This window comes from Pseudomonas chlororaphis subsp. chlororaphis (assembly GCF_003945765.1).
GTDB classification, from domain to species: domain Bacteria; phylum Pseudomonadota; class Gammaproteobacteria; order Pseudomonadales; family Pseudomonadaceae; genus Aquipseudomonas; species Aquipseudomonas chlororaphis.
On record NZ_CP027712.1, the window covers coordinates 3,233,587 to 3,694,959 of the forward strand.

The following is a 461,373-nucleotide window of genomic DNA, read 5'->3' on the forward strand; positions in this document are numbered from 1 at the left end:
CAGCCGGACAGGGCCAGCATCGCCAGCAGGGGAATCAGCCGGGTGATTCGACGGAACATTGCGCAGTCCTCAAAGGGCTCTGGGGTTAAAACCGCCGCGATGCAGCGAAAACTCTTCGGCGGCTGTAACATGAGACCCCGTTCGCCCGCGCCCATCCCCGATTCTCGGTAGGCGTTTGGCATCTGTTTCGATACAGAGTCGATACATTTACACGCGGCATTTTCAGGCCGCACCTTTACAGGTTCAGGAACCCGCAATGACCCAGAAGCAACGCTTGATCTATTCGATTGTGATTTCCCTGGTGGTACTGGGAATCATGCTTGGCCTTTCTTACCTGCAGAACGCTGGAATGATCACCGAGAAAATGTTCCAGTACATCGCCATTGGCGTGGCGGTGACCGTAGTCGTGATCAATGGCGTGATGCGGCGCAAGGTCAAGCCTTGAGAGACACCCCCAGGCGGCCTCAGTCGCGGCCGTCGAGTATGGCTTCAGCCTGTTGATGCAGGCTGAAGCTCTTGTCCGCATTGAGGGTGATCACGCCTTCGCTGCACAGCCGCTTCAACACCTCGCGCACGCTGAGGAACGACAGCGGGATATCCAGCTCCAGCAAATGACTGTGAATGCCTCGCACCCCCAGGGCGCGCTGGCTTTCGGCTGCCTGCAGCAAGGCATCGATGACTTTCAGGCGAATCAGGCTGGTGCGCAGGCCGAAGCTTTTGAGCAGGTGCCTGATGCGTTCGTTGCGGTTGCGCTCGGCTTGCTTGCCGAAGACACCGGCGCCGGCGTTCAGGGAGGACGCGGGTTGTGCGGTGTGGCCATCCGTTGGCAGTTGCGGGTCGTACATGCAAAAACTCCTTTTCAGAGCCTGATCAGGAAAATGACGGGTGCTCTCACATAACTAGACGAACGAGCCGCGCAAATCATGAGGAATCAGTTGTAGAAAATTTGTGAGGGCTTTGTCGTTGCCAGGTTGGCGGGCGATCGGCGCCTGGCGCGAGGGCGCTAAATTTTCCGTGGCGGTTTCGTCTGTAAGGGCAGGCGGGCTTTGGCTGATGCCGGTCACGCCGTCCTTTACCGGGCTGGAATCCGTATCCCCTGTGTGCTCATCGGCATGCCGCGCCAGCCTGGGTTGTGCATCTTCTTTCGATCAGGAGTCGGCGTGATTATTTCCAGCCAGTTGCCCAGGTTTTGCCTTGCGGGTTTGTTTCTCGGGATGAGCCTTGCGGCTCAGGGACGCGAGGTCCAGGGCGGCGAGGCAAGCGCCGATATTCGCCGCACCGGTTTTGGCGTCCCGCATATTCGCGCCGCCGACGAACGCGGGCTGGGTTACGGCATCGGCTATGCCTACGCCCAGGACAACCTGTGCCTATTGGCCAACGAAGTGCTGACGGTCAATGGCGAGCGTTCGAAGTATTTCGGCCCGCAGCAGCAGACCGTCGAGCAACGGGAAAACCTCACCAGCGACCTGTTCTTCAACTGGCTGAACACGCCCCAGGCGGTGTTCGGCTTCTGGCAGGCGCAGACGCCGCAGGTGCGGCAACTGATCGAAGGGTATGTCGCCGGCTATAACCGCTCCCTGGCCGAGCGCCGGGCCCAGGGCCTGCCCGAGCAGTGCCAGGGTGACTGGGTACGGCCGTTGACCGCCCTGGACCTGGTCAAGCTGACTCGCCGGCTGTTGGTGGAGGGCGGTGTCGGCCAGTTCGCCGAAGCCCTGGTGGGCGCGACCCCGCCATCCGTCACGGCGCAGCTGAAGCCATCGGCCCAGGCCTTCGCCCAGGCGGATGCCCGCGGCCAGCGGTTCGCCCTGGACCGTGGCAGCAACGCGGTGGCCGTGGGGCGCGAGCGCTCGTTCAATGGTCGCGGCATGTTGCTGGCCAACCCGCATTTTCCATGGGTCGGCGGCATGCGCTTCTATCAGATGCACCTGACCATTCCCGGCAAGCTGGACGTCATGGGGGCCGCCTTGCCCGGCCTGCCGATGATCAATATCGGTTTCAGCCAGCACCTGGCCTGGACCCACACGGTGGACACCTCCAAGCATTTCACCCTGTACCGCCTGCAACTGGACCCCAAGGACTCGACCCGCTACCTGCTCGACGGCAAGTCCCTGCCGCTGGAGAAACAAACGGTCAGCGTCAAGGTGCAGGGCGAGGACGGCCAGCTCACGACCGTCAGCCACAGTGTCTACAGCTCGCAATTCGGCCCGCTGGTGCAGTGGCCCGGCAAGCTGGACTGGGACAACCGTTTCGCCTACAGCCTGCGCGACGCCAACCTGGAAAACGACCGGGTGCTGCAACAGTGGTACGCGATGAACCAGGCCCGCAGCCTCAAGGAGTTGCAAGCTTCGGTGCATCGACTGCAGGGCATTCCCTGGGTCAATACCCTGGCCGTGGATGACCAGGGCCAGGCGCTGTACATGAATCAGTCGGTGGTGCCCAACGTCAGCATGGAAAAACTCGCCCACTGCAGCGACCCGCGGATCGGCACCCAGCTGATCATTCTCGACGGTTCCCGCGCGGCCTGTGCCTGGGACATCGACCCGGCGGCCGCGCAAAAGGGCATCTACCCGGCCAGCCAGCTGCCGCAACTGCTGCGCAGCGATTACGTACAGAACTCCAACGACTCGGCGTGGATGGTCAACCCGGCCGCGCCGCTGCAAGGCTTCTCGCCGCTGATCAGCCAGCAGGACCTGCCGCTGGGGCAGCGCGCGCGTTTTGCCCTGAATCGCCTGATCGGCACGGGCAAGGGTGAGCCGCTGAGCGCCGCCGACCTCAAGCACATGGTGATGGACGACCAGGTGTACCAGGCCGGGCAGGTGATGCCGGACCTGCTGCAGTTCTGTGCCGCCGACCTGGGCAGCGATGCCCAGACCCTGGCGCCGCTGTGCGCCAGCCTCAAGGCCTGGGACCGCAGCGCCAACCTGCAAAGCGGGGTGGGCTTGGTGCATTTTCGCAACGTCATGGAACAGCTGGAGGCGGTCGATAATCGCTGGCGCGTGGCCTTCGATGCCCGGGACCCGCAGCACACGCCGCGCGGCCTGGCGATCGACCGGCCGCCGGTGGCCAAGGCGCTGCGCGCGGCGATGCTGGCCTCGGTGCAACAGGTGGCCGAGTCGGGCCTGAAGGCCGACAGCCGTTGGGGCGATATCCAGGTGGTCAGCAGCGGCGGCCGGCAGACGCCGATTCATGGCGGCCCGGCCAGCCTGGGCGTGTACAACGCGATCCAGAGCGTCCCTGCGGCCGACGGCAAGCGGGAGGTGGTCAGCGGCACCAGTTACCTGCAAGTGGTGACCTTCGACGAGCAGGGGCCGAATGCCCAGGGCCTGCTGGCGTTTTCCCTGTCCAGCGACCCGGCGTCGCCGCACTCGCGGGATCAGACCGAGGCGTTCTCGAAGAAGCAGTGGAGTGTGTTGCCGTTCACCGAGCAGCAGATCCAGGCGGACCCGCAGTATCGGTTGCAGGTGATTCACGAAGTGGATGATCGGTTGCGCAAGGTCGCGACCCAGTAAGCGCGTTCAATCTGCCGTCAAGCGCAGGCCGCACCCGCGAGGGGAGCGGCCTTCAGCTTTTTGGCGCGGTGCCTGGCAGCGAATTGATGACCGGGTTGCCGTCCTGGTTGCGGGTCAGGTACACCGGCAATACCTTGGGCAGCGTGGTCACCAGGCTATTGACCGCGGTGACGTCGTAGATGCCGCCGACCCGAATGTTGCCCGTGGCGCTGTCGGCCAGCATCACCGGCTTGCTGAGGTAGCGGTTGATCAGCGGCAGGGCCTCGCCGAGCGCCAGGTTGTCCAGCACCAGCTTGCCCTGGCGCCAGGCCAGCGAGCTGTCGTTGGCAGCGGTCTGGCTGATCAGTGGCTGGTAATCGCCCTGGCGATAACGCGCCTGCATGCCCGGATCGAGAGGCACGCCAGCGTCGGGGTGGCTGTTGTCGCTGTTCACCAGCACCGAACCTTCGAGCAGGGTGACCCGCACCTGATCCTCGTACATCCAGACATTGAACTCGGTACCGGTGACCCGCACCTGGCCGCTGGCCGCCTTGACCACGAACGGATGGGCGCTGTTGTGGCTGACCTTGAAGAAGGCTTCGCCTTTTTTCAGGGTGACCCGGCGCTGGTCCTTGTAGTTGCTGTAGGTCAGCTCGGTGCCCAGGTTGAGTTCGACCTGGCTGCCGTCGGCCAGGGTCACCTGGCGCATGCTGCCGTCGGCCTGGAAATGTTCGTAGGAGGAGGGCAGCCAGCCCAGGCTCCAGCCGCTGTAGGCGGCCAGGGGCAAGGCCAGGGCGCTGATCGCCGCGGCCATGCCGTAGGCGCGCCAGGGTTTGCGCGGCGCCGGCAAGGGCAGGACGGTGGTGGCTTGAGGGCGAGGCAGATGGTCGGCGACTTCCCAGATTTCCTGCATCGCTTCGTATTCGAAGGCATGCAGCGGGTGGGCATCGCGCCATTGCTCGAAGGCCTGGCGTTCGGCGGCCGTACAGTCCGCGGCATGCAGACGCATGCACCACTGCGCGGCGGCATCGGTGATGGCGTCGTATTCGGCTTCTGTGAGGTGCTGTTCGCTCATTGGCTCTTCCTGGTTTCGCGCATTCTACCCTTCGCAGCCAGGCTTGGAGAACCGCCGTCATGGCTAATGCATATCAAAGTTGAGGTTATTTTTGGAGCAAAGCCTCTGAAACACAGGACTTCTGTCAGCAGTATCCACAGCTGGAGTGAAAAAATGATCAAAAACACCCTGGCCGCGGTCATCGCCACTGCCACCTTGCCGAGCTCCGGCGCGCCATCCTCGGCTGACGGCGTGTTGGTGGCGGCTCTGTCTCTTGCTGGCATCTCCGGTGCCAGGCCATGGCCGAGGTTGACAGGGCGCGCGCAAAGCGTTGTTTAATCGTCGGGCGCACTCACCTGGGTGCCTTCTCATGCGCTGTAGCCCATTCCAATAATTAATCCGGAGCTCCAGATGTCTGTATCGCCCCCGGCTGTTGAAACACCGCAGGAACACCTGTCGCTCGAGGCACTGGTGACGCTGCTGGAAACGATCTTCCTGCGCCATGGCACCAGCGCCGAAGTGGCGCGCAGCCTGGCGCACAACTGTGCCGCTGCCGAGCGCGACGGCGCCCACAGTCATGGCGTGTTCCGTATTCCCGGTTATGTCTCGACCCTTAACAGCGGCTGGGTCAACGGCAAGGCCGTGCCGGTGGTCGAAGACGTGGCCCCGGCCTTTGTCCGGGTCGATGCGTGTAACGGTTTCGCCCAACCGGCGCTGGCGGCGGCGCGGGCGTTGCTGGTGGAGAAAGCGCGCCACGCCGGGATCGCCATTCTGGCCATCCGCAATTCCCATCACTTCGCTGCGCTGTGGCCGGACGTCGAGCCGTTCGCCGAGGAAGGGCTGGTCGCCCTGAGCGTGGTCAACAGCATGACCTGCGTGGTGCCCCACGGCGCCGATCGGCCGTTGTTCGGCACCAACCCGATTGCCTTTGCCGCGCCCCAGGCCGGGGGCGACCCCATTGTCTTCGACCTGGCCACCAGCGCCATTGCCCATGGCGACGTGCAGATCGCCGCGCGCAAGGGCGAACGCCTGCCGCCAGGCATGGGCGTGGACGGCCTCGGCCAGCCCACCGACGATCCGAAAGCCATTCTCGAAGGCGGCGCGCTGCTGCCGTTCGGCGGGCACAAGGGTTCGGCGCTGTCGATGATGGTCGAGCTGCTGGCGGCGGCGCTGACCGGTGGCCATTTCTCGTTCGAGTTCGACTGGTCCAACCACCCGGGCGCGAAGACGCCCTGGACCGGCCAGTTGCTGATCGTCATCGATCCGAGCAAGGGCGCCGGGCAGAATTTCGCCGAGCGCAGCCAGGAGCTGATCCGCCAGATGCATGGCGTAGGGCTCAAGCGCCTGCCGGGGGATCGCCGGCATCGCCAGCGGGAAAAGTCCCTGCGCGAGGGGATTGCCCTGGACGCCGCGGAGCTCAAGCAATTGCGGGAGCTGGCGGGGCTTTAAAACGCGCTTTCAACACGCAAGGACCAGGCAAGCCTGGTCCTTTTTTTAGCGGTCGCCGGTGGCGCTGGTCGTTACAGAAAACCGGTTACGAACGACGCCCCAGCAACAGGCCCACCACCAGGCCGACGCCGGCGGAGATGGCCACGGTCTGCCACGGATGGCCACCGATGTATTGCTCGGTAGCGTCCACCACCGGCTTGCTGCGCTCACGCACGCTGGACACCGAGTCCAGTGCCTGCTTGAGTTTCAACCCGACCTGTTGGCGCAGGTTCTCGCCTTCCTCACCCACCAGCGATGCGCTGCTTTTCAGGAGCTTTTCCGATTCTTCGATCAACGCTTGAAGCTCGCTGAATTCCTGGTCCTTGATTTGTTCGTCAGCCGCTTGCGCAGCAGTTTTACGAGCCATTGAGTTACTCCTTGCGGGTCAGTGATGCGATGAACAATGGAGTTGCGGGGCCGGCGAAAAGTTGCAGATATTTTCTCCACCCGCTCCATGCCAGCGGGAAAACCCCAGCCGTCACAGTGTAAGATGTCGGCTATTTTACGCAGCAGGAAATTCCCATGAGCTTCAATCTGGCCAACAAGACTCTCGCCGAGCGTGCAGAGATCGAAGATGAAAAGTCCCGTCTGTTCGAGCTGTGGCAGAGCAACCTGGGCAAGGCCAAGGGCGAAGCCGCACGGTTGTTCGGCGAGCGCGGCAAGCGCAAGGGCAAATGGGCCGAATGGGTGCGTGCCGAGCTCGACGGCATGTCGCCGCCGGAATACGCCAACATGGTGCGCAGTGAAGTCAATCGCCTGATGGCGGCGAACAAGTAAGCTCGAAGCTGGCGACGATCGCCTCGCGCACTTTCAATACCACCGGATCGATCTGCGCGCTGGTGCGCCAGCCCAGCTCGATCGGGTAGCGCGGCAGGTCCAGCGGGCAGGGCAGCAGCGCCAGCCCGGTCAGTTCGGCGATGCTCCGCGCGGCGTGGGCCGGAATGGTCGCCACCGCCTGGCTGCCCTTGAGCAGATGGGGCAGCGCGGCGAAATGCGTGGTCGAGGCGCAGACCTGGCGACTCAGCCCCAGGGCCGCCAGGCCCTCGTCGGTAATCCCGATAAAGCCTTGCGACGACACCAGCACATGCTCGCGGGCGACGAACTCGTCGAGGTCGATGGCCTGCTGTCCCGGGCCCAGGCTCGCCGGGTCCGCCAGGCACAGATAACTGCCTTCCCCCAATACCTGACGGCTGAGCATGCGTTCGGCGAAACCGCCGGCGCTGATGGCCAGGTCGATGCTGCGCTGCAACAGCGCTTCGCCGACGATCTGGCTGTGGCTCTGGCGAAAGATCAGCCGCAGCTTCGGCGCCCGCCGGGCGACTTCCTCGATCAGGCGCCGACCGTAGGCAATCTCGAAATCGTCCGACAGCCCGATCGCCACCGAGCGGCCCTGATAGTGGCTGGCATGGGGATCGACCATGGCCAGGCTCTGCCGGCATTTGTTCAGGGCCTCGCTGACCACCGGCTTGAGCTGGTTGGCCCGCAGGGTCGGCGCCAGGCCGCGCCCGGTGCGCACGAACAACTGATCGCCGTACAGCTCGCGCAGGCGCCGCAGCGCCGCGCTCATGGCCGACTGGGTGACGCCCAGGCGCAAGGCGGCGCGGCTGGCGCTGGATTCGTCATGCAGGGCTTCGAAGGCCTTGAGCAGGTTGAGATCGACCTGGGCGATATTCATCTGGTTCATATCATTCAGTATCAGGAGGGGCTTTCTACATGATCGGCAAGGGCCGGACAATGGGCAACACTTCATCGCCACAGGAGTTTCCCCGATGTCCAAGTCCGTTGTCGCCGCGTTGCAGATCGGCTCCCTGCCAGGGGGCAAGGCCGATACCCTGGAGCAGATCCTGTCCTTTGAAGCCGCCATCATCGAGGCCGGCGCGCAGCTGGTGGTGATGCCCGAAGCCTTGCTCGGTGGATACCCCAAGGGCGAGGGCTTCGGCACCCAGCTCGGCTATCGCCTGCCGGAAGGCCGTGAGGCCTTTGCCCGTTATTTCGCCAATGCGGTCGATGTGCCGGGCGCGGAGACCGAGGCCCTGGCCGGCCTGGCGGCACGCACCGGGGCCAACCTGGTGCTGGGGGTGATCGAGCGCGCTGGCAGCACCCTGTATTGCACGGCGCTGTATTTCGATCCGCAGCACGGCCTGGTGGGCAAGCACCGCAAGCTGATGCCCACCGGCACCGAGCGGCTGATCTGGGGCAAGGGCGATGGTTCGACCCTGCCGGTATTCGACACCCAGGTCGGCCGGGTCGGCGCGGTGATCTGCTGGGAAAACATGATGCCGCTGCTGCGCACCGCGATGTACGCCAAGGGCGTGCAGGTCTGGTGTGCGCCGACCGTGGACGAGCGCGAGATGTGGCAGGTCAGCATGCGCCACATCGCCCATGAAGGCCGCTGCTTCGTGGTCAGCGCCTGCCAGGTGCAGGCGTCACCCCAGGCGCTGGGGCTGGAGATCGCCAACTGGCCGGCCGAACGCCCGCTGATTGCCGGCGGCAGCGTGATTGTCGGGCCCATGGGCGAGGTCCTGGCCGGGCCGCTGGTGGGACGCGCCGGCCTGCTGACGGCGCAGATCGATACTGACGAGCTGGTGCGGGCGCGCTACGACTACGATGTGGTCGGCCACTATGCCCGTCCGGATGTGTTCGAGCTGACGGTGGACGAGCGGGCCAAGGCCGGCGTGCGTTTCATCTGAGGCGACGCCACTCTTCGCGGGTGATTTCCCAGATATCACGGGGCAATCGCCCGCAGACGAAGTCGTCTTCGTCGCTGCGGATCAGGCGCATGCCGGCGCGTTCGGAAATCCGCCGCGAGGCCAGGTTTGGCGCGGCCTTGGGCACCCGCATGACCTCACGCCCCAGCACCTCGAACCAGTACTCGGTGACCGCCGCGCTGGCCTCGCTCATATAGCCCTGGCTTTGCCACGCCGGAGCCAGCCAGAAGCCGCGGTTGTTGTCGGCCTGGTTCATCAGGCTGACATTGCCGATCAATTGTTCCGGCGCGCTTTTCAGGCGGATCGACCAGTGCCATTCCTCGCCGCGCTCCATGGCCGGCAGCGCCAGGTCGCGCAGGTAACTCAGGGCACCATCGGCGGGATAGGGCCAGGGCACCCGCGCGTTGAGATATTGCACCACTTGCCAGTGCGCAAACTGCTGCTGAATGGCCTCGGCATCGGCCAGTTCCAACGGACGCAGGATCAGGCGTTCGGTGTACAGGGTGGGGGACAGCGCCATATGAAAACCTTTCTCCTTGCGGGCAATGAGTTCAGGGGTAATCCATCTGTTGTCTAGTCGAGCATCCAGCTACTGTCGCCTTCGGTCTTGACAGTGTTTGGCAAGGTTTTGATGTTTCTGCTTTGTCGGCAAAAGGCTAGGGACCGTTGGTCTTGGCCGTCATTTCCAGGTGCGCTGATGTGACAGATTCTCCTTCGAGCGCTTGTTGCGGTGGGGCCGCCGGACGTACGCGCAACAGGCGACAGGTCATCCACCAGCAAAGAGCAACGAAGAAGTTGTAAGGGAAGAACACCAACCAAAGAGGCATCAGCCACCATTTCTTGCCCTGCTTTTCCCCAGGCTCTCCCGTGCGCCAAGGCACATAGTGACGAAATGCCTGACGGGGGGGCAGGCAGATAGAGTTATGAGGCACATACCACCAGTGGGGTTCTTGAGGAACGGGCAGCTTATCCGGGCCATGGGCCATGAATTGACGGATGTACTCCCAGACTTGCGCAACGAAGATCGGTCGAGGGTCACTGGGTTCATTGCTGTCTATGCAGATGCTATAGGTGGGCGCCCAGGATTTGGCGATCTGCCTGGCTTGCGGGCTGTCTTGCAGGGTACCGAATGCATTCAGGATCAACGAAGTAGTGGTACTGAACGACCGGCCAGAAAACTCGGTCCGACCCGTTACGCCAGCCTTGACATCAGCCCAGTCACCGACAAGCAGGGTCTTGCCCTTGAGGTAGTAGATTTTCTGGGTGTGGCGATTGAAATAGAAGTTCGATTGACTCTTGATCAAGTGGATCCGGTAGAAAAGGAACAACGAAACGCCCAGGGGCAGGAGCAAGGGAATGAACAGAATCCAGGCTTCATCGGATGGCGTTTCCTTGATGACAGCACAGAACATCCATAACCACAGCAGCAGCGTGACGACTATCGTGGCGGAAAACAGCTTGGCCATGAACGCCGAGTCTGCGGGCATCGGATTGCGCAGGCACAACACGCTTTTTCCCATGGAGATGTATTGGTCGCCGATCGACGGTACAGCTTCTGCCTTGTCTTTTGGGGTCCAGGTCCAGCTGATGGTCATGTGTCTTTCCTTAGTCGATCAGTTCGAACCTTGCAGTCGCGACCGCGGTTTCATCCCAGCCTTGGTTAGGCTTGTAGCTGACTTCGAGAGATATTCGATCGCTATCTGCTGCGCCCATCCTTGTGTGGATCCGCCGTGTTTTTTCAGCGTCCGCCCAGCACCAGGCGTTCGCTGAGAAAGTCGACGAACACTCGCAGTTTCGGCAACAGATGTCGACTGCCGGGCCAGAGCACCGAGAACTTGCCGCTGTCGATCTGATAGTCGTCCAGCACCGACACCAGCGAGCCGTCGGCCAGGGCGTCACGCACCACGAAGTCCGGAACGAAGGCGATGCCCAGGCCCTGGGTGGCGGCGTGGATCAGCGATTCCAGGTTGTTGCTGGTCAGGGCGCTGCGCAGCAGCAGCGGTGGTGCGTCGGCGGGTAGGCGCAGTTTCCATTCCTGCAATTGCACAGTGCCGGGAAACTTGTAGCGCAGGCAGGCATGTCGCTCCAGATCAGGTGGGCACTGGGGCACACCATGGCGGGCGAAGTAGTGGGGGGCGCTGACCAGGACGAAACGGAACGGCCCCAGGGGGCGCGATTTGAGCTGGGAGTCCGCCAGCTCGCCGCTGCGGATCACCGCATCGACGCCTTCGGCGATCACGTCGATCAGCCGGTCGTTGAAGTCCAGGTCCAGTTCGATCTCCGGGTAGCGTTCGGCGAACTCCGGCAGGATCGGCAGCAGCATGCGATAGCCGATGGCGGGCAGGCTGACCCGCAGTTTGCCGCGGGGCTTGTCGCTGATACGCGCCAGCTCGGCTTCGGCGTCTTCCACCTCGCCGACGATGCGCTGGCAGCGCTCGAAGAACAGCGTGCCTTCGTCGGTCAGGCTGATGCGCCGGGTGCTGCGATTGAGCAGGCGCACGCCGAGCCGCTCTTCCAGGCGTGCCAGGCTTTTACCCACCGCCGAAGCGGAGATGCCCAGGCGCTCCGCCGCGCCGACAAAACTGCCGGCCTGCACCGTGCGCACAAAGGCCAGCATGCCACTGAGGTTGTCCATGGGGATCTCGATTAGAGCGTTAATGTCCGTAAAGAACGGACTTTAGCCCTGTTTGTGGGTGATTGCGGCGAATCTACCATTGATCGCACCCTAACGTTCCCCCTGAGGTGCCGATGAGTTCGCCAACCGATGTGCCTGCTGCCTTAAATCACACTGTCGCCGGCGGTTCTTCCTACGCCGTGCTGGCCGCGGTGTGCCTGGCGGCGCTGATCCTGCCGCTGACCTTCGTCGGCGTGGCCGTGGCGACCCCGGCCATCGGCCGCGAGCTGGGCGGCGGCCCCCTGGCCCTGAGCTGGATCACCAATGCCTTCATGCTGAGTTTCGGCAGCGCACTGATGGCCGCCGGCACCCTGGCCGACGAGTACGGACGCAAGCGCGTGTTCAGCCTCGGTGTCGGCCTGTTCGCCCTGACGTCGCTGGCCCTGGCCTTCGCGCCTTCGGTGCTCTGGCTCGACCTGTTGCGGGCGGTGCAGGGGTTGGCCGGTGCGGCGGCGCTGGCGGGCGGCTCGGCTGCTTTGGCCCAGACGTTCGAGGGCCCGGCGCGGACCCGTGCCTTCAGCCTGCTGGGCACCACCTTCGGCGTCGGCCTGGCATTCGGGCCGATCCTCGCCGGGGTGTTGATCGAAGCCTACGGCTGGCGTTCGATCTTTGTCTCCGGGACCTTGATTGGCGGTCTGTCGCTGCTGTTCGGCGTGCCGCGCATGCCTGAGTCCCGCGATCCGGACGCGGCGGGGGTCGACTGGCCCGGCACCTTGAGTTTCACCGCGGCACTGGTGGCGCTGACCTGGGGCATTTTGCAGGCGCCGCAAAGCGGCTGGGGCAGCCCGCTGGTCTGGGGTCTGCTGCTGGTGGCGCTGCTGGCGTTGCTGCTGTTTATCGTGGTGGAGCTGCGGGTCAAGCGGCCGATGCTCGACCTGTCGCTGTTTCGCTACCCGCGCTTTGTCGGCGTGCAGCTGCTGCCGATCGCCACCTGCTATTGCTTCGTGGTGTTGCTGATCCTGCTGCCGATCCGCTTTATCGGCGTGGAAGGCTACAGCGAGATCGATGCCGGACTGATGATGATCGCCCTGTCCGCGCCGATGGTGGTGGTGCCGTTGCTGGCCGCGTGGCTGACCCGTTGGTTCGGCGCCGGAACCCTGTCCAGCGTCGGCCTGGTGATTGCTGCGGGCGGACTCTATCTGCTCAGCCGGATCGCCCCGGGGCAGGCGCCGGCGGCCAATGTCTTGCCCATGCTGTTGATCGGCTTCGGTGCCGGTTTGCCCTGGGGCTTGATGGACGGGCTGTCGGTCAGTGTGGTGCCCAAGGAACGGGCGGGGATGGCCACCGGCATCTTCAGCACCACTCGGGTGGCGGGCGAGGGCATTGCCCTGGCCCTGGTGGTGGCCCTGCTGGCCGGCTTGCTGCAACTGTCCATGGCCGCGGCGCTGCCGGAACATCCGCAGCTGTCGCTGGCCGCGCAGCAACTGGCCAGCGGCAACCTGCAGGCCAGCGCGGCCTTGTTGCCCGAGCTGGGCCGGGAGCTGCTGCTCGGGCTCTATGCCAAGGCCTTCACTTGGCTGCTGTATGCGCTGATCGCCATCACCCTGGTCGCGGCGCTGGTGGTGCGGCTGATGCTGCATGAGCCGCGCCGGGCTTGAGAGCGTTCAACGAAACTCGAAGAACTCGTAGTGCAGGTTGCGCTCGGGAATCGCGTATTCGCGCATCAACGCCTTGACCCTTGCCAGCAAACCCTTGGGCCCGCAGAAACTGATCTGGATCTGTTGCGGATCGGTTTCGCTGGCCAGCCGTTGCAGGGTTTCGCCCAGGCGGTCGGCGCCGTCGGTGTGGCCGATGAAAGCCACCCCGCGCTGCTCGGCCAGGCCCTGCAAGGTTTCGAGGCTGGGGAAGGCCCGTGACGGGTTGCAGCAGTACACCAGGGTCGCCTGGTCGAAACGTCCGGCGGCGGCATCCTGCAGCCACGAGATAAAGGGTGAGATACCCACGCCACCGCCGATCCAGATCTCCCGGCCGGCATCGAGCCGGCGCTTGAAGCGGCCATAGGGCGCGTAGAGGTCGGCGAGCATGCCGACCTTGACCTGCTGGCGCAACTTCTGGGTGTAGTCGCCCAGGGCACGGATCACGAACTCGATGCGCCCGTCGCTGGCGTGAGCACTGGCGATGGTGAAGGGGTGCGGTTCGCGCAGGCCTTTTTCACGCATGGCGAGAAAGGCGAACTGCCCGGCCTTGAAGGCGAAACCGCGGTGCAGCGGGGTCAGCTCCAGGTGCAGGGAGTTTTTCTCCAGGGTCACGGCGCTGACCCTGTATTCGCCGGCCTTGGCCAGCAATGGATAGAGCAGCAGCTTGTACAGGGCGCCGAGCAGGCCCAGGCCGCAGAGCGCGGTGAGCCAGATACCCGAGGGGTTATCCAGGGCAATCGGCGACTTGAAGCTCAGCCAGTGCAGGATGACGATCGCGAACAGCGGCCCGGACAGCTTGTGCCACCAGCGCCACTGGCCGTAGGGAATGTTGCGGTTCAGCGCTAGCAGCACGATCAGGCCGAGGGCGACGTAGCTCAGTTGGCGCACCATGCGCGTCCAGTACTTGGACAGCTCGATGATCGGCACGCTTTGCCAGGTATCCAGGTTGGCCTTGAACACCAGGTGATAGCTGGCGAAAACCAGCGCCCAGATGCCCAGCCACTTGTGGGTTTCATAGACCCGGTCGAGGCCGCCGAACAGCCGCTCGACCCAGCGCCAGCGGCTGGCCAGCAGGCAGGACAGGGCCATGTAGGCCAGCGCCGTGGCGCCGAGGACCAGGCTCAGGGTGGCGGAGGTCAGCCAGGTATCGCTGGGGATTTCCAGCAGCACGGCGAGGGTGGTGATCAGCAGGACGCCGACCACCGAGTACCAGGTTTTCAAGGGGGACACCTCCAGAAAGATGGCGCCAGTGTCGGCGCATAGGATGGGTCGCGGGCTGTGTGGGGGGCAGGGCACAGCCGGGTGAGGGGGTATTTTACTGGCAGGGCGGCAGTCCTGAGCTGATCTGCATCAGCGCCTGCTCAGTGCGGGTGTGGCAAGGGGTTTTCCACCAGCCAGGCCTGGGCGAAATCCAGGTAGGCTCGGACGATGTTCGAGGGCGGGCGCTGGTTCGGATACAGCAGGTGCAGCTGTTGTTCCGGCATCGGCAGGTGCGGCAGCAGGGCTTGCAGGCGACCGTCGCGCACGGCTTCGGCGGCGAGAAAGGCCGGCAGCTCGGTGACCACCTTGGCGGTCAGCGCCAGTTGGCGCAGGTGCAGGTAATCGTTGGCGGCGAACAGCGGATCGGGGCTGTAGTACTGGTCGCCCAGCTGCCACTGTTCCCGGGCATCGGCCTGGCGCGACCAGACGGCACAGGGAAATCCGCGAAGGTCGGCGGGGGTTTGCGGGGTGCCGAGGCGCTCCAGCAGCAGCGGGCTGGCGACCAGCATATGCCGGTAACTGCCGAGCAGGCGCGCCGGGCGCTCCTCGTCGAACAACGGCCCGGCGCGCAAGGCGACGTCGACCCCATCCTGCGCCAGGTCGCTTTCCCGCTCGCTGGTATAGACCGCGACCTGGACCTCGGGATGGCGCCGCTGGAACTCGGCCAGCAGCTTCCACCAGCTCTCGAATGCCGCAGGCACCGACACACTCAGGCGGCCCTGCAAGTGCATTCGATCATTTCTGACAGCCTGTTCGCCCTCGGCCAGGGCTTCGATACCGCGACTGGCGTGTTCATAGAGCTGGCTGCCGGCGGCGGTCAGCCGGGTGCCGCGGGTGGAGCGTTCCAGCAGTTGCACGTTGAGGCTGCGTTCCAGTTCACGAATGCCCCGGCGGATGGTGGCCAGCGGTAGTTGCAGCAGGTTGGCGGCGGACGAAATGCTGCCGCATTGGACCACGCTGACAAACATCCTGGCGGCGTTGAGATCCATGAGCGCTCCCTGTCGAATGTAGTGGAAAGCCTATCAGCTGCGGCTCTGCCCGATCAAAAATGCGCGGTGCGCGGGCGATTTTCATCGACGGTTTTTTCTCCCGCGCGGGGACGGTGCGAGGGGCCGCGCCAGGGATGGCCACGACAACTGTGTTCTCGACGCGGCGGGATGCGTCTAGCAGCGGTAGCTTCGCGGCGGTGCGAGGCACGAAGTGCGAGTCTGAACATGCAAGCGTTGTTGAACGAGATCCTCGACGAGGTCCGTCCCTTGATTGGCCAGGGCAAAGTGGCCAGCTACATTCCGGCGCTGGCCGACGTGCCGGCCAACCAGCTGGGGATCGCCGTGTATGGCAACGATGGCCAGGTGTTCAGCGCCGGCGACGCCGATACGCCGTTCTCGGTGCAAAGCATTTCCAAGGTGTTCAGCCTGGTACAGGCCATCGGGCATTCCGGCGAGGCGATCTGGCAGCGCCTGGGGCATGAGCCTTCCGGGCAGCCTTTCAATTCCCTGGTGCAGCTGGAGTTCGAGCGTGGCCGTCCGCGCAACCCGTTCATCAACGCCGGGGCGCTGGTGATCTGCGATATCAACCAGTCGCGTTTCGCCGCGCCGGCGCTGTCCATGCGCGATTTTGTGCGGCGCCTGTCCGGCAACATGCAGGTGCTGGTGGACGGCCGCGTCGCCGATTCGGAGTACCAGCACCGCGCGCGCAATGCGGCGATGGCCTACCTGATGCAGTCCTTCGGCAACTTCCACAACGACGTCGAGGCGGTGCTGCGCAGCTACTTCAGCCACTGCGCGCTGCGCATGAGCTGCGTCGACCTGGCGCGGGCCTTCTGCTTCCTGGCCAACGATGGCTTCTGCAAGCACAGCGGCGAGCAGATCCTCACGGCGCGCCAGACCCAGCAGGTCAACTCGATCATGGCCACCAGCGGCCTGTACGACGAAGCCGGCAACTTCGCCTACCGCGTCGGCCTGCCGGGCAAGAGCGGCGTGGGCGGCGGCATCGTCGCGGTGGTGCCGGGGCAGTTCACGGTGTGCGTGTGGTCGCCGGAATTGAACGCGGCGGGCAATTCCCTGGTGGGCATGGCGGCGCTGGAGTTGCTGAGCCAGCGCATCGGCTGGTCGGTGTTCTAGCGGAGGGGAGTTGGCGACGGCTACGCCGCCGATCGCAGGCTGCGCCAGCGGCTACTGGGACGCGGTGTCTGTGTAGCCGCTGCCGAGCTTGCGAGGCTGCGATCGGTTTGGGCGGCATTCCGACACAGCAACCGCAAAGCCTGAGTCCGCGATTTGCCTGGATAAGCTATTTGCGAGTGCTGCGCGTGCGATTACCAGGTGAAATTGGCGGTCTTGGGCAGGCTCAGCTGGCCTTTGTCGACGAAACGCATCGTGCCGAACGGGCCGCCGGCGAGCTTGCCGCGCAGCACGTAGGGCAGGTCGTCGAGGCTTTGCGTCTGGCTCAGGCCCAGGGTCTGGCGCAGCACGGCGAAGGCCGAGACGCTGACCGGCACCACCAGCACCCCCTCGGAGAAACGCCCGATGCTGCCGCTCTGGTCGCTGACCCCGGAGGCCAGCGGCCGGCCGTTAACCTCCAGGTCCAGGGCCACGCCGTTGTAGTTGATCGCGGTTTCGTTGGGGTTTTGCAGGCGCAGCTTGACCGCGAAGCGCATTTCCAGGTCCTGGCTGGGCAGGGGTTCGATACCGACCACATTGATGTGCAACTGATCGCGCTGGGGAAACAGGGCGCAGGCGCTCAGGCTGAGCAACAGCAAGGAAAGGGTGAGGCCGAGGAATCTGCGCATCAGGGGTCGTCTCTGCGGGAAGGGAGGCACTGATGAATCTAGCGCGGCCAGGTCTGCACCACAAACCACGATGTCAAGAACGCCCGGTTTCTGTAGGAGCCAGGCTTGCCGGCGATTGGGCCGGCAGGGCTGGTAGTGAGCTTGAGGCCTGCCGTCTGGTGGTGTCGCCACCGACGCCATCGCGAGCAAGCTTCGCTCCTACAGATGCCAGTTTGGCGGTGCGGCTAATGACGCCATCGCGAGCAATCGAGCGTCGACCGGCCTCCTACAGATGCTCGGGGGTCAGGCGTTGGCCTTGGCGCTCACATCCGGGTCCTGCATGACTTTGAGGGTGGCCGCTTCCGGGTCGAACTCGTCTTCTTCCAGCTCGATGAATTCTTCCGGCAGGAAGATGTTCAGCAGGATCGCGCACATCGCGCCCACGGTGATCGGTGATTCGAAGATGTTGTGCAGCGCCTTGGGCAGTTCGCGCAGGACTTCCGGCACCGCCGCCACGCCCAGGCCCATGCCCAGGGAGATCGCCACGATCAGCACGTTGCGTCGATGCAGCCCGGCTTCGGCGAGGATCTTGATCCCGGCCACGGCCACGGTGCCGAACATGATCAGGGTCGCGCCGCCCAGCACCGGCTTGGGCATCAGTTGCAGCACCGCGCCGATCACGGGGAACAACCCGAGCAGCACCAGCAGGCCGGCGATGAAGTACGCCACGTAGCGGCTGGCCACGCCGGTCAGCTGAATCACCCCGTTGTTCTGGGCGAAGGTGACCATCGGCAGACTGTTGAACACCGCCGCCACCATCGAGTTGAAACCGTCGGCCAGCAGCCCGGACTTGATGCGCTTGATGTACAGCGGGCCCTTGACCGGCTGCTGGGAAATCATCGAGTTGGCGGTCAGGTCGCCGGCCGCTTCCAGGGGCGAGATCAGGAAGATCACCGCCAGCGGAATGAAGGCGATCAGGTCGAAGGAGAAACCGTACTTGAACGGCACCGGCACGCTGACCATCGGCACGTCCGGCATCGCCGCGATGTCGACCCGACCCAGCAGCCAGGCGACCACGAAGCCCAGGGTCAGGCCGATGACGATCGAGCCCAGGCGCAGCATCGGATGACTGAAGCGGTTGAGCACGACAATGGTCAGCAGCACCAGGGCGGCCAGGCCCAGGTTGCTGGCGGCGCCCAGGTCCGGCGCGCCGAAGCCGCCGGCCATGTCGGTGACCGCCACCTTGATCAGCGACAGGCCCATCAGGGTGATGATGGTGCCGGTCACCACCGGGGTGATCAGCTTGCGCAGCTTGCCGATGAACTGGCTGAGGAACATCTCGATAAAGGCCGCGCAGAAGCAGATGCCGAAGATGGTCGAGAGGATTTCCTCGTTGCTGCCACCACGGCCCTTGACCATCAGGCCGGCGCTGAGCAGCACGCTGATAAAGGAAAAGCTGGTGCCCTGCACGCACAGCAGTCCGGAGCCGATCGGCCCCAGGCGCCGGGCCTGGACGAAGGTACCCAGGCCCGAGACGAACAGCGCCATGCTGATCAGGTAGGGCGTTTCGTTCTGCAGGCCCAGCACGCCGCCGAAGATCAGGGTCGGGGAGATGATGCCGACAAAACTCGCCAGCACATGTTGCAGCGCGGCGAAGATCGCCGCGCTGAAATGCGGGCGGTCCTCCAGGCCATAGATCAGGTCGGACTTGTAGCGCGGCGTGGAGCGATCAGGTGCGGTCATGGGAAAAAGCCTGCCAATGACGTGTCGATAGGGCATGAAACACGTGGAGAAAAGGGGCGCGACGCGGGCTGTCGGAGGACGTAAGGCAAAATCTGCGGACCCGGTCAGAAAAATGGAGGCGCAGGATGCCAGAAAGGCGCCCGGGCCAGAAGGGCCAGCCTCACAATCACCCAGACACCGCCGGTTCCTGTAGCCGCAGCCTGCGGCAGCGGCTACGGGGTTTACTACTGACAGAACCTGACAGGGGGCTCTGCTAAGCTGCGCCGATCTTTCCCTGTCGAGCCTGATGCCGTGTCGCGTACCACGCGTTTGTTGACCCTGTTGCAAGTGCTGCGCGGCAAGCGCTGCCCGGTGACCGCCGCGGCGCTGGCGGCGGAGCTTGCGGTGTCCGAGCGCACCCTGTACCGCGACATCGCCGAGCTGACGGCCCTGGGCGCGCCGATCCATGGCGAGGCCGGGATCGGCTATGTGCTGCGCAGCGGTCTGTTCCTGCCGCCGCTGATGCTCAACGCCGACGAGACCGAAGCCATCGTCCTTGGCCTGCGGTATGTCGACCAGCGTGGCGACGAAGTCCTCGGCAAGGCCGCCGCCGATGCCCTGGCAAAGATCGCCGCGGTGCTGGCGCCGGCGGCCCAGGAAGCCTTGCACAACCCAACCGTGCTGCCCGGCCCGCCGGCGTATCGCTACCCGGAAAACGTGGTGCCGCTGAATGTGTTTCGCCAGGCGATCCGTGAGCAGGCCAAGCTGCACATCGATTACGCCGACGTGAACAAGACGCCGAGCCAGCGTCTGATCTGGCCGCTGGCCCTGGGCTTCATGAACGAGGCGCGGGTGATCGTCGCCTGGTGTGAGCTGCGCGACGATTTCCGTACCTTTCGCACCGACCGCATCGCCGCCGCGAGCGAGCAGGGCCAGCGTTATCCGGGACGGCGCAGCGACCTGTTGCGCACCTGGCGCCAGCGCATGCAACTGGACGATGCCGGGCGTTTCACTCCTGACAAGAGTTGACGCGACGGCGTTTTAGCATGGCTCCAGCAATGACAAACAAGGAGCCGTAGCACCATGTCCAGCACAGCCATTTCTCTCGCACCGGCCATCGCCGCCTACCTCGCGGCCACCAATGGTCGTGACAGCTCGGCCGTCGCCAGTTTCTTCGCCGAAGACGCCCAGGTGTTCGATGAGGGCCAGCACCAGGCCGGCACCCGGGCCATCGCCCAATGGATGGAAGACCGCGCCCGCCGTTACCAGCCCCGGCTCGAGGTGCTCAAGGTCCAGCAACGTACCGGCAAGGTGCTGGTGGATAACCTGATCTCCGGCAGCTTTCCCGGCAGCCCGCTGGAATTGCGCTACGTGTTCCGGCTGGACGAGCAGGGCAAGATCGCCCGGCTGGATATCTCGTTGTAGCCGTCGCGCCCGCGCTCGCTGTAGCCGCTGGCGAAGCCTGCCATCGGCAACGCAGTTGCCGCAAAACCTGGGCACGCGGTGTATCAGGTAGAACGCACAGCCCGGATTACGGCAACTGTGTTGCCGATCGCAGCCTCGCGCTGCTCGGCAGCGGCTACACCGGCAGCGCGTTCCCTGTAGCCGCAGCGGTTGCAAGATGAGGCATGGCATACTGCGGGCCCATTTGCGGATGCGTGGCCCCCATGCCTTTCGATTCCCCCCTCAGCGCCTATCAGTACGCCCTCCAGGAGCGCGGTTTCGTCGCCGACGAGGCCCAGGAGCGAGCGATGCTGGCCCTGCAGCAGTGCCATGTCGCGCTGCATGAAGGGCGACGCTCGATCACCGGGGTCTATCTGTGGGGCCCCGTGGGGCGGGGCAAGACCTGGCTGATGGACCAGTTCTATCAAAGCCTCGAGGTGCCGGCGCGGCGTCAGCACTTCCACCATTTCATGGGCTGGGTCCATCAGCGCTCGTTCCAGCTGACCGGCACCGCCGACCCGTTGCAGGCCCTGGCCCGCGAGCTGAGCGAAGAGGTGCGGGTGCTGTGTTTCGACGAGCTGTTCGTCAACGACATCGGCGACGCGATCATTCTCGGGCGCTTGTTCCAGGTGATGTTCGAGCAGGGCGTGGTGATGGTCTGCACCTCCAACCAGCCGCCGCAACAGCTGTATGCCGACGGCTTCAACCGCGAGCGTTTCCTGCCGGCGATCGCCGCGATCGAGGCGCATATGCAGGTGGTGGCGGTGGACGGCGCCCAGGACCATCGCCTGCACCCGGGGGCGGCCACCCAGCGTTATTGGCTGACCCCGGCCGGCCAACCGAGCGCCCTGGGCCCGGCGTTCGAACAACTGGCGGCGGGGCAGGCGGTGTCCAGCGCGGTATTGTCGGTGGGCTACCGCGAGGTCCGGGTGATCAAGGCCAGCGAGCGGGTGCTCTGGTGCCGTTTCGCCGACCTGTGCGAGCAACCGTTTGCCGCCATGGACTTCATGGTCCTGTGCGACCGCTTCAGCGCGATCCTGCTCAGCGAAGTGCCCGAGCTCAGCGCGCAACAGCGCCCGGGGCGGATTGCCCGGGGCACCGAGGATGGCGCCGAGCGAGTGGTGGCGGGCGATCGCGAGCTGCCGCAGCTGTCGGTGCACGATGACAGCGTGCGGCGTTTCATCGCCCTGGTGGACGAGTGTTATGACCGCAAGGTGCCGCTCTACCTCGAAGCGCGGGTGCCGATGGAGGCGTTGTACACCGAGGGCTACCTGGAGTTTCCATTCCGCCGTACCCTCAGTCGTCTGAAGGAGATGCAGCTGCAGCGTTTCGGCTGAGCACGCCTGATCATTACAAGGGAGACCTGACCATGAACCAGCCCCTGTCCCATCATCTGCTGACCATGGCTTACCAGAACGCCTGGGCCAATCATCGCCTGGGCAAGGCCTGGGAAATACTGGATCCGAGCGAGTTGGCGGCGCCGCGGGTGAGTTTCTTTCCCAGCCTGAAGGCCACCCTCAACCACATCCTTACCTGCGACTGGTTCTACGTCGACGCGCTGGAGCGAGAGCTGCGCGGCGAGGCACCACGGGCCGACTGCTATGTGTTTTTCGAGGTCGAGGAACCCTTCGACCAGGCCGCCGACCTGCGCCGCGAGCAGGTGCTGGTGGACCGCCGGTTGATCGCCTATTGCGAGCAGCAACGGGATGTGGACCTTGCGCGCATCGTCACCATCGCCCGGGAAAAGCCGCAGCGCGATACCCGGCTGCGCATGCTTTCGCATCTGTTCGAGCACCAGTTGCATCACCGTGGCCAGGTGCACGCCATGCTCAGCGGCACCCGGGTGGCGCCGCCGCAGCTGGACGAGTTTTTCTGCGCGGGCGAGGCGGCCCTGCGCGCCGAGGACTTTGCCGAGCTGGGTTGGAGCGAAGCGCAGATCTGGGGCGCGGAGGCGGTCGAGGAAAAAGGACGGTAGCGCTTGACGCGCTAGCCGCTCGTTTGGTCATGTGCCGATGTTTACAATCGCTCTCCCGGGGACCCGCCCGGATCAATAACTGTTGAGGACAGACATGGACGTTGCAGACGTATTGGTACTCCAGGCCAGCTACACCAACCCGGTACACGCCGAGGCGATCGCCCTGGTGCTCAACCACTATGCCCAGGACCCGATGGGCGGCGGCCAGCCGTTAGACGCCGATCTGTTGCGGCAATTGCCCGGCGAACTGGCCAAGCGCCCCCACGCGTTCAGCGTGCTGGCCTTTGTCGGTGGCGAACCGGCCGGCCTGGTGAATTGCTTCGAGGGCTTTTCCACCTTTGCCGGCCGACCGCTGGTCAATGTGCACGATGTGTCGGTGATCGATAAATTCCGCGGCCTGGGCCTGAGCCAGAAGATGCTGCACAAGGTCGAAGAGATCGCCCGCCAGCGCGGCTGCTGCAAGATCACCCTGGAAGTGCTGGAGGGCAACGCGGTGGCCCAGGCGTCCTACCGCAAGTTCGGCTTCGACGACGCCAGGCTCGACCCGAGCCATGGCCGGATGCTGTTCTGGAACAAAACCCTGTAAGCCCCTGGAGCCCGCCGGCCGATGAACTCATCTCCCCTGGATGCCCCCGTGACCCGCCGTGACAGTGCCTGGACGGTGTTCCTGGTGTTCTTGCGGCTGGGCCTGAGTTCCTTCGGCGGGCCGGTGGCGCACCTGGGGTATTTCCGCACCGAATTCGTCCAGCGCCGCGCCTGGCTGAGCGAGGCGGCCTATGCCGAGCTGATCGCCCTGTGCCAGTTCCTCCCGGGGCCGGCCAGCAGCCAGGTGGGCTTTGCCCTGGGCTGGTCGCGGGCGGGGCTGGCCGGCGCGCTGGGCGCCTGGCTGGGTTTCACCTTGCCTTCGGCGCTGATCCTGATTGCCCTGGCCATGGGCCTGGCGGGTAGCGGTACAGGGCTGCCCGGCGGGCTGGTGCATGGCCTGAAGATCGTCGCGGTGGCGGTGGTGGCCCAGGCCCTGTGGGGCATGGGCCGTGCTTTGTGCCGCGGGCCGCTGCGTATGCTGATCACGCTTGTCTCGGCGATCAGTGTGCTGCTCTGGCCGACCACCCTTGGCCAGGTCTGTGTGATGTTGCTGGCGGGGATGATCGGCGCGGGCCTGCTCCAGCCGACTATCGACAACCGCGAGGACGGGCTGGCGATCGCGGTCGGCAAGCGCACGGGCTACCTGGCCCTTGTGCTCTTTGCCCTGTTGCTGGCGGGCTTGCCGCTGCTGGCCGGGCTCTGGCCCAGCCTGTCGCTGCTGCTGGCCGACAGTTTTTATCGCGCCGGTGCCCTGGTGTTCGGCGGCGGCCATGTGGTGCTGCCGCTGTTGCAGAGCGAGGTGGTCGCACCGGGCCTGCTGAGCAACGATCTGTTTCTCGCCGGTTATGCCGCTGCCCAGGCGGTGCCAGGCCCCTTGTTCTCTTTTTCGGCTTTTCTCGGCGCCGCCATCGACGGCTGGCGCGGCGCGCTGGTGTGTCTGGCGATGATTTTCCTGCCGGCTATGCTGCTGATCGTCGGCGTCCTGCCGTTCTGGCAGAACCTGCGCCACCTGGGCCGGATCCAGGCCGCGCTGGCCGGCGTCAACGCGGCGGTGGTCGGCCTGCTGGCGGCGGCGCTGTACGACCCGCTGTGGACCAGCAGCATCCTCAAGCCGCTGGACCTGGGGTTGGCCCTGCTGGCCCTGGCCGCGCTGATGCGCTGGAAGCTGCCGCCCTGGCTGGTGGTGCTCGCCGGTGGCGCCGTCGGCCTGCTGCTGGAGGCCTGAGGCCAGCGTCGTCAGGTGCGCGGCGGGTGATTGAGCCGGGCAAACACCAGGCGGAACAGGGTGAAACTGCCCGGCACGCTGCTGACCTCGGTCCGGCCCTGATGCAGGTTCATGATCGAGCGCACGATCGCCAAGCCCAATCCCGTACCGCCTTCGGCACGCGAGCGGCTGCTGTCGACCCGGTAGAAACGCTCGAACAGGTGTTCCAGGTGCTGCTCCGGGATACCGGCGCCGGGGTTACCCACCGACAGCGACACGCTCGATTCATGTTCCTCCACCAGGATCGAAATACTCGACGCCCGGGGGCTGTGGCGGATGGCGTTGGACAGCAGGTTGGAGATCGCCCGCTGGATCATCAGGCGGTCGCCGTACACCAGGCCATCGCCGGACAGGCTGATGCCCAGGTGCTTTTCCTCGGCGCTCAGGGCGAACAGTTCCGTGACCCGCCGCGCTTCCTCGCCCAGGGATATTGCTTCGAACGCCACCTGGGAGGCCGGATGGCTGACCTGGGCGAGGAACAGCATGTCGCTGACGATCCGGGTCAGGCGCTCCAGCTCCTCGGTGCTCGACTCCAGTACCGCCTTGTACTCGTGGGGCGGGCGCTCCCGGGACAGGGTGACCTGGGCCTTGCCCATCAGGTTGGTGATGGGCGAGCGCAGCTCGTGGGCCAGGTCGTCGGAGAATTGCGAGAGCTGCTGCACGCCGCCGTCGAGCCGGTGCAGCATGAAATTGATGCTATGGGCCAGCTCGGCCAGCTCCCTTGGCAGGTTGTCCGGCGACAGGCGATGGGTCAGGTCCTGGGTGGTGACCTTGGCGGCCACCCGGCTGAACTGCTGCAACGGTGCCAGGCCGCGCTGCACCACCCACCAGGCGCCGATGCCGATCAGCATCAGCAGCAGGGGCAGGGCGATCACCGTGGAACGCAGGTAGGCACTGAGCAGTGCCTGGTCGTTGGCCCGGTCCAGGGACAGCACCACCCGCACCTGTTCGCCGTTGCGCAGGGTTATCAGGCTGGAGGCGCTGAGCAACCGGTTGCCGGTGCTGTCGAGCCAGTCGAGGAACGCCGGGCTTTCCGGCTGGGTCAGGGCTTCGGGCAGCGGGCCCAGGTTGCGGTTGCCGATGTTCAGCAGCGGTTCGGCCTGGGGATCGGCGGCGAAAATGCTCAGGTGCAGGTTGTCGTGGCCCATCACCAGATCCAGCAGCGAATGCGGGCGGGCGGCGATATCGCCGGTCTTCAGGTCGCTGGTCAGGGTGTGGCGGATCTGTTCGAGTTTGCTGTCCAGGCTTTCCCGCGCCAGGCTGCCCAGTTCGTGGCTGAGGGCCAGGTAGGCCAGGGTTGCGAGCAGCAGCACCAGGCCCGCACCCATCAGGCTGACGGTCAGGCCCAGGCGCATGGACAGGCTGCTGGCGGTGCGTTGCGCGGCTTTCATTGGCGCACTTCCAGGACATAACCGACGCCACGGATGGTGTGGATCAGCTTGATCTCGCTGGCATCGTCGATCTTCGCCCGCAGGCGGCTGATGGAGACCTCCACCACGTTGGTGTCGCAGTCGAAGTTCATGTCCCAGACCAGGGAGATGATCTGGGTGCGGGTCAGCACCTCGCCCGATTGGCGCATCAGCACCTGCAACAGGGTGAACTCCTTGGTGGTCAGGTCGATGCGCCGCGAGCCGCGATAGGCCCGGTGCCGGCGTGGATCGAGCTCCAGGTCGGCGACCCGCAGGGTGTCGGTCGCCGGCAGGTTCTCGCTGCGCCGCAGCAGGGTGCGCACCCGCGCCAGCAGCTCGGGAAACTCGAACGGCTTGACCAGGTAATCGTCGGCCCCCAGGTCCAGCCCCTTGACCTTGTCGGCCAGGCGCCCGCGCGCCGAGAGCATCATTACCCGGGCGTTGCTGTCCTTGCGCATGTCTTCCAGCACCTGCCAGCCGTCCTTTTCCGGCAGATTGACGTCCAGAATCACCAGTTCGTAGTTTTGCTGTTCGATCAGGTAAAGCCCGTCGACACCGGTGGCGGCGCGGTCGACTACATAACCGCTTTCGGTCAGGCCCTGATGCAGATAATCGGCAGTTTTACGCTCGTCTTCGACAACCAGAATGCGCATGGAAAAGTGACCTCTTGATCATTAATACGATTTCAATGGCGCTGGATATGAAGTTGTTGTTGGACCAGCCATAAAACCCGCTAAGTTGCTGCTGATAAATAGCCTCAGCCGTTTGGATCGGGGGAATGCTCAAGCCTGAAGTGGCTTTAGGGTCAAGATTTAAAGTGCTTGATATCAATGGCTTGTGCCTGTTTTCGACAGCCGGTAACTAACTGATCCAATAGCAAGTCAAGGGAGGTGATTCATCGTATGAGCGAAGTTTGCTCGCGATGATCGTTAACGCTACTGCGTATTGACTGGAGAAGCGCGGGGCTCTCAAGTTCATCGCGGGTAAGTCGGATCGCCGCCCGCTCGCTCCTACAAACTGATCATGTGTCATTTACTGTTTCAATATATGTCGAAGTTTGGCGGAAACTTATATTAATACAGCCGGCAGTGACGCTTGCTTAGATGGCGTAATTGTCATTTTGACGTCAGAAAGTTGATAGCCCCTGGTCATGTCGCTGATATCGACAGCGATAAAAAAGGCGCCCGTGAAAGGGCGCCGGAAGATCCTCTCTGCCAAAGGAGCATTATCGCCAGAGAGGAGTAGAGCTCGGGGCGTTTCAGGTGTCCGGTTGCGCGCTGGCGCGGGTCGGGTCCTCGGCGGGTGCCTGAGTTTTTTTCCCACTCTCGGAGGACGCCTGTTCGCTATCGGTGCGGGGTATCTGCTGGCTGATGGGGAAGTTGTCCCAGTAGTGCTTCATGCGTTCAGCGCCGCCTTCGGCGAACGCTGCACCCGAGCTGGCAATCATCAGACCGGCGAGCAGGAGTGTGGAGGCTTTCATGTGTGGTGTCCCATTAACAGTGATCGGAATTCCGTCGCGTCCCTGTAACGAAGCAGTAATAGAAGTATGGCCCGATCTTATTAACGGGGGGTTAACAGGGCGCTGAAGGCGGGATGACAATGCTGTCATCCCGGATGAGAGGCGCTGACGGCCCACTGATATGGGCCGTGTAGGAAGAAGGGCGGGTTAAAGCTTCCAGTCCAGGCTCAGGGTCATAGTGCGCGGTTCGCCCCAGTAGACGCCGTTATAGAAGCCGACCCGTTCGTAGTACTTTTTGTCGAACAGGTTGGTGACGTTGAGCGAGGCCGACAGGTGCGAGTCGAACTCGTAGCGCGACATCAGCCCGGCCACGCTGTAGGCCTGCTGATGGATGCGGGTGTTTTCGGTGACGATACGCCCATCGCCGTCGCGCCCCACCGGCCGCCGGCTGCTGCCGTAGATTTCGCTTTGCCAGTTCAGGCTGCCGCCGACGGTCAGCGCCCGCCACTGGCCCGGCAGGCGATAGGCCGTGGACAAGCGCAGCATGTTCATCGGCTCGCCGCCGTTGGCGCGCTGCTTTTCGCCGTCCAGGGCGTGGGTATAGGTGTAGCCGGCGGTGAGGTTCCAGCCCGCGAGGATTTCGCCCGAGACCTCGGCCTCGAACCCCCGCACCTTGCCGCCTTTGCCGCCCGACTTGTAGAACTCCTCGCCAGTGACCGGGTCCGGCGGCACCGAGCTGTCCAGTTCGGCGACGTTGTCCTGCTTGCTCCAGAACACCGCGGTGGCCAGGTTCAGGCGCTCCTCCAGCAGGCTGCCCTTGAGCCCCAGCTCGTAGTTGCTGCCGACTATCGGCTCGAGGTATTTGCGGCTGGCGTCGCGCTCGGTCTGGGGCTTGAAGATGTCGGTGTAGCTGACATACACCGTGTATTGCGGGGTGAGGTCGTACAGCAGGCCGGCGTAGGGGGTCCACATGTCGTTGTGCTGCTGGCGGGTGTCCTCGAGGCTGGTCAGCTGGTTGTTGGCATCGTAGCGGCGAGAACGACTGTGGGCGCTCCAGCTGCCGTAACGGCTGCCGAGCACCGCATGCAGGTCGTCGCCCAGGCTCAGGCGGGTGGCCAGGTAGCCGGCCTTTTGCCGGGTGCTGTCGCCGGAACCGGGCAGGTTGGTCACGGTGTCGGGAAACTTGGCGATACCGCCCATGTATTTCCAGTCGGCGATGCTGGCGTAGCCCGGTGGTGTCGGGCCGCCGACGGTGTAGGGTGACGACTCGCGGCGCTCGGCCTCGCCGTAGCCCAGCATCAGCTCATGCTCGCGGCCCAGCAGGCTGTAGGGACCGGCCAGGTTGAAGTCGTACACGCGCATTTTCTGCGTGCCGATCATATGGCTGGCCCAGGCGGTCATGCCCGAGCGGTCGGCTTGCGGGAAACCGGCGCCGCCGTAATAGACCTTGCCGTCGCTGTCGCTGTCGCGGTGGGTGTAGGCGGCTTTCAGGTGCCAGTCGTGGCCCAGGCGCTGGTCGAGGGTGGCGAAGGCGGTCTTGTCCTTGAGCGGCCAGGAGCTCCAGTGCGCCGCCATGTTGGTGGAGCGCGGCAGGTTGGCCTTGCCGCCCGCGGCGTTCCAGTAGGGCACGGTGCCCCAGGAGGTGCCCTGGACCTGCTTGTCCTGGTAGTCGTAGCCCACCGCCAGGGTGGTGCTGTCGCTCAGGTCGGCCTCGAGAATGCCGTAGCCGACTTCCCGCTGCAGCTGGTAGTGGTCGCGAAACGACTGGCTGTCGCGATAGGCCAGCACCGTGCGCCCGCGCAGGCGGCCGTCGAACCCCAGGGGGCCGCCGACATCGACGTAGCTGTAGTAGTTGTCATAGCTGCCGCCGCTGACGCCGGCCTTGGCCGCCCACTCGTAGGTCGGTCGCTTGCGCACCATGTTGACCGTGGCCGAAGGGTCGCCGGCGCCGGTGGTCAGGCCGGTGGCGCCGCGGACCACTTCGATGCGGTCGTAGATGATGGTGTCCGAATCGGACTTCATGCGGTTGAAGGTGTTGAGCATGCCATCGATCTGGAAGTTGTTGATGGAGTAGCCGCGGGAGGAATAGCTCACCCGGTCGGAGTCCAGGTGCTGGACCACCACCCCGGTGGTTTGCCCCAGCACCTCGGACAAGGTGTCGAGTTTGAAATCGTCCATCTGCTGGCGGGTCACCACCGACACCGATTGCGGGGTTTCCTTGATCGACAGGTTCAGACGCGTGGCGGTGTTCATGCTGCCGGTGGTATAGGACCCGGTATTTTCCGTGGTGGCGCCCAGGCCCTGGGCGGTGACGCTGGTGGCATCGAGCTCCAGGGTCCTGGCGCCGCGGTCGGGGTTCTGGGCGGGTTCGCTTTCGGCCAGCAGCTCGGGGCTCAGAACCGCGCCGCACAGGCCGAATGTCAAAGTCATGGAACGGGTGAATGGCGCGAGCATCGCTGCCGCCTCCTTGTCGTCGAGGGAAAAAATCCGTTTGCACTGAGACGAAAAGGCGGAAGGGTATTTAGGTCAAACGAGAATAATTATTATCTTCGAGATGTAAAAATGCCCCATAAAGGGGCATTGAGGGCCGGTATTACGGGGCTGCGTGAGCCCCATAGGAAACGGCTTATTTTTGCATCGCTTATTTCTGTACGACTTACTTCTGCACGACTTATTTCTGCACCACCGCGGCGGCAGGCGGGGCCTTGGGCTTCATCAGGCTGAAGTCGATCAGGGCTTTCTCGTTGCGTTCATAAGGGTTGCCGATCAGCAGCGGGCGCGGCTTGAAGCTGTCGCTGACCAGGCTCTTGCTGCGGTCCAGTTCGTCGGAACTCAGGCCGGCCATGTCGGCCCAGGTATGGATCAAGTGCGAGCTGCTGTAGGGGCGGCCGAGGTCGCCGGCGAAGTTCCAGTCATGGTTCTGCTTCCACTTCGGCGAGGCCCAGGCGATGAACGGAATGGTGTACATCGGCGCGGTCGGCTTGCCTTCGTTGCGGCCCAGGGTGTTGTGGCCGGCGGAGTCGAACACGTCTTCGCCGTGGTCCGACAGGTACAGCAGGAAGCCGTTGGGGTCGGTCTTGGCGTAGTCCTTGATCAGGCTCGAGACCACGAAGTCGTTGTACAGCACCGCGTTGTCGTAGCTGTTGTAGGTCGGCACCTGGTCGTCACGCACGCCGGCCGGCACGCCAGCGCGGTCGGTGAACTTGTCGTAGCTCGGCGGGTAGCGGTACTGGTAGCTCATGTGGGTGCCCAGCAGGTGGACCACGATGAACTTGCGCGGCGCGCCGTCGGCCAGGGCCTTGGAGAACGGCTCCAGCACGTCGCCGTCGTACTGGCGGGCGTTCTGGTTGCGGTTGTTGTTCAGGTAGACCTGCTCGTCCGCCTGCTCGGAGAAGGTGGTGAGCATGGTGTTGCGTTTGGTCATGGTCTGCTGGTTGGTGATCCAGTAGGTCTTGTAGCCGGCCTGCTTCATCACACTGACCAGAGACGGGGTCTTGAGGTACAGGTCCGGGTTTTCTTCGTCGGCGAAGGTCAGCACCTGCTGCAAGGCTTCGATGGTGTAGGGGCGCGGGGTGATGACGTTGTCGAAGATAGCCAGCTGGTCCTTGAGCTTGTCCAGCTCCGGCGTGGTCTGGCGCGGGTAGCCGTAGAGGCTCATGCGCTGGCGGTTGGTCGACTCGCCGATCACCAGGACCAGGGTCGAAGGCTGGTTGGCCATGCTGTCCTTGAGGTTGTGCAGCGGCGGGATCTTGCTCACGTTGTCGAGCATGCCCTGCATGTTTTCCAGCTGCTCGCGGTAGCGCCGGTAGGCCACCACCATCTGCCACGGCACCGCGGGCTCGATGCGCGTCTCGAATTTCTCCAGGCCGCCGGCGAAGCTGCCGGTGCGCGCGGTCTGCTTGATCAGCGGGTAGCCGATGACGGCGATCAGGATGGCCATGGCCGCCACCAGCGCGCGACCGCGCGGCAGGTAGACCGGGCGCAGGCGGGTCCAGAGGAAGAGGGCGAAGGCGGTATGGGCGAGGAACGCCAGCACCATCCACCAGGCGAAGTACTGGGTCAGGTACTCACCGGCTTCGGAGGGGTTCGACTCGAACATGATGAAGATGACGCTCTGGGAGAACTCCTGCTGGTAAATGAAGAAGTAACCCAGGCTGGCCATGGAACAGGCCCAGAGCACGATGCCGATGACGGCGGCCATCGCGCGGGTGCGGGCCGGGAACAGCAGCATCGGCGCCAGCCAGATCGCGCTCATGATGAAGGCCTGGCGGAAACCGGCGAACCCGGAGGTGTCGGTCAGCTGGATCAGTAACTGGGTGATGCCGGAGAAGTACCAGAAGAACAGGAAGAGCCAGCCCAGGCCCGCCCAGTCAAACCCTTTCGCGGATGTCTTATCGCGTTTAAACACTGCCATCGAGCGCTCCAGCTTCATTGAACATGACATTCGCCGGAAAGCTTCGACTACCTCGGCGAACGCGCGCCGCGCCCGTGGGGGCGGCAATATTGCGCCGGAGTATCCACAAGCAGGTGTGAAAACTTTGTGAGTTGGTACCTGCGTGTCAGATAATGCCGTCGCCAGGAGGCGGGTAGGGTAAAAAGCGACGGGCAAAAAGAAGCCGGCGATCCATCAAGGACTCAGCCGGCTTCATTAATAACCTGTTGCAAGGACCGGCCACGGCGGGCGGGTTCCTCGGATTCTCAGGCGTGTAGCTGGGTGACGGCAGCCACCTGACCCTGGTTCTGCAATGCCAGGCGCAGTTGCGCCAGCTCTTGCTTCAACTGGTCGCGCTCGTTCTTCAGTTCGCGCAACTCGTCACGACGGATAGTGACGTAGAGGGTTTGTGCTGGTCGTGCCGGTAGTACTGTGCCCATTGCTCACCTCGCAAATGGCGTGCATCAACTGTGGTCCGGCCGCTCGAATTCCGGGGCCTGAAACACTATCGGCGGCAATTTTGATTTCTTTTGCCGGCAAAGGGAACTTTTTTATTTTCAGCGGTCGTTGTGCCTTCGAAGCGATTCGCGTCGTTATCCACTCACTGCTTGGGAAACTTAGTCCAGCCGCTCTGGACTAACCCTCACTGGCCTCGTTGGGCTATAACCTTTTGACACAATTTAGTAGTAAGGAGCATCAGCACATGCAACTGGGGATTATCGGACTGGGCCGCATGGGCGGAAACATTGCGCGGCGCCTGATGCTCAATGGGCATGAAACCGTGGTCTATGACCGCAACAGCGCTTTTGTCAGCACCCTGAGTGGCGAAGGCGCCAAGGGCGTCGCCGACCTGCCGGCCCTGGTCGCCGGCCTGGAGAAGCCGCGCGCGGTCTGGGTCATGCTGCCGGCTGGCGCGCCTACCGAAGACACCATCGAGACCCTCAGCCAGTTGCTCGAACCGGGCGACGTGATCATCGATGGCGGCAACACCTACTATAAGGACGACATCCGTCGCGCCCAGGCGCTGGCGGAAAAAGGCCTGAACTACATCGACGTCGGCACCTCCGGCGGCGTCTGGGGCCTGGAGCGCGGCTACTGCATGATGATCGGCGGCGACGCCGAGGTCGTCCGCCGCCTGGACCCGCTGTTCGATGCGCTGGCACCGGGCATGGGTGACATCCCGCGGACCAAGGACCGGGTGGCCGAAGACGATCGCGCCGAGCGCGGTTACATCCACGCCGGCCCCGCCGGTGCCGGGCACTTCGTCAAGATGATCCACAACGGCATCGAGTACGGCATGATGCAGGCCTTCGCCGAAGGCTTCGACATCCTCAAGACCAAAGCCTCGCCAAGCCTGCCGCAAGACCAGCGCTTCGACCTCAACGTCGCTGATATCGCCGAAGTCTGGCGCCGTGGCAGCGTGGTCTCGTCCTGGTTGCTGGACCTGACCGCCGACGCCCTGGCCAGCGATCCGCAGCTCGACGGTTTCTCCGGCGAAGTGGCCGACAGCGGCGAAGGTCGCTGGACCATCGAAGCCGCCATCGAGCAGGCGGTGCCGGTTCCTGTGCTGTCCAGCTCGCTGTTCGCTCGTTTCCGCTCCCGCCAGCAGAGCACCTATGGCGACAAGATGCTGTCGGCCATGCGTTTCGGCTTCGGCGGCCACGTGGAGACTCCGAAAAAATGACCTCCTCGCGAAAGAAGTCCAAGGCTCAACCCGCTCCACCCACCACACTGTTTCTATTCGGCGCCCATGGCGACCTGGTCAAGCGCCTGCTGATGCCGGCGCTGTACAACCTCAACCGTGACGGCTTGCTGGATGAGGGGTTGAAGATTGTCGGCGTCGATCACAACGCGATCAGCGATGTGGATTTCGCCAAGAAGCTCGAGGACTTCATTCGCACCGAGGCTGCCGGCAAGGTCGGCAGCGGCGCGCAAGCGCTGGACCCGGCGCTCTGGGCCAAGCTGGCCAATGGCATCAGCTATGTCCAGGGCGACTTCCTGGACGACAGCACCTATGACGCGCTGGCGGCGAAAATCGCCGCCAGCGGCACCGGCAATGCGGTGTTCTACCTGGCCACCGCACCGCGCTTCTTCAGTGAAGTGGTGCAGCGCCTGGGTGCGTCGGGGTTGCTGGTCGAAGGGGACAACGCGTTTCGCCGGGTGGTGGTGGAGAAGCCGTTCGGCTCCGACCTGCACACCGCGCAAGCGCTGAACGAATGCCTGCTCAAGGTGATGAGCGAGAAGCAGATCTATCGGATCGACCATTACCTGGGCAAGGAGACGGTGCAGAACATTCTGGTCAGCCGTTTCTCCAACAGCCTGTTCGAGGCTTTCTGGAACAACCATTACATCGACCACGTGCAGATCACCGCGGCGGAAACCGTCGGGGTGGAAACCCGTGGCAGCTTTTACGAAAACACCGGCGCCCTGCGCGATATGGTGCCCAATCACCTGTTCCAGCTGCTGGCGATGGTCGCCATGGAACCGCCGGCGGCCTTCGGCGCCGACGCGGTGCGCGGCGAAAAGGCCAAGGTGGTGGGGGCGATTCGTCCCTGGAGCACCGAAGAGGCCCTGGCCAACTCGGTGCGTGGCCAGTACGTGGCGGGCAAGGCGGGCGACAAGCCGGTGGCCGGCTACCGCGAAGAGGCCAATGTGGCCCCGGACAGCAACACCGAAACCTACGTCGCCCTCAAGGTGATGATCGACAACTGGCGCTGGGTCGGCGTGCCGTTCTACCTGCGCACCGGCAAGCGCATGAGCGTGCGCGACACCGAGATCGCCATCTGCTTCAAGCCTGCGCCGTACGCGCAGTTCCGCGATACCGAGGTCGACCACTTGCAGCCGACCTACCTGCGCATCCAGATCCAGCCCAATGAAGGCATGTGGTTCGACCTGCTGGCGAAAAAGCCCGGGCCGACCCTGGAGATGGCCAATATCGAGCTGGGGTTCGCCTACAAGAACTTCTTCGAGATGCAGCCTTCCACCGGCTACGAGACGCTGATCTACGATTGCCTGACCGGCGACCAGACCCTGTTCCAGCGCGCCGACAACATCGAAAATGGCTGGCGCGCGGTGCAGCCGTTCCTCGATGCCTGGAAGGAAAAGGCCAAGGTGCATATCTACCGGGCCGGTGAAGACGGACCGGCGGCCGGCGACGAGTTGCTGACCCGCGACGGCCGTGAATGGCACAGCCTCGGATGAGGGGCGAGGGGCAGCATCCCATCCAGTTCCTGCTCAGCGACATGGACGGCACCTTGCTGCTGCCCGATCACAGCTTGAGCCAGCGCACTATCGCCGCGGTGCGCGCGCTGCGCGAAGCCGGGGTGTTCTTCAGCCTCGCCACCGGGCGGCCGCCGCGGGCCATGTTGCAGCAGATCGAGGCCCTGGGCGTCGACCTGCCGACCGCGGCGTTCAATGGCGGCACCCTCGTCAATCCCGATGGCAGTTTCCTGGTGCGCCACCATGTGCCGGTAGCGGTCGCCAACACTGTCCTGGCGCTGTTGTCGCCGCAGCCGGAAGTCGAAGTCTGGGTGTTCGCCGACGGTGAATGGCTGCTGCGCAATCCCCATGGGCCGATGGTGCCGCGCGAGCAGCATGGCCTGGGTTATCCGCCGGTGGTGGTGGAGAGCTTCGAGGACTACCTGCCGCGCATCGACAAGATAGTCGCCGCCAGTGCCGACACTGAACTGTTGGTGGCGCTGGAGGCGCGTTTGCTGGAGCAGGTCGGTGGGCAGGCGCAGGTCTCCCGTTCGCAGCCGGTGTACCTGGATGTGACGGCGCTGCAGGCCAACAAGGGGCAGGCGCTGATCACCCTGGCGGAGTTTCTCGGGGTGCCGCTTGCGCGCACCGCGGCGCTGGGCGATGGCGGCAACGACCCGGCGATGTTCCAGCAGGCCGGGTTGTCGATTGCCATGGGCCAGGCCGAAGCGGCGGTGAAACGCCAGGCCGACCTGGTGACGGGCAGCAATGTCGTGGATGGCGCCGCCGAGGCAATCGAACGATTCATCCTGCCGCGCTAATGCAAAACCTGTAGCCGCTGCCGCAGGCTCGGGCCGCGTTCGGACGATAAGGCCGAAGGCCTTCAGCGATCTGGAGACCGCCGCGACCCTGCGGGTCGATCGCAGCCTACGGCAGCGGCTACATCCTTACAGCCAGTAGCTCACCGCATACCAGCCCAGCACCCCCATCACCACGGTGTAGGGCAACGCCATCCACACCATGCGTCCATACGACAGGCGCACCAGCGGCGCGATCGCCGAGGTCAGCAGGAACAGGAACGCCGCCTGGCCGTTGGGCGTGGCCACGCTCGGCAGGTTGGTACCGGTGTTGATCGCCACCGCCAGGGTTTCGAAGTGTTCGCGGCTCATCAGTCCGGAAGCGAAGGCCTGTTTCACTTCGGTGATGTAGATGGTGGCGACGAACACGTTATCGCTGATGGCCGACAACAGCCCGTTGGCGATAAACAGCATGCCCGGCTGCTGGCTCGCCGGCAGCGCCAGCACCCACTGGATCAGCGGGGTGAACAGCTGCTGGTCGTGAATCACCGCCACCACCGCGAAAAACACCACCAGCAGGGCGGTGAACGGCATCGCATCCTTGAACGCACTGCCCAGGCGGTGCTCGTCGGTGATGCCGGTGAAGGCGGTAATCAGCACGATCACCATCAGGCCGATCAGGCCGACCTCGGCGATATGCAGGGCCAGCGCGGCAATCAGGATCAGCGCGGCCACGCCCTGTACCAGCAGCGCCGCGCGTTGCCGGTCGGTGCGTTCGGCGTTGTCTTCGGCGGCGTAGTTGGCCAGCACCGCGCGCACGTTGTCCGGCAGCAGGGTGCCGTAGCCGAACCAGCGCAGTTTCTCCAGCAGCACGCAGGTCACCAGCCCGGCCACCAGCACTGGCAGGGACACCGGGGCGACCTTGAGGAAGAAGTCGGCGAAGTGCCAACCCATTTCATGGCCGATCAGCAGGTTCTGCGGCTCGCCCACCAGGGTGCAGACGCCACCCAGGGCGGTGCCCACCGCGCCATGCATCAGCAGGCTGCGCAGGAAGGCGCGGAACTGTTCGAGGTCCTGGTGGTGCAGTTGCGGCAAGTGCTGGTCGTCGTTGAATTCGCTGTCCTGGCGCGGGTCGTTGCCGGACGCCACCCGGTGATACACCGAATAGAAGCCCACCGCGGCGCTGATGATCACCGCGGTCACCGTCAGGGCATCGAGAAACGCCGAGAGGAAGGCCGAGAGAAAGCAGAACAGCAGGCCCAGCAGCGCCTTGGAACGCACCCCCAGCAACAGCCGGGAGAACAGGAACAGCAGCAGCTCCTTCATGAAATAGATGCCGGCCACCATGAACATCAGCAGCAGGATTACCGGGAAGTTGTGCACCAGTTCGTCGTACAGCGCCTGGGGCGTGGTCATGCCCAGCGCCACGGCTTCCAGCACCAGCAGGCCGCCGGGCATCAACGGGTAGCACTTGAGGGCCATGGCCAGGGCGAAGATGAACTCGGCCACCAGCATCCAGCCGGCCGCCACCGGGCCGACCGTGAACAGCAGCAAGGGATTGAGCAGCAGGAAGGCGAGGATGCTGGCTTTGTACCAGCGCGGTGAATGGCCGAGAAAGTTGTGGGTGAAAGCCTGGGCCAGTGAACCGGACATTGGCTGCTCCTTGTATTGAAGAAGCGCGCAACTTGCCGCAAGCACCGGTGAAGATCAAGAAACTCTGAAATCTTTTGCCACAATCTTCGGCTAGGTCACGGTTTGCTTGTCGATGGTTACTGGCGCGGATGGCCTTCAGGTTCAGACCGGGCCTTGAGGCGAGAATGAGTGGCATCGACCGCCTGCATTCATCGAAGGGAATGCCGCGGAAACTAAAGAAACTTGTCGCGGGTGGACTAACGTCTGGCTCGAGATGAAATAAGAAGAGGAGGGAGTTTATAGTTGGTGAGCAGGTCAGCGGCTGAAAAAAACTGAAAGAGTTGAACTTTCAGATATGACTCGAAGAGTCGACATATATCAACTGCGACAAAATAACGCAGATCACCCGAAGGTGATCTGCGTCCGTGTTCTTACTCTGGCATGGCCCAGGATTGCAGTGTGTAACCTTCCTGGCTCAGTTCGGCGCGGGCCTGTTTCAGCAGGTCTTCCAGTTGCGCCGGGTCGGAGTAGGCGCTGCTTGGAATCTGTTTGCGGCCAATACGGGTATTGGTGCGGTCGATGACGGTCAGGCTCAGTTCGCCGTTACCGTCTTGTGGGGCCCAGGCGACGCATTGAAATGGCTGGAATGCGCGGTCGGCGATCAAAAGTGCTTCGTTGATACGGAGCGGGGCGTTCATGGGGTCTTCTCTCTATGTGCCCAATCAAATGATGTGCCGTCGGTTGGGCTTACCGTTCGGCTGGTTACTTGTACTGATGTCTCGAACCAGGGATCAGGTCACATAGAAAGACCAGAATTTACAACTTTTGTTCACACCCGCGATTCAGAGCCTTCTTTTGAAAGCTGAATGAAAGATTGGCGCAGGCAATTAAACCGGGCTTTTGGATCCATCTAAGGGTTAGTCCAAATGGTGATTGGTGCTATAAACAATCGATACAAGACAGCGTCAAGTAATTGCTAATGTTACAGCCAGGTTTGCCAAACTACTGTTTCTAATAACTTTTCCTCTTTTTGGCGCCAAGGAACAGTCATGCTTGAAGCGACCGCCTTACGCCGCCTTTTAGTGGTTGACCCGTGCGACGATTGCCATCGTCTGCTGCCTGGATTACGCACGGTGGGCTGGGATGTCGACAGTTGTGACCTGGAATCGGCCGTCGATCGCGGCTGTGACGTCGGCTTGCTGCGTTTGCAGGCTTTTCACCTGGAGCGACCGGAAGCGGTCAAGGACCTGATCAGCCGCAGCGGTACCGAGTGGATTGCGGTGCTCAGTCCGGACGTGCTGCGCCTGCAGAAGGTCGGCGATTTCGTTTGCGAGTGGTTTTTCGATTTCCACACCCTGCCGTTCGATGTCTCGCGGGTCCAGGTGACACTCGGACGGGCTTTCGGCATGGCCCGCCTGCGTGGCCAGGGGCATATTCATGTCGCTCAGCCCGAGCATGAGTTGCTGGGCGACAGCCGACCGATCCGCGACTTGCGCAAGCTCTTGAGCAAGCTGGCGCCCACCGAGTCGCCGGTACTGATTCGCGGCGAAAGCGGTACGGGCAAGGAGCTGGTGGCCAGGACCCTGCACCGCCAGTCGCAGCGCCACAGCAAACCCTTCGTGGCGATCAACTGCGGGGCGATCCCCGAGCACCTGATCCAGTCCGAACTGTTCGGCCATGAGAAGGGCGCGTTCACCGGCGCCCATCAACGCAAGGTCGGGCGTATCGAGGCGGCCCATGGCGGCACCCTGTTTCTCGACGAAATCGGCGACCTGCCGCTGGAACTGCAGGCCAATCTGTTGCGCTTTTTGCAGGAAAAACACATTGAACGCGTGGGCGGCAGCCAGCCGATCCCGGTGGATGTACGGGTGCTGGCGGCGACTCACGTCGACCTCGAGGCGGCGATCGACAAGGGGCGCTTTCGCGAAGACCTGTATTACCGCCTGAACGTGTTGCAGGTGGTCACCGTGCCATTGCGCGAACGGCATGGCGATATCGGCATGCTGGCCAGCCACTTTTCCCACTTCTATAGCCAGGAAACCGGGCGCCGGCCGCGCAGTTTCAGCGAAGACGCGCTGGTGGCCATGGGCAAGCACGACTGGCCGGGCAATGTCCGCGAGCTGGCCAACCGGGTGCGGCGCGGCCTGGTACTGGCCGAGGGCCGGCAGATCGAGGCCCGGGACCTGGGCCTGCTCAGTCCGCAGGCGAGCATCGCGCCCATGGGTACGCTGGAGGACTACAAGCATCGGGCCGAGCGCCAAGCCCTGTGCGATGTCTTGAGCCGGCACAGCAACAACCTGAGTGTCGCGGCCAGGGTGCTGGGCGTATCGCGCCCGACCTTCTACCGGTTGCTGCACAAGCATCAGATCCGCTAGGGCGGTGCGACGAAAAGGCCCGCGGCGAGGTGATCGCCGCGGGCCTTTTTTTGGTTGGCGTTTAGAAGTAGTAAGGGAATTTCAGGCTGAAGGTGAAGTCCGGCGCATCGTCGGTCAGGCCGATGGACAGGTTGGGCACTATGGTCAGGTTGTCGGTGGCCGCCACGGTCATGCCGACGTTGAAGTAGCCGGCGTTGGCATCGCTGGATACCACGGACTGCCAGTCGCCGCCATCTTCCTTGAGCTTGCTCTTGCGCTGGACCAGGTCCGAGAAGGAGAACGACATACTCATCTTCTCGTTCAGGGCGAAGGCGATGCCCATGCCGATCTGGAAGCTGTCGCCGAGCTTGACCTTGCCCGGAGTCTTCTGGTTAACCGTGGAGCTGATGTCGTCGAACGATTCTTCCAGGTTGTGGGTGTAGGAGAGGGTGCCGAAGAGCACCGCCGGGTCGAAGGTCTTGACCAGCGAGATGCCGGGGGTGATCGACCAGACGCCGTTACCGGTCGGCAGGTCATCCGGGACGAACAGGTTGGTGTTGTCCTGGACCTGGCGCAGCTTGATGCCGAACGGTTCTTCGCCGGTCGGTGCCTTGACGCGCAAGGTCAACACCGCGTCCGGGGTATTGACCGATTCGTCGAGGAATTTGTAGGCGATGCCGAAGTTCACGTCGCCGAGGGTCGGGTCCTTGGACACGGTCTTTTCGCTGGTGACGCCCGCCGCGCCGTTTTGCGCGCCGCCGGACTGGTAGGTCGATTCGCGGTAGACCACCGGCACGTTGACGTCGAACTGCCAACGGTTGTCCAGGTTGTAGCGGGCCGTGAGGTCGAGGGTCCAGTTGTCGGCCTTGATCCGGTCCAGGTTGATATTGCCGAGGAAGATCGAGTCCAGCGCCAGGAAGCCGTTGAGAATCAGCTGCCGGGTGTCATAACGGGAGTAGGTCAGGCCGGTCTCGACACTGAACTTGCCGCCGCCGAAGAAGCCGCTGGCTTCGTCGTACAGGTTGGACACACTCTGCGCCGGTTGCGAATCATCCTTGAGCGACTCCCCGTAGGAACTGCCGCCGGCCGGGGTCGGGCCTTGGCCCGTGGTCCCGGCCACCTGCTGGTTGCCACGCATGTCCGCTGGCGACTTGGCCAGGCGTTTCGGGGGTGGCGCCGCCGGTTGCTCCTCGACCTGGCGTACCCGTTGTTCCAATACCGCCAGTGCTTTCTGCTGCACTTCGTAACGTTGCTTAAGCTCCAGTAATTCTTGTTTCAGGGCCTCTACGTCGGCATCAGGCGCTGCCTGCAGCAGTGCCGTCGGGAGGAGCGTGCTCAGGCATACAACTGCGCGCAGCGAGACTGATCGATACATGAATAAGCCGTCCCTTTGAGCCTAATGATCGAGAATCAGCGTAGTTCAATATCCCAGGTTGCGAAGGCCCTTGAGCTGGGTCAGGTTGCAGTCCAAAGCGCCGGTACTCGCCCCGTTATTGTTGAGCACGACGTTCAGTTGGGTCAGGTTACTGACCAGGTTGCTGTCGCCCAGCAGGCGGGTGTTTTGCAGCAAGCCGCCCTGGGCCACTTGCTGCAGGGCTGAGCCCTGGTTGTTGCTGGCCTGGATGGCCATCTGGATGCCACCACCGGTGGCGGACACGGCCACGCTGCCCGCGGCATTGCTGCCGCTGATGGTTTGCCCGCTCATCAACAGCTGGCCCTGCGCCGGCACCAGCGCCGGGGCATGCCTGGCTTCCTTGACGTCGATGGAGACGTTGTTATAGGCGCTGTTGCCATCGCCCGCCGCGCGTACGCTCTGGGTCACCCCTTGGGTGGTGGCCAGGCCCGCGCCGCCGATCACGTTGCCCGAGCCCTGGGTCGGCGTCGAGCCGTTGCCGCTTTCGGTGATCGTGGAGACATAGAATTCTGGTTTGATCGTCGATTGCTGGATCTGCATGGTGGTCGTGGCGCCGATCAGATCGCCCGAGGCATTGCGCCAGGTGCTGCTCATGACAATGCCGAAGCTGATGATCCGCCCCGGCATGACATAGCGACCGCGGAGCTCGGAGAGTTCCTGGTCCTTGATTTCTATAGGCTTGAACCCTGCGTTGGCGTACGCAGGAAAACTTGTGACCAGGCAGGCAGCGGCCAGCCAGTAAGCGCTTTTCATCTGCTGCTCCCGGAGCATCCTGCCCCTTTATCCTTAGGGCGACCCTAGAAGAAGTCGCTCTGAATGAAACCGAATTCCATCAGTTCTGCGTCTTTGACCGGGTTGAAGGTATCCAGCTTGTTCTTGGCCGTCAGCGGGTTGGGCGGGTCGCGCAAGGCGTTGGCCTTGTCGTAGCCGGGGCCGACGATGGCGAAGACGATACCGTTCCAGCCTTTGACAAAGTCTTCGTGGGAGTAGCGTTTATGGCCGAGGACGGGGTCGCCGACATAGACCCAGTCTTTCTGCGCCCGCTGCATGACCACGAAGTGCTTGTAACCACGAATGTCCATCAGTACCACCACCGGAATGGAGACCGCCTGTAGCTTGTCGGGAGGTATCCGGTAGCCCCGGGCGCGCATGCCGATGCTTTCCAGGTAGCGCTTCATGTCCAGCATGGAGAAACCCTGGGTACGCACAAGGTCCTGGTCAGCGGTGGCCAGCATGCCTTTGATGACGTGCTCCTCATCGACGTCGAGCCAGTAGGCCTGGCGCAGCACCGTCGCCAGCGCGGCGGCGCCGCAACTGAAGTCGGTTTTCTGCTCGACCAGGTCGGCGAATTTGCGTTCCCGCACGCTCTGCACCTGCTTGTACACCAGGTTGCCGCCAGGCAACACGGCCACCGGCATCTGCGCGGCCTGAGCCAGGCCCGCCAGGCAAAGCAAAAGGGAGAAGGTTGCCATTCGCATGATCGCTACGCCTTGTGGGACTGTGGAAAAGCCCCGTTTCCGGGGCTTTCGTCACTCTCGTGATTACAGGCAGGCTCTGCAGCCGGCAGCGATGGACAGCGAGTTGCTTTGTTGGTTGCCGACCCCCGCCGAGACGTTGGCACCGCCGTTGCCGGAGAAGCCGTTCATCGAGCCAGACATCGACGCGTTGTTGATCACAGGGTTTTTCCAGCCGTCTTTGGTCAGCACTTGCTTGGTCCAGACGCCGGAAAGTTCGATCGTGCCTTGTTCCTTGAAGGTGAACTTCTGATTGCCATTATCGTGATCGCCACCGCCGCTACGATCGTCATAGTCATGACCGCCACCATGGTGATCGTCGTCGCCCTGGATCTTGCCGTAGCCGGTGCCTTTGTAGGTGCCCGAGGCATTGAAACTGCCGCTGAGGGTGTCTGTTTTGTAGGTACGCACACCCTTGTTGTCCACGTCCAGGCCAGTGGAGGTCTGGTCGGCCGAAGCTGACGCAGTCGCTACGCGTCCGCCGGATACGGCGATTGCCAGGTTGTTTTTCTGTTGGTTGAAGTCGCCGGCGGTGACGTTGATGCCGATATTGCCGGAGCCGCTGTTGCCTGCATTGTCGAGTGTTGCGCTGTTTTGCGTGGACCAGTTTTTCACCGTGTTGTTGGTGTTGGTCTGGGTCGCGCTGGAAGTGGCTACCGCGCTGCCGAAGATGAAGCTTTCATCGGCGGTGGCCAGGGCGACGGCGTTGTCTTGCTGGTTGCCGTCGCCGGCAGCCACGTTGGCGCCCATGTTGCCGTTGGAGTTGTTCATCGAGTCGCTGGCGTCGGCGTTGTTGTGGGTGCCACGGTTGCTGACGCTGTTGCCCGAGCTGAACTGCTCATCGGTTACGTTGGCCACGGCACCGGCGGTGAGTTGCAGCTTGGTGTTGAGGTCTTGGCCGCCGCCGCCGTGGCCGCCGTGGCCGCCATGACCTCCATGGCCGCCGTGGTGACCATTGTGACCGCCATGGCCACCGTGACCACCGTGGTTGTCGTCATTACCGCCTGCCTGTGCAGCGATCGCCATGACCGCGGCGAGGGCAAAAACCAGTGGCTTGAGAGCCATTGTAGGTTTCATGGTGTTTCTCCGTGCTTATTTAGTTGGTTAAGTGTTGGTACCTTCCAATCGCACTGCTGCGGGTCAGTCAGCGACCCGTATGCTCAGGGTGTTAGCCATTCGGTTCCCCACCCCGGCACTCTGGTTCACCTGAATCACTCCCCGGCTGCCGGTGAAGGCCTGGTCGCTGGTAACGACCTGGCGGCTGCCTTTGGAAGCGTCAGTTGCTCCCGAGCCTGGTAACAGCGCCACGTTCTGTTGGGACAGGACGCTGTCGTCGACGCTTTGCGGCTGAGCACTGATGCTCACCCGCATTGCGTTGACCATCTGGTTGTTGGCGCCGGCTCCCTGGTTCACGCCCAGGACCCCGTTGCCGTTGCTGAAAGCGTTGCCGCCGATGCTGCTGCTGGCGTCGATCGCGCTGCTGGCCGGTGTGTCGAGCTTCTGCCGGACCACAGTGGTGGCCTGGGCGTCGGTGCCGATGGCAATGGCGCGTGTGTTGGTCTGTTGCTGCTGGTCGCCGGCGGCCTGGTTGACGTTGAAGTTGCCGTTGTAGCGGGCGCCGGAGTTGTGAAGGGTGGCGGTGTCCACCGCCTGGATGCCTGGGTCGGCCATCACCGAAGCGCAGCCGAACAGGGCAAGCCATACGAGGGTACGAGTCATCTCATTGGCCTCCGGCCATTCTGCCCAAAGGAGCCAGGCCAGAATTCAGGGAGCGGTTGATGGTGCCGGAGATGGCGCCACCGCTGCCGCCGCCGTGGCCGGCGCTCATGCCGGCCATGCCGTTGGGGTTGGTGACGGTGTTCAGCCCCTGCAGGTTGACGCCGTTGGGCATGATGCTGCCGCTGATCGTGGAACCGCTGCTGACCCCGGCAAAATCGCCGTCGCTCAATTCGGTGTTGCTGGTCATCTGTTTGACCCGGGCCGATGGGTTGGCATTGACGGTGGTCGGGTAGGGGTCAGGATGCAGCGGAGGGCGGCCGACGGTATGAGGTTGCACGTCGCGGTCGAGAACGATCCTGCCGTCCCTGATGTCGCCGGCAGCCTGGACCGGGAGACTGAGCAGCGAGCCGATGGCACAGCCGATCAGCAGGAGGCGGGTCAGAGCTGAATTGAGATTCTCCACGGCAGCATTCCCTTCTTTTTCGCTGGCCCTAGTCAGCGTTGCGAGGGTAGAGAGCAGAAGCCGTGCCGCTTTTTGATTGTTTCAAAAATTCAACAGGTTACGAATAACCAGGTGTGTTGCCGGGGCAGGGGTGTTTCAACGATGAGACCCGTGTCGCCTTCGACAGCCCGGTATGGCCGTGGCGAGGCTCTGGATCGAGGGGCTCGCGGCGGGTTGTATCAGCGTTTTAACAGATGGCAGAAGGGCAATGAGAAGCCCTTTGATTTGGCCGTTCTGCGCAGCGGCGGGTGTTTCAGGGATGGACGTTTTTCTCGCCAGCAGAGGAGAAAAAAAGCGGACAGGAAAAGGATTCGGTTAACCCCGAAGTAAACGCTCGACCCGCTCGAATGCCCGTTGCCGACGGGCTTCCCAGTCGCCGCGAATCACTTCGAAGGGCTGCTGGTGTTGCACCAGCCAATCACCTGTGGCCTTGAAGAAGGCCAGGCGCTCGCTCAGTTCGGGTTGGCAGCGCTGGCCGTCGTTGCTCCAGCCGACATCTTCCGGCGAGAGCAGCAGGTGCAGATCGTAGCGGCGAGCCAGCAGCTCGGGCTCCAGCCAGGCCGGGCAGGCGCCGAACAGGGTCTGGCTCCAGAGCATATTGCTCAGCAGGTGAGTGTCGAGAATCAGCAGCGGCGGCTGTTGTGCCCGGGCCTGGTCCTCCCAGGCCAACTGGCCGCGGGCGATCTCCGGGATATCCGCCAGGCAGGTGTCGCGTCGCTGCTGCTCGATGAAATGGCGGACGTATTCGCCCACCTGGATGCCGCCGAAGCGCGCCTGCAAGTGGCCGCTGAGCCAGCTTTTGCCGCTGGACTCGGGGCCGGTCAACACCAGGACCTTCATGCCGGGCGCAACGCCGGGTCGGCCCGCCAGGCGCGCCAGCCCTGCACGGCCAGCAGGGTGAATAGCCCGTACAGGGCCGCCGTCAGGTACAGGTCCTTGTAGATGAACAGGCCGACAAAAATCACGTCGACGGCAATCCACAGCGGCCAGCATTGCACGCGCTTCTGCGCCATCCACCATTGCGCCACGAGGCTGAAGCCGGTCAGCGCGGCGTCCAGCCAGGGTTGCGCGGCATCGGTCCAATGGGCCATGGCGGCCCCCAGCAGCAGGCTGCCGATGGCCCCGAGGCTCAGGCCCAGCAGCATCGAGCGGGGCGCCAGCAGGCTGACCGGACGGCCCTGATGGCTGGCGCCACCGCGGGTCCACTGCCACCAGCCATAGAGTTGCAGGGCGGCGTAGACCACTTGCAGCAGCATGTCCGAATACAGTTTCACTTCGAAGAAGATCCAGCTGTACAGCAGCACCATGACCAGGCCGATCGGCCAGCACCAGGGGTTCTGTCTGACTGTCAGCCAGACGGCGATCACGCCGAGTGCGGCGGCGAACAGTTCAAGCCCGGACATGAAAACTACCTGGAAGCGGAGGAGGGTGCGGATTGTAACCAGAAGCGGCCTTGCATGTTAGTGAAGGCCGGCAACCGTGGCGGGGCAAACCCCGCCACGGACGACCTCAGACCCGGAACTGGCGCAACAGGCCGTTGAGCTGCTCGCTCAGTTCCTTGAGGTGCAGGCTGGCGGCACTGGACTGCTCGGCCGCCAGGGCGGTGCTGTGGGACAGGCCGGCGGCCTGGGTCACGTTCTGGTTGATGTCTTCGACCACATGGGCCTGTTGCAACGTGGCGCTGGCAATCGAGGCGTTCAGCCCGTTGAGGTTGCGCAGGGCCTGGCCGATGGCGTTCAGGCTTTCACCGGCCAGCCCGGCCTGCTCGATGGTCTGTTGCGAAGCCCGGCTGCTGTCGCCGATGACCTTCACCGCGGCTTCCGAGTGCCCTTGCAGGCGCTCGATCATCGACTGGATCTCGGCGGTGGACTTCTGCGTCCGCTGGGCCAGCAGGCGCACCTCATCGGCCACCACGGCGAACCCACGGCCCTGTTCGCCGGCGCGGGCGGCTTCGATCGCCGCGTTGAGCGCCAGCAGGTTGGTCTGCTCGGCGATCGAGTGGATCACCTCCAGCACGCTGCCGATCTGGGTGCTTTCCTGGGCCAGGGTGCGAATCACTTCCACGGCCTGGTCGATGGTGCCCGAGAGCCGATCGATCTGTTGCAGGCTGCCGTCGATATTGACCTGGCCCTGCTGGGCCTGGGCTTCGGCGTCGCGCATCTCGCTGGCGGCGTGTTCGGCGTTCTTCGCCACGTCCTGTACGCCGTAGGTCACTTCGTTGATGGCGGTGGCCACCAGCTCCATCTGCTGCGACTGCTGCTGGCTGCGTTCCTGGGCCTGGCTGGCATTGCTGCCCAGGTCGGTGGAGGACTGCGCCAGGGCTGCGGCCGACACCTGCAACTGGCTGACGACGAGACGCAGCTTGGCGGTGAAGCCGTTGAAGTGCCGGGCCAGTTCGGTGACTTCGTCCTGGCCGTGGGTGTCGAGGGTACGGGTCAGGTCGCTTTCGCCGCTGGCGATATTAGCCATGGCGTGCACGGTTTCCTGCAGCGGGCGGACGATGCTGCGGGCGATCAGCAACACCAGCAGGGCCATGAGCAGGGCAATGGCGATACCGACGACCGAGGCCTTCACCACCTGGCTGCGGAACTCGGCCTGCACGTCATCGATGTACACCCCCGAACCGATGATCCAGCCCCAGGGCTGGAACAGTTGGACATAGGAGGTCTTCTGCACCGGCTCGCTGGCGCCCGGTTTCGGCCAGCGATAGTTGACCATGCCGGCGCCCTTGGCCTTGGCGATGGCCACCATTTCGTTGAACACGGCAAAGCCGTCCGGGTCGCGAATGGCCGCGAGGTTCTGGCCGTCGAGCTTGGGGTTGGTCGGATGCATGACCATGACCGGGGTCAGGTCGTTGATCCAGAAGTAGTCGCTCTGGTCATAGCGCAGGTTGCGTATGGCGCTCAGCGCCTGCTTCTGCGCCGTCGCGCGATCGAGGCTGCCGGCGCTTTCCAGGCCCTGGAAATAGGCCAGCACACCGTTGGCGGTCTGCACCACATGCTGGGTTTTCTGCGCCTTGGCCTGGTACAGGTCGTCGTGGATCTGTTTGAGCATCAACATGCCCAGGGTCATCAGCATCAATACCGCGACAATCAGGATGAGCCACAGACGGCGGCTGATCGACATTCTGCGTAAGCTGTTCATGAATCTGTCACTCCCGATTGTTGTTCTTGTAATAGAAACACCCCGTACATCCGTCATGCGCTCCTTGCAGTCCGGTCCCGCTGATTCTCTCAACGCGACAGCGTTTATCGAGTATGTCTGCTAGGATTTCGGCCTCATTGCGAAAAACCTGAATCCGGCTGATTTTTCACGGAATTTTCAAGGGCGATGATGATCCTATTGCGGCTGCGAATCCGCGACGCACGCGTCAGTGAACATTGAAGAAAAATTAAAAAGGCATGCCACGGCATGACCTTCGGGGGATTGATGGAGCTTTGGACTGCCGCACAGGCATTGATTTTAGGGATTGTGGAAGGGCTGACGGAGTTTCTGCCCATCAGCAGCACGGGCCACCAGATTATCGTTGCCGACTTGCTCAACTTCGGTGGCGAGCGCGCCATGGCGTTCAACATCATCATTCAGCTGGGGGCCATTCTCGCGGTGGTCTGGGAGTTTCGCCGCAAGATCCTCGACGTGGTCACCGGCCTGCCGACCCAGCGCAACGCCCAGCGTTTCACTATCAACCTGCTGATCGCCTTCCTGCCCGCCGTGGTGCTGGGGGTGATTTTCGCCGACCTGATCCATGAATACCTGTTCAACCCGATCACCGTCGCCACGGCGCTGGTGGTGGGGGGCGTGGTCATGCTCTGGGCCGAACGCCGGCAGCATGAAATACATGCCAACACGGTGGACGAGATCAGCTGGAAAGATGCCTTGAAGGTCGGTTTCGCCCAGTGCCTGGCGATGATTCCAGGCACCTCGCGCTCGGGCTCCACCATCATCGGCGGCCTGTTGTTCGGCCTGTCGCGCAAGACCGCCACCGAGTTCTCGTTCTTCCTGGCGATGCCAACCATGGTCGGTGCCGCGGTCTACTCGGGCTACAAGTACCGCAATCTGTTCCAGCCGGACGACCTGCCGGTGTTCGCCATCGGCTTCATCACCTCGTTCATCTTCGCGATGATCGCGGTCAGGGGCCTGCTCAAGTTCATCGCCAACCACAGCTACGCGGCCTTTGCCTGGTACCGCATTGCCTTCGGCCTGGTGATCCTCGCCACCTGGCAGTTCGGCTGGGTCGACTGGACCGCGGTCCATTCCTGATGAACGCACGCAATCAGAACCGCCCCGGCGAAGTCGCCGGGGCTCGGATCCAGCAGCCAAGGCTCAAGGCGGTGATCTTCCTGCTGCTTTGCGCCTTACCGCTGTGCGGTTCGCTGCTGTTGGGCGTGAAGGGGATTTCCTGGGTACCGCTGGCGGCCTACGGCGCGGTCAGCGTGCTGACGTTCTTCCTCTATTGGAGCGACAAGCGCAAGGCCCGTAGCGACAGCTGGCGGACCCCGGAAAACGTCTTGCACGCCGTGGAGCTGGCCGGTGGCTGGCCAGGCGCCTTGCTGGCGCAACAGGCGTTTCGCCACAAGACCCGCAAGCTGTCCTATCAACTGGTGTTCTGGCTGATCGTGCTGCTGCACCAGGTGTTCTGGATCGACCGGCTGTTTCTCGAAGGCAGCCTGTTCTCGCTGTTCTAAAGCAACAGGCCTACCTGTACCCGCTTGGGCAGCTTGCTCACCACCAACTGGTGCGAACGCTGCAGCAAGTCCCGCAGTTCGCCGGTGCCCAGCGGGTAGGGTGTCTGCATGATGATCCAGTGCGCCCGGGCCAGGTACGGCGCCGGCCCGATGCCGGGACGGTCGACATGGCCGAGGAACAGCTCCTTGTCCACCTTGAACGCCAGTGACTCGCCCCGCAGGTTCTGCAGGGCGAACATCTTGTTGCCGGCCACGGAAAACACCCGCACGCCGCCCCATTTGTAGTCTTCGCGCGCGCCCGGCAAGTCCAGGCAAAATTGCGCCACATCCGCTTCTGTCATGGTTTTTCCTTTTGTCGCGCTGTCACAGTGTGCGGTCTCCGCAGCCTTTGAAGGCTTCGCTGACATGCTCGATCCAGGCCCTTACCGCTGGCAATACACCGCGCCGGTGAGGGTAGACCGCCTGCAGCCAACCGCCAGGCAGCGACCACTCGGGCAGCAGTTGCACCAGCTGCCCGGTCTGCAGTTCTTCTTCGCAATACATCATCGGCAGGATGGTACAGCCAAGGCCGGCGAGGGCGCAGGAGCGGCGCACCAGAAAATCGTCGATGCCCAGGCGCGCCTCCAGGACCAGGTCGCATTTCTCGCCCTGGGCGTCGAGCAGGCGCAAGTGCACCATGCGGTCGGCCTCCAGGGCTCCCAGCACCGGCACCTTGTGCAGGTCTTCGGGACTGTGGATCGGCCATTCCCGGGCGAACCCCGGGCTGGCGACCATCACGGTCTGCGCCTGGCGCAGGCGCCGGGTCACCAGCAAGGGGTCTTCGTCGCCATGCTCGCGAACCCGCAGCGCCACGTCGATGCCTTCGGCGACCACGTCGACCCGGCGGTTGAGCAGCTGCATGTCCAGCTGGACCTGGGGATATTGCTCGAGGAACGAGCTGATGACGGTCGGCAACATATGATGGGCCAGGCCCACCGGGCAGGACACCCGCAGGCGGCCGCGAGGTTCGCTGGACATGCTGGCCACGGCCTCGTCGGCCATTTCCGCTTCCAGCAGCATGGCCTGGCAGTGACGCAGATAACGTTCGCCGACCGCGGTCAGCTTCAATTGGCGGGTGGTGCGTTGCAGCAATCGGGTGTGCAGGCGTTCTTCCAGTTCGGCGATACGCCGCGACAAACGGGATTTGGGCACTCCCAGTACACGCCCGGCGGCGGCGAAACCACCGGCTTCCACCACCTTGGCAAAGTAATAAAGATCGTTGAGGTCTTGCATATCCTGACTCGACTGTCCTGCTGATGGGACAAACTATCGCATTTGTGCCGACTAATCAGCTATTGGTTTCACCTGTAGGATTGTCCTCAATTGATCGCCCGGTGGCGATCCTCACTTGGAGAATCCCAGATGAAACTGTTGCATATCGATTCGAGCATCCTTGGTGACAACTCGGCTTCCCGTCAGTTGAGCGAAAGCGTGGTCAAGGCCTGGAAAAACGCCGATGCCAGCGTTGAAGTGACCTACCGCGACCTGGCCGCCGATGCCATCAGCCATTTCAGCTCCGCCACGCTGGTGGCCGCCGGTACCCCGGCCGAAGTGCGCAACGCTGCCCAGCAGCACGAAGCCGAGCTGAGCGCTTCGACCCTCGCCGAATTCCAGGCCGCCGACGCTGTAGTGATCGCCGCGCCTATGTACAACTTCACCATCCCGACCCAACTCAAGGCCTGGATCGACCGCATCGCCGTCGCCGGCCAGACCTTCCGCTACACCGAAGCCGGCCCTGAAGGCCTGTGCGGTGGCAAGAAAGTCGTGGTGGTCTCCACTGCGGGCGGCCTGCACGCCGGCCAGGCCACTGGCGTGGCGCACGAGGATTACCTGAAAGTGCTGTTCGGCTTCCTCGGCATCACCGACATCGAATTCGTCCGCGCCCACGGCCTGGCTTATGGCGACGAAGTCCGCAACAAGGCCCTGAGCGACGCCCAGGCGCACATCAGCGAGCAACTTTTCGCTGCCGCGTAAGGCTTGTGTAAAAGTCGCTTACGCCCCAGGCAACGCCCTTTAAACTCTGTATTCTGATGCCCTCCAGGCAGCGGAATACGGAGTTTTTCGTGTTCGTGCTATTTGTTCTGGCTCGGGTTATGCAGTGGCTTGACCAGGCCCGACAGCTCCAGGCAACAGGCCAGCGAATTCCTGGCCAGTGAAGCAATGAACCGGCGTTTTCATCAGGTAGGGAAGGTGGTGCATCCATGATGCGTCTTTGGGCAATGTCACTGATCTGCCTGCTCGGCGGCCCGATTATCGTGCACGCCGCGCCCGCGCCCCATCCGCACTGGAGCGTGGGCTTCCACGAGATGAGTTTTCTCGACCCGCTGGACCAGCAGCCGATGCGCGCCATTGCCTTCTATCCCTCCACTGGCATCGAACACAGCAGCAAAGTCGAGGGTTATCAGATCGCAGCTTCCCGGGATTCGAAGGTCGCCATCGGCCGTTTTCCGCTGTTGATGCTGTCCCATGGCAATACCGGCACGCCGCTGGCCCTGCACGACCTGGCCACCTCGCTGGCGCGCAAGGGCTTCGTGGTGGTGGCGGTGATCCATCCGGGCGACAACTACAAGGATCACAGCCGGCTGGGCACCCTGAGCAATCTCTATGGCCGGCCGATCCAGATTTCCGAAGCCATCACCGCGACCCTGGCCGACCCGATGCTGTCGCCTTTCGTCAACGCCGGGCAGGTCGGGGTCATCGGTTACTCGGCCGGCGGCGAAACGGCGCTGATCCTGTCCGGAGCGACCCCCGACCTGGACCGCCTGCGCCGCTACTGCCAGGAGCGCCCCGACGATCACGATGCCTGCAATACCCAGGGCGAACTGATCGTCGATCGCGACGACCTGCAACCGGTCGCCGACCCGCGGGTCCATGCCTTGCTGCTGATGGCGCCGCTGAGCCTCAAGTTCGGGCGGCAGACCCTGTCCGGCGTGCATGTGCCGGTGCTGCTGTACAGCGGCGACGTCGACAAGCTGGTGGCTCTGGACAAGAATGCCGCGGCGTTGGCCCGCAAGCTGCCGGTCGCGCCGGACTTCAGGCTGTTGGCCGGGGCCGGGCACTTCGTGTTCATGGCGCCGTGCACCGAGGAGCAGTTGCTGAGCATGCCGGCCTTGTGCACCGACGCCGATGGCGTCGACCGCGAGGACATCCACCGCAATCTGATCGCCGAGGCCGGCCGCTTCTTTGCCCAGGCGCTGGGCAAGCCGAGCCGGGCCGGGATGCAGACCGCGGATCAGTGACTCAGGCGTCGGCCCGGCGCTTGAGCAGCAGGGTCAGGCCCAGGGCGCTGAGCGACAGCAGCGCCGCGCAGAAGAAAATCCACGAATACCCCAGGTTCAACGCCACCGCGCCCATCAAGGGCCCTGCAATCGCCAGCGCCAGGTCGAAAAACACCGCGTAGGCGCTCAGGCCGGCGCCGCGGCTGGTGCTGGGCACCTGCTTGATCGCTTCCACCCCCAGCGCCGGGTACACCAGCGACAGGCCGAAGCCGGCGAGCCCGGCGCCGATCATGGCGAACGCCGTCGATGGCGCCAGCCACAGCAGGATCAGGCCCAGGGTCTCGATGCTCATGCAGGCGATGGCCGCGCGATAACCGCCAAACCGGCTGATGCTGGAGATGAACAGCAGGCGCGAGAGGATGAAGCAGATGCCGAATACCGTCAGGCAATAGGCCGCGCCGGTCCAGCCGCGGCTGAGGTAGAACAGGGTAATAAAGGTGGTCAGGGTGCCGTAGCCGATGGACGCCAGGCTCAGGCCGGCGCCGTACGGCGCGATACGGCCGAACACCGCGCGAAACGACAGGCGCTCGCCGCGGATCACCGGCACCGATGGCTTGTTGCGGATCAGCAGCAGGGCCAGGGCCGCCAGCAGCGACAGGGCCAGCCCCAGGCTTTCGAAACCGTAGTCGGCGACCATCACCACCCCCAGCGGCGCGCCGATGGCAATCGCACCATAGGAGGCGATGCCGTTCCAGGAAATCGAGCGCGCGGTGTGCTCGGCGCCGACCTGGCCCATGCACCAGCTGATGGTGCCCACGCCGATCAGGCCCTGGGCCACCCCCAGCAGCAAACGTCCCAGCAACAGGACGCTCAGGCTGAGCAGCGGCAATGTTTGCAGGAGGCTGGACGCCAGGGTCAGCAGCCCGCTGAGGAAAATCCCCGCCAGGCCGTAGACGATCGCCCGTTTGGTGCCGATGTTGTCCGACAGGCGCCCGGCCATGGGCCGGCTGAGGAGGGTGGCCAGGTACTGCGAGCCGATAGTCAGCCCGGCCACCACCGCGCTGAAGCCCAGTTCGCCGTGGACGTAACCCGGCAGCACCGCGATCGGCAGGCCGATGCAGAGAAACGCGATAAAGGTATAGAAGACGATAGAGACGATCTGCAGGGTGATCGTCATGGAACTGGGCACGGGCTGTTGTTGCGCAGACATGAGGGCTCGTTCGCGGGCGGGCGGTTGGAGAACTGCATCATGGCGCGGGCCGGAAATAAAAGGAAGCAGGCTAACGATTTCTTTATGGCCGGCTATTTATAGGGGTTGGGAGGACGTTATCGCTGCGTCTGTAGGAGCGAGGCTTGCCCGCGATGCTTTTATAGCCGTACAAAAAAGCCCCGTCACCAGGACGGGGCTTGCAGACCGGCAACCAACTGGCGTTCCTTAGAACACCACGCCCTGGCTGCGCAGGTAGTCGTCGTAGGTGCCGCTGAAGTCGGTCACGCCGTTCGGGCTCAGCTCGATGATGCGAGTGGCCAGGGACGACACGAACTCACGGTCGTGGCTGACGAAGATCAGCGTGCCCGGGTAGTTTTCCAGGGCCAGGTTCAGCGCCTCGATGGATTCCATGTCCAGGTGGTTGGTCGGTTCGTCCATCACCAGTACGTTGGGCTTTTGCAGGATCAGCTTGCCGAACAGCATGCGACCTTGCTCACCACCGGATATGACCTTGACCGACTTGAGGATCTCGTCGTTGGAGAACAGCATGCGGCCCAGGGTGCCACGGATGATCTGCTCGCCCTGGGTCCACTGGCCCATCCAGTCGAACAGGCTGACGTCGTCTTCGAAGTCATGGGCGTGGTCCTGGGCGTAGTAGCCCAGCTCGGCGCTTTCGGTCCACTTCACCGAACCGGCGTCCGGGGTCAGCTCGCCCATCAGGGTGCGCAGCAGGGTGGTCTTGCCGATGCCGTTCGGGCCGATGATCGCCACGCGCTCGCCGGCTTCGACGGTGAAGCTGAAGTTCTTGAACAGGGTCTTGCCGTCGAAGCCCTTGGACATCTGCTCGATGGTCACGGCCTGGCGGTGCAGCTTCTTGGTCTGTTCGAAGCGGATGAACGGGCTGACGCGGCTCGATGGCTTGACCTCGGCCAGCTGGATCTTGTCGATCTGCTTGGCGCGGGAGGTGGCCTGCTTGGCTTTCGAGGCGTTGGCCGAGAAGCGGCTGACGAAGGTCTGCAGCTCGGCGATCTGGGCTTTCTTCTTGGCGTTGTCCGACAGCAGTTGCTCGCGGGACTGGGTCGCCGCGGTCATGTACTCGTCGTAGTTGCCCGGGAACAGGCGCAGCTCGCCGTAGTCCAGGTCGGCCATGTGGGTGCAGACGCTGTTGAGGAAGTGACGGTCGTGGGAAATGATGATCATGGTGCTGTTACGCGCCGTCAGAATTGTTTCCAGCCAGCGGATGGTGTTGATGTCCAGGTGGTTGGTCGGTTCGTCGAGCAGCAGCACTTCCGGATCGGAGAACAGCGCCTGGGCCAGCAAGACCCGCAGCTTCCAGCCCGGAGCCACTTCGGTCATCGGACCGAAATGCTGTTCCAGGGGAATGCCCAGGCCCAGCAGCAGTTCACCGGCGCGGGACTCGGCGGTGTAGCCGTCCATCTCGGCGAAGTCGGTTTCCAGCTCGGCCACGGCCATGCCGTCTTCTTCGCTCATTTCCGGCAGCGAGTAGATGCGATCGCGCTCGGCCTTGACCTTCCACAGCTCTTCGTGACCCATGATCACGGTGTCGATCACGGTGAATTCTTCGTAGGCGAACTGGTCCTGGCGCAGTTTACCCAGGCGAACGTTCGGCTCCAGCATGACCTGGCCGCCGGACGGCTCGAGGTCGCCACCGAGGATTTTCATGAAAGTCGACTTGCCGCAACCGTTGGCGCCGATCAGGCCATAGCGGTTGCCGCCGTTGAACTTGACCGAAACGTTCTCGAATAGCGGCTTGGCGCCGAACTGCATCGTGATGTTAGCTGTGGAGATCAATTACTTTACCTATCAAGGGGTTGCGAGCATCGTGTGGGCTCTTGGGCCATTCCCGGGGCATTCTGGAGCTTTTCCATTTCGCCAGGGTCGAGCCAGGGTCGAGCCAGCGAGCATAAGTAGACAGCAACATCTGGACGCTATGGCCAAGTTGCTGGGCAATAAAGGTGGGAGGTCATGTTGGAATTTGGCGCGCATTGTCGCATATGTGCGCCGGCAGTTGTATGACAGTGACCCACGGATTTTTCATCCAGGCCGGTAAGCGTCAGGCGTTGTAAAAATCGCCGCTGCGGATTTGTCCCGGGCAATGCGACTTAGGTCGTGGCATAGCGGACGGACACATTTTCACAAATCGGAGTTAACCTTTGGTTACAAACTGTGGCTAAAATGCCGACCAGTTGCCACATGCCATCATTGGCATGGGCTCAAGGACGTGCCTTCAGGACCTCTTATCGCTTTCGGACGCTGCATATGACCCCCGGCCCAGGTGGCCCACGTGGGGGCGCAGTATGTTCTCTTCTGACATGTGACGATTCCGTGAAACTCATCATTGCCGCTGTTTACGTTTTATCCATCGCGTATGTGCACCTGCGTGGTCGCGTGCGCCATAAACTGGGCCGCCAGCTGAGTGATCACTCGACCTTCCTGGCCCCGATCAACTGCTTCCTTTATCTGTTCTCGAAGATCCCCAACCGCCCGTACCTCGATCCGGCCGACTTTCCCGACCTGAGCCCGCTGCAGGCCCACTGGGAAGAAATCCGCGCCGAGGGCCAGAGCCTGCTCAGGGCCGGGGAGATCAAGCGTTCGGAGCAGTACAACGACGTCGGCTTCAACTCGTTCTTCAAGACCGGCTGGAAGCGCTTCTACCTCAAGTGGTACGGCGACAGCCATCCTTCGGCGATGAAGCTGTGCCCGCGGACCACCGAGCTGGTGCAAAGCATCGGCTCGATCAAGGCGGCGATGTTCGCCGAACTGCCGCCGGGCTCGAAGCTGGTACGCCATCGCGATCCTTATGCCGGCTCCTACCGTTACCACCTGGGCCTGGAAACGCCCAACAGCGCCGGTTGCTACATCAATGTCGACGGTGAGCACTATCACTGGCGCGACGGCGAAGCGGTGATGTTCGACGAGACCTACATCCACTACGCGGAAAACACCACCGAGCAGAACCGCATCATCCTGTTCTGTGACGTCGAGCGGCCGATGAAGTACCGCTGGGCCGCCGCCTTCAACCGCTGGTTCAGCCGCACCGTGATGGCCGCCGCCGGTTCGCCCAACGATGCCGGCGACCGCACCGGGGGCCTGAACCGCGCCTTCACCAAGCTGTACAAGATCCGCCTGCGCGGTAAAGAGCTGAAAAAGCGCAACCGCAAGCTTTATTACCTGGAAAAGTGGGCGATCTTCGCTGCACTGTTGCTGCTGTTCATCTTCATCTGATTCGCCCCTGATCGCAGGCCAGCCTCGCGCCTACGAGCCCGTCGCAGGAGCGAGGCTGGCCCGCGATCACGTCCTCAAGGTTTGTCCACTCCCAACTGCTGCCACATCTTCGCGGTGATCCGCTGCCGATGGGCGTAGCCGTGCCACGGATCCTCGGTCAAGGCCTCCAGGCGCTGACTCAGGTTCGCCACGTTCCACTGCTGGGCATGCCGGACATCGCCCAGTTCATCCCGCGCAATCGGCACCGAGACCGGCAGCCCGGGGCGGGCCCGTACCGAATAGGCGGCCACGGTGCTGGCGCCACGGGTATTGCGCAGGTAATCGACGAAGATTTTGCCGACCCGGTTTTTCGGGCCCATGGTCGCGGTGATGCGCTCCGGCAACTGCTGCGCCATGAATTGCGCGATGGCCTTGGCGAAACCCTTGACCGTATCCCAGTCGGCCTTGCGCGCCAGCGGCACGATCAGGTGCATGCCTTTGCCGCCGCTGGTTTTCAGGAAGACCTGCAAACCCAGTTCATCGAGCACCGAAAGGGTCAGCTGGGTGGCCTCCAGCATGCTTTTCCAGGGCAGCGCCGGGTCCGGGTCGAGGTCGAGCACGAACAGGTCCGGGGTTTCGATCTGGTCGTGGGTCGCGCCCCAGGTGTGCAACTCGATGGTGCCCATCTGCACCGCGCCGATCAGTGCCGCAGTGCTGTCGATTTCCATCAGGCGCGCGTGGCTGGGGTCCAGCGCCGGGTCGAGGTGGCGGATATGGGGGATGGCCAGGTGCTCGGCATGTTTCTGGAAAAACTGCTCGCCTTCCACCCCTTCGGGGGCCCGCAGCAACGACACCGGCCGGTCGCGCAGGTGCGGCAGGATCTGCTGGTCGATGCTGGCGTAGAACTGCGCCAGTTGCAGCTTGGTGGTCCCGGATTGCTGGTCGATGACCCGATCCGGGTGGGTGATCCTGACCCCGGCGACGCTGTGAGCGGTCGACTTATCCGAACGGGAGGCCGTGCCCCGGCTGCGCGTCTCGACGGCCTTGGAGGTCTGCGGCTGCTCGCGAACGATCTCCCTGGCCGGCTTATCGCTGCGCAGAGCGATGAACGCCGCCTGGCGCACCACCTGCTCGCGGGTCCACTCGGCGAATTCGACTTCGGCCACCAGCTGCGGCTCGACCCAGTGCACGCCGCGGGCCTGGGCCGCAGTCAGGGGTTTGGCCAGGGGCGATGAGTCCCGCTCAAGTTCCTGCATCCGCTCATGCAGCTGCTTCAAGGTCTGCTGGTCGAAACCGGTGCCGACCCGGCCGGCGTACACCAGCCCGCTAGTGTCGTTGACTCCCAGCAGCAGGGCGCCAAAGCCGCTGCGCGAACCTTGCGGGCGGGTATAGCCGACCACCACGAACTCCTGGCGCAGCCGGCATTTGAGCTTGATCCAGTCTGTGCTGCGGCGCGACACATAGGGGCTGCCGGCCCGCTTGCCGATCACCCCCTCCAGGGACAGGGCACAGGCGCTTTCGAGGATGTCGTGGTGCTGGGCGGCAAAGGCTTCGGAAAAACGCAGGACCTTGCTCGATTTGCGCCCGAGCGCCTGCTTGAGGGCCTGACGGCGTTCTTCCACCGGCGTTTCGCGCAAGTCCTCGCCCTGCAGAAAGGGTGCGTCGAACAGGTAATAGATGATGTCCACGCTGCGACCGATATCGAAGGCGTTCTGCAGCGCCTGGAAGTCCGGCAGGCCTTGGTCGTTGAGCACCACCATTTCGCCGTCCAGCCAGCTGTCCTTGAGCTTCAGGGCAGCCAGGGCCTTGGCTTGCTGGGGCAGGCGGCTAGTCCAGTCGTGACCGTTGCGGGTCAGCAGGTGTACCTCGTCGTTCTGGATGCGCGCCAGGATCCGGTAGCCGTCAAACTTGATCTCGTAGCGCCAGTCGCCGCCGGGCGCCTTGTCCACCAGGGTCGCCAGCTGCGGCGCCAGGCTTTGCGGCAGGACCACGGCTTTTTTCCCCGATGGTTTTTTCTCGGCTTTTTTTGCGGCCTGGGGTTTGGCGCTGGCAGCTTTGCGTTCGCCCACTGTGGCGCCACTGAGCACGCTCCTGGGCAGGGCCCGGACCACGTCGTACTCGTCGCTCGGTCGCGCCTGGGCATCCTGCTCCTTGATCAGCAGCCACTGTTCCTTGTCGCCGCTGCCGCGCATATGGGTGCGCACCAGGGCCCAGTCGCCGCCGAGCTTCTCACCGATCAGGGTGAACTTGAGCTTGCCCGCCCGATAGCTGGCGTCGGGGTCGTCATGGGGTTGCCAGACGCCATGGTCCCAGACGATCACATCACCGGCGCCGTATTGCCCGGCGGGGATGCTGCCCTCGAAATCGCCATAGCTCAGCGGGTGGTCCTCGACATGCACCGCCAGGCGTTTTTGTGTGGGGTCCAGGCTCGGGCCCTTGGGCACCGCCCAGCTTTTCAGGCTGCCGCCCAGTTCCAGGCGAAAGTCGTAATGCAGGTTGCGCGCATCGTGCTTCTGGATCACGAAACGCAGGGCCGAGGTGGACTTGACGGAGGCTTTGTCCGTCGCCGGCTCCGAGGTGATCGCGAAGTTGCGCTTGCGCTGGTATTCACTCAGGGATTTGGCCATGACCCACTACCTTGTATGGCGAGCCGGCGGTTCAGGCACGGGATCGCTTGGTGGCTTTCTTGGCTGCCGCGGGTTTGTCCGCGGCCTTGCCGGGCTTGTCCGGGCTGGCGGGCGCCTTGCTCCTGGACTTGGCGCCCAGGCTGCGCCTGAGCATCTCGGTCAGGTCGATGATGTCGGCGCTCTGGCGTTGCTCTTCGCCGGCGGCGCTTTCCACGTCCTCGATCTTGCCGGCCCGGGCCTTTTTCTCCACCAGGGCCATGATCTTGTCGGTGAAACTGTCGCGGTATTGTTCAGGCTGCCAGTCGGCGCTCATGTCCGCCACCAGGCGCCTGGCCATGTCCCGCTCGCCCTTGGTCAGGTCCGGCTTGGCCACCTCCGGTCCCAGGGCCAGTTCGTCGAGGCTGCGCACCTCGGCCGGCCAACGCAGCATTACCAGTACCAGCGCGGACTCCAGCGGCATCAGCGCCGCCAGATGCTGGCGGGTGTGCAGCACCACCAGGGCCAGGGCGACTTTCGAGGTGCTCTCCAGGGTTTCGCGCAGCAGCGCATAGACCTTGCCGCCACGCTTGTCGGGGGCCAGGAAGTAGGGGGTGTCGATGTTCTGCAGCGGGATCTGCTGGCTGTCGACGAAGGCGAAGATGTCGATGGTCTGGGTCGACAGCGGGTGGGCCGAGCGGATCTCGTCCTCGCTGAGTAGCACATAGCGGCCTTTTTCGTAGGCCACGCCTTTGACGATATGTTCCTTGCCGACTTCCTTGCCGGTGACCTTGTTGACCCGCTTGTAACCCACCGGGTCCATGCTGCGCTGGTCCAGCCAGTCGAAGTCCACGCCCTGGGAGGAGGTCGCCGAGACCAGCGCCACCGGAATGTGAACCAGACCGAAACTGATCGCGCCTTTCCAGATTGCCCGTGCCATGAGCCTGTCCCCGTATTGACTGTGGAATCACCATGCAGCGACTGGTTTTCAGGTGACCCGTGGCGCGGCGCGAAAGTTTCCCTGGGCTGCCGGCCTGCATGGGCAAGCCGATAACTCGTGTTACATGTCTGACGGATTATTTAATTAACAAGGCCGAACGCGCGACGTAGCCTGGACTCGAATGCGATAACTCGTCGCCATCCAAGAGGGTCGCCATGAATAACCTGCTTCGCGGCCTTGCCGTGTTCGCACTGATGAGCGGGGCCAGCACCGCAGCGTTCGCCGCGCCCCAGGCAGCGCATACGGGCAGCAGGCCAACGTCCGCCATGCTGCTGGCACAGAACCTGCCCGGCAGCAACAACAACCCCTACAACAGCCCGATTCGCCGGGCCAACCCCAACAGTATGCAGGGCACCCAGCCCAGCGCCCCGGCTGTCCGTGGGGTTAATCCGGTGCCGGTGCAACGCCCGCCGACCCTGGAGAACGGCGGCATCGGCAACGGCTACCCGCGCACCATCACCCAGCCAAGGATCATCGACCCGACACCCGTGACCCCACCGCGTAACCAGCAGCAGCGATAAACGCTGACCGCCCGAGGCCGATGCCGGCCCCGGGCGGAAACCTTTTTATCGACAGAAGGAATCGTGCATGTTGCGTAAAACCCTCTTGGCAACCGTCTGTGCCAGTCTTTTTCTGAGCAGTGCGCTACCGGTCACGGCCGCCCCCAGTCAACAGTTGCAGAGCGAGCAGGGCCCCCTCAGCGTGACCCCGCTGGTCGAAGGCCTGGACCACCCCTGGGCCCTGGCGTTCCTGCCGGACCGCCAAGGCATCCTGGTGACCGAGCGGCCGGGCAACCTGCGGCTGGTTGGCCCCGATGGCAAGCTCTCGGCACCCCTGGGCGGAGTGCCGCAGGTCTGGGCCAAGGGCCAGGGTGGCTTGCTGGATGTGGTGCTGTCGCCGGACTTCAAGCAGGACCGCCTGGTCTACCTGTCCTACGCCGAAGGTGGCGGCGAGGGCGGCACGGCGGGGACGGCGGTGGGGCGCGGGCGGCTGTCCGAGGACCTGAAGACGCTCAAGGACTTCCAGGTGATTTTCCGCCAGGCGCCCAAGCTCTCCACCGGCAACCATTTCGGTTCGCGCCTGGTGTTCGACCGCGACGGCTACCTGTTCATCACCCTGGGGGAAAACAACGAGCGCCCGACCGCCCAGGACCTGGACAAGTTGCAGGGCAAGATCGTGCGCCTGTACCCGGATGGCAGGATTCCGCAGGACAACCCCTTTGTCGGCCAGCCGGGCGTGCGCCCGGAGATCTGGTCCTACGGCCACCGCAACCCCCAGGGCGCGGCGCTCAACCCCTGGAGCGGTACCCTGTGGGATAACGAGCACGGGCCCAAGGGCGGCGACGAAATCAACCTGATCGAGCGTGGCAAGAACTACGGCTGGCCCCTGGCGACCCACGGCATCAACTATTCCGGTGCGCCGATTCCCGAAGCCCAGGGCAAGACTGCCCCAGGCACCGTGGGCCCGCGGCATGTCTGGGAGAAATCCCCCGGCATCAGCGGCATGGCCTTCTACGACGGCGACCGCTTCAAGGCCTGGCAACACAACCTGTTCATCGGCGCCCTGGCGTCCCAGGAACTGATCCGCCTGCAATTCGACGGCGACAAGGTAGGCCACGAGGAGCGCCTGCTGGGTGAACTCAAGGAGCGCATTCGCGACGTGCGCCAGGGGCCGGACGGTTATCTGTATGTGCTGACTGACGAGGACAAGGGCAGGCTGTACAAGGTCGGCTTGGAATAACCCGCGCCCTTCTTCTGTAGGAGCGAAGCTTGCTCGCGAAAAAATCTTCAACGATAACGCGTGTTGGCAGGATGAATCGCCGCTTCGTGGCTATCGCGAGCAAGCTTCGCTCCTACAGAGGCACTGCGGGCGGGTAGAGGATCACCGCCGCCTGCAGCTTGCCACTGCCGAAACGGCACATCTTGGCGAACTCGCCGTGGCTCACCGGCAGGTGCTGGCAATCCATCGGTTGGCGGTGCTGGCTGTGGTCGACATCGGGATCATGCAGGTAGACGAAGTCTTCGTCGCAGTCGGTGACCATCACCCAATGTGGGGCCTTGGAGCGGGTCAGGCGGTAGCTGCTGATCAGCACCAGGGGCTGGCCGCCGTCGGCCAGCAGCTTCGGCAGGTCCAGCGGGCCGCCCAGCACCTGCAAGACGTCGCCGCTATCCAGCTGGGCGCAGAACTCCTCATGCACCAGGCGCATGACGTCTTTTTTATGCTCGTCGCGCACCCCGCCGAGAAACAGCGGCCCCCGGGTATTGACCTGCAGCCTGACCCTGAAGCCCCGGCGCCACGCGGCCAGCGCAAGTCCCTGGGGACTGCAGCCGCCATGGCCGGAGGTCATGAACACGGTAGTCGCCTCGCGCCACAGCTGCAGTTCTTCTCGGCGCTCCAGGGCGCGTCCGGGTTGCAGCGCGGCCATGGCCATCAGCAGGCAGGCCGGGCCGCAAGTGAAGTCGGTGGTCTGCTGGTAATAGGGCACGCGGATGGTGCGGGTCTCGCGATGCTGCAGGATGCGCTTTTCCAGGCGCAGGGCATCGGCGTGGTCCTCGTAGTAGTCATGCAGCACGGCGAAGCGCCGGTAGCCGCTGCGTTCGTACAGGGCGATGGCCGTCGGGTTGTCGCTGCGCACCTCAAGCCGCAGGTAGGCGCAGTCATGCTCCCGTGCGCAGGCTTCGATCCGCTCCAGCAGGCGCTTGCCCAGGCCCGACCCGCGGGCCTCGACCGCGATGGCGATCGAGTACAGGCGGGCCAGGGAGGTCCCGCGATGGAACAGCACCAGGGCATAACCCAGTAGTTGTTGCGCCTGCTCGGCGACGATCAGGCACGCATGGGCGCGGCTGATCATCCACTGGAAGCTGCGCACCGTCAGGCGATCGGTGGTGAAACACTGCTGTTCCAGTCGCACTAAAGCAGGCAAGTCCTCAGGTGTGGCAATGCGAAAGACAAGATCCATATAACCGCCGTAAAAGTTGCGTAACGAAACGAGACTTTCGAAAAAGTTCGTGCTTAATAGAAAAGGTCTTGTTCTTAAGCGGATCAAACATTATGTCAGCGGTACAAGGTCATTGGCGTGGAGTATCCGAGCAAAGTCTGCCGGCGACAATAACTCCGGTTAATTATTTTTCAGCGATGAGTGAAACTTCCAGCCAGTTGCTGATTATTGTCGAGCGCAAGGAAGATTGGGCCTCCTACTTCCCCAGCGAAGACATCCTCAGCGCTCAGGAATACCTGGAACAGACCCGTGAAACCCAGCCCGGCAAGCGGGTCCAGGTGATCAACCTGTGCCGCAGCTACAAGTACCTGGGCCACGGTTACTACTGCTCGCTGCTGGCCGAGGCGCGGGGGCACAAGGTGATTCCCTCGGTGCGCACCATCAGCGAGCTGACCCGAAAATCGCTCTACGGCCTGGCCCTGGACGACCTGGATAAAACCCTGGAAAAGGCCCTGAGCAATCATCTTTACAGCGATACCGAAGGTTTTACCCTGACCCTGTACTTCGGCAAGACCCATATCGAACCGTTACAGGAGTTGGCACGCCAGTTATTCGAAGTCTTTCCTTGTCCAATATTGCTGGTGGACTTCAAACGAACTAACGGTTGGCATATCGAAGGCGTGAAGTCCGGCGCCTTACATAAGTTGCGCGAAGACCAGGAAGATCAATTCGCCCATTCCCTGGACGGTTTCAGTCGCAAGATCTGGCGCATGCCGCGCTCGAAAAGATTGGCCCGCTATGACCTGGCAATCCTCCATGACCCGCAGGAAGCCCTGCCGCCTTCCAACGCCCGGGCACTGGAGAATTTTGTCCGGGTCGGCAAGGGCCTGGGCATCGACGTCGAACTGATCGAGAAGAAGGATTACTCGCGTATCGCCGAGTACGACGCCTTGCTGATCCGCGAGACCACCAGCGTCGACAACCACACCTACCGCTTCGCCAAGAAGGCCGAAAGCGAGGGCCTGGTGGTGATGGACGACCCGGCCTCGATCCTGCGCTGCACCAACAAGGTCTACCTGACCGATCTGCTGAAAAGCCACCAGCTGGGCATGCCCGCCACCGAGATTCTCTACAAGGAACGACCGGAAGACTTCGAGCGGGTCGGCGAGCGTTTGGGTTTCCCCTTGGTGCTGAAGATTCCCGACGGTTGTTTCTCCCGCGGGGTGATCAAGGTCGAGAGCCAGCAGGCGCTGCTGCAGGCCACCGCCGAGCTGTTCGAGCATTCGGTGTTGCTGCTGGCCCAGGAGTTTTTCTACACCGAGTACGACTGGCGCATCGGCGTGCTCAACCGCAAGCCGATCTTCGCCTGCCAGTACTTCATGTCCAAGGGCCATTGGCAGATCTACAACCACAAGGCCAAGGGCCAGGACATCAACGGCGAATGCCGCACCCTGGCGGTCCACGAGGCGCCGCGGGCGGTGGTGGAACTGGCGGTGAAGACCGCTAACCTGATTGGCGACGGCCTGTACGGCGTCGACCTCAAGCAGTCCGGCGACAAGGTGGTGGTGATCGAAGTCAACGACAACCCCAACCTGGACGCCGGCATCGAAGATGCCTACCTGCGCGACGACCTGTATTCCCTGGTGCTCGAGGAGTTCGTCCGCCGCCTGGAACTCAAGCGCCGCGGGCAGGCCTGGTGAACGGCCGATGATCAAGAGCTACCAGTTGAGCCAGGGTCGCCTGCTATCGGTGGAGCGCCTGGATGCCGAAGTGATGCTGTTCAGCAACCCGGACCCCGCCGAGCGCGATCTGCTGCGCACCGGCTTCAAGCTCGACGAACACGCCCTGGCCTCGGCGCTGGACCCGGACGAGGTGTCGCGCATCGAGTTTCACCCGGACAACCTGTTCCTGATCTGGAAACGCCCGGAGAACTACTCCGGCGGCGGCAGCCTGTCGTTCGAGGTGTCGTCCTGCGGCCTGCTGTTTTCCCCGCAACGCCTGCTGGTGATCGCCCACGACGACAGCCAGCTCAGCGGCCTGGGCGCGCGGCAGGCCCTGAATAGCCCCCTGGATGTGCTGCTGGATATGCTGTCCACCAACATCCATCACTACCTGGGGCACCTCAAGGTGATCAAGATGGTCGCCCGCGAGTTGCAGCAGCAGTTCAACGACTCGATGGAAAACCGCCACCTGATCCAGATGTTCAACCTCAGCGAAAGCCTGATCTATTACATCAACGCTATTCACAGCAACGGCGCGGTGCTGACCCGGCTGCGCAACCACGCCGAGAAGGCGCACTTCAGCGCCGAGGCCGTCGGCCTGATCGACGACCTGATCATCGAGAACAACCAGTGCTACAAGCAGGCGGAGATCTATTCGACGGTGTTTTCCGGGCTGATCGACGCGCGCGGCAACCTGATGAACAACAACATGAACAGCCTGTTGCGCAAACTGACCCTGATCAACGTGGTGTTCCTGCCGCTGAACCTGATCGCCAGCATCGGCGGCATGTCCGAATTCAGCATGATGACCGCCGGTACCCCGTGGTGGATTGCCTACCCGCTGTTCCTCGTGGCGATGCTGCTGGGGGCAGGGGGGATGGTGCTCGGGCTCAGGCGCCTGGCCGGCGGCAATGGCAAGTGCGCCTGAGGTTTCAGGCCGGTTGCAGGGTCAGTACCTCAAAGCCGTCGCGGGTCACCGCCACCGTGTGTTCCCACTGCGCCGACAGGCCGTTGTCGCGGGTGACCACGGTCCAGCCGTCTTTCAGGTCGCGCACCCGGGCGCTGCCCTGGTTGATCATCGGCTCGATGGTGAACACCATGCCTTCGCGCAGCTCCAGGCCGGTGCCGGGGCGGCCGAAATGCAGGACCTGCGGCTCTTCGTGCATCTGCCGGCCGATGCCATGGCCGCAGTACTCGCGCACCACGCTGTAGCCCCGGGTTTCGGCGTGTTTCTGGATGGCATGGCCGATATCGCCCAGGCGCGCGCCGGGGCGGACCACCTTGATGCCTTCCCACATTGCCTCGAAGGTGGTGCTCACCAGGCGCTGGGCCTTGGGGCTGACATTGCCGATCAGGTACATCTTGCTGGAGTCGGCGATAAAGCCGTTCTTTTCCAGGGTAATGTCGATGTTGATGATGTCGCCGTCCTTGAGGATGGCCTTCTCATGGGGCATGCCATGGCACACCACCTCGTTGATCGAGGTGTTGATCGAGTAGGGGTAATTGTATTGGCCCTTGCTGGCCGGACGGGCGCCGAGGTCGTGGCGGATAAAGCGCTCCACGGCCGTGTCCAGTTCCATGGTTGAGAGGCCGGGCGCGACCAGGTCGTCGAGAAAGCTGAACACCGTCGCCAGCAGGCGCCCGGACTCACGCATCAGCGCCAGTTGTTGCGGGGTCTTGATCAGGGCCTGGGTCATGCGCTGCGCCCCCGGATCAGGTCGGTCTTGTTCAGCAGCAGTTTGTTGATCAGGTCGTTGTAGGCCAGGTGCGGATTGAGCTCGGCCAGCAGGCCGATCTTGATCCAGAACTCGGCCTGGGCGTTGATGGAGCGATCCATGGCGTCGCTGGCGACGCGGATCTGTTCATGCAGTTGATCTGAAATCTTGACGATGCCCACGGGGTTTCTGTCCTGGTAAATATACGAAGCATATACGTTTCGTATATTTTTAGGCAAATGGCAGATAGCTCGACCTGTCATTGACCATTGACGCACCAGCGACCCGCCGGTTAATTTCCTCGCCATGACTTTTTCCGCATTGCGTTCCCAGCCAAGCATTATTACCGCCATTCCTGATTGGCGGGTCTGACACTGCACCCAACCCGCCCTAGAGGCGGGTTTTTTCTTTCTGTCTCCGGGGCTTTCAACACAGCCAGGAGAGCCGTATGAACCATCCCGCCGAGCCCGACACGCAACTGGACCTGCTTGAGCACTACGTGAAGAAGATTCTCGCGGCGCCGGTCTACGACCTGGCGGTGCGCACGCCATTGCAGCCCGCTCCGGCCCTGTCGGCGGCGCTGGGCAACCAGGTGCTGCTCAAGCGCGAGGACCTGCAACCGACCTTTTCCTTCAAGATCCGCGGCGCCTACAACAAGCTGGTGCAACTCAGCGACGAGCAAAAGCGCCGTGGGGTAATCACCGCCTCCGCCGGCAATCACGCTCAGGGCGTGGCGCTGGCGGCGCGGGAGCTGGGGATCAAGGCGACCATCGTCATGCCTTCCACCACGCCGCAGCTGAAGGTGCAGGGCGTCAGCAGCCGCGGCGCCGAGGCGGTGCTGCAGGGCGAGAGTTTTCCCTTTGCCCTGGCCCATGCCCTGCAATTGGCCGAGGGCAGCGGCCAGACCTTCGTCTCGCCCTTCGACGACCCGGACGTGATCGCCGGGCAGGGCACGGTGGGCATGGAGATTTTGCGTCAGTACTCCGGGCGTCTGGACGCGATCTTCGTGCCGGTGGGCGGTGGCGGATTGATCGCCGGCATCGCGGCCTATGTGAAATACCTGCGGCCCGAGGTGCGCATCGTCGGCGTCGAGTCCGAGCACTCCAACTGTCTGCAGCAGGCGTTGCGGGCTGGGGAAAGGGTGGTGCTGCCTAGCGTCGGCACCTTCGCCGACGGCGTTGCCGTGGCGCAGGTCGGCGCCCATTGTTTCGAGTTGTGCCGAGCGCTGGTCGATGAGGTGATCACGGTCAGCAACGACGAGCTCTGCTGCGCGATGAAGGACATCTACGACGACACCCGTTCCATCACCGAGCCGTCGGGGGCGCTGGCGGTGGCCGGGATCAAGCAGTACGTGGCCCGCAGCGGCGTACAGGGCGAAACCCTGGTGGCCATCGATTCCGGGGCCAACATCAACTTCGATCGCCTGGGGCAGGTGGCCGAACGCGCGGCCTTGGGCGCGGTGGCGCTGGTATAAGAAGGGAGCAGGGCTCTGGAGCCGCTGGCGAAGCCTGCGCACGAGCACGAAGCACTCGCCAGCCGAACCACTGATGCACCGCCTTGCCTGGCCTGGCGGCTACTGCGTCGGAGTGCCGCGCAAACCGATCGCAGCCTGCGGCAGCGGCTCCATCACCTGCGATGTAACCGCTGCGCAGGTTATTCCGCGCGGGCCTTCTCGACCTTGTCCGCGGCGGACCACAGGCGGTAGCGCACTTCGACGTCCTTGGGGGCGTAGATCACGATTGGCAGCTTGCTGTTGTAGCGCAGCACGAAGCCTTCGCCGACCACCGGCACGAACGCCTGCTTGCTGGTGCCCTCGGGGCAGGCCATCAAGGTGCTCATCGGTCCGCTGACCTTGTCCAGGCGGTAGTAGGGGTAACCCCAGCCTTCCAGGTTCTTCTCTTCCAGGGTGCCACCCAGGCGCTGACGGTTGCAGTCGACGGTCAGGGTCTTGCCGGCCAGGACCTCGACCTTGAAGTCCTCTTCCTTGGCCTGCTTGGGCAGATGGATCACCTGACGCACAAAACCTTCTTCAGCCTTGGGGTAGGGCGCCACGTCTTCGAGTTTGGCCGCATGGCTCAGGGTGGAAATACCGCTCAACAGCACAGCGATGGCGGTGGAAACAGGAAAAAAGCGCATAAGGCCTCCTTGCAGGTTGATCGACGGCTCTCCCAATGGAGGGAGCCGTTTGCTTGAAACGCCGGGCAGTTTGACTGGGGAAGGTCCGGTCATGCAAACCGTGGCCATTTCGCTCCGGCAAATTGCCGGGTGACCAACGGCAAATCCGGCAATCTGCACGACGCGGTCCTCCGATGGTGCTTTACAACCCGATGATTTATCACGGCATGACAATGAGTACGAAGACGGCACGCTTAATGCTCCATTCACTATCAGCGAGAAGTCGGCCGCACCCGTTCGCAAGAGGTCAGGAGGTATTGGGGCATCACGTGAAAAAAGCCCACTACTCAGAGCAAAATAGAATTTAGTAGAAGCGCAAATACGGCCTAGTCTAGGAATTGGCTTTCTCTTCCAGGGAGGTTTAGTCACGCCATACGCCGTATTTCGGGGGTGGAATCCCGAGACGATATTCTTGCCATCATTGAATGGCCACTGCACCAACGGAGAGATCTGCCATGTTCTTATCTGCCTTGGAACTGCGCAATATCATTGAATGCAGCTTCCTGCCCAAACGCTGCGAGTGCACCCTGAGCCCCGACCTGCACATGACCGTGAAAGTCTATGGCGACCATGAAACCGACCGCGTGGACCTGGTGGTCACCGGTATCGATGCGGCGAGCCTCAACGGCTGCCGGGAAATCAACGATTTGATCGCCGAGTTGCGCTACGACCTGGCGAACCATCCGGGAAGCCAGCCCATCGCCCTCAAGTCCAGGGTTCATTGATCGGCGGCTTTGCCAATGCCTGTGTTGCTTGCCTGGCCTGGATAACCTCCGGGCCAGGCGCAACCTCGACCTTCACCGCTAACAGAACCCCTACCCGAATCTCGCGGGACCGCCTGCAATCGAGACAATCCTGCGCGTGACCGCGGTAGAGCAGGGCAGTCCTCAGTTCTGATAACTGCAAGCGTCCGACAGCTTGCGGTAACTGATGGCTTCCAGCTTGCCCGCCTTGTCGATAAAGGTCATGTCCGCGGTGACCACCTTGCACTCCGGCGTCGCGGGCTCGGTCATCGACACCACCTTGGCCACCTTCAGCGGCATGCCATAGTGATAAGGCACCGGCTGCACCTGGGCCGTGTCCGCCTGAGTCACACCCACGACCCCGACAAACGCCAGGGCCCCGACCAGCAAAATACGCATGTTCATGAGCGTTCTCCGATAAGCCCGACAAAACCGCATCGAGCGCGCCGCGGAGGGCGACAGGGGATTCTGCGCTGCGCGGTCACGTACAGTTTTGGGCGGCGGGATTAATCGGAGATTAAGTAAGGGGCTAATGGCTTTTGTGGGACGTGCTGCGGATAGCGGGTGGGCGAGAGAAGGGGGCAAATGGCATTGAACTGATTATGGAGTTCAGCTCCTGTTGCTTCGCGAGTTGCCACTTCGGGGGAACGAGCCACTAAAAACCCAGTTTTGGAGGAAAGAACGAGAGCGGAGGATGGGTTTTCTTCCATTCGGAAGAGAATTTTTCAGCCTCGGTAATTTGCAAGACCGTCATCCTTGACTCTATTTCAGGCAAAACCAAATCTACGAACTTCAATACTCCACCGCCGCCGTCCAGTTCTTTTAAAAGAGATATTAGAGCGTACCCCTTAACAATGTTTGCTTTAAAGCCTAAAGCGTCAGGTTCTACTGCTAAGAAATATCCATAAGCGTAGACACCACTTTCATAACCGGTTTCAGCTGCGCGCTCTAGCCAGTAACGAGCTTCAGCCAAATCATTTTTGGCTCTTAGTAGCCCAAAGTACTCCATCATTGCCTTAGGGCTACCGCCTTCGGCAGCTTGCTTTAATAAATTTTCGGTAGCTTGTGAGCGCGTCCAAGGAAAAACAAAAAAGCCTTTTCCTTCTTTATACCTATTGGCCAACAATCTTTGTGCAGGAGCATAACCAGTGGAAGCAGATTTTTTTAACCATTCCAGGTCTGCTTTTGTGCTGTACATGACAGCCATCGCTTCACCGTCACCATTTTGCACTAGTGGTTCAACGGTTTGCCAAAGCAGTTTTAGCCAATCCTCGGAAGTCCTGGTTCCGCTTGGACAGTTTTTCATTACACTGCACAAGTCAGACTGAGCGGTGGCCAGGCGGAACATTGCGTAGTAGTCTCCTTGCTCGGCAGAGGCTACATACCATTGATGTGCCTCCGTTGTAATGTATTGATTTTCCTTTCTTAACTCTTCCGCCAAATAATACTGAGATTCTCGATCACCTGCTTTTGCAGCGATTGTTAGTTCGGGTTTTGCGACTTTATATTGATTGTAGAGAATCCGCCCTCGATCTTTGGCGATCTGCTGCTCTGCAGATAATTGTGCATTAGCTTGAGTGATAAAAAGCACCAAAAAGAGACCGGCAATAATGGGGGGAACTCTCATGGTGCAATCAACGACTCAGCTTGAAAGGAAAAAAAGAAAGGGGTGGGTGTGATGCTTTCCAAACAGACGACATTTTCTCTGCTTCAACTATCTGAAGTGGTGTCATTTTCTCCTTTATTTTAGGAAGAACATATTCGGCATCATCTTTGGCGGTGCCACCACCATCAAGCTCAAGAAGTAGCGAAAGCAAAGCATAGGACTTCACCAGATCCACGGGAAAGCCATATTCCGGATATTTGCCTGAAAGGTAATACCCATAGCCAAATATACCCTCGGCATATCCTGTCTCCGCGGCCTTCTCGGTCCACTTTCTGAAACCTTCTAGATCTTTTCTATCATAGAGAACCGCTGCAAAGTGAGTCATGCCTCTGGGATATCCTCCCTCTGCAGAAGCTTTCATCCAACGCTCAACTTCATCTGCACGGCCGGAAGGAGACAGAAAAAATCCAGAGCCTTCTTTATAATCTGTAGCAAGTAAATATTGTGCTAACGGAAAATTATTCTCAGCTGATTTTTTGAGCCATGCCTTATCGCCGGAGAGTTCATACATCAAATACATCGACTCCCCATTTTTTTGTGATGCTCCCATGCTTGCTGTACTTTTAGCTAACTCCAACCATTCTTTTGGAGTTTTTTCTGATTTTGGACAATTGCTCATTGCCGTACAGAGATCGCTGTCAACCTGAGTTAGCCGGATCATTGCATAAACATTTCCTTGCCTTGCGGCGGCTTGGTAGGCTTGTTGAGCCTCTTCATCAATGTAGCGTTTGTTCTTTCTTATTGCCTCTCCCAAATAGTATTGAGCATCATCATCGCCACCTTCTGCTGCAATTCTTAAGTATGGAACTGCGGAGATTGCTTTGAATTGGTTGTAAAGTTCTATCCCTGTGTCTTTGGCTTTTTTTTTCTCTATGGGAATAGCTGCGTTAGCGCTGATGCATGCAGTTAGTAATAGAAAATAAATCCAGGCTTCGCCTATTTTTCGGATTTTCATCATGAGCCCTCTTTGGCGCCAATATACTTTACAGTAGTCATAGGTACATAAGCCCTATGGGATACGGTGACTTTGCAAGATCCGTTTAGGCGTGCGCCTAGCAATGATACGGCCTCTTTATAACGCTCGCGGGATAAATCTGTACTACGATCACTCATTCTAAGAACGGGGTCGGACATGAATGCATCTAATTTGTGACGGTTCTCACAGTATTTCTGCCCTATATCTTTGGGCGTTGTTCCAAATTTATTCATGCACCTGCAGGCATCTTCAAACTGTTTTTGAGCAAGTGCTATTTTTCCATTCTTTTTTGAGTTTTTTACTATCCAAGATAGAATCCGCTCAACGGCTTTTTGCTGAGTTGCATGGGATAGTTCCTTAGTATAGGTTCTTGTCTTTGTTGTGACATTTCCTGTGTCATCTGCTTCTGGTGTAACTATTGAGAACTTTTCCGGTTCAGAAGTTAACGTCATCAAAATCGGCCCCAATGCCGCGGGAGTGGCTTCAATAAACCATTTCTCGAGCTCTTCCTGATTCTGATATTCAATAATCGCATCAGCAATCGGCCCACCCTTACCACCACTGGTCATGGCATCGTAAAGGCTCAGGATGACCTCCAGTCCCATCATGTAAACCAGCGCCACATCCAAACCTGCGGCTCCCAGCACGTTGAGCATGGAGGCTTGTTCGGCGGCCTTGGGGTCTATCCAGGAGATTTGCGCGCCTTGTGTCTTGTAGAGTTCGCGGCGATAGAGGTTGACGATTTCGACCACTGCTTCGTAACCCACTTCGAGCTTGAAGGCGCCGCTCGCGCCCGGTCCCAGTACCACGGCAGCTTTCAGGTTGAGAATAAAGCGACCTTTATCCAGGGATATCTGGGCATCGCCTTTGAAGCCTACACCAGCGGCGACACCGACCGAGCCGTTCAATTTGGCCAGGGTCAGCCATTGGCTGGCAGCGGTAGCCTCCTTACTGCTGTTTATGCCAGTGGCAGGCGGCGTACGCAGTGCTGCCAAGGCCTTGGGTGGCGACCAGTTCAGGGCGCCAGTCAACTCGATAGCAGCCTGGACACCGGCGAACAGATTGAAGTTGGCCTTGGCGCCATTTTCAATCTGCACCTTGGCCTTGCGCCCGGTCAGCACCTGATCGGAAGTCTTGGTGTCTACGCTGGTGAGTGCCTCGGATTTGTACTGCAGGTCCGGGGTAGGGCTATTGTCGTTCTTGGCCGCTTTGTCGGCTTTGAGCTTTTCATGGTCTGCTCGCTCGGCCTTGGCTTCGGCGTCTTCACGCTGCACGGGCTTGATCGGGCTGAGGTTGGCGCCGTATTTGGCATTGCCGAATATCGGGTTCAACTCGATGCTACCGGCGAGCATCAGGGAGGCACCCGCGTAGCCCCAGGCTCTGGCTCCGAAGTGGAAAGAGAAACGACCAAAATTCATGCTCTGGGCTTGAGGGTTGCCAACGATGAAATATTCGACGGTGAGGTCCCGGGCTTTCTCCCGGGCCGGCATGTCGACCTTCATCAGTTCCACTTCCCCACGAGCCAGGTCATAGCTCAATGACACGCTGGCCGAGGCCTGAAATCCTTCGGCGGCACTGAAGGAGGGCCCTTCAAACTTCGTTTCACCATGCAGTTTTGCCTGTGGCGGGGTGAGGCAGCGGACAAATTGCGCCTGAGGGCTTTTATCGAACAACCTCGCCGAACCCCGCACACTCTTTTTGAATACCACCTGTTTCAGGTGTTCGCCCCAGCCTTTGCGAGCGCCGGCGTCTTCCAGCTGGGTGACCTTGTAGCCTTCCTTTGTCAGGTACTTGTAGAACGCCTCGATGTCGAACCAGCCATTGCTGTCGAACCAGTCTCCGGCCTGATCGTCGATCTTGTGCGCCCCTTGGGATTCGAGCCATTGCCCAAAGACCTTTTGGGCGCTGTCCTTGGCTGCGCCACCACTGCCATTTTTTGGCACACTGCTCAGGACTTTCTTGCCTGCCTTTTGCAGATCGTTCTTGATGATCTTCCCCATGCCATCCAGGTCCAGAAGGCTGAACCAGCTCAGCGGATTGCCCTTGGCATCGATTCTGCTGACTTCCCGAAGAGGAAAACCGGCCTTGACCAGGCGATCGACGGGTTGCGGTTGAAACTGCTCCGGTTCCCAGAGCAGGTGAAGACTAGGGGGCTTGGCCAGTTTTGCTTGAGCCTTTTTATGCAATCCCTCTTTTATGAGTTGCAAGCGATCCCATTCGGCCCGCTCTTTTTCCACCAGGCCGGCCGGTGCCTGAGCATTCTGGCCGGTCGCTTCGATCCAGCGGCGATACTTCTCACGCAGACGATCATTGACTTCCGATTGTTTTTTCTCCGTCTCCAGATACAACCGGAATTGCTGGATGCCAGTCGCCAACCCGTCGTCGATCAAGGCGAATTCCGGTAATGCGATACCGTACTCCGCGACCTTCATGATGGCGTCGGTGTATTCGTAGTAAGCGAACTTGCCGGCGTTTTCCTGTTTCCAGACGAAATAGGTATGCAGGTCCCCTTGGCCTTCGGCCACACAGCATTGCAGGGCTTCGCGTTTTTGCTTGTCTTCTGCCAGCAGTTTGGCGATTTCTTCCGGGGAGTATTCGGTGGCGGCCTTGCTATCGAACTTCTTGAACACAGCCTTGCGTTTTTCCAGGTAGTTCTGCACCCGTGCGCGGGCTTCGATAGCCTTTTCGGAAAACAGCGTACCGCTCTCGTAGGTGTATCCCTGCTCCTTGGCGATGGCGATGGCTTTATCCCTGAGCACACACCACTCTTTGCGCAGTGTGTAGAAGTTGTCGTACTCGGTTCTTATCTGGTTCCGAGCATTTTCATCGATCATGTATTGGTCGATACGGGATTTCTGGGTGTCGGCCTTGGGCGCTTCCGGTTCGGACTTTTCCCCGGCCTGGGCTTTCTCGCTTCTGGAGCGTAGGGCCATGGCAGGGTCCATGTCGATATTGGGTTCCTCCTTCTCGATTGCCTCCATGCGCTCACGCTCTGCATCCTCGAGAAAACCGCCCAGCTTTGGCTCGAGGAAGTAACTCAGCAGGCCACTTTCATCCAGCCCCTTGATTCGCTCCACATTCGATTTGCTCGGAGATATCTGCTTCTCCAGGGTGTACATGGCCTCCTTCATCGATGCGCTGGCACGTTCCGGCAGCAACCAGAATTGTTGTTCATCCGTCGCATAAATGGCATTGGCGTAGATTTTCGAACAGGGTGGCGCGTGTTTTACGAAATTCTCATCGCAGGTTTTTGAGAAGTCCTTCTCCGCACTGAGCTTGATGCAGGCGGAATCAGGCGCGGCCTTGGCCGGGGCAGGCTGAGCGGCGGAGGATGTTGTGGCGCTTGCGGTACTTTTGACTGGCGCGCCGGCGGCCGGTGCCTGGGCGCTCTTGGGAACGCTGAGGTTCCAGCCAGCCTTGATGTTGCCTGGGTTACTGATGAAAGGGTTGAGTTGTCGCAGTTGCGCAACAGTGGCGTTGTAGCGAGAGGCAATCTGGCTAAGGGTTTCGCCAGTTTTAACCAGGTGATTGGTGATTTCCATGGTGCTTCCGTTCTGTTGTTACGTCGGGTTCATCGAGGGACGACCAATGCCTATTGCATCAGCCGTTCGACCTTGATGAACGAGTCATCCTTGGATTGCAGAATTGCCATCGTCGTTGGCCGGGTTTTAAACAGTGGCCCATTGACCACCGGGGCCAGCTTGAGCAAATGCCGGCCTTCATAAATCTGGTGTTCCAGCAGCACGTCGAGGTTCTCGGTGATGTCTGGCAGGCGTTCATCCTCGGGTTCGCCGAAGGCGGCGTATTGCTCGTCGACCCAGTACACCCAGCCCAGGCGTGCCTGGACCCTGGCAGTGTCGGCGGGGAGGTTGAAGGCTGGTCCATCGGCGTTCCAGGGCTGCTGGGCGTCGGCGCTCCAGGCCAGCCAGTGGCCATTCTGTGGGCCGAAATTGCGCGGGGCAGGGCTGTAGACGTTCTGCCAGGGGCCGAACAGCTGATTCGCGGTGTCGCCGGCGGTATAGACCAGGGCGGCCCATAGGCTGGCCTTGTGATAGCTCAGCAGGCTCTGGCCGCCGGAGCCGTCATTGGCCTTCAGCAGCCAGCGGGCGTGAGCCAGGGCCTTGGCGGGATCCTCGGCGGTGAGGGCGATGCCGGCGCCGTTCTCTGCGCACAGGCGCGCGGCTTCGGCGGCCAGGCGACTGCCCCAGGGGGCGACCAGCCATAGTGGGCCTTCGCTGGCCAGCTCGGCCAAGTCGGTATTGCCGAACAGCGGCTGGGTGTTCATCGGCTCGCCGACGCGATACAGGATCGATATGGCCTCGGGCTGGCGGCCGCGATCGATGATGAAGTACAGGCTCTGGCTGGAGCCCTCGCGGGGCAGTTGCTCGAAGGCATAACGCGGTGCGGTCAGCAGGGCGTTCATGGCGTTTACATGCATGTGCAATCCTTACGGCTGCAGGCGCCGTTGCTCTGTTTTCCGCACAGCGGGGTGATGCCCGACTCGTTGAGGCGGCTGGGCAGCGGGACTTTGCCGGCCTTGTCGTTATCGGCGAGTTTCAAGGGGCCCGGCAACAGCGGCGCCGCTGGCGTACCCACGCCCGGCGCGCCGCCGGAGTTGATCTTCACGTCGGCCCCGCTGATGGTCACGCCACCAGCATCGAGCTTCACAAAGCTGCCCCCGGCCTTGGCGGTGAGTTCGGCGCCGGCTTCCAGAACCACGATGTTTCCGGTCTTGTAGTGGATTTCCTGGCCGGCTTCGACGAATTGCGCGGTGCCGATGTTGGCGTGCTGGGTGACGGCCACGGTGAGGTGGTCGTTGGCGCGGATTTCGCTTTTGCGGTCGAGGTGGGTGATGCGGTGCTCCTCGGCCTTGAGTTCGGTGAGGGTGTTGGCTTCGACCGTGTCGTGGCGTTGGTTGCCGACGCGGATCCGCTGGTCGTGCTCGACGTTTTCGTCCCAGTCGCGCTGGGCGTGCAGGTAGATCTGTTCGGCGCCTTTCTTGTCTTCGATGCGCAGTTCGTTGTAGCCCTTGCCGCCCGGCGAGCTGAGGGTCTTGAAGGTGCTGCGGGTCTTGTTCGCCGGCAGGTCGTAGGGGACCAGGTTTTCCTTGTGGTACAGGCAGCCGGTGACCAGGGGCTGGTCGGGGTCGCCTTCGAGGAAGGTCACCAGTACTTCCATGCCGATCCGCGGGATGGCGATGCCGCCGTAGGCCTTGCCGGCCCAGCCGCTGGCGACGCGGACCCAGCAGGAGGTGTTGTCGTCGGCCTGGCCGTCGCGGTCCCAGTGGAACTGCACCTTGATCCGGCCGTATTGGTCGCAATGGATTTCTTCGCCCTTGGGCCCGGTGACCACCGCGGTCTGGCTGCCCAGGGACTTGGGTTTCGGGTGTTCCAGCGGCGGGCGGTAGTGGGCGTCCCAGGGCGTGGCGAGGAAGCGGTTGCGGTAGCCCTGGTGGAAGTCGTCCTTGTTGCTGGTGACGTCGCTGGTGATGTTCTCGCCCAGCACTTGCGGCTGCTTGCCTTCGTGGATCACCTCCAGCAGCAGCCACAGGTCGTTCCATTCGCTGCGCGGGTGGGCGGCCAGAGTCAGGAAGTGGCCGCTGACCAGGCTCGGCTCGTCGCCTTTGCCTTCGGCCAGCCGGTAGTCGCTGCGATGGCGTTCCAGGGCGCGGGTCGCCAGTTGCTTGCCGCGGACCTGCTGGGTGAACAGGCCGGGGTAGTCGTAGTCTTCCAGGTCTGGCATGAATTCGGACTTGGCCGCGCCCTCGGGCAGCAGGCTCGGCTTCTCGAAGTCATAGTCGCGGCGGCTGACGCGGCTGGTGCGGGTTTCCAGGCGCAGGTTGAAGCGCTTGATCACCGGCTGTTCGGCGGCCATGCCCGAGTCCTGCTGGTAGTTCACCGCCGCCAGCTTGCGGAACACCGTCTGGTCGTCGCCGAACACCAGCTTGTGGCCGCTGGCGCTGTGCTGGAAGTGGAAGTGAATGCCTTCTTCTTCACACAAGCGCTGGATGAAGTGCAGGTCGGATTCGTCGTACTGGGTGCAGTAGACCCGCTCCGGGTAGGTGGCGCCGAGCTGGAAACTGTAGGCGTCGGCCAGGATGCCGCGGGCCTCGAGGACCTGGGCGATGATCTTCGGCACGCTGAGGTGCTGGTAGATCTTCTGGTTGAAGTTGTGGCGCAGGTAGTTGAGCTGTGGGGTCAGGCTGATGCTGTAGCGGGTCAGCTTGCGCCCGGAATCGCCCTGGGCGATGCGGTACACCAGGCCGTGGATCAGGCCTTTACCGGTCGCGCCAAAGGTCAGGCAGGCCGGCTTGTGCAGGAGTTCTTCGAGCTTGAGGTCGGGACGCGCGCTGACCAGTTCGATATCGAAGCAGAAGGGTTGATTGAGGGCTTCGCGGCCAACGAAACTGAGGACCTGAAGGTCGACCGAGGCGCCTTCGATCGTCAGGGAAATATGGGTAGCGTTAGCATCCAGCATGCCGTGAAATCCATCCATTGAATAAGCAGGGGGCGGATGGTGCAGGAATAAGCCGGTCGATTCAAGCCGAGGCGGCCGCGGCTTTCCGCCCGCCGGAACATTCAGAAATGTCCGCGATAACCATTACTTATGCCTGACAACCCATCCGGCTAACGCCCTACAGGCATCAGCGGAGTTGGCTGTAAGGGATACGCCGATGGTCGCTCAGGGATTCCCGTGGCGACGCGGGCCGGCGACGGGCCTTCGAGCAGCGAGTCAGCGCCGCAATTGCCGTCGGCCAGCTGGCCCGCAAGGGCGACACAGGCTGTCGCCGGGGGCAGGTCGTTGTCGCGTCAGGAACGCGGGGGCAACGGCGGCCGGTAGTAGCTCTGGAACCAATCGACAAAGCGCCCCAGGCCCTCGGCCAGGGGGACCTGCGGGCCGAAGCCGGTGACGTTCTCCAGGGCGCTGGCATCGGCGCAGGTGTTCAGCACGGTGCCGGGCTGCAACGGCAGGTACTCGACCTGTGCCTTGCGCCCGAGCAGTTGCTCCAGGGTGGCGACGTAGTCCTTGAGCTCCACCGAACGTTGCCCGCCGATATTGAACAGACGCCAGGGCGCCATGCTGGTGGCGGGGTCGGGGTGTTCGCGGTTCCACAAGGGGTTGCGCACCGGTGGCTTGCCCAGCAGGCGAACCAGGGATTCGACCAGGTCGTCGATATAGGTGAAGTCGCGCTGGTGCATACCGTAGTTGAACAGCTTCAGCGGACGGCCTTCGCAGATGGCCCGGGCGAACAGCACCGGCGACATGTCCGGGCGTCCCCAGGGGCCATATACGGTAAAGAAGCGCAGGCCGGTGGCCGGCATGTCGAACAGATGGCTGTAGCTATGGGCCATCAGCTCGTTGGCCCTTTTGCTCGCGGCGTACAGCGACAGCGGATGGTCCGCGGTGTCGCTGGCCTTGTGCGGCAGTTGATGGTTGGCGCCGTACACCGAACTGGACGACGCGTAAATCAGGTGTTCGGGCGGATAGCGCCGGCACATTTCCAGCAGGTTGAGAAAGCCGCCGAGGTTGTTGTCCAGGTAAGCCTTGGGGTTTTCCAGGGAATAACGTCCCCCGGCCTGGGCCGCCAGGTTGATCACCACCTGCGGGCGAACCTGGGCGAACAGCCGGTCGAGGGCTTCGGTATCGCCGAGGTCGAGGCGGTACAGCGGGAACTGTCCCACCTGCTGCTCCACCCAGCGCACCCGGTCGCGTTTGAGTTGCGGGTCGTAGTAGTCGTTGAAATTATCCAGCCCGGTGACCTGATGCCCATCCTTGAGCAAACGCAGTGCGGTATGGGCGCCGATGAAGCCGGCGGCCCCGGTGATCAGGATATTCATGCGCAGAGCGCCCCCGGTACGTGCCAGGGCAAGCCACTGCCCGGGGGACACAGGCGAGCGATGTCCCGCGCGATGGCGAGGGCGACTGCTTGTACCAGGCCGACATGGCCGGTACCAAAAACGCTGACATCCAAGGGAGGAACCTCATCCGTGATGGGTAATGCGTGAGTTTCATGGCTCACTTTTTAAAGAACTGAATAGGTGCAAGTCCTTTTCGCGTTCTTTTTTTGACACTACCACAGCGCGGAGACGGTTAATTGGCGTTTTGCCGTGTTATATAAATGACGAAGGCGTTTTGTATAACCCTATTTAAGAAATAATACCGTTTAAAATCAATTAGATAATATGAATGAAAGGCTCATGAAAGCCTTGGGGCAATTCCTGGGTAACAAACCCGGCAGAGCAAATTAATCCGACGAGCGGTAGATGTTTTAACGAAAAAAACGCCATTTTTATCCTGGCGCAGGCTTCCTTGGATCCAAAACCTCTCGAAGCGCCCAATGAATAGCGCCTTGGCCAAGAGCCTGGAGAAAGGCAAAGAGTGTTGGAAATGATCGCTTTATTCGAGGCGAGGGCAGCGCGTTGAAGGAGGGCGCTCAGGGCCAAAGGCTGTAGCAGCTTCAGACTAAAGTCGGGTGTAGCCCGTCAAAGCCATCTGCCATCATTTGCGATCAACATTGATTTGATCAATTCACCTGGCCAGAAACGATTCGCCAGATGGATTGCTATTGCCTTTCTTTCGTCCGCGTTACCGATGCACAGCTGGAGCCTTTCATGCCTTTCCCTTTGCTGCACTCATTCCGACCACTGCGTTATCCAACGGTGGGCCTCGGCGCCCTGTGCCTGTGCGCGGGTTTTACCGCCCAGGCCGAGGCCGCGGGTTTCTTCGAAGACAGCAGCGCCAAGCTCGAGTCGCGCACTATCTACTTCAACCGTGACTTCCGCGACGGCCATACCAGCAACGATCAGGGTGCCTCCAAGCGCGAAGAGTCGGCGCAAGGGTTCATTCTCAACCTGCAATCGGGCTACACCGAAGGCACCGTCGGCTTTGGTATCGACGCGCTGGGCATGCTCGGCTTCAAGCTCGATTCCAGCCCCGACCGCAGCAACAGCGGCCTGCTGCCGTCCAGCGGCCAGGACCCGCGGGGTTCCAAGGACCAATACGCCAAGCTCGGCCTGACCGCCAAGGTGCGCCTGTCGCAGAGTGTGCTCAAGTACGGCGCGCTGCTGCCGGACTTGCCGCTGCTCAAGTACAACGACGGGCGCCTGCTGCCGACTATGTTCAACGGCGCCATGCTCACCTCCAAAGAGATCAAGGACCTGACGTTCACGGCCGCGCGGCTGGACAAGTACACCGCCCGGGACTCCACGGACGCCCAGGACATCCGCGTGCACTGCAAGAACAAACGCTATGCCTGCAACGTTACCGCCGACCATTTCGACATGTACGGCATCGACTACAAGTTCAACGACCGCCTGACCGGCCAGTATCACTACGCGGAGCTGGAGGACATCTACCGCCAGCACTTCATCGGCCTGCTGGCCAACCAGCCGCTGGGCCAGGGCGTGCTCAAGGCTGACCTGCGCCTGCTCAAGAGCGCCGACAGCGGCGCTGAGCGCGCTGGCTCCATCGATAACCGCGCCTTGAGCAGCATGCTCGGCTACGCCATCGACGGCCATACCTTCAGCGCTGGCTGGCAGCGCATGAACGGCGACAACTCGATGCCATACCTCGATGGCAGCAACCCGTACCTGGTCAACTATGTGCAGGTCAACGACTTCGCCGCCGCCCAGGAGCGTTCCTGGCAGTTGCGCTACGACTATGACTTCAAGGCCATCGGCATCAACGGCCTGAGCTTCCTGACCCGCTATGTCAGCGGCGACCATATCAAGGTCCCGGGCAGCGACCAGGAAGGCCGCGAGTGGGAACGCGACAGCGAACTCAAGTACGTGGTGCAGAGCGGCACCTTCAAGGACGTCAGCCTGCGCTTGCGTAACGCCACCTACCGCAGCAACTACGAAAAATACGCGCGGGACGTGGACGAGACGCGGCTGATCGTCAGCTACAACTTCTCGATTCTCTGATGGCGCTGCCGGAAGCTGAATCCGCGATCTGTCTGGAGAAACGCATTGGCAGGCTTTGCGGCCGCTGCGCGCCCGATCGCAGGCTGCGCCAGCGGCTACAAGGTTTGCGGTGTCTGTGTAGCCGCTGCCGAGCTTGCGAGGCTGCGATCGGTTTGGGTGGCATTTCGACGTAGCGACCGCTAATTCTGAATCTGCGATCTGTCTGGATGAACGAATCGGTTGGTTTACGACTGCTTCGCAGCCGATCGCAGGCTGCGCCAGCGGCTACAGGGATCGTGGTGTCTGTGTAGCCGCTGCCGAGCCTGCGAGGCTGCGATCGACTACGCAGTAGTCGCGATCTGCACACGGCCACTTCAGATAGATCGCGTTGCTGGCTTTTGCGGCTGCCTTGCAGCCGGTCGCAGCCTCGCGGAGCTCGGCAGCGGCTACAGAGAATGCGGACGCGGGGAGACCCGTGTCAGGCGGTTACAGCCAGTGCCAGAAGCGGCTCCAGAAGCCGCGGTCCAGCTCTTCCCGGCAGCTGGCGTATTGCTGGCCGTACAGGCTGGAGCGGCTTTGCACTTTCATCGCCACGGTCTGCAGCCAGGGCTTGGCCGTATAGGTCTGCCGGCGGTAGCCACCCCAGCCTTCGTGATAGTTCAGGTACTGGCGGTAGGCATCCTGCTTGGTCACGCCGTTGACTCGTGTGGTCTGGTCCATGTACCAGCCGATAAAGTCGGTGGCGTCGGCGAAGTTGGTGCGGCTGGCCCAGTAGTTGTCGCCCTTGCGCTGGTAGTCGCCCCAGACTTCGTCCTTGGCCTGCGGGTAGCCGGCCGCCGTGCTCACCCGGCCCCAGGGAATCACCCACAGCAGGTATTTGCGTGGCGGCAAGGCGTCCTGCTTGAAGCTCGATTCCTGGTAGATGATCGACAGCGGCACCTGGATCGGCACCCCCCATTTCTCTTCGGTGGCCTTGGCGGCTTTGTACCAGTCGCTTTTCTCGCGAAAGATCTCGCAGATGTCGTTGGGGTTGGCCGGCGGCGAGGTCGCGCAACCGGTCAGGATGAGAGGGAAGACTACGGCGGCACAGGCAAAGCGGGTCAAAGGCAAGGCTCTATTCGGGTCGATGGGGGCGCCAATGTGATACGAATGCGGCGCCCCTGCGATCAGTTCAATTGGTGGCGATAGGGCAGGTCCGGTCCGGTCTTGCCACAGGTCAGCGCCGCGGCGCGGATGGCGAACCTGAGCATCTGGTCGATCTGGTCCCGGCTCAAGCCCGCCACACCCTCCAACGAATCCAGCTGCCGTTCGGTCAGCCAGGCAATCAAGGCGGCCTGGAAGGTGTCGCCGGCGCCCACGGTGTCGGCCATCTTAATCGGCATGGCCGGCGCCGACCAGCGGCCATGCACCCGGCTGAACACCGTCGCGCCCTCTGCGCCGCGGGTCAGGAACACCAGCTGGCAGTGATGCTGCAGCCAGCCTTCGATCACGTGCTGTGGGTCCTGGTCGGGGTAGAGCAGGTGCAAGTCTTCGTCGCTGACCTTGATCAGGTCGGCCAGCCGGACCAGGGTGTCGATGCGCTGGCGCCACAGCTGGATGTCCGGAGCCGGGTTGAGGCGCACGTTGGGGTCGAGGCTGATCAGGCGCTGGCCGCGCTCGCGACGCACCAGCGCCAGCAGGGTGTCGCCGATCGGCTGCACCACCAGGGAAAACGAACCGACGTGCAGGCCGCGCACCTGGCTGTCGAGCGGCGGCAGGTCACTGAGCTGCAACTGGCGGTCGGCGCAGCCTTCGCCACGGAAGCTGTATTGCGGCGAGCCGTTGGCGCCGACCGCGACCATCGCCAGGGTGGTCGGCGCCTCGACATGCAGCAGGTAGTCCTCGCCCACGCCTTCGTCGCGCAGCACCTGCAACAGGCGTCGGCCGAGGTAATCGGTGGAGAGCCCGGCGAACAGCGCCGCGTCCACGCCCAGGCGGCGCAGACCGACCGCGACATTGAAGGGTGAACCGCCGGCGATGGCCTGGAAGTTGACCCGCGATGCCCGACCGCTGGCATCGTTTTCGCTGAAAAAATCGAACAGTGCTTCACCACAGACCAGATACATAGTCATTCGCTCTTCAAAAGGGTTGTCACATGCTGTTGGTAACGTTCATAGGCCTGCTGATAGGCCGCGACATTGGCCGCTATCGGCCAGGTCTCGCTGCTTGCATCGAGCCTCACGCAGCGCTGGCACAATTGCGCCAGGCTCTGCGGCCGGTCGCTGCTGCGGGAATAGCACCAGGCCGCCTGGATCGCCGCGCCCAGGGCCGCCGCTTCGCTCTGCTCGGTGCAGACCACCGGGGTGTGCATGATATCGGCGACCATCTGCCGCCACAGCGGGCTTTTCGAACCACCGCCGATCAGGCGGATGCCCTGGCTTTGCAGGCCGTTGTGGCGCAGCAGGTCGAGGCCGTAGCGCAGGCCGAAGGTGGTGCCCTCGACCACCGCGCGGCACAGGTTGGCCCGGGTCAGGTTGTCGGCGGTCAGCCCCAGCAGGCTGCCGCTGGCATGGGGCAGGGCGGGGACCCGCTCGCCGTTGAGGAACGGCAGCATGCACACGCCCTCGGCACCGATCGGCGCCTGCGCCACCAGCTGGTTGAAGGCATCGATATCCAGCTCGAACAGTTCGCGCACCGCGCCGGTGGCATTGGTCAGGTTCATGGTGCAGATCAGCGGCAGCCAGCCGCCGCTGGAGGAACAGAAGGTCGCCACCGCGGCGTCTGCGCTGACCCGGGGTTGCTCGGCATAGGCGTACAGGGTGCCGGAGGAACCCAGGCTCATGGTGATCGCCCCGGGCTGGATATTGCCGGTGCCGATGGCCCCGAGCATGTTGTCGCCGCCACCGCTGGACACCAGCGCCCGCGGGTTGAGGCCCAGGTGCCGGGCGAGCTCCGGCAGCAGCGTGCCCACCGGCTGGTCGGCTTCGAGCAGTTCCGGCAAGGCGGCTTCCAGGCGGCCGTCGGGGTCGATGTGCCGGAGCAGTTCCAGGTCCCACTGGCGGCTGCGCACGTTGAAATAGCCGGTGCCCGAGGCATCGCCGTATTCGCTGCAGCAGCGGCCGGTCAGCCAGTAATTCAGGTAGTCGTGGGGCAGCAGCACATGGGCGATGCGCTGGAAAATCTGCGGATGCTGTTCCCGGGTCCACAGCAGTTTCGACACGGTGTAGCCGGGGGCAATCGCCACACCGAGGCGCTCCAGGGAGCCCTGTTCGCCGCTCAGGTAATCCAGCAGGCGCTGGTTCTGTGGGGTGGATTCGGTGTCGCACCAGAGCTTGGCCGGGCGCAGCACCTGGCCCTGCTGGTCGAGCAGGACCAGGCCGTGCTGCTGGCCGGAGACGCCGATGCCGAGGATGTCCAGGCCGCTGACCCCCGCCGCCAATAACGCACGGCGGGTGGCCAGGGTGAACGCCTCGCGCCATTGCTCGACGTCCTGTTCACGGCGGCCGTTGGCGCCGCTGATCAGGCTGTGGGGCGCCGCGCCCAGGCCCAGTACTTCACCGCTGGCGGCGTCGAGGACGATGGCCTTGGTGCCCTGGGTGCCGCAGTCGATGCCGAGGAAAAGCTGTTGCGTCGTCATGGATGAACCTGCACAAAATTAATCAAACCCACTGTAGCCGCTGCCGAGCCTGCGAGGCTGCGACCGGTTTGGGCGGCATTCCGACGTAGTAATCGCAAAACGTCAGTCCGCGATCTGCCTGGATCAACGCACCCGCGACAGGCAAGCATCAGCGGTCCCGGGCCAACACCCGCTCCAGGGTGAGGGTCACGCCGTTGTCGCGCAGGCTGCTGTAGCAGCGTTCGAAGGCTTCGACAAAGGCGGGCGAGTTGGGGATGGCGCTGCCGAAGATCTCCTCGACCGCCAGCAATCGCTGGCTGATCAGTGCGTCGTCCGCCACCAGCGCCTGGCAGAACGCGGCGCGCGGGTCGGGAATGCGGTAGGTGTCGCCGTTTTCGTCCACGCCCTTGAGGTACCGGGCCCAGGCGGCGACCACCAGGGCGGCGCGCTCGGTATCGCGGCCGTCGGCGATCAGGCGGTTGAGGGTCGGCACGCTGAACTTGGGCAGCTTCGACGAGCCGTCGGAGCAGACCCGCTCCAATTGGTCGGCAATCGCCCGGTTGGAGAAACGCGCCACCAGGGTGTCTTTGTAGGCACTCAGGTCGATGCCCGGCACCGGCGCCAGTTGCGGAGTCACGTCCAGGTCCATGTAGGCGCGCATGTACGTCACGAACAGCGGGTCGGCCATGGTCTCGTGGACAAAGCGATAACCCTTGAGGAACCCCAGGTAGGTCAGGGCCAGGTGGCTGCCATTGAGCAGCTTGATCTTCATCTCCTCATAGGGTGTGACGTCATCGGTGAATTGCACGCCGACCTTTTCCCAGGCCGGCCGGCCGCTGACGAACTTGTCTTCCAGCACCCATTGCGCAAAGGGCTCGCAGACCACCGGCCAGGCGTCGTCGATGCCGTGCTGGTCGTGCAGTTGCAGGCGGTGAGCGGTGCTGGTCATCGGCGTGATGCGGTCGACCATGGCATTGGGGAAGCTGACGTGGGTGGCGATCCAGTCGCGCAGGTCGGCGTCGCGCTGCCCGGCGAAGGCCAGCAGCGCCTTGCGGGTCACCGCGCCGTTGTGCGGCAGGTTATCGCAGGACATCAGGGTAAAGGCCGGGACCCCGGCCGCCCGGCGCTGGGCCAGGGCCGCGCAGAGAAAACCGAACACGGTCTGCGGCTGCTGCGGGTGGGCCAGGTCGTGCTGGATCTGCGGCAGGTGGGCCATGAACTCGCCGCTGCTGTCGTCGATGCAGTAGCCACCCTCGGTGATGGTCAGCGAGACGATGCGGATCTGCGGGTCGGCCAGTTTGTCGATCAGCGCCTGTGCGCCGTCTTCGGCCAGCAGCATCTCGCTAATGGCGCCGATCACCCGCACTTCGGCGGCATCGCTGTCGCCCAGCTCAAACAGGGTGAACAGGTAGTCCTGGCCGGCCAGGTCGTCGCGCGCGCGGCGGTCCTCGGCGCGCAGGCCGAGCCCGCAGATGCTCCAGTCCAGGCCTTCGCCGGTGTTCATCAGGGCATCGGTGTAATAGGCCTGGTGGGCCCGGTGGAAACCACCCACGCCGATATGCACCATGCCTTGCCGGGTCTCGGCCAGGTCGTAGGCGGGCAGGCGGACTTCAGGGGCCAGGTGGTGGAGGTTGTGTCGGTTCAGTTTCATCGTTCGGTTCTCGTTCAGGCAGCGGCGCGCAACGGCCTGGCCACGGCCATGCCGTCGGCATCGAAGAGGTGGCAGTGCTCGGCATCCAGGTTCAGGCTCAGCTGCTGGCCATAGGCGCTGGCCAGGTCGCCGCGGATGCGCATCGTCAGGGCTTCGCCGGAAGCGGTGACGACGTGGCAGAAGGTGTCGCTGCCCAGGCGTTCGCTGACGTCGGCGGTGACCTGCAGGGTGCAGTCGCCCGGCCGGGCCAGCTCCAGGTGCTCGGGACGAATGCCCAGGGTCACCGGGCTGCCGACGCTCAAGTGGGCGCCGCTCTGCGGCAGCTGGATGCGGGTGCCGGCCTCCAGCTGCACCTCGCAGCCCTGGCCATCGACCCGGCTCAGCCGGCCCTTGAGAAAGCCCATCTTCGGCGTGCCGAGGAAGCCGGCGACAAACAGGTTGGCCGGGCTGTGGTACAGCTCCAGCGGCGAACCCACCTGTTCCACGCGCCCGCCGTTGAGCACCACCACCTTGTCGGCCAGGGTCATGGCTTCGACCTGGTCGTGGGTCACGTAGATCATGGTCGCCTGCAGCTCTTTATGCAGGCGCGCCAGCTCCAGGCGCATCTGCACCCGCAGCGCCGCGTCGAGGTTGGACAGCGGCTCGTCGAACAGGAAGATCTTCGGGTTGCGCACGATGGCCCGGCCAATCGCTACGCGCTGGCGCTGGCCGCCGGACAGCTGCTTGGGCTTGCGCTCGAGCATCGGCCCCAGTTCGAGGATGCGCGCCGCTTCGTCGACCTTCTGTTGCACCTCGGCTTTCGGCACGCCGGCCAGGTCCAGGGCGAAGGACATGTTCTTGCGCACGCTCATGTGCGGGTACAGGGCGTAGGTCTGGAACACCATGGCCAGGTCGCGCTTGGCCGGGCTGACTTCGGTGATGTCGCGGCCATCGAGCTCGATGGTGCCGCCGCTGACTTCCTCCAGGCCGGCGATCAGCCGCAGCAGGGTGGACTTGCCGCAGCCCGAGGGGCCGACGAAGACCACGAATTCCTTGTCGCGCACCTCCAGGTCGATGCCCTTGATGATGGAAAAACCTTCGAAGCCTTTTTGCAGATTGTTGATTTTCAGGTTGGCCATGACGGGCCTCCATGTTTCTGAATGTCGATGTAGCCGCTGCCGCAGGCTGCGACAGGCACCGAAGGGGCCTCGGCGTCTGTGCGATCGCTGGCGAGCCTGCGGCTCGATCGCAGCCTTCGGCAGCGGCTACGGGGTTCGATGTTTATTTCACGGCGCCGAAGGACAGGCCGCGCACCAGTTGTTTCTGGCTGATCCAGCCGAAGATCAGGATCGGCGCGCAGGCCAGGGTCGAGACCGCCGAGAGCTTGGCCCAGAACAGCCCTTCGGGGCTGGAGTAGGAGGCGATCAGCGCGGTCAGCGGCGCGGCGTTGGACGAGGTCAGGTTCAACGACCAGAACGCCTCGTTCCAGCACAGGATCAGCGACAGCAGCACGGTGGAGGCCAGCCCGCCCTTGGCGATCGGCAGCAGCACCCGGAGCATTTCCTGGCCCAGGGTCGCGCCGTCCAGCCGCGCGGCCTCGAGGATGTCCCGGGGGATGTCCTTGAAGTAGGTGTAAATCATCCAGACCACGATCGGCAGGTTGATCAGGGTGTAGATCGCGATCAGCGCGATGCGCGTGTCCAGCAGGCCAAAGCTCTTGGCCAGCAGGTAGATCGGCATCAGCACGCCCACCGGCGGCAGCATCTTGGTCGACAGCATCCACAGCAGGGTGCGCTTGGTGTTGCGGGTTTCGTAGAAGGCCATGGAGTAGGCCGCCGGCACCGCGATCAGCAGGCACAGGGCGGTGGCGCTGAAGGAGATCACCACCGAGTTCCAGGCGAAGGCGAAGTAGTTGCTGCGCTCGTTGATGTGCAGGTAGTTCTCCAGCGTCGGCGTGAAGATGAACTGCGGCGGGGTGGCAAAGGCGTCGATTTCGCTCTTGAAGCTGGTCAGCAGCATCCAGAAGATCGGGAAGAAGATCAGGATCGCGATGGCCCAGGCCAGGGTGCCGAGCAGCAGGCTTTGCAGGCGGCGGGATTGTTGCAGGGTCATGGCGCGCACCTCAGGGCTTGTCAGTCAGGTTTTTGCCGAGCATCCGTACCAGGATGATCGCGGCGATATTGGCGATGACCACGGCGATCAGGCCGCCGGCCGAGGCCATGCCCACGTCGAACTGCACCAGCGCCTGGTTGTAGATCAGGTAGGCGAGGTTGGTCGAGGCGTAGCCCGGGCCACCGTTGGTGGTGGTGAAGATTTCGGCGAACACCGAGAGCAGGAAGATGGTCTCGATCATCACCACCACCGAGATCGGCCGCGCCAGGTGCGGCAGGGTCAGGTGCCAGAAGATCGCGATGGCCCCGGCGCCATCCAGGCGCGCGGCTTCCTTCTGTTCCTGGTCCAGCGACTGCATGGCGGTCATCAGGATCAGGATCGCGAACGGCAGCCACTGCCACGAGACAATGATGATGATCGACAGCAGCGGGTAGTGGGCCAGCCAGTCCACCGGCTGGGCGCCGAACAGCTTCCACACCGCGGCGAGAATCCCCGACACCGGGTGAAAGATCAGGTTCTTCCAGATCAGCGCGCCCACCGTGGGCATGATGAAGAACGGCGAGATCAGCAGCACCCGGACAATGCCGCGGCCGAGGAACTCGCTGGCTTCCAGCAGGGCGCTGATCAGCACCCCGAACACCACGCTGATCAGCAGCACGCTGCCGACCAGCAACAGGGTGTTGGCGGCCCCGGGCAGGAAGCCCGAGTCGGTGAGGAAGTAGCTGAAGTTCTCCAGGCCGACGAACTGGTTCTCGCCGGGGTACAGCAGGTTGTAGCGGATCAGCGAGAAGTACAGGGTCATGCCCAGGGGCACGATCATCCACAGCAGCAACAGCGCCACCGAGGGGCTGACCAGGAACCAGCCGGGGTTGAGCAGGCGGCGCTTGCGCGCGGCTTGGGGGATTTGCAGATGAGCGTTGGCAGTCGAGGTATTCATGGCGATCACAACCGTTCAGGTGTGTTTTCTGTGCAGGAGCGAGGCTTGCCTGCGACGAACGATGACGCGCTTATCGGACAGACCGCGGTGCGGCTATCGCGGGCAAGCCTCGCTCCTACAGAGGACGGGGATTACTTGGGGTAGCCGGCGCGTTTCATTTCACGTTCGGTGGTCTGCTGCGCGGCGGCCAGGGCCTGGTCGACCGTGGTCTGGCCGATCAGCGCGGCGGAGAACAATTTGCCGACCTGAGTGCCGATGGCCTGGAACTCGGGGATGGTCACCAGCTGGATACCGATGTAGGGCACCGGCTTGAGGGTCGGCCTGGTCGGGTCGGCGACTTTCAGCGACTCCAGGGTCACCCTGGCAAACGGCGCGGCCTGCATATAGGCCTCGCTGTAGGTGGAGGCGCGAGTGCCTGGCGGTACGTTGGCGATGCCGTCTTTCTCGGCGACCAGGGCCCCGTATTCCTTGGACGTGGCCCAGGTGGCGAAGGTCTGCGCGGCGTCCTTGGCCTTGGAACTGGTGGGGATCGCCAGCGCCCAGGAGTACATCCAGGCGCTGCCCTTGTCAGTCACCTGCTGCGGCGCGTAGGTAAAGCCGACGTGTTCGCTGACCTTGCTCTGCGACTTGTCGGTGACGAAGGAGCCGGCGACGCTGGCATCGACCCAGATCGCGCACTTGCCGCTGTTGAACAGCGCCAGGTTCTCGTTGAAACCGTTGCTGGAGGCGCCGGGCGGGCCGGCCTTTTTCATGGTGTCGACGTAGAAGGCCAGGGCGTTTTTCCATTCCGTCCCGTTGAACTCCGGCTGCCACTGCTCATTGAACCAGCGCGCGCCGAAACCGTTGGCCAGGGTGGTGATCAGGGCCATGTTTTCGCCCCAGCCGGCCTTGCCGCGCAGGCAGATGCCGTACTGTTCCTGCTCGGGTTTGTTGAGCTTGCCGGCGAACTCGCCGATCTGCTCCCAGGTCGGGTGTTCGGGCATGACCAGGCCGGCGTCCTTGAACAGGTCGGTGCGGTAGTAGGTCATCGAGCTTTCGGCGTAGAACGGCAGGGCGTACAGCGTGCCCTTGGCCGACAGGCCTTCGCGTACCGAGGGGAAGATGTCCTGCAGGTCATAGGCGGCGGGCAGGTCCTGCATCGGTTGCAGCCAGCCCTTGGCGCCCCAGAGTGCGGCTTCGTACATGCCGATGGTCAGCACGTCGAACTGCCCGCCCTGGGTGGCGATGTCGGTGGTCAGGCGCTGGCGCAACACGTTTTCTTCGAGCACCACCCAGTTCAGCTTGATGTCCGGATGCTCGCTCTCGAAGGCTTTCGAGAGTTTCTGCATGCGGATCATGTCGCTGTTGTTGACGGTGGCGATGGTCACGGTCTGGGCGCCGAGGCTGACGCCGCTGAGGGTCATGCAGGTGGTGACGAGCAGGGCTTTGATGCAGGGTTTCATCGTGCACTCCTCTTCCGGGCCCGGTGGGCGGCAGAAGGACGGTTATTGTTGTTGTGTCTTCCGGATGCTGGGAAGAATGTGGGCTGATTACAGCCCTCAACGACCGCGCCTGACAAATCATCCCTGACACTTGAATCGATACTTTTTTGCACTGCGATGAAATCCTCCGCCCGGCGCAAGCCGCCATGGGCCAAGGATTCGCCCGTTCGAGCCGGGTAAAGCAGGGGAGATTGCGTATTGGTTTTTTTACCGTGGCGGCCTGGACCGGAGAACGGCGAGAAGGTGCCGATGACAGCGGCGAAGCCCCGGTCGACCGGGGCTTCGCACTGAGGGGAGGGGTCAGAAGCTATAGGTGGCCGACATGATCGCCGCGCGCGCGTCGCCGTATTCGATGGCCGAGGAGCGTGTCGTCGAGCCGCTCTGCTGGCGTACCCGTTCCACGTAGTCCTTGTCGAACAGGTTGTTGACGTTCAACTGCAGGTCGAGGTTGTGGTTGACCTTGTAGCCGAGCATGGCGTTGTGCACCCAGTAGGCATCCAGCTTGGCGCGGGTGCTGGAGCTGACGTTGCGCTCGCTGACATAACGAGTGCCGTAACCCAGGGTCCAGCCGGCCGGTAGTTCATAGGTGGTCCACAGGTTGAGCGAGCGCGGCGGCGTGTTGCCCAGGGCCTGGCCCTTGCGCGCGATGCCCGAGGCGGTATTCGCCGCGTTGAGGATTTCGCTGTCGAGGAAGGTGTAGTTGGCGAACACATCCCACTGCTCGCTGACATGCCCGGTGACGCCGACTTCCACACCTTGCACCCGCTGCTTGCCGGCCAGTTGGGTCGAACCGTCGGCCATGGTTTCCCGGGCGTTGCTCTTCTCTACGCGAAACAGCGCGGCGTCCAGTTCCAGGCGCTTGTCCAGCAGCTCCCACTTGGTGCCCAGTTCCCAGGTTTCGTTCTTCTCCGGCGCCAGGTCCTGGTTGCCCTTGCTCAAGCCGCCGCCGGTGGAGGCCAGGTTCTCGGCGGAAGGGTTGAAGGAGTTGCCCCAGGCGGCATAGATGCGCCCGTTCTCGGTCGGCTTGAACACCAGCCCGGTGCGCGCGCTGGCCTTGTTCGTGTCCGAGGCCAGGCTGTCGCTCTTCACATGGCTGGCCGAGTATTTGTCGACATCGCCCTTGATCTTGTCGTAGCGCAGGCCGAGGTTGAGGTCCCAGCGCTCGCTCAGGGCGATGGTGTCGAACAGGTAGTACGCCTGGCCCTTGAGGGTGGTCTCGGTGTAGCCGCTGGTGGCCTTGTTGACCGGGCCGCTCCAGCGCCCGGGCGGGCTGCCCAGGGCGTAACCGTTGCGCGGATACAGGGCTGTGCTCAGGCCGTGGTTGTAGGTCTTCAGGTCGAGGGTTTCCCGGGACAGTTCCAGGCCCGCCACCAGGTCGTGGCGCATGCCGGCGAACTCGAAGTCGCCGATCAGGTTGGTCTGGTTGATCCACATCTCGGTGGTGGCGTCGCGTCCGTAGGCCTGGGGCCCGGCCGGGCGGTAGCGACCCGCCGGCACGCCGCTGGTGTTGACATGGGACGCCGAGACGATGGTGTCGCGCGCGGTGCGACTGTAGCGCGTGAGGTTCTGCAGGCGCAGGTGGTCGTTGAAGTCATGCTCGAAGTCGGCGGTGAAGGCGTTCTGTTCGATCTCTTCCTTGTCGAGGTTCTTCCAGCCGAAATAGGCATCGCGCTTGACCCCGGCCAGCTTCTTGCCGTCGAGCGCCGGCACGCCATAGTCCGGCAGGTTGTCGTCGCTCTGGTGGAAAGCGCTGAGGGTCAGCCGGGTGGCGTCGCTGAAGCCCAGGCGCAACGAGGGCGCGATGCCCCAGCGCTCGCGGTCGATTTTCTCGCGGCCGGGCACATCGTTCTGATGGCCCATCAGGTTGATCCGCACCGCGCTGTCCTGGCCGACACCTTCCAGCGGCTGGTTGCTGTCCAGCGTCAGGCGGTAGTAGTTGTCGCTGCCGAGGCTGCCGCCGAGGCGGGTGAAGGTCTGGTTCTTGGGCTGTTTGCTGACCACGTTGATGCTGCCGCCGGTGGTGCCGGCGCCGCCGAACACCGAGTTGGGGCCCTTGATGACCTCCACCTGCTCGACGTTGAAGGTGTCGGAACGGTTGGTCTGCGCGCTGTCGCGCAGGCCGTCGATCTGCATGTTGCTGTTGGCCGAGAAGCCGCGGATGTTGATGCTGTCCCCCGAGCCGCCACCGCCTTCGCCGGCATTGAAGGTGATGCCGGACACGTTCGACAGCACCTGGCGCAAGCTCAGCGCCTGTTGTTCCAGGATCAGCTTGGGTGGCACCACGGTGATGGTCTGCGGGGTGTCCAGCAGCGGCACCACGTACTTGGCGGAGGCCGAGCGTTCGGTGCGGGAACCGGGTTGCTCGGCCTCGACCTTGATGTTGTCCAGTTGCAGGGATTTCTGCCGTTCGCCGGCTTCGGCCGCGCCGGCGCAGGAGGCCAGGGCAAGGCCCAGGGTAGAGGCCAGGAGGCGATGTTGTGGCAAGGCAGATGGGGCTTTCGTTTGCATAAGAAACGCTCTCTTTTTTTGTGAGAGTGAATCCTATTTGAGAATTATTGCTAAGAGCGGCTGCGAGGGGGCTACTTGCGGCTATCCCGCGAAATTTAGGACGTTTCTCGGTGGAACCCAGTAAAAGTCACTACTGGGTATCGGACGTATGCTGCACTTTAGATAAAAGCGCTCTGGCTTTTTACCGGTCACTGCCTAAGATGACCGGCCATCTCTTTATGCAGGAAGCCGTTCAGCGCGATGTCGGAAAAAGACACCATCTCCATGCAACTGGTGCGCGAAGCGCTGCTGCAAAGCTGCGCCCCGGGTGCCGCCAGCGATGAAGTGCTGCTCAAGGCCGGTATCGACCCGGCCCAGCTGGACGTCAGCGCCGCCCGCGTGCCCGCGCTGGCCTATGCCCGGCTGTGGCGCCTGCTGGCCCGGCGCACGGACGACGAGTTCTTCGGCATGGACCCGCGCAAGCTCAAATCCGGCAGCCTGGCGTTTCTCTGTCGCACCGCCATGGCCCGGCAGAACCTGGCCGCAGGCCTGGAATCCGGGCTGGTGTTCCTGTCGCTGATGCTCGAACGGCTGCCGGCCCAATTGGTGCGCCAGCAGAGCCTGGCGGAGATCGTCCTGCTGGAGGATGAGCAGGCACCGCGCCGCGCCTTCACCTATTTCACCTACTGGATGATCGTCCACGGCGTGGCCTGCTGGCTGGCCGGGCGGCGCATCCCGATCCTGGCCATCGAGCTGCGCTGCCCGGAACCGGATTTCTGCGACGACTACCAGGTGATGTTCTCGCAGAACCTGCGCTTCGACCGGCCGCGCACGCGGATGATCATTGCCGCCGACTGCCTGGATCTGCCGATCAAGCGCAGTGACGAGGAGCTCAAGCGCTTCCTGGCCCAGGCGCCGGCCAACATCCTGGTCAAATACCGCGACCCAGAGAGCCTGGCCAGCCGCATCAAGCACGACCTGCGCCAGCTGCCCGCGGCCCAGTGGCCGGAAACCGAGAGCCTGGCCCACAGCCTGTGCATGTCGGCCTCGACCCTGCGCCGCCGCCTGGCGGAAGAAGGGCAGACCTACCAGGGCCTCAAGGACGGGGTGCGCAAGGAGCTGGCGATCGCCTGGCTGGCCGAGCCGCAGATCAGCTTCACGGAAATCGCCAGCCGCCTGGGCTTCGCCGACGCCAGCTCGTTCTACAAGGCCTTTCGCAAATGGTCCGGTTCCAACCCCGGGCACTATCGCAGCCTGATCCTCAACGACCCGACCTGAGCGCCTCCCTGCGGCCGCTGTCAGGCTGCGATCAACCGGAACGGTCGCAAAGGCGTGCAGCGCGGTGTCTCTGATGCACCGCGTCAAGGCTGATAGCGAGTCCTGCGGCCTCGATCGTAGCCTGCGGCAGCTGCTACGGGGAACCTGGGTAGCCGCTGCCGAGCAGCGCGAGGCTGCGATCGCAACGCAGTTGCCGCAAAACCTGAGCTTGCGGTGCGTCAGGCCGAACGCGCTACCCGGCTTGCGACCGCTGCGCAACCTCGCAGGCTCCGCAGCGGCCACGCCGGTTCCTGTAGCCGCTGCCGAGCAGCGCGAGGCTGCGATCGGCAACGCAGTTGCCGCAAAACCTGAGCTTGCGGTGCGTCAGGCAGAACGCGTCGCCCGGCTTGCGACCGCTGCGCGGTCGAACGCAGCCTCGCAGGCTCGGCAGCGGCTACAGGGGCTTGATCGCCATGGGGTTCTTGGCCAAACCAGTCACGCAACTTGAAAGCTTTGACCATTGTCCCGCCCGGGCCGTGGCGCCAGTATTTGCCCGATGTCTTTGTAGTTCCCATTGGTTCCCATCCTAATAAGAACAGCGAGGGATTCTGGCAATGCGCGATTACCTGTCTGCCACGGCACACTTCAATTATCAGCACACCGTCGACGCAGCCCTGCACGGCTCCTTGTCGGCCCTCAATGCCTGCGTCGAATGCTGTGACCGGCACGCCTTGCCGGGGCGCATCGCGCTGTTCTGGGAGGGCCGCGACGGCAGTAGCGCGACCTACACCTTCAGCGAGTTGCAGGACCAGGCCGCGCGTTTCGCTAACTTCCTGCTGGCCCAGGGCGTGGGCCAGGGCGACAAGGTCGCCGGCCTGCTGCCGCGCAACGTCGAACTGTTGATCGCGGTACTCGCCACCTGGCGCATCGGCGCGGTCTACCAGCCGCTGTTCACCGCCTTCGGCCCCAAGGCCATCGAACACCGCCTGGGCAGTTCCGGGGCCAAGGTGGTGGTGACCGACGCGGTCAACCGGCCAAAGCTCGCTGAAGTGGCGGACTGCCCGACCATCGTCACGGTCGCGGGCGCCAAGGGCCAGGGCATCGTCCGCGGCGACTTCAGTTTCTGGGCCGAGCTGGGCAATTACCCGGCGCAGTGCGAGCCCGTGCTGCTGACCGGCGAAGACCCGTTCCTGCTGATGTTCACCTCCGGCACCACCGGCCCGTCCAAAGCCCTGTACGTGCCGCTCAAGGCCATCGTCGCGTTCCAGAGCTACACCCGCGACGCCGTCGACCTGCGCCCCGAAGACGCGTTCTGGAACGTCGCCGACCCGGGCTGGGCCTATGGCATCTACTTCGGCGTCACCGGCCCGCTGGGCCTGGGCCACCCGATCACCTTCTACGATGGGCCCTTCACCCTGGAAAGCACTTGCCGGGTGATCAACAAATACGGGATCAGCAACCTCACCGGTTCACCAACCGCGTATCGCCTGCTGATCGCCGGCGGCGACGAGTTCGCCCGCTCGATCAAGGGCAAGCTGCGCATCGTCAGCAGCGCCGGCGAGCCGCTGAACCCGGAGGTGATCCGCTGGTTCGCCGACAACCTTGGCGTGGTGATCCACGACCATTACGGCCAGACCGAACTGGGCATGGTCCTGTGCAACCACCACGGCCTGGAGCACCCGGTGCATGTCGGCGCGGCCGGTTTCGCCTCGCCGGGCCACCGCATCGTGGTGCTCGACGAGCAGCATCAGGAACTCTCAGTCGGCCAGCCGGGGATCCTCGCCATCGACCGCAGCCAGTCGCCGATGTGCTGGTTCAACGGCTACCACGGCGTGGTGACCAAGGCCTTCGTCGGCAACTACTACCTCAGCGGCGACACCGTGGAGCTGAACCCGGACGGCAGCATCAGCTTCGTCGGGCGCAGCGACGACGTGATCACCACCTCCGGTTACCGGGTCGGCCCGTTCGACGTCGAGAGCGCGCTGATCGAGCACCCGGCGGTGGTCGAGGCGGCGGTGATCGGCAAGCCCGATCCGGAGCGCACCGAGCTGGTCAAGGCCTTCGTCGTGCTCAGCCCGCAGTACCGCGCCGCGCCGGAGCTGGCCGAAGAGCTGCGCCAGCATGTGCGCAAGCGCCTGGCCGCGCACTCGTACCCCCGTGAAATCGAATTTGTCAGCGAATTGCCGAAAACCCCAAGCGGCAAGTTGCAGCGCTTCATCCTGCGCAACCAGGAAATCGCCAAGGCTCAAGAGGCCGCGGCGCACAAGGCTTCGGCCTGAATTACCCAGGAACTCATGATGCACATCGAAAACAAGGTTTTTCTCGTCAGCGGCGGCGCTTCCGGTCTCGGTGCGGCCACCGCGCAGATGCTGGTCAAGGCCGGCGCCCAGGTGATGCTGGTGGATCTCAACGCCGAGGCCGTCGCGGCCCAGGCGCGCCAGCTCGGCTGCCAGAGCACGGTCGCCGATATCACTGACGAAGCGGCCGCCGAAGCGGCGGTGCAGGCCACGCTCAAGGCATTCGGCGGCTTGCACGGGCTGGTCAACTGCGCCGGCATCGTGCGCGGCGAGAAGATACTCGGCAAGCACGGTCCCCATGCCCTGGCCAGCTTCAGCCAGGTGATCAACGTCAACCTGATCGGCAGCTTCAACCTGATGCGCCTGGCCGCGGCGGCGATTGCCGAAGGCGAGCCGAACGCCGACGGCGAGCGCGGGGTGATCATCAACACCGCCTCGGCGGCGGCCTTCGACGGACAGATCGGCCAGGCCGCCTATGCCGCGTCCAAGGGCGCCATCGCCAGCCTGACCCTGCCGGCCGCCCGCGAACTGGCGCGCTTCGGCATCCGGGTGATGACCATCGCCCCGGGCATTTTCGAAACCCCGATGATGGCCGGCATGAGCGACGAAGTACGCGCTTCCCTGGCCGCCGGCGTGCCGTTCCCGCCACGCCTGGGCAAGCCGGACGAGTACGCCGCGCTGGTCGGGCATATCATTAGCAACAGCATGCTCAATGGCGAGGTGATCCGTCTCGACGGCGCCTTGCGCATGGCAGCCAAGTAAAGAGGATTGATCATGAACCAGGATCCGATCGTTATCGTCAGCGCCGTCCGCACCCCCATGGGCGGCTTCCAGGGCGAACTGAAAAGCCTGACCGCGCCGCAGCTCGGCGCCGCCGCCATCAAGGCCGCGGTGGAGCGCGCCGGGGTGGCTAGCGACAGTGTCGATGAAGTGCTGTTTGGCTGTGTGCTACCGGCCGGTCTCGGCCAGGCGCCGGCCCGTCAGGCGGCGCTGGGCGCCGGGCTGGACAAGGCCACACGCTGCACCACCCTGAACAAGATGTGCGGCTCCGGCATGGCCGCGACCATCGCCGCCCACGACATGCTGCTGGCCGGCAGCGCCGACGTAGTGATCGCCGGCGGCATGGAAAGCATGTCCAACGCGCCTTACCTGCTGGACCGTGCTCGCAGCGGCTACCGCATGGGCCACGGACGGGTGCTCGACCATATGTTCCTCGACGGCCTCGAAGACGCCTACGACAAGGGCCGCCTGATGGGCACCTTCGCCGAAGACTGCGCCCAGGATAACGGCTTCAGCCGCGAAGCCCAGGATGCCTTCGCCGTGGCCTCGCTGACCCGCGCCCAGCAGGCGATCAAGGACGGCAGCTTCAAGGCGGAAATCGTGCCGCTGCAGGTCACCGTCGGCAAGGAGCAGCAGACCATCAGTGACGACGAACAGCCGCCCAAGGCCAGGCTGGACAAGATCGCCACGCTGAAGCCGGCGTTCCGCGACGGCGGTACCGTTACCGCGGCCAACTCCAGCTCGATCTCCGACGGCGCCGCGGCCCTGGTGCTGATGCGCCGTTCCGAGGCCGAGCAACGGGGCCTCAAGCCGCTGGCGGTGATCCACGGTCATGCGGCGTTCGCCGACACCCCGGGGCTGTTCCCGGTGGCCCCGGTCGGGGCGATCAAGAAACTGATGAAGAAGACCGGCTGGTCGCTGGATCAGGTCGAGCTGTTCGAAATCAACGAAGCCTTTGCCGTGGTCAGCCTGGTCACCATGCAGAAGCTGGAAATCCCCCACGACAAGGTCAACGTCCACGGCGGCGCCTGTGCCCTGGGCCACCCGATCGGCGCGTCCGGCGCGCGAATCCTCGTGACCCTGCTCTCGGCCCTGCGCCAGCAAGGCCTGAAGCGCGGCGTCGCGGCCATCTGCATCGGCGGCGGCGAAGCCACGGCCATGGCCGTCGAATGCCTGTATTAAGGAATCACCATGCTGCCTAATGACGAACAACAGCAGATCAGCGACGCGGCCCGGCAGTTCGCCCAGGAACGCCTCAAACCGTTCGCCGCCGAATGGGACCGCGAGCATCGCTTCCCCCGCGAGGCCATCGTCGAGATGGCCGGGCTGGGCTTCTTCGGCATGCTGGTGCCGGAGCAGTGGGGCGGTTGCGACACCGGTTACCTGGCCTACGCCATGGCCCTGGAAGAGATCGCCGCCGGCGACGGCGCCTGCTCGACCATCATGAGCGTGCACAACTCGGTGGGGTGTGTGCCGATCCTCAAGTTCGGCAACGACGAGCAGAAGGAGCGTTTCCTCAAGCCCCTGGCCAGCGGCGCCATGCTCGGCGCATTCGCCCTGACCGAACCCCAGGCCGGCTCCGACGCCAGCAGCCTGAAAACCCGCGCGCGGCGGGAGGGCGAGCATTACGTGCTCAACGGTTGCAAGCAGTTCATTACCTCCGGGCAGAACGCCGGGGTGGTGATCGTGTTCGCGGTGACCGACCCGGCGGCCGGCAAGCGCGGCATCAGCGCCTTTATCGTGCCCACCGACTCGCCGGGCTACAGCGTCGCGCGGGTGGAAGACAAGCTCGGCCAGCACGCCTCCGACACCTGCCAGATTCTCTTCGAGGACGTGAAGGTGCCGCTGGCCAACCGCTTGGGCGAGGAGGGCGAGGGCTACAAGATCGCCCTGGCCAACCTCGAAGGCGGTCGCGTGGGCATCGCCTCGCAATCGGTGGGCATGGCCCGCGCGGCTTTCGAGGCCGCCCGTGACTACGCCCGCGAGCGGCAGAGCTTCGGCAAGCCGATCATCGAGCATCAGGCGGTGGCTTTCCGCCTGGCGGACATGGCCACCCAGATCGCCGTGGCGCGGCAGATGGTGCACTACGCCGCGGCCCTGCGCGACAGCGGCAAGCCGGCGCTGGTGGAGGCGTCGATGGCCAAGCTGTTCGCCTCGGAAATGGCCGAGAAGGTCTGTTCCGCCGCCTTGCAAACCCTGGGTGGCTATGGCTACTTGAACGACTTTCCGCTGGAGCGCATCTACCGCGACGTGCGGGTCTGCCAGATCTACGAAGGCACCAGCGACATTCAGCGCATGGTCATTTCGCGCAACCTCTGACTTTTAGCAGGAGCTGATCCATGAGTTACGAAACCATTCTGTTGGAGATCAAGGACCGCGTCGGCCTGATCACCCTCAACCGCCCGCAGGCGCTGAACGCCCTCAACGCGCAGATCGTCAGCGAGCTGAACCAGGCCCTGGACAGCCTGGAAGCCAATCCTCAGATCGGCTGCATCGTCCTCACCGGCTCGAAGAAGGCCTTCGCCGCCGGCGCCGACATCAAGGAAATGGCCGAGCTGACCTACCCGCAGATCTACATGGACGACCTGTTCAGCGACAGCGACCGGGTGGCCAACCGGCGCAAGCCGATCATCGCCGCGGTCAACGGTTTTGCCCTGGGTGGCGGCTGTGAACTGGCGTTGATGTGTGACTTTATCCTGGCCGGCGACAACGCCAAGTTCGGCCAGCCGGAAATCAACCTCGGCGTGCTGCCGGGCATGGGCGGCACCCAGCGCCTGACCCGCGCCGTGGGCAAGGCCAAGGCCATGGAAATGTGCCTGACCGGGCGTTTTATCGATGCGGTGGAAGCCGAGCGTTGCGGCATCGTCGCGCGCATCGTGCCGGCCGACGAGCTGTTGGACGAGGCGTTGAAAGTCGCGGCGCTGATCGCCGGCAAATCGGTGCCGGTGAGCATGATGATCAAGGAAAGCGTGAACCGCGCCTTCGAAGTCAGCCTCTCGGAAGGCGTGCGTTTCGAGCGCCGGGTATTCCACGCGGCCTTCGCCACCGAGGATCAGAAGGAGGGCATGGCGGCGTTCATCGCCAAGCGTGAGGCGCAGTTCAAGGACAAATAGTCCGGGCTGTTGCTCGTCATAAAAAAATCGCAGCCTTGGCTGCGATTTTTTTGTGTGGTGTTTGTACGGAAGCTATCGCGGGTAGCGCGTGTGCCTGTAGCCGCTGGCGCAGCCTGCGATCGACCGGTACGGTCGCAAGGTGGGCGACGCGGTTCAATGGATGGGCCGCGTCAGGGCTGACAGCGAGTCCTTCGGCCTCGATCGCAGGCTGCGCCAGCGGCTACATCTCGGCGTGCTCGCGATGCTTTTGCGGTCACAACAGATAGTGCTTCAACTCCCGAGCAATCAGCATGCGCTGGATCTCGCTGGAGCCTTCGTAGATCTGGGTGATCCGCGCGTCCCGGTAGTAGCGCTCCACCGGGTAGTCCTCGAGGTAGCCGTAGCCACCGTGAATCTGGATCGCCGAGGAGCAGACCTTCTCGGCCATTTCCGAGGCGAACAGCTTGGCCTGGGAGGCTTCCGACAGGCATGGCTGGCCGGCGCTGCGCAGGCGCGCGGCATGCAGGATCAGCAGGCGCGCCGCGTTGAGGCGGGTGTGCATGTCGGCCAGCAGGTTGGCGATGCTCTGGTGCTCGATGATCGGCTTGTCGAACTGCACCCGCTCGCGGGCGTAGGCCAGCGCCGCTTCGAACGCGGCACGGGCGATGCCCAGGGCCTGGGCGGCGATGCCGATGCGGCCGCCTTCGAGGTTGGACAAGGCGATGGCCAGGCCCTTGCCGCGTTCGCCCAGCAGGTTGGCCTCGGGGACGGTGCACTGGTTGAAGGTCACCGCGCAGGTGTCCGAGGCGCGGATGCCCATCTTGTGTTCGCTGCGGTCAACCACGAATCCCGGGGTGTCGGTGGGCACCAGGAACGCCGACAGGCCTTTCTTGCCCAGCTCCGGATCGGTCACCGCGAAGACGATGGCCAGCTTGGCGCGCCGGCCGTTGCTGACGAACTGCTTGGCGCCGTTGATCACCCACTGGCCGTCCTTGAGTTCGGCGCGGGTGCGCAGGTTGTGGGCTTCGGAGCCGGCCTGGGGTTCGGTCAGGCAGAAGCAGCCGATTGCCTGGCCGCTGGCCAGGGCCGCCAGCCAGGTCTGTTTCTGTTCCGCGCTGCCGTAGTTGAGGATCGGCCCGCAGCCCACTGAGTTGTGGATACTCATCAGTGCGCCGGTGGCGCCGTCGCCGGCGGAGATTTCTTCCACCGCCAGGGCGTAGGCCACGTAGTCGACGTAGGTGCCGCCCCATTCCTCGGGCACCACCATGCCCAGCAGCCCCAGTTCGCCCATCTTCGCCACCAGGGCGTCGTCGATCCAGCCGGCCTTTTCCCAGGCCTGGGCATGGGGGGCGATTTCACCGCGGGCGAAGTCCCGGGCCATGTCGCGGATCATCACCTGCTCTTCGCTCAATTCAATGTCGTGCATGGCTCAGCTCCGGCTCGGGTCGAAAGCGCTGAAGAAACTCGCCACATGCGCGGCGTCCAGCGCCCGCAGGGTCGGTGGGTTCCAGCGTGGGTTCTTGTCTTTGTCGATCAGCAGGGCGCGCACGCCCTCGATCAGGTCGCCGCGCTCGAACCATTGGCGGTCCAGGTGCAGCTCCAGGGCGAAACACTGTTCCAGGCTCAACTGGCGGCCGCGCCGGAGCATTTCCAGGGTCACGGCCATGGCCAGCGGCGAGCGGGTCGACAACAGGTCGGCAGTGTTGGTGGCCCATTCATGAGTATCGCCCAGGGTCACTTCGCGCAGTTGCTGCACGATGCTCGGTACATCGGCCTGGGCAAAGAAGTGGTCGATGGCCGGGCGCAGCGCCGCCAGTGGCGCGTCCGGCAGTTGCTGCACTCCGAGCCTGGCCAGCAGGCCCTGCAGGTCCTTGAGCGGGGTGTCGTGCCATTGCAGGCTGTCGAGGCGCTGGTCCAGCAGGCTCAGCTGGTCGCTCTCCAGGTACCAGTCCGCCAGCCCGCAGTACAGGGCGTCGGCGGCGCGGATCTGCACGCCGCTGACCCCCAGGTAGATGCCCAGCTCGCCGGGGATGCGCGACAGGAAATAACTGCCGCCGACATCCGGGAAGTAACCGATGGCCACTTCCGGCATCGCCAGGCGGCTGCGCTCGGTGACTAGCCGCAGGTCGGCGCCCTGGACCAGGCCCATGCCGCCGCCGAGGACAAAACCGTCCATCAGCGCCAGCACCGGCTTGCGGTAACGGTGGATCGCCAGGTCCAGCGCGTATTCCTCGACGAAGAATTCCTCGTGCAGGGTCTGGCCGTTCTGGTAGCTGTCGTACAGGGTGCGGATATCGCCACCGGCGCAGAAGGCCTTTTCGCCGGCGCCGCGCAGGACCACTGCGTGCACCTGCGGGTCCTGGGCCCAGGCATCGAGCTGGCGTTGCAGGGTGCGTACCATGCCGAGGGTGATGGCATTGAGACCGGCGGGGCGGTTGAGGGTCAGGTGACCGATGTGGTTGCGGACTTCGGCCAGCACGTCCTGTGGCGAGGCCTCGACCGACGTGGCGCCGGCGTCTCGCGTGGCCTGGGATGGAACCTGAGCAGTCATCACTAACTCCCTGCTTTTATTGTTCTTTATAGGTGTGTTCGCGCGCGAACGATGAGGGATCGTAACAGTGCAAATTTGCCATGTACAACCGGGATAACTGCAGGTTGGCTGTGCATTTTTGCATGGGGCGCAGCCGCCTTCGACGCTGTTTGTGGTGCAGCCGAAGCCAGCATGGCCGGCCCGTATTTATCCGCCGTCCAGGCGCACCGGACGACGAGCGCCGCTACAATGGCGCTCGACTTTCGTGACCCAGAGGCAACATGGACATCGACCTGGCCCGCACCTTTTTGCAAATCGTCCGCAGCGGCAGCCTGATCGCCGCGGCCGAACGCCTGCACCTGACCCAGACCGCGATCAGCGCCCGGGTGCAGAACCTCGAAAGCCAGCTCAACTGCAAGCTGTTCGTGCGCAACCGCGCCGGGGCCCGGCTGACGGCCGACGGCGAGGCGTTCATCGTCTACGCCAACCAGCTGGTGCAGACCTGGGAAGCCGCCCAGCGCGACCTGCCGCTGCTGGCCGGTTATCGCAACGTGCTGCACATAGGCGGTGAAGTCAGCCTGTGCAACCCGCTGATGCTCAACTGGGTAAGGCGCTTGCGCCAGGCGATTCCCAGCCACGCGGTGCGCAGCCAGATCGCCGAGGGCGCGAGCCTGCAACGCCAGCTGGAACTTGGCGTGCTGGACGCCGCGTTGGTGTTCCAGCCGGTGTACGGGCCGGGGTTGCAGGTCGAGCAGTTGCTGGAGGAAAAGCTGATCCTGGTGCGTCTGGCCGGCAAACCCGAGCCTTATGTGTACATCGACTGGGGCGAGGATTTCCGCCGCCAGCACGACGCGGCGCTGCCGGACCAGGCCAAGGCCGCGGTGGGTTTCAACCTCGGGCCGCTGGCCTTGCAGTTCATTCTCGAAGGCGGTGGCAGCGGCTACTTCCGCACCCGGGTGGTGCAAAGCTACCTGGACAGTGGCGTGCTGGAACGGGTGGAAAAGGCCCCGGAATTCAACTTTCCGACCTACCTGCTGTACGCCCGCGAACGGGATTCGGCGCAGCTGCAGCAGGCCTTCGAGGTGCTGCGCGAAGTCATCGCCAGCGACACCGACTGGTCGCAGCGTTGGGATCCGATGATCTGAGTCGTAAAACGCGGCGCCTGGATTTACGACCGCTTCGCGGTCGAGCGCAGCCTGCGGCAGCGGCTACAGGAATTGCGGAGCCCGTGTAGCCGCTGCCGAGCCCGCGAGGCTGCGATCGGCAACGCAGTTGCCGTAAAGCCTGACTCCGCGATCTGTCCGGATAGCCCGATCAAACCCGCGGCGCCAACACCTCGCCAATACTGCGCCGGCGCGCATGGGCCTCACTGGCGTGGATCAGTTGCTCCAGATCTTGCGGGGTGACGTCGAAGAATTCCTGCATTTCATCCAGCGCCAGCTTCAGGTCGGCGGCGGTGATAGCCTGGGTATCGCTCGGCGGATGGTCGGCGGGCAATTGGGTCGCGGGTTCGCTCTGGCCCTTGGGGTAACGGATGCGGGTCAGGTTGTTGTAGGCCAGGGCGCTGAGCAACAGGCACAGGGCCGCCAGCATCACCGGGCCCAGGGCCTGCCAGTCGAGGGCGATGGTGGCCGGGTCGGCCAGCACCATCGTCAGGGCCACCGCGCCGGCCGGCGGATGCAGGCAGCGCAGCCAGCACATCAGCACCAGGGACATGCCGGCGGCCAGGCAGGCGCTGCCCAGGGTGCGCCCGAGCACATGGGCCACCAGCAACGCCAGGACCGCGGCGCACAGGTAGCCGCCGAGGATCGACCAGGGTTGCGCCAGCGCCCCCGACGACACCGCGAACAGCAGCACCGCCGAAGCCCCCAGCGGCCCGATCAGGTGCAGCGCCACCTCCATGCCGAACACCCGGCCGCACAACCAGACACTGAACAGCGTGCCCAAGGCCATGCCGATCGCGGCGCGGCTCCATTCCGAGGGGCGGGTATTGATGGCGGCGGGTTTCCAGCGAGCGAGCATGACGAAGCGATCCAATTCCGGTTTTGCGGGCAAAAAGAAGGGCTTGTCTGGAGCACCAGAAAGCCCTGAAACGTTCCAACATTTGGGGGAGGAACCGGCACAGTGTGCCGATCAAACCAAGCGCCTACAAATTCATAATAATGCTGTTTAAGTGCATTATTTTTGTACTGTGGCGGCCTGGGCCACCCGCCGTCCGCTCATGAAACACAGCAGGCCGCCCAGGGCGGTCAAGGTGCTCAGGGCATAGAACATGGTCGGTGCCGGGGTATGCACCAGCAGGTAGCCGCAGATCACCGGGCTCAAGGCGCCGCCCAGGGCCGCGAGGTTCTGCGCGCCGTAATAGCTGCCGCGCAGGGCCTCGGGGGCCAGGGTGTCGATGAACAGGAACTCCGCCGGGTAGATGATCATCTCGCCAAGGGTGAAGACGAACATCGCCAGGCACCAGCCCAGCAGGCTGTCGGCCAGGCTGAAGCCGATCAGGCCGAGGATGAACAGGCTGGTGCCGACGGCGATCCAGTAACGCAGCTGTTCGCGCTTGAGGAAACGGCCGATCTGGTACTGCAACAGGATCACGCTGATGGCGTTGCAGGCCAGCAGGGCGGCCATGGTGTCGAGGGCGCTTTTCGAGTCTTCGGTGACCAGCAGGTACTGCGACAGGTACAGGGTGAAGCGCCCATGGACGATGGTGCTGAGCAGGCAGCCGCAGGTGAACATGATCAGCGTGCGGTCGTTTTTCAGGGTCACCAGGGTGTCGAGGAAACTCTGCGGCTTGCTCAGCGAGGGCAGGCCCGGCGTGGCTGGAATGCCGCGCATCAGCAGGGTGCTGAGAAAGGCGATGGCGCCGGCGATCAGGAACGGCGCCAGCGGCAGGTGCCCGGCGATCACCACGCCGAGCATGGGGCCGGTGGCGTAGCCGATATTGGTCAGGGTGTAGCGCAGGGAGAACACCCTGGCCCGCTGACTCACCGGAAGGTTTTCGCTGATGATCGCCTTGGAGCCGATCAGGAACAGCGCCGAGGCGGTTTCGGTGATCACCAGGATCGCGGTGGTCAGGTAGAGGTTGTGGGCGAAGGTCAGCAGTACAAAGCCGATGCCGCTGGAGAGCATGCTCAGGATCAGCAGCCGGCGCTTGTCCAGACGATCGAGGATGTAGCCGCCATACAGCGCGAGCAGCGTGGCGATGAACACCGCGACCCCCAGCAGCAGGCCGACGTCCTGCTGATCGAGGCCGAGTTTTTCGCTGAGGAACAGGGTGAGCAGGGGGCTGGTGATGGCGCGACTGACGACAATGGTCAGCGAGCAGATCATCAGGCGGCGGATAACCAGCGAGTAAGTGGCCACGGTGGTGCACGAGTCCTTGTTGTCTGAGTGGGCGACAATCCCTAGCGATCCTGGAGCCCCAGGCTTGCCATCCTCTGACAGTTGCGCGAGCACTTCAAGACAGGCCCGCACCCCATCTCAAATACCGCACCCATCTTCCGTAGGAGCGAAGCTTGCTCGCGATAAGGCCGGTACATGCACCATTGATTTTGCCTGGCAGGCCGTCATCGCGAGCAAGCTTCGCTCCTACAGTTGCATGGGGTGGGCAGGCAGTGTCAGGCGCATGGCGCAGCGCCGGGCCGCCGGCAGGCCATGGCGAGTTTCGTCGGCCAGCACCTGCCGCAGGCGCGGCCCCAATTGCTCGGCGTCCAGGGTGATGAAACCGCAGCGCTGGTAGAAGGGTTCATTCCATGGCAACTGTCGAAAGGTGCTCAGGGTCAGGGCGGTAAACCCCTGCTGGCGCGCCTGTTCGCCCACCGTCTGCAGCAGGCGGCGGCCGATGCCGCGCCCTTGGGCGGCGCTGGCGACCGAGATTTCCCAGATATGCAGCGCGTCAGCGCAGGCTTCGGCGTCGAGGAAGGCGCACACCTTTTGGTCGAGCACCGCCACCCACACCCGCTGCTGGCGGATATGCGCGCGGTGCTGCGCGGCGTCGGGCACCTCGGCATCGGCCAGCCAGGCCAGTTCGGGGTCGCGGCGAAACAGCGCGGCGGCGCTGCGTTCGATGGCGGGGAGCAGGGTGGCATCGGCCTCTGTGGCCAGGCGGATTTGCAGAGTCATGGGGCGCGAGTGTAAAGAGCCAGGGCGCGACCGATCAACCGTTCAGGGGGGGGTGGTGGCGGGCAGGTGCAGCATGACGTAGTCGTTCTTGTCGAAACGCCCGCCGAGCATCGGGGTCAGTCGCGCCAACGGCGTGGCCTTGAGCGTCGCTAGATCGCTTTGATCCATGATCACCCAAGCCGGGCCTGGTATGGCTGCAAGGGCTTCGGGGCGCTCGGTGAACAGCGGCTGCAGGTCCTGGTCGAGGTGGACCATGAACTTGATCGCCTTGGCGTCCTTGCCCATGGCGTGCAACACCAGCGGTGCCGGGTCGCTCTGGATCAACCGTTGCGCCGCGAGGCTGAAGTCGCGGGTGTCGTACAGCTGGCGTTCGACGGGCTCGAATACCCCGATGTAGGTGGTCCACACCGCCAGCACCGCGGTATAGGCCAGGCCGACGGCCCGCCAGCGCGGCCGGGCCAGCATCAGCAGCGCGGCCCCTTGCAGCAGCCCGAGGAGCGCGAGCATCGCGGTCAGGTCCGTCAGTTGCTCGGGAAACTTGCGTTGCAGCACCAGCAAGCCGACGATCAACAGCCCTGGCAGCAATAGCCATATGCCTTGGATCGCGGTTCGCAGCCAGGCCAGGAAGCGCCCCTGGCGCGCCTGGAACGGGTAGGCCGCGACAATCGCCGCCATGGGCAGCATCGGCAGCAGGTAGCGGGCTTTCTTGGCCTGGGGAATCGATAGGCCGATCATCACCAGCAGCCCCGCGGCGGTGCACAGGCGCAGCAGTTTCAGCGCCGGATCCGGCTCGCCACGCGGCGCCAGGAACACGCCGATCCAGGTCAGGATTGCCAGCGGGTAGGCTAGGGCGTAGTTGCCCAGGGAACTGCTGAAGTAATAGAACGGGCCGCTGCTGCCTTCGCTGCCGTCCAGGCGCCCGGTGAACTGCATGCGGATCACCTCCTGCATAAAGGCCGGGCCGCCGCTCAGTCGGGCCAGCCACAGCAATAGCGCCACGCATGCCAGCAACAGCAGCAGGGCGCTGCCACCGAAGACCAGCATGCGTCGCCACTGGCCTTCGAGCAGGTAATAGCTGCACAGCATGCCGCAGGGAATCACCAGGCCGATCGGCCCGCGAATGGCGAACCCTGCGACCAGCAACGCGAGGATCAGCCACAGGCGGCGCGGCGCGGCGAAGTGATCGTGGGCATACCCCAGGTAGAACACCGCCAACGCCAGGGCGGCGAGTATCTGGTCCAGGGACACGGCGCGGGTTTCGCAGATAAAGGTATTGCTGAGCAGGAGCAGGGCGACACTGAGCAGGGCCCAGGTTCGGGAACAGGGCGCCAGCAGTCGATAGATCAGGCTGACTATGGTCGCCGAAGCCAGGGCCGTGGGCAGCCAGGCGCTCAGGCTGACGACCCGGCCGAACGGCAGCGAGAACAGATAGATCAGCAGCGTCGAGGCGCTGCTGTAGTCGGCATAGGGCTGGCCATAGGTGGTGGGGAAGAACCCCGGCCCATGGCGCAGCATTTCCTTGGCGAACAGGACGAACCTGGAGTCGAAACCGGTCACCGCCTGCTGGTAGACCCCGGCACAGAACAGCAGCAGGGCCAGCAGCCCCAGCCCCAACGCTTGCCTGTGCAGTGTCTGGGCGGGGATGGCGCGCGGGATCACTCAGGCTTCAACCGGTATGCCGGCCCATTGCCGATGAGGAATCGGCAGCTGGCGCGACTCGCCGCGGCCGATCGGGAAGTAGGTGAAGCCGTTGCGGGCCAGGCGCTCGGCGTCGTACAGATTGCGCCCGTCGAAGATCACCGGGGCCTTGAGGCGCTGTTGCAGCAGCTGGAAATCCGGCGCCTTGAACTGCTGCCACTCGGTGCAGATGATCAGCGCGTCGGCGTCGTTGAGCACCGATTCCGGGGTGCCCATCAGCATCAGCTTCGGTTCGTCGGGGTACAGGCGCTGGGTTTCCTGCATGGCTTCCGGGTCGAAGGCGCGCACATTGGCGCCGGCGGCCCACAGGGATTCGAGCAGCACCCGGCTGGGGGCATCGCGCATGTCGTCGGTGTTGGGCTTGAAGGCCAGGCCCCAGAGGGCGAAGGTCTTGCCTTTCAGGTCGCCCTTGTAGAAGGCGTTGATGCGCTCGAACAGCTTGTGTTTCTGCCGTTCGTTGATGGCTTCCACCGCTTGCAAAAGGTCGCTGGAGCAATGGGCCTGCTCGGCGCTGTGGATCAGCGCGCGCATGTCCTTGGGGAAACACGAGCCGCCATAACCGCAGCCCGGGTAGATGAAGTGATAGCCGATGCGCGAGTCGGCGCCGATCCCCAGGCGCACCGACTCGATGTCGGCTCCCAGGTGTTCGGCCAGCTCGGCGATCTGGTTGATGAAGCTGATCTTGGTCGCCAGCATGCAGTTGGCGGCGTACTTGGTCAGCTCGGCGCTGCGCAGGTCCATGAACATGATGCGATCATGGTTGCGGTTGAACGGCGCGTACAGGTCGCGCATCACGTCGCGGACTTCTTCGCGCTCGCAACCGACGATGATCCGGTCCGGGCGGCGGCAGTCGGACACCGCCGAGCCTTCCTTGAGGAATTCCGGGTTGGAGACGATATCGAACTGCAGGGCGCGCCCGTCCAGGGCCTTTTCGATGTGCGCTTTCAAGGTGTCGCCAGTGCCTACCGGCACCGTGGATTTCTCCACCAGGATCACCGGCTGTTCACGATGCCGGGCCACGGCGTCGCCCACCGACAGCACGTAGCGCAGGTCGGCCGAGCCGTCCTCGCTGGACGGCGTGCCGACCGCGATAAACAGCACCTGGCCATGTTGCACCGCGAGCTTTTCGTCGCTGGTGAAACTCAGGCGCCGGCTTTCCAGATTGTCGCGCACCAGGCTCGACAGCCCGGGCTCGAAGATACTGACGTGCCCCTGTTGCAGCTGCTGGACCTTGTGTTCGTCAATGTCCATGCAGATGACATCGTGGCCGACTTCGGCCAGCACGGCGGCCTGCACGAGGCCGACGTAACCACTTCCAAATACGCTGATTTTCATGGGGTATTCCTGGGACTTGTCGCGGGAGCAGGTCGTGAGTTGATGGTAATGACGCCGAGGATGACCAGCGCCACCCCCAGGGTTTTCGAGAGACTGAACGGTTCGTTGAACAGTGGCAGGCTGGCGGCCAGCAGGTAGACCAGGGCGTAGCTGACGCTGAGCAGGGAATAAGCCCGACCCAGTGGCAGGTCGCGCAGGGCCAGCAGCCAGCAGAGCATCGACAGGACATAGGCGAGGATCGCCGCCAGCACCACGCCCAGCGCCAGCAGGTCGACCTGGCCGCCGGACAGCGCCGCCAGCCAGTCCGCGGGTACCGGCAGGCGGGTCATGCTCCAGCGCATGCCCAGTTGCGCGGCGCTGACCAGCAGCACGCTGCCCATGGCGAAGGTGAAGCCCAGAGCCCGGTTCATGCGTGACGACTCAACAGCAGCACGCCAGCCAGCACCAGCGCCACGCCCAGCCAGTGGCGGCGGTCGATGGCTTCATGGAAGACGAAGCGGGCGATCAGGGTGATCAGCACGAAGTTCAGGCTGAGCATCGGGTAGGCGATGCCAACCTCGACCCGCTGCAGCACCAGCAACCACACCAGCAAGCCCAGGCCGAGGCTGGCCAGGGCCAGCCACAGCCAGGGCGAGCGCAGTTTGGCGAGTGCGCCGGAGGGCTGGCCACGCCAGCTTTCCACGGCGAACTTCTGCGCGATCTGGCCCAGGCAGGTCAGCAGGCAGGCGGCGAGCAGCAGCAACAGGCTCATGGCTGGCTCTGAGGGAAGATCAGGATCACGAGATTGCCCTGGTCATAACGTTTGAAATCCTGCGGCAACAGATCGATTTCGTAGTGTTCGTCGCCATTGACCCGCATCACCACGCCCACCTGGCCTTGCTTGCGGGCCTCGGGCATCCATTCGCCGACCTTGCGCAGGTCGATATAGCGATGCTGGGTGTCAGGATAGGCCAGGCCATATTTCACTTCGCCTGTCGTGTTGTACAAGGCGATATCCGGGCGCTTGAGACGCCAGGCCAGGGCCGAGGCGGCGCCCAGGTCGTTGCTCACCAGGGTGTGGCTCTTCGCGAGCTCCTCGGCGTGATCGATGATGAATTGATCCGGCATCTTGTTGTAGACCACCGAGTTCGGCAGGCCGGCCGGCAGCAGGGCGATGAACAGCCAGCTGCCGAGCGCCGGCGCGGCCCACAGTTGCAACGGACGGAAGGCCGGCAGCAGGTTGCTCATGTTCCAGCCAAGCAGGGCCAGGAACACCAGCACCAGATGTCCGGGCTCGTTGCTGTACAGCGGCTTCTTCAGCTGGAAATACACCAGTGCCAACAGCAGTAATAGGCCCAGCACCAGGTTGAGCACAGCGTTGAGGCGGATGAGCCGGGTTTGCCCGGCGTGCAGCCGGTCGCTCAGGCTATTGCCCATCAACAGTGCCAGCGGCAGCAGGCACGGCAGGATATAGGCCGGCAGCTTGCCCTTGCTCAGACTGAAGAGCGCCAGCGGCAGGATCAGCCACAGCAGCAGGAAACCGATGCTCGACTGACGCCGGGTCTGCCAGGCCTGCTTCAAGGCACCGGGCAGCACCAGGACCCAGGGCATGCTGAACGCCACCAGCAACGGCAGGTAGTACCACCATGGCGAAGCGTGCTGGGCGTCGTCGCCGGCAAAACGGCGGATGTGTTCATGCCAGAAGAAGAAGCGCCAGTAATCCGCTTCCTGGGCATGCACCGCCAGGGCCCACGGCAGGCTCACGAAAATCGCCACCAGCACCGCGACGCCGCCGTAGGTGAACAGTTCGCGCAGGCGTTTTTGCCAGAACATGTAGGGCAGGGCGATCAGCACCGGCAGCAGCCAGGCGAGGAATCCCTTGGTCATGAAGCCCATGCCGCAGGCGAAACCCAGGCCGGCCCAGGCCAGCAGGCGGCCGCGCAGTGTCTGGTTCTCCAGGGCGAACCACAGGGCCACCAGGCTCAGGTTGACCCAGAAGGTGAACTGCGGGTCGAGGTTGGCATAACCGCCGGCGCCGACCACCACGCAGAAACTCATGTACAGCAGGGCGCAGACCAGGCTCTTGCGCGGGTCGTTCCACAGCCGCCTGGCCATCAAATAGGCCAGCAGTACGCTCAGGCCCATGCTCAGGGCCGAAGCGACCCGCACGCCGAACAGGTTCTGGCCGAACAGCGCCTGGCTGAGGGCGATCATCCAGTAGCCGGCGGCCGGCTTCTCGAAATAACGGATGCCCATGAAATGCGGCGATGCCCAGTGGCCGGTCAGGAGCATTTCCTGGCTGATCTGCGCATAGCGAGTTTCATCGGGAATCCACAAACCGTGGGTGGCCATTGGCAGCAGGTAGAACAGGCCGAAGGCAAGCAGTAAAAGAGGCAGGGCCCAGCGTCTGGTCATGCGCCTTGCACCCCCAGCCAGCCTTCGCGGCCCTCGAGGGTGCCACGAATGACCTGCCCCTGGGGCAGGCTCTGCAAGGAGGCGGGCAACAGGTTGCCCAGGGTAGTGAAATGAATGTCGCGCTGGCGAGCTTGCGCCAGCAGTTGACGAAAATCGTTGGCCATCAGAATCCCTTCGACCTCGGCGTGAATGGTGTAGACGTTGAGCCTGTCAGGGCTGAACCGGTCCAGGATGAATGTGTTGAAGTCGTGGGCCGCGACAGCGGGCCCGACCACTTCGTCGAAGGTCGGCAGGTCGACCGGAATCTGCGGGGCACTCAGGCCGCCATCCGCCAGCCGGGGCTGGAAGATCGACGTGCCGCGGCAATCGCTGTTGTAGCGAAAGCCGAAGCCCTGCTTGGCCTCGATCACACGCTCGTCGGCGCGCCAGCCGGCGGCGGCCGAGCAGTCGACGCGCTGGCCGAGAATGTCATTGAGGGTGTCGACGCCCTGGCGGATCTGCTCGATCAGCTGTGCCTGGTTCCAGCGCCCGGCATTGGCCTGCCAGCCGTGGTGATCCCAGGCGTGCAGGCCGACTTCATGGCCGGCGTCCCGGGCCTGGCGCATCAGGTGCCCAAGGTCGCGGCCAATGGGCTTGCCCGGCCAGGCGGTGCCGGCCAGCAGGATGTCCCAGCCATACAGACTGGCGGCGTTGGAGCGCAGCATCTTCCACAAAAATTGCGGGCGGATCAGGCGCCACAGGTGGCGCCCCATGTTGTCCGGGCCGACGCTGAAGAAGAAGGTGGCCTTGATCCCGGCTTCATCGAGCAGTTCCAGCAACCGCGGCACCCCCTCACGGGTGCCGCGATAGGTGTCGACATCGATTCGCAGACCTGCCTGCATCAACATGCTTCTTCTTTAGAATGCTCCGCGATTTCGAGCATGGCTTCGCGCAGGAAGAAGTCCAGCGTGTTGCCGATGGTTTCCTTCATCTCGACGGTCGGCTCCCAGTTCAGCAGGCGCTTGGCGTTGGCGATGCTCGGCTTGCGGTGTTCCACGTCCTGGTAACCGGCACCGTAGAAGGACTTGCTCTCGACCTCGCGGAAACCGGCGAACGGCGGGAAGTTGCCACGCAGCGGATGGGCCTCGAACTGACGTAGCAGCTCTTCGCCCAACTGGCGGATGCTGGCTTCGTTGTCCGGGTTGCCGATGTTGATGATCTGGCCGTTGCACGCGTCATTCTCGTTGTCGACGATACGCGCCAGGGCCTCGATGCCGTCGGCGATGTCGGTGAAGCAGCGCTTCTGCTCGCCGCCGTCGAACAGGCGGATCGGCGTGCCTTCCACCAGGTTGAGGATCAGCTGGGTGATGGCCCGGGAGCTGCCGATGCGCGCCGAATCCAGGCGGTCCAGGCGCGGGCCCATCCAGTTGAACGGACGGAACAGGGTGAAGTTCAGGCCTTTGCTGCCGTAAGCCCAGATCACCCGGTCCAGCAGTTGCTTGGACACCGAGTAGATCCAGCGTTGCTTGTTGATCGGGCCGACGATCAGGTTGGAGCTGTCTTCGTCGAAGTTCTGGTCCTGGCACATGCCGTAGACCTCGGAGGTCGACGGGAAGATCACGCGCTTGTTGTATTTGACGCAGTAGCGGACCAGCTTGAGGTTCTCTTCGAAGTCCAGTTCAAACACACGCAGCGGGTTGCGGGTGTACTCGATCGGGGTGGCGATGGCCACCAGCGGCAGGACCACGTCGCACTTCTTGATGTGGTACTCGATCCACTCGGAGTGAATGCTGATGTCGCCTTCGACGAAGTGGAAATGCGGATGGTTGCGCAGGCGCTCGATGGCGTCGCAGCCGATATCCAGGCCGTAGACCTCGTACTTGTCGTCACGCAGCAGGCGCTCGGACAGGTGATTGCCGATGAAACCATTGACGCCGAGGATCAGCACCCGGGTGCGCCGCGGGGCACGACCGGATTCGGCGCCGCGCAGCAGCGAGCCATCCACCAGGCCCAGCTCGTTGGCCAGTTGCGGGCCGCTCAGGTACAGGCCGTTGTCGTTGCGCTGGCCGGCGTTGATCAGCAGCGAGTCCTGGCCGCAGGCGATGCGCAGCGGGTCGACGCTGATCACCCGCCCCGGGGCCTGGCCTTCGTTGCCCTTGATGACCTCGGCGCTCCAGACGATCAGCTTGTGCTCGCCCACGGCGCAGAACGCGCCCGGGTAAGGCTTGGTCACCGCGCGCACCAGGTTGAACAGTTGCTCGGCCGGCTGGCTCCACAGCAGCTTGCCATCCGCCGCGGTACGGCGACCGAAGTAGCTGGCCCTGGATTCGTCCTGGGCGGTTTCGCTGACCTTGCCTTGCGCCAGGGCGGGCAGGGTGTCGCGCAGCAGGCTGGCGGCGGCATCGCGCAGCTTGCCGTGCAGGCTCAGCGCGGTATCGCTGCGTTCGATGGCCACCCGCTGCTGGGCAACGATCGCCCCGGCATCCGGGCGCTTGACCATGCGGTGCAGGGTCACGCCGGTTTCGCTCTCGCCGTTGACCAGCACCCAGTTGGCCGGCGCGCGGCCCCGGTAGCTCGGCAGCAGCGAACCGTGCAGGTTGAAGGCGCCCTTGCTGGCGGTGGCCAACAGCGCTTCGCTCAGCAGGTTGCGATAGTAGAAGGAGAAGATGTAGTCGGGGTTGAGTTTGGCGATGCGCTCGACCCACAGCGGGTGGTTGGCGTCTTCCGGGGCATGCACCGGGATGCCTTTTAGCGAGCACAGTTGGGCCACGGAGCCGTAGAAGGTGTTTTCCTTCGGATCGTCGGCATGGGTGAAGACCGCGCCGATTTCATAACCCGCGTTGAGCAGGGCTTCGATGCCCGCGCAGCCGATATCGTGGTAGGCGAAGACAACAGCTTTATGACTCATGGCGAAACCTGATCGGAGAGAGTGGAAGTTAGACCGTCGACGGTGACAGCGGGAGCAGGGGCGGCAGGCTGGCTGCGCAGAACTTTTTCAATGAAGAAGCGTGGACGGGCACGCACATCGCTGTACATGCGACCCAGGTACTCGCCCAACAGGCCCATGCCGATGAACTGGCCACCGGTGAACACGAACAGGATGGCGAACAGCACGAACATACCGTCGCCGGCCCATTCGGCGCCGAACACCAGGCGCAGGAAGATCAGCAGCAGGGCGAACAGCACGCCGAGGCCGGCCATGCTGAAACCGATGATGCTCAGCAGGCGCAGCGGCGTGGTGGTCATGCAGGTGATCAGGTCGAACATCAGGTTGATCAGGCGCATCGGGCTGTACTTGGAGTCGCCGTGTTCACGCTCGGCGTGGTTCACCAGCACCTCGGTGGTGTGGCGGGCGAAGCTGTTGGCCAGGATCGGGATGAAGGTGCTGCGTTCGCGGCAGGCGAGCATGGCGTCGACCACGCTGCGGCGGTAGGCGCGCAGCATGCAGCCGTAGTCGTTCATGGCCACGCCAGTGGAGCGTTGCACGGCGAGGTTGATCAGCTTCGACGGCCAGCGGCGCCAGGCGGAGTCCTGGCGATTGTTGCGCACCGTGCCGACCACGTCGTAGCCCAGCTCGGCCTGGGCCACCAGGCGCGGGATTTCTTCCGGAGGGTTCTGCAGGTCGGCGTCCAGGGTGATGATCACGTCGCCACGGCACTGCTCGAAACCGGCCATGATCGCCGCGTGCTGGCCGTAGTTGCGGTTGAGGATCACCGCCACCACCGGGCTGCCTTCGCGGCCGGCCGCTTCCTCGAGGATCTGTGCCGATTCGTCGCGGCTGCCATCGTCCACCAGGACGATCTCGAAATCGTGCTTGAGCTGGCGGCACGCCGCTTCAGTGCGCCGCAGCAGTTCGGGCAGGCTTTCTTCTTCGTTGTAGACCGGAATGACGATCGACACGAACTGGATTGGATAAGGTTTCAAGGTTTCAGTCCAGACAGGTTTTGATGGCGCCGACGACCCGCTCGACATCGTCGAGGGTCATGTCGGGGAACAGCGGAATCGAGCACAGGCGTGCCGAGTTCCATTCGGTGTTGGGCAAATGCACATCCGGGAAGCGCTGGCGGTAATAGCTGTGCAGGTGAGTGGCGACGAAGTGGATGCCGCTGCCGATATTTTGCTCCTGCAAGGCCTTCATGAAGCCGTCGCGATCGATGCCGCAACGCTCGGCGTCGATGCGCAGGATGAACAGGTGCCAGGCATGTTGCTGCGGATACTGCGGCAGGTGCAGCGGTTGCACCGGCAGGTCGCGCAGCTGCTCCAGGTAGGCCTTGGCCAGGATTTCACGCTGGCGATTGATTGCGTCCAGGCGCTGCAACTGCACCAGGGCGATGGCGGCATTGATATCCGCCAGGTTGTATTTGAAGCCAGGCTCGATCACCTCGGCCTGGGGCTTGCGCCCGTGGGTCAGGCGGTCATAGGCGTCGACGCCCAGGCCATGGAACTTGAGCATGCGCACCCGGTTGGCCAGGGCCTCGTTGTCGCTGACGAATATCGCGCCTTCGGCGCAGGTCATGTTCTTGATCGCATGGAAGGAAAAGATCGCCGTGCCCCGGGCGCCGACGGGCCGACCGCGATAGGCGGTGCCGGCAGCGTGGGCGGCATCCTCGATCACCGCGATGCCGTGTTTGTCGGCCAGGGCGTAGAGCGGGTCGAGGTCGAAGGCGGCACCGGCGTAATGCACCGGGATGATCGCTTTGGTCCGTGGTGTGATCGCCGCTTCAATCGTGGCGGCATCGGTCATCAGGGTGTGCGGATCGACATCGACGAAGACCGGCGTCGCCCCCAGCAGGCAGATCATGTTGGCCGTGGAAACCCAGGTCTGCGACGGCGTGATCACCTCATCGCCGGGGCCGATGCCCAGCGCCAGCAGGGTAATGTGCATGCCGCCGGTGGCCGATGACAACGCCACCGCGTGCTGGCAGCCGACCCGCGCGGCGAATTGCTGCTCGAGCTCCTGGTTTTTCGGTCCGGTGGTGATCCAGCCAGAGCGTAGAACCTGCTCGACCGCAGCGATCTCTTCATCGCCAATACTCGGACGCGAGAAAGGAAGGAAAGCCTGGTTCATTGAGACCTCGGGAAAAAGGATTTCAGCAATCGAAAGAAGAAAAAGCGCCTGTGCCACAGCTGGGACTATTCAAAAAAGGCGTTTTTGGTTCGGTCATTGAAGTACGTCCATAAGTGAGGTCGGTGTGGTCGTCCATGCCTGATTGCAGTAAAGACCATGCGGGGTAAAAGTAAAGCCATATCAGTGTGTTAGCTTTTGTTTCGATTAGATGACCGGGCTGATTTCCTGCGTCTATGAATGGATTCAGGTTAAGCGGAAAAATGTGAAACGAACATGAAAAAAAGGCCAACGGAGCGTTTATCTTTCACCTAGACAGCCAGTGTTCAGACTTCGCCACTAGTTGATCGGGAAAACCCCTGTTACAGCATCCCCAAGGTGTTCTTTTTCGCGGATAACATGGATGAAAGTCGTTTGGCCGAGAGAGTTTTCTGCCTTTGCAGATGCCGCTGTTTTTCAAGCACCACCTGAACCAAGGAGCATCCGTTTGCACGCCACCGATCCGTGGACGCTCTATCTTGCTGCCTTGACACCTTCGGGGCGCTCGACCATCGGCGACCGATACGACCTTTGATAGGACCATGGCGTTCCCGTCGTATACTCCGTCGGGCTTGTAGCGGCGCTCGATCGTTTGCCTGAAGTCAAACCATGTGGAAAAAACCGGCGCTATTGTCGGCGGAATCCGGGAGAGGGAAGACGCTGGCAATAACACTGCTCTCATTCACCGCTGAATAACCACCGGCCATTCAATAACGAATAGAAGCCAACAAGAGGCTCGTTGTGTGATTGACAGAACACCCGCCAAAGGCGTTTTTCTTTTCAGCCTGTTGTTACTGCCGCTATTCCTGGGAACGGTTCCTGTGCTCGAGGCGCACGAAGCCCTCGATTTTCTGATCCCGGACGCGCCGCCCCTGACCATGGTCAATCAGGGCGATCGTCACGGCATAGTCGGCGACATTGTTCTGCGGGCGCTGAAAAGCGGTGGATATGCCAGCGAACCCAGAACCCTGCCGTGGGCACGGGCGCAGAAACACGCCATCGAAAACGACAACATCCTGATCGCGCCGCTCAGCCGCACGCCCGAGCGGGAAGATCGCTACACCTGGATTGCCCCGATCATGCCGATGGATCGGGCGTTTTTCAGCCTCGAACATAAAGTGACGAGCTTCGAAGAAGCCCGGCAGCGTTTCAAGGCCATCGCCGTGGGGCTGGGCAGTGCCCAGGAAGAAATCCTGCGCAGCAAAGGCTTCGCCCCGGAGCAGATCTATGCGATCAAGATCGGCGAGAACCCCGCGCAATTGCTGTTGAAGGGCAGGGTGGACGCCTGGTTCAACGGGGTTCAGGAAAGCCGGTATATCTGGAAACGCGTCTCCAGCCGGCCGCTGTTGATGAGCCCACCCATGGTGAGTCATGAGCTGTACCTCGCCTGTTCCAAAGTGTGCGACGCCGAGGTCGTGACCCATGTTGCGAAGGCCATAGAGGCCATGCGTCGCGATGGTTATATCGAGAAAGTCAAAGACCGCTATCTAAATAACGACCCTTTAGCAAAACCAGGCAGTTTGTAGTTGAGTAGCTTCAGCTTTTACCACTCTTGGTAATAAGCAATGTTTGCGTGGCGACCAAGGCAAGTTTATTCCGACAGCGCATTTTCATTGAGTCGAATGACCTCGTTGAGGCTTCTAAGGGTGTTGTTGAAGTTGTCCTTGGCATGGTTGAGCTTCTTGAATTGCTCCGCCAGCTCCCTGGTTTTTTGCTGCAATGCTTCTTCGCGTTTATCCAGTTCGCCCTGACGCGCTTCTTGTTGCGCCCGCACCGTGCTGTCGGATTGCCGATCCTCATCAAGTTGCCGTTGCAGTTGCTGTAACTGCTCTTCCTTCTGTTCGAGCGCGCGCTCTTTCTCCTGCAGTTGGGACTCTCTGGAGTCCAGGGTCTGCTGTTGCACCTGGCTTTGCAGTTTCTGTTGCTTGAGTCGATTGGCGATGCTGGAAAACTCCATCAGGCTCGCCTCGACATCCTGCAGGAAGTGCTCGGGGTCGGTGCCCGGGAAAGGCCAGGCTTCATCCTGGGGTTCGGCCGAGGGTTGCTGTTCGTCCGGTATTGGCAGGGGGCCGGCATCGGAGTAGCGGATTTCGGCAGCGGGCGCGTCTGGCTGGGGGCTTTGCGTTGCGCAGCCGCCCGTAGTTGTGGTGGATTCGTGGTGTTCTTGCTCGGCACGGTCATCCCCCTGTTCGTCGAGCTGCGCCAGGGCGGCGTCCAGTTGCTGGTCATCGATGGCTGTGGGCAAATGCTCGGCCGCCGGGCCGAATTGAGCCGAATTCTGAAAGCCCAGCAGCTTGGCGATCCACTCTTTCTTGGTGCTCAACAGGCGATGGTCCGCCGCGGCGGCGGGGGGTAACTGTTGTTTGTTCAGGTCCAGCAGATGGTAGGGCACATCGTTTTCACGGTGTTCGCCGGTGGCTGCCTCGCGCAGGATCTGGCTGAACACGCGAATCGCCAGTTGCCCGTCCTCGTCCGAGTCCAGGGCGCCCAGGCAGTAATTGCCCCCTTCGTTGAATAACAAGGCGATATAGACGCGCAGATTATCGTCATCAAGGCTTTCGTTCAGGCTATAGGCGAGAAAGTTTCGACCTGCTTCTGGAACAGAAAAACTGCAGAGCAAAGCAGCTGTCAGCATTTGCTGCTCTTTGTTTTCAATGAAGATGGTGCGTAAGAGCATATGTCACCCAGTAAACTCAAGTAAAAAACATGAGCACTAGGATACTAGGAAATAATGTCGACTGGCGTTAAGAGCAATACTCCGACTGCATAGGATAAATCTTATAATTCTATTGAATAGTCTTATTCATATGGATTTATACCCTCATTAAAAATATCAGCGTGTATTGTATTGCGCCCATTCCGGCACAACACAGCTGTTGATCCTGTTGCAACTATCCAATCTCAACCCCCTGCTGAATATGAATGGCTTTTAGCTGTTCACCTCAGACTTCTCTTGCTGAACCTGGAAGCCATGATCGAAATATCCAAACTAACCAAGTCTTTTTCCGGGCAGGTCGCGGTCGACGATCTGTCCTGTCATATCGGCCCGGGAGAAGTTCTGGGGATTCTTGGGCCAAACGGTGCAGGCAAATCCACCACGATGAAAATGCTCACCGGCTTTCTGGCGCCGACTTCCGGCACCGCGAGCATCCTGGGGTTCGACATCCGCACCCAGACCCGTCATGCCCAGCAGCAGATGGGCTACTTGCCGGAAGGCGCACCCAGCTACAGCGACATGGCGGTACAGGGCTTTCTGGAGTTCATTGCCAGTGTTCGCGGCTATCGCGGTGCGCAGAAGCGTGAACGGGTGGACCGGGTGATCGACCTGCTGGAGCTCGGCGACGTCCGCCGGCAGACCATCGAGACCCTGTCCAAGGGCTTCACCCGCCGGGTCGGCCTGGGCCAGGCGATCCTCCACGATCCGCGGGTGCTGATTCTCGACGAACCCACCGACGGCCTCGACCCGAACCAGAAGCAACTGGTTCGCCAACTGATCCAGGACTTGGGCCAGGACAAGATAGTAATCATCTCGACCCACATCCTCGAAGAGGTGTCGGCCGTCTGCAACCGTGCCCTGATCATCAGCAATGGCCGCTTGCTGGCCGACAGCACGCCGTACGAGCTGGAGCGCAGTTCGCGCTATCGCCAGGCGGTGACCTTGCAGGCCGACGAGCCGCTGGACCTGCTGGCCCTGGTGGTATTGCCGGGTGTGGCGGGCGTCGAGGAGAACCCGGCCGAGGGCAGCCTGACGCTGCTGGCGCGGCCCGGCGAGGTGATTTTCCCTCAGGTCAACGCGCTGGTGACCGCGCGTGGCTGGAAGATGAAGCGCCTGGAACTGGAGCAGGGCCGTCTTGACGAGGTCTTCCAGACCCTGACCCGGGGAGAGTCGGCATGAGACAGTTACCGGTGATTTTCAAACGTGAGCTGGGCAGTTATTTCGCCACGCCGCTGGCCTTCGTGTTCATCGAGATCTTCCTGGTGCTCTCGGGCGTCTTCACCTTCTACCTGGGCAGTTTCTACGAGCGCAACCAGGCGGACCTGGCGCCGTTCTTCGACGTCCATCCCTGGCTCTATCTGTTCCTGCTGCCGGCCCTGGCCATGCGCCTGTGGTCGGAGGAGCGCAAGTCCGGCAGCATCGAACTGCTGATGACCCTGCCGGTGAGCTGTTTCGAAGCGGTGGTCGGCAAGTTCCTCGCCGCTTGGGTGGTCGCCGGCATCACCCTGCTGTTGACCCTGCCCATGGTGCTCACCGTGAATTACCTGGGGAACCCGGACAACGGCGTGATACTGACCGGCTATCTGGGCAGTTGGTTGCTCGCCGGCACCTACCTGGCGATCGGTTCCTGCATGTCGGCCATGGCCAAGAGCCAGGTGATCGCCCTGATCCTCGCCTTCATGGTGTGTTTCCTGTTCGTTGCCTGCGGTTTCTCCCTGGTGCTGGATGCACTCAACCCGTGGGCACCGCAATGGCTGTTGGACTTGCTGGCCTCGCTGAGCCTGCTGACGCATTTCGGCGCGATCAGCAAAGGGCTGATCGATCTGCGCGATCCGCTGTATTTCCTCAGCGTGATCGTCGCCTGGCTGATGGCCACGGTGGTGACGGTCAACCTGAAGAAAGCCGAGTGAGGACGATTCGATGAAACGCATGCTGTATTCCACTTCCGGTCTGTTGCTGATTGCCTTGCTGTTCCTGGCCTTCAACCTGGCGACAGGGCTGCTGCTCACCGGTGTCCGGCTCGACCTGACCCAGAACAAGCTCTACTCCATCAGCGCCGGCACCCGGCAGATTCTCGCGGAGCTGAAACAACCGCTCGACCTGTATTTCTACTTTTCCGACAGCGGTTCGAAGGAACTGGTGCCAATGCGCGGCTATGCCCAGCGGGTCCAGGAACTGCTCAAAGTCTACGAGCGCGAGGCCGACGGCAAGATCCGCCTGCACGTCATCGACCCACTGCCGTTTTCCGCGGAAGAGGACAAGGCCGCTGAGTTCGGCCTGCAGGCCGTGCCGCTGGGGCAGGGCGGGGCGCCCGTGTATTTCGGCCTGGCCGGTACCAATGAGCAGAACAACGCCCAGGCGATCGAGTTTTTCGCGCCGGACCAGGAAGAGTTCCTCGAGTACGACATCAGCCGCTTGCTGCAGACCCTGGCCAACCCCAAGCGCCCGACCCTGGGCCTTTTGAGCAGCCTGCCGGCCAACGGTGGCTTCGATATCCGCACGCAGAGCAAAACCGAGCCGTGGATGCTGCTCCAGGAACTGCGTCGGGAGTTCGATCTGCAACAGCTCAAGCCCGATACCCAGGACATCCCGAAAGATGTCGACATCTTGATGTTGCTGCACCCGAAAAAACTCTCGCAGCCGACCCTGTACGCCATCGACCAGTTCGTGTTGCGCGGCGGCAAGCTGCTGGCCTTCGTCGACCCCTACAGCGAACAGGACTCCGGCGAGGAGTACTTCGGCATCCAGAGCAAGGACAAGTCCTCCAATCTCGAACCGTTGTTCAAGGCCTGGGGCATCCATATGCAGCCGGGCAAGGTCCTGGGGGACAACCTCTATGCCTTGCTGGAGACTTCCGAGGAGGACGGGCGTCCGCTGCCGCGGCCATTCACCCTGGGTGTGCCGCAGGCTGCCTTGAGCCAGCAGGACCCGAGTACCGCCGGGCTGGAGTTCATTGCCCTGACCACCGCCGGTATCCTCGAACCGGTGGCCGGCGCCAGCACGCGCTTTACCCCGCTGATGTACAGCTCCGACTCGGCCAAGGCCTTCGAGGCGGACCGTTTCGACAAGCCAGCCGACCGCAAACAGATGCTGCGCGACCAGGAACAGCCCAGCCAGCGTTATGTGATCGCCGCCCGGGTGCAAGGCCCGGTACGCACAGCCTTTGCCGACGGCATCGAGGGTCGCAAGGACGGCCTCAAGGAGGCGCAGCAGGTCAACCTGGTGGTGGTGGCCGATACGGACCTGTTGAGCGACCGGATGTGGCTGGAAATGCAGGACGTCAACGGGCGTCCGGCAGCACGGCCATGGGCCGACAACGCCTCCTTCGTGCTCAATACCCTGGACAACCTCGCCGGTTCGGACGCCCTGAACAGCCTGCGCTCGCGCGGCCCCTACAGTCGTCCGTTCGTGGTGGTGGAGCAATTGCGCCGCCAGGCCGAAGCCAGCTTCCGCGCCAAGCGCTTCGCCCTCGAGGAGAGTCTCGAGGAAACCGAAGGCAAGCTGCAGCAGTTGCAGGGTTCGCCGGACAAGGGCGAGACCCTCAGCGCCGAACAGCAGGCGACGGTGCGCCAGTTCATGCAGGAGAAAACCCGCATTCGCAAGGAACTGCGCGAGGTGCAATACCAGCTGAACGCCGATATCGATGAACTTGGAAGGACCTTGAAGATGCTCAATATCGCCGCGGTTCCGCTGCTGTTGAGCCTTGGCATGCTGCTGGTCTGGGTCGTGCGCTACCTGCGCCGGAGCAAGGACGTGTCGCGCAAGCCTGCGCCGCTCGGCAAGGTAGCCGGCTCACGGCGAGCGTAAGTGACCAGGGCCCGACCTGCCATTCATGCGCCAGGTCGGGCCAGCGCCAGGGCGAGGCGCTGCTACGCTGGGAGCAACTCCCTGACCTGTGACCCCGACATGACTGACCAACTCCCGCCCACGCCTGCTTGCAGCGCGCGACAACTGCTGACCGCCCTCGACCTGGAGCCGCACACGGAAGGCGGTTACTACCGCCGGACCTTCCAGACGGACCAGCGGCCGCTGCTCGCCAGTGCGGGCGGGCAGCGGTACTTGATGACCTCCATCTATTACCTGCTGACCGGGGATTCGCCCATCGGTCACTTTCATCTGAACCAGTCCGACATCCTGCATTACTTCCACCTCGGCGATGCCCTCGAATACTGCCTGGTGTTCCCGGATGGCCGCCTGGAAACCCGAGTGATGGGCAGCGATGTGCTGGCCGGCCAGTGCTTGCAGCTTCACGTTCCCGGCGGTGTATGGAAGGCCTCGCGGCTGCTGCCCGGCGCGGCGGGTTACGGCCTGATCAGCGAGGCGGTGTGCCCAGGGTTCGACTACGCGGACATGCAGCTGGGTTGCAAGCGCCAGCTCAGCGAACGCTTCCCGCGGCACGCCAAATTGTTCGAGCAGCTCTGCCAGCCCTGAAGAAAACCGTCACGCCGATTGCTCATTGCGATCAGTCAAGTGTCACTTGCGATCATTGTTGCGCGCGGCGCCCGGCGCTTATGGTAGCTCGGTCAATCGCCGTCGAACGACAGCTCCCCGGTCCACCCCTTGCAAGCGACAGGAGAACACCATGTCCGATCTGAAACTGCATCCCCAGGCTGCTGCCTCTCTGCAGCGCTGGCACGCCATGCTGGCCCAGGGTGACCTGGGCGCCTTGCCTGACCTGCTGGATTCGAAAGTGGTATTCCGTTCGCCCATGGCCCATACACCTTATCCGGGTGCGCCGGTGGTCTCGACCATCCTCAATACCGTGTTCAAGGTGTTCAGCGACTTCGCCTATCACCGTCAACTGGTCACCGCCGATGGCCTGAGCGTGGTGCTGGAGTTCAGCGCGCGGGTTGGCGAGCGGCAGATCAAGGGCATCGACCTGATCCGCTTCGACGAAGCCGGCAAGATCGTCGAGTTCGAGGTGATGGTCCGTCCCATGAGCGGCCTGCAGGCCCTCGGCGACGAAATGGCGCGCCGCCTGGCGCCCTATCTGGCGGCGAGCAAGGCGTCTGGCTGAGCCGCCAGCAAGAGCAGGGCGGCCCTGTGGAGGCCGGATCCTCGACTAGACTCACGCGATCGATGAAAGCGAGCATGAGGTTCCGGTCATGGCAAAAAACAAAAAGGGCGCCGCCAAGGGCGCTCCCGCAGAACCTGCGAAACTGAGCAAAAAAGACTACGAGGACCAGTTGCGCCGCTTGCATGTGGAGCTGGTCAAGCTGCAGGAGTGGGTGCGCGAAAAAGGCATCAAGATCTGCATCGTCTTCGAGGGGCGCGACGGCGCCGGCAAGGGCGGGACCATCAAGGCCCTGACCGAGCGCCTGAGCCCGCGGGTGTTCCGGGTGGTGGCGCTGCCGGCACCGACCGACCGCGAAAAAAGCCAGATGTACCTGCAGCGCTACCTGCCGCACCTGCCGGCGGCGGGCGAAGTGGTGATCTTCGACCGCAGCTGGTACAACCGCGCGGGCGTCGAGCGGGTGATGGGGTTCTGCAGCGAAGAGCAGGCGGTCGCCTTCCTCAAGGCGGTGCCGCTGGTGGAGCGGGCGATCGTCGACTCGGGCGTGATCCTGCTCAAGTACTGGCTGGAAGTCAGCCCGGAAGAACAGACCCGCCGCCTCGAAGCGCGGATCAAGGACGGGCGCAAAATCTGGAAGCTGACGCCCATGGACGTCAAGTCATACAGCCGCTGGTATGACTATTCCCGTGCCCGCGACGCGATGTTCAAGGCCACCGACACCGAACATGGGCCCTGGCTGGTGGCCGACTCCAACGACAAGCGCCGCGCGCGTCTCAATATCATCAGCGACCTGCTCAGCCGCATTCCCTACAAGGAGGTATCGCGGGAGAAAGTGGTGTTGCCCAAACGCCAGAAGCCGGGCGGCTATCGGGAATCGGACCATCCGTTGCGACGGGTTCCGCAGAAGTTCTGAGCGCCAGGCATAAGCCCATCTACCCGCCAAGGCCAGTGTCCGATGAACCATTCGGGGTCTTCTCCGCCCGTCCCGGAACCTGGCCGGATTGCCCGCCGGGACGCCGGCGACGAACAGCATCGCTGGAGCCGCTGGCTGCCGGGGCTGCGCATGCTGCGCGGATACCGCGTGGCCTGGTTGCGTCACGATTTCGTGGCCGGGCTGGTGCTGACCACGGTGCTGGTGCCTGTCGGCATCGCCTACGCGGTGGCGTCGGGGCTGCCCGGCATCTATGGCCTCTACGCGACCATCGTGCCGTTGCTCGCCTATGCGCTGTTCGGCCCCAGCCGGATCCTGGTACTGGGGCCGGATTCCTCGCTGGCCGCGGTGATCCTCGCCGTGGTCCTGCCACTGTCCGGCGGCGACCCGCAGCGCGCGGTCGCCCTGGCGGGGATGATGGCGATCGTGGCCGGGGTGGTGTGCATCCTGGCCGGCATCGCGCGCCTGGGGTTTGTCACCGAGCTGCTTTCCAAGCCGATCCGCTACGGCTACATGAACGGCATCGCGCTGACGGTCTTGATCAGCCAGTTGCCGAAGTTCTTCGGTTTTTCGGTCGAGGCCAACGGGCCGCTGAGCAACCTGTGGGCCATTGCCACAGCAGTGCTGGAAGGCAGGACCAACTGGACCGCCTTCATGGTCGGCGCGGCGACCCTGGCGGTGATCCTGTTGTTCAAGAACAGTAAGCGGGTGCCGGGCATTCTGATCGCCGTCACCGCGGCGACGGTCGCTGTCGCTGTGCTGGACCTTGCGGCAACCGCCGGCGTGTCGGTCCTGGGTTCTCTGCCACAAGGCCTGCCGGCGTTCGCCATCCCCTGGATCAGCCGCGCCGATATCGGCCCGGTGCTGATCGGCGGCTGCGCGGTGGCCTTGGTTTCGTTCGCTGATACCAGCGTGCTGTCCCGTGTCTACGCGGCGCGGACCCGCACCTATGTCGACCCGAACCAGGAGATGGTCGGGCTTGGCGTGGCCAACCTGGCGGCCGGATTTTTCCAGGGTTTTGCCATCAGCAGCAGCTCGTCGCGCACCCCCGTGGCCGAGGCCGCCGGCGCCAGGACCCAGGTGAGCGGAGTCATAGGCGCCCTGGCCGTAGCCTTGCTGCTGATGCTGGCCCCGAACCTGCTGGAAGATCTGCCCACCAGCGCCCTGGCCGCGGTGGTGATCGCATCGGCCATCGGCCTGATCGAAGTCAGCGACCTGCGGCGGATTTATCGCATCCAGCAATGGGAGTGCTGGCTGTCCATCGTCTGCACCGTTGGCGTGGCCGTGCTGGGCGCGATCGAGGGCATCGGCCTGGCCATCGTGATCGCCGTCATCGAGTTCCTGTGGGATGGCTGGCGCCCTTACTCGGCGGTCCTGGGCCGGGCGGAAGGGGTCAAGGGTTATCACGACATCACGCGCTATCCCGATGCGCGCCTGATCCCCGGCGTGGTGCTGTTTCGTTGGGACGCCCCGTTGTTCTTCGCCAATGCCGAGCTGTTCCATGACCGGGTGCTGGACGCCGTGGCGGCCTCGCCAACGCCGGTGCGCTGGCTGGTGGTGGCGGCGGAACCGGTCACCAGCGTCGACGTGACGTCCGCCGACATGCTGGCGGAACTGGACGACACCCTGCACCAGGCCGGCATCAAGCTGTGCGTGGCCCAGATGAAAGACCCGGTCAAGGACAAGCTGAAGCGGTTCGGGCTGTTCGCACGCTTCGGCGAAGCGGCGTTCTTCCCGACCATCGGCGATGCCGTCGACAGCTACCTCGCGCAGCATCCGCTGGAGGGGGAAGGGCGCGAGGATCGCTGAGCGGCAGTGGCGCGACTCAGTGGCAAAGTCGCGGGTGATCAGGTCCCGATCTTGACCGGGGCCTCGCCTTCCTGGGGGGACTCAGGCGAACCGCATCGACAGTTCCACGTCGCCGCCGAAGGGCACGGACAGGTAGCCACTGGCGGGCGAACGGACCCGGGCCAGGTAGTCCGGGCAGTAGTCCGTGTTGTCGGCGACGATCAGCGCGCCCGGCCGCAGGCGGCTTTCGACCAGGGCCAGGATATCGGCATACAGCGCCTTGGCGCCGTCGAGCAGCAGCAGGTCGATGGACTCGGGGAGGTCGACCGCCAGGGTCTTCAGGGCATCGCCCTCGCGGATTTCCACCAGGTCGGCCAGGCCGCCTTCGAGCAGGTGCTGGCGCGCCCGTTGCACCTTGGACGCCTCGAACTCACTGCCGATCAGGCGGCCGCCGCCGTTGTCGCGGATGGCCGCCGCCAGGTGCAGGGTCGAGATGCCGAACGAGGTGCCGAACTCGACGATGTGCCGGGCCCGGGTGCTGCGCGCCAGCATGTACAGCAGTTCGCCGGTCTCGCGGGAAACGGGCAGCCAGAGGTCTTTCAGGCGGCCATAGAAATCCAGGTATTCGGTCTTGCTGTGCATCAGGCGCTCGCGTTCCTCGCGGGAGATTCCGGCGACGGCCGGGCTGGTCGCCGTGTCGGCCTGCTCGAACAGGCGATCGAGCAGGGGCGCGAGTGGGGGGGTGGTCAATGTGCTGGTCATGGGGGCATCCCGTCCGAAGTTGACGCCTTGCGGCGCGTGGCTAAAATGCGATCAATTCGTCGCATTCAGAGGATATGAGCAAGTGACCCCCTGCGCTATTCGCATTGGCTGCGGCCCTGTCGGGCCATTATGAGCAACCGCCGGACCCCGCAGGTTTCCTCGCGCAAAGCGCCTAAACAGGCACGCTCGACGGAGCTGGTCGCGGCGATCCTGGAAGCCGCTACTCAGGTTTTGGCCAAGGAGGGCGCGCAGCGTTTCACCACCGCGCGGGTGGCCGAGAAGGCCGGCGTCAGCATCGGTTCGCTGTATCAATATTTCCCGAACAAGGCGGCGATCCTGTTCCGCCTGCAAAGCGATGAGTGGCAACAGACCACACAGATGCTGCGCAGCATCCTCGAAGAGGGTGGCAAAGCCCCGCTGGAGCGGCTGCGGGTGCTGGTCCGGGTGTTTATCCAGTCCGAGTGCGAGGAAGCCAGGATGCGCGTGGCACTCAACGACGCCGCGCCGCTGTACCGCGACGCCCCCGAAGCGCAGGCCGTGAAGGCGCAAGGGGAGCGGATCTTCCAGGCTTTCATGGAGGAGGCGCTGCCCGAGGCGCCGCAGGCCACCCGCGCCCTGGCCGCCGACTTGATCACCACCACCCTCAGCAGCGTGGGTAAGGACTTTTCAGAAAGCCCGCGTACCGCCGCAGAGATCCAGACCTACGCCGACGCAATGGCAGACATGTTCTGTGCCTACCTTACGCAACTGGCGCGCCGCGCTGACTGACCGGCCTGGCGCGCGCGGGCAAGCATCCTGAAAAAGGGCTTTATTCGGTCATCAGCACCTCTGGCGAAACCACCCATACGCTACAAGGCACCTTGTACAGCAGTTGCTCCACCGTGCTGCCGATCAGGCGCCCCAAGCCACCGCGATGACCGACCCTGCCCATGACAATCACATCGATGTCATAGGCGTCTGCGTAGCTGGTCAGGACCTTGGCCGGATTGCCCATGATCATGTGCTGACGTTCCGGCGCAATGCCGTTGCGTTCAGCCAGTTCGTTGAAGGCGTCGCCTTGGGCATCGAACAGAGTCTTGGCCTTGCTTGTCGAGAAAAATGTCGAACTCTGGTCGAAGTTGAATTCGTCCGCGCCGATGGAGGACAGGTCATGGGCATAGATCACGTCGAGCTCGGCGTTACAGGCGCTGGCCAGTTTCGAGGCCTCGTGCAGTATCCGGTCGTTGAAGTCCTTGTACTGACCCTCGCGGTGGAACGGGTCGACCGCTGCGACGATCCTGCGTGGCAATGCGTGCTGTACATGGCTGACAAAGTGCAGGGGCACGGGGCATTCGCGCAGCAAGTGGATATCCAGGGGAGTGAACATTACCCGCGACAGCAGCGATTCGTGTTGCAGTGCCTTGATCAGCAAGGCCATGGGCTGCTCCTTGAGGTGGATCAGGATTTCCTGCAAGGGCCTTTCGACCCAGACGACTTCAGTGGTGACGGTCAGCCCCAGTTTGCGCAGCGGCCGGGCCTGTTCTTCGAGCCACTGGTGATGGCGCTCGACGTACCCCAGGCGCATCTGCTCCAGGGCCTGTTCGTTGACCAGGCTGGCCGTGGCCAGGCCTTCCAGGTAGTCGAAGGCGACGATGTGCAGGGCTGCGTCTTCGGCCTTGGCCAGCGCGGCGGCACGATCGAAGGCGGGGCTGTTCTCCATCAGCGGCGAGGCGACCAGCATGAAACGTGATTGCTCGGACATGACGACTCTCCCAGGGGTAATAGCAAGTGACGGCAACGCGTCTTCGGCCGTGAAGCCCTCTGCGATCCTGCCTGCAGCCGGCGGTGCGCGCTTGATCTGTATCAACCTGTCCGGCAGTGGAGCGGGCCAGCTGACGTGTGGTCAGTCGCGAGGGGCCATTGATGAATTATTGATCATGATCAAGCCCAGGCCCTTGCTCCTGGCGCAGCCTGAAAGCCTTGCCGGGCTCAGCGCGGGCTCAAGGTTGGAGGATCGTCATGGCTACCATGAAAGCGGCAATTTTCGTTGAAAAGAACCGGATCGTGCTCGATGAAAAGCCGATCCCCGAAGTGGGGCCGCTGGATGCCCTGGTGCGTATCACCACGACGACGATCTGCGGCACCGATGTGCACATCCTGCGGGGCGAGTACCCGGTGGCCAAGGGCCTGACCATCGGTCATGAACCGGTGGGTATCATCGAGCGGCTGGGCTCGCAGGTGCGCGGTTTTGTCGAGGGACAGCGGGTGATTGCCGGGGCCATCACGCCCAGCGGGCAAAGTTATGCCTGCTTGTGCGGTTGCGCTTCCCAGGACGGCCCGGACACCCGCCATGGCTTTCGCGCCATCGGCGGCTGGAAGTTCGGCAACAGCATCGATGGCTGCCAGGCCGAGTACGTGCTGGTGCCGGATGCCCTGGCCAATCTGTGCCCGATCCCCGACGGCCTCAGCGACGAACAGGTGCTGATGTGCCCCGATATCATGTCCACCGGGTTTTCCGGGGCAGAGCGTGGTGAGGTCAGTATCGGCGATACCGTCGCGGTATTCGCCCTGGGGCCGATCGGCCTCTGCGCGGTAGCCGGCGCGCGGCTCAAGGGTGCCAGCCAGATCATCGGCGTGGATGCCGTGGCCGAGCGCATGACGGTCGCCAAACGCCTGGGAGCCACCCACGTGGTCAACTTCAAGGACGGTAACGTGGTCGAGCAGATCATGGCGCTGACCGATGGCCGTGGCGTCGACGTGGCCATCGAAGCGCTGGGCACCCAGGGCACCTTCGAGTCCGCCTTGCGCGTCTTGCGGCCAGGCGGGCGGTTGTCCAGCCTCGGTGTCTATTCCAGCGACCTGCACATTCCCCTCGACGCCTTCGCCGCCGGGCTGGGCGACTACAGCATCGTCAGCACCCTGTGCCCTGGCGGCAAAGAACGCATGCGCCGCTTGATGGCGGTGGTGCAAAGCGGCGGGGTCGATCTGTCGCCCCTGGTGACCCACCGTTTCAAACTCGACGATATCGAAGCCGCCTATGAGTTGTTCGCTCACCAGCGGGACGGGGTCATGAAGGTGGCGATTACCCCGTGATGCCCGGCCGGGCGACGCGGGTGCTTGAGCGGAGGCGATCGATGATCATCGACATCACAGCGAAACCGACAGGCCATGGCTGGCTCGTGCACATGGATGCCCTGACAGTGGGCTTCAGCAGCCTGGAAGCCGCGACGGCTTTCGTCGGTCAACTCCGGGCGCGCATCGATGCGCCGCATCCCTGGCCGACCAGCCCTGGCCAGACGGAGGCCCCCCCTCGGACAGTCGGCGACCGATCCGCTCCGGCTACCAGGAAGGGGGCTTGCCCTGGCCTGCTGAAGTGACCCTCGTGGCCAGGGCGGCAAGGTTCGTCCGCAGGGAGGCTCTATGAGCGCGACCCTTGGCCTGGAAGGCGCGGCGGCTGCGCTGGGAATCGGCTTGCTCATCGGTCTGGAGCGCGAGCGGCACAAGGGGCGAGGAGACAGCCGTGCCTGTGCGGGGTTGCGCACGTTCGCCATTACCGCGCTGCTGGGGTATGTGGCGATGCAGGTCGGTGGTGCCCTGTTGCTGGGGATCATGGCTATCTGCCTGGCCTTGCTGATCACCGTGGCGTATTGGCGAAGCCTGGGCAGCGACCCGGGCGTGACCAGCGAAGTGGCGTTGCTTACAGTGCTGGCGCTGGGGGCTATGTGCGGTACGGCGCCGGAATTGGCGATTGCCATTGGCGTGGTCATGGCGGGGCTGCTGACGTATCGACAAAAGTTGCATCACTTCGCCCGCAGTCAATTGAGCGAAGCGGAAATGCGCGACGGGCTGGTACTGCTGATCGCCGCGCTGGTTGTGCTGCCGCTGGCACCGGATCGTTACATCGGGCCTTATGCCGCCATCAATTTGCGCACCATCTGCACCCTGACTGTGTTGCTGATGGCCGTGGGTGCGGTAGGGCATATCGCCGTTCGCACCCTGGGCACTCGTTACGGTTATGCGATCAGTGCCATTGCTTCGGGGTTCGCCTCCAGCACGGTGACCATCGCCGCCATGGGGCATATCGCTGCCAGAGAGCCGGACAACATCAAGGCCCTGGGCGCGGCGGCGTTGTTCTCCAACCTGGCCACCCTGACCCAGGTGGGCCTGATCCTGGGCGCGGTCGATACCGGTCTGCTGCACCCTATGTGGGGGCCGCTGTTCGCCGGCGCTGCCGCCACGGCATTGTATGGCCTGTGCCTGATGTTCCCCACGCCGGCCCAGGGCGCCCACCAGCCGATCAAGGTCGGCGGCGCGTTCAACCTCAAGCTGGCCTTGCTCGTCACGCTGGCCATGACGGGTATCACCTTCCTGTCGTCGGTGATGCTGAGTCACTTTGGCGAAGTCGGGGTGATGGTGACCGCGACCCTTAGCGGTTTTGCCGACGCCCATTCCTCGACAGCGTCGATAGCCTCCCTGGCCAAATCTGGCCAGTTGCCGTTCCAGGCCATCGCCGCGCCCGTGCTGATCGCGGTCAGCAGCAATTCCCTGAGCAAATGCCTGGTGGCCTGGGTCAGTGGCGGGCGCCGCTTCGCCGCCTATGTCATTCCCGGCCAGGTATTGCTGACGCTGGCGATGTGGGCCGGCATCTGGCTGTACTGAAACCTGTCGCTTCGGGTAGCTGACAAAGATCAAGTCACCCGGCCCGGGAACGCTCAATCTGCAATTCCATTCCGTGTTCTGAGATGGCCGCGTGCCGAGGTGCCTTATGTCGCAGACCCAGCGTTTACTGCTAATTGCCCCTCCCGCCATGAACCGCACACCGGCATTCGACCGCGCTGCGGCGCTGGCCCGGGCGATGCAGTTACCCTTGCATATCGTGGCGTTCGATTATTTGCAGGCGCTGGCGGTGGCCGGCCTGTTCGCGCCCGAACAGATCGCCCAGGCCCGGGACGGGTATCTGCAAAGCCATCGGCAGTGGCTTGACGAGCAGGCTCGCTCGATGAGCGAACAGGGGATCGAGGTCACCCGCGAAGTGGTCTGGGTGCAGCATCCGTTCGAAGAAATCCTGCACTTCGTCAATGAGATGCCCCTGGCCCTGATCGTCAAGGATGCCGAAGAAGAGCCTGCCTTGAAGCGCGTGTTTTTCACTCCCCTGGATTGGCAGTTGCTACGGGACTGTCCGGTACCGGTGCACCTGGTGACCAATGCCCTCAACCCACGGCCACGCAACGTACTGGCCATCGTCGATGTTCTGCGCAGCGATGAGCAGGACAGGGTGTTCAACGACCAGATTATCGACGCCGCGGTAAAGCTGGCCGGGCAATGTGCCGCGGCACTCGAGCTGGTGCATGTGTATGACTGGGCCGCGGTGTATGCCCAGGACATGGGGGTTGGCGTGCTGCCGCTGAGCGTCGGGATCTACCAAGTGTTGGGCGAGGCGCAATTCGAGGCATTCGCAGCGCTGGCCGAACGCCATGGCGTGCCTCCAGAGCGTCGCCATTTCATCGAGGGTACGCCGCTGTCGTGTATCTGTGACTTTGCGACTGCCCACCGGACTGACGTCATTGTCATGGGAACCGTGCAGCACAAGGGACTGAAAAAACTCTTGGGCAGCACCGCCGAGCAGCTTTTGCACCGGGCTCCGTGCAGCGTACTGGCGATAAAACCGGACAAGACGCTTTGATTGAGGATTGAATCGCCCGTGGCGGCCCGCTGGCCGGTACGCCACGGGGCGCTGGTTTACAGGTGGAGGCGATGGATGACCTGGCGGCTGTCGTCGGGATCGTGACTCCGTTCGAAACCCAGGGCCTTGGCCAGGTCGCGCATGGGCGCATTGCTGGCGGCGTCGATCGAATACATCTGGCGAAAGCCATTCTTGCGGGCAGCCTCGATCAGATGCTCCATCAATAAGGTTCCCAGGCCCAGGTGCGTCCATTCGTCGGCGACGGTTACCGCGCATTCGCATTCGTGCTCGCCCGTGGCGGCGTAGCGGCTGATACCGATCTCGATCAGTTGTCCGTTCTCATGAGCCAGCGCGACGTAGGCCATGTGCTGCTTGCCATCGGTGTACATCAACTGATCGAGCAGGGCGCCACTGGGGTCATTGATCTGGGCGAGGAAACGCATGTGCCTGGATTCGGGAGACAGACGCCTGATAAAGGCGTACTCCCGCTCGCGGTCCTTTTCCGCCAGTGGCCGGATCAGCACATGATGGCCGTCCTTCAGCGTTTCGATCCAGTGTTCTCCGGGGACCGCGGCGTAGACGGCGGCGGCCCGTTCGTTGTGGTTTTTGACAGTGAGCATGATGGGGTTCTCCATACGGCCGAAAGGGGCCGCGCGGCAGGGCACACGCGGTTCGCTTCGTTTTACCCCGCTGATGACAGGCGGATCTGATCTGGATCAGACACCGGCGACAGGCGTCGCTCATCGAGTGGGATCTGATGTAAATCAAGCCGCTTGCCGGCGCACAAGGCGCACTCTTGGCCTATGCCGGCCGGTTCGACCGGTGCCTGAGCGAGGTGTGTGATGGGGCATTACCAACGTTTGCTGCTGATCGCCGATCCAACCCTGCATCAGTCGCCAGCCTCGCTGCGGGCTGTCGCGCTGGCCAAGGCCAGCGGGGCGGCGCTGCATGTACGCGGCTTCGCCGAGCCGGCGCCGGTGGTGCATCTGTGGGAAGAGAGAATCGACGAGGCGGGCTATCAGCGTTATCTGCGTCGCCATCGCCGATGGGTGGCCGAAGAAACCCAGCGGCTCGGCGACCTGGGGCTGGAGGCGACGGTCGACGTGTTGTTCACCACCCATCCGCTGCTGGACATCCTGAAGACGGTCGAAGAGCTCGGTCCGGACCTGCTGATCAAGGATGTCAGCCTGGAACCGCTGCTCAAGCGAGTATTCATCACGCCCCTGGATTGCCATCTGTTGCGTGAGTGCCCGATCCCCGTGCATCTGGTCAATCAGGCCCGTTACGGGTTGCCGCACCGGGTCGTGGCGGCGGTGGACCCATTCGATCCACCGACCCAGATCAGCGGCCTGAACGACACCATCATCCAGACGGCCAACGTCCTGGCCTTGCAATGCGATGCGCCACTGCACCTGCTGTACGCCTATGACTTGTCGCCTGCCTTCAATGGCGATGCACCGCTGGTCAGCGGTGGCTGGGGCATGGACGTCGTCGAAGAGCTGCGTGAGTCCTTGCACCTGGCGTTCGTCACCCTGGCGGAGCGTTATGCCATCGCGCCGGAACGCCGGCACTTTGTCCCGGGCCCGCCAGTGCCCGCGATCGGCGACTTCGTCGAGCAGTACCTGGCCGATGTGGTGGTGATGGGGACTGTGCATCGGGTGGGAATCGACCGCTTGATCGGCAGCACGACCGAACGGGCGCTGTACTCGGTGCCGGGCAGTATTCTGGCGGTCAGGTGAACGGCTCGGGCGTCACGGAGTGAGTACGATTGCCCCGTTGAACTGACCGGCCCGCAGGCGCTCCAGGGCCTGATTGGCATCCTCCAGGGCGAAACAGGTGACGTCGCAGTGGACGGGGGTGTGCTGCAATTCTGCGAAAAACGCTCTGCCGTCTTCACGGGTCAGGTTGGCCACCGAGCGCACGCTGCGTTCGCCCCAGAGCAGTCGGTAAGGGAATGCCGGGATGTCGCTCATGTGGATGCCGGCGCAAATCACGCAGCCGCCCTTGACCGTGACGGCCAGCGCCGCCGGCACCAGCGAGCCGACGGGGGCGAAGATCAGGCTGGCATCGAGCGGGTGCGGCGGTGCTTGATCCGAGGGACCGGCCCAACGGGCCCCCAGCGACCGGGCATAGTCCTGGCCCGCGCGGTCATCGGGCCGGGTGAAGGCATACACCTGCTGCCCCCGGCCCAGCGCGACCTGGATGGCCAGGTGCGCTGCCGCTCCGAAACCGTAGAGGCCCAGGTGGCGCACATTCCCGGCCATCCGCAGCGCCCGAAAGCCGATCAGCCCGGCACACAGCAACGGCGCGGCCTGGGTGGCCGAGAGCGCTTCGGGAATCGGCAGGCAGAAACGGGCGTCGGCGACCGTGTAGTCGGCGTAGCCGCCGTCCAGGTGACAGCCGGTAAATTGTGCCTGGTCGCACAGATTTTCCCGGCCGGTGCGGCAGAACGCGCATTCGCCGCATGTCCAGCCGAGCCATGGAACGCCCACCCGCTGGCCGATCCAGTCGGGCGCGACGTCGGCGCCCACCGCGGTCACCTGGCCAACGATTTCGTGGCCGGGCACTCGTGGCAGCAGCGCCTGGGGCAACTCGCCATCGACCAGATGCAGGTCGGTGCGGCAGACGCCGCAGGCCAGGACTTTGATCAGCAGTTGCCGGGGGCCGGGTGTCGGGACCGGGCGTTGTTCCTCTCGCAGCGGCTCGCCGGGGGTATGCAGGACCATGGCGCGCATGACGACTCTCCGGACGTGCAGGGTCAGCGCAGGGCCGAGCGGTGGCAACCTGCGACCAATTGCTTGAGCCCCTCCAGGTTCAGGACCTTGACTTCCCGCCCGGAAATTTCCACCAGCCCCTGGTCCCGCAGGTGCGCGATGCCCCGGCAAATGGTTTCCAGCCTCAGCCCCAGGTAGGAGCCGATCTCCTCGCGGCGCATCTTCAGGATGAAGTCCCTGGACGAGTAGCCACGCAGGCTCAGGCGTTGCGACAGGTTCAGCAGGAAGGCCGCCAGGCGTTCGTCGGAGTTCATATTGCCCATCAGCATCAACATGCTGTGATCGCGCACGATCTCTCTACTCAGGAGTTTGTTCAGGCTGTGTTGCAAGGATGGCAAGTCCTGGGCGAGCTTCTCCAGTTGAGCGAAGTGGATAGGACAGACTTCGCTGTCCTCAAGGGCGAACGCGCTGCAGGCGTGTTCGTCGGCACTGATGGCATCCAGACCAAGCATCTCACCCGATATCTGAAAGCCGGTGACCTGTTCACGACCGTCGATTGAAACCATGCTGGTCTTGAACGAGCCTATGCGGACCGCATACAGCGAGCGCAAGGGATCGCCTGTACGGTAGAGGGCCGCGCCTTTTTTAACCTTGAAGCGTTGCACGATCAGAGTGTCCAGACGCTCGATCTCCGGCCCGCTCAGGCCAAGCGGCAGGCACAGCTCCAAGACACTGCAGTTGGCGCATGCAGCCTTGAGGTAGTGGTTGGGGGACACTCGGGTGTCGGGCATGCCAGTAAGCCCTCTATTGGTGGGTGAAGCATAGTTCCTGGGCATGGGCAAGGCGCGCCATTCGGCTGCTTGCCGGGAGGACGCGACGAATGGAACCGCCCCGACCGGAGAGGCATTGCCGGACATCGATAGAAATGTTGCGTCATTCAATTTCAATGGTGCCTGCGCAACTTGATGTAAATCAAGTTTTGCGTGTTCCAGACTCCCAGAATCAACGAATCTCGATCGGTGGGCCCCCAGGCGGAGAACTTCATGAGCGATTTTCTGAGCGCAGAGCAACTGGAAACACTGGATGCCTACTGGCGGGCCTCCAATTACCTGGCGGTCGGGCAGATCTACCTCAAGGACAACCCGCTGCTGAAGGTGCCGCTGGCCCTGTCCCATATCAAGCCGCGGTTATTGGGGCACTGGGGCACTACGCCGGGACTCAACCTTGTCTACACGCACCTCAATCGGCTGATCAACCAGTACGATCTGAACATGATCTTTATCGCCGGCCCCGGTCATGGCGGGCCGGCTGTCGTAGCGCAGACCTACCTGGAAGGCACCTACACCGAGTTCAATCCAGAGGTGGGGCGCAACGCCAGCGGCCTGAGCCGCCTGTTCCGGCAGTTTTCCTGGCCATACGGGATCTCCAGCCATGTCTCGGCGCAGATTCCAGGGTCGATCCATGAAGGCGGAGAGTTGGGCTACAGCCTGGCCCATGCCTACGGCGCCGCCTTCGATAATCCGGAGCTGATCGTGGCCTGTGTCATTGGCGACGGGGAAGCAGAAACGGCAACGCTGGCAGCCAGCTGGCATTCCAACAAGTTCCTCAACCCGGCGCGCGATGGCGCGGTGTTGCCGATCCTGCACCTCAACGGCTACAAGATCGCCAATCCCACGGTGCTCTCCAGGATCAGCGAGGACGAGCTGTCGGCCCTGATGTATGGCTATGGCTACGATCCGTATTTCGTCGAAGGCGATGACCCGATGGAGGTGCATCAGGCGCTGGCCAGAACCCTGGACAGGGTGTTGCTGGAAATTCGCGAGATCCAGCGCGTCGCCCGCCGCAATACCCAGGACCAGGCTCTGGAGCGGCCTCTGTGGCCCATGCTGGTGTTACGCACCCCCAAGGGCTGGACCGGGCCGAAGTTCGTCGACGGCCATCGGGTCGAAGGCACCTGCCGCGCGCATCAGGTACCCCTGGCCGATTTCCAGCAACCGCTTCACCTGCGCCAGCTCGAGGAGTGGCTCAACAGCTACCGCCCCGACGAGCTGTTCGATGCCAACGGAGCCTTGCTGCCCGAGCTTGCCGCACTGGCGCCCAGCGGACACCGGCGCATGAGCGCCAACCCCCATGCCAATGGCGGCTTGTTGTTGCGACCGCTGGATCTGCCAGGGTTCGCCGGCTATGCGGTGCAGCTCGCGACGCCGGGCTGCCTGCGGGCAGAGGCCACTCGCGTGCTGGGAAGATTCTTGCGGGACGTGATGAAAAACAGCCTGGTGTCGCGCAATTTTCGCTTGTTCGGCCCGGATGAAACGGCCTCGAACCGGCTGGACGCGGTCTATGAGGTCAGTGCCAAGGCCTGGATGGATCCACAAGAGCCTGACGACAGCCACCTGGCGGCTGACGGCCGGGTGATGGAAATCCTCAGCGAACAGGTCTGTGAAGGGTGGCTCGAGGGTTATCTGCTGACGGGACGGCATGGTCTGCTGTCCTGTTACGAGGCCTTCATTCACATCGTCGATTCGATGGTCAATCAGCACGCCAAATGGCTGAAAACCGCCGCCGAGGTGCCATGGCGAAAACCCGTGGCCTCGCTCAACTATTTGCTGACTTCCCATGTCTGGCGCCAGGACCATAACGGCTTCTCCCACCAGGACCCGGGATTCATCGACCTGCTGGCGAACAAAAAGGCCGATATAGCGCGAATCTATCTGCCACCCGACGCCAATTGCCTGTTATCGGTAGCCGATCACTGCTTGCGCAGTCGTAACTACATCAACGTCATCGTGGCCGGCAAGCAACCGGAGTGGCAGTGGCTGGATATCGATGCGGCCATCCGCCATTGCCAGGCCGGGATCGGGCGATGGGGCTGGGCCTGCCGGGATGACCAGGACCCCGACGTGGTGATGGCCTGCGCCGGCGATGTGCCGACCCTGGAAACCCTGGCCGCCGTGACCCTGCTGCGCGAGTATGTCCCGGATCTGCGGGTAAGGGTGGTGAATGTCGTCGACCTGATGGTGCTGCAGCCCTCCTACCAGCACCCCCATGGTTTGCCGGACAGTGCGTTCGAGGAGCTGTTTACCTTCGACAAACCAGTGATCTTCGCTTTCCACGGCTACCCGGCACTGATCCACAGGTTGCTGTACAAGCGAAACAATCACGAGCGTTTCCACGTGCGCGGCTTCAAGGAGGAGGGCGCGACCACTACACCCTTCGACATGGCGGTGATCAACAATCTGGATCGTTACCAACTGGCGCTGGACGTGATCGAGCGGGTGCCACGGCTGCACGATCAGCTACAGCTGGCGCGGTCGCGTTACTGGTCGACCCTGGAAAAGCACAAGCTCTACCTCATCGAACACGGACAGGACATGCCCGAGGTGTTGAACTGGCAATGGACGCCCGCGGCAGGTACTTGAGTGTCAGAGCGCGCTCAGCCGCTGCAAAGCCGGGGCCGGCACCAGCGGTCGGAGCGGTGGAAACTCCTCGGGGGTCAGGGTTTCCTTTTCCAGCAGCAGGCGGGCTCCGGCATCCAGGTCGTTCCTGCGGCTCTGGAGCAGGGCCTTGGCCTTGTCATAGGCTTCATCGAGCAAGGCGCGGATACCCAGGTCAACTTCCCGGGCGGTTTGTTCCGAATAGTCTCTCTCGCCACCTCGCGGCAGGTGTTCGCCCAAATAGCTTGCAGGTTGCCGTTCGAGTACCGACTGGCCGAGTGTCGAGTCCATGCCGAACCGAGTGATCAACTGGCGGGCAATATCGGTGGCGTGCCCCAGGTCGTCGGCGGCGCCGGTGGATATCTGGCCATAGGCAAGGAACTCGGCGGCGCGCCCGGCCATCAGCACGACAATCCGATCCTTGAGCATCTGACAACTGATCAGGAAGTGATCCTCGGTCGGCCGCTGCAAGGTATAGCCCAGAGAGCCGGCGGCGCGGGGGATGATCGAAACCTTGTGGACCGGGTCCATGGCAGGCAGGCTACTGGCGGCCAGAGCATGGCCCATCTCGTGATAAGCCACCACCTTGCGTTCGTCGGGGTGCAACAGACTGCTCTTGCGCTCAACCCCTGCGATAAGGCGTTCCACCGCCGAGGTGAAATCGTCGAGATGGACCGACTCGGCGCCGCGGCGGGTGGCCACGATGGCGGCTTCGTTGACCAGGTTGGCCAGGTCGGCACCCGTGAAACCGGTGGTGATGTCGGCGATACGCTGGCAATCGAGGTCCGCTGCCGCGGCAATTTTTTTCAGGTGGACCTTGAGAATCGCCTCTCGGCCTTTGCGATCGGGACGATCGATCAGCAACTGCCGGTCGAACCGGCCCGCCCGTAACAGTGCCGGGTCGAGAATCTCGGGACGATTGGTCGCGGCCAGCAGGACGACGCCTTCGCGAGGGTCGAATCCGTCCAGCTCGGCCAGTAGCTGGTTGAGCGTCTGTTCTTTTTCGTCATTGCCACCGAACGCGCCGATACCCCGCATCTTGCCCAGGGCATCGAGCTCATCGATGAAAATAATGCAGGGTGCGGCCTGCCTGGCCTGCTCGAACAGATCACGCACTCGGGCGGCACCGACGCCAACGAACATTTCGACGAATTCGGAGCCCGAGATCGAGAAAAACGGTACCCCGGCTTCCCCGGCGATGGCCTTGGCCACCAGGGTCTTGCCTGTACCCGGCGGGCCGACCAGCAACGTCCCCTTGGGAATATGCGCCCCAAGGCGTGCGTACCTGGCCTTGTCCTTGAGGAACGAGACGATCTCCACCAGTTCGGCCCTGGCTTCATCGATGCCCGCGACATCGGCGAAGGTCACCCCGGTATCGCGCTCCACGAACACTTTGGCCCGGGACTTGCCGATGCTCATCAATCCACCCAGGCCCTGTTTTTCCGCCAGCCCGCGAAACAGGAAATGCCAGACCGCCATGATGAGGACAAAAGGTAGCAACCATCCCAGCAGGTTACTCATCAGGGTGTTTTCATTGATTCCTCTGAATCCGACCGCCGATCGGGCAAGATCCGCCGCCAGCGCCGGCTCGACCCGCACCGTCGAGAACCGGTCGTGCCCATCGATGGGGGGCTGCAGTTTGCCGCTGATCCGATCCTTCTCAATCCGCAAATCGCTGACCTTCTGCGCGTTCAGCAGTTGCAGGAACTGGCTGTAAGGAATGTCCTGCACGACATGACGATCGAAAAAGAGAAACTGGGCGAGGGCGACCATGGCCAACGCGATCACGAAGTAGGACAGGTTCCATTGGTGACTTTTGTTCATGGCCTTGGCTCTCGGAGGGGGCACGGGCGGGCAGGCCGCCTATCCCCCGGGGAGCCGTGGGCGCCCCGGGCGATCGATTCAGGCAATCAGCAAATGATCGTCTACCTTCCTCACCCCCGGCACCGACCAGGCAGCTCGTTCGGCTATCTGCCGTTCGCGCCACAAATGAACCTTGCCTTCAAGCTTTACCACATCGCCGTCGACCTTGATGTGAATGGCCTTGGCATCGATTTCCGCATTGCGCTTGAGAGCTTGCTCGATACGCTGCCGGATATCGCCTGCATCCACTCGCGGACGCAGGGTGAGCTGGTTGTCCACGCCCACCACGCCAGACAATTTACGCACCGCCCGCTCCGCGGTTTCTTTCTGGTACTGCCAATCGACTTCGCCTTCGAGGGTGATCCAGCCGTTCTGTACCATGATCTTGATGTCTCCTTCAGGTACGTCTGAACTCCAGTTGAGGATGTTCAAGGCTCGGTTGGCAATGGTGTCGTCCGCCGTGCCGGCGCCTTTTTCCAGCCTGACCTGGATTTCCTCGGCCAGCGCACGCACCCCCTTGATGGCCTTTACCGCACGTTCGGCACTGATTTTCTGGGCGTAGCTGTTGACGTGGCCAGTGAGCGTGACCACACCGTTCTCCACTGTCACACCGATGTTGGCGGCATCGATATCGGGCTGGAACTCCAGCTCCTCCAGAATGAATTTACGCAGATTCAGGTCGCTCATGATGGTGTCCTTTGGCTGATGCGTTGGTTGTACGGGTCACAAACCGGTCTCTCTGGTTTTTTTACGCCTGAGCGACGCTGTGACATTGAGCTAAGTCAACAAGGCTTCGCTGACGCCGTCCGCTGATCGCTAGCCGGTATTAGTTGATAAAGATCAGAGGTTCAGGTCGATAGCGCCCGATACTCGAAGCACAGCCTGAAGCTATCCGGTCGTAATCGACTGAAGGGGGGAAACCATGGATAAGCACTTGCCCGTTGTATTGCTGAGCATCGCGCTGGCGACGACGGCCGGTTGCAGTCACCGACATGCCCAGGAAATCGACGCGCGCCTGGAGTCCGCGGAAAACAACGCCGCGACGGCGAGGCTCAGGGCTGATGAAGCTTATTTGAAAGCGGAACGGGCAGAGGCAACGGCCGGCCAGGCGCGACGGGTCGCGGATGAGGCGAATGAACGTGCGCGTCGGATGCTTGATAAGGCGACTCGCAAGTAATGAATGATTTTTGAACGATGCTCCCGGCAGGAAGCCGGGCTGGCAGCTACACGGGTAAAGCGTTTCCAGGACGAGGTGTGTGATGTTGAAAATACAACGTTTACTGCTCATTGCACCGACGGAGATGATTCGCACCCCCGCATTCGAGCGGGCACAGGCGCTGGCCAACGCAACAGGTGCGATGTTGCACATTGTCGCGTTCGATTACGTCAACGCACTGGCGGTGGCCGGCCTGTTCGACCACGACGCGATGGCCCAGGCCCGGGAAGGCTACCTGCAGGTGCACCGTTACTGGCTCGAGCAACAGGCCAGGCTTGAACGATGCAAAGGAGGGCATGTGACCACTGAAGTGGTCTGGGCCAGGCTGAGCCCGGCCCACGTGCTTGAGTATGTGAACGACTTCCACCCGGACCTGGTGATCAAGGATGTGCAACGGGTGCCGGCACTCGACCGGGTCTTCCATCGGCCTCTGGACTGGCTGCTGCTGCGCGACTGCCCCGCCCCCTTGCACCTGGTCAGCCGCGCGGAAAACCCCAAGCCGCTGAAGATCCTCGCCGCCATCGACCTGTCTCACCTGGAAGCGCTGACCCAAGGGCTCAACGAACGGGTTCTCGACCTGGCCTCGACGCTGGCAACGTCCTGCGGCGCTACCTTGCACCTGCTCAATGTCAGCAACTGGTCGGTGGTGGGCGACGCGGTGACGAGTGTGCCGACCTCGAGCCTGGACGCCAGCTTGCGGGATGCGGTCAACGATGCCCAGCAAGAGGCCTTCGATCTGCTTGCCGAGCGTTATGGCATCGAGGAGGGCCGCCGACATTTGCTGGCCGGCATTCCCCATCAGGCGATCGAGCATTTTGCCCGCAGGAACGCCTTCGACATGGTTGTGCTGGGCACGGCCTGCCGCCACGGCGTCGAGATGTTCGTCGGCAGTACCGCCGAGCGCCTGCTGCGCCATGCCCCCTGCAGCCTGATGCTGGTCAAACCACCCGTCGAGGCCGGCTGAAATGACCACGGGCACAACCATGCTTGATAAAAGTCAACGGTCGCCAGGGCGAAAGGAGCGATCAATACCCCTTCCATGAAGGTTCAAGGAGACGAGCATGCGAATGTCATTTCTCGGCGCGGCCGGCACGGTCACCGGCAGCAAGTACTTGCTGGAGTATGAAGGCCAGCACGTACTGATCGATTGCGGCCTGTTCCAGGGTTACAAGCAGTTGCGCCTGCATAACTGGGATCCGTTCCAGCTACCGGTTCGCGACCTGGATGCCATTGTCCTGACCCATGCCCACCTGGATCACAGCGGCTACTTGCCGGTACTGGCGCGCAACGGCTACCGAGGCCCGGTGTATGCCACGGCCGCCACCTGTGAGCTGGTGAAAATCCTGTTGCGCGACAGTGGCCGCCTGCAGGAGGAAGAGGCCGAGTTCGCCAATCGCCATGGCTACTCGAAACACACCCCGGCGCTACCGCTCTATACCGAGCAGGATGCGGAACGCGCCCTGAAGCTGCTGCGGCCGCTGGAGTTGCACCATCGGGTCGATATCGTCCCGGGTATGAGCATCCAGTTGCGCTGCGCCGGGCATATTCTCGGCGCGGCCACGGTGGAAGTCGTGGCCGGCGGCGTCACGCTGGTGTGCTCCGGGGACCTGGGGCGGCCCAACGACCCTTTGATGTTCGCCCCGGAAACCATCGAGCACGCCGATTATTTGCTGGTGGAGTCGACCTATGGCGATCGCCGGCACCCCGTCGAGTCGCCGGAAGAGCAACTGGCACAGGTCATCAACCGTACCGCGATGCGCCGCGGCATCACCCTGGTACCGTCGTTTGCGGTCGGGCGCGCGCAATTGCTGATGTATCACCTGTACCGGCTGCTACAGCGGCGAGCGATCCCAGACCTGCCGATCTACCTCAACAGCCCCATGGCCACCGATGTCACGCGCCTGTACCAGCGTTTTCGCAGTGAGCACCGTCTCTCCCAGGAAGAGTGTGAAGGTATGTGCCATGTCGCGCATTTCGTGCGCACGACCCAGGAATCGATCAACCTGGATCTGCAACGCACGCCCGCGGTGATCATCGCCGCCAGTGGCATGGCCACCGGTGGCCGGGTGGTTCACCACCTCAAGGCGCTGGCCCCCAACCCGATCAATACGTTGCTGGTGCCGGGCTTCCAGGCCGGCGGCACCCGCGGCGCGCAGATAGTCGCGGGCGCCGAGTCGGTGCGTATCCACGGCAAGGATGTGCCAATCCGCGCCGAAGTAGTGCCGATGGAAACCTTGTCCGCGCACGCCGACGCCGATGAAATCATGCAGTGGCTGCGCGGGTTCAAGCGGCCACCGAAGCACACCTTTGTGGTGCACGGCGAACCCAACGCCTCGGACGTGCTGCGCCGGCGCATCAGCCAGGAGTTGGGATGGTCGGTCTCGGTGCCGGAGTACCGCGACAGCGTCGAGCTCTCGGGGGGCGACCAGCCTGCAAGCTCATCGCTCTGACAAAGCCCCCGGTGTTGCCACTCATCGATCGAGGCATCGTGGTGGAGACGAGAGTGATCCTATGACGGACAACGGTTTTCACAGCGCTGAATGCGAATCGCTTTTTGAGGAACTCTCCTCGATGTTCGGCAAGTGGCTGAACCCGGTGCTATTGCTGTTCTGCGTCCTGACGCTCCTGGCCGGTGGCGTTGCACATATGGCGCAGAAGCCTGGCTGGGCATCGCTAGGCTGGGCCGCAGGCAGCCTGGTGATGGCCCTGGTCCTGCTCGTCGAGATTGCCCGGCGCCTGGCCCGGCGCGAGGCGGGTGTAGACCTGATCGCGCTGATGTCGATGGTCGCCGCCCTGGCCCTGGAGCAGATGCTGGTGGCGGCGGTGATTGCCTTGATGCTGGCTACCGGACGCACCCTGGAGTTCTTCACCAGGCAACGCGCCGAGCGCGAGCTTCGCGCGCTCATCGATCGGGCACCACGTTTTGCCTGGCTGCAGGAGCAGGGCGGCTTACGCAGGATCCCGGTCGAACAGATCCAACCGCAGCAGACATTGCTGGTGCGCCTGGGGGAGGTGATACCCGTCGATGGTCGCCTGCTGAGTCCCGCGGCCATCCTGGACGAATCGGCGCTCAGCGGTGAGTCGTTGCCGGTAACCCGTCGTAAAGGTGAGCAACTGCCCAGTGGCGTATCCAATGTCGGTGCACCTTTCCTGTTAACCGCCACGCGAACGGCAGCGCAAAGCACCTATGCCGGGATAGTGCGGCTGGCGGAGACGGCACGACGCTCGCGCGCACCTTTTGTGCGCCTGGCCGACCGCTATGCGCTGCTGTTCATTCCGCTGACCTTGCTGATCGCCACCGTAGCCTGGCAAATGAGTGGCGATCCCTTGCGGGTTCTGGCGGTTCTGGTGGTCGCCACACCATGCCCGTTGATCCTGGCGGTGCCGATTTCCATCATGTCAGGCATTTCGAGGGCGGCGCGGCGCGGGATATTGATCAAGGACGGCACGACCCTGGAGGCGTTGGCCGGGATCAGGCAGGTATTTCTCGACAAGACCGGCACACTGACCAGCGGCCATGCGCGCCTGCAGTCGATAGAGGTCAACGGGCTGGCCAATCCTCAGCACCTGCTTGGCCTGGCCGCCTCGCTGGCGCAGGCTTCGACGCACCCGATCTGCCAGGCAATGGTCGAGGCGGCACATCAACGCCATTTATCACTCAGCGTTCCGCGGGAGGTGGAGGAACATCCTGGCTCGGGGCTTTGTGGCCTGGTCGAAGGCCGGCGCGTGCGTTTCGGCACCTTGTCTTTTGCTCATGAACAAATGCCCGTGACTGACTGGACCACGGCCATGCTGCGCCACATGGATTACCTGGCCTGTAGCGGCAGCTTCATCGACGTGGACGGGACGCTGGCTGGCCTGCTGGTGTTCTCGGATAAGGTGCGCCGAGAAACCCCGCAAACCTTGCGGCGATTGCGCAACCGAGGCATCGAGAAAATCGTCATGCTCACCGGGGACCGCCTGGAAACCGCCGAGATGATTGCCCTGTCTGCCGGGATAGACGAGCTGCGAGCCGGGTTGACTCCCAAGGATAAAGTGCAGGCTGTCCAGGAGGGCTGCCAGCGCGCCAGCACACTGATGGTCGGCGACGGCATCAACGATGCCCCCTCGCTGGCGGCGGCCAATGTCGGTGTGGCGATGGGCGCCAGCGGTGCCACGGCGTCTGCGCAAGCGGCGGGTGTCGTATTGCTGGTCGATCGCCTGGACCGTCTGGTCGATGCGCTGGACATCGCTCGCCGGACCTGCCGGATCGCCCGGCAGGGCGTATGGGTCGGCATGGGCATGTCATTGCTGGCCATGGTCGTGGCTGCGCTCGGTTACCTGCCACCACTTGTCGGCGCCGTTGTGCAGGAGGGCATTGATGTGTTGATCATCATCAACGCCCTGCGTGCATTGGGGCCTCTACAGGCAATGGGCCCACGAAAACTAGCCGCAGAACATATCGATCGCCTGCAAGACGAACACCAACAACTGGCCGCAGTGCTGAGCGATCTGCATCAACTGGCCAGTGACTTTTCGCGGCGCCCCCTTGAGCAGGCACAGGCCGACTTGCTGGAACTGCTTGGAAAGCTGCAGACATCGCTGGCGCAACATGAGCGAGACGATGAAAACACCCTGTACCCGCTGTTGAATCGAAGCCTGCCGGGCGAGGACCCCCTGTCGACGATGAGCCACGCTCACCGGGAGATTTTTCGCCTTATCCATTTGCTGGCACGTATGAGCGCCGATTTCAGCGCCGACCCCGCCACGGCTCCCGCCGAGGCGATTCAGCATCAGTTGATTCGCCTGGATACCCTCGTGAGGCTGCATTTCGATCAGGAGGAAGAGCTGTACCGTTATCTTGACTGGCGCTAGCCGTGTGAGGCCGGCCCCAGCATTTGACGGCACTCGTCATCTGTCATCCGTACATTGGCCTTTATGCGTGGCGTTGGGCGCGAAATCGAAATCCAGTGCTGATTCAGAATAAGTGGGGCAATCCGACGGTCTGCAATGATGACGTGACGATCGCCAAACGCATCCGCAACGTTGTCGCGGGAGCCAGCGCGATCGACCTCAAGCGCGGCCTGGGCCTGGGGTTGTCGTTGGTCGTGGCGTCGCTCCAGGCCCAGTCGCGGCCGGTGGGCACGCCCAGGGAAAAGGCACAGGTGGCCTCGCTGTCGGCGCATAACGATGCCGTCATCGGTCAACTGGTGGCTGATGCGCTGCGCGGGTACTTGATATAAATCAACGCCAAGGAAGCATCGACGGAGGACGCTGGATTACAAGCGCTGGTGCCTGCGCCAGCGAGGATGCCACGGCGGCCGTCGAAAGGGCCACGGCAGGCGTTGAAACCCATCTGCCCGGAGCCAGCTCATGAGCCAGTATCAACGGTTATTGCTGATCATCAACCCGGCCCTGCGTCACTCCCAGGTCATGAACCATGCCGCAGCCCTGGCCAAGGCCAGCGGAGCGAGCCTGCATGTCTGTGCCTTGATGCCTTCCTGGAAACTCTTGGCATTGCTCGAAGAAGGCGACCGGAAAAAGGCGCGCGCGGATTACCTGCAAGACCATCGCGACTGGCTCAAGGAACAAGCGAAAAATATGCGTGACAGGGGGCTGGTGGTGACGACAGAGGTGGCCTGGGCCGATGACCTGCAGCAAGACATTCTCGATCACGTCATGGAGATGCAGCCCGACCTGCTGATCAAACAAGTGCAGCACGAACCGGCACTCAAGCGCGCTTTTTTCACCCCGCTGGATTGGCGTTTGCTGCGCCATTGCCCGATACCGATCTATCTGGTTGGCGAAGGTGGCCATGCGATGCCGCGCAAGGTGGCGGCGGCGGTCGATGCTTCGAGTAGCGATCCACAGGGCGACGAGCTCAATGAGCGGATCATCAAGCAGGCCTGCGACCTTGCCATGCAGTGCGACGCCGAGCTGCACCTGCTGTATGCCTGCGATATTTCAGCCGCCTATCTGGCCGACATGGGCGGGCTGACACTTGCCGACCTCACTAGAGAGCAGCGCAGGGACATGGAAAAGTCGTTCCTCAAACTGGCCGGTCGGTATGGCGTGTCCTCTGACCGCCGGCATTTCATCCAGGGACACCCCGTTCCGGTGCTGAGCGAGTTCGCCCATCAGCAACAGGTGGATGTGATCGTGATGGGCCGAGTCCAGTCCCGGGGCCTGGATAAACTGCTGGGCAGCACGACCGAACATATCCTCTATCAGGTGCCTTGCAGCGTCTTGGCGATATAGGGAAGACAGCATCCCCACGTTACGCGGCGAGTGCCGTCATCGCCTGAGGAAGTTTTCCGATGTCCAAGAGTCCTTCATTGCAAACCATCTTGCGCGATCGGGCAGATGCCGGTCGACGCCTGGTGGAGCCGTTGCTCGAATATGCCCATCGACCCGATGTCATTGTCCTCGCCTTGCCCCGTGGTGGTGTTCCGGTTGCCTATGAGGTGGCCAAGGCCCTGGACATTCGCCTGGACCTGATGCTGGTCCGCAAGCTGGGCGTACCCTCGCGCGAGGAGTTCGCCATGGGCGCCATAGCCAGCGGCGGCATTCAAATCCTCAATGAAGACGCCCTGCGCGCCCATCCGGTCGATCAAGCCAGTTTCAATGCCGTGGTAGCGCGGGAAACGCAGGAGTTGTTGCGTCGTGAACAGGTTTACCGGGAGGGCCGTCCACCGTTGCGACTCAAGGATCAGGTGGTGATTCTGATCGACGACGGCCTGGCCACAGGCGCCTCGATGAAGGCGGCGATTCACGCGGTGCGTGCGCAAGCACCGGCGCGCATTGTCATTGCGGTGCCGGTTGCGCCGCTTGAGACAGTGGAGGCGCTGCGCAGCGAAGTGGATGAGCTGATCTGCCCGCTCACCCCCGAGTGGATGATGTCGATCGGCTACTGGTACCTGGATTTTTCCCAGACGCCGGATACCGAGGTCATCGATCTGTTGCAGCGCGCCTGGCAACGGGAATCGGTTCCCGGCCCCTCGGCCCAGGAGTCTCGCGATGTTTGAACCTCGATCTCGACAGCTGGACCTGGAGGGCATTGAACTATCAGCCGATTTGCGCCTGCCTCCGGGCGCTAGGGCGCTGGTGGTCTTCGCTCATGGCAGTGGCAGCGGCCGTTCAAGCCCACGCAATCGGTACGTTGCCGAGTCGCTGGCCAGGCACGGGCTGGGGTCGCTGCTGTCCGACCTGCTCACGGAGACCGAGCAACACCTGGATAACCGGACCCGGGAGCTGCGTTTCGACATCGCATTGCTTGCCAGGCGACTGACTGAGGTGATCGACTGGATCGGTCGGGACCTGGAGTTGCAATCACTGCGGATCGGCCTGTTCGGCGCAAGTACCGGTGCGGCCGCGGCGCTGCTGGCCGCAGCCGCACGGCCGGATGTGGTGCACGCCGTGGTCAGTCGGGGAGGGCGAACCGATCTGGCGGGGCCTGTGCTGTCTCGAGTGAAGGCACCGACCCTGCAGATCGTTGGTGCACAGGATCCAGTGGTGTTCGGCCTGAATTGCCAAAGCAGTCGTGCCCTGCAGTGTGAGCAGCGCCTGGAAGTCGTGGCCGGCGCCACGCATCTGTTTGAAGAGCCCGGTGCCCTCGAGGAAGTCGCCAGGCTTGCTGGCGACTGGTTTGAGACGTATCTGCACGGCCCCGCTCCATAGCTGGCATTCGTTGACCGGTCTCATACACCGAACGGAAAGGTTTCGTCTTCCGGTTCCAGCTCCTGGCTTTTCGGCAGCGGCAGCGCTTTTACCGGTTTCGTTTGCTCGATCCAGATCATGGCGTCGAACTGTTCGGCCAGCACCGCTTCGAAGTAGTGACTGCCACGCTCGCTCTCGGGGCGATAAATCACACCGATGGCTCGCTCCAGCAAGGGTTTGGAAAGAGCGCGACGAAGTTCCTTGCGCTGTGGATCACGCCAGTCGGTCAATGACGCTGCAACGCCGGCCTTGAGGAACTGATACTCCCAGCTGTCCGGGCGCGACGGCCGGATGTCCTTGATCAACAGGTCACCATCCCAGTCGTCGGCCGCAGCCACCTGGCCACGATCGGTGCCCATGCCGATCAGAACGACCTCTCGCCCGAAGGCACTGCGGCACAGTTGACCGATATTGAACTGCCCCTTCCAGCCCATTTCCGTGGCCGCCGCATTGCCGATATGGGAATTGTGTGCCCAGACCACGGCTTTGGCTTGCGGGCCTCGGTGTTCAAGCAGCGCGCGCAACGTGTCGAACATATGTCGGTCGCGCAGGTTCCAGGAGGCTGTCGAGCCTCGATAAATCGCGCGGTAGTATTGTTCCGCCGCCAGCACCACCCGGGCGTTTTGCGTCGCATCGAAGAACGCCTCGTCGTCCTTGATGAGCCCGGCCAGTTGCTCGGTCAGCAGGGTATTGAGCTGTTCGACCACTGGCTGCTCACAAGGCATCAGCCCCCCGCGCTCGACGAAGTGACCGTACAGCGCCGGGTCATCCTGCCAGGGCGTCAAGCAGCCATAGCGCCGGCGAGCTTCACGGGCCAACTGCGGGTCGACCCGGTCCAGATAGCTCAGGACTTCATGAATGGAGTTGCGCAAACTGTAAACGTCCAGGCCACGGAATTCGACGCGGCGCTGCGGGGCATGCTGGTGGTTGAATTGGTGCAGCCAGTGGGCGAACCCCTTCACTTCGGTGTTGCGCCACATCCAGGTCGGGAATCGGCTGAAGATATGGCGCTTCCAGGCCGAGTGTGCCAACCCGCGCACGTAACGATCGACATGGCTCGCGTCCGGCCAGTCTGCTTCAACGGCAACGATGTTGAACCCGTGCTGCTCGATCAGCCTTCGGGTGATCGCTGCCCGGGCTTGGTAGAAGTCGCTGGTGCCATGACTGGCCTCACCGATCATCACCACGCGCGCATCCGCGTAGCGGTCGAACATTTCACCGAAAGCGGACGAATCCAGCTCCGGCAGGGGCTCGGCGTATTGGCGCAAGAGAGGGGTAATGGCTGCCTGATCAATGTGCGCAGGCAAGCCGTACAGACTATCGAGCATGTCTTGGGAAGGGGTGTTCATAGCGGTCATTCCCATCAGGATGGATTACCCGAGGCGTTGACAGCAAAAAGCCCCTTGCCGGTTTCCCGGCAATGGGCAGGCTGGCCCGGCTTCAATCGGCCTTGATCGGCACGACTTTCTCCGCCTTCATGGCTTCGGGCTTTTTCGGCAGCGAAATGCTCAGCACGCCTTTGCTGAAGCTGGCTTCGATCTTCTCGGCATCGACCCCCTTGGGCAGGTTGAACATCCGCTCGAAGGAGCCGTAGTGACGCTCGCTGAGGTGATAGCCTTTTCTTTTCTCTTCCTTGTCCTCTTTCTTTTCACCCTTGATGATCAGGCAACCGTTGGACAGCTTGATCTCGATGTTCTTCTGATCCATGCCCGGCAGCTCGGCGGAAATCTCGAAGCTCTTGTCTTTCTCGGTAATGTCCACGGCAGGCAGGCTATGGCCGATCAATTCCCGCCGCCAGAGCGGATCGACATCGAACAGTCCGCGACTGAAGGGCGACAGGCTGGAGCCGCGATTGAAATCTTCGAACAGGTGATCGACTTGTTGCCGCAGTTTTTCCAGGGGCCGCCACAGGTCTGTCGTCAGCGATGGCTGACGGGCCTTGTCTTCAGTCGTTACTGGCATTTTTTTCACGGAATTGCTCATTTTTCACTACTCCTCTTGGGTAAAGGACAGGCTGTGAAGACTGAGTCTTAATGTCTGCGTGAATGACCGGTTCGTGTTTGATTTAGGTCAGAAGCCGGAAAGTATTTGTCGCCCCAGCCGTCCTGCCGGATTGTTTCGCCACCTTCAGATTCCGTTAAGAAACGCCACCGATACTCCTCCCGAACTTACCCAGGGAGGCATCCATCCATGCCTGATCACGACTGGCACATCGCTCTGCCTTTGCACTTCGGCCAAATCGAAGCGCCGCCGATGTGTCTTGCCAGGGCCTTGCCGGACGAGCCTCAGCGTCCGCTTTTCGAAGCCTTTATCCAGCGCCGTTTTCGCAAGGCCCACGGTGCCGACATCCGTCATTTCATGCCACAGCTGTTTGGCATGAGCAACAACGCATCGGGCGAGCTCTGTGCAGTGGCCGGCGTGCGCCTGGCAGGTCATGAGCAGCTGTTCCTGGAGCGCTATCTGGACGACCCGATCGAGCCATTGATCAGTGCAGCCGCCGATCGTGCCGTGGACCGGGCGGGCATCGTCGAAGTCGGCAACCTGGCCGCCAGCGACACGGGCAGTGCACGGCTGAGCATCATCGCCATGACCTATTTGCTGGCCATGGGGGACCTGGAATGGGTGGCGTTCACCGGCAACATCGGCCTGGTGAACAGCTTTCATCGCCTGGGCCTGAAACCCGTGACCCTCTGTGCCGCCGACCCACAGCGGCTGGGTGATGAACGGCACAGCTGGGGCAGCTATTACGAGAGCAAGCCTTGGGTACACGTCGGCAACATTCGCGCCGGCTTCATTCATCTGCGCAACATCGGGATGTTCGATCGCCTCGGGTTGCCGTCGTCTTTTGCGCAGGCCAGCCATGTCGCATGAAAAGGAACGCTTCAAGCAGGCGCTACGTGACCATGCCGAGCACCGGCCCAATGCCGTTGCCTTGTGGGGCGATCACCTGAAGCTGGACTACGCCACGCTGTACGCACAAGTGATGCAGCGCCAGCAGCGTTTGCGCGACGAAGGCGCCAAGGTGGTTGCCCTGGCCCTGGACAACGGCGTCGAAGCCATGCTCTGGGACCTGGCCGTGTTGTTCGAAGGCTTGACTTGCGTGCTATTGCCGCCGTTCTTCAGCCCGGCCCAACGGGCCCATTGCCTGGAACAGAGCCAGGCTGGGTGGGTGATTGCCGAGCCGGAGCTGGAAGCCGAGCTGAAAGCGGCCGGATACGTGCAAACCGCAACCTTCTGGCGGCGCGCTTTCAGTGGCCCGGACCGGATGTTGGAAGGCACCGCCAAACTGACCTTCACCTCGGGCACCACCGGCACCCCAAAAGGCGTGTGCCTGAGCGCCGAGAGCATGCTGCGGGTCGCTCGCGAGCTGGATCGGGCCAGCAAACCGGCAGATCCGCAGCACCACCTTGCGCTTTTGCCGCTGGCGATCCTGTTGGAAAACCTCGGCTGCTATGCCGCCTTGCACGCCGGCGCGACCTTGAGCCTGCCCAGCCAGAAAACCCTGGGCATCCAGGGCGCCAGTGGCGTCGATGTACCGCGCCTGCTCGGTTGCCTGGCCAACCGCGCGCCGCAGAGCCTGATCCTGGTGCCGCAGCTGTTGCAGATGCTGGTCGGCGCCGCCGAGCACAAAGCCTTCAATCCCGCCGCGCTGCGTTTCGCCGCGGTGGGTGGGGCACGGGTTTGTGGTGCGCTGTTGCAGCGTGCGCAACGCCTCGGCCTGCCGGTCTATGAAGGCTATGGCCTGTCCGAATGCGCATCGGTGGTCTGCCTTAACCGCCCGGAGGCGAACCGCCCCGGCAGTGTCGGCCAGCCATTGCCCCATGTGCAGGTCCGCCTGGCCGAAGACGGCGAAGTGCTGATCAAGGGGTCGACCTTGCTCGGGTACCTGGGCGAAACGCCGCACGCCGATGAATGGTGGCCCAGCGGCGATCTCGGCGAGTTCGATCCCGATGGCTTTCTTTACCTCAAGGGGCGCAAGAAGCATCAGTTCGTCACCAGTTTTGGCCGCAACGTGAACCCGGAATGGGTCGAGGCCGAGTTGACCCAACGCCGCCATATCGCCCAGGCCTTCGTCTACGGCGAAGCCATGCCGCGCAATCATGCTCTGCTCTGGCCCCATCGCCCGGATTGTACCGACGACGAGCTGGCCGCCGCCGTGGCCGAGGCCAACGAGGCCTTGCCTGATTATGCCCAGGTCCATCACTGGTCCCGGCTGGATCAACCCTTCACCTTTGCCAATGGCCTGCTGACCGCCAATGGCCGACCGCGCCGCGACGCCATTGTCGAGCGTTACCGGGCGCAACTGACTGAACCCGTACTTTCCGAGGAATCCGCACCATGAGTTTTTTTGACCGGCTGCAAGAAGCTACCCAGCAGGAACGCAACGAGCTGTTCAACCTGCCGATCATTCTCGATGCCCTGCAGGGCCGGGTCAGCCTGGAAAGCTACCGGGCCTTCCTGGCGCAAGCCTATTACCACGTGCGTCACACCGTGCCCTTGATGATGGCCTGCGGCGCGCGCCTGCCGCTGCGCCTGGAGTGGTTGCGCAAAGCGGTGTGCGAGTACATCGAGGATGAGTATGGCCATGAGCAATGGGTGCTCGATGACATTGAAGCCTGCGGCGGCGACAGGGATGAGGTGCGCAACGGTCGTCCCTCGTTGCCAATCGAGTTGATGGTCAGTTTTCTCTACGATCTGATCGCCCGGGACAATCCGGTGGGGCTGTTCGGCATGGTCAATGTGCTCGAGGGCACCAGCATTGCCCTGGCCACCCATGCCGCTGGCAGCATTCGCCAACGCCTGGGCTTGCCGGAAAGCGCTTTCAGCTACCTCAGCTCCCATGGTTCGCTGGATATCGAGCATATGCAGACCTACCGCCGGCTGATGAATACCCTCGACGATCCGGCCGACCAGGCTGCGGTCGTCCATGCCTCCAGGGTGGTGTACAGGCTTTACACCGACATGTTCCGCGGCTTGCCCCGCGGCGGGGAGAACCTGCATGCGCCTGTCTGACGCTCGCGTAGTGCTGACCGGGGCCAGCGGCGGCATTGGCCTGGCCATCGCCAGCGACCTGTGCGCCAGTGGCGCCAAGGTCCTGGCAGTGGCGCGTCGACGCGAGCCCCTGGAGCCTTTGCTCGCCCGCTATCCCAGCCAGCTGTGCTGGGTGGCGGCGGACCTGACCTTCCTCGCCGACCGGCGCAAAGTGCTGACCGCTGCACAGGCCATGGGCGGCATCAACCTGCTGATCAATGCCGCCGGGGTCAATCACTTCACCATGCTCGACCAGCTCGATGACAGCGACGTCAATGCGATGCTGGCGGTGAACATCGGCGCTCCGGTCTGTTTGACCAAGACCTTGCTGCCACTGCTCAAGCAAGCCGAGAGCGCTATGGTGGTGAACGTCGGCTCGACCTACGGTTCCATCGGCTACCCCGGTTACGCCGTCTATTGCGCCACCAAGTTTGCCTTGCGCGGGTTTTCCGAAGCCCTGCGCCGGGAACTGGCGGACACCCGGGTCGGAGTTCTGTATGTCGCGCCACGGGCCACCCATACGAGCATGAATAGCCCCGCAGCCCGGGCCTTGAATGACGCGCTCAAGTCCAATGTCGACGATCCGCAGACCGTCGCCGCGGCGGTGATCCATGCCATCGCCGGTGACCGCCGTGACCTGTACCTGGGCTGGCCGGAGCGCTTTTTCATGCGCCTCAACAGCCTGCTGCCCAATCTGGTGGATCGGGGCCTGCGCAAGCAGTTGCCGCTGATCCGTCGCCTGAGCCACAAGCCCGATAACGAGCATCTCAAACCATGAAAAAACTCATCACATGCCTGCTGCTGGGGGCCTTGAGCCAGAGCGTCTGGGCGCTGGACCCCGCCGACCAGCAACGCCTGAACGGCATTCAGCAAAGCTGGGCACACATCCAATACGAAATCCCGGAAGGCCAACGCACCGCCGCGTTCGAACAACTGGCCAGCCAGACTTCTGCGTTCACCCGGGAGCGTCAATCGCTGGCCGAAGCCTGGATCTGGTCCGGCATCGTCACCAGCAGTTGGGCCGGCGCCCAGGGTGGCCTCGGCGCGCTGAGCAAGGCCAAGGCGGCGAAAGGCTATCTGGAGCAGGCCATGGCCCTGGACCCCAAGGCTCTGCAAGGCTCGGCCTACACGAGTCTTGCCGCACTGTACGACCGGGTGCCGGGCTGGCCCATCGGTTTCGGCGACGCGGAAAAAGCCGAGCAGTTGCTCAAGCAGGCCTTGCAGGTGAACCCCGATGGCATCGACAGTCTGTACTTCTGGGGTGATCATCTCTACCGTCAAAAACGCTACGGCGAAGCCCGCGACGCACTGCAAAAAGCCCTGCGGGCAGCCCCGAGACCCGGCCGGGAAACCGCCGACGCCGGGCGTCGCAAGGAGATCGAGGCACTGCTGGTGGACGTGAACAAGAAACTCAACTGACAGGAGTCCGTGTGCGCTTATTACTGATTGAGGATGACGTGGCCCTCGGCGAGGGTATCCAGCATGCCCTGGAACGCGAGGGCTACACCGTCGACTGGCTGCAGGACGGCGGCAGCGCCTTGCATTCGCTGCTCAGCGAAACCTTTGATCTGGCGGTGCTCGACCTCGGCCTGCCGCGCATGGACGGCCTGGATGTGCTGCGACGCCTGCGTGACAGTGGCTCCAACCTCCCGGTGCTGATCCTCACCGCCCGGGATGCCACGGAAGACCGCATCGCCGGGCTCGACGCCGGGGCCGACGATTACCTGATCAAGCCCTTCGACCTGGCCGAACTCAAGGCGCGCCTGCGCGCCTTGCTGCGGCGCAGCGCCGGCCGCGCCCAGATGCTGATCGAGCATGCAGGCATCAGCCTGAACCCCGGTACCCAGCAGGTCAGCTACCAGGGCGAACCGGTGGCCCTGACCCCCAAGGAATACCAACTGCTCCACGAATTGTTGTCGCCGCCTGGCCGCGTGATCACCCGCGATCACCTGATGCAGTTGCTCTACGGCTGGAGCGAGGAAGCGGAAAGCAACACCCTGGAAGTACATATCCACCACCTGCGCAAGAAGTTCTCCAGCCACCTCATCCGCACCGTCCGCGGCGTCGGTTACCTGGTGGAAGGCCGCCCATGACCTCTATCAGGCGTCGTACCCTGACGTTGATCCTCGGGCTGCTGTTCCTTGGCCTGTTGATCATGACCGTACTCAACCTTCACGACAGCAATCATGAAATAGACGAGGTCTACGACGCCCAGCTGGCTCAGAATGCTCGCCTGCTGCAAGGGATCATGCGCATGCCGATGGCCAGCAAGGAGCACGCCGAGCTGTATCAGGCGTTCAACCAGGCGCTGGGCCAGGCCGTCCCCCAAGTCGATGGCCACCCCTATGAAAGCAAGATCGCGTTCCAGGTCTGGAACGCCCAGGGCGAGCTGTTGGTTCACACCTTGAGCGCGCCGGTCTTTTCAGCGGCGTCGGCCGCGCCCGGCTTCAGCGACGTGACCGATCCGAATAGCCGTAAATGGCGGGCATTCACCCTTGATGACACGCAGTACGGCCTGAAGATATGGGTCGGCGAGCGGGACGATGTACGCGCCGACCTGGTTGACCGGATTGTTCGTCACACCGTCGTCCCTAATCTGCTTGGCAGCCTGATGCTCGCTGCGGTGATCTGGCTGGCAATCGGCTGGGGCTTGAAACCACTGGTGGATATGGCGGCGACGCTGCGTGCGAGGCATCCCGGCTCTCTCGAACCGTTGCAGTTGATGCCGTTGCCCACTGAACTCGAGCCCATGCAGGCGGCCCTCAACCGGGTGCTGGCACAGATTCAGGAAGTCATGGGCCGTGAACGGCGTTTTATCGCTGACGCCGCCCATGAAATGCGCACCCCACTGGCGGTGCTCAGGGTGCATGCGCAGAACCTGATGGAGGAGGGGAGCGAGCAGGATCGCCGTGAATCGCTCGAGCATTTGATTGCCGGCGTGGACCGAACCACTCGGCTGGTCAACCAGTTGCTGACGATGGCGCGTATTGAGCCGCAAACGGACACCCATGCAGCACCCTGCATCGATCTGGCGGCGACGGTTCGTGAAAGCCTGGTCCAGCTGACGCCCTGGTTGTTGAACCAGGGGCTCGAGCTGGCTTTCGATGTCGACGAAGGCATCGGCCGTGTCAGAGTCAACGCGGCGGCCATCGACATCGCCTTGAACAACCTGGTGACCAATGCAGCAAACTTTTCGCCGCCCCACGGACTGATCACGGTGCGGCTGGCCAAGAAACAGGAACACTACGAACTGTCCGTCGAGGACCAGGGGCCGGGAATCGATGAGACTGAACGCGAGCGACTCTTCGAGCGTTTCTATAGTCGCGGAAATGCTCAGGGAGCAGGGTTGGGGCTGACTATCGTGCAGGCCATTGCAGCGCGCCTGGGCGGGCAGATCAGATTGGAGAATCGCCACCCTGGCGGGCTGCGGGCGACGTTGGAGATTCGTCGCTTTTAATGCAGCCAGGGCCCACAACGCCAACCGAAGCTCGATGAGCTGCGTTGCATTGCGCAGGTACGACGAATCCGTCATGCAGGACGGTCGGGGTACTTCCTGTTGCTATCGGGTAGGCCCGCATGTTCCTGGTCATTGCCAGCGCCGCTGGGGTGATGGCCACAGCAACTGCCATGTTCACCACTTTCACCATGCTCACGTCCGCCATGCCCATGCCCACGGTGCATGAAAAAATGCATCAGTGGACAGGCCAGTAGTAACAGGAATGGCAGATACGGAAGGACGTGAGCCCTGTGCTCGGTGAACAGGAAATAACCAGCGATGGCGAGGAAGCCTAAAAAGTACCCGTAGGTACCTCTTGCGCGATGCTGGGGAAAGTTATGACTCATGATGGCACTCCTTGAAAGGAAGAGGGGCGGCTATAAGGCAAGATCACTTTCTTTTCAGCTGCCGACGAGCCTCGGCCATATCCTTGTCAAATTGACGGATACCGCGAAAAAGTTGCACCCCGACCAAGACCGGGCACAGCAGGAATAACCCGGCCAGGACAAACGATTTGCCAGTCAGCCCCAACAGGTAAACCACTGTTGCAATACCCACAACACTCACCAGGAGGCAGATTATAAAAACCTCGCGCTTCATGATCTGGCCTCCTGACTCAAGCCAATACGGGCACGTTTGAGCAGCGCGGAGTTGGCAATCACCGACAACGAGCTGAGTGCCATGGCGGCGGCAGCGATGATGGGGTTGAGCAGGCCAAAGGCCGCGATTGGAATGCCGACACTGTTGTAGATGAACGCCCAGAACAGGTTCTGTTTAATCTTGACCATGGTCGCGCGCGACAGCTTGATCGCCGTGACCACGTCACGTACATCGTTCTTGAGCAAGATGATGCCGCCGGTTTCCTTGGCGACATCCGAACCCGAGCCGATGGCAATGCCGATGTCGGCGGTGGCCAGGGCCGGCGCATCGTTGACACCATCGCCAACCATGGCCACGACCTGCCCATCGCTTTGCAATTGACGGATCACCGCAGCCTTGTCATCCGGCAGGACCTCGGCGATCACCCGCTCGATGCCGGCCTGCCGCGCGACCGCTTCGGCGGTACGGTGATTATCGCCACTCAACAACACGACCTTGATGCCGCTTGCCTGCAATGCCGCAACGGCCTCAGCCGCTTCGGGCTTAATGGTATCGGCCACGGCAATCACCCCGAGCAAGCGCTCATCGGCACCGACCAGCATAGAGGTCTTGCCATCGGCTTCCAGGCGGATGAGGTGTTCCTCGGCAGCTTCGGTCGAAATGCCTTGGCGGGCGAATAACCGCCGGTTGCCCAGCCATATGTGTTGACTGTCGACACGGCCTTCGATGCCGTGGCCGGCGATTCCCTGGATACCGGTAGCTTTCGGCAAGCGGATGCCATGATGCGCAGCGGCGCGTACTATCGCCGCGCCAAGCGGATGTTCTGAACCGGACTCCACGGCGGCAGCGAGTATCAAGACCTCGCTTTCCAACACGGTGTCTAGCGAGATCACATCGGTTACGTTTGGTTCGCCTCGGGTAATGGTGCCGGTTTTGTCGAATACCACCGTACTCAGTTTTTCTGCCCGCTCCAGTACTTCGCCGCCGCGAATAAGGATGCCGTTATCAGCCCCCTTACCAACACCGACCATTAACGCGGCGGGTGTCGCCACACCGAGTGCGCAGGGACAGGAAATGATCAGAACCGCGATAAAGGCCAATAGCCCCTGCGGGAAATTCCCCGCAAGAGACCAGCCGACCAGCGCCAACAGCGCGACGGCCACCACTGCAGGCACAAAGTAGCCAGTGACCTGGTCGGCTAACCGCTGGATCTGTGCAGTGCTGCTCTGTGCCTCCTCGACCATCTTGATGATCTGTGCCAGTGCAGTATCGGCACCGATTCTGCTCGCCTTGAACGTGAACACGCCACTGCCATTGAGCGTACCTCCGATCACCGAACTGCCCGGGTGTTTGTCGACCGGCATCGACTCACCAGTCAGCATGGACTCATCTACCGGTGACCGACCTTCACTGACATCACCGTCGGTGGGAATTTTTTCGCCAGGTTTGACTACCAGGAACTCGCCGGCCATGACGCTCTCAGCAGGCAGGTCGACTTCTTGCCCGTCACGAATCACATGCGCGATCGCCGGTTTGAGATCGAGCAAGCGCCGTACCGCGGCAGAGGATTTCTTCTTGATGATCTCCTCCATGTACCTGCCCAGCAGCACGAAGGCGATGATGACCGCCGACACCTCGAAATAGACGTCGCGCTCGGCCACCTTGACTGGCAGGACGTCCGGGAAGAACAACACCGCGACGCTGTAGAAATAGGCGACTGAGGTACCGAGGGCAATCAGGAAATCCATGTTGATGTTACGGGTGCGAACGGCGTTCCACGCCCCCTTGTAGAAACTCCAGCCACCGATGAACTGTACCGGTGTGACCAGCAGGAATAACCAGATGCCCCATGTGAACCAGGGGAGCGCCGGGATCGGCACCCACGTCAGCAGCGTGGCGCCCGCAGCCAGTGCAATGAAGGCGCCTGCACGCAGCAGCGCCAAGGCCAGAACGCCGGTCAGGGCGATAGTGACCCGGGTTTTCATCGCCTTCAGTTCACGCTCTGGCGACTCGAAGGTGCGCAGGCAGGTATCGCTGCAAAAGTAATAGCGGCGCCCGCCACGTTCTTGTGACAAGGCTGTGCTCTTGTCCACCATCATTCCGCAGATCGGATCCTTCGCCATGGTTCCTGATGCAAGCGGCTGCCGATGGTGGCTGTGCTGCATGTGTGACTGGTTCATCGCGGCCTCCTGCTCGAAGCGGCTATCAGGGCCTGCCATGGAGTTTGTTTGACAGCCACGCGAACAAGGTGCCGACCACCGCGCCCCATACACTCAAGACCAGCAGCGGCCCGACGAACGTCGCCAAGTTGTAGTCTTGTGGCGCCTGAAGGCGAGCAAAGTCGAGGCCATGGAACAAGGCACTGAGAAAAGCGACACCCTGCGCCGGCCACAGCACATAGAGCAGCGCACAGATGGTGTAGGAAATGGCCATGGTCAGGGCCAGGGAAATGCCGGTTTTCCAGGGAGCGTTCATGGCTGTTCTCCTGGGCCTGGAGGGGCACCAGTAGGGGGAGGGGGGCTGTGAGCGGCTGACCACGGCAGGAATGCCGGCGTCTGCTGCGAGTAACTGCGATAGGTATCACCGAAATGCGCAAGCATCTCCTGTTCTTCTCGCTTCGCCAGCCTGGCGTAGACCACCAGGAGGATTGGAAACATCACCAGAGTGATCAAGGTAGGCCACTGCAACAGAAAACCGAACATGATCAGCACGAAGCCGACGTACTGTGGGTGACGGATCCGTGCATAGGGCCCGTCGAGGGCCAGTTGCCCAGTACTTTGGGCCTTGTAGAGCACACGCCAGGCGGCCGCCAATAACCAGAAGCCGCCGGCGATCAGCAAGTTGCTGAGAATGTGGAATGGCCCCCAGTGCGGATTGACCTTCCAGCCCATGACCATTTCGAGCAAATGCCCGGCGTCGTGCGAAAGGAAGTCGATGCCAGGGAAGTGGCGTGTAAGCCAGGGCATCAGCAGGTAGATCGTCAGCGGAAACCCGTACATTTCGCTAAACAGCGCCACCAGGAACGCCGAGAACATGCCAAATGAGCGCCAATCGCGGTTCGTCCTGGGCCGGGTGAAGCTGAAGGCGAACAAGATAAACACTAATGAATTGATAATGACCAGCGACCAGAGGCCGTAGGCCGGTTCGGCATGATCCATGGTTGGCGCTCCTCACTTGCCGGGTGTGTTTGCCGTTCATGCCTTTATGATGATCGCCGTGGCGTGGGGCATGAACAGCTGCACAAGTGGGCGGTCGGTGTCGGCTCGGCCAGTGACTTCGCCTTGCCGGATTCTTTGGCGACACACCTCAGGTTCATTTCTTCATTGGCATGTCCATCATCGACGACTGCTGCTCCATCATCTGCATCATCATGTCCATCATGCCTTTGCCTGTGCCGTCCTTGGCTGCGGACATCCCCATACACCCCATGGAGCCCTGCTCCTTGCTCATCATGGCCATGCCGTTCTTCAGCGCTTTCATGCCTTCTTGCAGGGCGGCCTGGCGCTCGGCGGGCGTTTTGGCCGCCGCGGCCTTGTCATGGGCAGCCTGCATTTTCTCCATCTGCTCGGTCATGGCTTCAGTCATGGCCGTCGGCGTCGGTGCAGTGCTCTCGATTGCGCCGCCTGGCGCATCGGCCGGGTGATGCGCATCCTCGGCAGAGGCCATGAGTGCCCCGCCAGCCAAGACGGCAGCTAGAACGAATGTTGAATGCTTGTGCATGATGAACTCCTGAACTCGTGAGGGAATAAGCAGCAATGACAGAGACGCGAAAAGCGGCGCAGCAGAACGGAGCGACCCGTGCTCTGCCACTTTTGAATCAGGGAGGGGTTAATCGTTGAAACGGACGAAAGCCAGGCGGGCCGGTTCTTTCGGCGGGGCGGGGCGCTTCAGTGCAAGGGTGGCAAAGGAGGATTCTTTCGCCGGATCGAGCATCATTATGACTGCCGCAGTTAACAGCAAGAGGGCGGCCCACTGGAGGGCGTCCAATGCTGGATGCTGCAATGCAGGTTTTATCGCCGTGACAGTGTCCTCACAGCTTTGCAGGCAACCACTGGCGTGGAGGGCATGGTCATCCGCCACCCACTGCTCGGCATTATGTGGCGCGGCCAGATCGTGATTTGCCTGCACCAGGCAGCCCTGGATGGCCATCACGCCCATGGCTGACACCCACACCACGAGGGTGAGGTGCAACAGGCGTTGGCGATGACGGCGGAACCAGGACATGAAGTACAACCTCGACTTATGACGTCGTATCGGTTTTCAGTCTAGCCAGCACGGCAGTGGAGAATTTGATCAAAATCAAATTTCGGCGATTGACCGCCGAAGCGGCTGTATCGATCAGGCCACGGGCGCCTCTTGCTCGCGGGCTTGCTTGGCATTCGAAATGTCGACGGTGTGGGGCAGGGAGACGCCGTTCTTGGCGGCGAGGATCTCGGCCATGACGCTCACGGCGATCTCGGCGGGGGTCTTGCTGCCGATGTAGATACCAATGGGGCCATGCAGGCGCTGGAGCGAGGCTTCGGTTTCGCCGAAGTGTTCGATCAGGCGTTCGCGGCGTAGCTGGCTGTTGCGCCGCGAACCAATGGCGCCGATGTAGAAGGCCGGGCTGTTCAGGGCCTCGAGCAGGGCCAGGTCGTCGAGCTTGGGGTCATGGCTGACGGCGACGATGCAGGTGCGCAGGTCCGGGGCGAATTCGCGGACGATGTCGTCCGGCATGCCGACCAACTGCTCCACGCCCGCCACGCTCCAGCCGCCGATGTATTCGGGGCGGGGGTCGCAGACCGCGACCTGGAAGCCGTTGAACAGCGCCATGGTCGCCAGGTATTCGGCCAGCGCGCCGGCCCCGATCAGCAGCAGGCGGTAGCCGGGGCCCAAGGTGTTGACCATCTGCCGGCCATCGAAGATGAACTGCTCCGGGGTAGCGCTGATGGTCAGGGACACCTGGCCGCTGCCCAGGTCCAGGCTGCGGCGCACCAGCTTGCCGGTGTTGAGTTGGGCCAGCAGCCGTTCGAGGGCATCCCTCGAGGGGGTGAATTCGAGGATCAGCTCCAGCGTGCCGCCACAGGGCAGGCCGAAGCGGTGCGCTTCGTCGGCGCTGATGCCGTAGCGCACCACCTGCGGCGGCCCGTCCGGGAGGCCATTGCCGCCATAGGCGTTGGTGTAGCGGTGGATCAGGTCGTCCTCGATGCAACCTCCCGACACGCTGCCGACCACCCGACCATCGCCGCGCAGGGCCATCATCGAGCCCACGGGGCGGGGCGAGGAGCCCCAGGTGCGGGCCACGGTGGCGAGCAGTACGCGGTGGCCGGCCTGGAGCCAGTCATGGGCGGTGCTCAGGACCAGTAGATCGATGCTTTCCATGGGGACCTCGGTTGTTCATGGGAGGGGCTGCTGGCAGATCCGCTCCTGGCCAGGGGGATCGCCAGCACCTCGCTCCTTTTTTCAGCGCATGTGCAGGATGATCGGGCTGCTGCTGGCCGGGTCGGTATGCTCGCGCAGCTTGCCGACCGCTTGTGCGTCGACCGCGCCGCCCGAATTGCCCCAGGTGCCGCGCACGAAGCTCAGGACCTCGGCGATTTCCCGGTCCGACAATTGCTCGCGAAAGGCCGGCATGCGGTAGGCATCCGGCACGCCGGCGGCGACGATCCGCTGCGAGCCGTTGAGGGTGATGTTGATCGCCGACGCGTTTTCCTTGGCCAGTGCCGAAGTGGCGCCCGCCAAAGGCGGCATCCACTCGGCCTGGCCCTGGCCGTCCAGGCCGTGGCAGGAGGCGCAGCGGGTCACGTAGGTATGGGCTCCGGGGCTGTCCAGGCGGGCGGCGGCGGACACGGCCTGGTACTGCCAGGGCGCGCCGTCGCGCTGCGGATCGCCGGGCAGCGACTTGAGGTAGCGGGCGATCGCGGCCAGGTCCTCGTCGGTCATGAACTGGGTGGAGTTATTGAACGCCTCGGTCATCGAGCCGTAGACCACCGCGTGCTGGTTACGCCCGGTCTTGAGGAACTGCACGATCTGCGGCTCGCTCCAGCGGCCCAGGCCAGTGTTGGAGTCCTGGCGCAGGCTCGGCGCGTACCAGCCGTCGAGCAGGGCGCCGGCGAGGAACGGCGCGCCGGACTCGTCCAGGGCCTGCTCGTTGAACGCCAGGCCGCGCGGGGTGTGGCAGCTGCCGCAGTGGCCCGGCCCCTGGACGATGTAGGCGCCGCGGTTCCACAACGCATCCTGCGCAGGCTTGGCCGCGTAGGGCGTGCTCGGGGCGAACAGGCCGTTCCACAGCGCGATGGGCCAGCGCATGTTCAGCGGCCAGGGGATAGCGCTGGGGACGTTGGGCTGGCTGACCGGTTGCACGCCTTTCATGAAGAACGCGTACAGCGCGCGCATGTCATCGTCGCTGAGCTTGACGTAGGACGGGTAGGGCATCGCCGGGTAGAGCCGCCGACCTCCCGGGGCGACGCCATGGCGCACGGCGCGGTCGAAGTCGGCCAGGCTGTAGGCACCGATGCCGGTGTCCCGGTCGGGGGTGACGTTGGTGGCGTGGATGGCGCCCAGCGGCGTGGCCATTTCCAGGCCGCCGGCGAAGGGCGCCTTGCCCGGCAGGCTGTGGCAGGCCACACAATCGCTGACCCGGGCGACGTACTCGCCGCGGCTCACCAAGGCGGGGTCGAAGTGGGTCGCCGCGGCCTGTTCCTGCTCGAAGGGCGAGGCGGGCTCGCGGGTGACATACCAGGCCAGCAGGCCTGCCGCGACCAGGCACGGCAAGGCCAGCCAGCCTGCGGTTCTTGCGAATCGGCGGTTATTCATGGGCAGTCCTTGTCGGTCAGCTGAAGGTGTATCGGCTCAATGGCAGGCTACGGATGCGCTGGCCGGTCAGCCGCGCCACCGCGTTGGCCACCGCCGGCGCCACCGCGGGCAGCGGTGGCTCGCCGATGCCACCCATTTTTTCGCCACTCTCGACAATCCGTACATGCACCCGCGCCATGCGTGAAGGCGGCAGGATCGGGTACAGGTCGTAGTTGCGCGCCCGGGGCTTGCCGTCCACGTACACCGCTTCTTCCACCAACGTCTGGGACAACCCCAGGGCCACGGCACCATTGACCTGGGCCTCGACGATCGCCGGGTTGACGATGCTGCCCGGGTCGATGGCCTGCCAGATGTCGTGGACCTTGACCTGGCCATTTTCGATCGACACTTCGGCGATCGCCGCCGTGTGCGAGCCGAACGGCGAGGCCATGGCTACGCCGCGGGCGCGGCGAGTGCCGTCCTCAGCAGTGAACGGGCCGCGCTTCCAGCCGCCGGACAGTTCGCCCACCGCCTGCAGCAAGGTGGTCAGGCGCGGGTTGTCGCGCAGCAGGTGCTGGCGTAGCTCGTACGGGTCGCGGCCGCCTTTGTCCGCCAGTTCGTCGAGGAAGGCTTCGTAGAAGAAGTCGTTGAGCGAATTGCCCACCGAACGCCAGTAGCCGAGCATGGCTGGTCCCTTGACGTAGATCTGCGCGATGCGCTTGTTGGCAATGGCGTAGGACTTGCCCGACAAACCTTCGAGGGCGGTGGGGTCGAGTTTCTCGCCCTGTTTGCCGGCGATGGCCTCGGTGGGGCCTTCGGTGGCGCTCACCGCTTCGATCGCCACCGGCAGCCCTTGGGCATCCAACGCGGCCTGGAACTTGACCACGGCGACCGGACGCAGCACGTCACGCAGGAACTCTTCCTCGCGGCTCCAGATCAGCTTGACCGGGCGGCCCACGGCCTTGGCCAGGGCGATGGCCTGCGGGTAGGGACTGGCCGAGTCATAGAGGAAATGCCGGCCGAAAAAGCCGCCCAGCAGCGGCGAGTGCAGGGTGATTTGCGCAGGGGCAAGACCGGTGCGCCTGGCGATGTCGTCACGGAACATGTCCGGCGCCTGGTTGGGCAGCCAGACCTCCAGCGAGCCATCGGGGTTGTAGCGCGCCAGGGCCGAAGGCGGTTCCAGCTGGGCGTGGTTGAGGTACTGGTTGTGGTAGGTGGCCTCGACCCGGGTCTTGGCACTGGCCAGGGCGGCGGCCACGTCGCCTTCGTTTTCGTCGTCGCGGGCCGGGCCTTGCTGGGCGGCGAGAAAATCGCGGAACGCATCGCTGGAAAAATCAGCGGGCATTGGCCGCACTTTCGAATCGGCGGACGCTTCCTGCCAGTCGACCTGGATGGCTTCCACCGCGCGCTTGGCGTGCCACCAGCGTTCGGCGACCACCGCCACCGCGCCGGGCAGCGGGTGAACGGAGTGCACACCTTTCATGGCCTTGACCTGGGCCTCGTTGCGCAGGCTGCCCACGGTCATGCCCAGGCGCGGCGCATGCTGCACGGCGGCGTGGAGCATGCCGTCGACCTTCAGGTCGATGCTGTACAGCGCCTTGCCGGTGGATTTCTCGTAGGCATCGACGCGCCGTACCGGCTTGCCGATCCAGCGGAACTGGCTCGGGTCGCGCAGGGTGATGCTGGCCGGGTCGGGCACCGGCATGTCCAGGGCGCGACCGGCCAATTCACCGTAGCCCAGCGAACGACCGGAAGCGGCATGCAGCACCCGGCCAGGCTCGGTGGACAGCTCGGCCAGCGGTACGCCCAGTTGCTCGGCACCGGCCTGCAGCAGCATGGCCCGCGCCAGGGCGCCCAGGCGGCGCATGGTCGGGTAGCTCATGCGCACCGACATGCTGCCGCCGGTGATGCGCATGCCGTTTTCCATGACCACGTAGGCTTCGCCGGGCGGCGCGGCCTCGACCACGAAGGTGGCGGGGTCGGCGTCCAGCTCTTCACCGACGATCTGCGCCATGGCGGTGTGGGTGCCTTGTCCGCCTTCCATGAAGGGGCTGAGCAGGCGCACGCTGCCATCCGGGCGAATCTCCAGAAACGCCGGCACCTGGGTCCCGCGTTCCGCGGTGTTCGCCGTGGCGGCCAGGACCCTGGCCGAACCCAGTGGCAGGCCGAAACCGAGCACCAGCGCGCCCACGGCGGCACCGGTCAGAAAGCGCCGGCGGGACAGGTTGACCGGTTCGTCCAGCGGCAGATCCAGGAGGTCTTCAGCGAAATCGATGGGTTTGTTCATCAGGCGCTTTCCTTCTTGGCAGGCTGGGCCAGGTCATGCACGGCGGCATGGATGGCGTTGTAGGTGCCGCAGCGGCACAGGTTGACCATGGCCGCCTCGATCTGCGCATCGCTGGGCGCGGGGCTGTGCTTGAGCAGCGCGGTGGCCGCCATGACCTGCCCGGACTGGCAGTAGCCGCACTGGGCCACCTGGTGCTCGACCCAGGCGGCGACCACGCGCTTGCCGACTGCGTCCGCCTCGATCGCCTCGATGGTGGTGACCTCGCGGCCGACCACACCCGCCACCGGGGTGACGCAGGCGCGCACCACATTGCCGTCCACCAGCACCGAACAAGCGCCGCACTGGGCCAGGCCGCAGCCGTACTTGGTGCCGGTCAGGCCCAGGTCATCGCGGATCACCCACAGCAACGGCGTGTCGGCGTCGGCATCGACCTGATAGGTCTTCTGGTTGATTCGTAGTTCCATGGCTCACCTGCTGATCATCGGTTGGTGTGTCTTTGTTTTTTCTTCAGGAGGCGCCACGAGGCGCGTCCTTGCTCAAGAAACGCGGGTAAAGGGGCGGATACGCCAATCCGCTGCCCCGTGCGCCGGGCTGGCCGCGAGCACGTCGGAGTGGGCCGGAAGGTCCAGCGAGAGAAAATGCGAGGAGGTGTCGAGAGTGTGTGCCAGGGGCGATGCCTGGCCGGCGCGGGCTTGGGTCATGGCGGCTGGCTCCTAGTGATCGGACTCTAGCCCAGGAGCCAAGGGTTTCCTATCCGATACCCGGCAAGCTCAGAGGATCAGGCAAGTATTCCAGAGGAATGCGCAATAACGAGGGCTGGTAGGCGTCGAGCAACGGCAACGAGACCTGACAGCAAGGCGGGGTTTATGGGTTGGCTACGGCTTGGGGGAGGGCTTGGAAGGAGAGCGTCGCGATGAACCATCGGGCCGCGCAACCTGCGCGCGACCCGACGGATTTGATCCTTGCTTAGATCCGGTGGATCTGGGTGATGTGCGGCTTGCCTTTAATAGGCGCGTAGATTTCCACTACGGCCTGCCAGCTGTCCGACGAGCCAGGCACCGTTGCTTTCGACAGATAGCGATAGTTCGTGCCGTTGACGACTTGGGTCGAAACTTTTTCAGGGGTGTAGTGCACACCCACGAACCCGGCCAGGGCCTCTTTGAATACTTCCCGATCCTTTGGAGTCAGTTCGTGGTAAGGAGTCCATCCGCCAACAAAGTTCTCTTGAGCCGACATACGATATATCTCCATATATAAGTTCCTACTCGTCTGGCTTTTCGGAGTCCGCCCCGTCTATTGAATGGTTTCCGGAATCCATTGTGCCGAGTGGGTTTCCCAAACGCCTGCTCATCGTGAAACAGGGTATCGGGGAGAACACCGGCACGTACTGCACAAGTCGCGCACTGCAGGCCATCAAGTGGCGGGCGCGAACCGCTGGTCATGGAGGATGAGGTGGTCGCCGGCTTCAGATCCTTGTGCCTGATGGAAACAGCCTTCGATGAATGATGACTGCCAGACCTCCGTGTCTTGTCTGCAGCAGCTGTGCTTATAGGGCATGCCGCTGGATGGCCTTAAGCTATCAGGCGGCAGTGAAAAGTATGTCCGCATTTGGCTGTGTGAGATGTAAGGCGTTGGCTATTGGCTACGAGCGGCCAGAGCCCTTGAACCTGCTATCAATATTGAGGTTTATCGAAGGGCACAGCGCCGTCATCGAAATATCGGTTCACCGAACGCGAATGTTTGGCTGAGAAGAAAGCCGAATGAAGACGCTTTAAGGGGTTAGCCTGTAGCCTTGAACGATTGCAACCTGCGAGTTTCTGTTTTGGCTAGAAGTGTAGATAGGCGCGACTATGAAAATGTAGACCGCCCCATCGTGGTCATGGCGAAGGACTATCCGGCCGCATATGCCGTGGCGCCGCATGCCCATTCCTGCGGGCAGCTCATCTACGCGGTTTCCGGCGTCATGGAGATCCGGACGGGCACGGGCCTGTGGCTGGTGCCGCCGCAACGCGCCTTGTGGATGCCCGCGGGAATCTCCCATGCCATGCAGACCCGAGGCAGCCCGGTGGCATTGCGCACAGCCTATGTTCGCCAGGATCGCTATCCCACTGATGCCCCCCTGCACCCCGGCGCGGTACGGGTTTCGAACCTGCTGCGCGAACTCATCCTGCGTGCGGCGACGATTGCCCTTGATTATCCAGAGGACAGCCGGGATGGCCGCATCCTGAGCCTGATCCTCGAAGAGATTGCCTGGTCGCCGGAACAAGGGCTGCATTTGCCCACGGGCCGCGACAAGCGCTTGGTGGCCACCTGCGAAGCGATCCTGGCCAACCCACAGGATAATCGCACGCTGAACGACTGGGCTGGCCAGCATGGCGCGACAGCGCGCACGCTGTCGCGGCTGTTCACAGCCGAACTCGGGGTGCCGTTTCAAGTGTGGCGACAGCAGGCCCGGGTGATGGCGGCGCTGCCGCGCTTGGCCGCGGGCGAACCCGTGACGACTGTGGCGCTGGAAATGGGCTATGACACGCCGGGCGCGTTCTCGGCCATGTTCAAGCGGCTGCTTGGAGCATCGCCCAGCCGCTACTTTGCGTAGTTGACCGGGCGTGCGCTTGTCCTGTTTGACGTAGAGGTTGTCTTTCTGCGCGAAGCGTGACGAGAGGCGGGGCAACACACTATCAAGTGATTCGGCGACCTACTGTCCGCCGCCACGATTGATAGGGCCTCCATGGACTCGCATGTCGCACAACGGCGCTTTCTCCTGCTGATCCTCAGCTCCACCTTTCTGCAAGGCTCGTCCTTCGTCGCCAGCAAGATTGTCCTGAGTGAATTGCCGCCGCTGTGGCTGGCTGCACTGCGGTTTTTCGTGGCGGCTCTCTCGCTGCTGCCCTGGTTGTGGCTGCGCCACCGTGCCCGGGTCGCTGCCGGCACTGCGGTTCCGGTCAAGGCCATGCCCTGGCTGCGACTGACCATCATCGGCCTGTTGCAGACGACCGGTGTCATGGCGTTCCTGACCATGGGTCTGACGCAGACCAGCGCATCCAAGGCGGCAATCCTGATGGCCAGCAATCCGCTGGTGGTGGCGCTGCTAGCCGGCATCCTGCTCAAGGAGCGGGTACGCCCCCTGGCCTGGCTGGGCCTGCTGCTGGCCTTCGCCGGGGTGGTGGTCTGCATCGGTGTGCAGTCGGTGATGACCGGCGCAGTCGGCCCCGCGGAAGCGCTGGTCATGGCGGGCTCGACCTGCTGGGCTCTCGCCACGCTGGCCAGCAAGCGCTTTCGCTTGGCCGTCGATACCTGGACGCTGGCGTTCTGGCAAATGCTCATTGGGGCGGTCGCGCTCGCGTTGCTGGCCGCCTGGCGTGGCGAGTCGTTCAGCCTGCCGGCCCAAACGATGGTTGCGTTCCTGTGGCTGGCCATTCCCGCTTCGACGGGGGCCATGGGATTGTGGTTCGCGGCCCTGCATACGGGCGGCGCCGTGCGCACCAGCGGCTTCCTGTTTCTGTGCCCTTTCTTTGCCGCGCTGATCACCTTCGCCATCAGCGGCGACATGCTTTCCACCCACGAAATGCTGGGTGGCGTGATGATCGCCGTAGGCATTGTCTTGCTGTCCCGGACACCGGCCGCGCGGCCGGCCAGCCATTCCTCGCCCCGGGAAACCTCTTCATGACCCCCACAAATCCGCGCTGCTGGTGAAGGGGAGGAGGGCATGGCTGCTTTTAGCCAACCTGTGGGGCAACTTTAGCCTCGCGCATCAAAGCGTTTCGCCCATTGCTGCTCGCGGGCATGACTCACCAGCAGGTCTACGAAGACCCGCGTCTTGGCCGGCAGCAGTTTCTGCCCCGCGAAGTACAGCGAGATGGGCCCCGCGTCGACATACCAGCCCGGCAGTACCCGTTCAAGGGCGCCACTTTGCAGATGCTCAAGCACATCGGGAATCGCCAGTAGCGCGACGCCCAGTCCCATGAGCGCGCTCTGGCAAAGTGCTTGTGGGTCGTTGACCAGCAACCGTGGGCGCAACTCCAGTGCCGCACGCTGTTCCTTGGGGCCTTGCAGTGTCCAGCCGCGGACCTTGCCGCTTTGTAGCGAGCGCATGGCCAGATGTTCAAGGTTATTCAACTGCTCGGGACGACGTACAGGAGGGTGCCTGGACAGACAGTCCGGCGATGCCACGAGCACCAAATGCGCCGGTGACAGATCCCGGGCGATCACCCCGGGCGAAAGCTCGATGCCGCCGCCGATGGCGACGTCAAATCCATCGGCGATCAGCTCCACCTGGCGATTGTCGAAGTGCCACTCGGGAACCACCGCCGGATATCGCTTCATGAACTGCGGCATCAACGGCAGCAGGTAGTCGCGGCCAAAAGCGGGCGCCGCGGAAATACGCAGCACTCCAGCCGGTTCTCCGGCATTGCTGGTTACGTCGGCAATCGCCGCCTGGACAGTCTCCAGCCCACCCTCGACGTTAGCCAGAAAACGCTCCCCAGCCTCGGTCAAGGCCAGTCGGCGAGTGCTGCGTTGAAACAGGCGTACCCCCAGGTTGGCTTCCAGTTGGGCGACATTCCTGCTCACCGCGGCCGGCGTGATACCCAGGCGCCGCGCGGCGGCAGAGAAACTGCCTGCCTCCGCGCTGCGAACGAAAGATTGCAGATTGGCCAGGGTTTCCATGATCGATACCTTCAAGCAAACGTTGAAAGTGATTCTAGTCACTCCCTACTACTTGATGGAAAAAGAAAAGCGTTTCATAGCCTCACCAACCACCACTCGAGGCTCACATCATGAACGCTGTCACCCTTCCTCTCTCTGGCAAGATCGCCATCGTCACCGGCGGCTCGCGCAGTATCGGAGCGGCCATTGCCCAACGCCTGGCCGCGGACGGCGCCGCTGTCGCCATTACCTACAACGCCTCGCCTGATCGTGCCGCGGCCCTGGTCGAGGCGATCACCGCTGCCGGCGGTCGAGCTATTTCGCTGGCGGCCGACGCTGGAGATCCCGAGGCTGTACGCGCCGCGGTCCAGCAGGTCGCCACGTTATTCGGCAAGGTCGATATCCTGGTCAACAACGCCGGCATCAGTGTGCTCGGTGCTCCGGAAGACATCGCTTTCGAGGACTTCCAGCGCATCCTCGCGGTAAATGTCACCGGTGTTTTCGTGGCCACCCAGGAGGCGCTCAAGCACATGGGGCAGGGGGGGCGAATCATTCATATCGGCAGCTCCATGGTGCAATACGCGGCTTTCGCCACCGCCTCCGCCTATACCCTGACCAAGGGCGCCGTGGCGGGCTTCAGCCGCGGCCTGGTGCGAGACCTGGGGCCCCGCGGCATCACCGTGAATACCGTCCACCCCGGGCCGACCGACAGCGACATGAACCCCGCCGAGGGGCCGGTGGCGGACTTCGTGCGTCCCAATATCGCCGTGGGACGCTACGGGGAAGGCCGGGACATCGCCAGCGCAGTGGCCTATCTGGCCAGCCCCGAAGCCGGTTTCGTCACCGGTGCCGAATTGATAATTGACGGCGGCTTCACCGCCTGAGGAGACAGACATGAGCATGAGTATCAGCATCATTGGAGCAGGCGCCCTAGGCAGCGCGATCGCCAGGTTACTGACGAAGGCCGGCCTGGACGTGAGCATCGCCAACAGCCGTGGCCCTGACAGCCTCACGTCGCTGATCGCCGAACTGGGGCCCAAGGCTCAAGCCGTTACCGCCGAGCAAGCGGCTAGCGCAGACCTGGTGTTCCTGGCGGTGAACTGGTCGAAGATTCCATCGGCACTGGCCGGGCTGGGACCCTGGGAAGGAAGGATTGTGGTGGATACCAACAACCCGATTGAAGCGCCGCTGTTCAAGCCCTTTGACCTGGGAGGCCAACCTTCCACCCAGGTCGTGGCGCAAATGCTGCCCGGTGCCCGCGTGGTCAAGGCCTTCAACCATCTATCGCCGAATCTGCTGGCCAACCCGAACGCCGAAGGGGGCAAGCGCGTGTTGTTTGTCTCTGGAGAGCATGCGCACGCCAAGCAGCAGGTCAGCGAGCTGATCCAGCAACTGGGGTTCCATGGCATCGATTTGGGTGACCTGCAACAAGGGCAACTCGCGCAATTTCCAGGAGGGCCTTTACCGGCGCTCAATCTGGTCAAACATGACTGACGACGAGGCCGGTGAATACCGGCTTCGCTTTATGAGGACGGTATTGAGAGCAGGTTCGGCCGGAGTTTTTCCAGTTGCCCTGGAAAGGCGTTCGGAACGATGGTTTTGTGACTAGATATCTTATCGGTCACAAGTTGTCAGTCCGCTACAGGGTGAGTAAGCTGTTCCCATGAATCAGCCATCGATATCTCCGCCCAGCGCCCGTGGCCCAGCCGATCACGACATTCGAAACCAGATTGTCGCGGCGGCCAACGAGCACTTCAGTCAGTACGGCTATGGCAAAACCACGGTCTCCGACCTGGCTAAAGCCATTGGTTTTTCCAAAGCCTATATCTACAAGTTTTTTGATTCCAAGCAGGCGATCGGTGAAGCCATCTGCACAAATTGCCTGGCAGAAATCGTTGCGGCTGTTGAACAGGCCATCAATGGAGAGACCCTTTCGGCAACGGAGCGCTTTCGGCGCCTGGTCAAAACGGTGATCGCCACAGGTGTGAACCTGTTCTTCAACGATCGGAAACTCTATGACATCGCAGCGTTTTCTGTGTCGGAGCGCTGGTCCAGTTCGCAAGTTTATGAAGCACAGATCAAGCAATTCATTTTGCAGATTGTGCGTGAAGGGCGAGAGGTCGGTGAGTTTGAACGCAAGACTCCCCTGGACGAGACAGTAGACGCGATACATCTTGCTCTGCGGCCATTCGTCAATCCTCTACTGCTGCAGTACAACCTCGATTTTGTCGAAGAGGCGCCCACGCTCACCTCCAATCTCATCTTGCGCAGCCTCATGCCTTGATCTTCGGCTAACGCTCGAACGCCTGCTGCTCTGGGCGAGGTATTGCCCAAGCGGCTTTTCACTTTGCCCTTCCTCCAACCGTCGAAGGGCATTTATTTATCTGTTATGTGACTATTGACTGAAATAGTCACATGGATAAGTATGCGTCCGTTGCTTCTGCTGTTTTATCCCGGTGATAACCCTAGAGTTCTAATAATGAAAAAAATATTGCTCATGAGCCCACTTGGGCTCGCTGTTGCGCTCGCGTCTTCTTATGTGTCTGCGAGCGGCTTCGCTCTCAATGAACAGAGCATCAGCGGGATGGGCTCTGGATTTGCCGGTCGTTCCTCCTCCGCTGAAGATGCGAGTACGGTGTTCGGTAATCCGGCGGGCATGTCACGCTTGAAAAGAGAACAGGTCAGCGTAGGGGCGGCGGCGCTTTTCGCGAAGTCCGACATCAGCCAGACCCGCAGTACATTCGCAGGCCAGGAAGACGGCGACATGGTGCCCACGACTACGGTACCTATGGGCTACTACGTCAAACCCATTGATGAGCACTGGGCATTCGGTGTCGGGTTTTATGTGCCTTTCGGCCTGATGACCGATTATGGCAGCGGCTTTGCGGGGCGTTACTACGCTAACAAAAGCGAGGTCACGACATTCACCTTCCAGCCCACCATCAGCTATGCCTTTAACGACACCGTTTCGATCGGGTTCGGTCCCACCATCAACCGTATCAGCGGCGAGTTGTCCGGGATGGTGCCCAATCCACTCAGTCCTGGGCGCAACGATGGAAAACTCAAAAGCAATGGCGACGATACGGCCCTGGGGTTCAACGCCGGCATTCTGGTACAGGCTACCGATCGAACTCGCCTCGGATTGACCTACCATTCCAAGGTCAGTTACCACCTGGATGCCAAGACCAAGGTCACCGACGGCATCTTTAGCGTGTTGGGGGTGAGCGGCCGCAGCTATGACGCTTCGCTGGATGTGGATACGCCGGAGTCGGTGGACTTCTCGGTAACTCATCAGCTCAGTAATGACTGGACGCTCTATCTGGGGAGCACCTGGACCCGCTGGAGTCGCTTCAAGGAATTAACCATCGAGAACACGGGCTTGCCTCCTTTATTGAGCGGCTCGCTGGGCACGGTTACCGAAGAACAGGACTGGCACGATACGTGGGCCCACGCTATCGGTACGGCGTACAAGCTGAACGATCGCTGGGTACTTCGTGCCGGCTTGTCAGTCGACCAGTCGCCCGCCAACAACACCCATCGTGGACCCCGTATTCCAACGGGCGACCGGACGGTTATCAGCTTCGGGGCTGGCTGGACTCCGGCGGACAATGTCACGATCGATGTCGCTTATTCCTATCTGTGGGAGGAGAGCGTGCAGGTCAAGGGTACCTCCGCGACCCGGGGCGCATACAGCGCCAAGTACAAGAACAGCGCGAGCGGGCTCGGCACTTCCGTCAGCTATCGTTTCTAAGATAGGGCGTCGTTCTACGATAGTTTTCCGGCCGGGAGTGCAGGTTACCTCCCGGCCTTTCAAAGCATATTTCCCTCGGGGAAGCCGCTTCGTCGCCACTCACACGCCCATGACGCGTGACATGAGCTCCTGATGAAATCGGCGTGGCGTGGGGCAAACTCCTCGCCAAATCCGCTTGCGGCTCCGGTGATGAGCACCCGGGAATTCTCGCTCGCTTTCATAGCCCCCCTCTCGAACGGGTAGTCGCGTGTGCCATAAAGCGCCGCGTCGCCTGGTCAAGTCATCGAGTCGCCACGGACCGGGTGTCAGGAGGTTGCCAGCCACCACCGAGTGCCTTGAATGCCGCAACCGCCGCCCGTGCCGATTCCGTTCGCGCCTGCGCCCGGGCATCGGAAGCCTGCAGCATCGTTTCGTCGGCGTGCAGGACATCGATCAGGCTGGCCGTGCCTTTCTGGTAGGCGATGAACGACGATTGGCGAGCCTGCGTCAGGGAGGCTTCGCCTTCGGTCAGGGTGGTTGCCTGGACTTCCCGATTCACCAGGGCGGAAAAGGCATTCTCGACATCTTCGGTGGCGCGCAGTACGGACTGGCGGTAAGCGGCCAGGGCTTGCGCTTCCTGGCCCTTGGCTTGATCGATTTGAGCGTTTATGCGGCCAAAGTCGAACAGTCTCCAGCGCAGCCCCAACACGCCCGCCGACTGATTGGCGCCGCCGGTGAAAAGATTGCCGCCGGATACCACCGTGGCGCTACCCAGCAATGCGCTGAGGGAGAATTTCGGGTAGTACTCGGCAATCGCCACCCCGATGCGTGCGTTGGAGGCCGCAAGCTGGCGCTCGGCGACGATGAGATCGGGCCTGCGGCGCAGCAGATCGGCCGGCGTTCCCATGGCCTTTATCTGCGGCGCAAGAGGAATGCTCCCTGCATTGGCCAGTTGCGCGCGATGAGTGCCGGGCGGTGTACCGAGCATGACATCCAGTGCATTCATGGCAGCATCCAGGCCGGTCTGCAGGACTGGCACTGTCGCCTGGACCTGCGATAGCGCGCCCTCGGTCTGCTGAACCTGATAGTTGGCAGCGAGCCCCTTGCCGTAAAGCAAGCGGACTTTCTCTAGCAGCCCCTGCTGCGTTTTGACTTGGCGGTTCGCAATGTCCAGCCGGGCCTGCAATCCGCGGAGGGTGATGTAGATATCGGCGGTCTGCGCGGCGATGGCCAGTCGTGTGGCGGCAGCGCCCGCCTCGGAAGCCTGGTACTCGGCGAGTGCGGCTTCGCGTCCGCGTCGCAGGCCGCCAAAGACATCGACCTCCCAGCCCGCACCGAGGTTAACCTCGTAGGAGTTTCCATACCGATCATAGCCAGGCGTTGAGTTCAACACCTGGCCGAGCGGGGTCTCGATCGATTGGTAGGAACGCGCGGCCTGGCTACTAATGTTCCCCGAGGGCAGCAAGGCGGCATTTGCGGCACCCAATCCTGCCCGAGCCTGTGTGACTCGCGCCGATGCCTGCGCCAGATCCAGGTTCTGTTCAAGCGCCTTGGAGATGAAGTCGGTCAGCACGGGATCACCAAAACCTTCCCACCAGGCCACAAGACTGGCCGGCCTCGCCACAGGCCTCTGCTCGACGGCAGATTGACCCAGGTAACGATCCAGCAGCGGGGCGTGCGGACGTTGATAGTCCGGACCGACCGCGCAGCCGGCCATCAAGCTGGCGCTCATCCAAAGAGCAATGGGGCGGAGGGGAGGCATTGAGGCTCCTTAAATCGAGGATATTTGTGACCATATTACGTTATGGTCACGACCCGTCAATCAGCACAATTTGATCAGCTTATAAAGTTTGCTCAATGAATACAGCGCATTTCCCATGAGTCTGGGGAATCCTGATACGTCACAGATTGTGACCGTTGACAGATATGGTCACTATACTGAGAATGTGCTGCATGTCCTATTGTTCATGTAAGGGAACCTATGCGCCGGCTCCGATCTGTCCCCATTGCCGCTTGCCTGTTGCCTCTAGTCCTGACGGCGTGTGGCGACTCATCCACCGTTGAAGATCCACGCACGCAGGCCCCCCTGGTGAGGTCCTCTGCGGTGCAGGGGGCGTCCGGTGTTTCACGCTCTTTCACTGGCGTCGTGGCGGCCCGCGTCCAGGGCGACCTGGGTTTTCGGGTATCGGGCAAGATACTTGAGCGCTTGGTCGACACGGGCCAGACCGTCAAGCGGGGTCAGCCGCTCATGCGTCTCGACCCAATCGACCTGGGATTGCAGGCGCGAGCGCAGCAAGAGGCGGTCATCGCCGCTCGGGCCCGAGCCAAGCAGACAGCCGATGACGAGGCGCGCTATCGCGACCTGGTCGCCGCGGGGGCTATTTCTGCATCGGCCTATGACCAGGTCAAAGCCGCAGCCGATACCGCAAAGGCGCAGCTCAGCGCCGCCGAAGCGCAGGCTGACGTAGCCCGCAATGCTTCTGGTTATGCGGTGCTGTTTGCCGATTCCGATGGCGTGGTGGTGGAGACGCTGGCCGAGCCCGGGCAAGTCGTCAGCCCGGGGCAGCCCGTGGTTCGACTGGCGCGGGCAGGGCAGCGCGAAGCCATCGTGCACCTGCCCGAGACGCTACGTCCGGCAGCGGGATCCACCGCGCAGGCGACGCTGTATGGCAACACCACAGAGGCTGTTACAGCGAAGCTGAGGTTGCTTTCTGACTCGGCCGACCGGATGACTCGCACCTTCGAGGCGCGGTATGTGCTTGAGGGCGCGCTGGCCAATGCGCCGTTAGGTTCGACCGTCACCCTGCGGATCGCCGAGGGCAGCGCCAATGGACAGGTGCTGCAAGTGCCGATCGCCGCGATTCATGACCCGGGCCAAGGCACTGGCGTGTGGGTCATTGCTGGCACACCGGCGAAGGTGGCCTGGCGACCTGTCCGGGTCCTGGGCTTGAGCGACGACGCAGCGCAAGTTGCCGGCGATCTCAAGGCTGGCGAACGGATTGTGGCCTTGGGCGCGCATCTGCTACGCGAGGGTGAGGAGGTGAGACTGGCTCAACAGGGTGACGTCAACGTTGCCGGGAGCCATCCATGAGCCAGGGGCGCTTCAATCTCTCGGCGATCGCCGTTCGCGAACGCTCGATCACGGTATTCCTGATCTTCCTGATCGCCGTTGCTGGCACCCTGGCGTTCTTCAAGCTGGGGCGGGCGGAAGATCCGCCGTTTACGGTGAAGCAGTTGACGGTCATTACCGCATGGCCGGGCGCCACGGCGCAGGAGATGCAGGACCAGGTTGCAGAGCCACTGGAAAAACGCCTGCAGGAACTGAAATGGTACGACCGCACGGAAACCTACACGCGTCCAGGTCTCGCGTTCACGATGGTGTCGTTGCTTGACAGCACGCCGCCCTCGCAAGTGCAGGAAGAGTTCTATCAGGCGCGTAAAAAGCTCGACGACGAGGCCATCAAGCTACCGGCGGGGGTCATTGGCCCGATGGTCAACGACGAGTTCTCAGATGTGACATTTGCGCTTTTCGCCTTGAAAGCCAAAGGCGAGCCGCAGCGGCTGTTGGTGCGTGATGCGGAGTCGTTACGCCAGCGCCTGCTGCACGTGCCAGGCGTGAAGAAGGTCAACATCATCGGCGAGCAGGCCGAACGCATCTTTGTCTCCTTCTCCCATGATCGGCTAGCCACGCTGGGCGTCTCTGCCCAGGATATTTTTGCCGCGCTGAACAATCAGAACGCGCTCACGCCTGCCGGCTCGATTGAAACCGACGGGCCGCAAGTCTTCCTTCGTCTCGACGGTGCCTTCGATAAGGTGCAGAAGATTCGTGACACTGCGATTGTGGCCCAGGGGCGCACGCTCAAGCTCTCTGACGTGGCAACTGTCGAACGGGGCTATGAAGATCCAGCAACCTTCCTTGTGCGCAATAACGGGGAAGAGGCTCTGTTGTTGGGAATCGTGATGCGAGACGGCTGGAACGGCCTGGACCTGGGCAAGGCGCTGGACTCCGAGACGAGCAAAATCAATGAAGGCATGCCGCTGGGCATGACGCTGACCAAGGTCACCGATCAGTCTGTGAACATCAGTTCGGCCGTCGACGAGTTCATGGTCAAGTTCTTCGTCGCCCTGTTGGTTGTGATGCTTGTCTGCTTTCTCAGCATGGGCTGGCATGTAGGTATTGTGGTGGCCGCCGCTGTGCCGTTGACGCTGGCCGTGGTGTTTGTGGTGATGGCGGCCACGGGCAAGAACTTTGACCGTATTACCCTCGGGTCGCTGATTCTGGCGCTTGGCCTGCTGGTGGACGACGCCATCATTGCCATCGAGATGATGGTGGTGAAAATGGAGGAGGGCTACGATCGTATCAAAGCCTCCGCGTACGCCTGGAGTCATACGGCCGCGCCAATGCTCTCCGGTACGCTGGTGACCGCCATCGGCTTTTTGCCCAACGGCTTTGCCCAGTCCACCGCCGGCGAGTACACCAGCAACATGTTCTGGATCGTGGGCATTGCCCTGATCGCCTCCTGGGTGGTCGCGGTGGCCTTTACCCCCTATCTGGGGGTGAAAATGTTGCCGGACATCAAGCCGGTCGAAGGTGGCCATGCGGCCATCTACGACACCCCCAATTACAATCGCTTTCGCCGGATTCTGACGCGGGTCATCGCCCGCAAATGGCTGGTGGCCGGCACGGTTATCGCGGCGTTTGTCGTGGCGATTCTCGGCATGAGCCTGGTCAAGAAGCAGTTCTTCCCCACCTCGGACCGTCCCGAGGTGCTGGTCGAAGTGCAAATGCCCTATGGAACCTCCATCGAGCAGACCAGTGCCACTGCCGCAAAGGTCGAGGCGTGGCTGCACAAGCAGGATGAAGCAAAAATTGTCACGGCCTATATCGGGCAAGGCGCGCCGCGCTTCTACCTGGCGATGGCGCCGGAGCTCCCCGATCCCTCGTTCGCCAAGATCGTGGTATTGACGGACAACCAGGAGGCGCGCGAGGCCCTCAAGTTCCGTCTGCGCGAAGCCATTGCTGAAGGGCTTGCCCCGCAAGCGCGGGTCAGGGTTACGCAGTTGGTGTTTGGTCCGTATTCGCCATTCCCCGTCGCCTACAGGGTAATGGGGCCTGACCCGATGACGCTGCGCGAGATTGCCGGCCGGGTACAAGAGGTCATGCAAGCGAGCCCGATGATGAGGACGGTCAACCGCGACTGGGGACCACTGACGCCGACGCTGCATTTCAGCCTGGATCAGGATCGCTTGCAGGCGGTTGGCCTGACATCCAGTGCAGTCGCCCAGCAGTTGCAGTTCCTGCTGGCCGGGGTGCCGATCACAGCGGTTCGTGAAGATATTCGTTCAGTGCTGGTGGTGGGGCGCGCCGCGGGTGACATCCGGCTCGACCCCGCCCGGATTGAAGGCTTCACATTGGTGGGAGCGGCGGGTCAGCGTATCCCTCTGTCCCAGGTTGGAGAGGTGGATGTGCGCATGGAGGATCCGATCCTTCGGCGTCGTGACCGCACCCCGACCATTACCGTGCGCGGCGATATTGCCGAAGGCTTGCAGCCACCGGACGTCTCGAGCGTGATCATGAAGGAGCTGCAGCCGGTCATCGACACCTTGCCTGCCGGGTATCGTATTGAGCAGGCGGGGGCCATCGAGGAGTCGGGCAAGGCCGGCCAGGCGATCTTGCCGCTGCTCCCGATCATGATTGCCGTCACGCTGCTGATCATCATCCTGCAGGTACGCTCGGTCTCGGCGATGATCATGGTGTTTCTCACCGCGCCGCTGGGATTGATTGGCGTGGTGCCGACGTTGCTGATCTTCCAGCAACCATTCGGAATCAACGCCCTGGTCGGCCTGATCGCACTTTCAGGCATCCTGATGCGTAATACGCTGATTCTGATCGGGCAAATCCATCACAACGCACAAGAAGGACTGGACCCGCTCCACGCAGTGATCGAAGCCACGGTACAGCGTGCCCGCCCGGTATTGCTGACAGCGTTGGCAGCCATCCTGGCGTTCATCCCGCTGACGCACTCGGTCTTCTGGGGGACCCTGGCCTACACACTGATCGGCGGGACATTTGTCGGCACCATCATGACGCTGGTGTTCCTGCCGGCGATGTACTCCATCTGGTTCAAGATCATTCCTGTCAAGCAGAGGCAAGCTGAAACAGCAGAACTGATGTAGCAGGCGAACCCACTAGAAGAGAGGACGCCATCGCCGTCCTCTCGAGGTTTCGAGCGTGGCCCGAACGCAGGGCAACAAGGGGAGGGTGGTGCAGCACCGCCCTGGGTTGCCAGTCTCCGCCTGCCAAGTGCGCATCAGCCGTAGGCCGACACCTTTTTTATTGTGGCTCTTAAGAACGTTTAGTTTTAGAAAAATGGCACGACACTGATCACCATTGACATCTTTCTTCACCCACTGGATGAATTTGATAAAGGGCGGATCGAAGCTATATTCACCAAGGACAGTGATCTTAATTATTTCCAAATACGTGTTAAATATCCGGGCAGGAGCCAAGAGACATGACAGGGGAAGATCTGATCAGGGCTATAAACAACAACACAACACTCATGGGATTGAAGAATTGTCCTGGTGTGCCAGCTCAAATGAGCTGCGCTGTTTACGGGAAGGTGCAAGATGATGTTGGAAATGATGTCATTGAAAACAATGCGAGCATGAAGTACCAAATCGAACAGGCACTTTTATTTCGTGGTGATCACTCGCAGACAGCTGTTTGGCACTTTCTTATTACGGGGTCAGCGGTTCATCACTTTGTCGTTATCCCTTGGTACAAGCAGTCAGTCGGGACAGTGTATACGGTATTTATGGCTTACGAGCATAAAAAGGGCGACGAGTATGGGTACTCGGTGGATAAGTATGTCAAACATATCCATCCAGCCCCTGGCGAGATTAAAGGCTACAAGACAGTTTGGACGGCAAACGACCTAAGCACCATGCTCTCTGACTTGCTAACTAAGAGTAACGCTTGGGAAGAATATTTCGGTAATGTTGGACCCGCTCAGGCAGATGCAATCCGCTACTATCAATACAAAACAACAGCACTAAGCTCTGCAGTTTCCAACGTGAATCAATACAAAGAGCTCTGTCGGTAGACTACTTGACCATCCTGGCGACCGCCTCACGCTTGGCCTGCGGTTACCCAAAGCCCACCTTCAGTGCCTTGATGTGCAGGTGGGCCTCGACCAGCAGCCTAAAAAAGGCCGCCGCGTACTTTTGCCAAGAGGTGAGGGCGAAGTCCGCATTCATGCAAGCGCACTTGGATCAGTTCCGCGTAACCAGCATGTGCCGCGTACTAGGCGTAAGCGCAGTAGCTTCAACGGCATCGCCTTAGCTCAACAAGCTGCTGATGGCAGTGGACTCCATTCAAACCTGCCTCGAAGACCTCGAGGTCAAGAACGCCGATACGGGCGTCTTGCTCGTGCTTCCAGAGGAGCACCAGCGTTTCTAGACTCATGCAAAGCAGCTGTCCGGCTGAACGCCCACTAATCGCAAGAAGCCCCCGATCTGGCTCCGGGTCGCCGAGTCACCCTTTGACGTGAGCCGAAACGGTGCAGATCCACTTGCCTGATAGCGCCCTAGGGTGCCTGCTGAAAAAAGGCATTGTGTTGTCTCGAAAACGCATGTTATGTTTTTAACATTACATAAATTAATGACAAGCTAATAACAATCTGTGCTCAGGGGCTCTGACATGCCTACGGAAAAGAACAGCTTCCTACAGTTGCTGGAGCAGGAGTTCTCCAGCCTGACCCCTACCGGCAAGCGCATCGCCAGCTATCTGTTGGGTAACCCGGAACAGCTTCCGTTCGAGTCGGCCGATAGCATCGCGCAGCGGACCTCCACCACAGGGATTTCCGTGGGGCGCTTTTTTCGCTCCCTTGGCTACCAGAACATTGATGAAGTCAAACAGAGCCTGCGCGGTGAAACGCCCACCTCGTGGCTGATTACCGACCGCATCGGTGCCTTTCGTGCCGAAAGCAATCAGGAAGACGCTCTCGATCGTTCCATGAGTCGCGAAATCGAGGCCATCCGGCACGTGTACGGTCTAGCGCGCAGCAGTGCCTTTGCCGATATCGTGCAGCGCATCTACGAAGCTGATGCCGTATTCATCCTCGGAATCCAGTCCACTCGCGGGATTCTCACAGCGTTTCATAGCCACCTTGAATACATTCGGCCCAAGGTCTACTACGTCGATGGCCTGTCAGGAATCTACGCAGAAACCCTGAACTCCGGCTTCGCCAATCCCTACGCAATCATTTCGGACTTCCGTGCTTATTCCAGCGTGACCCAGACCTTCTGCGACGCGGCGGTAGACAACGACCTGCCACTGGCCCTGATCACAGACCTGCAGTGCCCCTGGGCCAGGGATTACCCGCTTGACCTCTTGCAACTGAAAACCGATGTCGGGCAGTTCTGGGACTCCCTTGCACCCTTGGCCTGCCTGTTAAATCTCATCGTGTCGGCCGTCGCGGAGAAATACGGCGATCGCCTCGATGAGCGCTTGGCCAAGAACCGTCAATTGCAAAAAGCTTTCGGTCAGTTCGAAAGCTGATCCCATCGCCCCACCGAATCCCATTGGAGTGTTTGCGTGAACAACAGCCCACTTGTAGAGATTGATGCCCAGCGCTATCAGGTGCAAATCGACCTGATCTACGCCGGCGCAGAAAATCTGGCTGGAAAAGTGATCTATCCGAATGCTCGTTGCAGGTTGCACCGTCAGGCTGCAACTTGCCTGGAAAAAGCTAGCCAGCTCGCGCGCCAGGCCGGGTTTGTCCTGCGCATTTACGACGCCTACCGGCCACCCTATGCCCAGTACCTGTTGTGGGAAGCGCTACCAGACAACGACTACGTGCGTGACCCGCACTTGGGCTCCCACCATAGCCGTGGGGTGGCGGTGGATCTGACCTTGGTGGGCGCCGATGGTGAGCCACTGGACATGGGCACCGCATTCGACGCGATGGAAGAAAAGTCCCATCAGTTCTACCCCGACTTGCCAGCAGACGTGCAACGCAATCGTCTGCTGCTGCTGGGGATCATGCTGGATGCTGGTTTCCAGGCAATTCCCACCGAGTGGTGGCATTACGAACTACCGAACGCCGACGATTACCCATTGCTGGAGGACGAGTAAGCCACGGGTTTTACAAGCCAATCGAACCGCAACACCGCCCCCGAAAAAACCACAGAGTTTTCGAAAAGCACACTGCACAGCCCACTTTCAATGCGGCTGATAACAACAAACCAGCATCACTTACGTTTCACCTGCAACTGCCCGGTTATAGCTTTTATAAAAAACCTGACCTACTTCCCTATCGAATGATCAAGGAAACCGGCATGAACCCAATGAACACCGTGACCAGCAAAACCTTTCCCGGCGCCAGCAAACTGCTGCTGAGCGTTTTGTGCAGTGCATTGAGCCTCGGTGCCTGGCAAGCTGCTGCGGCGGCTGTACCCCAGGACACGCTGGTCATCGGCAAACCCGCCGATCCGCAGACCCTCGACCCGGCCGTGACCTTTGATAACAACGACTGGACCATCACCTATCCGTCGTATCAACGCTTGGTCGGCTACAAGGTCGAGGGTGATAAAAGCAGCACTGAAGTGCAGGGCGACCTGGCCGAGAGCTGGACCGTTTCCCCAGACAGCCTGGTCTGGGAGTTCAAAATCAAACCGGGCAATAAATTCGATGACGGTGCCCCGGTAGATGCCACAGCGGTAAAGTTTTCCTTTGATCGCTTGATGACCCTCAAGCAAGGGCCTTCCGGCGCATTCCCGGAGGACATGGTAGTGGCGGTCGTCGATCCGCAGACCGTCCGCTTCACCCTGAAAACGCCTTTCGCGCCGTTCCTGTTTACCCTGGCCCACAACGGTGCTTCGATCATCAACCCCGATGTGGTCAACAAGAGTCCGGACGTAAACGCCTGGCTGTCGAGCCACACCGCGGGCTCCGGTCCTTTCCGCCTGAGCAACTGGCAAAAAGGCCAGTCGTTGACCATGGAGCCAAACACCTATTTCGCCGGCCCCAAACCAGCGCTGAAAACCGTGGTCATCAAGATCATCGGTGAGCCCTCCGTGCGCCGCCTGCAGTTGGAACGCGGTGACCTGGACATCATCGAAGACATGCCCGAAGACCAGCTTGGCGCTCTCGCCAGCAAGCCGGGCGTCGTGGTCAAGGATTTCCCGTCGTTGCGGGTGACCTACCTGTACCTGAACAACAAAAAGGGTCCGCTGACCAGCGTCGATGCCCGTCGTGCGATAACCGAAGCCGTGGATTACAACGGCATAGTCAAAGGCATCCTCAAGGACAAAGCCAAGCTGATGAACGGGCCGATCCCGGACGGCATGTGGGCTTATGACAGCTCGCTGTCGCCGATGAGGCAGGACATGGCAGCCGCCAAGGACAGCCTCGCCAAGGCACCGCAGAAAATCACCAACCTCAGCTACATGTATTCGGACAAGGATCCCAACTGGGAACCGATCGGCCTGACTCTGCAAGCCGCATTGGCGCCACTGGGCATCAACCTCAAGCTGGAAAAACTCGCCAACGCGACATTGCGTGAGCGCGTCGGCCAGGCGGACTACGACATCGCTGCCGGGGCCTGGAGCCCGGACTTCGCGGACCCGTACATGTTCATGAACTTTTGGTTCGACTCCAAGATGCAAGGCCTGCAAGGCAACCGCTCGTTCTACAGCAACCCGGAAGTCGACAAACTGATCCGCGAAGCAGCCGCTACCAGCGATACCGCCAAGCGCGTCGAGCTGTACCAGAGCGCGCAGAAGGTGGTGCTCAAGGACAGCGTTTACGCCTACCTCTATCAGAAGAGCTACACGCTGCCGATGCGTGACTCGGTCAAGGGCTACCTGTTCAACCCCATGCTCGAACAGGTGTTCAACCTGGGCAGTATGAGCAAGTAAACCCGCTTCCTCGCGCCAACTGTTCGCGGCTGGCGCGGCTTCTGACTCTCGTCGCTCGTGTTACTGAGGTGCCAAATGGCCTTCCTGACTTTGTTGCGCAAGCGTCTGCTCGGCCTGTTGTTGGTCGTGTTCGGTGTTTCGCTGATTACCTTTGCAATTTCGCACTTGATTCCGGGCGATCCTGCCCGACTGATCGCTGGCGACCGTGCCAGCGATGCCTTGGTGGCCGGCATCCGTCATCAGCTGGGATTGGACCTGCCGCTGTATCAACAATACGGTCGTTATCTGATGGACCTGCTGCACGGAGACCTGGGCACCTCGATACGCACCAGTCGTCCCGTGCTGGAAGACTTGCAAGCGTTCTTCCCGGCAACCCTGGAACTGGCGCTGGTAGCGCTGGTACTGGCGGTTCTGGTCGGCATCCCGCTTGGCGTGCTGTCAGCGGTTTATCACAACCGGGTCATTGACCAGATCGCCCGTACCCTTGCGGTCACTGGAATTTCCACGCCGGCCTTTTGGCTCGGTCTTGGTGCAATCGTTCTGTTCTACGGTCACCTTGGCTGGCTACCGGGTGGTGGCCGGTTGTCCGAAGGGCTGGCGCCGCCACCGGCAATCACCGGTTTTTATCTGATCGACTCGCTGCTCGCCGGTGATGGCCGACTGTTTCTCGATGCTGTGGCGCACCTGATTCTTCCCGCTGCAACGCTGGGGTTCGTGACCTTGGGTGTCGTCGCACGACAGATTCGTTCAGCCATGCTTGATCAACTGGGTGAGGACTATATCCGCACCGCACGCGCCTATGGCCTGTCCCGATGGACCGTGATCCTGCGCCACGCACTGCCCAACGCCCTGATTCCTTCGGTGACCGTCCTCGGGTTGACCCTGGGTGATTTGCTGTATGGCGCAGTGCTGACCGAAACAGTATTTGCCTGGCCTGGCATGGGCGCCTATGTCGTCAAGTCGATCCAATCGCTGGACTTCCCCGCGGTGATGGGCTTCGCCATTCTGGTTTCGTTCATCTACGTGCTGTTGAACATGGCCATCGATCTTTTGTACCGCGTGATCGATCCACGCATCGGCGAGGTGAACTGAAATGTCCGTAACCCTGACGGCAGCGCGCCGCCCGCGCTGGAGCGAAAAAACCGCTTACCTGGCCTACCAGATCCGCCGAAGCCCGCTGACCATGGCGGGCCTGACGATCACTTCTATCGTGTTGCTGTGCATGATCTTCGCCCCTTGGCTCGCCAGCCACGATCCCAACGCCCTGAACCTCGCCGAACGCCTGGCGCCACCGTCCAGCGACCACTGGTTCGGCACCGACGAAGTCGGCCGCGACCTGTTCAGCCGCGTGCTGTTCGGTAGCCAACAGTCGGTGGGCGTCGGCCTGTTCGTGGCTTTTGCATCCTGTTTCATTGGCGGGTTGCTGGGATGTTTTTCGGGAGTGGTCGGTGGTCGTTTCGACGCGTTAATCATGCGCCTGATGGACATCATGCTGTCGGTGCCGTCGCTGGTACTGATTATGGCCCTGGCGGCGGCGTTGGGCGCGAGCCTGTTCAACGCCATGCTGGCGATTACCCTCGTGCGAATTCCGTCCTATGTGCGGCTGGCCCGTGGCCAAGCCTTGAGCATCCGGCAGATGGGGTACGTCAAGGCCGCCCAGACCTTCGGGGCTGGACGCTGGCACGTGGTGCACTGGCACGTGGCACGCAACGCGATGCCTCCACTACTGGTGCAACTGAGCCTGGATATCGGCAGTGCGATCCTCATGGCCTCGGCCCTGGGCTTTATCGGCCTGGGGGCACAACAGCCCACGGCCGAGTGGGGCGCGATGGTCGCTACCGGGCGTAACTACATCCTGGATAACTGGTGGTACTCGACCTTTCCGGGCCTGGCGATTCTGATCACAGCCACCGGCTTCAACCTGCTGGGCGATGGCGTGCGCGATCTGCTCGATCCACGGCAACAGGGGAAATGACCATGCACACTTCGAGTCCAGTACTGGCCATCGATAACCTGAGCCTGGAATTCCCGGCTTACAAAAATAACGTCAAGGCCCTGAACGGCGTGTCGTTGCACGTCAATCCCGGCGAAATCGTCGGCGTGGTAGGCGAGTCGGGGTCGGGCAAGTCGGTCACGGCGATGCTCAGTATGCGATTGCTGCCAGAGCGCAGTTATCGGATCACCGCCGGCAGCTTGAGCATGCTCGGTCGCGACATGCTGGCGGCTCCTGAAAAGGAGCTGCTACAGATGCGTGGGCGCGATGCCGCGATGATTTTCCAGGAGCCGATGACGGCCCTGAACCCGACTCGGCGCATCGGTCGGCAAATGCTCGACGTGATCATCCATCACCAAAAGATCAGCGCGGCCCAAGCCCGTCTCAAGGCAATTGCATTGTTGCGTGACATGCACATCGCCAGCCCGGAGCAAGTATTGGAGAGTTACCCTTTCGAGCTGTCCGGAGGCATGCGGCAACGGGTGATGATCGCGCTGGCGTTCTCCTGTGAGCCGCAACTGCTGATCGCCGACGAGCCGACCACCGCCCTCGACGTTACCGTGCAACGCCAGGTGCTGTTGCTGCTGAGGGAAAAAGCCCGGCAACGGGGCACCGCCATTCTGCTCATTACCCATGACATGGCCTTGGTTTCGCAGTTCTGCGACCGGGTGTATGTGATGTATACCGGCGCGGTGGTTGAAGAGGGCGGTACCGTCGAAGTGATGGGCAACCCGCAACATCCCTATACGCAAGGGTTACTCAGTGGCCTTCCGGAAATGGTCGAGCCGGGTCAGCCGCTGCTGACCATCCCCGGTCAAGTGCCAAACCTGGCGTCTTTGCCTGTGGGCTGCACCTTTCAGGAGCGTTGCCCCTACGTCATGCCGGTTTGTAGCAAACGCCCGAACCTCAACAGCATTAATGGTAATGAGCAACGTAAAAGTGCGTGCTGGTTACCGGTCAAGGAGCTTTCGTGATGAACAATGCCGTCATTCATACCACCACCCAAATGGCACCCACGATTCTCCAACTTGACAATGTTCGCGTCCGTTTCCCCATCAGTAATGATTGGCTCGGTCGACCGCGGGGATATGCCCACGCTCTGAACGGCATTGACCTTCAGGTACGGGCGGGAGAAACCCTCGGAATAGTGGGCGAGTCAGGCTGTGGCAAAAGCACATTGGCGCAGCTATTGATGGGCTTGGTGCCGCCCAGCAGCGGCGAGCTGAACTGGGCCAGTCGCAGCGGCGGCGAGGGCAGCAGCAACGTTCAAATTGTTTTCCAGGACCCACAGTCTTCGCTTGATCCGCGCTTGCCTGTCTGGAAAATCATCACCGAGCCGTTATACGCCCGAGGTCACGCCTCCCGTGCGCAGATGCGCGATGTGGCGGCCCGGGTCGCGGCCCAAGTCGGCATCCGCCCGGAATACCTGGACCGCTTTCCCCACCAGTTTTCCGGTGGTCAGCGACAGCGGATTGCCATTGCCCGAGCCCTCTCATCAGACCCGGATATTATTGTCCTGGACGAGCCGACATCGGCGCTGGATATTTCGGTTCAGGCACAGATCCTTAACCTTCTGGTGGAGTTACAAAGCGCTCGCAACCTGACTTATATCCTGATTTCCCACAACGTCTCAGTAGTCCGCCATATGGCAAACCGGGTAGCGGTGATGTACCTGGGGCAAATCGTTGAACTTGGCAGCGCAGCCCAGGTTCTCGATCAGCCACGCCATCCCTATACCCGCTTGTTGCTCGAGGCGGTACCACGACTAGGCGTGCCGCTGCATGCCGAACACGTTGCGGCGCCTACCGAATTGCCAGGGAACCGTCGGCTACCGAGTGGCTGCTTCTTCCGCGAACGTTGCGGCCTGTGCACCGCTGGCTGCGAAAAGCCCCAGGCCTTGCTGGAGAATGAGCAGCAGCGCGTGCGATGTCATTTGCAGAGCTGATCACTGCCAGCAGACCGCAACACGGGACCTCGATCGTGCGGACGACTTCAGGTAATCGCTGAGCAGACCAGCAAGGGCGACGCAGGGCACGGCGCTGTTGTATCAGCACATCGATTTGCCAACGGACGCTCCGCCATCGACAAACAATGTCTGGCCAGTGATAAAGCCGCTCTGTTCCGATAACAGGAAGGTGATGGCCGCCGCGACTTCATCCGGCTGACCGAGCCTGCCCATGGGAACGCTCGCCAGGTAACGCGCTTCACCGTCGCTGCCCAGCGGATTGCCGGCGCGGAACAATTCGGTTTCCGTGGGGCCTGGAGCAACGGCGTTGACGGTGATCCCGGTGGTTGCCAACTCCAATGCCCAGGACCGCGTGAAGCTGACCAGCGCGGCTTTTGCCGCGGCATAGGCGGTGCGATGTGGGATTCCCAGAATGGTCAGGCTGGAGATGTTGACGATCCTTCCCCAACCGCGATTGCGCATACCCGGTAGCAGTGCTTGCGTTGCCTGCAAGGCGCTATGCAGATTGATCCGCATGACCTCATCAAAGTCATCGAGCTGTATATCGCCCAATGCCTGCGGGTGTACCAGGCCAACGTTATTGATCAAACCATCGAAGTCATAACGAGAAACGAGCCCCGCCAACGTTCTTTCGGTCTGCGCCCGGTCGCCCAGATCTAGGGAAATAAGGGTGCCGGGAAAGTGTGGATCGTTGCTGTTGCGAGCGATGCCGACTACATGGTGGCCCGCTTGGGACAATTGGTTCGCGAGCGCACGTCCGATGCCTTTGCTGGCACCGGTGACAAGGAAAGTACGAGTTTTCATTGCAGAGCTCCAAACACCCGGCAACATCCGGGATCGGGGAGGGGGGCAGCGCCAGGATGTGGCGCGCCATCAACCAGGACGGAGTCGGAAGCATGCCCTGTCTGGATACTCTATTGATGTGTGTTGTGGCGATAAACCACTGCCAGAGGAATTCATCTGGACTTGGAAGGCAATGATCGCTGGGGTAATAGCGAAGCCCCATCTTCCAAGCATGTGCGGTACCTTTCAAGCACACGTGTAATCAGTAAAAGGCCCCGTAAATCAAGGGCTCTAGCCATCTGCGGCGGCCATTCAAAGGAGTATGCAATGGGTCATTTTCCAAGCTGGATGCTTCAAAGCGCTCATAATTACCTGAAAGCTTCTGAGGTTCTGGACGCGCAGAACCTACCGCACGTTGCCCAGGTCAATGCGGCGATTGGTATGGAAATCCTGCTCAAGAGCTTTATTTCCGTGCCTGACCAACATCAAGGTACATCCGGCGAGACCTACAAACTCGACTCTGTAGCGTTGGCCGCGGCTCACCAACATTTGAAAAGCGTCGGCAAAACCAGCCGTAAAACGCCAGATTGGCTATTACAGGGAGCAAGGTTCTCAGGATCCGTTCGTCCTGGATTACATCGTTGAGGTGCAGGCACGAGCTGCAGGAGAGTGATCGAGGCCTGGGCCTAGCTCCAAATCTGATGTGAGCGTCAGAAGTAAAGTGAAATTAATTCAAGTTTCTGATTTTTATATAGAATTCGACAAGGCTGCAGCTGAAAGGTGGAAAAACTCACATTGTCAATCACTGATTTACACCCTTTGAATGCTGAATTTTAGTCACTTCTCTCTACCTGCCTTTAGTCGCGAAGAGCCTTTCACTGAAGTTTGTTGATGCTGTTTTTCTTAAACGCTTGCTGAAATTCCACCATTCGTCAGCTGACTATGGAGTAATTCTGCAGTTGTCGCGTTATCGCTGCCCGTAAGTTATTGATTCATAATGGGGGGGCAAGTACTGTCTGCGGTTGACTAGTTGGTGGTCAGGTTGACAGCTTGTAAAAAGAAGCCAACGCTATTGTCCTATTTATATTTTCGCTTGTGGGCGGCGAGATGAAAAGCATAGAAGTGAAGCCAGGTCTATTGGTGGTTGCAGGGGGGGCTTTAGCTGTAATTACAAAATGCTTGCCTGGCTCATTAGTTGAAGTAGAGATTAGCAAGTCGCGAAAAAAGAAGACTTTTGATATTGAGAATATTGAGTATATAGATCCGGGGTATGACCCTGATAAAGAAATAGTAGTGCCGATTGCCGCTCAAGCCAGGTCTTTGACTGACGACTTTGGAGAACTAGAAATTGCAAGAATTCGCTTTGAAGTCATAGGGCAATATCGAAGTAAACAGATTGGCAGGTCTGAAGCATGTTGTCGTCTTGGTGTATCTAATGGAATGTTCTACAGGCTTCTGAGAATGTATGACAAAGATGCAGGTCTGTACTCACTAATAAGACTAAAGCGAGGTCCAGCACCAGGCGTGTTAAAGATCGATGAAGAAGTCGAAGGGTTTATTGCGTCAGCAATAAAAACCAGCTATGAAGGGAAGTCTGCGACAATCGCTCGAGTGTGGCGTAAAGTTGAGCAGTTATGCATTGGCACTGGGAAAAAAGCTCCATCTATAAATACGGTGGCTGCGAGAGTAAAGAGTTTTGATCAGGTTGAACTTTATAAAAAGAAATATGGGCATGAGGCTGCGCAACAAAAATACCAAGCCCGGCCGGGAAAGTTAATTACGCATGCGCCATTAGAGTTTGTTCAAATGGATCACACCAAGGTTGATGTGATTGTGGTTGATGAAAAAGACAGGCGGCCAATAGGGCGGCCTTGGCTAACAGTGGTTCTCGAAAAGAATACCCGTGTAATGCTCGGGTATTATTTGGCTCTGCACGCCCCCTCGTCACTTTCTGTAGCATGCGCTATATCTCATGCTATTTTGCCCAAGAAAGCATTCATGGAGCAACTAGGACGATTGCCTGCAGAGTACCCATATTATGGAAAGTTCAAAATTATTCATATGGATAACGCTAAGGAGTTCAAGACCACCGGGTTCCAGAAAGCTTGCGCAAGAAATGATATCGAACCTAAATGGAGGCCTCTTGGAAGGAAGCACTACGGCGGGCATATTGAGCGTTTGATTGGGACTATGATGAATGAATATATACATTTTTTACCCGGCTCAACGATGTCTAACACTGTCCAAAGGAAAGGTGTAAATAGTGAGAAAGAAGCTTCGTTAACCTTCAGGGAGTTTTGTAGATGGTTCGCAGGGGAGGTTGCCATCTACCATGGACGTGTCCATAGAGCTTTAGGGTGTTCGCCCTCAGAGGTATGGAATAGGTATTTCGCAAATCATGAGGAAGGGCCGCGTCACCCCCCTATGGTGGCACGTCCAATGGATCTTCGAATGGATTTTATGCCCGAGGAACGGAGAACAATTCGACCTGATGGTGTGTCGTTATACCAGTGCAAGTATTGGAGTCCAACTCTGCGACTATATGTTGGACATAACGATGTGACGATAAAGTATGACCCGTTTTCCATGAAAACTATCTGGGCAGGACTTAATAATGAATATGAGCCCCTTACTTTTTCAGATCAAACGTTAGAGGACTGCACCCTAGAAGATATTCGTTTAAGAAACCGGCGTGCTAGAAATGGGGCGCTGACGACTCCCTCCTTGATTGGAGTAGTAGAAGAAAATGAACAACTTGTGCGTGAGAGTGTAAAGCTTACGAAAAAGGAGAGGCGTAAAGTTGCAGCATTCAATGCATATCATGGGGTTAGAAACGCTGCCGGGTCCGCGCCTAAAGCGGAGAAGAGTACAGTAAAAAACGAACGGCCGGATTACTCGAAAAAATCAGAGCCCTTTAGAAGGGTAAATAAATGACGACTGTTGGCCTGCATCTTTTGTCATCAACTCGAAAGCTACTGGCGTTGAGCGATGAGTGCCGAATTAAAGAAATTCAGAACGATAAGGTTTGGGTGGACTATCCTTTGGCTGCAAAAATTTCTGACATCGTCAATAATTTCTGTGAGCTTCCGAGAAGATCCCAAGCGCCCTGTATGATTGTCTGCGGTGAGGGTGGCACAGGTAAGACAAGTATTATCAATCAGCTAAAGCGGGAAAGCCGATTTAAAGAAAAATTGATTTATGTTGCGTTGAATGTCAATCCTTACGGTTATAAGTTTAATGAGTTGATAGCGGATGCATTAGGGGTCCCTTGTAAGTCGACGAGAGGTGTTGGTCGTAAATCTGATTCGTTGATGGTCGAGCTTGAGGAAGTGATAAGGTTGCGTAATATAAGGGGGATAGTTATTGACGAGTTGCATGACGCAATGCTTGTTCCCCGATTAGAGCAAGGGAAACATCTTTCTCTATTGAAAGGCTTGTCTAATGCACCTTTTGGCTTGTCTGTAGTTGGCTTCGGCACTAACTCAGCAGGGAACGCACTTGCAGCAGATAAACAGCTTAGTAGGAGGTTTATTAAGTTTCAGCTTACTGACTGGAGTGAAACCGAGGGCTTCAGATCGTTTCTTGCGGGGCTTGAAGAGATGTTGCCACTGAAGTACTCGTCAGGCCTGGATAGGGAGGAAATTGTTGGGTTATTGCTGTCCAGCACTCTCGGGAGAATGGACGATGTTGTAAAGTTAATAAGAAGTACTGCATGCTACGCCATTAGAACAGGTGAGGAGAAAATTACTCCTGAATTACTGAATAAGACGATCACATCCCCCTGGGGGTATTAGATTGTGAAAATTAATGGCCTGCCTAGACCCCAGATTGATGAATGCCTTTCATCCTGGGTCTATCGTGTGGAGCATAACGGAAGTTTGAGTATCCATGAAGAATGGTTTTTATTTTCAAAAGACCCTGACTATGACGTGCCGGTGGCGTTGGTTGATCTAATAGCTGATAAAGCTCAATTTGACTTGAGTTTGATTCAGAGGTTCTTCAGCTATCAAGTAAACTGGTGCTTCCCATGGAAGAACAGACTTGCATATTGCCTGGACTGTTTTCGAGAGGATATAGCGGGCGGCGGTTTGCCATACTGGCGTAGATGCTGGTGTAGCCTTCATCAGCCAATTTGTAGTACGCATCGCAAGCTATTGAGCACGATGCCGACGCAATCAAAAATTGGTCCAGATAAACCATGGAGCGCTTTTTCCTCTGAGTTAAATTATCCCCCTGTTACAGCGTTGTCCAGGAATCACCTCAATCAAACGCAATACCATTCTATTAATGCATTAATGATCAGATCCGCCTTTAGGGTGCAGAATTATGTAAACTTGGCGCATGCAACAAAAAATCTTCACCTGCCGGGATTGAGGTCGCCTATACCGAGTTGTCGTTTTTTGTCTTTGGTTAGATTTCTATTCTCATGTTTTTTGTATCCAAGAACTCTGGCCAAGGGGCTGGACGGAATTGCACGTGGTTTCCAGCGCGGGCTCTCCAGGAATTCATACCCCGATGGCGCTGAAGCAAGAATAGCTGGTTGCGAGGATCCCAACACTTTTTCGAGAATGACAGCTCTAATTTTGATCGGAGTAGTGATTGGAGTGATACGGCAAGAAGTAGTCCAGAAATATTCAGATCAGTTATATTTGCATGCATTTGTACGTCGCTGCGGCTTAGTTGAGCTGGGGCAGTACGGAGTAAATTTGCTTGATGATACTGAAGTTGAAGAGGCTGTAAAAATATTTATCGAATTACCTCCGCTGCTGCTGCTCCGAGTTAAACCATTTGTTGAAGGAATGAAGAAAAGTGAGTCAGTTTTTGTGAGAAGAGCGGCTGAGCGTATTGCCTTAAGCATTGTTTGGCAGGTCAGGGAAAACTAGTATGCGAGACGCAAAACGGTGTACCTAGCCAAGTGGAAAGAGCTTGATGCCGTCGGGCTATGGCTACGCACTTAAGCGCGGTCTATGTCTCAGATGCTGGCTAGTCTCCTGTGCTTGTCATGGTTGGTTCGCAGAAGACTGTTGATCCTGCCGTTTGCTCTAGCGCAGCTTCGCTCGCTATCTGTGTTGGCCCGAGGAGTTGAGTGGCCCGACTGCCCAGCAACGAGCCCGCCTGAAAGTAACCCATCACTGTGCTGACGCTGCGATGTTCGGTCATAGCCATGACCTCACCGAGTGGCACTCCCTGACGCCCAGCTTCGGTGACAAACCCAGACCTCAAACTGTGCGCCGCCCAATCCCCCTCAAGGCCTGCGAGTTGGGCTCGGCGTTGAACGATGCGTGCGACCTGGTCGGCCGACAGTCCCGTGGCGCCCACCTTGCCACCCTTGTGCAGCCGCCGGAACAGCGGTCCAGATTCGGCTGGTGCAGCCGCCAGCCAGGTGGTGAGGGCCTGCGCTGCAGGTCCGCGCAACGGCTTCTCGCGGCGCACGCCGCCGGTGTCGGTCTTGGTAGCCCCCAAGGCGTACAGCCAGGTGTCAGCATCCAGTTTTCGTATATCGCCGATCTGCAACCCCACCACCTCCGAGCGCCGACGGCCGCCACCACTCCAGGCCAGCAGGAGTAGGGCGCGATCACGTACGCCGCGCACGCCGTCGGTGCAGGTGGCCAGCAGTGCTTGTAGCGGCTCGACCACCACTGCGGTCTTTTTGCGCACGGTTATCCCTTGGCGCGATTGCGCCTTGCGCGCGTCGCGCAGCAGGGTCTTCAGTGCTGGGGCTTCGGTCGGGCTGTTCCAGGCGTTGAGCCGGTGCCATTTGCCGAGCACCGCCAGGCGGTGGCTGACGGTGTTGTACGCCAATGGTCCGGGCTTGGCTTTGACCCGCGCCGCCACCAGCGCAGCGTCGACTGACGGCGGTAGCAGGTGGGCCCTGTTGCCGTCCGCCAGTGGACGGGCCAGGTGGTCGACGACGAATTGCACCGCTACGGTCGGCGGCAGCGGAGCATCACCCAGTGCCTGGCCGTAGCGCAATTGCAGCCAGGCCGACCAGTAGGCAAGGGCGCTGCGATAACTGCGCACGGTATTCGCGGCGGTGCCGGCGGCGATGAACGCTGCTGCAGCCTCCTGGGCATTAAGGGCCAGGGCATGCGGATCCAGCGGCATTTCGTCGACCAGTGGCAACTGATCTGTAATATCTATTACGTCCAACGTATTATAATTCCAATACTGGCCAAATAAGGTCGGATAATCTTTCATTATCAGACCTAATATAGTCGGAGATGAGCCGTGGCAGTAGGGGTGCCGGAAAACGACGTATTTGCTGCCGCCGATGCAGTATTGGCGCGGGGCGAGCGGCCGACGGTGGAGCGCGTGCGCCTGGAGCTGGGCCGCGGCAGCCCAGCGCGGGTCGGTGCGCTGCTCGATCAGTGGTGGGAACAGCTGGCTGGACGCCTGCGCGGCGAGACCCGTCTGCCCGGGCTGCCGGCGGAGGTGGCGCAAGCCTTTGTCGCCATCTGGCAGCAGGCGACCCTGCTCGCCCAGGGCGTTGCTGAGCAGTCACTCGCGGGCCAGCGTCAGGTGCTCGCCGAAGAACGCGAGGAACTGGCCGTGTTGGACGCACGGGCACGGCTCGAAGCCGCCCAGGCCCGCCAACAAACGGCCGAGGCACTCGCGGCGCGGCAGGGCGCCGAGACCCGGCTAAGCGATCTGGAACAGTTGCTGGTCCAGCGCCTGGCGCAGATCGACGATCTGCGCCAGCAACGCGAGGAACTGCTCGATCAGTGCGACGAAGCGCGCCAACAACTGGTGGAAGCCCGGCAGCAACTGCAGGATTCGCGTCAGCAGGCTGAGCAGGCGCGTGAGCAGCAGCAGCGCTACACCCGCGATGTCGAGAACCGGGCGTACCGCGAGATCGATCGAGCCCGAGAGGAGAGCAAAACGCTAGGGGGGCAGCTCAAGGAAGCCAATGGCCGTCTGCAGGTCTTGCAACAATCCTTGCTGTCAGCCCAGACAGAACTGGCCGAGGCGCGCGAACAGCGAGCCACCGCCCACGCTCAAGTCCAGGCTCTGCTTGACCAGTTGGATGTTACCCGTCAGGCGGGCGACGAAGCGGCCGAACGATACCAAGGCCTGCAACGACAATTGCTGGGCGCGCAGAGCGAACTGGCAGCTGTTCGCGAGCAAGCGGCGGCGGCACAGGCCCGAGCCCAAACCTTGAGCGAGCAGCTGATGGTCACCGTTAGCTCTACGACCGCTACAGTGCGTTCGCCACGAGCAAAGAAGACGTCCAAGCCTCGCTGAATCGATGGCAAGCCTCTGTATCGGGCGGCGAGTTCAATTGACGACGTGCAGTTGGCATTGCGTCAGGTCAGCCTCTAGGAGCCAGGGTGTATTGGAGTACCACAGCGCCTCGCAGCCGGTCCTTCGGGCACTATCGTTCCAGCTGTGCCGGGTTGCTGAGTTTTGCCAGTGGCGCGAGGTGGTCCTGATGATGCTGCTGGCAGTACGAATCGTCAGCCGCTTCTATCGGTTTTTGAAATTAATTCGAATAGACATCAGGATGTGGAGGAGGAAGTTTGATCTGAAATATCCATGTTGTGTACCGCGGCTCATCATCTCACGCCGCATGCGCCATGAAGGATTTGCCGGCACGCTTGCAGAGCGAAGCGTGCCTCTAACTCAGCACTCGTTGTTTCAGTTCAATTCCGATATCACTCGAGTGACCTCAACCTAGGTCCGAGGTACTGGAGCGGAGCTGATATCCGATCGTGAAGGAGCAGACGGCTCTTGTGGTTTCCTGCGACGACTCTCCCATTGAAGCAGAAGGGAAATGCCACAAGGCAGGACAGTCAATGTCACGATTGTCGCAACGGCTAGCCCCCCAATCACCGCATAGGCCATCGGCCCCCAAAATATCTGCGGTGCGATCGGGATCATTCCGAGAATAGCGGCACAGGCCGTCAGCAAAATAGGGCGGGCCCTATGTATTGAGGCATGCATGATCGCGTCACTGGGCGATTCGCCCCTATTCATATTGATGTCGACCTCTTCGATCAAAATGATCGCGTTGCGCACGATCATCCCAACAAGCGCAATGACCCCAAGCTGCGCGACAAAGCCCATGGGCGTGCCTGTCGGCAACATTGCCAGGACGACACCGATGAGTCCGAATGGGGCCATCGCGAGTGCCAGGAACATGCGGGAAAAACTGCGCAGTTGCACCATCAAGAGCACGCACATTACGAGCGCCGTGAGCGGTAGAACGGCGAGCAGCGATTGACTGCCCTTTGCCGCTTCCTCGACCGCTCCGCCCGTTTCAACCTTGTACCCCTTGGGTAGCTCTGCTCTGAACCGCGCTACAGTGGGCGCGAGTGCTTGCACTACGGTCGATGCCTCGAGTCCATCGCGAACGTCGCCTTGTACGGTGAGCAGGGAGAGGCGCTGCCGTCGCCAGACGATGGGATCTTCGACTCCAAAACTCAGCTTGGCGATCTGAGTCAATGGGATGGTATGGCCTTGGGCCGTACGGAGTTGGAGATTGGCAAGCGTTGCAAGGTTGGTGCGCTCCCCGATCTGCGCGCGGATCACCACATCGATGAGTCGGTCCTGGTCGCGCACCGTCGTCACCGCAGAGCCAGAGAAAATGGTCGCCATGGCACTGGCGATATCTTCGGACGACAGACCCAGGGCCCGCGCCTGAGTCTGGTCGACTTCGACAAGAACACTCCTTTGTGGCTCGCCCGACAGGAGGTGAACCTCACGTGTGTCCGGGTTAGCAGAGATGACGTTAGCGAGACGTGCTGCGATATCACGCACTTTGTTCTGATCGGGTCCCGTGACGCGATACTTGAGTGGCCATCCTACTGGAGGACCGAGTTCTAGCGGCGTCGCGCGAGCGATGAGGCCGGAGAATTCCGTCTTGAATGCCGCGGCAAGCCTTGCCTGTAACGCATCACGTTCCTTGACGCCTTTCGCGACAACAACCGTCTGGGTGACGTTTTCGTTCTGGAGCAAAACCTCCATGGGGAGATAGAAGCGAATTGCCCCGGAGCCGATATAGGTCGAGAAGCGCTCAACATCGGGGTCGTTTTTTAGCAGCTCCTCAAGCTTCGACGCCTCGCGCGTCGTCGCATCCAGTGACGCATTCTGCGGTAACGTCAGACTGACCAGAAGCTCGGGGCGGTCGGAGGGGGGGAAGAACTGCTGTTCGAGATAGGTTGCGGCGCTGAGCGAGGCCACGAATGCCGCGACGGCGACGCTGAGGGTCATTGCACGATGGCCAAGGGCCCAGGACAGCGCCCGCTCATAGGCTTGCATTATGCGACCAGCGCCATGGCCGTGATGTGGCAATGACTTGGGCAGAATCAGGGTTCCGAGCAAAGGTGAGAACAGGACTGCAACTACCCAGGAAGCCGATAGCGAGATCAGTACCACCATAAACATCGAATAGCAGTACTCACCCGCGCTTGAAGCCGCAAAACCAACCGGGATGAATCCGGCGATCATGACAAGCGTGCCCGTCAGCATCGGGAAGGCGGTTGACTCATAAGCGAAGCTCGCTGCCCGCTTTAGATTCCAGCCCTCTTCTAATTTGCCAACCATGGCCTCGACGGTGATCATCGCGTCATCGACCAGGAGACCGAGGGCGATGATCAGTGCACCTAGCGAGATGCGTTGCAAGCCTATGCCTGTCAACTCCATGCCGATGAAGGTCATTGCCAGAACAAGGGGGATCGAAAGGCTGACAACTAACCCTGCCCGGGCGCCGAGCGAGAGAAACGATACCGCGAGTACGATCGCAACCGCTTCGGCAAGGACCGTCAAGAAGCCACTGACCGCTTGCGTCACCACTGTCGATTGGTCGGCGACCTGGATCATCTCGATTCCGTGAGGAAGCGTCGTCCTGACGTCATCCATGCGAGCTCGTACCGCTTCGCCAAAACTGAGCAGATTACCACCCGAGGCCATCGAAATAGCAAGGCCGAGGGCTTTCTCGCCGTTGACCCGGAACAGTGGCGCTGGAGGGTCAGCCGGTATTCGCTGGATAACGGCCAGTTCGGTGAGCGGTACGAAACGATCATTCGCCCGCAACGTCACATTCCGCAAGCTCTCCTCGGATGCGAAGCCCCCACTGACGCGCAGTGCGATCTTGTCCTCGGCCAGACGCACCGTACCGGAAGGTATGACGGCATTCTGTGCCTTTAAGGCGCGTAAGACTGCCTCTTCGTCAAGCCCGAAGGCCGCAAGCCGGCCAGGGGAGAATTCGATGACGATCTGCTCCTCCTGCACCCCCAGCAACTGTACTTTGCCAATACCAGGAATACGCAGCAGTTCCGCACGCACGCCTTCGAGGTAGTCACGCAGTTCACGGTCAGAGAAGCCCTCGGCGGTAAATCCGAAGATCTGTCCATAGGTGTCGCCGAATTCGTCGTCGAAGAATGGTCCCTCCACGCCGCTTGGAAGCGTTGCGGTAATATCGGCCATCTTCTTGCGAACCTGATACCAGGCATCGGGGACTATTCGCGACGGCGCATCATCGCGCAGGTTGACCATGATGACGGTTTCGCCCGGGCGCGTGTAACTATCGAGCCGGTCGAGATAGGGGATCTCTTCAAGCTTTTTCTCCAGGCGGTCGGTCAAAAGTTTCGTTGTGTCGTCGATGGTTGCTCCGGGCCAGCGAGCTGCCACTACCATCGTCTTGATGGTGAACGTCGGGTCTTCGTTACGACTCAGTTTGGAATAGCTGATCGCACCACCGACCAGCGTGACCAGCATGAGGAAAAACATCAGCGGCATCTGTCCGATCGACCATGCCGAGAGATTGAATCCTTGCTGGTCTCTTGGAGGTATTGTGTTCGGCTTCATTGGGCCACCTCTGCCGTATCGTAGACAACTTTTTGCCCGGCCCGGAGTTTGCTGACCCCAGCGGTTACAACGGCATCTCCCTCGGTGAGCCCTGACTCGACCAGCGCTTGTGTCGCAGTGAAGCGTGTGACAACAACAGGTTTACGGATAAGTACATGATCGGACGGTTGAATTACAAAGACTGCCGGCTTGCCTTCCTCACTCGTCAAGGAAGAGGCGGGAAGAATGAACAGGGCCTTGCCGGGCAATAGCAGGCGCCCTGTCACAGTGGCTCCCAATGTCATGGCCGGCGGGGTTTCTGGCAGAGCAATGCGGACCCGATAGGTGCGCGTAGCTGCATCTGCGGTCGGGCTCACATCGCGAATAGAACCAATGACTTTGATCTTAGGGTCTGACACCAGAGCGACTTCGACTTGCACATCAGAGAGTACGGAAGTGTAGAGTCGTTCAGACACGTTGAAGACCGCGTCACGCTCATGTGTCGAGGCGAGTTTGATTGCCAACTGACCGGCATCGACGACTTGTCCGATATTGACCATCACCGCATTCACGATAGCGGCATCGGGCGCGCGTAACTCGGTGTAGCTCAATTTGTTGCGTGCAGTGAGCAGCCCCGTTTTCGCGACGTTGAGCCTTGCGTTTGCTGCCCGCCAGTTGGCTGCCGCCTCATCCACTCGGGCACGTGCGACGAACTGTTTATCGAAGAGCATGCGCTGTCGATCAAGCCCCGATCTGGCAAACTCTTCTGCCGCTTCTGCGCTCCTCACTTCGGCCTCGGCAACCCGTACCTCATTCTGGATGTCGTTAGGGTCGAGCACTGCAAGAACCTGCCCCTTGGCGACGCTCATCCCGACATCGACGCTACGGGTTGCAATACGACCCGCGATACGAAAAGCGAGATCGGTCTCGATGTGAGCGCGGATCTCGCCCGTCTGGGCAACTTCTTCACCGATCACACCGGGCTTCGCGATTACCGCGCGGACGGGGCGCGGGGCTTCCTCCGATCGTTTTTCTTCCTGACAGCCAGTGAGGATTAGGCTAAGGCTGCAAACATAGCCACATATCCGTAATGCCATAAGCACTGTCATTTTTTCTTTCCTTTGATCAAGTAGGACATGCAATTCAACGTGTTCACCATTCAGCACAAACACGTTCGTATTACAGAACTCAAACTCGCTAACAGTGGAGCGGGCGACACAAGTTCTACGCAAAGATCGAAGCATTAGCGGTGAGCGCCTATGGAACTGAGCGGTTCCTGATATCACGCATCATCAGTAAACTTGGCCAGCCTTTGAGTCGAACAACCGCATGATGGCCAGGTCGAGCCCACTGCAAGCCTAGTGGAAAACATAGGCACTGAAATTTGCTGTATGGCTCATACCGCTCTGTCCCAGGCCGGATGGGCATGGACATAACATGGATAAAACCTGCCGCATTGGTGGGTCACTTTCTGACGAACCTCCCCAGACGTCTTTAGTCACTCAGGAAAGCGAGAGGGTTGAACCCGACGAGGCTGCTCGTTGGATAGCGCTTCCCAGACCTGATGGGAGGGCATATTCAGTTCCAGCCAGACCTGGGTGAGCAACAACGCGACGAAACAGGCCAGGCCGATACCCAGGCTCAGGTCGGCGATGTCGATCAACTTGACGATGGAAACCAGGATCCCGAACAGGTAAACCTCGAGCATTCCCCATTCGCGCAGGTGGTGATAAGTGCGGTAGAGCAGAATGCCGGTGGGGCGCGCCACCTTGAACCGCAGACTCAACAGCACCAGCAGTTGGCACAGCAGCTTGAGCAGGGGAATCGCCATGCCGCTCAACAGCACCAGCACGGCAACCCCCGGCATATCGCTTTCGAACAATCCGAGCACACTGGTCCAGATCGTTTCGCTGCGGGTCTGCCCGAGGAGCGTCAGGTGCATGATCGGCAGGAAGTTGGCCGGGATGTAGAGGAGCAGGGCGGTCAGGACCAGGGCGAAGCAGCGACGCTGCCACTGATGGCGATGCACGACCAGCTCGAAGTCGCAACGTGGGCAGCAACTCTTTTCACCCGGTTCAAGTGGTTCCCGGCGCATGAGCAGGTCGCATTCATGGCAGGCGATCAGCGCGTCCAGGGGAAGGTTCGGCAAGTTGCCGGTGTGGGTAGGGGGCATCGAGTTGATCCTGGAAGGACGTGGCCTGGGTTTCGGTTCGGGTCTGGGAGCTAGCGCCATACAGGAACGGCTGTTCCCCTCGACGATGGCCACGGCCAGCGCCTTGATGAGTCGTTCGTCATGGGAAATCAACACCATAGGTGGGGCCTGGCTGGAGTATGAAAGAGGCGCCTTGCGCATGCGCTATGCGGGCCCGGTGTCAGCCTAAATAATATCAAATGAGCCAAATTTGACTCAAGAATTTTTTAAACTATCATGCCTGGGTTGTCAATCAATGGACAGGTACCTTGTTGCCACTTCGTATATGGCCAGCAAAGGCAATCGTTCCAGCAGCAAATGCGGCCTCCAACCCGAAATGGCACAGTGTTGGCGGAGTTGTACCCTTTAGTGGTTTCTTGTGTTTTGAGTTTTATATGGGTCGTGAGGTTTTCTAAATGCAGTCTGTAACCCCTTTGGATGATCGCCGGTTTGCATTTGAGGCGCGTCGTTTGACAATAGAAACGCTTGTCAAAATTTATCTTGAACAGGTTTCGGTTTCACGGAGTTTAGTGACGGTTTACCTTCGCTTGATGTTTACCTTGTCGCTCGGCGCATTGGCGGGGGTGGTAACTTTATATGGCGCCATACTTCGATTTAGTGTTTCTCCCGCTCTCAATACGATCACCATGCTAGAAGCAATAAGTGCCGTTATGGCGCTTGGTGTGCTTGTTGCGTCCGCTTTGCTCTCCGCGCGCGCATTACAGCAAAGTGCTTTTGATGCAGCTCCGTTCTTACATGATCCATTCCCCAATGCCGGACCTATAATTGACTCGATTTTTCAGCTAAAAGAGCTCGATGAGCAGCAGATACTCGATAGGCTGTATTTTGCTATTGGCAAGCTTGTTGAACATCAACCTACTCTTAGAGTCAGCACGCGCTTGACCACGACCTTATTGGTTGTTGGTCTGCTTTTGACTGGGGTGTCGTTTTTAATATGAAGTAGGCTAGTGAATTTCTTGGTCAGGGGGCTTCTGCATGAAACTCCTCTTTGACAAGCTCTATCTCGTCCATGTCGATCCGCCATTTCAGCTGCGCATTGGAGTGGCACCATGCAGGAACATTTGCCCCAATATTTTGGCGGAGTTGGAGCTTGCTGCTCGTCCGCGCCGCTCGGCATCAGCCAAGCCATATACCAGAGCAATGAATAGTTCTGTAAATACTGCAGCGGTGATGTCGATACGAAATGCCCCCATGCATTGTCCACGCAAGAAAAAACTATCCAATGCATCAAGATAAGACTGCCAGCGGGCTCCGTCGTCTTTGGGGTTGGGAAAGTCGGGGCGACTCTGAAAGACGATAAAGATGAGCAGCTCTCGATGAGCAAGATGCTCTTTGATCAGGTTGTGCAATGCTTCCTGAGGTGTAGCGCCAGATAAACAAGTGGTTTCGATTATTTGGTTGAGAATGTTTCTGCCATGCGCTTCAAGCATCTTTAGCAGGTTATCGCGAGTCCCATAAAAACGGTGCAAGGTAGTTCGGCTCGTGCCTACAGCTTCCGCGAGTTCCTTAAGAGTGGCTCGTGGGCGGTCGACAATGACCGCAGCCAGTGCCTTGATGAGTCGTTCGTCATGGGGGGGCAGAGACATCGCTAGGTTCCAAGTGAGTCTGAATGCATGGGTTGAGCGCTGAGGTTTTTATGTATCCATTTGTTCTTAATATGATCATATGAGACATATTTGACTCAAAATAGATTCGAAAGTATCATCCGCGGCATTCTCAATCAAGCTTCGGGTGAGTCATGGGCAATTTGCGTGCAGTAGGAATGGCAGGGTCACTGGCAGTAGCCATCGCATTGGCCGGGTGTGGCCCGGCGAGTGAGCAGAGCAGCACAGTGGAAGTGGCGCGTCCGGTTGAAGTGCTGGCGGTGACCAGCGAGCCTTTGGCCCTTGTCTCGGAACTGCCGGGCCGGGTCGAGCCGGTGCGGGTGGCGCAGGTGCGTGCCCGGGTGGCAGGCATCGTCCTGCACAAGCGGTTTGTCGAAGGGGCCGACGTCAAGGCCGGCGATCTGTTGTTCCAGATCGACCCGGCGCCGTTCAAGGCCGCCGTGGCGCGGGCCGAGGGCGAGCTGGCCCGGGCCCAGTCCGGGATGCTGGAAGCCCAGGCACGGGTCAAGCGCTATGCGCCGCTGGTGAAGATCGAAGCCGTGAGCCAGCAGGACTACGACAGCGCCACCGCCGAGCTGCGTCGTACCCAGGCGGCCACCCGCTCTGCCGAGGCCGACTTGCAGACCGCGCGCCTGAACCTGGGCTACGCCTCGGTCACCGCGCCGATTTCCGGGCGCGTGGGCCGGGCGCTGGTCACCGAAGGCGCGCTGGTAGGACAGGGCGACGCCACCCTGATGGTGCGCATCCAGCAACTGGATCCGGTGTATGTGGATTTCACCCAGCCAGCGGCCGATGCCCTGCGCCTGCGTGAAGCCTTGAAGAACGGCACCCTCGCGGCCGATGCACAGCAGGGCTTGTCGGTGCGCATCGAAGGCACCTCCTACGAGCGCCAGGGCTCGTTGCTGTTCACCGATGTGGCGGTGAATCCGGGCACCGGCCAGGTGGCCCTGCGCGGTCAGTTCGACAACCGCGACGGCAACCTGCTGCCGGGCATGTATGTGCGGGTGCGCACCCCCCAGGGCACCGACAGCCAGGCGATCCTGGTGCCGCAGCGAGCGGTGCTGCGCAGTCCCGACGGCAGCGCCGCGGTGCTGGTGATGGACGGCGAGGGCCGGGCCCAACAGCGTCCGGTGCAGACCGGCGCCATGCAGGGCGCCCGCTGGCAGATCCGTGACGGCCTGAAGGTCGGTGATCGGGTGATCGTCAGCGGCCTGGCCGGCCTGCAGCCAGGGGCCAAGGTCGAGCCCAAGAGTGCCCTGGCCACAGCCTCCGGGTCACAACAGTAAGGGCGCAATCGCCGCGAGGATTTTTCGATGTCGCAATTTTTCATCAAGCGCCCCAACTTCGCCTGGGTCGTCGCACTGTTCATTTCCCTGGCCGGCATGCTGGTTATTTCCAAGCTGCCGGTAGCCCAGTACCCCAACGTGGCGCCACCGCAGATAACAGTAACCGCCACCTACCCAGGTGCTTCGGCCAAGGTCCTGGTGGAGTCGGTCACCAGCGTGCTCGAGGAGTCGCTCAACGGCGCCAAGGGCTTGCTGTATTTCGAGTCCACCAACAACTCCAACGGTACCGCCGAAATCGTCGTTACCTTCGAACCGGGTGTCGATCCGGACCTGGCCCAGGTGGACGTGCAGAACCGCCTGAAGAAAGCCGAGGCGCGCATGCCTCAGGCCGTGCTGACCCAGGGCCTGCAAGTGGAGCAGAGCAGCGCCGGCTTCCTGCTGATCTACGCCCTGAACTACAAGGACGGCACCCAGCACGCCGACACCACGGCCCTGGGCGACTATGCCGCGCGCAATATCAACAACGAACTGCGGCGCCTGCCGGGGGTCGGCAAGCTGCAGTTCTTCTCATCGGAAGCGGCGATGCGGGTCTGGATCGACCCACAGAAGCTGGTGGGCTACGGCCTGTCCATCGAGGACGTGAGCAACGCTATCCGCGAGCAGAACGTGCAGGTGCCCGCCGGTGCCTTTGGCAGTACGCCGGGCAGCAGCGCCCAGGAACTGACCGCGACCCTGGCGGTCAAGGGCATCCTGGACAATCCGCAGGAGTTCGGCCAGATCGTCCTGCGGGCCAACCAGGACGGCTCCTCGGTCAAGCTCGCTGACGTCGCGCGTCTGGAACTGGGCCAGGAAAACTACAACATTTCCTCGCGCCTCAACGGCACTCCGGCAGTTGGCGGGGCGATCCAGCTGTCGCCGGGGGCCAACGCCATCCAGACCGCAGAGCTGGTCAAACAGCGCCTGGCCGAACTCTCGGCGTTCTTCCCCGAGGACGTGCAGTATTCGGTGCCCTACGACACCTCGCGTTTCGTCGACGTGGCCATCGAGAAAGTGATCCATACCCTGATCGAAGCCATGGTCCTGGTGTTCCTGGTGATGTTCCTGTTCCTGCAGAACGTACGCTACACCCTGATCCCGTCGATCGTGGTGCCAGTGTGCCTGCTGGGTACGCTGATGGTGATGTACCTGCTGGGCTTCTCGGTGAACATGATGACCATGTTCGGCATGGTGCTGGCCATCGGCATCCTGGTGGACGATGCCATCGTGGTGGTGGAGAACGTCGAGCGGATCATGGCCGAGGAGGGCCTGTCGCCGGTCGATGCCACCATCAAGGCGATGCAGCAGGTGTCTGGTGCGATCGTCGGTATCACCCTGGTGCTGTCGGCCGTGTTCCTGCCGCTGGCGTTCATGTCCGGTTCGGTGGGGGTGATCTACCAGCAGTTCTCGGTATCGCTGGCGGTATCCATCCTGTTCTCCGGCTTCCTGGCCCTGACCTTCACCCCGGCGCTGTGCGCCACGCTGCTCAAGCCGATTCCCCAAGGACATCACGAGAAACGCGGGTTCTTCGGCGCCTTCAACCGCGGTTTTGCCCGGCTGACCGAGCGCTATTCGCTGTTCAACAGCGCGCTGGTCAAACGCTCCGGGCGCTTCATGCTGGTCTATGGCGGCATTGTCGCCATCCTCGGCTACAGCTACCTGCGTCTGCCGGAAGCCTTCGTGCCCACCGAAGACCTGGGCTACATGGTGGTCGACGTGCAACTGCCGCCGGGCGCCAGCCGAGTGCGCACCAACGCCACCGGCGAACAGCTGGAAACCTACCTCAAGTCCCGCGAGGCGGTGTCCTCGGCATTCGTGATCTCGGGCTTCAGCTTTTCCGGCCAGGGTGACAATGCGGCGCTGGCTTTCCCGACCTTCAAGGACTGGTCCGAGCGGGATGCGCAGCAGTCGGCCGCGGCGGAAGTGGCGGCGCTGAACGAGCATTTCGCCGTGCCCGACGACGGCACTGTCATGGCGGTGTCGCCACCGCCGATCAATGGCCTGGGCAACTCCGGCGGTTTCGCCCTGCGCCTGATGGACCGTGGCGGCCTGGGCCGCGAGGCCCTGCTGCAAGCCCGCGATACCTTACTGGCCCAGACCTACGGCAACCCGGTGTTCTTCTACGCGATGATGGAAGGCCTGGCCGAAGCGCCGCAGTTGCGCCTGCAGATCGATCGCGAGAAAGCCCGCGCCCTGGGGGTGAGCTTCAGGATCATCGGCAGCACCCTGTCCGCGGCTTTTGGTTCCGATGTGATCAACGACTTCACCAATGCCGGGCGCCAGCAACGGGTGGTGATCCAGGCCGAGCAGGGCGAGCGCATGACCCCGGAAAGCGTGCTCAAGCTTTACGCGCCCAACGACCGGGGCGAGCAGGTGCCCTTCAGTGCCTTCGTCACCACCCAGTGGGAAGAGGGCCCGGTGCAACTGGTGCGCTACAACGGCTACCCGTCGATCCGCATCATCGGCGACGCCGGCCCCGGTTTCAGTACCGGCCAGGCCATGGCCGAGATGGAGCGCCTGGCGGCGCAGCTGCCGGCCGGCATCGGCTACGAGTGGACCGGCCTGTCCTACCAGGAAAAGGTCTCCAGCGGCCAGGCCACGGCGCTGTTCGCCCTGGCCATCCTGGTGGTGTTCATGCTGCTGGTGGCGCTGTACGAGAGCTGGTCGATCCCGCTGTCGGTCATGCTGATCGTGCCGATCGGCGCGGTGGGTGCAGTGCTCGCGGTGACCCTGGTGGGCATGCCCAACGACCTGTACTTCAAGGTTGGCCTGATCACCATCATCGGCCTGTCGGCGAAGAACGCGATCCTTATCGTCGAGTTCGCCAAGGAACTCTGGGAGAAGGGCTACAGCCTGCGTGACGCCGCCATCGAGGCCGCGCGCCTGCGCTTCCGACCGATCGTCATGACCTCCATGGCCTTCATCCTCGGCGTGGTGCCGCTGGCCCTGGCCACCGGCGCCGGCGCTGCGAGCCAGCGCGCCATCGGCACCGGGGTGATCGGCGGGATGCTCAGCGCGACGCTGCTCGGGGTGATCTTCGTACCTATCTGTTTTGTCTGGGTGCTGTCGCTGCTACGCAGTAAACCCGCGGTGCTCGAGCACGCTGCCGAGGGCCAGGAGTGATGCACATGCCTATAAGAAGTCTTTCCCTGTCGCTGTTGCTGGCCCTGGGCGGTTGCTCCCTGGCGCCGACTTACCAGCGTCCCGAAGCGCCGGTGGCCGCCAGTTGGAATCTACCGGCCACGGAGTCGGGGCAGCGTGTCGGCGAGCTGGACTGGCAGGGGTTTATCCTCGACCCCCAGCTGCGCCAGCTGGTGGGCATCGCCCTGGACAACAACCGTTCGCTGCGCCAGACCCTGCTGGATATCGAGCAGGCCCGTGCCTTGTACCGCATCCAGCGCGCCGACCGGGTGCCGGGACTGAACGCCGCGGCCTCGGGCAACCGCCAGCGCCTGCCGGCCGATCTGGCCAGCAATGGCCAGGCCGGGGTCGCCAGCTCCTATCAAGTGGGCCTGGCCCTGCCGGAATACGAACTGGACCTGTTCGGCCGGGTCAAGAGCCTCAGCGATGCGGCACTGCAGCAATACCTGGCCACCGAGGAGGCGGGGCGCGCGGCGCGCATCGCCCTGATCGCCGAGGTCAGCCAGGCCTACCTGCAGCTCGACGGCGCCCAGCGGCGCCTGGAGCTGACCCAGCAGACCCTGGTCAGCCGCGAATACTCCTTCGCCCTGATCAGCCGCCAGCGCGCGGTGGGCACGGCCGGCGCCCTGGACTACCAGGAAGCCCTGGGGCTGGTGGAGCAATCCCGGGCCGACCAGGAAAGCAACCTGCGCCAGCAGCAACAGGCGTTCAACGCCCTGGTGCTGCTGCTGGGCAGTGCGGACGCAGCGAAATCCATCGGCGAACCGCGCCAGGAGCGGCCGCGGCTGGTACAAGACATAGTCGCCGGCTCGCCGTCGAGCCTGATCGAGCGGCGTCCGGACATCCTGGCCGCCGAACACCGGCTGCAGGCGCGCAATGCCGATATCGGCGCGGCGCGGGCGGCGTTCTTCCCGCGCATCAGCCTGACCGGCAGCCTGGGCACCTCCAGCGCGCAAATGTCCGGCCTGTTCGATGGCGGTTCACGCTCCTGGAGCTTTGTGCCGACCCTGTCGCTGCCAATCTTCGACGGTGGGCGCAACAGCGCCAACCTGAGCCTGGCCGAGGCGCGCAAGGACTCCGCCGTCGCCGCCTATGAAGCCACGGTGCAGACCGCTTTTCGCGAGGTGGCGGACGCCCTGGCGGCCAGCGACACCCTGCGCCGCGAAGAAGCGGCACGGCGCGCCCTGGCGGACACCAGCGAAGAATCGCTGAAACTGGCCAAGGCCCGCTACGAGGGGGGGATCGACAGCCACCTGCGCTACCTGGATGCCCAGCGTACCCGCTTCATCAACGAAACAGCTTTTATCGAGGTCAGCACCCAGCGACAGATCGCCCTGGTGGACTTGTTCCGCGCCCTGGGCGGTGGTTGGCCGGACCACCAAGAGTCGCAACCGGCGCTACGCCAGGCGAAGCCCTGAATGCGTGCGATCGATGCCGGTATCCAGGTCTGCGGCGAATGCCATCAACTCAGCCCCGTCGACGACTCGCAGCCTGCGCGCTGCAGTCGTTGCCAGGCGCTGTTGCATGTGCGCCGCCCCGACAGTATCCGGCGCACCTGGGCCTTGCTGATCACGGCAATGCTGCTCTACATCCCAGCCAACCTGCTGCCGATCATGACCGTCAGCGTCTTCGGCAAGGGCGCGCCGGCCACCATCATGAGCGGGGTGGTCAGCCTGCTGCAGCTGGGGATGATCCCCATCGCCCTGGTGGTGTTCGTGGCCAGTATCGTGGTGCCCACCTTCAAGCTGGTGGGGATCGCGCTGCTGCTCTATTCGGTGCAGCGACAGCAACCGATGTCCGCCCGCCAGCGGATCATCATGTACCGCTTCATCGAATGGGTGGGGCGCTGGTCGATGCTCGACATCTTCGTCATCGCCATCCTGGTGGCGCTGGTGAACTTCGGCAACCTGGCGCGCATCGAGGCCAACCTCGGCGCCGCCGCCTTTGCCAGCGTGGTGGTACTGACCATGCTGGCCGCAGTGATTTTCGATCCCCGGCTGATCTGGGACAACACCCACTTGGACAATGAAAATGAGTGACCTGCCTGTCCCGAAAAAACACCCGACCTCCAACTGGTCGGCGATCTGGATCCTGCCCCTGTTGGCCCTGGTCATCGGTGCCTGGCTGGCCTGGCGCGCCTACGACGAGGCCGGCCCGATCATCCAGGTCCGCTTCGAGAGCGGCGATGGTATCCAGGCCAAGAAGACCGAGGTGCTGTACAAGGGCATCTCGGTCGGCAAGGTGGTAGAGCTGAATGTCAGCGACGACATCAAGGGCGTACTCGCCTCCATCGAAATGACCAAGGAAACCGAGAAGTATCTGAATGAAGATACCCACTTCTGGCTGGTCAAGCCGCGGGTCTCCCTGGCCGGCGTCACCGGCCTGGAGACCCTGGTCTCCGGGGTCTACATCGCGGTGGATCCGGCGAAGGGTGATAAAGGCGATCAAGGGGTTCGCTCCTTCACTGCCTTGAAGGAACCGCCACCGATGTCGGAGAAGGTTCCGGGCCTGCACATCACCCTCAAGGCCGAGCGCCTGGGCTCCCTGGAGCAGGGGAGCCCGGTGTTCTACAAGCAGATCCTGGTGGGCCAGGTGAAGAGTTTCCAGCTTGGCGAGGACCAGCGCACCATCGAGATCAGAGTGCACATCGAGCCGGCCTATGCGGACCTGGTGCGCAAGCACACGCGCTTCTGGAACGCCAGCGGGATCTCGATCTCCGGCGGCCTGTCGGGGTTCAAGGTGCGCAGTGAATCGCTGCTGACCCTGGCCGCCGGCGGCATTTCCTTCGCGACCCCGGACAACCATCGCGACAGCCCGCCCACGGACACCAGCAAGCCCTTCCGTCTGTACGAGGACTATGACGCGGCCCAGGTTGGCCTGCGGGTGACGCTGAAGATGAAGGACCTGAGCGACATTCAGCCGGGGCAAACGCAAGTCATGTACAACGGCGTGCAAGTCGGCCTGGTCAAGAACGTCGACATGAACCAGGACTTCAGCGGCGCCACCGCCGAGCTGGCGATGGACCCGCGGGTCGAAGCCCTGCTGCTGGAGGGCACCGAGTTCTGGACCGTGAAACCGAATATCTCGCTGGCCGGGATCACCGGCCTGGACGCCCTGGTCAAGGGCAATTACATCGCCGTGCGTTTCGCCAAGAGCGGAGTGCCGCGGCGGGAGTTCAGCGTCCTCTCCAAGGCACCGCCCATGGACATGAACGTGCCAGGCCTGCACCTGATACTGACCAGTGATCGGCGTGGCTCGGTCGAGGTCGGCGCGCCGGTTCTTTATCGGCAGATCCGCGTCGGCAGCGTGCAGAGCTACCAGCTGTCGGCGGACAACCAGCGGGTCATGATCGGGGTGCATATCGAGCCCGAGTTCACGCGCCTGGTGAACAGCTCCACGCGCTTCTGGAACGCCAGCGGTGTGACGCTGAGCGGTGATTTGACCGGGCTGAAGGTCAAGAGCGAGTCGTTGCAGACCCTGATCAATGGCGGGATCTCCTTCGACACCCCGGACCCGAAAGCACCGACCTCCGGCAAGGAGCGACGTTTCGCCCTCTACGACAGCGAAGAGGCCGCCATGGCCCGGGGAGTGGAAATCCAGCTGAGCGTCGAGGATGCCGAAGGGCTGCGCGAAGGCACGCCGATTCGTTTCAAGGGACTGCTGATCGGCAAGGTCGAGCGCATTGATTTGAAAGCCGACCTGTCCGGCGCGCTGCTCAAGGCGCGCCTCGGGGCCAACGGCGAACCATTCGCTCGCAGCGGCACGCGTTTCTGGGTAGTGCGCCCGGCGCTCGGCCTGCTGCGCACGGAAAACCTCGGCACCCTGGTCAGCGGCTCTTATATCGAGGCTTTGCCCAGCAGTCGCCCGGGCGAGCGCCAGACGCGCTTCCAGACCCTGGCCGAAGCACCGAATCTCTTGGCGGGCGGCAATGGCCTGCGGCTGACCCTGAGCGCCCCGGACAAAGGCTCGATCAAGCTCGGCAGCCCAGTGACCTACCGCAAGATGCCGGTGGGCAAGGTCATTGACATGAGCCTGGGGCCGCAGGCTGACCGGGTGCTGGTCAGCATTCTTATCGAGCCGCGTTATGTGCCTCTGGTGCGTACCGGCAGCCGCTTCTGGAACGCCAGCGGCGTCGGCATCGAGGCCGGTTTGTTCAAGGGCGTTTCGGTGCGCACCGAGTCCCTGGAGGCCATGGTGGCGGGCGGAATCGCCTTCGCCACTCCCGACAACGGGCAAATGGGCGAACCGGCCAAGCAGGGGCAGACCTTCGCCCTGTTCGATGCTGTCGACGAGCAGTGGCTGGAGTGGGCACCGAAGATCTCGCTCAAGGATGCCGGGCAGTGATCGCACCGTCATTATTTAGTCAATGCAAAAGGAGTTAACTCATGTCCAGACATCTATTTTGTGTCGCTTTCTTCGTGGCCGGCTGCGCTTTTGCCGCGCAAGCCCAGGAGCCGCTGCCTTCGGTACAGCAGGTGATGAGCGATCACAAGGAGAAGATCAATAACCAGATCGAGACCATTAATTACAAACGCAAACGCGTGGTCGAGGCCAATATGGGGCTCGACAGTGCGCAAGCCGAAGTCTTCTGGCCGGTCTACGCTCGCTATCGCAATGAAATGGATGGCCTGAACAGGGACTCGTTCGAGCTGTTACTTGAATATGCGCGGGCCTATGGCTCCGGAGCGGTCACCCATGAAGATGCTTCTAAGATGATCAAGGTTTACAAGACCCTGCAGGTAAAGCGGCAAATGCTCTTGAATCGCTATATTGATGAAGTTTCTGAAAAAATGTCGTCAGTGACCGCCATGCGTTTTCTACAAATAGAAGAGCAACTGGATGCGGTAGAAATGTTGGAAACCGGGAAGCGTATCCCTCTGGTTGGAACCCCTTCGAATCGTATGTAAGCGCATCAGGCCGCGGATCAATTGCTCAGTTGATGCGCAGCCTGTCTCCCCCTCGAAACACAGCTTCTCAATCCTGCCTTGGTGCTCACACGTGGCTTGCCGCTGTTGCCGGCGAGCCCGATCGCGGCGCCGGCCGCCAGGCGATTGGCCAAAGGACTCGAGTCGCCATGTAGGCCCGATGGTGGGTCTGCTTCGATGCGCAATTGGCTATTTTCTGGCGCGCTTTATCAAGCTTTCTCGGGTCTCACGGACCAGACTCAGGCTCACCAATAATAAAAATGCCAATTCTGGAGGTTTGCGGCTGGAGCGCGCTCAGGACCGGTTGCCTGTCCCATTTGCCGCCCCCCCCTTTAGATTGCTGCAACGCTTGAGCGGGTGAGCTTTTTTTGACGGGCGAGGGCAGGTTAGCGAGAGGGGGCTGAAGCGCCCTCGAGGAAGAGCAGTTCCAGTGTCTGTACGGACGTCGCGCTGGCCGCACGCCCGCGGCGCTCGGCATCGACGATGCCGTACACCATGCTCAAGAACATTTCAGTGAATATTGCAGCGCTGATGTCGATGCGGAAAGCGCCTGCCTGTTGACCGCGCAGGAAGAAGGAATCCAAGGCATCCGCATACGCCCGCCACGAGCGATTTGCCTCGCTATCATCGAAGGAGTCCGGACGGTACTGGAAGAGCAGGAAGATCATCATCTCGCGATGTTTGAGATGCTCGACAATCAGACGATGGAGGGCCGTTACCGGGGCGCAACTGTTCAGCTGCGCATCGTCTATCACTTGAGTGAGGACTTGTTGCCCATAGCTCTCCAGCATGCTCACCAGATTGTCACGGGTTCCACAGAACCGGTGCAGGGTAGCCTTGCTGACGCCTGCCGCTTCGGCCAGTTCCTTCAAGGTGGCTCGAGGGTGGACAACAATCGCATCGGCCAACGCTTTGAGTAGACGCTCATCGGTTATCGGAAGGTGCATTCAAATAATTCCACACTGCCTGTTGTGTAACTATTGTGAAGGAAACATGAACAGATGGCATCCCATCTGATCAAGTAATGATTCAATTAAAGCTTTAAGGTCGCAAGCATTCTCGCCTGAATGGGGGCCGGTTTCACTAGGCCACTGCCCGATGTAATTTCGACTATGGATTCAGCCAATTTTGTTCGCTCACTGCACGGACCTGAGCCGGCGCCACAAGGTGGTCCGGCTGATGCCGAGGCGACGTGCGGCTTCGTCGAGATTGCCCTGGCAGCTGTCCAGCGTCTCCCGTACGTGGCGTAACTGCGCGGCCTTGCCAATCGTGTGCAAATCCGTTTCGCGTGGCGACTTTTTCCGAGCGGGTGAAGGCGGCAGGCTTTCGCCCAGTTCGGGTAGCACGCGAGCCAGATACGGCTCGTTCACGCCGTGCTCGCCCAGCAGTTCGCGGGCCGAAAGCATCGCGCGTTCGATCACGTTCTCCAGTTCCCGGACATTGCCCGGCCAGGCATACCGTGTCAGGTACGGCAGCAGGGCGGTCGGTATCTCCGCGGCGCCCGGCGGCTGGCCCTGAACCAGCAGGCGCTGGCTGATCCCCTGGCAGATCAGGGCGATATCCTCCGGCCGCTCGCGCAACGGTGTGGTCTGCAGGCGCAGAATGTTGAGCCGGTAATACAGATCGGTACGAAACTCGCCATCCTCCATGGCGGCACGCAGGTCCTGGTGAGTGGCGGCGATGATGCGCACGTCAATGGCAATCGGTTCGGTGCTGCCCAGGCGCAGCACCTCACGCTCTTGCAGCACCCGTAGCAGGCGGGTCTGCAACGACACCGGCATGTCGCCGATTTCGTCGAGAAACAGCGTGCCGCGGTGCGCCGCTTCGAGCAGCCCGGGCTTGCCGCCTTTGCGCGAGCCGCTGAAGGCGCCTTCCTCGTAGCCGAACAGTTCGCTTTCCAGCAGCGACTCTGGAAGCGCCGCGCAGTTGATGGCGACGAAGGGTCCCTGCCAGCGTGGGCTCTCGTTATGGATGCCTTGGGCCAGCAACTCCTTGCCGGTGCCGCTCTCGCCGGTGATCAGGATGGTCGAGTGGCTGGCGGCGAAACGCTTGGCCATTTGCAGCATCTCGCGGTTGGCCGTGCTGTTGCCGCCTAGCTGCTCGAGCCGGTAGCGGGCGGTGAACGCACCCGGGCGGCGAGTGGAGCGGATGCGCTGGTCCGCCCGCTGCACCGCGGTGGTGTCCTGGCAGGTCAGCACGAGGCCGGTACGCTGGCCGTTTTCCAGGATCGGCAGCAGATTGCTGACCACCGCATGCGAGCCAAGCCGAATCACCCGATTTTCCTCGCCGCTGCCGTCCTGCAGCGCCTGTTGCAAGTCCAGTTCCGGGCACAGCTGCTGTAGTGGCCGGCCCAGCGCCGCGCTGAGCGGCAACTCCAGCAGTTGGGCAAGAGCGGGGTTAAGCGACTGCACCACGCCGTGGTTGTCGACCGCCGCCACGCCGGTGGGGATGTGTTGCAGCACGGCATTCAAGTGCCGCCGTTTGGCGATTTCGATGCGTTGGCTGTCAAGGATGCCCAGGGCTTCCTCGAGCGCTCTGCGTACCGTGTCCTCGCTCAGCGACAGTACGCCGTGCAGTCCTGCCTGTTCCGCCAGTTCCACCACCGTCGACGAACCGATGATGCTGCGACAACCCAGCTGGGCGGCCTGCTCGACCGCCTGGCGAGCCTCCTCGAGGGAGGAGTAGGCGGCCTGGTGAACCTGCACGGTGAACAGTGCAGCCATGGCCTGAAGGTTGCGGTCAATGCGGTTGTAGCTGAGCAAGGCCACCTGCGAGGAGTGCTCACGCGCTTGTCCCAGCGCACGCAGCAGGTCATCGCCGCCGACGTGCATCGTCAATACCGGGCGAGTCAGGTGTTTGCGCAGGTAGGCGGCAGTGGCCCCGGCGCAGACGAACACGTCGACCGCGCCACGTTGTTCCCATTCGCGGGCGGTCTGCAGCGCCTCGGACACCGAGGTGTCGAGTACTTCGATGTGGGTGTCGGGATAGTCCGCCGTGAGCCCGGCCACCACCTGGGCAAGGCGGCTGCGTTGCCGGGGGCGTTGCAGGTGGCTGATCAGCACGACGACCTGGGAGGTGGGGGAGTGCATGGCGGGACCTGTTCATTGATGAAATTTTTCGATAGTGAACGAATTGGTTGCAGATGTGAAATTCGGCGCGCATCCCTCATTTGTTCAAAAATGCTGGGCGCCAGATCTGGCGCGGCCTCCAGCCAATTCCTGAAGAGTTGGCCCAGGCATTGCTCAGGTGTCCTGCCCACTCAAAACCGCAGGCAGGATCCATTGATTCATGAGCAGTTCCCCTACGACTTCTCCGGCCAGCGATGCGTTCGCGGCCATGACTGACGATCAGCGCCTGGTCGATTTCATCCGTGAGCATGCCTTGGCAACGCGCGTCGTCATCCAGGCCCGCAAGCGCTTGAGCGGCGGCGCCATCCAGGAAAACTGGCTGCTCGAACTGCTGATCGACGGCGGCCCATGGGCCGGCGCGCGACGCTGGGTGTTGCGCAGCGATGCGCTCTCTGCGCTGCCGGCCAGCCTCGACCGAGCACAGGAGTTCGCTGTGCTGCAAGTGGTCCACCAGGCCGGGGTGAAAGTGCCTCGGCCGCTCTGGCTGTGCCGCGATGCGGGTGTTCACGGGCGAGTGTTCTTCCTGATGGAGTACCTTCCGGGAGTCGCTACCGGACGTCTGCTCAGCGCGGGTGCCGGAGCCAATGGCCAGGCGCGACTGGCGACGCAGCTCGGGGCCAACCTGGCGCGCCTGCATCAAGTGCGCCCGCCGTGCGCAGCGCTGGACTTTCTGCCAGTGCCGGACGGCTCGCCAGCCCTGGCCACCGTCAGTGCCTATCGCCATTACCTTGACACCCTCGCCGAGGCTTATCCGGTACTGGAGTGGGGCCTACGCTGGTGCGAAGTGCATGCTCCGCGCAGCAGCCTTTGTCTGCTGCACCGCGACTACCGCACCGGCAACTACTTGGCCAGCGAACAGGGGCTGGAGGCCGTGCTCGACTGGGAGTTCACCGGCTGGGGCGATCCTTGCGAGGACCTCGGCTGGTTCACCGCCCGCTGCTGGCGCTTCACCCGTCCCGACCTCGAAGCGGGTGGGATCGGCCTGCTGGAGGACTTCCTGCGCGGCTACCACGAGGTGTCCTCCCTGCGTATCGAGCCCAGCCAGCTGCATTTCTGGCAGGTCATGGCGACCCTGCGCTGGGCGGTGATCGCCCTGCAGCAAGGGCAGCGCCATCTGTCCGGCGAAGAGCCTTCCCTCGAACTGGCACTGACCGCGCGCCTGCTGCCGGAGCTCGAACTCGACATCTTGAACATGACCGGTGGAGATGCGCCATGACCCAGCCGCACGCTCACGAACTACTCGAGATCGCCCGCCTGACCTTGCTGGAGCAGGTGCTGCCCGCGCTGGCCGGGGAGCTGCGTTACCCGGCGCTGATGATCGCCAATGCCATGGCCATCGCTGCCCGCGAAAGTCGCCTGCAAGCACGCACCTGCAGCCAGGAGAAGGCGCATCTGGCCGTCCTGGTCGACGGGGCGGGCGCGCCCTTGCAGGAGATCCGCCGTCAATTGGCCCGCGACATTCGCCAGGGACGCCATGACGACCCGCAGCGCCGGCGCACCCTGATAGACGCCTTGCGCCAGGTGACCCTCGCCCGGCTGGCGATCAGCAACCCCAAGGCCATGCCCTGAGCGCGGCGACACCTACCTTATTTCCCGGACCGACCAGAGCCAAGAAGGACAGACATGAATTTCACCCTGCCGGAAGAACTGCTTGCATTGCAGGCCAAGACCCGCGATTTCATCGCCGAACAGGTCATCCCGTTCGAGAACGACCCCCGCCAGGATGCCCACGGCCCCAGCGACGCCCTGCGTCGGGACCTGCAGGCCCGCGCACAGGCGGTGGGGCTGCTGACGCCTCACGCCAGTCGTGAAATGGGTGGCCTGGGCCTGAGCCATGTGGCCAAGGCAATCGTCTTCGAAGAGGCCGGTTATTCGCCCCTGGGGCCCGTCGCACTGAACATCCACGCCCCGGACGAAGGCAATATCCACTTGATGGATGTGGTGGCCACCGAAGCGCAGAAGGACCGCTGGCTGCGTCCATTGGTCCAGGGACGTGTCCGCTCGTGTTTCGCCATGACCGAACCGGCACCTGGCTCGGGCTCCGATCCGTCGATGCTGCGTACCACCGCTACCCGCGACGGCGGCGATTACCTGATCAATGGCCACAAATGGTTGATCACCGGGGCCGAGGGGGCCGGATTCGCTATCATCATGGCGCGCATGGAGGACGGCACGGCGACCATGTTCCTGTCCGACATGCAGCGCGATGGGATCATCCACGAACGGCAACTGAATACGCTGGACAGCTGCTTCACCGGCGGCCACGGGCAGCTGCGCTTCGACAACCTGCGGGTGCCGGCAAGCGATGTGCTGGGCGAGATCGGCAAGGGCTTCCGTTATGCCCAGGTGCGCCTGGCGCCAGCGCGACTGACTCACTGCATGCGCTGGCTCGGGGCCGCGCGACGTGCCCACGACATCGCCTGCGACCATGCGCGCACCCGCGATGCGTTCGGCAAGCCGTTGGGCGAGCACCAGGGGGTCGGCTTCATGCTGGCCGACAACATGATGGACCTGCATGTGGTCCGCCTGGCGGTCTGGCACTGCGCCTGGGTGCTCGACCAGGGCCAGCGCGGCAATGTCGACTCGAGCATGGCCAAGGTGATCAGCTCGGAAGCGCTGTGGCGGGTGGTCGATCGATGCGTGCAAGTCCTCGGCGGGCGCGGGGTGACCGGGGATACCGTGGTCGAGCGGATCTTCCGCGACATCCGCCCGTTCCGCATCTACGACGGCCCGAGCGAAGTGCACCGCATGAGCCTGGCGAAGAAACTCCTCGACCAGCGCCTGGGAGCCCACTGATGCAGCCGAACCTTGCCGGACTGTTTGCCCTTGATGGGCGCCGCGCCCTGGTGACCGGCGCCTCCAGCGGCCTCGGCCGACATTTCGCCATGACCCTGGCCGCGGCGGGTGCCGAGGTGGTAGTGACCGCCAGGCGCCTGGCGCCATTACAGAGCCTGGTCGAATCCATCGAGCTGGCCGGTGGTCGCGCCCGGGCCTTTGCCCTCGATGTGACCTGCCGTGACGATGTGTGCCGGGTGCTCGACGCCGCGGGCCCGCTGGATGTGCTGGTCAACAACGCGGGGGTGAGCGACAGCCAGCCCTGGCTCGATTGCGACGATGAAAGCTGGGACCGCGTGCTGGACACCAACCTCAAGGGCGCCTGGACAGTGGCCCAGGAAAGCGCCCGGCGGATGGTCGCTGCGGGGCAGGGCGGCAGCCTGATCAATGTCACCTCGATCCTCGCCAGCCGCGTGGCCAGCGCCGTCGGCCCCTATCTCGCGGCCAAGGCTGGCCTGGCGCACCTGACCCGTGCCATGGCCCTGGAGCTGGCGCGCCATGGCATCCGTGTGAACGCCCTGGCGCCAGGGTACGTGATGACCGATCTGAACGAGGCATTCCTGGCCAGCGAAGCCGGGGAGAAGTTGCGCTCGCGTATCCCCAGTCGGCGCTTCAGCCAGCCGGCCGACCTGGACGGCGCCTTGCTGCTGCTCGCCAGCGATGCCGGGCGAGCCATGAGCGGCGCCGAGATCGTGGTCGATGGCGGCCATCTGTGCAGTAGCCTGTAAAGCGCCCGGCGCAAGAACAACAAGAAACAGGAGAGGTGTATGTACATTCAATGCCTGGGCAACGTGCCGATGGGGGGCCGGTCATGATGACCCCGACCTTCGAGCATGAGCTTGCTCCCAACGAAGCCAACCATGTGCCGCTGTCGCCGCTGTCGTTCCTCAAGCGTGCTGCGCAGGTATACCCGGAGCGCGACGCGGTGGTTTATGGCGGCCGGCGCTACAGCTACCGCCAGCTGCACCAGCGCAGCCGCGCCCTGGCCAGCGCCCTGGAACGGGTCGGCGTGCAGCCGGGCGAGCGGGTGGCGATACTGGCGCCGAACATCCCCGAGATGCTCGAGGCGCACTATGGCGTGCCCGGCGCCGGTGCCGTGCTGGTGTGCATCAATATCCGCCTGGAAGCGCGCAGCATCGCCTTCATCCTGCGCCATTGCGCGGCCAAGGTGCTGATCTGCGACCGCGAGTTCGGCGCGGTGGTCCATCAGGCGCTGGCCATGCTCGAATCGCCGCCACTGCTGGTGGGCATCGACGATGCCCAGGCCGAAGGTGCCGACTTGCCCCACGACCTGGACTATGAAGCGTTCCTGGCCCAGGGCGATCCCGGCCGACCGCTGAGCGCGCCGCAGAACGAATGGCAGTCGATCGCCATCAACTACACCTCTGGCACCACAGGCGATCCCAAGGGCGTGGTCCTGCATCACCGCGGCGCCTACCTCAATGCCTGCGCCGGGGCGCTGGTCTTCCAGTTCGGGCCGCGCAGCGTCTACCTGTGGACCCTGCCGATGTTCCACTGCAATGGCTGGAGCCATACCTGGGCAGTGACCCTTTCAGGCGGCACCCATGTGTGCCTGCGCAAGGTCCAGCCTGAGGCAATCCACGCCGCTATCGCCGAGCACGCGGTGACCCACCTGAGCGCCGCGCCGGTGGTGATGTCGATGCTGATCCACGCCGGGCATGCCGACCTGCCTCCCGGGCCGGTGTCGGTGATCACCGGCGGCGCCGCGCCGCCCAGCGCGGTGATCGCCGCGATGGAGGCACGCGGCTTCAGCATCACCCACGCCTACGGCATGACCGAAAGCTACGGCCCCAGCACCCTGTGTTTGTGGCAACCGGGCGTCGACGAGTTGCCTTTGGAGGCTCGCGCCCGGTTCATGAGCCGCCAGGGGGTCGCCCACCCGATGCTCGAGGAGGCCACGGTACTGGATACCGACACCGGTCGTCCGGTCCCGGCCGACGGGTCCACCCTGGGCGAGTTGGTGGTGCGCGGCAACACGGTGATGAAAGGCTACCTGGATAACCCGCAGGCCACCCGTAGCGCGCTGGCCAACGGCTGGCTGCACACCGGCGATCTGGCCGTGCTGCATCCGGACGGCTATGTGGAAATCAAGGACCGGGCCAAGGACATCATCATTTCCGGCGGCGAGAACATCAGCTCGCTGGAAATCGAGGAGGTGCTCTACCAGCACCCCGAAGTGGTCGAGGCCGCCGTGGTGGCGCGCCCCGACTCGCGCTGGGGCGAAACCCCGCATGCCTTCGTCACCCTGCGCGCCGACGCCCAGGCCAGTGTCACGGCTGACGACCTGATCCGCTGGTGCCGCGAGCGCCTGGCGCACTTCAAGGCGCCGCGCCATGTCTCCCTGGTGGAGTTGCCCAAGACCGCCACCGGCAAGATCCAGAAGTTCGTCCTGCGCGAGTGGGCCCGGCAACAGGAGGCCCAGACTACCGGCGCCGAACACTGATCGAGCTGCAGCACCTGCACATCCCATAACAACAAGTACATTGCCCGAGGTGTCCCATGTCCAGCCTGTTATACGCGCGCGTTCGCGCCAGTGTCCGGTTCCAGCAACTGGTGGCGCGCAGAAGCCGTTTTACCCTGAGCCTGTTCCTGCTGATCCTGGCCACGTTCTATGGCTACATCGCGTTGGTGTCATTCTGGCCCGAGCTGATTGCCAGGCGCCTGGCCCAAGGGTCGAACATGACCATCGGCGTCGCTGCCGGCGCCTTCCTGTTCGTGTTCTTCTGTGCGTTGTCGGCGTTCTATGTGTACCGGGCCAATGGCGAGTTCGATCGCCTGACCCAGGCGTTGGTCGCCGGGCTGGACGAGGAGTCGGGCGCATGAAGAAACTACTGCCTCTGGCTTTGTTGCCGAACTCTGGCCTGCTGCTGGCGTCGCCCGCGTTGGACGCGGGCCAGCGTCAGCCCCTCAACCTGCATGCCATCGGCATGTTCATGGTGTTCGTGCTCTTCACTTTGTGCATCACCTGGTGGGCGGCGCGGCGCACCCGCTCGATGGCGGACTTCTACAGCGCCGGCGGCGGTATCCTGGGCTGGCAGAACGGCCTGGCGCTGGCCGGTGACTACATGTCCGCCTCGACGCTGTTGGGGATCACCGCGCTCATCTATACCTCCGGCATGGATGGCTACATCTACCTCATTGCCTTCTTCGCCGGCTGGCCGGTGTTGTTGCTGTTGATGACCGAGCGGCTGCGCAACCTGGGCCGCTTCACCTTCGCCGACATCACCTCGTACCGCCTCGACCAAGGCAAGGTGCGCACCATGGCCGCCATCGGCTCGCTGACCGTGGTGTGTTTCTACCTGGTGGCGCAGATGGTCGGGGCCGGGCAACTGATCAGGCTGCTGTTTGGCCTGGACTACCACATCGCCTTGGTGATCGTCGGCGCGCTGATGATGCTGTATGTCACCTTTGGCGGCATGGTGGCGACCACCTGGGTGCAGATCATCAAGGCGTTCCTGCTGCTGGTCGGCGGCTCGCTGGTCCTGTTTCTGGCGATGCGCGAGTTCGACTTCAGCTATGACACGCTGGTCACCCAGGCCATGGACACCCATGCCCTGGGTGAACGCCTACTGGCGCCTGGCAGCCTGCTGGCCGACCCATTGACAGCACTGTCGCTGAGCCTGGGGCTGGTATTCGGAACGGCCGGACTGCCGCATATCCTGATGCGGTTCTTCACCGTCAGCGATGCCCGGGAGGCACGTAAATCCGTGCTCTATGCCACCGGGTTCATCGGTTACTTCTTCAATGTCATTTTCCTGCTGGGCTTGGCGTCGATCGTGATCGTCAGCCAGCAGCCGCAGTTCTTCGAGGGTGGGCAGGTGGGTGGCAAGCTGCTGGGCGGGGGCAACATGGTGGTCATGCACCTGGCCCAGGCGGTCGGCGGCAACCTGTTGCTGGGCTTTTTGTCGGCAGTGACCTTCGCCACCATCCTGGCCGTGGTTTCAGGCCTGGCCCTGGCCGGGGCATCCGCGATAGCCCACGACCTGTATGCGCGGGTGATGATGAAGGGATCGGCCAGCGAGGCCCAGGAGTTGCGGGTGACCAAGCTGGCCACCCTTGGCCTTGGGTTGGTGGCGATAGCCCTGGGCATCGTGTTCGAAAATATCAACGTGGCCTTCATGGTCGCGCTGGCCTTTGGCATCGCCGCCTCGGCCAACTTCCCGGTGCTGTTCCTGTCGATGTTCTGGTCGGGGCTGACCACGCGTGGCGCGTTGGCCGGTGGCTACGTAGGGTTGCTCAGCGCCATGGGGTTCGTGGTGTTTTCCAAGCTGGTGTGGGTGGATGTCTTGCACTTCGCCGAGCCGCTGTTCCCCTATACCCAGCCTGCGCTGTTTTCCATGCCGCTGGCGTTTTTGGTGGCATATGCCGTTTCCCGGCTGGACCGCAGCGCGCGGGCCAAGGCGGAAAGGGCGGCCTTCGCCGATCAGTTCGTACGGGCCCAGACGGGCCTTGGTGCCAGCGGTGCAATAGATCATTGAGTCACAAGCGGTCGCTGGCGGATGAGTGCCAGCGGCCGCGTGACACCTCGCTAGTAACCTCTGAAGATATCCCCGATGCTGATAGTCGGATGCCCCGTGTGTCGCGCCGTCCCTTGGTGGACGAGGGACGGCCTTGGGGCAAGAAGGGCACTCAGGAAAATGACCAGCGTCAAGACGGCCAGTAGAAAACCAAATCGGCGCATATGATCCTCCAGCGATTTTTTATGATTGTTGTCGTCGGGTTCGATCCGAGAGGCCTGTAACCGCGCAGTCATGCCTCTTTCGAGGTGTCGTGCTCGCGGGCGAACACCTGGGTGGCGGCCACGATGTCCTGCTCGCCATAGCCCATCGATTCCGCGCGCTGCACGACCTGACACACGGCGTCGAACACCGGCGTCCAGGCACTTTGTGCGTGCATGGATTGGGCAATGTGCGCGAAGGCGCCCGCATGCACATCAAGCCTCGCCTGATCGCCCGCGAAATCCCGCGCTTCGAGCCGGCGTACCGCTTCCTCGAGTGCGTCGGCGATGAAAAAGCGTGACGTGTCGAGCAGGAGCCGGGCCGTTTTCGAAACAGGCATGCCAAACCGATCGCTCGCACCCACGGCCTCGAAAAATGCAACCATCGCGGCAAATGCATGGGCGTGGAGCACGGTCGCAAAGGCGAATGCTTGTTCCCAGGGAAGGAACACCGTATGGCCGGCGAGTACTTCAAGTAGCGCCCGATGCTGCTCGAAGGCCTCACGGTCGCCGGTATGGATGCAGTGACTTTCACGATGGCCGACGTTGCGAGGGTAGGCCACGATCGCCCCTTTGACGTAATGACCTCCCGCCCGATTGATCAGCGCCTGAAGCGCCAGGCCCTCGTCCTTGGCGTTGGTCGTGTAATCGACGATCGTGCGCTTGGCGAGTGCACGCGCCACACCCGGCATCCCAAGCACCTCGTGTGTCGCGTGGTTGTCCAGCAGCACGAAGATCGCGACCGGGCTTGCGCTCAGCGCGGCTTCGGCAGAGTCGCAGAGGTGAGCGCCGGCGGCCACGAGCGCTGCGGCCTTGCCGGGTGATCGATTCCAGATCGCTACGCGTTTGCCTTGCTTGAGAAACGCTTGCGCCATGATTGTTCCCATGGCCCCGAGTCCGACTACGGACACATCAAAGTCGGAGCAGGCATCATTGTGTTCGCCCACAGTCAAACCCTCATGATTATTGTTTTACGTGATTGGTGAAGTTATCCGCACCGCCAACGGGTGCAGCCTTTAGCGGCCGTGCAAGCCCCAGCTCACAGAAGGTTCTGTGACCGAGCCCAGTGCGTTGCGTCATCCAACGTCCTACCAAATGCGTTGAAGATCGCATCAACATCGTCCTGCGTCGTAATCAGCGGCGGACAGAAGGCGATCGTGTCGTAGATGGCGCGAATGATCAGCCCATGCTTGTGAGCCTGTTTGAACAGGTAGCTACCCAACGCACCTGGCTGGGCGAATGGTTGGCGGGTGGACTTGTCCGCAACCAGTTCGATCCCGCCCATCAGCCCGACACCTCGGGCATTGCCTACCAATGGGTGGTTTTCGAAAGCGCGCAGCCGGTGCTGGAACACAGGGGTCAAGCGCTGAACATGGCCAACCAGGTCGCGTTCCTCGATGATGCGGATGTTTTCCAGCGCGACCGCGGTGGCGACGGGATGGCCGCTGGTGGTCAGGCCATGAACGAATGCCCCCAGGCGCTGGCTCTGGCTTACCAGGACGTCATGGATTGCATCGGACACCAGCAGGGCTGCCAGTGGTTGATAGGACGAGGTGAGCTGCTTGGAGAGCACCATGATATCGGGCTGGATGTCGTACAGCTGGGCGCCGAACATCGTGCCAAGCCTGCCAAAACCCGTAACGATTTCGTCAATCACCACGAGAATGTCGTAGCGTTTGCACACCGCCTGGATCGCCGCCCAGTAGCCTTGGGGAGGTGGAATCACGCCGCCTGCCGCGATCACCGGTTCGCCGATGAACGCGGCGATGGTTTCCGGCCCTTCGGCCAGGATGTAGCGTTCCAGTTCATTCGCCAGACGCGCCGAAAAGGCTTCTTCCGTTTCTCCAGGCCGGGCAAAGCGGTAGAAGTTCGGGCACGTCAGGTGATGGACAGGGATTGCCGGCAGATCGAAATCGCGATGAATCGACGGTATGCCGGTCAAGCTCGCGGAGGCGACGGTGGTGCCGTGATAGGCCTGCTGGCGGGAGATGAATTTCTTCTTGTTTGGTTTGCCCTGCGCGTTGTTCACGTACCAGACCACCTTCACCACCGAGTCGTTGGCCTCGGAACCTGAGTTGGTGAAGAACGCATGATTCAGATCGCCGGGCGCCAGCTCGGCCAGTTTGGCGGCGAGCGCTGCCGCTGGAGCATGGGTCTTGTGGCTGAAGCTGTGGTAGTAGGGCAGCTGTTTGAACTGCTCGACGGCCGCGTCGACCAGGCGCTTTTCACTGAAGCCCAAGGCAACGCTCCATAGGCCCGACATGGCTTCGATGTAGGCATTGCCCTGGTCATCGAAGACCCGCACGCCGTCCCCACCGGCGATCACGAATGGCCCGACCTCTTGGTGCTGCGCCAGGTTGGTGTAGGGATGAATGAGTGAAGACAGATCGTTCTGAACGATTGAAGTGGCAGTGCTCATTGGCTCATGTTCCTGTCGCAAGCGGATGGTTGCCCGCAGGTGAGAAGGTTGGGTGCGCCATGTGTATCGGCACATGGCGCACGGCAGAACCCTGGAGTTACTGGCTCAGCGCTGCCGCGACCGACTCGCCGAACGCTTTCAAGCCTTCCTCAAGCTGCTCGGTCGGGGTATTCACCGGTGGCATCAGCTTGATGACTTCGCCATTCGGGCCGCAGCGGTCGACCAGCACACCTGCCTGCAGCACGCGCTGCTGGGCATCCTTGGCGAACGCCAGGTTGCCGCGGCCGAAGTCGATGCCGGCGATCATGCCGCGGCAGCGCGCGGAGGCGACCCCAGGAATCGCTGCGAAGCCGGCAACGGCGCGCTCCATGGCCGCGCTGTTGTCGGCCAGCAATGTGAGGAACTGCTCGTCGCGCCAATAGCCGAGCGCGATCCGGGCGGTCAGGAACGCCAGCTGGTTGCCGCGGAACGTGCCGATGTGCTCGCCGGGTTGCCAGATATCCAGCTCAGCGCGAATCAACACGATCGCCATCGGCAGGCCAAAGCCGCCGATGGATTTCGCGCAGGTGATCAGGTCCGGCACGATCCCGGAACGCTCGAAGCCGAAGAAGTCTCCGGTACGGCCGCAGCCGGCCTGGATCTCGTCACAGATGAGCAGCACCCCGTGATCGCGGGTCCACTGGCGCAAGCGTTGCAGCCATTCGTTGGAGGCCGCGTAGACACCGGCCTGGATCTGCACGGATTCGACGATCACCGCCGCCGGCAATTCCGATCCGCTGCCCTGGTCGTTGGCCAGGCGCTCGAGAAAACCAATGCTGTCGAATTCGCCGTAAGGGCTGTCTTCGTACGGCACGAACACCACGTCGCTGGACAGCCCGGGGCCGCGGCGAGTGCGGTTGCCGGTGACCGCCAGGGCCCCGGCGGTCATGCCGTGGTAAGCACCGTAGAAGGATACGATCTTGGTGCGCCCCGTGGCCTTGCGCGCAAGCTTCAACGCGGCCTCGACGGCGTCGGCGCCGGTCGGGCCGGTGAATTGAACCTTGTAGTCCCAGCCGCGCGGCTCGAACAGGTCACGCTCGATCGCCTCCAGGAACCGACGCTTGGTGCTGGTATGCAGGTCGAGGCCATGGGTCACACCGTTGGCCGAAAGGTATTCGATCAAGGCATCGCGCATGCGCGGATCGTTGTGGCCATAGTTCAGGGCGCCGGCGCCGGCGAAGAAGTCCAGATAGTCGCGACCATCTTCGGCGTGGATCTTGCTGCCTTGGGCCGTATCGAAGACCAGGGGCAGGTCGCGGCAATACATCCGCACGTTGGATTCGAGTCTCTCGAACGTCTCGATATTGTTCATACATAACCTCTTGTCGTTGTCTGGGCGAGGGGCGGGACGCTGGGTCCCGGGATTTATGCGGCGTTGCTTCGATCAGTGCTTGAACATCACATGTCGCACCACGGTGTAGTCTTCCAGGCCGTACATGGAGAGGTCCTTGCCGTACCCGGACAGCTTCACGCCGCCATGGGGCATCTCGCTGACCAGCATGAAGTGGGTATTGACCCAAGTGCAGCCGTATTGCAGGCGCGCGGCCAGCCGATGGGCCCGACCTGCGTCGCAGGTCCACACCGAAGACGCCAGGCCGTAGTCGGAGTCATTGGCCCACGCCAGTGCCTGGGCTTCATCCTCGAATTCCGAAACCGTCACCACCGGGCCGAAGATTTCACGGCATACCACCTCGTCTTCCTGCTTCGCGCCGGCCAATACCGTCGGCTCGAAGAAGAATCCAGGGCCCGCGACCGGCTTGCCGCCAGTGACGACCTCGATGTGTGGAAGCGCCTTGGCACGCTGCACAAAACCCTCGACACGTTCGAAGTGCTCTTGGGTGATCAGTGGGCCCATCTGCGTCGCCGGGTCATCCTGAAGCCCGCATTTGATACTGGACACCGCCTCCCCGAGCTTGCGCACGAACTGCGCATAGACCGCCTTCTGTACATAGATGCGACAGGCAGCGGTACAGTCCTGCCCGGCGTTGTAGAAGCCGAAGGCGCTGATGCCCTCGACAGCGGCATCGATGTCGGCGTCATCGAAGATCAGCACCGGCGCCTTGCCACCCAGTTCCATGTGCATCCGCTTCACGCTGTCGGCCGTGCCTTCGATGATCCGGCTGCCGGTGCGAACGGAACCGGTGAGCGACACCATCCGGACCTGCGGGTGGTTGGTCAGCGGCTCGCCCACCGAAGCACCGCGGCCGTGGACGATGTTGACCACGCCGGCGGGGAAGATGTCGGCGAGCAGCTCTCCCAGTTTCAAGGTGGTCATCGGCGTATGTTCCGAGGGTTTCAGCACCACGGTGTTGCCGGCGGCCAATGCCGGGCCGAGTTTCCAGGCCGCCATCAGCAACGGATAGTTCCACGGTGCGATGGAGGCGACGACGCCCACCGGGTCGCGGCGGATCATCGAGGTATGGCCCGGCAGATACTCGCCCGCCGCCGAACCCTGCAGGCAGCGAACGGCGCCGGCAAAGAAGCGGAACACGTCCGATACGGCTGGCAGCTCGTCCTGCAGCACGGCAGTGAAAGGCTTGCCGCAGTTGTCCGCCTCCAGGCGAGCGAACACTTGCGCCTGTGCATCGATGCGGTCGGCGAGCTTGAGCAACAACGCCGCGCGATCCTTGGGGGGTGTTTGTGACCACGCCTCATAAGCCGCGCTTGCGCTCTGGACCGATGCGTGAACCTGGGAGCGGCTCGCCTCGGCGGTCTGCACCAGGACACTGCCCAGGGAAGGGTTGTACACGGCCAGGCTTTCGCCTTCGCCGGCCACGAGCACACCATTGATCAGCAGTTTGGTTTGCATATCGATTCTCGCCATTGAACGGCAAACCCGGGGGCTTGCCTTGTGGTTGTTGTCAGAACGCTCGATTGAAGGGCGATCGCTACACCAGGGCATCCGCTACAGGGCTGCGGAAGAGGCTGGTACGGCAGGCGAGATAAACGGCGCCTATGCCCAGCCAGCCACAGCCCATGATCAGTGCGTCTTTATCCAGGCTGGCGAGCATCCAGGCGGCCGTGACCAGGCCAATGAGGGGGAAGATCACACCTCGCAGAAGCCCGGCTCCGTCTTTGACGCGGGCATCGAAGGTCAGCCGCAACGCGCAAAGATTGACTGCGGTGAAGGCGAGAAAGGCGCCGAAGTTCACCAGAGACGTCGCGGTGGCGATCGTCAGTCCAAAACCTACAGTGCCGAAGGCACCGCAGAGCAGGATGTTGAAGGCCGGCGTCTTGTAGCGAGGGTGCAGCGCGCCGAACAACGTGCGGGGCAGTTGGTTATCTCGGCCGAGGGCGTACAGCAGCCGACCCACGCTCGCCTGGAACGACATGCCCGCGGCGAAGTGGGCGATGATGATGCCTGCCAATACCACGGCGAAGAACAGGTCCCCGCCGATCATCCGGGCAATCTCGAATGCCGCGCCATCCACATTCACGAACTCGAGGGAGGGATGGGCCAGATACATGAAGTACGAGGAGCCGACGTACACCGCACCACCGATCAAGGCGACCAGCAGAATGGCGCGTGGAATCGTCCGGCTCGGATCCCTGGTTTCCTCGCTGAGCGTGGACAGCGCGTCGAAGCCCAGGAATGAATAGGCGGCAATGGCCGCGCCGGCCATGGTCGTGGCGAACGGCACTTGCTGGTTGAAGAACGGCTTGGCCGACAGCAGCCCACCAGGGCCGTTGGCGACAGTGATGTAATGCCAGCAGAGACCGATGAACACGGCAATGATGGCAAGCTGTACCAGCATCAGTAAGACGTTGAACCGGTTCGCCACCTGGATGCCCAGGATATTCAGCAGCGTCGTGCTGACAATGAAACCCAGGATCCATACCCACTGCGGCACATCGGGAAAGGCCATGTTCAGATAGCTGGCGCCGAGCAACCAGATCAGCATCGGAATGAAGAAGTAGTCGAGCAGGGCGGCCCAGCCCACCATGAACCCGAGATTCGCATTCAGCATCTTGCGGGTATAGGTATAGGCCGAACCGGCTGCCGGGAACACCCTGACCAGGCGACCGTAGCTCAACGCGGTGAAAATGACGCCGATCGCCGCGATCCCATAGGACATTGCCGTGGTGTTCTGGCTTGCCTGCGAGATGACCCCATAGGTGCCGAAGACAATCAACGGGGCAAGGAATGCCAAACCGAAGAGCAGAACGGAAAACGGGCCCAGGGTGCGCTTCAACGAAGCGTTCGGGGTTGATTCGTTCATGACTGACACCCCTCACTCTACGAAGTTGTAAGCAGCGGCGACGATTTCGCGGTAGGTCTGCACGGTCATTTCCTTGGCATTGCTGGGGTCCGAAAAGTTGTTCTTCGACTTTTCAGCAATGCTCAGGAAGTCCTCTTCGCGCACGCCCTTCACTTCGGCGAAGCGGGGAATGCCCAGGTCCCTGCTCATCTGGAACAGGTGGCCGACAGCCGCCTCGGCGGCATCGACCGGCGAGAGGTTGGGATCGATCCCCAGCGCGTAGGCAACCTGAGCGTGCCGGAGAATGTCAGCGTCACGATTGTGGCCGAACACAAAGGGCAGGAAGATCGCGTTGCCCACGCCGTGCGGCGTGTCGTACATGCCACCGATGGCCTCGGAAATGCAGTGCACGCTGCCAACGTCCGCGTTGCCGAATGCCATGCCGGCGATCAGGCTTGCCACCAGCATCTGCTCGCGGGCCTTCAAGTTATCCGGCTCTTGCACTGCCGGCTTGAGGTGCTGGCTGATCAAGCGGATGGCATGCAGCGCCAGACCATCGCTGATCGGATTCGATACGCGACAGGTGTAGGCTTCGATGGCATGGGTCAAGGCATCCATCCCGGTCGCGGCGGCAATCGACGACGGAAGCGTCGTGGTGATGTGCGAGTCGAGCAGGGCCAGTACTGGGCCGATTCGATAATCCAGAACGTTCATCTTGAAGTGGCGTGCGGTGTCGGTGACCACCGAGAAGCACGTCACCTCGCTACCGGTGCCCGACGTGGTAGGGATCGCCACAATAGGCGGTATGGCGTGCTTCAGTTTGAAAGAGCCCTCGTAGTCCTCGATCCGGCCCTCGTGGGTCAGGAGCAGGCTGATGGCTTTGGCTGCGTCCATCGCGCTGCCCCCGCCAATGGCCAGGAGGCCATCGATACCTTTGCCGCGGTACATCTGTGCAGCGTGATTGATGTCTGCGCTGCGAGGGTTGGCCTTGACGTCCGAGATTTCATCGAAGGAAATGCCCGATTTTTCCAGGCTGGCATACACGCTGGTCAACAGACCTGCCGCCTTAACCCCGGCATCGGTGACGATCAGGATGCGCTCCAGGCCAAGTTCACGCAGATGTTCGCCGGTGCGCTCACGCAGGCCAGGCTCCATCACAACTTTGCTGGGGAGTAAGAACTTGAATTCCATACATACCTCTTGCCTTTGCGGCTTAGTTGTCATTGTTAAAAGGGCAGTGAAGGAGCATCAGCACCAGGCCGCAGTAACAGCCCAGACAGGTGATGTGTGGCTCGACGGTTTCGCACAAGCCGGGTTCTTGTTGTTTTGATTTCCATGGAACTTGAGCAACCGCAATGCGCTGCAAACGGCCAGACTCAAGTTCTAATGGGTAAAAAGAGGGGCGCTAAACAACACGCCCCTAAAATGCAACGTTTGTTTCTAACGCATATGGGTTGCCAAGAGAGACAGCAGCGTGCCTGACAGGGAGGGAGGGAGATCATGCCCCATCCCCGGCAACAGAACTAAGCGCGCCCCGGGAACCGCAGCGGCAGTGGCGAAACCTCCGCTGGTTGCGACCATGAGGTCTTTATCCCCATGAATGACCAGCGTGCTGCAGCCAATCCGCCGTAGTTCTTGCGTGCGGTCGCCCGAGTTGATGATGGCGCCAATCTGCCTGGCAGTCCCGAGGTTGCCTGACTCACCGCCGCCTCGTTCCCAAGCCTGCATGGCATAGTCACGCAAGGCTTGTTCATTGCACTCAAGTGTCGAGCCAATGAGACGCATGATGTCTATATAGTCGCGAACACTTTCATGCTGAGTCCTGGGTGGGCGGCGCAGGAGTTGCAAAATCGCTTTGAGCGCTGGCTGGCCGACTCGCAGGGAACCGGTGGTCGAGAAGATCGAGGTGAGGGTCCTGACGCGCTCAGGGTAACGGGCGGCGAGTGTCTGGGCGATCATGCCGCCCATCGACATCCCCATGACGTGCGCCGTCTCCAGTTGCAAGCCATTCATGAGCCCGATCACATCATCGGCCATGTCACCCAGGTCGTAACCTGTGGTCGGCTTGCGGAAGAACTGCTGCATGACCGTGGGTGGCGTCACCTCGGTGAAAAAGGACCTGCCCGAATCACGGTTGTCCAGCGTGATGACGCGCAATCCCTGCTCAACCAGGCCGGCGATGATCGGTTGCGGCCAATAGGTCAGTTGCAGCCCCAGGCCGACGATGAGAATGACCGGCGGGGCCGTTTCAGATCCGTGGCTGCGATAGCAGAGCCTGCGCTGGCCTGGTAATTCACAGAACCGATCCGCGCTCATCGCCCGCTACCCTGGGTCTGTAGTTCGGCGCCAGTGCGCAGGGGAGCAGCGGGTATTGCGGTGAATTTGAGGCAGCTTTCGGCAACCGTTCCTCGGCGCAGCAGCTTGACGTCGCGGAAGTAATCCATCGACATCACCCAGGGCTCGCACGGGCCCTGGCGCGGCATGCTGTCCAAGGCGCGTTGTACGTATCCAGCGCCAAAGTCCAGCAAGGGGCGGGTTTCAATTCCGTCCGGGGCCTTGGGCTCGCAAACGTTGTAGCCATGCCCATCCATGAAGCCCAGCAAGCGACAGAAATGATCGCACAGCAGGCACACTTTCAAGGTCCAGGAAGAGTTTGTGTAGCCCACTGCAAAAGCAAAATTGGGCACGCCGGACAGCATCATGCCTTTGTAAGCCAGGGTCTTGCTCAGCACCACCGGTTTACCGTCCTTGTGCAAGGTCACTCCACCAAACAGCTGGACATTGAGCCCGGTGGCTGTGATGACGATGTCGGCTTTGAGCTCTTGGCCTGATCTGAGCAAAACGCCCGATTCCGTAAACCGCTCGATATGATCGGTGACGACGGAGGCTTTACCCGCACTGATTGCCTTGAATAAATCGCCTTCAGGAACAGAGCACAGTCGCTGGTCCCAGGGGTTGTAGGGTGGGTTGAAATGAACGTCGACAGGGTAGTCCTTGGGCAGCTCTTTCTTGGTCAGCCAGAGGAGCAGCTTGCGGGAAAGTTTGGGGAAGCGTTGGCAGAATCCCCAGAAGGCCAGCGTGATCTTGGCGTTCTTGTAGCGTGTCAGTGAGTAGGCGGTTTGCGCCGGCAGGACTTTGCGTAGAAAGGCTGCAATGGAGTCGGTGGCCGGTTGATTGATGATGTAAGAGGGGGTGCGCTGCAGCATGGTGATGCTGGCTACTTTGTCCGCCATGGCCGGAATCAACGTCACGGCCGTTGCTCCGCTGCCAATCACGACCACGCGTTTACCGCTGTAATCCAGGTCTTCGGGCCAGTGTTGCGGATGGATGATCTGCCCCTTGAATTGCTCTGTGCCTTCAAAGCGAGGGGTGAATCCTTGGTCATAACGATAGTAACCGCCTGCGCTGAACAGCCAGCGGCATTGAATGGTGCGGGGCTCTGTCGTGTTGCCGTCCTTGACTTTGACCGTCCACAATCCTTTCTCGCTTTCCCAGTCCGCGCAAAGCACTTTTTGCTGGTACTGGATGCGTTCCTGCAGCCCGTACTCGTCAACGGTCTCGCGCAGATACTCAAGGATGTCTGCGGCGTCCGCCAATGACTTGGCTTTGGTCCAGGGCTTGAAGTCGAAACCGAAAGTGAAGAGGTCCGAGTCGGAGCGGATGCCGGGGTAACGGAACAAGTCCCAGGTACCACCCGCACGCTCACGGGATTCCAGGATCGCAAAGGTTTTGTGAGGCTGATAGCGTCGCAGGTAAGCAGCTGCGCCGATACCCGACACCCCAGCTCCGATGATCAAAACATCCAGCGGCTCAATCGGAAGAATAGCGTGGGAAGACATAGCGCCTCCTATTGTTGTGTTATAGAGACTTGTTCGTTTGACTTGATCGCATGACCACGATAAATGCCGCCGATGGTATGGACAAGGTGCGAAATGCACCTGAAATCTATTGGTTTGGGATGTTTTGCACACCTCGACTCAAGGCGTCGTGCAAAGGCTGACGTTGTCTGCGTGATGAAGGATGACTAAGGATCGATGCTGCGATGGCCGCAACGTGCTATGCGGGGAAGGGCGATCGGCTTCGCTGACACAGGCAGGCTGGTAGCGCCGGTCAGCCAAAACGGCAGTTCATGTCAGGGGCGCAAGGATGCGGCCTGTGGGACGTCAACCTCCATACGCCGAGATTCTTCAATAGGCTGTGTATCCCACTGAGGTATCGCTGGACGGCGATGGCGGGCGGTTGGCTTGAGGGAGGCAATGGCAGCCAATCGGCTAGCCGGGCAAGGCAGCGCAAGCATCACGCTGCCATGCGGCATGGAGCAGGGGCACATCCGAGCACAGGGTCAGTAGCTGGCAGCCAGTAGTTTTACAGCGCGACAGGCCGCCTCCGTCTCGGCCTCCAAGCGCTCCATATCACCGTGGGCTGACCAGGCGAGCAGGAGTCCGTCGAACAAATTGATCACTAACCGGCTGATGGTGGTCGACGCGGTCTTGTCCAGCTTGGGATTGGCAACCATCTCGATTCTCTGCTCTATCGCTTCGACAGAAATCGAATAAATCCTGGCAGCCATTGCCGGGTTGTTGCGCAGGTTCCAGAAGAAGAGCTCGAACTGGGTCGTGGCCAGGTCGGGGTGGGCAGTAAACCATTTGACCAACTGACGCAGTATCTCTGCCGCCGACTCTGCCGCGCCGGCACCTGTTGGCGCGCGCGCCAATGACTGCTGCGGCATGTTAATCAGGGACTCGTAGACGGCGCAGAACAAATCATCCTTGGTATGAAATACGTAGTGCAACGAGGCCAGCGGAGACTTTGCCTGGGCGGCGATACGCCGAGTCGTCGCGTTAGCTACCCCGTGCTCGGCAATCACCTTCACGGTTGCTTCAATGAAGTCTTGTTTGCGCTGTTCGGCGCCCATCCGAGCCATGTAGACAATCTCCTTACGGTGTTGCCGCCAGCAACCTGGTTCGGCGTCGAAAAGCGTGAATGCTAACGCATGGTAGCTCCCCAATCCATGAATCGACATGGGTGACCGTCAGGGCTTCGCCTTGTCGCCCCATGAGTGATGCCCTCCCTTACGCACCCAAAAGCAGCGGTTGTTTCCTAAATACCCAGTCTGTCGTGGGGCGCCGAAACAAGTTCAGCTGCGAAGTGGGTCGTGAGGTATCACCGGCGCTGCAGTCGCGGCGAGCGGGGGGCTTTGATTTTCCTGGCTTTGGACCCCTTGGCAAAAAAGCGGCACACAAACTGCTTGTGATCATTCGACTTGGTCAATTGATCAGGTCCTGAGCCCAATCTGGCTCAATGCGTGGGCGCGCCCATGACTCGACAGATCAGGGGCGAGCTAATGAGCACATCCCAGCTCGTCGATTTACCCATCCTTCCTGAGTTCATGGGCGCTTAGGCCCCGCAATGAAGGCGACGGATGTGGGGCGGGCGCAGGTTGTTGACTAGAGCATCCGATCACACAGCAGGAGATGTACATGCAGGCACGAAAACTATCGACCGTAAGCTGCGATGCGCCGATCGAGCAGGTGGTGGAGATTATCAAGCGGGACGGCGCCGTCGTTATTTCCAACTTTGTCTCGGGAGAAACGCTGAAGTCCCTTGCTGAAGAGCTGGAGCCCTATTTGAGTGCAACGCCGTGCGGTGTGGATCCTTACTTCGCTGGCACGCAGACACGCCGTGTCGCACGAATTATCGGGCGAAGCGACACGGCGGTGGAGGTGGCACTCAATCCCCTATTTCTCGGGGCGGCGAGAAAAATCTTGCAAGTCCCTGCGCATGTCTGGGTGGGGGAGGATCGAATCGAGGTCGAGCCTGATATTCAACTCAGCATTACCCAGGCTATTCAGATCGGTCCGGGGCAAGGCCGGCAACCGCTGCACCGCGACGATACCACCTCGCTCTGGCGTCACCCCCAGTACGGTCGTGAGGCTCGGCTGCAAATGATGCTGGCCCTTTCAGACTTTACCGAAGAGAACGGTGCAACGCGTGTCATTCCCGGAAGCCACGAGTGGAATGACGAGCGAATGCCCACTCAAGACGAAACCATCGCGGCGGAAATGCCGGCGGGCTCTGCGCTTTTGTGGATGGGGTCGGTGTACCACGGAGGTGGCGCCAACACGTCCTCGGCGCCTCGAACCGGCCTCACGATGGCCTATGACTTGGCATTCTTGCGACTGGAAGAAAATCACTTCCTTTCCATCCCCATTGAGCGGCTGCGTCAGCTCCCCGCAGAAATGCAGCGCCTGCTGGGCTGGAGCTGCAGTAGCACGTTGCTGGGGTGGGTGGAAGTCGATGGCCAGATGCGCGACCCGCAAGAGCTGCTGGCCATGCCTTCTTTCGCCGGGGCGGGTAAAGGCTTTTAAGCCTTTCAAATCGACCCTGTGGGGGCGCCCCACGGTTTGAGGAGTGGTCGACGTCTCTTCGAGGCCTGCTTTGCCTGTACCGACTTTAACGTCAGGGAGAGCGGCCGACGCCGATCAGCGCACAACTGCGCCGCCGTTCATTTTCATTGCGAGTGCTGTCGTGCCCGATGAGATGTTCGTGCACGCAAATATTGACTGAGTGCACGTAGGAGTGAAGCGAATGAAAGCTTCGAATACAGAGGCCCGTAACGGTTCTGAAACCCTGAGATTTCGCAATCTTGGCGGGTGGGTGGAGCGGCCGGTCGACCTGCAGCCGGAACTCAAAGGCCATGAGCACGCCGATGTGATCGTGGTCGGAGGTGGTTTTGCCGGCCTGTCAACCGCGCTCGAGCTTACGGCTCTTGGGGCGAAAGTCATTGTCCTGGAGCAGGAGTTCGCCGGCTTCGGTGCCAGTGGGCGCAATGCGGGCTATCTGCTCGGCAGCATGGGTATCGAGTGCGACGTCTTCGTCAAGCGGGTGGGGATGGAGCAGGCAAAGAGCTTCGTCAGTTTCTACGACGAGGCCGTCACTTACGTGGAAGAGCGTTTGACGGCCTTGGGTATCGACTGTGATTACAATCCCTCGGGGGTTATCCGGGCTGCTGTTCATCCTAGCCAGGAAAAGCGGCTGCGCGCGAATATGGAGCTGGGGCATAAGTTGGGCTCTGTGACCCGCTTTGTGGATAGTGCCGAGATGCGCGTGCGGGGAATCCCGCCGGCATTCCTGTTTGGCAGCGAGCAGCGCGGTGGCACCTTGAATCCTGGGAAGTACGTCAGCGGCCTGCGTCGCGCGGCAATCCTGGCGGGGGTAAAACTTTACGAACGCACCCCGTTGCTTTCCTACAGTGAAGGGTCGGTCATCACCTGCAAGACCGCTCTCGGTAGCGCAACCGCACCGGTAATGGTGCTGGCAACCAACGCCTATACGCCTCAGTTGGGGGTGCTACGTAACAAGGTTGCGCCGATCCGCGTTTCGGCAATCGAAACCCAGCCGCTGTCGGCGGAGCAACTGGCGTCCCTGGGTTGGAAAGGGCGGGAAGGGCTCATCACGCCGCACTACACGATGGAGAGCCACCGCCTGACGGCCCATGACACCATGGTGTTAACGGTGAAAGAGTTGGGCTATGCCTACGGCTCGAAGACCCCCAATGTCCCGGATTATCGCGCCTATACCGCATTGGCCCGGGTACTGCGCGAGCGCTATCCCTCGTTGCAAGGTCTTGGCATTCAGCACTGCTGGAGCGGATACATCAGTGGGGCTTACGACTTCCTACCCGTCATCGGTGCAATGGGTGCGAAACAGAATATTTTCTATACCGCGGGTTGTTCGGGCCATGGCCTGGCTACTCAATCGCTCATGGGGGCGCTTTTCGCCGGGCGGATCAACGGCAAAGAGCCTCCACTTCTAGCGGCGCTGCAGCACAAGACCCCCTCCATGCTGCCTGAGCCATTTCAATGGTGCGCTATACAGTCCGCTTTTGCAGCGGCCAAGCTACTTGATGCCTGGACCGACAACAAAGTGCGTAAAGACAACGCTTTGAAAGGCTGAGAACAATGCGGGGGGACATTAATGGCGCCCTATTGTTGCCCCGACGCATGGGCAGAGGCGAGGCATCGGCGCGACACTATTTAAAGAGGCTGTTATCGTGGAACTGATAGATATATTTGCACTGGTCTCATGCATTCTGCTGGTGATTTGCGGGCTAAGTTATGGCGTGGCATTCATCCGGCGGAATAATTATTTGCTCGGCCTGGAGTTCTTGATTGTGGGGATCTCCGCGTCGAACTTCACTACGTTTATAGCCACGGGCTGGCAAGCCAATTACAACGTCGCGATCTTTCTCGACGCCTTTTCACGAGGAGTTGGCGTGCCTATTATCGCGACGCTTGGGTTGATGGCGGTTACGCACAATTACAAGCCATCTCTCGCGAAAGACATCAGCCTGTTCGTGGCGGGTTTTGCCGCTACAGGTGTCTACTTTCTATCCGGCATCGTTAAGGAGTCGCTGCCTTACTTCTATATGCTCATGTGGTCAATCTACACGTTGTACCTTTGCTACTTTACCTGGCGATTGGCACGTGCCGGAGAGGTATTCCACGCACTGGCTACTGTCCTGGGCGGGGCGGCGGGGCTGACCGTGGCACTTCGGTACGACTTCTTCCCGATTCCGGGCGATGACACAAAAATGATCTTCATGACCTGCGCCTTCCTGGCTTGGTCATATTCGATTGTGCAGCTGTATTACGCCTATGGTGCGCTGGAACGTTCGAGGAAAGATTCTTCTTACTCGCTTCTTCATTCCAGGTAAGTCTGCACTGCGTAGCGAGCTGTTCCGTTCCTGTAAGGCGTGCTGTTTCGAATACTCCATGTTTTCGTATCAGGAATAATCTACTACTCCATGGCTGGCCGTAGGCCTGCTTCTTTGCCGCCCTCCTGGGCGGCTTTTTTTTGTTGTTAGCGAGCAGATCTACACAGCCTCTGCTGTTAGAACCAAGCAATGTCCGTTGTGCAAGTAACGAGGGTAGGAACCCTGGCTATCCAAACTGGCAAAGGCAGTTTTCGCCAAGTTACGACGCACACTCAGGCTGGCTCTTTTGCCCCATGACCAAGCACTTCTTGGTAACAGGTGTTTCCTTAATTCCCATTATGGGGCAGTAGGTCGACATACGCAGATCTCCGGCAGACTGTAACTGTTTGTTTTTTATAAAGAAATAATTAGATTTTGGATTCTGGCATATGGCTTGCCTCATGATCATCTGACATGGTCAATTGACCATGTCAGATGATCGAATGTGTGGCAGGAACCGATTTTTCCGTCTGGAAGGCCCTGCCATCGATCAAAGCCCTTTGTTTGAGGATCCTCCAATGAAAGATGTGACTGAACGGCTGGAAGGTAACGTATCCACCCGCCGTGTTATCAGGCAGCTGCTGGTGACTATTGCGGCATCGACTGCGATTTTCTCGGTCCAGGCTGCGACCATGGGGCCTGAGGCGCTGGGTTCGAAGCTGACTCCCCTGGGGGGAGAGATCGCCGCAAGTTCCGGCGGGGACATTCCGGCCTGGACGCAACCTGGGCAGCAGGGGGCGGGATGGAGTTACGGCCAGGTCCGCGGGGAGCACTGGAAGTTCAAGGGCGATAAACCCCTCTACAGCATCGACTCGAACAATGTGGCGCAGCATGCGAGCAAGCTGTCCCCCGGCCAGCTTGAACTGTTCAAGAAAGTTCCAGGCTATCGCATGGATGTCTATCCGACCCGTCGTACCTGCGGCGCTCCAGACTTCGTGGCCGAGAACACCAAGCAGAACGTTGGCTTCGCCAAGCTTGATGCTGCCGGTGTCGCCCTCGAGGAAGCGCATGTTCCGGGTATCCCGTTCCCCATGCCCAGCACCGGTGCCGAGGTGATGTGGAACATGAAGATGCGCTATCGCGGGGTGGGCGTCGAACTGCCCCGGAGCATTTCCGGGATTTCGCCGCGCAAGGGTGGGGAATGGTTACGCCAGTCGACAGACACGGTCTTCTTCACACCATGGGGCAAAAAGGGCAGTGCGCTCTTCTCATCCGTCGGTCGCCTGGAAAACGCCACCTTCTTCAACTACCAGGAGCCCGCCGCCCTGGCCGGTCAGGCCGCGGTGCAGACTGCCGTGGCCGGCGAACAGGCCACGACCTTCTACTACTTCCCCGGCCAGCGTCGCGTGCGCCGCATGCCGTCCTATTCCTACGACGCGCCGCAGATTGGCCTGGACAACCAATACACCGTCGATGAAGCGAACGTGTTCTTTGGGGCCATGGACCGCTTCGACTGGAAACTGCTTGGCAAGCAGGAACTGCTGGTGCCTTACAACGTTTTTGGCGCCTATGACACGTCCGCCAAAGCAGAGGATTTTGCCGGCAACGACTCGGTTGCGCCGCAGTCGCGTCGCTATGAGCTGCATCGCGTCTGGGTGGTCGAGGCCAATGTCCGCCAAGGCATGCGCCACCAGGCACCAAAGCGCCTGTTCTACATCGACGAGGACAGCTGGAACGCCTTGATGGCCGTTGACTATGACAAGCAAGGGCAGATCTGGAAGGTGCGCGAAGGGCTCTCGATTCCCGTGTACGAGACGGGCGCTTGCGACGTGGAAGCCCAGGTCCAGTACAACCTGGCCGATGCGCGTTATCTCTTCGACATGACCTCGATCGGCGCGGGCAAGAACGATATTCGCTGGATCACCGACGAAGGTGGCAACCCCCGCCTGAAACGCGACTTCTTCACCTCCGATAACCTGCGAGCCATCAGCGAGCGCTAACACGACGTCAGATCGAGAGCCAGCATGAAAAAAATAATTACCAAAACGTCAGGCTTTGTCATCGCGTGCGCAACCCCATTGGCAATGGGGTTCACATTTGAAACCGAAACTATCCGTGGCTCGTTCGACTCCACGATCACCGCAGGCATGGGCGTGCGTACGGAGTCGCGGGGCTGCAACCTGATCAACCAGGGGCCCAGCGGGCACAACGTGCCCTCTGGCTGCCTGGCGCAGACCTCGGGCGTGGCTGACCAGGGCGACCTGAACTACGACCGGGGCGATCTCTTCACCAACTACCTCAAAGGTACGCACGAGCTGTTGCTGAAGATGCCCGAGGACCTCACCTTCATGGCGCGCGGCACCTGGATCCGCGACTTTGCCGCCACCGATACCACGGGCACGCTGTCGTTCAACACGCCCGAGAGTGTCGGCAGCAACGGCCTCAGCGACGACGCCCGCGACGACCTCGCCTTCAAGGCGCGCCTGCTCGATCTGTGGGTGAGCAAAGGCTTCGATGTCGGCGGGCAGCGGGTCCGGGCTCGCTTGGGTAATCAAGTGATCAACTGGGGCGAAAGCCTGTTCGTGGCCGGTGGTATCAACAATACCAATGCCTACGACTATCAAGCCCTGGCCCGTCCCGGCGTACAGCTCAAGGAGGCCGTGCTGCCGGCGCCGATTCTCAGCGTTGCATCGGGCCTGGGCTCCGGGGTGAATATCGAGGCTTACTATCAGTTCCGATGGAACAAGAGTGAAATGCCACCGGTAGGGAGCTACTGGTCCACCACCAATGGCCTCGGTGAGGGCAGGGGGGCCTACGGGTTCTCCGAAAAGGATGCCCGCGACAGCGGCCAGTGGGGTGTTTCGCTGCGTTGGCAACCGGAGGACAGCGACATCAACTATGGCCTCTACGTGATGCGTTATCACGACAAGTTGCCGTCATTGCAGGTAGACATTCTTGACCCGAACACCTTCGCGGCAGCACCGACCTGGCGCTATCAGGAAGATCGGATGATGTATGGCGTCAGCGCCAACATGCCGATTGGCGACTGGGCAGTAGGGACAGAGCTGTCGTACCGACCGAAGGACTCGGTCGCGCTAAACCCGGTCATCGATCTGTGTTCGAGCAATGGCGGCAAATGCTGGAAGGACGAGAAGAAATTCCAGTGGCACCTGACCGGCCTGTATAGCTTTACGCCTTCCAACTCCCCGACGCTGCTCGATTTCACCGGGGCCAGCACGGGCACCTTGCTGACTGAGTTGGTGGTCATCAAATACCCGGGGCTGCATGACGAGGTCAATGGCGAGCCGATCGCGGCCGGCCTGAATACCTGGCAGCTGGACCCCGCGACAGCGCCGAAGGCCCATGGCGACAAGACCTCGTCGGGTATCAATCTGGACTTCAGCCTGACCTATGACGGTACCTTGCTGCCGGGATGGCAGGTCACCCCAGGCGTCTTCTACTCGCGCTCGCTGGGGGGAAGAACACCGAACCTCAGCGCAACCTTCACCGAAGACGCGAGCAGTATGAACCTCTACCTGAACTTCGTGCGAAACCCGGCCAGTTGGCAGATTTCCCTCAACTACGCGAAGTTCATGGGGGGCGAGACCCCTTACGATCAGCTGTACCGTGACCGCGACTATGTCGGTGTCGCGATCTCCCGCACCTTGTGAGGCCTGCCGTGAACGGTTCTGTAAAACTATCTGAAATCCGGGCACGTGGCGTGCTGTCACGCGTTGAGGGCGTCTTGTTCTGTCATCGTCGGCTGGTGCTGGCGAGCCTGGCCGTTTTCACCCTGATCATGGGCTGGTTCGCCGTGCAACTGCGTATGGATGCCGGTTTCGAAAAGCAATTGCCGATAGGCCACGAATACATCAAGACATTCGAGGCGTACCGCAATGATCTGCTGGGGGCAAACCGGCTGACCATCGTGGTCAGGGCACGAAATGGCGATATCTGGAGCGCCCCAGGCCTGAAGCGGCTCTATGACGTTACCCAGGCGGTGACCTTTTTCCCGGGGGTATCGCGCAGCAGTGTGCGTTCGTTGTGGACGCCCAATGCCTTCGTCAACGAGATCACTGAAGAAGGTTTTCGCGCCGATCCGCTGGTACCAGGGACGGTTTCTCCCGAGCACTTGGATGACGAGAACATCGCGAAGATCTCCAACTCCACTGCGCAGGGAGGTTTCATTGGCACGCTGGTCTCCCGTGACCAGAGCAGTGCGATGATCACCGCGGAACTCAATGAGTTCGATGCCAACGGGGCCCATCTGGACTATGTCGCGTTCAACCATCGGCTGGAGAATGAGATCCGCCAGCAATTCGAGGATGGCGCTTTCGAAATCCAGATTATCGGTTTCGCCAAGCAGATCGGCGACATCGCTGACGGGGCTTCAGCAGTGCTGGAGTTCTGTTTGCTGGCCTTGTTGCTAACGGCGGGGGCGGTGTACTGGTACTGCCACTCGCTGCGCTTCACGCTGCTGGCGCTGGTCTGTTCGCTGGCCTCGCTGGTATGGCAGTTCGGCAGCCTGCGCCTGCTGGGGTACGGCCTCGACCCGCTGGCGGTCCTGGTGCCCTTTCTGGTATTCGCCATCGGGGTCTCCCATGGCGTGCAGCAAATCAACTTCATCGTCCGTGAAATCGCGATTGGCAAGCGCGCCGAAGAGGCGGCGCGCTCAAGCTTCACGGGGTTGCTGATCCCTGGGACCCTGGCATTGGTGACCGCATTGGTTTCTTTTGTAACGCTGCTCTTGATCCCCATCCCGATGGTGCGGGAGCTGGCTATCACGGCATCACTTGGCGTGGCCTACAAGATCGTCACCAATCTGGTGATGTTGCCGTTGATGGCGTCTTTGCTGCACGTCGATGACAAGTACGCTGCGGCGCAGGAAGTCTCCCGGCAGCGCCGGTCCCGCTGGCTACGAGGCCTTGCTCGGCTCGCCGAGCCGCGCAAGGCGCAGTGGGTGCTTGGCGTTGCCTTGGCAGTCTTTCTGGTCGCGATCTGGCAAAGCCATGACCGTATCGTTGGCACACTGCAGGCGGGTGCGCCAGAGTTGCGCGAGGACTCGCGTTTCAATCGCGATGCAGTCTCCATCGCCAGCAACTACGACATCGGTCTGGACTGGCTCAGCGTGGTTTTCGAAGTCAATTGGGATACGTCTGGCGAAGACACTCAAGTGGCCTGCGAGGATGTCGCTCTGGGTCAATACCAGGATCGCTTCGTGTGGGCCATGCAGGGGGTGCCTGACGTACTGTCGGTCGCTTCCTTCTCCACCAACATGCGCCAATTCAACGAGGGGTACAACGAAGGCAATCCGAAGATGGCTGCGGTTCCCATCGATCCGATGAACTACGCCGCGCTGGCCACTGAGGTTGCGCGCACGCCCGGGCTGGTTCGTACCGACTGCAGTATGTCTGCCGTGCACCTGTATCTGGCAGATCACAAAGCCACGACGATCAATAGGGTGGTGGAAGCCGCCAAGGCTTTCCGAAGCGAGTATCCGATGCCAGGCATTTCGGTTCGCCTCGCTTCAGGCAACGCCGGTGTCCTGGCAGCCATCAACGAAGAGGTGGAGAAAAGCGAAACACCCATGCTGCTGTACGTCTATGCCGCCATCGCCTTGCTGGTGTTCGTTGTCTATCGCGACTGGCGAGCGGTGTTGGTGTGTTGTCTGCCTCTGACCATAGGCACCTTCATTGGCTACTGGTTCATGAAGGAGCTACAGATCGGCCTGACTATCGCCACCTTGCCGGTGATGGTGCTGGCAGTGGGTATCGGCGTCGACTACGCCTTCTACATCTACAACCGTCTGCAACTGCATCAGGCCCATGGCCAGTCGATCACCAAGGCGGTCGAGTACGCGCTGCTCGAGGTGGGCGTCGCCACCATCTTCACCGCGATCACCCTGGCAGTTGGCGTCGCCACTTGGGCGTTCTCCGAGCTGAAGTTCCAGGCTGACATGGGCAAGCTGCTGGCCTTTATGTTCATCGTCAATATGGTCATGGCCATGACCGTGCTGCCGGCCTTCGCCGTCTGGCTGGAGCGGGTGTTCCCGCGTAGGCGCCCCGTGCGCATGATCGGCGCGCTAGCGCACTGAGGAGAGAACGATGCGATACATGCTTTCATTAACGGCGGTTTTGCTCGCCACCGCGTTGCCGCTGATGTCTCTCCAGGCCGCGCCGTTAGAGGCAATGCCGGCTGTCCAGTCGCGCAATGCCACGCAGGCCACCATGCTGGACGCCGTTTGGGCGGGCGAGCGCGTGGTTGCTGTCGGCGATCACGGCGTCGTGTTGTTGTCCGATGATCACGGCAAGCGTTTCCACCAGGCGAGCTCGGTACCGCTGTCCACACCACTGACGGGGGTGTCTTTCGTGGATGCCAAGCGCGGTTGGGCGGTTGGCCACTGGGGAGCGATCCTGTCCACCATGGATGGTGGTGAGTCCTGGCAGATCCAGCGCCTGTCCAGCGCCGAGGATCGGCCCCTGTTTGCAGTGCACTTTTTCAATGCCCAGCAGGGCGTTGCGGTAGGGCTCTGGTCTTTGGTGCTGACTACCGAGGATGGTGGGAAGACGTGGACGGAGCAGCCGTTGCAGGCACCACCAGGCGCCAAGAGGGCCGACCTCAACCTGATGGGGCTTTTTGCCGACAGCCGCGGCACGCTTTACGCCACAGCCGAGCATGGGCAAGTGTTGCACTCCGAAGACCATGGAAAAAGCTGGCGTTATCTGGATACCGGCTACGAAGGCACCCTTTGGTCTGGCGCAGTACTGGTCGATGGAAGTCTGCTGCTTGGTGGCCAGCGTGGGACACTGTTGCACGGCTCTGCGAGTGAACAGGGCTTTCGCAGATTGCCGACGCAAAGCAAAGGCTCTGTCACCTCTGTAGTGGTAGCTGGCCCTAAAGTGCTGGCGGTCGGGCTGGACGGGCTGATGCTGCAGAGCAGCGATGGTGGACACAGTTTCCAGGAGAAACAATCCGCTGATGGTGTCTCGCTGACGGCGGCGCTGTTCAATGCCGACGGAGCACCTGTGCTGTTTTCACGTCGTGGGGTAATACCCTACCAGGAGTGAAGGGTCGCTCATTGCCGTGCGCGCCAACGGGCTAACTGCTCGTGGCGCGCAAGCCATAAGGGTGCTATCAGTCATCCTGCGCCTGCACTATTTCCCTGCGTTTTTTGAGTGGTTGTCCATGACCAGTACGCCGTCCCCCTGGCCACGCCCATCGGAAGCCGTTCGTGAGCTCATGCGCAAAGGTGCCGAACTCGCTCAGACACTACCGCCGGAGTGGATCGAGCGCATGAATCAGGCGCTTTTTTCTTCACCGGAAGAGGTGAGGCTGTTGGAGGACCCGGTCATCCTGGCGGCGTGCCGGCGTGCCAATCGGGCAGAATTGCTGCACTGGGCGAACGCGAATCTACAGCGACCTGGAGAACCGGTGGAACCCTACGTGTCTGCAGACATGGTGGACACGGCCAGGGAACTTGCCCGCAGGGGGGCATCCGAACTGCTGATGAATGTCGCAAGGTCGACACAAAACGTAGCCTGGGAACTGTGGATGAAGATGGCGTTCAGCCTGACGCAGGATCCGGTGGTGCTTGAGGAGTTCCTGGAAGTCTCGTTGCGGTCGATCTCGGGGTTCATCGACAACAACATGCGTGTGGTGACCCAAATCATCCTGGAAGAAAAGAGCGTCCAGGCCCATGACGACCACATTGACAAACGCAGTCTGGTCAGTCGGTTGCTCGACGGCAGAGATGTGGATACCGAGCAGTTCGGCAAGCGACTAGGCTACAGCCTTTCTCAGAAGCACCATGCCTGCCTCGTCTGGAGCGAAATCCCGGACGCAGAACTCCGCCCGCTGGAGGAGATGGCGCGCGCTCTGGCGCATCTCAGTGGCACAGTCGCGCCCCTGATCGTGTTCGCGGGCCCTGCCACCCTTTGGGTCTGGAGCAACGCGGCAAAGCCGCTGGACCTGAACATGCTGCAAGGCGTTGCTCGGCAATTTCCAAAGATACGCGCGGCAGTCGGCTCCCCGGGAGCGGGGGTGAATGGTTTCCGTCGATCACACTTGGAAGCCTTGACCACCCAGAGATTGATGGGCCGTTTGGCTGGCGCCCCCGCCGTTGCCACGATCGATCAGGTGAGGATGGTGTCTCTGATGACCCAGGACGCGCGTGCGGCCAGGCAGTTTGTCTTGAGCACGCTGGGGCGGTTGGCGACGGAGCCCATGGTTCTTCAGCGCTCGTTGCACGCCTTCCTGGCCAATGGCTGCAATATCACCCAGACCGCTGAAGCACTGGGTACGCACCGCAATACATTGCTGCGTCGGCTGGAGCGCGCTCAGGACCTGCTGCCCGTCCAACTTGCCGACCATCGCATTCGGATCGCCGCAGCACTTGAGCTGGTGATCTGGAGCATCCCGCTGGACAACGGTGAGCAATAGCCTCCGTTTCCCTTGATTGTCTATAGGCTGGCTCAGCGCCAAGGGGAGGGTGGCCAGTTCGAGCAGCGCATCACCGACGGTTCGGGTGTTGTGGATCAGGTAGAACATATCGCCAAAGAAATCGATCCCCTGGGAGAGCCCATACTCCAGGCGGAACAACGCGTTGTTCGAGCCCCGCTGGCACAGTCCCAGGAATGCGCAATTGCCTTCGCCAGGCACGTGAGCTGATCGCTCAGCCATGCTGAAGCGACTTTGAAATATGTGAAAAAAAATGTGCAGAAGAATCCAGTAAATACTTCTGTAGCAGGCATTCTAGAGCCGCTAAGCAGTTTACAGAAATGTGCATTTTCTGAAGCTGTTGCACCCTCGGTTTTACTCATTGGGCGCCTAGCAAGCGCATGTCAGGTTCCACTATCGGGTGCTTGCCTGAAAAGCACCACCTTATTGGAGTTGGACAGATACGAGCGTGCTTGGCTATTTTCGAAGTAAACCACGCCTGAATGGAGCAGGTAGAGGAGACTCGAGTTACCATTGCTTTTGATCTTTGCAATTTCCTTCAACCGTTCCATCTTCCAATCCTCTGTGCCGTTCAGGTGTCCAGGGCTAACCAAATGCACCCGCGTGATTTCCCAAGCATCATTGTCAACGCCTTCGAGCTCCAGTAAGTCATCGAGAGCTTTGATCAGCAGTGTCGCTGGACGAGCTATGCCTTCAACATGTTCCAGCGCCATCACATAGAACCACGGCTGTGAGGTCAGGTACTCGACGTAACGCCATGAATGCGCGCCTTTCACTAAGGCTCCGAGCGGCACCTCCGCGTGTTCAAGCGTCAGAAACATACAACCTCCAGTAGAAATGAACACTATAGATTGTAGCCCTATAGTGATCATTATTGCTTCATCGTTCCTTTTGCAGGTACAGCAAATGGAACTTAGTGCAGCATTCGGACAGGCCCTCAAACAGATTCGCAAAAAACAGGGGAAGACCCAGGAGGACTTTTCGAACGTGAGTAGTCGGACTTATCTGAGCACCTTGGAAAGAGGTCTGAAGTCCCCAACACTTGAAAAGATTCAAGAAATTGCAGGGCTTTTGGGTGTCCAACCTCTAACGTTGTTGGCAGCGGCATATCAGTTCAAGAGCGAACTGCCGACCAGTGAGTTACTTCATTTGGTCCAGGCGGAATTGCGAGCTAATGGTTTCAGCTAGGCGACGTTTCAGGCTGGGCAATGCAGACCAGAAAGTCAGCTAAAAAGTGTAATCGTGGCGAAATATCTGTGATTTTGACACCAGATGCGAAAGCCACCCATGAATCTTGTCATTCGAAAGGTGGAAAAAAAGACAAAAGGAAGTGGTCCGTTCCACTTTATTCCTGACATTCGCAGGGAACTTCCGGGCATAGCCGTTTTAAGAGTCGTCTAAGTGGCTGTTTACCAAGGGATTACATTTTTTAGCTGACGAAATTCCACTTTATTCCTGACGCTCACATCTGACCACCGCCGACCCCCAAGCCTCCATAGATATGTTCGCATAATGTATATTATGTTAAATCATGTGCTGTGTCAGATATGTTCATGAGCGTGTTAAACCACTGATTCGACAAACCTGCTTCTGATGTCCACTCTCTCAACGGGCTTTGCCGACCGCTTGAGGCTTATGAATGGGCTGCGGTATGTCAACGGGGTGTACACGCAGGTATTCAACCGACGGCACGGCAAGGTGGGGCATTTGTTCCTGGGGCGGTTCAAGGCCATTCTGGTCGATCCGGGATGCTTCCCTGCTGGAGGTGTGCCGCTACGTGGAGCTGAGCCTGGTGCGCGCAGGCATGGTGGGTGAACCCGCTGCGTGGCCCTGGTCCAGCTACTATGCGCATGTGGGTGAGGTTGAGCCCCCTGCGTGGCTGGACACCGATGGCTTGCACGGCTATCTGTTATGGCTTATTCAACCAGTACCGCTCTGGGCAGCTGACCGCAGCCCAACGGGTCGAGGCCGTGAAAGCTCATCACACCCTCGCTCCGCCGATCCTGGCTACTACCGACGCGGTGCGCATACTTCCCATTCGTGGGCTCCTTTATCCAGGCAGGTTTGTTAGACGGTCGAACATTGTCGCGGGGTGGAACGCAGCGTGGGCATGGCTACCCGTTCCAGCAATGGCTGCGGTTCTGATTGTGGTGGTTGGATCTCAGATATCTTCGGTGGTGCGCGACATCAATCTGCTTGCTCCGGTTATCCCTGTGTACATTGGCTTTTTGATTTTGGCACCTCTGGTGGGTGCTTTGGCGTCAAGAATGGTCAAGCTTCCCGCAACTACTGCACGGGCAGTAACCTTTAGCGCATCAACACGGAATTCCTTGGTTGTTCTGCCCCTGGCTTTAACCAGTCTTGCGTCGACAACTTCCTAGATCGGCCATTCATGAACATACATCTGTGAACATGAGGCTCCCTACTCCCGCCAAAAACCCTAGCAATGATTGGAGGTTTCGATCACTCATGAACAGTAAATATCGCCCATAAGTTAAATGATGTATCTGCACACCCCGGCGCCATTCAGTTGCACCAATTGCGAAAAGCGCTTCGGCCGCTGAGAAATCATCTGCCGCAAGTGCCCTGCCTGCTCTATTACCCAACAACATCAGGCCTCCTGAGCTATAGAGCTGAGGCTAGCCTGACCAATCTATTCTTAGATGACCGTTCTCGACCATCAAGGCCGAGGACGGTAAAGATATCCAAAACCCGCGACCCATCGAATCGCAAGGCTGTACCGTTTAGGTGAACAGCATTGCGACCAGATAGTGGTTTTGCATAGGGGAAGTTCGCACCTATCGGAATGACACGCGCCCGCACGCCCTACAGTTCAAATCATTCCTGGATGTTTGAAATCGGAGACAGGATATCCTTCCACACCTTGTCATGTAAATGTGGCAGCTGACTCTTCTCCAGTTCAGTCAGGCCGTAACTATCCGGATTCTCCAGGACATCGGAGAACTTGACGATTCGGCAGTTGAAGCGATCGCCATCCAGTCTTTCATTAACAATATAGATAGGCAGTGTCCGTAGGTTGAACAGGCGAGTAGATCCGAGGGCTTTCCCAATGTTGAACTTTATAATGTAAGCAAGTTTTGAATTGCGGCTTTCTGGATGGTAACTGACAAAATCACCGAAAGCATAGACAACCAATGCATCCTGTTTGCCCGGACGTGGTACAAGCTGCGCAGGCTGACTGACATGTGGGTGGTTACCGAAGATAGTGTCAACACCGCAGGCAATAACTTTATGCGCGGCTTCAACAATACTGACGTGGGGATACATCTCGAACTCCCATCCCCAGTGGCAGTAGGCAATGATCCAATCCGCCCCCTTCGCTTTCGCTGCTGCTACCTGCTTCTCGATCAGTGAGTAATCGGGTGCTGGGTGGGCATCATTGAATCGCACCTCATTGGCGAGGTAAGGCTTGTCTGGGGGTACCTCGTGACCATTGAGATCAAAGGTGTAAGCCAGCAAGCCGACCTTGATGCCGTTCTTCTCGACAACGACCACATCATCCTGCTCGGCCTGGCTCGCGGCGGTGCCGGAATAGTAGGCGCCCGATTTTTTAAGAACCTCAAGGGTGGCGAGCACGCCCTCTTCTCCCCAGTCCATCGCATGGTTCGTTGCGGTGCTGAAGAAATTGATTTTCGCTTCGTCGCGGAACTTCTGGAACATCGCCTCGGACGTATTCATTCGGGCCGGTTTACCTGGATCCTGATCGCGCCCCACGGGCCTTTTCTTATTAACGGTTGACTCAAGATTGGCACTAACGATGTCAGCGGTGCTGTAGAAGTCAATGATGTCGTCGAACAGGTGCGGTGTGTTTTCCGGCGTCAGGCAATCGACCGCGAGCAAATCGCCTGCACATGAAACAGAGAAAGTGCGAACAGGCGGGTACGCGAATCCAGGGTCTATCGATGAGTCGTTCAGTTTGAAGAAATTTAAAACCTGCGACGCGAAGAACTCTTCCAGCCCCGACTCTTTCTCGGCGACCTCAAGCTGATTGAACCAATAGCGGTAGAGCCACTTGACCTTCTGGAATGGATTACCCGAAATTTCATACATACCCGTCTCTGGCTGCGGGTAGTGGAACTGCTTATAGAAAATGTAGCTCATCAGGAGAACCGCAAGCCTGGCCTGGTTGCGTTTATCCTTAAGGTAGTCTTTAAGTTCTTTGCGTTGATGAGGAGTGGGAAATACTGAATATCCAGGATGCGGATCCGGCAGTATTTCATCGAGCGCGATACCTCCCTTTAACGTGGCAGGATCGGCCAGTACCGGCTGAATCTTCGCCCAGACTTTTTGCGGGCCAACTTCTGCAATCCAGCCGAAAAGCGCCCGAGCGTATTCCTTCTCCTCAGGACTAATCGTCTCGACCATCTTCAGCTCGCCCTTCGCGACACGTTGAAGTGTGGCGACGACCTCACCATCATGCTTATCAAGACGGGTCGTGAGCTTCTGCATGAGCTCTCTTAAACCTTCCATTAAATATGCTCCATTCTGAACATCCTGATTTGCTTGAGTGCGTATTCCACGGAAGGTAAGCATCAGCTCCACACCATCGTGGTGTACGAATTCCAGAGACCCTTGCCATCTCAACGGCTTGGGTAGTCCAAATAGACAAAAACAACGTATTGAATTTAGGTCGACTAAATCAAGAATGTCCGACCTCACCTTTGGCTATAGGCATAAGTTTTTTTCAGAAGGCAGAATTTCAGCCGTCCCCTAGGATGCCAACGCAATGTTCTCAACAGTTACCCAGCGATGCGCCGTGTGGCGACTGCCCGCGGCCTTCCTAGCACAGCACGCCCAGGCGGAGAGCAGTATGAACATAACAACAAAAGGCGCAGGGGCTATGCTCCCCCATGCTCTGGCACTGGCTACAACCCTTGCAGCGCTACCTGCACAGGCTGTTAATTTCAACATCGGGGAAATCGAGGGTCGGCTCGACTCATCGCTGACCTTCGGTACCAGTTGGGCAATGGATAAAGCCGACGCCAAGTTCGTCGGCAAAGCCAACGGTGGCAAGGCGTCCAGCAGCACCAGTGACGACGGCCGTCTCAACTTCAAGCGAGGCGAGACCTTTTCGAAAATCTTCAAAGGCCTGCATGACCTGCAACTGAGCTACGGCGAAACTGGCGTCTTCATGCGTGGCAAGTACTGGTACGACTTTGAACTGAAGGATGAGCATCGCCCGCTCTATGACATCGATGACAGTGGTCGCGACAATGCCGCCCAGGCCTCGGGCGTCGAGTTGCTGGATGCGTTCGTCTACCACAACTACCTATTGGGCGACCTGCCCGGCAGCGTGCGTGCCGGCAAGCAAGTGGTGAGCTGGGGTGAGAGCACCTTTATCGGCAACGGCATCAATGCCATCAACCCTGCCGACGTTGCCGCACTGCGCCGTCCTGGCTCGGAAATCAAGGAAGGACTGATCCCGGTGAATATGCTGTATGTCACCCAGGGGCTGACTGAAAACCTGTCGGTGGAGGCCTTCTACCAGCTGGAATGGGAAAAAACAGTCCTGGATAACTGCGGCACCTTCTTCGGCGGCGATACCGCCCCCAAGGGCTGCAACTACGGGATGACAACCAACGGCAGCGACTTCAAGCGCGATGATGCCACCTATGGCTGGGTACCCCGTGGCGCGGATCGGGACGCTCGTGACAGTGGCCAGTTCGGCGTGGCGCTGCGCTGGCTGGTGCCGGAGCTGAACGATACCGAGTTCGGTTTCTATGCCCTGAATTATCACAGCCGCACACCGGAAAGCATGTGGACTGCCAGCAATGCCAGCAGCCCCGGAGCGATTCTCGGCGCACCGGGCGCATCGACCGCCAGTTATTACCTGGACTATCCGGAAGATATCCATCTTTACGGCATCAGCTTCGCCACCACTACGCCCGACGGCACCGCGCTGTCCGGCGAGATCAGCCACCGGCCGAACATGCCACTGGCACTCAACGGCATAGATGTTTCCACATCGGCGAGTGTTGGTCGGCTCTACACCCTGGGCGGGATGAACGGCCTGGCAATCTTCGACACCGACTGGGCCGACAGCCGCTATCGCAGCCTGGTACAGGGTTACAAGCGCATGCCCTTCACCCAGGCCCAGATCAGTGCCGTACACACATTCGATCAGGTGCTGGGAGGCGACCGCCTGACGCTAATCGGCGAAGTCGGCTACAGCCATATCGGCAACCTCGGCTCGACCGACGGCTCCGACCTGCGTTTCGGCCGCAGCAGCGTATTCGGCATGGGGTCGCTGCCTTCGTCTGCCGTTGCCACCCTCCCGGGCGTCGGCAGTGTACGCGGTAACCGCATGTGTACGGCGGTGCTCAATACCGCCAACCCCGGCCAGTGCACCGACAAGGGTTTCTTCACCCAGAAATCCTGGGGTTACCGCCTGCGCGCCGCGCTTGATTTCAACGACGCCATCGCCGGCATCAACCTCAAGCCCAACCTGGCGTTCGCTCACGACGTCGAGGGCTATGGCCCGACCTTCACCGAAGGCAACAAGTCGGTAAGCGTCGGCCTGGATGCCGACTACCTGTCCAAATACACCGCCAGCCTGAGTTATACCGACTACTTCGGTGGTGACTTTAACACCAACACTGACCGCGATTTCCTCGCCTTCAGCGTCGGCATGAATTTCTGAGGGTTATACACATGACGTTCTCCCCATACCTTTTACAACCCTTGCGTGCAGGCGGCCTGTGCTTGGGTTTGTTGCTGACTCACCAGGCGCTGGCTGCCGCACCGACAGAGCAGATCGCTCGACTGGGCAAGGACCTTACGCCAATCGGTGCGGAACAGGCCGGCAATGCCAACGGCAGCATCCCGGCATGGACCGGCGGCATCGGTCGGAACGCCGGCCAGCGTGACGCCAATGGCTTCCTCAGCGACCCCTTTGCGGCAGACCAGCCCCTGTTCACCATCACTGCTGCCAATGTCGCGCAGTATCAGGACAAGCTGACCCCCGGCCAGCTCGCCCTGTTCAAACGCTACCCACAGACCTACCGCATCCCGGTTTATCCAACCCGGCGCTCGGTCAGCCTGCCTCAGGACTATCTCGACACCAGCCGCATCAATGCCGCCAAGACTCAACTGGCAGAAGGCGGCAACGGTTTGCAGAACTTCCACAGCGGTGGCCTGCCTTTTGCCGTGGCGCAGAATGGCCTGGAAGTGATCTGGAACCACATCGGTCGCTACCGTGGGCTGGCCTTCCAGCGTAGGGTGGTGCAGGCGTCGCCGCAGACCAATGGCACCTTTACCCCGAGCCAGATCGAGCAGCAACTGGCCTACCCGGTCGGTCTGATTGACTATGCCCCACAGGAGATGGCCAACATCCTCTACTTCTACCGCGAAGAGTTCCTTTCCCCGGCGCGCCTGGCCGGTGGTGTGCTGCTGGTGCACGAAACCATCAACCAGGTCGAGGAACCGCGCATGGCCTGGCAGTACAACGCCGGTCAACGCCGTGTACGCCGCGCGCCGCAGATTGCCTATGACAGCCCCGGGGCCGAAGGCATGCGCACCATGGATGATTTCGACATGTTCAATGGCTCGCCGGATCGCTTCGACTGGCAACTGGTGGGCAAGAAGGAGATGTACATTCCCTACAACAGCTACAAGATGGGCTCACCCAAGCTGAAGTACAGCGACATCATCCAGCCGGGCCACCTCAACCCCGAGCATGCCCGCTATGAACTGCACCGGGTCTGGCATGTTAGAGGCACCCTCAAGGAAGGTCAGCGCCACATCTACTCGCGCCGGGATCTGTTCATCGACGAGGACAGCTGGCAAGCCGCCGAAGCCGATGCCTATGACGGCCGTGGACAGCTGTGGCGCGTCTCTGAAGGCCACGGCATTTTCTTCTACGACCAGCAGGTGCCGCAGTTCAGCGCCGAAACGCATTACGACGTACTGTCCGGGCGCTACGCGGTCAGCGCGTTGTACAACGAGCAGCCGAACGCCTACCAGTTCGGTGTGCAGTACAGCCGCAAGCAATTCACGCCCAATGCCCTGCGCGCCGCTGGTATTCGTTGAACACAGCACTTCGCGCGCCACACCCTACGGCGGCCTTCTGGCCGCCGCTTTCTCCCGCCGGTGCAGCACTCGGCAAGCATTCAGAACCCGCACCTGTATCATCTCGCCACCCCGACGTGCGTTTTTGCTTTAAATTCCGTCTATTACTCTGAATAGGCGAGGCGTTCCCCATGAAGCTGCACCAACTGCGCGCCATCGTCGCCATCTGTGAAAGCGGCAGCATCCAAGAAGCTTCGCGCCTGCTGCATATTTCTCAACCCGCGCTGTCCAAGGGCATCAAGGAGCTTGAGGCGGAGCTTGGCGTTCCCCTGCTGGTACGCTCCAACCGCGGCATTACGGTCACCGATTATGGCGAACGCCTGGTTAAACGCGCCCGCCTGGTACTCCAGGAAGTACGCCGCGCCCGTGAAGAGATCGACACGCTCAAGGGGGTGATGGATGGCAAGCTCGCTATTGGCGTATCACCGGTCACTCCCAGCCAGCAGTTCGTGAGCAGCCTCAACCGTTACCGCAAGCGCTTCCCCAAGGTCCAGGTGCAGATCCATGAACTGCGTCCCTCCAAGTTGATGGAAGGACTGCGCGAGGGACAACTTGATCTGGTACTGACGTCGCTGCCGGAAGCCCGCAGCTCCGATGGTTTCCACTGGACTGCGCTGTACGAACAAGCCACCGTACTGGCCGTACGCAAAGATCACCCCATGCGTCATGCCCGCTCATTGAATGAATTGAAAGGGCAGGATTGGCTGCTGCAGGAGTCACTCGAGCAATCGAAGATCGGACAGATGCTCAGCGAACACGGCATCGCCAGGCCAGACAACATCATCGAATGCGCCTCGGTGGTGCTGTACGCAGAACTGGCAGCCAGCAGCGATGCCATCAGCTACTGGTCGGTCCGCGTGCTGGAGCTGACCCAGCGACTGTTCAACAACCTGGAAATTCTGCAGATTGTCGAACCCGTCCCCTTGATGAATATCTCCCTGGTCTGCCGGGATCAGGAACTGATGACGCGCGAAGCCAAGACGCTGGCCGATGAGCTGGTGTACGCCTACACGAACCCGCATGCAGCCAAGTGCAGTGGACTGTTCAGCGACTGACCCCGCCATGGCGTGATCACGCCTCCCGCAAACGCCCCTCATTGCATCCCGGGCGGCACTGGGCCGCCCGGTGCCTGCATAACCAAAACCGATACGCATGCGCAGAGGTGATTATTCAGCGCTCGGTGCCTGCGGCATGCTGCTCCGTACCTATCGCCGTCACCTCCAAGGTTGTCCTATGAATCCGATTCAACCCGCGTTGATCCCGCAGATCCTCGCCTCGCAAAGTGAGTTCGCCCAGATTCGCCAGCGTATCCACCAGCATCCTGAATTGGGCTTTGAAGAGCAGCGCACCAGCCAGTTGGTGGCCACGTACCTGCGCCAATGGGGTTACAGCGTGCACACTCGCATTGGCGGTACAGGCGTGGTGGGCGTGCTGAAATGTGGCAACAGCAGCAAGAGCATCGGCATTCGCGCCGACATGGATGCCCTGCCGATTCACGAAGAAAGTGGCGTGCCTTATTGCAGCCAGCAGGCCGGCAAGATGCACGCCTGTGGCCACGACGGTCATACCGCCATCCTGCTCTGCGCGGCCCGCTACCTGGCCGAGACACAGCAGTTCGACGGCACCCTTAACCTGATTTTCCAGCCAGCCGAAGAAACCCTCGGCGGGGCCAAACGGATGATCGAGGAGGGTTTGTTTCAACGTTTCCCCTGTGACGCCGTCTACGCCCTGCACAATATGCCAGGCCTGCCGGTGGGCATATTCCTTACCCAGGCCGGAGCCATGAGCGCCTCATCCGATGTGGCGACCATCCGCCTCATTGGTGTTGGGGGGCACGGTGCAATGCCGCACAAGGCCAAGGACCCGGTAGTGGCCTCTGCTGAACTGGTGTTGGCTCTGCAGTCGATTGTTGCGCGTAATGTGCCAGCCGGCGAAGTGGGCGTGGTCACCGTCGGTTCGCTGCAGTCTGGCGAGGCACACAACGTGATCCCGGACGTCGCCACGTTGAAGATCAGCGTGCGCTCGACCAATCCGGATATTCGCAAACTGCTGCGCAAACGCATTACCGAAATCAGCCAGGGTGTGGCGCAGGGCCACGGCCTGACCCTGGACCTGCATTACGACGAGCGCATAGGCGTACTGCTTAATACTGTCAAAGAGACCACCCTGCTGCAGAACGTGGCGCGCGAGCTAGTCGGCGAGCAGTCGGTGCTGACCACAGTACCCAGCGGCTACCTGGGCAGTGAGGACTTCGCCGCCATGCTCGAGGTACGCCCTGGTTGCTACATCGTTCTGGGCAATGGCAACAGCGGCCCGAGCGGTTGTATGGTGCACAATCCCGGTTATGACTTTAACGACCAGGCGATCCCCTTCGGTGCCAGTCTCTGGGCACGCCTGGTCGAAACCTACCTGAGCGAGGCCTGAGCCAATGCAGCCCCCTTCCGACCACCGTCGCGGCCTGATCGTCCTGATGCTCATGGCGGTGATGGTCATCAGCGTACTGGACAAGACCATCTTCGCCTTCGCCGGCCCACAGATCATCGACGAACTGCGGTTATCGCCGGAGCAGTTCGGCTTTATCGGCAGTGCGTTCTTTTTTCTCTACTCGGTCTCTGGCGTGCTGGTCGGCTTTCTTGCCAACCGCCTGCCGAGTCGCTGGATTCTCTCCGGCATGTCAGTAGTCTGGATGGCCGCCCAATTGCTCACCGCCATCAGCACCAGCTTCTATGCCCTGGTCGCCAGCCGCATGCTGCTCGGTGCCGGTTGTGGCCCAGGTACGGCGGTGACCCAGCACGCCTGCTTCAAGTGGTACGCCCCGCGCGAGCGAGTCCAGCCCGCCGCCTGGACTCAAGTGGCGATCATGGTCGGAGCCATCGCCGGAGCACTGTCGCTACCACTACTGATCGAGCATATGGGCTGGCGGGTTGGTTACCTGATCCTTGCTGGTATCGGCCTGGTCTGGCTGGTCATCTGGCTGCTGATTGGCCGCGAGGGCCAGCATGACGATACGATCACTGGGGGGCGCGGTGTTGCCCCCTATCGCCACCTGCTGCTCAACCGCACTTTCGTGTTCATCACACTGGCCGGATTCTGCACCTACCTACCCACCGCACTGATCTACAGCTGGGTGCCGACCTATCTGCAGAAAGGCCTGCAGATGACCCCGATGCAATCCGGCTATGTGGTGATGGCTGCCACGGTCGGCGTGATCTTTCTCAATCTGGCAGTGTCCAGCCTGTCGCAGCGTGCTCTCAAGCATGGGGCCAGCGTACGCATGGCGATGGCCGTGCCACCAGCAGTGGCCTGCCTGATCGGCGGCGTAGCGCTGAGCCTGATGGGCTTCGTCGAGCAGGGCCTGTATAGCACCATGGCCCTGTACCTGGTGGGCGGGGTCGTGGTGAACCTTGTGCCAGCCTTTGCCAACTCCATCATCGCCTACATTGCCCCGCCCAGGCAGCGCGGCAGCATGCTGGCCATCCACATCGGCCTGCTGACCAGCGCCGGCATGCTCGCCCCGCACATGGTCGGGCAGGCCATCGGCTGGAAAGGTGGCGATCTGGTCAAAGGCTTCGAACTTAGCATCGGCCTGTTCGGCATCGCCCTGTTGGTCGGCGGCCTGCTGGCTCTGCGCCTGGTCAACCCCGAGCACAGTCGCCAGGAGCTGACCACCCTCACCTCAAACGCTTCTTCGTCCATTCGCGAGCCGGCAGCAAGCCAGGCCTAATTCAGGAAGGCACTTCATGCTTCATTACATCCCGAGCGGCATGGCGTAACTCATCCAGAAATTTCCGACGCTGCTGCGGGCGGCCAGCGAGCAATGACAGATCCAGGGATGGCAAGGCGGTGATGTCCAGCGAGTACGACATGATTCACTCCCATGTGAGTTGAACGATGGCATTCCTTATCGCTCGATGACGTGCACAAGCTGAGGCGTCTGCCGAAAGACGCCGACGGCTATCCGTTTCCGCTGAAACTAAACGATCTTAAAAATCTGTAATAAATATCGTTTTTACATTAGCTTAGGCTCACTTCGTTCTGCTCTTCACCCTGCGGCGGATCACGGCTAACCTTGGCCACCGGCCGAGCCGGCATTCCGTGCCAGCCGATCAAAATGCTTTTCGGAAGCCACTGCCACAATGGATATTTCTTCGACTCAACCGGCACGCAACAACGGCAAGGAAAACGCTGCTGGCGGGCGCGTTCAGGTCATCGACCGTTCGATTGTGTTGCTTCGCACCCTTTCCGGTCTCAAGCACGGTGCCAGCGCACTGGACCTGGCGCGACTGACCGGCATCGACCGCACCACCATCCACCGTCTGCTCAAAACCCTGACCTACTGGAGCCTGATCGAGGCGCAAGGCGGCACCTACCGCATCGGCCCCGAGTGCCTGATCTATTCGGCGGCCTATCTGAATCGCTTGAACCTCAGGAAGATTGCCCTGCCCTATGCCATCGAATTGCAGCGCGTCATAGGCGAGCGCCAGGCGATCGTCTCGCTGTCGGTTCCCGTGGGCGATCAGGTGGTGCTGATCGAACGGATGTGGACCCCAACCACCCCGCTCAACGTGATCGTCGACCTGGCCGACCAGTTCCCCATCGACGGCAGCCCGAGCGGGCGCGCGGTACTGGCCACCTACAGCGAATCGACGGCCCTGGCCATTCTGGGTGAAGAGCGCTATGCCAAGGCGCTCCCAACCCTGGAGCAGATCCGCCGCGAGGACGACTTTGCCTTCGGTCATGGCGAGTTCAAGCCTGGCCTGTCGTCAGTCGCCTTCCCCATCCGGCCCGAGAACGCGATCGCCATGGGCGCGGTGGTTGTGGCCGGCCTGGAGATGGAAGACGAGACCCACCCGGGTTCTCCCCTGGCCAGCCATGTGCGCCGGGCCTGCGAAGGTATCGCGGCGCAACTGGGCAACCTTTAGGACGACAGATCCGGAGCGAGTGCCGCAAGCAAACGGTTCTTCTGCACCTTGCCGTAGTGCGATCGCGGCAGCTGATCGATGAAATAGATCCGTCGCGGTACCTTGTACCGCGACAACTGCGCTCGACAGTGTTCCATCAGTTGCGCCGCCGACAGCTTGCGCGAGCCGTCCAGCACCACCGCCGCACACACCTGCTCGCCCCACTCGACGTCCGGCAGCCCGAACACATGGACGTCGACCACCCCGGGATGGCCCAGCAGACTCTGTTCGACCTCGCCGGGCTGTACCGACTTTCCACCGCTGCGAATGATGTCCTTGCAGCGTCCCAGGACCAGCAATTGCCCATCGGCGCGAATCCGCCCCAGATCGCCGCTGCGCAACCAGCCGTTATCGAGCGCCCGAGCACTGAGCTCTTCGAGCTGCCAGTAGCCACTCATCAACTGCGGACCGCCGAGCAGGATTTCACCGACGCCGTTGACATCGGCCTGGTCGATGCGCACCGCCGCGGCAAACACCGGACGTCCCACCAGCCCTTCGGCGCTCTCTCCGGCACGTCGCGCCGTGGCCATCTGCGCGGCCGAGAGGTAGCAGCTCCAGGGGGCTTCGGTCATCCCGTAAAGGACACTGATGCGCTCACCAAACAGGCGGTACGCACCCTCCAGCGCTTCGCTTGCCAGCGCGGCGGCCCCAACGTCGAGGCTCTTGAAGAATGGCAAGTCCACGGGGGAAGCGTCCGTCTCGCGCAGCAATCGCACAAGCTGAGTAGGCACCAGGGAGCTGAACGCGACCTGATACTCGCGCAATTGCGCAACAAAGCCCTTGCCATCGAAGCGCCCGCCCAGCACCACCTGCCCGCCACTGAGCAGATGCGCCAACACCGCTACCGCGGCAATCGGCCACAACGGACGGACATTGAGCAGCACATCGCCAGTTGAAGCGCCGCGGGCCATGACAATGTTCTGCAAGACCGCACACAGGCTCGCATGCCGGTGCATGACCGCCTTGGGCACGCCGGTGGTGCCGCCGGTGTAGTTCAACGAGGCCAGCGCCTGAGGCGACTGCGCCGGTCGCGGCCGGACTGCCGACGGCACGGCTTCGCTCACGGAACTCAAGGGCCGACACTCGATGCCCGCCAGACGCAGGTCTTCGACCAGTGCCGCGTAGGCTGGTGAAAACAGCAACAAGACAGCGCCAGCGTCGCGCAGTTGGGCCAGCAGCTCGTCCGCGGCCAGTGCTGGGTCGAGAGGCACCCGTACCCGACCGTTGGCCATGCAGCCATAATCGGCGAGCAGGTAGTCGAGACTGGCGTCGGCCAACAGCGCCACTCGCGCCCCGGGCGCGACCTGCAGCCGGTCCAGGGCCTGGCCGACAGCATCGAGGGCCTGATCGAGTTCCAGGAAGGTCAGGGTCCGGGCGCTGGACGGTTCGCGCAGCGCCGGTTCGTTCGGCCATTTGCAGGCAGCCTGGGCAAGCAATGTACTGATGTCCATGGCTACCACCCGCTCAGGACGATACGTCCGCTGGCCTGTCGCGACTCCAGCAACTCGTGAGCCCGGGCCACTTCATGAAAAGGCAGCACGCGATCGATCAACGGCTTGACCTGGCCGCTGTGGATCAGCGCCAGGGCCATGCGCAACTCTTCAAGTGTTGCGCTACCCGAGCCCTGGACCTTGAGCCGCCGCCCGATCAGCAGGCCCGGTGCGATCGGGACACTGCCGGGATGGACATTGCCCAACACCACGACTCGCCCGCCCAGGGTCATGCTGCGCAGGGTGTCCTCCAGGGTATGCCCGAGGTTATCCATGGCCACGTCCACTCCCCTTTTACCGGTGAGTTTCCAGATTTGGGCGCTGTATCCCTCGCTCGTCACTATCACCTCATGGGCGCCCAGAGCCTGCAGGAAGTCATGTTTTTCCGGGCTGCTGGTGACCGCGATCACCCGTGCACCCAGCGCCCGAGCCAGCTGGATCTGGTGCCCTCCCAGGCCGCCGCTGGCGCCGTTGATCAACACGGTTTCGCCAGGCTTGAGTGCGGCCTCGCCGTACAGGGCCCGGACGCTGGTCGCAATCGGGCATGAAGCCAGCGCGGCCTGGGTGTAGCCCAAGCCGTCGGGCAGTTCGATGGCCGAAATCGCCGGCACTCGCAGGTATTGCGCATAGGCTCCTTCGGTGTCCACCGACGGCAGGCCCAGGGCCCGACACAGATCCTGGCGTCCACGCAGGCAATCCCGGCACTGTCCGCAAAAACGCCGCTGGTAGATCACCACGCGGGCGCCCACGGCCAGTTGCGATACCCCCGCCCCGACCTCGACCACGTCACCTGCCGCCTCATGGCCCAACACCACGTCGGTATGCGCCCCTGGCAGGCGGCCGGCGCGGTGCAATAGATCGTGGTGACAGACCCCGGCCGCCTGCACCTTGACCAGGACCTCGCCTGGGCCCACCTGGGGTGTGGGCACCTCTTGGACTTGCAACTGCTCCGGCCCGCCAAAGGCTTTTAGAACTATCGCTTTCATTTTTTATAACCGTTTGTGACCTAATAAGAATATGTTCATATAACAAACAAGTTGTTTGCATTGTGCACATCAATTAAGTTTTCCCCACTTTGACGCGGACCTCAAGGGGCAAAGCGTCTTTCTTTCACACTCAATGAAATCGAAACCATGACAGTCGAGTATCAACACCTTGGTGAAGGGATTCTGGTGGTCACCCTCAATCGTCCGGAGCGCCTGAATGCCCTGGACAGCCAGGCCAAGCGCGAGTTGGCGGAGGTCTGGCAGCGGGCGCAGGACGATCGCGCCGTCCGTGCAATCGTTCTGCGTGGTGCTGGCGAGCGGGCGTTCTGTGCAGGTTCCGATCTCAAGGAAATAGAAACCACCGGCGAGACGGTCAGTAGCGAACTGCTCGCCCGCGCCCTGCCCGGCGTTGGCCATGACCTGAGCAAACCGGTGGTTGCCGCCTTGCACGGCTACACCCTGGGTTTGGGCATCAGCCTGGCCATTCATTGCGATTTCCGTATTGCCCGGCATGACACCCGGTTCAATTTTCCGGAAGTCCAGCACGGCATGTTGTCCGGCTTCAGCGCCATTACCCTGCCAAGCCTGATCGGCGAAGCCGCCGCCCTGGACATCATGCTCAGCGCCCGGCATTTCGATGCCGACCAGGCGCTGAGCATGGGCCTGGTCAATCGGGTCGTGGCCGACGCCTACGACAGCTCCCTGGAGCTGGCCGCGCGCCTGGCGGCTCATTCCGGCAAGGCCGTCGAGTGGACCAAGACTCTGCTTCTGGCGGAGAGAAAAAACCGTCTGAAGCGCCACATGGAGCTGGTCGACCAGGCTCGCCAGGACGTCATGCTCGGCCGGTAACGCACTTCTATAACCAGAAAAGCCAACACTTTCAGCCTCGCCAGTACTGTCAGGAACACCCACCACCAGGAATGGAAAGCGGCACCTCTTCATCGGAGCCTCACCATGTCTCGCCCTTACACATGCTTGTACCCCAGGCTCAGCCTGCTGAGCGCCAGCCTCCTCGGGCTCTGCGCCAGCCAGGTGGCGCTGGCCGAAGAGGACGGATCACGGCCATCGGCCGCCAACGAAACCGCCCTGCAGACCGTGGTCGTCACCGGCGCCCGGGACAGTGGCCGGACCTTGGCCAAGAGCCTGGCGCCCATCGACGTCATCAGCGCCGACGACCTGGCTCGCTCGGGCAAGCAGAATCTGCGCGACGCCTTGGCGGCCAGCGTGCCGTCCTATACCAACGCTGCGGGCTTTACCGGCGGTACCGGCTTGTCGGTCAAGTCCGCCACGCTGCGCGGGCTGGGTGGCAACCATGTGCTGGTGCTGGTCAATGGCAAGCGTCGGCACACCACCTCGCTGATCTTCGTACAGACCGCCACCACCTCCAGCGGCCAGTCGCCCGCCGACCTCGACCTGATCCCCATCAGCGCCGTGGATCACGTCGAAGTGCTGCGCGATGGCGCCGCGGCGCAATACGGCTCGGACGCCATTGCCGGGGTGATCAATATCATCCTCAAGAACAACCGCTCCGGTGGCAGTGCCAGCGCGCTGTACGGGCAATTCAAGGAGCGGGTCGGCGGCAAGGGCAATTTCGGCGCCCGTGGCCAGGGCCAGATCAATCAGGGCTTTGAATTGCCCAATGATGGTTTCTTCAGCCTCAGCGCCGATATCGGGGTTCAGGAAAGCTCCAACGTCGCAGGCGCGGTTCCGGACCGCACCAGCATCTACTTTCGCCAGAACGGCCAGCCCGACCCGCGGGAAACCAGCGAGAGCCGCTATCGCCAGCAACTGGGTCAACCCCGCTCGCAGACCTATAACTTTGGCTACAACGCTGAGTTGCCGCTCAACGAAGCCTTCACCCTGTACTCGTTTTCCACCCTCAGCCACCGCAACTCCACCAGTTGGGGCACCTACCGCACCGCGAACTCACCGCAGAACATCGTCTCGGTGTATCCGGATGGTTTCTCGCCACGCTTCGTGGTCGAAGAGGACGATTTTCAGACGGTGATCGGGGTACGCAACGAAGAGTGGCTGGGCTGGAAATGGGACCTGAGCAGCAGCTATGGCTACAACGACGCCAACACCCGTAACGAGCGTTCGCTGAACCCGTCCCTGGGACCCGACAGCCCTCGTGACATGGATGGCGGACACCTGATCGCCAGCCAGTGGACCAACAACCTGGACCTGACCCGCGCCTTTGACACCGGGCTGTTCGCCAAGCCGCTGAACGTCTCCACCGGACTGGAGTTTCGTCGCGATGGTTTCGAGATCGAGGCCGGCGAATACGCCTCCTATGCCGATGGCGGTTATGTGTTCCCGGTCGGCCACCCATTGGCCGGTCAGCGTCCCAACCCGGGCGCGCCAGGCCTGGTCGGCTTCACTCCGCAGGACGCGCACAACTATTCGCGGACCAACACCGCCGGCTATATCGACTTCAGCCAGAGCCTCACCGAACGCTGGGACATGAGCCTGGCCGGGCGCTTCGAGCACTACAGCGACTTCGGCGATACCGGTAGCGGTAAGCTTTCGACCCGTTATGCCTTCACCCCACAGTTCGCCGTGCGCGGCACCATCAGCAACGGTTTCCGCGCGCCGTCGCTGCAACAGCAGTACTACTCCTCGTCCCTCACCGCCTGGCGCAACAGCCCGATCACCGGCCAACTGGAACAGGCCACTACCCGCTATGTGACAGTCGATGATGCGGCTGGCCAGGCCCTGGGCGCCAAAGAGCTGAAGCCGGAACGCTCGATGAACTACAGCCTGGGGTTTGTCGCCACGCCGACCGAGAACCTGGATATCACCGTCGATCTGTATCAGATCGATATCAAGGATCGCATCCTGCAAACCAGCAACCTGCAAGGCACGGCTGTTTCCAACCTGCTGGCCAGCCAGGGTCTCAACCCGAACCAGATCGTCTCCTACTTCGGCAACCTGGCCGACACCCGCACCCGCGGCATCGACCTGGTGGCCGACTACCGCTATGACCTGGGCCGTTATGGCAAGACCAAGTGGACCCTGCTCAGCAACCAGAGCCTGCAGACCATCGAGAAGATCAAGGAGCCCGCGGCACTGGCCGGCACCGGGATCAGCGCGGTCGGCCGCGACCGCCAGGGCAACCTGACCAGCGCCTATCCGAAGAACGTCACCTCGCTGACCGCCGCCTGGCAACTGGGTGACTTCGACCTCACGCTCAAGCAAACCCGCTACTCCAAAGTCACCGGGCGCAACCAGATTTCCGCCAGCCGCGACGAGGAAATACGCCCGGCATTCATCACCGACCTGAGCCTGGGCTACTACCTGAGCGACGCGGTGAAACTGACCATCGGCGGGGAAAATATCTTCGACCGCCGTCCCCAGCAACTCAACGCCGAGGCCAAGCGTTTCTACTTCTTCCCCACCGATAATCCGACCTACAGCTGGTACTCGCCCTATGGCCTGGAAGGTGCCTACTACTTCGCCAAAGTTGATGTGAGCTGGTAAGGGCCGATGAACACTCCCAGCACCTTGACCGCCCACACTCATCAGAACACCGACAGCGCGGCGCTAGCGTTCGACCAACGCCTGTATCGCAAGCTGGCGTGGCGCATCATGCCGTTCCTGTTCCTGTGTTTTGTCCTCAACTGGCTGGACCGGGTCAACATCGGTTTTGCCCATTTGCAGTTCAAGACTGACCTGAACATCAGCGACGCCGCCTTCGGCATCATCGTCGGGGTCTTCTCCATCGGCTACCTGCTGTTCGAGATTCCCAGCAACCTGCTGCTGGAGAAGATCGGCGCAAAAAAAACCATGACCCGGATCATGATCCTCTGGGGCCTGGTGACCATCGCCACCGCCTTCGCCCAGACTCCGGCACAGTTCTATGTGCTGCGGATCTTGCTGGGTGCGGCCGAGGCCGGATTCTTTCCCGGCGTGATCCTGTACCTGACCTACTGGTTTCCCGCCACCCACCGGGCGCGGATCACCTCGCGGTTCATCATGGCAATCGCCGTCTGCGGGATCATCGGCGGCCCGCTGTCGACCTGGATCATGGGGCACTTCGCCGGCCTCGGTGGCTTTACCGGCTGGCAATGGCTGTTCGTGGTCACCGGCATTCCACCGGTGCTCGCCGGGTTGTTCGCCTGGTATTGGCTGGACGACAAACCCGCCACCGCCAGATGGCTGAGCAGCGCTGAAAAGCAAGCCATCGAGCGGGCTCTGGCCCATGAACGGCAACACCGTAAACCCGGCGGTCATCAACGCTTTGTCGAAGCGCTGAAGGATCGCAAGGTCTGGTTCATCACCCTGGCCTACTGCCTGACGATCATGTGCACCGGTAATGTCACCAACATCTGGGCACCGTCGATCATTCGCGACTCGGGGGTCAGCAACCTTGGGCAACTGGGGATGCTCTCGGCCCTGCCCTATGTGGTCGGTGTCAGCCTGATGCTATGGGCGTGCCGGCATTCGGACCTGCATCAGGAGCGTCGTTGGCACTTCGCTTTGGGTGGCCTGGGCGCAGCCCTGGCGATGCTGGTCCTGCCCGGTTTCCTGTTCAGCCCCTACTCGGCGATTGCCGTACTGACCCTGATGACCAGCGGGTATCTGGTGGCCACGGCGATCTTCTGGACCATTCCCACCTACTACCTGTCGGACCACGCCAAGGCCGCCGGCCTGGCGCTGGTCAACTGCTGCGGGCAGATCAGCAGCCTGCTGACGCCGATCATGATCGGCGCGATCAAGACCAGCACCGGCGATATCAGCTTGGCGCTCTACATCGTCGCGGCCCTGGTGGCCAGCGGCACCCTGATCCTGTTGTTCGGCGTGCCACGCCACGTCCTGCGCGACGCTTCCTGACTTTCTCGATGGACATTCCCATGACCGACTACCTCGCCCTGGCCCAACACCTGGCCACCCAGATCCAACCCGGCGCCGCCGAGCGCGACGCCGGCAGGATCCTGCCCCATGCCCAGCTCGACCTGATCCGCCACTCGGGCCTGGGTGCCGCCCGGGTTCCCTCCGAGTTGGGGGGCGGCGACGTCAGCCAACTACAGGTGGCGCAGATCTTCATCGCCCTGGGCAAGGCCGACCCCAGCGTTGCCCAGGCGCTGTTCCCGCATTTCGCCACCGTCGAACACTTGCGTCTGATCGCCAGCCCCGAACAACAGCGCCTGTACCTTGGGGCCTTTGCCGAACGCCGGCTGTCCTCGGGAGCGATTGCCGAGCGCAGCGGCACCTTTCGCGGCGAAATCCATACCCGCCTGGAGCGCCGAGGCGAAGGCCTGGTGCTCAACGGCAGCAAGTTCTACAGCACCGGTTGCCTGTTCGCCGACCTGCTGAAAATCCAGGCCGTGGACGAGGATGGCAATGCGGTCTACGTGATGCTGCCGGCCGATACTCCGGGCATCGTCATGCTCGATGACTGGGACGGCATGGGCCAGCGGGTCACCGCCAGCGGCAGTACCCTGCTGGAGAACGTCCCGGTGCGCCCGGAGCAAGTGATCCCTTTGGCCCAGTGGTACCAGCGACGCAACTACATTGGTGCCAGCGCGCAACTGATTCACTGCGCCATCGATATCGGCATCGGCCTCGCGGCTCTCGACGACGCCGTTCTGTGGGCCCGTACCGGCTCGCGCCCGGTGCGTGAAAGCGGGGTCAACCAGGCGCGCAACGATCCTTACATCCTGCATACCCTGGGTGATCTGGCGGCCCGTATCCATGGCGCCGAAGCCCTGGTGGAGAAAGCCGCCGGCGCCGTCGACCTGGCCGCCCGTAGCCAGTTGCAGGGCCTGGCCGAAGGTGCCGGGCTGGAGGCGATCCTGGCGCGGTCGTCAATTGCAGTGGCCGAAGCCAAGATCGCCTCAACCCGCGCCGCCTTGCACGTTTGCGAGCGCCTCTACGAGGTCGGCGGCGCCGCCACCACTCAGTCGCGGTACAACTTCGATCGCCACTGGCGTAACGCCCGCACCCACACCACCCACGACGCCCTGGCCTACAAGTACAAGGCTATCGGCGACTACCTGCTCAATGGCAACGCACCGCCCATTGCCTTCACCTACTGAGGCGGGAGGAAATCCATGCGAAGGTGTGGCAGTCGTCACTCATCGGAGGCTGCTTCTATCTGGAGGGAACTGGCGCCGGAAGGCTTCGGCCGGGTATTCCTGGTCAACAGCACGACGACGCCAAGCTTTCCGATCTCGATGCCCGTGGCCGCCAAATGGCAGGAATGAGCCCGTCGAGACCACTAAACCAAGGATTCAATTCGGTCTGATCGAGCGGTAGATCGAGAGCAAAACGTCTACTGAACTGCCATACGGACACGATTACGCCCTTCTTGCTTGGCGCTGTAGGTCGCCTCATCGGCCCGGCGTAAAAGCGCCTGCACGTCCAACTCTCTTTGCCAACAGGCAACCCCGAAACTCGCTGTCACCTGACCTACCGGGGGGATGACATGATTGGCCAGCGATTGGCACAAGGATTCGGCCAGACTTGCGGCTTGCTTAGCCTGAGTGGATGGGCAGAGAATCGCCAGCTCCTCGCCACCAATGCGGCAGAACACATCAATGCTGCGTAAACGTTGGCCAATCAGGCGACAGGTCTCCTTGAGTACCCTATCGCCCCCCTCATGCCCCCAGCGGTCGTTGATCGACTTGAAGTGATCGAGATCCAACATGATCAGGGAAAAAAATGAACCGTAGCGTTTTGCCAGATCGATATGGTGTTCAAGGCTGTCCATAAAGTAGCGTCGATTGTAAATACCCGTCAGCTCGTCCGTGATGGCCTGGACGCGTAACGCGGCCTCGCGGTCTTTCAGTTCAGTGATATCGATAAACGAGCCATACCAGACAAGTGTCTCATCGGCTTGTTTTTCCGCATAAGACTCGCCGCGCAGCCAACGAGTACCTTTCTCCGGCAGATGTACGCGGAAATCACATGCCCAGGGTTTACCCGTTTCGACCGACTCCCTGGTTGCCGCATAGATAAGTGCGAGGTCTTCTTCGTGAACCCTGTGAAACAAAGGATTTTGCTTGAACCTGATACCGACGACCTCTTCTGGCTTGAGCTCGAAGACGTGTTCCAGGCTCGGACTGCAGTAAGAAAAATAACTCTCACCCTCTTCTCTTAGATGGTACTGATAGAGCACGTTTGGAATACGCTGAGTGAGGAGCTTCAGGAAAGCCTTGGCTTCATTGATTTTATTCAGCAAGGCAATGCGTTCGCTGACATCGATAATGACGTTGATGTGCTCAACCTGCCCAGAGTTTGCATCGATGATCTTCGCGCATCGCAACTCACCTATGAAGTGACTGCCATCCTTGCGGCGATAGGTCCGTTCTGTGGTCATACAACCCTCCCCGCCAGGCAGCTGGTTGCTCAGCTTCTTGTCGGTGGTTTGCTGATGAGCCGGGTTATCCGGAGTGCGGTCGCCGCCGATGAATTCTTCCTGCACATGCAGGATATGCGCAGGTTCACGTCCCAACATTTCTTCACGACTGAAACCGAACAGCTTTTCGGCTCCGGCGCTGAACAAGAGCGTGCGCCCGCGAGAGTCTGTGGTAACAACAGCCACCTGGGTCGCGGCATTGATCAAGTTACGCAAGCGGGCATTCAGGGCCTTGACCTTCTCCTTGCGCATCCTCAGTTCTTCGAGGTGACGTTCGAAATGATAATCGCGAAGGCGTGTCGAGAAATAAAGCACACCGAGCACAGTGGCCTGAACGACAAGAGCGACTTCACTGAGGTCACGCAGGTACTCGTTATTATCGGATAACCAAAGTGCCCCGCCAATGAGAACACTCATTAGCAAGCAGAAGATAATTGCGAGTGAGTGGCCACGTTTGTTTAGTCGGCCCAGGATACGCCGTATCGAACGAGTCATATGACACCGCAGAGGAGTAAGCGAATGAGTAACAGATCAGCGGCTAGCGCGAGACCGATGGGGCAATCTTCCGAGCGGGCTAATAGCCTGACTTTACAATAGGTGCCGGCGTTGACTGAAGACTAATTCACCCTGGCGATTGAGACTTGACCCAGAGCAACTGTGGATTTGCCAGCAGTAAAAGCTCGGGGCAAGTTGCCAAGCGCCAACGAACGTCCTTGTCCGAAGTTCTTCAAAGCCCAGACGTACGCGGCGAACATCTATAACTGCAATACGCCAAGAGGGGCTCAGTTATAGAGATTGATTGATCCCAGCGCGATGGCCGCGACAAACATCACCAGGCACGTCCCGATGCTCCAGGTGATCGAGGCGCGCTGATTGTCGCCATAGTCGACATCGAGGAGGCCGCACAACAGGTAAGTGGAGGCCACCAGCGGGCTGAGCAGGTGAACCGGTTGTCCGATCAGGCTCGCAATGGCCATCTCCTTGGCCCCGATACCGTAGTGACTGGCGGTCTCGGCCAGGATCGGCAGGATTCCGAAGTAGAACGCGTCATTGGTCAGGACATAGGTAAACGGCATGCTGATGAAGGCCGTGAACACCGACATGAAATGTCCTGCGGAGTCCGGGATGACCATGATCAGGCTTTCGGAAATGGCCTTGACCATACCGGTGCCGGACATGATCCCGACGAAGATGCCCGCGGCGAAAATCAGCGAGGTGACAGCCATGACGTTATCTGCATGTTTACCAATGACCGCCTTCTGCGCCTTGAGCGTGGGGAAGTTGACTGCCAGCCCCAGGGCACAGGCGATGGTGAACAGTACCGGAAGCGGCATGAGGTTCAACATCATCAGAGCGATGAGCGTGATGGTCAGCGCTGCGTTGAACAGGAAACGCCAGTCACCCAGGCGAAACTCGGTGAAGTGCTCCATGAACTCATCGTGATCGAGCGTGATGGTGCCGAGGCGACGACGCTCCTTCAGCCCCAGCCAGAACGCGCTGAAGATCACCCAGCTGAGCCCCGCGATCATGATCGGGATCATCTCGATGAACAGCTCGGTGATATCGACATGCATCGCACTGGCCGCACGGGAGAACGGGCCTGCCCAGGGCAGGATATTCATCACGCCAATGGTCAGGAGCAGGACGGTCGCCATGACCTGGAGGCTGATACCGGTGCGGCGATAGAGCGGCAGCATCGCTGCGGTGGTAATGATGTACATGGTTGCACCATCCCCATCGAGGCCCACGCAGGTGCCGAGGATCGCGGTACCGACCACGATTTTCAGTGGGTCGCCCTGGACCAGTTTCAGGATCAGCTTGATCAGCGGATTGAACAGGCCTGCATCCGTCATCATGCAGAAGTACAGGATGGCGAAGGTGAGCATGATCCCCGTGGGGGCGAGCATCTTCATACCGTCGAGCATCATCGGCCCCAGCCCGGTGGAGAAGCCGGCCAGGCAGCCGAACACGATGGGTACCAGTACGAGCGCGACCAGTGGCGACAGGCGCTTGCTCATGATCAGGTACATGAAGCAGGCGATCATGGTGTAGCTGAGAATCGTAAGCATGTGTCCCTCTTCTTATTTGTCTTGTCTGGGCGAAGGTCAGCCGTCAGCTTTCTTCGAGGCGAGTCGAAGCCGAGGGCCAGGCGAACCGGTCTTCATTGCGTGTGGTTATTGCGCGGTGTGCGAGAACAACCGTTTGCCGGGATGCTCCATGGCCACCTTGAGGATGTGGCCGGTTGAAGAGTCGGTGATGAACAGGTCGCGGTTCCCTTCCCCGCCAAAGGCCAGGTTGGTCAGGGTTCGTCCTTCGGTGCAGGAGCGAAGACGGTAGAGAGGAACGGCATGGCCGTCGAAGACCCACACACAGCCATTACCCGCATCGCAGACGAACAGGTTGCCTTGCTCATCCAGGGCCATTCCGTCGGCACCACTCACACCGCCGGCCATGGCCGTGAATGTCCCCACCTTGGACGTGCTGCCGTCCTGTTGAATGGGCAGGCGCCATACCGCATTACCTCGGGTCATCGCTACCAGCAATGCCTGCTCGTGCAGATCCATCACCAGGCCATTGGGGCTCGCGCCGTTATCCAGCAGGCAATCCAGGCGCTGGTTTTCCAGGTCATAACGGAACACCCGCCCACTGGGGTCGTGCATGCCAGTCTGGCCCTGGTCGGTGAAATAGAGGCGCCCACCACGATCGAAGAACAGGTCATTGACCCCTTTGAAGCCTTCGCTGCGGCGGTGGGTGAGGAAGGGTTCGATGCGTTTGCTGAGCGGGTCCAGCAACATGATGCCGCGCTTGTAGTCGGCGATGAAAATCCGACCATCGCGGTGGATCTTCAGGCCGTTGGGCCAGCCGTCGTACTCGACGACCAACTCCCACTCCCCCTTCGGCGAGATGCGAAATACGCGGCCGTAAGGGATGTCGGTCACATAGAGATTGCCGTCCAGGTCGAAAGAAGGTCCTTCCAGAAAACTGGCAACCTTCTGGCCAGGCTTGTTGGCGCGGACCCAATCGGAGTCACCGGTGCGCCAGAACTCCTCCGGCAGGCGGGTGAAAACTTCGGTGGTCCGGTCCTGGGGAGGGGGATAAAGACTCATTGCAGCACTCCGCGTATCAGCTGGCACCGTGACGAAGGGGGCGAACGGTATTTGTTCGAGCGACAACCTTGCAGTCCGGGTGCACAGAGAATCTTGTTCTTGTTAAAAAAATGTTCTGCCAGATAGAACATTGTTTCTTTTGGCAGAACAACTTTCTGAGCATTTCTTTATCCTGTCAAGCGTGACGCTTCCAGAAGGCGATGCTTTGGCCGGAGCAAATCGCCTGCCATCCAGGGGACGTAGCCTCGCCAGCGCGCAGCGGATGGCCTGTAGAACAGCTCATCGAAGGAGTCATTGACAGGATGTATTTTTACGACCAATACTAAAAATAGAACATCATTCCGCCTGACAGAACAACACAGCAATAGGTGCTTTTCCCTAGCTGCCGCATTGCGTGAATGTTCGACAGGCTCTCCAGCAGATGAGGAGAACCTACTGTGAAAGACGCTGCTGACATCGACATCCTGGTAAGTGAAGTGGGGCCGCGTGACGGCCTGCAAAGCATCAAGGCCATCATGTCCACCGAGTCCAAATTGGAGTGGATAACGGCCTTGGCCAAGGCAGGCCTGCGCGAGATCGAGGTGGGCTCGTTCGTCTCCCCCAAGCTGCTGCCGCAAATGGCCGACTGCGCGCTTGTCGTGGCTCACGCGCTGACCTTGCCGAACCTCTACGTCACTGCGCTGGTGCCCAACCTGAGAGGTGCCCAAGCAGCGTTCTATGCCGGTGTGCACAAGATCACCCTGCCGATTTCCGTGAGCGAGCAGCATTCGATTTCCAATATCCGCAAAACCCATGCGCAGGTCTTCGAGGAGGTCAAGGCGGTGGTGGAGCTACGCAACGAATGCTTCCCCGGCATCCAGATAGAGGCCGGTGTCTCGACGGCTTTTGGCTGCACGCTGCAAGGCGTGGTGACGGATGACGAAACCATCGCCATCGCCGTGAAAATGGCCGAACTCGGCGTCGATGAGGTTGGTCTTTCCGACACGGTTGGCTATGCCAACCCCACCCAGGTCCGCCGCCTGTTCAAGCGGCTGCGCAATGAAATAGGCCAACTCAGCGGCAGTGCGCATTTCCACAATACCCGCGGACAAGGCCTGGCTAACGTCGTTGCAGCGTTGGAAGCCGGCGTAACGACGTTCGACGGTTCTCAGGGCGGCATTGGCGGCTGTCCATACGCGCCGGGTGCCTCGGGCAATATCGTGACCGAAGACCTGGTTTACCTTCTCGAATCCATGGGGCTGCGCACCGGTGTCGATCTTGATCGCCTGGTAAGCGCCCGGGAATGGCTGCTCAAGGGGCTGCCAGGCGAACCGCTGTACGGCTTCATCCCTGATGCCGGCGTCGGCAAGAACTTCACCTATGCCAAGGAGGCCGTATGAGTCTGCCAGAAGAAAAAAAACGACCACTGGCCGGGATTCGCGTCATCGAGTTCGTCCACATGGTGATGGGGCCAACCTGCGGTCTGTTGCTCGCGGACCTCGGCGCCGAGGTCATCAAGGTCGAACCCGTACCGGAGGGCGACAACACACGGCGCCTGATGGGCTCGGGTGCGGGCTACTGGATGACCTACAACCGCAACAAGAAGAGTTTTGCGGTGGACATCAAATCCGCTGAAGGCATGGCTGCGGTGAAGAAGCTCATCGCCACCGCCGATGTCGTCACCGAGAACTTCCGTCCCGGCGCCATGGAAAAGCTGGGCTTGGGCTACGAGCAGGTCAAAGCCATCAAGCCGGACATCATCTACAGCTCGATGAAAGGCTTCTTGCCTGGCCCCTACGAAAATCGCACCGCGCTCGATGAAGTGGTGCAGATGATGACCGGCCTGGCGTACATGACCGGGCCTGTCGGACGCCCTCTTCGTGCCGGCGCGTCGGTAAACGACGTCATGGGCGGCATGTTCAGCGCCGTTTCCATTCTTGCCGCTCTGCTGCAGCGCAAAGAAACCGGCCGAGGCCAATTCGTCCAGACCGGTCTGTTCGAAAACTCGGCATTCCTCGTTGCCCAACACATGATGCAAAAAGTGGTGACGGGGGCCGCCGCGGCCCCGATGCCCAGCCGCATTTCAGCCTGGGCAATCTATGACGTCTTCGACACGGATGAAGCAGGCGAGCAGGTGTTTATCGGTGTGGTGAGCGATAGCCAGTGGGGAGCGTTCTGCAACGCCTTCGACTTCCAGGAGTTGGGCAGCGATCCAAACCTGGCTCGCAATAACCAGCGAGTGAAAGCGCGCGAGCGAATCATGCCGTTGGTGCGCGAGCGCATTGGCGGCATGAGCAAGCAGGCCGTGATGACGCTTTGCGAACAGGCCGGCCTGCCCTTCTCTCCGATCCAGCGCCCGGAGGATCTGTTCGAGGATCGCCATCTGAACGAGTCCGGGGGCATGACCGAACTGGTGCTTGCCGACGGCCAGAAAGTGAAAGTTCCAATGCTCCCATTCGAGATGGATGGCCAACGTTTTGGCGCTCGCTTGAACGTCCCGGAAATGGGCAGTCACTCCCGGGAACTGCTGGAACAGATCGGTTACGCGCCCGAGGCGATCGCCGCCCTCGAAGCAGCCGGAACGATAAGAAGCGCTTGAACGGCGTAGCGACAGGCCAGCCTGGGCCTGTCACTGCGGCCACTGGATCTGAACGCGGCGAGGGAGGCTCGGCGCGAACTGCAGGATGGGGTGCCGGAGCCGCACGAAATTCTGCCAAGACCGTCGGCCTATCCCGCCACGGTTATCCATAACAACAACACCGAGGATGCAGTCATGGCGAACGTCACGACCCCGGCTACCGATTTGTCCCTGCACAAACCTGAAGAACATTCCGAGCTTCAACGCAAAGCCATGAAAAAAGCCGCCTGGCGTTTGATTCCATTACTTGCGCTGGCTTACTTCTTCAACTATCTGGACCGCACCAGCGTTGGTTATGCCGCATTGCAGATGACCGATCAGCTCGGCCTCACTGCCGCCCAGTTCGGACTGGGCGCGGGCATCATGTTCTTCGGCTACTGCCTGTGCGAAGTGCCCAGCAACCTGGCGATGTACCGCTTCGGTGCCCGGTTGTGGATGGCTCGCATCATGATCAGTTGGGGCCTGGCAGCAGCGGCCACTGCCTGGGTGATCGGCCCTTATAGCTTCTATGTCGTGCGGTTCATCCTGGGGGTGGCGGAAGCGGGTTTCTTTCCTGGCGTGATCTTCTTCCTGACCCTGTGGTTCCCCGCGCAGTACCGCACGCGCGTACTGGCCTGGTTCACCGTCGCGACCCCGATTTCCTTTTTGGTAGGCGGCCCGCTGTCGATCTGGTTGCTGCAGATGCATGGCGTCTGGGGCCTGGCCGGGTGGCAATGGATGTTCCTGATCGAAGGGCTTCCGGCGTGTGTACTGGGCTTGATCACCCTGAAAGTGCTGGCCAACCGCCCCAGCGAAGCCAAATGGCTGAGCCAGGAAGAGCGCGATGCCTTGAACGGCATGCTGGAAAAGGAAAACGGCAAGGACCAGAAACGCCACGCCTTCGGCACCGCACTCAAAGATCCACGCGTATGGATCCTCAGCTCTATCACGTTCAGCTTCACCATCGGCACTTACGGTATTGGTATCTGGCTGCCACAGATGCTCAAGGCACAAGGCGTGGAACTCAGCATGATCGGCTGGGTAGCGGCGATTCCCTACTTCTTCTCCACGATCGGTCTGCTGTTCTGGGCCAGGTACGTCGACCGCACGGGCAGAGGTATCCTCAATCTGGTGATTGCCCTGGTGCTGGCAGGCCTGGCGCTGATCTTCGCGCTGAACATGAACGCATTGGTGCCTGCCCTGATAGGCATAACGCTGGCCCTGGTCGGGACAATTTCTGCCAAAACCATCTTCTATACCCTGCCGGCCAAGTTCCTGTCGGGCCAGGCGGCCGCAGGTGGCATCGCACTGATCAACTCCTTCGGTGCGTTCGGTGGTTTTGTCGGCCCCTACCTGATGGGTTACCTCAAAGAGTCCACCCAGTCGTTCGCTGCGGGCCTGATGGTCATGGGCTGTGTCTTGTTCTTTGCCGCGCTCATGGCCTTGTCGCTGCGTTTCTTCATGCGAGATGCGTAAGCTGCGAATGCTGGATATCAGAATCACGTTCTGTCACGCAGACTAGTCGACAGGCATCCGCTGCGGGTAAGGTACCGTCAAAATGCTCGGCCGCAGCAGGGCCGAGCCTATTGACGATCACTGACGTGCTGCCCAATCACTGGCCGAAATGACTATGAACAGTAACGAAATACTCGATAAAGCCTCTCCCCAGAACACCGCTGACGGAGGCGTTGCCGCGGTGGACCGTGCCTTTGCGATACTCAGCGCCTTCGATGCCGAGCGCAACGTGCTGCCACTGGCGGAGTTGGCTCGTCGCACCGGCCTCTACAAAAGTACCATTCTGCGCTTGATGAACTCTCTGGAAAGAGCCGGCTTCATTCGCCGACTGCCAGACGGTCAGTTCGCCATCGGCCACGAGCCACTCCGGCTGGCACCGCTTTACCAAAGCTCATTTCGCCTGCGCGATATCATCTACCCGAAACTCGAGACGCTCTCGGAAGACAGCGGGGAAACCTCCTCGTTCTACGTCATCGAGAACGACAGTCGGGTTGTTCTTTTTCGGGTCGAGCCCAGGCGTTCCGTGCGGGTTTCCATTCACGAGGGCGACCGCTTCCCGCTCCAGGCCGGGGCTTCCGGAAAAATTCTCCGCACATTCGGCCTATCCACTGACCATGCCCTCCCGGAGGTTCGCGAACAGCTCTGGGCCAGTTCATTTGGCGAACGCGATCCGGATACCGCAGCGGTCTCGGTGCCTGTATTCGGTATGAATAATGAACTCAAGGGGGCCCTGACCCTCTCGGGCCCTTCTGAGCGATTCAATGAAGAAGTCATAAAGGGGGCGCGCAAAATGCTGCTGAAACTGGCGGCACAAGCGACCACTGCGCTGGGTGGCGACAGTCGGGAACTACAGCAGGCGCTGGTGCGGCTCGAGGGGTGACCTGCCCTCCTCACGGGCTGAGCCGTCGGGCCCGGTGCTGCCACGAGGGAACTCCAGATCAGTAACTGAAGTCATGTCCCAATTCTTTCTGCATCCATTCAAGAAATCGCCTGACTCTCGGAAAGTTTGAGTGCGCCCGTGGAAATACTAAATGATGGGCAGTGATAGGTGTGCTCAACTGGGGTGCGACCTCGACCAGGGCCCCCCGCGCCAGATAATCCTGCGCCAGCAAGGTGCTTTCCAAGGCGAAGCCGAGCCCGTGGCTAGCTGCCTCCAGGGTCATGTAGGAGCGGTCAAAGCTCAGGGTGTAGGGTTTTTCTGGCCGCGACACACCGTGCTGGGCAAACAGCTGCGGCCACTTTACCAACGTCGCTTCCGAGAGGATCAGCTGGCTGTCGAGCAGGTCCGCCACCGTGCGGACCGGGCGCTTTTCCAGAAGCTTGGGTGAGGCCAGCACCGCGATCTTTTCATTGCGCACCGTGCGCACTTCAAAGCTCGGCCAGTTAGGCAAGCCGTGGCGGATATCGACGTCGATCTTGTCCCGGCTGAAGTGCAGGGATTCGTAGGAGCACGACAGGTTGAGCTGGATATCCGGGTGGCTCTGGCGAAACTGCTCCAGCCGCGGCATCAACCACAGCAGGCCAAAGCTCGGCGATGAATGCAGGCGCAGGCAATCGAGGCTGACATCGCTGGTGGCGCGTTCGGTCGCCACGGCGAGGCTGTGGAGGATGCCGGAGACTTCGGCCAGGTACTGCTCGCCGACCGGAGTCAGCGTCACCCCACGGGCCGTGCGGAAAAACAGCTGGCGGCCGATCATCGCCTCCAGCTTGGCCAACTGGTGGCTGACGGCCGAGGGGGTCAGGTCGAGCACTTCCGCAGCGCGGGCGACGTTGCCGAAGCGCGCGGTCTGTTCGAAGGCCTGAATGGCTTTCAGGGGTGGCAGTACCGAAGGTGCATCGCCGGATGAACGCATGATTGTTGTTATTCCGCTGCAGAGGGCCTGAGCCGGGCGTTTGGTCATTCAACCATTCGATTGTCCCGCTGGCGAGTGCTGAATTATTTTCAGCACCCAGTGAGATTCGCGTTATTGCTCAGGGGTCTGAGGGGAGAGAAGCTGGGTCATCGATTCGTTGCGGGTCGACCCTATAAAAACAATCAGAGGTACTCTCCATGCTCCTTCAAGGCAAAGTCGCGATCATCACCGGTGCAGCCTCCGCGCGTGGCATCGGCCGCGCCACCGCGACCACCTTCGCGCGACACGGCGCCCGGGTGGCGATCCTCGACCTGGATGCCGCCGCCGCGCGAGATGCCGCCGCGTCCCTGGGCGAAGACCACCTGGGCCTGGCCGCCAACGTCGCCGACGAGGCCCAGGTGCAACAGGCGGTCGCCCGGATCATCGAGCATTTCGGGCGCATCGACATTCTCGTCAACAACGCCGGTATCACCCAGCCCCTCAAGACCCTGGACATCCGCCCCGACGACTATGACAAGGTGCTGGACGTCAGCCTGCGCGGCACCTTGCTGATGTCCCAGGCGGTAATCCCGCTGATGCGCCAGCAGGCTGGCGGCAGCATCGTCTGCCTGTCGTCGGTTTCCGCACAACGCGGCGGCGGCATCTTCGGCGGCCCGCACTACAGCGCCGCGAAAGCCGGCGTGCTCGGCCTGGCCAAGGCCATGGCGCGGGAACTGGGGCCGGACCAGGTGCGTGTCAACTCGATCACCCCCGGGCTGATCCACACCGACATCACCGGCGGGCTGATGCAGGACGAGCGTCGCCACGCGATCATCGACGGCATTCCGCTGGGCCGCCTGGGTGCCGCCCAGGATGTGGCGAACGCCGCGCTGTTCCTGGCCAGCGACCTGTCGTCCTACCTCACCGGCATTACCCTGGATGTGAACGGCGGCATGCTGATTCACTGAAGTACACCTGGCGGGCCTCACGGCCCGTGCGGTTCTGGATCGACGATGCAGTCGGGCCTGCGGGCCTGCCGGTCAATAAAAACAAGAGATCAGACCATGACAACCCTATCGCTCGAAGCGGTTTCGACCGTGCGCTCCAACGCCTACCGCAAAACCGCGTGGCGCCTGATGCCCTTCCTGATGCTGTGCTACCTGTGCGCCTATCTCGATCGCGTCAACGTCGGCTTTGCCAAGTTGCAGATGATGAACGACCTGGCCCTCAGCGAAACGGTGTACGGGCTGGGCGCGGGCATGTTCTTCATCGGCTATTTCCTCTGCGAAGTGCCGAGCAACATCATCCTGCACAAGGTCGGCGCGCGGGTCTGGATCGCCCGCATCATGATCACCTGGGGCATCATCTCCGCCCTCTTCGCCTTCGTCGAAACCGCCTGGCAGTTCTATGTCCTGCGCTTTCTCTTGGGCGTCGCTGAAGCCGGCCTGGCACCTGGGTTGCTGCTGTACCTGACCTACTGGTTCCCGTCCTACCGGCGGGCGCGCATGACCGTACTGTGGTTCATCGCCATCCCGCTCTCGGGCATGGTCGGCGGCCCGCTCTCGGGCTGGATCATGAACCATTTCGCCGGGGTCCACGGCTGGGCTGGCTGGCAGTGGATGTTCGTGCTCGAGGCCGTGCCCACGGTGCTGGTCGGGTTGCTGGTGCTGAGCTATCTCAAGGACGGCGTGCACCAGGCCACCTGGCTCGACGACGAAGAGAAAGCCCTGATCAGCCGCGAGCTTGCCGAAGATGAACAAAAGAAGGTCACCCATGGCTCAGTGGGCGAGTTCATCCGCGACCAGCGTCTGTGGCTGCTCGCCGGCATCTACTTCTGCGTGGTAATGGGGCAGTACGCAATCACTTTCTGGCTGCCCACACTGGTGCGCAACGCGGGGGTCGCCGACCCGCTGCATACCGGCTTCCTCACCAGCCTGCCCTACCTCTGCGCCATCGCCGCGATGCTGTTGGTCGGGCGCAGTGGCGACAGACATCGCGAACGGCGCTGGCACCTGATCATCCCGATGATCGCCGGCGCCCTGGGCCTGACCCTCGCCGCGCTGCTGGGCGGCAGCATCACCCTTTCCATCTTGAGCCTGTGCCTGGCGGCGGCCGGCATTCTCTCGGCCTCCTCGATGTTCTGGATGCTGCCCACCACGCTGCTGGGCGGGGTGTCCGCCGCCGCTGGCATCGCGGCGGTCAACAGCTTCGCCAACCTCGCCGGTTTCTGCTCGCCCTACCTGATTGGCTGGATCACCACCCAGACCGGCTCCAGCGCCATCGGCATGTACCTGATCACCGCCGTGCTGCTGGGCGGCGCCCTGTTGGTGCTGCGTATCCCTGCCGCCCTGGTCAATCGTTGAGTCAACGGAGTTTCCCCATGACAATCCATCCTTCACCCGCTGCATCGATCACCCTGGCGCAGCGCGCCCACAATATTCGCCGCCACGCGCTGCGCATGGGCCAGGTCCAGGGCCAGGGCTATGTCGGCCAGGCCCTCGGCGCCGCCGACCTGCTGGCGGTGTCCTACTTCCACGCGCTGAACCATCGCCCCGAAGAGCCGCACTGGGAGGCGCGCGACCGCTTTTACCTGTCCATCGGTCACTACGCGATTGCCCTCTATGCGGCCTTGATCGAGGCCGGGATCATCCCGTTCGACGAGCTGGAAACCTACGGCTCGGATGACAGCCGCCTGCCGATGTCGGGCATGGCCACCTACACCCCGGGCATGGAAATCACCGGCGGCTCCCTGGGCCAGGGCCTGGGGATCGCGGTCGGCGCCTGCCTGGGCCTGAAGCGCAAAGGCTCGCCCTGCTTCGTCTACAACCTGCTGTCCGACGGCGAACTGAACGAAGGCTCGACCTGGGAAGCGGTGATGTCGGCCGCGCACTGGAAGCTCGACAATCTGATCGCCATCGTCGACGTCAACAACCAGCAGGCCGATGGCTACTCCAGCGAAATCCTCTCGTTCGAGCCCATCGTCGAGCGCTGGCAGGCCTTCGGATGGTTCACCCAGAGGGTCGATGGCAATGACCTGCAGGCCCTGGTCGCCGCCTTCGACGCCGCGCGCAATCACCCCGCCGGCCAACCCCGGGTGATCATCTGCGACACGCGCATGGGCAAGGGCGTGCCGTTCCTGGAAGACCGTGAAAAGACCCATTTCATCCGCGTCGAAGAGCACGAGTGGGACCTGGCGCTGAACCACCTGGAAGAAGGAAAACAAGCATGAGCAACGCCGCCAACACACCGGCCACCACTGTCCAGCCGGCGAAAAGACGCCTGACCACTTCGGCGATGATTGCCTCGATTGCCGCCGAGGGCCAAGCCACCCGCGCGGCGCCTTTCGGCCACACCCTGGCGGCGCTGGCGCAGCAGCGCGCGGATATCGTCGGGCTGTCCGCCGACCTGTCCAAGTACACCGACCTGCACATCTTCGCCAAGGCCCATCCCGAGCGCTTCTATCAGATGGGCATGGCCGAGCAGTTGCTGATGAGCGCGGCGGCGGGGATGGCACGCGAAGGTTTCGTGCCTTTCGCCACCACCTATGCAGTGTTTGCCTCGCGCCGCGCCTATGACTTCATCTGCATGGCGATTGCCGAGGAAAACCTCAACGTCAAGATCGCCTGCGGGCTGCCGGGCCTCACCACCGGCTACGGCCCCAGCCATCAGGCGACGGACGACCTGGCGATCTTCCGGGCGATGCCCAACCTGATGATCGTCGACCCCTGCGATGCATTGGAAATCGAACAGGCGGTGCCGGCCATTGCCGCGCACCAGGGGCCGGTCTACATGCGCCTGCTACGGGGCAATGTGCCGCTGGTGCTGGACGAATACGGCTACACCTTCGAGCTGGGCAAGGCCAAGACCCTGCGTACCGGCAACGACGTGCTGATCATCTCCACCGGCCTGATGACCATGCGCGCCCTGGAAGCGGCCAAGCAGCTGCAGGCCGACGGCGTCGAGGTCGCCGTGCTGCATGTGCCGACGATCAAGCCGCTGGACGAACAAAGCATCCTCGCCGAAGCCAGAAAGCCCGGTCGGCTGGTGGTGACCGCCGAGAATCACTCGATCATCGGCGGCCTGGGCGAAGCCGTGGCCGGGGTCTTGCTGCGCAACGGGGTGACTCCGGCGTTCCGGCAGATTGCCTTGCCTGACGCCTTCCTCGACGCTGGCGCCCTACCGACCCTGCATGATCGCTACGGCATTTCCACCCAGGCGGTATGCGCCCGGATCAAAGCGTGGCTTTGATGGTCATTGCATTCAGAGCAACGTTCTGAAAACCCGATAACAAAAAAGGGCCCTGCTGGGCCCTTCTGTTGGATTTTTTGCCGCTCGGGTGTCAGTGCTTTACAGGTCGGGGTTACACCGTTTCGCTCTTGCTGATTCCAATGCTCAACCTGACGACCCTTTGACCACTGTCATTGTCGAGTCCGATGCATCCCGCCGATACTCAGCCCCGTCATTCAGCGACGCGCCAGCGCCTACACTCGATGGCAACCGGCCAGGACCCGCATTCTGGATCATTGCCGCCGATCATCATGGATACTTGAGAAGGACACTCAAATGGTACGTGCCGTCACTATTCTCACCGAGAATTTCTCCGACTGGGAACCCGCACTCATCAACTCCACGGGGCGAGCCTACTATGGCTTCGACACTCGTTTCGCAGCCCCCGGTGGCAAGCAAGTGACCTCATCCGGAGGAATGACCATCATCCCGAACCTGGCCATCGAAGCCATCGAGCTGGACGATGTCGACTTGCTGATCGTGACGGGAGGCCCTGTGTGGAAAACAGACAAGGCACCGGCAATCGAGGCGCTGGTTCGTGCGGCCCACGCCAGGAAAATCGTCGTTGCGGGAATCTGTGACGGCACCCGCGTCCTGGCCCAGGCCGGAGTGCTGGATCACGTGCAGCATACGTCCAACTCTGCTGAGAACCTGAAGCAGGTGCATTACCGCGGAGCGGACTATTACCAGGATGTGCCCTATGCCGTTGCCGACCAGGGGGTGGTTACCGCCCCTGGTAGCGCGCCTGTCAGCTTCATGGCGCAAATTCTCAGTACCTTGGGTTTGAACGACAAGAAGCTCGATGCCTACCTGGCCATGCATGCGGCTGAACACATCCACTGCTGAGCCCCCGCTTTCCTCTATTTCTCCCCTCCCCTGACGCCGCGGCCTATTACTTGGCCGTGGCGCACCTCCGGCTTTGCTGATGGCAGGTCCGCATGTTTTCCACGGCTGAACCGCAGCCTGGGGCAGTCCGATAATTTTTTAAAAAATCGGAAAAAACTTACTTGCGCTTACGACATTACCTACTAAGGTTTTCCCCTATGGCGAGCAGGGTCATCCCCTAGCCAAATCAGGGATTACCTGATGCCGTATCAAAGGATGCTTTATTTAGATCGCCCAAAAGGCGACATTTTTCCTACCCAAGCTAAGGAATGGCTTAATGTTTTTGTTTGCCGATATTGTTGTCCGGAACCTGCCAGCCCCCCTTGAAACCCCCGCCCTCAGCACCTCGGCCCATGAGCGAAATGCTGCGAGCAATGATTCCTACCCCCTCGGAACCCTGCCCGACATTCCGTCAGGTTCCCTCCTTTGCGTGCGCCTTAGAAACTGATCGGCCCGCTCGAAGCAAGTAAAAAGCCGACGCATTTTTACGACATGACCGACTAAGGCCGTCGTAAAAAAACGCTGCGCGCCTTATGGCCTTCCCGCTGGACGGGAGAGCTACGGGCGCCCGGAAATGCGTTCTCCAATGGATCGAAATCGCCGCCGGATGATGCCTGCGCGCCGAGGATCGGACATGTCAAAAACAACAGCTCAAGGCCCGGCCACGGAATCGATCGAACGGCTGGGCATGATGCAGGTGCTTGCCGACGCCAGGCTCAGCGTCGAGGCCAGGGCCATGGTCGCCCAGGGCTTCTACACCGGGGTCGTCCAGGAAGTTTCCACGGTCATACCGCTCAAGGATGGGACCGACCCGGATCTCGGACTCTTGCGCCAGCTGCTGATCGCTGGATGGGGCGAGGAGCTGGGGCAGTATCTTGAAGTGCTCGATGTTCGTGGCAGCAGCGCTGCCGAGGCCTTGCGCAAGGCCCAGTTGGCTGTCAGATCCGGCACTGCGCTATTTGCCGCCGGCAGCCTGGCCACTGGCACTGGATGGCACTGCCTCCTCTCGATCCATCATGGGTTGGCCGACGAACATAGCCTCGAGGTTCTGGCGCGGCGGCTGCAAGCAGCGCAATCCGCTGACGTCGGTTCAGCCCTGGCGCACATGCGTCGAGGGCGTGAGTGCTATGACGATTATGTCCAGGCGCAAGCCCTGCACGCGCACGCTGAGGACGGGCTGCGCACAGTTGTTGCGCAACCGATGACGCCAGTGCGCCTGCGGCAAACCGGGCGCCTGGCCTTCAATGCCCAAGGGCCGCGAGTGAGTCTGCAACGCAGACTGGACATCGCCACGATCAATATCGACAAGCCGCCCTTGGCGACGCTCCTGGCCTGCCTGCGGCGGGCCGATGTCATCGCCGAGGGCGACACCCTGTGTTCCTCCCATGACTGGCGCCCGGCTCACCAGCAGGATGCCATCGGCATGATGACGGGCCTTGTCCCGCTCTCCTTCGCAGTCCCTGGAGAACAGCTGCTGCCCGGGCAAACCAGCCTTGAGGCACGTGCTCGTCGCTGTCCCGCAGCGCGCCAGGCGCTGGCTTGTTGCCGGGCGTCCGAGCTGTTCATCAACGGCGCGGGCAGGCGCGGTATCCCGGCCTCGCAGGTGATGAGCGCGACGTTTCCGGTGGGAATCGAAATACGCCGCATAGGCGCTTCGCAACTGCTCCTGGAGATCGAGGGGCCGTTTTGCGACGCCAGTGCCGCCACCCACCTGCTCAATGAACTCGCTGATGTACTTATGGATAGGAGTGAATGGAATGACTGAAAACATCCAGTTCGATGAACACGTCCTCGCCGACGAAGTGGCTCGCGTCTCTGCCACGTTTGCCGAGGTGCTCAAGCTGCCGCATGTCGGCCCTGCAGACAATTTCTTCAACCTCGGCGGCGACTCCTTCGACGCTATTCGGGTGATGTCGCGCTTGTCCTGCAACCTGCCCATCGTGACGCTTTTCGAGCACCCGACGGCCGTTGACCTGGCCCGGCGCATCCTCTGCGAAGCCACTCGACAAGCCGTGCGCCTGGTCTGTTTTGGCGATGTGCAAGCCGCCGCGGGTTCGACCGCGGTAATTGCAGTGCCTTTCGGCGGCGGAGACGCCACGGCCTACCGCGGCCTGTTTCAAGGCACGCAGGATGTGCAGGTTTTCGGCGTGGATTTCGGTGACTTCAAGGTCGAGGACGCCTTGGACTTCCATGCCCTGCTCGACACCCTTGCCACCGAGATCGAAGAGATCGGCGCCGCCCGCCTGGTGATCTACGGTCACTGCGCCGGCGCGGCCACCGCGGCGTGCATTGCCTCGAGCATGGCCGACAGGCACGAGAGCCTGTCACTGGTGGTTGCAGCCTCGCGCCCGGTGCTGGATGCCGATGCCGCGATTGGCGCCGCCGAAACCACGGCGGACCAGACCTGGACCGACTACCTGCGTTCCCTGGGCGCCTTCACCGGACTGCTCGACAGCCAGGTCGAGAGCATGCTGGCCCGCGGCCGCAGAGACCATCTGATCGCCTGCGAGGCCTATCGCTACCTGGCGCAGCACCCGGCGCATGGCGTACCGGCATTGCTCCTGCTCGGCGATGAAGATCCGGCTACCGCCGAGCCCGAAACGGTACTGGAGCAATGGCGCACGTTCATCGACGTCACCCAGGCCGCAACCCTGGCCGGTGGCGGGCATTACTTCGTGCGTACCCATGCGCGCGAGGTCGAGGAAACCGTGCTGGCGTTCGCAGCACACAACACCAAAGGAAGGGATAGCAAGTCATGACAGTCAATCATCAACCACTTCTCACCCAGGCCGATCTGCTCAAGCGTGGCTTGGCCGATCTTCAGGCACACGACGCCGAACTGGCGCAGATCCTGGACGCCGAGGTCGCTCGCCAGCAACGCACCCTCTCGCTGGTCGCCTCTTGCTGCGCGGTCAAGCCCCGCACCCTGGCGGCTTCGTCCTCCGCGCTGGTCAATGTCACCGCCGAAGGCGTTCCCGGACGCCGCTATCACGCTGGCTGCGAAAACGTGGACCTGGTCGAGTCCCTGGCGATCCACCGTGCCCGGGAGCTGTTCGGTGCGCAATATGCCGGTGTCCAGTCGCACTCGGCCTCTAGCGCCAACTACCAGGTGCTCGCCGCCCTGCTCGAACCTGGCGACACGCTACTGGGCATGGCCCTGGATAACGGTGGCCACCTGACCCATGGCAGCCCCGTGACGTTCTCGGGCACCTACTACAAGGCCATCGGCTATGGCACCACCAAGGAAGGCCTGATCGACTACGACGAAGTCCTCAGGCTGGCCCTCAAGCATCGGCCGCGACTGATCATCTGCGGCGCCACGGCCTACTCCAGGGTCGTGGACTTCGAGCGCTTCCGGCAGATCGCCGATGAAGCCGGCGCCATCCTGATGGCCGACATCTCGCATATCGCCGGCCTGGTGGCGACCGGGCGCCATCCGAGCCCGATCGACGCCGCGCACGTCACCACCACCTGCACCCACAAACAGCTCGCAGGCCCCCGTGGCGGCCTGATTCTCTCGGGCCGTGACGCCAATGAAAAAGTCCCCGGCCGCGATGCGACCTTCGCCCGGGTGCTCGAACTGGCGGTGTTCCCGAGGATGCAAGGCGCGCCGGCCGTCAACATGATGGCCGCCAAGGCCGCGGCGCTGGGTTATGCCATGACCCCCGAATTCGATGCCGAGATGCAACGCATCCGCACCGCGGCCGATGTGATGGCCAGCGAATTCCAGGCCCGGGACTATGAGGTGGTGGGCGGTCGCAGCGAAAACCACACCATTCTGATTCGCTTGCGCGCAGCGATGACCGGCGCTATCGCCGAGACCGCGCTGGAGCACTGCGGAATCATCGTCAACAAGAACCGGGTGCCCGGCGAAACACGTTCGTCCTTCGTCACCAGTGGCCTGCGCATCGGTACCGGCGCCCTCGCCCAGCGCCATGTCGACCCGCAGGGATGCCGGCAGATCGTCGACCTGCTCTGCCGGATCCTGGACCAGGTGACTCCGCTCGGCGAGAGCGAGTTCACCCTGGACCCGGCGCTGCGCAAGCAATTCTGCGCGGAGGCCGAGGCGCTGTGCGTGAAGTATCCGATCGCTGACTACCTGGCAGGCTGAAGCAGTCTCCGGCACCGCTGGAGGCATGGCACGACGGTCCGGCGATCGTCGTGCCCGGCCAATACGCAAACTCTAAGAAGAGAGAAGCACCATGACGGACAAGATCAAATATGTCGCCATCAACGGCTCGGAACGCTTGGATGGCAACAATGCCAGGGCGTTGGAGTGGGCGGCCGAGTACCTGGAAAAGCAGGATGTGATTCTCGAGGTCTTTTCACTGGCCAGCGCCAAAATCGACCCCTGCGGGGCCTGCGGCGATTGCAATTTTCGCAACGAGCCCTGCGCGCAGCAGGACGACGCCGCGCGCGCGGTGCAACTCATGGAAGCCAGCGATGGCGTGATCTTCGCCTGCGCTGTCCATGGCTTTGGCGCCACGCCCTTGATGTCGGCATTCCTGGAGCGGGTCGGGACCGGGTTCCTGCGCCACGATCGCACCCTCACCAACAAGGTTGCCGGGGTCATGGTCACCGGCCGGCGCATGGGCCATGTGGAGGTCTACAACCAGATGCTCCAGTGCGCCTTGCTCAACCGCATGATCATGGTCGGCTACGGTTTCCCGGCCATGCTCGTGGGCGACAAGAAAGGCGAGGTACTGGGCGACAAGGAAGGCATGGAGATGCTGCGCCGGATGCTCGATCGCATGGTTTCCATGACCCGCCTGATGCGCGACTACGAACGAGTCACCGGGCAGGCGGCACTGCCGGTCTCGGTACCTGGCGAACGCCATCGCGAGGGCAAGGACGGCACGTTCTTCGTCCCGGCCAAGTCCGACATGTACCAGCTCGAGGCCGCTCGCGGCTGCAACTTCGATGTCGTCGGCGACTGAACTGCGCAGCCCAACAGCTATCGAGAACCTTATGAGCATTAGAACTGCCAGCAATGGCCTCACCGACACCCACCTGCGGGAATGGATAGTGTCGGAACACTTCGAGCGCCTGGCGGATGCCACCGTGGCACAGATTGCACAGGCCTATGTCGGGGTCTATTCGGCCCGGCCTACCAGTTGGCTGGCGGTCATGGCGCGCAATCGCAACCTCGATCGCCAGACCGTACTGGCCATGGAAAACGCCAGCGACCTGCTGCGGATCCCGGGCATGCGGCGCTCCAAGTTCCTGCTTCCCGGCGAGCTGGCGGCCAAGGTCTTCGCCGCCACCCGCCTGCCGCTGGCCAACCACGAATGGCGCTTACGGGACGCAGGGCTTGGCCTGGACGATTACCGGCGACTGCTGCTGACGCTGGTCGCCTTCAGCAGTGGCGTCTCGGTGCGCCTGCAGGACATCGGCAGCGCCCTCGACCTGCCGGCGCCCCAGGCGCGTGCGTTGACCTCGGTTGCCGCCTATGACGGCGCCTTGGTCCGTATACCGGCGGCCAACCAATGGTCCAACCGCTGGCTGTACTCGGCTGCACCCGATGGGCTGCTACCCGGTGACGGCGTGCCACTGGACCGCGACCTGCTACTGCGCGATATCGCCGGGCGCTACGTCGAGCACTACGGACCGGTCACGGTCGACGACCTGGCCTGGTGGCTCGGGGTTTCCAAGGAAACCGCGCGCACGCTGCTTCAAGCCTGCGCAGCCCGCCAGGTCGGAAACCAGATGTGGCACAGCCCGGCCGGGCTGGCGCGCCTTGAGCAGTTCCTCGACCGCGCCAAGGCCCCCGCAACGGCGCAGATCCGCTTCCTGCCGGCCTGGGATCCGCTGGTCATGGGCTATGCGCCCGGTTCGAGACAGCGCGACTGCCTTGAGCTGGAACGGGTCGGCGGCTACGACGCGGCCGGTAACGGGCGGCCGGTGGTGCTCATCGGTGGCCGGGCTGTCGCCACCTGGAATACGGCGGCCAAGGGCAGCAAACGCTTCATCGCAGTCGATGCCTCGACACTCGCCGACCAGGAGCGTGAAGCCGTGCTTCAGGCTGCCTCAGTGCTGGCTGAGCAGATCGGGGCCATTCACCAGATCGAGAACAAAACCACAGCGTGACAACAGGGAAGGCATGAACAAGATGAGGGACGACATGACATCAGTACCCGCCGAGCCACAATCGCTGCCAGGCACCGAGCGCAGCCTGTGGGACGCGTTCGCGTGCCCGGCGGCCGGGCAATCGGCCGACAGCGCACGGGAGCAGGAAGACATTGCCCTGCCCCCTGGCCTGACGGCCAGCATCAACGACCTGATTACGGTCGCCGCGGTCCTGGGCTCCCTGCTCAGCCCGGAAGGCCGGGTGACCCTGGGCATCCATGACGGCGGCAAGCGGTCGCAGCTCGGCGTCGATTGCACGGCGTTGAACCTTGCGCAAGACGCTCGGGGCTATATCGCGCAGTTGCGCGACAGTGCCGAAGCGCCCCATGACGACACGCCATTGCGTGCCGATATCGAGATCAGCGATGGCAACAACCTGCCAGCGGCGCAATCGCCGGTCTGGCTACTGGTGCAGGACGGCCGCTGCCAACTGTCGGTACGCAGCGATCGCATGACCCGGGCCGTGCGCTTGGAGTTGCTTGAACTGGTGGCCTTCGCTTGCGCCCGGGTACTGGATCCCAAAGCCCTGCCGGCGTCCACGATCCAGCCCACCTGCCCTGCCCCGGCCGAAACCGGCGAGCGCCCGTTCCTGGTGGAGCGCATCTACCGGCATGTACAGAGCAAGCCATCGGCCGTGGCGATCGTGGATGACAACAGCGACCGCACCCTGACCTACGCCGAACTCTGGGATGCCTCCGAGGCCTTGGTCCAGCACATACGCGAACGCGTCACTTCCCGGCGCTCGAGCCCGCGCCTGGCGCTGTTCCTGGAGCGCGGCTGGCAACACCTGGCCTCGATCATCGCCGTGCAACGCATGGGCGGCACCTGCGTGCTGATCGACCCGGCGCATCCCGATGAGCGCATCCGGGCCTTTATCGAAGAGTGCAGTCCCCATGCGGTGTTGACCGCAGGCAGCACCACCGAGCGAGCGCGAGACTGGGCGAGCTGCCCGCTGCTGGATATCGACAAGGTGCAGATACGCCCTGCCCACGTCGACTGGGAACACGGCAAGTGGGTCGAAACCACCAACGAGGCCTGCTTTATCGCCGGCACTTCCGGCAGTACCGGACGGCCCAAGGCCGTATGCCTGTCCTATCGGGGAATGGCCGCAACCCTGGACGCCATTATCGATCAGGCCGGGCTGGGCGAGCATAGCCGCGGCTCATGGCTATCGTCGCCCGGCTACGGGATGGTCGAGGTCGACCCGCTGCCGGTCCTGTGCGCCGGCGGCACGGTGTGCATCCCTGCCCCGCAGGTGCTGCAGGACGTCAACCTGCTGGCGCGCTGGCTGCTCGAAGGCGACATGAACCATACGCTGGCCATGACGTCCATCGCCGAAGCGCTGTGGGCCACCGGGACCCGGACCGGCCTGCGCACCATGCTGATCGCCGGTGAGCGCTGCAAGCAATGGCCGCCGGCCGATCTCGGCTACCGGGTGATCAATGTCTATGGCTCCGCGGAGGCCGCGGTGGTGTCCATAGAGGACCTGTGCGCGCCGCGCCGCACCTTGCTGCCCTCGGTCGGACGGGCGATACCCGGCGCCCGGATGTACGTGGTCGACCGCCATGGCCAGCCGCTTGCGGCCCGTTGTGTCGGCGAGCTGATCATCACCGGCGAAACGCTGTCGGTGGGCTACGTGAACCCCGAGGACACCAAGAAGGCGTTTCGTGGCAACACCCTGGACGCCACGTCGCCATTGCAATACAGCACCGGCGATCGGGCGCGCATGGCCGCCGATGGCACCGTGGAAATCTTCGGGCGGACCGACTCGGTGGTAAAGATCCGCGGACATCGGGTCGACCTGACTGAGCTGGAGATCACCGCGCTGCAGGTACCGGGCGTGGTGAAGGCGGCGGCCACCTGCTTGAGCAACGACCTGGGCGCGACCCTGGCATTGTTCCTGGAGCTGGCTCCGGACGCCGTAGAGGTGATGGCCAAGGTCCGCAAGCACTTGGCCTCGCGCCTGCACCCGGCCGCTCAGCCCGGCCAGATCGTGACCGGCACCCTGCCCCTGGGGCGCAACGGCAAGGTGGACTACAACGCGCTGCAGGTCGGCCCGATCGAGCGCGATGCGGACCAGACCGTCTTTGCCCCGGTGACCCGGGCAGACCACGCGGTACGTGATTGCTGGCTGGCCTGGACGCTGTGTGACGAGGCGACGCTGGAGTCGAGTTTCTTCGACGCCGGCGGCGATTCCCTGCGCGCCTTGCGCATGGTCGGGGAGCTGGCCTGCAAGCACGGCATCCATGTGCAAATGGGCGCCTTCCTCGAGGAGCCGGTACTGGCGAACCTGGTTCGCCTGGCCAATGCCTCGCGCAATACCCAGTTGCCGACGTTCGAACACTTGCCGGCGCAGCAGCAACGGCTGCCGTTCGAACTCAACGAAAGCCAACAGGCACTGTGGATCGGTCGTGGCTCGTTCTACGACTACGGCGGCGTCGGCTGCCAGGGTTATTTCGAATGGGAAGTGCAGGCCCTGGACCGCGAGCGCTTCACCCGTGCCGTGGGGCTGCTGGTCGAGCGCCATCCGATGCTGCGCATGACCATCGATGCCAGCGGACGCCAGAGCATCGGCGATGTCGACGGTACCCAGGCGGTGGAGTACGTCGATCTCAGCGCCCTGGATGCGACGCAGATCGACTGGGAGATCGACCAGGTCCGCGAACGCATGGCCAACGAAGAAATCGGCACCACGCAATGGCCACTGTTCCAGTTCCGCATCAGCCGCATCAGCGCCGGCACCAGCCGTGTGCATCTGTGCATCGACATGCTGATCGCCGATGCCTGGTCGATCTTCCAGGTGATCATCCCCGACCTGATCGATCTCTACCTGGAAGATGACCCACAGCTGCCTGTGCTCCAGACCAGCTTCCATGACTACGTCGCTTATCGGCAAAAGGTGCTCAAGAGCGCCCAGTACCAGGCCGACCGCGAATACTGGCTGGACAAGATCAACCATCTGCCGGCGGCGCCGCGCTTGCCGCAGCTGGAGCCCGGGGAGTTCAGCGGCCCGTCGCGCTTCGAGCGATACGAGGGCAGCCTCGCCGTCGCGGCCTGGGAGCGACTCCAGGCCCAGGCCCAGGCGCGCAATATCTCGCCATCCGGGGCGGTCGCGCTGGCCTTGTGCGAAGTGCTGCGCTGCTGGAGCGAAGAAGACCGCTTCACCCTGAACTTCCCGGTCTCGGACCGGATGCCCGTCAGTGCCGATATCGACCAGGTCGTCGGCGACTTTACCAATACCCTGCTGGTGCCTTACGAAACAGCGGCCGCCGATACCCTCGAGGCTCGCGGCCAGAAGTTGCAAGGCGCCATCTGGCAGGCACTGGACCATCGGCTGTTCAACGGTGTCGAGGTGCTGCGCGAGCTGGCCCGGGCCCGTCGCAGTGGCGGTGCGCCGCTGATGCCGATCGTCCTCACCAGCCTGCTCGGGCACCCGGGCCGCCATGATGCGGCGCGTCTTGGGCAAGAGGTCTACGGCGTCTCGCAAACGCCACAAGTCACCCTGGATGTGCAGCTGCGCGAATCCGAGGGCACCTTGTACTTCAAATGGGACTACCTGTCCGGGGTCATTCGCCCTGACGTGGTGGAAGCGATGTTCGGCGCATTCCGCACGCTGCTGCAGCAACTGGCCGACGACAGCGAGGTCTGGCAACGCACCTGGCTCGACCTGCGACCTGCCGCGCAGATCGAAGTACGCCAGGCGGTAAACGCGACCCAGGCGCCGGTACCGGAGGTTCACCTGCGCGACCTGCTGCTGGCACGGATCGCCGAACGCGCCGGGGAAACCGCCGTCCTCGATCCACGGGGCAGCTACAGCTGGGGTGAAATCGGCCGGGCCGCGGCACGGATCGGCCAGCTGATCCAGCAAGCCCGCAACCCCGGCGAACGCTTTGTCGGGATCGTGCTGCCCAAGGGCAGCGGCCACTATGCGGCGGTCTACGGCTGCCTGCTGGCCGGTGTCGGCTATGTGCCGGTGGATATCGACCTGCCGCCCGAGCGCATCCGCTCGGTACTGTCCCAGGCCGGGGTGCGCACGGTTATCGCCGGTGCCGATACCCGGTTGCCGGAGCAGGCGCAGCGGCTCGTGCTGACGGACGAGGACCTGCGTGCCTGGGCCGGGCAGCACACGGACCTGGTCCTGGCACCCCTGCCCGCGGACTACTCGCCCTACGTGATCTTCACCTCCGGCTCCACCGGCAACCCCAAGGGGGTCGAGATTCCAGAGGCCGCGGTGGTCAACCACGTCTATGACGTCGTCGAACGCTTTGGCCTGGATACCTCCACCCGCCACCTGGCCACTGCCGCCCTGCACTTCGACATGTCGGTCTTCGATATCTTCGGCCCCCTGCTGCACGGCGGCTCGGTGGTGGTTCCTGCCCAGGCGGTAGGACCGGACCCCGATACCTGGCTGCGCCTGCAGCGGCGCCACGGCGTGACCTTCTGGGCCTGCGTGCCGGCCATCATGGACTTGCTGTGCAGTGTCGCGGAAAACGCGCGCAGCTTCTGCGCGGTGGAATCGCTGGCCAATATCGTCATGGCCGGCGACTGGATCCCTCTGCCGCTGCTGCCGCGAGCCAGGGCGCTGTACCCGAAGGCACGGCTGTACTCCTGTGGAGGCCCCACCGAGACCACCAACTGGTCGGTGCTGCACGAAATCGACGAGCAAGAAGGCCAAATGGTGCGTTCGGTGATCTATGGCGCGCCGATGCGCAACTCGGCCTATCACATCGTGGCGGGCGACTGGACCGATTGCCCGGATTGGGTGCCCGGGGAAATGCTGGTGCAAAGCGATGTGTCCCTGGCCTGTGGCTACATCGGCCAGCCGGAGCTGACCGGCAAGGCCTTTGTCCAGCACCCGCGCAGCGGCCAGCGGATGTACCGCACCGGTGACCTCGGGCGCTACCTGCCCAACGGCGAAATCGAGATCCTGGGACGTCTCGACAACCAGATCAAGCTCAATGGCCTGCGCATCGAGCTGGGCGAGATCGAGAGCGTGGCCGAGTCCTGCCCCGGTGTCTCGCGGGCCTGTGCCGTAGCCCTGCCCGGTCCCGACGGGCATCCCAAGCAGATCGCCCTGGTCTATGTCGGCGAGCCCGGACTGGCTGCTGCAATCACCCAGGCCCTGACCCTGCGCCTGCCTGCCTACATGGTGCCGAAAACTGTCCAGCCGTTGCCCCAATTACCCCTGTCGAAGAACGGCAAGGTGGATGTACTGGCCCTGCGTGAAACCCTGAGGAATGACATGAAAGACTCCACCAGCAAGACTCCGCAAACCATCCTGCGCACCGTTATCCGGGTTATCGCCAGCCATCTTGAGGAGCCGGTGGTACTGCCCGAGGACAACTTCTTCGACCTGGGCGGCGACTCGCTGTCGGCGATGAAGATCAAGATCGAACTCGAGTCCCAGCTGTCCATCAGCGTACCCCTGGAGAACCTCATGCTCACCGAGACCATCAGTGAGTTCGCCAACAGCCTGGACGCGGGGAACCAGCCATGATCAAGGACAACCTGCACCGGCAATGGCTGGAGGATGTGGACGCCTACCTGGATGGACGCACCACGCCACAGGAACTGGAGGCCAAGGGGCAACTGCGGGCCCGGGAAGTCTTGCAGTATGTCCAGGAACGCTCGACGTTCTATGCCAGGCACCTGCGTTCGCAACTGGGCGGCCCCAGCGCGCTGCCGGCGCTGGACGGCATACCGTTCACCACCAAGGAAGACCTGCGCGCCGTGGGCCGCTCGGTCTGCAGCCTGCCTTTCGAGCAGATCGCGGTGTACTACGAGACGACCGGGACCACGGGGGCGCCCACCCCCTGCCCTCGGGCGGCGATTGACGTGGACACCAGCGGTGCCTATGTGCAGAAGGCCGTCTCCGACCTGTACCAGTCGACATTCGGCACCACCGATGCCCTTACCGCGATCATGGGGCCGTCGGAGCTGTATGCGTTCGGCGATACCTATGGCGAGGTCTGCCGCAACCTGGGCATTCCCTATGTGCGGCTGTGGCCGGAAAGCCCTCGGGTCGGCCTGGTCAAGGCCGCCCAGTTGATCAACGACCTTGGCGTGCGCTCGCTGATCTGCTCGCCCGCCGTGGCCCTGGCCCTGGCCCGGCTCTATGTCAGCCAGGGGATCGATCCGCGCGCGACCGCGGTGGGCCAGATCATGGTGCTGGGCGAACTGTGCACGCCGCAGATGCTGAGCAATATTGCCCGGGTCTGGAATGCCCACTGCACCCATGGCCTGTATGGCTCCCAGGAAGCCCATGCGGTGGCCACCGGCTGCGCCAACGGCAACCTGCACTTCTCCGAGACCAACTACCTGGCGGAGATTCTTCCGGTTCCCGGAATGGAAGGCGATATCGGCGAACTGTGCCTGACGATGCTGGTACCCGGGGCCAAGCCGCTGATCCGCTACCGCACCGGCGACCTGGCGCGACTGCACGCTGCCGAGGAGTGCGGGTGCGGCAATCGTTCTCGTTGCCTGCGGGTCTTTGGCCGGGTGAGCGATGTGATGACCCTGGCCGGTCGCCAGGTACTGCCGGCGCTGATCGAGTCGGCGGTGCTGGCTGCGGCCGAGTGGGTCTCCGGCTACGAGGTCAGGATCTGCACCGCCAGCGACGGCAGCGACCATGTCGAAGTGTCGATGGTGGCGGGTATCGGCGAGCGTTCGCTGGCCCAGGTACAGGAACAGATGGCCGGCCATTTCGGCACCTCGGTCCAGCTGCAACTGGAGCAGAGCCTGGACCCGAGGACCGAGACCGGCGCCTACATTTCCTGGAAGCACGCCCGTATCCGCGATCAACGGGAGAGCGCCCTGTGAGCGCGTTACCAGCCACCGCCTGCTCGGGCGATGGCGTGAACAGGGCGGCGCGCCAGCCTACCCGGCCGATCGAAAGCGTGCAGTTTCACCCCGAGCGCATCGGCACCGACTACGGGATCAAGATGATCCGTAACTCATTGGCCCTGGCCAACGTCAACCCCATGGGCTGATCGCTCTGGAAAAAAGCCTCGGGTGCCGGCCGGATGCCGGTCGACACCCATTAATCTAAGGATTGGATAAACATGACTCACACACCCGCGAATGCAACGCTCAATGAAAAACGATGGCAGGCACTGGCTGTCATCTCGATCATCCAGCTGATACTGCTGCTGGACGCCACCGTGGTGAACGTGGCCCTGCCACGGATCAAGCACGAGCTGGGACTCACGGACGGGTCCCTGACCTGGGTAGTCAATGCCTACCTCATCACCGCCGGATCGCTGTTGCTGCTGGGCGGACGGATCGGCGACGCCTTTGGGGTGCGGCGCACCTTCCAGGTCGGCGTAGTGATTTTTGGCGCATTTTCCTTGCTGGCGACCTTCGCCGAAGATGCCACCGTGCTGATCGTCAGCCGTGCCGGGCAAGGGGTCGGCGAAGCCCTGGCTTCGGCCACCGGGCTGGCCATGGTGTCGTTGCTGTTTCCCGCAGGCCCCGAGCGCGGCAAGGCGTTTGGCATCTGGGCGGCACTGGGCGGCCTGGGCTCGATCATCGGCGTACTGCTGTCCGGCGTACTGACTCATTATCTGTCGTGGCGCTGGGTGTTCGGGATCAACGTGCCGATCGTCATGCTGCTGAGCGTGGCGACCATGGTCATGATTCCCAAGTTCACCCACCGCACTTCCACCCCTCTGGACCTGGGCAATGCACTGATCCTGGTGGTGGCCGTCGCCGCGACCGTCATGGCCGTGATGGGCTCCGGCATCGAGCACCTGCCCGGACAACGCGTGGCGCTCCTGGTGCTGGGCTTGCTGGGTATCGCCCTGGTGCTGCGTCGTTGCAAGCGTTCGGAAAACGGCATTATTCCCGCACGCCTGATGGCTCGCTCTCCCCGCCTGGCCGGCTACGCCATCGTGGCCATCCTGGCGGCGACCTCCGGCGCCTTGTTCTACCTGGGCGTACTGCTGCTGCAAGACTACCTCGGCCTGAGCCCGATGCAGACTGGCCTGGCCTGGCTGCCCTTCTGCCTGGGTTTCTTCCCCGGCATCTTCCTTTCGCAGTTCGTCATGCAGCGCTGGAGCCCGCAGGCGGCAGCAGTCGTCGGCCTGGCAACCTCGGCGCTGGGTTTCGCCTTGTTTGCCTTCGGCGTACCCCTGCATAGCTACTGGCTGGGAATGCTCCCGGCCATGCTGGTCACCTCCATCGGCTTCGGTTGTGTCGCACCGGTCGCTCAGTCGTTGGCCACCAGTGACCTGAGCGAGGCGGATGCTGGTGCCGGCTCGGGTATCACCACCACCATCCAGCAGCTGTTCCAGGTGTTCGGGGTCACCCTGCTGGCTGCCGTGGGCCTGGCGGTCTCCGACAGCACCGCAGTGCCGACCATCACGGCCAATGGTTTCGTCAGCGCTTTCGCACTGTCGGCGCTGGCGATGATCGGGGGGGCCTTGCTGATCTGGGCCGGACGCAATGCCCTGGCTCTCGAGCCGGCCCCATCGAGCCCCCAGCCGTAGGTTATCGTCATGCATCAGAACTACCTGATCCCTCCCTTCAAGGGACCCCTGGCGACGCTTTCCAGCGTCGCGGGGCTGCGGGAAAAATGGACCGGGGCGATGCTTGACCAGACGGGGCGCGCCTATTCTGGCGCGCTGCGTCTGGACTTCAGTGAGCAGTGTTGCCACGCGCAAGTATTCGACGCCGTGGCCCAGACCCTGGCCCGGCATCCGATCCTGGCGGCCCGATTCGAGATCGAAGGAGAACAGCTGGTCGGCCGGGCCCCCAGCGAACAGGCATTGCGCCAGGCGCTGCGCGAGCAACTGGGCAAGGTGCAGGCCGCCGTCACCGACCAGGACTTCCTGGCCTACCGGGCCAGGCAAGCCGCCGAACCCGGGCTGCGCATCGCCTCGGCGGTAGACGAGGCTGGCCTGCATATCTGGATCGGCTTCTGGATCTATACCTGCGATGGCGCGTCGATTGACCTGCTGCTGGAGGATATCGCCCAGCATTACTCGGGCCTGCCCCCGGTATCCTGCAGCGCCTGGAACGACTATTGCCGGCTGCAGCACCTGCCGCCGCCGGCAAGCGCGGCGCAACGGCTTGAGATCTACCCGGGGACGGGGCCCTACGGGCTCGACGCACTGCGCGCCAAGGGCGCTGGCGGCATGGGGCGCATGCAGAGCCTGAAGTTCACCTCCAGCGTGCCGCGCAGCAGGGTTCTGGACTATGCCAGGGCCCAGCGCGTGACGCCGTTCGTGCTGCTGTTGGCCATCTACCAACGGGCAATCAGTGCCGTCAGCGGTGTCGCCACGGTGGTGACCGGCGTCCCCTTCGCCAATCGCCCGGGCGCCGCGGCCCAGAAGCTGGTGGGGCCGTTGTCCAATACCATCCCGGTCAGTACCCGGCATGAGCCCGGCGAGCCATTGGCCGCGGTGATCAAGCGCGTGCAGCGGGCGGTGATCAATGCCGCGGCTCGCCAGGACATGGAGCCGGCAGCCTTGTATCCCGAGGGTATGTCTACCCGCACCGCCGGCTTCGAACTGCCGTTTCCCCAGCTGTTCAACGCCTGGAACTCACGCAGCGCAGGCAGCCGCATCGCCCTGGGCGACAACCAGTGGATGAGCCTGCGGCTATTGCCCAACGAGACCTGCCGCGTGGCTTTCGAAATCACCCTGGATGAGCACACCGAGCATATTTCGGGGCGGATCGACATGGACGCCGCAGCCTATGGCGACCATGCAGGACAGGTCATCGAACAGATGATCAGCGATCTGCAAGGCATTCCCGGCGACTGATCCGCAAAGCGTGTAGACCACCGCCAAGAGCGCAGTTCGCACAGTCCTGCGCTCTTGGCGGATGGCCTGCATGCCCCAATCGCCTGCCGTTGCTTAAAGCCCTGGCTTATCCAAGGGGACCAAACGCTCCAACGCCTGCGCCACGCCGCGCCCGTACGCCGGGTCAGCCTTGCTGCAGTTGTCGATATGCCGCTGACGGATCGCTTGCGCAACGCCATCCATTGCCCGCGCGGTGTTTTCGAACAACGCTTGCTGGCGCGCCGGGCTCAACAGGCGGAACAGATTGCCGGGCTGCTCGTAATGGTCCTCTTCAAGCCGATGGTCATAGTGCTGGGCAAAGCCTTCCAACGGCAGCGGCGGCTCGGACAGCGCCGGTGTGTCCTCCCACTCCCCCACGCTGTTCGGGAAATAGCTGGCAGTGCCACCGAGGTTGCCATCGGTGCGCATGGCGCCGTCGCGGTGATAGCTGTGATACGGGCAACGCGGGGCGTTGACCGGGATGTGATTGAAGTTCACCCCCAAGCGATAACGCTGGGCGTCGCCATAGGAAAACAGCCGCGCCTGAAGCATGCGGTCCGGCGAAAAGCCGATGCCAGGCACCACGTTAGCCGGGGAAAACGCCGCCTGTTCGATTTCGGCAAAGTGGTTCTCAGCGTTACGGTTGAGCTCCAGGGTGCCGACTTCGATCAGTGGGAATTGGCCATGCGGCCAGACTTTGGTCAGGTCGAACGGGTTGTGCCGATAGGTGTTCGCCTGCGCTTCTTCCATCACCTGGATACACAGTTTCCAGCGCGGGAAGCGCCCCTGCTCGATGCTCTCGTACAGATCCCGCAGGTTGCTTTCGCGGTCCTTGCCGATCACTGCGGCGGCCTCTGCATCCGTCAGGTTTTCGATGCCTTGCTGGCAGACGAAATGAAACTTTACCCAGACCCGCCGGTTGTCGCGGTCGATCAGGCTGAAGGTGTGGCTGCCAAAACCGTGCATGTGGCGGAAGCTGCGGGGAATGCCGCGGTCGCTCATCACGATGGTCACCTGGTGCAGCGCCTCAGGCAGCAGGCTCCAGAAATCCCAGTTGCTGTTGGCGTTGCGCAGGCCGGTGCGTGGGTCGCGCTTGACCACGTGGTTGAGGTCGGCAAAGCGCAGCGGGTCGCGGAAGAAAAATACCGGGGTGTTGTTACCAACGATGTCCCAGTTGCCTTCGTCGGTGTAGAACTTCACGGCGAAACCACGGATATCGCGTTCGGCGTCGGCGGCGCCACGTTCACCGGCCACCGAGGAAAACCGCACGAACAACGGCGTCTGCTTGCCCACCGCGCTGAAAATATCGGCCTTGGTGTAGCGCGAGATGTCATGGGTGACGGTGAAGGTGCCATAGGCGCCGGCGCCCTTGGCGTGCATGCGGCGTTCGGGAATGACCTCACGGTCGAAATGGGCGAGTTTTTCCAGCAGCCAGATGTCTTGCAGCAGCGCCGGGCCACGGGGTCCGGCGGTCTGGATATTGAGGTTGTCGGACACCGGGGCGCCGGTGGCGTTAGTCAGTTTTTTCACGGTCGGGTTCTCATCGATAGCGGCTGATAAGGCGTGGAGTCAGGCGCGGGGCTGTGCCCGCGCCCGAGGCGCATCAGCCCTTGATGAACGCCAGCAGATCGGCGTTGAGCTGATCTTTATGGGTATCGGTCAGGCCGTGGGGAGCACCGGAGTAGATCTTCAGCGTGGAACCCTTGACCAGCGCTGCCGAGGCGATGCCCGACGCTTCGATCGGCACCACCTGGTCTGCGTCACCATGCACCACCAGTGTCGGCACGTCGATTTTCTTCAGGTCTTCGGTGAAGTCGGTTTCCGAGAACGCCTTGATGCAGTCGTAGGCGTTTTTGTGGCCGGCGGCCATGCCTTGCAGCCAGAACCAGTCGATCATGCCCGCGGACGGTTTGGCGCCGGGCTGGTTGAAGCCGAAAAACGGGCCACTGGCGAGGTCTTTGTACAGTTGCGAGCGATCGGCCAGCGAAGCCTGGCGAATGCCGTCGAACACTTCGATCGGCAGGCCGCCTGGGTTGGCTTCGGTCTTGAGCATCAAGGGCGGCACCGCGGAAATCAGCCCGGCCTTGGCCACGCGGCCAGTGCCATGGCGCCCGATATAGCGCGCCACTTCGCCGCCACCGGTGGAGAAACCGAACAGCACGGCATTCTGCAAATCCAGGTGTTCGATCAGTTGCGCGAGGTCGTCGGCATAGGTGTCCATGTCATTGCCGGACCACGGCTGGCTGGAGCGACCATGGCCGCGACGGTCGTGAGCGATGACCCGATAGCCCTGGTCTGCGAGAAAGATCATCTGCGATTCCCAACTGTCGGCATTCAACGGCCAGCCGTGACTGAAGACGATCGGCTGACCGCTGCCCCAGTCCTTGTAGTAAATCTGGGTGCCATCACGTGTGGTGAACGTACTCATAAGGGGTACTCCGTAGCAGAAGTTGGGATAAATCAACCGGATGTGGGGAATGTTCCGAGCAAGAGCGAACCCACACCATTGACCGGGACAGGCAGTCTGCCTGTGTCGGCAATGCGGAAAATTGTTTGTTTGTGCTTTTTTAAGCAGCGCGTTGGAAGTTGAACTTCGGATGCTGCCCCGATAACGCGCACCTGAATAAGCAAGAGCACAAATAACGGGCATCGATTAGTTTTATTCTCTTGCAACTTCGCTATTGGTTTTTTTCTGTGCGATTGACTCAGCACACTTATACAAGAACCTGTGCGCTTGTTCTTTTAGGGTTGCCCCACGCTACTTTACGGACGGGGTTATCTACTTGTCCGCGCCGCGGCGATGACGGTGCCTGCACAGTCTTGAAGTTGCATCTCCAATAGAAACCCAAGGACATAGCTCATGAAAAACCACGTCACAGCGAAAGACGGAACACAGATTTTTTTTCGCGACTTCGGACAAGGTCGCCCGATTGTTCTTTCCCATGGCTGGCCTCTCAACAGCGATGCCTGGGACGGTCAAATGCAATTTCTCGCGAATGCGGGGTTTCGCGTCATTGCTCATGATCGTCGCGGGCATGGTCGCTCGGGCCAACCGGCTGGCGGTAACGATATGGACACTTTCGCAGACGACTTGGCGGTCATCATCGAAACCCTCGACCTCAAGGATGCGGTCTTGGTCGGGCATTCCATGGGCGGAGGCGAAATCGTTCGATACGTGACCCGGCACGGGACCGATCGTGTTGCCAAGCTGGTGCTCCTGGGGGCAATCACTCCGCTCATGGGCGCTACGGGCGGCAACGCGGATGGTGTTTCGATCGAAGTCGTTGACGGTGTACGCAAGGCAATCCTGGAGGACCGCTCACAACTCTTCCTCGATTTCTCGAGCGCTTTCTTTGGCCTGGACCCGCAAAGCGCAGCAACGAACGAAGGTTGGCGCATGGCTTTCTGGCAGCAAGGCATGTCGGGGGCGATACACAGCCAGTACGCGTGCATCGAGCAATTCTGGGCTACGGATTTTCGCCAGGAAATGCAGTCCATCTTTATTCCGGTGCTTGTCATTCATGGCAGCGGTGACTTTATTGTCCCGCTTGAAACGACCGGAAAGCGCTCTGCCGAGATCCTTCCCAATGCAACTTTAAAGGTCTACGAGGGAGCCGCTCACGGCTTTCCCGTCACCCATCAGGCTCAGCTCAATGCCGACCTGATCGAGTTCGCCAGCCACTGAACGCAGGAATCAACTTGCTTATAAAAGCTAGCGGTCTAACCGCTAGCTGTTCATTGCGCAGTATGTCGCCCCTCCCTCCCGGTTCATTGACCGGCGCAGCCACTCAATATCAGCAGTGCAACTACTCCGACTGGTGCAGCCTGTGAAAGCCAATACTCCACTTGCCGGCCTGAGTCGCGCAACTAAGCGCCATGATTGGGGGCAACGTTTCATAACTCTTAAGGTTTGCTTAAGGACTTTAAATGTCTCTGGCGGACAAACTTTCCTCAATGATCAGGAGAGCCGCCATGAACCCACAATCGCTGAATTCCGACACTCCAGGCACCCTTGCAAGACCATTGGGAGCCCTGACCGGCTGGCAGGAGCGTCGCGCCAAGGAACTGATGATGCGTGACATGGGCTGTTGCTTGCGCATCAGTGAAGTGGCCGAACAGTGCAACCTGTCGCGCAGCCATTTCTCCCGGGCATTCAAAAAGATTACCGGCCATTCACCGCAAGGCTGGTTGATGAGGATGAAGATCGAAAAAGCCAAGAGCCTGCTGGTCACGGCGATGGCCATCACCGAGATTGCCTATGAATGCGGTTTCGGCGACCACTCGCATTTCACCCGGACCTTTACCCGCCTGGAAGGTGTAACCCCCAGGGCCTGGCGCTGCGCCTTTCATCACGCCACCAGGAGCAACGCTGCGCCGATGCCTGTGATTGAGCGGGACCTGTCCAGCAGGATAATCCTCAATCACGCGCCCCATGGCCTGCGACAGGCCCGGGCAGTGGAACTTCACCCATGAATTGATCGAGGCCGGGCAACCCCACTCCTCCCCTTTGGCCGCTTGCGCGGCCTTTTTTTATCCGCCGCTGGCCGGCGCAAGCGGCAGGCTGATACAGAACCTGGCCCCCTGTTCACTGTCCTGGAGGTTCAGCGTCCCGTCGTGTGCGCCGATCACCGATCTACAGATGGCCAGCCCCATGCCCATGCCATTGCCCTTGGTGGTGTAGAACGCATCGAAAATCTGCTCGCGTTCCTGGGCGCCGATTCCCGGGCCGTTGTCCTGCAAGCAGAGCTGAACATGCTCGTCCTCGATGACCGAGTCGATGACGATGCGCCCATCCTGTTGCCCCGCTCCGGCGATGGCCTCCAATGCATTGGTGATCAGGTTGTACACCACCTGCTGGATCTGCACCGCATCCACCCACACCGTGCAGTGCGTATCGAGCCGGGTTTCCAGGCGCACGTTGGCGCTCTCCAGGTCGCTCGCGGTCAGGCACAAGACCTCGCGGATCAAGTCTTCGATCCGCACCGGCAACCGCTGCAAGGGCGCCTGTTTGGCAAGAGCGCGAAGCGCCTGGACAATGTTGGCGGCACGGGTGCTGTCTGAGCGAATGTCTTCCAGCCCCTGAATCGCCTCTTGCAGATCGGGCTGGTCGCGCTTGAGCCAGCTCAGGCTGGCCGAGGCGTTGGACAAGATCCCCAGCAGCGGCTGGCTGATTTCATGGGCAATCGACGCTGAAAGCTCGCCCATGACCTTAAGGTGCGAGCTGCGCGCAAGTTCCGCCCGCGAGCTGCGCAAGTCCGCCTCCATTTGCGCACGCAGCTGGTTGTCTTCGAGCAGCCTGGCATAGAGGCTGGCGGTCTGCAGCGACACCGCGGCCTGGGAAGCGAGAATCTCCAGCATGGTCAGGCGCTCGGCACTGAACAGCCTGGAGACCAGGCTGTTTTCCAGATAGACCAGGCCAATCAACATGCCTTGCTTGAGCAGCGGCAGGCACAGCAAGGAACGCGTGCGGCGCTGTTGCAGGTCGGCGCTGTAGGCCTCGGGACAGTCGGCCTGGGCGTCGTCGAGCACCAGGGGCGCGCGGGTGCGCATGGTCGCGTTGAGCACCGAGACCGGCGCGAACGCCTCAAGCGGCCGCCCGGCATCCAGCACGACTTGCACATTGCCGGCTTCGACAGAGGCTGTGGCCGCCAGTTGAAGCTCGGCGTCGTTGACGATCATCAGCACACCTTTATCGGCGCCGGCCTGGATCATCAGGTGATTCATCAGGGTTTCAACCAGTCGCTCGAGCAATATCTCTTGCGAAAGCGCACGGGCCACCTCGACGCCCGCTTCAAGATCGAGCCGGACCTGAGTCACCGGCCGGATCGGCTCAAACGACGGCTGCGCGCCCAGGGACGGATGCAGGGCCTCCAGCTGACGCACCTTGCCGTCGGCGCCCCACAGGCTGTAGCAGTCGCGCGCCACCCGCAGGTGGTGATTGGCGCCAGACACCAGCCCGTTGGGAATGCAGATATTGGCCAGTTGTTCGTGCGCCAGCGCCTGCTCATGGATGAACCCGGCCGCCGCCGCCGCGATCTGCGACTGGTCGAAGCAGCGGATAGCCGCCAGCTCCAGGCCGCGCAAGCGGGCGATCACCCCTTCGATCAGCAGCAACTTGCTGCGAAAGGTCGTCGGGTTGAGTTCGACCCATTGCAGGAACCGCTGGCGTTGCCGCTCCAGCTTTTCCAGCTTATCGGCCAAATCGCCGGGGGCCTGCGCACTGCCCAGTGCCAGCCCGTAAAACAGGTAGTAATCAGCCAGGTTGATATGCGCCGGAATAGACCAGGCCAGTGCGGCAACCTCTTCGAAGCGCCGCAATGCATAAGGGATATCGCCAAAGTAAAACGCGGACATGCCTGAATACAGCGACGAAAAGAACAGGGTCGGCTGCGACACGCTGCGGTGATCGATAAGGCCGAAACGGTCGTGCTCCGTGCCGTCCAGCTCGGCAAGCGGCCGGTGCGGCCGCCCATTACGCAAATCGCTGGCGAACAATTGCTGCGCCAGCAGGATTCGCTCGATATCGATGTAATGAAACTGGCGCACCCATGCCAAACCATGCTCCAGCTCGTTCAACACCTCTTGCAGGGGTTCACCCATGAACAGCAGGTCCGAGCCGATATGGTTGCAGGCATAGCAGGACATGCCCAGGTCGCCGCCGGCCTGGCCACACTCGAATGCGGCCATGGCCCGCTGCAGGGCATAGGCCATTGGCCTGGTCCAGGGGCTGACCTGGTCGAGCGCCACCAGGGTGCCGGTTCGACCGGCTTCATGGCCGTACTTGTCGATGAGCTCCAGGGCCACTTCGGCGAAGGCGTGCCCATCGACATATTCGCCATAGCGCTCGGCGATCATCACGCCGAACCAGGCGATCCCGTAGCTACTGCCCGGCGTCACGCCATGCAGCAGCGTGAGTTCAACCATTTTTGCCAGATGCAGCAAGCGGATGTCGTCGTCGACGAAGAAGGAGGAAATCAGCGTGCCGAGCAGCGCCATGGTCGCTTCGACAAGCGGGTCATCGGCCTTGGGTAGCTGCGCCAGGTCGGCGATGCGCCGTGGGCTGACAAGTGTGCGCACCTGAGCGAAGGCCTGGGTCAGTTGCTCCTGCGAGGGCCGCCGTTGCAGAGAAATGCCCAGCAGCGCCAGCCCCGTCAGGGCCTCGGTTATCGCACCTTCGTAATCGCAGTGCAGCGTGCGTAACGTGGCCCGCAACCGATAGGTTTTCGCACGGTCGAGCGCGCTCCTGGCGTGGACCAGGCAATCGTCGAGGCGGCGTTGGGCGCCGGCCAGATCGGCCAGGAGCATGTCGCATTCGGCCGCCAGCCAGCGGGTGGCGAACGCCTGGGCATAGAGGGCCGGGTCGCTCGCCTGGCCGAGCAGAGTCTCGGCCGTGCGCAAATAGCCCGCCGCCTGCTCGACAGCGGCGGTGTTGCGGGCCTGCTCGGCGGCCTCCACCAGCCGTTCGACGAATACGGCGCGGCGACGCTCGTCCAATGCATCGACGTCGATGCGCTGAATCTGGCTGGCGATTTCGAACACCCGCTCCGGGGCATGCGCGCCCCACTGATCGAGCATGGCGGCGGCGATGCGCGCGTGCTCGGCCCCCTGCCCCGCTTGCGCCGGCAGCCGGCAGGCCGCCTCCAGCACCCGGTCATGGGGAAATACCAGGTACTCGCGCTCGCGCAGCAGGAAACCGGCACTGACCAGTTCCTGCACATCGCTGGCGATCCGTTGCCGGTCGCACGCCGGCAGCAACCGGGGCAACAACGATTCTTCGCAGCGCCTGCCGACGTATCCGGCCATGCGCATCACTTCCCGCTCCATCGGTGACAACCGTTCGAGGCGTTGTACCATCAAGTCCGCGACGTTGTCGGCGTAGCGATAGTTGTCCACTTCTGCCTGGTTCCAGACCCAGCGGCGATCCCTCGCGTCGAAGCGCACCAGGCGCTCATCGATCAACGCCCTCAATACCTGGCTGATAAAGAGCGGGTTGCCCGCCGTCTTGAAGTGCACCACTGGCGCAAGCGCCTCGATGTCTTCGGCGGTGGTGTCCAGTTCAGCGGCGATCAGCGCGGCCACCGCGGGCACCGACAAGGGGCCCAGCATCACCTTCAGGTACGGCATACCTTGCTCGCCACCCAGCACCTGCAGCAACCCACCTTCACGCTCGAGCGCCTGCGGCTCGGCCTCGCGGTAGGCCAGGATCAGCACCAGATGCCGGGGCGGCCGGGCGATGAAAGCCTGCAGGAACGACAGGGTCGAATCGTCCGCCCACTGCAGGTCATCCACGAACACCACCAAGGGGCGTCCCGGCTGGGCGAAGACCTCCAGCACATCGAGCAGTGTCCGGTTGGCGTGGTCGAGCGCATACCGGGCCGGCAGATTGGGCGGTTCGGGCGTGGCACCGATGACCAGCTCGGCTTCGGGCGCCAGCTCCACCAGGAGCCGGCCCCGTCCCTTGAGTCGTTCGACCAGTTGCCGGCTCGTCGTCTCAAGCTCCAGGGCCGGCTTGCCGAGCAACTGGGTGATCAGCGACCTGAAGATTTCCGCCAATGGCGCATAGGGCGTTTCCTGCTGCAGCAGATTGCTCTTGCCGCTGGCCCAATAGCCGGGAGCCATGGGCCGGACACCCTGGTGGATCAGTGTCGATTTGCCGGCACCTGGCGCCCCGGCGACCAGCAGGACTCGGGCGATGCCATCGCTGCGAACCTGGCCCAGCTGCTCGATCAATTGCATGCGTTCGGCCTCCCTGCCGAACAAGGCAGCATTGCGGATCGCGGCGGGTGTCGTATCGAAAGCCCCCAGGCGGAACGCATCGACACGCCCGTGCTCGAGCCACTGCTGCTGGCACCAGGCAAGATCCGCGGCCATCGACTCGGCGCTCTGATAGCGGGCCTCCGGCTCTTTGGCCAAGCTCTTGAGCAGCACTCGGCAGAGCCCTTCCGGCAGATCGGCGACATGCACCGCCGGTGATTCCGGCTGAACAGCCGCATGCACGTGCAGCCATTGGGACGGTTCGCGGGCGGTGAGCGGCAGATGGCCCGTCAGCGCTTGATAGAGAATCGTGGCCAGGGCGTAGATATCGCTGCGCGCATCGAAACCGGGATTGTCGCGCCGGACCTGCTCGGGGGCCAGATATGGCCATTGCTCCAGGTCAGGCAATTGAGCGACGGACGCCTCCCCGCAATGGCCGTGAAAACCCAGGAGCCGTACCGAACTGGCGGCGTCCACCATCAGGTGGTGGGGTTGCAGGCTGGCATGTCGCGCGCTCGCTTTGTGCGCACCGCCCAACGCATTGGCTGCCGCAACGGCGATGGCCAGGAAGCGTTCCAACGGCAACGCTGCTGCGCCCATCAAATCGGTCAAGGGCGTGCCTGGCGCGGGGTAGACCAACAAGGGCCCTTCGGCCGAGCGGATGAACGCGACAGGGGCGATCGCCCAGGCCGAATCCAGGCGCAGGTGAAAATCGCGCTCCAGCCGCTGGCAGGTGGCAGGCCGCTGGATCGGTGCCCGGGCAGCGAGCCAGCGCGTGCCCGATTGCCTGTCCTGGAGCGCGAACCAGGTCAGGTCGTTTTCCCGACGCAGCATGGCGAAGGTACAACGCTCCAGCCAGGCTTCATCGTGGACGAGATCGGGATTGTGGGAGCTGAATGATGAGGGCGCGCTGCCGGGCATGAACAATCACCGCTAAAGAGTCGTTTCAGGCTGAGCCTCGAGAGTATATGCAGCGCTCTGGCCAGATAACCGCAGTGAACGATCTTGTCCGTAATCGGCACCACGATGGCCGTGGAACTGTCCTGTTGCCGGTGATTTTCACGCCATATCCAGCGCGTGTTATCCCTCGGGATAATTGCAATATGCGGGGCCGTCCCCTAGCGTGTGTGCCAGATGAATCGACGCTGGCGCGTCACTCTCCCCCACATAGTGCAGAGCAACGCATGATCCGACTCGGTCAAGCCACCATTTCCCTGGAACAGCGCGAAGCCTTTCTTGATGGACGGCCGCTGCGTGTTGGAGGACGGGCGTTCGAGATCCTCTCGGTGCTGATGCAGGCCGATGGCCGGATCGTCAGTAAAGATGAATTGATCACCCAGGTCTGGCCCGACACCGTCGTCGAGGAAAACAATCTGCAAGTGCAGATTTCCTCGCTGCGCAAGTTGCTCGGAGAAAAAGAACTCATCCAGACGATCCCACGCCGAGGTTACCGATTATTGAAAGAACGTGAACCGCCCCTGTTCCATCCGATGGTTCCGGGCCCCCTGGCGTCCCAGGATCAGCCGACGATCGATCCTGACAGCGTGCCGGTGTTCATCGTGGACGATGAAGCGTCCGTGCGCACGGCGCTCAGCCGGCTGCTGCGCGCCGAAGGCATCGTGCACCGGATATTCGCCTCGGCCGAAGAACTGCTCAACGCCGACCTCGACATCGGCCCCGCTTGCCTGTTGCTGGACATCAGCCTGCCCGAGGCGACGGGGCTGGAACTGCAATCGGCGCTGGGCCAGCGCGGCCATCCATGGCCGGTCATTTTCATGACGGGTTTCGGGACTATCCCGATGTCGGTGCAGGCCATGAAAGCAGGCGCAGTCGAGTTCCTGACCAAGCCGTTCAACGACGATCAGTTGCTGGATGTGCTGCGCGCCACTCGCCAGCGGGCAGCCAAGGCATTCGAGCAATGGCAACGGATTCAGAGCGCCCGTCAGAAAGCCGCCCTGTTGACGCCCCGGGAACGAGAAGTGCTGCCGCTGATCGTCGCCGGGCTGTCCAACAAACACATTGCCAATCGGCTGGGCACCAGCGAAGTCACGGCCAAGGTCCATCGCAAGCACATCATGGAAAAGATGCAGACACGCTCGCTGGTCAGCCTCGTCAAGCTGTATGGCCTGATTGGCTCGGACCCGGCGTCTGGCCCGCAGGGTTCTTCATGAGCGAGAAAGCCGGCCGCCCTGCCCCAGCATCGCCCGCCAGCCCCATGACGATCGTCTGCATCGTGGACGACGATGTCTCCGTACGGAAAAGCCTGGCCAACCTGCTCCGCTCGGCCGGGTATCCCTCCCGGGTATTCGTCTCGGGTGAAGAGTTCCTGTCCCTCGCGAGCTTCGATGACGTCGCCTGCCTGCTGCTGGATCTGAAAATGCACGGCCTGTCGGGGATCGAGGTCATGCAAGCCCTTGCGCTCATGGACAGGAAAATTCCGGTCATTTGCATGTCGGCCCATTGGGACGAAGCGGCGCTGGCCGCATCGAGCCGCTATGGCGCCACCGAGTGCCTGCGTAAACCCTTCAGCAGCGATGCGTTGTTGGGCGCTGTCGAGCTTGCGCTTGAGGTCAAAGGTTAAACGGCGCGTGGCCAGAACTGCCCGGGATACGGCGCAGAATTGAAAGATCAAGCGCGCCACCATCAACCCGTCGGGATTGAGAAAATGAATAGCCCCACCATCCTGATCACCGGTGCGACCGATGGGATCGGACGGCTTGCGGCACTGGAGCTGGCGCGCCGCGGTGCGAAGCTGATCCTGACCGCCCGCGATACGACCAAGGCTGAACGGACCCGTATCGACATCGAGCGTGCAGCCCCAGGCACGCCGGTATCGACTTATCAGGTCGACTTGACTGACTTGGCGGCTGTCGCCGCGACTGGCCGGCGCATCGCTTCCGAGCATCGGCGCATTGACGTGCTGATCAACAATGCCGGGCTGCACGCGTTCACGCAGCGGATCACCCGCGACGGATTCGGGGAAATGATGGCCGTGAACTACTTTGCGCCCTGGCTGCTCACCGACGTTCTGCGCGATACGCTGGTGAAGTCCTCGCCATCGCGCATCATCACTGTTGCCTCGCAGGCATCGCGTCAGAGCCGTGGCTTGAACATCGAGCAGGACCTGCGCGATACCGAGCCTTTTACGGCGCGGGGCTCCTCCAGAATCTACGGGCTGACCAAACTTCTGGACATCATGTTTTCCTTTGAGCTGGCGCGGCAACTCAAGGGCAGCGCAGTGGCAGTCAACTGCTTGTGCCCCGGATTCAACGTGACCGGCCTGGGGCGTGAACTGGGCTTTGCCGGCGGGCTCTCCAGACTCCTCAACGCCTTCAACATCGGTAACCCCGAGCGAGGCGCCGGGATTATCGTTCGGCTTGCGACCGATCCCGCATTCGGCCGACAGACCGCAACCTACGTATCGGTCAAACAGGCTCGCCCCCTCACGCCAATCGAGCCTGCGACGGACGAGGCAGCGCGCCGTGAACTCTGGAGCGCCACCGCCCGGCTGCTTGAGCCGTACCGCCAGGATTGCAACCCGCCGGGCAGCGCTTGACCGGCTTGAGTTTCAACGAGACAACATGAAGGTTTCGTACTCCAGGTCATCCAGCGCCGTCGATAACCGCGCCAGCCCCAGCAGCACGCAAAGCAGCAGCGAGAAGGTGAAGCCATAGCCGAAGAAACTCGGCCCCAGGTACAGGCTCAGCAGGGTCAAGGCGCCGTTGAGTGCCACGAACAAGAGGCACAGTTCCAGCACGATCATCCGTTTGTCGAGGTAGAAAAACACGTTAAGGATCGCCATGAACACCACCTGGATGCTCACCCCGATCAGGTCGATATAGAACAGCGGCAGGTAGTAGCTGGACATCCCCAGCCACTCCAGTATGCGCGGGCCAAAGAGAAACAGCAGAACCACCGTCAGCCCCTGGACCTTGCAGATTTCCAGCAGGCCCTGACGGATCGAGAAGGTCATCTCGGCTTTCAACGAACCGATATGCTGCAGGGTCTCGCCGTCGCGCACCGCCCGGAACAGGCGCTCGTACCATTCGGCGAAGTCGGTTTCGATCCTTACCAGGAACACCGCCATGCCAGGAATGATCGCCAGGTAGGCGAGGAAAATCGGCAAGTCATAAAGAATCGAGGCGCGCATCGGCCCGATCACCTGGCTCGAGGTCTGCGGGTTGAACCAGAAGATGAACTTGTCGATCCAGATTCCCAGGTTGTAGCAAAGCCCGGTCAACAGCAGGCTGACAAACACCTGGCGCCGGTCCAGAAAGTCGAAGGCCACCAGTTTCTCGGCCCGGTATTCGCGCAGGATGTCGTAGAGAAACAGGAACAATAGGCTGCTGTGCCCCAGCAGCAACGCCAGCAGCAGCCCTTCCATGCCCAGGTGCCTGAGGAAGAATGCGCTGCCGACCATCAGCCCATAGCCCACCAGCATCACCAGCAGGATGCGGTTATAAGCCTTCATCCCCGAGAGGAATATGATCACCAGCCACAGGTTGCAGAGCACCACGAAGTTGGCCAGGGTCAGCAGGCGGTAGATCAGTCCCTGGTCGAACAAGGTGATCAACAGGAGGATGCCCAGCACCCCGGCCCCCAGGGTCACCAGCAGCAGCATGCCCACCAGGTTCGGCAGGATTTGCTCGTACTTGCGCTCGAACAGGCGGTCGGAGACAAAACGGGTGAAGAAGAGTTGTAAGCCGCCGGTGAGGATCAGCGACGTGGCCATCAGGTAGGTCACAGTGATCAGGAACTGGCGGATCACCACCTCCGGAACCACCAGCCCAAGGCTGATGCCCCCTACCAGCATCACGCTGAGAATCGACAGGACCCAGGGCCCGGAGCTGATCAGGCCGGCATAGACATAGGCATGCAGCGTCGCCGTGTAGGAGTCGCGCGAGAGAATCTTGCGCAGTTCAAAACCGATACCGGCCATTTACACGGCCTCCTTTTGCAGGGTGCCCATGGCGCTGTGATAAAGCCTGCGATAGCGCTCGATCATCAAGGTTTCGCTGTAGTAGCGGTGAACCCGCGACAAGCCGGCGGCCTGGGCGGACTTCCAGCGCTCGGGGCTGCGCAGCAGGTCGATGATTGCCTGGGACGTGGCCTGGGGATCGGCGATCGCCACCACCTCCCCGGCCAGCCCGAGATCGCGGTCGGACGCTTCGCCGCCCTCGATCAGCTCGCGGCAGGAGCCCACGTCGCTGCTCACCACTGGAGTGCCGGCGGCCCAGGCTTCGAGAATCACCAGGGGCTGGGCCTCGCTGATGGAAGTCAGCACCATCAGGCCCAGTTGCGGCAGGATGTCCTGGATCTTCTGGAACCCGAGGAACAGTACCTTTTGCTCCAGCCCGAGGCTGGCCACTAGGCTGCGACACTCGGCGACGTACTCGGGATCTTCCTCTTGCGGCCCGACGATCCAGCCTTCGACCTGCGGCATCACACTGACCACTCCCCGCATGGCCCGCAGGAAGGTCTTCACGTCCTTGATCGGCACCACCCGGCCGATCAGTCCGACCACGGGGGCGATGCCTTCGGCCCGGGACTCAAGGGCCTGGGTCCAGAGCTGCAAGTCGATGCCATTGGGAATCACTTGGGTGCGTTCGGCCGGTGCGCCGTCCTTGATCTGTCGCTGGCGGTTGCCGTCGTACAAGGCAATGATCTGGTCGGCGCTGTCGTAGACCAGATGACCGATGCGCTCGAAGAAGCGCACCCAGAGCATACGGATGTAGCCGGAGCCGGTGTCCATGCTGTCGTTGAGTGCCTGGTTGCTGGTTTCGGCGATCCAGCTGGCCTGGGCCAGGTCGATCTTGCGCTCCTTGGTGTAGATCCCGTGCTCGCTGAGCAGCAACTGGCACCCCCACAGTTGCTTGAGGATGCAGCCCGCCAGCCCGGCATAACCGGTTGAAATCGAGTGCAGGACCCGCGCCCGCGGCATGCGCCGGGCGGCATCTGCGAGCATCAGCAACGGCGACTGCATGGTGCGCAGGGTCCAGAAATAATTGACGAAGGAAGGATCGGCGCAGTGCTGCTCGTACCCTTCGGTCAGCGCCTCCCAGCTGGGGCGACTGTAGAGCACGTCATCCAGGGTGATCCGCGCCTGGGCCAGGGAGTCGAGCACGCCAATGCCCAGCTCGGCGGCCGGTTTTTCCGGGTTGTGCAGGTAACGGTAAAGGTTGCTCAATTCTTCCAGGGACGCGGTGTGGGCGACTCGCCTGTGCTTCGGGTTGCGCCAGGCTTGCTCCAGATACACCTCTTCGATGTGCACGACGTTGGCTGGAATCTCATAGCGGCGCTGACCGTAGGCTTCGCGCTGGCCACCGATGAACAACACCGAAAAGGTCAGTTGCGGCAGCCCGAGGATCATCTGGTGAATCCAGCTGGACACACCGCCGCGCACATAAGGCCAGGTGCCCTCGAGCAACAGGCAGACATCGGCGATGGGCGTTGGGTTGACGGTTTTCTTCATGTCCAGGTCCTTATCAGCCCGGCAAAGGGCGGACGTTGTTGCATCTGCGGCGGCAAGCGGCTCAACAGCGCGGGAATCTCGGCATAGTTCCCGCTTTCAAAGGCGATTTCGGCACGGAACGGCAAGACCTTGGCCGGGTCCATGCCCGCTTCCTGGGCCTGGTGCATATGCAGCCGCGCCTTGTCGATATCGCCACGCTCAAGGGCGATACGCCCGGCCAGCAACAGCAACTCGCCGCCCTCTCCCGCCTCCAGCGCCAGCCTGGCATGTTCGCCGGCTTGCTCCAGCACGTGCAGCTGGACGCTGCCCTGGGCCAGGCCCAGGTAGGCCAGTTCCCAGTACCAGCGCGCCAGGGTGGCATGCAGGGCGCCGGCCTTCCTGGGCGCGGCACCGGGCAACTGTTCGAGGGAAGACTGGATGCGCTGGTTGATATCGGTTTCCTGTTTGTCGAGCATCGAATACGCCAGGAGACGGACATCGTCGCTCGGATCGCCCAGGGCCAGCTTCAGAATCGGCACCGCTTCCTTGCCCGGCATCCTGCGGGTGGCGAGCAACGCCGCCAGGCGCTGGTCGGGGTCCGGCGCGTGACGCAACACATCCTGCAAGCCACTGTCACCGAAGGTCGGCGAATGCAAATGGGACTGCGCGCGAAACGGCAGGCCGGGAATGCCGACGGCCTGCCACATCTGCGTATCGCGCTTGCGGGGCAGATACAGCGCCGGAAAGATCGCCGCAATTACCCCCACCGAGCCCAGCAGCGGGACAAAGAACGCCAGGCTGAAAATGAACAGCGGACTCCACGGCAACGGCGTGCGATAGCGCGCCGGCAGCAGCCGCCAGACCGCCGCCGTCAGCAGGCCGCAGGCGATCCCGTGGGTCATTGCATACAGCAGCGCGATCTGCGGGTCGGGCAACTGCGCCGTCAGGCTGGCCCAGCTCCCCGCCTCGAAAAACAACGCTGCGCTAAACAGCCACTTGCTGATCATTCAGGCCACACTCGTTGTACAGGAAGTTACGCAGCCCATCCCGTCGCCGGGCCGACTCCAGGTCGTAAGGCAGCACGGTGACCCCCAGGCTGGCCAGTTCCACGCTCATGCCGAAATGCTCGTGAATCAGCTTGCCCAGGCGCGCCAGATAGCCTTGGGCGCCCTCGGCACTGGTCAGTGGCAACAGCACCAGCAACAGAGCGTGCCCGCGGTTGTTGGCAAGGCCCAGGTGCAGGTCCAGTCCGCGCTGGCTGCGTTCGAAAAGCCGCGTCAGTTCATCGTTGGCCTGGGTCGATTCAAATGCATAGAGGCAACCGGACAGGCCGTGCTGCTCGACATCCACCAGCGAACGCTTGAGCTGGCGTGTGAAGTGTTGGGCATCGTCGCTTTCCAGTTGCAGCACCTGCAAGTCAGAGCGCAGCAGGTCGGCGATATGCCCGGCCAGCAGCGCCAGCAGGCTGAGGGTGCGCTCCTGGAAGGCGAAGAACGGCATCTGCCGTACCGCGAGGATCGCCAGCACCTGTCCCTGGGTGTCCACCAAGGGAATACAGGCCTGCAGGGACGACACCGAAGCCTGCCCGCCGCTATCGAGCAGCTCTTCACGCACACTCACCAGTTCCTCGCGCTCCAGGCACAGGCGCACCAGCAGGTCATTGTGCTCCAGGGGCCCCATGGTCCCGGTGGCGGCCAGCAGGGTCAGGTTCGGCGACGCATGGCCGGCCTGCTCCACGCGATACAGCGCGGCTACCCGCAACGAGCCGTACTGACCAAGCAGGCTCAGTACGGGCTCGGCCAGCAGGCTCAGCGGGTCATCGCCATTGGGCAGCACGCGCAGGCGATCGCGCAGGCCCAGCAACGAACTGCGCAGGCTCTGGTCGCTGCCGGCCAGGCGCTGCTCCAGGCGATCGTGGGACACCCGCAGAATCTGGTGCGCCCGGGTGAAATCGTCGAGCCGGTACTGGCGATACTCGTTGGCCATCTGCAAGCGCAGCAGTCGCCGTTCCCACAGGTCTCGCACCTCGCCCACGAGCATGCCGCAGACCAGCACGCCGACAATGTAGGAGGGAGCGATCTGCGCGTAACCGGGCAGCCCCGACTGGCGCAGGATGAAGAACGCCGCCACCAGCAGGCTGGCGCTGATCAGGCCGCGGACAAAGCCGTAGCGCACACCCAGCAACAGTGGCGCCAGCACCGACCAGGGAAACTCACCCTGCACCTGCAGCGGGTCTTGTGGCGCAAGCCACAGACCCACACCGATGACCAGGGCCGTCACCAGGAAAGTTTCCAGCCATGACGCCGGACCGCTGGCGCGGGGCGCCAGCGCGTAGTCCATGTGTGGAGATCTCATGACAGTCACTCGATCCTGAGGCCACCGACAAGCTTGTCGAGCACCTTCTGCGCCGCACCGGCCAGGCTTTCGCGGGACCAGCCGGCACGGGCGCCGCTATTGCTCCAGAGCACCTTGCCGGTGCCCGCCTCGACCACCCGCAGGCTGATGCCCACCGCCGGCTCGCCATCCAGGCCGTTCTTGTACTGCCACTCTTCAATGCTGCCGGACACCACATAGTCGAGATTCTGCTCGCGAGCCCAATCCATGGCTCCGGCCAGGCGCTCGTTATCGTCGAGCAGGGCTTGTTCGCCCTGCCCTGCCGCGCTGTTGTAGACCTGGGGTTGCAGGCCCCGGTTGCTCAGTACGCTAAGCAGAATCTGCTCACTGCGCTCGCCGGCCTGGGGCGTCTGGGAATAGTTGACCAGTGGCAACACGCCCCAGCGGGCGGATTTCGACAGCTCGGGGCTGTCCTGACCGGTAAAGCTGCTGCAGCCGGCCATCAGCAAGGCGACCATCGCCAGACTCACGCAACGAATGGATTGCATAAGGTTCACTCCTCTTTGAATTCCATGATCAGCGTCCAAAACGGACGCTGTAGCTGACACCTGCCGTGCCCCCGGACTTGCCCGTTCCGCCTTGTGGGGCCGACTGGTAGCCGAAGGTCACCGCCAATTCGTCATCCCCTATCACCTCGGTGCCGACACCGGTACTGATGGCGTAGTTGATGGTGTTGTCGGTCCACTGCCAGCCTGAGCTGACGTCCACCAGCCAGGTGTACTGCCCACGCGTGCGGTTCAGTGCCCCCGGGAAGCCACGCCGCCACGAACTGCCGAAGAACAGCTGGCCGTAGCGCTTTTGCAGCAGGGTCTGGCTGGTGATCTGGTTCGGATCCTCGAGGCCGGCCCCCGCCAGGTCGATGCCCCCGCCCAGGGTATTGGCCAGGTTGGGCAGCGAAAGGTGGTCCAGGCTGTTTTGCTGGTAGTCGATGCCGCTGCGCAATGCCCAGTTCGGCCCTTCGAACTGCAAGGTGTGGTCGAACTCGATCTTCAACGCCTGGCCACTGCCCAGGTCATCGCCGCTGCGGGTCGAGAACCAGCGCTGGGCCAGGCTCCAGGACAACTGGTCACGGGCCGAATAGCGATGCCGCCCGCCGACCCAGACATCGTCCTGCTGGCCGAAGGCACGCATCAGCCCGCTGTCCTCGTTCTTACGGTGCCAGTCGGCGCCGACGTCCAGTTCGTTGCCGCTGTCCACCTGCCAGGTGCGGCTGGCGCCCAGGCCGTTGCGGTCATCGTCCTTGCGCAGGCTGCTGTCGAAGATCAGTTTGTAGTCGCCGTCCTCCAACTGCCGCTGCAAGGTCAATCCGGTATTGGTCTCGTTGCCCAGGCGTGATTCATCGAGGGTGTCGCCGCTGTATCGGCCCTGCTCCACCACGAGCCTGGCGTACCAGTCGTCATTCAGGTAACGCGCGGCGCTCAGGCGCGGGCCGTTGAACAGCAGTCCGCCGTAGTCCTGGCGTTCCCAGGCGATTTGTACGCCCTGGGGCGTGCGCTCGGTCATCTCGATGGCCTGGCGCCGCAATTGCTCACGGATCGCGGGAGGCTGGTCCTCGCCCAGCGCCGACAGGTCGACGGCCAGCGCTTCGCCGCCACGACCCAGGCTGTTCAGGGCCTCGACCCGCTGCGCCGGGTCCAGGCCATCGATGGCCACCAGGCGTTCCAGGGCTTGGCGATTGTTGCCGCGCAGGGCTTGCTGGATCTGTTCGTAGCGACTGACCTTAAGGCCACGGGCGCGGGCCCAGGCCAGCCAGTCATCCTTCTGCGCTGACTGATTGATGTCATCCAGGCGCACCAGCATTTGCTCGAACCACAGCTGCAGCATCGGCCTGGAGCCGTCCAGCCACTGCATCGCCTTGTTCTGCGCCTTGCGCGACGAGTAGCTGCTGGCCACCAGGCGCAGCCAGGTCGCATAGCCCTGGGGCGTGGCGCGGATCTGCTCGGGCGTCACCTGACGATTGAGCTTGAGCCGCAGGCGCTGGGCCGAGTCGGCATAACCGGCGCCTTCCAGCGCATCGGCGTAGGCCGCCTGGACCATCCAGTCCCGGGGATTGGCTTGCAGGTACAAGCGGTACCAGGCCAGGGCCTCGGTATTGCGCCCCAGCAACTGGCTGGCGGCGGCAAACGGCAGCCAAAGCGTGCTGTCACCGCGCGCCAGGGAACGCCATTGCTGCAGCAGCGGCTTGATCTCGCCCGTGCGCCCCAGGTCGACATACAGCCACATCAGGCGTTCGCGGAAGGTGTTGTCCTCCGGGAAGCGACTCAAGCCCAGGCGATACAGGCGCAGGGCCTCGTCGTGATGACCCTGGTGGACCTGCAGCGCCCCGCGCGCTGCCAGGACCTGGGAATAGTCGGCGGCTTCCGGATACTGCTCAGCCTCCTTGAGCAGATCGATCACCAATGGCCAGTCCTGAAGCTCCTGGGCCAATTGCAGGGCTGCGACCAGGCGCCGCGGATGGTGCCCCTGGCGCCAGCTGTCGACGGTCAACTGCAAGGCCTTGCGCGGATCGCGGGTGCGATAGAGGGCGATCAGCTCACTCTCGTCGCCGGTATTGAGCGAGCCCTTGATGGCCAGCATCTTCTCCAGTGCGAGCTGCAGCTGATCGTCCGACTCCAGGTCCCAGGCCAGCGCGGCACGGGACTGCCAGTAGTCGAGGTCGTTGATTTTGTTGCCGTCGACCGCGGTGATCACCTTCCAGGCCGACTGGCTGTCAAACAGCTTGAGGTGGTTGTTGGCCCAGTCCACCCGCTCGGCGCTGGTCAACGGATAACGGCTGGCGAAGTTCTTCCAGACCGCCAGCCGCTGTGGGTACTGCTCGGTGTTTTCCAGGTTCTGCAACAGGCGGACCCAGGCCAGGCGGTGCTTCGGGTATTTGGCGACATAGCGGCGCAACCACTTTTCCGCCTGCTCGGGCGTGCCCCGGGATTCTTCGGCGTACACCAGGGCATCGAGTTCGACATTGCTCAGGGCGCGGCTGTCCATGATCCCCGCCAGCAGCGGAATGCCCCGGTCGAAGTCGTAGCTCTGCATCGCCAGGCGCCAGGTGTGCTCGAACTCGGCCGGGTTGTCCCGCAGCTTGCTCAGGCTGATCCAGTAGCCCAGCGCCGAGGCCGAGTCGCCCCGCCATTCGGCGAGATGGGCCATCTGCTCCAGCAGCAACGGATCCTCCGGATGTTGCTCCAGCAGTTGCGAGCCCGCCGCATGAGCGCCCTTGAGGTCACCGAAGGCCAGTCGCTGCCTGAACTCCTTGGCCAGGATTTCCGGGTTGTCGGGCTGCAACTTGCGCCATGCGATGAAAAATGGCTCGGCCAGGTCCGGACGCTTGTGCGCTACCGCCACATCGACGCCCCGGTCAAGCAGCGCAGCATCGAATTGCGCATCCGGTTGCGCGGCCAGTTCCCGGGCCAACAGCTCGGCCGCCTGAGCGCCGCGATCCGCCGCCACCAGGGTGTTGAAGGCTTCCTGCAGGAACTGGCGACGCGCTTCAGGCGTCTGGCTGGCATCGAGCAACTGCACATAAAGGTCGGCGGCGCGTCCGGATTGCTCGCTGGCCTGGTACCACTTCGCCGCCTCGGGCAGCCAATGCTCACGCTGCCCTGGATCGCGACGCGCCAGTTCGGCATAGGCGTCCGCGGCCAGCCCCGGGGCCTGGACACTCAAGGCCAGCGTGGCCAGGCGCTCGAGCTGGGGGGATGGCAGCCTCTTGTAGTCAAAGGCCTTGAAACGTTCGGCCAGGGCCTGCAACGCTGGGCCGTCGGTGCTGTTGGTCAGCGCCAGGGCATCCAGTTGCAGGCGGTAGTAGGACTTCAGCGCTGGATCGGCCTGCGGCCATTCGGCCAGGTGCTTTTCCGCCCTCGGGTAATCGCCCAGCTGAATCAGCAGGTCGAGCAGCTGGGTGCGCAATTCGTTGTTTTCCGGATGGGCCGCCAGCAGCACCTCGGCATAGCTGGCGGACACTTCGTCCGGGGGGCCGAGCGTGGGACGGAAGGTATCTTCGTTGCGATAGGTCGCCCACAGCAGCACGCCGACGACCATCGCCACCAGCAGCAATGCCCAGGGGTTGAGCAGCCGTGCGCGTGGCGCCTTAGTTGCAGAAGAGTTGGGCATCACTCACCTGCTTCATGGGAAGTTGGAAATGCCACAGGCCCTGCTCGGACTTGCCGGCATAACGTTGGCCCTGGGCCTCGACCCGACAGGCGCCGGCCGAACGCACCGAGAACTCCAGGTTGAATTGGCCGGCAAAAGAGAAGCTCACCTGTCGGTCACTCACATAACGCCAGTCACGCAAGGGAATATTCGCCAGCTCCAATGCCGGACGCGGGTCACGCTCGGGCCGCAGGGCCAGCAGCGCATGGTCGCCGCTCAAGGCCACATAACGGCCCTGGGGCAGATCGCGGACACCGGCCACGTTCCGCGAACGCCCCAGATCCGGCCAGCCCAGCTCCGGGTCCAGGCGCAGGGTACGCAAGCCGTCCATGCCGCGGACCTGCCAGTCGCCATTGGCGGTGCGGGCCAGGCTGGCCTGGTACAGGCCATGGACCCGATCGAGGTAGTCGCTCATCCACAACGACAAGGGCTGCTGGCCGCGCATGAACCGGTAGATATCGGCCATGGCCTTGATCGACGCCTGCTTGGTGCCCGAATAGAAGTGGTAGTACAGGTGAATGCCGCGCAGGCGCCGTGGGCTGTCGGTCAGCTCGAACGTATCGATGACGTCGCGAAAGCCGTAATACGGGCCTTTCCAGAGGTTGGTGTACATGTTCTCGTTGATCACCGGGGCGTAGTACTGCAAGCCGCCTTCGGTGGGACGCAACAAGGGGTACAGGCCGGTCAGCGACGAATTGGCTTTGGTCAGGATGGTCTGCCCGCCGTTGACGTTTTTCAGCCCGGCGTCGTAGGCCAGCTTGATGGTCTCGGCGCTGGGCAGCGCATCCCCCGGCCAGAAGAGCAACTTCACCGGTTTCTGCGCAGTGGTCAGGCGGCTGTTGATGTAGTCCCGCGATCCGACGATCTCGCGCTTGAAGTCCAGGGTCTTGTAGCCCTGGATGTTCAGGCGCAATCCGTATTCGGCGTGGAAGTCCTCGTCCTGCCTGGCCTTTTCCGGCTGCAGGTAGAACGGGTGGCTGTAGGTGTGGCTGGCAACCTCGACTTTGGGATCGGCAAAGATCTCCTGGGCGAGGGGCTCCAGCTCCCTGGCGAGGAACGGCGACATGCCCTTGGGCCCGACCTCCCCTTCGATGATCGAAACCGAGGTCAGGTACGGGTTGGGACGAATGTAGTCATCCAGCACCTGGCGCCCGGAATAAGGGGTGCCGCGCACTTCGGCATGGGATGGGAAGCCATCCCCGTCGATATGCACCGTGGCGATCCGCCGGCCGTTCTCGGTGGTGGTGTCCGGGCGCGGTTGCGCCGGCAGGCGCAGGGCTTTCTGGATAAAGGCAAAGGGGTCGAGAATCCAGCGGCTGCGCTCGACATTGGTCTCTACCACATAAGGCGCCAGGGCCATGCCCCCCCAGGTGCCGATGGCCACGGGGGCGTACTTGCCGCCCTGCTCATCCCCCAGCAACAGGGCCGGTTGCGGCCCGTCGGGCAGCAGCGTCACACGGGTCAGCTCTCGGGTGCGCGCCACTACCGGCGCCTCGAAGCCACCGATCAGGGCCTTGTCCTGGCTCAGCACTCGCAGTGCGCCGCGAGCCCCCGGCGCCGCGAGGTTCAGCCCCAGGCGCTTGAGCAATGCGCGATCCTCGATCGGCAGGCCGGCCATGATGGCCAGCGGTACCTGTTCGTCCAGGCGTTGGCCAATCCAGCCATTAAAGGCACGGCTGTCCTGGGGTGGGCCGCTGGTCATCCACACCACCACCCCGGCGTACAGGCCGGCGAAGCTGTGGGACGGCAAACTGGCATCGGCCGGCAGATAGTCCACCCGATAGCCCAGGTATTCCAGCAGACCGCCAAGCATCCGGTGCCCGGCGTGATCGTAGAGTTCGCCTTCGCGCGGGTCGTAGAGCATGGCGATGCGCCGCGGCTGTACTTCCACGGTGCTCATGCCGATGGCGTTGAGGTCCGGGGTGGTGACCACCGGGATAAAGCCTTCCTGGCTCAATTGGCGAACCAGCTTGCGCGCTTCTTCGCGACGGTTGGGCGGCAAGTAGTCGATGGCCACCAACGGCATGTTTTTCGCGCGAAGTGGTTTGAGCTCACCTTCAAGCCAGTTGCGGTCGGACTCGGAAACCGGGCGATAACGCTTGGCTGAGGCATCCCAGCCGGCATGGATCGATTCGACGGCCACGGCCGAGGCAACGCCATCGAGCTCGCCCAACACTTCGAAGCCCCGGTTGAAGAACAGCTTGAGGTTCGGCTGGCGGCTGTGCAGTTCCCGCAGAAACGACGCCAGGGCTTTGCGTTGCGGTTCGCGATGAGCCTCGGGGAGCAATTGAAAGCTGTCGAGCGTATCGAGGAACAGACCGGCATAACCCTGCCCTTGCAACGCCTTGGCACGCTTGAACAGATGTTCGCGCCAGGCCGGCGTCGAAATATCCATGACCTGGCTATTCCAGGCCTTGTTACGCGTAGCGCTTGCGCTGCGGGTCAGCGACGCTTTGTCCAGGGCGACGCGGTCGCCATCGAACTCACCCACCGACAGGTAGGCGAACGGCTGGCTGCCAAGTTCGCGCAAGGTGGCAACATTGGCGGTGCTCATATGGCCCGGCTCGACCACAACCCATTCGAACTGCGCCAACTCTTGAAGCGGTGGCCGATCGGCGTACCAGAACCCGACACTGGCGGGCGCCGCCGGCGAGGCTTGCACCACCGAGTGGGTCGCACACAACGCCAGCGCGGTAAACAGCCGCCGTACCCCTTTACAAACACGCCCCCTGCGAAACTCGATGTCCATAAATCACTCTTGAGTAGATCAATCCGCGCGATACCGGACCCGCGAGCCCTCTGCAACCGGGCCCGCAAGGCGTGGCATTAAAGACTGTGGTAAAGCCGTGCCAGGCCTTCCGCCACGGTGGTTGGCGACCCCAGGTCAAAGCGTTCGCGCAAGCGGCGATTGTCGGCCTTGGAATGCCGGATATCGCCCGAGCGGGCAGCGGCATGACTCACGCTTAGGGGTTTGCCGCTGATCCGTTCCAGGGCCGTAATCAGGTCATTGAGCGTGGTGACCCCGCCGAGACCGACATTGGTGGCATCAGCCGCGGGCTGGGGGTGTTCCAGGCCCTGGAGCAGGACTTTCACCAGGTCTTCGACATAGACGAAATCGCGGGTTTGCTCGCCATCGCCGAACACCACGATCGGCCGTCCGCTTTTCGCTCGCTCGCTGAAAATGCTGATCACCCCGGAGTACGGCGACAATGGGTCCTGGCGGGGCCCGAAGATATTGAAGAAGCGCAGGATCACCGGCTCCAGTCCATGCTGGCGACGATAGAAATTCAGGTAGTGCTCGCTGGCAAGCTTGTCCGCGGCATAAGGCGTCAGGGGGGACGTGGGCGTGTCTTCATCAATCGGGGTGCCCTCCCCGTTATTGCCGTAAACCGCGGCACTGGAGGCAAAGACCACTCGACGGATGCCCGCGGCGATCATCGCCTCGCATACCCGCAGCGTGCCGATGAAATTACTCCGATGAGTAGCTGCCGGGTGTTCGACCGAGGCGTGGACCGAAGCGACAGCCGCCAAGTGCACCACCGCGCTGCAGCCCTGCATGGCTTCAGTGAGGGTCGCGGCATCGGCGACATCGCCGACCACCAGTTTCAAGGCCGCGCTGTCCATCGGCAGGTTGCTGACCTTGCCGGTAGAGAGATCGTCCAGAACCCGGACGGCATAGCCTCTTGCCAGCAACGCATCCACTAAGTGGGAACCAATGAAGCCAGCCCCCCCGGTTACCAGTACTCGTTTGGCAGACATAGATCATCCCTAAAAAATATCGCAACCCCCACCGTCTAAAGCCGGCACCCCCACGAAAATGAGCCATGGCTGTTGGCCTTATGGCTGATCTTTCCGTGGATACCTGATCTTTAACAAAGGCTGTATCGCCTTTTTCTGGAGGGCCTCAGAAGTCCGGCGTCAAAAAAACATCAGTTAAATGACGCAAAACAGAAGCGGATACTGGGATACGAATGCCATCATGTCAATAATACGTCTAATTTTTAAGATGAAGCTGTTGGCGTCAAAAAAAGTCAGCATATTGACGCGCGTCCCCCTGGAGCTCTGGGCTTTGCCCCGGCAATGGAAAATCCATTTTCACGGCGATGCGCGCGCCTTGAACCTCTGCATGCGGGACCTGAGTCGGAATCACGCCTCATTGATCTCAAAACACGACACCCGTATTGAGCGGGGCACCCGAGTGCTATAGAACCCCTTGGCGGTATTGGTCAGCGCGGCGCCATCTTTGCCCTGCTGCGTATTTACCCGCCCCGTTTCCATTCAGGTATCGAGTATGAAATCAAAAATAAACCAAGCCTTGATTACCCCTGCGCTCTTCTCGCTTCTGATGTTCCAGTGGACGCCTGTGTTTGCCGAAGAGGCTGCCAGTTCCCCCTCCAATCTCTTGACCGCGGCGGTTGCCTGGAAGCAGACGGCGGCTGAGTTCGAGGCGCTTTATTACCAAGGCTTCAACATCGCCAGGATGCGTCTGGACCAGGCCCTGCAAGCCCGCAAGGACGGCGACCGACCGTTGGCCGTCATCAGCGATGTCGACGATACCGTGCTGGGTAGCAACAGCTACTGGGGCTACATGATCAATTCGGGGAAAGAGTTTTTCGATGACGGCGCCTGGGACCAGTGGGTCGCCGACAATGGCCCGGTCGCCACGCCCGGGGCAGTGGAGTTCTTGAATTACGCCCAATCGAAGGGGGTCGAGGTGTTCTACGTCACCAGCCGCGACCAGGGCGAAAAAACCAAGGAATATGCCCTGGCCAACTTGCGCAAGAACAAGCTGCCGTTTGCCGATGAACAACACCTGACGGTCTATCGCGACAGCTCCAACAAAGAGCCACGGCAAACGGAAATCGCCAAGGACTACGAAGTGGTGGTCATGCTGGGCGACAACCTCAATGACTTCAAACGCAAGTACTACGTCGCGGACGTCAAGCAGCGCAACAGCCTGATGACGGAAGACAAAGAGCAGTTCGGCCGCAAGTTCGTCCTCTTCCCCAACCCTACCGACGGCCATTGGCTCAAGGCGATCTTCGGTGACTCGGAACCCCCGGCCACCCCGGAAAACCGCGCCAGGTTCAAGGCCGCGGCCGAATCGACGGCCTGGCAGCCAAAGCAGTAGTCCTGGGCCACCTGCCCTGCCCGCGCCGTTCGAAAACCGGCGTTTTTTCGCAACCTTCTGAACGCTGCATATCCACTCAAAATGATTGGCCCGGCCAGCATTTTGAGTGGAACTGACTAGACCGCAATCGCCCCCGCCCGCCCCGACTCCACCACAAAGGACTTGAGGGTCGAGACACTGGCATACGGGTCCCTGGGGTCGGAAATGATCCGCAAGTGGGTCAGCATCTTCCGTTCTTCCAGCTCCACCGCCACATATCCCCGCCAGCGGCTCTCGAAAAACCTTACATGGGGATTGAATGGCAGGATGGCGTCGAACGACTGGCCGTCGGACGTGACCGAGGTGCCGACGAATTCAGTGGCGACGATCCGCGAGTCAGGGTCGTGGGCGCGCGCATGCAGGTCCGTGACCCAGAACGAATGAATGTCGCCGCCCCAGAACACCGGGTTACTGGCTCGCCGGCGTTCGATGGAGGCCAGCACCCGTTCGCGAGTCGCCCTGTAGCCGTCCCAACCGTCGGTCCAGTGCCCCAGCGCCTGGCTCGCCGGGACGTGCTGGAGCAGCGGCGCCACCAGCAGGTCCTGGGCGATCACATTCCATTGCGCCCGGGACCGGGCCAGCCCCTGGTCCAGCCAGGCTTCCTGCTGCCAGCCCAGCATGGTGCGCCCGGGGTCGCGCAAATCCAGGCAACTGTCTTCGGCGATATGCCCCTGGTGGCTGCCATTGGGCGCAATGCACGGTTGCTCGGAGCGGTACTGCCGGCCGTCCAATACATGGAATCGGGCCAGTCGCCCATAGTCCAGGTTCCGATAGATGCGCATGTCCGGCCCCCGCGGCAGGCTGGTGGCGCGCAATGGCATATGTTCGTAGAAGGCCTGATAGGCCGCCGCTCGCCGCTTGAGGAACGCGGCTACCGGAGTCCCCGGATCCTGGGACCAGCGATTGGCGTAGTCGTTTTGCACTTCGTGATCGTCCCAGGTCGCCACGCTGGGCGCGCTGGCATGCAGCGCCTGCAAGTCAGGATCGGTCTTGTACTGGGCATAGCGGTTGCGATAGCCCGCCAGGTCCAGCGCCTCGTCACTGCTGTGGGGGCGAATGATCTTGCCGGAGTCGGGCGCATAGGATTTTTCGTAAATGTAATCGCCGAGGAAGAACACCAGGTCAGGCTGTTCCGCGGCCAGGTGGCGGTAGGCACTGAAGTAGCCGCGCTCCCAGTGAGAACAGGAGACAAAGCCCAGCCGCGCCGACGCCATCGCGTGCACAGGTGGAGCCGTGCGCGACTGCCCTGTCGGACTCTGTGCTCCGAGGCTTTCAAACTGGTACCAATAGGGCCGCCCAGCCTCCAGCCCCGCGACCTCGACATGGACGGAATGGGCGAAACGCTCAGTGGCCATGACTTCGCCTTGTTTCACGATCCGCCTCATCGCCGCGTCACTGGCCACCCGCCAGCGCACCGGCACCGAACGGTTCAAGCCGCCACGCCCATCGGCCGCGTTGAACAACGGCGCCAAGCGGGTCCAGATGACAAAGCCATCCGGCAGTGGATCGCCCGAGGCCACGCCCAGGGTGAACGGGTAGTCGATGCCGGCACTACGGGCGAAGGGGCTGAGGATCGAAAAAGCCGTCGCCACCGCCAGGCCCGACAGCACCCGGCGACGGCCCGGATCCACCGGCTTGCGGATATCGTCGCTCATGACGCGGGCCGCCAATCGGCGCGCAACAGCCCGTACGATGGAATCGCTGCGGTGTTGTCAGCAATCCCGGGGCCGTTGGCCAGCTCGAACAGTGTCTCGGCCTGGTGTTTTTGCAGCGCTTTGAGCGCCAGTCGCGGGGTGAGTAACGAAGGAAGTGCAGCGCTCATGTCGAGGGGCTCGCCGATAAATGCGCAAAAATGCGCCCCTGGCATGTCAATTTCATGACCATCAAAAATAACTGATGGTTCTTCTGAAATCCGCGTCCTAGACACCTAAAAGCTTAAATTAAAGTTAACCAATCGGTCATTTTCCGTTGCTAGCGTGGCGCCCCTAATCAATGACGGGGTAACGGAATGAGAACCTGGGACGAACCGAAAAAACGCAAGGCGCACATCGAACTGATCCCGATGATCGACGTGATGATGTTCCTCTTGGTGTTTTTCGTACTCGTGAGCCTGAACGTGATTCCGGCACTGGGCATGAAGACCCAGTTGCCCAGCGCCAGCAGTTCGCAACAGCTCAAGCCGCAGAACAAGTTCATCCTCACCCTGGGCCTGGAAGGCCAGTTGCAGCTCGATGGCAAGGACCTCAGCGTCGAAGCCCTGGTGCCGGCGCTCAAGGCCGCGCAAAAGCCTGACAGCAAGTCGACCATCATCGTCAACAGCGACAAGGGCGTGGAAGTCTCCCGCCTGGTCGAGGTCATGGACACCCTGCGCCTGGGTGGCTTTACCTCGGTCTCCATCGCCACGCGCAAGTCCTGATCATGTACGCCTTGTTTCGTGCGCGTCAGTTGCTGGGCAGTGTCCCGGCCCTGATCGCCCTGGTGCTGATTGCACTGGGTATCCAGTCGCAAACCTTGAAAGTGCAGCCGGTGTATGACGAGTCGGCGGTTGAAATCGCCCTGGTCGAACCAGAACCGGAGGCCGTCCCCGAGCCAGTGGTGGAACAGGAAACGCCGCCGCCGGTCATCGAAGACCAAGACGCCGAGCCGGCCCCTCCTCCGCCGCCGCCCAAGCCACAACCAAAGCCACTGCCGAAACCTGAACCCAAGCCCAAGCCAGCGCCCGTGGCCGCCAAGGCAACGCCGACACCCACGCCGCCGGCCACCGCCAAACCCGTGCAACCCGCCGTCGCCCCGACACCGACGCCTGCGCCACCCGCCCCGCCGAAAGTCGACGGCCAGGCCCTGGAAGGCGGCTATCTCAAAGGTTTGCGCAACGAGCTGGACACCTACAAGCAGTACCCCACCGGACGCCAGGCGTCCCTCGAACGCCCCAGTGGCGAGGTGGTGGTCTGGTTGCTGGTGGATCGCCAGGGCCGCGTCCTCGACTCCGGGATCCAGACCCAGGCGTCAAGCATGCTGCTGAACCGGGCCGCCACCAACAGCCTGCGCCGGATCAAGCAGGTCAAGCCGTTCCCCGAGCAAGCCTTCGGTGGGCGCAACGAGCAACGTTTCACCGCCACCTTCAACTACAGCGTGCAGTAAGCACCCAACAGCAGGACGACAGTGATGAAGTTCACCCGGATTCATCTGGCACTCGTTGCCGCGAGCATGGGCCATGGGATCGCCATGGCAGACACCAGCGACAGCGACGTCGGCACCATTGGCGTGCAAGGCAAGGCCACGGCGGGCGGTGGCTACATGGTCCAGGAGGAGAGCGTCAAGGCGCGCTCCACGGTGACCAAGGAGGCGCTGGATAAACAGACCGCCACCGGCAACGCCGTCGACAAACTCAAATACACCCCGGGCCTGAACATCTCCAGCGAAGATGCCACCGGGCTTTCGGGTTTCCGCTTCACCATGCGCGGGCTCAACTCCGACCAGGTGGGGATGTCGGTGGACGGCATGCCGATCAACGACTCCGGCAACTACGCGCTGTACTCCAACCTGCTGGGCGACCCGGAAAACATCGAGCAGATCTTCGTCACCCAGGGTTCGGCCGAGGCCGATGGCCCGCACATCGGTTCCAGCGGCGGCAACATCGGCATCGTGACCATCCGCCCGACCAAGGAAACCGGCGCCTTCGTCAAGCAGGTGGCTGGCAGCAACGGCACCTTCAAGACCTTCGCCCGGCTCAATACCGGCGAAGTCAACGGCCTGAGCAACTGGCTTTCGCTGTCCCACACCGAAGGCGAGAAATGGCGCGGCGACGGCGCGGTGCGGGCGGACAAGGTGGAATGGAACAGCTTCTTCGACATGGGCGGCGGCAACACGGCCAACCTGATCCTCAAGTACCACGAGCAGGACAACAACAGTTACAGCCAGTTGACCAAGACCCAGTTCCAACAGAACGGTCGCAAGTACGACCCCTACCCTTCGACGCCGGCCCTGGGCAGCAACGGCAAGGTCAGCAGCTACTACGCCCTGGCGCAGAACCCGTTCCAGACCTTTACCGCGGTGCTCAACACGCAATTCAAACTGGCGGACAACCTGGCCCTGTCGGTCATCCCGTATTACTACTGGGGTAATGGCAGCGGCGTGGGCGCCTCCAGCTATGCGCTGAACAGCGGTTCGAACCGGGGCGGCGTGTTCGACCTCAGCAACCTGCAGACCGCCGCCCAGTACAACGCCGACGGCTCCTCCACCAGCGGCGTCTATTACCGCCCTTCGCGCACCCAGACCTGGCGTCCGGGCATCACCACCAAGCTGAACTGGGACCTGGGCGACCACAGCCTGCAATTCGGCTACTGGTATGAGCGCGCGCGCCAGAGCCAGACCCAGCCGTTCATCCCACTCAAGAGCAGCGGCAAGCCGGAGAGTACCTGGCCGGATTCGGATAACGTGGTGGACGCCAATGGCAACAAGGTCCAGGGTCGCGACCGCTTCACCATCACCCCGGCGCAGAAAGTCTGGGCCCAGGACACCTGGTATTTCGCCCCGGACTGGACCCTGGTGGCCGGCCTGGCCTACATGAACGTCAAGCGTGACGGCAACAACCACGGCAGCCTCACCGAACAGCCGGAAAAGCGTCACCAGACCTATAACAAGTTGCTGCCCAACGTCGGCCTGAAATACCAGCTCGACGAGCGCGACCAGGTGTTCTACAGCCTGTCGCGCAACATGCGTATCCCGCAGAACTATGTGCTCTACGACCAGGGTGTCGGCTCCATCGATTCCAAGCCGGAAACCAGCTGGAACCACGAGCTGGGCTGGCGCTACAGCGGCGACGACATGACCCTGGCCGCCACCTTGTTCTACATGCAGTTCAAGGACCGCCAGGTTTCGTCCAGGGACATCAACGGCGACTTCGCCGACATCAACGCCGGCGCCGTCGACAACAGCGGCCTGGAACTGGAATGGAGCGGCCTGCTGCCCCACCACTTCAACTACTACACCTCCTACACCTATACCCGCGCCGAGCAGCAGGACGACCTGACCGTCTACAACGCCGGCAAGGCCATTGTCCTGCCCACCAGCGGCAAGCAGTTCGCCAACGTGCCGAAGAACATGCTGGCGGCCAACATCGGCTACGACGACGGGCGCTTCTACGGCACCTTCGGCGGCAAATACACCAGCAAGCTGTATGGCGACCTGACCAACGACGAAGCCATATCCGGACGCACCGTGTTCAACCTCGGCGCCGGTATCTACCTGCCGGTGGACAAGAAGGTGATCAAGGACGCGACCCTGCGCCTGAACGTCGACAACCTGTTCGACAAGAAGTACCTGGACGGCGTGTACACCACCAAGACCAACGCCGCGCCCTACGGCGGTTTCCGTGACGGCGACCCGGCCTACATCGTGGGCCTGGAACGGACCGTGACCGTCTCCCTGGAAGCGAATTTCTGATCGTCATCCGCCATTATCGAAGAATGAGGTAAAGCATCATGGACATGAACCTGCTTCACGACATCACCTTCTATGTGATGTATGCCGCGGTGGCCATCGCGATCTTCATCGCCATCGAGCGCGGTCTCTACTTCGCCTATGTACGGCGCCAGGCCAGGGCGTTGATGGAGGCCCTGGGCGGTCACGTGCACAGCGAGCGGGATTTGCCGCAAGGCGCGACCCGCCGCGACAGCCTGCCCTTGAGCATGGTCCTGCCGGTGCTGGCGCAAAAGGCTGCCCAGGGTTCGCGCAAGGACCTGGACGACGTGATCGAGAGCCAGTACCTGTCGACCCGCGCGCCACTGGCCCGCAGCCTGTGGATCATCGAGACCATCACCACTGCCGCCCCCTTGCTAGGCTTGCTGGGGACCATCCTGGGGATCATCGACACCTTCAAGGCCCTGGCCAGCGCCGGGGTGTCCGACCCGGGCCAGATTTCCGGCGGTATCGGCACGGCGTTGTTCGCCACCGGCCTGGGGATCGCCATCGCCCTGTTCTGCGTGGTGTTCCATAATTTTTTCCAGGACAGCCTGGAGCGCATCAACGATCAACTGAAGATGCTGCTGATCCGCGCGGCCACCGGCGCCCGTGTGCAGGATGAGGTGCCGCAGCGGGCGCCGAGCCCGTTGCACAGCCGCACCGCGTAATTTCCCAGGGCGGGCGCAGGCCACGCCCGCCTTTTTTCGACATGAGACGCCTATGTCCGTATGCATGAAATTTCCACGAGCGCTGCTCAGCGTTCGGATCGCAGGCCTGGCTGGCTTGCTGATCAGTCCGCTGGCCCAGGCGGACTTTGCCGTTGCGGGGTTCGAGTTGGTGCATACGGTGCCGGTGGACACCGCGCTTGGCACGGCGGATCTGCGGCAACCCGGCCCCGTGTGGATCGAGCTGTTCGATGGCGCGAAAAGCCGGATCGACATCGGCCAGTTTTATGCGGCGGACCATCCCGGGTCGGTGCTGGGCACGGTGATCGAACACCTTGAGGCGGCCGGCAAACGCGGCGTGAAGATTCGCTTCCTGCTGGAAGAAAAGGGCCTGAAGCTGTCAGATCCCGCCACCCTGGAGCGATTGCGGGCGATTCCCAACCTGACCTTCCGGGTACTGCCCTACGCCCAGGTGAGCGGCGGGATCATCCATGCCAAGTACATGGTGGTGGATGGCAAACAGGCGTTCGTCGGCAGCCAGAACTTCGACTGGCGCTCGCTGGAGCATATCCACGAAACCGGGTTGCGCATCAGCGATGAAAGCACCGTGGCCCAGGTGCAGGCGATCTTCGAACAGGATTGGCAGGCCCAGGCGGCCGTGGCGGCAAACCAGCCGGTGCCCCTGCCCGCCCCCGGCCAGCCGCCGCTACGCAGCGGCAATTACCTGGTGGCCAGCCCGCAACGCTACAACCCGCCCGGCGTGGGCGACTCGCAACAGGAGTTGCCGCGCCTGCTGGCCGAAGCGAAGAACGAAGTACGGGTGCAACTGCTGGACTATGCGCCGCTGTCCTACGGGCCTGACCGGACCCGGCCCTATTACCCGCTGATCGACAATGCCGTGCGGGCAGCCGCGGCGCGGGGCGTGTCGATCAAGTTGATGGTGTCCAACTGGAACACCGACAAGCTGGAACTGCCCTACTTGAAAAGCCTGGCGGTGCTGCCCAATGTCCAGGTCAGGATCGTCACCCTGCCCCAGGCGTCCCAGGGGTTCATTCCCTATGCGCGGGTGATTCACAGCAAGACCATGGAGATCGATGGGCAGGTGGCCTGGGTCGGTACCAGCAACTGGCTTGGCGGTTATCTGGACAATTCGCGCAACCTGGAAGTGGTGATGCACGACAGCGCGATGGCCAGGCGCATCGGTGAGCTGCACGGGCAATTGTGGGATGGGCCTTATGCCAAGCCGCTGGAGGTGATGGCTGAGTATCCGGATCCGCATCCGGGCACGCCGTGAAGGCAAAAAAAGGCCGAGCCTTTCGACGGCTCGGCCTCCTGTCCAGCGTTCAGCGTTTTGACGCAACCATCGCCTCCACCGTGGTCGCTCTGTCCGCACTGGCCGTAGCCTGCCCTGCCCCGCGAACCGCCTGCGCCCGTACCGCGGCCGCATCCTGCAGGATCACCTGCGCCGCCTTCTCCGCCGCCACATAGATCGAAGTGACGATGAAGAACCCGGGAATTTTCGGGAAGATCGAGGCGTCCACCACCCGCAGGTTGCCCACGCCGCGTACGCGGAAGGCGCTGTCGAGCACGGCCATCGGGTCGTCGTCGGCGCCGATCGGGCAGGTGCAGGAGGCGTGGTGGCCCCAGGCCTGGTTCATGACGAAGGTCTTGAGCTGTTCGTCGGTCTGTACCGCGTCGCCGGGCAGTTCCTCGCTGGCGATCAGCCCGGCGTCTTTCAGCGGCTGGGCCAGGTTGCGCACGAACTTGATGCCCTCCACCACCGATTGCAGGTCTTCGCCCTGGGTGTCGCTGCCCTCCTCGAAGTAATGGAAGTTGATCAGCGGGGTGTCGGCCGGGTCTTTCGAGCGCAGGGTGACGTAGCCGGCGTTATTGTTGGTATGGGCCTTGAGTATGGCCCAGGTCAGGTAGTTCAGGTGCTCGACGATCAGCTTCGAGTAGCCGGGGAAATAACCGCGAAACAGCGCCAGCAGAGAGAAGCAGAACAGGTCCGGCAGCGGCCGTTGCTTCAGGGATTTCTTGATGATCGCCAGGACCGCGCCGTTGGTGCTGTAGACCCCGACCTTGCCCTTGGCCCACTCCTCGTACTGCGGATCGCCCTTGGCGTAGCGCGCGCCCTTGAGCACTTCCCAGTTCTCGAAGTTCATCCGGTTGACCACCCCGACCTCGTAGCGGTCCTGCAGGTTGCGCCCTACGCCCGGCAATTCGACCCGCACCGGGATGTCCTTGGCTTCCAGGGTTTCGCGCGGGCCGATGCCTGAGAGCATCAGCAGTTGCGGGGTGTTGAAGGCGCCGCCGGCGAGTATCACTTCACGGCTGGCGTGCACCTGGCGCAGTTCACCGGTGGCATTGCGCGGCAAGGTGCAGGCCCGGTACAGCCGCGCGCCCTTGATGTACTCCACGCCATAGGCGCGCTGCTGGTCATCGAGCAGCACCCGGGTCACCAGCGCGTCCAGCTCGATGTGCAGCTTGTCCGGGTGGCGCTGTTGCACATCCAGCAGGCGTTCACGGGTGCCGTGGCGATGGTGGTGCCGGGTGGTCAGCGGCGGATAGCGCAGGCCGATGGCTTCCTCGCGCACCAGCCGCCAGTCGTTGGGGTCGCCCACGCCCTGCAATTGCCAGCCGATGCGCTTGAGGGTTTCGCCCAGGGTCTTGAACGCCTGCTCGGCGGACTTGACGATCGAGCGCACCAGCGACAGGTCATCGATCACTGCTTCCGGCACGGCCTTTTCCACGTGCAGCCAGCCCTTGAAGCCGTGCCGCGACGGGTTGATGCCGAACCAGGAGAGAAACCGCTGGAACGGCCGGTGATGGCAGTTCTCCAGGTTCTGGAAGTGCTCGCGCATGGCACTGGCGTTCCACGACGGATCACCGGTGATCTGCGCGATATGGTCCCAGTCCTGGTTGTGCGGGTAGACAGTGATCATCGCGTTGTGCGCGGTGCAGCCGCCCAGGCAACTGGCCCGTGGGTACAGCACCCCGTCGACGTTCTCGCCCTGGAAGGTCCGGGTGAACTTGGGGTCCTGCGACTGGCGGGCATCGTTGCTGTAGTGGCGGACGAAGAAGTCCCAGCGCATCGCATCGTTCTCGGTGGAGCGCGGGTGGAACGCCGGCACCTGGTACTCCTCCGGCAGCCGCGGGGCGGTGGTGTCTGCCGCCGCCGGGTCGCTGCCCGACTCCAGCACCAGCACCTTGCGGCCCTGTTCGGCCAGGCGGGCGGCGACGGTGCCGCCCCCGGCCCCGGAGCCCACCACGATGTACTCGTAATCCGTTTCGTTGTTCATCGCTGGCCACCTAGAAAGTTTTCAGCAGGGCGATCAAGGCCCGTTTGTCTGCATCACTCAGGGGCGCTTCCTCCTTGAGGAAGCTGGTGCCGAAGTAATGCCCCTTGTCCACCACGAAGTCCGGGCACTTGCTCACCTGCAGCAGCGGCTTGACCAGGCCGGCGAAGACCTTGCGGGCTTCCTCGTCGGAGGCACCAGGCGGCAGTTGCTTGAGGTCGTGCTTGATCTTCAGCAGCAGATCCAGCACCTGGTCGCGTTTCTCCAGGTCGATGTTGGACAGCAGGCTCACCGGCGTACCTTGCGGGATCGGCCCGAGCTGGATGCCATCCTCGCCGAACAGCCACGGCAGCCAGTGGCTGAACAGGCCTTCGAGCTTTTGCAGGAAGGTCGGCAGATAGCCGCTGCTGACCCGCAGGTAGCTGGTCTCACTGGTGACGTCGACGGTACCCATATGGGTCTTGCCGGAGCGGGTCATGACCTGGAAGTCGCCGGTGCGGTGTTCCGGCCACAGCAGCATCTCGATCGAGCTGTCGAAGGACGCCATGCGGTCCTCCACCCCGCCCTTCCAGTGGAATTGACCCAGGCGGTTGTTCAGCAGCAGCGGCGCGGTGGACCACACGCTGACCAGCGAGGCCGGCCGCGTATAACCACGTCCGCCCGCCGGCATCGCGTATTCCCAGGGCTCGCCGGTGTACGGGTTCTGCACCAGCACCGAGCCTACCGCCGGCAATTGCTTGTACGACTCCGACGAGAAGTTGTCCCAGATATTGCCGCCCAGGGCGTTGGTCGCCAGCGGGCTGCAGGCGTTGGTTTCGGTCAGGGTGACTGGCACCCGCAGTTCGGTGGAGAGGAAGTTGTCGGTCAGGAACTTCTCATCCTTGACGATGGCGCGCATCTCCGTCTTGAACTCCGGCGTCTTGCTCCAGGTCCAGTAATTGTTCCAGCACTTGAGGTAACCGTCGTTCACGCAGCCATGGTCGGGAAAGAAGGTCCAGGCCTTTTCCGGCAGTTTGCTGGAGTGGCAACGGGCGCAGGTGTCGGCGAAGACTTCCTTGCCGCGCTCCAGTACCGCCGCCGGTTCGCTCAGGTGTGCCGTGCCACCGGGGGCGTTCTTCAGGTAGTCCGGGGTCGCCGAGGCCAGGAAGAACAACGCCAGGTCCGGGGTCTGCGCCTCGTTGGCGTTCCAGTAGGAGGAGTTCTTGCGCGCCACGTCGATGCGGAACGGGGTGATCGGCTTGCCGCCGATCAGCGGCCGGAAGTGGGTGGTCCACTCCTCGCTGTACAGGCCGATATTGATGAACACCCGGTTCAAGGCCCCGAGCGCGCCCACCGAGTCGGCGCCGTCCTTGAGCACCCGTGGGGTGAACACCGTGTCGGGCTTTTTGTAGAACTGCGCCAGCGGGCTGTCCGGCGGCACGCCGGGCACCTCGTTGAACTGGCGGTTGTTCAGCCCGCCGCCGGCGAGTTTTTCCTTGCCCAGGTTCGAGGCCAGCTCGATGCGCGCCTTGAGGTTGTAGACCGCGTTCATGGTGCGCGGGTTGTTGATGTAGTCGGTGGAGACGAACGAGGTGTCCAGCGCTCCCGGTTTCGAGGTGTGGAACAGCTGGTACGGGAAGCTGCTCGGGTCCTGGTTCCACATGAAGATCCGGTCGACCCAGAAGTACTGCGCGCCGGGGTTGGAGTTGAGGTTGGACCAGGCCGGATGTTCAGGGTCGGCCGGCGGGTTGGTCGGGTTCGGCCCGACATGGCAGAAGCCGCAGGACATGCCGACCCGGTAAGGTTTCACCAGCTTGTTGTCGTTGTAATAGGCCGGGTCTTCGTAATAGCGCTTGGCGTCCCACTTCTTCTGCGCGTGCTCGTCGAAGTCCGGGTTGGGGAACAGCCGCAGGCCGACGATCCCGGTGCCGTAGCCGTAGTAGGAGCCCACCGGCAGGTTCTTGCCCCGGGCGCCGATCTTCACCCCGGGGTACTTGGTTTCGTTCTCGAAAGGGTCGGCGGCGCAGGATGGGTCGCGCTTGTCCAGCCACAGGCCGTAGCGGTCGTCGCGCGGCCCCTCGCCCTTGACGTAGCAGGGTTCGTTGACCACCCCCAGCACTTGCCAGCGTTTATCGCGGTTGTATTTCAGGCTCGGGTGGTTGGAGACGGTCTTGAGCAGGTCCAGGTTGCCGACGCTGTCGCGCGAGAGCTTGTCCCACAGCGCATCGTTGCCGGCGGTCCAGACGATCCAGTTGTTGCGCCCGCGGGCGAAGGCCTGGAGCGCCTGCTGTTCGGTAATGCCGGGGATGAAGGGCGACAGTCGCTCGACCAGCAGTTGCGGTTGCCTGGACACGCCGTAGTCCATGTCGGCGAAATAGTCCTCGTCGGCGCCTCTGAGGCTGCCGGCATCGCGGCCGACGCATTTGGCTTCGTCGAGTCGCTCGCCGGGCTTGTCGCCGCAGGGGTTTTTCGTATCGCTGCTACAGGCCTGTAACAGCACCAAAGGAAGGAAAATGCTCAACATCAGCTTCACGGGTGTCATGCGCTGCTCCTTGCATGTGCTGCAGACCGGTCCCTCTGTCCTTGGGGACACCTGTGTCGCGACCGGTTCTTTTTCTGATGGCCGAACAACCGACTGCCTGCGCACCGGGCCGGTTAACCTCGGCACGCCAATCGCCTTACAACGCCCTACAGCCGCCATACTAGGCCATGGCAAGCGGCTCAATACTTCCATTTGGCGATGAAAAGCCAGGGGTAATTGCGATTGGCTATCGGGGATAACCGGGGGCCGTTATTCACCCTTCGGCGTCACCGGCGGTCAGGACTACACTCGCCTGTCATAGCCGTTCCGAGGCGGGCCACGGCTACCTGCCAACGCCACCTTTTTTTACTGCGAGCGTACTGCCCATGACCGACGTGTTCGCCAAGGTGGCCCTGGGGCCGCTGTTACTCGCCCAGGGCCTGTACACCCGCTGGGTCACCCCCAGGTTGCCGGAGGCCGAAGGCCCGCGCCAAGGCAGGCACGCCGACGCCTGCGGGCCGGCCCTGCGCCTGTTGATCCTCGGCGACTCCGCGGCGGCGGGCGTGGGCGCCCTTACCCAGGACGAGGCGATTGCCGGCCGGCTGGTGGCTGGCCTCGCCGGCGACTTCCAGCTGTCATGGCAGCTGCGGGCACAGTCCGGGCTGGACTCGCGACAGTTGTTCCAGCTGTTGGAGGACGGCCCGGCCGAGCCCTTCGATGTGGCCCTGGTGTCCATCGGCGTCAACGACGTCACCAGCCGCATCGCCGCGGCCGAATGGCAGGCGCGGATCTCGCGCCTGATCGCACTCTTGAGCGAGCGCTTCGAGGCCCGGCACATCGTCTTCCTGCCTGTGCCGCCCATGCACCTGTTCCCCGCCCTGCCCCAGCCGCTGCGCTGGTACCTGGGCCTCAGGGCCCGGCGTTTCAACAGCCTGCTGGTCGAACTGCTGGCCGGCCAGGATCGCTGCGCATTGCTGGCGACCCGCTTCCAGCCGGCCGCCAGCCTGATGGCCGGGGACAGCTTCCACCCTTCCCCGGCGCTCTACCAGATCCTCGCGGATGAAGCGGCGCGGGTCATTCGCCAGCGTTACAGCCGCTAAGCCACTCCCCTCTCCCACACACCCGCCACCGCCCTGGACGCCGGCCAACAAACTCCGGGGTTTCGCGCATGGTGCCCGGCGGCGTGCCCGATATCATTTGCTGGCCGGTTCGCAGCAGCCTGCCGGCGCCGAACCGACGCCCTGACGTTCACCTCGATACCCAACGGACCCCATACCTTTATGCCCGCATCCACGCTTGCCGGTGGACGGCGTTCGAGCAGCTTTTTGTTTTGCCTGGCGCTGTCCTTGACGGTGCCCCTGATGAACAGCAGTGCTCCCACGCCGCTCTACCCCTTCTACAAAGAGCAGTTCGACCTGAGCGCGCTGGACCTGACGCTGATTTTCGGCGCCTATGGCATCGGTGTGCTGATCGCCCTGGTGGCCATGGCGCGGATCGCCAGCAGTGTCAGCGACCTGCGCCGCCTGTTCGCTCCCGCCAGCCTGCTGGTGCTTGTGGGGGCCGCGACCTTTGCCCACGGCACCGCCCTGGGCCCGTTGTGCGCGGCGCGGTTGCTGGCCGGCCTCGGGTCGGGGGTGATGACCGCGGCGGTGAATGTGGCGCTGGTGCGTTTCAACCCGGGGCACAACGACAAGTTGCCGGCCCTGGTGGCGACCCTGGCGATGGTTTCAGGCCTGGCCCTGGGGCCGCTGGTCAGCGGCGCGGCGTTGCAGCTGGACCTGCGCCCCCTGGCAGCGCCTTTCTGGCTGATCGCCGCGCTCGGCCTGGCTTCGGCGGTCGCGACCCTGATCCTCTGGCCATCCCGGGCGGCCAGCGATGCGGCGGCACCCGCGGTGGCAAACACCCACCCGGCCAGCCTCAGGCAAGCCTTGCGCGGCATCGGCCTGCCCTTTCACTTGTGCGCCTGGAGTGTGTTCTTCAGCTGGTCCTTCGCCGCCTGCGTGTTCGTGATCGGCCCGCAGGTGGCGCAGCAGGTGTTCGGCCTGGAGGACCGCGGAATCTTTGGTTATGTGGTCTCGGCCTATCTGCTGATCGCCGGCATCAGCCAGCTCTGTTGCCAGCGCATGGACGCGCGCCAGGTGCTGCTCAGCGGTTGGCTGTGCCAATGCCTGGCATTGCTGCTCCTGCTCCTGGCCTGCTACAGCCAGGCCCTGTACCTCGCCCTGCCGGGGCTGGCGATCGGTGGCTATGCCTATGGCGCGCTGTTCGTCGGCAATGCCCGCCTGGTCAACCAGTTGGCGCCCCGGCACAGCCACGGCAAATTGATTGCGTATTTCTACGCCACCGTCTACCTGTTCAACGCCACGCCGGTGCCCATGGGTTTGCTGGTGGACGCCTGCGGCATCGTCACCGCCAGCCACCTCGCGCTCGGGCTGTTCCTGGTCATTGGCCTGGCCTTGTTCGCCTTGGCTCGCCGTACGCGTTTTGTCGCAGGCGCCGAGCACGCGTGATCGGGGCTGGTGAGCGGCGTTCAGAAACCTTTGCCGAAGACGGACAGAACGCACCCTCGAAGGCCCTGTCCCTAGCGGCTAACCACTCGTCGTACGCCGCCGAACAAATTTCAACTTTTGAAAAATACCGGCACTCCCAATTAGTGTCGGCAGAAAGCATCGGACGCCAACAAGAAAGGCGGCCAGCCCGGCGGCGCCCGTGGAGGTCGTAGCTGATCGTTGAGCCTTACCTGCGAGGGCCTGGGCCCTTGCCTTTCATGCCGGGCCACAGCGGCCCGGCCTTTCGAGGAGAAGCATGATGAAGATCTCTGAAGTCATGACCCGTAACGTACAGACCGCACGCCCCGAACAGACGCTGCGGGAAGTCGCCAACATGATGGCCAGCATCGACAGCGGCGCCATCCTGGTGAACAACGAGGACCGGCTGGTCGGCATGATCACCGACCGCGATATCGTCATTCGTGCCGTGGCCAAAGGCCAAAGCTGCGATATGCCGATCAGCAGCGTCATGAGCAATGACATTCGCTATTGCTTCGACGACCAGGAGGTCGACGAGGTGGCCCGCAACATGGCCGATATCCAGCTGCGGCGCCTGCCGGTGGTCAATCGCCAGAAACGCCTGGTGGGCGTGGTGTCCCTGGGCAATATCGTCAAGGCCCACGATAGCCAGGCCAACAGCACGGTGCTGCAGGGCGTGGCCCAGGCCCATTGATAGCCTGGCCCCAGACGGCTGTGGCCGAGCGGCCACGGCCGGTATCTACCCGGTGGGCCGGCGCAATGGCGAGGCAGCCGTCGGCCCCGGGTTCTGTCTTCGCCCGGCGTGACCTCAACGTCGGACCTTCACCACGGCCATCAGCAGCGCCGAAGACAGCACGCCGAGGGTCATGAACACATAGGCCGCCCCGGGATTGCCGGTGAGGCCGATCAGATAGCCGACGATCCACGAACCGACAAAGGCCCCCAGCGCGCCGCAAGCGTTGATCAGGCCGATCGCCCCGCCGAACACATTGGCCGGGAGCACTTCCGGGATCAGCGCGAAAAACGGTCCGTAAGGCGCGTAGAGCGCGGCGCCAGCGACGGTCAGCAAGGCGAACGACAGCCAGAAGTGGGATGGCCCCAGCAAGTACGAACAGAAGAACGCCAGCGCTCCCAACCCCAGCAGCGGCCAGACAAACGACTTGCGCCGCCCGGAGCGGTCCGAGGCCCAGGACACCGCGAGCATGGCGGCGACGGCGGCGACATAAGGCACCGCGCTCAGCCAGCCGACCGTGACGATGTCCGTGGCGGCCGCCTGCTTGATGATGGTCGGCAGCCACATGATGAAACCGTAGACGCCGATGCTCCATAAGGCATGCACCGCACAGAGCTGGATCACCACCGGGCTGGTGAAGGCCTGGCGATAGTTGCGCACGGCCTTCAGGCCTTTCTGCTCTTCGGCGAGGATGGCGGCCAAGCGGTCTTTTTCCTGCCGGCTCAGCCAGTCGACCTGCTCGGGCTTGTCCCGCGCCAGGCGCCACCAGACAAACGCCCACAGCACCGCCGGCGCGCCTTCGATGACGAACATCTCGCGCCAGCCCCAGGCATGAATCAGGTAGCCCGAGACCACCGACATCCACAGCACCGTGATCGGGTTGCCCAGCACCAGGAAGGTATTGGCCCGCGAACGCTCCTGGCGGGTGAACCAGTTGCTGATGAAGATCAGCATCGCCGGCATCACCGCGGCTTCGACTATGCCCAGCGACACCCGGATCACCATCAGCATCGGGATATTGGTCACCAGGCCGGTGGCCATCGCACACAGGCCCCACAGGATCAGGCTGCAGAACACCAGCTTGCGCACGCTGTAGCGCTGCGCGTAGATGGCGCCGGGCACCTGGAAGAAGAAGTAGCCGAGGAAGAACAAGGCGCCGATCAGTGACGAGGTGCTCTTGCTGATGCCCAGGTCCTGCTCGATGCCCGCCGCGCTGGCGAAGCCATAGTTGGCCCGGTCCAGATAGGCCAGGCTGTAGGTGATGAAGATCAGCGGAATCAGGTACAGCCAGCGCCTGGGCGCGAAGCCCGTGGCGGTGGTTGGCGCATGCCCGGCCTGGTCGCGGGTGTGCGGCGGCAGTGCCGGTTCGTTGAGATGGCTCATGGGTGTCCCCTGTTTGTTGTTGTTTTTCAGGTATGGGTGCGGGGCTCAAACGACGCTGGTCAATCCTCCGTCGACAAAGATCGTCTGGCCATTGATGAAGTCCGAGGCCGCCGAGGCCAGGAACACCGCCGTGCCGCATAGCTCCTCGACCCGGCCCCAACGCCCGGCCGGCGTGCGTTTGCACAACCATTGGGAAAACCCCTGGTCGTCGATCAGCGCCCGGTTCATTTCGGTCGCGAAATAGCCCGGGGCCAGGCCGTTGGCCTGGATGCCATGGCGCGCCCATTCGGCGCACATGCCTTGGGTGAGCATCTTCACCGCGCCCTTGGACGCCGCGTACGGGGCGATGCTCGGCCGGGCCAGCGCGCTCTGCACCGAGCAGATGTTGATGATCTTGCCGCGGCGCCGGCCGATCATGTGCCGCGCCACGGCCTGGGACACATGGAACACCCCGTCCAGGTTGACCCGCATCAGCGCGTGCCAGTCCTCGGCGGCGAACTCCTCCAGCGGTGCGCGCCGCTGGATGCCGGCGTTGTTCACCAGGATGTCGATGGCCCCGACCTGCGCCTCGAAGGTGTCTATGGCCTCGAACAGCCCGGCGCGATCGGTGACGTCGAACACCGCGATCTCCGCGCCGATGCCCTCGTCGCGCAACTGCCGGGCAACGGCCTGGGCCTTGTCCCTATTACGATCGTTGATCACCACCTTGGCACCGGCGGCGCCCAGGCCCCGGGCCAGTTCCAGGCCAATGCCCTTGCCTGAACCTGTGATCAGGGCCCTTCTCCCATCCAGCTGGAAACAACCGGGATTGAATGACATGCTTTTCTCCACAAGACGGCCGCGTTTTTTTAAATGGGCCTTGCGGGCACTTCAACGCAGCTGGCGGGTGCTGTCCAATCGTCATTGGTGATCTGGTAATCAACCCTCGTGATCACCGCCTCGAATCGTTTTCAGCCTGGAGTCGCCCGATGGAAATCAAACACCTGCGCTCGTTCGTGACCCTGGCAGAAGAGCTGCATTTCGGCCGCGCGGCGCAACGGCTGGCCATCGTCCAGCCGGCCTTGAGCATGCAGATCAAACTGCTGGAAGAGGAATTGGGCGTGCGCCTGTTCGAACGCAACCGCCACGCCGTGGCACTGACCGAGGTCGGGGCGATCTTCCTGCCCGAGGCCCGCGCGACCTTGCATCAGGCGGCTCACGCGATGGATGTGGCCAGGGCTTCGGGCCGTGGGGAAATTGGCCGCGTGCGCCTGGGGTTCGTTTCCTCGGTACTGCCGGAATTCCTGCCGACACTGATCCGCGCCCTGCATCAGCGCTTCCCGCGGATCGAGCTGGAACTCAAGGACATGCCGGGGCCGGATCAGGCCGCGGCGCTGAAAAACGGCCAGCTGGACTTCGGCCTGATGCGCCTGCCGGCGATCATTCCCGGCATCCAGACCCGGGAGGTGTTGCAGGAACGTTTCATGGTCGCACTCCCCAGCGACCATCCGCTGGCCTCGTGCGCCACCCTGCAACCGGCGGCGCTGGCGCAACTGCCGGTGTTGATCCTGGCTAGGCGTTACGCCCCGGGCTTTCACGATCAACTGATGCAAGTGCTGAACAGTCATGGCCGGCAACTGGAAGTCGCCGCGGAACTGGGCGAGTTCACCACCATGCTCGCCCTGGTGTCCGCCGGGCTCGGCATTGGCTTGCTGCCCGCCCACGCCGGGCGCGCAGTACCCGCCAACGTCGTGGTCCGCCCCCTGGAACTGGGGGATTACCGGGCGACCACCGGCCTGGCCTGGGTGGAACTGGACAATGCCCTGAAAAGCACCGTGTTCGGGGTGATCGGCGACGTGTTCTTTCAGGGCCGCGGGCAATGACTTTCGGCGACAACCCTGGACCGAGGATTTCCTCCTGGCAGCCCCGCTCCAGGATTATCTGCATGCTAAAGTCGGTTCAATTTTGCCAATCGTCCAAAAAGGTGCCCCATGGATCCGCTTTCCGGTGTCCTTTCGCTGCTGAGAATCCGTAACTACCATTCGGCGGCCTTGAAGCTGGGCGGCGACTGGGCCTTCGACTTTCCCAGCCGGGCCGGCATCAAGTTCACGGCCGTGGTCAAGGGCAGCTGCTGGGTCAAGGTCAGTGGTGAACCCACGCCGCAGCACCTCCAGCAAGGCGACTGCTTCCTGATGACCCGGGGCCTGCCCTTTACCTTGTCCAGCGATCTGTCCGTGCCGGCCATGGATTCCGCAGGCTTCTTTCAAACCCCGGCCCCGGACGAACTCACCCTCGATTACGGCGGCGACGATGTGCAACTGGTGGGCGGGCGTTTCGACTTCAGCGGTATTCCTACCCGGTTCCTGCTCAGTACCCTGCCCTCGCTGGTGCATGTGCAGGGCCACTCGCCGCAGGCGTCGATCCTGCGCTGGGCGCTGGAACGCTTTACCGCCGAGCTGCAACAGCAGCGGCCCGGCCGCTCGCTGATGAACGAGCACCTGGCGCACATCATGCTGGTCGAGGTGCTGCGGGCCCACCTCGCGGCCCTGGAACGCAACGGCCTGGACCGCGATGACATGGGCTGGTTTTTCGGCCTGGCGGACCGCAACCTCAGCGCCGCCCTGAGCGCCCTGCACGCCGCTCCGGCGCGACGCTGGACAGTCGAGGAACTGGCGCGGCTGGCGGCCATGTCGCGCTCGGCCTTTGCCCTGCGCTTCAAGCAGATCGTCGGCGCCGCGCCGATGGAATACCTGACCCACTGGCGCATGCTGCTGGCCGGCGATCGCCTGAGAAACTCCAGCGACTCGGTGGCGACCATCGCGTTTTCCCTGGGCTATGAATCGGAGAGCGCCTTCAGCACCGCGTTCAAGCGGGTCATGTCGCACTCGCCACGCCAGTACCAGCGCGAGCAGTCGGCCGCCGCGGAGGCTGATCTCAAGGATTAGTGCAGACCGCCGCCGATCACCAGGATCTCGCCGGTGATCCACCCGGCGTCACTGGACGCGAGGAAGGCCACCGCGGGTGCGATGTCCTCGGGCTTGCCGATCCGCCCCAGGGGGGTGATGGCTTCGATCTTCTGCCGGAAGGCATCCTCGAAGAAGCCGCTGGCATGCACGCCTTCGGTGACCACCAGCCCCGGGTTGACCGAGTTGACCCGGATGTTCTTCGGCCCCAGTTCATTGGCCAGGGTCCTGGTGATGGCGTCCACCGCGCCTTTGGAGGCGGTGTAGACCGTCGAATGGGCCGGGGTGAACGAGGTGACGCTGGAGCTGATGTTGACGATGCTGCCGCCATCCGGGTTGAACACGCCGACCGCTTCGCGGGTGCACTGAATCAGGCCCAGGACGTTGAGGTTGAACTGGCGGTGGAACTCCTGCTCATCGATCTCGGCCAGGGGCGCGGTGGAATAGACACCGGCGTTGTTCACCAGGATATCGAGATGGCCGTGCTCATGGACGATGGCCTTGAACAGCGCCTTCACTTCCAGGGCATTGGCGACATCCGCCTGGATGGCATAGGCGCGACCGCCCGCCTGCAGGACCTCTTCGACCACCCGCTCGGCCTCTTCGCGACCGCGGCTGTAGTTGACGATCACCGTGGCGCCGTCCCTGGCCAGCTGCTTGGCGATGGCGGCGCCGATGCCTTTGGACGAACCGGTGACCAGGGCGATTTTCTTGTGCAGTCTTTTCATTCTCGTGTGCTTCTCTTCCAGGTTCAGAAACGCTGACCAGGCCTTGAACAACTGGCCTTTGGTCGACGAACCCAGCTTATGAGCGACGCCACGAACGGGTAATAGCCGGTCCTCCAAAATAGCTTCGCCATCGTCCAGGGGGAGCGGGAGGACCTGCGCGGCCGGAAATGGTCGCAGGCCAGGTCCATGCCCTCCGGGCGGGCGCGGCTCGACTCATGCATAAACCCACAGATCCCACTGCGCTCCCTGTGCTCATGAACAACATTAAAACCATGCTCTCCAGCCTGGCCTAAGCTATAGCGCTGCCGAGGGGGCGGGTTGCCTTTCCAGGCAGCAATGACCGGGCAGAGTGCTTCAGCACAGTGAACGGGCCGATAACCGTGATGCCGTTGGCCCTCATCCATAAGCAGGACTTTCAAAGGAACTGGATTCATGACGACACTGGATAACGCTTTCCACAACCTTCACCAGCAAGGCCTGCTGGTCTTGGCCAACGTCACCGATGCCGGCGGCGCGCGTCTCGTCGAACGCCTGGGCAGCAAGGCCGTGGCGACCAGCAGCGCGGCGGTGGCCTGGTCCCATGGCTACCAGGATGGCAACAAGCTGCCCCTGGAGTTGCTCCGCAGCACGGTGCACTCGATGGCCCGCGTGCTCAGCGTGCCGCTGACCGTGGACATCGAGGGTGGCTACTCCGATCACCTCGGGCGCGTCGCCGAGACGATCGACGCGGTCATCGCCGCCGGCGCGGTCGGGATCAACATCGAAGACGGCCTGGGCTCCCCCGAGCTGCTGGTGCGCAAGGTCGAAGTCGCCCGCAAGGTGGCGGACCAGCGCGGGGTCAACCTGTTCATCAACGTGCGCAGCGACGTCTACCTGAAAAACCTGTTCCCCGCCGAACAGCGGCTCGAAGAACTGCTCAAGCGCGCCGCGCTGTATACCGATGCCGGGGCCAATGGCCTGTTTGCCGCCGGCGTGGTGGACGCCGAGGAAATCGCCGCGGTGTGCCGGGACAGCCGACTGCCGGTCAACCTCCTGTCCCGGGATGGCTTGCCCGCCCCCGACGAGTTGGAGCGGCTCGGGGTAAGACGCCTCAGCGCCGGCTCGAGCATCGCCGAGTTCCTGTATGGCGCCATGGCCACGCTGGCCCGCAGTTTCCTCGACAGCGGCCAGCTCGACACCCATGCCTTGAAGGCCCATACCTATGGCGAGTTGAATGCCTTGATGGCGGACAAAACCGCGTGATGGCGCCCTCGCCGCCCCGTTCGAGGCCCGCTTTGGGCTGAACGCCGGGACGCTCCGCGGATCGCCACGCAGCGTCCCCCGCCTGGCCGCCCGGGTCAGGCGATATGGCCTTGCGTATTCGAGCCATGGCCTGGTTCTTGGTCACGGCTCAGCGAGCATCCGGATCGTCCAGCATGCGCTTGGGGTGCATGCCATTGACCATGCCCATGAACGGCGCGTGGATCGAGTAACCGAGCATGCGCTGGATGTGTTCGCTGCATTGCCGGGCGACGTGGCGCGGGGTCGACAGGATGAAGTTCTCCTGCTGGCGCGCCCAGGGTTCGCAGTACTGCGCCGTCAGCGCCAGGCGTGGCGCGCCGCTGCGATTGGCGCCGCCGCCGTGCCAGAGGGTGCCGAGGAAAAACACCACCGAGCCCTTGGGCATGACCACCGGCAGCACGGCGGCCTGTTCGGCGGCGGTGGGCAGGCGCCCGTCCCACAGATGGCTGCCGGGAATCACCACGGTGGCGCCGTTGTCGCCGGTGAAGTCGTCCAGGGCCATGATCGTCGCCGCGCCATAGGCCGGCCGCGGGCGGGCCATGGGATAGAAGGCATCGTCGTAATGCAGGTGCTGGGCGCACTCGCCCGGCAGGATATTGATCGCCTGCAGCTGCGACAGCAGGTAATTGGGCGCCAGGAGTCGGTCCAGCAGGCCCAGGATCAGCGGGTGCTCCACCAGCCCATCGCAGACCCGCGTTTTCGCAATCACCGCATACAACCGCTGGGTGCGTGCGCCCTCGAACGAGTTGCGCCCGGTCTGGCAGAAACGTCCCAGCAGATCCTCGCGCATGCGACTAACCTGCTGCTCATCGAACAGCCGTTCGAGCACCACGAAGCCGTCGCGTTGCAGGCGGGCCATCAGCTCGTCGAGTTGCGCGGCGGGCACGGCGGGCTGGGTACCGGCGGTGGACAGGTAGGTCCGGGCGCATCCGTTGCTCATGTAGTCGTGCCGCTCGGGCAAGGTTGTGGTTGTCATCGACTGGCTCCTTGGGAGTGGGTCGTATCAATCTGCAGGACGCCGGAGTGGCCGCCAATGACGCTTTGCCTCAACTGACATGACCCGCCCTTACCCGCACTGGATCGTCGCCCCGACCATTCCCGCGCGTTTTGTGCGCGAGATGCTGGGGCAACTGCGTCTCGACGCCGACGCACGCGCCGCGCTGCTCGAACGCTGCGACTTGCCCAGGGAGGCCCTGCGCGACGGCTATCGCGTGGCGCCGCTCAACTACCGCGCCTTGAGTCGCCTGGCCGTGGGCGTCGGCGCCGACGAAGCCTTGGGGTTCTTCGCCCGCACCGTGCCGCCGGGCAGCTTCGAGCAATTGCTGCGGTTGCTGGTGCACCTGCCGACCCTGGCCGATGCCTTCGAAGAGGCCGCGCGCTTCTACAAGCTGTTCGACGATTCGCCGCCCTGGCGCCTGGAAAAGCACGCCAGGATTGCCCGCCTGGTACTGACGCCGCGCCCCGGGGCGCAAACCGACTCGGTGCTCTGGCCGCATATGCTGCTGTTGGCGCTCTGGCACACCGGCAGCTGGCTCACCGGCGAAACCCTGCCGCTGCGGCGGATCGTCCTGCCCGGGCATCTCGGCGCCTTCACCGCGCAAACGCGCTTTCTGTTCGGCCGCCAACCGGCTTTCGCCACGCAGGCATGGCTGGAGCTGCCGGCGGTAAACCTGCAGGCGCCGCTGATGCGCCGGCCGGCGGAGGCGGCGCGCTTCGCCAGCCACCTGTTGCCGGCGGTGATCGCCCCCGGCCCGCTGGCCAGTTTCGAAGCCCATCTGCGCGCCTTGCTGTGCGCCGCCGAGCCCTTTGCCGGGCTGTCGGAACTCGAGGCGGCCAGGGCCCTGGGCATTTCGCGGCAGACCCTGGCCCGCCGACTGGCGGCGCTCGGCGTGACCTTCCTCGGGGTGCGCGATGAATTGCGCCGGGACCTGGCCTGCACCCTGCTCGCCCGCGGCTCGGTGAGCGTCGCCAAATTGGCCGAACGCCTGGGCTACTCGGAACCCAGCGCCTTCCAGCGCGCCTTCAAACAGTGGACCGGGCTGCCACCGGGGGCCTATCGCGGCGGCCGGCGCTGAGCGGCCTGGTTTCCCCTTAGGGATTTTTTCACCGCCCCCGTTCTCGAACGCCGTGTAAACCGGCATGCTGCGCCACCCTGATCGCCATGGCGGCGGGCCGCCCACCGGGGAATTTATGCCGCGATGGCGCGGTCTATGCTCGTCAGGGCTGGTGAACAGCAAAAGAGGACATGACAGATGCGGCGAGTGAGACAGAACCGCTGGGGGATGGGGCTGTTGGCCCTGTTGCTGTGTATTGCGCTGCCGGCCTTCGCGGCCCCGGCGTCCGGGCCGCAGAGTGTTGCCCGCAACCAGCTGCCGCTGCTGGCCGAGGGCGCGGATCTTGAGCAACTCAATGACCGGCTGGAGCTGATCCGCCAAAGCGTGTCGGCGAGCGGTAACGACGACCTGCTCTCGGACCTGCGCCAGGCCGCGCTGCAAGTGCAGAAGCAGGCCGACAGCCTGATCGCCCTGCGCGCCACCGATATCGAGCGCCTGGACGACCAGCTCAAGGTCCTGGGCCCACCGTTGCCCGACGAAGCCCCCAGCCTGACCAGCCAGCGCCAGGTGCTGAGCGCGCAGAAGGACAACCTGCTCGACGAAGAGCGCCAGGCCAACCTGCTCAGCCAGTCCGGCCGCGACCTCGCCGCGCAGATCATCAACCTGCGGCGCAGCCTGTTCAATTCGCAGATCAGCACCCGCTCGGCGAGCCCCCTCAGCCCGGCCTTCTGGTCCACGCTGATCCGCCCGACCGAGGATGACCTCGGACGCCTGAACCGCCTCTCCGATGAAGTCTGGGCCGCATTCGATACGGCACTGGCCCCCGGCAATCGCGGGCTGTTCATCACCACGCTGGTCATCGCGGCGCTGATCTGGGTGGTCGGCCGGCGCCTGCTGGAACGCCTGGCGATCTGGTCGATGATCCGCTGGCTGCCCGAGGGCCGCCTGCGCCGCAGCGCCCTGGCGCTGACCGTGGGGCTGGCGACCATCGTCACCATCAATGCCGCCGCCTCGCTGCTGCGCTGGGGGCTGGTCAACAGCGCGACCCTGAGCGCCGATGTGCTCAACCTGATCGGCCAGTGGCTGACCCTGCTGATTTTCTGCTCCTTCATCGTCGGCCTCGGCCGCGCCATGTTGATGTTGTCGCGGCCGTCCTGGCGCCTGCCGCCGATTCCCGATCAGATCGCCACGGCCCTGGGGCCGTTCCCGCTGATCCTCGCGCTGGCGCTGCTGCTCACCGCCGGCGAGGAGCGGATCAACAGCGTGATCGCCAGCAGCCTGGCCCTGACCGTGGCGGTCAACGGCCTGACGGCGCTGGTCACCGCGCTGATCTTTTTCTTCGCCCTGCTGCGCCATCGCCGTACCCGCCGGCGCTTCGAGCTGGAGCGCCCCACCGGCATCGCCGGGCTGCTGCCCTTCATCGTGGCGGTATGGGTGACGGTGATCCTGCTGTCGCTGCTCAGCGGCTACCTGAGCCTGGCGTACTTCCTCACCGTCAAGCTGCTGTGGATCAGCGTGGTGACCACCAGCGCCTACCTGCTGATCGCCTGCTTCGGCGACCTCTGCGAAACCCTGCTGTCGCCCAAGCAACCCGGCGGCCTGGCGCTGGCGGCGGCCCTGGGCCTGTCGCCGCGCCACCAGGCCCAGGCCACCACCGTGCTGGCGGGCATCGGCCGGACCCTGCTGCTGTTCACCGCGGCGCTGCTGGCCTTCATGCCGTCCGGCTCGAGCCCGGGGGAACTGCTGGAAGGCTTTGCCCAACTGGATGTCAGCGGCCGGTCCCTGGGCAACCTCAACATCGTGCCCCAGGACCTGCTGCTGGCGGCGGCGTTCCTGGTCGGCGGGATGTTCGCCGTGCGGGTGCTCAAGCGCTGGCTGAGCGAGCGGCTGCTGCCGGAAACCAATATGGACGCCGGCATGCGCGCCTCGCTGGTGACCCTGGTCGGCTATATCGGCTTTGTCCTGCTGGCGATCGTGGTGATGTCGACCCTGCGGATCAACCTGACCAACCTGACCTGGGTGGTCAGCGCCCTGTCGGTGGGTATTGGTTTCGGCCTGCAGGCCATCGTGCAGAACTTCATTTCCGGGTTGATCCTGCTTACCGAGCGGCCGGTGAAGGTCGGCGACTGGGTCAGCCTGGCCGGGGTCGAGGGCGATATCCGGCGGATCAACGTGCGCGCCACGGAAATCCAGATGTCCGACCGCTCCACAGTGATCGTGCCGAACTCGCAGTTCATCTCGCAGAACGTGCGCAACGTGACCATGGACAACGCCCTGGGCGTGGTCGGCATCACCCTCACCCTGCCCCTGGAAACCGATGTGCTGCAGGTGCGCGAGCTGTTGCTGCAGGCCTATGCCGAGCACGAGGCGATTCTCAAGGCGCCGGCGACCTCGGTATCGTTCAAGGACCTGACCAGCAATGGCCTGATCATCAGCGTCAGCGGCTACGTCGGCAGCCCGCGCTCGGTGTCCGGTGCCCGCAGCGACCTGCTGTTCACCATCCTCGGGCGCCTGCGCGAAGTGGGCATCGCCCTGTCGTCGCCGCAGAACCTCATGCTGATCAGCGACAGCCAGGACAAGGCGGCTGGCGAGCCACCGGCCCAGCCCAGCGCATGAACCGGCCCCTACAGGGCGCACTGCCGGCGAGCGCCCTGTTTTTTATCTTGCGGTGGGAAGCACTGAGCTATCGTGGCTAAGGCCCTGGCAACTTTTCTCAACGAGCGGCAGCTGTCATCGAGGAGCCCGACGACAGCCCTGTTTCACTCCCGGCAAGACAAGGAACACCATGGACGGAAAACCCGACATCAGCCCCGAAGACATTGCCCTGGAGTCGAAACGACTTCCCGCACTGGCGGTCACTATCGCCTTCCTGATGGTGGTCGCGGTGTCGATTCTCAGCATTTATGGCATCCAGGTCATCAACAGCAAGGCCCATGAACTGGCGCAAGCCCGGCTGATCTCCGGCAACCTGGCCCTGTCCATGGCACAACAGGCGACCGATACCTTCGACGAAGCCAACCTGATCCTCGAAGAGCTGATCGAGCGCCTCGACGACCTGTCGCCCCAGGCCCTGGAAAAAACCCAGAAGCTGCTGAAAAAGCGCGTGTTCACCACCGAACAGTTGCACGGCCTGTTCTTCTATGACCGGGAAGGCAACTGGGTGCTCACCTCGTTCGACTACAAGCCGCCAAAGGCGAACAACTCGGACCGCGACTACTTCAAGTTCCACCGCGAGAATGCAACCCTGTCCCCCAGGGTCGGCGCGGCCCTGCGCAGCAAGACCACGGGCGACTGGGTGATCCCGTTCTCGCGCCGGGTCAACGACGCCCAGGGCAACTTCAAGGGCGTGGTGCTGGCGACCATCAAGATGGAGTACTTCGACAAGTTCTTCGATCGTTTCAGCATCGACGACAAGGGCGCGATCTTTCTCGCCCTGCCCCAGGGCACGATCATCGCCAGGCGGCCGTTCGACGAAAAGCTCATCGGTGCGTCCCTGGCCCGGGGCGAAATCTTCTCCGTGCACATACCCCGTGCCCCCGCCGACACGGTCATGGTCAAGTCGATCATCGACGGCGTCGACCGCCTGTTCGGCTATCGGGTGCTGTACAAGTACCCGCTGGTGGTGGCGGCGGCCAACTCCCAGGAGTCCATTCTCAGCAGCTGGCGTGCCGATACCTACCAACTGACCGCAATGATCGCCGTGGTGCTGCTGATCAATCTGCTGGTCGGCATCCTGTTGTTCAAGCAGGTGCGCAAGGGCCTGCGAGTGGAAAGCCATTTGAAGAAAGCCCGCTCGGTGCTGGAGACCCTGGTGTTGCAGGACGGCCTGACCGGCCTGGCCAACCGCCGGCACCTGGAGCGCAACCTGGAACTGGAGTGGCTGCGGGCGGCCCGGCAGCGCTCGTCGATCAGCCTGATCATGCTCGATATCGACCACTTCAAGAGCTTCAACGACCGCTATGGCCATGTGGCGGGCGACCATTGCATCTGCGCCGTCAGCCGGGCCATCAGCCAGTGCGTGCGGCGCCCCTCGGACCTGGCGGTGCGCTACGGCGGCGAAGAGTTCGCGGTGCTGCTGCCGGACACCGAGCCTGGCAGCGCCTACGTGCTGGCCGAGAGCATCCGCCTGGCGGTACAGGAACTGGCGATCGAGCATGTCGACAACCCCGGCGGCGTCGTGACCATCAGCCTCGGCGTCTACAGCTGCGTGCCCGCCACGCCCGAGTTCAAGACCCTCTTGATGCAGGCCGACTCGGCGCTGTACATGGCCAAGCGCGCGGGGCGCAATCAGACCGTGCCGACCTCCTAGGCGCTGGCCGATACTGCCCCACGCTCCTCCAGCAGGCGCACGAAGTGGGTCAGGCTGCGCGATACCGTGCCGCGGCGCCAGATCAGCCAGGTCTGCAGGAAACGGAACGGCTGCGCCAGCTGCCAGATGCTCACCGTGCTGCAGCCCGGCATGCTTTCGAGCATGCTGCGCGGCATCAGCGCCAGGCCGGCGCCGGCACTGACGCAGGCCAGCATGCCGTGGTAGGACTCCAGTTCGTGGATCTTGCCGGGTACCGCGCCATCCTCGCTGAACCAGCGCTCGAAGTGATGGCGGTACGAGCAGTTGGCGCGAAAGGCGTAGATGCTCTCGCCGTTGACGTCGCGCCCGCGGGTGATGGGCGCATGCCCCAGCGGCGCGATGATGAGCATTTCCTCGTCGAACACCGGCACGCCTTCCAGGCTCGGGTGCAGCACCGGGCCATCGACGAAAGCCGCGGTCAGGCGCCCGGACAGCACGCCATCGATCATGGTCCCGGAGGGGCCGGTGGACAGGTCCAGCTCGACTTTGACGTGCTTCTGGTTATAGGCCGCCAGCAAGGCCGGAATCCGCACCGCCGCCGTGCTCTCCAGGGAACCCAGGGAGAACGGGCCCTGGGGTTCTTCGCCGGCGACCGTCAGCCGCGCTTCCTGCACCAGGTCGAGAATCCGCCGGGCGTAGTCGAGGAAACTCCAGCCGGCCGGCGACAGGCGCAGGCGGCTTTTCTCGCGGATAAACAGCTCCACCCCCAAATCCTGCTCCAGCTGCTTGATCCGCGTGGTCAGGTTGGAGGGCACCCGGTGGATGAGTTGCGCCGCGGCGCTGATGCTGCCCTGCTCGGCCACCGCCTTGAAGATTTCCAGCTGCACCAGGTCCATCTCATTCTCCAAACGTGAAAGATAGGCTCTTTATTATTCAGTTTTCATAAGCCCTGTACCAGCCTAACCTGCGGCCATTCCCCAGCCCACAGGACGCTGCCATGACCCCGGTTTCCAGCCAGACCCACGCCCTTTCGATCAACCCCGCCACGGGCGAGCAGATCGCCCATTACCCCTATGAATCCGCCGAGGCGCTGGACGCCGCCCTCGCCCGCGCCGCCGCGGCCGCCGCCCAGTGGCGCCGCACCGGCCTGGAACAGCGCTCGGCCCTGTTGCTGGCCCTGGCCAAGGCCCTGCGCGACAACGGCGAGCCCCTGGCCCGCAGCATCACCCTGGAAATGGGCAAGCCAATCGCCCAGGCCCGCGGCGAGATCGAGAAGTGCGCCCAGCTCTGCGAGTGGTACGCCGCCGAAGGCCCGGCGATGCTCGCCCCCGAGCCGGCCCCGGTGCCGAGCGGCAAGGCGCGCATCGAGTACCGGCCGCTGGGCCCGATCCTTGCGGTGATGCCGTGGAACTTCCCGATCTGGCAGGTGCTGCGCGGCGCGGTGCCGGCGCTGATCGCCGGCAATACCTACGTGCTCAAGCATGCGCCGAACGTCATGGGCAGCGCCTACCTGCTGCTGGAAGCCTTCCAGCGCGCCGGTTTCCCCCAGGGCGTGTTCGAGGTGATCAACGTCACCGCGGACGGCGTCTCCCGGGCCATCGCCGACCCACGGATCGCCGCCGTGACCCTGACCGGCAGCGTGCGCGCCGGCATCGCCATCGGCGCCCAGGCCGGCGCGGCTCTGAAGAAATGCGTGCTGGAACTCGGCGGTTCCGACCCCTTTATCGTGCTCAACGACGCCGACCTGGACGCCGCCGTGCAGGCCGCGGTCATCGGCCGCTACCAGAACACCGGGCAAGTCTGCGCCGCCGCCAAGCGCCTGATCGTCGAGCAAGGGGTGGTCGAGGCCTTCACCGAGAAGTTCGTCGCCGCCACTCGCCAGCTGGTAGTCGGCGATCCACTGGCCGGCGCCACCTACATCGGCCCCATGGCGCGCTTCGACCTGCGCGACGAACTGGACGAACAAGTGCAGGCCACCTTGAGCGAAGGCGCGACCCTGCTGCTAGGCGGCGCCAAGGCCGAGGGTCCGGGCAACTTCTACCTGCCGACGGTGCTGGCCGGCGTCACCGACCGGATGACCTCGTTCAAGCAGGAACTGTTCGGCCCGGTGGCCTCGATCATCAGTGCCCGGGATGCCCGACACGCCCTGGAACTGGCCAACGACAGTGAGTTCGGCCTGGCCTCGACTATTTACACCCGGGATGTCGCCCTGGCCGAACGCCTGACCGCCGAGCTGGAAACCGGCGGCGTGTTCATCAACGGCTATTGCGCCAGCGATCCACGGGTGACCTTCGGCGGCGTGAAGAAAAGCGGCTTCGGCCGTGAGCTGTCGCACTTCGGCGTCCGCGAGTTCTGCAACGCACAGACGGTATGGCTGGACCGCAACTGATCCCCCACCCCCGACACTGTTGGAGCGAGCTTGCTCGCGATGAGCCTGAGAACGCCGCGCATATCGGCTGGATTCGCGTCATCGTTGGCGATCATCGCGGGCAAGCCTCGCTCCTACAGTGAGTCTCCTGTTCCTTCAGCCACCCGTCGTGTCACGGTCAGCGGCGGTCATCGGACAGTGGCGTCGGTTCGTTCGGTGCCGGCAGATCGGGGATCATTGGCCGTTCCCTGTCATCGTCACGCCGCTTATCGCGTTCGGCATCGCCGTTGACGTTGGGATCGATCACCGGGTCGTGCCGGCGAGCCGGTTGCAGAGGGTCGGGTTCAGGAGTGCGGGGCTCGCTGGGGTCATGCATCGACTGGGACATGGTGCACCTCACGGCAGGCCCGGTGAATCCGGGCCCTACTCCGTCAGGCAGCGGGCCGGGCCAGGGGGTGCAAGGCAATGGATGAGCGGTCGCCCGGCCCTCCTGGCCAGACACCTGCTCAGCGAAACTTTCGCCGCCACCCGGGCTCAATCGTAGAGCCAGGTCACGCACCGTGGCCCATACCGGGAGGCCGTCCGATGACCGAGCACATCGTGCATTTTCACTGCCAGATCGACCAGGGCACCAGCGAACGCTTTCGCGACAGTTGCCTGGAAGCCATCGAACAAGGCGCCACCTCGCTGCTGCTGAATCTTTCCACCACCGGCGGCAGCACCAACTTCGGCTTCACCCTCTACACCTTTCTCAAATCGCTGCCGGTGCCGCTGTGCGCGATCAACGCCGGCAACATCGAGTCGATGGGCATCATCATGTTTCTCGCCGCCAACCGGCGCATCACCGCGCCGCATTCGCGCTTTCTGATCCACCCGATGAACTGGTACTTCAGCCAGAACTCGGTGGATCACCAGCGCCTGCGCGAATACCTCTCCAGCCTGGACAACGACCTGGCGCGCTACGTGAAAATCTATGAGCTGGAAACCGCTGACGCGGCGACCCAGCTGGATATCTTCAAATGCCTGTCGGCCGAGGAAAAGGTCATCGCCGCCCATGAGTCGCTGGCCTACGGCATCGCCCACGAGGTGCGCCAGGTGATCTTCGCCGACGACGTCAGGCACTGGAAAGTCTCGGGCGGCTGATCGCGCAGCCCCAAACACATGACCCACGACCTAAGCACCCAACCGATGCTCGCCCGCTACGAGAACCATAAAAAGCGCCGCCGAAGCGGACGGGCCATGGGCATAAACGCACAGGCTGGAGCCGGCATGCATGCGCCCCCTCACGACCAGTCCACTCGTCGTTCCGCAAGAAACTTTTTCAAACTTTCGTTTGCGGTTGTGTTTCCCAATCTTGCGAGGTGTCAAATCGCTCACTATCGAGGATTGAAAAAATGGCTACCAGCGGAAAAAACCCACTCATGGGCAACAAGGACACTCAAAAGCCCTCCCCGACCGGCAAGAAATCCGGCGGCCAGGGCTCGGGGGGCAACATCCCCGCCGATCGGCAAAAAGCCCCTGACGCAGGCAAGAAAGGCGGCACCCAAGGCTCCGGCGGCGGTACCCGCAAAGCCTGATCCACAACGCCGGAGTGTCGTCCCTGACGCACTCCGGCTTTTTTTGCCCGGACCGCCCATGCCACCTGCCTGCCCGCGCCGGTTGTCGTCGAGCGCGACCGGCTATGCTTGCACCACGGCGAAACCACATTAGCCAGCCTTCGATGAAAAGCGACGCATGAAAATAGGCCTGATCTCCGACACCCACGGCTTGCTCCGTCCCGGCGCGCTGGCGGCGCTGCAGGGCTGCGCGCACATCCTGCATGCCGGTGATATCGGCGACCCGCAGATGCTCGCCACCCTCGGACACCTGGCGCCGGTGACCGCGGTATTCGGCAATGTCGATCAGCCCCATGACTGGGCCCGGGCATTGCCCCATCACATCACCGTGCAGCTCGATGGCGTCGACCTGCTGCTCTGCCATGTCCTGGCCGAGGTGCCAAAGCCTCTGCCGCCGGGCGTGCGGGTGGTGGTCACCGGCCACTCCCACCGGCCGCTGCAGTTCTGGCAGGACGATGTGCTCTACATCAACCCGGGCAGCGCCGGGCCAAGGCGTTTCAAGCTGCCGGTCAGCCTGGGGTATCTGACCATCGAGGCCGGCCAGGTCGAAGGCCGGTTGATCGAACTGGCGGTCTAGCGGTCTGGCTGTCTAGCGGCCTGGCCCGGGCCCGGGCATGACCGGCTATCGGAGCGCGCCCATCGGCCGCGCTTTGCAGGGTCCACACTTAATCCAGCGAATGGCGGCGTTCATGACGAAAGCCGTGCGAAGCCACTTGGCCGGGCCGCGTTGCGCCCTCGAGCAGAAGATTCCGTACCCGGCCCCGCGCCCCCGAGAAGGTGGCGCGCAAGGATGGCCGAGGGCGCGCAATGCGCAGGAGAAAAGCGATGACCTTTTATGTCGTGGCCCGCCTCGACCAGTTGCCCGAAGACCGCGGCACCCGGGTCCAGGTCGGCGCCGAAGCCGTGCTGCTGGTTCGCACCGGCGATCAGGTCCGGGCCTACCAGGCCGATTGCCCCCACGCCGGGGCGCCGCTGGAACAGGGCGCGGTGTATCAGGGACGACTGATCTGCCCCTGGCACAAGGGCGCCTTTGCCTGCGACAGCGGACTGGTCTGCGAGCCGCCTCCGCTGGCGAGCCTCAAGCGCTACAAAGTCGACATCCGCCATGACAACCGGGTCTGGGTTGCCGACCAGCCCATGGCCGAACCCGCCCCGCCACGGCAGGCCGACTCGCGCCGGCTGCTGGTGATCGGCGCCGGCGCTGCCGGGGCCGCCGCGGTAGCGACCCTGCGGGCCAAGGGCTTCGCCAGGAACCTGACCTGGATCGACAAGCAAGCGCGGCCCGCCTATGACCGCACCGCCCTGAGCAAATACGTGCTGGCCGGCGAGATGCCGCCGGAGGAAGTCCCGGCCCTGCTCGAGCCGGAGTTCTATCGCAAGGCCGATCTACAGGTGCTGCAGGCCGAGGTCCTGCGCCTGGACCCACGTCGGCGGCAGATCCTGTTGGCCAACGGCCAGCGCCTGGACTACGACGCCGCGCTCCTGGCCACCGGCGCCGAGCCGCGCCTGCCGGCCATCGAAGGCGCCGACCTGCCGGGGGTGTTCATGCTGCGCTCGCGGGAGGATGCCGCGCGCCTGCTGGAACAGGCCCGCCCCGGTAAACGCGTGGCGATCGTCGGCGACAGCTTTATCGGCCTGGAAGCCGCCTCGGCCCTGCGCAAGCGCGGGCTGATGGTGCACCTGATCGGTCGCCACCCGGTACCGCTGCAACGCCAGTTGGGCGAACGCATCGGTAACGCCATACGGGCCCTGCACGAACGGCACGGGGTGATCTACCACGCCGGTTGCGAAGCCCGGGCCCTGGTCGGCGAGGGCCAGGTGCAACAGGTGGTCCTCGACAACGACCAGCGCATCGCCGTCGACCTGGTGCTGTTCGGCATCGGCGTCAGCCCTGCCACGGCCTTCGTCGAAGGCCTCGACCGGGCCGAGGACGGTTCGCTCAAGGCCGATGCCGGCCTGGCCGTGGCCAATGGCCTGTGGGCGGCCGGCGATCTCGTGAGTTACCCCTGCGACGGCCGCACGCAGCGCATCGAACACTGGCGCGTGGCCCAGCAACAGGGCCGGCTCGCCGCCTGCAATATGCTCGGCGAACAGCTGAGTTTCAGCGTGGTGCCGTTCTTCTGGACCTATTTCTACGACCAGACCTTCGAGGTGCTCGGCCATGCCCGCCGGTGGAACCAGATCGTCTTCGAGGGCGAGCCGGAGCAGTACCGCTTTATCGCCCTGCTGTGTTTCAACGAACAGGTGGAGTCGGTGGTCGCCTGCGAATACCCGCGGGCCATAGCCCTGTTGTCGCAGCGCATGCAACGGCCGCTGTCGCGCAGCGAGGCCCTGGAGCTGATCCATGGCACGCAGGAATAACCTTGACCCGCGCCCATCCGCGCGCTGCCGACAACCACTCGGCAGCGCCATGGAACCCCGGGTAAAAGGCGATTCTCCAAATTCAGGCAAGGTCTCGATATCTCGGCCAGCGGCCGAGGCACCCGGTGCAAGGTGAATACCCATGGGCTCAGGTGTCTTGCCGTGGCCGGCCCTATGCAGGATTAAGGAGGACGATGCATCCATGAGCAGGACAGAACGAATCAACCGGGAGCTGGCGAACAACGCCCGGCTGTTTGCCGAAGCCGACCGCCTGGATGTCCAGGCCTATGAGCTGCTTAACACCGACCATGTCGACGACGACCGCCTGGCCCTGTTCAGCAGCGCCAAGCAGCGGGCCAACGAAAAATACCTGGAAGCGCGCAACGACTGGCTGCGCATCAAGCAGTTGATGGACGGCACCGACTGAAGCCCCCCGTGCCGGCGGGAAGATCCGGGATGCTGGGTTTGCGGTCGCTGCGTCGGAATGCCGCCCAAACCGAGCGCAGCCTCGCGGGCTCGGCAGCGGCTACATCGCCCCCTGTCGTCAGGTCGCTAGCGGGCGTTTGCGCAGTTGTTCCAGCAGAGCCTGGAGTGGATGCTGCAGGCCCTGCCCCTCCTGGCGCTTGACCTGGCTGCGGCAGGAGTAACCGTCGGCCAGCAGCCGGCCGCCCTGGCCGTGGCGGGCCACCAGCGGCTGCCAGGACTGCTGGTAGATCACCTGCGAAGTGGCCAGGTTGCGGGCCTCGTGGCCGTAGGTACCGGACATGCCGCAGCAACCGCTGGCCAGCACTTGCAGCTTCAGGCCCATCCGCGCGAACACCTGTTGCCACAGGCCGATGCTACCCGGCTCGTTGGTCTTCTCGGTGCAGTGCGCGAGGAACTGATAGGGCTCGGCCTCGGCGGTCGGGTTCGCTTCGGCCGATGCCTCACTAGGTACTGCAGGCAGCACCCGGGCCAGCCATTCCTGCGGCAGCAGCACCTCCGGCGCCTGAGCCGCCCCCAAGGTCTTGCGGTACTCCTGGCGGTAGACCAGGGTCATCGCCGGATCGAGGCCGACCAGGGGCACCCCGCTGGCCTGCAGCTTCAGCAGCGACTGCGCGTTGTAGCGCGCGGCCCGGGCAAAGGCGCCGAGGAAACCCTGGACCTGCAAGGGCTTGCCGTTTGGCGCGAACGGCGCGAGGTAGATCTGGAAGCCCAGGCGCTCGATCAGCTCCAGCCACTCGGCCGCCAGCGGCGTCTCGAAGAACCGGGTAAAGGCGTCCTGCACCAGAATCACGCTGCGTTCGCGCTGTTCGGCGGACAGCGCCGCCAGTTGCGCGGCGTTGGCCATGCGCACATTGCGCCGGCGGCACACCGCCTGGAAATCCAGGGTGCTGAGCAACGGGCTGTCGACCATCCCCGCCAGGTGCTGGAGCGCCCGGCTCACCGGCGCCGCGCCGATCAGCGCGTTGTACAGCCGCGGCAAGCGCGCCAGATAGGGAACGCTGAACTCCAGGGAGCCGATCAGGTAGTCCTTCAGCGGGCGCAGGTAGCGGCCGTGGTACAGCTCGAGGAAGCGCGAGCGAAACTCCGGCACATTGACCTTGACCGGGCACTGCCCCGCGCAGGACTTGCACGCCAGGCAACCGGCCATGGCGTCGTACACCTCATGGGAGAAGTCCTCGCGCCCGGCCAGCTGCGCCGCGCTGTTGTAGACGCGCCGGGCCAGGTTGGAAAGCCGCGCGCCACCGCCGTTCAGCACGTCCACCCCCTGTTCGCCCTGCAGGCGCAGCCACTCGCGGATCAGCGAGGCGCGGCCCTTGGGCGAATGAATGCGGTTGCGGGTGGCCTTCCACGACGGGCACATGGCGTCGTCCGGGTCGAAGTTGTAGCAGGCGCCGTTGCCATTGCAATGCAGGGCGCTGTCGTAGCTCTGCCAGACGCGCTCGTCGATGGTGCGGTCGAGTTCGCCGCGCAGCACCACTTCGTCGACCCGGGTCAGGCGCGCCTCCGGCACCGAGGCCGGGGTGGCGATCTTGCCGGGGTTGAGCTGGTTGAACGGGTCGAACGCGGCCTTCAGGGCCTGCAGCGACGGGTAGAGCTCACCGAAATAGTCCGGCACATACTGCGAGCGCAGGCCCTTGCCGTGCTCGCCCCACAACAGGCCGCCGTGCTTGTGGGTCAGCGCCGCCACCGCATCGGAGATCGGCCGGATCAACGCCGCCTGCTTGGGGTCCTTCATGTCGAGGATCGGCCGCACGTGCAGCACGCCGGCATCGACATGGCCGAACATACCGTATTGCAGGCCGTAGCCATCGAGCAGCGCACGGAATTCGAGGATGTAGTCCGCCAGGTTCTCCGGTGGCACCGCGGTGTCTTCGACAAAGGGCTGCGGCCGCGCTTCGCCCTGGACGTTGCCCAGCAGGCCCACCGCGCGCTTACGCATGGCGTACACCTGGTTCACCGCCTGGGCGCCGATGGCCAGGGTATGGCCCAGGCGCACCACCGAGCTGTCCTGCTGCAGGTGGCGGACGAAGGCGTCGACCCGCTGCTCCAGCTCTTCCTGGTCGTCACCGCTGAACTCGATCAGGTTGATGCCCAGGGTCGGGGCGTCCGCCTGCTCGGGGAAATACCGCGCCACGCCGTGCCAGACGATGTCCTGCATGGCCAGCATCAGCACCTTGGAGTCCACCGTCTCGATCGACAGCGGCTTCAGCGCCATCAGCGCCTTGGCATCGCGCAGCGCATCCATGAAGCCGGCGTAGCGCACGTTGACCAGGATCGAGTGCCGGGGAATCGGCAGCACATTCAGCCGCGCCTCGACGATAAAGCCCAGGGAGCCCTCGGAGCCGCAGAGCACGCTGTTGAGGTTGAATTGCTCCGGACTCTCGCGCAGGTGCGCCAGGTCATAACCGGTCAGGCAGCGATTGAGCTTGGGAAAGATCGCCTCGATCAGCTCGGCCTGGTGGTCGGCGATGTCCTGGGCACAGCGGTAGACCTCGCCGATCCGCCCGGGCTGCGCGGCCTCTTCGGTCAACTGGCGGTTGTCGATCGACGCGCTGTCCAGGCGGCTGCCGCCCAGCAGCACGGTACTCAGCGCCAGTACGTGGTCGCGGGTCTTGCCGTAGGTGCAGCTGCCCTGGCCGCTGGCGTCGGTGTTGATCATGCCGCCGACGGTGGCGCGGTTGGAGGTCGACAGCTCCGGGGCGAAGAACAGGCCATGGGGCTTGAGGGCGGCGTTGAGCTGGTCCTTGACCACCCCGCTCTGCACCCGCACCCAGCGTTCCTCGACGTTGATCTCGAGGATCTGGTTCATGTGCCGCGACAGGTCGACCACGATGCCGTCGGTCAGCGACTGGCCGTTGGTGCCGGTGCCGCCGCCACGGGGGGTGAGCACCACCGCGCGATGTTCCGGGCTCGCCGCCAGCCGCGCCAGGCGTTCCACGTCCGCGACATCCCGGGGGAAAACCGCGGCCTGCGGCAGCCGCTGGTAGATCGAGTTGTCGGTGGCCAGCACCGTGCGCAGGCCCAGGTCACGGGCGATCTCGCCACGAAAACCGTCGGCGGCCAGGGCGTCGAGGAAGCTTTGGTAGTGGGCCAGCGGGTCGCGTTCGGGGGCAAGCAGAGCAATCATCAAAAAGGTTTCCAGGCAGAGAAAAGGCGCAGCGGTGCATGCAAAACACGTATGCTTGCACGCAGCTCGAGGGGCGGCGGCCAGCCGAAAAAGCCTATTTTCCTAAAGCCTTGCACCGTGGGCAAATGTATTTCATGTGCTTTTTCCATGAGTTTTATGAATGAACCCCAGACGACTCACTCCGTCGATGTCGGTGCTGGTGGCCTTCGAGGCCGCGGCGCGGCATGGCAGCTTCACCAAGGCCGCCGAAGAACTGGCGCTGACCCAGAGCGCCGTCAGCCGCCAGGTCCAGGCCCTGGAGTCACTGCTGGAAGTGCCGCTGTTCAGCCGTGACGGCCGGCATATCGAGCTGACCGCCGCCGGCGCGCTGTATCACCACGAACTGGCGGCGGCCCTGGCGCGGATCCGCAACGCCACCTTGCAGACCATCGCCCACAAGGCTGGCGGCGGTCCGCTGCACCTGGCGGTGCTGCCGACCTTCGGCTCGAAATGGCTGCTGCCGCGCATGCATGACTTTTACGCCAGCCATCCGGGCACCCTGGTGCATATCCATTCGCGGATCGTCACCAGCGACCTGTCGAAAGACACCGCCGACATGCACGCGATCATCTGCGCCGGCACCGGCCACTGGCCCGGCTACGAGGCCCATCGGCTGCTGTCGGAAAAGCTCACGGTGGTGGCCAGCCCCAAGGCCCTGCCCGAGCACGCTTCGATGTCCGTCGCCGAGGTGGCCGGGCAGCTGCTGCTGAACGTGGTGTCGCGTCCCGACGCCTGGCCCGAGTGGTTCGAGCAGAACGGCTTGCATCCGCGGGCGATGCGCATGGGCCCGGGGTTCGAACTGACCGCGCACCTGATCCAGGCGGTGGTCGCCGGCATCGGCATCGGCCTGGTGCCGCGCATCCTGGTGCAGGACGAGATTCACAGCGGCGAGCTGGTGGCGCTGTTCGAGCCGGTGGACAGCGGCCGCGGCTATTACCTGGCCTACCCCAGCCGCTATCAGCACCTGCCATCGTTGCAGGCGTTCAGCCGCTGGCTGCTGTCGATCCCCTTTCCCGACAGCTGACTCAGTCGTATTCCGCTTCCTCATGCTCGCCCAGCAACCGCCGCTGGCGCGCCGAGGCCGCCGCCAGCACCTCCGAGTTGAAACGCCAGTGCAGGTAGGGCGAAAACTTCTGCGCCACCATGCGCCGGCCATAGTGCACCTGCAGCAGGTAGCGGATGCGTTCGGCGCTGCTGTTCTCGCTGCCGGCATGCCACAGCTCGCTGCGAAACATCAGCGCGTCGCCGGCCTGGCACAGCACGGCCTGGGCAGTTTGGCCATGCCAATGTTCCTCGCCGGCCCGTGGCGGCCGCCCGGCGCGATGACTGCCCGGCACCACGCGGGTCGGGCACAGGTCCTGGTCCATATCGTCCAGGTACAGGTGGCAGGTGCAGATCTGCATCGGCAGCTCGAAGGCCGGATCGCTGAGCAGGCTGCACGGCAGCTGCATCGCCAGGTAATCCAGGTGCAGGCCCATCCCCTGGAAACCTGGATGACAGCGCCAGGCGGTCTGGCCGATGACATGGCAATCGTCACCCAGCGCCGCTTCGGCCAGCTCGATCACCCCCGGCAGGTCGAGAAACGCCAGCCACAGCGGGTCGCGGTTGAACACGCACTTGTAGTGCTCGAGCAAGCCGCTGTAGTCCCAATGCTGGGGTTCGAGGCCGTCGATGGCGTGGCGTAGCAAGTTGATCCGGTCCGCGTCGAGCACCCCGGGCAACAGCACGAAGCCTTCGCGGTGCAAGGCCCGCAGGCGTTCGGCGGTCAGTGCTGGCATGCAGGCCATGATGGCTAGTCGATGGGGCCGATATTGATCAGCCGGTCGCTGCCCAGCCCCGGCACCCTGGCCAGCACCCCGACCGGCGTGGCGGCGGAAAACTCGATGACATAGCCCATGCCGCTGCCGTCCTCTTCCATGGCCACCACCCAGCGCGCCACTTCGTCGGGGTTCAGGCTCAGCGCCCGCGCCACCCGGCGCTGACGGCGTTCCTCGAGCGTTTCGTCCAGGGAGTCGTCGTTCATCTGGCTCAACCTCCGGCGGATAGCAGCCCCTCCGGGCCTGGTGCGGCCCTTACAACGGCTGTGAAAATCATTGTGGGCAAAAGTTGAATCCCGCTCCGTGCGCCGTGACGAACGGCAGCGTTTAGCGCCAGAAATGGATCGCCGGTTTTATCGCCGGCCCACAAGCGAGTTTTCTTTCGAGCGTTTCAGAAAGGGCCTAAAGCGCCGCGCCGGACCGGCCCCCTAGCATGCGTGGCTTATCCAGAAGCCGGGGCCGCTCATGCATTTACTGATTTGCGCTTACTGACATGCGCTTGTTGAAAGCCTCCGACCGGCAGGCATGGAATGCGCACGATCCGTATTTCGCCGAAACCCAGGTGCGCATGGCGCTGCAACGCAATCGGTCAAGCCTTGCGGGGTTGGACGAGCTGTTGCGCGAGCACTACACGATCAACAGCGATCGGGAGATTCTGGCCGCCGTCAGAAACGGCGACTGGGTGCTGGTCACCGACAGCTCCAGCGCAGGAATCGGCAACCTGCTCTGCCCCGCGCCTGAACCGCAGCCGGTCTACCTTCGGCCAGACCCCTGGCCCGATCCCGTTCCTCGCACCGACCTGGTCTTCGCCAAGTCCATCAGCAGCGCGCCCTGGGGCACCACCCAGGCCGGCAGCGCCAGCGAGCCCGCAGGCAATTTCGGCAAGACCATGCTGATGGCCTCCTCGGCGACCGAGGTCGGGCTCGGCAGGGTCGCCGGCGAGCTGCTCCTCAGGAGCTTCGCCTGGTCAGTGCAGATGGCCGGCACCGCGGCCAGGACAGTCAGCGGCCCGGCTGGACAGGTGCTGCTCCTGGCCATGACCCCGACCCGGCTTGGCGACGACGCCTTCTACAGCGAAGAACAACTGCGCGAGCTGCGTGCCGCCACCACCCGGGTGCGCTTCCAGTTCCGCCGCGACAGCCAGGGCGCGCTGCAAATCCATGGCATCCACACCAGCGCCCAGTCGGGCCAGGACAGCGTCCCGGTGATCAAGGCCCACTGGAACGCCGACAAAAACGCCATGCAGGCCCACCTCGGCACGCTCACCATCACCTGGACACCGCACAACGGCCCAGTGGTCACCGCCCCGACGCCCTACCCGGGGGTGACCGACGAACTGGCCAACCTCATGGTCCACCCCATCGCCGAAGGCGGCGACAGCCAACTCCAGGGCGCGCCCCTCGACGAGCTTAAGGTCGAAGACTGCATCATCACCTTCCCGATCGGCAGCGGCCTGCGCTCGTTGTACCTGGTCTTCGCCAAACCCATGGTCAACCCACTGGAAGTCGGCCCGGCGAATGATCTTTCCAGTAGAAGCGCCAAGGATGGGTTGGATATTGATCACATACCGTCGCAGAAGGCGTTGGAGTTTTTTTTGAATGAAAACGTTCCGGGCATACCCGAAGCAAAAATAAGGAAACACCTACTGAAAGCCCCCAGCATTGCAATTCCCCGGAAGGTGCACCAAAAGTACAGTGAGACGTATGGCGGTAGAAACAACAAGGCCCAGCAGGCTAAGGATGCCGCTGACCTGCGCACAGCCGTAGACAGCAACCTCGAAGCCATCAAACCCTTCCTGCTTGAAGAAGGCTTCACCGAAGAGCAAGTCGAAAAGGCACGAAGCGACCTGCATAACCTCCATCAGGAACAAGGCTGGTATTGATATGAACGCTGCAATGATCGATGACTTGGTCAAAAACCTCGGGCGCACTTACCCCGAAATGATTGCCTCAGGAATGTATCTACCAGGAGGGCCACCAAAGGGCATCTTTGATGACAGCGACAGGGTGACAGTGTCGCCGGAGCCAGGGATCGAATTGGGTTTTTGGGCCAGCACTCAACGTTTTGAAAACCTGTTCATTACCTTTCTTGAGGGTTTTGAAGGAGAACCCATATACCGAGGGAGCCTTCCCTACCAGCTCAAAACGAAGATGAATCAGGCGTGGGTTAAATCTCAATATGGCGAGCCGCTGGAGTCAGGAGCGCCTTATAGAGTTCCTATCTCCGGCATGACAGGCGGCTGGGATAGCTATCGTTTTCCAGGCATGTCCAAGAGCGTCCATGTGTTGTTCAAGTACACCGTTGAAATGGAAGTGGAAGGCATCGTCTTCAGGCTGAACGAAAGATCCCAAGCACAGCATCTATAGGAAGACAGCCCGTGCTCCCCCAAGCGGAATGAAGCAGCACAAGGTGCTGCTCCCTCAATGCCCCCGAATATAGTGCTCCAACTGCCGAATCAGGTCCGCCTGTTCGACAATCGCTTCCTTCACCAGATCACCAATCGACAGCAAGCCAATCAGTTGCTCGCCTTCCAGCACCGGCAGGTGGCGCAGGTGGCTGTCGGTCATCACGGCCATGCAGCGTTCGATGCTGTGCTGGCTGTCGGCGGTGACCACGGGGGCGCTCATGATGGCGCGGACCGGGGTGCCTACCGATGAGCGGCCTTGCAGCACCACCTTGCGTGCATAGTCGCGTTCGCTGATGACGCCGACCACCTGCCCGGCTTCCATCACCGGCAATGCGCCGACGTTTTTCTGCGCCATCATCTGCAGTGCTTCGAGCACCATCTGGTCCGGGCCGATACTGTGCACCTGGCGGTGTTCCACGGCCTTCAACTTCAGCAACTGAGCAGCGGTTTTCATGGGCGTCTCCGATACTTGAGCAACAGGGGTTCCGGCCCCGCGCCGGGTGGCGCGGAGTCAGGCATGCATATAGGTTGAATCGTGGATTGGCTAAGGCGCGCGGCTTAGCGCACGCCGATTTCCACCACGTCGCCACGCAGCCGCGCCGGCCAGGTGCGCAGGCGTTGCTCCGGGTATTCCAGGCAGGTGCCGTCGGCCAGGCGGAAGTGCTGCTTGTACAGGGGCGAGGCGATCACCAGCTCATCCTTGATGCAGCCCACCAGGCCACGCCCGATCACGTTGGCGCCGGACTGCGGGTCGTGGTTGTCGATGGCGTAGAGGGTCTGCTGCGCGGCATCCGGCAGGTAGATCAGCGCCACCTGGGCGCCGTCGTGCCAGACCACCACACCGCTGTGGCTGACCAGATCCTGGCGGCTGCACACCGCCTGCCACTGCACGCCGGGCTGCTCGGCGAATCCACTTTCGATAGGTTGCAGGCTTGGCGACAGGCTCATCAGAGCACCTCCTCGGTGACAGGGATCAGGTTGAGTTCGGCGGCCATGATCGGCCGACGCTGGCCGCGTTCCTCGACAAAATGAATGTCCGGGTCGGGGCGCTGGTCGTTGACGAAGGTGCGGAAGCGCTTGAGTTTTTCCGGGTCCTTGAGGGCGTTGGCCCATTCGCATTCGTAGCGGTCCACCACCAGTTGCATCTGCGCTTCCAGCTCGGCGCCCAGCCCCAGGCTGTCGTCGATCACCACCGCCTTGAGGTAATCCAGGCCGCCCTCCAGGCTTTCGCGCCACACCGAGGTGCGTTGCAGGCGGTCGGCGGTGCGGATGTAGAACATCAGGAAGCGGTCGATGTAGCGGATCAGCGTCTGGTCGTCGAGGTCGGTGGCGAACAGTTCGGCGTGGCGCGGACGCATGCCGCCGTTGCCGCAGACATACAGGTTCCAGCCGTTCTCGGTGGCGATCACGCCGACGTCCTTGCTCTGCGCCTCGGCGCATTCGCGGGTGCAGCCGGATACCGCGAACTTCAGCTTGTGCGGCGAGCGCAGGCCCTTGTAGCGGTCCTCGATCTCCAGGGCCATGCGCACGCTGTCCTGCACGCCGTAGCGGCACCAGGTACTGCCCACGCAGGACTTCACGGTGCGGGTCGACTTGCCATAGGCATGCCCGGTCTCGAAACCGGCGGCGATCAGCTCGGCCCAGATATCCGGCAACTGGTGCAGTTGGGCGCCGAACAGGTCGATGCGCTGACCGCCGGTGATCTTGGTGTAGAGCTCGTATTTCTTCGCCACCTGGCCGATCACGATCAGCTTGTCGGCAGTGATCTCGCCACCGGCGATGCGCGGCACCACCGAGTAGGTGCCGTTCTTCTGCATGTTGGCCATGAAGGTGTCGTTGGTGTCCTGCAGCGGCACCAGGGAGCGGTCCATGATCGGCTGGTTCCAGCACGAGGCGAGGATCGAGCCCACCGCCGGCTTGCAGATATCGCAGCCAACGTGGCCGCGGCCATGCTTGGCGAGCATCTCGTCGAAACTGAGGATGCCCTCGACCCGCACCAGCGCGTACAGCTCCTGGCGGGTATAGGCGAAGTGTTCGCACAGGCTCTTGTCGACGCTGACGCCACGGGCGATCAGCTCATGCTCGAACACCTGCTTGAGCAGGCCGGCGCAGCCGCCGCAACCGGTGCAGGCCTTGGTCCGGGCCTTGAGCTGGCCGAGCTCGGAACAGCCACCGTCGATGGCCGAGCAGATCGCGCCCTTGGTCACGTTGTGGCAGGAACAGACCGTGGCCGACTCGGGCAAGGCGCCCGGGCCAAGGGTCGGCGCGCCGGCGCTGGACGGCAGGATCAGGCCGGCCGGTTCGGCGGGCAAGGCGATGCCGTTCTGCATGTATTGCAGCAAGGTGTCGTAGTAACTGTTGTCGCCCACCAGCACCGCGCCGAGCACCTGCTTGCCGCTGGCATCCACCACCAGGCGCCGGTAGCTGGCGGTGGCCTCGTCGATGAACTGGTAGCTGCGTGCGCCCGGGGTCAGGCCCTGGGCATCGCCGATGGAACCGACATCCACCCCCAGCAACTTGAGCTTGGTCGACATGTCCGCGCCCATGAAAGGCTCGCCCGGCTCGCCGCACAGCTGGGCGGCGACGCTGCGGGCCATCTGGTAACCCGGGGCCACCAGGCCGAAGATACTGCCGTTCCAGCTGGCGCACTCGCCGATCGCGTAGATGTGCGGGTCGCCACTCAGGCACCGGTTGTCCACCACCACGCCGCCACGCGGGCCGATCTCCAGGGCGCAGTCGCGGGCCAGGGCATCCTGGGCGCGAATCCCGGCGGAGAACACGATCAGGTCGGTTTCGAGGAAGTCGTCGCCGGCGAAGTTCATCCGGTAGCGGTACTGCTCGCCGGCGCTGATCGACTGGGTGCCCTTGCCCAGGTGCACGCCGACGCCCAGGGCTTCGATCCGCGCCTTCAACGCGCGACCGCCCTGCTCGTCCAGCTGCACCGGCATCAGCCGCGGCGCGAATTCCACCACATGGGCTTCCAGGCCCAGGCTCTTCAAGGCGTTGGCCGCCTCCAGGCCGAGCAGCCCGCCGCCCACCACCACGCCGCGCCGGGCATTGGCGGCCGCGGCGCGGATGGCGTCGAGGTCTTGCAGGGTGCGATAGACCAGGCGCGAGTCGTCTGCGGCGCCCTCGATCAGCGGCACGAAGGGATAGGACCCGGTGGCCAGCACCAGCTTGTCGTAATGCACCGGGCCGGCGGCGGTGATGACCTGGCGGTGCTCGCGGTCAATGCGCAGCACCGCCACCCCCAGGTGCAGGGTCAGGCCCGGGGTCTGGTACAGCGCGGCATCGCCCAGGGCCAGGGATTCGGCGTCGCGACCGGTGAAATACTCGGACAGGTGCACCCGGTCGTAGGCGCGCATCGGTTCTTCGCTGAAGACGTGCAGGCGGTACTGCTCGAGGGCACCGCGCGCCACCAGCTGTTCGACGCAATGATGTCCGACCATGCCGTTGCCGATCACGATCAGGGTTTTGTGTGTGTTCAAAGGGGCAACAATGGCATTCATAAATAGCACCCGACCCAAGCCAATCACGGTTTTTTTAAAGCAAAAAAAAAAGCGCCTGAAACCTCACGGTTCCAGGCGCCTTTGCCTGTTATTTGCGGTGTGCGATCGGGCTGCTGTGCCTGACTCACCGAGTGCCCATGGCCGGTTGGCCGATCGATCTGCGTTGACCGAGGGGGCGGCCCGCCCGCGACATGCGCGGTGGGGCGTTAGCGGCTGTCTTGCAGCCTTTGTGCCAGGCGGCGCCGCACGCCTTGAAAGGCCGTGCTGGCGGGGTTGCGCGGTCATTCTGCAAGGATCACGGATAGCCTACCCTGTGCCAGGAATCGCCTTAGCCTGGTGCAAGGCCGGAGCCGCGAGCCTTATAAAAGTGCAAACTTGGCCGATTCGCCGACGCGTCAGCGGGTGGAAGCCAGGCGCTGCAAGAACGCCGCGCGCCGCTCGCGGTCCTGCTCTTCCTTGGCCAGCAGCTGCGGCAACAGCGCCTCGGCCCGTTGCCCATCGAGGATGAACACGCCGTCGTCGTCGCCGATGGCGATATCCCCCGGCTTGACTCGCACCCCGGCCACTTCGATGGGCAGGTTGACCTCCCCTTGCTCGCCGATGCCGCGGGTGGTGTAGGCGCTGACGCCACGGCTGAACAGCGGCAGGCGATGCTCGCGCAAGGCGGCGACATCGGTGACCGCGCCCTCCACCACCACCCCGGCCAGGCCCTTGATCAACCCGGCCAGGGTGCGCAGTTCGCCCCAGCAGGCGCACTCCTGATCGCCCACGCACTGGATCACCAGCACGTCCCCCGGTTCGCTGAGCAGCAGCGCGTCGCGCAGGATGGCGCCATCCGGAGCGAAGACCTTGACCGTGACCACATTGCCGAGCATCCGCAGGCCGTCGAACAGCGGGCGGATACCGCGCAGGTAACCCTCATCGCCAAAGTGGCCAATGGTCGAGGCCGCGATGCCGTGGTAATGCTCAAGCAAGGCGGCGCTGGCGTGGTGTTGGCGCGGAGCGATCATCGGCATTTCCTCGGGCGCAACAGCGGACAGGTGGAGCAGTATTCGGCGGGTTCGGTGGCCTCGTAATAAAAGCAGCAGGTGCGGCGAAAGCGGATGCTCTTGCCCTCCTCCAGTTGCGTCGGCGGCCGGCGGAAGTGCCGCAGCGGGTTGTAGTCCAGGCCGAACAGCGCTGGCGCGGCCTCTTGCAGCAGCCAGTCGAAGTCCGCCTCATGACGCAGGCGGATCAGCGGGTCCTCGACCTTGCCCATGCGTTTTTCGTACAGCGAATAGACCCTCACCGCGGTGTTTTCCCAGAGGATACGCCGGGAGATGCCGCTGACCCGGTTGAAGGTCTGCCACAGCGGCGCCAGCAGCCCGGCGAACAGCGCCTCGACAATCGCCGCGCGCCAGGCGTCGCGCTCACCCGCGGCATACGCCTGGGGCGGCCGGTCTGCCAGCGGCATCGACGACGTCCAGAGCCCGTCGTCGTGGCCGTACTCGATCACGCAGTCGTCCAGGGACAGCAGCAGGCCCTGGTCGCACACCGACATGGCGTACAGGCAGGCGCCGGTGGCGAGGAAGGAAAAACGCTTGGCCAGCAGCGAGGCGGTGATCGCCCGGGTCGGCGAACCGATCACCGGCCCCAGCTGGTCGAGCAGCGTGATACAGGTGTCATCGTCGAGCAAAGCGCGGGCGCTGAGGGAGCGCTGGCGGTCGCGTTGGGCCATGGGTTTCAGGCGCAGCGGCCCAGATAGCACGCTCCAGTCTTGCGGGTTGAAGGCGGCTTGCAGGTTCATCGCGGCAGTTCCCGGCCAAAGGGAATGCACAGCGGCGTGCCGAAAAACGGATCGGCGATGATCCGGCAGTTGAGGTCGAACACCTGCTTGACCAGTTCCTCGGTCAGGATCTCCTCGGGCCGGCCCTGGGCGAACGCGGTGCGCTGGTGCACCGCCACCATATGGTCGGCGTAGCGGCAGGCCAGGTTGAGATCGTGCAGGACCATGACGATGGTCTTGTTCTCCTGGCGATTGAGCTCGCGCAACAGGTCCAGCACTTCGATCTGGTGCGCCAGGTCGAGAAAGGTGGTGGGCTCGTCGAGCAGCACGATCTCGGTGTCCTGGGCCAGGGTCATGGCGATCCACACGCGCTGGCGCTGGCCGCCGGACAAGGCATCCACCGGCCGCTCCGCCAGCGCCCGCACGCCGGTCTGCAACAGGGCGCGCTCGACCATGGCTTCGTCCTGGGCCGACCATTGCTGCATCCAGTTCTGGTAGGGATAACGCCCCAGCGCCACCAACTGGCGCACGGTGATGCCTTCGGGGGCGCTGGGCATCTGCGGCAGGATCGCCAGTTCGCGCGCCACCGCCGCGGTGGATTTGCGCTGGATATCCTCGCCATTGAGGATCACCGAACCCTGCTGCGGCTTGAGCAGCCGCGCCAGGGATTTGAGCAGGGTGCTCTTGCCGCAGCCGTTGCTGCCGATCAGCACCGACACCTGGCCCGCCGGCAGTTGCAGGTCCAGCCCGTCGATAATCACCTGGCGCTGATAGCCCAGGGTCAGTTGCTGGGTTGCCATCGAGGACATCGGGAATTCCTTAGTGCCGCTGGTTGATCAAAAGATAAAGAAAGAACGGCGTGCCCAGCACCGCGACAAAGATCCCCGCCGGCAGATCCAGCGGCAGGAACAGGGTGCGCCCGATCAGGTCGGCTAGCATCACCAGGTTGGCGCCGACCAGCGCCGCCATCACCGCCTGCCCGGCAAAGCCCAGGGCCACCAGGCGCTTGGCGATATGCGGCGCGATCAGCCCGACAAAGGCAATCGCCCCGCCCCAGGCCACCGCCGCCCCGGCCAGGGCCACGCTGACCAGCAACAGGCCGGCGCGCAGCCACTGTACCCGCACGCCGATGCCCTGGGCCAAGGCATCGTCCAATTGTTGCACCCGCACCTGGCGCGCCAGCCACACCAGCAACGGCAGGATCGCCAGCAACCAGCCGGCCAGGGCCCGCGGCTCCGGCCAGCTGGCGCCATAGACGCTGCCGGTGAGCCAGACATAGGCCGACAAGGTGGTGGTCAGCGGGCTGAACACCAGGACAAAGGTGGTCACCGCCGCCAGCAGCGCCGACACGCCGACGCCGATCAGCACCAGGCGCAGCGGCGAGGTGCCCTGCCTCCAGGCCAGCAGGTAAATGGCCAGGGCCGCCAGCCCGGCACCGAGCATCGCCGCCAACGGCAAGAACTGCGGGCCCAGCAGCAGGGAGAAGAACGACAGGTACAGCACCGCCGCGGCACTGGCGCCGCTGGTGATGCCCAGCAGATCGGGGGACGCCAGCGGGTTGCGGATGATGCTCTGCAAAATCAGGCCGGACACCGCCAGCGCCGCGCCGACCAGGGCCGCCAGCAGCAGGCGCGGCAGGCGCAGTTGCTCGACGATGAACAGCAGGCGCTCGTCGCCGCCGTGCCACAGCAGCCCCAGCACGGTCAGCGGCGACAGGTTGAGCTTGCCCAGGGACAAGGCGCCGAGCATCACCAGTGCCGTCGCCAGCACGGCCAGCAACAGCCGCCACAGGGTCGCCAGGTCGATGCGCCGCGAAAAGCCGGCGGTGCGCAGGGTCAGGGTGTTATTCATAACGGCCTCCGCGACGGGCCAGGAAAATAAAGAACGGCGCGCCGAACAAGGCGGTCATCACCCCCACCGGCACCTCCTGTGGCAGGATCACCAGGCGCCCCAGGGTGTCGGCTAGCAACAGCAGGATCGCCCCCAGCACCGCGCACCCCGGCAGCAACCAGCGATGGTCGATGGACAGGCTCTTGCGCACCATGTGCGGCACCAGCAGGCCGATGAAACCGATGCTGCCCGCCAGCGCCACCGCGCTACCCGCCAGGCCGATGATCAGCACGCTCATCAGCCAGCGGATCAACCCGGTGCGCTGCCCCAGGCCGATGGCGATGGCTTCGCCGGCGTTGAGCACATTGACCTGCCCGGCCAGCAGCAACGCACCGAGCAAGGCCAGCAAAACGCCCATCAGCAGCGGCGCGGCCAGCCCCAGGTCACGCTCGGACAACGACCCGGCGAGCCAGAACAGCACGGTGTCCAGGCCCTCCTCGTTGACCACCAGCAACGCCTGGCTGAAGGCGGAAAACAACGCGGTGATCGCCGCCCCCGCCAGGACGATGCGCAGCGGGTTGAGGCTGCCCTGCCCGCGATTGCCGATCAGCCACACCAGGCTGCCGGCCAGCGCGGCGCCGATAAAGGCGCACCACAGCCACTGGCTCATTGACGACAGGGCAAACAGCGACGAGCACAGGATGATCGCGAAGGTCGCCCCGGCATTCACCCCGAACAACCCCGGCGATGCCAGCGGGTTGCGGGTCAGCGCCTGCATCAGCGCCCCCGCCACCGCCAGGCTCGCACCCACGGCGACGGCCATCAGGGTGCGCGCCAAGCGAGTGTTGAAGATCAACTGCTGGCCGGCGCTGAGGCTGTCCGGTTGCAGCAGGCCCTTGAGCAACTGCGACGGCTCGATCCAGGTCGCCCCGGCCGCCAGGCTCAGGCCAGCGCACAGCAGCAGGACGACCAGCGCCAGGCCGAGTTTCAGCCCGCGACTCATGAAGACGCCACCAGGCGGGCAATGTCGTCGAGCATCAGGTTGGCGCCGAGGATCCCTCCGGAGAAACTCCAGGCGATGCCATCGACCCGCCACACCTGCTGCTGTTGCACGGCGCGCAGCTGTTGCCAGAACGGGTAATGCACCAGCCGTTCATAGTTGTGCCGCACCGCCTGGCTGTCGCGCTGGAATACAAAAAACAGGTCGGCATCGACCACGGGCAAGTTCTCTTTGCTGGTGAGTTTGATATAGGTGCCCCGGGACTCGCGGGCGACCGGGTTCCAGGCGAAGCCCAGCTCCGTGAGCACCGAGCCGGCGAAACTGCTCGGCAGGTAACTGCGGATGTGGTCTTCACGCACATCCAGCACCGACACCGTGGGCGGCCAGCGCCCGGCGAAAGTCACCTGCAACTGCTCGCGCAAGCGCGCCACCCGCTGCTGCCATTGCCCCAGCAGGCTGCTGGCCTGCTGCTGGCGGTTCAGGGCCGCGCCCATCAACGCCAGGGTGCGCTTGAACTCGAAGACTTCCTCGAGCATCAGCACCGTGCCCATGCGTTCGAGCAGCGGCGCGATGCGCTGGTGGCGAAAACGCGAGGCGACGATCACGTCCGGCTCCAGCAGCACGATGTCCTCAAGGCTGGGCTGGGTTTCCAGGCCAACATGAGGAACCTTCGCCAGCGCCGGGCGCAAATAACGGAAGGTCGGCTTTTCGCTCGAAGACTCCACTACGCCGCAGGGCGTCACGCCCAGCGCCACGGCGCTGTCGGTGGCGCCCTGGAACAGGGTGACCAGGCGCAGCGGTTCGGCGCGGGCGATCCGTGGCAAGGCCAGCAACCCCAGGGACAGGCGCAACAGCGTGCGCCTGCCGGGATGGATCAGCGGTTCAGGCATCGGGAGCCAGCCGCTGGAACGGGTTGACCACTTCGCCCTTGCCGAACGGCATGCTGCCCGGGCCGCCGGCGCGTTCGATCATCGGCGTCAGCAGCAGCTTCTGCGGCCAGCGCGGCGCTTCGAACAGCTGGTGCCTGATCATCGCCCGCGCCTCGTCGTCGAAGTCGATGCTCTGCAACAGAGCGTCCAGCACCTGGCGCAAGGTGCTCCACAGCGTGGTGGCCGGCACGGCGTAGACCTGGGCCAGGGTGTCGATGATCGCCCGCACGTTGACCTGGATCGCCAGGGTCTGCAGCCAGAACAGCAGGTCTTCGGGACGCTGGTGGTACAGGGTGTTGGCGTGGCCCTTCTTGATCCGGTATTCCGGGTCGGCCATGCCGTTGCGTTCCAGCCACGGCACGAAGATGCGCAGCGAATCGTGGTCGCGCAGCAGCAGGCCCTGGGCCTGGCCGGCCTTCCACACCAGCACCGCGTTCTGCCCGTGCACCTCGCCGAGCATGCCCAGGCGGAACATCCGCAGGTTGACGTCGAAGAAGCGCTGGCACAGCTCGCCGAACAGGGTCAGCACCGAAGCCTGGGTCACCGGCAGTCCGCGGTACTGCATCCACTCATCGAAGAAGTGCCGGTTGCTGCCGGGCAATGGCGTGCCCAGGGCGGCCATCGGCAGCAGGCGGCAGTCCGGGTCGTCGAGCAAGGCTTGCGGGTAACCGCGGACCATCGCCGACAGGTGCCGCGGCGCCTCGTCGAACAGGGTCGCCTGGGGCGGCATGAAGGCCCACCACTTGCTCTCGTCGCACAGGTGCAGGCTCTGTTCCAGCACCGGGTCGAGGCGTCGCACCTGATGCAGCAGCGCTTCGCTGAGGCCGCCGTTGATCATCTTCACCGCCGGCAGGTAGCGCGAGGCGCCCAGGGAATAGATGGCCATCGGCAGCTTGAGGTAGTCGGCGCTGGCGAAACAGGGGGTCATCGAGCGCAGCGACGAGGTGGCGAATACCGTGGCCTCGCTGAAGTCCAGGCGCTGGCAGTCGCCACGGGCAAAGGCATCGCCCAGTTGCGCCGGCAATACATGCTCGAACTGCCACGGGTGCACCGGCAAGGCCACGTGGCTGTCACCGATGCCGCGTTCGCGCAGTTCACCGGCCAGGCGTGCCTGCAAGGCTTCGGGCAACAGGTAGCGCGCCGGGTAGACCTGTTCCAGGTCTGTCACGCCCTCGCCGCCTTGCAGCAGGTCCTTGCGCACCGCCACCCAGTTCAGCGCCACCGGCTGGGCGAACTCGGCCTGGTACTGCTGGTATTCGGCCTGCAGCAAACCCTGCTTGGCCTTGGCCAGCGGGTGGTACGGACGATCGCGCAGCGAAGCCCACTGCTCCATGGTGCGGAAAAAGGTCGCGCCGTCCTGGGCCATCAGGCCCTGGTGGTCGACCCGGTGCTCCAGGGACAGGGCGGTCTGCCAGACGCTGATATGCAGCACTTCGAGGAACAGCGTCAGGCCCTTCTCGTTGTCCTGGAAACGCGGGCCCATGCCGGTGAACACCCGGCGCATGAAGTCCACCGGGCCCAGCGCCGTCCAGCGCTGCTCCTGACGGGCCAGAACCTGCGTGCCCGGAACCTTTTCCCACTGCTGGGTGATGCCCGGGCGCAGGGCGATGCTGATAAAGCGCTGTTCCTGGGCGTCGCAGCACCATTCCCAGATCCGCTGCTGCCCATCCGCGCCTTCAAGGGTTGGGGCTTCAAGGGCTGGGGCTTCTGGATGGGCCTGGCGCCATTGGCTGGCGGTCAGCAGCGGCAAGGGTTCGCGGCCAAAGAAGTCTTCGGCCAGCAGGCAATCGATCAGGTCCTGCATCACCAGTTCGGCGGCCATGGAGGTGAAATTCATCGGATTATTTTCCTTCTAGAGAAAGGGTGGCCAACCTGGCCTGGAGAGCACGAAAGGCAATGCCGCGTTCGTCGCCGAGGACAAAGGCCCGGACCCCGCGCTCGCGCCAGCGGCCCAGGTCGCCCTGCTGCCGGGGAATGGCGCAATACGGCACGCCGGCATGGTCCGCCGCCTGCCAGGCATCGAGCAGCGCCTGCTGGACCGCCGGCTGGTCGATCTGCCAGGGCATGCCGAGGGATTGCGAGAGGTCGGCCGCGCCTTCGAGGATCATGTCCAGGCCCGGCACCGCGGCGATCTGCGCGGCGTTGCGCACGCCGGCGACGCTTTCGATCATCGCCACCAGCATGATCTGCTCGTTGGCCTGCCCCACGTACTGCGCCAGGCTGTGCTTGCCGAAACTGCCGGGGCGCCCGGCGTTGAGGCTGCGCTGGCCCAGCGGGTGGTATTTGCAGGCGGCAATCGCCGCCTGCAACTGCTCGGCGGATTCGATCATCGGCAGCACGATGCCCTGGGCGCCGCCGTCGAGCAGGCGCAGCATTGTCTTGGGGTTGAGGTCGGCGACCCGCACCAGCGGCGTCAGCTCGTAGGCCTCGGCGGTGCGGATCATGTGCTCGACGGTTTCCGGATTGATCAGCACGTGTTCCATGTCGATGATCACGAAGTCGAACCCGGCCTCGGCGATCAGCTCGATGGCCGCCGGCGCCGGGATCGAGCTGATCAGCCCGTACACCGCCTGCCCGGCCGCCAGTTTGCGTTTCAGCTGGTTGCTTCTCAGCATGCTTGCGGCCTGTAGGCATGAAGTGGGTTGGGCACCGACTTGAAGCGCCGCTCGCCGTCGCCCAGCAGGCGGCGCTTGGTCAGTTCTTCGACTTCGTAGCTCGGCGCGAACACGTCGAACAGGCCGAAACGGTCGCGGTGCTGCGGATGGGCGTCCTGGTAGTCGAGGATTACCTCGGCGGTCATTTGCCAGAACTGGCCTTCGTCGAGCTGGTAGTGCTGGCGCAGAAAGATCGCCATCTCCGCCAGGCAGATGAAGAAGAAGCAGTCGCAGGAGAAATCCCGTACCGCGTTGACATCGTCGGTGAGGATGAAGGAGTTGCGATTCAGCTTGGCGTGGCTGGCCGGCAGCGGCACCAGCTCCGGGCACAGCTCGGGGCGCGCCAGGTGCGCCGGCGAGTAGCGCACGCCGTCGTGGAAGTCCTTGAGGGCGATGCGCTGCGGCCAGCCCTGCTTGACGATCAGCACGATGTTCTGGCCGTGGGATTCCATGCCGATGCCTTCGGCGTAGAGCATGTGGATGATCGGCGGCACCGTCACCTGCAGCAGCTGGCGGGTCCAGGCCTGCAGGCCGTACTGGCGGATCCAGGCGTCGATGAACGGCTGCTGCGGCCCTGTGCCGTAGCGGTTCTCCACATGGCTCAGGCCGTTGAACGGCACCGCCTGCTCGTCCGCCTTCAGGTACTGATGGAGGCTTTCGCGCCAGATCGCCCCCAGGGTGCCGTAGGCCTGGGGACTGCGGGACGGAGGCAGGTGCTGGTAGTCGAAGCTGACCCCGGCCACTTCGCCGAGGATCACGAAATCCAGCTGGCGCGCGGTGCTGTCGCTGGCGATCAGCTGTTGCAGCCAGTCGGTGATGATCGGCCCGTTCAGCACCGTGTGCCGGGCCAGGATGCGCGTGCTGGAAGTGTTGGTCATGCTCATGGCCAGCTTGACGTAGGGCCGCTGCTTGGCCGTGGCGTTGGCCAGGGTGCGGATCGACTGCTGGGCCTTGTACTGATCATCCGAGGTGCCGAGGTAGATCAGCTCGCCGCTGAGCAACTCCGGGTAGAAGGTCGAGACAATCAGGTTTTCCCACTGCCACGGGTGCACCGGCAGCAGCTGGTAGTCGTCCAGCGCCCTACCCTGGCTGGCCAGTTGTCGCTCGACCTGCTGCCAGCGCTCGGCGCCCAGCTCCTGGCGGATAAAGGCCGGGAAGTCGAGTTTCTGCGAATGGTTGAGCGAGGCCCGGTTGCGCGCAACCGCCAGCCACACCACGGCGATCGGCGTGGCGAATTCCGGGCCGTAGGCCTGGTTGTCCGCCAGGGAAAAGCCGATGCGCGACTTGTAGCACGGGTGGTAGCTGTGGGCGTCCATGAAGTGCTGCTCCAGGGCGTCCACGTCCAGCTGGCAGGACGGTTTCTCGGCCTGGTAGCCCTGGCTGCGCGCTTGCAGATCCTTGAGCTGGGTCTGCTCCAGTTCCTGGATGAAACGCCCCAGGTGCGGGCTGTCCTGATAGTCACCAAGCAGCTCGGCCAGGGCCTGGTGCAGGTCCGGCACGCTGCGCCGGCCGCGGCTGTCGAGGCGTTCGAGGCTGGCGGAATCGAGGCGGATCAAATCGAAGCTGGCGCTGAGCAGGCCGTTGCAGTGGTACTCCACCCGCTGCTGCTGGCCGTCGATGCCGAGCACCACAAAACGGCGCTGGCCGCTGTCATGGCCGTGCGGGCCGCCCTCCAGCGGCTGGCTGTCGAACGGCAGCACGCCTTCATACAGCAGGGTCTGCAACAGCTGGCCAACCACCCGCTGCTGGACTTTTTCGTCGATACGCCCATCCACCGTGGCCAGCCAGGCACCGGGACCGGAGGGCTGGCTTGAGGTTGTCGAGATTGCAGTCGCCATGTTCATACCTTGTGCGAAGAAGGGTTAACGGTGTTCGAGGGCGCCGGGCACAGCCTCGGCGGTCTCGTCGGAAAGGGGAAAACGCCAGGCGCAGGGCAGTGCCAGCAGGATCAGCAGGCCGGTGGCCACGAACACCTCGCTGATGGCGGATGACATGCCCGCCTGGGCCTGCACGCCGCCATCGATCAGGCGGAACTCCAGCCACAGCGAGGCGATGACAATGCCCAGGGACGACACCAGGCGCCGCGATATGTTGTTCATCGCCGCGCCCTGGGTGACCATCGGCTCGGGCAAGGCATTCAGCCCGGCGGTGGTCACCGGCATGTAGGACAGGCCCAGGCCCGCGCCGCGCAGCATCATCAGCGCGAACACCAGGCCGATCGCCGCATTGGCCGGGAGCAGGCCCAGGGCCAGGGTCGACAGCCCGGTCAGCAGCAGGCCGATGGACACCACCCGGCGCGGCCCGTGGCGATCCAGGGCGCTGCCGCCCATGCGCCCGAACAGACTGGCGAACACCGCCGTGCACAGCAGCGCCAGGCCGGTCCAGATGGCGCTGTAGCCGAGCACCGTCTGCACCAGCAACGGCAGCAGCACCAGGCACTCGAACATGCCCACCGACTGCACCACGGCGATGATCACGCTCAGGCGGTAACCGCGCAGGGCGAAGATCCGCAGGTTGAGCAGCGGCGCCTCGCGGCGCAGCTCCAGACGGACAAAGGCCACCAGGCACAGCAGCGCTACCAGCAGCATTCCCAGGTTCATAGGGTTGGCCAGCGCGGCAGCGTGGTGCAGGCGGCTAATGGCAATCATCAGCAGGCCGATGCCCGAAGCGATCAGCAGGTAGCCGGCCAGGTCGAACGGCTTGCGCTCGGCCGGCTCGGAAGCCGGCAAGACCGCGAGGCCCATCAGCAGCGCGACGACGCCGATCGGCACGTTCATCAAAAACAGCGAGCGCCAGCTGAACCACTCCAGCAGCAGGCTGCCGCACAGCGGGCCCACCGCCGGCGCCAGCATCACCGCCGCGCCCCACAGGCCGGTGACCCGGCCGCGCTCGTCCTTGGCGTACACCGCGAAGATGATCGCCAGGGACAGCGGGATCATCAGCCCGCTGGCGATGCCCTGCACCACCCGCGCGGCGATCACCAGGGCGATGGAATCGGCCAGGGCACCGAGCAGCGAACCGCCGATAAACAGCGCCACGCCCCACAGGTACAGGCGTCGCCGACCCAGGCGCTGGCTGAGGAAGCTGGTCAGCGGCATGGTCATGCCCATGCTGGTCATGAAGGCCGCGACTATCCAGGTGGCCATCAGCGGGCCGATGGCGAAGGCCTGCATGAACGCCGGCAGCGCCGGGTTCAGCGAGCTGTTGTTGAGGCTGACGGTCATAGTGCCGAGCAGCACGTTGACCACCACCCAAGCGCGCGGTGCCTTGAAACTCACAGAGCGGCTCCTTCGAGCAATTCACCCTGGCGCAGGAAGTGCTGCGCCGGCCGCGGATGGCAAAGGAAATCGGCGTGGGAAATGTTGTAGCCATAGGCCCCGGCCATCGGCAGCACCAGCAGGTCGCCGACGCTGACGCCCTTGAGCGGCTGGGCCCGGCTCAACACATCCTTGGGCGTGCACAGCTGGCCGACCACGGTCCAGGCCTGCTCCGCGCTGTGCGCCGGCTGCGGCGTGCGTGGCAGGTGAATCAACGGATGGTCGTGGCTCTGCGCCGCGGGCAGGCGGAACTGGTGGGTGCCGCCGCGGCACACCAGGAAGTGCTCGCCGTGGCTGGTCTTGGTGTCCAGCACTTCGATCACGTAGTAACCGCAGAAGGCGCTGATAAACCGCCCGGGCTCGAAGCGCAGAATCGGCGCCTGAGCGCCCTGCTCCGCCAGCCGGCGTTCCAGGTAGCGGCACAGGCGCTGCCAGTCGAACTGCTGGCCGCTGAGGTAATCGACGCCGATGCCGCCGCCGACATTCAGGTGGGTCAGGTGCTCGGGATGCGCCGCCAGGGCCTTCCACAGCGGCCAGCGTTGCAGATAGAAGTCCAGCAACTGTTCATGGCGCTCCACCGACTGCTGGTGGGACATGGCGTGCACATGGAAACCCTTGAGGCGCAGATGGCTGGCGCGGTCGACCCTTTGCACGGCCTCGGCCAGCTCCGCCTCGTCGATGCCGAACGGCGTGGCGGTGCCGGCCATGGCCAGCCGGCTCGACTGGTTCTGCGGCAACTGCGGGTTGATGCGGATGAACACCGGCTGTACTCGCCCTGCTTCTTCGGCCAGGCGTTGCAGGCGCTCGATCTCGTTGAGGCTTTCCAGGTGCACCGCTTCCACCTGATGGGCCAGGGCCGCGCGCAGGTCGGAATCGAGCTTGCCGGGGCCGGAAAACACATAGGGCTTGCGGGTCGGACAGGCCACCACCCGCTCGATCTCGCCGCCCGAGGAAATCTCGAAACCACTGACCAGCGGGGCCAGCGCCGCCAGTACCGGCGCCTCGCTGTTGGCCTTGATCGCGTAATACAGCTCGACCCCGGCCGGCAACGCCGCCATCACCTGGCGCACATGGGCCTGCAAGGCATCCAGATCGTAGATAAAGGCCGCCAGCGGGTCGGCACTGCCGGCCCGGGCCTGGTCGATGGCGCGCAGGACTGCCTGGGACAACTCAGCCATAACGGGCCTCCTCGCTCCATGGCGAACTCAGGTTGACGTAGCCGGCCTGGCGGTCGGCCTTGGCGGCCAGGCGCACCTTGAGATTGGTCTTGCAGGCAATCGGCTGGCCGGCGATCAGCGCGTCCAGTTCCGGCGCCGGGCGTACCAGCTCGTCACGGATGCGCCGCAATTGCTGCTCGACCCGTTGCCACATCAGCGGCGCCAGGTGCGGGCGTTCCCAGCTCAGGGCCAGCACCGCTTCCGACAGGTTGTTGATCAGCAGGCAATAGGTGATGCGGCTCCAGCCCTGCTCGCGGGAATACAGCAGCGACTGGCGCACCCGCGGGTGCAGGCCGACCTCGATCTGCGCCATGCCCAGCTCATCGGTAAGCTTGACCCCCTCGAAGTCCCGCAGCAGCAGCTGTTGCGGCTGGCCCTGGTCGTGGATCAGCACGCTGTTCTGCAGGTGCGGCTCCATCACCACGCCGTGGTTGAAGAACAGCGCCAGCACCGGCCGCAGCAGCAGCGCCTGGTACTGGTCGAACCAGTCCACCAGTTGCTCGTCCGTCAGTTCACTGGCGTTGAAGCCTTGCAGGAAGTCATGCACCAGCGGCCGCGAATGGATGTCGCGGGCGAACAGGGTGCCGGCCATCACGCTGCGCTCGGCGCCGGCGCGGCGGCAGAAGTTCTCCCGCAGGATCGCCCCGGTCTGTTCGCGGAACCAGTGGGCGTCGGCTTCGCTGGCCTGCAGCGGCGCCCAGCTCATGGAACCCGGCTCGGCCACCGCCGACAAGCCGCCCAGGGTTTCGGCCTGGGTCCGCTGCAGGCGCTGGAACAGCTGGTCGATGATCAGCGTGCTTTCCAGCTCGTACCAGGCGTTCTTGCGCACGCAATTGGTGATGCGCACGTTCAGCGAGCCCTTGATGAAAAAGTCGTGGTCCTCGATGTACCAGGTGCGCATCGAGGCCGTCGGGCTGGCGAGCGGCCCAGTCGGCCCGTGGTCGATCACCTCGCCCAGTTCCAGCAGGCGCTGCACGCGGCGGTCCTGCATGAACAGCTCGGCCTGCACCGGGTGCATACAGATCATCGCGTGCCCCGGGCGCGCCCGGCCCTGGTCGGCGAAACCGGCCATCACCTGCTCTTCGCTGAGGCCGCTGGCGGTCACCCGCAGGCCCTGGCGCGGCACTTCGAACAGGTGCAGCGCGGTCTCGGCCTGGAATTCCGGGGCATAGGTTTCCTGGGCCAGGTGTGCCGGCCACAGCCGCGCCTTGGGCGCCGGATGGTTGGGGTGGCCGAACCACAGGCCCTGTTCGCTGGCCAGGTAGCCGCTCAGCGGCGCCGGGCCCTGGCCGTCCATGTTGTGGGCGACGATGGCGGCGGTCAGCGACTGGCTTTGCAGCACTTGGTCCAGCAGCTCGTCGTTGCTGGCCCGGGTCATGTGTTCGCAGGCGCCGAGCAGTTGCTCGACGAACTCGGCAAAGGCCAGGCAGCGCCAGGTCTCGCCTGCTTCGCGCCGGGCATACACGTCCGACAGGTAACGGTGGCTGCCCAGGTGGTCGCGGCGGTCGACCATGACGAAGAACTGCTGCTGGTTGGGCAGGTCGATGGTCAGCGGGATGCCCTTCCATTCCAGGCCGTCCAGGTAACTGCCGGGGGCGATGCCCTGCATCTGTGTCGGCCAGCTGTAACTGAGGCAGTTTTCCGGCAAGGCGAACTCTTTGATCAGGCAATTGAGCAAGGCGCGAGTGGTCGCCAGCTCACTGACCATCTTCGATAAAACATGCTTTGATAAAACATCGCGATCTGAATAATTCATACATGCTCCACAGTAGCCCGTGCGGTCACTGGCTGCGTACTGTCGCGGCAAATAGTTAGTTGCTATTCGGCCATACCGAAAGCCGACAGATACCCGTCAAACGAACTCGTCCGCCTGCACTTTCCTGCAACCTTTAACAAGAAAAACCTGTCGCCTGACAGTTATTCAACCAAGACTTAAAAGTGTGAAAAACGACACACTTTCATCGAATACGCTTCATTTCAAGAACAGCACTTCAAGCACGTGCCTGCAATAAGGCGTCCGCCATTGCGCGAGTAAATCGCTGGATAACTTGCTGGCACTGTTCGTCGTCGACGACCAACGGCGGCAACAGGCGGATCACATTGCCGCGACGTCCGCCGCGCTCCAGCAGCAGGCCCTGTTTGAAGCAGTGCTGCTGGATGGCCACGGCCAGGCCCGGGTCCGACGGGAAATGCCCGTGGCGGTCGGCCGGCTGGCGTTCGTCGACGATCTCGATGCCCAGCATCAGGCCACGCCCGCGCACCTGGCCCAGGGCCGGATAGCTCGGCTGCAAGGCCATCAGTTGCTCCTTGAGCCACTGCCCGCGACGTTCGGCCAGGGCCGCGATGTTCTGCTCGCGCAACACTTGCAGGGTCGCCAGGCCCGCGGCCATGGCCATCTGGTTGCCGCGGAAGGTGCCGGCGTGGTTGCCCGGCTCCCAGGCATCGAATTCGCGCTTGATGCCCAGCACCGCCATCGGCAGGCCGCCGCCCACCGCCTTGGACATGACGATCATGTCCGGCTCGATGCCGGCGTGCTCGAAGGCGAACATCTTGCCGGTGCGGGCAAAGCCGGCCTGCACCTCATCGAGGATCAGCACGATGCCGTGCTGGCGAGTCACTTCGCGGATCGCCCGCAGCCAGCTGGCCGGCGCGCAGTTGACCCCGCCCTCGCCCTGCACCGCCTCGAGAATCACCGCCGCCGGCAGCGACACGCCGCTTTCCACGTCTTCGATGAACTGGGTGAAGTAATGGGTCAGCGCCTCGACCCCGGCCTCGCCGCCGATCCCCAGCGGGCAGCGGTATTCGTGGGGGTACGGCATGAACTGCACGCCCGGCATCAGGCCGGCGATGGCGTGCTTGGGCGCGGTATTGCCGGTCAGCGCCAGGGCACCGTGGGTCATGCCGTGGTAGGCCCCGGAGAAACTGATGACGTTGTGCCGCCCGGTATGGGTCTTGGCCAGCTTCAGCGCCGCTTCCACCGCGTCCGCCCCGGACGGCCCGCAGAACTGCAGGCAGTAGTCGCGGCCCTGGCCCGGCAGCAGGCTGAGCAGGGTTTCGCTGAAGGCGTCCTTGACCACGGTGGTCAGGTCCAGAGTGTGCATGGGCAGGCCCGAGGCCAGGAAACTGTCGAGACTGGCCATGATCGCCGGGTGGTTGTGCCCCAGGGCCAGGGTGCCGGCGCCGGCCAGGCAGTCCAGGTAGGTCTTGCCTTCGACGTCGGTGACCCAGACCCCATGCGCCTTGGCGATGGCCAGTGGCAACTTGCGCGGGTAACTGCGCACATTGGATTCGAACTTGCCTTGCCGGGCCAGATAGTCGGCATTGGTTTTTTGCAGAGGACTAGTGCGCAATATGCCATCATTCAACATCTGTTCACCCTCGTTAAATTCGACATGCAAATTATTATCATTAATAAAAACGCACAACTACTTATTCAAACTTATTTGGAATAGTCGCATGACACTTGCGGATATAAGTTAACTATCGCGCCCACGCCAAAAACCAAGTTGATAAACTTGGTAAAACGTCATTTATGACGTATGAAACTGCCATGTTATTGCCATCTTTCCGACAACTTCATTAGTTGCCATTAAATGGCCAACACCTCATTCAAGAGGCGAGCAAGTTGATCAACTGATAATGGGCATACTTTCTTCCTCGACCAAAGGAACCGGTCATGACCAACACGGCGGTGCGCCCTTCCCTGTGGCGCTTGTCCGCATCGCTTCTTAGAAACCCACGGTTGCCGAGAGCAACAGGGTCCGTGGCGTCGCCAGGGTCAAGCCCGGCTCGCTGTCGTCCGAGGCCCCGGCCGAACTCCAGTAACGCTTGTCCAGCACGTTCTCGACATTGGCGCGCAAGGTGATGTCCTTGTCGTCGAGCTTGAAGGCGTAGCGCGCGCCCAGGTCGAAACGCTCCCAGGAGTCGATTTCCTTGCTGTTGGCCTGGTCCAGGTACTGCGAGCTGGAGTAGATGCCGCGTGCGGTCAGGGTCAGGCCCTGGACCTTCGGCACGTCCCACTCGGCCCCCAGGTTGACGTTGTACTTCGGCGTGGCCGGCGCGCGATTGCCGTCGAAGGTACCGTTGGTGGTGTCCTTCAGTTCGCTGTCGATGTACATCACCCCGCCCAGCAGGCGGAAGCCCTTGAGCGGTTCGCCGAACACGCTGAGCTCGACGCCGTCGTTCTGCCGTTTGCCGTTCGGGCCGAAGACCCGGGTGGTGGCGTTGGTCTCGTAGGCCGGCTGCTTGATGCGGAACACCGCGGCGGTCAGGGCGAAGGCCCCGGCGTCGTACTTGGCGCCGGCCTCGACCTGGCGGCTGATGAACGGCGGGAAGATTTCGTCTTCGTTGATCGAGGTCGACGGCGCGATCTTGCCCTGGCTCAGGCCTTCCATGTAGTTGACGTACAGCGACAACTGATCGGTGGCCTTGAACAGCAGGCCGCCCGAAGGCGAGACCTTTTCCTCGTCATAGGCGGTGTCGCCTTTGACGCCGTCGCTCCAGTCGTCGACCTTGACCCGTTGCCAGCGCGCGCCGAGGGTCAGCAGCAGGCGGTCATCGAAGAAGCCCAGGGTGTCGGACAGCGCCACACCGCTGAAGCGGTTCTCGGTGTAGACCTTGGGGTCGAAGCGCGTCGGCCGCGACGGGGTTGGCGTCGGCCGTGGGTTGTAGAGGTTGCTGGGAGATGCGGCATAGCGCGCGCCGCCGTTTTCGAAATCCATGTAGAAGTAGCTGGCCGCCAGGTTGACCTCATGGCTCACCGGGCCGGAGTGGAACCAGCTGCGCACGCCCGCCGTGGTGGTGCGCACGTTTTCGTCGCGAGTGAAGTCGCGCGGCTGCACGCTGAAGTCGCCGGCGTCGTTGGTGATCGACACGGCATGCCGGAGGAAGTCGTGGTTGCTTTTGCGCGCGCCGACGCCGCCGTACAGCATGATCGAGTCGTTGACGTCGTATTCGGCATTGACCGTGCCGAAGGTGTCCTTGGTGCGTGCCTTGCTCCAGGACTGCGCATAGTTGTGCCGCACGTCATCCGCGTCCGGCACCTTGGCGTTGGCGCCTATCTGCACCCGCTCCTGGGGCGCGTCGGTGTCGCGTTCGGTATGGCCGATGTCGGTCGACAGGCGCAGGCGTTCGCCACGGAAGTCCAAGCCCAGCACCGCCATCTCGCGGTCGACGCTCTGGTGATCCCATTCGGTGTCGCCGGACTGCTTGACCGCGTTCAGGCGCACGCCGAACTTGTTGTCCTCGCCGAAGCGCCGGCCAATGTCCACCGCGCCGCCCACTTGGCTGTCCGAGGCGTAGCTGCCGGTGAGTTCGGTAATGGGCTTGTCGGTGGCGCGCTTGGGCACCACGTTGATCCCGCCGCCGACGCTGCCCCGCGGCGAGATGCCGTTGATCAGTTGGGTCGGGCCCTTGAGGATGTCCACCCGGTCGGCCATTTCCATGTCGATGGTGTAGGTCGGCAGCACGCCGTACAGGCCGTTGTAGGCGACATCGCTGTTGAACAGGCTGAAGCCGCGGATGGTGAACTGTTCATAACGGCCGCCCGCCGGGTTGGTGGCGCGCACCGAGGGGTCGCTGGCGATCAGGTCGCCGAGGGTCCGCGCCTGCTGGTTCTTCACCACCTCGCTGGTGTAGGTGGTCATGCTGAACGGCGTTTCCATGAAGTCCTTCGAACCCAGCAGGCCTTGCGAGCCACGGCGCGCCACCTGGCCACCAGCGAAGACGTCGCTGTCGGTCGCGCCGCTGGCGCCGAGAATCGAGGTCGGCGCCAGTTGCAGGCTGCCGCCTTGCGGCGCCGGGGTCAGGATGTACGCCTGCTCACCCACCGGTTGCAGTTGCAGGCCGGAGCCTTGCAGCAAGCGGGCAAAGCCCTCCTCCACCCCGTACTCGCCGGACAGGCCGCCGCTGTTGCGGCCGCTGACCAGCTGTGGGTCCACCGACAGGTTGACCCCGGCGAGGCCGGCGAAACGGGTCAGCGCGGCGCTCAGCGGGCCGGCCGGCACCTGGTAGCTGCGCCGCGCAGCGTCGTCGGCCCAACTGGCCTGGATGAATAACGGGCTGGAACTGAGTGTCAGGATGAGGCCCAACTGCAACAGTCCGGGGGAAACCGGACGCAAACGGTATGGCAATACTACGGGCATGGGAGGAAGCTCTCGTTTTTTTGTTCACTTACCTGGAATGACCGGCGAGGCAAAAAAAAGGGACAGGCTTCAGCCAATATTTTTTTGCGGGGTGTTTGTCGGCGGGGTTTCTTTTGCCGAAGTCAGGGTGACCCAATAACGGGTGCGCGAATGCACCTCCAGCGGCAGGCTGGCGGCCAGCAGCGACAGCACGCGGTCGGTGTTGTCGAGACGGAAGCTGCCGGTGACGCGCAGGGCTTCCAGTTCCGGTTCCCAACGCAGCAGGCCCGGGCGATAACGACCGAGCTCGCGCAGGAAATCCCCCAGGGGCTGGTTCTGCGCCATCAGCACGCCGTCGCGCCAGCCCGGCAACTGCGCGTCGAAGGCATCGATCTGCCCGGCGCCGTCCACCCACAGCCGCACCCGCTGGCCTTCGCCCAACTGCAATTGCGGGCCGAACAAGGGTTGCAGTTGCACCGAGCCGCTGACCACCGACACCCGGCAATCGTGTTCATTGAGGCGCACGCAGACTTCGCTGCGGCTGACGACGATGCGGCCATAAGGCGCCTGGATGGTCAGCGGCGCGCTGCCGGTGACCTTGAGCGCCATCTCGCCGCGCACCAGGGTCACCTGCCGGGCGCCCAGGTCGACGTTGACCGCGCTGGCGGTGTTCAACTGCAAGGCGCTGCCATCGGCCAGGGATAATTTGCGATGTTCGCCGGTACCGGTCTGCAGGTCGGCGCGCCATACGTCCAGGGGCAGTTGGCGCCCCAGCAGCCAGGCAGTCGGCACCAGTGCGGCGACGCCGAGGGCGCGCTTGAGTACCGCGCGCCGCGACGGCTCGGGACGATCCAGGGTGGCCAGCGCCAGGGCCGAGGGCAGCGCGGAGAAACGCTGGCGCAGCAGCTGCGCTTTCTGCCAGGCGCTTTCGTTCTGGCTGTTGCTGTTGCGCCAGTGCTGCAGGCGCGCGTGATCGTCGGCGTTGGCCGCGCCGGACTCCAGCAGCGCCAGCCACTGGGCCGCCGCGCGGGCCACCTCGCGGGTTTCGCTGGACGGCGCCGAGCGCATCACAGCTCCACCAGCAGGCAGTGTTCGTAGGCCTGGGCCATGTAGCGCTTGACGGTGCGTTCCGAGACGTCGAGGCGTTCGGCGATCTCGCGATAACCCAGCCCTTCCAGCTGGCTCCAGAGAAACGCCCGGCGCACCAGGGGCGCCAGGCCGTCGAGCAATTCGTCGAGGGCTTGCAGGGTTTCCAGCAGCACCCAGCGCTGTTCCGGGGACGGCACGCTGTCTTCGGGCAGGCTGGCCAGCGCGTCCAGGTAGGCCTGCTCCAGTTTGCGCCGGGTGTAGAAGTTGCTCAGCAGGCGCTTGCCCACGGTCACCAGGTAGGCCCGCGGCTCGCGCAGGTCGACCAGTTGCTGGGAACTGGTGAGCACGCGCAGGAAGGTGTCCTGGCTCAGGTCCGCCGCATCCCAGGCGTTGCCCATGCGCTGGCGCAACCAGCTCTCGAGCCAGCTGCGATGGTCGCGGTACAGGGCATGTAGGCTTTGCTCCGGTGGCGTCGCTGCTTCAATCATGTCAAGAGCCCTGCGCGAAGGATCATTCAAATGAGACTGATTCTAATTAATATTCATAAGGCAAACCAAGTCCTTTCGTGTGATTGAGTTCTGGTTTTCGTCTGCTGGGGAACATCGGCGGGTGCTCTGGAACCATGGTCCCAGGGCTGAAGACATCCAGGTGAAGCACCCGGTCGGCTGCTGAAACAGCGCCCGGCCCCTTGCGGGCCGGGCACGGGCGCGCGCTTACACGCCCATCAACGGGTCGCTGATGCTGTGCGCACCGGTTTCCAGGCGCCCGGCCAGGCGCCGCAGCCAGCCGCCCTCGCCGCGCAGGGTCAGGTCGTACCAGCCGCCACTGGCCTGGCAGGCGAACATCTGGTGGACCTCGCTGCGCCCGGGCACGTCGAAACGCCATGGCCCCTGATGGGTGTAGGGGCAACGCTCGATGGTGATCGATACCGGCTCCTTGCCCGGGTTGCTCAGGGTCAGCTGCAGGTTGTTGCCGCGGCTGAACATCGATACCTCGGGCTGGCGCTCCAGCAGGTTGCCGTGGAAGCTGCGGTGGAAGCCGTTAGGCCCCAGCAGCCACAGCTTGTAGCGGCCCGCGGTCTGCCAGCTGTCCTTGAGCTGCTTGCCCGCCTCCACCGTATAGCGACGGGGAATGTCCAGCAGGTGCAGGCGATCGTAGACATGGAACACCGCGCCCTGCTCGCCGCTGTTCTGCAGGCTCAGGGTCAGGCTCAACGCCTTGCGCTTGGCCTTGGCCTCGACATTCAGCCGATACGGCAAGGCTCGCGATGGCCGGGCCACGCGCTGCTGCTGCTGCGGCAGTTGCTGGCGGCTGGGGTCCGGCAGCGGCACCTGGGCCAGTTGTTCCTGGCGCTGGCGCAACAGGTCCGCGGCCTGGCGGGTGGTGGTGTGCAGCGGCGGGAGGATTTCGCTGTTGGGATTGACGAAGTTGAAGGCCGAAGTCAGGTCGCCGCACACGGCACGGCGCCAGGCGCTGATGTTCGGCTCGCGCACGCCGAAGCGCTTCTCGAGAAATTGCAGGACCGAGGTGTGGTCGAACGCCTGGGAGTTGACCCAGCCGCCGCGGCTCCAGGGCGACAGCACCAGCATCGGCACCCGCGGGCCAGGGCCGTAGATACCGCCGTCCGGACGCGGTTGCTGGGTGGTCCCCGGTGGCGCCGGGTGGGTGAACACCTCACTGTCGAAATCCACCGTGGACTTGCCGGCGAAGCTGCCATCCAGGCGCCGCGAAGGTGCCGAGGGCGACGGCAGATGGTCGAAGAAACCGTCGTTCTCGTCGTAGTTGACCAGCAGCACGGTCTTGCTCCAGACCTCGGGGTTGTCGGTCAGCGCCTTGAGGATTTCCTGGGTGAACCAGCCACCCTGTACCGGGCTCGACGGCCCCGGGTGCTCGGAATAGGTGGCCGGGGCGACGATCCAGCTGACCTTGGGCAGCTTGCCCTGCTGCACATCGTTGCGGAACCCGGCGATCATGCCCTCCAGGTCGCTACCGCTGCGCGCCGGCAAGGTGTTGCCGTTGCCCTTGTACAGCGGCACCCGGGCATTCAGCGCATCGCTGTACGGCACGAAGGCAGTGAAGTCTTCCGGCGGCTGCGCCGGGTTGCCGGCCGCCACGCTGGCGCGGCGGTACTGGCGGAAACCGGCCAACGGGTTGTCGCCGAAGTTGTCCGGCAGGTACTGGTAGATCTTCCAGCTGACGCCCCGCTCTTCCAGGCGCTCGGGGTAGGTTTTCCAGGTGTAGCCGACGTCCACTGCGCCCGGGCCGTCCCATTCGTTGACCACCGCCGCCACGTTGGCGCCGGTCGGGCCGTTGGTGCCGGTCCAGTGGAACAGGCGGTTGGGGTTGGTCCCGGCGTGCACCGAGCAGTGGTAGGCATCGCACAGGGTGAAGGTGTTGGCCAGGGCGAACTGGAACGGCAGCTCCTGCTCGCGGTAGTAGCCCATGGACGTGTTGGTCTTGAAGGTCGGCCAGGCGCTCATGCGCCCGCTGCCCCAGGCCGCGTGCTCGTCGATCCACGAATGCGGCGTGCCGTTGACCCGCTGCGCGTTGCCCCGCGAGCTGTCCAGGTGATACGGCAACACCACTCGCCCGATGCCCTGCTGCTCCCACACCGAACGCTTGCCGGGCAGCGGGATGGTGAAGCGGTCGCTGAAACCGCGGACCCCGGGCAAGGTGCCGAAGTAATGGTCGAAGGAGCGGTTTTCCTGCATCAGGATCACCACGTGCTCGACGTCGCGGATAGTGCCGGTGCGGTTGTTGGCGGGGATCGCCAGGGCCTGGCGGATGGAGTCTGGCAGTAAGGTAAAGGCCGAGCCGATGGCGGCGGCCTGCATGAGCTTCCTGCGAGTGAGAGTAGGCATACGCGGTTGAATTCCTTGAAGTTACAGGGCGGGAAATAGCGACCCACGCAAAGTAGTGACCTCAAGTAACAAGCAAGTTACACGGCGGTTGCAGGCTGCGGTCAAGGCATTCATAGATCTTGATACAGCCGCATTAACTCTCTAAGCCGATGATTTTTAATTACATTTCTAAATAAAGAATATTTCGTGAACTTCATCCCGAGTTGCTCCTTGTATTCGGAAAAATGTGACGGCGTTCTGCTTTAATCCTATTTGCACAATGCCACTACTTCAGTTTGCAAGGAGCAATCATGGACTCGACCCAGCACTACGAGGGGGAAAGGAAGCGTATCGAGAACCGCCGTACTGCATTGGGTCTCAAATACCTTGCCGCGCCGGCCGGCCAGCCTCCCAGGATCTGGGGGCTGGCGCTGTCCGGGGGCGGCATCCGCAGCGCCACCTTTTGCCTGGGGGTGCTGCAGGCAATGGCCCGGGCCGATGCGCCGGAACAGGCCAACCCACGACCGTCGAAGACACCGCAAGACAACCTCACCACCACCCTGCTGCCGCGTTTCGACTACCTCTGCACGGTCAGCGGCGGCGGTTATATCGGCAGTTTCTTCTCCAGCCTGTTCATCCCCAATCGCCTGCGCCGGGAGCAGGCCCAGGAGCGCGCCGAAGCCTCGCACCTGTCGCCCGCCCAGCAAGCGGCCAGGACTGCGGCGGTCAACGCCTATCAGGTCCTGCACTACGAGCCGCCGGGACGTATCAGCACCCACACCGACTACGCCAGCGTCAGCGACAAGGACATCGGCAAGGGACCCACGGCCTGGCTCCGGGAGAACGGCCGCTACCTGACCCCGACCGGCTCGGGGGACGCGCTCTACGCCCTGGCGATCACCTGGCGCAACTGGCTGTCGCTGCACTTTGTCATCGGCATGCCGATCGTCCTGATCCTGTCGTTGCTGATGCTGTTGCAAGTGAAGTACCTGCCCAATCTGTTCCTGCTGCCCGGCGCGGTATTCCTCCTCGGCTTGCTGCCCTGCTGCCTGGCCTACTGGCTGGTGCTGCCGAAAAACAGCCTGAGCAATCCTCCGGCCCTGAGCAACCTGGCGGCCGTGGCTTGCACGGTGATGGCGCTGCTCTTCATCGGCATCTGGGCCCTGCTGCAACAGCCGGACGACAGGGCCAACGTGCGCCACCTGTTCCTCGGGTTCGCCGCCATCGCGCTGCTGGGCATCGCCTACGCCTGGCTGCTGATCTGGCGCCTGAAATACCGCACCCGCAAGGCCAACGACGAAGACGGGATCTTTACCGTGCGCAACTACCGGGTCGAGGTCACCCGGGTGCTGTCGCAGATCATCATGGCCCTCGGCGCGCTGCTGTTCGCCGCGTTCCTGGTGTCGCTCTCCGAAACAATCTACCTGCACCTGCAGACCCTGACCCAGGGCTCCATCGGCATTCTTCCACTGCTGATCTGGCTGGTGCGCCGCCTGGCGCTGTTGCGGGACGAGAAGAGCCTGCCAGACTGGCTGCGCCTGCTGCCCCTGGAGGTCATGAGCCTGGTCGGCGGCCTGCTGTTGCTGGCGGCGGTCTGCCTGGCGTGGATGCTGTTCGTGATATGGGTCACCGCCGATGGCAGCATCCGCCTGCAGGAAGACGGCTATGTGCTGCGGCTGGCCCTGCTGGCCGGGGTGGCAGCGGCCCTGACCTGGGTCAGCAGCCGCTTCGTCGGTTTCCTCAATACCTCGTCGTTGCAGTCCTACTACAGCGCGCGCCTGGTCCGCGCCTACATGGGCGCCACCAACGGCAAGCGCTTCGACGGCACGCCCGAGCAACGGCGCAAGCACATGAGCGTGGCCGAGCCACTGAGCAACGACGATATCAGCGTCGAGCACTACTACGGCACGCCGAACGCCGGCCCGCTGCACCTGATCAACGTGACCATGAACCTCACGGTCGACCCCGCCGAGCAACTGGTGCAGCGCGACCGCAAGGGCAAGCCGCTGTGCCTGGCGCCGGGCAGCGTCAAGGGCGAAGGGACCTTCATCCTCGATGGCAAGGTCTATCAGCGCGACCTGGAGAATATCCCCGCTTCGGAAATCGCCTACCCGCTGACCATCGGCCAGTGGATCGGCGTTTCCGGCGCGGCCTTCACCACCGGCCTGGGGCGCGCCACCAGCCTGGGCATGTCGCTTCTGCTGGGCCTGGCCAACGTGCGCCTGGGCAACTGGTGGCCCAGCCGCTTTATCGACGCTAAACCGGAAAAGCCCAGGCAATCCCTGGGCCTGAAGCTGTCGCGCTGGCTGCCGACCCAGACCTACCTGTTCTACGAACTGACCGCGCACTTCCATGGCCATCGGCGCGCCTATCAGTACCTCTCGGACGGCGGCCACTTCGAGAACACGGCGGCCTATGAACTGCTGCGCCAGGAGCGCCAGGTCGAGCTGATCGTGATGTGCGACTGTGGCTGCGATCCCGACTACCGGTTCGACGATCTGAGCAATCTCATCCGCCTGGCGCGCATCGACCACGGCCTGGAGATCAGGGAAGACGCAGAGATCGTCGGGGACGATGTACTGGGCAAAGTGTTCGGGCGCATGGAGGACTTCAAGATCGCGCCGTCGCCGGCGGACCCGCATTGCGCGCTGCTGCTCAACGTCTACGCCTGCACCGAGCCGGACACCCTGGTCAGTCGCATCCTGGTGCTCAAGCCCCGGCTGATCCCCTCGGTATCGCCGGATGTGCAGAACTACGCGCTGATCAACACGTCCTTCCCCAACCAGCCCACCGTCGACCAGTTCTTCGACGAGGCGCAGTTCGAAAGCTACCGCCAGCTCGGCTTGAGCATCGGCCAGCAGGTCTTCGGCAAGGGGGGCAACGGCGATGCCATCGCCCAGGCACTGTGGCGCTACCTGCGCGACCACCCTGTGGGAAGCGCGCACGAGGATGACCAGCCCAAGCCGCCGCGTCCGAGCCGCAATGGCCAGCGCCGCCCTTCGGCAGACAGGCCTCCCCGCGCATGACACTGGAAATGGCGCCGACCCTGCGGGCCCGCGCCCAGGAACAGCTCAACGCTGGCCGCGGCGCAGGGTCTCGCTCGGCAGTTCCTTGAACAGCGCGCGGTAACTGCTGGAAAACCGCCCGAGGTGCCAGAACGACCAGCGCATGGCCACCTCGGCCACGGTGGTTTCGTCCGGGCCGCGGCGCAGCAGTTCGCGGTGCGCACTGTTCAGCCGGCGCAGGCGCAGCCACTGGGTCGGTGCCATGCCGGCGAAGGCCTTGAACGCGCCTTGCAACTGGCGCAGGGAAACCCCGGCCACCTGCGCCAACTCCAGCAGGTTGAGGCTGTCTTCCGGGCCGTCCGCCGCCCATTGGGCCACCCGCTGCATGATCGCCCGCTCCTCGGCGCGCCGGCGCAGGCCGCCACCGTCCAGGCGCACACAGGCGTTGTCGAGGATAAACAGGCAGTCCTCCAGCAACTGCTGGGTCAGGGCTTCGCGGCTGGGTGGGTCGAGGGTCTGCGACAGGCGGGTCAGGGTCGTGCTGAGCCAGCGGCTGAACAAGGCGTTCTGCCCGCAGTTGAGCGGTGCCAGGAACAGGCCATCGAGGCGCTGCGCGTCGAGGCCATGGCCGCGGACGAATTCCGGGCCGAACACCACGGCGATTTCCTGGTAGTTCTCCGGGGTGATCCAGATGTTGCGGCTCTCGCCGTTGAGCAGGTACAGGGCGTTGTCGCTGCGATCGAAACAGAACGCCAGGGAGTCCTGCGGCGCGCTGAAATTCTGCTCGACCCGGGTGTTCATGCACTCCTCGTAGATCTGCACCCCTTGCAGGTCCAGATAACGCACCTGCCCGGCGAAATGCCCGGGCGACATCTGCTGGTAATGCTGCACCCAACCCGGGGTGGCACGGATCTGATCGGCCACATCGAAGGTGTTGAAGGCCTGGACCTGGAGAGCTGTCGACGCTGTCATGAAGGGACCTTGCGCACTCTTTTGGTGCGCTTTGGTGCTGCTTAAAGTGGATAGATGGAACCGCGAGGCTTGCCCAAGATAGTCGTCAACGCGCCACAGGGGAAGCCTTGATAGGCGACTCCAAGTGCTGGCGCGTCACCGACAATCATTGACGAGGTCCTTATGAATGCCCCTTTCGATCAGCTGTCTACCTGGCTGAAAGAACACAAGATTACCGAAGTGGAGTGTGTGGTCAGCGACCTGACCGGCATCGCCCGCGGCAAGATAGCGCCCACCAACAAGTTCCTGCATGAGCGAGGCATGCGCCTGCCGGAAAGTGTGCTGTTGCAAACGGTAACCGGGGACTTCGTCGACGACGACATCTACTACGACCTGCTGGACCCGGCGGACATCGACATGGTCTGCCGCCCCGACGCCTCGGGCATTTACCTGGTGCCCTGGGCCATCGAGCCGACCGCCATCGTCATCCACGACACCTTCGACAAGTTCGGCAACCCCATCGAACTGTCGCCGCGCAACGTGCTGAAGAAAGTGTTGCAGCTGTACGCCGACAAGGGCTGGCAGCCGATCGTCGCGCCGGAGATGGAGTTCTACCTGACCCAGCGCTGCGAAGACCCGGACCTGCCATTGAAGGCGCCGCTGGGCCGTTCCGGCCGGGCCGAAAGCGGACGCCAGTCGTTCTCCATCGACGCCGCCAACGAATTCGACCCGCTGTTCGAGGATGTCTACGACTGGTGCGAAGCCCAGGGCCTGGACCTCGATACACTGATCCACGAAGACGGCCCGGCGCAGATGGAAATCAACTTCCGCCACGGCGACGCCCTCGACCTGGCCGACCAGATCACCGTGTTCAAGCGCACCCTGCGCGAGGCCGCGCTCAAGCACAACGTCACCGCCACCTTCATGGCCAAGCCGGTGGCCGACGAACCCGGCAGCGCCATGCACCTGCACCAGAGCGTGGTCGACAGCGCCACCGGCAAGCCGATCTTCGCCGACGCCGAGGGCCGCATGAGCGAGCTGTTCCGCCATCACATCGGCGGGTTGCAGAAGTACATCCCCCAGGTGCTGCCGATGTTCGCGCCCAACGTCAATTCGTTCCGCCGCTTCCTGCCGGACACCTCGGCGCCGGTCAACGTCGAATGGGGCGAAGAGAACCGCACCGTCGGCCTGCGCGTGCCGACCTCCGGCCCGGAAGCCATGCGCGTGGAAAACCGCCTGCCCGGCGCCGACGCCAACCCTTACCTGGCCATCGCCGCCAGCCTGCTGTGCGGCTACCTGGGCATGGTCGAGGGCATCGAGCCGAGCGCCGCGGTGGAAGGCCGGGCCTATGAGCGGCGCAACCTGCGCCTGCCGATCACCATCGAAGACGCCCTGACCCGCATGGAAGAGTGCCCGACCATCGAGCGCTACCTGGGCAGCAAGTTCGTGCGCGGCTACGTGGCAGTGAAACGCGCCGAGCACGAGAACTTCAAGCGCGTGATCAGCTCCTGGGAGCGCGAGTTCCTGTTGCTCAGCGTCTGAGGCCTGCGCGATTCGGGCGCTACCGCGCACACCGTTGTAGCCGCTGCCGAGCCTGCGAGGCTGCGATCGATGGCGCAGCCATCGCCAGACCGTCGCACGCGGTGTACCTGATGCAACGCGGTGGCCGGGTTTACGACGGCTGCGCCGCCGATCGCAGCCTCGCAGGCTCGGCAGCGGCTACGGGGCGACGGGCTTCATGAATTTGGCAAACCAATAACAACCGCAAAAAGGGGTATCGCTATGCGTCTATGGAAATCAGTGGTTCCGCTGGCCCTGACGGTGCTGTTCGGCGCCACGGCCCAGGCCGAATCAACAGTCAGCGTGTACAACTGGACCGACTATATCGGCGAGACCACCCTCGCCGACTTCCAGGCCAAGACCGGGACCCGGGTCATCTACGACGTCTTCGACTCCAACGAAACCCTGGAGGGCAAGCTGCTGGCCGGGCGCACCGGCTATGACCTGGTGGTGCCGTCCAACCACTTCCTGGCGCGGCAGGTCAAGGCCGGGGCCTTTCTCAAGCTGGACCGCGCGCAGCTGCCGAACTGGCGGAACCTCGACCCGAAACTGCTGGCCCTGCTGGAACAGAACGACCCCGGCAACCAGTACTCGGTGCCTTACCTGTGGGGCACCAACGGCATCGGCTACAACGTCGACAAGGTCAAGCAGGTGCTGGGCATCGACAGCATCGATTCCTGGGCGGTGTTCTTCGAACCGGAGAATCTGAAAAAGCTCAGCCAGTGCGGGGTGTCGATGATGGACTCGCCGGACGAAGTGTTCCCGGCGGTGCTCAACTATATGGGCCTGGACCCGCGCAGCGAAAACCCCGCGGACTACAAGAAAGCCGAAGCCAAGCTGCTGGCGATCCGTCCCTACATCACCTACTTCCACTCCTCCAAGTACGTCTCGGACCTGGCCAACGGCAACATCTGCCTGGCCTTCGGTTATTCCGGCGACGTGTTTCAGGCCGCCAACCGCGCCAAGGAAGCCAAGAACGGGGTGAAGATCGCCTATTCGATTCCCAAGGAAGGCAGCAACCTGTGGTTCGACCTGCTGGCGATCCCGGCGGACGCCAGCAATCCCAAGGAGGCCCATGCCTTTATCAATAACCTGCTGGACCCGCAAGTGATCGCCAAGGTCAGCGCCTATGTCGGCTACGCCAACCCCAACCCGGCGTCGCAGCAATACATGGACCCCGAGCTGGTGAACAACCCCGAGGTCTACCCACCCCAGGCGGTGCTCGACAAGCTGTACATCTCCAGCACCCAGAGCCCGCAGACCATGCGCCTGATGACCCGCGCCTGGAGCAAAGTGAAGTCCAACAAATGAACCAGCACAGCCATGCACAACACACCCGCTCCTACTACGCCGCCTCGGCCAACGCCCTGCCGGACTACCCGCCGCTGAATGCCGACCTCAGCGCCGACGTCTGCGTGATCGGCGGTGGTTTCACCGGGGTCAACACCGCCATCGAACTGGCGCAGCGCGGCCTCTCGGTGATTCTCCTGGAAGCCCGGCGCATCGGCTGGGGCGCCAGCGGGCGCAACGGCGGGCAACTGATCCGCGGCATCGGCCACGACGTCAGCGGCTTCGCCCGCTACGTCGGCACCGAGGGCGTGCGTTACCTGGAACAGGCCGGCATCGACTCGGTGGCGCTGGTCGGCCAGCGCGTTCGCGAGCACGGCATCGACTGCGACCTGCGCTGGGGCTTCTGCGAACTGGCCAACACCCCGGCCCAGTTCGCCGCGTTCCAGGCCGAGCAGGAACACCTCGCGGCCCTGGGCTACGTGCATGAAACCCGCCTGGTCGCCCCGCAGGACATGGCCCAGGTGGTGGCGTCCTCGGTCTATGCCGGGGGCCTGGTGGACATGGGTTCCGGGCACCTGCACCCGCTCAACCTGGTGCTCGGCGAAGCCGCCCTGGCCCGGACGCTGGGGGTGCGGATCTTCGAGCAGAGCCCGGTGCTGGAGCTGATCCACGGCGACAGCGTGCGGGTGCGTTGCGCCAGCGGCACGGTGCGCGCCGCAAGCCTGGTGCTGGCCTGCAATGCCCACCTGGATGACTTGGAGCCGCGCCTTGCCGGCAAGGTACTGCCGGCGGGCAGCTACATCATCGCCACCGAGCCCCTGGCGCCGGCCCTGGCCGCCGAACTGATCCCGCAGAACCTGGCGCTGTGCGACCAGAAGGTCGGCCTCGACTATTACCGGCTCTCGGCGGACCGGCGCCTGCTGTTCGGCGGCGCCTGCCACTACTCCGGGCGCGACCCGGCGGACATCGGCGCCTATATGCGGCCGAAGCTGCTCAAGGTGTTCCCGCAGCTGGCGAATGTACGCATCGACTACCAATGGGGCGGCAAGATCGGCATCACCGCCAACCGCTTCCCCCAGGTCGGGCGCCTGCGCCAATACCCCAACGTGTATTACGCCCAGGGTTACTCCGGGCATGGGCTCAACGTCAGCCACTGGACCGCGCGCCTGCTGGCCGAGGCCATCCACGCCGGGCACAGCCGAGGCCTGGACATCTTCAGCGCAGTGCCGCACATGACCTTCCCCGGCGGCCCCGCCCTGCGCGCGCCGCTGCTGGCGCTGGGCATGCTGTGGCATCGGTTGCGTGAGGTGCTGGGCTGAAAGCTCAACGGGTTTACCCGCGGTTTCTCGGCTGAGGCGCCCGACGCCCTCGCCGGCTGTTCGCCCCGACCATTGCCACCCGGGCTGGCCTGAAGCCTCGACCAGTGCGAAGATGCGCGCCGCAAATCGGCTTGCTAAGGAATGGCATCATCAAAGCGCTCACTGCTCTCGTCCTGCTCGGCACACTCGCCCTCTCGGGCTGCGGCACCCTGATGGCCCGTGCCAGCAATCAATACATTTCCTACGACTTCTACAAAGGCACCCAGCAAAATATCCAGCTGCTGACCATGCGTGACGCCCGCGGCTACGACGGCTACGCCACTATCTACTGCTGGATGAGCATCGTCTGCCCGCTGGTGGCGGTGGTAAGCCTGCCGGTGGATGCGGCGGTCGATACCGTGCTGCTGCCCTACGACGCCAAGGGCGTTTATTACTGAAGCCGTGGCCGGTCGCTGGCGGCATGGGTGAATGGACTGCCGCTATCGCTGGCCAGCCAGGCGCCTACAGACGCGCCATTGCGACCCCCACGATTCTGTAGGAGCCAGCGGGCGGCGATCCGACTTGCCGGCGATGGCGCCATCAAATACGCCGCCGTCATCTCTGACAAGCACCGGCAAACCGCCCCCGCTCAGTCCGCCACCACTCGCTCGGCCACCACCCCACGCAACCGGCACGGCACGCCCAGGCGGTCGAGCCGTGGCCGGCCGAACAGGTAGCCCTGGCCCCATTCGCCACCGCAGGCCGTGGCCAGGGCGCGGTCGGCTTCGCTCTCGATGCCTTCGATGATCACGCAGGGCGCCAGGGTCTTGCACAGCTGCACCAGGTGTTTCAGGGTCTGCACGCTGTTGGGTTCGCTGCGGGCGCGTTGCAGGTAACCCTGGTCGATCTTGACCATGTCGGGGCAGGTCCGGCGGATGAACTCCAGGGTGCCGAGGCCGGCGCCGAAGTCGTCCACCGCCACCCGGCAGCCCAGCTCGCGCAGGCACAGGACAAACTCGATGGCCGCCTCGGTGCTCGGCGGCGTGGCGCTTTCGGTGATTTCGATCACCAGCCGCGCGGCCACTGAAGGGGCGTCGCGCAACTGCGCAAGGGTGGCGGACCAGAACGGATCGACGATCGCGCTCTGCGCCGAGATGTTGCAGCCCAGGCGCAGGTGCTCGTCGTCCAGCAGGCGCTCGATCACGCCCCCCACCACGCTGCGGTCCAGCTCGCGCATCAGTTGATGGCGTTCGAGCATGGCGAACGGGTAGACGCCATTGCCGGGCTGCTCGACATGGCGCAGCAAACCTTCCAGATACAGCACCCGGCTGGTGTCGGGCAGCCGCACCACCGGCTGGAAGGCCAGCGCCAGTCGCCCCTGCGCCAGTTCCCGATAGAAGTCTTTGACGCTTTGCATGACAGATCCGTAGTCGAAGCGGCGACAGCGCGCCGGGTGGGCTTGGCCAGGATGCGTCGGCGCGCCCGACGTGATAATGGCTCATTGCTATTTATGATCCCCCCTGCCCGGACGGCTCGAAAGTGTTCCCGGATACCTTTCGTTTGTCCTTGGAAACACCGCACCGCCCTTTCTCGACTGTGGCCCGAGGTTTATTGCGATCATGCGCCAGCGCCAATGACATCAATTAGCCACCAGTCCAGGAAGTACTATGCACAGAATGACCGGCACCAGTTTCCGGGTGCTTGCCGATGTCCTGACCGATGCCGGAGTCAAGGTCGAGGCCTTGCTCAAGCGCCACGGCAGCAGCCATCAGGAGACCTGTGAAAACCCCATGGGCGTCAGGCTGGAGCTGGTCTACGCGTTGCTGCAAGACGCCGTGCAGCTGTGCGGCAACCCGGACCTCGGCCTGCTGGCGTACACCAAGGCCCACCCGGCCAACCTGGAAGTGCTCGGCTACGCGCTGATGTCCGGCGCCACCCTGGACACCGCGCTGCAACGCCTGGTGGACTATCACTCGCTGGTCAGCAACGGCTTCTACCTGTGCCTGGAGCGCAGCCCCCAGGCCGTCACCCTGATCGGCTTCGACATCGCCCTCGAACCGGGCCTGGTGCCGCGGGCCTTCATCGATGCCGGCGCGGCGCAGACCCTGGGCCTGGTGCACTGGCTGCTGCCCGGGCACAAGCCGCAACCGCTGGCGGCGAGCTTCACCTACCCGCGCCCGCCCGACACCCGCGCCCTGGAGCACCTGCTGGGCGCCAACCTGCAGTTCGACGCGCCCTACAACAGCCTGAGCTTCAGCCCGCGCGATTGCGCCATGGCCCTGCCCAGCGCCGACCCGGCCCTGGACGTGCTGCACATGGAATACGCACGAACCCGCCTCAAGCTGCTGCTCGACGGCTCGATGACCGCGCAGGTAAGGCGGGTGCTGTCCGAGCGCCTGGCCCAGGGCGGGCCCAGCGACCTGCGGCATATCGCGCAGCTGGTGGGGGTCAGCAGCCGCAGCCTGCAGCGACGCCTGGGCAACGAAGACATGCACTTCTCGGCGCTGCTCGACGAGGCGCGGTTGATGCTGGCCCACAGTTTCCTGCGCAACTCGGCGCGCAGCGTCAAGTACATCGGCGCCCTGCTCGGTTTTCGCGACCAGAGCAGCTTTCACAAGGCCTGCCGCCGCTGGTTCGGCATGACCCCGGGGCGTTATCGCCAGGAAGGCTGAAGACAGCAAAACGCCGGGCACAAGTCCCGGCGTTTTTTTCAAGGTGCGGCAGCGCTTGCTCAGCGATGGCTGGCCTGCAATGGCGGCTGCGCCTGGGGCATGGCCGAGGAATGGTGGTTGAGGATCTTCCACTGGCCGTCGATGCGCTCGTAGAGGAAGGTGTAGCGCGCCTGGACCTGGCGGGTCGCGCCACCGGCCTCGTGCAGGGTGAAGGTGTAGACGCCGCTGTCCATGGCCGCATCCGCGCCCAGGTGGCGGATTTCCCGGTAGTTGATCTGGCCCACCGGCTTGCCCGCGAGGAAGTGCTCGAAGTAGTCCTGGATCTGCGCCGGGGTGGTGCGCACCTGGTTCGACACGGTCGGCTGGAGGATCGCGTCGGCGGCGTAAAGACTGGTTACGTTTTTTGCGCTGCCGGTTTGCAGGGCCGCGTTCCAGCGATCGAACAGGCCGGCGATCTCCCGGTCGCCCTGGTTCTGCGGCTGCGCGGCGACGGTGCGGTACACATAAGGCGTGGCGTCCAGGGCCTGGGCCAGGGGCGCGGTCAGCGCCAGCAACAGGGCAATGGCGGTGGTTGGCAGTTTCATCGGAAGGCTCCAGTGGGTTTCAATGCGCCCACTTTGCCCACCCGTTGCGGCCTCGCCATCGGCCAACCGGTGCCGGCGGCCTATGCCATTCGGCAGATAGGCCCACAGCCGGCAAGCGGGTCTAATGCCTGCTCGCGAGCGCACACCCTTCACGCTGGAGCCTGTTTTTCATGCAAAGCCCGACCCACGACCCCGGCAGCGCCCTGGCCATTCGCAGCCAGTATCGCCAGGCGCAAAGCCGCGCGGCGCGCCTGCGCCTGCTGGTGGACACCGGCCAGGAACTGACCCAGTTGCCGCCCGCGGCCATGCGCCAGCGCGCCCTGCAGCGGGCCTGTGCCTTTATGGCGATGGACCACGGCCTGCTGCTGGAATGGCACCCCGCCCAGCCGCCCCAGGCCACCGCCCAGCACGGTGGCAGCGAACGCCTGGCCGCCCTGCACGAGCTGGCCAGGTCTGCGACCCTGCACCCCGAATGGCTGCCGCAGACCGATGCCGCCCTGCCCCAGGTGCTGCGCATTCCCCTGCCCGGCGCCGACGGCCTGGCCTTCGGCGCCTTGCTGCTGGCCAACAGCGTGGCCCTGGCCGCGCCCGACAGCGAGGACCTGGAATCCCTGCAATTGCTGGCCACCCTGCTGGCCGCGCACCTGGAAAACCAGCGCTTGCTCCAGGCCCTGCAAGCCCGGGAACGCACCATGTCGGAACTGGTGCACCGGCTGTTCAGCGCCCAGGAAGACGAACGCAAGCGCGTGGCCTACGACCTGCACGACGGCCTGGCGCAAACCCTGGCCGGGCTGCACCAGCGCCTGCAGGGGTTTGCCGGACGCTGCCCGACATTGCCACAGGAGCTGCACAACGAGCTGCAGACCATCCTGACCCTGGCCCAGGGCTGCGTCGGCGAGGGCCGGCAGTTGATCGGCGGCCTGCGCCCCAACGTGCTGGACGACTTTGGCCTGTACAAGGCCATCGACAAGGAAGCCGACCGCCTGCGCGACGCCGGTCTCGAGGTGCACTGGCGGCAACAGTCCAGCGCGCGCCTGCCGGGCGCCAGCGAGATCGCCCTGTTCCGCATCGCCCAGGAAGGCATCAACAACATCCTCAAGCATGCCCGCGCCAGCCGCGTCGAACTGAGCCTGCAACTGGCCGACGGCCAGGCCGCGCTGGCGCTGGCAGACAACGGCGTCGGCTTCGCCCTGGGCACCCCGCTGTCCAGCTGCGGCAGCCAGCACCTGGGCCTGGCGGCGATGCGGGAGCGCGCCAGCCTGCTGGGCGGCGAGCTGTCCTGGCACAGCGCCCCCGGCCACGGTACCCGCCTGCTGGCCCGGGTGCCGCTGCCCGCTGCTGGAGAACAGCCATGAACCCTGCCCTGCGCCTGGTGCTGGCGGACGACCATGAAGTCACCCGCACCGGTTTTGTCGCCCTGCTGGCCGGCCACCCGGAGTTCGAGGTGGTCGGCCAGGCCCGGGATGGCCAGGAAGCCCTCGAGCTGTGCGAGCGCCTGCAACCGGACATCGCCATCCTCGACATCCGCATGCCGCTGCTCAACGGCCTGGGCGCCGCGCGCCTGCTGCAACAGCGGCAACCGGCGATCAAGGTGGTGATCTTCACCATGGACGACAGCCCCGATCACCTGGAAGCGGCGATTGCCGCCGGCGCTGTCGGCTACCTGCTCAAGGACGCCAGCCGCGGCGAAGTGCTCGGCGCCCTGCAGCGGGTGGCCCAGGGCGAGGAAGCCCTCAACAGCAGCGTCAGCGCCCGGCTGCTGCGGCGCATGGCCGAACGCAACGCCGGCGGCAGCGCCCAGGCCGCAACCCTGACCGCCCGCGAACGTCAGGTGCTGGGCCTGGTGGCCGGCGGTTTCAGCAACCGCGAGATCGGCGAAAAGCTCGGCATCACCACCGGCACCGCCAAGGCCCATGTGGAACGGGTGATCGGCAAGCTCGGCGCGGCGGACCGCACCCAGGCCGCGGTGCGCGGCATCGCCCTGGGGCTGGTGGCGCAGCCCGCGGGAGACTGGCCATGAGGCTGCTGGCCAGCCGGCACTGGCTCGACCTGCCCCTGCGCGGCAAGGCGCTGGTGGTGATCTCCCTGCCGCTGGTGATCCTGCTGCTGTCGCTGGTGCTGATCTACATCACCGAACGCCAGACCGCCCGCGCCGAGGAAGACGTGCGCCGGGTGCTGCTGGTGCAGGGCGACATCCAGACCGTGCACACCCTGCTGGCCGAAGCGGCGGCCAGCGTGCGCGGCTACCTGCTAACCCGCCGCGAAGACTTCCTGCCCAGCTACGAACGTGCCCAGCCGCTGATCCAGGCCGCGCTGCAACGGCTGGACAGCAACATTCGCGATGCGCGCATGCGCGACCACCTCAAGGCCATCGCCCCGCTGATCGGCCACAAGCTCGACGGCCTGGTGGCCCTGCGCAACGGCCGGCCCGACGACAGCGCCAGCATCACCGCGATCCTGATCGAGAACAAACAGGTGCTGGACGTGCTGCGCGAGCAGATCAGCGCCATGCGCATCCGCGAAGACGGCTTGCTCGCCGAGCGCAGCGCCGCGGCCTCGGCGACCCGCATGCGCCTGCTGCTGGCCACGCTGCTGGCGGCGCTCTGCGGCCTGTTCGGGGCGATTGTCGCGGTGCTGTTCTTGTCCAAGGGCATAGTCGCCCGGGTGCAGCAGGTGCAAGGCAACGCCCAGCGCCTGGCCCTCGGCCAACCGTTGCGCCCGCAAGCCCCGGAACAGGACGAAATCGGCCAGCTCGGCACCCGCCTGGTGGAAGCCGGGCAACTGCTGGCCGAGCGCGAGCGGGCCCTGCGCGACAACGAAGAACGCTTGCGGCTGATCATCGACGGGGTCAAGGACTACGGGATCTTCGCCCTCGACACCCAAGGCCGGGTCACCACCTGGAACGCCGGCGCCGAGCGGATCAAGGGCTACAGCGAACAGGAAATCCTCGGCCGGCACTTCTCGCTGTTCTACCTGGCGGAAGAATGCCCGGCGCACCCGGACATGGCCCTGCGCGAAGCCACCCGCGACGGCCATTACATGGAAGAGGCCTGGCGCTGCCGCAAGGACGGCAGCCGCTTCTGGGCCAGCGTGGTGATCACCGCGCAGTACGATGCCAGCGGCGCGTTGCGCGGTTTCTCCAAGATCACCCGCGACATCACCGACCGCCGCGCCGCGGAAATCGCCCTGCGCACCGCCCGCGAGGAAGCCGAAAGCGCCAGCCGCGCCAAGAGCGAATTCCTCTCACGCATGAGCCACGAACTGCGCACCCCGCTCAACGCCATCCTCGGTTTTGCACAACTGCTGGACATGGACTCGCCGAGCGGCCAGCGGCCCCAGGTCGGGCATATCCTGCGCGCCGGCCAGCACCTGCTGACCCTGATCAACGAGGTGCTGGACATCGCCCGCATCGAGGCCGGGCACCTGGCGCTGAATGTCGAGCCGATCGCCCTGGCCGCGGTGCTGCACGAGGCCCTGACCCTGGTCTCGCCGATGGCCACCGACGCCGGCATCCAACTGGCCGCCCTGCCCGCGCTGAATGAACACAGCGGGGTGATCGCCGACCGCCAGCGGCTGATCCAGGTGCTGCTCAACCTGCTGTCCAACGCCATCAAGTACAACCGGCCCCAGGGCCAGGTGCGGATCGCGGTCAAGGTCCTGGACACCCGGGTCGAGGTGGCGGTCAGCGACACCGGCGCCGGCATTCCCCTGGAGCGCCTGGACCAGTTGTTCCGTCCCTTCGAACGCCTGGGCGCCGACCCGCGGGTGGAAGGCACCGGCCTGGGCCTGGCCCTGAGCAAGAGTCTGCTGGAAATGATGGACGGCAGCCTGCGGGTGCACAGCACGCCGGGCCAGGGCTGCTGCTTTACCTTGCAACTGCCCTTTGTCCAGGTGGCCGCGACCGGCGCTCCCCTGGCCCTGGAGCAACAGCTATTGGAACAACCAACGGCGGTGCTGCCGGCCCGGGCCGAGGCCGTGGCATACCGCGGCCAGGTGCTGTGCATCGAAGACAACCTGTCGAGCCTGGCGCTGATCGAAACCCTGCTGCAACGCCGCCCGGGCATTCGCCTGCTGTCGAGCATGCAGGGCCAGATGGGCCTGGACCTGGCGCGCCAGCATGCACCGCAACTGATCCTGCTGGACGTCAGCCTGCCGGACCTTGCAGGCCTGGAAGTGCTGCGCCGGCTGCGGGAATCGCCGACCACCGCCAGCACCCCGGTGCTGATGATCACCGCCGACGCCAGCGCCCTGACCCACCGCGCCCTGTTGCAGGCCGGGGCCACGGCAATCCTGACCAAGCCCATTCATATCCCGGCGTTTCTCGCCCACCTTGAGCAACATTTACCGGAGCCCGCATGAACCACGATTTGCGCATCCTGATCATCGACGACCAGCGCCCCAACCTCGAGCTGATGGAGCAACTGCTGGCCCGCGAAGGCCTGCACAACGTGCTGAGCAGCACCCAGCCGCTGCGCACCCTGGAGCTGTTCAACAGCTTCGAGCCGGACCTGGTGATCCTCGACCTGCACATGCCCGAATTCGACGGCTTCGCCGTGCTCGAACAGCTCAACCGGCGGATCCCGGCCCACGATTACCTGCCGATCCTGGTGCTGACCGCCGACGCCACCCGCGACACCCGCCTGCGCGCCCTGGCCCTGGGCGCCCGCGACTTCATCAGCAAGCCGCTGGACGCCCTGGAAACCCTGCTGCGGATCTGGAACCTGCTGGAAACCCGCGCCCTGTACAAAGCCCTGCGCCAGCAGGTGCCGGCGCAGCAGATCGAGCTGCTGCGCCGGCATCGGCAGTGAATGGGCGAGCGACCCTAGAGGTTGTACTCATCCAGCCTCGGCGAGTCGCCCACCTGCTCGATCAGCGCGGCATCGATGCGCAGCAGGTTTTCCGGCTGGTACGTCAGTTGACTGCCCCAGGGCTGGTCGTCGGCCAGGGAGCCTTTCAGGCGGACGGCCACGGAGTCATGCACCCGGACTTTCTGCCCGGCCCCAGGCACGGGAATCTCCCGCGACCTGGGTTTGCCGAACGGCGGCATCGAACCGTACTCACGGACCCGCTTGTGGGTCTTCGGGTTCCAGACCAGGCGTGGCACCCACTCGGCGATCAGCCAGTTGCGGGTCAGGGAATCGTGGGCCTGGGCCAGCGGATCCTGTAGCACAGAGGGTGGATAGAGTTCTGCGCGACAGGCTTCGGCATCGATGCTCAACCCGGCCTCCAGGCACTCGCCGACCATCCAGCGCAAGGCAATCAACGCCAGCTGCGATTCGCCGGCGGGGTAACCGCCGCCCACATCCGAATGCACGCCGGCGAACCAGACCTGCTTGAGGTTCACCCCCTCGTCCTCTGTCCAGAGGTTCTGGCGGAAAAAGCTGCGGCGTTCGTCCAGGGACACCGCATGGCGGATGATCTTCACATCCTTGTTCCGGCGGGTGTAGGGAACGATCAGCGGGTCGTACACCCAGCCCACCGAACTCACGGTGTCGAACAGCCCGAGAAAGTGAATGCTCACCGGCCGGGCAAAGCTGCCCTTGAACGCCCCCATCAACTTGAAGTCCGGCTTTTTGTCCGCGCTCATGCGCCACCAGGCGTAACTCATGGCGCGTTGGCGATTCGGTTTGGAGCTGTTTCCATCGGGTTGCAGGCGCGTGGTCAGCAGCGACCAGGCAAAGTCCATTAGCTGGACCTGATGGGCCGGCAACAGGCCGATGGTATGCAGCAGCGCCGCCAGCACCCGCACCGCGTAGGAGCCGCGGGAGAAGCCGAAGAGGAAGATCTGGTCGCCGTCCCTGTAGTTCTCCATCAGGAAGCGGTAGGCATTGAGCACGTTGCGCTTGATGCCCCAGCCGAACATCAGCCCGGCGATGCGCGACGGCACCTTCTGCCATTCGAACAGGGTTTCGCTGAGCCCGAAGGTGCCCACGCCCTGGTCGTAATAGGCCAGCAGCGTTTCGCTGTCCTTGGGTAGCGAGCGAAACAGCCGGACCACGTTGGTCGGTTCGTCACTGAAACGGTTGTTGGTGCCATCGATGCAGACGATCAGCTGGCGCGCCTTGATCCTTGTGTTCTCCACGACCTGGTTACCCCATGGCAGTCAAGTGAGGTTCCCGCGCGGCCAATCGGCCAGGCGAGGACCGGTGTCACCCTACGTCCGTGTCATGACAACTGCTGCGGTAAAGCCTGAAGGGCTCTCCAAGGCATAGCAGCATTAACGGCACCCGGCCATAAAGGCCCGGGCAATAAATGTCCGGACCATGAAAACCCCTCCGCAAGGAGGGGCCGGGCGCTGACGGGCCGTGCCTGCGCGCTAGAACCTGCCGCCCAATGGATACTCGATCGCCAGCCGCAGCTGGTCGGCATCCAGCTCGGCCTGGGCTGTATTGCCGCGGTGCACGGCGTGGCGCAGGGTGACGGCGAGGTTTTTCGCCGGGCCGGACTGCACCACGTATTTGGCCTGCAGGTCGCGTTCCCAGTGCTTGCCGCCTTCGCCGTAGCCCAGCCAGGCGTAGCCGCCGCGCGGGTCCATGTGGCTGCCGTCGATGCCGCTGCCGCGCACGTACAGGGCGCTGAAGGTCAGGCCGGGCACGCTGTAGCCGGCCATGTTCAGGTCGTAGCGGGCCTGCCAGGAGGCTTCCTCAGGGGCGTTGAAGTCCGACAGGGCCACGGCGTTGCTCAGCAGGATCGCGCCACGGGTGACGTAGTCGTAAGGCGTGTCGCCGTCGACCTTCTGGTAGCCCAGGCCAAAGCTGTGGGCGCCGCTCTTGTAGGTCGACATCAGGCTCCAGGTGGTGTTGTCAATGCGCCCCGACAAGGCCTTGCCGGTGTCCTGGGTGCGGTACAGGTTGAAGTCGAACGTCAGGTCCTGGCCCTGGCTCAAAGGAAGGTTGTAGAAGGCGCCGAGGTACTGCTGGCGCCAGGTGTCTTCGTACAGGGCGCTGAACAGGCTGGCGTTGAGGCCCTTGATTGCAGTATTGCGCACACCGACCAGGTCGAAGCTGTCGCCCTGCTGGCCATTGGAGTAATTGACCACGAAACCCTGGTCGTGGCTGGTGGCGTTGCGGTCGGTGCTTTCGTTGAAGTGGCCGCCGTACAGGGTGGTGTCGCTCAGCTCGCGGCTGGTGAGGAACCAGCCGGTGGCGGTCTCGGGCAGCAGGCGGCTGTCGGAGGAACCGAACACCGGGGTCTTGACCCGCTGCTCGCCGTAGCGCAGTTCGGTGGAGGAAAAACGCAGCTTGGCCACCGCGCCGCCGCGGCTGAACTCGTCCTTGGGATGGCCGTCGTTGTCCACCCCCAGCAACCGCGCCTTGCCGGCCCGGCCACCGCCGCTGTCGAGTTTCCAGCCGGAATACACATGGGCGTCCAGGCCGAAGCCGAGCGTGCCCTGGGTGAAGCCGGAGCTGTAGTCGGCCATCAGGCCGTAGGCCCACTCCTCGGCCAGGTCGCTGCGTTCGGCGCGGGGCTTGTAGGCGTTGCGCGCGCCGTTGCTCAAGGAACCGTGCCGATAGTCGCGACGGTCGTAGAGGCTGCGGTTGAACAGGCTCCACTGGCTGTCTTCGATAAAGCCCTTGGCATTGTCCTGCTCCGCGGCCAGCGCGAGCAGGCTCTGGCCTCCCCAATGCCAAAAAAATGCCAACAACAGGGTGTGTCGGGTCAAGGTCTTCACTGTGGAACTCCCGAAAATCGATAAATGGCGGGCGATAAGAGGCAGTGCGCCGCTATACGGGCGCACCACCGGGATCCCACTCAGAGGTATTTGAGGATCGCGATATCGCGGCGACGCTGCTTGAGGCCGGCGAACCAGCGCGTCGGGAAGAACAACAGCACGCCGAGGACCAGGCTCCACAGCCAGACGCCGGACAGGTTGTCGAAGCCGTAGTAAGTGCCCTGGTTGGCGCCCCAGATGGCCACGGCCACCAGGTACATGGCCTTGAGCACGTACAGGTGCAACAGGTAGAAGAACATCGGCGCGCCGCCGTAGATCGCCAGTTGCGCGGTCGACCAGCGTTCCTGGACCTTCTCGAAGTACGCCAGGAGGATCAGCCCCAGGCCCAGGGTCGGCATCAGGAACATCAGCGACGGCGGGTACTTCTTGGCGCTCATGAAGCTCATGAAGGTGCGCAGCGCATCGCCGGTCTGCACCCAGGGTTTCTCGCCGTAGACGTTCAGGTAGCGGATGAACACGAAGGCCACCAGCAGGCCGACACCGACCTTGAGCAGCCGCGAAATCCGCGCCGCCGGCTGCACGTCCTTGCCGAACCACGGGCCGATGGCCCAGCCCAGCAGGATCACGCCGATCCACGGCAATACCGGGTAGGTGGTGCGGGCGCGGGTGAACTCGGTGATGTCGATGAACACCCGCTGGTGCAGGATCGACCAGGGCACGAAGAACGGCGACTCGGGGCCCACCACCACATCATCCAGCAGGTTGTGCCCGGCGACGATGGCCACCCCCAGCACGATCAGCCAGCTGCGCTTGAAGTGCAGCAGGCCGGCCAGCACGATCATGCAGATGCCGATGCACCAGATCACCTGCAGCCACAGGGTCTTGGGCGGGAACTCGGCGTTCCAGGCAAAACACACGAAGGTCAGTTCGAGGAACACCAGGAACAGGCCGCGCTTGAGCAGGAACACCGAGGTTTCCCCGAGGCTGTGTTTCTGGCTGTAGAGCCAGGCCGACAGGCCGGTGAGGAAAATGAACACCGGCGCGCAGATCTCGCTGAGCATGCGGGTGAAGTACAGGTCCGGGGTCACGCTCAGGGCGTCGATCGGGTCGGTGACCTGGCGATGCAGGAGGAAGGTCTCGCGCACGTGGTCCACCAGCATGCACAGCATGACGAAGCCACGCAGGGCGTCGATCGCCAGCATCCGCGTATTGGCCTTGGCCACGCTGCCCGCCAGTGCAGGGGACGCAACGCCCGCCTGCCCTGCCAATCCAGTAGAAAGAGTCATATCAGTCACTCATGTTGAAGGTCGTTGAACCTGGGCAAAACCCTGTCGCCGACTCGGCACAGGGGGTCGGGACACGGGGTCAGGATTGCTTTTTCAAACGCGCGACTTCCGAGGCCGGCAGCGTTGAAGGCGCCCGTGGCAACGGTGGCTTGCCCTGTGGCTGGTGGAACGACAGCGTGGAACTGAAGCTCTTGAGGTCGTAGGCCTCGGCCTGGTTGTCCGGGCCCTGGCGGGTGCCCGGGGTGCGGTCCTTGTATTCGGCGGCCACCACGTAGGTGCCCTGCCACGGCAGCGCGAAGCTGACCTTGCCGTCCTTGTCGCTGGTCTGGGTGAAGACTTCGCCCGAGCCGGTTTCCAGGATCACGGCCTGGGCGGCCAGCGGCTTGAGCCCATAGAACACCTGGAACTGCGCCTGGCCCGCGGCGGCCACGCCGGTGGGGACGATGTCCAGCGCCAGTTCCGGCTGGCGCGCGCGCAGGTCGCCGACCCAGCGGGTGGCGGGCGTCCAGTAGGTCTTGAGGGTCTTGCCGCCTTCGTGCAGGTCGAAGATCGGATACTGCGTGTCCTGCGCCAGCAGGCTTTCGTCGGCCTTGGGCTGATGGCCGACGCTGAACGACTGGCGTTGCAGGCTCAGCCCCAGGGCAGGATTCGCCGCCGACCAGCCCTTGAGCTGGCGAAAACGGTCGAGGCCGCCAGGGGTCACTTCCAACATGTTCTTGTCGTACTCGCCGTAATACAGCGTCAGGGGCTGCCCCGGCGTGTGCTCGTACCAGATCTGGTGGGCCTGGGTACCGCCGGCCAGCATCAGCGCGCCCAGCCCTATCAATGTGTTTGCCGTGCTCTTGTGCATCGTGTTGCGCTCCTTTGTGCTCTCATTCAACGAATCGCCGCCCCCGCTCTGATGGCGTTGAACTTCCCGGGGAGACGATGCGCACCTACCACTGGCTGGCATTACAGCGCAGGCTGTTCTGTGCTTTGTTCCGATTTGCCGCGGCACACGCCCGTCGCCTGCCGTTTTCTCGGGATAAACAGCGATTTATGCGGTGTGCGCCAGGCTGAAGCATCCAGGGGTCAGCGGTGCGTGGATTGTCCGATCGGGGTGCACGCGGGGCTTTTCATGCCCGGTGTTGCTTCCTTGCGCGCCACCCGCTGTCACTCACGGGCCCGGCAAAAGGCCGGCCCAGACGCATGCGCGCCCGGTCAGGGGCGCGCGTGAGGGTGATTGATCAGACGACAAAATGTTATCAGATAACATTTCGTTTTGAGAGAAGAACGCGTCAGTGGCGCAACAATTTACGCAGGGGCACGCCGTCCTTGAGGACCGGCGACTTGATGACGATGTAGCTGAAGTACTTGGAGATGCCGATGTTCTTGTCCAGCAGGCTTTCCACCACCTCCTGGTAATGCTGGATGCTGCGGGTCATGAACCGCACCAGATAGTCGTAGCCGCCGCTGATCAGGTGACACTCGAGCACCTCGTCCACCAGGCGGATATTCGACTCGAACTTGGCGAAGTCTTCGCGCTTGTGGTCGCTCAGGGTGATCTCGGTGAACACCATGACCGAGTCGGTGATCTTGGCCAGGTTCAGGTGCGCCTTGTAGCTGGAAATGTAGCCGGCCGACTCCAGGCGCTTGACCCGCTGCAGACACGGACTGGCCGACAACCCCACGGCGTCGGCGAGGCTGACATTGGTCATGCGTCCGTCTTTTTGCAGCTCAACCAAGATGTTGATATCAATACGGTCCAGTTTGACTAAACCTTCCATCGTTTACCTCTTGATTGCTGTGGGATGCAATCGACAAGCAAGATCAGCGCCGTAACGACGCCTGATGCTGGGCCACCAGGTCGGCCATGCTGTTGATGCAGTAGTCGGCGGCGCAGGGTTGCGGATTGCGGCTGCCGGCGCGGCAAATCAGGCACAGGCCCGCCGTCGCTTGCGTCGCGGTGGCCGGCGGCCGGGTCACCTGGAGAATGTCCTCGGCACGCAGGTCGTTGTCCGCCAGCCACTGGCGATCCTGCAACGGCTGGCTGGCCAGGGAGATGAAGTCGTCCTGGGCGATCCCCAGCCGCTCGCACAACAACGCGCGGTCCTCGGCATCGCGATCGCCCAGCACCAGCAGGCGATAGAACTTGCGCAGGTACAGCATCGCCCCCGGCGCGTCCTCGAACAGCGACCAGCCCGGCACCGAACGGGCGAAGCTCATGCCCTCCTCCCAGGACGCCTTCAGGCCCCAGCGCTCGGCCAGCTGGCGATGGGCGAAACACAGCAGGCCGCTGAACCCCAGCTCGGCGAAACGCGGGTACAGGCCCCGCACCGTTTCGGCGAATTCGCCCAGCACCTGCTCCTTGTCCGCTTGCCCGCGGCGACTGTCGAGCAAGGGCTGCAAGGCGGCCCAGACCCCCGAGTCGCGGTCCACCAGGACCGCGTCGCAGTCGATCAGCAACGCACGATAATCAGTCAGCCCCATGGCGTGTACAGCCTCCTATGATGCGTTCCATCGATCCATGCTCCAAAAATGCCCACCGGTGGCGCCCGGCAGCCCGGCGCCGACCGGGGCATCAGCTCAGTTCAAGACTCGTGCCAGCGCGGCGTCGAGAATCGCCAGGGCTTCGTCGATCTGCTCGGGAGTTGTTACCAGCGGTGCCAGGAAGCGCAGGACGTTACGGTGGACCCCGCACTTGATCACCAGCAACCCGCCCAGGCGCGCCTGGTCGATCAGCCGCTGTGTCAGCTCGGCATCCGGGCTGCGCGCCGCGTCGTCCTTGACCAGTTCCAGCGCCAGCATGAAGCCGCTGCCACGCACATCGCCGATGCACGGGTACAGCCGCTGCAGGCGCAGCAACCCTTCGCGCAGACGCAAGCCCAGCGCCACGCCACGGGCCAGCAACTGTTCCTCTTCGTAGGTATCCAGCACCGCCAGCGCCGCGGCGCAGGCCAGGGCGTTGCCGCCATAGGTGCCGCCAAGGCCGCCGGGCAGAGGCGCGTCCATGATCTGCGCCTTGCCCACCACGCCGGACAGCGGCAAGCCGCCGGCCAGGCTCTTGGCCACGGTGACCAGGTCCGGCTGGATGCCGGCGTGCTGGAAGCCGAACCAGCTGCCGGTGCGACCGAAGCCAGTCTGGATTTCATCGAGGATCAACACGATGCCGTGTTGCGTGGCCAGGGCGCGCAAGGCCTGGAGGAACTCCACCGGAGCGGCGAGGAAACCGCCGTCGCCCTGCACCGGCTCGATGATGATCGCCGCCACGCGCTCGGGCGCGACCTGGGTGGCGAACAGCTCCTGCAACGCCTGCAGTGCCATCTCGCTGCTGACCCCGCGATAGGCGTTCGGGTACGGCGTATGGAACACCTCGGGGGCAGTGCCGAAGTTCTGTTTATACGGCTGGCTCATGCCGGTCAGCGTGCTGCCGAGCAAGGTGCGGCCATGGAAACCACCACGAAAGGCGATCACCGCCGGACGCTGGGTATGGGCGCGGGCGATCTTCACCGCGTTCTCCACGGCCTCGGCACCAGAGGTGAAGAACGCTGCCTTGTAGGGCTCGGCGCCGCCGATCATCTGGCTCAGGCGCCGGGCCAGGTCCAGGTAGGGTCTGTAGGCCACCACCTGGAAGCAGGCGTGGGAGACTTTCTGCAACTGCGCCTGCACCGCCGCCACCACCCTGGGGTGGTTGTGGCCGATGTTCAATACGCCGATGCCGCCAACGAAATCCAGATAGCGCTCGCCGTCCACGTCCCACACCTGGGAGCCCTCGGCGCGGTCGATGACCAGCGGATGGGCAGTGACCACGCCCCGCGGCACGAACCGATCGCGCTGCTGGAGCCAATGAGGTGTTTCGTCGACCTTGCTATTCATGGCGTTCCTCATACTGAGCCAGGCAACCGGGAAGCGGTTGCGATGGCTTCAGATTAAGGCTTCGACGGAACCGACTCAGCCGAACTTGGCCCCTGAGGAATCCGGATCCACTGTTTTCACCCCGGCAAACGGCAGATTCCTTCAGCCCCGCCGAATCTGCCGGCCAGGGCCGCGAAGCGTGCTGTACAAGGCTTTCGGGCGCGGCCTTTCGACAGATCCTGCTTTGCCGTTGCGGCATCATGAAAGCATCCCCCGTCGATCAGGAGCCGCCCATGGCCCTTCTCTATAAAGCCGACCCCGTGCGTGGCGAACACTGGCGGGCGCTGTTCGCCGAACAGGCCCCGGACATTCAATGGCGCGCCTGGCCGGACCTTGGCAACCCCGAGGAGATCCGCTACCTGGCGGCCTGGCAGGCACCGGACGACCTGAGCCTGTTGCCTAACCTGGAAGTGCTGTTCGCCCTCTCGGCCGGGGTCGATCAACTGGACCTCGCGCGCCTGCCGCCGGACTTGCCGGTGGTGCGCCTGCTGGACCCGGGCATCACCCGGGGCATGTGCGAATACGCCAGCTTCGCCGTGCTCAGCCTGCACCGCGACATGCTGCGCTACCGGCAGCAACAGCTCGCCCGCTGCTGGCAGGCGCACCTGCTGCAACCGGCGGCGCAACGCCGGGTCGGGGTCATGGGCCTGGGGCAACAGGCACAGCAGATCCTCGCCACCCTGCGGCCGCTGGGGTTCGCCCTGTCCGGCTGGGCCCGCAGCGCCCACCGCATCGACGGCGTGCAGTGCTTTGCCGGCGACCAGCAGTTGCCGGCCTTTCTCAGCCAGTGCGACATCCTGCTGTGCGTGCTGCCCCTGACCGAACAGACCCAGGGCATCCTCGACCGCACGCTGTTCCGTCAGCTACCCCGTGGCGCGGCGCTGATCAATATGGGCCGTGGCGGCCACCTGGTGGAACAGGACCTGCTCGACGCCCTGGCCAGCGGCCAGCTCAGCGGCGCGGTGCTCGACGTCCTGCAACAGGAACCGGCCCCGGCCGAACACCCGTTCTGGGATCACCCGCAGATCCTCCTGACCCCGCACATCGCCGCCATGACCCAGCCGCGAAGCGCCTTCACCGTGCTGCTGGACAATATCCGCCGCCACCAGCGCGGCGAACCGATGCTCGGGCAGATCGACCGGACCCAGGGCTACTGACCCCCGAGATTGCTGTAGCCGCTGGCGCAGCCTGCGATCGGCGGCGTAGCCGTCGTGGAACCGCTGACCGCGGTGCATCAGGCCAATCCGGGATACAGCTTGGCGGGCCAGCGCCCGATCGCAGCCTTCGGCAGCGGCTACAGGGGGCGGCGTTCAGCAGGAAAACCGAGATCGCTGTAGCCGCTGGCGCAGCCTGCGATCGGCGGCGCAGCCGGCGCAAAACCGCTGACCGCGGTGCATCAGGCCGACCCGGGATACAGCTTGGCGGGCTAGCGCCCGATCGCAGCCTGCGGCAGCGGCTACAGGGCTTCGGCAATCGCCGCGCCGACGTCTTGGGTCGAAGCCTGGCCGCCCAGGTCCGGGGTGATCGGGCCCAGGGCGATCACCTGTTCGATGGCCTTGAGAATGCCGTCGTGGGCGTCGCGGTAGCGCTGCTCGCCATTGCCGAGGAAATCCAGCATCAGCGCGCCGGACCAGATCATCGCGATCGGGTTGGCGATATTGCGCCCGTAGATGTCCGGCGCCGAGCCGTGCACCGGCTCGAACAGCGACGGGAAGCGCCGCTGCGGGTCGAGGTTGGCCGAAGGCGCGATGCCGATGGTGCCGGCACAGGCCGGGCCGAGGTCGGAGAGAATGTCGCCGAACAGGTTGGAGGCCACCACTACGTCGAAACGCTCCGGCTGCAAGACAAAACGCGCGCAGAGAATGTCGATGTGCTGCTTGTCCCAGCTGACCTGCGGGTACTGCTCGGCCATCAGCGCCGTGCGCTCATCCCAGTACGGCATGCTGATGGAAATCCCGTTGGACTTGGTCGCCGCGGTCAGGCGCTTGCGCGGCCGGGCCTGGGCCAGGTCGAAGGCGTACTGGAGAATGCGGTCCACGCCACGCCGGGTGAACACCGACTCCTGCAGCACCAACTCATGCTCGGTGCCCTCGAACATCTTGCCGCCCACCGAGGAATACTCGCCCTCGGTGTTCTCGCGGATCACCACGAAATCGATGTCCCCCGGCTCGCGCCCGGCCAACGGGCACGGTACCCCGGGGAACAGCCGCACCGGGCGGATATTCACGTACTGGTCGAAGTCGCGGCGGAACTTGAGCAGCGAACCCCACAGGGAAATATGGTCCGGCACCTTGTCCGGCCAGCCCACGGCGCCGAAGTAGATGGCGTCGAAATCCTTGAGCCGTTCGAACCAGTCCCCGGGCATCATCTGCCCGTGCTCCAGGTAGTAATCGCAGTGCGCCCAGTCCAGCACCTCGATCTCCAGGTCCAGCCGCCACTTGTGCGCGGCCTGCCGCAGCACCCGCAATCCTTCCGGCAGCACTTCCTTGCCGATCCCGTCGCCGGCGATGGCGGCGATCCTGAATGCCTTGCTCATGTCGCATGTCTCCTCGAAGTCGGTGCGGGCGGGTCACAGGCCGCCGATGTGGAAAGCCTTGATCTCCAGGTATTCGTCCAGGCCGTACTTGCTGCCTTCGCGGCCCAGGCCCGATTGCTTGATGCCGCCGAACGGCGCCACTTCCATGGAGATGATCCCGGTGTTGAGGCCGACCATGCCGAACTCCAGCGCTTCGCCGAAACGCCAGGAGCGGCGCAGGTCCTGGGTGAAGTAGTAGGCGCCCAGCCCGTAAGGCGTGGCATTGGCGATGGCCAGCGCCTCGGCCTCGTCGTGAAAGCGCATCAGCGGCGCCACCGGGCCGAAGGTTTCCTCGTGGGCCAGGAGCATTTCGGTGCTGGCCTCGCCCAGCACCGTGGGCAGCACGAACTGGCTTTCGCCCTGGGGGATCGCGCCGCACAGCAGGGTCGCGCCCTTGCCCAGGGCATCGTCGATATGCCGGGCGACCTTGCTCACCGCCGCGGCATTGATCAGCGGGCCGATGCTCACGCCCGGTTCCAGGCCGTTGCCGACCTTGAGCTTGGCCACCTCCTCCACCAGGCGCTGGGCAAAACGTGCGTAGATGCCATCCTGGACCAGGATGCGGTTGGCGCAGACGCAGGTCTGCCCGGCGTTGCGGAACTTGCTCTGCATGATCCCGGCGATCGCCTGTTCCAGGTCGGCATCGTCGAACACCACGAACGGCGCGTTGCCGCCCAGTTCCAGGCTCAGGCGCTTGATGTGCTCGGCGCTCTGGCGCATCAGCAGGCGGCCGACCGCGGTGGAACCGGTAAAGGAAATCTTGCGCACCGCCGGGTTGCCGGTCAGCTCTTCGCCAATCCCCGCCGGCATGCCAGTGAGCACACTGAACACCCCCGGCGGAATCCCCACCCGCTCGGCCAGCACCGCCAGGGCCAGGGCCGACAACGGCGTCAGGTCGGAAGGCTTGACGATGATCGGGCAACCGGCGGCCAGGGCCGGCGCGCATTTACGGGTGATCATCGCGTTGGGGAAATTCCACGGGGTGATCGCCGCGCAGACCCCCACCGGCTGCTTGAGGGTCAGCAAGCGCCGGTCGCCAGCGGGTGCCGGCAGGGTGTCGCCGCAGATGCGCCGCGCCTCCTCGGCGAACCATTTGACGAAACCGGCGCCGTAGCGGATTTCGCCCTGGGCTTCGGCGAAGGGCTTGCCCTGTTCGGCGGTCATGATCAGGGCCAGGTCGTCGAGGTTGTCGAGCATGGCCTGGTACCAGCGCTCCAGCAGCTGTGCCCGCTCCGCCGCCGGACGCGCGCGCCAGGCTGGCCAGGCGCGTTCGGCGGCGGCGATGGCCTGGCGGGTCTGCGCGCCCTGCAGGGCCGGGACCCGGGCCAGGCATTCGCCGCTGGCCGGGTCGAGCACCGCCAGGGTCGCGCCATCGTCGGCGGCCACCCACTGCCCGTCGATGTAGGCCAGTTCCACCAAGAGGCTGGGGTCTTTCAAACGATTCTTGAGCATGGTCGAGTCCTGTTCCGAGACAGCCCCCAGTCTAAGCAGGCACCGCAGCCCAGGATGCTGAAAGCGCCGGGCCGACAGCGTCGGATGCTGAAAAACGCGGCGTCACAGCAGGCTCTACCGAGCACCTGAACACCGCCCTGTAGCCGCTGGCGCAGCCGTGGCAAAACAGATAACTGCGGTGCGTCAGATCGATCCGGGATACAGCTTGGCGGGCTAGCGCCCGATCGCAGCCTTCGGCAGCGGCTACAGGGTTTGGCGTTCAGCAGGAAAACCGGGATCTCTGTAGCCGCTGGCGCAGCCTGCGATCGGCGGCGCAGCCGTCGTGAAACCGCTGATCGCGGTGCATCAGGCCGATCCGGGATACAGCCTTGGCGGGCCAGCGCCCGATCGCAGCCTTCGGCAGCGGCTACAGGGTTTGGCGTTCAGCAGGAAAACCGGGATCTCTGTAGCCGCTGGCGCAGCCTGCGATCGGCGGCGCAGCCGCCGTGAAACCGCTGATCGCGGTGCATCAGGCCGATCCGGGATACAGCCTTGGCGGGCCAGCGCCCGATCGCAGCCTTCGGCAGCGGCTACAGGGTTCGGTGTTCAGCAGGAAAACCGGGATCGCTGTAGCCGCTGGCGCAGCCTGCGATCGGCGGCGCAGCCGTCGTGAAACCGCTGATCGCGGTGCGTCAGGCCGATCCGGGATACAGCCTTGGCGGGCCAGCGCCCGATCGCAGCCTTCGGCAGCGGCTACAGGGGCCGGCTCAGCGTTTCAGGGAACCCAGCAAGCCTTCGAGAAAACGCTGGCCGGCGTCCATCTGGCTGACCTCGATGAACTCGTCGGGCTTGTGCGCCTGCTCGATGGAGCCCGGGCCACAGACCACCACCGGGATGTCCAGGCGCTGGTTGAACAGGCCGCCTTCGGTGCCGAAGCCGACCTTGGCGTAGCCGGTGCCGGGCGCGGCGAAGTCGTGGAGGAAACGCACCGCCTCGACACTCGGATGGGTCTCCAGCCCCGGGTAGACATTCAGGGTTTCAATCTCGATGGCCGCCACTTCGGAAAGCTGGCGCGCCTCGCGCACGATCAGCTCGGCGCGTTCGCGCATCTGGTCGAGGAACTGCTCAAGATCGTCCGCCGGCAGGTTGCGCACCTCGAAATCCAGGGTGCACAGGTTCGGCACTATGTTCAGCGCCTTGCCGCCGCCAATCTGCCCGACGTGCACGGTGCTGTAGGGAATGTCGTAGTCGGCGTCCCGCGCGCCCTGCTCGCGCAGGTGCTGCTGGCTGTCGCGCAAACCGGCGATGAAATCGCAGGCCAGGTGAATCGCGTTGGCCGCCAGCGGCGCCAGGGAGGAATGCGCTTCCTGGCCACGGCAATGGACGCGGTACGAGCCCTTGCCCTTGTGCCCGAGCACGAACTGCATGTGGGTGGGTTCGCCGATCAGGCACAGGAACGGCCGCACCGGCGCCAGGTGCAACACGTCCAGCAGCCGGCGCACGCCGACGCAGCCGATTTCCTCGTCATGGGACAGCGCCAGTTGCAGCGGCCGGCTCAAGGTGCAGTCCGCGGCATCGAGCATGGCGTCTATGGCCAGGGCGATAAACCCCTTCATGTCGCAGCTACCGCGCCCGTAGAGGCGCCCGCCCTGCTCCGTGACCTGGAACGCCGGCAGGCTCCAGGCCTGGCCTGCGGCGGGCACCACGTCGGTGTGCCCGGACAGCAGGATCCCCGGCAGTTCCCGGGGCCCGGTGCTGGCGAACAGGTTGGCCTTGCGCCCGCTTTCGTCCTTGACGATCAGCGACTCGATGCCCTTGCCCAGCAGCAACTCGCGCACGTATTCGATCAGCGCCAGGTTCGACTCCGAGGACACGGTGTCGAAGGCGATCAGGCGCTTGAAGATCTCCAGTACCCGGGGTTTCATGAGGCCTTGCTCCGTTGTGCGGTGGTGCCGGCGAAGCGGCGAATCGAAAAGGCGTCGATCGAGGTGCCGGTGCTGCCGGTGGCGATCAGCTCGGCCATCACGTCGCCGACGCCCGGGCCGAGCTGGAAGCCATGGCCACAGAAACCGAAGGCGTAGTACAGGCCGTCGATCTGGCCGCTGGGGCCCATGATCGGCAGCGAATCGGGCAGATACCCTTCGATGCCGCTCCACACGCGGATGATGTTGAGGTTGCCGACGCCCGGCAGCAGCCGGCGCATCTGCTGGATCTGGTTGAGGATGCTGCGCGGTTCGACCTGGGCGCGCCTGGTGAGCATGTCCGGTTTGCTGCGGTAGCCGCCGCCGATGATGATGTTGCCGCGGGGAATCTGGCGGAAGTAGATCACCTCCTCGGGGATCTTGGTGTAGACCCCGATCACCGTCGGCAAGGCGTAAGGCACCGGCTCGGTGACCGCCATCTGCGGGCCGTTGGTGTCCAGCGGCACCGGTTCGCCGAACTGCTCGGAGAGCTTCTGGCCCCAGGCGCCGGCGGTGATCAGCAGGCGTTCGGCGCTGAACTGGCGGCCATCGGTGGTGCCGACCAGGAACCCGCCGCCGACCTTCTGCACCTCGCTCACCTCGGTGCGTTCTTCGATCCGCGCCCCGGCGCGCACCGCCGCCCGGGCAAAGGCCGGGGCCGCCAGGCGCGGGTTGGCGTGGCCGTCATGGGGCGCGTAGGAGCCGCCCTTGACGTCCGGCCCGAGAAACGGAAAGCGCTCGTGCAGCTCGCGGCCGCGGTAGATCTGCAGGTCCAGCTCACTCGCCTCGGGCGCCGCGGCATAGGCTTCCAGCTCGGCGATTTCGTCCTCGCGGTAGCACACCCGCATATGCCCGCTGGCAATGAACTCCAGGTCGTCGTCGATCAGCTCCGGCAGGCGCTTCCACAGGGCCCAGGAACGGTTGGCCAGCTCCAGCTGGCCGAGATAACGGCCCTGGCGCCGCACGTTGCCGAAGTTCACCCCGCTGGCGTACTGGCCGATCTGGTCGCGCTCCAGCAGGGTCACCGACTGGCCGCGCCGGCGCAGGAAAAACGCCGCCGCCGAGCCCATCAGGCCGCCGCCGACAATCAGCACATCGGACTGTTGCACGGTCATGGCGTCACCTCCCCGGTGAGCATCGAAAGGGGTTTGACCGGGGCCTGGCCGCGCTGCCGGCCCACCTCCTGCACCGCGACCCCAGCCGCGGCGGCGATCACCTCGGCCCCGGCCTGGGAACAGTAGCGACCCTGGCAGCGGCCCATGCCGACCCGGCTGAAGGCCTTGGCGCGGTTGACCTCGCAGGCGCCCTTCTCGCGCACGGTGCGGCGCAGTTCGCCGGCGCTGATCATCTCGCACCGGCAGACGATGGCGGTGTCCGGCAGTGCCTTGGCCTGGGCGCTCGGCCAGGGAAAGGCCTGGGCCAGGCCCAGGCGGAACTGGTCCATCACCGCCAGGGCCTGGCGCTGTTCGTCCCGTTCCGCGGCGTTGACCGGCAGTTGCAGATCCTCGAGCAGGGCCAGCGCCGAGAGGCGCCCAGCGTGTTCGGCGGCGTCGGCGCCACGGATCTTCGCCCCGTCGCCGGCGGCGTAGACCCCGTTGACGCTGGTGCGCCCGGCCTCGTCGAGTTCCAGCAGCCATTGGCTGGACGCCGGGTCGAAGGCCAGGCGGCAACCGGCGAGGTCGGCCAACTGGGTTTCCGGGCGCAAGTGATAGCCCAGGGCCAGGGCATCGCACTCGACATCCAGGCTGTCGCCCTTGGCGGTCTTGACCTGCACCAGGCTGACCCCGCCCTGGGCATCGCCCAGTACCCGGATCGGCTGGATGCCCAGGTGCACCGGGACCCGGGCCAGGCACAGCCGCGCCAGCAGCTTCATGCCGGTCCAGAGCAATCCCGGGCGCGCCAACAGCTTCGGCAAGGCACCGATGCGCTTGCCCAGCGGAGAGGTGTCGAGCACCGCGGCGACCTGCGCCCCGGCCTTGAGGTACTGGCTGGCCACCAGGTACAGCAGCGGCCCGCTGCCCATGAACACCACGCGGTGGCCGATGGACACCGACTGCGCCTTGAGGGCGATCTGCGCGCCGCCCAGGCTGTAGGTGCCCGCCAGTTGCCAGCCTTCGAGCGGCATCAGGCGGTCGGTGGCGCCGGTGCAGAGGATCAGCGCGTCGTAGCCCAGGGTGAAGTGCCGGCCCTGGCTGACGCAGCACAGCTGCCCCGGGGTCAGGTTCCACGCCAGGGTGTCCGGGCGATAGTCGATGCGCGGGCGCAGGCGCTCGAAGCTGTCGTGCAGGGCCCGGGCCTTGTGCGCTTCGCTGCCGTACAGGGTGGCGTAGTCGCGGCGGAAACCTTCGGGCTGGCGACGGTAGATCTGCCCGCCGTCGCGGCGGTTTTCGTCGACCAGGGTCGGCACAATGCCGGCCGCCAGCAGGGTTTCGGCGCAGCGGGTGCCGGCCGGGCCGGCGCCGACTATCACCACCCGCGGCGCGCTGCCGGACGGGATGTTCAGCCGTGCAGTGGCCATACCGCCTCCGGTTGTGTGGTGAGAATGTCCAGGCCCTCGCGGACCTCGCTGGAACAGGCGCGCAGGCGCTCGCCGGCGCGGGTCCAGACCCAGCAGTCCTGGCAGGCGCCCATCAGGCAGAAGCCGGCGCGCCGGCCGGAATCGAACTCCGACTGGCGCAGGGCCGTCCCCTGGGTCAGCAACGCCACCATCAGCGTGTCGCCCTGCAATGCCTCGATGGGCTCCCCGTCCACCCGCAGCCGTACCGGCGCCCGTTCGCGCTCGCCCAGCCGTACAAAACGCCCCTTCATGCGTAGGCTCCCTCGGTCATGCCATTGAAGTTCTGTTGGCTCTGCAACAACTCGCCGCTGTCGCGGTGGCAGAGGATCTCGCTGCCGCCGTCGATGGCGCGGCGGTTCGGCGCGGTGCGGTTGCACAGGCCGTCGATGCGCACCGGGCAGCGATTGAGGAAGGTGCACAGCTCCGGCACATTGGCCCTGGCGCCGATCGGCGGCAGGCTGGCGCAGGTGCTGCCGCAGCTTTCCAGCCAGCCCTGGCGCAGCTCCGGCACCGAGTGGATCAGCAGGTCGGTATAGGGATGGAACGGCGCCTGGCCGAAGGCCACGCGGCTGCCGGCCTCGACCTTGTGCCCGCTGTACATCACCACAATGTCGTCGCACAGCGCGCGCACCGTGGAAATGTCGTGGCTGATGAACAGGTAGGACACCCCCAGCTCCTGGCGCAGGTCGCGCAGCAGTTCGAGAATCGCCGCGCCGACCACGGTATCCAGGGCCGACGTCACCTCGTCGCAAAGGATCAGGTCGGGCTTGGCCGCCAGCGCGCGGGCCAGGTTGACCCGTTGCTTCTGCCCGCCGGACAGCTCGTTGGGCCGCCGCTGCGCGAGCGTGCGCGGCAGCCGCACCAGGTCCAGCAACTCGTCGATGCGCTGGCGCAGCGCCGCGCCCTTGAGGCCGAAATACATCTTCAGCGGCCGGCTGAGAATGGCGCTGACGCTGTGCATGGGGTTGAGCGCGGTGTCGGCGTTCTGGAACACCATCTGGATCCGCCGGAACTGCTCGTCGGTGCGGCTCGACAGGCTGCCGCCCAGGGGTTGGCCATCGAAGGTCAGGCTGCCCAGGGCCGGGGTCAGCAGGCCGGCCACCACCCGCGCCAGGGTCGACTTGCCCGAGCCGGACTCGCCGATCACGCCGATGGCCTGGCCACGGCGCACGGTCAGGTCGATGTCCTCCAGCACGCGGATCATCGGCATGCCTTGCAGGTTCTTGTTGCCGTAGCCGGCGGTCAGGCCCTTGATGGTCAGCAGCGGCTGGTCCTCGGCGATATCGCTGGGCGGGCGAATGGTCGAGTCCGGGCGCGCGGCCGCCAGCAGGCTGCGGGTGTAATCGTGGGCCGGGCCCTCGAGCAGCGGCGCGGTGGCGCTCTGTTCGAGGATCTGGCCGCCGTTGAGCACCACGATCTGATCGGCCATCTGCGCCACCACCGCCAGGTCGTGGGACACATACACCGCCGTGGCCCCGCGTTCGCGCACCACCCGTTTGAAGGCGCGCAGCACGTCGATCTGGGTGGTGACGTCGAGCGCGGTGGTCGGTTCGTCGAGGATCACCAGCAGCGGGTCGCTGATCAGCGCCATGGCCGCCATGACCCGTTGCAACTGCCCGCCCGAGACCTGATGCGGGTAACGCTGGCCGATGTGTTCCGGGTCCGGCAGGGCCAGGTCGCGAAACAGCTCGATGGCCTTGGCCTCCAGGTTGGCGCGGCTGTCCAGGCCATGGATCAGGGCGCCCTCCAGCACCTGGTCGAGCAGGCGTTTCGCCGGGTTGAAGGCCGCCGCCGCGCTCTGCGCGATGTAGGACACGCGATTGCCGCGCAGGCCCTGCAACTGCTCCTCGCCCAGGGCCAGCATGTCGTGCTCGCCGACCCGCACCACCCCGGACGCCAGGCGACAACCGCGGCGGGCATACCCCAGCAGGGCCAGGGCGATAGTGGTCTTGCCCGAGCCGGACTCGCCGATCAGCGCCAGTACCTCGCCCTGCTCCAGGGCGAAGCTCACGCCCTTGACGATCTCCACTTCGCCGCCCTCGCCGCCGGCGACCACCCGCAGGTCTTGCACTCGAATCAACTGGCTCATTTCAATGACCTCCCGGACGGCGGCTGCGGCGCGACGAAATCCTGTCGATGAACAGGTTCACGCCAATGGTCAGGGTGCCGATAGCCAGCGCCGGGATGACGATGGCCGGCGCGCCCTGGTTGAGGCCACCGATGTTCTCGCGCACCAGCGAACCGAGGTCGGCGTCCGGCGGCTGCACGCCCAGGCCAAGGAAGCTCATGCCGCTGAGCAGCAGGACGATGAAGCCGAAGCGCAGGCCCAGGTCGGTGAGCACCGGGTTGAGCATGTTCGGCAGGATCTCCACGCAGGCGATGTACAGCCGGCGCTCACCGCGGGTGCGGGCCACCTGCACGTACTCCAGGGCTTCGATATTCACCGCCAGGCTGCGGGCGATACGGAACGCCCCGGGGGTGAAGCTCAGCACCGCGGTGCACACCAGCAGCACCACCGAGGAGCCGAAGGCCGAGACCATGATCAGCGCCAGCATCTTGCTCGGGATGGAGATAAAGGCGTCCATCAGGCGGCTGATGACTTCATCCAGCCATTTCGGTGCGACCACCGAGAGCAAGGCGCAGGCGGTGCCCAGGCCGCTAGCCAGGACCGCGGAAATCAGCGCCAGGCCGACGGTGAACCGCGCGCCCACCAGCACCCGGCTGAGCATGTCGCGGCCCAGGTAATCGGTGCCGAACGGGTAGGCCGCGCCCATGGCGTCGAACACATTGGCGGACACCACTTCGCCCACCGGGTGCGGCGCCAGCCAGGGGCCGAACAGCGCCACCAGCAGCCACAGCACACACATCGCGGCCCCGGTCAGGCCGAGCCAGGACGGCCCGTGGGACACCTTGCCCAGCGCCAGGTCGGGCGTGGCCGGCGTCGACTTCACCATGAGATTGGTCATTGGTTTCTCAGCCTCGGATTGGAAAGAATCGCGCACAGGTCGGCAATCAGCACCAAGCCCAGGTAGGCCGTGCAGAACAGCATGGTGCAGGCCTGCACCAGCGCCATGTCGCGGTTGGTCACCGCGTCGACCATCAGGCTGGCGATCCCGGGATAGTTGAAGATGGTCTCGACGATCACCACCCCGCCCAGCAGGTACGACAGGCTCAGCGCCACCGCGTTGGCGATCGGCCCGATGGCGTTGGGCAAGGCGTGGCGCAGCACGATGCGCACCGGGCTGACGCCCTTGAGCCGGGCCATTTCCACGTAGGGGCTGTCGAGCTGGTCGATCACCGCGGCGCGGGTCATGCGCGCCATCTGCGCGACGATGACGAAGCACAGGGTCATCACCGGCAAGGCGTAGGTGCGCAGGAACTGCAGCGGCGAGTGGGTTTCGCTGGCGTAGGACAAGGCCGACAGCCAGCCCAGGTTCACCGCGAACACCAGCACCGCCAGGGTCGCCACCAGGAACTCCGGCACCGCCACCAGGGCCAGGGTGATGAAGCTCAGGAAGCTGTCCAGGCGCCCGCCGCGGCCCATGGCCGAGCCGATGCCCAGGGTCAGCGCCAGCGGCACCGAGACCACCGCGGTCACCGCCGCAAGCATCAGGGTGTTGGGCACCCGTCCGGCCATCAGCTCGCTGACCGGCATGGCGTTGGACACCGAGGTGCCCATGTCGCCGGCCAGCAGGCTGAGCAGCCAGTGCAGGTAACGCACCACACCGGGCTGGTCCAGGCCCAGCTTCAGGCGCAGCGCCGCCACCTGTTCCGGCGTGGCGAACTGCCCCAGGGCCTGTTGCGCCGCGTCCCCCGGCAGCACCGCGGTGATGGCGAACACCACCATGGACACGATCAACAAGGTCACGACCGCGGCGCCCATGCGCCGCCCGATCAACCACAGTGTGTTGCTATTCATCGCCCTTCCCTCCTGCCTTGCAGCCCCGACGGAACCCGCTTTCGCCCCTCACGCGTCCAGCCACACCTGCTCGGCGAACATGTAGCCCATGAAGCCGCCCAGGGGGTTGCTGCCATAGCCCTTGATGCGCTGGTCGACCCCGTCGATGTTGCTGATGAACACCGGGATGCCAATGCCGCAGTGGTCGTGCACCAGGGTCTGCATGTCGGCGTACATCGTGCTGCGCTTGGCGTCGTCGGTTTCGCCGCGGGCCAGCATCAGCAACTGGTCGAACTGCTCGTTCTTCCAGCCCGATTCGTTCCATGGCGCGCTGGACTGGAAAAACTGCGAGAAGATCACGTCGGCGTTCGGCCGCGGGTTGATGTTGCCGAAGCTCAGCGGGTGCTTCATCCAGTGGTTGGACCAGTAGCCGTCGCTGGGCAGGCGGTTGACGTTGAGGGTCAGCCCGGCCTGCTTGGCCGACTGCTGCAAGAGCACGGCGATGTCCACCGAACCGGTGGCGGCCGGCGAGGCCACCAGCGGCATGCTGACCTTCTCCATGCCGGCCTTTTTCAGCAGGAAGCGGGCCTTTTCCGGGTCGTACGGGGTCTGCGGCAGGTCGGCGTTGTAGTAACGCGACCCCGGGGCGATCGGGTGGTCGTTGCCGACCACGGCGTAGCCACGGAACACCGCGGACTTGACCTGTTCGCGGTCCAGCAGATGCTTCAGCGCCTGGGTGAATTCCGGGCTCTGGCCGGGCAGCTGGTCCTGGCGAATGATCAGGTCGGTGTAGTTGCCCGACGGCGCGTCCACCACCCGGTGCCCGGCGCTGGCGGCGATGCGCGCGGTGGAGCGCGGGTTGACTTCGTTGATCAGGTTCACGTCCCCGGAGAGCAAGGCGTTGACCCGCGACGGCTCGTCGGCGATGGCGATGAACTCGATCTCGTCCAGGTACGGCAGGCCCGGCTTCCAGTAGTTCGGGTTGCGCGCGGAGATCGAGCGCACGCCCGGCTTGAACTCCTTGACCTTGAACGGCCCGGTGCCGATGCCCTGGCTGAAGTCGGTGGTGCCTTCGGGCACGATCAGCAGGTGCGAGACCGCGAGGATCGACGGCAGCTCGGCGTTCGGCGCCTTGAGGCGGATCTGCACCTCATGGGTGCCGGTGGCCTTGATCTCGGCGAACTGCTCCATCAGCGGCATGACCTTGGAACCGGTGGCCGGGTCCTTGTGCCGCGACAGCGAGAACACCACGTCGGCGGCGGTCAAGCCCTTGCCGTTGTGGAAGGTCACGTCCTTGCGCAGGGTGATGATCCACAACGTGGCGTCGGTATTGTCGATGCGCTCGGCCAGTTCCAGCTGCGGCACCAGGTGGCTGTCGAAGCGGGTCAGGCCGTTGTAGAACATGAAGTGCCGCACATAGTCGGTGGACAGCGCGCCCTTGGCCGGGTCGAGGGTGTCGGCGGTGGAACTGGACATCCCGGCGACGCGGATGCGCCCGCCCGGCTTGCCCTTGCCCGGCGCCGCGCTGTCGCTGGCGAGCAAGGTGCCGGCACTGCCGAACAGGCTGCCGGCGCCCGCGGCGGCGACACCGGCCACGCCGAGCATGCGCAAGGCGCTGCGGCGGGACATGCCACGGTTCAGGCCTTCGAAAACCCTCAGGCTTTCTTCGCCGGAAATCAGTTGCGGATCGACTTTGTTGTCAGTCATAGCAGTTCTACCTGTCGAATAATGAGAAGGCTCGAGTGCTCGCGGTTGACCGGAGCGTCCTGGAAACGCAAAACGACGGTGAAGCAAACTCAGTGCAGATAGTCCTGGAAGCGGTAGTAAGCCCCTACCAGCGGCAGGAACCAGGGCTTGCCGAAGTGCCCGGGGATCGCCGGCCATGCCAGGTCTTGCCAGGGGTTGAGGGATGGATTGGCGCCGTCCATGACCTCGGCCATGACCTGGCCCATGTGTACCGACATCTGCACGCCATGGCCGCTGTAGCCCATGGCGTGGTAGATGCCGTTGCGTTCGCCGGCCCGGGGCAGCCGGTCGCTGGTCATGTCCACCAGCCCGCCCCAGCAGTAGTCGATAGCGACCCCGGCCAGTTGCGGGAACATCTGCACCATGGCCGCCTGCAGCACCTTGCCGCTCTTGGCATCGGAACTGGGGCTGGACATGGCGAAGCGCGCCCGGCCGCCGAACAGCAGGCGGTTATCCGGGGTCAGGCGGAAGTAGTTGCCGATGGTGCGGCTGGTGACATAGGAGCGCTGCTGCGGCAGCAGCCGCTCGACCAGGGCCTGCGGCAGCACCTCGGTGGTTACCACGAAGCTGCCCACCGGCACGATGCGCCGCCGGTACCAGCCGAGGTCGCCATGCTGGCAGGCACCGGTGGCCAGCAGAATCTGCCGCGCCTGCAACGAACCGCGCGCGGTGTCGAGCCGGTAGCCGCCACTGTTGCCCTGCCAGCCTTGGACCGCGCAGTCCTGATAGATCAGCGCGCCATGGCGCGCCGCGGCGTGCGCCAGGCCGATGCCGAAGCGCCCGACGTGCATCTGCACGCCGTTGCGCTGCAACAGGCCGCCGTGAAAACCGGCGGAATCGATTTCGCCGCGCACCTGCTCGGCGGACAGCAGCTCGACATCGGCATCGACCTCGCGGCGGATCAGCTCGCAGGTGCGCGCCAGCCCTTCGTAATGCAGGGGCTTGGCCGCCAGCTTGAGCTTGCCGTTGCGCTTGAGGTCGCAACCGATGCCCTCCTGCTCCACCAGCGCCACCACGCTCTGCACCGCCCGCTCATAGGCCTGGTAATAGGCCCGCGCGCGCTCGGCGCCGAGGCTGGCGCTGAGGGCGGCGTAATCCTGGGCCACCCCGGTGTTGCACTGGCCGCCGTTGCGCCCGGAGGCTTCGCCGATCACCCGGCCGGCTTCCAGCACCACCACCCGGGCGCCCTTCATGGCCAGCGCGCGGGCCGCGGACAGCCCGGTGAAACCGCCACCGACGATCGCCACGTCGACGCTGTCCGGCAGCGCGCCGCTCTGTGCCCCGGTGAAGGCCGGCGCACTGTCGAGCCAATAGGATTCACTGCCCATGCCTGACTCCCTGACCCTGCCTTGAAGAGCGCCCATGACCGATCAGAGCCCGACCAGCCCAGCCAGGCCGCCGATGTCCGGGATCTGCTGGTAGCCGTAGATGGCGTTGGCCGGCTGTTCGTGGCCACGGGCGACGAAAGCCTTGTGCTTGATCTTCATGTCGTGGGCCGGCATCAGGTCGTAACGGAAGCTGGAAGACACATGCAGGATGTCTTGCGGTCCGCAGCCGAGGTTGTCGAGCATGAACTCGAAGGCCGCCAGGCGTGGCTTGTAGGCTTGCGCCTGTTCGGCGGTGAAGACCTTGTGGAACGGCGCGCCGAGCTTGTCGACGTTGGACATGATCTGGCTGTCGCTGGCGTTGGAGAAGATCACCAGGGGGATCTTGTCGGCGATCTTCGACAGGCCGGCCGGCACGTCCGGATGGGGCCCCCAGGTCGGCACGGCGTCGTAGTACAGCTGGCCTTCGCCGCGGTACTCGACGCCCCAGCGCTTGCAGGTCCGCGCCAGCGCGGTCTTGAGGATTTCGTCGTAGGGCCTCCAGTCGCCCATGACCTGGTCCAGGCGGTAGGCCGAGAAGTCCTTGACGAACTGGTCCATCTGTTCAGGGCCGACGCGGTCGGCGAACAGCTCGCGGGTCATGGTGCCCATGTGGAAGTTGGTCAGCGTACCGTAGCAGTCGAACGTAATGAATTTGGGACGAAGAAAGCTCATTGAGTGCGGTCCTGAAGTTCGTTGAGGTCATGGCGTGACACGCAAGAGCGCGGCTGCCGGAGCCCTGATGCAGCGTTGCAATCACAGCTTCATTACAACACCGTGAAATCAGCAGATGGCGTTAAAAGCGCGGGCTGCTCGATACAAACCACCGTTTTTCGGGGTGCCCTCAGCAGACTTTGCGGGGCGCGCCAGCCTTGGGCAAAGCCCGTATTCATGCGCTTTTATGGACCTTTGCCGGCCGCCGGGGCTCAAGTCCGGGCCCGGTCGCCGCAGAACCTGCGCCGGCCCCAACGAAAACGGGCGCCCCCGTCTGGAAGCGCCCGTTTCGCTGAATCGCAGAGTGTCTGCCGGTCAATCCCCAACCGGTGGCGGCCGGCCTGCGGCCGCGCCGGCAGGTTCAATGCATACTTCGTACCGCCCCTCTCACCCGCCCCCGCCGATCACGGTTTTCAGCCGGCGATATCGATCAGCACGCTCTTGAAGCGCAGGTTGGCCTCGAAGGCTTCGCGCCCCAGGTCCTTGCCGATGCCGGAGCGCTTGTAGCCGCCGGTGGGCAGGATGTAGTCGTTGCTGCGCCCATAGCGGTTGACCCACACCGTGCCGGCTTCCAGGCGCCGGACCAGGCGCAGGGCGCGGTTGATGTCGGCGGTGTGTACTCCGGCGGCCAGGCCGTAGGTGGCATGCTCGGCCAGGGCCAGGGCCTCGGCTTCGTCGTCGAAGGCCTGCACCGTCAGCACCGGCCCGAAGATCTCCTCGCAGACCGCCGGGTTGCGGTTGTCCAGGCCGGTCAGCAGGGTCGGCTGGTAATAGGCGCCGCCCAGGCCGTCGAACAGCCCGCCGCCGCAGAGCACCTCGGCGCCGGCCTGGCGCGAACGCTGGACGATGCCGTCGATGCGGTTCGCCTGCTGCCGGGAAATGATCGGCGACAGCGTGCTGGCCGACGACCAGGTCGGGCCCGGGCGCAATTGTTCGAAGTACGCCCGCAGGTGCTCGACGAAGGGCTGCATGATCGAGCGCTCGATCAGCAGCCGCGAGCCGGAGACGCACACCTGCCCGGCGTTGCCGGTGATGGCCATGGCCACGGTGCGCGCGGTCTTGGCGAGGTCCGGCACATCGGCGAACACCAGTTGCGGGCTCTTGCCGCCCAGTTCCAGGGTCACCGGCTTGGGGCCGACCAGGGCGCAGGTGGACATGATGCTCGACCCCGTGGCGGTGGAGCCGGTGAAGGTCACCTTGGCCACCCGCGGATGGCGACACAGGGCATCGCCGGTGACCCGGCCGTCGCCCTGCACCACGTTGAAGATGCCCGCCGGAACCCCGGCTTGTAGCGCCAGTTCGGCGAACCGCAGGCTGGAAAACGGCGTCAGCTCCGAGGGCTTGAGCACCACCGCGTTACCGGCGGCCAGGGCCGGCGCGACTTTCCACGAGGCCATGCTCAGCGGGAAATTCCACGGCGCGATGGCGGCGATCACCCCGTAGGGTTCGGCGATCTGCATGCCCAGGCGGTCGGTCTGGGTGGCGGCCAGCGAACCGCCGTACTTGTCCGCCAGCTCGGCGAAAAAGCGGATGCCTTCGGCGACATAGGGAATGTCCCAGCCGATCACATCCTGATGCGGCCGAGTCGAACCCACCGCCTCCAGCGGCGCCAGAATCGCCGCGTCGGCTTCCACCAGATCGGCCCAGCGCCGCATCACCCGCGCCCGCTCCCGGGGCGGACGGCTGGCCCAGTCGGAGCGGGCGAAGGCCTGCCAGGCGTTGTTCACCGCCTCGTCCACCAGCCCGGCGTCGGCGATCGGCAACTGCCCGTAGGCCTGGCCGTCCGACGGCCGCGAGACCTCCAGCCCGGGCGCGGCGTCGCGGTACTGGCCGGCGATGAAATGAGCGCTGCGCACAGCGACAAGACGAGGATCGAAACTATCCATGGAGCACTCCACTTGAAGGCGGCAATAAGGTCGGCGAAGGCCGGCCCGGCCGGTAAAAACCAGGCCTCCATCCTAGGAAAAAAGCGCAAGCATTTGCTGCCGACCTTGGGCCCCTTTTAAGTAGTTACTGTGGTCTGCCGGCCAGTCTTTTAGGGATTCTGCCGAATCGCCGCGGGGCTCTTGCCAGGTGTGATCGCAGATGGGATACAGGCGCATCGCCGACGATCGCGCTTATCTTTTTCACGGAGTCTTGCCATGTCCGCCACCCCTCGCCCCGCTTATGTGTACCGCCCGATGACAGTCGCCGACTTGCCGGCGGCCCACGCCCTGTCCGTGCAATTGAAGTGGCCCCATCGCCTGGAAGACTGGGCGATGTTGCAGCGGGTCGGCCAGGGCTTTGTGGTGGAGGACGGCGAGCGCCTGATCGGCAGTGCCTTCGCCTGCCTGCAGGGGGACTACGCCACCATCGGCCTGGTGATCGTCAGCGGCGACTACCAGGGCCAGGGCATCGGCCGGGCCCTGATGGAAAAGGCCCTGCACGCCTGCGAGTCGCGCACGCCGATCCTCAACGCCACCCTGGCCGGCGCGCCGCTGTATGCCAGCCTGGGCTTCGTCGAGTTCGGCGTGATCCAGCAGCATCAGGGCCAGGTGCGGGTGCCGGAGGTGGGCGCCCTGCCCGCCGGTGAAAACTGCCGGCCGCTGCGCAAGGCCGACCGCCTGCGCCAGTTGAGCCTGGCCAACGCCGGCAGCGGCCTGGACCGCCAGCAGGTGCTGGAGGACCTGTTCGCGGTGGTCGAGCACGGCGTCGGCATCGAACGCGACGGCCAGTTGCGCGCCTTCGCCCTGCTGCGGCCGTTCGGCCGTGGCCGCTGCATCGGCCCGGTGGTCGCGGAAACCGCCGAGCAGGCCCGGCAGATGATCGCCAGCCTGCTGAGCAAGGTTCCCGATGCCTTCGTGCGCATCGATATTCCGGCCGACTGCGGCCTGGCCGAATGGCTGGAAAGCGCCGGCCTGAAACAGGTCGACCAGGTCGCGCAGATGGCCCGCGGCACCCCGCCCCGGGCGCTCGGCAACGTGCGCCAGTTCGCCCTGGTGACCCAGGCCATCGGTTGACCCGCAACGCCGCGAGCTCCTGGGTCGCGGCGCCTTTTTCCAACACTCCAGAGAGTCCTTTACATGTCCATACCCGCCGCTTTGCTGCTGGCAGGCGCCGACGGCCGCTTCGACGCCAGCCTGTTCACCCCTGCTGCCCTGGGCAGTGACGACCCCTTCGGCGCCGATCGGCTGGTTGCCTATAACGGCAGCGACGGCATTGCCGCCGGTGTCGTGCGCACCAGCGGACGTTTTGCCAGCGAGGATTTCCCCCACATCGAAATGCTCGTGGTGCACGCCGGCAAGGTGTTGCTCGACAGCGCCGAGTCGTCTGGGGAACCGGCCCTGGAACTGGCCCCGGGCGCCAGCGTGGTGATCGGCCGCGGCAGCGCCTTCAAGCTCGAGGCCGAGCCCGGCACGCTCTGGGCCTTCTGCGCGGTGAACCGTGCCGCGGCGGGCGCCGAACCGGGCCTGACGCTGCTCGACCCGCGGGCCATGCTCTCGCCCTCGGCAGCTCCCGAGCCGCAGATCCTGATCGGCCCGGAACCGCAATGCCGCTCGCGCAACGCCTTCGAGGACGACGCCAGCGACCTGCGGATCGGGGTCTGGGATTCCACGCCGTACCGCCGCCACGGCCGGCCGCACAAGCTCAATGAATTGATGCACCTGGTGGAAGGCAGCGTGACCCTCGAGGGCGCGGACGGCAGCCGCCTGAGCGCCGGCCCCGGCGCTACGCTGTTCGTTGCCCAGGGCACACCCTGCGCGTGGCACAGCACGGCCTATGTGCGCAAGTTCTATGCGGTGAAGTAACGCCCGGCACACACGACAACGGCGCCCTCGGGCGCCGTTGTCAGGTCGGGCGAAAAGCGCCCGGCAACTCAATCATCATCGTCGTCATCGTCACGGTCGCGACGATAGCGCCCGTCCTTGTCCCGCCGGTCGTAGCGGCGGTCGTAACGGTCGTCGTCACGATCGCGGTCGCGGTAGTAGTCGCGGTCATAACGGCTGTGGTCGCGCCAACCGTCATGGTCGCGATCGTAGCGTCGGCCGTCGTCCCAATGGGGGTAGCAGCCACCCAGCAGCAGCGTGGAGCAAAGGGTCAGGGTGAGTGTCGCGAGTCGCTTCATGGAAGTGTCCTAGAACCTGGGTCAGAACGATGGGTTGGCAAAGCAGCCCGGCAACGCAACGTGCCCTGTGCGAACCGGCGGCGCCGGCGCCTGCAACCACCCATGTGACTGTAAAACCAGCGTTTTATTCGATCCTGGCGAGGCACTGGCGGACCGACGGTCATGTCGTGCCCAATGCGAACGGTCACGCCTGCTCAATGGGAATTCCTGTCCCACAGCCAGTTCCACAGCCCCGGCAACCGCACCGGCTGTTCGCTGTTGGTGACGGTACGGGCCATGACCGCCCGTTGCAGCGCCGCGGTATCGTCGTAGAACGGCTTGGGCGCGGTCGCAAGGCCAGTGGCCTGGGCGCTGTCGAGCAGGATCTGCAGGTATTCCCGGGTGTGGCGGGCGGTGTAGCGATTGAGGTCGTGGAAGGTCACCACCACCGGGATCACTCCGTCCACCGTCGGCAACTGGCCCAGGGCAATGCGTTCGCGCACTTCCGACAGCTGGCGCAGCATATTGGCCCGGCGCCGTGGGCTGGCGTTGAAACCCCAGACCTTGCCGTCGTTGGCGCTGAGGTCGGTAAGCAACACATGCAGGCCATGCCGTTGGTAGGCGGCGAAGGTGCGCTTGTCGTAGTTCCAGAATGGCGGGCGCACCAGGTTCGGCGGCACCCCGGTGATCAGCGCGATATCGGCGCTGCCGTCGTTCAGGGACGCCTCCAGTTCCGGTGGGTCGAGCGAGCGATGGTTGGTGTGCCTCGGCGTGGCGGTATGAAAGCCCAGCACATGGCCCTCGGTGTGCTCGCGGGCCATTATCCGCCGCCCTATGTCGCTGCCGCCGGCCCGCGAGGCGCGGGTCTGGACGAAGAACACCGCCTTGATCGCCGGTTGCAGTGGATTGTCGAGCAGGTCGTCGAGCACCCGTTCGGTCGGGTTGTAGAAACTGGAAGCGCTGGGGCCATCGTCGAAGGTCAACAGAAAGCGGATCGGCGCCTGGGCGCGCAGGCGTTGCTCGGTCTGCGCGGTCATTTCGATGGGGGCAGCGATGCAACCGCCCAGACCAGCGGCGAGCAACACTGCGCAGAGAAGCTTGAAGCCTTGTTTCATGTTTTGCCCTGTGCCGGACCGTTGCGGTCGTCACCTCAATGGCAAAAATCCCTCGCCCATGGATCCCTCGCCCGGCCTGCACGCAGCGCCGGGCACAGCTTGGAGGGGCAACGGCGGTTTTGGTTCCGGAGCGCCCGCTTTCAGGCAGCCCGGGCCTTCATGCCGAACCGCCTTCGCAGGGCCGCTGCCAGGCGCGCTGCAACAGGTCGATCACCTCCTCGTCCGAGGTCTGGGCAAAGTCCGCATAACCATTGCCGATCGACACGAACCACAGGGGCGTGATCGGGCAGATCAGCTCGTCGACCTCGAAACTCAGGGTGTCGACGGTTTCCTGCGGCCCCAGGGGCACGGCCACCACGATCCGCGCCGGGTGCTGCAGGCGCGCCGCCTGTACCGCGGCGTGCATCGAGGCGCCGGTGGCCAGCCCGTCGTCCACCAGGATCACCACCTGGTCACGCAGGTCGGGCGCGGCCCGGTCGCCACGGTAGACCCGTTCGCGGCGCTGCAACTCCTGGGTTTCCCGTATGGTCACCGCTTGCAGCGCGGCATCACCGAGGTGATGGCTGCTCAGGACGTCCTGATTGAGGATGCGGATACCACCGCTGGCGATGGCGCCCATCGCCAGTTCTTCATGGCCGGGCACGCCAAGCTTGCGCACCAGCATCAGGTCCAGCCGCACCTCCAGGGCCCGGGCGATTTCCCAGGCCACCGGCACCCCGCCCCGGGGCAACGCCAGCACGATCACTTCGGGCCGGCGGCTGTATTTCTGCAACGGCGCGACCAGCCCTTGCCCGGCGGCCTGACGGTTGCGCAGGGTCATCTGCAATGACGGATATTCGCTCATGTCTCACCTCCCAAGGCGCCCGGCTACAGCGCCAGCAGGCTGCAGGGCACCTGATACAGCGCGTGCTCGGTCGTGCTGCCCACCAGTTTCTCCAGGCCCTGGCGATGCACACGGCCCATGACCAGCACATCGGCCTGGTTCTCGGTGACGAAGTTGGCCAGCACGGTGACCGGCTGTCCGAGGATGAAATGCCGGCGTTCCTCGGGCACGCCATAACGCTCGGCCAGTTCCAGGAAGGCTTTTTCCAGGGTCACCCGCAGTTCCCGGGTCAGGTCCGCCAGCACCAGGCCACCGCCCCCGGCATCGCCCAGGTAGACCGACGACACGTCATAGGCGTGCAGCAGGTGCAGCTCGGCATCGCATTGCAGGGCCAGGCTGTTGGCTTCGTGGATGATCCGGTCGTTGAGCCCGTTGTGCTGGTACTCCGGCCGCGACGGGTCGACCGCCGCGACCACCATTTGCGGCAACGTATGGCCGTGGCGGCCCATGAGATACAGCGGTACCGGGCACTGGCGCAGCAGGTGCCAGTCCATCGGCGTGAGAAAGGCCCGTTTGAGCGCCGGTTCGTGCTGCACGTCCTTGATCAGCAGGTCGGGCTGGATTTCCGCGACGTGCTGCAGGATTTCCTCCAGCAGGTCGTCGGCCCAGGCCACCTCGCCGTTGACCTTGACACCATGGCCGCGCAGGCGATGCACCTCCTCCTGCAACCATTCCTGGTGCCCCAGGCGGTAACGTTCGCGCGCTTCATTGCGCACGTTGTGCTCGAACAGGGAAAGAATCGACGCCGGTTTCAGCAAGGCCGCGATATGCAGGCTCGCCCCGCTGGCCTTGGCCAGGGCAGCGGCACGCGGGATCGCGGGGGACTGGCGCATTGCCGGGTCGATGACCAGCAACAAGCGTTGATACTGGCTCATGGCGCACCTCCAGATAGGCTGGACGCCCACGCCGGCCACCGGCGCCCGCTTCGCTATACGCCAGTGCGTCAACGCCGGATCGAACGCCAGCATGACTTCAGACTTCCCACTGACAATGCGCCCGTCGCGGCGTTACGGCAAGTGCGTCCAGCGCCGGTGCAGACCACGGGCCAGGCTGTCCAGGGCAAAGCCCAGGGCGCCGATCAGCAGGACCATGGCCATCAGTTCCGAATAGGCCAGGCGGTCGCGGGTATCGAGGATGAAATAGCCCAGGCCGGCGCTGACGCCAAGCATTTCGCAAGGCACCAGGACGATCCACAAAATGCCGATAGCCAGGCGCACGCCGGTCAGCACATGGCCCAGCACCCCGGGCAGGATCACCTTGCGCAGGGTTTCCCAGCGGGTGGCGCTGAGGCTGCGGCTCAGTTGCAGCCAGCGCGGGTCGAGCTGGCGCACCCCGGCCGCGGTGTTGAGCAGGATCGGCCAGACCGCGGCGAAGGCCAGCAGGAAGTAGATCGGCTGGTCCCCTACCCCCATCAGCATCACCACCACCGGCATCCACGACAGCGGCGAGATCATCCGCAGGAACTGGAACGCCGGGGTGGTGGCCGCCTCCAGGTGGCGGTAGCTGCCGATCAGCAGGCCCAGGGGCACGCCCACCAGCAAGGCCAGCGCCAGGCCAACCAGGATGCGCTTGAGGCTGACCAGCACATGCTCGTACAGCTCGGCGCGGCCCAGCAGTTCCAGCAGGCTGGCCAGGGTCGCCGCCGGCGAAAAACGCGCCGCCAGCCCGTCGGCGCTGCCAAACAGGCGCACCCCCAGCCACCACAACAGCAGCAGGCCCAGCAGCCCGCCCACGCCCAGCAGCCCATGCAGGTTCGATGCGGATCGCTTGGCCATCAGAGGCTGAACTCCTCGCTGCGTTCGAAGCTGTCGGGCAAGCCGAATGCCTTGAGCCCGCCAACCGACGCGATGGCGTTGCGCACGAAGCGCTCGTCAACCAGATCGCGGGCGGTGTGCTGCGGGTCGAGGCTGGCCAAAAAGCCCTTGTCGCCTTCGATCAGGGTGTCCTTGAGGCGCTTGACCAGTTCCTCGGTGTAGCTGGGGAACGGGTACGGCTGGAAATCGATGCGCTGCTCGTCCCACTGGGCGTGCTGGATCGCGCCGTCGGCCAGGTACTGCTGGCGTTCGCTGGCACTCGGCGCCAAGACCCGGCTCAGCACCTGGGGCGCATGCGGGGTGTAGCGGTTGGCGCCGTCGCGGGACAGCAGACTGGCGACCTCGGCGCGGTGGTCGCGGGTCCACAGCTGCGCCTTGACGATGGCATTGACCACCTTCTGCGACCATTCGGGGCGGTTATTCAAATCCTGCTCGTGCATGAACACCACGCAGCAGGCGTGGTTGCGCCAGATATCCCCGGTAAAGCGCTGCACCCGGCCGACCTTGAGTTCCTCGGCCAGGGCGTTGAAGGGCTCGGCGACTATGTAGCCGGCGATGCGCTTGCTGGCCAGGGCCGGCGGCATGTCCGACGGCGGCAGCACCAGCAGGTTGACCTCGTTGGCCGCCAGCGGGCTGCTGGCTGGCCGGCTGACCGGGGTCAGGCCGTTGTCGCGCAACAGTTGCTGCACCACCACGTTGTGGATCGAGTACCAGAACGGAATCGCCAGCGCCTGCCCGCCCAGCTGCCGGACCTCGGTGATGCCCGGCGCCACGGTCAGGCCGGAGCCGCCGACGTGGTTCCAGGCCACCACCTTGGCCGGCACCTTACTGCCATAGCGAGCCCAGACGGTCATCGGCGACAGCAGGTGGATCACATTAACCTGCCCGGAAATGAACGCCTCGATCACCTGCGCCCAACTGCGCAGCAGCACCGGGCGCTCGGAGCGGATGCCCTCGGCCTCGAACAGGCCGTTGTTATGGGCCACCAGCAAGGGCGTGGCGTCGGTGATCGGCAGGTAGCCGATGCGCACCGGCGCGTCCGGCTCCGCGGCGGCGCGGGCCTGCAGGCTATTGAGCAACGGCAAGGCGCCGCCGGCGGTGAGCAAGGCGCTGAGCTTGAGGAAGTCGCGACGGCTGTGGGTGAAGTCATCCAGGCACATGGTGTATCTCCGATCATTCGGGCAAGGGGTTGAACCCGGCCATTTACCGCCAATTCAGGCTCTTCCATCTCTTCGGGCTCGTCTGTAGGAGCGAAGCTTGCTCGCGAATGACCTCAACGCTGACGGGGTGTCTGGGACCCTGCGCCGCACTGACGTTTTTATCGCGAGCAAGCTTCGCTCCTACAGAGACAGAGGTGCGGGCTGAGGCAGCAAGGCTTGGGGTTGTGCAGCGCGGCTCGCCCGCCGAAGGGTTTTGAGAATCTCGATACGCAGGGCGCCCAGTTCTTCCACCAGCTCGGCGCGCGGCTGAGGCAGGTCGATGCGCCACTCGCCGAGGGTCCGCGCCGGGCTGTTACCCAGTAGCAGGATTCGGTCGGAAAGCAGCAGGGCTTCGTCGATGTCGTGGGTGATCAACAGCGCCGCGGTGCGGTGCTCGGCAATCACCTTGAGCAGCAGTTGCTGCATGTCGGCGCGGGTCACTTCGTCCAGCGCGCCGAAGGGTTCGTCGAGCAACAGCACCTGCGGCTGGCGCGCCAGGCAACGGGCCAGCGCGGTGCGCTGGGCCATGCCGCCGGACAGCTGCGCCGGGTAATGCCCGCGGGCATGCTGCAGGCCGACCTCGGCGATCGCCTGGTCGATCCGCGCCTGGCGCTGCCGGGCGTCCAGCGCCGGCTGGCGGGCGAAATCGAGGCCGAAGGCGACGTTGTGTTCCAGGTTCAGCCAGGGCAGCAGGCTGGGGTCCTGGAACGCCACGGCCACCCGTGGATGCGGCCCGTCCAGCGCCTGGCCCAGCAGGCTGACGCTACCACTGTGGGGCGCCTGCAAGCCGGCCAGGACCCGCAACAGGCTGGACTTGCCGACGCCGCTGGGGCCGAGGATCGACACCACCTCCCCTGGCTGCAAGCGCAAGTCGAAGCCTTCCAGCACCGCTTGCCAGCCTGCTTCACCGGGGTAGCCGAGGCTGATCTGCCGGGCTTCGAGCAAGGCCGCGCTCATGCCGCCGCGTCCCGGGCCTGGCGCTGCAACTCGGCGCGCAACTGCACCAGGCTCGGCGTGACGATCGGCACGAAGGCCGACTCGCGCCAGCGCCGGGCAAAACCGCCGCCATGCTCGCTCAGGTAGGCCTTGCCGCCACTGGCCTGCAACTCCAGCTGCACGGCATTGGCGGCAGCTTCAGCCAGGGCGATGCGTAGCCGGAACAGCGCCGCTGGCTGGGTCAGGAAACGCCCCTCCAGCAAGCCGCGCTTGAGCTCGGCGACGCTCTCCTCCAACTGCTGGCGTTGCTCCTGCAACGGCTCGCGAAGAATCGAACGCCCGCTGTGCAGGTGCGTCTGCACTTCATCCAGCGCGCGCCGCGCCAGGCCGATGGCCATGCCGCATTGCAGGCCGAGAAACGCCGGGCGCACCGCCGGCAGAAAGGCCTTGGCGTCCTCGTGCAGCAACCAGTCGTGGCCGACCTCGACCTGCTGCAACTCCAGCGCCGCGGTGTTGCTCGACTGCAAGCCCATCAGTTGCAAATCCTCGGAACGTTGCAAGCCGGCCAGGCCCGCGGGGATCGCCAGGATAAAGGGCGCGCCGCCCTGCTCGTGCTCGATGGCCGCGGCCACCACAAAACCGCTTTTGCGCAGATTGGTCACCCAGTGCAGGCGCCCGTTCAGATTCCAACCACCCGCCCGTGGCTGCGCGCGGACTTGCAGGGCCTCGATGCCGGAGAGGAACTTCATGGCGTTCGACAGCCCGGTGGCCCCCGCCAGTTCGCCGCTGAGCAGGTCCGGCAACAGATGCTCGCGCAAGGCCGCGTTGGGGCTGTGCAGCAGGTATTCGATAAAGGCCCGCTGGCCCCAGAACACAAAGGCCGCCGCCAGGGAACGGCTGGCCACCGCGGCCACCGCCTCCACGGCGTCGCCCAGGTCGCCGTCGCTACCGCCCTGCCCGGCCGGAATGCCGATGCGCAGCACCTGCGCCTCGGCCAGTCGCGCCAGCACCTGCTGTGGGTCGCACTGGCCCAGATCCAGGGCCTGGGCCTCGGCGTCCAGCCATTGACTGAATGCGGGGTTGAGCATGTGGTTTTCTCCTTTTTACGCGGCACCGGCCAAACGGCCGTGCCTTGAATCCAGCCGCTGCATCATTGCTGCGGCGCTTGCCAGCGGTACTTCGCCAGTTCCGGGTTCAGCGGCGTGCGGGCGAACACGTTGGCGAAATTGCACAGGGTCGCCAGGCTCACCCCGAGAATCACTTCCAGGGCATTGCCCTCGCTGTAGCCGGCGGCCTTGAATGCCGCGAACGTCGGCTCACTGACATTGCCGCGGGTGGCGATCACCTCGGCGGCGAAGGCAGCCAATGCCTGCAGTTTTTCCTCCGGCAAGGGGCTGCGCTCACGCAACGCGCTGATCACTTCGTCCGACAGTTTGGCCTTATTCTGCGCCACCGCAGTGTGCCCGGCCACACAGAAATCGCAACCGTGAGTGGTGGCGGCCACCAGTTGCACCACCTCCCGTTCGGCCAGGCTCAGCTCGGCCTTGCCATTGAGCGCCGATACCGTAACGTAGGTCTCCAGCGCCGCCGGGGCATTGGCCAGGATGCCCAGCAGATTGGGGATGAACCCCGAGTTGTTCTGGGCGTTCTGCAAAAACGGCCGGGCCGCTTCGGGAGCGCTTTGCAGGCTGTGTAGAGTGATGCGCGACATGCGGTGGACTCCTGCTGTGTTGGTGTCCGGCCAGTCTGTTGGTTATAAGAATTCCGATCCATATTCTAAAGTAGCGATTACTTGCTCCTGAGTGTTTCCATTAGATGATTTCGTCCAGCCCACTGGTTGATTGGTTATTAGAAAGCCTTGAACTCGACGCTAGCCTGTTCCATGTCGGCCGCTACTGCGGCGGCTGGCACGCCAGCACCCACGGCCTGGCCCGGGCCAGCTTCCACCTGATCGTGCAGGGCCATTGCTGGCTGCATATCGAGGGCCATGAGCCGGCCCAGCGCCTGAATGCCGGGGATGCGCTGTTCCTGCTGCGCGACCTGGACTATCGCCTGTCCAGCGCCCAAGCGCATGGCGCCGCCCTTGAACTGCCACGCAGGGCCATGCAGGCGCTCGACGCTCACGCACAAGATCAGGCCGAGGATGGCGTGGGCCTGGTCTGCGGCTTCTTTCATTTCAAGTCCGGGCTGTCGTCGCTGATCATCGACGCCCTGCCGGACTGGATCGTGCTGCGCGCCGGCGACCCGTCCCTGAGCGCGGCGCGGGCCCTGTTCGAGCTGATCCTGCAAGAGTGCCAGCGCACGCCCGCGCCCTCCTCGGCGCTGCTGGAGCGCCTGAGCCATCTGCTGTTCCTCTATGTGCTGCGCCAGCAAGTGGCCGATAACCAGGGCCTTGGCGGGCTGGTGGCGCTGGCCCGGCACCCGGCTTTCGCAGCGCTGCTGGAACAGTTGATCGAACACCCCGAACAACCCTGGCCCCTGGAAAGCATGGCGGCCTGCACCGGGCTGTCGCGCTCGGCCTTCTTCAAGCGCTTCAACGAACTGGCCGGGCAATCCCCGGGCCAGGTCCTGCTGGCGCTGCGCATGCGCCATGCCTGCCAGTTGCTCAAGGCCAACCACACCGTGGAACAGGTCGGCGCGGCAGTGGGTTATCAATCGGTCGCGGCCTTTACCCGCGCCTTCGCCAAGGCCGTGGGCGTGCAGCCGGGGGCTTATCGGCGCCAGCACGAAGGGCGTTGAATGCGCCGGGGCCTGTGACCTGGCCCCCAAGGCGTCACTGGCTCAGGGCCTGGGTAAAGGAAGTGTCGACAACAGTCGCGGTGGCCAAGGGCGCCGGCAGCGCCTTGACCTTGAACAGGAAGTCCGCGGTGCTTTGCAGGTCGGCGGCGGCCTGCGGGTCCACCGGGCCGACGCTCATGTGCGCCTGGCGCAGCCAATGGCGCGAGACGTTCGGGTCGAGGTTGGCCTTTTTCGCCCACAGGTCGGCGTACTGGTCGGTGTGGCTGTCGACCCAGGCCCGGGCCAGCTTCAGGCGGCCGAGGAAGTCGGCGATGGCGGCGCGCTTGCTGTCGATGGCCGGGGTCGAGGCGGCGATGGCGCTGAGGCCGGGCATCAGGTTCTTCGCGGTGAGGATCGGCCGCGCGCCGGAGAACAGGATCTGCTGCGAGATATAGGGTTCCCACACCGGGAAGGCGTCGATGCTGCCCTGGGGCAAGGCCGCGGCAGCGTCGATCGGCATCAGCTTGATGAACTCGACATGGTCCTCCGGCAGGCCGGCCTGCTCCAGGGCGCGCAGGGTCAGTTGCTGGCTCCAGGCGCCGGGCCAGTAGGCGACCTTCTTGTCCTTGAGGTCGGCGATGGTCTGCACCGGCGAATCCTTGGGCACCAGCAAGGCGATGGTGTCCGGGTTCTGCCGCGAGACGCCGATCAGCTTCACCGGCGCCTGCTTCGCGGCCAGGAACAGAAAGCCCGAATCGCCGAGAAAGCCCAGGTCCAGGGCGCCGGTGTTCAGCGCCTCGGCCAGGGGCGCGGCGGCCTGGAAGTGTTTCCAGTCGACCTTGTAGGGCGCGCCTTCAAGCACTCCCGAGGCCTCCACCGAGGCTCGCACGTTGTAGTAGTTCTGGTCGCCGACCTGCAGCACCAGCGGCTCGGCGGCCTGGGCCAGGGGCGCCGCGAACAGGGTGCTGAAGAACAGACGGCGCAGGCGTCGGGAGAGCGTCATGGGAAATTCCTGGATGATTGGAAAAGCGGATTTTCTAGAACATAACGCTCTTAGAATCCGATTTTGAAATTCTGTTAATGCATAAGCTCATAGCCGCTTTTGCACCCGCGCCAGGAGGCTGTTGGTGGAGAAACAGCGCGGCAACAGACTGTTGGCCAGGCAACATCGCCAGAGGCTTTTTTCCTGTTGGAACACCTTGAAGCCGCCCTTCCCCGGCTATGGCACAGAGCCTGCAATATTCCTTTCCGACAGGATTTATTCCTACCTTCCGCGACTTTTGAAATAAGGAGCGGAAATAACAACTTGCCCTCTCGCCGCCTTGTCCGGAGCCATCCATGAAACCCGTCTTGCGCTTCCCCCTGGCCCGCGCCAGATACCTGCTCAGCGCCTGCGCCCTTGCACTGTTCCTGAGTTCGAGCCTGCAACCCCTGGCCCAGGCCGCGGAAAGCCCGCCAGCCGAAGTGCACCTGGACTACGCCTATTACTCGCCGGTCAGCCTGGTGCTCAAGCACTTCGGCTTTCTCGAAAAGGCCCTGCCCCAGACCAAGGTCGGCTGGGTCCTCAGCCAGGGCAGCAACCGCTCCCTGGAATACCTCAACAGCGGCGGCGTCGACTTCGCCTCGTCCGCCAGCCTGGCGGCGGTGCTGAGCCGGGCCAACGGCAGCCCGATCAAGTCGGTGTATGTCTACAGCCGCGCCGAATGGACCGCCCTGGTGGTGCGCAAGGATTCGCCGTACCAGACCGTCGCCGACCTCAAGGGCAAGAAGATCGCCGCCACCAAGGGCACCGATCCCTACCTGTTCACCCTGCGCAGCCTGCAACAGGCCGGGCTGAAAAAAGACGATGTGGAACTGGTGCACCTGCAGCACCCGGACGGTCGCACCGCCCTGGAGAAAGGCGACGTCGACGCCTGGGCCGGTCTCGATCCGCACATGGCCGCCAGCGAAGTACAGGCCGGGGCGCGCCTGCTGTACCGCAACACTGCTTTCAACAGCTACGGCGTGCTCAGCGTCACCGAGCAGTACGCCAAGGAGCATCCGCAGACCATCGCCAGCGTGCTCGCCGCCTATGAGCAGGCCCGCGAATGGTCGGTCAAGCACCCGGACGAGCTGGCCAGGCTACTGGCCGATGAATCCGGCCTGCCGCTGGAAGTGGCCCGGCTGCAACTGTCGCGCACCGACCTCGGCAACCCGCGGTTGAGCGCCGAGGATGTGCTGGCCTCCAAGGCCGCTGCGCCGATCCTGGTGTCCGAGGAACTGGTACGCCGCGGGGTGAACGTGGACCAGGTGATCGACCAACTGCTCGACACCGACGTCAAGCAGGCCGTGGCCCGTCAATAACCCACCGCCCAGGCGACGACCGAGTCCGCGCCTGGCGCGGATTCGGTGTTGCCGGAGAATCGCCATGAGCAGCGACAGCAACGACCTCTCGACCCGCCTGGCCCTGTCCGCGCCGGGCAAGCTCCCAGGCTTCAACCCCGCCCGCTGGCGCCTGCGCCTCAAGGGCCTGGCCCTGCCGGTAGTGATCATCCTGCTGCTGGAGTTCGTGGTGCGCATCGGCTGGCTGCCGTCGTACCAGATGCCGGCCCCCAGCGAGATCGCCCTGACCCTCGGCGACCTGGCCGAAGGCGCGCTGTGGAAACACATTGGCGCCAGCCTGCTGCGGGTGCTGCTGGGCTTTGCCATCGGCGCCGGCCTGGCGCTGGTCTTCGCCGCCTGGGTCGGCCTGAGCCGGGAGGCCGAAGCCTACCTGGAGCCGACCTTCGCCGGCCTGCGCTCGATCCCCAGCCTGGCCTGGGTGCCGTTGCTCCTGCTGTGGCTGGGCATCGACGAAACTTCGAAGGTGGTGCTGATCGCCATCGGCGCCTTCTTCCCGGTGTACCTCAATGGCGTGGCGGCAATTCGCGATATCGACCGCAAGCTGGTGGAGGTCGGCCACATGTACGGTTTCGGCCGGCGCCGGCTGGTGCGGCGGATTCTCCTGCCGGCCGCCCTGCCCGGCCTGTTCACCGGCTTGCGCAGCGGCATGAGCCTGGCCTGGATGTTCCTGGTGGCCGCCGAACTGATCGCCGCCACCAAGGGCCTGGGTTATCTGCTCAGCGACGGCCGGGAAACCTCGCGGCCGGACATCGTGCTGGCGGCGATCATCGTCCTCGCCGTGCTGGGCAAGCTCAGCGACGGCCTCCTCGCCGGCCTGGAAAAACGCTTCCTGGCCTGGCGCGACACCTTCAATGGCCAAGGCGGCAATGACTAACGCACAGAGGATCGAGCCATGACCCAAGCCCTGCTGGACATCCACGTGGAACGCAAGACCTTCGCCGCCACCACCGTCCTCCACGATATCCACCTGCAACTGCAGCCGCGGGAAACCGTGAGCCTGCTGGGCCCCAGCGGCTGCGGCAAAAGCACCCTGCTGCGCATCGTCGCCGGCCTGGAGAAGGACTTTCAGGGGCAACTGCGCAGCCATACCGAACGCCTGGCCTTTGTCTTCCAGGAACCGCGGCTGATGCCCTGGCTGACGGTGGAACAGAACATCGGCTTTGGCGACGACGAGCATTACGACCGCGCCTGGGTCGCGCAACTGATCGAGGAAGTCGGCCTTGCGGGTTTTGCCCAGGCCCTGCCCAAGGCGCTGTCCGGCGGCATGGCGCAGCGGGTGGCGATCGCCCGCGGCCTGTACGCGCGGCCACAGGTGCTGTTGCTCGACGAGCCCTTCAGCGCGGTGGACGCCTTTACCCGGATGAAACTGCAGGACCTGCTGCTGCAACTGGCCGAGCGTCACGCCATCGCCCTGCTGCTGGTGACCCACGATGTCGACGAGGCGCTGTACCTGAGCGACCGGGTGCTGGTGATGGACAACCGCCCCAGCCGTATTCGCCAGGAACTGGCCGTGCAACTGAGCCACCCGCGGGACCGCCGCGACCCGCTGCTGGCCCGCCTCAAGGCGTTGGCCCTGACCGAATTGCACAAGGCCCATGTGATTTGAGCGGGCTTTGCCACGGCCCGGCACTTAAGAACACAAAGGAATTAATAAATAAATAATCAGTATTTATGGTTATAAAAATAACCACGTACTCTCAGCTCATCCCGCCCATTGGTCACGACAGTGAAGTGCCTTATGAAACCGACTGACAACGTTATCGACTTCGCCCAGTTCCGCAAACGCAAGCAGGCCCAGCAACTGGCCCGGGCCATGTGGGAGATGTACGCGCGCAATGCCGGTTACCAGGCGTTCCAGTGGGTTCAGGCGGCCCGGCCGACCAGGACCTACCACGCGTGAGCGTCCAGGAACCCTCGCGCTTTCTGGCGAGCGCCGACGAACCCGGCCTGGATTTGACCCATCTGGAAACTCAGGAAGAAGACCCCATCAGCGAACGGGTCGCGCAGAACCTGCAACGCCTGCGCAGCAAGCGTCATCTGTCCCTGGATGCCCTGGCCCGCCAGTGCGGGGTCAGCCGGGCGATGCTGGCGCAGATCGAGTCCGGGCGCAGCGTGCCGTCGATCAAGGTGCTGTGCAAGATCGCCAAGGGCCTGAAGGTGTCGGTCGCGGCCTTTCTCGAACACCGCGCCTTCGAAGGCGTGGCGGTGCTGCCGTCGAGCCGGAGCAAACGCCTGGTCAGCGCCAACGGCGCCTTTGTCAGCCGCGCCCTGTTCCCCTTCGACGTGGCGCGCCAATCGGAATTCTACGAACTGCGCCTGAGCCCGCTCGGCGAAGACCAGTCCGAAGGACACGGGCCGGGGGTCCAGGAAAACCTGGTGGTGTCCCAGGGTGTACTGGAAATCAGCGTCAACCAAGAACGCTACCTGCTCTCCACCGGCGACTCGATCCTGTTCTACGCCGACCAGCCGCACCGCTACCGCAACCCCGCCGACAGCGAAGCGGTGGCCTACCTGGTGGTGACCTACCCGGAACGCCTGGACTGAAGGTGGAGTTGCGCCACGCAAATCTCTACCGCGAAAAACACACCACGGCTCATGAGAAGGCATCCACCCGGGTCAGTTCGGCCGACAGGCGCCAAAGACGTTCGGCCTGTTCCGGATCGACGGCATGGGGCCTTACGCCAACGAACGACGCCGGCTCGCTCTCGTCGAGCCTGGCCACCTCGCAGTCTTCGCAATACAACCCACCCAGGCCATCCAGCTTCGGCGATGTCGCTGCCCAGACCTGGGTGGCGGCGCCTTGCCGAGGGTTCTTGAAGGCCGGGTTCGCCGGATTGCCCTCGGCGTCTATCCAGCCCAGGGCGACCATTTCTTCCATGGGCAGGTAACGCTGCAGAGGCGTGGCGATCATGCCGGGGTGCAGAGAGAACGCCCGCACGCCCTGCTCGCGCCCCAACCGGTCCAGGTGCACGGCGAACAGCGCGTTGGCGGTTTTCGACTGGCCGTAGGCCAGCCACTTGTCGTAGCCCCGATCGAACTGCGGGTCGTCCCAGCGAATGGCGGATGAGTGATGGCCCGCGGAGGACACCATCACCACCCTGGCGCCGCCTTGCAACGCCGGCCAGAGCCGGTTGACCAGCGCATGGTGGCCCAGGTGATTGGTCGCGAACTGCGCCTCCCAACCGGGGCCCACTCGGGTTTCAGGGCAAGCCATGATGCCGGCGTTGCCCATCAATATGTCCAGGTGCGTGCCGCTCGCCAGAAATGCCTCCGAGAAACGCTTGATGCTCGCCAGGTCGGCCAGGTCCAGCCCATGCACCTCGACATTGGCGAGACCGGCAACCCGGGCCTGGGCCGCCTGGCGATCGCGGGCCGCCACTATGACCCGTGCCCCGGCGCCGGCCAGCGCCCGAGTGGTTTCCAGGCCCAGGCCGGAATGCCCTCCCGTTACCAGCGCCGTGGTTCGGGAAAGATCGAGGCCTTCGAGTACCTCGGATGCCGTCGAAGCTGCGCTGAAACCGGAATGAACAGGCGTCTGTCTATGGGTCATTGCAATGTCCTTTACGAATGGAAACCAAGCTGCCAATTTGAAGCGCTTTCATTCTGCGAGCCCGAACCTGGAGCGTGAATGCAATGGCGTCCTACTTTCTATCGAGAGCGTCCGGTTTGACACATGGATCCCCTATCAGAAGTCCTCACCCAGCTCAGTAGCCAGCATTCCTTTTTCGGTGGTTTGAAAGCCGGCGGCGACTGGGCCGTGCGCTTCCCGGCGCCGGAAGGCGTCAAGTTCAACGTGCTTGTGCGGGGGGCTTGCTGGCTGGCGGTGGAAGGAGAA

Annotated in this window: 381 protein-coding genes and 5 pseudogenes (2 of these 386 cut by a window edge); 187 read left to right on the forward strand and 199 right to left on the reverse strand. The window is 63.1% G+C overall.

All coding sequences use genetic code 11. From position 1 onward, the window contains the following. Positions 1–59 carry the beginning of a hypothetical protein gene (locus C4K27_RS31600; protein WP_007928589.1) on the reverse strand. The gene continues 73 nt to the left of window position 1, outside the view, so 59 of the gene's 132 nt are visible here — the first part of the coding sequence; it begins with the start codon at positions 57–59; its stop codon lies beyond the left edge, outside the window. Positions 60–256: 197 nt separating this feature from the next. On the opposite strand from C4K27_RS31600, the gene C4K27_RS14865 reads away from it, so the two are divergent. Continuing rightward, complete coding sequence (locus C4K27_RS14865; protein ID WP_007928588.1) at positions 257–445, forward strand: hypothetical protein; 189 nt, start codon at positions 257–259, stop codon at positions 443–445. Between the two features lie 19 nt (positions 446–464). Here C4K27_RS14865 and C4K27_RS14870 read toward each other — a convergent pair whose 3' ends face one another. Then, on the reverse strand, positions 465–845 hold the full coding sequence (locus C4K27_RS14870) for a hypothetical protein (RefSeq protein ID WP_007928587.1): 381 nt from the start codon (positions 843–845) through the stop codon (positions 465–467). 315 nt (positions 846–1,160) lie between these two features. On the opposite strand from C4K27_RS14870, the gene pvdQ reads away from it, so the two are divergent. After that, positions 1,161–3,509 (forward strand): bifunctional acylase PvdQ, encoded by a 2,349-nt coding sequence (gene pvdQ / locus C4K27_RS14875; RefSeq protein WP_053261039.1) that lies wholly within the window; start codon positions 1,161–1,163, stop codon positions 3,507–3,509. 52 nt (positions 3,510–3,561) lie between these two features. Here pvdQ and C4K27_RS14880 read toward each other — a convergent pair whose 3' ends face one another. Continuing rightward, positions 3,562–4,563, reverse strand: coding sequence for a FecR family protein (locus C4K27_RS14880; RefSeq protein ID WP_053261040.1), 1,002 nt, complete (start codon positions 4,561–4,563; stop codon positions 3,562–3,564). Between the two features lie 390 nt (positions 4,564–4,953). On the opposite strand from C4K27_RS14880, the gene C4K27_RS14885 reads away from it, so the two are divergent. After that, positions 4,954–5,991 (forward strand): Ldh family oxidoreductase, encoded by a 1,038-nt coding sequence (locus tag C4K27_RS14885; protein WP_053261041.1) that lies wholly within the window; start codon positions 4,954–4,956, stop codon positions 5,989–5,991. A gap of 85 nt (positions 5,992–6,076) precedes the next feature. Here C4K27_RS14885 and C4K27_RS14890 read toward each other — a convergent pair whose 3' ends face one another. Further along, positions 6,077–6,397, reverse strand: a complete 321-nt coding sequence (locus tag C4K27_RS14890) for an ElaB/YgaM/YqjD family protein (RefSeq protein WP_009043722.1) — start codon at positions 6,395–6,397, stop codon at positions 6,077–6,079. Between the two features lie 155 nt (positions 6,398–6,552). Between C4K27_RS14890 and C4K27_RS14895 the strand changes: the two genes are divergently transcribed. Beyond that, the gene (locus tag C4K27_RS14895; protein ID WP_007928582.1) at positions 6,553–6,807 is read left to right on the forward strand and encodes a hypothetical protein; all 255 of its coding nucleotides are present in this window, start codon (positions 6,553–6,555) and stop codon (positions 6,805–6,807) included. On the opposite strand, the gene C4K27_RS14900 is transcribed toward C4K27_RS14895, so the two are convergent. Beyond that, positions 6,779–7,714, reverse strand: coding sequence for a LysR family transcriptional regulator (locus C4K27_RS14900; RefSeq protein WP_037004701.1), 936 nt, complete (start codon positions 7,712–7,714; stop codon positions 6,779–6,781). The two genes, C4K27_RS14895 and C4K27_RS14900, sit on opposite strands and share 29 nt — an antisense overlap. Before the next feature lie 85 nt (positions 7,715–7,799). Between C4K27_RS14900 and C4K27_RS14905 the strand changes: the two genes are divergently transcribed. After that, positions 7,800–8,720, forward strand: coding sequence for a carbon-nitrogen hydrolase family protein (locus tag C4K27_RS14905; protein WP_053261042.1), 921 nt, complete (start codon positions 7,800–7,802; stop codon positions 8,718–8,720). Here C4K27_RS14905 and C4K27_RS14910 read toward each other — a convergent pair. From C4K27_RS14910 to C4K27_RS14920, 3 genes are all read right to left on the reverse strand, one after another. Continuing rightward, positions 8,713–9,258 carry a GNAT family N-acetyltransferase gene (locus C4K27_RS14910; protein ID WP_053261043.1) on the reverse strand — a complete coding sequence of 182 codons (546 nt, stop codon included), beginning with the start codon at positions 9,256–9,258 and terminating at the stop codon, positions 8,713–8,715. The two genes, C4K27_RS14905 and C4K27_RS14910, sit on opposite strands and share 8 nt — an antisense overlap. Positions 9,259–9,394: 136 nt before the next feature. Continuing rightward, positions 9,395–10,333 carry a DUF6708 domain-containing protein gene (locus tag C4K27_RS14915; protein ID WP_053261044.1) on the reverse strand — a complete coding sequence of 313 codons (939 nt, stop codon included), beginning with the start codon at positions 10,331–10,333 and terminating at the stop codon, positions 9,395–9,397. Positions 10,334–10,476: 143 nt separating this feature from the next. Then, entirely contained in the window at positions 10,477–11,373 is an 897-nt protein-coding gene (locus C4K27_RS14920; RefSeq protein WP_053261045.1) for a LysR family transcriptional regulator, read from the reverse strand. 113 nt (positions 11,374–11,486) lie between these two features. Between C4K27_RS14920 and C4K27_RS14925 the strand changes: the two genes are divergently transcribed. Beyond that, the gene (locus C4K27_RS14925) at positions 11,487–13,010 is read left to right on the forward strand and encodes an MFS transporter (RefSeq protein WP_053261046.1); all 1,524 of its coding nucleotides are present in this window, start codon (positions 11,487–11,489) and stop codon (positions 13,008–13,010) included. Positions 13,011–13,016: 6 nt separating this feature from the next. Here C4K27_RS14925 and C4K27_RS14930 read toward each other — a convergent pair whose 3' ends face one another. After that, entirely contained in the window at positions 13,017–14,270 is a 1,254-nt protein-coding gene (locus C4K27_RS14930) for a ferredoxin reductase family protein (RefSeq protein ID WP_053261047.1), read from the reverse strand. 140 nt (positions 14,271–14,410) lie between these two features. Further along, positions 14,411–15,298: a LysR family transcriptional regulator gene (locus C4K27_RS14935; protein WP_053261048.1), complete on the reverse strand. Its 888-nt coding sequence runs from the start codon at positions 15,296–15,298 to the stop codon at positions 14,411–14,413. A gap of 225 nt (positions 15,299–15,523) precedes the next feature. Here C4K27_RS14935 and glsB point away from each other — a divergent pair, with 225 nt between their 5' ends. After that, the gene (gene glsB, locus C4K27_RS14940) at positions 15,524–16,432 is read left to right on the forward strand and encodes a glutaminase B (protein WP_007928538.1); all 909 of its coding nucleotides are present in this window, start codon (positions 15,524–15,526) and stop codon (positions 16,430–16,432) included. A 191-nt stretch (positions 16,433–16,623) separates the two neighbouring features. On the opposite strand, the gene C4K27_RS14945 is transcribed toward glsB, so the two are convergent. Continuing rightward, the gene (locus C4K27_RS14945; protein ID WP_053261049.1) at positions 16,624–17,097 is read right to left on the reverse strand and encodes an LEA/WHy family protein; all 474 of its coding nucleotides are present in this window, start codon (positions 17,095–17,097) and stop codon (positions 16,624–16,626) included. A gap of 282 nt (positions 17,098–17,379) precedes the next feature. Beyond that, positions 17,380–18,819 (reverse strand): nucleobase:cation symporter-2 family protein, encoded by a 1,440-nt coding sequence (locus C4K27_RS14950; RefSeq protein WP_053261050.1) that lies wholly within the window; start codon positions 18,817–18,819, stop codon positions 17,380–17,382. 291 nt (positions 18,820–19,110) lie between these two features. On the opposite strand from C4K27_RS14950, the gene C4K27_RS14955 reads away from it, so the two are divergent. The 6 genes from C4K27_RS14955 to chrA all read left to right on the forward strand — a co-directional run bounded on the left by C4K27_RS14955 (position 19,111) and on the right by chrA (position 24,026). Continuing rightward, on the forward strand, positions 19,111–19,827 hold the full coding sequence (locus tag C4K27_RS14955; protein ID WP_053261051.1) for a helix-turn-helix transcriptional regulator: 717 nt from the start codon (positions 19,111–19,113) through the stop codon (positions 19,825–19,827). A gap of 54 nt (positions 19,828–19,881) precedes the next feature. Beyond that, on the forward strand, positions 19,882–20,223 hold the full coding sequence (locus C4K27_RS14960) for a nuclear transport factor 2 family protein (RefSeq protein ID WP_007920497.1): 342 nt from the start codon (positions 19,882–19,884) through the stop codon (positions 20,221–20,223). A gap of 242 nt (positions 20,224–20,465) precedes the next feature. Further along, positions 20,466–21,578, forward strand: a complete 1,113-nt coding sequence (gene zapE, locus C4K27_RS14965) for a cell division protein ZapE (protein WP_053261052.1) — start codon at positions 20,466–20,468, stop codon at positions 21,576–21,578. A gap of 32 nt (positions 21,579–21,610) precedes the next feature. After that, entirely contained in the window at positions 21,611–22,216 is a 606-nt protein-coding gene (locus C4K27_RS14970) for a DinB family protein (protein ID WP_053261053.1), read from the forward strand. 94 nt (positions 22,217–22,310) lie between these two features. Further along, positions 22,311–22,802 (forward strand): GNAT family N-acetyltransferase, encoded by a 492-nt coding sequence (locus tag C4K27_RS14975; protein WP_009043737.1) that lies wholly within the window; start codon positions 22,311–22,313, stop codon positions 22,800–22,802. Positions 22,803–22,823: 21 nt separating this feature from the next. Further along, positions 22,824–24,026, forward strand: coding sequence for a chromate efflux transporter (gene chrA / locus C4K27_RS14980; protein WP_053261054.1), 1,203 nt, complete (start codon positions 22,824–22,826; stop codon positions 24,024–24,026). An 11-nt stretch (positions 24,027–24,037) separates the two neighbouring features. On the opposite strand, the gene C4K27_RS14985 is transcribed toward chrA, so the two are convergent. From C4K27_RS14985 to C4K27_RS31230, 6 genes are all read right to left on the reverse strand, one after another. Next, positions 24,038–25,456 carry a heavy metal sensor histidine kinase gene (locus tag C4K27_RS14985; RefSeq protein ID WP_053261055.1) on the reverse strand — a complete coding sequence of 473 codons (1,419 nt, stop codon included), beginning with the start codon at positions 25,454–25,456 and terminating at the stop codon, positions 24,038–24,040. After that, positions 25,453–26,127, reverse strand: coding sequence for a heavy metal response regulator transcription factor (locus tag C4K27_RS14990; RefSeq protein ID WP_007922715.1), 675 nt, complete (start codon positions 26,125–26,127; stop codon positions 25,453–25,455). The genes C4K27_RS14985 and C4K27_RS14990 overlap by 4 nt, the downstream gene beginning before the upstream one ends. 605 nt (positions 26,128–26,732) lie before the next feature. Continuing rightward, a complete protein-coding gene (locus C4K27_RS14995) occupies positions 26,733–26,954 on the reverse strand; it encodes a hypothetical protein (RefSeq protein ID WP_053261056.1) in 222 nt (73 codons plus the stop codon). A 186-nt stretch (positions 26,955–27,140) separates the two neighbouring features. Further along, the gene (locus C4K27_RS15000; RefSeq protein WP_053261057.1) at positions 27,141–29,387 is read right to left on the reverse strand and encodes a TonB-dependent siderophore receptor; all 2,247 of its coding nucleotides are present in this window, start codon (positions 29,385–29,387) and stop codon (positions 27,141–27,143) included. A 217-nt stretch (positions 29,388–29,604) separates the two neighbouring features. After that, complete coding sequence (locus C4K27_RS15005; RefSeq protein ID WP_053261058.1) at positions 29,605–31,347, reverse strand: phosphoethanolamine transferase CptA; 1,743 nt, start codon at positions 31,345–31,347, stop codon at positions 29,605–29,607. Between the two features lie 284 nt (positions 31,348–31,631). Continuing rightward, positions 31,632–31,805 carry a DUF6026 family protein gene (locus tag C4K27_RS31230; protein WP_007922719.1) on the reverse strand — a complete coding sequence of 58 codons (174 nt, stop codon included), beginning with the start codon at positions 31,803–31,805 and terminating at the stop codon, positions 31,632–31,634. Positions 31,806–32,035: 230 nt separating this feature from the next. Between C4K27_RS31230 and gnd the strand changes: the two genes are divergently transcribed. From gnd to C4K27_RS15020, 3 genes are read left to right on the forward strand one after another with little or no spacing between them, the layout of a single operon-like run. Beyond that, positions 32,036–33,049 carry a phosphogluconate dehydrogenase (NAD(+)-dependent, decarboxylating) gene (gene gnd, locus C4K27_RS15010; protein WP_223815939.1) on the forward strand — a complete coding sequence of 338 codons (1,014 nt, stop codon included), beginning with the start codon at positions 32,036–32,038 and terminating at the stop codon, positions 33,047–33,049. Beyond that, the gene (zwf, locus tag C4K27_RS15015; RefSeq protein WP_053261060.1) at positions 33,046–34,566 is read left to right on the forward strand and encodes a glucose-6-phosphate dehydrogenase; all 1,521 of its coding nucleotides are present in this window, start codon (positions 33,046–33,048) and stop codon (positions 34,564–34,566) included. The genes gnd and zwf overlap by 4 nt, the downstream gene beginning before the upstream one ends. Then, on the forward strand, positions 34,563–35,384 hold the full coding sequence (locus tag C4K27_RS15020) for a Cof-type HAD-IIB family hydrolase (RefSeq protein WP_053261061.1): 822 nt from the start codon (positions 34,563–34,565) through the stop codon (positions 35,382–35,384). Before zwf ends, C4K27_RS15020 begins: the two co-directional genes overlap by 4 nt. Positions 35,385–35,510: 126 nt before the next feature. On the opposite strand, the gene nhaB is transcribed toward C4K27_RS15020, so the two are convergent. After that, complete coding sequence (gene nhaB, locus C4K27_RS15025) at positions 35,511–37,013, reverse strand: sodium/proton antiporter NhaB (protein WP_053261062.1); 1,503 nt, start codon at positions 37,011–37,013, stop codon at positions 35,511–35,513. A 410-nt stretch (positions 37,014–37,423) separates the two neighbouring features. Continuing rightward, complete coding sequence (locus C4K27_RS15030; protein WP_007926479.1) at positions 37,424–37,690, reverse strand: hypothetical protein; 267 nt, start codon at positions 37,688–37,690, stop codon at positions 37,424–37,426. A 351-nt stretch (positions 37,691–38,041) separates the two neighbouring features. Here C4K27_RS15030 and C4K27_RS15035 point away from each other — a divergent pair, with 351 nt between their 5' ends. Continuing rightward, positions 38,042–39,367 (forward strand): sigma-54 dependent transcriptional regulator, encoded by a 1,326-nt coding sequence (locus tag C4K27_RS15035; RefSeq protein WP_053261063.1) that lies wholly within the window; start codon positions 38,042–38,044, stop codon positions 39,365–39,367. A 61-nt stretch (positions 39,368–39,428) separates the two neighbouring features. On the opposite strand, the gene C4K27_RS15040 is transcribed toward C4K27_RS15035, so the two are convergent. The 9 genes from C4K27_RS15040 to C4K27_RS15080 all read right to left on the reverse strand — a co-directional run bounded on the left by C4K27_RS15040 (position 39,429) and on the right by C4K27_RS15080 (position 47,639). Continuing rightward, positions 39,429–40,721 carry a fibril amyloid transporter FapF gene (locus tag C4K27_RS15040; protein ID WP_053261064.1) on the reverse strand — a complete coding sequence of 431 codons (1,293 nt, stop codon included), beginning with the start codon at positions 40,719–40,721 and terminating at the stop codon, positions 39,429–39,431. Positions 40,722–40,766: 45 nt separating this feature from the next. Beyond that, the gene (locus C4K27_RS15045; protein ID WP_037005200.1) at positions 40,767–41,513 is read right to left on the reverse strand and encodes a fibril amyloid subunit FapE; all 747 of its coding nucleotides are present in this window, start codon (positions 41,511–41,513) and stop codon (positions 40,767–40,769) included. 44 nt (positions 41,514–41,557) lie between these two features. Next, the gene (locus C4K27_RS15050) at positions 41,558–42,238 is read right to left on the reverse strand and encodes a fibril amyloid maturation endopeptidase FapD (protein WP_053261065.1); all 681 of its coding nucleotides are present in this window, start codon (positions 42,236–42,238) and stop codon (positions 41,558–41,560) included. A 63-nt stretch (positions 42,239–42,301) separates the two neighbouring features. Next, complete coding sequence (locus C4K27_RS15055) at positions 42,302–43,351, reverse strand: amyloid-like fimbrin subunit FapC (protein WP_053261066.1); 1,050 nt, start codon at positions 43,349–43,351, stop codon at positions 42,302–42,304. Between the two features lie 63 nt (positions 43,352–43,414). Then, the gene (locus C4K27_RS15060) at positions 43,415–43,993 is read right to left on the reverse strand and encodes a fibril amyloid subunit FapB (RefSeq protein ID WP_053261067.1); all 579 of its coding nucleotides are present in this window, start codon (positions 43,991–43,993) and stop codon (positions 43,415–43,417) included. A gap of 1 nt (position 43,994) precedes the next feature. Next, positions 43,995–44,456 (reverse strand): functional amyloid chaperone FapA, encoded by a 462-nt coding sequence (locus C4K27_RS15065; RefSeq protein WP_053261068.1) that lies wholly within the window; start codon positions 44,454–44,456, stop codon positions 43,995–43,997. A gap of 354 nt (positions 44,457–44,810) precedes the next feature. After that, entirely contained in the window at positions 44,811–45,335 is a 525-nt protein-coding gene (locus tag C4K27_RS15070; protein ID WP_053261069.1) for an AAA family ATPase, read from the reverse strand. Next, positions 45,332–45,898 carry a nicotinamide riboside transporter PnuC gene (gene pnuC, locus C4K27_RS15075; protein ID WP_053261070.1) on the reverse strand — a complete coding sequence of 189 codons (567 nt, stop codon included), beginning with the start codon at positions 45,896–45,898 and terminating at the stop codon, positions 45,332–45,334. The genes C4K27_RS15070 and pnuC overlap by 4 nt, the downstream gene beginning before the upstream one ends. Positions 45,899–46,004: 106 nt before the next feature. Continuing rightward, positions 46,005–47,639 carry a methyl-accepting chemotaxis protein gene (locus C4K27_RS15080; RefSeq protein ID WP_007926446.1) on the reverse strand — a complete coding sequence of 545 codons (1,635 nt, stop codon included), beginning with the start codon at positions 47,637–47,639 and terminating at the stop codon, positions 46,005–46,007. A 285-nt stretch (positions 47,640–47,924) separates the two neighbouring features. On the opposite strand from C4K27_RS15080, the gene C4K27_RS15085 reads away from it, so the two are divergent. Both C4K27_RS15085 and C4K27_RS15090 read left to right on the forward strand, forming a co-directional pair. Next, positions 47,925–48,755: an undecaprenyl-diphosphate phosphatase gene (locus tag C4K27_RS15085; RefSeq protein ID WP_053261582.1), complete on the forward strand. Its 831-nt coding sequence runs from the start codon at positions 47,925–47,927 to the stop codon at positions 48,753–48,755. Continuing rightward, the gene (locus C4K27_RS15090; RefSeq protein ID WP_007926442.1) at positions 48,755–49,180 is read left to right on the forward strand and encodes a DUF1294 domain-containing protein; all 426 of its coding nucleotides are present in this window, start codon (positions 48,755–48,757) and stop codon (positions 49,178–49,180) included. Before C4K27_RS15085 ends, C4K27_RS15090 begins: the two co-directional genes overlap by 1 nt. Here the strand turns inward: C4K27_RS15090 and C4K27_RS15095 are convergent. Both C4K27_RS15095 and C4K27_RS15100 read right to left on the reverse strand, forming a co-directional pair. After that, the gene (locus C4K27_RS15095) at positions 49,177–49,521 is read right to left on the reverse strand and encodes an MmcQ/YjbR family DNA-binding protein (RefSeq protein ID WP_053261071.1); all 345 of its coding nucleotides are present in this window, start codon (positions 49,519–49,521) and stop codon (positions 49,177–49,179) included. The genes C4K27_RS15090 and C4K27_RS15095 overlap by 4 nt on opposite strands. 22 nt (positions 49,522–49,543) lie before the next feature. Then, complete coding sequence (locus C4K27_RS15100) at positions 49,544–50,452, reverse strand: LysR substrate-binding domain-containing protein (protein ID WP_053261072.1); 909 nt, start codon at positions 50,450–50,452, stop codon at positions 49,544–49,546. Between the two features lie 129 nt (positions 50,453–50,581). On the opposite strand from C4K27_RS15100, the gene C4K27_RS15105 reads away from it, so the two are divergent. After that, positions 50,582–51,193: an FMN-dependent NADH-azoreductase gene (locus C4K27_RS15105; RefSeq protein WP_053261073.1), complete on the forward strand. Its 612-nt coding sequence runs from the start codon at positions 50,582–50,584 to the stop codon at positions 51,191–51,193. 227 nt (positions 51,194–51,420) lie between these two features. Beyond that, the gene (locus C4K27_RS15110) at positions 51,421–52,458 is read left to right on the forward strand and encodes an alpha/beta hydrolase family protein (RefSeq protein ID WP_007926435.1); all 1,038 of its coding nucleotides are present in this window, start codon (positions 51,421–51,423) and stop codon (positions 52,456–52,458) included. Between the two features lies 1 nt (position 52,459). On the opposite strand, the gene C4K27_RS15115 is transcribed toward C4K27_RS15110, so the two are convergent. After that, positions 52,460–53,647, reverse strand: a complete 1,188-nt coding sequence (locus tag C4K27_RS15115) for an MFS transporter (RefSeq protein ID WP_037034795.1) — start codon at positions 53,645–53,647, stop codon at positions 52,460–52,462. A 225-nt stretch (positions 53,648–53,872) separates the two neighbouring features. Next, entirely contained in the window at positions 53,873–55,459 is a 1,587-nt protein-coding gene (locus C4K27_RS15120) for an ABC-F family ATPase (RefSeq protein WP_009043780.1), read from the reverse strand. Positions 55,460–55,993: 534 nt separating this feature from the next. Between C4K27_RS15120 and lpxO the strand changes: the two genes are divergently transcribed. Beyond that, positions 55,994–56,893: a lipid A hydroxylase LpxO gene (gene lpxO, locus C4K27_RS15130; protein ID WP_007926431.1), complete on the forward strand. Its 900-nt coding sequence runs from the start codon at positions 55,994–55,996 to the stop codon at positions 56,891–56,893. A 74-nt stretch (positions 56,894–56,967) separates the two neighbouring features. On the opposite strand, the gene ligD is transcribed toward lpxO, so the two are convergent. Then, on the reverse strand, positions 56,968–59,499 hold the full coding sequence (ligD, locus tag C4K27_RS15135; protein ID WP_053261074.1) for a DNA ligase D: 2,532 nt from the start codon (positions 59,497–59,499) through the stop codon (positions 56,968–56,970). Between the two features lie 31 nt (positions 59,500–59,530). Further along, positions 59,531–60,415 carry a non-homologous end joining protein Ku gene (gene ku / locus C4K27_RS15140; RefSeq protein WP_053261075.1) on the reverse strand — a complete coding sequence of 295 codons (885 nt, stop codon included), beginning with the start codon at positions 60,413–60,415 and terminating at the stop codon, positions 59,531–59,533. Positions 60,416–60,630: 215 nt separating this feature from the next. Between ku and C4K27_RS15145 the strand changes: the two genes are divergently transcribed. After that, positions 60,631–60,996, forward strand: coding sequence for a hypothetical protein (locus tag C4K27_RS15145; RefSeq protein ID WP_053261076.1), 366 nt, complete (start codon positions 60,631–60,633; stop codon positions 60,994–60,996). 67 nt (positions 60,997–61,063) lie between these two features. Further along, positions 61,064–62,215, forward strand: coding sequence for a PQQ-dependent sugar dehydrogenase (locus tag C4K27_RS15150; protein WP_053261077.1), 1,152 nt, complete (start codon positions 61,064–61,066; stop codon positions 62,213–62,215). A 112-nt stretch (positions 62,216–62,327) separates the two neighbouring features. Here the strand turns inward: C4K27_RS15150 and rimI are convergent, their stop codons facing one another. Continuing rightward, positions 62,328–63,434, reverse strand: a complete 1,107-nt coding sequence (gene rimI, locus C4K27_RS15155) for a ribosomal protein S18-alanine N-acetyltransferase (RefSeq protein WP_053261078.1) — start codon at positions 63,432–63,434, stop codon at positions 62,328–62,330. Positions 63,435–63,610: 176 nt separating this feature from the next. Here rimI and C4K27_RS15160 point away from each other — a divergent pair, with 176 nt between their 5' ends. Further along, positions 63,611–65,113: a RimK family ATP-grasp domain-containing protein gene (locus C4K27_RS15160; protein WP_164523765.1), complete on the forward strand. Its 1,503-nt coding sequence runs from the start codon at positions 63,611–63,613 to the stop codon at positions 65,111–65,113. 7 nt (positions 65,114–65,120) lie between these two features. Further along, positions 65,121–66,062, forward strand: coding sequence for a magnesium transporter CorA family protein (locus C4K27_RS15165; RefSeq protein WP_053261080.1), 942 nt, complete (start codon positions 65,121–65,123; stop codon positions 66,060–66,062). A gap of 4 nt (positions 66,063–66,066) precedes the next feature. Here C4K27_RS15165 and map read toward each other — a convergent pair whose 3' ends face one another. Together map and C4K27_RS15175 are read right to left on the reverse strand one after the other, a co-directional pair. After that, complete coding sequence (gene map, locus C4K27_RS15170; RefSeq protein WP_053261081.1) at positions 66,067–66,831, reverse strand: type I methionyl aminopeptidase; 765 nt, start codon at positions 66,829–66,831, stop codon at positions 66,067–66,069. Further along, a complete protein-coding gene (locus C4K27_RS15175) occupies positions 66,828–67,031 on the reverse strand; it encodes a ParD-like family protein (protein WP_053261082.1) in 204 nt (67 codons plus the stop codon). The genes map and C4K27_RS15175 overlap by 4 nt, the downstream gene beginning before the upstream one ends. Positions 67,032–67,297: 266 nt before the next feature. Here C4K27_RS15175 and ilvA point away from each other — a divergent pair. Continuing rightward, a pseudogene (ilvA, locus tag C4K27_RS15180) lies at positions 67,298–68,305 on the forward strand (threonine ammonia-lyase, biosynthetic); the annotation flags it as partial. 197 nt (positions 68,306–68,502) lie between these two features. On the opposite strand, the gene eco reads toward ilvA, so the two are convergent. Beyond that, on the reverse strand, positions 68,503–68,985 hold the full coding sequence (gene eco / locus C4K27_RS15185) for a serine protease inhibitor ecotin (protein ID WP_053261083.1): 483 nt from the start codon (positions 68,983–68,985) through the stop codon (positions 68,503–68,505). Between the two features lie 494 nt (positions 68,986–69,479). Between eco and C4K27_RS15190 the strand changes: the two genes are divergently transcribed. Beyond that, entirely contained in the window at positions 69,480–69,749 is a 270-nt protein-coding gene (locus tag C4K27_RS15190) for a DUF1652 domain-containing protein (protein ID WP_053261084.1), read from the forward strand. A gap of 162 nt (positions 69,750–69,911) precedes the next feature. Here the strand turns inward: C4K27_RS15190 and C4K27_RS15195 are convergent, their stop codons facing one another. From C4K27_RS15195 to C4K27_RS15225, 7 genes are all read right to left on the reverse strand, one after another. After that, the gene (locus C4K27_RS15195) at positions 69,912–70,172 is read right to left on the reverse strand and encodes a DUF2790 domain-containing protein (protein WP_053261085.1); all 261 of its coding nucleotides are present in this window, start codon (positions 70,170–70,172) and stop codon (positions 69,912–69,914) included. A 250-nt stretch (positions 70,173–70,422) separates the two neighbouring features. Beyond that, positions 70,423–71,394: a tetratricopeptide repeat protein gene (locus tag C4K27_RS15200; protein WP_081002280.1), complete on the reverse strand. Its 972-nt coding sequence runs from the start codon at positions 71,392–71,394 to the stop codon at positions 70,423–70,425. Positions 71,395–71,401: 7 nt separating this feature from the next. Then, positions 71,402–72,391, reverse strand: coding sequence for a tetratricopeptide repeat protein (locus C4K27_RS15205; RefSeq protein WP_081002281.1), 990 nt, complete (start codon positions 72,389–72,391; stop codon positions 71,402–71,404). After that, positions 72,388–75,951, reverse strand: coding sequence for a LysM peptidoglycan-binding domain-containing protein (locus tag C4K27_RS15210; protein ID WP_053261086.1), 3,564 nt, complete (start codon positions 75,949–75,951; stop codon positions 72,388–72,390). Before C4K27_RS15210 ends, C4K27_RS15205 begins: the two co-directional genes overlap by 4 nt. A gap of 50 nt (positions 75,952–76,001) precedes the next feature. Beyond that, positions 76,002–76,847, reverse strand: a complete 846-nt coding sequence (locus tag C4K27_RS15215) for a DUF4123 domain-containing protein (RefSeq protein WP_053261087.1) — start codon at positions 76,845–76,847, stop codon at positions 76,002–76,004. Then, positions 76,838–78,886, reverse strand: coding sequence for a type VI secretion system Vgr family protein (locus C4K27_RS15220; protein WP_053261088.1), 2,049 nt, complete (start codon positions 78,884–78,886; stop codon positions 76,838–76,840). The genes C4K27_RS15215 and C4K27_RS15220 overlap by 10 nt, the downstream gene beginning before the upstream one ends. A 332-nt stretch (positions 78,887–79,218) precedes the next feature. Further along, positions 79,219–80,247: an NAD-dependent epimerase/dehydratase family protein gene (locus C4K27_RS15225; protein WP_053261089.1), complete on the reverse strand. Its 1,029-nt coding sequence runs from the start codon at positions 80,245–80,247 to the stop codon at positions 79,219–79,221. Positions 80,248–81,021: 774 nt separating this feature from the next. Between C4K27_RS15225 and C4K27_RS15235 the strand changes: the two genes are divergently transcribed. Beyond that, positions 81,022–82,332, forward strand: coding sequence for an OprD family porin (locus C4K27_RS15235; protein WP_125738036.1), 1,311 nt, complete (start codon positions 81,022–81,024; stop codon positions 82,330–82,332). Positions 82,333–82,797: 465 nt separating this feature from the next. Here the strand turns inward: C4K27_RS15235 and C4K27_RS15240 are convergent, their stop codons facing one another. From C4K27_RS15240 to C4K27_RS15280, 9 genes are all read right to left on the reverse strand, one after another. Further along, complete coding sequence (locus C4K27_RS15240; RefSeq protein WP_009043799.1) at positions 82,798–83,415, reverse strand: transglycosylase SLT domain-containing protein; 618 nt, start codon at positions 83,413–83,415, stop codon at positions 82,798–82,800. Positions 83,416–83,477: 62 nt separating this feature from the next. After that, positions 83,478–84,416: a carbohydrate kinase family protein gene (locus C4K27_RS15245; protein ID WP_053261090.1), complete on the reverse strand. Its 939-nt coding sequence runs from the start codon at positions 84,414–84,416 to the stop codon at positions 83,478–83,480. A gap of 2 nt (positions 84,417–84,418) precedes the next feature. After that, a complete protein-coding gene (gene xylB / locus C4K27_RS15250; protein WP_053261091.1) occupies positions 84,419–85,927 on the reverse strand; it encodes a xylulokinase in 1,509 nt (502 codons plus the stop codon). A gap of 148 nt (positions 85,928–86,075) precedes the next feature. Next, on the reverse strand, positions 86,076–87,557 hold the full coding sequence (locus C4K27_RS15255; protein WP_053261092.1) for a mannitol dehydrogenase family protein: 1,482 nt from the start codon (positions 87,555–87,557) through the stop codon (positions 86,076–86,078). 14 nt (positions 87,558–87,571) lie between these two features. Then, a complete protein-coding gene (locus tag C4K27_RS15260; RefSeq protein WP_053261093.1) occupies positions 87,572–88,675 on the reverse strand; it encodes an ABC transporter ATP-binding protein in 1,104 nt (367 codons plus the stop codon). Between the two features lie 142 nt (positions 88,676–88,817). Continuing rightward, positions 88,818–89,648, reverse strand: coding sequence for a carbohydrate ABC transporter permease (locus C4K27_RS15265; protein ID WP_009043804.1), 831 nt, complete (start codon positions 89,646–89,648; stop codon positions 88,818–88,820). 10 nt (positions 89,649–89,658) lie between these two features. Beyond that, complete coding sequence (locus C4K27_RS15270) at positions 89,659–90,585, reverse strand: carbohydrate ABC transporter permease (RefSeq protein ID WP_053261584.1); 927 nt, start codon at positions 90,583–90,585, stop codon at positions 89,659–89,661. Positions 90,586–90,716: 131 nt separating this feature from the next. Further along, a complete protein-coding gene (locus tag C4K27_RS15275; RefSeq protein ID WP_053261094.1) occupies positions 90,717–92,027 on the reverse strand; it encodes an ABC transporter substrate-binding protein in 1,311 nt (436 codons plus the stop codon). 339 nt (positions 92,028–92,366) lie between these two features. Then, entirely contained in the window at positions 92,367–94,574 is a 2,208-nt protein-coding gene (locus C4K27_RS15280; protein WP_053261095.1) for a TonB-dependent receptor, read from the reverse strand. A gap of 240 nt (positions 94,575–94,814) precedes the next feature. Between C4K27_RS15280 and C4K27_RS15285 the strand changes: the two genes are divergently transcribed. The 6 genes from C4K27_RS15285 to C4K27_RS15310 all read left to right on the forward strand — a co-directional run bounded on the left by C4K27_RS15285 (position 94,815) and on the right by C4K27_RS15310 (position 102,000). Next, positions 94,815–95,831, forward strand: coding sequence for an AraC family transcriptional regulator (locus tag C4K27_RS15285; protein WP_053261096.1), 1,017 nt, complete (start codon positions 94,815–94,817; stop codon positions 95,829–95,831). Between the two features lie 593 nt (positions 95,832–96,424). Beyond that, on the forward strand, positions 96,425–98,089 hold the full coding sequence (locus C4K27_RS15290; RefSeq protein WP_053261098.1) for an AMP-binding protein: 1,665 nt from the start codon (positions 96,425–96,427) through the stop codon (positions 98,087–98,089). An 18-nt stretch (positions 98,090–98,107) separates the two neighbouring features. Beyond that, complete coding sequence (locus C4K27_RS15295) at positions 98,108–98,869, forward strand: SDR family NAD(P)-dependent oxidoreductase (protein ID WP_007925739.1); 762 nt, start codon at positions 98,108–98,110, stop codon at positions 98,867–98,869. Between the two features lie 9 nt (positions 98,870–98,878). Further along, the gene (locus tag C4K27_RS15300; protein WP_162235131.1) at positions 98,879–100,069 is read left to right on the forward strand and encodes an acetyl-CoA C-acyltransferase; all 1,191 of its coding nucleotides are present in this window, start codon (positions 98,879–98,881) and stop codon (positions 100,067–100,069) included. 9 nt (positions 100,070–100,078) lie between these two features. Next, a complete protein-coding gene (locus C4K27_RS15305) occupies positions 100,079–101,206 on the forward strand; it encodes an acyl-CoA dehydrogenase (RefSeq protein ID WP_053261100.1) in 1,128 nt (375 codons plus the stop codon). A gap of 20 nt (positions 101,207–101,226) precedes the next feature. Next, positions 101,227–102,000 carry an enoyl-CoA hydratase gene (locus C4K27_RS15310; RefSeq protein ID WP_053261101.1) on the forward strand — a complete coding sequence of 258 codons (774 nt, stop codon included), beginning with the start codon at positions 101,227–101,229 and terminating at the stop codon, positions 101,998–102,000. 253 nt (positions 102,001–102,253) lie between these two features. On the opposite strand, the gene C4K27_RS15315 is transcribed toward C4K27_RS15310, so the two are convergent. Beyond that, positions 102,254–103,405, reverse strand: a complete 1,152-nt coding sequence (locus C4K27_RS15315; protein WP_053261102.1) for an acyl-CoA dehydrogenase family protein — start codon at positions 103,403–103,405, stop codon at positions 102,254–102,256. A gap of 3 nt (positions 103,406–103,408) precedes the next feature. After that, positions 103,409–104,530 (reverse strand): enoyl-CoA hydratase/isomerase family protein, encoded by a 1,122-nt coding sequence (locus tag C4K27_RS15320; protein WP_053261103.1) that lies wholly within the window; start codon positions 104,528–104,530, stop codon positions 103,409–103,411. A gap of 260 nt (positions 104,531–104,790) precedes the next feature. Here C4K27_RS15320 and C4K27_RS15325 point away from each other — a divergent pair, with 260 nt between their 5' ends. Beyond that, positions 104,791–105,654, forward strand: a complete 864-nt coding sequence (locus tag C4K27_RS15325) for a LysR family transcriptional regulator (protein ID WP_053261104.1) — start codon at positions 104,791–104,793, stop codon at positions 105,652–105,654. 169 nt (positions 105,655–105,823) lie between these two features. Here the strand turns inward: C4K27_RS15325 and C4K27_RS15330 are convergent, their stop codons facing one another. The 12 genes from C4K27_RS15330 to arnB all read right to left on the reverse strand — a co-directional run bounded on the left by C4K27_RS15330 (position 105,824) and on the right by arnB (position 119,105). Beyond that, the gene (locus tag C4K27_RS15330) at positions 105,824–106,531 is read right to left on the reverse strand and encodes an HPP family protein (protein ID WP_007925711.1); all 708 of its coding nucleotides are present in this window, start codon (positions 106,529–106,531) and stop codon (positions 105,824–105,826) included. Between the two features lie 156 nt (positions 106,532–106,687). Then, positions 106,688–107,872: an MFS transporter gene (locus C4K27_RS15335; protein WP_053261105.1), complete on the reverse strand. Its 1,185-nt coding sequence runs from the start codon at positions 107,870–107,872 to the stop codon at positions 106,688–106,690. 225 nt (positions 107,873–108,097) lie between these two features. Beyond that, entirely contained in the window at positions 108,098–108,631 is a 534-nt protein-coding gene (locus C4K27_RS15340) for a GNAT family N-acetyltransferase (RefSeq protein WP_053261106.1), read from the reverse strand. 42 nt (positions 108,632–108,673) lie between these two features. Continuing rightward, complete coding sequence (locus C4K27_RS15345; protein WP_394325643.1) at positions 108,674–110,290, reverse strand: ArnT family glycosyltransferase; 1,617 nt, start codon at positions 110,288–110,290, stop codon at positions 108,674–108,676. After that, complete coding sequence (locus tag C4K27_RS15350) at positions 110,291–111,664, reverse strand: UDP-glucose dehydrogenase family protein (RefSeq protein ID WP_007925702.1); 1,374 nt, start codon at positions 111,662–111,664, stop codon at positions 110,291–110,293. After that, complete coding sequence (gene arnF / locus C4K27_RS15355; RefSeq protein ID WP_053261107.1) at positions 111,661–112,074, reverse strand: 4-amino-4-deoxy-L-arabinose-phosphoundecaprenol flippase subunit ArnF; 414 nt, start codon at positions 112,072–112,074, stop codon at positions 111,661–111,663. The genes C4K27_RS15350 and arnF overlap by 4 nt, the downstream gene beginning before the upstream one ends. After that, positions 112,071–112,415: a 4-amino-4-deoxy-L-arabinose-phosphoundecaprenol flippase subunit ArnE gene (gene arnE, locus C4K27_RS15360; protein WP_009043831.1), complete on the reverse strand. Its 345-nt coding sequence runs from the start codon at positions 112,413–112,415 to the stop codon at positions 112,071–112,073. The genes arnF and arnE overlap by 4 nt, the downstream gene beginning before the upstream one ends. Beyond that, entirely contained in the window at positions 112,412–114,058 is a 1,647-nt protein-coding gene (gene arnT / locus C4K27_RS15365; protein ID WP_053261108.1) for a lipid IV(A) 4-amino-4-deoxy-L-arabinosyltransferase, read from the reverse strand. Before arnT ends, arnE begins: the two co-directional genes overlap by 4 nt. Next, the gene (gene arnD / locus C4K27_RS15370; RefSeq protein ID WP_053261586.1) at positions 114,055–114,939 is read right to left on the reverse strand and encodes a 4-deoxy-4-formamido-L-arabinose-phosphoundecaprenol deformylase; all 885 of its coding nucleotides are present in this window, start codon (positions 114,937–114,939) and stop codon (positions 114,055–114,057) included. Before arnD ends, arnT begins: the two co-directional genes overlap by 4 nt. After that, a complete protein-coding gene (arnA, locus tag C4K27_RS15375) occupies positions 114,939–116,945 on the reverse strand; it encodes a bifunctional UDP-4-amino-4-deoxy-L-arabinose formyltransferase/UDP-glucuronic acid oxidase ArnA (RefSeq protein ID WP_053261109.1) in 2,007 nt (668 codons plus the stop codon). Before arnA ends, arnD begins: the two co-directional genes overlap by 1 nt. Beyond that, positions 116,942–117,961: an undecaprenyl-phosphate 4-deoxy-4-formamido-L-arabinose transferase gene (gene arnC / locus C4K27_RS15380; RefSeq protein ID WP_009043835.1), complete on the reverse strand. Its 1,020-nt coding sequence runs from the start codon at positions 117,959–117,961 to the stop codon at positions 116,942–116,944. The genes arnA and arnC overlap by 4 nt, the downstream gene beginning before the upstream one ends. Positions 117,962–117,965: 4 nt before the next feature. Then, positions 117,966–119,105 (reverse strand): UDP-4-amino-4-deoxy-L-arabinose aminotransferase, encoded by a 1,140-nt coding sequence (arnB, locus tag C4K27_RS15385; RefSeq protein WP_053261110.1) that lies wholly within the window; start codon positions 119,103–119,105, stop codon positions 117,966–117,968. A 779-nt stretch (positions 119,106–119,884) separates the two neighbouring features. Here arnB and C4K27_RS15390 point away from each other — a divergent pair. Then, positions 119,885–120,667, forward strand: coding sequence for a substrate-binding periplasmic protein (locus tag C4K27_RS15390; RefSeq protein ID WP_053261111.1), 783 nt, complete (start codon positions 119,885–119,887; stop codon positions 120,665–120,667). A gap of 65 nt (positions 120,668–120,732) precedes the next feature. Here the strand turns inward: C4K27_RS15390 and C4K27_RS15395 are convergent, their stop codons facing one another. After that, complete coding sequence (locus tag C4K27_RS15395) at positions 120,733–121,776, reverse strand: hypothetical protein (RefSeq protein WP_238437345.1); 1,044 nt, start codon at positions 121,774–121,776, stop codon at positions 120,733–120,735. 336 nt (positions 121,777–122,112) lie between these two features. Between C4K27_RS15395 and C4K27_RS15400 the strand changes: the two genes are divergently transcribed. From C4K27_RS15400 to C4K27_RS15430, 7 genes are all read left to right on the forward strand, one after another. Continuing rightward, positions 122,113–123,036, forward strand: a complete 924-nt coding sequence (locus C4K27_RS15400) for an ABC transporter ATP-binding protein (protein ID WP_007925682.1) — start codon at positions 122,113–122,115, stop codon at positions 123,034–123,036. After that, the gene (locus tag C4K27_RS15405; protein WP_007925681.1) at positions 123,033–123,767 is read left to right on the forward strand and encodes an ABC transporter permease subunit; all 735 of its coding nucleotides are present in this window, start codon (positions 123,033–123,035) and stop codon (positions 123,765–123,767) included. Before C4K27_RS15400 ends, C4K27_RS15405 begins: the two co-directional genes overlap by 4 nt. A gap of 10 nt (positions 123,768–123,777) precedes the next feature. Next, positions 123,778–125,664: a GldG family protein gene (locus tag C4K27_RS15410; RefSeq protein WP_053261113.1), complete on the forward strand. Its 1,887-nt coding sequence runs from the start codon at positions 123,778–123,780 to the stop codon at positions 125,662–125,664. A 99-nt stretch (positions 125,665–125,763) separates the two neighbouring features. Continuing rightward, positions 125,764–126,288: a cupin domain-containing protein gene (locus C4K27_RS15415; protein WP_053261114.1), complete on the forward strand. Its 525-nt coding sequence runs from the start codon at positions 125,764–125,766 to the stop codon at positions 126,286–126,288. 151 nt (positions 126,289–126,439) lie between these two features. After that, positions 126,440–126,874, forward strand: a complete 435-nt coding sequence (locus C4K27_RS15420) for a nuclear transport factor 2 family protein (RefSeq protein WP_053261115.1) — start codon at positions 126,440–126,442, stop codon at positions 126,872–126,874. Positions 126,875–126,962: 88 nt separating this feature from the next. Then, positions 126,963–127,784: a polyphosphate kinase 2 gene (gene ppk2 / locus C4K27_RS15425; RefSeq protein WP_053261116.1), complete on the forward strand. Its 822-nt coding sequence runs from the start codon at positions 126,963–126,965 to the stop codon at positions 127,782–127,784. A 42-nt stretch (positions 127,785–127,826) separates the two neighbouring features. Then, complete coding sequence (locus tag C4K27_RS15430; RefSeq protein WP_053261117.1) at positions 127,827–129,611, forward strand: SulP family inorganic anion transporter; 1,785 nt, start codon at positions 127,827–127,829, stop codon at positions 129,609–129,611. An 81-nt stretch (positions 129,612–129,692) separates the two neighbouring features. On the opposite strand, the gene C4K27_RS15435 is transcribed toward C4K27_RS15430, so the two are convergent. Further along, positions 129,693–130,352, reverse strand: a complete 660-nt coding sequence (locus C4K27_RS15435) for an O-methyltransferase (protein WP_053261118.1) — start codon at positions 130,350–130,352, stop codon at positions 129,693–129,695. Between the two features lie 129 nt (positions 130,353–130,481). Here C4K27_RS15435 and C4K27_RS15440 point away from each other — a divergent pair, with 129 nt between their 5' ends. Next, the gene (locus C4K27_RS15440) at positions 130,482–131,120 is read left to right on the forward strand and encodes a TetR/AcrR family transcriptional regulator (protein ID WP_053261119.1); all 639 of its coding nucleotides are present in this window, start codon (positions 130,482–130,484) and stop codon (positions 131,118–131,120) included. Positions 131,121–131,160: 40 nt separating this feature from the next. On the opposite strand, the gene C4K27_RS15445 is transcribed toward C4K27_RS15440, so the two are convergent. Continuing rightward, positions 131,161–132,093: a universal stress protein gene (locus C4K27_RS15445; protein WP_053261120.1), complete on the reverse strand. Its 933-nt coding sequence runs from the start codon at positions 132,091–132,093 to the stop codon at positions 131,161–131,163. Between the two features lie 257 nt (positions 132,094–132,350). Here C4K27_RS15445 and C4K27_RS15450 point away from each other — a divergent pair, with 257 nt between their 5' ends. From C4K27_RS15450 to C4K27_RS15465, 3 genes are all read left to right on the forward strand, one after another. After that, positions 132,351–133,424, forward strand: coding sequence for an NAD(P)-dependent alcohol dehydrogenase (locus C4K27_RS15450; protein ID WP_009043853.1), 1,074 nt, complete (start codon positions 132,351–132,353; stop codon positions 133,422–133,424). Between the two features lie 327 nt (positions 133,425–133,751). Then, on the forward strand, positions 133,752–134,990 hold the full coding sequence (locus C4K27_RS15460) for an MgtC/SapB family protein (protein WP_053261121.1): 1,239 nt from the start codon (positions 133,752–133,754) through the stop codon (positions 134,988–134,990). Positions 134,991–135,096: 106 nt separating this feature from the next. Beyond that, positions 135,097–136,014: a universal stress protein gene (locus C4K27_RS15465; protein ID WP_053261122.1), complete on the forward strand. Its 918-nt coding sequence runs from the start codon at positions 135,097–135,099 to the stop codon at positions 136,012–136,014. Positions 136,015–136,070: 56 nt separating this feature from the next. Here C4K27_RS15465 and C4K27_RS15470 read toward each other — a convergent pair whose 3' ends face one another. Then, positions 136,071–136,634 carry a GNAT family N-acetyltransferase gene (locus C4K27_RS15470; RefSeq protein WP_007925666.1) on the reverse strand — a complete coding sequence of 188 codons (564 nt, stop codon included), beginning with the start codon at positions 136,632–136,634 and terminating at the stop codon, positions 136,071–136,073. A gap of 222 nt (positions 136,635–136,856) precedes the next feature. On the opposite strand from C4K27_RS15470, the gene C4K27_RS15475 reads away from it, so the two are divergent. Next, positions 136,857–137,753 (forward strand): universal stress protein, encoded by an 897-nt coding sequence (locus C4K27_RS15475; RefSeq protein ID WP_053261123.1) that lies wholly within the window; start codon positions 136,857–136,859, stop codon positions 137,751–137,753. Between the two features lie 12 nt (positions 137,754–137,765). On the opposite strand, the gene C4K27_RS15480 is transcribed toward C4K27_RS15475, so the two are convergent. Continuing rightward, positions 137,766–138,749 (reverse strand): zinc-dependent alcohol dehydrogenase family protein, encoded by a 984-nt coding sequence (locus C4K27_RS15480; RefSeq protein WP_053261124.1) that lies wholly within the window; start codon positions 138,747–138,749, stop codon positions 137,766–137,768. A 23-nt stretch (positions 138,750–138,772) separates the two neighbouring features. Beyond that, entirely contained in the window at positions 138,773–139,519 is a 747-nt protein-coding gene (fnr, locus tag C4K27_RS15485) for a fumarate/nitrate reduction transcriptional regulator Fnr (RefSeq protein ID WP_053261125.1), read from the reverse strand. A 228-nt stretch (positions 139,520–139,747) separates the two neighbouring features. On the opposite strand from fnr, the gene C4K27_RS15490 reads away from it, so the two are divergent. Continuing rightward, positions 139,748–142,147: a phosphoketolase family protein gene (locus C4K27_RS15490; RefSeq protein WP_255313532.1), complete on the forward strand. Its 2,400-nt coding sequence runs from the start codon at positions 139,748–139,750 to the stop codon at positions 142,145–142,147. Positions 142,148–142,150: 3 nt separating this feature from the next. Here the strand turns inward: C4K27_RS15490 and ftsH are convergent, their stop codons facing one another. The 3 genes from ftsH to C4K27_RS31840 all read right to left on the reverse strand — a co-directional run bounded on the left by ftsH (position 142,151) and on the right by C4K27_RS31840 (position 145,394). Continuing rightward, on the reverse strand, positions 142,151–143,986 hold the full coding sequence (gene ftsH / locus C4K27_RS15495) for an ATP-dependent zinc metalloprotease FtsH (protein ID WP_053261127.1): 1,836 nt from the start codon (positions 143,984–143,986) through the stop codon (positions 142,151–142,153). A gap of 78 nt (positions 143,987–144,064) precedes the next feature. Beyond that, positions 144,065–144,712: a BON domain-containing protein gene (locus C4K27_RS15500; protein ID WP_053261128.1), complete on the reverse strand. Its 648-nt coding sequence runs from the start codon at positions 144,710–144,712 to the stop codon at positions 144,065–144,067. A gap of 139 nt (positions 144,713–144,851) precedes the next feature. Next, a complete protein-coding gene (locus tag C4K27_RS31840; RefSeq protein ID WP_421958504.1) occupies positions 144,852–145,394 on the reverse strand; it encodes a hypothetical protein in 543 nt (180 codons plus the stop codon). Here C4K27_RS31840 and C4K27_RS15510 point away from each other — a divergent pair. The 7 genes and pseudogenes from C4K27_RS15510 to C4K27_RS15540 all read left to right on the forward strand — a co-directional run bounded on the left by C4K27_RS15510 (position 145,285) and on the right by C4K27_RS15540 (position 152,897). After that, a complete protein-coding gene (locus C4K27_RS15510; protein WP_053261130.1) occupies positions 145,285–146,205 on the forward strand; it encodes a universal stress protein in 921 nt (306 codons plus the stop codon). The genes C4K27_RS31840 and C4K27_RS15510 overlap by 110 nt on opposite strands. A 97-nt stretch (positions 146,206–146,302) precedes the next feature. After that, entirely contained in the window at positions 146,303–147,691 is a 1,389-nt protein-coding gene (locus C4K27_RS15515; RefSeq protein ID WP_053261131.1) for an MBL fold metallo-hydrolase RNA specificity domain-containing protein, read from the forward strand. A gap of 121 nt (positions 147,692–147,812) precedes the next feature. Next, on the forward strand, positions 147,813–150,095 hold the full coding sequence (locus tag C4K27_RS15520; RefSeq protein ID WP_053261132.1) for a heavy metal translocating P-type ATPase: 2,283 nt from the start codon (positions 147,813–147,815) through the stop codon (positions 150,093–150,095). 67 nt (positions 150,096–150,162) lie between these two features. After that, positions 150,163–150,445 (forward strand): annotated as a pseudogene (gene groEL, locus C4K27_RS15525) (chaperonin GroEL); the annotation flags it as partial. Positions 150,446–150,593: 148 nt separating this feature from the next. Further along, positions 150,594–151,478 (forward strand): universal stress protein, encoded by an 885-nt coding sequence (locus C4K27_RS15530; protein ID WP_053261134.1) that lies wholly within the window; start codon positions 150,594–150,596, stop codon positions 151,476–151,478. Between the two features lie 59 nt (positions 151,479–151,537). Next, positions 151,538–152,245, forward strand: coding sequence for a phosphoribosyltransferase (locus C4K27_RS15535; RefSeq protein ID WP_053261135.1), 708 nt, complete (start codon positions 151,538–151,540; stop codon positions 152,243–152,245). Then, on the forward strand, positions 152,238–152,897 hold the full coding sequence (locus C4K27_RS15540) for a dienelactone hydrolase family protein (RefSeq protein ID WP_053261136.1): 660 nt from the start codon (positions 152,238–152,240) through the stop codon (positions 152,895–152,897). The genes C4K27_RS15535 and C4K27_RS15540 overlap by 8 nt, the downstream gene beginning before the upstream one ends. 20 nt (positions 152,898–152,917) lie before the next feature. On the opposite strand, the gene C4K27_RS15545 is transcribed toward C4K27_RS15540, so the two are convergent. Next, on the reverse strand, positions 152,918–154,285 hold the full coding sequence (locus tag C4K27_RS15545) for an erythromycin esterase family protein (protein WP_053261137.1): 1,368 nt from the start codon (positions 154,283–154,285) through the stop codon (positions 152,918–152,920). A 91-nt stretch (positions 154,286–154,376) separates the two neighbouring features. Further along, positions 154,377–154,919 (reverse strand): Hsp20/alpha crystallin family protein, encoded by a 543-nt coding sequence (locus C4K27_RS15550; protein ID WP_053261138.1) that lies wholly within the window; start codon positions 154,917–154,919, stop codon positions 154,377–154,379. Between the two features lie 207 nt (positions 154,920–155,126). Here C4K27_RS15550 and C4K27_RS15555 point away from each other — a divergent pair, with 207 nt between their 5' ends. From C4K27_RS15555 to C4K27_RS15585, 7 genes are read left to right on the forward strand one after another with little or no spacing between them, the layout of a single operon-like run. Then, positions 155,127–155,807, forward strand: coding sequence for a thermostable hemolysin (locus C4K27_RS15555; RefSeq protein ID WP_053261139.1), 681 nt, complete (start codon positions 155,127–155,129; stop codon positions 155,805–155,807). Beyond that, positions 155,797–157,278 (forward strand): AMP-binding protein, encoded by a 1,482-nt coding sequence (locus C4K27_RS15560; protein ID WP_053261140.1) that lies wholly within the window; start codon positions 155,797–155,799, stop codon positions 157,276–157,278. Before C4K27_RS15555 ends, C4K27_RS15560 begins: the two co-directional genes overlap by 11 nt. After that, positions 157,275–157,949: an iron-containing redox enzyme family protein gene (locus tag C4K27_RS15565; protein WP_053261141.1), complete on the forward strand. Its 675-nt coding sequence runs from the start codon at positions 157,275–157,277 to the stop codon at positions 157,947–157,949. Before C4K27_RS15560 ends, C4K27_RS15565 begins: the two co-directional genes overlap by 4 nt. Beyond that, positions 157,936–158,745, forward strand: coding sequence for an SDR family oxidoreductase (locus C4K27_RS15570; RefSeq protein WP_053261142.1), 810 nt, complete (start codon positions 157,936–157,938; stop codon positions 158,743–158,745). Before C4K27_RS15565 ends, C4K27_RS15570 begins: the two co-directional genes overlap by 14 nt. Then, positions 158,742–159,386, forward strand: a complete 645-nt coding sequence (locus tag C4K27_RS15575; RefSeq protein WP_007925649.1) for a tetratricopeptide repeat protein — start codon at positions 158,742–158,744, stop codon at positions 159,384–159,386. Before C4K27_RS15570 ends, C4K27_RS15575 begins: the two co-directional genes overlap by 4 nt. An 11-nt stretch (positions 159,387–159,397) precedes the next feature. After that, complete coding sequence (locus C4K27_RS15580) at positions 159,398–160,060, forward strand: response regulator (protein WP_007925648.1); 663 nt, start codon at positions 159,398–159,400, stop codon at positions 160,058–160,060. Continuing rightward, on the forward strand, positions 160,057–161,424 hold the full coding sequence (locus C4K27_RS15585) for a sensor histidine kinase (RefSeq protein WP_053261143.1): 1,368 nt from the start codon (positions 160,057–160,059) through the stop codon (positions 161,422–161,424). Before C4K27_RS15580 ends, C4K27_RS15585 begins: the two co-directional genes overlap by 4 nt. Positions 161,425–161,495: 71 nt before the next feature. On the opposite strand, the gene C4K27_RS15590 is transcribed toward C4K27_RS15585, so the two are convergent. From C4K27_RS15590 to C4K27_RS15645, 13 genes are all read right to left on the reverse strand, one after another. Beyond that, positions 161,496–161,810 carry a DUF2933 domain-containing protein gene (locus C4K27_RS15590; RefSeq protein ID WP_081002283.1) on the reverse strand — a complete coding sequence of 105 codons (315 nt, stop codon included), beginning with the start codon at positions 161,808–161,810 and terminating at the stop codon, positions 161,496–161,498. 43 nt (positions 161,811–161,853) lie between these two features. After that, the gene (locus C4K27_RS15595; RefSeq protein ID WP_053261144.1) at positions 161,854–162,063 is read right to left on the reverse strand and encodes a hypothetical protein; all 210 of its coding nucleotides are present in this window, start codon (positions 162,061–162,063) and stop codon (positions 161,854–161,856) included. Next, positions 162,060–164,243, reverse strand: a complete 2,184-nt coding sequence (locus C4K27_RS15600) for a heavy metal translocating P-type ATPase (protein ID WP_053261145.1) — start codon at positions 164,241–164,243, stop codon at positions 162,060–162,062. The genes C4K27_RS15595 and C4K27_RS15600 overlap by 4 nt, the downstream gene beginning before the upstream one ends. A gap of 25 nt (positions 164,244–164,268) precedes the next feature. Then, positions 164,269–164,538 (reverse strand): DUF5676 family membrane protein, encoded by a 270-nt coding sequence (locus C4K27_RS15605; protein WP_053261146.1) that lies wholly within the window; start codon positions 164,536–164,538, stop codon positions 164,269–164,271. Then, positions 164,535–165,221 carry a methyltransferase family protein gene (locus C4K27_RS15610; RefSeq protein ID WP_053261147.1) on the reverse strand — a complete coding sequence of 229 codons (687 nt, stop codon included), beginning with the start codon at positions 165,219–165,221 and terminating at the stop codon, positions 164,535–164,537. Before C4K27_RS15610 ends, C4K27_RS15605 begins: the two co-directional genes overlap by 4 nt. A 154-nt stretch (positions 165,222–165,375) precedes the next feature. Further along, positions 165,376–165,783 (reverse strand): hypothetical protein, encoded by a 408-nt coding sequence (locus tag C4K27_RS15615; protein WP_053261148.1) that lies wholly within the window; start codon positions 165,781–165,783, stop codon positions 165,376–165,378. A 108-nt stretch (positions 165,784–165,891) separates the two neighbouring features. After that, positions 165,892–166,287, reverse strand: coding sequence for a hypothetical protein (locus C4K27_RS15620; RefSeq protein WP_053261588.1), 396 nt, complete (start codon positions 166,285–166,287; stop codon positions 165,892–165,894). A 114-nt stretch (positions 166,288–166,401) separates the two neighbouring features. Next, positions 166,402–167,424, reverse strand: coding sequence for an XdhC family protein (locus tag C4K27_RS15625; RefSeq protein WP_053261149.1), 1,023 nt, complete (start codon positions 167,422–167,424; stop codon positions 166,402–166,404). 81 nt (positions 167,425–167,505) lie between these two features. Further along, on the reverse strand, positions 167,506–168,858 hold the full coding sequence (locus tag C4K27_RS15630; protein ID WP_053261150.1) for a c-type cytochrome: 1,353 nt from the start codon (positions 168,856–168,858) through the stop codon (positions 167,506–167,508). Between the two features lie 16 nt (positions 168,859–168,874). Then, entirely contained in the window at positions 168,875–171,124 is a 2,250-nt protein-coding gene (locus C4K27_RS15635; RefSeq protein WP_053261151.1) for a xanthine dehydrogenase family protein molybdopterin-binding subunit, read from the reverse strand. After that, positions 171,124–171,588 (reverse strand): (2Fe-2S)-binding protein, encoded by a 465-nt coding sequence (locus tag C4K27_RS15640; protein WP_053261152.1) that lies wholly within the window; start codon positions 171,586–171,588, stop codon positions 171,124–171,126. Before C4K27_RS15640 ends, C4K27_RS15635 begins: the two co-directional genes overlap by 1 nt. Before the next feature lie 72 nt (positions 171,589–171,660). Next, entirely contained in the window at positions 171,661–171,825 is a 165-nt protein-coding gene (locus tag C4K27_RS31235; RefSeq protein WP_007925629.1) for a hypothetical protein, read from the reverse strand. Positions 171,826–172,090: 265 nt separating this feature from the next. After that, positions 172,091–172,360 (reverse strand): hypothetical protein, encoded by a 270-nt coding sequence (locus tag C4K27_RS15645; RefSeq protein WP_007925627.1) that lies wholly within the window; start codon positions 172,358–172,360, stop codon positions 172,091–172,093. A gap of 643 nt (positions 172,361–173,003) precedes the next feature. On the opposite strand from C4K27_RS15645, the gene C4K27_RS15650 reads away from it, so the two are divergent. After that, on the forward strand, positions 173,004–173,720 hold the full coding sequence (locus C4K27_RS15650) for an AraC family transcriptional regulator (protein ID WP_081002284.1): 717 nt from the start codon (positions 173,004–173,006) through the stop codon (positions 173,718–173,720). Positions 173,721–173,852: 132 nt separating this feature from the next. After that, entirely contained in the window at positions 173,853–174,791 is a 939-nt protein-coding gene (locus C4K27_RS15655; protein ID WP_053261154.1) for a DMT family transporter, read from the forward strand. A gap of 71 nt (positions 174,792–174,862) precedes the next feature. Here C4K27_RS15655 and C4K27_RS15660 read toward each other — a convergent pair whose 3' ends face one another. Then, positions 174,863–175,789, reverse strand: a complete 927-nt coding sequence (locus tag C4K27_RS15660) for a LysR family transcriptional regulator (RefSeq protein ID WP_053261155.1) — start codon at positions 175,787–175,789, stop codon at positions 174,863–174,865. Between the two features lie 110 nt (positions 175,790–175,899). Here C4K27_RS15660 and C4K27_RS15665 point away from each other — a divergent pair, with 110 nt between their 5' ends. The 4 genes from C4K27_RS15665 (at position 175,900) to C4K27_RS15680 (ending at position 179,519) form a co-directional block, all read left to right on the forward strand. Beyond that, positions 175,900–176,652, forward strand: coding sequence for a 3-oxoacyl-ACP reductase family protein (locus C4K27_RS15665; RefSeq protein ID WP_053261156.1), 753 nt, complete (start codon positions 175,900–175,902; stop codon positions 176,650–176,652). A 16-nt stretch (positions 176,653–176,668) separates the two neighbouring features. Next, positions 176,669–177,262 carry an NADPH-dependent F420 reductase gene (locus tag C4K27_RS15670; protein WP_053261589.1) on the forward strand — a complete coding sequence of 198 codons (594 nt, stop codon included), beginning with the start codon at positions 176,669–176,671 and terminating at the stop codon, positions 177,260–177,262. A 169-nt stretch (positions 177,263–177,431) separates the two neighbouring features. Next, the gene (locus C4K27_RS15675) at positions 177,432–178,052 is read left to right on the forward strand and encodes a TetR/AcrR family transcriptional regulator (RefSeq protein ID WP_009043871.1); all 621 of its coding nucleotides are present in this window, start codon (positions 177,432–177,434) and stop codon (positions 178,050–178,052) included. A 195-nt stretch (positions 178,053–178,247) separates the two neighbouring features. Next, a complete protein-coding gene (locus C4K27_RS15680) occupies positions 178,248–179,519 on the forward strand; it encodes an OmpP1/FadL family transporter (protein WP_053261157.1) in 1,272 nt (423 codons plus the stop codon). A 280-nt stretch (positions 179,520–179,799) separates the two neighbouring features. Here C4K27_RS15680 and C4K27_RS15690 read toward each other — a convergent pair whose 3' ends face one another. Next, positions 179,800–181,260, reverse strand: coding sequence for an efflux transporter outer membrane subunit (locus tag C4K27_RS15690; RefSeq protein ID WP_053261158.1), 1,461 nt, complete (start codon positions 181,258–181,260; stop codon positions 179,800–179,802). Positions 181,261–181,479: 219 nt separating this feature from the next. On the opposite strand from C4K27_RS15690, the gene C4K27_RS15695 reads away from it, so the two are divergent. The 10 genes from C4K27_RS15695 (at position 181,480) to C4K27_RS15740 (ending at position 194,359) form a co-directional block, all read left to right on the forward strand. Beyond that, positions 181,480–182,589 carry an efflux RND transporter periplasmic adaptor subunit gene (locus tag C4K27_RS15695; protein WP_053261159.1) on the forward strand — a complete coding sequence of 370 codons (1,110 nt, stop codon included), beginning with the start codon at positions 181,480–181,482 and terminating at the stop codon, positions 182,587–182,589. Beyond that, complete coding sequence (locus C4K27_RS15700; protein ID WP_053261160.1) at positions 182,586–185,675, forward strand: efflux RND transporter permease subunit; 3,090 nt, start codon at positions 182,586–182,588, stop codon at positions 185,673–185,675. The genes C4K27_RS15695 and C4K27_RS15700 overlap by 4 nt, the downstream gene beginning before the upstream one ends. Before the next feature lie 338 nt (positions 185,676–186,013). After that, positions 186,014–186,604 (forward strand): hypothetical protein, encoded by a 591-nt coding sequence (locus C4K27_RS15705; protein ID WP_053261161.1) that lies wholly within the window; start codon positions 186,014–186,016, stop codon positions 186,602–186,604. Positions 186,605–187,200: 596 nt separating this feature from the next. Continuing rightward, positions 187,201–188,061, forward strand: a complete 861-nt coding sequence (locus C4K27_RS15710) for a MurR/RpiR family transcriptional regulator (protein ID WP_053261162.1) — start codon at positions 187,201–187,203, stop codon at positions 188,059–188,061. Between the two features lie 36 nt (positions 188,062–188,097). Further along, entirely contained in the window at positions 188,098–188,637 is a 540-nt protein-coding gene (gene ddpX / locus C4K27_RS15715) for a D-alanyl-D-alanine dipeptidase (RefSeq protein WP_053261163.1), read from the forward strand. A gap of 203 nt (positions 188,638–188,840) precedes the next feature. Continuing rightward, positions 188,841–190,421 (forward strand): ABC transporter substrate-binding protein, encoded by a 1,581-nt coding sequence (locus C4K27_RS15720; protein ID WP_053261164.1) that lies wholly within the window; start codon positions 188,841–188,843, stop codon positions 190,419–190,421. Between the two features lie 75 nt (positions 190,422–190,496). Further along, positions 190,497–191,513, forward strand: a complete 1,017-nt coding sequence (locus tag C4K27_RS15725) for an ABC transporter permease (protein WP_053261165.1) — start codon at positions 190,497–190,499, stop codon at positions 191,511–191,513. A gap of 1 nt (position 191,514) precedes the next feature. Further along, positions 191,515–192,396 carry a D,D-dipeptide ABC transporter permease gene (gene ddpC / locus C4K27_RS15730; protein WP_053261166.1) on the forward strand — a complete coding sequence of 294 codons (882 nt, stop codon included), beginning with the start codon at positions 191,515–191,517 and terminating at the stop codon, positions 192,394–192,396. Between the two features lie 2 nt (positions 192,397–192,398). After that, entirely contained in the window at positions 192,399–193,388 is a 990-nt protein-coding gene (locus C4K27_RS15735) for an ABC transporter ATP-binding protein (RefSeq protein ID WP_053261590.1), read from the forward strand. Continuing rightward, the gene (locus C4K27_RS15740) at positions 193,388–194,359 is read left to right on the forward strand and encodes an ABC transporter ATP-binding protein (RefSeq protein WP_053261167.1); all 972 of its coding nucleotides are present in this window, start codon (positions 193,388–193,390) and stop codon (positions 194,357–194,359) included. Before C4K27_RS15735 ends, C4K27_RS15740 begins: the two co-directional genes overlap by 1 nt. Before the next feature lie 102 nt (positions 194,360–194,461). Here the strand turns inward: C4K27_RS15740 and C4K27_RS15745 are convergent, their stop codons facing one another. Next, positions 194,462–195,184, reverse strand: a complete 723-nt coding sequence (locus C4K27_RS15745) for an SDR family oxidoreductase (protein ID WP_053261168.1) — start codon at positions 195,182–195,184, stop codon at positions 194,462–194,464. Between the two features lie 306 nt (positions 195,185–195,490). On the opposite strand from C4K27_RS15745, the gene C4K27_RS15750 reads away from it, so the two are divergent. The 4 genes from C4K27_RS15750 (at position 195,491) to C4K27_RS15765 (ending at position 200,046) form a co-directional block, all read left to right on the forward strand. Then, positions 195,491–195,808: a hypothetical protein gene (locus C4K27_RS15750; RefSeq protein WP_238437347.1), complete on the forward strand. Its 318-nt coding sequence runs from the start codon at positions 195,491–195,493 to the stop codon at positions 195,806–195,808. 462 nt (positions 195,809–196,270) lie between these two features. After that, on the forward strand, positions 196,271–198,097 hold the full coding sequence (locus tag C4K27_RS15755; protein ID WP_125738039.1) for a TnsB C-terminal domain-containing protein: 1,827 nt from the start codon (positions 196,271–196,273) through the stop codon (positions 198,095–198,097). Then, positions 198,094–198,957, forward strand: coding sequence for a TniB family NTP-binding protein (locus tag C4K27_RS15760; RefSeq protein ID WP_238437348.1), 864 nt, complete (start codon positions 198,094–198,096; stop codon positions 198,955–198,957). Before C4K27_RS15755 ends, C4K27_RS15760 begins: the two co-directional genes overlap by 4 nt. Positions 198,958–198,960: 3 nt before the next feature. Continuing rightward, on the forward strand, positions 198,961–200,046 hold the full coding sequence (locus C4K27_RS15765; protein ID WP_125738041.1) for a TniQ family protein: 1,086 nt from the start codon (positions 198,961–198,963) through the stop codon (positions 200,044–200,046). 100 nt (positions 200,047–200,146) lie between these two features. On the opposite strand, the gene C4K27_RS15770 is transcribed toward C4K27_RS15765, so the two are convergent. After that, a complete protein-coding gene (locus C4K27_RS15770; protein WP_173613349.1) occupies positions 200,147–201,313 on the reverse strand; it encodes a site-specific integrase in 1,167 nt (388 codons plus the stop codon). Between the two features lie 78 nt (positions 201,314–201,391). Between C4K27_RS15770 and C4K27_RS15775 the strand changes: the two genes are divergently transcribed. Further along, on the forward strand, positions 201,392–202,405 hold the full coding sequence (locus C4K27_RS15775; protein ID WP_053261170.1) for a DNA-binding protein: 1,014 nt from the start codon (positions 201,392–201,394) through the stop codon (positions 202,403–202,405). Between the two features lie 429 nt (positions 202,406–202,834). On the opposite strand, the gene C4K27_RS15780 is transcribed toward C4K27_RS15775, so the two are convergent. The 3 genes from C4K27_RS15780 to C4K27_RS15790 form a co-directional block, all read right to left on the reverse strand. Continuing rightward, positions 202,835–205,969, reverse strand: a complete 3,135-nt coding sequence (locus C4K27_RS15780; RefSeq protein ID WP_053261172.1) for an efflux RND transporter permease subunit — start codon at positions 205,967–205,969, stop codon at positions 202,835–202,837. Beyond that, positions 205,966–207,057, reverse strand: a complete 1,092-nt coding sequence (locus tag C4K27_RS15785; protein WP_053261173.1) for an efflux RND transporter periplasmic adaptor subunit — start codon at positions 207,055–207,057, stop codon at positions 205,966–205,968. Before C4K27_RS15785 ends, C4K27_RS15780 begins: the two co-directional genes overlap by 4 nt. Before the next feature lie 389 nt (positions 207,058–207,446). Further along, entirely contained in the window at positions 207,447–208,121 is a 675-nt protein-coding gene (locus C4K27_RS15790) for a paraquat-inducible protein A (RefSeq protein WP_053261174.1), read from the reverse strand. Between the two features lie 434 nt (positions 208,122–208,555). Between C4K27_RS15790 and C4K27_RS15795 the strand changes: the two genes are divergently transcribed. Beyond that, the gene (locus C4K27_RS15795; protein ID WP_053261175.1) at positions 208,556–209,098 is read left to right on the forward strand and encodes a hypothetical protein; all 543 of its coding nucleotides are present in this window, start codon (positions 208,556–208,558) and stop codon (positions 209,096–209,098) included. 87 nt (positions 209,099–209,185) lie between these two features. Here the strand turns inward: C4K27_RS15795 and C4K27_RS15800 are convergent, their stop codons facing one another. After that, complete coding sequence (locus tag C4K27_RS15800) at positions 209,186–209,746, reverse strand: AsnC family protein (RefSeq protein WP_053261176.1); 561 nt, start codon at positions 209,744–209,746, stop codon at positions 209,186–209,188. Positions 209,747–209,898: 152 nt separating this feature from the next. Here C4K27_RS15800 and C4K27_RS15805 point away from each other — a divergent pair, with 152 nt between their 5' ends. From C4K27_RS15805 to C4K27_RS15830, 6 genes are read left to right on the forward strand one after another with little or no spacing between them, the layout of a single operon-like run. Then, entirely contained in the window at positions 209,899–211,050 is a 1,152-nt protein-coding gene (locus C4K27_RS15805) for a MexC family multidrug efflux RND transporter periplasmic adaptor subunit (RefSeq protein ID WP_053261177.1), read from the forward strand. A 27-nt stretch (positions 211,051–211,077) separates the two neighbouring features. After that, complete coding sequence (locus C4K27_RS15810) at positions 211,078–214,209, forward strand: multidrug efflux RND transporter permease subunit (protein ID WP_053261178.1); 3,132 nt, start codon at positions 211,078–211,080, stop codon at positions 214,207–214,209. Continuing rightward, positions 214,209–215,645, forward strand: coding sequence for an efflux transporter outer membrane subunit (locus C4K27_RS15815; RefSeq protein ID WP_394325644.1), 1,437 nt, complete (start codon positions 214,209–214,211; stop codon positions 215,643–215,645). The genes C4K27_RS15810 and C4K27_RS15815 overlap by 1 nt, the downstream gene beginning before the upstream one ends. Further along, on the forward strand, positions 215,646–216,266 hold the full coding sequence (locus tag C4K27_RS15820; RefSeq protein WP_053261180.1) for a paraquat-inducible protein A: 621 nt from the start codon (positions 215,646–215,648) through the stop codon (positions 216,264–216,266). Next, positions 216,259–218,571: a PqiB family protein gene (locus C4K27_RS15825; RefSeq protein ID WP_053261181.1), complete on the forward strand. Its 2,313-nt coding sequence runs from the start codon at positions 216,259–216,261 to the stop codon at positions 218,569–218,571. The genes C4K27_RS15820 and C4K27_RS15825 overlap by 8 nt, the downstream gene beginning before the upstream one ends. A 41-nt stretch (positions 218,572–218,612) precedes the next feature. After that, positions 218,613–219,134: a hypothetical protein gene (locus C4K27_RS15830; RefSeq protein WP_053261182.1), complete on the forward strand. Its 522-nt coding sequence runs from the start codon at positions 218,613–218,615 to the stop codon at positions 219,132–219,134. Between the two features lie 404 nt (positions 219,135–219,538). Here C4K27_RS15830 and C4K27_RS15835 read toward each other — a convergent pair whose 3' ends face one another. Beyond that, positions 219,539–220,099 (reverse strand): TetR/AcrR family transcriptional regulator, encoded by a 561-nt coding sequence (locus C4K27_RS15835; protein ID WP_053261183.1) that lies wholly within the window; start codon positions 220,097–220,099, stop codon positions 219,539–219,541. A gap of 189 nt (positions 220,100–220,288) precedes the next feature. After that, a complete protein-coding gene (gene prpR, locus C4K27_RS15840; protein WP_053261184.1) occupies positions 220,289–222,241 on the reverse strand; it encodes a propionate catabolism operon regulatory protein PrpR in 1,953 nt (650 codons plus the stop codon). 199 nt (positions 222,242–222,440) lie between these two features. Here prpR and C4K27_RS15845 point away from each other — a divergent pair, with 199 nt between their 5' ends. From C4K27_RS15845 to C4K27_RS15875, 7 genes are all read left to right on the forward strand, one after another. Then, entirely contained in the window at positions 222,441–223,496 is a 1,056-nt protein-coding gene (locus C4K27_RS15845) for a phosphotransferase family protein (protein ID WP_053261185.1), read from the forward strand. Beyond that, positions 223,493–223,849, forward strand: a complete 357-nt coding sequence (locus C4K27_RS15850; RefSeq protein WP_053261186.1) for a DUF6285 domain-containing protein — start codon at positions 223,493–223,495, stop codon at positions 223,847–223,849. Before C4K27_RS15845 ends, C4K27_RS15850 begins: the two co-directional genes overlap by 4 nt. A 54-nt stretch (positions 223,850–223,903) precedes the next feature. Then, the gene (locus C4K27_RS15855; protein ID WP_053261187.1) at positions 223,904–225,076 is read left to right on the forward strand and encodes an acyl-CoA dehydrogenase family protein; all 1,173 of its coding nucleotides are present in this window, start codon (positions 223,904–223,906) and stop codon (positions 225,074–225,076) included. Then, the gene (locus C4K27_RS15860) at positions 225,076–225,843 is read left to right on the forward strand and encodes an SDR family NAD(P)-dependent oxidoreductase (RefSeq protein ID WP_053261188.1); all 768 of its coding nucleotides are present in this window, start codon (positions 225,076–225,078) and stop codon (positions 225,841–225,843) included. Before C4K27_RS15855 ends, C4K27_RS15860 begins: the two co-directional genes overlap by 1 nt. Positions 225,844–225,926: 83 nt before the next feature. Beyond that, on the forward strand, positions 225,927–227,579 hold the full coding sequence (locus C4K27_RS15865; RefSeq protein WP_053261189.1) for an acyl-CoA synthetase: 1,653 nt from the start codon (positions 225,927–225,929) through the stop codon (positions 227,577–227,579). Between the two features lie 56 nt (positions 227,580–227,635). Then, positions 227,636–227,959, forward strand: a complete 324-nt coding sequence (locus tag C4K27_RS15870; RefSeq protein ID WP_053261190.1) for a DUF485 domain-containing protein — start codon at positions 227,636–227,638, stop codon at positions 227,957–227,959. Next, a complete protein-coding gene (locus C4K27_RS15875) occupies positions 227,956–229,614 on the forward strand; it encodes a cation acetate symporter (RefSeq protein ID WP_053261191.1) in 1,659 nt (552 codons plus the stop codon). The genes C4K27_RS15870 and C4K27_RS15875 overlap by 4 nt, the downstream gene beginning before the upstream one ends. A 271-nt stretch (positions 229,615–229,885) precedes the next feature. Here the strand turns inward: C4K27_RS15875 and C4K27_RS15885 are convergent, their stop codons facing one another. The 9 genes from C4K27_RS15885 to C4K27_RS15925 all read right to left on the reverse strand — a co-directional run bounded on the left by C4K27_RS15885 (position 229,886) and on the right by C4K27_RS15925 (position 241,434). After that, positions 229,886–230,800, reverse strand: coding sequence for an NAD(P)-dependent oxidoreductase (locus C4K27_RS15885; protein ID WP_053261192.1), 915 nt, complete (start codon positions 230,798–230,800; stop codon positions 229,886–229,888). Between the two features lie 92 nt (positions 230,801–230,892). Continuing rightward, positions 230,893–232,272, reverse strand: coding sequence for an aspartate aminotransferase family protein (locus C4K27_RS15890; protein WP_053261193.1), 1,380 nt, complete (start codon positions 232,270–232,272; stop codon positions 230,893–230,895). Between the two features lie 97 nt (positions 232,273–232,369). Next, on the reverse strand, positions 232,370–233,623 hold the full coding sequence (locus tag C4K27_RS15895; protein ID WP_053261194.1) for an aspartate aminotransferase family protein: 1,254 nt from the start codon (positions 233,621–233,623) through the stop codon (positions 232,370–232,372). A gap of 72 nt (positions 233,624–233,695) precedes the next feature. After that, positions 233,696–235,120 (reverse strand): gamma-aminobutyraldehyde dehydrogenase, encoded by a 1,425-nt coding sequence (locus tag C4K27_RS15900; RefSeq protein ID WP_053261195.1) that lies wholly within the window; start codon positions 235,118–235,120, stop codon positions 233,696–233,698. 79 nt (positions 235,121–235,199) lie between these two features. Further along, positions 235,200–236,531, reverse strand: coding sequence for an APC family permease (locus C4K27_RS15905; protein ID WP_053261196.1), 1,332 nt, complete (start codon positions 236,529–236,531; stop codon positions 235,200–235,202). 12 nt (positions 236,532–236,543) lie between these two features. After that, positions 236,544–237,701 (reverse strand): iron-containing alcohol dehydrogenase, encoded by a 1,158-nt coding sequence (locus C4K27_RS15910; protein WP_053261197.1) that lies wholly within the window; start codon positions 237,699–237,701, stop codon positions 236,544–236,546. A 249-nt stretch (positions 237,702–237,950) separates the two neighbouring features. After that, a complete protein-coding gene (locus C4K27_RS15915) occupies positions 237,951–238,826 on the reverse strand; it encodes an alpha/beta fold hydrolase (protein ID WP_053261198.1) in 876 nt (291 codons plus the stop codon). Beyond that, the gene (locus C4K27_RS15920) at positions 238,823–240,349 is read right to left on the reverse strand and encodes a flavin-containing monooxygenase (RefSeq protein ID WP_053261199.1); all 1,527 of its coding nucleotides are present in this window, start codon (positions 240,347–240,349) and stop codon (positions 238,823–238,825) included. Before C4K27_RS15920 ends, C4K27_RS15915 begins: the two co-directional genes overlap by 4 nt. Positions 240,350–240,852: 503 nt before the next feature. Then, a complete protein-coding gene (locus C4K27_RS15925; RefSeq protein ID WP_053261200.1) occupies positions 240,853–241,434 on the reverse strand; it encodes a TetR/AcrR family transcriptional regulator in 582 nt (193 codons plus the stop codon). A gap of 556 nt (positions 241,435–241,990) precedes the next feature. Here C4K27_RS15925 and C4K27_RS15930 point away from each other — a divergent pair. From C4K27_RS15930 to C4K27_RS15965, 8 genes are all read left to right on the forward strand, one after another. Further along, on the forward strand, positions 241,991–242,878 hold the full coding sequence (locus C4K27_RS15930) for a phytanoyl-CoA dioxygenase family protein (RefSeq protein WP_053261201.1): 888 nt from the start codon (positions 241,991–241,993) through the stop codon (positions 242,876–242,878). 220 nt (positions 242,879–243,098) lie between these two features. Further along, complete coding sequence (locus tag C4K27_RS15935) at positions 243,099–244,466, forward strand: NAD(P)/FAD-dependent oxidoreductase (RefSeq protein ID WP_053261202.1); 1,368 nt, start codon at positions 243,099–243,101, stop codon at positions 244,464–244,466. A 112-nt stretch (positions 244,467–244,578) separates the two neighbouring features. Further along, positions 244,579–245,226: a hypothetical protein gene (locus C4K27_RS15940; RefSeq protein ID WP_053261593.1), complete on the forward strand. Its 648-nt coding sequence runs from the start codon at positions 244,579–244,581 to the stop codon at positions 245,224–245,226. A gap of 557 nt (positions 245,227–245,783) precedes the next feature. Next, on the forward strand, positions 245,784–247,205 hold the full coding sequence (locus C4K27_RS15945; RefSeq protein WP_053261203.1) for a DUF1329 domain-containing protein: 1,422 nt from the start codon (positions 245,784–245,786) through the stop codon (positions 247,203–247,205). A gap of 24 nt (positions 247,206–247,229) precedes the next feature. Continuing rightward, entirely contained in the window at positions 247,230–248,876 is a 1,647-nt protein-coding gene (locus C4K27_RS15950; protein ID WP_307669808.1) for a DUF1302 domain-containing protein, read from the forward strand. An 8-nt stretch (positions 248,877–248,884) separates the two neighbouring features. Further along, complete coding sequence (locus C4K27_RS15955) at positions 248,885–251,299, forward strand: efflux RND transporter permease subunit (protein ID WP_053261205.1); 2,415 nt, start codon at positions 248,885–248,887, stop codon at positions 251,297–251,299. A gap of 10 nt (positions 251,300–251,309) precedes the next feature. Continuing rightward, entirely contained in the window at positions 251,310–252,272 is a 963-nt protein-coding gene (locus tag C4K27_RS15960; RefSeq protein ID WP_053261206.1) for a WD40/YVTN/BNR-like repeat-containing protein, read from the forward strand. A 226-nt stretch (positions 252,273–252,498) separates the two neighbouring features. Then, on the forward strand, positions 252,499–253,644 hold the full coding sequence (locus C4K27_RS15965) for a PucR family transcriptional regulator (RefSeq protein ID WP_238437350.1): 1,146 nt from the start codon (positions 252,499–252,501) through the stop codon (positions 253,642–253,644). Positions 253,645–254,045: 401 nt separating this feature from the next. Here the strand turns inward: C4K27_RS15965 and C4K27_RS15975 are convergent, their stop codons facing one another. Continuing rightward, on the reverse strand, positions 254,046–254,483 hold the full coding sequence (locus C4K27_RS15975) for a hypothetical protein (RefSeq protein WP_053261208.1): 438 nt from the start codon (positions 254,481–254,483) through the stop codon (positions 254,046–254,048). An 85-nt stretch (positions 254,484–254,568) separates the two neighbouring features. Here C4K27_RS15975 and C4K27_RS15980 point away from each other — a divergent pair, with 85 nt between their 5' ends. After that, the gene (locus C4K27_RS15980; RefSeq protein WP_053261595.1) at positions 254,569–254,850 is read left to right on the forward strand and encodes a helix-turn-helix domain-containing protein; all 282 of its coding nucleotides are present in this window, start codon (positions 254,569–254,571) and stop codon (positions 254,848–254,850) included. A gap of 881 nt (positions 254,851–255,731) precedes the next feature. Continuing rightward, positions 255,732–256,016, forward strand: a pseudogene (locus C4K27_RS31480) (arsenic resistance protein); the annotation flags it as partial. A 484-nt stretch (positions 256,017–256,500) separates the two neighbouring features. Here C4K27_RS31480 and C4K27_RS15995 read toward each other — a convergent pair. Further along, positions 256,501–258,132: a CapA family protein gene (locus C4K27_RS15995; RefSeq protein WP_238437351.1), complete on the reverse strand. Its 1,632-nt coding sequence runs from the start codon at positions 258,130–258,132 to the stop codon at positions 256,501–256,503. A gap of 361 nt (positions 258,133–258,493) precedes the next feature. Between C4K27_RS15995 and C4K27_RS16000 the strand changes: the two genes are divergently transcribed. The 5 genes from C4K27_RS16000 (at position 258,494) to C4K27_RS16020 (ending at position 265,474) form a co-directional block, all read left to right on the forward strand. After that, positions 258,494–260,323, forward strand: a complete 1,830-nt coding sequence (locus C4K27_RS16000) for a DUF1302 domain-containing protein (RefSeq protein WP_053261210.1) — start codon at positions 258,494–258,496, stop codon at positions 260,321–260,323. Positions 260,324–260,334: 11 nt separating this feature from the next. Then, positions 260,335–261,711, forward strand: a complete 1,377-nt coding sequence (locus C4K27_RS16005) for a DUF1329 domain-containing protein (RefSeq protein WP_053261211.1) — start codon at positions 260,335–260,337, stop codon at positions 261,709–261,711. A 170-nt stretch (positions 261,712–261,881) separates the two neighbouring features. Further along, a complete protein-coding gene (locus tag C4K27_RS16010) occupies positions 261,882–262,805 on the forward strand; it encodes a LysR family transcriptional regulator (RefSeq protein ID WP_053261212.1) in 924 nt (307 codons plus the stop codon). Positions 262,806–262,983: 178 nt separating this feature from the next. Further along, positions 262,984–264,174 carry a M20 aminoacylase family protein gene (locus tag C4K27_RS16015; RefSeq protein ID WP_053261213.1) on the forward strand — a complete coding sequence of 397 codons (1,191 nt, stop codon included), beginning with the start codon at positions 262,984–262,986 and terminating at the stop codon, positions 264,172–264,174. A gap of 4 nt (positions 264,175–264,178) precedes the next feature. After that, a complete protein-coding gene (locus C4K27_RS16020) occupies positions 264,179–265,474 on the forward strand; it encodes an MFS transporter (RefSeq protein ID WP_053261214.1) in 1,296 nt (431 codons plus the stop codon). A gap of 25 nt (positions 265,475–265,499) precedes the next feature. On the opposite strand, the pseudogene C4K27_RS16025 reads toward C4K27_RS16020, so the two are convergent. Next, positions 265,500–265,616, reverse strand: a pseudogene (locus C4K27_RS16025) (isopenicillin N synthase family oxygenase); the annotation flags it as partial. A gap of 270 nt (positions 265,617–265,886) precedes the next feature. Between C4K27_RS16025 and C4K27_RS16030 the strand changes: the two are divergent. After that, complete coding sequence (locus C4K27_RS16030; protein WP_053261215.1) at positions 265,887–266,672, forward strand: IclR family transcriptional regulator; 786 nt, start codon at positions 265,887–265,889, stop codon at positions 266,670–266,672. On the opposite strand, the gene C4K27_RS16035 is transcribed toward C4K27_RS16030, so the two are convergent. Both C4K27_RS16035 and C4K27_RS16040 read right to left on the reverse strand, forming a co-directional pair. Beyond that, positions 266,669–268,162, reverse strand: coding sequence for a class I adenylate-forming enzyme family protein (locus C4K27_RS16035; RefSeq protein ID WP_053261216.1), 1,494 nt, complete (start codon positions 268,160–268,162; stop codon positions 266,669–266,671). The two genes, C4K27_RS16030 and C4K27_RS16035, sit on opposite strands and share 4 nt — an antisense overlap. A gap of 2 nt (positions 268,163–268,164) precedes the next feature. Then, on the reverse strand, positions 268,165–269,187 hold the full coding sequence (locus C4K27_RS16040) for an alcohol dehydrogenase catalytic domain-containing protein (protein ID WP_053261217.1): 1,023 nt from the start codon (positions 269,185–269,187) through the stop codon (positions 268,165–268,167). A gap of 147 nt (positions 269,188–269,334) precedes the next feature. Between C4K27_RS16040 and C4K27_RS16045 the strand changes: the two genes are divergently transcribed. From C4K27_RS16045 to C4K27_RS16060, 4 genes are all read left to right on the forward strand, one after another. Continuing rightward, entirely contained in the window at positions 269,335–270,036 is a 702-nt protein-coding gene (locus C4K27_RS16045) for an enoyl-CoA hydratase/isomerase family protein (protein WP_053261218.1), read from the forward strand. A gap of 105 nt (positions 270,037–270,141) precedes the next feature. Continuing rightward, a complete protein-coding gene (locus C4K27_RS16050) occupies positions 270,142–272,667 on the forward strand; it encodes a TonB-dependent receptor plug domain-containing protein (protein WP_053261219.1) in 2,526 nt (841 codons plus the stop codon). Between the two features lie 6 nt (positions 272,668–272,673). Continuing rightward, positions 272,674–274,020, forward strand: a complete 1,347-nt coding sequence (locus C4K27_RS16055; RefSeq protein ID WP_053261220.1) for an MFS transporter — start codon at positions 272,674–272,676, stop codon at positions 274,018–274,020. 20 nt (positions 274,021–274,040) lie between these two features. Next, positions 274,041–275,225, forward strand: a complete 1,185-nt coding sequence (locus C4K27_RS16060) for an acyl-CoA dehydrogenase family protein (RefSeq protein WP_053261221.1) — start codon at positions 274,041–274,043, stop codon at positions 275,223–275,225. Positions 275,226–275,461: 236 nt separating this feature from the next. On the opposite strand, the gene C4K27_RS16065 is transcribed toward C4K27_RS16060, so the two are convergent. The 3 genes from C4K27_RS16065 to C4K27_RS16075 form a co-directional block, all read right to left on the reverse strand. Then, a complete protein-coding gene (locus C4K27_RS16065; RefSeq protein ID WP_162235130.1) occupies positions 275,462–276,964 on the reverse strand; it encodes a sensor domain-containing diguanylate cyclase in 1,503 nt (500 codons plus the stop codon). A 365-nt stretch (positions 276,965–277,329) separates the two neighbouring features. Next, complete coding sequence (locus C4K27_RS16070; RefSeq protein WP_053261224.1) at positions 277,330–278,616, reverse strand: CitMHS family transporter; 1,287 nt, start codon at positions 278,614–278,616, stop codon at positions 277,330–277,332. Positions 278,617–278,721: 105 nt separating this feature from the next. Beyond that, a complete protein-coding gene (locus C4K27_RS16075) occupies positions 278,722–279,654 on the reverse strand; it encodes an SMP-30/gluconolactonase/LRE family protein (protein WP_053261225.1) in 933 nt (310 codons plus the stop codon). A gap of 437 nt (positions 279,655–280,091) precedes the next feature. Here C4K27_RS16075 and C4K27_RS16080 point away from each other — a divergent pair, with 437 nt between their 5' ends. The 4 genes from C4K27_RS16080 to C4K27_RS16095 all read left to right on the forward strand — a co-directional run bounded on the left by C4K27_RS16080 (position 280,092) and on the right by C4K27_RS16095 (position 284,645). Next, positions 280,092–281,033, forward strand: coding sequence for a hydroxymethylglutaryl-CoA lyase (locus C4K27_RS16080; RefSeq protein WP_053261226.1), 942 nt, complete (start codon positions 280,092–280,094; stop codon positions 281,031–281,033). Beyond that, positions 281,030–282,232, forward strand: coding sequence for a CaiB/BaiF CoA transferase family protein (locus tag C4K27_RS16085; protein WP_053261227.1), 1,203 nt, complete (start codon positions 281,030–281,032; stop codon positions 282,230–282,232). The genes C4K27_RS16080 and C4K27_RS16085 overlap by 4 nt, the downstream gene beginning before the upstream one ends. A 174-nt stretch (positions 282,233–282,406) precedes the next feature. Then, a complete protein-coding gene (locus C4K27_RS16090; RefSeq protein WP_081002288.1) occupies positions 282,407–283,726 on the forward strand; it encodes an MFS transporter in 1,320 nt (439 codons plus the stop codon). 154 nt (positions 283,727–283,880) lie between these two features. Then, positions 283,881–284,645, forward strand: a complete 765-nt coding sequence (locus C4K27_RS16095) for an IclR family transcriptional regulator (protein ID WP_081002301.1) — start codon at positions 283,881–283,883, stop codon at positions 284,643–284,645. 58 nt (positions 284,646–284,703) lie between these two features. On the opposite strand, the gene C4K27_RS16100 is transcribed toward C4K27_RS16095, so the two are convergent. Continuing rightward, positions 284,704–285,618, reverse strand: a complete 915-nt coding sequence (locus C4K27_RS16100) for a LysR substrate-binding domain-containing protein (protein ID WP_053261229.1) — start codon at positions 285,616–285,618, stop codon at positions 284,704–284,706. A gap of 197 nt (positions 285,619–285,815) precedes the next feature. On the opposite strand from C4K27_RS16100, the gene C4K27_RS16105 reads away from it, so the two are divergent. The 15 genes from C4K27_RS16105 to C4K27_RS16175 all read left to right on the forward strand — a co-directional run bounded on the left by C4K27_RS16105 (position 285,816) and on the right by C4K27_RS16175 (position 306,659). After that, positions 285,816–286,565: an SDR family NAD(P)-dependent oxidoreductase gene (locus C4K27_RS16105; protein WP_053261230.1), complete on the forward strand. Its 750-nt coding sequence runs from the start codon at positions 285,816–285,818 to the stop codon at positions 286,563–286,565. Between the two features lie 96 nt (positions 286,566–286,661). Beyond that, positions 286,662–287,960 (forward strand): MFS transporter, encoded by a 1,299-nt coding sequence (locus tag C4K27_RS16110; protein WP_053261231.1) that lies wholly within the window; start codon positions 286,662–286,664, stop codon positions 287,958–287,960. Positions 287,961–287,977: 17 nt separating this feature from the next. Continuing rightward, the gene (locus tag C4K27_RS16115; protein WP_053261232.1) at positions 287,978–288,826 is read left to right on the forward strand and encodes a transketolase; all 849 of its coding nucleotides are present in this window, start codon (positions 287,978–287,980) and stop codon (positions 288,824–288,826) included. Continuing rightward, positions 288,823–289,845, forward strand: a complete 1,023-nt coding sequence (locus C4K27_RS16120; protein ID WP_053261233.1) for a transketolase family protein — start codon at positions 288,823–288,825, stop codon at positions 289,843–289,845. Before C4K27_RS16115 ends, C4K27_RS16120 begins: the two co-directional genes overlap by 4 nt. Before the next feature lie 315 nt (positions 289,846–290,160). Continuing rightward, positions 290,161–290,730, forward strand: a complete 570-nt coding sequence (locus C4K27_RS16125; protein WP_053261234.1) for a type 1 glutamine amidotransferase family protein — start codon at positions 290,161–290,163, stop codon at positions 290,728–290,730. 673 nt (positions 290,731–291,403) lie between these two features. Continuing rightward, complete coding sequence (locus C4K27_RS16130) at positions 291,404–292,534, forward strand: condensation domain-containing protein (RefSeq protein ID WP_053261235.1); 1,131 nt, start codon at positions 291,404–291,406, stop codon at positions 292,532–292,534. Next, positions 292,527–293,528 carry an alpha/beta fold hydrolase gene (locus C4K27_RS16135; protein WP_053261236.1) on the forward strand — a complete coding sequence of 334 codons (1,002 nt, stop codon included), beginning with the start codon at positions 292,527–292,529 and terminating at the stop codon, positions 293,526–293,528. Before C4K27_RS16130 ends, C4K27_RS16135 begins: the two co-directional genes overlap by 8 nt. Continuing rightward, positions 293,525–294,880 (forward strand): serine hydroxymethyltransferase, encoded by a 1,356-nt coding sequence (locus C4K27_RS16140; protein ID WP_053261237.1) that lies wholly within the window; start codon positions 293,525–293,527, stop codon positions 294,878–294,880. The genes C4K27_RS16135 and C4K27_RS16140 overlap by 4 nt, the downstream gene beginning before the upstream one ends. A gap of 91 nt (positions 294,881–294,971) precedes the next feature. Beyond that, positions 294,972–295,706, forward strand: coding sequence for a flavodoxin family protein (locus tag C4K27_RS16145; protein ID WP_053261238.1), 735 nt, complete (start codon positions 294,972–294,974; stop codon positions 295,704–295,706). Between the two features lie 31 nt (positions 295,707–295,737). Beyond that, a complete protein-coding gene (locus C4K27_RS16150) occupies positions 295,738–296,856 on the forward strand; it encodes a DNA glycosylase AlkZ-like family protein (RefSeq protein ID WP_053261239.1) in 1,119 nt (372 codons plus the stop codon). 34 nt (positions 296,857–296,890) lie between these two features. Beyond that, positions 296,891–302,392 (forward strand): non-ribosomal peptide synthetase, encoded by a 5,502-nt coding sequence (locus C4K27_RS16155; protein WP_238437352.1) that lies wholly within the window; start codon positions 296,891–296,893, stop codon positions 302,390–302,392. Then, entirely contained in the window at positions 302,389–303,714 is a 1,326-nt protein-coding gene (locus C4K27_RS16160) for a phenylacetate--CoA ligase family protein (RefSeq protein ID WP_053261241.1), read from the forward strand. The genes C4K27_RS16155 and C4K27_RS16160 overlap by 4 nt, the downstream gene beginning before the upstream one ends. Next, a complete protein-coding gene (locus tag C4K27_RS31375) occupies positions 303,711–303,884 on the forward strand; it encodes a glutamine amidotransferase-related protein (protein WP_203031543.1) in 174 nt (57 codons plus the stop codon). Before C4K27_RS16160 ends, C4K27_RS31375 begins: the two co-directional genes overlap by 4 nt. Positions 303,885–303,956: 72 nt before the next feature. Next, positions 303,957–305,381 (forward strand): MFS transporter, encoded by a 1,425-nt coding sequence (locus tag C4K27_RS16170; protein ID WP_007925555.1) that lies wholly within the window; start codon positions 303,957–303,959, stop codon positions 305,379–305,381. A 9-nt stretch (positions 305,382–305,390) separates the two neighbouring features. After that, the gene (locus C4K27_RS16175; protein ID WP_053261242.1) at positions 305,391–306,659 is read left to right on the forward strand and encodes a condensation domain-containing protein; all 1,269 of its coding nucleotides are present in this window, start codon (positions 305,391–305,393) and stop codon (positions 306,657–306,659) included. Positions 306,660–306,752: 93 nt separating this feature from the next. On the opposite strand, the gene C4K27_RS16180 is transcribed toward C4K27_RS16175, so the two are convergent. Both C4K27_RS16180 and C4K27_RS16185 read right to left on the reverse strand, forming a co-directional pair. Beyond that, on the reverse strand, positions 306,753–308,207 hold the full coding sequence (locus C4K27_RS16180) for a catalase (protein ID WP_053261243.1): 1,455 nt from the start codon (positions 308,205–308,207) through the stop codon (positions 306,753–306,755). Positions 308,208–308,280: 73 nt separating this feature from the next. Next, on the reverse strand, positions 308,281–309,105 hold the full coding sequence (locus C4K27_RS16185) for an alpha/beta fold hydrolase (RefSeq protein WP_053261244.1): 825 nt from the start codon (positions 309,103–309,105) through the stop codon (positions 308,281–308,283). Between the two features lie 432 nt (positions 309,106–309,537). Here C4K27_RS16185 and C4K27_RS16190 point away from each other — a divergent pair, with 432 nt between their 5' ends. Continuing rightward, on the forward strand, positions 309,538–310,362 hold the full coding sequence (locus tag C4K27_RS16190) for an alpha/beta fold hydrolase (RefSeq protein ID WP_053261245.1): 825 nt from the start codon (positions 309,538–309,540) through the stop codon (positions 310,360–310,362). Between the two features lie 287 nt (positions 310,363–310,649). Beyond that, positions 310,650–311,150, forward strand: coding sequence for a helix-turn-helix transcriptional regulator (locus C4K27_RS16195; protein ID WP_053261246.1), 501 nt, complete (start codon positions 310,650–310,652; stop codon positions 311,148–311,150). A 57-nt stretch (positions 311,151–311,207) separates the two neighbouring features. Here the strand turns inward: C4K27_RS16195 and C4K27_RS16200 are convergent, their stop codons facing one another. Then, the gene (locus C4K27_RS16200) at positions 311,208–316,352 is read right to left on the reverse strand and encodes a trifunctional serine/threonine-protein kinase/ATP-binding protein/sensor histidine kinase (protein ID WP_409372756.1); all 5,145 of its coding nucleotides are present in this window, start codon (positions 316,350–316,352) and stop codon (positions 311,208–311,210) included. Positions 316,353–316,615: 263 nt separating this feature from the next. Between C4K27_RS16200 and C4K27_RS16205 the strand changes: the two genes are divergently transcribed. The 3 genes from C4K27_RS16205 (at position 316,616) to C4K27_RS16215 (ending at position 318,987) form a co-directional block, all read left to right on the forward strand. After that, on the forward strand, positions 316,616–317,602 hold the full coding sequence (locus C4K27_RS16205; RefSeq protein ID WP_053261248.1) for a response regulator: 987 nt from the start codon (positions 316,616–316,618) through the stop codon (positions 317,600–317,602). 44 nt (positions 317,603–317,646) lie between these two features. Then, positions 317,647–318,012: a response regulator transcription factor gene (locus C4K27_RS16210; RefSeq protein WP_053261597.1), complete on the forward strand. Its 366-nt coding sequence runs from the start codon at positions 317,647–317,649 to the stop codon at positions 318,010–318,012. 84 nt (positions 318,013–318,096) lie between these two features. Further along, positions 318,097–318,987, forward strand: coding sequence for an SDR family NAD(P)-dependent oxidoreductase (locus tag C4K27_RS16215; RefSeq protein ID WP_053261249.1), 891 nt, complete (start codon positions 318,097–318,099; stop codon positions 318,985–318,987). A 12-nt stretch (positions 318,988–318,999) separates the two neighbouring features. Here the strand turns inward: C4K27_RS16215 and pelG are convergent, their stop codons facing one another. The 8 genes from pelG to C4K27_RS16255 all read right to left on the reverse strand — a co-directional run bounded on the left by pelG (position 319,000) and on the right by C4K27_RS16255 (position 332,181). Further along, complete coding sequence (gene pelG, locus C4K27_RS16220; RefSeq protein WP_053261250.1) at positions 319,000–320,370, reverse strand: exopolysaccharide Pel transporter PelG; 1,371 nt, start codon at positions 320,368–320,370, stop codon at positions 319,000–319,002. Continuing rightward, positions 320,371–321,903 (reverse strand): GT4 family glycosyltransferase PelF, encoded by a 1,533-nt coding sequence (gene pelF, locus C4K27_RS16225; protein WP_053261251.1) that lies wholly within the window; start codon positions 321,901–321,903, stop codon positions 320,371–320,373. Next, positions 321,900–322,889 (reverse strand): HEAT repeat domain-containing protein, encoded by a 990-nt coding sequence (locus tag C4K27_RS16230; RefSeq protein ID WP_053261252.1) that lies wholly within the window; start codon positions 322,887–322,889, stop codon positions 321,900–321,902. The genes pelF and C4K27_RS16230 overlap by 4 nt, the downstream gene beginning before the upstream one ends. Continuing rightward, complete coding sequence (locus C4K27_RS16235; RefSeq protein WP_053261253.1) at positions 322,867–324,237, reverse strand: PelD GGDEF domain-containing protein; 1,371 nt, start codon at positions 324,235–324,237, stop codon at positions 322,867–322,869. The genes C4K27_RS16230 and C4K27_RS16235 overlap by 23 nt, the downstream gene beginning before the upstream one ends. A gap of 5 nt (positions 324,238–324,242) precedes the next feature. Beyond that, the gene (locus tag C4K27_RS16240) at positions 324,243–324,764 is read right to left on the reverse strand and encodes a transporter (protein ID WP_053261254.1); all 522 of its coding nucleotides are present in this window, start codon (positions 324,762–324,764) and stop codon (positions 324,243–324,245) included. Positions 324,765–324,792: 28 nt separating this feature from the next. After that, positions 324,793–328,383, reverse strand: coding sequence for a tetratricopeptide repeat protein (locus C4K27_RS16245; protein WP_053261255.1), 3,591 nt, complete (start codon positions 328,381–328,383; stop codon positions 324,793–324,795). Then, the gene (locus C4K27_RS16250) at positions 328,361–331,171 is read right to left on the reverse strand and encodes a bifunctional glycoside hydrolase/polysaccharide deacetylase family protein (protein WP_053261256.1); all 2,811 of its coding nucleotides are present in this window, start codon (positions 331,169–331,171) and stop codon (positions 328,361–328,363) included. Before C4K27_RS16250 ends, C4K27_RS16245 begins: the two co-directional genes overlap by 23 nt. A 77-nt stretch (positions 331,172–331,248) precedes the next feature. Continuing rightward, positions 331,249–332,181, reverse strand: coding sequence for a UDP-N-acetylglucosamine C4-epimerase PelX (locus tag C4K27_RS16255; RefSeq protein ID WP_053261257.1), 933 nt, complete (start codon positions 332,179–332,181; stop codon positions 331,249–331,251). A 532-nt stretch (positions 332,182–332,713) separates the two neighbouring features. On the opposite strand from C4K27_RS16255, the gene C4K27_RS16260 reads away from it, so the two are divergent. Continuing rightward, positions 332,714–333,553, forward strand: a complete 840-nt coding sequence (locus C4K27_RS16260; protein ID WP_007925533.1) for a 5'-nucleotidase, lipoprotein e(P4) family — start codon at positions 332,714–332,716, stop codon at positions 333,551–333,553. Between the two features lie 116 nt (positions 333,554–333,669). On the opposite strand, the gene C4K27_RS16265 is transcribed toward C4K27_RS16260, so the two are convergent. Together C4K27_RS16265 and C4K27_RS16270 are read right to left on the reverse strand one after the other, a co-directional pair. After that, positions 333,670–335,247, reverse strand: a complete 1,578-nt coding sequence (locus C4K27_RS16265; RefSeq protein WP_053261259.1) for an alkaline phosphatase D family protein — start codon at positions 335,245–335,247, stop codon at positions 333,670–333,672. A 35-nt stretch (positions 335,248–335,282) separates the two neighbouring features. Continuing rightward, positions 335,283–335,414: pseudogene (locus tag C4K27_RS16270) on the reverse strand (GNAT family N-acetyltransferase); the annotation flags it as partial. A gap of 186 nt (positions 335,415–335,600) precedes the next feature. Between C4K27_RS16270 and C4K27_RS16275 the strand changes: the two are divergent. From C4K27_RS16275 to C4K27_RS16295, 5 genes are all read left to right on the forward strand, one after another. After that, positions 335,601–336,008: an ExbD/TolR family protein gene (locus tag C4K27_RS16275; RefSeq protein WP_007925526.1), complete on the forward strand. Its 408-nt coding sequence runs from the start codon at positions 335,601–335,603 to the stop codon at positions 336,006–336,008. A gap of 2 nt (positions 336,009–336,010) precedes the next feature. Further along, a complete protein-coding gene (locus C4K27_RS16280) occupies positions 336,011–336,733 on the forward strand; it encodes an energy transducer TonB family protein (RefSeq protein ID WP_053261261.1) in 723 nt (240 codons plus the stop codon). 24 nt (positions 336,734–336,757) lie between these two features. Then, complete coding sequence (locus C4K27_RS16285; protein WP_053261262.1) at positions 336,758–339,037, forward strand: TonB-dependent receptor; 2,280 nt, start codon at positions 336,758–336,760, stop codon at positions 339,035–339,037. A gap of 38 nt (positions 339,038–339,075) precedes the next feature. Further along, complete coding sequence (locus C4K27_RS16290) at positions 339,076–339,723, forward strand: MotA/TolQ/ExbB proton channel family protein (RefSeq protein ID WP_053261263.1); 648 nt, start codon at positions 339,076–339,078, stop codon at positions 339,721–339,723. Between the two features lie 64 nt (positions 339,724–339,787). Next, complete coding sequence (locus C4K27_RS16295; protein WP_238437353.1) at positions 339,788–341,014, forward strand: phospholipase D-like domain-containing protein; 1,227 nt, start codon at positions 339,788–339,790, stop codon at positions 341,012–341,014. A 49-nt stretch (positions 341,015–341,063) separates the two neighbouring features. Here the strand turns inward: C4K27_RS16295 and C4K27_RS16300 are convergent, their stop codons facing one another. Together C4K27_RS16300 and C4K27_RS16305 are read right to left on the reverse strand one after the other, a co-directional pair. After that, a complete protein-coding gene (locus C4K27_RS16300) occupies positions 341,064–343,022 on the reverse strand; it encodes a GMC family oxidoreductase (protein ID WP_053261265.1) in 1,959 nt (652 codons plus the stop codon). 10 nt (positions 343,023–343,032) lie between these two features. Continuing rightward, entirely contained in the window at positions 343,033–345,540 is a 2,508-nt protein-coding gene (locus tag C4K27_RS16305) for a hypothetical protein (protein ID WP_053261266.1), read from the reverse strand. A gap of 365 nt (positions 345,541–345,905) precedes the next feature. On the opposite strand from C4K27_RS16305, the gene C4K27_RS16310 reads away from it, so the two are divergent. From C4K27_RS16310 to C4K27_RS16320, 3 genes are all read left to right on the forward strand, one after another. Further along, the gene (locus tag C4K27_RS16310; protein ID WP_053261267.1) at positions 345,906–346,619 is read left to right on the forward strand and encodes an SGNH/GDSL hydrolase family protein; all 714 of its coding nucleotides are present in this window, start codon (positions 345,906–345,908) and stop codon (positions 346,617–346,619) included. 180 nt (positions 346,620–346,799) lie between these two features. Beyond that, the gene (locus C4K27_RS16315; protein WP_053261268.1) at positions 346,800–348,029 is read left to right on the forward strand and encodes an MFS transporter; all 1,230 of its coding nucleotides are present in this window, start codon (positions 346,800–346,802) and stop codon (positions 348,027–348,029) included. Positions 348,030–348,327: 298 nt separating this feature from the next. Beyond that, positions 348,328–348,741 carry a CBS domain-containing protein gene (locus tag C4K27_RS16320; protein ID WP_053261269.1) on the forward strand — a complete coding sequence of 138 codons (414 nt, stop codon included), beginning with the start codon at positions 348,328–348,330 and terminating at the stop codon, positions 348,739–348,741. Between the two features lie 114 nt (positions 348,742–348,855). Here the strand turns inward: C4K27_RS16320 and C4K27_RS16325 are convergent, their stop codons facing one another. Both C4K27_RS16325 and C4K27_RS16330 read right to left on the reverse strand, forming a co-directional pair. Beyond that, entirely contained in the window at positions 348,856–350,163 is a 1,308-nt protein-coding gene (locus C4K27_RS16325) for an MFS transporter (protein ID WP_081002289.1), read from the reverse strand. Positions 350,164–350,208: 45 nt separating this feature from the next. Next, positions 350,209–350,982, reverse strand: coding sequence for an SDR family NAD(P)-dependent oxidoreductase (locus tag C4K27_RS16330; protein ID WP_053261270.1), 774 nt, complete (start codon positions 350,980–350,982; stop codon positions 350,209–350,211). A gap of 149 nt (positions 350,983–351,131) precedes the next feature. Between C4K27_RS16330 and C4K27_RS16335 the strand changes: the two genes are divergently transcribed. Next, positions 351,132–352,025, forward strand: coding sequence for a LysR family transcriptional regulator (locus tag C4K27_RS16335; RefSeq protein ID WP_053261271.1), 894 nt, complete (start codon positions 351,132–351,134; stop codon positions 352,023–352,025). 108 nt (positions 352,026–352,133) lie between these two features. Next, on the forward strand, positions 352,134–353,087 hold the full coding sequence (locus C4K27_RS16340) for an AraC family transcriptional regulator (RefSeq protein WP_053261272.1): 954 nt from the start codon (positions 352,134–352,136) through the stop codon (positions 353,085–353,087). Here the strand turns inward: C4K27_RS16340 and C4K27_RS16345 are convergent. Further along, positions 353,084–353,833, reverse strand: a complete 750-nt coding sequence (locus C4K27_RS16345) for an SDR family NAD(P)-dependent oxidoreductase (protein ID WP_053261273.1) — start codon at positions 353,831–353,833, stop codon at positions 353,084–353,086. The genes C4K27_RS16340 and C4K27_RS16345 overlap by 4 nt on opposite strands. Positions 353,834–354,265: 432 nt before the next feature. Here C4K27_RS16345 and C4K27_RS16350 point away from each other — a divergent pair, with 432 nt between their 5' ends. Beyond that, entirely contained in the window at positions 354,266–355,075 is an 810-nt protein-coding gene (locus C4K27_RS16350; protein WP_053261274.1) for an isocitrate lyase/PEP mutase family protein, read from the forward strand. 148 nt (positions 355,076–355,223) lie between these two features. Here the strand turns inward: C4K27_RS16350 and C4K27_RS16355 are convergent, their stop codons facing one another. Beyond that, entirely contained in the window at positions 355,224–356,090 is an 867-nt protein-coding gene (locus C4K27_RS16355; protein ID WP_053261275.1) for a phytanoyl-CoA dioxygenase family protein, read from the reverse strand. Between the two features lie 79 nt (positions 356,091–356,169). Here C4K27_RS16355 and C4K27_RS16360 point away from each other — a divergent pair, with 79 nt between their 5' ends. The 3 genes from C4K27_RS16360 to C4K27_RS16370 all read left to right on the forward strand — a co-directional run bounded on the left by C4K27_RS16360 (position 356,170) and on the right by C4K27_RS16370 (position 361,477). Beyond that, on the forward strand, positions 356,170–357,189 hold the full coding sequence (locus C4K27_RS16360) for a helix-turn-helix domain-containing protein (RefSeq protein ID WP_053261276.1): 1,020 nt from the start codon (positions 356,170–356,172) through the stop codon (positions 357,187–357,189). Between the two features lie 177 nt (positions 357,190–357,366). Beyond that, positions 357,367–359,784, forward strand: a complete 2,418-nt coding sequence (locus C4K27_RS16365) for a DUF3772 domain-containing protein (protein WP_053261277.1) — start codon at positions 357,367–357,369, stop codon at positions 359,782–359,784. Between the two features lie 169 nt (positions 359,785–359,953). Further along, complete coding sequence (locus C4K27_RS16370) at positions 359,954–361,477, forward strand: sensor domain-containing diguanylate cyclase (RefSeq protein ID WP_053261278.1); 1,524 nt, start codon at positions 359,954–359,956, stop codon at positions 361,475–361,477. Here the strand turns inward: C4K27_RS16370 and ptrR are convergent. After that, positions 361,474–362,352 (reverse strand): putrescine utilization regulator PtrR, encoded by an 879-nt coding sequence (ptrR, locus tag C4K27_RS16375; protein WP_053261279.1) that lies wholly within the window; start codon positions 362,350–362,352, stop codon positions 361,474–361,476. The two genes, C4K27_RS16370 and ptrR, sit on opposite strands and share 4 nt — an antisense overlap. Positions 362,353–362,453: 101 nt before the next feature. Here ptrR and C4K27_RS16380 point away from each other — a divergent pair, with 101 nt between their 5' ends. Further along, positions 362,454–363,845 carry an aldehyde dehydrogenase family protein gene (locus tag C4K27_RS16380; protein WP_053261280.1) on the forward strand — a complete coding sequence of 464 codons (1,392 nt, stop codon included), beginning with the start codon at positions 362,454–362,456 and terminating at the stop codon, positions 363,843–363,845. A 157-nt stretch (positions 363,846–364,002) separates the two neighbouring features. Here C4K27_RS16380 and C4K27_RS16390 read toward each other — a convergent pair whose 3' ends face one another. Next, on the reverse strand, positions 364,003–364,212 hold the full coding sequence (locus C4K27_RS16390) for a hypothetical protein (protein ID WP_053261281.1): 210 nt from the start codon (positions 364,210–364,212) through the stop codon (positions 364,003–364,005). A gap of 197 nt (positions 364,213–364,409) precedes the next feature. Here C4K27_RS16390 and C4K27_RS16395 point away from each other — a divergent pair, with 197 nt between their 5' ends. From C4K27_RS16395 to C4K27_RS16415, 5 genes are all read left to right on the forward strand, one after another. Next, the gene (locus C4K27_RS16395; protein ID WP_053261282.1) at positions 364,410–364,967 is read left to right on the forward strand and encodes an ATP-dependent Clp protease proteolytic subunit; all 558 of its coding nucleotides are present in this window, start codon (positions 364,410–364,412) and stop codon (positions 364,965–364,967) included. Between the two features lie 251 nt (positions 364,968–365,218). After that, complete coding sequence (locus C4K27_RS16400) at positions 365,219–365,401, forward strand: hypothetical protein (protein WP_125738048.1); 183 nt, start codon at positions 365,219–365,221, stop codon at positions 365,399–365,401. 157 nt (positions 365,402–365,558) lie between these two features. Then, complete coding sequence (locus C4K27_RS16405; RefSeq protein ID WP_053261283.1) at positions 365,559–366,017, forward strand: metallophosphoesterase family protein; 459 nt, start codon at positions 365,559–365,561, stop codon at positions 366,015–366,017. A 248-nt stretch (positions 366,018–366,265) separates the two neighbouring features. Then, positions 366,266–367,801 carry an FAD-dependent oxidoreductase gene (locus tag C4K27_RS16410; RefSeq protein WP_053261284.1) on the forward strand — a complete coding sequence of 512 codons (1,536 nt, stop codon included), beginning with the start codon at positions 366,266–366,268 and terminating at the stop codon, positions 367,799–367,801. A gap of 202 nt (positions 367,802–368,003) precedes the next feature. Continuing rightward, entirely contained in the window at positions 368,004–368,228 is a 225-nt protein-coding gene (locus C4K27_RS16415) for a hypothetical protein (RefSeq protein WP_007925467.1), read from the forward strand. Positions 368,229–368,345: 117 nt separating this feature from the next. Here the strand turns inward: C4K27_RS16415 and ydiJ are convergent, their stop codons facing one another. Beyond that, entirely contained in the window at positions 368,346–371,414 is a 3,069-nt protein-coding gene (ydiJ, locus tag C4K27_RS16420) for a D-2-hydroxyglutarate dehydrogenase YdiJ (protein ID WP_053261285.1), read from the reverse strand. 160 nt (positions 371,415–371,574) lie between these two features. Between ydiJ and C4K27_RS16425 the strand changes: the two genes are divergently transcribed. Then, positions 371,575–372,477 (forward strand): LysR substrate-binding domain-containing protein, encoded by a 903-nt coding sequence (locus C4K27_RS16425; protein WP_053261286.1) that lies wholly within the window; start codon positions 371,575–371,577, stop codon positions 372,475–372,477. Position 372,478: 1 nt separating this feature from the next. Here the strand turns inward: C4K27_RS16425 and C4K27_RS16430 are convergent, their stop codons facing one another. Together C4K27_RS16430 and C4K27_RS16435 are read right to left on the reverse strand one after the other, a co-directional pair. Continuing rightward, positions 372,479–373,240: a phytanoyl-CoA dioxygenase family protein gene (locus C4K27_RS16430; RefSeq protein ID WP_053261287.1), complete on the reverse strand. Its 762-nt coding sequence runs from the start codon at positions 373,238–373,240 to the stop codon at positions 372,479–372,481. A 5-nt stretch (positions 373,241–373,245) separates the two neighbouring features. Beyond that, positions 373,246–373,476 (reverse strand): hypothetical protein, encoded by a 231-nt coding sequence (locus C4K27_RS16435; protein WP_007925461.1) that lies wholly within the window; start codon positions 373,474–373,476, stop codon positions 373,246–373,248. A 287-nt stretch (positions 373,477–373,763) separates the two neighbouring features. Here C4K27_RS16435 and C4K27_RS16440 point away from each other — a divergent pair, with 287 nt between their 5' ends. Then, positions 373,764–375,152 (forward strand): S-type pyocin domain-containing protein, encoded by a 1,389-nt coding sequence (locus tag C4K27_RS16440; protein ID WP_053261288.1) that lies wholly within the window; start codon positions 373,764–373,766, stop codon positions 375,150–375,152. A gap of 13 nt (positions 375,153–375,165) precedes the next feature. Beyond that, a complete protein-coding gene (locus tag C4K27_RS16445) occupies positions 375,166–375,636 on the forward strand; it encodes a DUF6392 family protein (protein WP_053261599.1) in 471 nt (156 codons plus the stop codon). 54 nt (positions 375,637–375,690) lie between these two features. Here the strand turns inward: C4K27_RS16445 and C4K27_RS16450 are convergent, their stop codons facing one another. From C4K27_RS16450 to C4K27_RS16545, 20 genes are all read right to left on the reverse strand, one after another. After that, complete coding sequence (locus C4K27_RS16450; protein WP_053261289.1) at positions 375,691–376,131, reverse strand: CBS domain-containing protein; 441 nt, start codon at positions 376,129–376,131, stop codon at positions 375,691–375,693. Between the two features lie 104 nt (positions 376,132–376,235). Continuing rightward, positions 376,236–376,625: a nitrite reductase small subunit NirD gene (gene nirD, locus C4K27_RS16455; RefSeq protein WP_025808817.1), complete on the reverse strand. Its 390-nt coding sequence runs from the start codon at positions 376,623–376,625 to the stop codon at positions 376,236–376,238. Continuing rightward, entirely contained in the window at positions 376,625–379,186 is a 2,562-nt protein-coding gene (nirB, locus tag C4K27_RS16460) for a nitrite reductase large subunit NirB (protein WP_053261290.1), read from the reverse strand. Before nirB ends, nirD begins: the two co-directional genes overlap by 1 nt. A gap of 395 nt (positions 379,187–379,581) precedes the next feature. Continuing rightward, positions 379,582–380,196 carry an RraA family protein gene (locus C4K27_RS16465; protein ID WP_053261291.1) on the reverse strand — a complete coding sequence of 205 codons (615 nt, stop codon included), beginning with the start codon at positions 380,194–380,196 and terminating at the stop codon, positions 379,582–379,584. Beyond that, entirely contained in the window at positions 380,193–380,972 is a 780-nt protein-coding gene (locus tag C4K27_RS16470; RefSeq protein WP_053261292.1) for an IucA/IucC family C-terminal-domain containing protein, read from the reverse strand. The genes C4K27_RS16465 and C4K27_RS16470 overlap by 4 nt, the downstream gene beginning before the upstream one ends. Beyond that, a complete protein-coding gene (locus C4K27_RS16475; protein WP_053261293.1) occupies positions 380,969–381,760 on the reverse strand; it encodes an ABC transporter ATP-binding protein in 792 nt (263 codons plus the stop codon). The genes C4K27_RS16470 and C4K27_RS16475 overlap by 4 nt, the downstream gene beginning before the upstream one ends. 10 nt (positions 381,761–381,770) lie before the next feature. Then, positions 381,771–382,802, reverse strand: coding sequence for a FecCD family ABC transporter permease (locus tag C4K27_RS16480; protein ID WP_053261294.1), 1,032 nt, complete (start codon positions 382,800–382,802; stop codon positions 381,771–381,773). Beyond that, positions 382,795–383,784 carry a FecCD family ABC transporter permease gene (locus C4K27_RS16485; protein WP_053261295.1) on the reverse strand — a complete coding sequence of 330 codons (990 nt, stop codon included), beginning with the start codon at positions 383,782–383,784 and terminating at the stop codon, positions 382,795–382,797. Before C4K27_RS16485 ends, C4K27_RS16480 begins: the two co-directional genes overlap by 8 nt. After that, positions 383,781–384,671 (reverse strand): ABC transporter substrate-binding protein, encoded by an 891-nt coding sequence (locus C4K27_RS16490; protein WP_053261296.1) that lies wholly within the window; start codon positions 384,669–384,671, stop codon positions 383,781–383,783. The genes C4K27_RS16485 and C4K27_RS16490 overlap by 4 nt, the downstream gene beginning before the upstream one ends. Next, on the reverse strand, positions 384,664–386,547 hold the full coding sequence (locus C4K27_RS16495; protein ID WP_053261297.1) for an IucA/IucC family protein: 1,884 nt from the start codon (positions 386,545–386,547) through the stop codon (positions 384,664–384,666). Before C4K27_RS16495 ends, C4K27_RS16490 begins: the two co-directional genes overlap by 8 nt. A gap of 4 nt (positions 386,548–386,551) precedes the next feature. Next, positions 386,552–387,325, reverse strand: coding sequence for an HpcH/HpaI aldolase family protein (locus tag C4K27_RS16500; protein WP_053261298.1), 774 nt, complete (start codon positions 387,323–387,325; stop codon positions 386,552–386,554). After that, the gene (locus tag C4K27_RS16505) at positions 387,319–389,208 is read right to left on the reverse strand and encodes an IucA/IucC family protein (RefSeq protein WP_173613345.1); all 1,890 of its coding nucleotides are present in this window, start codon (positions 389,206–389,208) and stop codon (positions 387,319–387,321) included. Before C4K27_RS16505 ends, C4K27_RS16500 begins: the two co-directional genes overlap by 7 nt. Positions 389,209–389,226: 18 nt before the next feature. Continuing rightward, on the reverse strand, positions 389,227–390,642 hold the full coding sequence (locus C4K27_RS16510) for a DHA2 family efflux MFS transporter permease subunit (protein ID WP_053261300.1): 1,416 nt from the start codon (positions 390,640–390,642) through the stop codon (positions 389,227–389,229). Beyond that, complete coding sequence (locus C4K27_RS16515) at positions 390,639–391,859, reverse strand: type III PLP-dependent enzyme (RefSeq protein ID WP_053261301.1); 1,221 nt, start codon at positions 391,857–391,859, stop codon at positions 390,639–390,641. The genes C4K27_RS16510 and C4K27_RS16515 overlap by 4 nt, the downstream gene beginning before the upstream one ends. Continuing rightward, complete coding sequence (locus C4K27_RS16520) at positions 391,852–393,654, reverse strand: IucA/IucC family protein (RefSeq protein WP_053261302.1); 1,803 nt, start codon at positions 393,652–393,654, stop codon at positions 391,852–391,854. The genes C4K27_RS16515 and C4K27_RS16520 overlap by 8 nt, the downstream gene beginning before the upstream one ends. A 235-nt stretch (positions 393,655–393,889) precedes the next feature. Next, a complete protein-coding gene (locus tag C4K27_RS16525; protein WP_053261600.1) occupies positions 393,890–395,266 on the reverse strand; it encodes a diaminobutyrate--2-oxoglutarate transaminase in 1,377 nt (458 codons plus the stop codon). 360 nt (positions 395,267–395,626) lie between these two features. Beyond that, on the reverse strand, positions 395,627–398,041 hold the full coding sequence (locus C4K27_RS16530; RefSeq protein ID WP_053261303.1) for a TonB-dependent receptor: 2,415 nt from the start codon (positions 398,039–398,041) through the stop codon (positions 395,627–395,629). Positions 398,042–398,110: 69 nt separating this feature from the next. Further along, positions 398,111–399,088, reverse strand: a complete 978-nt coding sequence (locus C4K27_RS16535; RefSeq protein ID WP_053261304.1) for a FecR domain-containing protein — start codon at positions 399,086–399,088, stop codon at positions 398,111–398,113. After that, positions 399,088–399,597: a sigma-70 family RNA polymerase sigma factor gene (locus tag C4K27_RS16540; RefSeq protein ID WP_053261305.1), complete on the reverse strand. Its 510-nt coding sequence runs from the start codon at positions 399,595–399,597 to the stop codon at positions 399,088–399,090. The genes C4K27_RS16535 and C4K27_RS16540 overlap by 1 nt, the downstream gene beginning before the upstream one ends. Positions 399,598–399,822: 225 nt before the next feature. Continuing rightward, positions 399,823–401,970 (reverse strand): phosphocholine-specific phospholipase C, encoded by a 2,148-nt coding sequence (locus tag C4K27_RS16545; protein WP_053261306.1) that lies wholly within the window; start codon positions 401,968–401,970, stop codon positions 399,823–399,825. A 290-nt stretch (positions 401,971–402,260) separates the two neighbouring features. Between C4K27_RS16545 and C4K27_RS16550 the strand changes: the two genes are divergently transcribed. Continuing rightward, positions 402,261–404,975 (forward strand): hypothetical protein, encoded by a 2,715-nt coding sequence (locus tag C4K27_RS16550; RefSeq protein ID WP_053261307.1) that lies wholly within the window; start codon positions 402,261–402,263, stop codon positions 404,973–404,975. Between the two features lie 45 nt (positions 404,976–405,020). Here the strand turns inward: C4K27_RS16550 and C4K27_RS16555 are convergent, their stop codons facing one another. Further along, positions 405,021–405,926: a helix-turn-helix domain-containing protein gene (locus tag C4K27_RS16555; RefSeq protein WP_007925420.1), complete on the reverse strand. Its 906-nt coding sequence runs from the start codon at positions 405,924–405,926 to the stop codon at positions 405,021–405,023. Positions 405,927–406,088: 162 nt separating this feature from the next. Between C4K27_RS16555 and C4K27_RS16560 the strand changes: the two genes are divergently transcribed. From C4K27_RS16560 to C4K27_RS16575, 4 genes are all read left to right on the forward strand, one after another. Then, on the forward strand, positions 406,089–407,447 hold the full coding sequence (locus C4K27_RS16560; RefSeq protein ID WP_053261308.1) for a glutamine synthetase family protein: 1,359 nt from the start codon (positions 406,089–406,091) through the stop codon (positions 407,445–407,447). Between the two features lie 240 nt (positions 407,448–407,687). Continuing rightward, positions 407,688–408,776, forward strand: a complete 1,089-nt coding sequence (locus tag C4K27_RS16565) for a polyamine ABC transporter substrate-binding protein (protein WP_053261309.1) — start codon at positions 407,688–407,690, stop codon at positions 408,774–408,776. After that, the gene (locus tag C4K27_RS16570; RefSeq protein WP_053261310.1) at positions 408,773–410,074 is read left to right on the forward strand and encodes an NAD(P)/FAD-dependent oxidoreductase; all 1,302 of its coding nucleotides are present in this window, start codon (positions 408,773–408,775) and stop codon (positions 410,072–410,074) included. Before C4K27_RS16565 ends, C4K27_RS16570 begins: the two co-directional genes overlap by 4 nt. A 131-nt stretch (positions 410,075–410,205) precedes the next feature. Next, positions 410,206–410,511, forward strand: coding sequence for a YceK/YidQ family lipoprotein (locus tag C4K27_RS16575; RefSeq protein ID WP_028684074.1), 306 nt, complete (start codon positions 410,206–410,208; stop codon positions 410,509–410,511). A 191-nt stretch (positions 410,512–410,702) separates the two neighbouring features. Here C4K27_RS16575 and C4K27_RS16580 read toward each other — a convergent pair whose 3' ends face one another. After that, positions 410,703–411,470, reverse strand: coding sequence for an EAL domain-containing protein (locus C4K27_RS16580; RefSeq protein WP_053261311.1), 768 nt, complete (start codon positions 411,468–411,470; stop codon positions 410,703–410,705). Positions 411,471–411,720: 250 nt separating this feature from the next. Here C4K27_RS16580 and C4K27_RS16585 point away from each other — a divergent pair, with 250 nt between their 5' ends. Further along, complete coding sequence (locus C4K27_RS16585) at positions 411,721–412,725, forward strand: AraC family transcriptional regulator (protein WP_053261312.1); 1,005 nt, start codon at positions 411,721–411,723, stop codon at positions 412,723–412,725. Positions 412,726–412,784: 59 nt separating this feature from the next. Here C4K27_RS16585 and C4K27_RS16590 read toward each other — a convergent pair whose 3' ends face one another. Beyond that, a complete protein-coding gene (locus tag C4K27_RS16590; protein ID WP_007929021.1) occupies positions 412,785–413,309 on the reverse strand; it encodes an SgcJ/EcaC family oxidoreductase in 525 nt (174 codons plus the stop codon). 170 nt (positions 413,310–413,479) lie between these two features. On the opposite strand from C4K27_RS16590, the gene C4K27_RS16595 reads away from it, so the two are divergent. Genes C4K27_RS16595 through C4K27_RS16610 form a run of 4 tightly spaced genes read left to right on the forward strand, consistent with a single transcriptional unit; the run spans position 413,480 to position 418,117 of the window. Further along, positions 413,480–414,664, forward strand: a complete 1,185-nt coding sequence (locus tag C4K27_RS16595) for a sensor histidine kinase (protein ID WP_053261313.1) — start codon at positions 413,480–413,482, stop codon at positions 414,662–414,664. After that, positions 414,661–415,329: a response regulator gene (locus tag C4K27_RS16600; protein WP_053261314.1), complete on the forward strand. Its 669-nt coding sequence runs from the start codon at positions 414,661–414,663 to the stop codon at positions 415,327–415,329. The genes C4K27_RS16595 and C4K27_RS16600 overlap by 4 nt, the downstream gene beginning before the upstream one ends. After that, a complete protein-coding gene (locus C4K27_RS16605) occupies positions 415,326–417,668 on the forward strand; it encodes an ATP-binding protein (RefSeq protein ID WP_053261315.1) in 2,343 nt (780 codons plus the stop codon). The genes C4K27_RS16600 and C4K27_RS16605 overlap by 4 nt, the downstream gene beginning before the upstream one ends. Then, complete coding sequence (locus C4K27_RS16610; protein WP_009044010.1) at positions 417,665–418,117, forward strand: response regulator; 453 nt, start codon at positions 417,665–417,667, stop codon at positions 418,115–418,117. The genes C4K27_RS16605 and C4K27_RS16610 overlap by 4 nt, the downstream gene beginning before the upstream one ends. 14 nt (positions 418,118–418,131) lie before the next feature. Here C4K27_RS16610 and C4K27_RS16615 read toward each other — a convergent pair whose 3' ends face one another. The 7 genes from C4K27_RS16615 to gabT form a co-directional block, all read right to left on the reverse strand. Then, complete coding sequence (locus C4K27_RS16615) at positions 418,132–419,391, reverse strand: T6SS phospholipase effector Tle1-like catalytic domain-containing protein (RefSeq protein ID WP_053261316.1); 1,260 nt, start codon at positions 419,389–419,391, stop codon at positions 418,132–418,134. Positions 419,392–419,625: 234 nt separating this feature from the next. Continuing rightward, complete coding sequence (locus tag C4K27_RS16620; RefSeq protein ID WP_053261317.1) at positions 419,626–420,981, reverse strand: OprD family porin; 1,356 nt, start codon at positions 420,979–420,981, stop codon at positions 419,626–419,628. An 80-nt stretch (positions 420,982–421,061) separates the two neighbouring features. Then, the gene (locus tag C4K27_RS16625; RefSeq protein WP_053261318.1) at positions 421,062–422,267 is read right to left on the reverse strand and encodes an acetyltransferase domain-containing protein; all 1,206 of its coding nucleotides are present in this window, start codon (positions 422,265–422,267) and stop codon (positions 421,062–421,064) included. A gap of 79 nt (positions 422,268–422,346) precedes the next feature. Beyond that, the gene (locus C4K27_RS16630) at positions 422,347–423,117 is read right to left on the reverse strand and encodes a DUF4198 domain-containing protein (protein ID WP_053261319.1); all 771 of its coding nucleotides are present in this window, start codon (positions 423,115–423,117) and stop codon (positions 422,347–422,349) included. Between the two features lie 427 nt (positions 423,118–423,544). After that, positions 423,545–424,033: an Lrp/AsnC family transcriptional regulator gene (locus C4K27_RS16635; RefSeq protein ID WP_009044015.1), complete on the reverse strand. Its 489-nt coding sequence runs from the start codon at positions 424,031–424,033 to the stop codon at positions 423,545–423,547. 43 nt (positions 424,034–424,076) lie between these two features. After that, complete coding sequence (locus C4K27_RS16640; protein WP_053261320.1) at positions 424,077–424,736, reverse strand: HAD family hydrolase; 660 nt, start codon at positions 424,734–424,736, stop codon at positions 424,077–424,079. A gap of 96 nt (positions 424,737–424,832) precedes the next feature. Next, the gene (gene gabT / locus C4K27_RS16645; RefSeq protein ID WP_053261321.1) at positions 424,833–426,122 is read right to left on the reverse strand and encodes a 4-aminobutyrate--2-oxoglutarate transaminase; all 1,290 of its coding nucleotides are present in this window, start codon (positions 426,120–426,122) and stop codon (positions 424,833–424,835) included. 272 nt (positions 426,123–426,394) lie between these two features. Between gabT and C4K27_RS16650 the strand changes: the two genes are divergently transcribed. Then, complete coding sequence (locus tag C4K27_RS16650) at positions 426,395–427,318, forward strand: 2-hydroxyacid dehydrogenase (RefSeq protein WP_053261322.1); 924 nt, start codon at positions 426,395–426,397, stop codon at positions 427,316–427,318. 299 nt (positions 427,319–427,617) lie between these two features. On the opposite strand, the gene C4K27_RS16655 is transcribed toward C4K27_RS16650, so the two are convergent. From C4K27_RS16655 to C4K27_RS16715, 13 genes are all read right to left on the reverse strand, one after another. Further along, complete coding sequence (locus C4K27_RS16655) at positions 427,618–428,697, reverse strand: tartrate dehydrogenase (RefSeq protein WP_053261323.1); 1,080 nt, start codon at positions 428,695–428,697, stop codon at positions 427,618–427,620. Between the two features lie 33 nt (positions 428,698–428,730). Continuing rightward, the gene (locus tag C4K27_RS16660) at positions 428,731–430,188 is read right to left on the reverse strand and encodes an NAD-dependent succinate-semialdehyde dehydrogenase (RefSeq protein WP_053261324.1); all 1,458 of its coding nucleotides are present in this window, start codon (positions 430,186–430,188) and stop codon (positions 428,731–428,733) included. Positions 430,189–430,934: 746 nt separating this feature from the next. After that, on the reverse strand, positions 430,935–432,092 hold the full coding sequence (gene argE / locus C4K27_RS16665; RefSeq protein WP_053261325.1) for an acetylornithine deacetylase: 1,158 nt from the start codon (positions 432,090–432,092) through the stop codon (positions 430,935–430,937). Further along, entirely contained in the window at positions 432,089–433,243 is a 1,155-nt protein-coding gene (locus tag C4K27_RS16670; RefSeq protein ID WP_053261326.1) for an NAD(P)/FAD-dependent oxidoreductase, read from the reverse strand. The genes argE and C4K27_RS16670 overlap by 4 nt, the downstream gene beginning before the upstream one ends. After that, entirely contained in the window at positions 433,240–434,646 is a 1,407-nt protein-coding gene (locus tag C4K27_RS16675; RefSeq protein WP_053261327.1) for an FAD/NAD(P)-dependent oxidoreductase, read from the reverse strand. Before C4K27_RS16675 ends, C4K27_RS16670 begins: the two co-directional genes overlap by 4 nt. Then, the gene (locus tag C4K27_RS16680) at positions 434,628–434,936 is read right to left on the reverse strand and encodes a (2Fe-2S)-binding protein (RefSeq protein WP_053261328.1); all 309 of its coding nucleotides are present in this window, start codon (positions 434,934–434,936) and stop codon (positions 434,628–434,630) included. Before C4K27_RS16680 ends, C4K27_RS16675 begins: the two co-directional genes overlap by 19 nt. Beyond that, the gene (locus tag C4K27_RS16685) at positions 434,933–436,774 is read right to left on the reverse strand and encodes an ABC transporter ATP-binding protein (RefSeq protein ID WP_053261329.1); all 1,842 of its coding nucleotides are present in this window, start codon (positions 436,772–436,774) and stop codon (positions 434,933–434,935) included. Before C4K27_RS16685 ends, C4K27_RS16680 begins: the two co-directional genes overlap by 4 nt. Before the next feature lies 1 nt (position 436,775). After that, complete coding sequence (locus C4K27_RS16690; RefSeq protein WP_009044026.1) at positions 436,776–437,651, reverse strand: ABC transporter permease; 876 nt, start codon at positions 437,649–437,651, stop codon at positions 436,776–436,778. Continuing rightward, entirely contained in the window at positions 437,648–438,604 is a 957-nt protein-coding gene (locus tag C4K27_RS16695) for an ABC transporter permease (protein WP_053261330.1), read from the reverse strand. The genes C4K27_RS16690 and C4K27_RS16695 overlap by 4 nt, the downstream gene beginning before the upstream one ends. Positions 438,605–438,652: 48 nt before the next feature. Further along, complete coding sequence (locus C4K27_RS16700; protein WP_053261331.1) at positions 438,653–440,290, reverse strand: ABC transporter substrate-binding protein; 1,638 nt, start codon at positions 440,288–440,290, stop codon at positions 438,653–438,655. Between the two features lie 89 nt (positions 440,291–440,379). Continuing rightward, on the reverse strand, positions 440,380–441,657 hold the full coding sequence (locus tag C4K27_RS16705) for an NAD(P)/FAD-dependent oxidoreductase (RefSeq protein ID WP_053261332.1): 1,278 nt from the start codon (positions 441,655–441,657) through the stop codon (positions 440,380–440,382). Positions 441,658–441,699: 42 nt separating this feature from the next. After that, positions 441,700–442,368 (reverse strand): haloacid dehalogenase type II, encoded by a 669-nt coding sequence (locus C4K27_RS16710; protein WP_053261333.1) that lies wholly within the window; start codon positions 442,366–442,368, stop codon positions 441,700–441,702. A gap of 452 nt (positions 442,369–442,820) precedes the next feature. Continuing rightward, entirely contained in the window at positions 442,821–444,293 is a 1,473-nt protein-coding gene (locus C4K27_RS16715; RefSeq protein ID WP_053261334.1) for an aldehyde dehydrogenase family protein, read from the reverse strand. Between the two features lie 255 nt (positions 444,294–444,548). Between C4K27_RS16715 and C4K27_RS16720 the strand changes: the two genes are divergently transcribed. Further along, positions 444,549–445,406, forward strand: a complete 858-nt coding sequence (locus C4K27_RS16720; protein WP_053261335.1) for a GNAT family N-acetyltransferase — start codon at positions 444,549–444,551, stop codon at positions 445,404–445,406. Positions 445,407–445,469: 63 nt separating this feature from the next. After that, positions 445,470–446,195 carry a cupin domain-containing protein gene (locus C4K27_RS16725; protein ID WP_053261336.1) on the forward strand — a complete coding sequence of 242 codons (726 nt, stop codon included), beginning with the start codon at positions 445,470–445,472 and terminating at the stop codon, positions 446,193–446,195. A 68-nt stretch (positions 446,196–446,263) separates the two neighbouring features. Here C4K27_RS16725 and C4K27_RS16730 read toward each other — a convergent pair whose 3' ends face one another. The 9 genes from C4K27_RS16730 to C4K27_RS16770 all read right to left on the reverse strand — a co-directional run bounded on the left by C4K27_RS16730 (position 446,264) and on the right by C4K27_RS16770 (position 454,149). Next, positions 446,264–446,512 (reverse strand): hypothetical protein, encoded by a 249-nt coding sequence (locus C4K27_RS16730; protein WP_053261337.1) that lies wholly within the window; start codon positions 446,510–446,512, stop codon positions 446,264–446,266. A 194-nt stretch (positions 446,513–446,706) separates the two neighbouring features. Continuing rightward, the gene (locus C4K27_RS16735; protein WP_053261338.1) at positions 446,707–447,606 is read right to left on the reverse strand and encodes a polysaccharide deacetylase family protein; all 900 of its coding nucleotides are present in this window, start codon (positions 447,604–447,606) and stop codon (positions 446,707–446,709) included. A gap of 157 nt (positions 447,607–447,763) precedes the next feature. After that, complete coding sequence (locus C4K27_RS16740) at positions 447,764–448,450, reverse strand: phosphoribosyltransferase (protein WP_053261339.1); 687 nt, start codon at positions 448,448–448,450, stop codon at positions 447,764–447,766. 23 nt (positions 448,451–448,473) lie between these two features. Beyond that, positions 448,474–449,364: a universal stress protein gene (locus tag C4K27_RS16745; RefSeq protein ID WP_053261340.1), complete on the reverse strand. Its 891-nt coding sequence runs from the start codon at positions 449,362–449,364 to the stop codon at positions 448,474–448,476. Positions 449,365–449,496: 132 nt separating this feature from the next. Then, complete coding sequence (locus C4K27_RS16750) at positions 449,497–450,264, reverse strand: ABC transporter permease (RefSeq protein WP_053261341.1); 768 nt, start codon at positions 450,262–450,264, stop codon at positions 449,497–449,499. Beyond that, complete coding sequence (locus C4K27_RS16755) at positions 450,264–451,463, reverse strand: ABC transporter substrate-binding protein (protein WP_053261342.1); 1,200 nt, start codon at positions 451,461–451,463, stop codon at positions 450,264–450,266. Before C4K27_RS16755 ends, C4K27_RS16750 begins: the two co-directional genes overlap by 1 nt. A gap of 180 nt (positions 451,464–451,643) precedes the next feature. Continuing rightward, positions 451,644–452,459 (reverse strand): ABC transporter ATP-binding protein, encoded by an 816-nt coding sequence (locus C4K27_RS16760; RefSeq protein WP_053261343.1) that lies wholly within the window; start codon positions 452,457–452,459, stop codon positions 451,644–451,646. Continuing rightward, positions 452,456–453,526 carry an acyl-CoA dehydrogenase family protein gene (locus tag C4K27_RS16765; RefSeq protein WP_053261344.1) on the reverse strand — a complete coding sequence of 357 codons (1,071 nt, stop codon included), beginning with the start codon at positions 453,524–453,526 and terminating at the stop codon, positions 452,456–452,458. The genes C4K27_RS16760 and C4K27_RS16765 overlap by 4 nt, the downstream gene beginning before the upstream one ends. A 62-nt stretch (positions 453,527–453,588) precedes the next feature. Further along, entirely contained in the window at positions 453,589–454,149 is a 561-nt protein-coding gene (locus tag C4K27_RS16770; protein ID WP_053261345.1) for a carboxymuconolactone decarboxylase family protein, read from the reverse strand. A gap of 104 nt (positions 454,150–454,253) precedes the next feature. Here C4K27_RS16770 and C4K27_RS16775 point away from each other — a divergent pair, with 104 nt between their 5' ends. Continuing rightward, a complete protein-coding gene (locus tag C4K27_RS16775) occupies positions 454,254–455,177 on the forward strand; it encodes an AraC family transcriptional regulator (RefSeq protein WP_053261346.1) in 924 nt (307 codons plus the stop codon). Between the two features lie 34 nt (positions 455,178–455,211). Here C4K27_RS16775 and C4K27_RS16780 read toward each other — a convergent pair whose 3' ends face one another. After that, complete coding sequence (locus C4K27_RS16780) at positions 455,212–456,159, reverse strand: ABC transporter substrate-binding protein (RefSeq protein ID WP_053261347.1); 948 nt, start codon at positions 456,157–456,159, stop codon at positions 455,212–455,214. Between the two features lie 335 nt (positions 456,160–456,494). On the opposite strand from C4K27_RS16780, the gene C4K27_RS16785 reads away from it, so the two are divergent. The 5 genes from C4K27_RS16785 to C4K27_RS16800 all read left to right on the forward strand — a co-directional run bounded on the left by C4K27_RS16785 (position 456,495) and on the right by C4K27_RS16800 (position 460,082). Continuing rightward, positions 456,495–457,499, forward strand: coding sequence for an aliphatic sulfonate ABC transporter substrate-binding protein (locus C4K27_RS16785; protein ID WP_053261348.1), 1,005 nt, complete (start codon positions 456,495–456,497; stop codon positions 457,497–457,499). 64 nt (positions 457,500–457,563) lie between these two features. Then, the gene (locus C4K27_RS16790) at positions 457,564–458,412 is read left to right on the forward strand and encodes an ABC transporter permease (protein ID WP_053261349.1); all 849 of its coding nucleotides are present in this window, start codon (positions 457,564–457,566) and stop codon (positions 458,410–458,412) included. 18 nt (positions 458,413–458,430) lie between these two features. Further along, positions 458,431–459,144 carry an ABC transporter ATP-binding protein gene (locus C4K27_RS16795; protein ID WP_053261350.1) on the forward strand — a complete coding sequence of 238 codons (714 nt, stop codon included), beginning with the start codon at positions 458,431–458,433 and terminating at the stop codon, positions 459,142–459,144. A 132-nt stretch (positions 459,145–459,276) separates the two neighbouring features. After that, the gene (locus C4K27_RS31240) at positions 459,277–459,438 is read left to right on the forward strand and encodes a hypothetical protein (protein WP_007929067.1); all 162 of its coding nucleotides are present in this window, start codon (positions 459,277–459,279) and stop codon (positions 459,436–459,438) included. A 53-nt stretch (positions 459,439–459,491) separates the two neighbouring features. Beyond that, entirely contained in the window at positions 459,492–460,082 is a 591-nt protein-coding gene (locus C4K27_RS16800; RefSeq protein WP_371858255.1) for a helix-turn-helix domain-containing protein, read from the forward strand. A gap of 49 nt (positions 460,083–460,131) precedes the next feature. Here the strand turns inward: C4K27_RS16800 and C4K27_RS16805 are convergent, their stop codons facing one another. Beyond that, the gene (locus C4K27_RS16805; RefSeq protein ID WP_053261352.1) at positions 460,132–461,088 is read right to left on the reverse strand and encodes an SDR family NAD(P)-dependent oxidoreductase; all 957 of its coding nucleotides are present in this window, start codon (positions 461,086–461,088) and stop codon (positions 460,132–460,134) included. 123 nt (positions 461,089–461,211) lie between these two features. Here C4K27_RS16805 and C4K27_RS16810 point away from each other — a divergent pair, with 123 nt between their 5' ends. Continuing rightward, a protein-coding gene (locus C4K27_RS16810) for an AraC family transcriptional regulator (RefSeq protein WP_053261353.1) crosses the window boundary here: on the forward strand, positions 461,212–461,373 show its beginning. The gene runs 789 nt beyond the window's last position; only the first 162 of its 951 coding nucleotides appear in the window; it begins with the start codon at positions 461,212–461,214; its stop codon lies beyond the right edge, outside the window.

Excerpts from the sequence above, each read along its gene's own strand:
- C4K27_RS16795 (WP_053261350.1), top strand. The coding sequence starts at position 458,431 with ATGACCCAAGCCCTGCTGGACATCCACGTGGAACGCAAGACCTTCGCC.
- C4K27_RS16160 (WP_053261241.1), top strand. The coding sequence starts at position 302,389 with ATGATCAAGGACAACCTGCACCGGCAATGGCTGGAGGATGTGGACGCC.
- C4K27_RS15900 (WP_053261195.1), bottom strand. The coding sequence starts at position 235,120 with ATGCAAACCAAACTGCTGATCAATGGTGTGCTCGTGGCCGGCGAAGGC.
- C4K27_RS16090 (WP_081002288.1), top strand. The coding sequence starts at position 282,407 with ATGGCGAACGTCACGACCCCGGCTACCGATTTGTCCCTGCACAAACCT.
- prpR (WP_053261184.1), bottom strand. The coding sequence starts at position 222,241 with ATGCACTCCCCCACCTCCCAGGTCGTCGTGCTGATCAGCCACCTGCAA.
- C4K27_RS16050 (WP_053261219.1), top strand. The coding sequence starts at position 270,142 with ATGTCTCGCCCTTACACATGCTTGTACCCCAGGCTCAGCCTGCTGAGC.
- C4K27_RS15400 (WP_007925682.1), top strand. The coding sequence starts at position 122,113 with ATGATCGAAATATCCAAACTAACCAAGTCTTTTTCCGGGCAGGTCGCG.
- ku (WP_053261075.1), bottom strand. The coding sequence starts at position 60,415 with ATGGCACGGGCAATCTGGAAAGGCGCGATCAGTTTCGGTCTGGTTCAC.
- C4K27_RS16745 (WP_053261340.1), bottom strand. The coding sequence starts at position 449,364 with ATGAGCCAGTATCAACGCTTGTTGCTGGTCATCGACCCGGCAATGCGC.
- C4K27_RS15595 (WP_053261144.1), bottom strand. The coding sequence starts at position 162,063 with ATGAAGCGCGAGGTTTTTATAATCTGCCTCCTGGTGAGTGTTGTGGGT.
- C4K27_RS15555 (WP_053261139.1), top strand. The coding sequence starts at position 155,127 with ATGCCTGATCACGACTGGCACATCGCTCTGCCTTTGCACTTCGGCCAA.
- C4K27_RS15540 (WP_053261136.1), top strand. The coding sequence starts at position 152,238 with ATGTTTGAACCTCGATCTCGACAGCTGGACCTGGAGGGCATTGAACTA.
- ddpC (WP_053261166.1), top strand. The coding sequence starts at position 191,515 with ATGTCCGTAACCCTGACGGCAGCGCGCCGCCCGCGCTGGAGCGAAAAA.
- C4K27_RS14990 (WP_007922715.1), bottom strand. The coding sequence starts at position 26,127 with ATGCGCATTCTGGTTGTCGAAGACGAGCGTAAAACTGCCGATTATCTG.
- C4K27_RS16520 (WP_053261302.1), bottom strand. The coding sequence starts at position 393,654 with ATGAATTATTCAGATCGCGATGTTTTATCAAAGCATGTTTTATCGAAG.
- C4K27_RS16245 (WP_053261255.1), bottom strand. The coding sequence starts at position 328,383 with ATGCCCAACTCTTCTGCAACTAAGGCGCCACGCGCACGGCTGCTCAAC.
- C4K27_RS16490 (WP_053261296.1), bottom strand. The coding sequence starts at position 384,671 with ATGCCTGAACCGCTGATCCATCCCGGCAGGCGCACGCTGTTGCGCCTG.
- C4K27_RS15395 (WP_238437345.1), bottom strand. The coding sequence starts at position 121,776 with ATGCTGACAGCTGCTTTGCTCTGCAGTTTTTCTGTTCCAGAAGCAGGT.
- fnr (WP_053261125.1), bottom strand. The coding sequence starts at position 139,519 with ATGCCCGACACCCGAGTGTCCCCCAACCACTACCTCAAGGCTGCATGC.
- C4K27_RS16730 (WP_053261337.1), bottom strand. The coding sequence starts at position 446,512 with ATGAAGCGACTCGCGACACTCACCCTGACCCTTTGCTCCACGCTGCTG.
- C4K27_RS16210 (WP_053261597.1), top strand. The coding sequence starts at position 317,647 with ATGACGATCGTCTGCATCGTGGACGACGATGTCTCCGTACGGAAAAGC.
- C4K27_RS16690 (WP_009044026.1), bottom strand. The coding sequence starts at position 437,651 with ATGACCAATCTCATGGTGAAGTCGACGCCGGCCACGCCCGACCTGGCG.
- C4K27_RS31230 (WP_007922719.1), bottom strand. The coding sequence starts at position 31,805 with ATGGGCACAGTACTACCGGCACGACCAGCACAAACCCTCTACGTCACT.
- C4K27_RS16290 (WP_053261263.1), top strand. The coding sequence starts at position 339,076 with ATGGACATGAACCTGCTTCACGACATCACCTTCTATGTGATGTATGCC.
- C4K27_RS14905 (WP_053261042.1), top strand. The coding sequence starts at position 7,800 with ATGTCCAAGTCCGTTGTCGCCGCGTTGCAGATCGGCTCCCTGCCAGGG.
- C4K27_RS16145 (WP_053261238.1), top strand. The coding sequence starts at position 294,972 with ATGACGGACAAGATCAAATATGTCGCCATCAACGGCTCGGAACGCTTG.
- C4K27_RS16790 (WP_053261349.1), top strand. The coding sequence starts at position 457,564 with ATGAGCAGCGACAGCAACGACCTCTCGACCCGCCTGGCCCTGTCCGCG.
- C4K27_RS15465 (WP_053261122.1), top strand. The coding sequence starts at position 135,097 with ATGTCGCAGACCCAGCGTTTACTGCTAATTGCCCCTCCCGCCATGAAC.
- C4K27_RS16095 (WP_081002301.1), top strand. The coding sequence starts at position 283,881 with ATGAACAGTAACGAAATACTCGATAAAGCCTCTCCCCAGAACACCGCT.
- C4K27_RS15830 (WP_053261182.1), top strand. The coding sequence starts at position 218,613 with ATGTCCAGACATCTATTTTGTGTCGCTTTCTTCGTGGCCGGCTGCGCT.
- ppk2 (WP_053261116.1), top strand. The coding sequence starts at position 126,963 with ATGGCAAAAAACAAAAAGGGCGCCGCCAAGGGCGCTCCCGCAGAACCT.
- C4K27_RS15640 (WP_053261152.1), bottom strand. The coding sequence starts at position 171,588 with ATGGAACTACGAATCAACCAGAAGACCTATCAGGTCGATGCCGACGCC.
- C4K27_RS16125 (WP_053261234.1), top strand. The coding sequence starts at position 290,161 with ATGGTACGTGCCGTCACTATTCTCACCGAGAATTTCTCCGACTGGGAA.
- C4K27_RS15060 (WP_053261067.1), bottom strand. The coding sequence starts at position 43,993 with ATGACTCGTACCCTCGTATGGCTTGCCCTGTTCGGCTGCGCTTCGGTG.
- C4K27_RS16315 (WP_053261268.1), top strand. The coding sequence starts at position 346,800 with ATGCCCGCATCCACGCTTGCCGGTGGACGGCGTTCGAGCAGCTTTTTG.
- C4K27_RS16710 (WP_053261333.1), bottom strand. The coding sequence starts at position 442,368 with ATGAGCTTTCTTCGTCCCAAATTCATTACGTTCGACTGCTACGGTACG.
- C4K27_RS15635 (WP_053261151.1), bottom strand. The coding sequence starts at position 171,124 with ATGAACAAACCCATCGATTTCGCTGAAGACCTCCTGGATCTGCCGCTG.
- C4K27_RS16105 (WP_053261230.1), top strand. The coding sequence starts at position 285,816 with ATGCTCCTTCAAGGCAAAGTCGCGATCATCACCGGTGCAGCCTCCGCG.
- C4K27_RS16640 (WP_053261320.1), bottom strand. The coding sequence starts at position 424,736 with ATGGGGCTGACTGATTATCGTGCGTTGCTGATCGACTGCGACGCGGTC.
- C4K27_RS15950 (WP_307669808.1), top strand. The coding sequence starts at position 247,230 with ATGAAAAAAATAATTACCAAAACGTCAGGCTTTGTCATCGCGTGCGCA.
- C4K27_RS16265 (WP_053261259.1), bottom strand. The coding sequence starts at position 335,247 with ATGAGCGACGATATCCGCAAGCCGGTGGATCCGGGCCGTCGCCGGGTG.
- chrA (WP_053261054.1), top strand. The coding sequence starts at position 22,824 with ATGAACTCATCTCCCCTGGATGCCCCCGTGACCCGCCGTGACAGTGCC.
- C4K27_RS15890 (WP_053261193.1), bottom strand. The coding sequence starts at position 232,272 with ATGAGCACTGCCACTTCAATCGTTCAGAACGATCTGTCTTCACTCATT.
- C4K27_RS14895 (WP_007928582.1), top strand. The coding sequence starts at position 6,553 with ATGAGCTTCAATCTGGCCAACAAGACTCTCGCCGAGCGTGCAGAGATC.
- C4K27_RS15285 (WP_053261096.1), top strand. The coding sequence starts at position 94,815 with ATGTCGGAAAAAGACACCATCTCCATGCAACTGGTGCGCGAAGCGCTG.
- C4K27_RS15260 (WP_053261093.1), bottom strand. The coding sequence starts at position 88,675 with ATGGCCAACCTGAAAATCAACAATCTGCAAAAAGGCTTCGAAGGTTTT.
- C4K27_RS15860 (WP_053261188.1), top strand. The coding sequence starts at position 225,076 with ATGCAGCCGAACCTTGCCGGACTGTTTGCCCTTGATGGGCGCCGCGCC.
- C4K27_RS15760 (WP_238437348.1), top strand. The coding sequence starts at position 198,094 with ATGACGACTGTTGGCCTGCATCTTTTGTCATCAACTCGAAAGCTACTG.
- C4K27_RS16340 (WP_053261272.1), top strand. The coding sequence starts at position 352,134 with ATGGATCCGCTTTCCGGTGTCCTTTCGCTGCTGAGAATCCGTAACTAC.
- C4K27_RS16305 (WP_053261266.1), bottom strand. The coding sequence starts at position 345,540 with ATGACACCCGTGAAGCTGATGTTGAGCATTTTCCTTCCTTTGGTGCTG.
- C4K27_RS15735 (WP_053261590.1), top strand. The coding sequence starts at position 192,399 with ATGCACACTTCGAGTCCAGTACTGGCCATCGATAACCTGAGCCTGGAA.
- C4K27_RS31840 (WP_421958504.1), bottom strand. The coding sequence starts at position 145,394 with ATGTGCAACATCGCACCTGTTGCGTTGGCCAGCGCCTGTGCCCGCTCG.
- C4K27_RS16775 (WP_053261346.1), top strand. The coding sequence starts at position 454,254 with ATGATTTCGTCCAGCCCACTGGTTGATTGGTTATTAGAAAGCCTTGAA.
- C4K27_RS16205 (WP_053261248.1), top strand. The coding sequence starts at position 316,616 with ATGATCCGACTCGGTCAAGCCACCATTTCCCTGGAACAGCGCGAAGCC.
- C4K27_RS15850 (WP_053261186.1), top strand. The coding sequence starts at position 223,493 with ATGACCCAGCCGCACGCTCACGAACTACTCGAGATCGCCCGCCTGACC.
- C4K27_RS16495 (WP_053261297.1), bottom strand. The coding sequence starts at position 386,547 with ATGAATTTCACCTCCATGGCCGCCGAACTGGTGATGCAGGACCTGATC.
- C4K27_RS15785 (WP_053261173.1), bottom strand. The coding sequence starts at position 207,057 with ATGACAGTGCTTATGGCATTACGGATATGTGGCTATGTTTGCAGCCTT.
- C4K27_RS16150 (WP_053261239.1), top strand. The coding sequence starts at position 295,738 with ATGAGCATTAGAACTGCCAGCAATGGCCTCACCGACACCCACCTGCGG.
- ftsH (WP_053261127.1), bottom strand. The coding sequence starts at position 143,986 with ATGAACAAAAGTCACCAATGGAACCTGTCCTACTTCGTGATCGCGTTG.
- arnE (WP_009043831.1), bottom strand. The coding sequence starts at position 112,415 with ATGAGCCTGTTGCTGCTGCTCGCCGCCTGCCTGCTGACCTGCCTGGGC.
- C4K27_RS16735 (WP_053261338.1), bottom strand. The coding sequence starts at position 447,606 with ATGAAACAAGGCTTCAAGCTTCTCTGCGCAGTGTTGCTCGCCGCTGGT.
- C4K27_RS16030 (WP_053261215.1), top strand. The coding sequence starts at position 265,887 with ATGGATATTTCTTCGACTCAACCGGCACGCAACAACGGCAAGGAAAAC.
- C4K27_RS16600 (WP_053261314.1), top strand. The coding sequence starts at position 414,661 with ATGAACCCTGCCCTGCGCCTGGTGCTGGCGGACGACCATGAAGTCACC.
- C4K27_RS15160 (WP_164523765.1), top strand. The coding sequence starts at position 63,611 with ATGAGTGAAACTTCCAGCCAGTTGCTGATTATTGTCGAGCGCAAGGAA.
- C4K27_RS15245 (WP_053261090.1), bottom strand. The coding sequence starts at position 84,416 with ATGTATCTGGTCTGTGGTGAAGCACTGTTCGATTTTTTCAGCGAAAAC.
- C4K27_RS16415 (WP_007925467.1), top strand. The coding sequence starts at position 368,004 with ATGAGCAGGACAGAACGAATCAACCGGGAGCTGGCGAACAACGCCCGG.
- C4K27_RS14915 (WP_053261044.1), bottom strand. The coding sequence starts at position 10,333 with ATGACCATCAGCTGGACCTGGACCCCAAAAGACAAGGCAGAAGCTGTA.
- C4K27_RS16540 (WP_053261305.1), bottom strand. The coding sequence starts at position 399,597 with ATGATTGAAGCAGCGACGCCACCGGAGCAAAGCCTACATGCCCTGTAC.
- C4K27_RS16175 (WP_053261242.1), top strand. The coding sequence starts at position 305,391 with ATGCATCAGAACTACCTGATCCCTCCCTTCAAGGGACCCCTGGCGACG.
- C4K27_RS15460 (WP_053261121.1), top strand. The coding sequence starts at position 133,752 with ATGAGCGCGACCCTTGGCCTGGAAGGCGCGGCGGCTGCGCTGGGAATC.
- C4K27_RS15030 (WP_007926479.1), bottom strand. The coding sequence starts at position 37,690 with ATGAACGCCCCGCTCCGTATCAACGAAGCACTTTTGATCGCCGACCGC.
- C4K27_RS15255 (WP_053261092.1), bottom strand. The coding sequence starts at position 87,557 with ATGAAACTGAACCGACACAACCTCCACCACCTGGCCCCTGAAGTCCGC.
- C4K27_RS15340 (WP_053261106.1), bottom strand. The coding sequence starts at position 108,631 with ATGACTCTGCAAATCCGCCTGGCCACAGAGGCCGATGCCACCCTGCTC.
- C4K27_RS16655 (WP_053261323.1), bottom strand. The coding sequence starts at position 428,697 with ATGAGCAAGGCATTCAGGATCGCCGCCATCGCCGGCGACGGGATCGGC.
- C4K27_RS16300 (WP_053261265.1), bottom strand. The coding sequence starts at position 343,022 with ATGAACAACGAAACGGATTACGAGTACATCGTGGTGGGCTCCGGGGCC.
- C4K27_RS16330 (WP_053261270.1), bottom strand. The coding sequence starts at position 350,982 with ATGTCATTCAATCCCGGTTGTTTCCAGCTGGATGGGAGAAGGGCCCTG.
- C4K27_RS14985 (WP_053261055.1), bottom strand. The coding sequence starts at position 25,456 with ATGAAAGCCGCGCAACGCACCGCCAGCAGCCTGTCCATGCGCCTGGGC.
- C4K27_RS15210 (WP_053261086.1), bottom strand. The coding sequence starts at position 75,951 with ATGGAAATCACCAATCACCTGGTTAAAACTGGCGAAACCCTTAGCCAG.
- C4K27_RS14920 (WP_053261045.1), bottom strand. The coding sequence starts at position 11,373 with ATGGACAACCTCAGTGGCATGCTGGCCTTTGTGCGCACGGTGCAGGCC.
- C4K27_RS16170 (WP_007925555.1), top strand. The coding sequence starts at position 303,957 with ATGACTCACACACCCGCGAATGCAACGCTCAATGAAAAACGATGGCAG.
- C4K27_RS16100 (WP_053261229.1), bottom strand. The coding sequence starts at position 285,618 with ATGCGTTCATCCGGCGATGCACCTTCGGTACTGCCACCCCTGAAAGCC.
- pelG (WP_053261250.1), bottom strand. The coding sequence starts at position 320,370 with ATGGCCGGTATCGGTTTTGAACTGCGCAAGATTCTCTCGCGCGACTCC.
- C4K27_RS14935 (WP_053261048.1), bottom strand. The coding sequence starts at position 15,298 with ATGGATCTCAACGCCGCCAGGATGTTTGTCAGCGTGGTCCAATGCGGC.
- C4K27_RS16505 (WP_173613345.1), bottom strand. The coding sequence starts at position 389,208 with ATGAACATGGCGACTGCAATCTCGACAACCTCAAGCCAGCCCTCCGGT.
- C4K27_RS16345 (WP_053261273.1), bottom strand. The coding sequence starts at position 353,833 with ATGAAAAGACTGCACAAGAAAATCGCCCTGGTCACCGGTTCGTCCAAA.
- C4K27_RS16140 (WP_053261237.1), top strand. The coding sequence starts at position 293,525 with ATGACAGTCAATCATCAACCACTTCTCACCCAGGCCGATCTGCTCAAG.
- C4K27_RS16195 (WP_053261246.1), top strand. The coding sequence starts at position 310,650 with ATGAACCCACAATCGCTGAATTCCGACACTCCAGGCACCCTTGCAAGA.
- C4K27_RS16260 (WP_007925533.1), top strand. The coding sequence starts at position 332,714 with ATGAAATCAAAAATAAACCAAGCCTTGATTACCCCTGCGCTCTTCTCG.
- arnF (WP_053261107.1), bottom strand. The coding sequence starts at position 112,074 with ATGAACCGGGCTCTGGGCTTCACCTTCGCCATGGGCAGCGTGCTGCTG.
- C4K27_RS15905 (WP_053261196.1), bottom strand. The coding sequence starts at position 236,531 with ATGAACGAATCAACCCCGAACGCTTCGTTGAAGCGCACCCTGGGCCCG.
- C4K27_RS15690 (WP_053261158.1), bottom strand. The coding sequence starts at position 181,260 with ATGCCTCCCCTCCGCCCCATTGCTCTTTGGATGAGCGCCAGCTTGATG.
- pelF (WP_053261251.1), bottom strand. The coding sequence starts at position 321,903 with ATGAAGAAAACCGTCAACCCAACGCCCATCGCCGATGTCTGCCTGTTG.
- C4K27_RS15700 (WP_053261160.1), top strand. The coding sequence starts at position 182,586 with ATGAGCCAGGGGCGCTTCAATCTCTCGGCGATCGCCGTTCGCGAACGC.
- C4K27_RS15095 (WP_053261071.1), bottom strand. The coding sequence starts at position 49,521 with ATGACAGAAGCGGATGTGGCGCAATTTTGCCTGGACTTGCCGGGCGCG.
- C4K27_RS15925 (WP_053261200.1), bottom strand. The coding sequence starts at position 241,434 with ATGGCTCGGATGGGCGCCGAACAGCGCAAACAAGACTTCATTGAAGCA.
- C4K27_RS15405 (WP_007925681.1), top strand. The coding sequence starts at position 123,033 with ATGAGACAGTTACCGGTGATTTTCAAACGTGAGCTGGGCAGTTATTTC.
- C4K27_RS15545 (WP_053261137.1), bottom strand. The coding sequence starts at position 154,285 with ATGAACACCCCTTCCCAAGACATGCTCGATAGTCTGTACGGCTTGCCT.
- arnA (WP_053261109.1), bottom strand. The coding sequence starts at position 116,945 with ATGAGTCATAAAGCTGTTGTCTTCGCCTACCACGATATCGGCTGCGCG.
- C4K27_RS16405 (WP_053261283.1), top strand. The coding sequence starts at position 365,559 with ATGAAAATAGGCCTGATCTCCGACACCCACGGCTTGCTCCGTCCCGGC.
- C4K27_RS16700 (WP_053261331.1), bottom strand. The coding sequence starts at position 440,290 with ATGACTGACAACAAAGTCGATCCGCAACTGATTTCCGGCGAAGAAAGC.
- C4K27_RS15205 (WP_081002281.1), bottom strand. The coding sequence starts at position 72,391 with ATGATGAAAATCCGAAAAATAGGCGAAGCCTGGATTTATTTTCTATTA.
- C4K27_RS15620 (WP_053261588.1), bottom strand. The coding sequence starts at position 166,287 with ATGTCCTGGTTCCGCCGTCATCGCCAACGCCTGTTGCACCTCACCCTC.
- C4K27_RS16445 (WP_053261599.1), top strand. The coding sequence starts at position 375,166 with ATGATCGATGACTTGGTCAAAAACCTCGGGCGCACTTACCCCGAAATG.
- C4K27_RS16040 (WP_053261217.1), bottom strand. The coding sequence starts at position 269,187 with ATGAAAGCGATAGTTCTAAAAGCCTTTGGCGGGCCGGAGCAGTTGCAA.
- C4K27_RS16805 (WP_053261352.1), bottom strand. The coding sequence starts at position 461,088 with ATGACCCATAGACAGACGCCTGTTCATTCCGGTTTCAGCGCAGCTTCG.
- C4K27_RS16450 (WP_053261289.1), bottom strand. The coding sequence starts at position 376,131 with ATGAAAACCGCTGCTCAGTTGCTGAAGTTGAAGGCCGTGGAACACCGC.
- C4K27_RS15080 (WP_007926446.1), bottom strand. The coding sequence starts at position 47,639 with ATGAACAGCTTACGCAGAATGTCGATCAGCCGCCGTCTGTGGCTCATC.
- C4K27_RS16485 (WP_053261295.1), bottom strand. The coding sequence starts at position 383,784 with ATGAGTCGCGGGCTGAAACTCGGCCTGGCGCTGGTCGTCCTGCTGCTG.
- nirB (WP_053261290.1), bottom strand. The coding sequence starts at position 379,186 with ATGAATGCCATTGTTGCCCCTTTGAACACACACAAAACCCTGATCGTG.
- C4K27_RS16630 (WP_053261319.1), bottom strand. The coding sequence starts at position 423,117 with ATGCACAAGAGCACGGCAAACACATTGATAGGGCTGGGCGCGCTGATG.
- C4K27_RS15980 (WP_053261595.1), top strand. The coding sequence starts at position 254,569 with ATGGAACTTAGTGCAGCATTCGGACAGGCCCTCAAACAGATTCGCAAA.
- C4K27_RS15995 (WP_238437351.1), bottom strand. The coding sequence starts at position 258,132 with ATGCAGAAGCTCACGACCCGTCTTGATAAGCATGATGGTGAGGTCGTC.
- C4K27_RS15560 (WP_053261140.1), top strand. The coding sequence starts at position 155,797 with ATGTCGCATGAAAAGGAACGCTTCAAGCAGGCGCTACGTGACCATGCC.
- C4K27_RS15645 (WP_007925627.1), bottom strand. The coding sequence starts at position 172,360 with ATGTCGGCTCAAGAGAACTTTGTTGGCGGATGGACTCCTTACCACGAA.
- C4K27_RS16770 (WP_053261345.1), bottom strand. The coding sequence starts at position 454,149 with ATGTCGCGCATCACTCTACACAGCCTGCAAAGCGCTCCCGAAGCGGCC.
- C4K27_RS15820 (WP_053261180.1), top strand. The coding sequence starts at position 215,646 with ATGCGTGCGATCGATGCCGGTATCCAGGTCTGCGGCGAATGCCATCAA.
- ligD (WP_053261074.1), bottom strand. The coding sequence starts at position 59,499 with ATGGCCAAATCCCTGAGTGAATACCAGCGCAAGCGCAACTTCGCGATC.
- C4K27_RS15290 (WP_053261098.1), top strand. The coding sequence starts at position 96,425 with ATGCGCGATTACCTGTCTGCCACGGCACACTTCAATTATCAGCACACC.
- C4K27_RS15570 (WP_053261142.1), top strand. The coding sequence starts at position 157,936 with ATGCGCCTGTCTGACGCTCGCGTAGTGCTGACCGGGGCCAGCGGCGGC.
- C4K27_RS16320 (WP_053261269.1), top strand. The coding sequence starts at position 348,328 with ATGAAGATCTCTGAAGTCATGACCCGTAACGTACAGACCGCACGCCCC.
- gabT (WP_053261321.1), bottom strand. The coding sequence starts at position 426,122 with ATGAATAGCAAGGTCGACGAAACACCTCATTGGCTCCAGCAGCGCGAT.
- C4K27_RS15420 (WP_053261115.1), top strand. The coding sequence starts at position 126,440 with ATGTCCGATCTGAAACTGCATCCCCAGGCTGCTGCCTCTCTGCAGCGC.
- C4K27_RS15615 (WP_053261148.1), bottom strand. The coding sequence starts at position 165,783 with ATGCACAAGCATTCAACATTCGTTCTAGCTGCCGTCTTGGCTGGCGGG.
- C4K27_RS15810 (WP_053261178.1), top strand. The coding sequence starts at position 211,078 with ATGTCGCAATTTTTCATCAAGCGCCCCAACTTCGCCTGGGTCGTCGCA.
- C4K27_RS15410 (WP_053261113.1), top strand. The coding sequence starts at position 123,778 with ATGAAACGCATGCTGTATTCCACTTCCGGTCTGTTGCTGATTGCCTTG.
- C4K27_RS15165 (WP_053261080.1), top strand. The coding sequence starts at position 65,121 with ATGATCAAGAGCTACCAGTTGAGCCAGGGTCGCCTGCTATCGGTGGAG.
- arnB (WP_053261110.1), bottom strand. The coding sequence starts at position 119,105 with ATGAACCAGGCTTTCCTTCCTTTCTCGCGTCCGAGTATTGGCGATGAA.
- ptrR (WP_053261279.1), bottom strand. The coding sequence starts at position 362,352 with ATGGACCTGGTGCAGCTGGAAATCTTCAAGGCGGTGGCCGAGCAGGGC.
- C4K27_RS16680 (WP_053261328.1), bottom strand. The coding sequence starts at position 434,936 with ATGAAGGGGCGTTTTGTACGGCTGGGCGAGCGCGAACGGGCGCCGGTA.
- C4K27_RS16650 (WP_053261322.1), top strand. The coding sequence starts at position 426,395 with ATGGCCCTTCTCTATAAAGCCGACCCCGTGCGTGGCGAACACTGGCGG.
- C4K27_RS15650 (WP_081002284.1), top strand. The coding sequence starts at position 173,004 with ATGGCGAAGGACTATCCGGCCGCATATGCCGTGGCGCCGCATGCCCAT.
- C4K27_RS16230 (WP_053261252.1), bottom strand. The coding sequence starts at position 322,889 with ATGATCAGCAAGTGGCTGTTTAGCGCAGCGTTGTTTTTCGAGGCGGGG.
- C4K27_RS15720 (WP_053261164.1), top strand. The coding sequence starts at position 188,841 with ATGAACCCAATGAACACCGTGACCAGCAAAACCTTTCCCGGCGCCAGC.
- C4K27_RS16200 (WP_409372756.1), bottom strand. The coding sequence starts at position 316,352 with ATGCCCGGCAGCGCGCCCTCATCATTCAGCTCCCACAATCCCGATCTC.
- C4K27_RS16480 (WP_053261294.1), bottom strand. The coding sequence starts at position 382,802 with ATGAATAACACCCTGACCCTGCGCACCGCCGGCTTTTCGCGGCGCATC.
- C4K27_RS16380 (WP_053261280.1), top strand. The coding sequence starts at position 362,454 with ATGACCCCGGTTTCCAGCCAGACCCACGCCCTTTCGATCAACCCCGCC.
- C4K27_RS15815 (WP_394325644.1), top strand. The coding sequence starts at position 214,209 with ATGCACATGCCTATAAGAAGTCTTTCCCTGTCGCTGTTGCTGGCCCTG.
- C4K27_RS15565 (WP_053261141.1), top strand. The coding sequence starts at position 157,275 with ATGAGTTTTTTTGACCGGCTGCAAGAAGCTACCCAGCAGGAACGCAAC.
- C4K27_RS16085 (WP_053261227.1), top strand. The coding sequence starts at position 281,030 with ATGAGTCTGCCAGAAGAAAAAAAACGACCACTGGCCGGGATTCGCGTC.
- pnuC (WP_053261070.1), bottom strand. The coding sequence starts at position 45,898 with ATGTCCGGGCTTGAACTGTTCGCCGCCGCACTCGGCGTGATCGCCGTC.
- C4K27_RS16255 (WP_053261257.1), bottom strand. The coding sequence starts at position 332,181 with ATGTCTGCCAAACGAGTACTGGTAACCGGGGGGGCTGGCTTCATTGGT.
- C4K27_RS16005 (WP_053261211.1), top strand. The coding sequence starts at position 260,335 with ATGACGTTCTCCCCATACCTTTTACAACCCTTGCGTGCAGGCGGCCTG.
- C4K27_RS16675 (WP_053261327.1), bottom strand. The coding sequence starts at position 434,646 with ATGGCCACTGCACGGCTGAACATCCCGTCCGGCAGCGCGCCGCGGGTG.
- C4K27_RS15150 (WP_053261077.1), top strand. The coding sequence starts at position 61,064 with ATGTTGCGTAAAACCCTCTTGGCAACCGTCTGTGCCAGTCTTTTTCTG.
- C4K27_RS15445 (WP_053261120.1), bottom strand. The coding sequence starts at position 132,093 with ATGTCCGAGCAATCACGTTTCATGCTGGTCGCCTCGCCGCTGATGGAG.
- C4K27_RS15795 (WP_053261175.1), top strand. The coding sequence starts at position 208,556 with ATGCAGTCTGTAACCCCTTTGGATGATCGCCGGTTTGCATTTGAGGCG.
- C4K27_RS16295 (WP_238437353.1), top strand. The coding sequence starts at position 339,788 with ATGAAATTTCCACGAGCGCTGCTCAGCGTTCGGATCGCAGGCCTGGCT.
- C4K27_RS16285 (WP_053261262.1), top strand. The coding sequence starts at position 336,758 with ATGAAGTTCACCCGGATTCATCTGGCACTCGTTGCCGCGAGCATGGGC.
- C4K27_RS15270 (WP_053261584.1), bottom strand. The coding sequence starts at position 90,585 with ATGAATACCTCGACTGCCAACGCTCATCTGCAAATCCCCCAAGCCGCG.
- C4K27_RS16560 (WP_053261308.1), top strand. The coding sequence starts at position 406,089 with ATGAATGCCCCTTTCGATCAGCTGTCTACCTGGCTGAAAGAACACAAG.
- C4K27_RS16155 (WP_238437352.1), top strand. The coding sequence starts at position 296,891 with ATGACATCAGTACCCGCCGAGCCACAATCGCTGCCAGGCACCGAGCGC.
- C4K27_RS15200 (WP_081002280.1), bottom strand. The coding sequence starts at position 71,394 with ATGAGAGTTCCCCCCATTATTGCCGGTCTCTTTTTGGTGCTTTTTATC.
- C4K27_RS15835 (WP_053261183.1), bottom strand. The coding sequence starts at position 220,099 with ATGCACCTTCCGATAACCGATGAGCGTCTACTCAAAGCGTTGGCCGAT.
- C4K27_RS15295 (WP_007925739.1), top strand. The coding sequence starts at position 98,108 with ATGCACATCGAAAACAAGGTTTTTCTCGTCAGCGGCGGCGCTTCCGGT.
- C4K27_RS16465 (WP_053261291.1), bottom strand. The coding sequence starts at position 380,196 with ATGATCGCTCCGCGCCAACACCACGCCAGCGCCGCCTTGCTTGAGCAT.
- map (WP_053261081.1), bottom strand. The coding sequence starts at position 66,831 with ATGACCCAGGCCCTGATCAAGACCCCGCAACAACTGGCGCTGATGCGT.
- C4K27_RS16515 (WP_053261301.1), bottom strand. The coding sequence starts at position 391,859 with ATGGCTGAGTTGTCCCAGGCAGTCCTGCGCGCCATCGACCAGGCCCGG.
- C4K27_RS15780 (WP_053261172.1), bottom strand. The coding sequence starts at position 205,969 with ATGAAGCCGAACACAATACCTCCAAGAGACCAGCAAGGATTCAATCTC.
- C4K27_RS16310 (WP_053261267.1), top strand. The coding sequence starts at position 345,906 with ATGACCGACGTGTTCGCCAAGGTGGCCCTGGGGCCGCTGTTACTCGCC.
- C4K27_RS15280 (WP_053261095.1), bottom strand. The coding sequence starts at position 94,574 with ATGCAAACGAAAGCCCCATCTGCCTTGCCACAACATCGCCTCCTGGCC.
- C4K27_RS15670 (WP_053261589.1), top strand. The coding sequence starts at position 176,669 with ATGAGTATCAGCATCATTGGAGCAGGCGCCCTAGGCAGCGCGATCGCC.
- glsB (WP_007928538.1), top strand. The coding sequence starts at position 15,524 with ATGCAAGCGTTGTTGAACGAGATCCTCGACGAGGTCCGTCCCTTGATT.
- C4K27_RS16635 (WP_009044015.1), bottom strand. The coding sequence starts at position 424,033 with ATGGAAGGTTTAGTCAAACTGGACCGTATTGATATCAACATCTTGGTT.
- C4K27_RS14900 (WP_037004701.1), bottom strand. The coding sequence starts at position 7,714 with ATGAACCAGATGAATATCGCCCAGGTCGATCTCAACCTGCTCAAGGCC.
- C4K27_RS16350 (WP_053261274.1), top strand. The coding sequence starts at position 354,266 with ATGACGACACTGGATAACGCTTTCCACAACCTTCACCAGCAAGGCCTG.
- C4K27_RS15875 (WP_053261191.1), top strand. The coding sequence starts at position 227,956 with ATGAAGAAACTACTGCCTCTGGCTTTGTTGCCGAACTCTGGCCTGCTG.
- C4K27_RS15035 (WP_053261063.1), top strand. The coding sequence starts at position 38,042 with ATGCTTGAAGCGACCGCCTTACGCCGCCTTTTAGTGGTTGACCCGTGC.
- C4K27_RS14975 (WP_009043737.1), top strand. The coding sequence starts at position 22,311 with ATGGACGTTGCAGACGTATTGGTACTCCAGGCCAGCTACACCAACCCG.
- C4K27_RS16750 (WP_053261341.1), bottom strand. The coding sequence starts at position 450,264 with ATGGCCAAGCGATCCGCATCGAACCTGCATGGGCTGCTGGGCGTGGGC.
- C4K27_RS15520 (WP_053261132.1), top strand. The coding sequence starts at position 147,813 with ATGTTCGGCAAGTGGCTGAACCCGGTGCTATTGCTGTTCTGCGTCCTG.
- C4K27_RS15960 (WP_053261206.1), top strand. The coding sequence starts at position 251,310 with ATGCGATACATGCTTTCATTAACGGCGGTTTTGCTCGCCACCGCGTTG.
- C4K27_RS15705 (WP_053261161.1), top strand. The coding sequence starts at position 186,014 with ATGACAGGGGAAGATCTGATCAGGGCTATAAACAACAACACAACACTC.
- C4K27_RS15600 (WP_053261145.1), bottom strand. The coding sequence starts at position 164,243 with ATGAACCAGTCACACATGCAGCACAGCCACCATCGGCAGCCGCTTGCA.
- C4K27_RS15320 (WP_053261103.1), bottom strand. The coding sequence starts at position 104,530 with ATGACTGCTCAGGTTCCATCCCAGGCCACGCGAGACGCCGGCGCCACG.
- C4K27_RS15145 (WP_053261076.1), top strand. The coding sequence starts at position 60,631 with ATGAATAACCTGCTTCGCGGCCTTGCCGTGTTCGCACTGATGAGCGGG.
- C4K27_RS14910 (WP_053261043.1), bottom strand. The coding sequence starts at position 9,258 with ATGGCGCTGTCCCCCACCCTGTACACCGAACGCCTGATCCTGCGTCCG.
- C4K27_RS15610 (WP_053261147.1), bottom strand. The coding sequence starts at position 165,221 with ATGGATCATGCCGAACCGGCCTACGGCCTCTGGTCGCTGGTCATTATC.
- C4K27_RS15325 (WP_053261104.1), top strand. The coding sequence starts at position 104,791 with ATGGACATCGACCTGGCCCGCACCTTTTTGCAAATCGTCCGCAGCGGC.
- C4K27_RS15090 (WP_007926442.1), top strand. The coding sequence starts at position 48,755 with ATGAACGCACGCAATCAGAACCGCCCCGGCGAAGTCGCCGGGGCTCGG.
- C4K27_RS15575 (WP_007925649.1), top strand. The coding sequence starts at position 158,742 with ATGAAAAAACTCATCACATGCCTGCTGCTGGGGGCCTTGAGCCAGAGC.
- C4K27_RS16605 (WP_053261315.1), top strand. The coding sequence starts at position 415,326 with ATGAGGCTGCTGGCCAGCCGGCACTGGCTCGACCTGCCCCTGCGCGGC.
- C4K27_RS15915 (WP_053261198.1), bottom strand. The coding sequence starts at position 238,826 with ATGAGCGCGGATCGGTTCTGTGAATTACCAGGCCAGCGCAGGCTCTGC.
- C4K27_RS16250 (WP_053261256.1), bottom strand. The coding sequence starts at position 331,171 with ATGGACATCGAGTTTCGCAGGGGGCGTGTTTGTAAAGGGGTACGGCGG.
- C4K27_RS16545 (WP_053261306.1), bottom strand. The coding sequence starts at position 401,970 with ATGCCTACTCTCACTCGCAGGAAGCTCATGCAGGCCGCCGCCATCGGC.
- C4K27_RS16010 (WP_053261212.1), top strand. The coding sequence starts at position 261,882 with ATGAAGCTGCACCAACTGCGCGCCATCGTCGCCATCTGTGAAAGCGGC.
- C4K27_RS15945 (WP_053261203.1), top strand. The coding sequence starts at position 245,784 with ATGAAAGATGTGACTGAACGGCTGGAAGGTAACGTATCCACCCGCCGT.
- zwf (WP_053261060.1), top strand. The coding sequence starts at position 33,046 with ATGACCTCCTCGCGAAAGAAGTCCAAGGCTCAACCCGCTCCACCCACC.
- C4K27_RS15665 (WP_053261156.1), top strand. The coding sequence starts at position 175,900 with ATGAACGCTGTCACCCTTCCTCTCTCTGGCAAGATCGCCATCGTCACC.
- C4K27_RS16075 (WP_053261225.1), bottom strand. The coding sequence starts at position 279,654 with ATGAGTCTTTATCCCCCTCCCCAGGACCGGACCACCGAAGTTTTCACC.
- C4K27_RS15045 (WP_037005200.1), bottom strand. The coding sequence starts at position 41,513 with ATGAAAAGCGCTTACTGGCTGGCCGCTGCCTGCCTGGTCACAAGTTTT.
- C4K27_RS16190 (WP_053261245.1), top strand. The coding sequence starts at position 309,538 with ATGAAAAACCACGTCACAGCGAAAGACGGAACACAGATTTTTTTTCGC.
- C4K27_RS15660 (WP_053261155.1), bottom strand. The coding sequence starts at position 175,789 with ATGGAAACCCTGGCCAATCTGCAATCTTTCGTTCGCAGCGCGGAGGCA.
- C4K27_RS15480 (WP_053261124.1), bottom strand. The coding sequence starts at position 138,749 with ATGCGCGCCATGGTCCTGCATACCCCCGGCGAGCCGCTGCGAGAGGAA.
- C4K27_RS16765 (WP_053261344.1), bottom strand. The coding sequence starts at position 453,526 with ATGCTCAACCCCGCATTCAGTCAATGGCTGGACGCCGAGGCCCAGGCC.
- C4K27_RS14925 (WP_053261046.1), top strand. The coding sequence starts at position 11,487 with ATGAGTTCGCCAACCGATGTGCCTGCTGCCTTAAATCACACTGTCGCC.
- C4K27_RS16020 (WP_053261214.1), top strand. The coding sequence starts at position 264,179 with ATGCAGCCCCCTTCCGACCACCGTCGCGGCCTGATCGTCCTGATGCTC.
- C4K27_RS16590 (WP_007929021.1), bottom strand. The coding sequence starts at position 413,309 with ATGAAACTGCCAACCACCGCCATTGCCCTGTTGCTGGCGCTGACCGCG.
- C4K27_RS14865 (WP_007928588.1), top strand. The coding sequence starts at position 257 with ATGACCCAGAAGCAACGCTTGATCTATTCGATTGTGATTTCCCTGGTG.
- C4K27_RS16130 (WP_053261235.1), top strand. The coding sequence starts at position 291,404 with ATGTCAAAAACAACAGCTCAAGGCCCGGCCACGGAATCGATCGAACGG.
- C4K27_RS16550 (WP_053261307.1), top strand. The coding sequence starts at position 402,261 with ATGGACTCGACCCAGCACTACGAGGGGGAAAGGAAGCGTATCGAGAAC.
- C4K27_RS15515 (WP_053261131.1), top strand. The coding sequence starts at position 146,303 with ATGCGAATGTCATTTCTCGGCGCGGCCGGCACGGTCACCGGCAGCAAG.
- C4K27_RS15110 (WP_007926435.1), top strand. The coding sequence starts at position 51,421 with ATGATGCGTCTTTGGGCAATGTCACTGATCTGCCTGCTCGGCGGCCCG.
- C4K27_RS14945 (WP_053261049.1), bottom strand. The coding sequence starts at position 17,097 with ATGCGCAGATTCCTCGGCCTCACCCTTTCCTTGCTGTTGCTCAGCCTG.
- C4K27_RS16525 (WP_053261600.1), bottom strand. The coding sequence starts at position 395,266 with ATGTTGAATGATGGCATATTGCGCACTAGTCCTCTGCAAAAAACCAAT.
- C4K27_RS15695 (WP_053261159.1), top strand. The coding sequence starts at position 181,480 with ATGCGCCGGCTCCGATCTGTCCCCATTGCCGCTTGCCTGTTGCCTCTA.
- C4K27_RS14890 (WP_009043722.1), bottom strand. The coding sequence starts at position 6,397 with ATGGCTCGTAAAACTGCTGCGCAAGCGGCTGACGAACAAATCAAGGAC.
- C4K27_RS16215 (WP_053261249.1), top strand. The coding sequence starts at position 318,097 with ATGAATAGCCCCACCATCCTGATCACCGGTGCGACCGATGGGATCGGA.
- C4K27_RS15845 (WP_053261185.1), top strand. The coding sequence starts at position 222,441 with ATGAGCAGTTCCCCTACGACTTCTCCGGCCAGCGATGCGTTCGCGGCC.
- C4K27_RS16755 (WP_053261342.1), bottom strand. The coding sequence starts at position 451,463 with ATGTGCCTGGATGACTTCACCCACAGCCGTCGCGACTTCCTCAAGCTC.
- C4K27_RS15275 (WP_053261094.1), bottom strand. The coding sequence starts at position 92,027 with ATGAAACCCTGCATCAAAGCCCTGCTCGTCACCACCTGCATGACCCTC.
- C4K27_RS16720 (WP_053261335.1), top strand. The coding sequence starts at position 444,549 with ATGTCCGCCACCCCTCGCCCCGCTTATGTGTACCGCCCGATGACAGTC.
- C4K27_RS16065 (WP_162235130.1), bottom strand. The coding sequence starts at position 276,964 with ATGAGTGTTCTCATTGGCGGGGCACTTTGGTTATCCGATAATAACGAG.
- C4K27_RS15115 (WP_037034795.1), bottom strand. The coding sequence starts at position 53,647 with ATGTCTGCGCAACAACAGCCCGTGCCCAGTTCCATGACGATCACCCTG.
- C4K27_RS16475 (WP_053261293.1), bottom strand. The coding sequence starts at position 381,760 with ATGTCCTCGATGGCAACCCAGCAACTGACCCTGGGCTATCAGCGCCAG.
- C4K27_RS15225 (WP_053261089.1), bottom strand. The coding sequence starts at position 80,247 with ATGAATATCCTGATCACCGGGGCCGCCGGCTTCATCGGCGCCCATACC.
- C4K27_RS16685 (WP_053261329.1), bottom strand. The coding sequence starts at position 436,774 with ATGAGCCAGTTGATTCGAGTGCAAGACCTGCGGGTGGTCGCCGGCGGC.
- arnT (WP_053261108.1), bottom strand. The coding sequence starts at position 114,058 with ATGACCAGACGCTGGGCCCTGCCTCTTTTACTGCTTGCCTTCGGCCTG.
- C4K27_RS15590 (WP_081002283.1), bottom strand. The coding sequence starts at position 161,810 with ATGAGTCATAACTTTCCCCAGCATCGCGCAAGAGGTACCTACGGGTAC.
- C4K27_RS15825 (WP_053261181.1), top strand. The coding sequence starts at position 216,259 with ATGAGTGACCTGCCTGTCCCGAAAAAACACCCGACCTCCAACTGGTCG.
- C4K27_RS15965 (WP_238437350.1), top strand. The coding sequence starts at position 252,499 with ATGAATCAGGCGCTTTTTTCTTCACCGGAAGAGGTGAGGCTGTTGGAG.
- C4K27_RS16530 (WP_053261303.1), bottom strand. The coding sequence starts at position 398,041 with ATGCCCGTAGTATTGCCATACCGTTTGCGTCCGGTTTCCCCCGGACTG.
- C4K27_RS15105 (WP_053261073.1), top strand. The coding sequence starts at position 50,582 with ATGAAACTGTTGCATATCGATTCGAGCATCCTTGGTGACAACTCGGCT.
- C4K27_RS16535 (WP_053261304.1), bottom strand. The coding sequence starts at position 399,088 with ATGCGCTCGGCGCCGTCCAGCGAAACCCGCGAGGTGGCCCGCGCGGCG.
- C4K27_RS15050 (WP_053261065.1), bottom strand. The coding sequence starts at position 42,238 with ATGCGAATGGCAACCTTCTCCCTTTTGCTTTGCCTGGCGGGCCTGGCT.
- C4K27_RS16740 (WP_053261339.1), bottom strand. The coding sequence starts at position 448,450 with ATGAGCGAATATCCGTCATTGCAGATGACCCTGCGCAACCGTCAGGCC.
- C4K27_RS16785 (WP_053261348.1), top strand. The coding sequence starts at position 456,495 with ATGAAACCCGTCTTGCGCTTCCCCCTGGCCCGCGCCAGATACCTGCTC.
- C4K27_RS15020 (WP_053261061.1), top strand. The coding sequence starts at position 34,563 with ATGAGGGGCGAGGGGCAGCATCCCATCCAGTTCCTGCTCAGCGACATG.
- C4K27_RS15865 (WP_053261189.1), top strand. The coding sequence starts at position 225,927 with ATGATGACCCCGACCTTCGAGCATGAGCTTGCTCCCAACGAAGCCAAC.
- C4K27_RS16335 (WP_053261271.1), top strand. The coding sequence starts at position 351,132 with ATGGAAATCAAACACCTGCGCTCGTTCGTGACCCTGGCAGAAGAGCTG.
- C4K27_RS15085 (WP_053261582.1), top strand. The coding sequence starts at position 47,925 with ATGGAGCTTTGGACTGCCGCACAGGCATTGATTTTAGGGATTGTGGAA.
- C4K27_RS15470 (WP_007925666.1), bottom strand. The coding sequence starts at position 136,634 with ATGCTCACTGTCAAAAACCACAACGAACGGGCCGCCGCCGTCTACGCC.
- C4K27_RS15935 (WP_053261202.1), top strand. The coding sequence starts at position 243,099 with ATGAAAGCTTCGAATACAGAGGCCCGTAACGGTTCTGAAACCCTGAGA.
- nirD (WP_025808817.1), bottom strand. The coding sequence starts at position 376,625 with ATGAGCCTGTCGCCAAGCCTGCAACCTATCGAAAGTGGATTCGCCGAG.
- C4K27_RS15855 (WP_053261187.1), top strand. The coding sequence starts at position 223,904 with ATGAATTTCACCCTGCCGGAAGAACTGCTTGCATTGCAGGCCAAGACC.
- C4K27_RS16610 (WP_009044010.1), top strand. The coding sequence starts at position 417,665 with ATGAACCACGATTTGCGCATCCTGATCATCGACGACCAGCGCCCCAAC.
- C4K27_RS16240 (WP_053261254.1), bottom strand. The coding sequence starts at position 324,764 with ATGCAATCCATTCGTTGCGTGAGTCTGGCGATGGTCGCCTTGCTGATG.
- C4K27_RS16595 (WP_053261313.1), top strand. The coding sequence starts at position 413,480 with ATGCAAAGCCCGACCCACGACCCCGGCAGCGCCCTGGCCATTCGCAGC.
- C4K27_RS16440 (WP_053261288.1), top strand. The coding sequence starts at position 373,764 with ATGCGCTTGTTGAAAGCCTCCGACCGGCAGGCATGGAATGCGCACGAT.
- C4K27_RS15740 (WP_053261167.1), top strand. The coding sequence starts at position 193,388 with ATGAACAATGCCGTCATTCATACCACCACCCAAATGGCACCCACGATT.
- C4K27_RS15585 (WP_053261143.1), top strand. The coding sequence starts at position 160,057 with ATGACCTCTATCAGGCGTCGTACCCTGACGTTGATCCTCGGGCTGCTG.
- C4K27_RS14885 (WP_053261041.1), top strand. The coding sequence starts at position 4,954 with ATGTCTGTATCGCCCCCGGCTGTTGAAACACCGCAGGAACACCTGTCG.
- C4K27_RS16185 (WP_053261244.1), bottom strand. The coding sequence starts at position 309,105 with ATGAGTACGTTCACCACACGTGATGGCACCCAGATTTACTACAAGGAC.
- C4K27_RS15040 (WP_053261064.1), bottom strand. The coding sequence starts at position 40,721 with ATGTATCGATCAGTCTCGCTGCGCGCAGTTGTATGCCTGAGCACGCTC.
- C4K27_RS15430 (WP_053261117.1), top strand. The coding sequence starts at position 127,827 with ATGAACCATTCGGGGTCTTCTCCGCCCGTCCCGGAACCTGGCCGGATT.
- C4K27_RS15220 (WP_053261088.1), bottom strand. The coding sequence starts at position 78,886 with ATGCTGGATGCTAACGCTACCCATATTTCCCTGACGATCGAAGGCGCC.
- C4K27_RS15475 (WP_053261123.1), top strand. The coding sequence starts at position 136,857 with ATGGGGCATTACCAACGTTTGCTGCTGATCGCCGATCCAACCCTGCAT.
- C4K27_RS16365 (WP_053261277.1), top strand. The coding sequence starts at position 357,367 with ATGCGGCGAGTGAGACAGAACCGCTGGGGGATGGGGCTGTTGGCCCTG.
- C4K27_RS16430 (WP_053261287.1), bottom strand. The coding sequence starts at position 373,240 with ATGGCCTGCATGCCAGCACTGACCGCCGAACGCCTGCGGGCCTTGCAC.
- C4K27_RS31240 (WP_007929067.1), top strand. The coding sequence starts at position 459,277 with ATGAAACCGACTGACAACGTTATCGACTTCGCCCAGTTCCGCAAACGC.
- C4K27_RS14995 (WP_053261056.1), bottom strand. The coding sequence starts at position 26,954 with ATGAAAGCCTCCACACTCCTGCTCGCCGGTCTGATGATTGCCAGCTCG.
- C4K27_RS16280 (WP_053261261.1), top strand. The coding sequence starts at position 336,011 with ATGTACGCCTTGTTTCGTGCGCGTCAGTTGCTGGGCAGTGTCCCGGCC.
- rimI (WP_053261078.1), bottom strand. The coding sequence starts at position 63,434 with ATGGATCTTGTCTTTCGCATTGCCACACCTGAGGACTTGCCTGCTTTA.
- C4K27_RS31235 (WP_007925629.1), bottom strand. The coding sequence starts at position 171,825 with ATGACCCAAGCCCGCGCCGGCCAGGCATCGCCCCTGGCACACACTCTC.
- C4K27_RS15800 (WP_053261176.1), bottom strand. The coding sequence starts at position 209,746 with ATGTCTCTGCCCCCCCATGACGAACGACTCATCAAGGCACTGGCTGCG.
- C4K27_RS15535 (WP_053261135.1), top strand. The coding sequence starts at position 151,538 with ATGTCCAAGAGTCCTTCATTGCAAACCATCTTGCGCGATCGGGCAGAT.
- C4K27_RS16705 (WP_053261332.1), bottom strand. The coding sequence starts at position 441,657 with ATGGGCAGTGAATCCTATTGGCTCGACAGTGCGCCGGCCTTCACCGGG.
- C4K27_RS16435 (WP_007925461.1), bottom strand. The coding sequence starts at position 373,476 with ATGAACGACGACTCCCTGGACGAAACGCTCGAGGAACGCCGTCAGCGC.
- C4K27_RS16035 (WP_053261216.1), bottom strand. The coding sequence starts at position 268,162 with ATGGACATCAGTACATTGCTTGCCCAGGCTGCCTGCAAATGGCCGAAC.
- C4K27_RS15195 (WP_053261085.1), bottom strand. The coding sequence starts at position 70,172 with ATGAACATGCGTATTTTGCTGGTCGGGGCCCTGGCGTTTGTCGGGGTC.
- C4K27_RS15975 (WP_053261208.1), bottom strand. The coding sequence starts at position 254,483 with ATGTTTCTGACGCTTGAACACGCGGAGGTGCCGCTCGGAGCCTTAGTG.
- C4K27_RS15755 (WP_125738039.1), top strand. The coding sequence starts at position 196,271 with ATGAAAAGCATAGAAGTGAAGCCAGGTCTATTGGTGGTTGCAGGGGGG.
- C4K27_RS15895 (WP_053261194.1), bottom strand. The coding sequence starts at position 233,623 with ATGAACAATATCGAGACGTTCGAGAGACTCGAATCCAACGTGCGGATG.
- C4K27_RS16625 (WP_053261318.1), bottom strand. The coding sequence starts at position 422,267 with ATGACTCTTTCTACTGGATTGGCAGGGCAGGCGGGCGTTGCGTCCCCT.
- C4K27_RS15005 (WP_053261058.1), bottom strand. The coding sequence starts at position 31,347 with ATGGCAGTGTTTAAACGCGATAAGACATCCGCGAAAGGGTTTGACTGG.
- C4K27_RS16070 (WP_053261224.1), bottom strand. The coding sequence starts at position 278,616 with ATGCTTACGATTCTCAGCTACACCATGATCGCCTGCTTCATGTACCTG.
- C4K27_RS15315 (WP_053261102.1), bottom strand. The coding sequence starts at position 103,405 with ATGCACGACATTGAATTGAGCGAAGAGCAGGTGATGATCCGCGACATG.
- eco (WP_053261083.1), bottom strand. The coding sequence starts at position 68,985 with ATGCGCTTTTTTCCTGTTTCCACCGCCATCGCTGTGCTGTTGAGCGGT.
- C4K27_RS15440 (WP_053261119.1), top strand. The coding sequence starts at position 130,482 with ATGAGCAACCGCCGGACCCCGCAGGTTTCCTCGCGCAAAGCGCCTAAA.
- C4K27_RS15530 (WP_053261134.1), top strand. The coding sequence starts at position 150,594 with ATGAGCCAGTATCAACGGTTATTGCTGATCATCAACCCGGCCCTGCGT.
- C4K27_RS15305 (WP_053261100.1), top strand. The coding sequence starts at position 100,079 with ATGCTGCCTAATGACGAACAACAGCAGATCAGCGACGCGGCCCGGCAG.
- arnD (WP_053261586.1), bottom strand. The coding sequence starts at position 114,939 with ATGCAGGCAGGTCTGCGAATCGATGTCGACACCTATCGCGGCACCCGT.
- C4K27_RS16725 (WP_053261336.1), top strand. The coding sequence starts at position 445,470 with ATGTCCATACCCGCCGCTTTGCTGCTGGCAGGCGCCGACGGCCGCTTC.
- C4K27_RS16670 (WP_053261326.1), bottom strand. The coding sequence starts at position 433,243 with ATGACCGTGCAACAGTCCGATGTGCTGATTGTCGGCGGCGGCCTGATG.
- C4K27_RS15330 (WP_007925711.1), bottom strand. The coding sequence starts at position 106,531 with ATGCTCGCTCGCTGGAAACCCGCCGCCATCAATACCCGCCCCTCGGAA.
- C4K27_RS16000 (WP_053261210.1), top strand. The coding sequence starts at position 258,494 with ATGAACATAACAACAAAAGGCGCAGGGGCTATGCTCCCCCATGCTCTG.
- C4K27_RS15910 (WP_053261197.1), bottom strand. The coding sequence starts at position 237,701 with ATGGAATTCAAGTTCTTACTCCCCAGCAAAGTTGTGATGGAGCCTGGC.
- C4K27_RS16695 (WP_053261330.1), bottom strand. The coding sequence starts at position 438,604 with ATGAATAGCAACACACTGTGGTTGATCGGGCGGCGCATGGGCGCCGCG.
- C4K27_RS15605 (WP_053261146.1), bottom strand. The coding sequence starts at position 164,538 with ATGAACGCTCCCTGGAAAACCGGCATTTCCCTGGCCCTGACCATGGCC.
- xylB (WP_053261091.1), bottom strand. The coding sequence starts at position 85,927 with ATGACGACGCAACAGCTTTTCCTCGGCATCGACTGCGGCACCCAGGGC.
- C4K27_RS15450 (WP_009043853.1), top strand. The coding sequence starts at position 132,351 with ATGGCTACCATGAAAGCGGCAATTTTCGTTGAAAAGAACCGGATCGTG.
- C4K27_RS16110 (WP_053261231.1), top strand. The coding sequence starts at position 286,662 with ATGACAACCCTATCGCTCGAAGCGGTTTCGACCGTGCGCTCCAACGCC.
- C4K27_RS16580 (WP_053261311.1), bottom strand. The coding sequence starts at position 411,470 with ATGCAAAGCGTCAAAGACTTCTATCGGGAACTGGCGCAGGGGCGACTG.
- nhaB (WP_053261062.1), bottom strand. The coding sequence starts at position 37,013 with ATGTCCGGTTCACTGGCCCAGGCTTTCACCCACAACTTTCTCGGCCAT.
- argE (WP_053261325.1), bottom strand. The coding sequence starts at position 432,092 with ATGAAACCCCGGGTACTGGAGATCTTCAAGCGCCTGATCGCCTTCGAC.
- C4K27_RS14970 (WP_053261053.1), top strand. The coding sequence starts at position 21,611 with ATGAACCAGCCCCTGTCCCATCATCTGCTGACCATGGCTTACCAGAAC.
- C4K27_RS15930 (WP_053261201.1), top strand. The coding sequence starts at position 241,991 with ATGCAGGCACGAAAACTATCGACCGTAAGCTGCGATGCGCCGATCGAG.
- C4K27_RS15310 (WP_053261101.1), top strand. The coding sequence starts at position 101,227 with ATGAGTTACGAAACCATTCTGTTGGAGATCAAGGACCGCGTCGGCCTG.
- C4K27_RS16585 (WP_053261312.1), top strand. The coding sequence starts at position 411,721 with ATGCACAGAATGACCGGCACCAGTTTCCGGGTGCTTGCCGATGTCCTG.
- C4K27_RS16400 (WP_125738048.1), top strand. The coding sequence starts at position 365,219 with ATGGCTACCAGCGGAAAAAACCCACTCATGGGCAACAAGGACACTCAA.
- C4K27_RS16410 (WP_053261284.1), top strand. The coding sequence starts at position 366,266 with ATGACCTTTTATGTCGTGGCCCGCCTCGACCAGTTGCCCGAAGACCGC.
- C4K27_RS16390 (WP_053261281.1), bottom strand. The coding sequence starts at position 364,212 with ATGTCCCAGTCGATGCATGACCCCAGCGAGCCCCGCACTCCTGAACCC.
- C4K27_RS16715 (WP_053261334.1), bottom strand. The coding sequence starts at position 444,293 with ATGGATAGTTTCGATCCTCGTCTTGTCGCTGTGCGCAGCGCTCATTTC.
- C4K27_RS15920 (WP_053261199.1), bottom strand. The coding sequence starts at position 240,349 with ATGTCTTCCCACGCTATTCTTCCGATTGAGCCGCTGGATGTTTTGATC.
- C4K27_RS14880 (WP_053261040.1), bottom strand. The coding sequence starts at position 4,563 with ATGAGCGAACAGCACCTCACAGAAGCCGAATACGACGCCATCACCGAT.
- C4K27_RS15100 (WP_053261072.1), bottom strand. The coding sequence starts at position 50,452 with ATGCAAGACCTCAACGATCTTTATTACTTTGCCAAGGTGGTGGAAGCC.
- C4K27_RS15265 (WP_009043804.1), bottom strand. The coding sequence starts at position 89,648 with ATGACCCTGCAACAATCCCGCCGCCTGCAAAGCCTGCTGCTCGGCACC.
- C4K27_RS15790 (WP_053261174.1), bottom strand. The coding sequence starts at position 208,121 with ATGCCCCCTACCCACACCGGCAACTTGCCGAACCTTCCCCTGGACGCG.
- C4K27_RS16120 (WP_053261233.1), top strand. The coding sequence starts at position 288,823 with ATGAGCAACGCCGCCAACACACCGGCCACCACTGTCCAGCCGGCGAAA.
- C4K27_RS16500 (WP_053261298.1), bottom strand. The coding sequence starts at position 387,325 with ATGCTGAGAAGCAACCAGCTGAAACGCAAACTGGCGGCCGGGCAGGCG.
- C4K27_RS16355 (WP_053261275.1), bottom strand. The coding sequence starts at position 356,090 with ATGACAACCACAACCTTGCCCGAGCGGCACGACTACATGAGCAACGGA.
- C4K27_RS15725 (WP_053261165.1), top strand. The coding sequence starts at position 190,497 with ATGGCCTTCCTGACTTTGTTGCGCAAGCGTCTGCTCGGCCTGTTGTTG.
- C4K27_RS16235 (WP_053261253.1), bottom strand. The coding sequence starts at position 324,237 with ATGAGATCTCCACACATGGACTACGCGCTGGCGCCCCGCGCCAGCGGT.
- C4K27_RS16325 (WP_081002289.1), bottom strand. The coding sequence starts at position 350,163 with ATGAGCCATCTCAACGAACCGGCACTGCCGCCGCACACCCGCGACCAG.
- C4K27_RS15235 (WP_125738036.1), top strand. The coding sequence starts at position 81,022 with ATGCCTTTCCCTTTGCTGCACTCATTCCGACCACTGCGTTATCCAACG.
- C4K27_RS15055 (WP_053261066.1), bottom strand. The coding sequence starts at position 43,351 with ATGAAACCTACAATGGCTCTCAAGCCACTGGTTTTTGCCCTCGCCGCG.
- C4K27_RS15870 (WP_053261190.1), top strand. The coding sequence starts at position 227,636 with ATGTCCAGCCTGTTATACGCGCGCGTTCGCGCCAGTGTCCGGTTCCAG.
- C4K27_RS16275 (WP_007925526.1), top strand. The coding sequence starts at position 335,601 with ATGAGAACCTGGGACGAACCGAAAAAACGCAAGGCGCACATCGAACTG.
- C4K27_RS15215 (WP_053261087.1), bottom strand. The coding sequence starts at position 76,847 with ATGCATGTAAACGCCATGAACGCCCTGCTGACCGCACCGCGTTATGCC.
- C4K27_RS15630 (WP_053261150.1), bottom strand. The coding sequence starts at position 168,858 with ATGAATAACCGCCGATTCGCAAGAACCGCAGGCTGGCTGGCCTTGCCG.
- C4K27_RS16360 (WP_053261276.1), top strand. The coding sequence starts at position 356,170 with ATGACCCGCCCTTACCCGCACTGGATCGTCGCCCCGACCATTCCCGCG.
- C4K27_RS16760 (WP_053261343.1), bottom strand. The coding sequence starts at position 452,459 with ATGAGCGCGGCCTTGCTCGAAGCCCGGCAGATCAGCCTCGGCTACCCC.
- C4K27_RS15000 (WP_053261057.1), bottom strand. The coding sequence starts at position 29,387 with ATGCTCGCGCCATTCACCCGTTCCATGACTTTGACATTCGGCCTGTGC.
- C4K27_RS14960 (WP_007920497.1), top strand. The coding sequence starts at position 19,882 with ATGTCCAGCACAGCCATTTCTCTCGCACCGGCCATCGCCGCCTACCTC.
- C4K27_RS15190 (WP_053261084.1), top strand. The coding sequence starts at position 69,480 with ATGTTCTTATCTGCCTTGGAACTGCGCAATATCATTGAATGCAGCTTC.
- C4K27_RS16425 (WP_053261286.1), top strand. The coding sequence starts at position 371,575 with ATGAACCCCAGACGACTCACTCCGTCGATGTCGGTGCTGGTGGCCTTC.
- C4K27_RS16470 (WP_053261292.1), bottom strand. The coding sequence starts at position 380,972 with ATGAACCTGCAAGCCGCCTTCAACCCGCAAGACTGGAGCGTGCTATCT.
- C4K27_RS16060 (WP_053261221.1), top strand. The coding sequence starts at position 274,041 with ATGACCGACTACCTCGCCCTGGCCCAACACCTGGCCACCCAGATCCAA.
- C4K27_RS16570 (WP_053261310.1), top strand. The coding sequence starts at position 408,773 with ATGAACCAGCACAGCCATGCACAACACACCCGCTCCTACTACGCCGCC.
- C4K27_RS15680 (WP_053261157.1), top strand. The coding sequence starts at position 178,248 with ATGAAAAAAATATTGCTCATGAGCCCACTTGGGCTCGCTGTTGCGCTC.
- C4K27_RS16015 (WP_053261213.1), top strand. The coding sequence starts at position 262,984 with ATGAATCCGATTCAACCCGCGTTGATCCCGCAGATCCTCGCCTCGCAA.
- C4K27_RS16555 (WP_007925420.1), bottom strand. The coding sequence starts at position 405,926 with ATGACAGCGTCGACAGCTCTCCAGGTCCAGGCCTTCAACACCTTCGAT.
- C4K27_RS15510 (WP_053261130.1), top strand. The coding sequence starts at position 145,285 with ATGTTGAAAATACAACGTTTACTGCTCATTGCACCGACGGAGATGATT.
- C4K27_RS16135 (WP_053261236.1), top strand. The coding sequence starts at position 292,527 with ATGACTGAAAACATCCAGTTCGATGAACACGTCCTCGCCGACGAAGTG.
- C4K27_RS14950 (WP_053261050.1), bottom strand. The coding sequence starts at position 18,819 with ATGACCGCACCTGATCGCTCCACGCCGCGCTACAAGTCCGACCTGATC.
- C4K27_RS16045 (WP_053261218.1), top strand. The coding sequence starts at position 269,335 with ATGACAGTCGAGTATCAACACCTTGGTGAAGGGATTCTGGTGGTCACC.
- C4K27_RS15805 (WP_053261177.1), top strand. The coding sequence starts at position 209,899 with ATGGGCAATTTGCGTGCAGTAGGAATGGCAGGGTCACTGGCAGTAGCC.
- C4K27_RS16370 (WP_053261278.1), top strand. The coding sequence starts at position 359,954 with ATGGACGGAAAACCCGACATCAGCCCCGAAGACATTGCCCTGGAGTCG.
- C4K27_RS15750 (WP_238437347.1), top strand. The coding sequence starts at position 195,491 with ATGGGTCATTTTCCAAGCTGGATGCTTCAAAGCGCTCATAATTACCTG.
- C4K27_RS16395 (WP_053261282.1), top strand. The coding sequence starts at position 364,410 with ATGACCGAGCACATCGTGCATTTTCACTGCCAGATCGACCAGGGCACC.
- C4K27_RS15710 (WP_053261162.1), top strand. The coding sequence starts at position 187,201 with ATGCCTACGGAAAAGAACAGCTTCCTACAGTTGCTGGAGCAGGAGTTC.
- C4K27_RS16115 (WP_053261232.1), top strand. The coding sequence starts at position 287,978 with ATGACAATCCATCCTTCACCCGCTGCATCGATCACCCTGGCGCAGCGC.
- ydiJ (WP_053261285.1), bottom strand. The coding sequence starts at position 371,414 with ATGATTGCTCTGCTTGCCCCCGAACGCGACCCGCTGGCCCACTACCAA.
- C4K27_RS16565 (WP_053261309.1), top strand. The coding sequence starts at position 407,688 with ATGCGTCTATGGAAATCAGTGGTTCCGCTGGCCCTGACGGTGCTGTTC.
- C4K27_RS15625 (WP_053261149.1), bottom strand. The coding sequence starts at position 167,424 with ATGGAAAGCATCGATCTACTGGTCCTGAGCACCGCCCATGACTGGCTC.
- C4K27_RS16660 (WP_053261324.1), bottom strand. The coding sequence starts at position 430,188 with ATGCTCAAGAATCGTTTGAAAGACCCCAGCCTCTTGGTGGAACTGGCC.
- C4K27_RS15415 (WP_053261114.1), top strand. The coding sequence starts at position 125,764 with ATGACTGACCAACTCCCGCCCACGCCTGCTTGCAGCGCGCGACAACTG.
- C4K27_RS15675 (WP_009043871.1), top strand. The coding sequence starts at position 177,432 with ATGAATCAGCCATCGATATCTCCGCCCAGCGCCCGTGGCCCAGCCGAT.
- C4K27_RS15070 (WP_053261069.1), bottom strand. The coding sequence starts at position 45,335 with ATGAAGGTCCTGGTGTTGACCGGCCCCGAGTCCAGCGGCAAAAGCTGG.
- C4K27_RS15500 (WP_053261128.1), bottom strand. The coding sequence starts at position 144,712 with ATGAGCGACCTGAATCTGCGTAAATTCATTCTGGAGGAGCTGGAGTTC.
- C4K27_RS15550 (WP_053261138.1), bottom strand. The coding sequence starts at position 154,919 with ATGAGCAATTCCGTGAAAAAAATGCCAGTAACGACTGAAGACAAGGCC.
- C4K27_RS15435 (WP_053261118.1), bottom strand. The coding sequence starts at position 130,352 with ATGACCAGCACATTGACCACCCCCCCACTCGCGCCCCTGCTCGATCGC.
- zapE (WP_053261052.1), top strand. The coding sequence starts at position 20,466 with ATGCCTTTCGATTCCCCCCTCAGCGCCTATCAGTACGCCCTCCAGGAG.
- C4K27_RS16780 (WP_053261347.1), bottom strand. The coding sequence starts at position 456,159 with ATGACGCTCTCCCGACGCCTGCGCCGTCTGTTCTTCAGCACCCTGTTC.
- C4K27_RS15655 (WP_053261154.1), top strand. The coding sequence starts at position 173,853 with ATGGACTCGCATGTCGCACAACGGCGCTTTCTCCTGCTGATCCTCAGC.
- C4K27_RS14870 (WP_007928587.1), bottom strand. The coding sequence starts at position 845 with ATGTACGACCCGCAACTGCCAACGGATGGCCACACCGCACAACCCGCG.
- C4K27_RS16055 (WP_053261220.1), top strand. The coding sequence starts at position 272,674 with ATGAACACTCCCAGCACCTTGACCGCCCACACTCATCAGAACACCGAC.
- C4K27_RS15350 (WP_007925702.1), bottom strand. The coding sequence starts at position 111,664 with ATGAAAATCAGCGTATTTGGAAGTGGTTACGTCGGCCTCGTGCAGGCC.
- C4K27_RS15745 (WP_053261168.1), bottom strand. The coding sequence starts at position 195,184 with ATGAAAACTCGTACTTTCCTTGTCACCGGTGCCAGCAAAGGCATCGGA.